Origin of the sequence: Novilysobacter erysipheiresistens (genome assembly GCF_036663935.1) — a bacterium.
GTDB lineage: Bacteria > Pseudomonadota > Gammaproteobacteria > Xanthomonadales > Xanthomonadaceae > Novilysobacter > Novilysobacter erysipheiresistens.
The window spans coordinates 112,799-557,239 of record NZ_JAXGFP010000001.1; the positions used below are offsets into that span (position 1 = coordinate 112,799).

The 444,441-nt window shown below is 67.7% G+C and carries 433 protein-coding genes, 10 tRNA genes and 4 pseudogenes (2 of these 447 only partly in view); 241 read left to right on the forward strand and 206 right to left on the reverse strand.

The window, feature by feature from the left end:
• The 4 genes in view from SNE34_RS00525 to SNE34_RS00540 are tightly spaced (each overlapping or abutting the next) and all read left to right on the forward strand, a layout consistent with a single transcriptional unit that may run on beyond the window.
• A protein-coding gene (locus tag SNE34_RS00525; RefSeq protein WP_332613689.1) for a hypothetical protein crosses the window boundary here: on the forward strand, positions 1 to 51 show its 3' portion. Its footprint begins 387 nt before the window's first position; 51 of the gene's 438 nt are visible here — the last part of the coding sequence; its start codon lies beyond the left edge, outside the window; it ends in the stop codon at positions 49 to 51.
• Positions 41 to 706, forward strand: coding sequence for a hypothetical protein (locus SNE34_RS00530; RefSeq protein ID WP_332613690.1), 666 nt, complete (start codon positions 41 to 43; stop codon positions 704 to 706). The genes SNE34_RS00525 and SNE34_RS00530 overlap by 11 nt, the downstream gene beginning before the upstream one ends.
• On the forward strand, positions 687 to 1,433 hold the full coding sequence (locus SNE34_RS00535; RefSeq protein WP_332613691.1) for a phage terminase large subunit: 747 nt from the start codon (positions 687 to 689) through the stop codon (positions 1,431 to 1,433). The genes SNE34_RS00530 and SNE34_RS00535 overlap by 20 nt, the downstream gene beginning before the upstream one ends.
• Positions 1,424 to 2,131, forward strand: coding sequence for a hypothetical protein (locus SNE34_RS00540; protein ID WP_332613692.1), 708 nt, complete (start codon positions 1,424 to 1,426; stop codon positions 2,129 to 2,131). Before SNE34_RS00535 ends, SNE34_RS00540 begins: the two co-directional genes overlap by 10 nt.
• Here the strand turns inward: SNE34_RS00540 and SNE34_RS00545 are convergent.
• The 3 genes from SNE34_RS00545 to SNE34_RS00555 all read right to left on the reverse strand — a co-directional run bounded on the left by SNE34_RS00545 (position 2,128) and on the right by SNE34_RS00555 (position 4,048).
• On the reverse strand, positions 2,128 to 2,751 hold the full coding sequence (locus SNE34_RS00545; RefSeq protein WP_332613693.1) for a BglII/BstYI family type II restriction endonuclease: 624 nt from the start codon (positions 2,749 to 2,751) through the stop codon (positions 2,128 to 2,130). The genes SNE34_RS00540 and SNE34_RS00545 overlap by 4 nt on opposite strands.
• Entirely contained in the window at positions 2,748 to 3,626 is an 879-nt protein-coding gene (locus SNE34_RS00550; protein ID WP_332613694.1) for a DNA-methyltransferase, read from the reverse strand. Before SNE34_RS00550 ends, SNE34_RS00545 begins: the two co-directional genes overlap by 4 nt.
• A gap of 206 nt (positions 3,627 to 3,832) precedes the next feature.
• Positions 3,833 to 4,048 carry a hypothetical protein gene (locus tag SNE34_RS00555; RefSeq protein WP_332613695.1) on the reverse strand — a complete coding sequence of 72 codons (216 nt, stop codon included), beginning with the start codon at positions 4,046 to 4,048 and terminating at the stop codon, positions 3,833 to 3,835.
• An 85-nt stretch (positions 4,049 to 4,133) separates the two neighbouring features.
• Between SNE34_RS00555 and SNE34_RS00560 the strand changes: the two genes are divergently transcribed.
• Positions 4,134 to 4,478: a hypothetical protein gene (locus SNE34_RS00560; RefSeq protein WP_332613696.1), complete on the forward strand. Its 345-nt coding sequence runs from the start codon at positions 4,134 to 4,136 to the stop codon at positions 4,476 to 4,478.
• A gap of 155 nt (positions 4,479 to 4,633) precedes the next feature.
• Here SNE34_RS00560 and SNE34_RS00565 read toward each other — a convergent pair.
• A tRNA-Phe gene (locus SNE34_RS00565) sits at positions 4,634 to 4,709 on the reverse strand.
• 194 nt (positions 4,710 to 4,903) lie between these two features.
• Here SNE34_RS00565 and SNE34_RS00570 point away from each other — a divergent pair.
• Complete coding sequence (locus SNE34_RS00570; RefSeq protein WP_332613697.1) at positions 4,904 to 5,338, forward strand: DUF6491 family protein; 435 nt, start codon at positions 4,904 to 4,906, stop codon at positions 5,336 to 5,338.
• Here SNE34_RS00570 and SNE34_RS00575 read toward each other — a convergent pair.
• Genes SNE34_RS00575 through ftsY form a run of 4 tightly spaced genes read right to left on the reverse strand, consistent with a single transcriptional unit; the run spans position 5,317 to position 9,352 of the window.
• Complete coding sequence (locus SNE34_RS00575; protein ID WP_332613698.1) at positions 5,317 to 5,589, reverse strand: oxidative damage protection protein; 273 nt, start codon at positions 5,587 to 5,589, stop codon at positions 5,317 to 5,319. The genes SNE34_RS00570 and SNE34_RS00575 overlap by 22 nt on opposite strands.
• A gap of 23 nt (positions 5,590 to 5,612) precedes the next feature.
• Complete coding sequence (gene mutY, locus SNE34_RS00580; RefSeq protein WP_332613699.1) at positions 5,613 to 6,701, reverse strand: A/G-specific adenine glycosylase; 1,089 nt, start codon at positions 6,699 to 6,701, stop codon at positions 5,613 to 5,615.
• On the reverse strand, positions 6,698 to 7,999 hold the full coding sequence (locus tag SNE34_RS00585) for an AsmA family protein (RefSeq protein WP_332613700.1): 1,302 nt from the start codon (positions 7,997 to 7,999) through the stop codon (positions 6,698 to 6,700). The genes mutY and SNE34_RS00585 overlap by 4 nt, the downstream gene beginning before the upstream one ends.
• Positions 8,000 to 8,017: 18 nt before the next feature.
• The gene (gene ftsY, locus SNE34_RS00590; protein ID WP_332613702.1) at positions 8,018 to 9,352 is read right to left on the reverse strand and encodes a signal recognition particle-docking protein FtsY; all 1,335 of its coding nucleotides are present in this window, start codon (positions 9,350 to 9,352) and stop codon (positions 8,018 to 8,020) included.
• A 13-nt stretch (positions 9,353 to 9,365) separates the two neighbouring features.
• On the opposite strand from ftsY, the gene rsmD reads away from it, so the two are divergent.
• The 7 genes from rsmD (at position 9,366) to SNE34_RS00625 (ending at position 15,051) form a co-directional block, all read left to right on the forward strand.
• Positions 9,366 to 10,100 (forward strand): 16S rRNA (guanine(966)-N(2))-methyltransferase RsmD, encoded by a 735-nt coding sequence (gene rsmD, locus SNE34_RS00595; protein ID WP_425604434.1) that lies wholly within the window; start codon positions 9,366 to 9,368, stop codon positions 10,098 to 10,100.
• Positions 10,101 to 10,604 (forward strand): pantetheine-phosphate adenylyltransferase, encoded by a 504-nt coding sequence (coaD, locus tag SNE34_RS00600; protein WP_332613706.1) that lies wholly within the window; start codon positions 10,101 to 10,103, stop codon positions 10,602 to 10,604.
• 40 nt (positions 10,605 to 10,644) lie between these two features.
• Positions 10,645 to 11,145, forward strand: a complete 501-nt coding sequence (locus SNE34_RS00605; protein WP_332613708.1) for a hypothetical protein — start codon at positions 10,645 to 10,647, stop codon at positions 11,143 to 11,145.
• Positions 11,146 to 11,207: 62 nt separating this feature from the next.
• The gene (locus SNE34_RS00610; RefSeq protein WP_332613709.1) at positions 11,208 to 11,459 is read left to right on the forward strand and encodes a YfhL family 4Fe-4S dicluster ferredoxin; all 252 of its coding nucleotides are present in this window, start codon (positions 11,208 to 11,210) and stop codon (positions 11,457 to 11,459) included.
• Between the two features lie 16 nt (positions 11,460 to 11,475).
• Positions 11,476 to 13,230 carry a gamma-glutamyltransferase gene (gene ggt / locus SNE34_RS00615; protein WP_332613711.1) on the forward strand — a complete coding sequence of 585 codons (1,755 nt, stop codon included), beginning with the start codon at positions 11,476 to 11,478 and terminating at the stop codon, positions 13,228 to 13,230.
• A gap of 205 nt (positions 13,231 to 13,435) precedes the next feature.
• On the forward strand, positions 13,436 to 14,326 hold the full coding sequence (locus SNE34_RS00620; RefSeq protein ID WP_332613713.1) for an MBL fold metallo-hydrolase: 891 nt from the start codon (positions 13,436 to 13,438) through the stop codon (positions 14,324 to 14,326).
• A 20-nt stretch (positions 14,327 to 14,346) separates the two neighbouring features.
• The gene (locus SNE34_RS00625) at positions 14,347 to 15,051 is read left to right on the forward strand and encodes a TMEM43 family protein (RefSeq protein ID WP_332613714.1); all 705 of its coding nucleotides are present in this window, start codon (positions 14,347 to 14,349) and stop codon (positions 15,049 to 15,051) included.
• Between the two features lie 172 nt (positions 15,052 to 15,223).
• Here SNE34_RS00625 and SNE34_RS00630 read toward each other — a convergent pair whose 3' ends face one another.
• A complete protein-coding gene (locus SNE34_RS00630) occupies positions 15,224 to 16,732 on the reverse strand; it encodes an aminotransferase class III-fold pyridoxal phosphate-dependent enzyme (RefSeq protein ID WP_332613716.1) in 1,509 nt (502 codons plus the stop codon).
• Here SNE34_RS00630 and SNE34_RS00635 point away from each other — a divergent pair.
• From SNE34_RS00635 to SNE34_RS00665, 7 genes are all read left to right on the forward strand, one after another.
• Positions 16,707 to 16,979 (forward strand): hypothetical protein, encoded by a 273-nt coding sequence (locus SNE34_RS00635; RefSeq protein WP_332613717.1) that lies wholly within the window; start codon positions 16,707 to 16,709, stop codon positions 16,977 to 16,979. The two genes, SNE34_RS00630 and SNE34_RS00635, sit on opposite strands and share 26 nt — an antisense overlap.
• Positions 16,954 to 18,018 (forward strand): tRNA preQ1(34) S-adenosylmethionine ribosyltransferase-isomerase QueA, encoded by a 1,065-nt coding sequence (gene queA, locus SNE34_RS00640; RefSeq protein WP_332613719.1) that lies wholly within the window; start codon positions 16,954 to 16,956, stop codon positions 18,016 to 18,018. The genes SNE34_RS00635 and queA overlap by 26 nt, the downstream gene beginning before the upstream one ends.
• A complete protein-coding gene (tgt, locus tag SNE34_RS00645) occupies positions 18,015 to 19,139 on the forward strand; it encodes a tRNA guanosine(34) transglycosylase Tgt (protein ID WP_332613721.1) in 1,125 nt (374 codons plus the stop codon). Before queA ends, tgt begins: the two co-directional genes overlap by 4 nt.
• Positions 19,140 to 19,213: 74 nt before the next feature.
• Positions 19,214 to 19,567 carry a preprotein translocase subunit YajC gene (yajC, locus tag SNE34_RS00650; protein WP_332613724.1) on the forward strand — a complete coding sequence of 118 codons (354 nt, stop codon included), beginning with the start codon at positions 19,214 to 19,216 and terminating at the stop codon, positions 19,565 to 19,567.
• A 55-nt stretch (positions 19,568 to 19,622) separates the two neighbouring features.
• Entirely contained in the window at positions 19,623 to 21,488 is a 1,866-nt protein-coding gene (gene secD / locus SNE34_RS00655) for a protein translocase subunit SecD (RefSeq protein WP_332613727.1), read from the forward strand.
• A gap of 13 nt (positions 21,489 to 21,501) precedes the next feature.
• Positions 21,502 to 22,458, forward strand: a complete 957-nt coding sequence (secF, locus tag SNE34_RS00660) for a protein translocase subunit SecF (protein WP_332613729.1) — start codon at positions 21,502 to 21,504, stop codon at positions 22,456 to 22,458.
• Between the two features lie 84 nt (positions 22,459 to 22,542).
• Positions 22,543 to 24,429: a metallophosphoesterase gene (locus SNE34_RS00665; RefSeq protein WP_332613731.1), complete on the forward strand. Its 1,887-nt coding sequence runs from the start codon at positions 22,543 to 22,545 to the stop codon at positions 24,427 to 24,429.
• On the opposite strand, the gene SNE34_RS00670 is transcribed toward SNE34_RS00665, so the two are convergent.
• Both SNE34_RS00670 and SNE34_RS00675 read right to left on the reverse strand, forming a co-directional pair.
• Positions 24,368 to 25,822, reverse strand: a complete 1,455-nt coding sequence (locus SNE34_RS00670) for an NTP/NDP exchange transporter (protein ID WP_332613733.1) — start codon at positions 25,820 to 25,822, stop codon at positions 24,368 to 24,370. The two genes, SNE34_RS00665 and SNE34_RS00670, sit on opposite strands and share 62 nt — an antisense overlap.
• Positions 25,823 to 25,925: 103 nt before the next feature.
• Positions 25,926 to 26,753 (reverse strand): inositol monophosphatase family protein, encoded by an 828-nt coding sequence (locus SNE34_RS00675; protein WP_332613736.1) that lies wholly within the window; start codon positions 26,751 to 26,753, stop codon positions 25,926 to 25,928.
• A gap of 184 nt (positions 26,754 to 26,937) precedes the next feature.
• On the opposite strand from SNE34_RS00675, the gene SNE34_RS00680 reads away from it, so the two are divergent.
• Both SNE34_RS00680 and SNE34_RS00685 read left to right on the forward strand, forming a co-directional pair.
• A complete protein-coding gene (locus SNE34_RS00680) occupies positions 26,938 to 27,684 on the forward strand; it encodes an RNA methyltransferase (protein ID WP_332614588.1) in 747 nt (248 codons plus the stop codon).
• 199 nt (positions 27,685 to 27,883) lie between these two features.
• Positions 27,884 to 30,031, forward strand: a complete 2,148-nt coding sequence (locus SNE34_RS00685) for a putative bifunctional diguanylate cyclase/phosphodiesterase (protein ID WP_332613738.1) — start codon at positions 27,884 to 27,886, stop codon at positions 30,029 to 30,031.
• A gap of 7 nt (positions 30,032 to 30,038) precedes the next feature.
• Here SNE34_RS00685 and SNE34_RS00690 read toward each other — a convergent pair whose 3' ends face one another.
• Entirely contained in the window at positions 30,039 to 30,674 is a 636-nt protein-coding gene (locus tag SNE34_RS00690; RefSeq protein ID WP_332613740.1) for an exopolysaccharide biosynthesis protein, read from the reverse strand.
• On the reverse strand, positions 30,658 to 32,007 hold the full coding sequence (locus SNE34_RS00695; protein ID WP_332613742.1) for a hemolysin family protein: 1,350 nt from the start codon (positions 32,005 to 32,007) through the stop codon (positions 30,658 to 30,660). The genes SNE34_RS00690 and SNE34_RS00695 overlap by 17 nt, the downstream gene beginning before the upstream one ends.
• A gap of 327 nt (positions 32,008 to 32,334) precedes the next feature.
• On the opposite strand from SNE34_RS00695, the gene SNE34_RS00700 reads away from it, so the two are divergent.
• A complete protein-coding gene (locus SNE34_RS00700; protein ID WP_332613744.1) occupies positions 32,335 to 32,961 on the forward strand; it encodes a DUF47 domain-containing protein in 627 nt (208 codons plus the stop codon).
• A 10-nt stretch (positions 32,962 to 32,971) separates the two neighbouring features.
• Positions 32,972 to 34,099, forward strand: a complete 1,128-nt coding sequence (locus SNE34_RS00705; RefSeq protein ID WP_332613746.1) for an inorganic phosphate transporter — start codon at positions 32,972 to 32,974, stop codon at positions 34,097 to 34,099.
• Positions 34,100 to 34,109: 10 nt separating this feature from the next.
• Here SNE34_RS00705 and SNE34_RS00710 read toward each other — a convergent pair whose 3' ends face one another.
• The gene (locus tag SNE34_RS00710) at positions 34,110 to 34,520 is read right to left on the reverse strand and encodes a hypothetical protein (protein WP_332613748.1); all 411 of its coding nucleotides are present in this window, start codon (positions 34,518 to 34,520) and stop codon (positions 34,110 to 34,112) included.
• A 35-nt stretch (positions 34,521 to 34,555) separates the two neighbouring features.
• Here SNE34_RS00710 and SNE34_RS00715 point away from each other — a divergent pair, with 35 nt between their 5' ends.
• The gene (locus SNE34_RS00715; RefSeq protein WP_332613749.1) at positions 34,556 to 34,888 is read left to right on the forward strand and encodes an MGMT family protein; all 333 of its coding nucleotides are present in this window, start codon (positions 34,556 to 34,558) and stop codon (positions 34,886 to 34,888) included.
• A gap of 94 nt (positions 34,889 to 34,982) precedes the next feature.
• A complete protein-coding gene (locus tag SNE34_RS00720) occupies positions 34,983 to 35,636 on the forward strand; it encodes a rhomboid family intramembrane serine protease (protein ID WP_332613751.1) in 654 nt (217 codons plus the stop codon).
• A 67-nt stretch (positions 35,637 to 35,703) separates the two neighbouring features.
• Here the strand turns inward: SNE34_RS00720 and SNE34_RS00725 are convergent, their stop codons facing one another.
• Positions 35,704 to 37,905, reverse strand: a complete 2,202-nt coding sequence (locus SNE34_RS00725) for a M13 family metallopeptidase (RefSeq protein ID WP_425604419.1) — start codon at positions 37,903 to 37,905, stop codon at positions 35,704 to 35,706.
• A gap of 114 nt (positions 37,906 to 38,019) precedes the next feature.
• On the opposite strand from SNE34_RS00725, the gene SNE34_RS00730 reads away from it, so the two are divergent.
• The 3 genes from SNE34_RS00730 (at position 38,020) to SNE34_RS00740 (ending at position 44,169) form a co-directional block, all read left to right on the forward strand.
• On the forward strand, positions 38,020 to 38,931 hold the full coding sequence (locus SNE34_RS00730; protein ID WP_332613754.1) for an ABC transporter ATP-binding protein: 912 nt from the start codon (positions 38,020 to 38,022) through the stop codon (positions 38,929 to 38,931).
• Between the two features lie 16 nt (positions 38,932 to 38,947).
• A complete protein-coding gene (locus SNE34_RS00735; protein WP_332613757.1) occupies positions 38,948 to 42,541 on the forward strand; it encodes an ABC transporter permease/M1 family aminopeptidase in 3,594 nt (1,197 codons plus the stop codon).
• A 290-nt stretch (positions 42,542 to 42,831) separates the two neighbouring features.
• Positions 42,832 to 44,169 (forward strand): DEAD/DEAH box helicase, encoded by a 1,338-nt coding sequence (locus SNE34_RS00740; RefSeq protein ID WP_332613759.1) that lies wholly within the window; start codon positions 42,832 to 42,834, stop codon positions 44,167 to 44,169.
• A gap of 406 nt (positions 44,170 to 44,575) precedes the next feature.
• Here SNE34_RS00740 and SNE34_RS00745 read toward each other — a convergent pair whose 3' ends face one another.
• The 10 genes from SNE34_RS00745 to SNE34_RS00790 form a co-directional block, all read right to left on the reverse strand.
• On the reverse strand, positions 44,576 to 45,448 hold the full coding sequence (locus SNE34_RS00745; RefSeq protein ID WP_332613761.1) for a BRCT domain-containing protein: 873 nt from the start codon (positions 45,446 to 45,448) through the stop codon (positions 44,576 to 44,578).
• Between the two features lie 335 nt (positions 45,449 to 45,783).
• Entirely contained in the window at positions 45,784 to 47,616 is a 1,833-nt protein-coding gene (locus SNE34_RS00750; RefSeq protein ID WP_332613763.1) for a DUF885 domain-containing protein, read from the reverse strand.
• Positions 47,617 to 47,699: 83 nt separating this feature from the next.
• Positions 47,700 to 48,149, reverse strand: coding sequence for an EF-hand domain-containing protein (locus SNE34_RS00755; RefSeq protein WP_332613764.1), 450 nt, complete (start codon positions 48,147 to 48,149; stop codon positions 47,700 to 47,702).
• A 299-nt stretch (positions 48,150 to 48,448) separates the two neighbouring features.
• Positions 48,449 to 49,117, reverse strand: a complete 669-nt coding sequence (locus SNE34_RS00760) for a DUF502 domain-containing protein (protein WP_332614589.1) — start codon at positions 49,115 to 49,117, stop codon at positions 48,449 to 48,451.
• 30 nt (positions 49,118 to 49,147) lie between these two features.
• Positions 49,148 to 51,163, reverse strand: a complete 2,016-nt coding sequence (locus SNE34_RS00765) for a serine/threonine-protein kinase (RefSeq protein ID WP_332613766.1) — start codon at positions 51,161 to 51,163, stop codon at positions 49,148 to 49,150.
• Positions 51,164 to 51,296: 133 nt separating this feature from the next.
• Complete coding sequence (locus tag SNE34_RS00770) at positions 51,297 to 51,773, reverse strand: DUF4442 domain-containing protein (protein ID WP_332613768.1); 477 nt, start codon at positions 51,771 to 51,773, stop codon at positions 51,297 to 51,299.
• 136 nt (positions 51,774 to 51,909) lie between these two features.
• Complete coding sequence (trxA, locus tag SNE34_RS00775) at positions 51,910 to 52,794, reverse strand: thioredoxin (protein ID WP_332613770.1); 885 nt, start codon at positions 52,792 to 52,794, stop codon at positions 51,910 to 51,912.
• An 86-nt stretch (positions 52,795 to 52,880) separates the two neighbouring features.
• Positions 52,881 to 53,021 carry a TlpA family protein disulfide reductase gene (locus SNE34_RS00780; RefSeq protein WP_332613772.1) on the reverse strand — a complete coding sequence of 47 codons (141 nt, stop codon included), beginning with the start codon at positions 53,019 to 53,021 and terminating at the stop codon, positions 52,881 to 52,883.
• A gap of 84 nt (positions 53,022 to 53,105) precedes the next feature.
• Positions 53,106 to 53,363: a thioredoxin domain-containing protein gene (locus SNE34_RS00785; RefSeq protein ID WP_332613774.1), complete on the reverse strand. Its 258-nt coding sequence runs from the start codon at positions 53,361 to 53,363 to the stop codon at positions 53,106 to 53,108.
• 5 nt (positions 53,364 to 53,368) lie between these two features.
• Entirely contained in the window at positions 53,369 to 54,670 is a 1,302-nt protein-coding gene (locus SNE34_RS00790; RefSeq protein WP_332613776.1) for a metal-dependent hydrolase family protein, read from the reverse strand.
• A gap of 137 nt (positions 54,671 to 54,807) precedes the next feature.
• Between SNE34_RS00790 and leuS the strand changes: the two genes are divergently transcribed.
• From leuS to rsfS, 5 genes are all read left to right on the forward strand, one after another.
• A complete protein-coding gene (leuS, locus tag SNE34_RS00795; RefSeq protein WP_332613778.1) occupies positions 54,808 to 57,588 on the forward strand; it encodes a leucine--tRNA ligase in 2,781 nt (926 codons plus the stop codon).
• An 85-nt stretch (positions 57,589 to 57,673) separates the two neighbouring features.
• Positions 57,674 to 58,354, forward strand: a complete 681-nt coding sequence (locus SNE34_RS00800; RefSeq protein WP_332613780.1) for an LPS-assembly lipoprotein LptE — start codon at positions 57,674 to 57,676, stop codon at positions 58,352 to 58,354.
• Position 58,355: 1 nt separating this feature from the next.
• A complete protein-coding gene (gene holA / locus SNE34_RS00805) occupies positions 58,356 to 59,411 on the forward strand; it encodes a DNA polymerase III subunit delta (protein ID WP_332613783.1) in 1,056 nt (351 codons plus the stop codon).
• 19 nt (positions 59,412 to 59,430) lie between these two features.
• A complete protein-coding gene (nadD, locus tag SNE34_RS00810) occupies positions 59,431 to 60,096 on the forward strand; it encodes a nicotinate-nucleotide adenylyltransferase (protein ID WP_332614590.1) in 666 nt (221 codons plus the stop codon).
• 30 nt (positions 60,097 to 60,126) lie between these two features.
• Positions 60,127 to 60,570: a ribosome silencing factor gene (gene rsfS / locus SNE34_RS00815; RefSeq protein WP_332613785.1), complete on the forward strand. Its 444-nt coding sequence runs from the start codon at positions 60,127 to 60,129 to the stop codon at positions 60,568 to 60,570.
• A gap of 69 nt (positions 60,571 to 60,639) precedes the next feature.
• Here the strand turns inward: rsfS and SNE34_RS00820 are convergent, their stop codons facing one another.
• The gene (locus SNE34_RS00820) at positions 60,640 to 62,202 is read right to left on the reverse strand and encodes an alkaline phosphatase PhoX (protein WP_332613786.1); all 1,563 of its coding nucleotides are present in this window, start codon (positions 62,200 to 62,202) and stop codon (positions 60,640 to 60,642) included.
• A gap of 114 nt (positions 62,203 to 62,316) precedes the next feature.
• On the opposite strand from SNE34_RS00820, the gene rlmH reads away from it, so the two are divergent.
• Positions 62,317 to 62,787 carry a 23S rRNA (pseudouridine(1915)-N(3))-methyltransferase RlmH gene (gene rlmH / locus SNE34_RS00825; protein ID WP_332613788.1) on the forward strand — a complete coding sequence of 157 codons (471 nt, stop codon included), beginning with the start codon at positions 62,317 to 62,319 and terminating at the stop codon, positions 62,785 to 62,787.
• Positions 62,788 to 62,914: 127 nt separating this feature from the next.
• Here the strand turns inward: rlmH and SNE34_RS00830 are convergent, their stop codons facing one another.
• From SNE34_RS00830 to SNE34_RS00840, 3 genes are all read right to left on the reverse strand, one after another.
• Positions 62,915 to 63,580, reverse strand: coding sequence for an energy transducer TonB (locus SNE34_RS00830; RefSeq protein WP_332613790.1), 666 nt, complete (start codon positions 63,578 to 63,580; stop codon positions 62,915 to 62,917).
• Between the two features lie 295 nt (positions 63,581 to 63,875).
• Positions 63,876 to 64,064 carry a hypothetical protein gene (locus SNE34_RS00835; RefSeq protein ID WP_332613793.1) on the reverse strand — a complete coding sequence of 63 codons (189 nt, stop codon included), beginning with the start codon at positions 64,062 to 64,064 and terminating at the stop codon, positions 63,876 to 63,878.
• Positions 64,065 to 64,066: 2 nt separating this feature from the next.
• Positions 64,067 to 64,813, reverse strand: a complete 747-nt coding sequence (locus SNE34_RS00840; protein ID WP_332614592.1) for an SIMPL domain-containing protein — start codon at positions 64,811 to 64,813, stop codon at positions 64,067 to 64,069.
• A 175-nt stretch (positions 64,814 to 64,988) separates the two neighbouring features.
• On the opposite strand from SNE34_RS00840, the gene SNE34_RS00845 reads away from it, so the two are divergent.
• The 4 genes from SNE34_RS00845 to tldD are packed head-to-tail and all read left to right on the forward strand — an operon-like array spanning position 64,989 to position 72,510.
• Positions 64,989 to 65,600, forward strand: a complete 612-nt coding sequence (locus SNE34_RS00845) for a Maf family protein (RefSeq protein WP_332613795.1) — start codon at positions 64,989 to 64,991, stop codon at positions 65,598 to 65,600.
• On the forward strand, positions 65,597 to 67,084 hold the full coding sequence (gene rng / locus SNE34_RS00850; protein WP_332613796.1) for a ribonuclease G: 1,488 nt from the start codon (positions 65,597 to 65,599) through the stop codon (positions 67,082 to 67,084). The genes SNE34_RS00845 and rng overlap by 4 nt, the downstream gene beginning before the upstream one ends.
• 24 nt (positions 67,085 to 67,108) lie before the next feature.
• The gene (locus SNE34_RS00855; RefSeq protein WP_332613798.1) at positions 67,109 to 71,071 is read left to right on the forward strand and encodes a YhdP family protein; all 3,963 of its coding nucleotides are present in this window, start codon (positions 67,109 to 67,111) and stop codon (positions 71,069 to 71,071) included.
• Positions 71,068 to 72,510 carry a metalloprotease TldD gene (tldD, locus tag SNE34_RS00860; protein WP_332613800.1) on the forward strand — a complete coding sequence of 481 codons (1,443 nt, stop codon included), beginning with the start codon at positions 71,068 to 71,070 and terminating at the stop codon, positions 72,508 to 72,510. The genes SNE34_RS00855 and tldD overlap by 4 nt, the downstream gene beginning before the upstream one ends.
• 11 nt (positions 72,511 to 72,521) lie before the next feature.
• Here tldD and yjgA read toward each other — a convergent pair whose 3' ends face one another.
• Positions 72,522 to 73,088 carry a ribosome biogenesis factor YjgA gene (gene yjgA / locus SNE34_RS00865; RefSeq protein WP_332613802.1) on the reverse strand — a complete coding sequence of 189 codons (567 nt, stop codon included), beginning with the start codon at positions 73,086 to 73,088 and terminating at the stop codon, positions 72,522 to 72,524.
• 49 nt (positions 73,089 to 73,137) lie between these two features.
• Here yjgA and pmbA point away from each other — a divergent pair, with 49 nt between their 5' ends.
• Together pmbA and SNE34_RS00875 are read left to right on the forward strand one after the other, a co-directional pair.
• A complete protein-coding gene (pmbA, locus tag SNE34_RS00870) occupies positions 73,138 to 74,484 on the forward strand; it encodes a metalloprotease PmbA (protein ID WP_425604435.1) in 1,347 nt (448 codons plus the stop codon).
• 210 nt (positions 74,485 to 74,694) lie between these two features.
• Positions 74,695 to 75,039, forward strand: coding sequence for a DUF4870 domain-containing protein (locus SNE34_RS00875; protein WP_425604436.1), 345 nt, complete (start codon positions 74,695 to 74,697; stop codon positions 75,037 to 75,039).
• 236 nt (positions 75,040 to 75,275) lie between these two features.
• Here the strand turns inward: SNE34_RS00875 and SNE34_RS00880 are convergent, their stop codons facing one another.
• Genes SNE34_RS00880 through SNE34_RS00900 form a run of 5 tightly spaced genes read right to left on the reverse strand, consistent with a single transcriptional unit; the run spans position 75,276 to position 79,046 of the window.
• Complete coding sequence (locus SNE34_RS00880; protein ID WP_332613808.1) at positions 75,276 to 76,157, reverse strand: polyprenyl synthetase family protein; 882 nt, start codon at positions 76,155 to 76,157, stop codon at positions 75,276 to 75,278.
• The gene (locus SNE34_RS00885; RefSeq protein ID WP_332613811.1) at positions 76,150 to 76,413 is read right to left on the reverse strand and encodes an exodeoxyribonuclease VII small subunit; all 264 of its coding nucleotides are present in this window, start codon (positions 76,411 to 76,413) and stop codon (positions 76,150 to 76,152) included. The genes SNE34_RS00880 and SNE34_RS00885 overlap by 8 nt, the downstream gene beginning before the upstream one ends.
• Positions 76,414 to 76,444: 31 nt before the next feature.
• Positions 76,445 to 77,800, reverse strand: a complete 1,356-nt coding sequence (gene tilS, locus SNE34_RS00890; RefSeq protein ID WP_332613813.1) for a tRNA lysidine(34) synthetase TilS — start codon at positions 77,798 to 77,800, stop codon at positions 76,445 to 76,447.
• Positions 77,801 to 77,833: 33 nt separating this feature from the next.
• Positions 77,834 to 78,085 (reverse strand): hypothetical protein, encoded by a 252-nt coding sequence (locus tag SNE34_RS00895; RefSeq protein WP_332613815.1) that lies wholly within the window; start codon positions 78,083 to 78,085, stop codon positions 77,834 to 77,836.
• Position 78,086: 1 nt separating this feature from the next.
• Positions 78,087 to 79,046: an acetyl-CoA carboxylase carboxyltransferase subunit alpha gene (locus SNE34_RS00900; RefSeq protein WP_332613817.1), complete on the reverse strand. Its 960-nt coding sequence runs from the start codon at positions 79,044 to 79,046 to the stop codon at positions 78,087 to 78,089.
• Between the two features lie 131 nt (positions 79,047 to 79,177).
• On the opposite strand from SNE34_RS00900, the gene SNE34_RS00905 reads away from it, so the two are divergent.
• Positions 79,178 to 80,428, forward strand: a complete 1,251-nt coding sequence (locus SNE34_RS00905) for a tetratricopeptide repeat protein (RefSeq protein WP_332613818.1) — start codon at positions 79,178 to 79,180, stop codon at positions 80,426 to 80,428.
• Between the two features lie 45 nt (positions 80,429 to 80,473).
• Here the strand turns inward: SNE34_RS00905 and SNE34_RS00910 are convergent, their stop codons facing one another.
• From SNE34_RS00910 to SNE34_RS00920, 3 genes are all read right to left on the reverse strand, one after another.
• Positions 80,474 to 81,643 carry an alpha/beta hydrolase gene (locus tag SNE34_RS00910; protein ID WP_332613820.1) on the reverse strand — a complete coding sequence of 390 codons (1,170 nt, stop codon included), beginning with the start codon at positions 81,641 to 81,643 and terminating at the stop codon, positions 80,474 to 80,476.
• A gap of 149 nt (positions 81,644 to 81,792) precedes the next feature.
• Positions 81,793 to 82,206 carry a GFA family protein gene (locus SNE34_RS00915; RefSeq protein WP_332613823.1) on the reverse strand — a complete coding sequence of 138 codons (414 nt, stop codon included), beginning with the start codon at positions 82,204 to 82,206 and terminating at the stop codon, positions 81,793 to 81,795.
• A 61-nt stretch (positions 82,207 to 82,267) separates the two neighbouring features.
• Positions 82,268 to 82,621: a DMT family protein gene (locus SNE34_RS00920; RefSeq protein ID WP_332613825.1), complete on the reverse strand. Its 354-nt coding sequence runs from the start codon at positions 82,619 to 82,621 to the stop codon at positions 82,268 to 82,270.
• Positions 82,622 to 82,799: 178 nt separating this feature from the next.
• Between SNE34_RS00920 and SNE34_RS00925 the strand changes: the two genes are divergently transcribed.
• Entirely contained in the window at positions 82,800 to 83,348 is a 549-nt protein-coding gene (locus SNE34_RS00925) for a porin family protein (protein ID WP_332613827.1), read from the forward strand.
• A gap of 65 nt (positions 83,349 to 83,413) precedes the next feature.
• On the opposite strand, the gene SNE34_RS00930 is transcribed toward SNE34_RS00925, so the two are convergent.
• Entirely contained in the window at positions 83,414 to 83,911 is a 498-nt protein-coding gene (locus tag SNE34_RS00930) for a TspO/MBR family protein (RefSeq protein WP_332613828.1), read from the reverse strand.
• A 109-nt stretch (positions 83,912 to 84,020) separates the two neighbouring features.
• Entirely contained in the window at positions 84,021 to 84,917 is an 897-nt protein-coding gene (locus tag SNE34_RS00935) for a MerR family transcriptional regulator (protein WP_332613830.1), read from the reverse strand.
• Positions 84,918 to 85,014: 97 nt separating this feature from the next.
• Here SNE34_RS00935 and SNE34_RS00940 point away from each other — a divergent pair, with 97 nt between their 5' ends.
• The 3 genes from SNE34_RS00940 to SNE34_RS00950 all read left to right on the forward strand — a co-directional run bounded on the left by SNE34_RS00940 (position 85,015) and on the right by SNE34_RS00950 (position 87,310).
• A complete protein-coding gene (locus SNE34_RS00940; RefSeq protein WP_425604421.1) occupies positions 85,015 to 85,545 on the forward strand; it encodes a fasciclin domain-containing protein in 531 nt (176 codons plus the stop codon).
• Between the two features lie 93 nt (positions 85,546 to 85,638).
• Entirely contained in the window at positions 85,639 to 85,866 is a 228-nt protein-coding gene (locus SNE34_RS00945; protein ID WP_332613831.1) for a DUF378 domain-containing protein, read from the forward strand.
• A 10-nt stretch (positions 85,867 to 85,876) separates the two neighbouring features.
• Positions 85,877 to 87,310, forward strand: a complete 1,434-nt coding sequence (locus SNE34_RS00950; RefSeq protein WP_332613833.1) for a cryptochrome/photolyase family protein — start codon at positions 85,877 to 85,879, stop codon at positions 87,308 to 87,310.
• A 3-nt stretch (positions 87,311 to 87,313) separates the two neighbouring features.
• Here SNE34_RS00950 and SNE34_RS00955 read toward each other — a convergent pair whose 3' ends face one another.
• The 4 genes from SNE34_RS00955 to SNE34_RS00970 form a co-directional block, all read right to left on the reverse strand.
• Positions 87,314 to 87,517 (reverse strand): zinc ribbon domain-containing protein, encoded by a 204-nt coding sequence (locus tag SNE34_RS00955; RefSeq protein ID WP_332613835.1) that lies wholly within the window; start codon positions 87,515 to 87,517, stop codon positions 87,314 to 87,316.
• Between the two features lie 63 nt (positions 87,518 to 87,580).
• Positions 87,581 to 88,090, reverse strand: a complete 510-nt coding sequence (locus tag SNE34_RS00960; RefSeq protein ID WP_332613837.1) for a GFA family protein — start codon at positions 88,088 to 88,090, stop codon at positions 87,581 to 87,583.
• 210 nt (positions 88,091 to 88,300) lie between these two features.
• The gene (locus SNE34_RS00965) at positions 88,301 to 88,852 is read right to left on the reverse strand and encodes a YdeI/OmpD-associated family protein (protein WP_332613838.1); all 552 of its coding nucleotides are present in this window, start codon (positions 88,850 to 88,852) and stop codon (positions 88,301 to 88,303) included.
• A 37-nt stretch (positions 88,853 to 88,889) separates the two neighbouring features.
• The gene (locus SNE34_RS00970) at positions 88,890 to 89,213 is read right to left on the reverse strand and encodes an antibiotic biosynthesis monooxygenase family protein (protein ID WP_332613840.1); all 324 of its coding nucleotides are present in this window, start codon (positions 89,211 to 89,213) and stop codon (positions 88,890 to 88,892) included.
• 144 nt (positions 89,214 to 89,357) lie between these two features.
• Here SNE34_RS00970 and SNE34_RS00975 point away from each other — a divergent pair, with 144 nt between their 5' ends.
• The 3 genes from SNE34_RS00975 to SNE34_RS00985 are packed head-to-tail and all read left to right on the forward strand — an operon-like array spanning position 89,358 to position 90,728.
• Complete coding sequence (locus SNE34_RS00975; RefSeq protein ID WP_332613841.1) at positions 89,358 to 89,705, forward strand: hypothetical protein; 348 nt, start codon at positions 89,358 to 89,360, stop codon at positions 89,703 to 89,705.
• Between the two features lie 55 nt (positions 89,706 to 89,760).
• Positions 89,761 to 90,180 (forward strand): ArsR/SmtB family transcription factor, encoded by a 420-nt coding sequence (locus SNE34_RS00980; protein ID WP_332613843.1) that lies wholly within the window; start codon positions 89,761 to 89,763, stop codon positions 90,178 to 90,180.
• Positions 90,177 to 90,728, forward strand: coding sequence for an SRPBCC family protein (locus SNE34_RS00985; protein WP_332613845.1), 552 nt, complete (start codon positions 90,177 to 90,179; stop codon positions 90,726 to 90,728). Before SNE34_RS00980 ends, SNE34_RS00985 begins: the two co-directional genes overlap by 4 nt.
• 57 nt (positions 90,729 to 90,785) lie before the next feature.
• Here SNE34_RS00985 and SNE34_RS00990 read toward each other — a convergent pair whose 3' ends face one another.
• The 6 genes from SNE34_RS00990 to SNE34_RS01015 all read right to left on the reverse strand — a co-directional run bounded on the left by SNE34_RS00990 (position 90,786) and on the right by SNE34_RS01015 (position 93,202).
• Complete coding sequence (locus SNE34_RS00990; RefSeq protein WP_332613847.1) at positions 90,786 to 91,265, reverse strand: GNAT family N-acetyltransferase; 480 nt, start codon at positions 91,263 to 91,265, stop codon at positions 90,786 to 90,788.
• Between the two features lie 17 nt (positions 91,266 to 91,282).
• On the reverse strand, positions 91,283 to 92,050 hold the full coding sequence (locus SNE34_RS00995) for an alpha/beta hydrolase (protein WP_332613848.1): 768 nt from the start codon (positions 92,048 to 92,050) through the stop codon (positions 91,283 to 91,285).
• 7 nt (positions 92,051 to 92,057) lie between these two features.
• Complete coding sequence (locus SNE34_RS01000; protein ID WP_332613851.1) at positions 92,058 to 92,222, reverse strand: hypothetical protein; 165 nt, start codon at positions 92,220 to 92,222, stop codon at positions 92,058 to 92,060.
• Between the two features lie 194 nt (positions 92,223 to 92,416).
• Entirely contained in the window at positions 92,417 to 92,716 is a 300-nt protein-coding gene (locus SNE34_RS01005; protein ID WP_332613853.1) for a type II toxin-antitoxin system RelE/ParE family toxin, read from the reverse strand.
• A complete protein-coding gene (locus SNE34_RS01010) occupies positions 92,704 to 92,961 on the reverse strand; it encodes a type II toxin-antitoxin system prevent-host-death family antitoxin (RefSeq protein WP_332613855.1) in 258 nt (85 codons plus the stop codon). Before SNE34_RS01010 ends, SNE34_RS01005 begins: the two co-directional genes overlap by 13 nt.
• 76 nt (positions 92,962 to 93,037) lie before the next feature.
• Entirely contained in the window at positions 93,038 to 93,202 is a 165-nt protein-coding gene (locus SNE34_RS01015) for a hypothetical protein (protein ID WP_332613857.1), read from the reverse strand.
• A 141-nt stretch (positions 93,203 to 93,343) separates the two neighbouring features.
• Between SNE34_RS01015 and SNE34_RS01020 the strand changes: the two genes are divergently transcribed.
• On the forward strand, positions 93,344 to 94,408 hold the full coding sequence (locus SNE34_RS01020) for an NADH:flavin oxidoreductase/NADH oxidase (protein ID WP_332613858.1): 1,065 nt from the start codon (positions 93,344 to 93,346) through the stop codon (positions 94,406 to 94,408).
• A gap of 164 nt (positions 94,409 to 94,572) precedes the next feature.
• Positions 94,573 to 95,343, forward strand: coding sequence for an SDR family oxidoreductase (locus SNE34_RS01025; protein ID WP_332613860.1), 771 nt, complete (start codon positions 94,573 to 94,575; stop codon positions 95,341 to 95,343).
• Positions 95,344 to 95,382: 39 nt separating this feature from the next.
• Here SNE34_RS01025 and SNE34_RS01030 read toward each other — a convergent pair whose 3' ends face one another.
• The 8 genes from SNE34_RS01030 to SNE34_RS01065 all read right to left on the reverse strand — a co-directional run bounded on the left by SNE34_RS01030 (position 95,383) and on the right by SNE34_RS01065 (position 105,230).
• Positions 95,383 to 95,769 (reverse strand): cupin domain-containing protein, encoded by a 387-nt coding sequence (locus tag SNE34_RS01030; RefSeq protein WP_332613861.1) that lies wholly within the window; start codon positions 95,767 to 95,769, stop codon positions 95,383 to 95,385.
• A 378-nt stretch (positions 95,770 to 96,147) separates the two neighbouring features.
• Positions 96,148 to 96,573, reverse strand: coding sequence for a GFA family protein (locus SNE34_RS01035; protein ID WP_332613863.1), 426 nt, complete (start codon positions 96,571 to 96,573; stop codon positions 96,148 to 96,150).
• Between the two features lie 23 nt (positions 96,574 to 96,596).
• Positions 96,597 to 96,812, reverse strand: coding sequence for a DUF4287 domain-containing protein (locus tag SNE34_RS01040; protein WP_332613865.1), 216 nt, complete (start codon positions 96,810 to 96,812; stop codon positions 96,597 to 96,599).
• Positions 96,813 to 97,449: 637 nt separating this feature from the next.
• Complete coding sequence (locus SNE34_RS01045) at positions 97,450 to 99,237, reverse strand: hypothetical protein (protein WP_332613867.1); 1,788 nt, start codon at positions 99,235 to 99,237, stop codon at positions 97,450 to 97,452.
• 117 nt (positions 99,238 to 99,354) lie between these two features.
• Positions 99,355 to 102,876: a DNA polymerase III subunit alpha gene (gene dnaE, locus SNE34_RS01050; protein ID WP_332613869.1), complete on the reverse strand. Its 3,522-nt coding sequence runs from the start codon at positions 102,874 to 102,876 to the stop codon at positions 99,355 to 99,357.
• Between the two features lie 56 nt (positions 102,877 to 102,932).
• Positions 102,933 to 103,583: a hypothetical protein gene (locus SNE34_RS01055; RefSeq protein ID WP_332613871.1), complete on the reverse strand. Its 651-nt coding sequence runs from the start codon at positions 103,581 to 103,583 to the stop codon at positions 102,933 to 102,935.
• Between the two features lie 101 nt (positions 103,584 to 103,684).
• Complete coding sequence (locus tag SNE34_RS01060; protein WP_332613873.1) at positions 103,685 to 104,314, reverse strand: hypothetical protein; 630 nt, start codon at positions 104,312 to 104,314, stop codon at positions 103,685 to 103,687.
• A gap of 247 nt (positions 104,315 to 104,561) precedes the next feature.
• Complete coding sequence (locus SNE34_RS01065) at positions 104,562 to 105,230, reverse strand: YkvA family protein (RefSeq protein ID WP_332613875.1); 669 nt, start codon at positions 105,228 to 105,230, stop codon at positions 104,562 to 104,564.
• A gap of 138 nt (positions 105,231 to 105,368) precedes the next feature.
• On the opposite strand from SNE34_RS01065, the gene SNE34_RS01070 reads away from it, so the two are divergent.
• Together SNE34_RS01070 and SNE34_RS01075 are read left to right on the forward strand one after the other, a co-directional pair.
• Positions 105,369 to 107,624, forward strand: a complete 2,256-nt coding sequence (locus SNE34_RS01070; RefSeq protein ID WP_332613877.1) for a tetratricopeptide repeat protein — start codon at positions 105,369 to 105,371, stop codon at positions 107,622 to 107,624.
• A 40-nt stretch (positions 107,625 to 107,664) separates the two neighbouring features.
• Positions 107,665 to 108,099: a hypothetical protein gene (locus tag SNE34_RS01075; RefSeq protein WP_332613879.1), complete on the forward strand. Its 435-nt coding sequence runs from the start codon at positions 107,665 to 107,667 to the stop codon at positions 108,097 to 108,099.
• 12 nt (positions 108,100 to 108,111) lie between these two features.
• Here the strand turns inward: SNE34_RS01075 and SNE34_RS01080 are convergent, their stop codons facing one another.
• The 13 genes from SNE34_RS01080 to pyrH all read right to left on the reverse strand — a co-directional run bounded on the left by SNE34_RS01080 (position 108,112) and on the right by pyrH (position 121,323).
• Positions 108,112 to 108,753 (reverse strand): ribonuclease HII, encoded by a 642-nt coding sequence (locus tag SNE34_RS01080; protein WP_332613881.1) that lies wholly within the window; start codon positions 108,751 to 108,753, stop codon positions 108,112 to 108,114.
• Positions 108,746 to 109,945 (reverse strand): lipid-A-disaccharide synthase, encoded by a 1,200-nt coding sequence (lpxB, locus tag SNE34_RS01085; protein WP_332613883.1) that lies wholly within the window; start codon positions 109,943 to 109,945, stop codon positions 108,746 to 108,748. The genes SNE34_RS01080 and lpxB overlap by 8 nt, the downstream gene beginning before the upstream one ends.
• A 13-nt stretch (positions 109,946 to 109,958) precedes the next feature.
• On the reverse strand, positions 109,959 to 110,744 hold the full coding sequence (lpxA, locus tag SNE34_RS01090) for an acyl-ACP--UDP-N-acetylglucosamine O-acyltransferase (RefSeq protein WP_332613885.1): 786 nt from the start codon (positions 110,742 to 110,744) through the stop codon (positions 109,959 to 109,961).
• Positions 110,741 to 111,193, reverse strand: coding sequence for a 3-hydroxyacyl-ACP dehydratase FabZ (fabZ, locus tag SNE34_RS01095; RefSeq protein ID WP_332613887.1), 453 nt, complete (start codon positions 111,191 to 111,193; stop codon positions 110,741 to 110,743). Before fabZ ends, lpxA begins: the two co-directional genes overlap by 4 nt.
• Positions 111,190 to 112,221 (reverse strand): UDP-3-O-(3-hydroxymyristoyl)glucosamine N-acyltransferase, encoded by a 1,032-nt coding sequence (lpxD, locus tag SNE34_RS01100; protein ID WP_332613889.1) that lies wholly within the window; start codon positions 112,219 to 112,221, stop codon positions 111,190 to 111,192. The genes fabZ and lpxD overlap by 4 nt, the downstream gene beginning before the upstream one ends.
• A 16-nt stretch (positions 112,222 to 112,237) precedes the next feature.
• Positions 112,238 to 114,721: an outer membrane protein assembly factor BamA gene (gene bamA, locus SNE34_RS01105; protein ID WP_332613891.1), complete on the reverse strand. Its 2,484-nt coding sequence runs from the start codon at positions 114,719 to 114,721 to the stop codon at positions 112,238 to 112,240.
• A gap of 116 nt (positions 114,722 to 114,837) precedes the next feature.
• On the reverse strand, positions 114,838 to 116,202 hold the full coding sequence (rseP, locus tag SNE34_RS01110; protein ID WP_332613893.1) for an RIP metalloprotease RseP: 1,365 nt from the start codon (positions 116,200 to 116,202) through the stop codon (positions 114,838 to 114,840).
• Positions 116,203 to 116,247: 45 nt separating this feature from the next.
• Positions 116,248 to 117,414 (reverse strand): 1-deoxy-D-xylulose-5-phosphate reductoisomerase, encoded by a 1,167-nt coding sequence (locus SNE34_RS01115; RefSeq protein ID WP_332613895.1) that lies wholly within the window; start codon positions 117,412 to 117,414, stop codon positions 116,248 to 116,250.
• 2 nt (positions 117,415 to 117,416) lie between these two features.
• The gene (locus tag SNE34_RS01120; protein WP_332613897.1) at positions 117,417 to 118,268 is read right to left on the reverse strand and encodes a phosphatidate cytidylyltransferase; all 852 of its coding nucleotides are present in this window, start codon (positions 118,266 to 118,268) and stop codon (positions 117,417 to 117,419) included.
• The gene (uppS, locus tag SNE34_RS01125) at positions 118,265 to 118,996 is read right to left on the reverse strand and encodes a polyprenyl diphosphate synthase (RefSeq protein WP_332613899.1); all 732 of its coding nucleotides are present in this window, start codon (positions 118,994 to 118,996) and stop codon (positions 118,265 to 118,267) included. The genes SNE34_RS01120 and uppS overlap by 4 nt, the downstream gene beginning before the upstream one ends.
• Positions 118,996 to 119,553, reverse strand: coding sequence for a ribosome recycling factor (frr, locus tag SNE34_RS01130; RefSeq protein ID WP_332613902.1), 558 nt, complete (start codon positions 119,551 to 119,553; stop codon positions 118,996 to 118,998). Before frr ends, uppS begins: the two co-directional genes overlap by 1 nt.
• Before the next feature lie 88 nt (positions 119,554 to 119,641).
• Positions 119,642 to 120,535, reverse strand: coding sequence for a cation diffusion facilitator family transporter (locus SNE34_RS01135; protein WP_332613905.1), 894 nt, complete (start codon positions 120,533 to 120,535; stop codon positions 119,642 to 119,644).
• Between the two features lie 65 nt (positions 120,536 to 120,600).
• Complete coding sequence (pyrH, locus tag SNE34_RS01140; RefSeq protein WP_332613908.1) at positions 120,601 to 121,323, reverse strand: UMP kinase; 723 nt, start codon at positions 121,321 to 121,323, stop codon at positions 120,601 to 120,603.
• Between the two features lie 291 nt (positions 121,324 to 121,614).
• On the opposite strand from pyrH, the gene SNE34_RS01145 reads away from it, so the two are divergent.
• On the forward strand, positions 121,615 to 124,650 hold the full coding sequence (locus SNE34_RS01145) for a TonB-dependent receptor (RefSeq protein ID WP_332613911.1): 3,036 nt from the start codon (positions 121,615 to 121,617) through the stop codon (positions 124,648 to 124,650).
• Between the two features lie 181 nt (positions 124,651 to 124,831).
• On the opposite strand, the gene tsf is transcribed toward SNE34_RS01145, so the two are convergent.
• The 8 genes from tsf to SNE34_RS01185 form a co-directional block, all read right to left on the reverse strand.
• Complete coding sequence (gene tsf / locus SNE34_RS01150; RefSeq protein WP_332613912.1) at positions 124,832 to 125,701, reverse strand: translation elongation factor Ts; 870 nt, start codon at positions 125,699 to 125,701, stop codon at positions 124,832 to 124,834.
• Between the two features lie 151 nt (positions 125,702 to 125,852).
• Positions 125,853 to 126,707, reverse strand: coding sequence for a 30S ribosomal protein S2 (gene rpsB / locus SNE34_RS01155; protein WP_332613914.1), 855 nt, complete (start codon positions 126,705 to 126,707; stop codon positions 125,853 to 125,855).
• A 303-nt stretch (positions 126,708 to 127,010) separates the two neighbouring features.
• On the reverse strand, positions 127,011 to 127,301 hold the full coding sequence (locus SNE34_RS01160) for a hypothetical protein (protein WP_332613916.1): 291 nt from the start codon (positions 127,299 to 127,301) through the stop codon (positions 127,011 to 127,013).
• A 222-nt stretch (positions 127,302 to 127,523) separates the two neighbouring features.
• Entirely contained in the window at positions 127,524 to 128,522 is a 999-nt protein-coding gene (locus SNE34_RS01165; RefSeq protein ID WP_332613918.1) for a Csu type fimbrial protein, read from the reverse strand.
• Positions 128,519 to 130,906 carry a fimbria/pilus outer membrane usher protein gene (locus tag SNE34_RS01170; RefSeq protein ID WP_332613920.1) on the reverse strand — a complete coding sequence of 796 codons (2,388 nt, stop codon included), beginning with the start codon at positions 130,904 to 130,906 and terminating at the stop codon, positions 128,519 to 128,521. The genes SNE34_RS01165 and SNE34_RS01170 overlap by 4 nt, the downstream gene beginning before the upstream one ends.
• A complete protein-coding gene (locus tag SNE34_RS01175) occupies positions 130,857 to 131,603 on the reverse strand; it encodes a fimbrial biogenesis chaperone (RefSeq protein WP_332613922.1) in 747 nt (248 codons plus the stop codon). The genes SNE34_RS01170 and SNE34_RS01175 overlap by 50 nt, the downstream gene beginning before the upstream one ends.
• A 25-nt stretch (positions 131,604 to 131,628) precedes the next feature.
• Entirely contained in the window at positions 131,629 to 132,147 is a 519-nt protein-coding gene (locus SNE34_RS01180; protein ID WP_332613923.1) for a Csu type fimbrial protein, read from the reverse strand.
• A 113-nt stretch (positions 132,148 to 132,260) separates the two neighbouring features.
• Positions 132,261 to 132,779 carry a Csu type fimbrial protein gene (locus SNE34_RS01185; protein WP_332613925.1) on the reverse strand — a complete coding sequence of 173 codons (519 nt, stop codon included), beginning with the start codon at positions 132,777 to 132,779 and terminating at the stop codon, positions 132,261 to 132,263.
• A 306-nt stretch (positions 132,780 to 133,085) separates the two neighbouring features.
• Between SNE34_RS01185 and map the strand changes: the two genes are divergently transcribed.
• The 5 genes from map (at position 133,086) to dapE (ending at position 139,244) form a co-directional block, all read left to right on the forward strand.
• Positions 133,086 to 133,862, forward strand: coding sequence for a type I methionyl aminopeptidase (map, locus tag SNE34_RS01190; protein ID WP_332613927.1), 777 nt, complete (start codon positions 133,086 to 133,088; stop codon positions 133,860 to 133,862).
• Positions 133,859 to 136,513, forward strand: a complete 2,655-nt coding sequence (glnD, locus tag SNE34_RS01195) for a [protein-PII] uridylyltransferase (RefSeq protein ID WP_332613929.1) — start codon at positions 133,859 to 133,861, stop codon at positions 136,511 to 136,513. The genes map and glnD overlap by 4 nt, the downstream gene beginning before the upstream one ends.
• A complete protein-coding gene (gene dapD / locus SNE34_RS01200) occupies positions 136,510 to 137,427 on the forward strand; it encodes a 2,3,4,5-tetrahydropyridine-2,6-dicarboxylate N-succinyltransferase (RefSeq protein WP_332613930.1) in 918 nt (305 codons plus the stop codon). Before glnD ends, dapD begins: the two co-directional genes overlap by 4 nt.
• 137 nt (positions 137,428 to 137,564) lie before the next feature.
• On the forward strand, positions 137,565 to 137,924 hold the full coding sequence (locus SNE34_RS01205; RefSeq protein WP_332613932.1) for a Spx/MgsR family RNA polymerase-binding regulatory protein: 360 nt from the start codon (positions 137,565 to 137,567) through the stop codon (positions 137,922 to 137,924).
• A 183-nt stretch (positions 137,925 to 138,107) separates the two neighbouring features.
• Positions 138,108 to 139,244: a succinyl-diaminopimelate desuccinylase gene (gene dapE / locus SNE34_RS01210; protein ID WP_332613934.1), complete on the forward strand. Its 1,137-nt coding sequence runs from the start codon at positions 138,108 to 138,110 to the stop codon at positions 139,242 to 139,244.
• Between the two features lie 20 nt (positions 139,245 to 139,264).
• Here dapE and SNE34_RS01215 read toward each other — a convergent pair whose 3' ends face one another.
• A complete protein-coding gene (locus SNE34_RS01215) occupies positions 139,265 to 141,583 on the reverse strand; it encodes a M28 family peptidase (protein WP_332613935.1) in 2,319 nt (772 codons plus the stop codon).
• Between the two features lie 362 nt (positions 141,584 to 141,945).
• On the opposite strand from SNE34_RS01215, the gene asnB reads away from it, so the two are divergent.
• Positions 141,946 to 143,640 carry an asparagine synthase B gene (gene asnB / locus SNE34_RS01220; protein WP_332613937.1) on the forward strand — a complete coding sequence of 565 codons (1,695 nt, stop codon included), beginning with the start codon at positions 141,946 to 141,948 and terminating at the stop codon, positions 143,638 to 143,640.
• 54 nt (positions 143,641 to 143,694) lie between these two features.
• On the opposite strand, the gene SNE34_RS01225 is transcribed toward asnB, so the two are convergent.
• From SNE34_RS01225 to rnk, 5 genes are all read right to left on the reverse strand, one after another.
• Positions 143,695 to 144,234 (reverse strand): hypothetical protein, encoded by a 540-nt coding sequence (locus SNE34_RS01225; RefSeq protein WP_332613940.1) that lies wholly within the window; start codon positions 144,232 to 144,234, stop codon positions 143,695 to 143,697.
• Positions 144,235 to 144,291: 57 nt separating this feature from the next.
• Positions 144,292 to 144,690 carry a hypothetical protein gene (locus tag SNE34_RS01230; RefSeq protein ID WP_332613942.1) on the reverse strand — a complete coding sequence of 133 codons (399 nt, stop codon included), beginning with the start codon at positions 144,688 to 144,690 and terminating at the stop codon, positions 144,292 to 144,294.
• Between the two features lie 150 nt (positions 144,691 to 144,840).
• Positions 144,841 to 145,497, reverse strand: a complete 657-nt coding sequence (locus tag SNE34_RS01235; protein WP_332613944.1) for a thiopurine S-methyltransferase — start codon at positions 145,495 to 145,497, stop codon at positions 144,841 to 144,843.
• A 5-nt stretch (positions 145,498 to 145,502) separates the two neighbouring features.
• Positions 145,503 to 147,746 carry a DNA topoisomerase IV subunit A gene (gene parC / locus SNE34_RS01240; protein ID WP_332613946.1) on the reverse strand — a complete coding sequence of 748 codons (2,244 nt, stop codon included), beginning with the start codon at positions 147,744 to 147,746 and terminating at the stop codon, positions 145,503 to 145,505.
• A gap of 14 nt (positions 147,747 to 147,760) precedes the next feature.
• The gene (rnk, locus tag SNE34_RS01245; RefSeq protein ID WP_332613948.1) at positions 147,761 to 148,177 is read right to left on the reverse strand and encodes a nucleoside diphosphate kinase regulator; all 417 of its coding nucleotides are present in this window, start codon (positions 148,175 to 148,177) and stop codon (positions 147,761 to 147,763) included.
• Positions 148,178 to 148,362: 185 nt separating this feature from the next.
• On the opposite strand from rnk, the gene SNE34_RS01250 reads away from it, so the two are divergent.
• Positions 148,363 to 148,449: transfer RNA gene (locus SNE34_RS01250), tRNA-Leu, on the forward strand.
• 56 nt (positions 148,450 to 148,505) lie between these two features.
• On the opposite strand, the gene SNE34_RS01255 is transcribed toward SNE34_RS01250, so the two are convergent.
• The 22 genes from SNE34_RS01255 to SNE34_RS01360 form a co-directional block, all read right to left on the reverse strand.
• Positions 148,506 to 148,721, reverse strand: a complete 216-nt coding sequence (locus SNE34_RS01255; protein ID WP_332613950.1) for a hypothetical protein — start codon at positions 148,719 to 148,721, stop codon at positions 148,506 to 148,508.
• Between the two features lie 106 nt (positions 148,722 to 148,827).
• Complete coding sequence (locus SNE34_RS01260) at positions 148,828 to 149,046, reverse strand: hypothetical protein (RefSeq protein ID WP_332613952.1); 219 nt, start codon at positions 149,044 to 149,046, stop codon at positions 148,828 to 148,830.
• Positions 149,043 to 149,207 carry a hypothetical protein gene (locus SNE34_RS01265; protein WP_332613954.1) on the reverse strand — a complete coding sequence of 55 codons (165 nt, stop codon included), beginning with the start codon at positions 149,205 to 149,207 and terminating at the stop codon, positions 149,043 to 149,045. Before SNE34_RS01265 ends, SNE34_RS01260 begins: the two co-directional genes overlap by 4 nt.
• Before the next feature lie 246 nt (positions 149,208 to 149,453).
• Positions 149,454 to 149,732 (reverse strand): hypothetical protein, encoded by a 279-nt coding sequence (locus SNE34_RS01270; RefSeq protein ID WP_332613956.1) that lies wholly within the window; start codon positions 149,730 to 149,732, stop codon positions 149,454 to 149,456.
• On the reverse strand, positions 149,729 to 150,091 hold the full coding sequence (locus SNE34_RS01275; RefSeq protein WP_332613958.1) for a hypothetical protein: 363 nt from the start codon (positions 150,089 to 150,091) through the stop codon (positions 149,729 to 149,731). The genes SNE34_RS01270 and SNE34_RS01275 overlap by 4 nt, the downstream gene beginning before the upstream one ends.
• Positions 150,088 to 150,456 carry a hypothetical protein gene (locus SNE34_RS01280; protein ID WP_332613960.1) on the reverse strand — a complete coding sequence of 123 codons (369 nt, stop codon included), beginning with the start codon at positions 150,454 to 150,456 and terminating at the stop codon, positions 150,088 to 150,090. Before SNE34_RS01280 ends, SNE34_RS01275 begins: the two co-directional genes overlap by 4 nt.
• Positions 150,457 to 150,628: 172 nt before the next feature.
• Positions 150,629 to 151,063: a hypothetical protein gene (locus SNE34_RS01285; RefSeq protein WP_332613962.1), complete on the reverse strand. Its 435-nt coding sequence runs from the start codon at positions 151,061 to 151,063 to the stop codon at positions 150,629 to 150,631.
• Between the two features lie 58 nt (positions 151,064 to 151,121).
• Entirely contained in the window at positions 151,122 to 151,316 is a 195-nt protein-coding gene (locus tag SNE34_RS01290) for a hypothetical protein (RefSeq protein ID WP_332613964.1), read from the reverse strand.
• Positions 151,306 to 152,508: a hypothetical protein gene (locus SNE34_RS01295; protein ID WP_332613965.1), complete on the reverse strand. Its 1,203-nt coding sequence runs from the start codon at positions 152,506 to 152,508 to the stop codon at positions 151,306 to 151,308. The genes SNE34_RS01290 and SNE34_RS01295 overlap by 11 nt, the downstream gene beginning before the upstream one ends.
• Before the next feature lie 8 nt (positions 152,509 to 152,516).
• Positions 152,517 to 152,879, reverse strand: a complete 363-nt coding sequence (locus SNE34_RS01300) for a hypothetical protein (RefSeq protein WP_332613967.1) — start codon at positions 152,877 to 152,879, stop codon at positions 152,517 to 152,519.
• A 44-nt stretch (positions 152,880 to 152,923) separates the two neighbouring features.
• Entirely contained in the window at positions 152,924 to 153,895 is a 972-nt protein-coding gene (locus SNE34_RS01305) for a hypothetical protein (protein WP_332613968.1), read from the reverse strand.
• Positions 153,892 to 154,518: a YqaJ viral recombinase family protein gene (locus SNE34_RS01310; RefSeq protein ID WP_332613970.1), complete on the reverse strand. Its 627-nt coding sequence runs from the start codon at positions 154,516 to 154,518 to the stop codon at positions 153,892 to 153,894. Before SNE34_RS01310 ends, SNE34_RS01305 begins: the two co-directional genes overlap by 4 nt.
• A complete protein-coding gene (locus SNE34_RS01315; RefSeq protein ID WP_332613972.1) occupies positions 154,515 to 155,279 on the reverse strand; it encodes an ERF family protein in 765 nt (254 codons plus the stop codon). Before SNE34_RS01315 ends, SNE34_RS01310 begins: the two co-directional genes overlap by 4 nt.
• Positions 155,280 to 155,294: 15 nt before the next feature.
• A complete protein-coding gene (locus SNE34_RS01320; RefSeq protein WP_332613974.1) occupies positions 155,295 to 155,759 on the reverse strand; it encodes a recombination protein NinB in 465 nt (154 codons plus the stop codon).
• 95 nt (positions 155,760 to 155,854) lie between these two features.
• Positions 155,855 to 156,067 (reverse strand): hypothetical protein, encoded by a 213-nt coding sequence (locus tag SNE34_RS01325; protein WP_332613976.1) that lies wholly within the window; start codon positions 156,065 to 156,067, stop codon positions 155,855 to 155,857.
• A gap of 94 nt (positions 156,068 to 156,161) precedes the next feature.
• Positions 156,162 to 156,338 carry a hypothetical protein gene (locus SNE34_RS01330; RefSeq protein WP_332613978.1) on the reverse strand — a complete coding sequence of 59 codons (177 nt, stop codon included), beginning with the start codon at positions 156,336 to 156,338 and terminating at the stop codon, positions 156,162 to 156,164.
• The gene (locus SNE34_RS01335) at positions 156,338 to 156,514 is read right to left on the reverse strand and encodes a hypothetical protein (protein ID WP_332613980.1); all 177 of its coding nucleotides are present in this window, start codon (positions 156,512 to 156,514) and stop codon (positions 156,338 to 156,340) included. Before SNE34_RS01335 ends, SNE34_RS01330 begins: the two co-directional genes overlap by 1 nt.
• A complete protein-coding gene (locus SNE34_RS01340) occupies positions 156,511 to 156,927 on the reverse strand; it encodes a hypothetical protein (RefSeq protein WP_332613982.1) in 417 nt (138 codons plus the stop codon). Before SNE34_RS01340 ends, SNE34_RS01335 begins: the two co-directional genes overlap by 4 nt.
• A 100-nt stretch (positions 156,928 to 157,027) precedes the next feature.
• Positions 157,028 to 157,264, reverse strand: a complete 237-nt coding sequence (locus SNE34_RS01345; protein ID WP_332613984.1) for a hypothetical protein — start codon at positions 157,262 to 157,264, stop codon at positions 157,028 to 157,030.
• A gap of 168 nt (positions 157,265 to 157,432) precedes the next feature.
• A complete protein-coding gene (locus tag SNE34_RS01350; protein WP_332613986.1) occupies positions 157,433 to 157,852 on the reverse strand; it encodes a hypothetical protein in 420 nt (139 codons plus the stop codon).
• A complete protein-coding gene (locus tag SNE34_RS01355; protein ID WP_332613988.1) occupies positions 157,849 to 158,145 on the reverse strand; it encodes a hypothetical protein in 297 nt (98 codons plus the stop codon). Before SNE34_RS01355 ends, SNE34_RS01350 begins: the two co-directional genes overlap by 4 nt.
• A gap of 291 nt (positions 158,146 to 158,436) precedes the next feature.
• Positions 158,437 to 158,994 (reverse strand): helix-turn-helix transcriptional regulator, encoded by a 558-nt coding sequence (locus tag SNE34_RS01360; protein ID WP_332613990.1) that lies wholly within the window; start codon positions 158,992 to 158,994, stop codon positions 158,437 to 158,439.
• A 95-nt stretch (positions 158,995 to 159,089) separates the two neighbouring features.
• On the opposite strand from SNE34_RS01360, the gene SNE34_RS01365 reads away from it, so the two are divergent.
• The 37 genes from SNE34_RS01365 to SNE34_RS01545 all read left to right on the forward strand — a co-directional run bounded on the left by SNE34_RS01365 (position 159,090) and on the right by SNE34_RS01545 (position 189,023).
• Positions 159,090 to 159,290 carry a hypothetical protein gene (locus tag SNE34_RS01365; protein ID WP_332613992.1) on the forward strand — a complete coding sequence of 67 codons (201 nt, stop codon included), beginning with the start codon at positions 159,090 to 159,092 and terminating at the stop codon, positions 159,288 to 159,290.
• Between the two features lie 89 nt (positions 159,291 to 159,379).
• Positions 159,380 to 159,778, forward strand: coding sequence for a hypothetical protein (locus SNE34_RS01370; protein ID WP_332613994.1), 399 nt, complete (start codon positions 159,380 to 159,382; stop codon positions 159,776 to 159,778).
• Entirely contained in the window at positions 159,775 to 160,068 is a 294-nt protein-coding gene (locus SNE34_RS01375) for a hypothetical protein (RefSeq protein WP_332613996.1), read from the forward strand. The genes SNE34_RS01370 and SNE34_RS01375 overlap by 4 nt, the downstream gene beginning before the upstream one ends.
• 4 nt (positions 160,069 to 160,072) lie before the next feature.
• Positions 160,073 to 160,855 (forward strand): YdaU family protein, encoded by a 783-nt coding sequence (locus SNE34_RS01380; protein WP_332613998.1) that lies wholly within the window; start codon positions 160,073 to 160,075, stop codon positions 160,853 to 160,855.
• On the forward strand, positions 160,845 to 161,489 hold the full coding sequence (locus tag SNE34_RS01385) for a hypothetical protein (RefSeq protein WP_332614000.1): 645 nt from the start codon (positions 160,845 to 160,847) through the stop codon (positions 161,487 to 161,489). The genes SNE34_RS01380 and SNE34_RS01385 overlap by 11 nt, the downstream gene beginning before the upstream one ends.
• Positions 161,486 to 161,653 (forward strand): hypothetical protein, encoded by a 168-nt coding sequence (locus SNE34_RS01390; RefSeq protein ID WP_332614002.1) that lies wholly within the window; start codon positions 161,486 to 161,488, stop codon positions 161,651 to 161,653. Before SNE34_RS01385 ends, SNE34_RS01390 begins: the two co-directional genes overlap by 4 nt.
• A complete protein-coding gene (locus tag SNE34_RS01395; protein ID WP_332614004.1) occupies positions 161,650 to 161,844 on the forward strand; it encodes a hypothetical protein in 195 nt (64 codons plus the stop codon). Before SNE34_RS01390 ends, SNE34_RS01395 begins: the two co-directional genes overlap by 4 nt.
• Positions 161,841 to 162,839, forward strand: a complete 999-nt coding sequence (locus SNE34_RS01400) for a DNA-methyltransferase (protein WP_332614005.1) — start codon at positions 161,841 to 161,843, stop codon at positions 162,837 to 162,839. Before SNE34_RS01395 ends, SNE34_RS01400 begins: the two co-directional genes overlap by 4 nt.
• Positions 162,836 to 163,180: a Ref family recombination enhancement nuclease gene (locus SNE34_RS01405; protein ID WP_332614007.1), complete on the forward strand. Its 345-nt coding sequence runs from the start codon at positions 162,836 to 162,838 to the stop codon at positions 163,178 to 163,180. Before SNE34_RS01400 ends, SNE34_RS01405 begins: the two co-directional genes overlap by 4 nt.
• Positions 163,177 to 163,932 carry a hypothetical protein gene (locus tag SNE34_RS01410; RefSeq protein ID WP_332614009.1) on the forward strand — a complete coding sequence of 252 codons (756 nt, stop codon included), beginning with the start codon at positions 163,177 to 163,179 and terminating at the stop codon, positions 163,930 to 163,932. Before SNE34_RS01405 ends, SNE34_RS01410 begins: the two co-directional genes overlap by 4 nt.
• Complete coding sequence (locus SNE34_RS01415) at positions 163,929 to 164,165, forward strand: hypothetical protein (protein ID WP_332614011.1); 237 nt, start codon at positions 163,929 to 163,931, stop codon at positions 164,163 to 164,165. The genes SNE34_RS01410 and SNE34_RS01415 overlap by 4 nt, the downstream gene beginning before the upstream one ends.
• Positions 164,162 to 164,419: a hypothetical protein gene (locus tag SNE34_RS01420; RefSeq protein ID WP_332614013.1), complete on the forward strand. Its 258-nt coding sequence runs from the start codon at positions 164,162 to 164,164 to the stop codon at positions 164,417 to 164,419. The genes SNE34_RS01415 and SNE34_RS01420 overlap by 4 nt, the downstream gene beginning before the upstream one ends.
• Positions 164,416 to 164,592, forward strand: a complete 177-nt coding sequence (locus SNE34_RS01425; RefSeq protein ID WP_332614015.1) for a hypothetical protein — start codon at positions 164,416 to 164,418, stop codon at positions 164,590 to 164,592. Before SNE34_RS01420 ends, SNE34_RS01425 begins: the two co-directional genes overlap by 4 nt.
• Positions 164,589 to 164,963, forward strand: coding sequence for a VRR-NUC domain-containing protein (locus SNE34_RS01430; protein WP_332614017.1), 375 nt, complete (start codon positions 164,589 to 164,591; stop codon positions 164,961 to 164,963). The genes SNE34_RS01425 and SNE34_RS01430 overlap by 4 nt, the downstream gene beginning before the upstream one ends.
• Positions 164,960 to 165,508 carry a hypothetical protein gene (locus SNE34_RS01435; protein WP_332614019.1) on the forward strand — a complete coding sequence of 183 codons (549 nt, stop codon included), beginning with the start codon at positions 164,960 to 164,962 and terminating at the stop codon, positions 165,506 to 165,508. Before SNE34_RS01430 ends, SNE34_RS01435 begins: the two co-directional genes overlap by 4 nt.
• A gap of 150 nt (positions 165,509 to 165,658) precedes the next feature.
• The gene (locus SNE34_RS01440) at positions 165,659 to 165,853 is read left to right on the forward strand and encodes a hypothetical protein (RefSeq protein WP_332614021.1); all 195 of its coding nucleotides are present in this window, start codon (positions 165,659 to 165,661) and stop codon (positions 165,851 to 165,853) included.
• A complete protein-coding gene (locus SNE34_RS01445) occupies positions 165,850 to 166,044 on the forward strand; it encodes a hypothetical protein (protein WP_332614023.1) in 195 nt (64 codons plus the stop codon). The genes SNE34_RS01440 and SNE34_RS01445 overlap by 4 nt, the downstream gene beginning before the upstream one ends.
• Positions 166,041 to 166,292 carry a hypothetical protein gene (locus SNE34_RS01450; protein WP_332614024.1) on the forward strand — a complete coding sequence of 84 codons (252 nt, stop codon included), beginning with the start codon at positions 166,041 to 166,043 and terminating at the stop codon, positions 166,290 to 166,292. Before SNE34_RS01445 ends, SNE34_RS01450 begins: the two co-directional genes overlap by 4 nt.
• Positions 166,282 to 166,929, forward strand: a complete 648-nt coding sequence (locus tag SNE34_RS01455) for a terminase small subunit-like protein (protein ID WP_332614025.1) — start codon at positions 166,282 to 166,284, stop codon at positions 166,927 to 166,929. The genes SNE34_RS01450 and SNE34_RS01455 overlap by 11 nt, the downstream gene beginning before the upstream one ends.
• A complete protein-coding gene (locus SNE34_RS01460; RefSeq protein ID WP_332614027.1) occupies positions 166,922 to 168,523 on the forward strand; it encodes a hypothetical protein in 1,602 nt (533 codons plus the stop codon). The genes SNE34_RS01455 and SNE34_RS01460 overlap by 8 nt, the downstream gene beginning before the upstream one ends.
• Positions 168,520 to 168,690 (forward strand): hypothetical protein, encoded by a 171-nt coding sequence (locus SNE34_RS01465; protein ID WP_332614029.1) that lies wholly within the window; start codon positions 168,520 to 168,522, stop codon positions 168,688 to 168,690. Before SNE34_RS01460 ends, SNE34_RS01465 begins: the two co-directional genes overlap by 4 nt.
• Positions 168,687 to 170,924 (forward strand): hypothetical protein, encoded by a 2,238-nt coding sequence (locus tag SNE34_RS01470; RefSeq protein ID WP_332614031.1) that lies wholly within the window; start codon positions 168,687 to 168,689, stop codon positions 170,922 to 170,924. Before SNE34_RS01465 ends, SNE34_RS01470 begins: the two co-directional genes overlap by 4 nt.
• 26 nt (positions 170,925 to 170,950) lie before the next feature.
• Positions 170,951 to 171,301, forward strand: a complete 351-nt coding sequence (locus SNE34_RS01475) for a hypothetical protein (protein WP_332614034.1) — start codon at positions 170,951 to 170,953, stop codon at positions 171,299 to 171,301.
• Positions 171,302 to 171,311: 10 nt separating this feature from the next.
• The gene (locus SNE34_RS01480; protein WP_332614036.1) at positions 171,312 to 172,448 is read left to right on the forward strand and encodes a hypothetical protein; all 1,137 of its coding nucleotides are present in this window, start codon (positions 171,312 to 171,314) and stop codon (positions 172,446 to 172,448) included.
• Positions 172,449 to 172,454: 6 nt separating this feature from the next.
• A tRNA-Trp gene (locus SNE34_RS01485) sits at positions 172,455 to 172,530 on the forward strand.
• A 195-nt stretch (positions 172,531 to 172,725) separates the two neighbouring features.
• Entirely contained in the window at positions 172,726 to 173,757 is a 1,032-nt protein-coding gene (locus SNE34_RS01490) for a phage major capsid protein (RefSeq protein WP_332614038.1), read from the forward strand.
• A gap of 54 nt (positions 173,758 to 173,811) precedes the next feature.
• Positions 173,812 to 174,126, forward strand: a complete 315-nt coding sequence (locus SNE34_RS01495) for a hypothetical protein (protein ID WP_332614040.1) — start codon at positions 173,812 to 173,814, stop codon at positions 174,124 to 174,126.
• 61 nt (positions 174,127 to 174,187) lie between these two features.
• Positions 174,188 to 174,583, forward strand: coding sequence for a hypothetical protein (locus SNE34_RS01500; RefSeq protein WP_332614042.1), 396 nt, complete (start codon positions 174,188 to 174,190; stop codon positions 174,581 to 174,583).
• 65 nt (positions 174,584 to 174,648) lie between these two features.
• Complete coding sequence (locus SNE34_RS01505) at positions 174,649 to 175,398, forward strand: phage adaptor protein (RefSeq protein ID WP_332614044.1); 750 nt, start codon at positions 174,649 to 174,651, stop codon at positions 175,396 to 175,398.
• Positions 175,398 to 176,174, forward strand: coding sequence for a hypothetical protein (locus SNE34_RS01510; protein WP_332614046.1), 777 nt, complete (start codon positions 175,398 to 175,400; stop codon positions 176,172 to 176,174). Before SNE34_RS01505 ends, SNE34_RS01510 begins: the two co-directional genes overlap by 1 nt.
• Complete coding sequence (locus SNE34_RS01515; RefSeq protein ID WP_332614048.1) at positions 176,174 to 178,654, forward strand: hypothetical protein; 2,481 nt, start codon at positions 176,174 to 176,176, stop codon at positions 178,652 to 178,654. The genes SNE34_RS01510 and SNE34_RS01515 overlap by 1 nt, the downstream gene beginning before the upstream one ends.
• A 34-nt stretch (positions 178,655 to 178,688) precedes the next feature.
• Positions 178,689 to 179,183: a hypothetical protein gene (locus SNE34_RS01520; RefSeq protein WP_332614050.1), complete on the forward strand. Its 495-nt coding sequence runs from the start codon at positions 178,689 to 178,691 to the stop codon at positions 179,181 to 179,183.
• The gene (locus SNE34_RS01525; RefSeq protein WP_332614052.1) at positions 179,180 to 179,674 is read left to right on the forward strand and encodes a hypothetical protein; all 495 of its coding nucleotides are present in this window, start codon (positions 179,180 to 179,182) and stop codon (positions 179,672 to 179,674) included. The genes SNE34_RS01520 and SNE34_RS01525 overlap by 4 nt, the downstream gene beginning before the upstream one ends.
• A gap of 2 nt (positions 179,675 to 179,676) precedes the next feature.
• Complete coding sequence (locus SNE34_RS01530; protein WP_425604437.1) at positions 179,677 to 180,390, forward strand: hypothetical protein; 714 nt, start codon at positions 179,677 to 179,679, stop codon at positions 180,388 to 180,390.
• 3 nt (positions 180,391 to 180,393) lie between these two features.
• Positions 180,394 to 181,068 (forward strand): hypothetical protein, encoded by a 675-nt coding sequence (locus SNE34_RS01535; protein ID WP_332614056.1) that lies wholly within the window; start codon positions 180,394 to 180,396, stop codon positions 181,066 to 181,068.
• Positions 181,068 to 181,805, forward strand: coding sequence for a hypothetical protein (locus SNE34_RS01540; protein ID WP_332614057.1), 738 nt, complete (start codon positions 181,068 to 181,070; stop codon positions 181,803 to 181,805). The genes SNE34_RS01535 and SNE34_RS01540 overlap by 1 nt, the downstream gene beginning before the upstream one ends.
• Before the next feature lie 9 nt (positions 181,806 to 181,814).
• Positions 181,815 to 189,023 carry an LPD38 domain-containing protein gene (locus SNE34_RS01545; RefSeq protein ID WP_332614059.1) on the forward strand — a complete coding sequence of 2,403 codons (7,209 nt, stop codon included), beginning with the start codon at positions 181,815 to 181,817 and terminating at the stop codon, positions 189,021 to 189,023.
• Here SNE34_RS01545 and SNE34_RS01550 read toward each other — a convergent pair.
• Complete coding sequence (locus SNE34_RS01550) at positions 188,980 to 189,153, reverse strand: hypothetical protein (RefSeq protein ID WP_332614061.1); 174 nt, start codon at positions 189,151 to 189,153, stop codon at positions 188,980 to 188,982. The two genes, SNE34_RS01545 and SNE34_RS01550, sit on opposite strands and share 44 nt — an antisense overlap.
• A gap of 76 nt (positions 189,154 to 189,229) precedes the next feature.
• Here SNE34_RS01550 and SNE34_RS01555 point away from each other — a divergent pair, with 76 nt between their 5' ends.
• The 7 genes from SNE34_RS01555 (at position 189,230) to SNE34_RS01585 (ending at position 192,753) form a co-directional block, all read left to right on the forward strand.
• Positions 189,230 to 189,757, forward strand: a complete 528-nt coding sequence (locus SNE34_RS01555; protein WP_332614063.1) for a glycoside hydrolase family 108 protein — start codon at positions 189,230 to 189,232, stop codon at positions 189,755 to 189,757.
• The gene (locus SNE34_RS01560) at positions 189,757 to 189,993 is read left to right on the forward strand and encodes a hypothetical protein (protein WP_332614064.1); all 237 of its coding nucleotides are present in this window, start codon (positions 189,757 to 189,759) and stop codon (positions 189,991 to 189,993) included. Before SNE34_RS01555 ends, SNE34_RS01560 begins: the two co-directional genes overlap by 1 nt.
• Positions 189,990 to 190,367 (forward strand): hypothetical protein, encoded by a 378-nt coding sequence (locus SNE34_RS01565; protein WP_332614066.1) that lies wholly within the window; start codon positions 189,990 to 189,992, stop codon positions 190,365 to 190,367. Before SNE34_RS01560 ends, SNE34_RS01565 begins: the two co-directional genes overlap by 4 nt.
• Positions 190,354 to 190,548, forward strand: a complete 195-nt coding sequence (locus SNE34_RS01570) for a hypothetical protein (RefSeq protein ID WP_332614068.1) — start codon at positions 190,354 to 190,356, stop codon at positions 190,546 to 190,548. The genes SNE34_RS01565 and SNE34_RS01570 overlap by 14 nt, the downstream gene beginning before the upstream one ends.
• Positions 190,549 to 190,561: 13 nt before the next feature.
• Complete coding sequence (locus SNE34_RS01575; protein ID WP_332614070.1) at positions 190,562 to 190,924, forward strand: hypothetical protein; 363 nt, start codon at positions 190,562 to 190,564, stop codon at positions 190,922 to 190,924.
• Between the two features lie 186 nt (positions 190,925 to 191,110).
• On the forward strand, positions 191,111 to 192,478 hold the full coding sequence (locus SNE34_RS01580) for a hypothetical protein (RefSeq protein WP_332614072.1): 1,368 nt from the start codon (positions 191,111 to 191,113) through the stop codon (positions 192,476 to 192,478).
• On the forward strand, positions 192,478 to 192,753 hold the full coding sequence (locus tag SNE34_RS01585) for a hypothetical protein (RefSeq protein WP_332614073.1): 276 nt from the start codon (positions 192,478 to 192,480) through the stop codon (positions 192,751 to 192,753). Before SNE34_RS01580 ends, SNE34_RS01585 begins: the two co-directional genes overlap by 1 nt.
• A gap of 133 nt (positions 192,754 to 192,886) precedes the next feature.
• On the opposite strand, the gene SNE34_RS01590 is transcribed toward SNE34_RS01585, so the two are convergent.
• A complete protein-coding gene (locus SNE34_RS01590) occupies positions 192,887 to 193,846 on the reverse strand; it encodes a tyrosine-type recombinase/integrase (protein WP_332614075.1) in 960 nt (319 codons plus the stop codon).
• Positions 193,847 to 194,152: 306 nt separating this feature from the next.
• Between SNE34_RS01590 and rnr the strand changes: the two genes are divergently transcribed.
• Genes rnr through SNE34_RS01605 form a run of 3 tightly spaced genes read left to right on the forward strand, consistent with a single transcriptional unit; the run spans position 194,153 to position 197,705 of the window.
• The gene (gene rnr, locus SNE34_RS01595; RefSeq protein WP_332614077.1) at positions 194,153 to 196,615 is read left to right on the forward strand and encodes a ribonuclease R; all 2,463 of its coding nucleotides are present in this window, start codon (positions 194,153 to 194,155) and stop codon (positions 196,613 to 196,615) included.
• Positions 196,616 to 196,658: 43 nt separating this feature from the next.
• Positions 196,659 to 197,414 carry a 23S rRNA (guanosine(2251)-2'-O)-methyltransferase RlmB gene (gene rlmB, locus SNE34_RS01600; RefSeq protein WP_332614079.1) on the forward strand — a complete coding sequence of 252 codons (756 nt, stop codon included), beginning with the start codon at positions 196,659 to 196,661 and terminating at the stop codon, positions 197,412 to 197,414.
• 24 nt (positions 197,415 to 197,438) lie between these two features.
• A complete protein-coding gene (locus SNE34_RS01605; protein WP_332614081.1) occupies positions 197,439 to 197,705 on the forward strand; it encodes a CBU_0592 family membrane protein in 267 nt (88 codons plus the stop codon).
• Between the two features lie 72 nt (positions 197,706 to 197,777).
• Here SNE34_RS01605 and rnt read toward each other — a convergent pair whose 3' ends face one another.
• The 26 genes from rnt to SNE34_RS01735 all read right to left on the reverse strand — a co-directional run bounded on the left by rnt (position 197,778) and on the right by SNE34_RS01735 (position 223,879).
• Complete coding sequence (gene rnt / locus SNE34_RS01610) at positions 197,778 to 198,449, reverse strand: ribonuclease T (protein WP_332614083.1); 672 nt, start codon at positions 198,447 to 198,449, stop codon at positions 197,778 to 197,780.
• A 146-nt stretch (positions 198,450 to 198,595) separates the two neighbouring features.
• Positions 198,596 to 199,390, reverse strand: coding sequence for an HvfC family RiPP maturation protein (locus SNE34_RS01615; RefSeq protein ID WP_332614085.1), 795 nt, complete (start codon positions 199,388 to 199,390; stop codon positions 198,596 to 198,598).
• Complete coding sequence (locus SNE34_RS01620; protein WP_332614087.1) at positions 199,380 to 200,237, reverse strand: HvfB family MNIO-type RiPP peptide maturase; 858 nt, start codon at positions 200,235 to 200,237, stop codon at positions 199,380 to 199,382. The genes SNE34_RS01615 and SNE34_RS01620 overlap by 11 nt, the downstream gene beginning before the upstream one ends.
• 28 nt (positions 200,238 to 200,265) lie before the next feature.
• Entirely contained in the window at positions 200,266 to 200,736 is a 471-nt protein-coding gene (locus SNE34_RS01625; RefSeq protein ID WP_332614089.1) for an EF-hand domain-containing protein, read from the reverse strand.
• Positions 200,737 to 200,903: 167 nt separating this feature from the next.
• Positions 200,904 to 201,611, reverse strand: a complete 708-nt coding sequence (phoU, locus tag SNE34_RS01630; RefSeq protein ID WP_332614091.1) for a phosphate signaling complex protein PhoU — start codon at positions 201,609 to 201,611, stop codon at positions 200,904 to 200,906.
• Positions 201,612 to 201,622: 11 nt separating this feature from the next.
• Entirely contained in the window at positions 201,623 to 202,423 is an 801-nt protein-coding gene (pstB, locus tag SNE34_RS01635) for a phosphate ABC transporter ATP-binding protein PstB (RefSeq protein ID WP_332614093.1), read from the reverse strand.
• 49 nt (positions 202,424 to 202,472) lie between these two features.
• Positions 202,473 to 203,366, reverse strand: coding sequence for a phosphate ABC transporter permease PstA (gene pstA / locus SNE34_RS01640; RefSeq protein ID WP_332614095.1), 894 nt, complete (start codon positions 203,364 to 203,366; stop codon positions 202,473 to 202,475).
• Positions 203,366 to 204,322, reverse strand: coding sequence for a phosphate ABC transporter permease subunit PstC (gene pstC, locus SNE34_RS01645; protein WP_332614097.1), 957 nt, complete (start codon positions 204,320 to 204,322; stop codon positions 203,366 to 203,368). The genes pstA and pstC overlap by 1 nt, the downstream gene beginning before the upstream one ends.
• Positions 204,323 to 204,398: 76 nt before the next feature.
• A complete protein-coding gene (gene pstS / locus SNE34_RS01650) occupies positions 204,399 to 205,517 on the reverse strand; it encodes a phosphate ABC transporter substrate-binding protein PstS (protein ID WP_332614099.1) in 1,119 nt (372 codons plus the stop codon).
• A 217-nt stretch (positions 205,518 to 205,734) separates the two neighbouring features.
• Entirely contained in the window at positions 205,735 to 206,886 is a 1,152-nt protein-coding gene (locus SNE34_RS01655) for an OprO/OprP family phosphate-selective porin (RefSeq protein WP_332614101.1), read from the reverse strand.
• Positions 206,887 to 206,989: 103 nt separating this feature from the next.
• The gene (gspM, locus tag SNE34_RS01660) at positions 206,990 to 207,478 is read right to left on the reverse strand and encodes a type II secretion system protein GspM (protein ID WP_332614103.1); all 489 of its coding nucleotides are present in this window, start codon (positions 207,476 to 207,478) and stop codon (positions 206,990 to 206,992) included.
• Positions 207,475 to 208,638, reverse strand: coding sequence for a type II secretion system protein GspL (gspL, locus tag SNE34_RS01665; protein WP_332614105.1), 1,164 nt, complete (start codon positions 208,636 to 208,638; stop codon positions 207,475 to 207,477). Before gspL ends, gspM begins: the two co-directional genes overlap by 4 nt.
• Positions 208,639 to 208,640: 2 nt before the next feature.
• On the reverse strand, positions 208,641 to 209,612 hold the full coding sequence (gspK, locus tag SNE34_RS01670; protein WP_332614107.1) for a type II secretion system minor pseudopilin GspK: 972 nt from the start codon (positions 209,610 to 209,612) through the stop codon (positions 208,641 to 208,643).
• Entirely contained in the window at positions 209,609 to 210,217 is a 609-nt protein-coding gene (gene gspJ / locus SNE34_RS01675) for a type II secretion system minor pseudopilin GspJ (protein ID WP_332614108.1), read from the reverse strand. The genes gspK and gspJ overlap by 4 nt, the downstream gene beginning before the upstream one ends.
• The gene (gene gspI / locus SNE34_RS01680) at positions 210,214 to 210,588 is read right to left on the reverse strand and encodes a type II secretion system minor pseudopilin GspI (protein WP_332614110.1); all 375 of its coding nucleotides are present in this window, start codon (positions 210,586 to 210,588) and stop codon (positions 210,214 to 210,216) included. The genes gspJ and gspI overlap by 4 nt, the downstream gene beginning before the upstream one ends.
• Positions 210,575 to 211,057, reverse strand: coding sequence for a GspH/FimT family pseudopilin (locus SNE34_RS01685; protein ID WP_332614112.1), 483 nt, complete (start codon positions 211,055 to 211,057; stop codon positions 210,575 to 210,577). The genes gspI and SNE34_RS01685 overlap by 14 nt, the downstream gene beginning before the upstream one ends.
• A gap of 15 nt (positions 211,058 to 211,072) precedes the next feature.
• The gene (gspG, locus tag SNE34_RS01690) at positions 211,073 to 211,516 is read right to left on the reverse strand and encodes a type II secretion system major pseudopilin GspG (RefSeq protein WP_332614114.1); all 444 of its coding nucleotides are present in this window, start codon (positions 211,514 to 211,516) and stop codon (positions 211,073 to 211,075) included.
• Between the two features lie 10 nt (positions 211,517 to 211,526).
• On the reverse strand, positions 211,527 to 212,762 hold the full coding sequence (gene gspF, locus SNE34_RS01695; protein ID WP_332614116.1) for a type II secretion system inner membrane protein GspF: 1,236 nt from the start codon (positions 212,760 to 212,762) through the stop codon (positions 211,527 to 211,529).
• On the reverse strand, positions 212,749 to 214,272 hold the full coding sequence (gene gspE / locus SNE34_RS01700) for a type II secretion system ATPase GspE (RefSeq protein WP_332614117.1): 1,524 nt from the start codon (positions 214,270 to 214,272) through the stop codon (positions 212,749 to 212,751). The genes gspF and gspE overlap by 14 nt, the downstream gene beginning before the upstream one ends.
• On the reverse strand, positions 214,269 to 216,332 hold the full coding sequence (gspD, locus tag SNE34_RS01705) for a type II secretion system secretin GspD (RefSeq protein WP_332614119.1): 2,064 nt from the start codon (positions 216,330 to 216,332) through the stop codon (positions 214,269 to 214,271). The genes gspE and gspD overlap by 4 nt, the downstream gene beginning before the upstream one ends.
• Positions 216,329 to 217,156 (reverse strand): type II secretion system protein N, encoded by an 828-nt coding sequence (locus SNE34_RS01710; RefSeq protein WP_332614121.1) that lies wholly within the window; start codon positions 217,154 to 217,156, stop codon positions 216,329 to 216,331. The genes gspD and SNE34_RS01710 overlap by 4 nt, the downstream gene beginning before the upstream one ends.
• Positions 217,157 to 217,362: 206 nt before the next feature.
• A complete protein-coding gene (locus tag SNE34_RS01715) occupies positions 217,363 to 220,071 on the reverse strand; it encodes a TonB-dependent receptor domain-containing protein (protein ID WP_332614123.1) in 2,709 nt (902 codons plus the stop codon).
• A 145-nt stretch (positions 220,072 to 220,216) separates the two neighbouring features.
• Positions 220,217 to 221,668, reverse strand: coding sequence for a hypothetical protein (locus SNE34_RS01720; RefSeq protein ID WP_332614124.1), 1,452 nt, complete (start codon positions 221,666 to 221,668; stop codon positions 220,217 to 220,219).
• A gap of 291 nt (positions 221,669 to 221,959) precedes the next feature.
• Positions 221,960 to 222,679 carry an endonuclease III gene (gene nth, locus SNE34_RS01725; protein ID WP_332614126.1) on the reverse strand — a complete coding sequence of 240 codons (720 nt, stop codon included), beginning with the start codon at positions 222,677 to 222,679 and terminating at the stop codon, positions 221,960 to 221,962.
• Positions 222,680 to 222,688: 9 nt separating this feature from the next.
• Complete coding sequence (locus SNE34_RS01730) at positions 222,689 to 223,027, reverse strand: hypothetical protein (RefSeq protein WP_425604422.1); 339 nt, start codon at positions 223,025 to 223,027, stop codon at positions 222,689 to 222,691.
• A gap of 54 nt (positions 223,028 to 223,081) precedes the next feature.
• Positions 223,082 to 223,879, reverse strand: a complete 798-nt coding sequence (locus SNE34_RS01735) for an enoyl-CoA hydratase/isomerase family protein (RefSeq protein ID WP_332614128.1) — start codon at positions 223,877 to 223,879, stop codon at positions 223,082 to 223,084.
• Between the two features lie 248 nt (positions 223,880 to 224,127).
• Between SNE34_RS01735 and SNE34_RS01740 the strand changes: the two genes are divergently transcribed.
• The 3 genes and pseudogenes from SNE34_RS01740 to SNE34_RS01750 all read left to right on the forward strand — a co-directional run bounded on the left by SNE34_RS01740 (position 224,128) and on the right by SNE34_RS01750 (position 226,598).
• Entirely contained in the window at positions 224,128 to 224,811 is a 684-nt protein-coding gene (locus SNE34_RS01740) for an FKBP-type peptidyl-prolyl cis-trans isomerase (RefSeq protein WP_332614130.1), read from the forward strand.
• Between the two features lie 121 nt (positions 224,812 to 224,932).
• Positions 224,933 to 225,750: pseudogene (locus tag SNE34_RS01745) on the forward strand (NUDIX hydrolase).
• A complete protein-coding gene (locus SNE34_RS01750; protein WP_332614132.1) occupies positions 225,747 to 226,598 on the forward strand; it encodes a sulfurtransferase in 852 nt (283 codons plus the stop codon). Before SNE34_RS01745 ends, SNE34_RS01750 begins: the two are co-directional and overlap by 4 nt.
• Positions 226,599 to 226,786: 188 nt before the next feature.
• Here SNE34_RS01750 and SNE34_RS01755 read toward each other — a convergent pair whose 3' ends face one another.
• Both SNE34_RS01755 and SNE34_RS01760 read right to left on the reverse strand, forming a co-directional pair.
• A complete protein-coding gene (locus SNE34_RS01755; RefSeq protein ID WP_425604438.1) occupies positions 226,787 to 227,542 on the reverse strand; it encodes an enoyl-CoA hydratase/isomerase family protein in 756 nt (251 codons plus the stop codon).
• 2 nt (positions 227,543 to 227,544) lie between these two features.
• A complete protein-coding gene (locus SNE34_RS01760) occupies positions 227,545 to 229,098 on the reverse strand; it encodes a DUF4139 domain-containing protein (RefSeq protein ID WP_332614136.1) in 1,554 nt (517 codons plus the stop codon).
• A gap of 37 nt (positions 229,099 to 229,135) precedes the next feature.
• On the opposite strand from SNE34_RS01760, the gene SNE34_RS01765 reads away from it, so the two are divergent.
• Positions 229,136 to 229,582, forward strand: a complete 447-nt coding sequence (locus SNE34_RS01765; protein WP_425604423.1) for a copper chaperone PCu(A)C — start codon at positions 229,136 to 229,138, stop codon at positions 229,580 to 229,582.
• 145 nt (positions 229,583 to 229,727) lie between these two features.
• Here the strand turns inward: SNE34_RS01765 and SNE34_RS01770 are convergent, their stop codons facing one another.
• A complete protein-coding gene (locus tag SNE34_RS01770) occupies positions 229,728 to 230,105 on the reverse strand; it encodes an acyl-CoA thioesterase (RefSeq protein WP_332614597.1) in 378 nt (125 codons plus the stop codon).
• Between the two features lie 269 nt (positions 230,106 to 230,374).
• Positions 230,375 to 233,290 carry an excinuclease ABC subunit UvrA gene (gene uvrA, locus SNE34_RS01775; protein ID WP_332614139.1) on the reverse strand — a complete coding sequence of 972 codons (2,916 nt, stop codon included), beginning with the start codon at positions 233,288 to 233,290 and terminating at the stop codon, positions 230,375 to 230,377.
• A gap of 244 nt (positions 233,291 to 233,534) precedes the next feature.
• On the opposite strand from uvrA, the gene rplU reads away from it, so the two are divergent.
• The 3 genes from rplU to cgtA all read left to right on the forward strand — a co-directional run bounded on the left by rplU (position 233,535) and on the right by cgtA (position 235,326).
• Positions 233,535 to 233,852, forward strand: a complete 318-nt coding sequence (gene rplU / locus SNE34_RS01780; protein ID WP_332614140.1) for a 50S ribosomal protein L21 — start codon at positions 233,535 to 233,537, stop codon at positions 233,850 to 233,852.
• Between the two features lie 12 nt (positions 233,853 to 233,864).
• Complete coding sequence (gene rpmA / locus SNE34_RS01785; RefSeq protein WP_332614142.1) at positions 233,865 to 234,122, forward strand: 50S ribosomal protein L27; 258 nt, start codon at positions 233,865 to 233,867, stop codon at positions 234,120 to 234,122.
• Between the two features lie 133 nt (positions 234,123 to 234,255).
• Positions 234,256 to 235,326 carry an Obg family GTPase CgtA gene (gene cgtA / locus SNE34_RS01790; protein ID WP_332614144.1) on the forward strand — a complete coding sequence of 357 codons (1,071 nt, stop codon included), beginning with the start codon at positions 234,256 to 234,258 and terminating at the stop codon, positions 235,324 to 235,326.
• Positions 235,327 to 235,553: 227 nt separating this feature from the next.
• On the opposite strand, the gene rpsT is transcribed toward cgtA, so the two are convergent.
• A complete protein-coding gene (gene rpsT, locus SNE34_RS01795) occupies positions 235,554 to 235,823 on the reverse strand; it encodes a 30S ribosomal protein S20 (protein WP_332614146.1) in 270 nt (89 codons plus the stop codon).
• 168 nt (positions 235,824 to 235,991) lie between these two features.
• On the opposite strand from rpsT, the gene murJ reads away from it, so the two are divergent.
• The 15 genes from murJ to SNE34_RS01870 all read left to right on the forward strand — a co-directional run bounded on the left by murJ (position 235,992) and on the right by SNE34_RS01870 (position 254,498).
• The gene (murJ, locus tag SNE34_RS01800; RefSeq protein ID WP_332614149.1) at positions 235,992 to 237,572 is read left to right on the forward strand and encodes a murein biosynthesis integral membrane protein MurJ; all 1,581 of its coding nucleotides are present in this window, start codon (positions 235,992 to 235,994) and stop codon (positions 237,570 to 237,572) included.
• A 246-nt stretch (positions 237,573 to 237,818) separates the two neighbouring features.
• Positions 237,819 to 238,784: a bifunctional riboflavin kinase/FAD synthetase gene (locus SNE34_RS01805; protein WP_332614151.1), complete on the forward strand. Its 966-nt coding sequence runs from the start codon at positions 237,819 to 237,821 to the stop codon at positions 238,782 to 238,784.
• Between the two features lie 65 nt (positions 238,785 to 238,849).
• On the forward strand, positions 238,850 to 241,663 hold the full coding sequence (gene ileS, locus SNE34_RS01810) for an isoleucine--tRNA ligase (protein ID WP_332614599.1): 2,814 nt from the start codon (positions 238,850 to 238,852) through the stop codon (positions 241,661 to 241,663).
• Positions 241,664 to 241,674: 11 nt separating this feature from the next.
• Positions 241,675 to 242,184 (forward strand): signal peptidase II, encoded by a 510-nt coding sequence (lspA, locus tag SNE34_RS01815; protein ID WP_332614153.1) that lies wholly within the window; start codon positions 241,675 to 241,677, stop codon positions 242,182 to 242,184.
• Positions 242,185 to 242,194: 10 nt separating this feature from the next.
• A complete protein-coding gene (ispH, locus tag SNE34_RS01820; protein ID WP_332614155.1) occupies positions 242,195 to 243,145 on the forward strand; it encodes a 4-hydroxy-3-methylbut-2-enyl diphosphate reductase in 951 nt (316 codons plus the stop codon).
• A 49-nt stretch (positions 243,146 to 243,194) separates the two neighbouring features.
• Positions 243,195 to 243,270: transfer RNA gene (locus SNE34_RS01825), tRNA-Thr, on the forward strand.
• 198 nt (positions 243,271 to 243,468) lie between these two features.
• Positions 243,469 to 244,845: a DUF4331 domain-containing protein gene (locus SNE34_RS01830; protein ID WP_332614157.1), complete on the forward strand. Its 1,377-nt coding sequence runs from the start codon at positions 243,469 to 243,471 to the stop codon at positions 244,843 to 244,845.
• Between the two features lie 67 nt (positions 244,846 to 244,912).
• Positions 244,913 to 246,040, forward strand: coding sequence for a tetratricopeptide repeat protein (locus SNE34_RS01835; RefSeq protein WP_332614159.1), 1,128 nt, complete (start codon positions 244,913 to 244,915; stop codon positions 246,038 to 246,040).
• Positions 246,037 to 247,170, forward strand: coding sequence for a HupE/UreJ family protein (locus SNE34_RS01840; RefSeq protein WP_332614161.1), 1,134 nt, complete (start codon positions 246,037 to 246,039; stop codon positions 247,168 to 247,170). Before SNE34_RS01835 ends, SNE34_RS01840 begins: the two co-directional genes overlap by 4 nt.
• Before the next feature lie 58 nt (positions 247,171 to 247,228).
• Entirely contained in the window at positions 247,229 to 247,693 is a 465-nt protein-coding gene (locus SNE34_RS01845; protein WP_332614163.1) for a VanZ family protein, read from the forward strand.
• A 33-nt stretch (positions 247,694 to 247,726) separates the two neighbouring features.
• Positions 247,727 to 249,004 (forward strand): nucleotide sugar dehydrogenase, encoded by a 1,278-nt coding sequence (locus SNE34_RS01850; protein WP_332614165.1) that lies wholly within the window; start codon positions 247,727 to 247,729, stop codon positions 249,002 to 249,004.
• Between the two features lie 189 nt (positions 249,005 to 249,193).
• Positions 249,194 to 249,544 carry a helix-turn-helix domain-containing protein gene (locus SNE34_RS01855; RefSeq protein ID WP_332614167.1) on the forward strand — a complete coding sequence of 117 codons (351 nt, stop codon included), beginning with the start codon at positions 249,194 to 249,196 and terminating at the stop codon, positions 249,542 to 249,544.
• The gene (locus SNE34_RS01860) at positions 249,541 to 250,845 is read left to right on the forward strand and encodes a type II toxin-antitoxin system HipA family toxin (RefSeq protein WP_332614169.1); all 1,305 of its coding nucleotides are present in this window, start codon (positions 249,541 to 249,543) and stop codon (positions 250,843 to 250,845) included. The genes SNE34_RS01855 and SNE34_RS01860 overlap by 4 nt, the downstream gene beginning before the upstream one ends.
• Before the next feature lie 169 nt (positions 250,846 to 251,014).
• Positions 251,015 to 252,439 carry a DNA repair protein RadA gene (gene radA / locus SNE34_RS01865; protein WP_332614171.1) on the forward strand — a complete coding sequence of 475 codons (1,425 nt, stop codon included), beginning with the start codon at positions 251,015 to 251,017 and terminating at the stop codon, positions 252,437 to 252,439.
• 160 nt (positions 252,440 to 252,599) lie between these two features.
• A complete protein-coding gene (locus SNE34_RS01870; protein WP_332614173.1) occupies positions 252,600 to 254,498 on the forward strand; it encodes a putative bifunctional diguanylate cyclase/phosphodiesterase in 1,899 nt (632 codons plus the stop codon).
• On the opposite strand, the gene SNE34_RS01875 is transcribed toward SNE34_RS01870, so the two are convergent.
• The gene (locus tag SNE34_RS01875; RefSeq protein ID WP_332614176.1) at positions 254,499 to 255,287 is read right to left on the reverse strand and encodes a cytochrome C assembly family protein; all 789 of its coding nucleotides are present in this window, start codon (positions 255,285 to 255,287) and stop codon (positions 254,499 to 254,501) included. It lies immediately after the preceding gene.
• Between the two features lie 182 nt (positions 255,288 to 255,469).
• On the opposite strand from SNE34_RS01875, the gene ffh reads away from it, so the two are divergent.
• From ffh to SNE34_RS01905, 6 genes are all read left to right on the forward strand, one after another.
• On the forward strand, positions 255,470 to 256,834 hold the full coding sequence (gene ffh / locus SNE34_RS01880; protein ID WP_332614178.1) for a signal recognition particle protein: 1,365 nt from the start codon (positions 255,470 to 255,472) through the stop codon (positions 256,832 to 256,834).
• A gap of 89 nt (positions 256,835 to 256,923) precedes the next feature.
• The gene (rpsP, locus tag SNE34_RS01885; protein WP_332614180.1) at positions 256,924 to 257,193 is read left to right on the forward strand and encodes a 30S ribosomal protein S16; all 270 of its coding nucleotides are present in this window, start codon (positions 256,924 to 256,926) and stop codon (positions 257,191 to 257,193) included.
• 37 nt (positions 257,194 to 257,230) lie between these two features.
• Complete coding sequence (rimM, locus tag SNE34_RS01890) at positions 257,231 to 257,746, forward strand: ribosome maturation factor RimM (protein ID WP_332614182.1); 516 nt, start codon at positions 257,231 to 257,233, stop codon at positions 257,744 to 257,746.
• Between the two features lie 16 nt (positions 257,747 to 257,762).
• A complete protein-coding gene (gene trmD, locus SNE34_RS01895; protein WP_332614184.1) occupies positions 257,763 to 258,512 on the forward strand; it encodes a tRNA (guanosine(37)-N1)-methyltransferase TrmD in 750 nt (249 codons plus the stop codon).
• 153 nt (positions 258,513 to 258,665) lie between these two features.
• Positions 258,666 to 259,067: a 50S ribosomal protein L19 gene (gene rplS / locus SNE34_RS01900; protein ID WP_332614186.1), complete on the forward strand. Its 402-nt coding sequence runs from the start codon at positions 258,666 to 258,668 to the stop codon at positions 259,065 to 259,067.
• A 72-nt stretch (positions 259,068 to 259,139) separates the two neighbouring features.
• Positions 259,140 to 259,544 carry an RNA-binding S4 domain-containing protein gene (locus SNE34_RS01905; RefSeq protein WP_332614188.1) on the forward strand — a complete coding sequence of 135 codons (405 nt, stop codon included), beginning with the start codon at positions 259,140 to 259,142 and terminating at the stop codon, positions 259,542 to 259,544.
• A 4-nt stretch (positions 259,545 to 259,548) separates the two neighbouring features.
• Here the strand turns inward: SNE34_RS01905 and SNE34_RS01910 are convergent, their stop codons facing one another.
• The 3 genes from SNE34_RS01910 to mutS are packed head-to-tail and all read right to left on the reverse strand — an operon-like array spanning position 259,549 to position 264,928.
• Complete coding sequence (locus SNE34_RS01910; RefSeq protein WP_332614189.1) at positions 259,549 to 260,166, reverse strand: DUF937 domain-containing protein; 618 nt, start codon at positions 260,164 to 260,166, stop codon at positions 259,549 to 259,551.
• Between the two features lie 59 nt (positions 260,167 to 260,225).
• Complete coding sequence (locus SNE34_RS01915) at positions 260,226 to 262,385, reverse strand: TonB-dependent receptor family protein (RefSeq protein ID WP_332614190.1); 2,160 nt, start codon at positions 262,383 to 262,385, stop codon at positions 260,226 to 260,228.
• 5 nt (positions 262,386 to 262,390) lie between these two features.
• Positions 262,391 to 264,928, reverse strand: a complete 2,538-nt coding sequence (gene mutS / locus SNE34_RS01920; protein ID WP_332614601.1) for a DNA mismatch repair protein MutS — start codon at positions 264,926 to 264,928, stop codon at positions 262,391 to 262,393.
• 281 nt (positions 264,929 to 265,209) lie between these two features.
• On the opposite strand from mutS, the gene SNE34_RS01925 reads away from it, so the two are divergent.
• The 10 genes from SNE34_RS01925 (at position 265,210) to SNE34_RS01970 (ending at position 275,959) form a co-directional block, all read left to right on the forward strand.
• Entirely contained in the window at positions 265,210 to 267,837 is a 2,628-nt protein-coding gene (locus SNE34_RS01925; RefSeq protein WP_332614192.1) for a TonB-dependent receptor, read from the forward strand.
• Between the two features lie 136 nt (positions 267,838 to 267,973).
• Positions 267,974 to 268,474, forward strand: coding sequence for a CinA family protein (locus SNE34_RS01930; protein ID WP_332614193.1), 501 nt, complete (start codon positions 267,974 to 267,976; stop codon positions 268,472 to 268,474).
• A gap of 54 nt (positions 268,475 to 268,528) precedes the next feature.
• Positions 268,529 to 269,191, forward strand: a complete 663-nt coding sequence (lexA, locus tag SNE34_RS01935; protein ID WP_332614196.1) for a transcriptional repressor LexA — start codon at positions 268,529 to 268,531, stop codon at positions 269,189 to 269,191.
• 185 nt (positions 269,192 to 269,376) lie between these two features.
• A complete protein-coding gene (recA, locus tag SNE34_RS01940; protein WP_332614198.1) occupies positions 269,377 to 270,411 on the forward strand; it encodes a recombinase RecA in 1,035 nt (344 codons plus the stop codon).
• Between the two features lie 9 nt (positions 270,412 to 270,420).
• Positions 270,421 to 270,972, forward strand: a complete 552-nt coding sequence (gene recX, locus SNE34_RS01945) for a recombination regulator RecX (protein WP_332614199.1) — start codon at positions 270,421 to 270,423, stop codon at positions 270,970 to 270,972.
• 141 nt (positions 270,973 to 271,113) lie between these two features.
• Entirely contained in the window at positions 271,114 to 273,762 is a 2,649-nt protein-coding gene (alaS, locus tag SNE34_RS01950) for an alanine--tRNA ligase (RefSeq protein WP_332614201.1), read from the forward strand.
• 137 nt (positions 273,763 to 273,899) lie between these two features.
• Complete coding sequence (csrA, locus tag SNE34_RS01955; RefSeq protein WP_332614203.1) at positions 273,900 to 274,103, forward strand: carbon storage regulator CsrA; 204 nt, start codon at positions 273,900 to 273,902, stop codon at positions 274,101 to 274,103.
• Positions 274,104 to 274,207: 104 nt separating this feature from the next.
• A tRNA-Ser gene (locus tag SNE34_RS01960) sits at positions 274,208 to 274,299 on the forward strand.
• Positions 274,300 to 274,359: 60 nt separating this feature from the next.
• Positions 274,360 to 274,436: transfer RNA gene (locus SNE34_RS01965), tRNA-Arg, on the forward strand.
• Between the two features lie 116 nt (positions 274,437 to 274,552).
• Positions 274,553 to 275,959: a cryptochrome/photolyase family protein gene (locus SNE34_RS01970; protein ID WP_332614204.1), complete on the forward strand. Its 1,407-nt coding sequence runs from the start codon at positions 274,553 to 274,555 to the stop codon at positions 275,957 to 275,959.
• 27 nt (positions 275,960 to 275,986) lie between these two features.
• On the opposite strand, the gene SNE34_RS01975 is transcribed toward SNE34_RS01970, so the two are convergent.
• Complete coding sequence (locus tag SNE34_RS01975; protein ID WP_332614205.1) at positions 275,987 to 276,481, reverse strand: TspO/MBR family protein; 495 nt, start codon at positions 276,479 to 276,481, stop codon at positions 275,987 to 275,989.
• Between the two features lie 148 nt (positions 276,482 to 276,629).
• Between SNE34_RS01975 and SNE34_RS01980 the strand changes: the two genes are divergently transcribed.
• The 9 genes from SNE34_RS01980 to hisIE are packed head-to-tail and all read left to right on the forward strand — an operon-like array spanning position 276,630 to position 284,125.
• Positions 276,630 to 276,944, forward strand: a complete 315-nt coding sequence (locus SNE34_RS01980) for a YerC/YecD family TrpR-related protein (protein WP_425604424.1) — start codon at positions 276,630 to 276,632, stop codon at positions 276,942 to 276,944.
• A gap of 34 nt (positions 276,945 to 276,978) precedes the next feature.
• Positions 276,979 to 277,887, forward strand: coding sequence for an ATP phosphoribosyltransferase (hisG, locus tag SNE34_RS01985; protein WP_332614207.1), 909 nt, complete (start codon positions 276,979 to 276,981; stop codon positions 277,885 to 277,887).
• Complete coding sequence (gene hisD, locus SNE34_RS01990; protein WP_332614209.1) at positions 277,884 to 279,185, forward strand: histidinol dehydrogenase; 1,302 nt, start codon at positions 277,884 to 277,886, stop codon at positions 279,183 to 279,185. The genes hisG and hisD overlap by 4 nt, the downstream gene beginning before the upstream one ends.
• Positions 279,186 to 279,196: 11 nt before the next feature.
• On the forward strand, positions 279,197 to 280,267 hold the full coding sequence (gene hisC, locus SNE34_RS01995) for a histidinol-phosphate transaminase (RefSeq protein WP_332614606.1): 1,071 nt from the start codon (positions 279,197 to 279,199) through the stop codon (positions 280,265 to 280,267).
• Entirely contained in the window at positions 280,264 to 281,346 is a 1,083-nt protein-coding gene (gene hisB, locus SNE34_RS02000) for a bifunctional histidinol-phosphatase/imidazoleglycerol-phosphate dehydratase HisB (RefSeq protein WP_332614211.1), read from the forward strand. Before hisC ends, hisB begins: the two co-directional genes overlap by 4 nt.
• Positions 281,343 to 281,963 carry an imidazole glycerol phosphate synthase subunit HisH gene (hisH, locus tag SNE34_RS02005; RefSeq protein WP_332614212.1) on the forward strand — a complete coding sequence of 207 codons (621 nt, stop codon included), beginning with the start codon at positions 281,343 to 281,345 and terminating at the stop codon, positions 281,961 to 281,963. Before hisB ends, hisH begins: the two co-directional genes overlap by 4 nt.
• A complete protein-coding gene (gene hisA, locus SNE34_RS02010) occupies positions 281,960 to 282,736 on the forward strand; it encodes a 1-(5-phosphoribosyl)-5-[(5-phosphoribosylamino)methylideneamino]imidazole-4-carboxamide isomerase (protein ID WP_332614215.1) in 777 nt (258 codons plus the stop codon). Before hisH ends, hisA begins: the two co-directional genes overlap by 4 nt.
• Complete coding sequence (gene hisF / locus SNE34_RS02015; RefSeq protein WP_332614217.1) at positions 282,730 to 283,503, forward strand: imidazole glycerol phosphate synthase subunit HisF; 774 nt, start codon at positions 282,730 to 282,732, stop codon at positions 283,501 to 283,503. The genes hisA and hisF overlap by 7 nt, the downstream gene beginning before the upstream one ends.
• The gene (hisIE, locus tag SNE34_RS02020; protein WP_332614219.1) at positions 283,496 to 284,125 is read left to right on the forward strand and encodes a bifunctional phosphoribosyl-AMP cyclohydrolase/phosphoribosyl-ATP diphosphatase HisIE; all 630 of its coding nucleotides are present in this window, start codon (positions 283,496 to 283,498) and stop codon (positions 284,123 to 284,125) included. Before hisF ends, hisIE begins: the two co-directional genes overlap by 8 nt.
• A gap of 3 nt (positions 284,126 to 284,128) precedes the next feature.
• Here the strand turns inward: hisIE and SNE34_RS02025 are convergent, their stop codons facing one another.
• The 5 genes from SNE34_RS02025 to SNE34_RS02045 form a co-directional block, all read right to left on the reverse strand.
• On the reverse strand, positions 284,129 to 284,986 hold the full coding sequence (locus SNE34_RS02025; RefSeq protein ID WP_425604425.1) for an alpha/beta hydrolase family protein: 858 nt from the start codon (positions 284,984 to 284,986) through the stop codon (positions 284,129 to 284,131).
• Complete coding sequence (gene thiD, locus SNE34_RS02030) at positions 284,979 to 285,791, reverse strand: bifunctional hydroxymethylpyrimidine kinase/phosphomethylpyrimidine kinase (RefSeq protein ID WP_332614221.1); 813 nt, start codon at positions 285,789 to 285,791, stop codon at positions 284,979 to 284,981. Before thiD ends, SNE34_RS02025 begins: the two co-directional genes overlap by 8 nt.
• A gap of 169 nt (positions 285,792 to 285,960) precedes the next feature.
• Positions 285,961 to 287,358: a PhoH family protein gene (locus SNE34_RS02035; RefSeq protein ID WP_332614222.1), complete on the reverse strand. Its 1,398-nt coding sequence runs from the start codon at positions 287,356 to 287,358 to the stop codon at positions 285,961 to 285,963.
• A gap of 106 nt (positions 287,359 to 287,464) precedes the next feature.
• Positions 287,465 to 287,938 carry a peroxiredoxin gene (locus tag SNE34_RS02040; RefSeq protein WP_332614224.1) on the reverse strand — a complete coding sequence of 158 codons (474 nt, stop codon included), beginning with the start codon at positions 287,936 to 287,938 and terminating at the stop codon, positions 287,465 to 287,467.
• An 11-nt stretch (positions 287,939 to 287,949) separates the two neighbouring features.
• Complete coding sequence (locus tag SNE34_RS02045) at positions 287,950 to 288,510, reverse strand: glycine cleavage system transcriptional repressor (protein WP_332614226.1); 561 nt, start codon at positions 288,508 to 288,510, stop codon at positions 287,950 to 287,952.
• 164 nt (positions 288,511 to 288,674) lie between these two features.
• Here SNE34_RS02045 and dapA point away from each other — a divergent pair, with 164 nt between their 5' ends.
• On the forward strand, positions 288,675 to 289,577 hold the full coding sequence (dapA, locus tag SNE34_RS02050) for a 4-hydroxy-tetrahydrodipicolinate synthase (RefSeq protein ID WP_332614227.1): 903 nt from the start codon (positions 288,675 to 288,677) through the stop codon (positions 289,575 to 289,577).
• A 14-nt stretch (positions 289,578 to 289,591) separates the two neighbouring features.
• Positions 289,592 to 290,158, forward strand: a complete 567-nt coding sequence (locus tag SNE34_RS02055; RefSeq protein WP_332614228.1) for a hypothetical protein — start codon at positions 289,592 to 289,594, stop codon at positions 290,156 to 290,158.
• A 54-nt stretch (positions 290,159 to 290,212) separates the two neighbouring features.
• Here the strand turns inward: SNE34_RS02055 and fdxA are convergent, their stop codons facing one another.
• Both fdxA and SNE34_RS02065 read right to left on the reverse strand, forming a co-directional pair.
• Positions 290,213 to 290,536, reverse strand: coding sequence for a ferredoxin FdxA (fdxA, locus tag SNE34_RS02060; RefSeq protein WP_332614229.1), 324 nt, complete (start codon positions 290,534 to 290,536; stop codon positions 290,213 to 290,215).
• A gap of 102 nt (positions 290,537 to 290,638) precedes the next feature.
• A tRNA-Glu gene (locus SNE34_RS02065) sits at positions 290,639 to 290,714 on the reverse strand.
• A gap of 110 nt (positions 290,715 to 290,824) precedes the next feature.
• Between SNE34_RS02065 and pcnB the strand changes: the two genes are divergently transcribed.
• The 6 genes from pcnB to pgi all read left to right on the forward strand — a co-directional run bounded on the left by pcnB (position 290,825) and on the right by pgi (position 296,431).
• Positions 290,825 to 292,162: a polynucleotide adenylyltransferase PcnB gene (gene pcnB, locus SNE34_RS02070; RefSeq protein WP_332614231.1), complete on the forward strand. Its 1,338-nt coding sequence runs from the start codon at positions 290,825 to 290,827 to the stop codon at positions 292,160 to 292,162.
• Entirely contained in the window at positions 292,159 to 292,692 is a 534-nt protein-coding gene (gene folK, locus SNE34_RS02075) for a 2-amino-4-hydroxy-6-hydroxymethyldihydropteridine diphosphokinase (protein WP_332614233.1), read from the forward strand. The genes pcnB and folK overlap by 4 nt, the downstream gene beginning before the upstream one ends.
• A gap of 8 nt (positions 292,693 to 292,700) precedes the next feature.
• A complete protein-coding gene (panB, locus tag SNE34_RS02080) occupies positions 292,701 to 293,537 on the forward strand; it encodes a 3-methyl-2-oxobutanoate hydroxymethyltransferase (protein WP_332614235.1) in 837 nt (278 codons plus the stop codon).
• Between the two features lie 27 nt (positions 293,538 to 293,564).
• Complete coding sequence (gene panC / locus SNE34_RS02085) at positions 293,565 to 294,419, forward strand: pantoate--beta-alanine ligase (RefSeq protein WP_332614237.1); 855 nt, start codon at positions 293,565 to 293,567, stop codon at positions 294,417 to 294,419.
• Positions 294,420 to 294,516: 97 nt separating this feature from the next.
• Positions 294,517 to 294,897, forward strand: coding sequence for an aspartate 1-decarboxylase (gene panD, locus SNE34_RS02090; protein WP_332614238.1), 381 nt, complete (start codon positions 294,517 to 294,519; stop codon positions 294,895 to 294,897).
• Positions 294,898 to 294,910: 13 nt separating this feature from the next.
• Positions 294,911 to 296,431 carry a glucose-6-phosphate isomerase gene (gene pgi / locus SNE34_RS02095; protein ID WP_332614240.1) on the forward strand — a complete coding sequence of 507 codons (1,521 nt, stop codon included), beginning with the start codon at positions 294,911 to 294,913 and terminating at the stop codon, positions 296,429 to 296,431.
• A 103-nt stretch (positions 296,432 to 296,534) separates the two neighbouring features.
• Here the strand turns inward: pgi and queG are convergent, their stop codons facing one another.
• Positions 296,535 to 297,674 (reverse strand): tRNA epoxyqueuosine(34) reductase QueG, encoded by a 1,140-nt coding sequence (gene queG / locus SNE34_RS02100; protein ID WP_425604439.1) that lies wholly within the window; start codon positions 297,672 to 297,674, stop codon positions 296,535 to 296,537.
• A gap of 33 nt (positions 297,675 to 297,707) precedes the next feature.
• On the opposite strand from queG, the gene SNE34_RS02105 reads away from it, so the two are divergent.
• From SNE34_RS02105 to SNE34_RS02130, 6 genes are all read left to right on the forward strand, one after another.
• Positions 297,708 to 299,195, forward strand: coding sequence for an NAD(P)H-hydrate dehydratase (locus SNE34_RS02105; protein ID WP_332614241.1), 1,488 nt, complete (start codon positions 297,708 to 297,710; stop codon positions 299,193 to 299,195).
• Entirely contained in the window at positions 299,192 to 299,671 is a 480-nt protein-coding gene (gene tsaE / locus SNE34_RS02110; RefSeq protein WP_332614242.1) for a tRNA (adenosine(37)-N6)-threonylcarbamoyltransferase complex ATPase subunit type 1 TsaE, read from the forward strand. The genes SNE34_RS02105 and tsaE overlap by 4 nt, the downstream gene beginning before the upstream one ends.
• A gap of 88 nt (positions 299,672 to 299,759) precedes the next feature.
• Entirely contained in the window at positions 299,760 to 301,235 is a 1,476-nt protein-coding gene (locus SNE34_RS02115; protein WP_332614243.1) for an N-acetylmuramoyl-L-alanine amidase, read from the forward strand.
• Between the two features lie 73 nt (positions 301,236 to 301,308).
• On the forward strand, positions 301,309 to 303,120 hold the full coding sequence (gene mutL, locus SNE34_RS02120; protein WP_332614245.1) for a DNA mismatch repair endonuclease MutL: 1,812 nt from the start codon (positions 301,309 to 301,311) through the stop codon (positions 303,118 to 303,120).
• 32 nt (positions 303,121 to 303,152) lie between these two features.
• Positions 303,153 to 304,088: a DUF1684 domain-containing protein gene (locus SNE34_RS02125; protein ID WP_332614612.1), complete on the forward strand. Its 936-nt coding sequence runs from the start codon at positions 303,153 to 303,155 to the stop codon at positions 304,086 to 304,088.
• 9 nt (positions 304,089 to 304,097) lie between these two features.
• Complete coding sequence (locus SNE34_RS02130) at positions 304,098 to 305,063, forward strand: TraB/GumN family protein (protein WP_332614248.1); 966 nt, start codon at positions 304,098 to 304,100, stop codon at positions 305,061 to 305,063.
• 100 nt (positions 305,064 to 305,163) lie between these two features.
• On the opposite strand, the gene rnfB is transcribed toward SNE34_RS02130, so the two are convergent.
• The 3 genes from rnfB to SNE34_RS02145 all read right to left on the reverse strand — a co-directional run bounded on the left by rnfB (position 305,164) and on the right by SNE34_RS02145 (position 308,277).
• On the reverse strand, positions 305,164 to 305,643 hold the full coding sequence (gene rnfB, locus SNE34_RS02135; RefSeq protein WP_425604428.1) for an Rnf electron transport complex subunit RnfB: 480 nt from the start codon (positions 305,641 to 305,643) through the stop codon (positions 305,164 to 305,166).
• Complete coding sequence (gene metG / locus SNE34_RS02140) at positions 305,603 to 307,705, reverse strand: methionine--tRNA ligase (protein ID WP_332614252.1); 2,103 nt, start codon at positions 307,703 to 307,705, stop codon at positions 305,603 to 305,605. The genes rnfB and metG overlap by 41 nt, the downstream gene beginning before the upstream one ends.
• Before the next feature lie 131 nt (positions 307,706 to 307,836).
• Complete coding sequence (locus tag SNE34_RS02145; protein WP_332614253.1) at positions 307,837 to 308,277, reverse strand: DUF2147 domain-containing protein; 441 nt, start codon at positions 308,275 to 308,277, stop codon at positions 307,837 to 307,839.
• 208 nt (positions 308,278 to 308,485) lie between these two features.
• Between SNE34_RS02145 and apbC the strand changes: the two genes are divergently transcribed.
• Positions 308,486 to 309,553 (forward strand): iron-sulfur cluster carrier protein ApbC, encoded by a 1,068-nt coding sequence (gene apbC / locus SNE34_RS02150; protein ID WP_332614255.1) that lies wholly within the window; start codon positions 308,486 to 308,488, stop codon positions 309,551 to 309,553.
• An 84-nt stretch (positions 309,554 to 309,637) separates the two neighbouring features.
• The gene (gene dcd, locus SNE34_RS02155) at positions 309,638 to 310,225 is read left to right on the forward strand and encodes a dCTP deaminase (protein ID WP_332614257.1); all 588 of its coding nucleotides are present in this window, start codon (positions 309,638 to 309,640) and stop codon (positions 310,223 to 310,225) included.
• Positions 310,226 to 310,319: 94 nt separating this feature from the next.
• Here the strand turns inward: dcd and SNE34_RS02160 are convergent, their stop codons facing one another.
• From SNE34_RS02160 to SNE34_RS02170, 3 genes are read right to left on the reverse strand one after another with little or no spacing between them, the layout of a single operon-like run.
• Positions 310,320 to 310,616: a hypothetical protein gene (locus tag SNE34_RS02160; RefSeq protein WP_332614259.1), complete on the reverse strand. Its 297-nt coding sequence runs from the start codon at positions 310,614 to 310,616 to the stop codon at positions 310,320 to 310,322.
• A gap of 36 nt (positions 310,617 to 310,652) precedes the next feature.
• Complete coding sequence (locus tag SNE34_RS02165; RefSeq protein ID WP_332614260.1) at positions 310,653 to 311,072, reverse strand: HIT domain-containing protein; 420 nt, start codon at positions 311,070 to 311,072, stop codon at positions 310,653 to 310,655.
• Positions 311,069 to 311,737 carry a dienelactone hydrolase family protein gene (locus tag SNE34_RS02170; protein ID WP_332614262.1) on the reverse strand — a complete coding sequence of 223 codons (669 nt, stop codon included), beginning with the start codon at positions 311,735 to 311,737 and terminating at the stop codon, positions 311,069 to 311,071. The genes SNE34_RS02165 and SNE34_RS02170 overlap by 4 nt, the downstream gene beginning before the upstream one ends.
• Before the next feature lie 146 nt (positions 311,738 to 311,883).
• Here SNE34_RS02170 and rimO point away from each other — a divergent pair, with 146 nt between their 5' ends.
• Positions 311,884 to 313,275 (forward strand): 30S ribosomal protein S12 methylthiotransferase RimO, encoded by a 1,392-nt coding sequence (gene rimO / locus SNE34_RS02175; protein WP_332614264.1) that lies wholly within the window; start codon positions 311,884 to 311,886, stop codon positions 313,273 to 313,275.
• Between the two features lie 141 nt (positions 313,276 to 313,416).
• Here the strand turns inward: rimO and greB are convergent, their stop codons facing one another.
• Positions 313,417 to 313,920, reverse strand: a complete 504-nt coding sequence (gene greB, locus SNE34_RS02180; RefSeq protein ID WP_332614614.1) for a transcription elongation factor GreB — start codon at positions 313,918 to 313,920, stop codon at positions 313,417 to 313,419.
• 85 nt (positions 313,921 to 314,005) lie between these two features.
• Here greB and SNE34_RS02185 point away from each other — a divergent pair, with 85 nt between their 5' ends.
• Complete coding sequence (locus tag SNE34_RS02185; protein ID WP_332614266.1) at positions 314,006 to 315,463, forward strand: rhomboid family intramembrane serine protease; 1,458 nt, start codon at positions 314,006 to 314,008, stop codon at positions 315,461 to 315,463.
• Positions 315,464 to 315,650: 187 nt separating this feature from the next.
• Here the strand turns inward: SNE34_RS02185 and SNE34_RS02190 are convergent, their stop codons facing one another.
• From SNE34_RS02190 to SNE34_RS02200, 3 genes are all read right to left on the reverse strand, one after another.
• Positions 315,651 to 316,907, reverse strand: coding sequence for a hypothetical protein (locus SNE34_RS02190; RefSeq protein ID WP_332614268.1), 1,257 nt, complete (start codon positions 316,905 to 316,907; stop codon positions 315,651 to 315,653).
• 138 nt (positions 316,908 to 317,045) lie between these two features.
• Positions 317,046 to 317,537, reverse strand: a complete 492-nt coding sequence (locus SNE34_RS02195; RefSeq protein ID WP_332614270.1) for a copper resistance protein NlpE — start codon at positions 317,535 to 317,537, stop codon at positions 317,046 to 317,048.
• Positions 317,538 to 317,602: 65 nt separating this feature from the next.
• Positions 317,603 to 319,117 (reverse strand): helicase HerA-like domain-containing protein, encoded by a 1,515-nt coding sequence (locus tag SNE34_RS02200; protein WP_332614272.1) that lies wholly within the window; start codon positions 319,115 to 319,117, stop codon positions 317,603 to 317,605.
• A gap of 133 nt (positions 319,118 to 319,250) precedes the next feature.
• Here SNE34_RS02200 and SNE34_RS02205 point away from each other — a divergent pair, with 133 nt between their 5' ends.
• Positions 319,251 to 320,783: a transglycosylase SLT domain-containing protein gene (locus SNE34_RS02205; RefSeq protein ID WP_332614274.1), complete on the forward strand. Its 1,533-nt coding sequence runs from the start codon at positions 319,251 to 319,253 to the stop codon at positions 320,781 to 320,783.
• Between the two features lie 98 nt (positions 320,784 to 320,881).
• Here SNE34_RS02205 and asd read toward each other — a convergent pair whose 3' ends face one another.
• Both asd and SNE34_RS02215 read right to left on the reverse strand, forming a co-directional pair.
• A complete protein-coding gene (gene asd, locus SNE34_RS02210; RefSeq protein WP_332614276.1) occupies positions 320,882 to 321,727 on the reverse strand; it encodes an archaetidylserine decarboxylase in 846 nt (281 codons plus the stop codon).
• Between the two features lie 8 nt (positions 321,728 to 321,735).
• Entirely contained in the window at positions 321,736 to 322,383 is a 648-nt protein-coding gene (locus SNE34_RS02215; RefSeq protein ID WP_332614278.1) for an SCO family protein, read from the reverse strand.
• A 132-nt stretch (positions 322,384 to 322,515) separates the two neighbouring features.
• Here SNE34_RS02215 and prmB point away from each other — a divergent pair, with 132 nt between their 5' ends.
• The 11 genes from prmB to SNE34_RS02270 all read left to right on the forward strand — a co-directional run bounded on the left by prmB (position 322,516) and on the right by SNE34_RS02270 (position 334,792).
• On the forward strand, positions 322,516 to 323,478 hold the full coding sequence (prmB, locus tag SNE34_RS02220; RefSeq protein ID WP_332614616.1) for a 50S ribosomal protein L3 N(5)-glutamine methyltransferase: 963 nt from the start codon (positions 322,516 to 322,518) through the stop codon (positions 323,476 to 323,478).
• A 126-nt stretch (positions 323,479 to 323,604) separates the two neighbouring features.
• Entirely contained in the window at positions 323,605 to 324,705 is a 1,101-nt protein-coding gene (gene aroC / locus SNE34_RS02225; protein WP_332614280.1) for a chorismate synthase, read from the forward strand.
• 120 nt (positions 324,706 to 324,825) lie between these two features.
• Positions 324,826 to 325,860 (forward strand): aspartate-semialdehyde dehydrogenase, encoded by a 1,035-nt coding sequence (locus tag SNE34_RS02230; RefSeq protein WP_332614282.1) that lies wholly within the window; start codon positions 324,826 to 324,828, stop codon positions 325,858 to 325,860.
• Positions 325,861 to 325,972: 112 nt separating this feature from the next.
• Complete coding sequence (locus SNE34_RS02235) at positions 325,973 to 327,832, forward strand: FimV/HubP family polar landmark protein (protein WP_332614284.1); 1,860 nt, start codon at positions 325,973 to 325,975, stop codon at positions 327,830 to 327,832.
• A gap of 95 nt (positions 327,833 to 327,927) precedes the next feature.
• Positions 327,928 to 328,722 carry a tRNA pseudouridine(38-40) synthase TruA gene (gene truA, locus SNE34_RS02240; RefSeq protein WP_332614618.1) on the forward strand — a complete coding sequence of 265 codons (795 nt, stop codon included), beginning with the start codon at positions 327,928 to 327,930 and terminating at the stop codon, positions 328,720 to 328,722.
• Positions 328,719 to 329,378: a phosphoribosylanthranilate isomerase gene (locus SNE34_RS02245; protein WP_332614286.1), complete on the forward strand. Its 660-nt coding sequence runs from the start codon at positions 328,719 to 328,721 to the stop codon at positions 329,376 to 329,378. The genes truA and SNE34_RS02245 overlap by 4 nt, the downstream gene beginning before the upstream one ends.
• Positions 329,379 to 329,466: 88 nt before the next feature.
• Positions 329,467 to 330,684, forward strand: a complete 1,218-nt coding sequence (gene trpB / locus SNE34_RS02250; protein WP_332614288.1) for a tryptophan synthase subunit beta — start codon at positions 329,467 to 329,469, stop codon at positions 330,682 to 330,684.
• A 5-nt stretch (positions 330,685 to 330,689) separates the two neighbouring features.
• Positions 330,690 to 331,502 carry a tryptophan synthase subunit alpha gene (gene trpA, locus SNE34_RS02255; protein WP_332614291.1) on the forward strand — a complete coding sequence of 271 codons (813 nt, stop codon included), beginning with the start codon at positions 330,690 to 330,692 and terminating at the stop codon, positions 331,500 to 331,502.
• A 91-nt stretch (positions 331,503 to 331,593) separates the two neighbouring features.
• The gene (gene accD / locus SNE34_RS02260) at positions 331,594 to 332,499 is read left to right on the forward strand and encodes an acetyl-CoA carboxylase, carboxyltransferase subunit beta (RefSeq protein ID WP_332614294.1); all 906 of its coding nucleotides are present in this window, start codon (positions 331,594 to 331,596) and stop codon (positions 332,497 to 332,499) included.
• The gene (gene glmM, locus SNE34_RS02265; RefSeq protein ID WP_332614296.1) at positions 332,496 to 333,839 is read left to right on the forward strand and encodes a phosphoglucosamine mutase; all 1,344 of its coding nucleotides are present in this window, start codon (positions 332,496 to 332,498) and stop codon (positions 333,837 to 333,839) included. The genes accD and glmM overlap by 4 nt, the downstream gene beginning before the upstream one ends.
• Before the next feature lie 11 nt (positions 333,840 to 333,850).
• The gene (locus SNE34_RS02270) at positions 333,851 to 334,792 is read left to right on the forward strand and encodes an isopenicillin N synthase family dioxygenase (RefSeq protein ID WP_332614298.1); all 942 of its coding nucleotides are present in this window, start codon (positions 333,851 to 333,853) and stop codon (positions 334,790 to 334,792) included.
• Between the two features lie 123 nt (positions 334,793 to 334,915).
• Here SNE34_RS02270 and SNE34_RS02275 read toward each other — a convergent pair whose 3' ends face one another.
• Positions 334,916 to 335,440 carry a DNA-deoxyinosine glycosylase gene (locus SNE34_RS02275; RefSeq protein WP_332614300.1) on the reverse strand — a complete coding sequence of 175 codons (525 nt, stop codon included), beginning with the start codon at positions 335,438 to 335,440 and terminating at the stop codon, positions 334,916 to 334,918.
• Positions 335,441 to 335,579: 139 nt separating this feature from the next.
• Between SNE34_RS02275 and tpiA the strand changes: the two genes are divergently transcribed.
• The 26 genes from tpiA (at position 335,580) to SNE34_RS02405 (ending at position 362,528) form a co-directional block, all read left to right on the forward strand.
• Positions 335,580 to 336,329 (forward strand): triose-phosphate isomerase, encoded by a 750-nt coding sequence (tpiA, locus tag SNE34_RS02280; protein ID WP_332614302.1) that lies wholly within the window; start codon positions 335,580 to 335,582, stop codon positions 336,327 to 336,329.
• A 47-nt stretch (positions 336,330 to 336,376) separates the two neighbouring features.
• Positions 336,377 to 336,808 carry a preprotein translocase subunit SecG gene (secG, locus tag SNE34_RS02285; RefSeq protein WP_332614303.1) on the forward strand — a complete coding sequence of 144 codons (432 nt, stop codon included), beginning with the start codon at positions 336,377 to 336,379 and terminating at the stop codon, positions 336,806 to 336,808.
• A 120-nt stretch (positions 336,809 to 336,928) separates the two neighbouring features.
• Positions 336,929 to 337,013 (forward strand) — tRNA-Leu (locus SNE34_RS02290).
• Between the two features lie 94 nt (positions 337,014 to 337,107).
• The gene (locus SNE34_RS02295) at positions 337,108 to 337,464 is read left to right on the forward strand and encodes an NADH-quinone oxidoreductase subunit A (RefSeq protein WP_332614305.1); all 357 of its coding nucleotides are present in this window, start codon (positions 337,108 to 337,110) and stop codon (positions 337,462 to 337,464) included.
• A complete protein-coding gene (locus tag SNE34_RS02300) occupies positions 337,455 to 338,027 on the forward strand; it encodes a NuoB/complex I 20 kDa subunit family protein (protein ID WP_332614307.1) in 573 nt (190 codons plus the stop codon). The genes SNE34_RS02295 and SNE34_RS02300 overlap by 10 nt, the downstream gene beginning before the upstream one ends.
• Positions 338,028 to 338,062: 35 nt before the next feature.
• Positions 338,063 to 338,785, forward strand: a complete 723-nt coding sequence (locus SNE34_RS02305) for an NADH-quinone oxidoreductase subunit C (protein WP_332614309.1) — start codon at positions 338,063 to 338,065, stop codon at positions 338,783 to 338,785.
• 17 nt (positions 338,786 to 338,802) lie between these two features.
• Positions 338,803 to 340,101: an NADH-quinone oxidoreductase subunit D gene (locus SNE34_RS02310; protein WP_332614619.1), complete on the forward strand. Its 1,299-nt coding sequence runs from the start codon at positions 338,803 to 338,805 to the stop codon at positions 340,099 to 340,101.
• A gap of 43 nt (positions 340,102 to 340,144) precedes the next feature.
• Positions 340,145 to 340,672 carry an NADH-quinone oxidoreductase subunit NuoE gene (nuoE, locus tag SNE34_RS02315; RefSeq protein ID WP_332614310.1) on the forward strand — a complete coding sequence of 176 codons (528 nt, stop codon included), beginning with the start codon at positions 340,145 to 340,147 and terminating at the stop codon, positions 340,670 to 340,672.
• Positions 340,672 to 342,027: an NADH-quinone oxidoreductase subunit NuoF gene (nuoF, locus tag SNE34_RS02320; protein WP_332614312.1), complete on the forward strand. Its 1,356-nt coding sequence runs from the start codon at positions 340,672 to 340,674 to the stop codon at positions 342,025 to 342,027. Before nuoE ends, nuoF begins: the two co-directional genes overlap by 1 nt.
• Positions 342,024 to 344,255, forward strand: a complete 2,232-nt coding sequence (gene nuoG / locus SNE34_RS02325; RefSeq protein ID WP_332614314.1) for an NADH-quinone oxidoreductase subunit NuoG — start codon at positions 342,024 to 342,026, stop codon at positions 344,253 to 344,255. Before nuoF ends, nuoG begins: the two co-directional genes overlap by 4 nt.
• Before the next feature lie 14 nt (positions 344,256 to 344,269).
• The gene (nuoH, locus tag SNE34_RS02330; protein WP_332614316.1) at positions 344,270 to 345,319 is read left to right on the forward strand and encodes an NADH-quinone oxidoreductase subunit NuoH; all 1,050 of its coding nucleotides are present in this window, start codon (positions 344,270 to 344,272) and stop codon (positions 345,317 to 345,319) included.
• A gap of 7 nt (positions 345,320 to 345,326) precedes the next feature.
• Complete coding sequence (gene nuoI / locus SNE34_RS02335) at positions 345,327 to 345,815, forward strand: NADH-quinone oxidoreductase subunit NuoI (RefSeq protein WP_332614318.1); 489 nt, start codon at positions 345,327 to 345,329, stop codon at positions 345,813 to 345,815.
• A 9-nt stretch (positions 345,816 to 345,824) separates the two neighbouring features.
• Positions 345,825 to 346,466, forward strand: a complete 642-nt coding sequence (locus tag SNE34_RS02340; protein ID WP_332614320.1) for an NADH-quinone oxidoreductase subunit J — start codon at positions 345,825 to 345,827, stop codon at positions 346,464 to 346,466.
• An 8-nt stretch (positions 346,467 to 346,474) separates the two neighbouring features.
• Positions 346,475 to 346,780: an NADH-quinone oxidoreductase subunit NuoK gene (gene nuoK / locus SNE34_RS02345; protein WP_332614620.1), complete on the forward strand. Its 306-nt coding sequence runs from the start codon at positions 346,475 to 346,477 to the stop codon at positions 346,778 to 346,780.
• A 13-nt stretch (positions 346,781 to 346,793) separates the two neighbouring features.
• Complete coding sequence (gene nuoL, locus SNE34_RS02350) at positions 346,794 to 348,899, forward strand: NADH-quinone oxidoreductase subunit L (RefSeq protein WP_332614322.1); 2,106 nt, start codon at positions 346,794 to 346,796, stop codon at positions 348,897 to 348,899.
• Positions 348,900 to 348,948: 49 nt separating this feature from the next.
• The gene (locus SNE34_RS02355; protein ID WP_332614622.1) at positions 348,949 to 350,448 is read left to right on the forward strand and encodes an NADH-quinone oxidoreductase subunit M; all 1,500 of its coding nucleotides are present in this window, start codon (positions 348,949 to 348,951) and stop codon (positions 350,446 to 350,448) included.
• A gap of 18 nt (positions 350,449 to 350,466) precedes the next feature.
• On the forward strand, positions 350,467 to 351,915 hold the full coding sequence (nuoN, locus tag SNE34_RS02360; RefSeq protein WP_332614324.1) for an NADH-quinone oxidoreductase subunit NuoN: 1,449 nt from the start codon (positions 350,467 to 350,469) through the stop codon (positions 351,913 to 351,915).
• Between the two features lie 71 nt (positions 351,916 to 351,986).
• A tRNA-Met gene (locus SNE34_RS02365) sits at positions 351,987 to 352,063 on the forward strand.
• A gap of 198 nt (positions 352,064 to 352,261) precedes the next feature.
• A complete protein-coding gene (locus SNE34_RS02370; RefSeq protein ID WP_332614326.1) occupies positions 352,262 to 352,888 on the forward strand; it encodes a ribosome maturation factor RimP in 627 nt (208 codons plus the stop codon).
• A gap of 4 nt (positions 352,889 to 352,892) precedes the next feature.
• Positions 352,893 to 354,380 (forward strand): transcription termination factor NusA, encoded by a 1,488-nt coding sequence (nusA, locus tag SNE34_RS02375; RefSeq protein WP_332614328.1) that lies wholly within the window; start codon positions 352,893 to 352,895, stop codon positions 354,378 to 354,380.
• A 96-nt stretch (positions 354,381 to 354,476) separates the two neighbouring features.
• Complete coding sequence (infB, locus tag SNE34_RS02380) at positions 354,477 to 357,071, forward strand: translation initiation factor IF-2 (protein WP_332614330.1); 2,595 nt, start codon at positions 354,477 to 354,479, stop codon at positions 357,069 to 357,071.
• A gap of 6 nt (positions 357,072 to 357,077) precedes the next feature.
• On the forward strand, positions 357,078 to 357,449 hold the full coding sequence (gene rbfA, locus SNE34_RS02385) for a 30S ribosome-binding factor RbfA (RefSeq protein ID WP_332614331.1): 372 nt from the start codon (positions 357,078 to 357,080) through the stop codon (positions 357,447 to 357,449).
• Positions 357,450 to 357,624: 175 nt separating this feature from the next.
• Positions 357,625 to 358,560: a tRNA pseudouridine(55) synthase TruB gene (gene truB / locus SNE34_RS02390; protein WP_332614333.1), complete on the forward strand. Its 936-nt coding sequence runs from the start codon at positions 357,625 to 357,627 to the stop codon at positions 358,558 to 358,560.
• Positions 358,561 to 358,731: 171 nt separating this feature from the next.
• Positions 358,732 to 358,992, forward strand: a complete 261-nt coding sequence (gene rpsO, locus SNE34_RS02395) for a 30S ribosomal protein S15 (RefSeq protein WP_332614335.1) — start codon at positions 358,732 to 358,734, stop codon at positions 358,990 to 358,992.
• A gap of 119 nt (positions 358,993 to 359,111) precedes the next feature.
• On the forward strand, positions 359,112 to 361,220 hold the full coding sequence (pnp, locus tag SNE34_RS02400) for a polyribonucleotide nucleotidyltransferase (RefSeq protein ID WP_332614337.1): 2,109 nt from the start codon (positions 359,112 to 359,114) through the stop codon (positions 361,218 to 361,220).
• A gap of 135 nt (positions 361,221 to 361,355) precedes the next feature.
• A complete protein-coding gene (locus SNE34_RS02405; protein WP_332614339.1) occupies positions 361,356 to 362,528 on the forward strand; it encodes a sodium/calcium exchanger protein in 1,173 nt (390 codons plus the stop codon).
• 15 nt (positions 362,529 to 362,543) lie between these two features.
• Here SNE34_RS02405 and SNE34_RS02410 read toward each other — a convergent pair whose 3' ends face one another.
• From SNE34_RS02410 to lexA (SNE34_RS02430), 5 genes and pseudogenes are all read right to left on the reverse strand, one after another.
• Positions 362,544 to 363,293: a DUF4336 domain-containing protein gene (locus tag SNE34_RS02410; protein ID WP_332614341.1), complete on the reverse strand. Its 750-nt coding sequence runs from the start codon at positions 363,291 to 363,293 to the stop codon at positions 362,544 to 362,546.
• Positions 363,294 to 363,468: 175 nt separating this feature from the next.
• Positions 363,469 to 366,657 carry an error-prone DNA polymerase gene (locus tag SNE34_RS02415; RefSeq protein ID WP_332614343.1) on the reverse strand — a complete coding sequence of 1,063 codons (3,189 nt, stop codon included), beginning with the start codon at positions 366,655 to 366,657 and terminating at the stop codon, positions 363,469 to 363,471.
• Positions 366,658 to 366,662: 5 nt separating this feature from the next.
• Entirely contained in the window at positions 366,663 to 368,087 is a 1,425-nt protein-coding gene (locus SNE34_RS02420) for a Y-family DNA polymerase (RefSeq protein ID WP_332614345.1), read from the reverse strand.
• Positions 368,088 to 368,429: 342 nt separating this feature from the next.
• Positions 368,430 to 369,029 (reverse strand): annotated as a pseudogene (gene imuA, locus SNE34_RS02425) (translesion DNA synthesis-associated protein ImuA); the annotation flags it as partial.
• Positions 369,029 to 369,715 (reverse strand): transcriptional repressor LexA, encoded by a 687-nt coding sequence (gene lexA, locus SNE34_RS02430; protein ID WP_332614347.1) that lies wholly within the window; start codon positions 369,713 to 369,715, stop codon positions 369,029 to 369,031. The gene lexA (SNE34_RS02430) and the pseudogene imuA, both read right to left, overlap by 1 nt.
• A gap of 366 nt (positions 369,716 to 370,081) precedes the next feature.
• Here lexA (SNE34_RS02430) and SNE34_RS02435 point away from each other — a divergent pair, with 366 nt between their 5' ends.
• Positions 370,082 to 370,735: a UdgX family uracil-DNA binding protein gene (locus tag SNE34_RS02435; RefSeq protein WP_332614349.1), complete on the forward strand. Its 654-nt coding sequence runs from the start codon at positions 370,082 to 370,084 to the stop codon at positions 370,733 to 370,735.
• Positions 370,736 to 370,849: 114 nt separating this feature from the next.
• On the opposite strand, the gene dinB is transcribed toward SNE34_RS02435, so the two are convergent.
• Entirely contained in the window at positions 370,850 to 371,959 is a 1,110-nt protein-coding gene (dinB, locus tag SNE34_RS02440) for a DNA polymerase IV (protein WP_332614351.1), read from the reverse strand.
• Between the two features lie 91 nt (positions 371,960 to 372,050).
• Here dinB and SNE34_RS02445 point away from each other — a divergent pair, with 91 nt between their 5' ends.
• The 6 genes from SNE34_RS02445 (at position 372,051) to SNE34_RS02470 (ending at position 376,572) form a co-directional block, all read left to right on the forward strand.
• Entirely contained in the window at positions 372,051 to 372,674 is a 624-nt protein-coding gene (locus SNE34_RS02445) for a CDP-alcohol phosphatidyltransferase family protein (protein ID WP_332614354.1), read from the forward strand.
• 180 nt (positions 372,675 to 372,854) lie between these two features.
• The gene (gene phaE, locus SNE34_RS02450) at positions 372,855 to 374,084 is read left to right on the forward strand and encodes a class III poly(R)-hydroxyalkanoic acid synthase subunit PhaE (protein WP_332614355.1); all 1,230 of its coding nucleotides are present in this window, start codon (positions 372,855 to 372,857) and stop codon (positions 374,082 to 374,084) included.
• A 1-nt stretch (position 374,085) separates the two neighbouring features.
• Complete coding sequence (locus tag SNE34_RS02455) at positions 374,086 to 375,177, forward strand: class III poly(R)-hydroxyalkanoic acid synthase subunit PhaC (protein ID WP_332614357.1); 1,092 nt, start codon at positions 374,086 to 374,088, stop codon at positions 375,175 to 375,177.
• A gap of 62 nt (positions 375,178 to 375,239) precedes the next feature.
• Positions 375,240 to 375,443 (forward strand): PspC domain-containing protein, encoded by a 204-nt coding sequence (locus tag SNE34_RS02460; protein WP_332614360.1) that lies wholly within the window; start codon positions 375,240 to 375,242, stop codon positions 375,441 to 375,443.
• Positions 375,444 to 375,452: 9 nt separating this feature from the next.
• The gene (locus tag SNE34_RS02465; RefSeq protein ID WP_332614363.1) at positions 375,453 to 375,956 is read left to right on the forward strand and encodes a hypothetical protein; all 504 of its coding nucleotides are present in this window, start codon (positions 375,453 to 375,455) and stop codon (positions 375,954 to 375,956) included.
• 118 nt (positions 375,957 to 376,074) lie between these two features.
• Positions 376,075 to 376,572: a hypothetical protein gene (locus tag SNE34_RS02470; protein ID WP_332614365.1), complete on the forward strand. Its 498-nt coding sequence runs from the start codon at positions 376,075 to 376,077 to the stop codon at positions 376,570 to 376,572.
• A 182-nt stretch (positions 376,573 to 376,754) separates the two neighbouring features.
• Here SNE34_RS02470 and SNE34_RS02475 read toward each other — a convergent pair whose 3' ends face one another.
• Complete coding sequence (locus SNE34_RS02475; protein WP_332614367.1) at positions 376,755 to 377,552, reverse strand: NRDE family protein; 798 nt, start codon at positions 377,550 to 377,552, stop codon at positions 376,755 to 376,757.
• Positions 377,553 to 377,614: 62 nt separating this feature from the next.
• On the opposite strand from SNE34_RS02475, the gene SNE34_RS02480 reads away from it, so the two are divergent.
• Positions 377,615 to 377,701: transfer RNA gene (locus SNE34_RS02480), tRNA-Leu, on the forward strand.
• A 53-nt stretch (positions 377,702 to 377,754) separates the two neighbouring features.
• Here SNE34_RS02480 and SNE34_RS02485 read toward each other — a convergent pair.
• The 13 genes from SNE34_RS02485 to SNE34_RS02545 all read right to left on the reverse strand — a co-directional run bounded on the left by SNE34_RS02485 (position 377,755) and on the right by SNE34_RS02545 (position 387,536).
• Positions 377,755 to 378,207 (reverse strand): DUF2214 family protein, encoded by a 453-nt coding sequence (locus tag SNE34_RS02485; protein WP_332614370.1) that lies wholly within the window; start codon positions 378,205 to 378,207, stop codon positions 377,755 to 377,757.
• 118 nt (positions 378,208 to 378,325) lie between these two features.
• Positions 378,326 to 378,919, reverse strand: coding sequence for a cysteine dioxygenase family protein (locus SNE34_RS02490; protein ID WP_332614372.1), 594 nt, complete (start codon positions 378,917 to 378,919; stop codon positions 378,326 to 378,328).
• 134 nt (positions 378,920 to 379,053) lie between these two features.
• The gene (gene metX / locus SNE34_RS02495) at positions 379,054 to 380,184 is read right to left on the reverse strand and encodes a homoserine O-acetyltransferase MetX (RefSeq protein ID WP_332614374.1); all 1,131 of its coding nucleotides are present in this window, start codon (positions 380,182 to 380,184) and stop codon (positions 379,054 to 379,056) included.
• 7 nt (positions 380,185 to 380,191) lie between these two features.
• Positions 380,192 to 381,196, reverse strand: a complete 1,005-nt coding sequence (locus SNE34_RS02500; protein WP_332614376.1) for a tetratricopeptide repeat protein — start codon at positions 381,194 to 381,196, stop codon at positions 380,192 to 380,194.
• Complete coding sequence (locus SNE34_RS02505) at positions 381,196 to 381,657, reverse strand: cytochrome c-type biogenesis protein (protein WP_332614377.1); 462 nt, start codon at positions 381,655 to 381,657, stop codon at positions 381,196 to 381,198. Before SNE34_RS02505 ends, SNE34_RS02500 begins: the two co-directional genes overlap by 1 nt.
• Positions 381,654 to 382,187, reverse strand: a complete 534-nt coding sequence (locus SNE34_RS02510) for a DsbE family thiol:disulfide interchange protein (RefSeq protein ID WP_332614624.1) — start codon at positions 382,185 to 382,187, stop codon at positions 381,654 to 381,656. Before SNE34_RS02510 ends, SNE34_RS02505 begins: the two co-directional genes overlap by 4 nt.
• Positions 382,188 to 382,222: 35 nt before the next feature.
• Positions 382,223 to 384,157, reverse strand: coding sequence for a heme lyase CcmF/NrfE family subunit (locus SNE34_RS02515; protein WP_332614378.1), 1,935 nt, complete (start codon positions 384,155 to 384,157; stop codon positions 382,223 to 382,225).
• 3 nt (positions 384,158 to 384,160) lie between these two features.
• Positions 384,161 to 384,637: a cytochrome c maturation protein CcmE gene (gene ccmE, locus SNE34_RS02520; RefSeq protein ID WP_332614380.1), complete on the reverse strand. Its 477-nt coding sequence runs from the start codon at positions 384,635 to 384,637 to the stop codon at positions 384,161 to 384,163.
• Entirely contained in the window at positions 384,634 to 384,843 is a 210-nt protein-coding gene (locus SNE34_RS02525) for a heme exporter protein CcmD (protein ID WP_332614381.1), read from the reverse strand. The genes ccmE and SNE34_RS02525 overlap by 4 nt, the downstream gene beginning before the upstream one ends.
• Entirely contained in the window at positions 384,840 to 385,601 is a 762-nt protein-coding gene (gene ccmC, locus SNE34_RS02530; protein ID WP_332614383.1) for a heme ABC transporter permease CcmC, read from the reverse strand. Before ccmC ends, SNE34_RS02525 begins: the two co-directional genes overlap by 4 nt.
• Positions 385,602 to 385,620: 19 nt before the next feature.
• Positions 385,621 to 386,310, reverse strand: coding sequence for a heme exporter protein CcmB (gene ccmB / locus SNE34_RS02535; RefSeq protein WP_332614385.1), 690 nt, complete (start codon positions 386,308 to 386,310; stop codon positions 385,621 to 385,623).
• Complete coding sequence (gene ccmA, locus SNE34_RS02540; RefSeq protein WP_332614387.1) at positions 386,307 to 386,966, reverse strand: heme ABC exporter ATP-binding protein CcmA; 660 nt, start codon at positions 386,964 to 386,966, stop codon at positions 386,307 to 386,309. The genes ccmB and ccmA overlap by 4 nt, the downstream gene beginning before the upstream one ends.
• A 60-nt stretch (positions 386,967 to 387,026) precedes the next feature.
• Complete coding sequence (locus tag SNE34_RS02545) at positions 387,027 to 387,536, reverse strand: DUF3293 domain-containing protein (protein WP_332614389.1); 510 nt, start codon at positions 387,534 to 387,536, stop codon at positions 387,027 to 387,029.
• Between the two features lie 114 nt (positions 387,537 to 387,650).
• Here SNE34_RS02545 and SNE34_RS02550 point away from each other — a divergent pair, with 114 nt between their 5' ends.
• From SNE34_RS02550 to SNE34_RS02565, 4 genes are all read left to right on the forward strand, one after another.
• Positions 387,651 to 388,799: a pyridoxal phosphate-dependent aminotransferase gene (locus tag SNE34_RS02550; RefSeq protein WP_332614391.1), complete on the forward strand. Its 1,149-nt coding sequence runs from the start codon at positions 387,651 to 387,653 to the stop codon at positions 388,797 to 388,799.
• Between the two features lie 114 nt (positions 388,800 to 388,913).
• Positions 388,914 to 389,744 carry an amidohydrolase gene (locus tag SNE34_RS02555; RefSeq protein ID WP_332614393.1) on the forward strand — a complete coding sequence of 277 codons (831 nt, stop codon included), beginning with the start codon at positions 388,914 to 388,916 and terminating at the stop codon, positions 389,742 to 389,744.
• 165 nt (positions 389,745 to 389,909) lie between these two features.
• On the forward strand, positions 389,910 to 391,391 hold the full coding sequence (locus SNE34_RS02560) for an NfeD family protein (protein ID WP_332614395.1): 1,482 nt from the start codon (positions 389,910 to 389,912) through the stop codon (positions 391,389 to 391,391).
• Positions 391,388 to 392,158, forward strand: a complete 771-nt coding sequence (locus SNE34_RS02565; RefSeq protein WP_332614397.1) for a slipin family protein — start codon at positions 391,388 to 391,390, stop codon at positions 392,156 to 392,158. The genes SNE34_RS02560 and SNE34_RS02565 overlap by 4 nt, the downstream gene beginning before the upstream one ends.
• 214 nt (positions 392,159 to 392,372) lie before the next feature.
• Here the strand turns inward: SNE34_RS02565 and SNE34_RS02570 are convergent, their stop codons facing one another.
• From SNE34_RS02570 to SNE34_RS02590, 5 genes are all read right to left on the reverse strand, one after another.
• A complete protein-coding gene (locus tag SNE34_RS02570) occupies positions 392,373 to 393,017 on the reverse strand; it encodes a response regulator transcription factor (RefSeq protein WP_332614398.1) in 645 nt (214 codons plus the stop codon).
• Between the two features lie 21 nt (positions 393,018 to 393,038).
• The gene (locus tag SNE34_RS02575) at positions 393,039 to 393,776 is read right to left on the reverse strand and encodes a sensor histidine kinase (RefSeq protein ID WP_332614400.1); all 738 of its coding nucleotides are present in this window, start codon (positions 393,774 to 393,776) and stop codon (positions 393,039 to 393,041) included.
• Entirely contained in the window at positions 393,773 to 397,135 is a 3,363-nt protein-coding gene (locus tag SNE34_RS02580; RefSeq protein WP_332614402.1) for a protein kinase domain-containing protein, read from the reverse strand. Before SNE34_RS02580 ends, SNE34_RS02575 begins: the two co-directional genes overlap by 4 nt.
• Positions 397,132 to 398,067: an FHA domain-containing protein gene (locus SNE34_RS02585; protein ID WP_332614404.1), complete on the reverse strand. Its 936-nt coding sequence runs from the start codon at positions 398,065 to 398,067 to the stop codon at positions 397,132 to 397,134. Before SNE34_RS02585 ends, SNE34_RS02580 begins: the two co-directional genes overlap by 4 nt.
• 90 nt (positions 398,068 to 398,157) lie before the next feature.
• Entirely contained in the window at positions 398,158 to 398,997 is an 840-nt protein-coding gene (locus SNE34_RS02590; protein WP_332614406.1) for a DUF6689 family protein, read from the reverse strand.
• A gap of 206 nt (positions 398,998 to 399,203) precedes the next feature.
• Between SNE34_RS02590 and SNE34_RS02595 the strand changes: the two genes are divergently transcribed.
• The 3 genes from SNE34_RS02595 to SNE34_RS02605 all read left to right on the forward strand — a co-directional run bounded on the left by SNE34_RS02595 (position 399,204) and on the right by SNE34_RS02605 (position 402,859).
• Positions 399,204 to 401,702: a S8 family serine peptidase gene (locus SNE34_RS02595; RefSeq protein WP_332614407.1), complete on the forward strand. Its 2,499-nt coding sequence runs from the start codon at positions 399,204 to 399,206 to the stop codon at positions 401,700 to 401,702.
• A 208-nt stretch (positions 401,703 to 401,910) separates the two neighbouring features.
• Complete coding sequence (locus SNE34_RS02600) at positions 401,911 to 402,531, forward strand: OmpA family protein (protein ID WP_332614410.1); 621 nt, start codon at positions 401,911 to 401,913, stop codon at positions 402,529 to 402,531.
• A 4-nt stretch (positions 402,532 to 402,535) separates the two neighbouring features.
• Positions 402,536 to 402,859, forward strand: coding sequence for a thioredoxin family protein (locus SNE34_RS02605; RefSeq protein WP_332614412.1), 324 nt, complete (start codon positions 402,536 to 402,538; stop codon positions 402,857 to 402,859).
• A 34-nt stretch (positions 402,860 to 402,893) separates the two neighbouring features.
• Here SNE34_RS02605 and arsH read toward each other — a convergent pair whose 3' ends face one another.
• On the reverse strand, positions 402,894 to 403,616 hold the full coding sequence (gene arsH, locus SNE34_RS02610; protein ID WP_332614627.1) for an arsenical resistance protein ArsH: 723 nt from the start codon (positions 403,614 to 403,616) through the stop codon (positions 402,894 to 402,896).
• A 43-nt stretch (positions 403,617 to 403,659) separates the two neighbouring features.
• Here arsH and SNE34_RS02615 point away from each other — a divergent pair.
• The 4 genes and pseudogenes from SNE34_RS02615 to SNE34_RS02630 all read left to right on the forward strand — a co-directional run.
• Positions 403,660 to 403,968 (forward strand): annotated as a pseudogene (locus SNE34_RS02615) (ArsR/SmtB family transcription factor); the annotation flags it as partial.
• A 27-nt stretch (positions 403,969 to 403,995) separates the two neighbouring features.
• Positions 403,996 to 404,508: an arsenate reductase ArsC gene (locus tag SNE34_RS02620; protein WP_332614629.1), complete on the forward strand. Its 513-nt coding sequence runs from the start codon at positions 403,996 to 403,998 to the stop codon at positions 404,506 to 404,508.
• Positions 404,492 to 405,622, forward strand: coding sequence for an ACR3 family arsenite efflux transporter (gene arsB / locus SNE34_RS02625; protein ID WP_425604430.1), 1,131 nt, complete (start codon positions 404,492 to 404,494; stop codon positions 405,620 to 405,622). The genes SNE34_RS02620 and arsB overlap by 17 nt, the downstream gene beginning before the upstream one ends.
• The gene (locus SNE34_RS02630) at positions 405,619 to 406,107 is read left to right on the forward strand and encodes an arsinothricin resistance N-acetyltransferase ArsN1 family B (protein WP_332614414.1); all 489 of its coding nucleotides are present in this window, start codon (positions 405,619 to 405,621) and stop codon (positions 406,105 to 406,107) included. The genes arsB and SNE34_RS02630 overlap by 4 nt, the downstream gene beginning before the upstream one ends.
• A 16-nt stretch (positions 406,108 to 406,123) precedes the next feature.
• On the opposite strand, the gene SNE34_RS02635 is transcribed toward SNE34_RS02630, so the two are convergent.
• Entirely contained in the window at positions 406,124 to 407,527 is a 1,404-nt protein-coding gene (locus tag SNE34_RS02635) for a GntP family permease (protein WP_332614416.1), read from the reverse strand.
• A gap of 188 nt (positions 407,528 to 407,715) precedes the next feature.
• Between SNE34_RS02635 and SNE34_RS02640 the strand changes: the two genes are divergently transcribed.
• Positions 407,716 to 409,965: a TonB-dependent receptor gene (locus SNE34_RS02640; RefSeq protein WP_332614418.1), complete on the forward strand. Its 2,250-nt coding sequence runs from the start codon at positions 407,716 to 407,718 to the stop codon at positions 409,963 to 409,965.
• Positions 409,966 to 410,083: 118 nt separating this feature from the next.
• Positions 410,084 to 413,530 (forward strand): hybrid sensor histidine kinase/response regulator, encoded by a 3,447-nt coding sequence (locus tag SNE34_RS02645; RefSeq protein WP_332614420.1) that lies wholly within the window; start codon positions 410,084 to 410,086, stop codon positions 413,528 to 413,530.
• A gap of 109 nt (positions 413,531 to 413,639) precedes the next feature.
• On the opposite strand, the gene SNE34_RS02650 is transcribed toward SNE34_RS02645, so the two are convergent.
• A complete protein-coding gene (locus SNE34_RS02650; RefSeq protein ID WP_332614422.1) occupies positions 413,640 to 414,305 on the reverse strand; it encodes a response regulator transcription factor in 666 nt (221 codons plus the stop codon).
• A gap of 118 nt (positions 414,306 to 414,423) precedes the next feature.
• On the opposite strand from SNE34_RS02650, the gene SNE34_RS02655 reads away from it, so the two are divergent.
• On the forward strand, positions 414,424 to 416,235 hold the full coding sequence (locus SNE34_RS02655; protein ID WP_332614425.1) for a 3-hydroxybutyrate oligomer hydrolase family protein: 1,812 nt from the start codon (positions 414,424 to 414,426) through the stop codon (positions 416,233 to 416,235).
• A gap of 260 nt (positions 416,236 to 416,495) precedes the next feature.
• Here SNE34_RS02655 and SNE34_RS02660 read toward each other — a convergent pair whose 3' ends face one another.
• The 3 genes and pseudogenes from SNE34_RS02660 to SNE34_RS02670 form a co-directional block, all read right to left on the reverse strand.
• Positions 416,496 to 418,109: a pseudouridine synthase gene (locus SNE34_RS02660; RefSeq protein WP_332614427.1), complete on the reverse strand. Its 1,614-nt coding sequence runs from the start codon at positions 418,107 to 418,109 to the stop codon at positions 416,496 to 416,498.
• A 314-nt stretch (positions 418,110 to 418,423) separates the two neighbouring features.
• Positions 418,424 to 418,969, reverse strand: a pseudogene (gene scpB / locus SNE34_RS02665) (SMC-Scp complex subunit ScpB); the annotation flags it as partial.
• 21 nt (positions 418,970 to 418,990) lie between these two features.
• Positions 418,991 to 419,845, reverse strand: coding sequence for a segregation and condensation protein A (locus tag SNE34_RS02670; RefSeq protein WP_425604440.1), 855 nt, complete (start codon positions 419,843 to 419,845; stop codon positions 418,991 to 418,993).
• 533 nt (positions 419,846 to 420,378) lie between these two features.
• Here SNE34_RS02670 and SNE34_RS02675 point away from each other — a divergent pair.
• The 7 genes from SNE34_RS02675 to gyrA all read left to right on the forward strand — a co-directional run bounded on the left by SNE34_RS02675 (position 420,379) and on the right by gyrA (position 432,844).
• Positions 420,379 to 420,678 carry a YciI family protein gene (locus SNE34_RS02675; RefSeq protein WP_332614431.1) on the forward strand — a complete coding sequence of 100 codons (300 nt, stop codon included), beginning with the start codon at positions 420,379 to 420,381 and terminating at the stop codon, positions 420,676 to 420,678.
• 180 nt (positions 420,679 to 420,858) lie between these two features.
• A complete protein-coding gene (smc, locus tag SNE34_RS02680; RefSeq protein ID WP_332614433.1) occupies positions 420,859 to 424,362 on the forward strand; it encodes a chromosome segregation protein SMC in 3,504 nt (1,167 codons plus the stop codon).
• Between the two features lie 34 nt (positions 424,363 to 424,396).
• Positions 424,397 to 425,152 (forward strand): cell division protein ZipA, encoded by a 756-nt coding sequence (zipA, locus tag SNE34_RS02685; protein ID WP_332614435.1) that lies wholly within the window; start codon positions 424,397 to 424,399, stop codon positions 425,150 to 425,152.
• A gap of 134 nt (positions 425,153 to 425,286) precedes the next feature.
• On the forward strand, positions 425,287 to 427,683 hold the full coding sequence (ligA, locus tag SNE34_RS02690; protein WP_332614437.1) for an NAD-dependent DNA ligase LigA: 2,397 nt from the start codon (positions 425,287 to 425,289) through the stop codon (positions 427,681 to 427,683).
• Positions 427,684 to 427,789: 106 nt separating this feature from the next.
• On the forward strand, positions 427,790 to 428,770 hold the full coding sequence (gene epmA / locus SNE34_RS02695) for an EF-P lysine aminoacylase EpmA (protein ID WP_332614439.1): 981 nt from the start codon (positions 427,790 to 427,792) through the stop codon (positions 428,768 to 428,770).
• 170 nt (positions 428,771 to 428,940) lie between these two features.
• Positions 428,941 to 429,999 carry an S-methyl-5-thioribose-1-phosphate isomerase gene (gene mtnA, locus SNE34_RS02700; protein WP_332614441.1) on the forward strand — a complete coding sequence of 353 codons (1,059 nt, stop codon included), beginning with the start codon at positions 428,941 to 428,943 and terminating at the stop codon, positions 429,997 to 429,999.
• Between the two features lie 214 nt (positions 430,000 to 430,213).
• Positions 430,214 to 432,844, forward strand: coding sequence for a DNA gyrase subunit A (gyrA, locus tag SNE34_RS02705; protein WP_332614443.1), 2,631 nt, complete (start codon positions 430,214 to 430,216; stop codon positions 432,842 to 432,844).
• A gap of 182 nt (positions 432,845 to 433,026) precedes the next feature.
• Here gyrA and SNE34_RS02710 read toward each other — a convergent pair whose 3' ends face one another.
• Positions 433,027 to 433,506, reverse strand: a complete 480-nt coding sequence (locus SNE34_RS02710) for a peroxiredoxin (protein ID WP_332614445.1) — start codon at positions 433,504 to 433,506, stop codon at positions 433,027 to 433,029.
• A gap of 142 nt (positions 433,507 to 433,648) precedes the next feature.
• Here SNE34_RS02710 and SNE34_RS02715 point away from each other — a divergent pair, with 142 nt between their 5' ends.
• A complete protein-coding gene (locus SNE34_RS02715; RefSeq protein WP_332614446.1) occupies positions 433,649 to 434,566 on the forward strand; it encodes a DnaJ C-terminal domain-containing protein in 918 nt (305 codons plus the stop codon).
• On the opposite strand, the gene SNE34_RS02720 is transcribed toward SNE34_RS02715, so the two are convergent.
• The 8 genes from SNE34_RS02720 to SNE34_RS02755 form a co-directional block, all read right to left on the reverse strand.
• A complete protein-coding gene (locus SNE34_RS02720) occupies positions 434,567 to 434,932 on the reverse strand; it encodes a response regulator (protein ID WP_332614447.1) in 366 nt (121 codons plus the stop codon).
• 80 nt (positions 434,933 to 435,012) lie between these two features.
• A complete protein-coding gene (locus SNE34_RS02725) occupies positions 435,013 to 436,008 on the reverse strand; it encodes a YhdH/YhfP family quinone oxidoreductase (RefSeq protein ID WP_332614449.1) in 996 nt (331 codons plus the stop codon).
• Between the two features lie 51 nt (positions 436,009 to 436,059).
• Positions 436,060 to 436,653: an LOG family protein gene (locus SNE34_RS02730; RefSeq protein ID WP_332614451.1), complete on the reverse strand. Its 594-nt coding sequence runs from the start codon at positions 436,651 to 436,653 to the stop codon at positions 436,060 to 436,062.
• 10 nt (positions 436,654 to 436,663) lie between these two features.
• Positions 436,664 to 437,761, reverse strand: a complete 1,098-nt coding sequence (locus tag SNE34_RS02735; protein WP_332614452.1) for a calcium:cation antiporter — start codon at positions 437,759 to 437,761, stop codon at positions 436,664 to 436,666.
• 82 nt (positions 437,762 to 437,843) lie between these two features.
• A complete protein-coding gene (gene lpdA, locus SNE34_RS02740; RefSeq protein ID WP_332614454.1) occupies positions 437,844 to 439,286 on the reverse strand; it encodes a dihydrolipoyl dehydrogenase in 1,443 nt (480 codons plus the stop codon).
• A 61-nt stretch (positions 439,287 to 439,347) separates the two neighbouring features.
• The gene (sucB, locus tag SNE34_RS02745) at positions 439,348 to 440,580 is read right to left on the reverse strand and encodes a dihydrolipoyllysine-residue succinyltransferase (RefSeq protein ID WP_332614456.1); all 1,233 of its coding nucleotides are present in this window, start codon (positions 440,578 to 440,580) and stop codon (positions 439,348 to 439,350) included.
• A 76-nt stretch (positions 440,581 to 440,656) separates the two neighbouring features.
• Complete coding sequence (locus SNE34_RS02750; protein ID WP_332614458.1) at positions 440,657 to 443,497, reverse strand: 2-oxoglutarate dehydrogenase E1 component; 2,841 nt, start codon at positions 443,495 to 443,497, stop codon at positions 440,657 to 440,659.
• Between the two features lie 209 nt (positions 443,498 to 443,706).
• A protein-coding gene (locus tag SNE34_RS02755; RefSeq protein WP_332614459.1) for a GNAT family N-acetyltransferase crosses the window boundary here: on the reverse strand, positions 443,707 to 444,441 show its 3' portion. Its footprint extends 168 nt past the window's final position; 735 of the gene's 903 nt are visible here — the last part of the coding sequence; its start codon lies off the right edge, out of view; its stop codon occupies positions 443,707 to 443,709.

Genomic DNA, 444,441 nt, shown 5'->3' on the forward strand with positions numbered 1-444,441 from the left:
GCCAAGCTGGAAATCGAGCGGCTCGATAAGGAGCTATACCGTGGGCCGTAAAGGCGTCGTGTGCCAAGTGTGCGACCACGCGGACCGCGCAAGCATAGAGCTTGGTCTGGCGAACAAGGTGCCGATCCGGGTACTCGGTAAGCGGTACGGCGTGCATCACGACGCGGTCTATCGTCACGGCCGGAATCACATGCCGCCCGAGTTGCACGCGCAGCTAATGACCCGTGGGCGCATGACCCCGCAGGACTTGGAGAACCTCCGCATCACAGAGAGCGAAGGCGTGCTCCAGCATCTCGTGGCGGTACGCGGTCGGCTCTACGGACTCATGGACTTCGCCGAGCAACAAGAGGACTACAAAGGCGCGGCGACGATTGGCGGGCAGATTCTTCGCAACGTCGAGATCACCGCTAGGTTGCTCGGGGAACTGCAAACGGGAACGGTCAACGTCACCAACAATCTGCTAATCGCCGACGAGTACCACGGCCTGCGAACGGCAATCATGCAGGCGTTGCGAGGGCATCCCGAAGCCCGCGCCGACGTGGCCGCCGCGCTTAAGCAGTTGGAATCTCCCGACACGCCACTGCAGGAAACGCCAGAGGAACGCGAAGCCGCAGCGCCGGCGTTGGCGAAGGCGCGCGACGTGACCCGGCGCAGCCGAGCCAAGGCAATCGAAGGGGAGGCCAAGCGTGTCGATCCTCGCGCGTGATCTCAACCGGATGCTCAACCCCGCACAGCTAATGCGCGATGCCGGGATGGAGCCGGACGCATGGCAGGCCGACGTACTCAACAGCGATGCGCGTCGGATGCTGCTGCTGTGTTCGCGTCAGTCTGGCAAGTCCACGACGTGCGCCGCGCTCGCAGTGAATCAGGCCATCTATGACCCCGGCCTAGTGCTGCTGATTGCGCCGGCACAACGCCAGAGTTCCGAGTTGTTCCGCAAGGTCAATGAGGTCTATCGCGCGCTGCCCGACGTACCGCGCATCGTTCAGGAGTCGGCCATGCGCCTGGAGCTTGCCAACGGCAGCCGCATCATCGCTCTGCCCGGCACCGAGGGCACCATCCGAGGCTATAGCGGCGCAAAGACGGTGATCGTGGACGAGGCCAGCCGCGTGGATAACGCATTGTTCGCCGCCGTGCGCCCGATGCTGGCGACGACTCAAGGCCGCTTCGTTGCGCTGACGACGCCTTACGGCAAACGCGGATGGTTCTACGAAGCATGGGAGCACGGCCAAGGATGGGAACGCACGATGGTCACGGCCGCCGACTGCCCGCGTATTGACCCCGTGTGGCTGGAAGAAGAACGCGCGCTTATCGGCGATTGGCAGTTCCGCCAGGAGTACGGCTGTGAGTTCGTGGACACCGATGAGCAATTTTTCGCCAGCGAGCTAATCGAAGCCGCGCTGACCAGCGAGGTGACGCCGCTATGGAGCTGAAAACTTACATCACCGTGCCCAGCGACCACCCCCGCGTGGACGGCGAGGTAGGGCTACTGCTGACGCGGAAATTCGCCGTCGGAATCGACGTGGGTCAAGCGCATGACCCTACGGCTATCTGCATCGTGTCGAGCATCACCACGACGACGGCGAAGCCCGAGCTTGCGGCACTGAACCCGCATCCGCATCCCCGGTACGAAGTGCTCCATTTGGAACGATTGCGGCTCGGGATGCCGTACCCGCAGCAGGTCGATCACATTGAGGGCTTGTTGAACCGCGCGCCGTTGAACCGGCTGTCACCGCGCGTCCTCGTGGACTACACGGGTGTAGGTCGCCCCGTGTTCGATATGTTCGCCGGACGTCGAGCATTGCGCGGGGCGCAGGGCGTCGTCATCACTGGAGGCCGCGAGACTTCGCGCACGCCCGCGGGCTGGTCGGTGCCCAAGGGCGAGCTAGTGAGCAAGCTGCAAGCGCTGCTCCACAGCGGCGGGCTACTCATCGCGAACAGCCTGCCCGATGCTGCCGTGCTGGCGCGCGAGCTACAGGACTTCCGTGTTCGCTTTACCGAAGCGGGCAACGCGACGTTCAACGCGCGCGAGGGCGCTCACGATGATTTGGTCCTTGCGCTGGCGCTCGCCGTGTTCGGGCTAAGTCGCCCCGTGCCGGCTACGTCGGTGGACGTGGCGTGGCCGCGCTAAGGTTCAATACCGATAAGAATGAGTGGAACCGCAGGCACTCCACGGCCTTGGCGCACAAGGTTGGAAAGCTCGCCTTCGTAGTATGCAACGCCACTGGACATGTGATCCTGAAGGCTCTTCATAGGCAGAATCTCGATCCCGACGTCTATTTTGTCGCCGACATAGAACGCCATGTGCTTCACAAAGAGATCGTATGCAACGAACGAATACTTTCCGAATTGAACCTCAACGGCTACGCGATCCTTCACGAAGTCTGTTTGGTTATAGCTGCCGATGGCCCGATGCCCTGCTTCCTCAATTTCCTTCCGTTGCTCAGCGGCCTCCATTCCAAGCGTGCGCCGGATTAGACGAGCATCATCCGTGACGTAATACGAATACCGATCCTCGTGCCACTCCAGCGAAGATAAAGCAGTCTTGAAACACTTGTTCATCTCGATCGGACTGTAGAGCATTCCATCCGCGAATTTCCCCATTTTACGCGCTTCTTTTGTAGCTTTTGTCCGGCAGCCTTCAGCATCTATGGCCTCGATTACGGTGTTGATCTCCGCCCACTGCTTTGGCTTGTGCACCAGGAGAAATTCATGTCCGTTCAAGTGCGAATAAATCTGAGCGATCCTCAATGGCCACCTCGCGGCTTAGAAGGGTCATATACGGGCTTCCCCATAGGGCGGGTACGAAGTGTTCCCGCGCGAAGTTCACGTACACGTTCCCAGGCGATCTTGACGTACTTCTTATCTAGGTCGCAACCGTAGCCGTGACGGTCGTTTTTGATGGCTGCAACAACACTGGAGCCGACGCCCATATACGGGTCTAGAACGTTGTCTCCCGCGTCGGTCATTGAGAGAACAAGGCGTTCAACCAATTCAACGGGAAACTGACACGGGTGCTCTGTTTTTTCGACGTGATTCGATTTTACATTCGGAATTATCCACATATCGCCTGGGTTTTTGCCTAGCGGGTTTGCAGATAGTTGGCCAGCTTTCGGTCCTTTGAAGTGCTTCTTGTTTGGGTATTTTGAGGGCACTCGCACGGGATCCAGGTTGAACGTGTACTTGTCACCTTTCGTGAACCATAAAATTGTTTCGTGGCGACCCGAGAAACGCTTAGTGCAATGGAGTCCATGCTCAAAGTGCCAAACAATTCGGTTCCGTAACTTGAGGCCGAGTTGTTTGAATAGGGGGTAGATCGCCATATCCAGCGGCACGACTTCCCCATCACTGGCTATATGGTTGCCGACTTGCCAGCAAATCGAACCTCCCGGATGCAATAGTCGAACGCACTCGGCGATGGTCTTGGCTTGATCAGCAAGGTAGCGTTCCAACGAGGTACGGCGCTCGTAGCGTTTGCCAATGTTGTACGGGGGCGAAGTAACGATCAGCTTCATGCTGTCGCTTTCCAGACCACGCATGAAATCCATGTTATCCGCCGCCGCCAAGTGCGCTTGATGGTCGGTGTCTAGCGGAATGATCTTTGCCGGCGCGGCTTGTGGTGCCATGGTCTCTCTCCCGTTGGACAGGGATGGTAGCCGGGTCCAGTCTCAGAACGTAAGTCTCGTGAGGCGTCTAGATGCCCCGGTGCCGAGTGCTTCGCTTCCGTTCGACCGGACTCCGCTGGGAGGACACAGCTTCAGTGGTGGCCTAGGCACCGGGGCGGGAACATCGTGGCGCGCGGCGCGCTGTGCAGCCATCGGCGAACGGTGCGCTATGGCGTAGGAAAATCCTGATCGACCACCCGCAACCGGTCGAGCGTCACCGCCCCGCCGGCCTGTAGTTCTACGATTGCCCAGTCGCCCCACAATCGCAGGGGCGACGCCGTGCGTGCCGTGTACGTCGTGCCACCAACGGCGCGCCGCACTTCGACCAGCGTGCCGACGGGGTGCGCGGCGTTCCAGGCTTCGACTTGGACGGGGCTCATCATGGCGGCAGTGTGGCCGCGCGGCGTCTCAGCCCCTGAGACGGTTAGGCGGAAGATCCGTCTTGGGCACTTTCGCTCAGGAGGGATCATGGATCGTTGGGATTGGATGGCCGTTCGGGCGTATGTGCCCACCGCCGGGCTGCTGCTGGCCGCGCTGGTATCGACGGGGGTTCTTACGCGGTTGCAGGCCAGCCCGCTTCTCGCGGGCCTCGTCAGCGGTGGCAAGTGGTTGCCCGTGCTGCTGCTCACAGCGGCCGTGGTGCACTTTGCGTGGGTGACCTACCGCTTGTGCCAAGCCGACAAGGGCAAGGGCCTGCTGTGCGGCTGCGGCGGGCTGCTAGGCCACGAACGCGCGGGGAGGGCGAGCCGTGGCGGTGCCTACCGTCGCTGCTACGCCTGCGGCAGAAACATCAATCATCACCGATACGAGTAGCACGCATCGCAACCGGGGCAGGGTGGGCAGCGTCGTGCCACAGTCGTGCCATAGCGCGTGCCGGGCCACGCTGGTGACGTTCGGCCATCCCAGAAACGAAAAACCCCGCATCGGCTGTAACCGTTGCAGGGCTTACGTTTCACGCTGCCACCAAATGGTGGCCGGGGAGGGAATCGAACCCCCGACACGGGGATTTTCAATCCCCTGCTCTACCAACTGAGCTACCCGGCCACGATCACGGCAGGCCGTGTGAGCAGCGGGATGATACGGGGGCGACCGGAAGCTGGCAAGCCGCATGCACGCTGAATGATGGCCGGCACCGGATTGGGTGGCATGGCGCGGGGGTGCATGATGCAAGGGCAGCGGGTCGTCGGCGCTCGCCCGACCGCGCTGCGCTTCCTTTTTCGCTGTCGCGGGAGTCGACCATGAAGACTTTTGTCCTTGCCATTGCCGCCGCGCTCGTGCTGGGCGCATGCGCAACCGGTCCGCGCCTGCCCGACGACCAGCGCACGCAGATCTATCGCGAGGCCGCCGGTGCACCGGTCGGCAATTTCCATTACTTCGGAACGCTCGACGGCTGGAAGTCGATCAGCGACACCGCGTTGGTGGTCTGGGTGCGGGCGCGGGATGGCTACCTGCTGACATTGAGCGCTTCGTGCCCGCAACTGGACTTCGCCCACGCCATTTCGGTGGACGACCGCAACGGCCGGGTGTACGTGGGCGACAGCGTGCGCGTGCTGGGCGAGGGCCCGACCTTTCCCTGCCAGATCGCCGAAATCCAGCCGCTCGATCGCGACGCCGCGAGGCGCGCCGAGGCCCAGGCGGACGCCGCCGCGCTTCAGGTCTCGGGCGGAACATAGCCCGGCGGCTTTTCGGCCTCGCCACCGAACAGGAACTTGAGCATCTCCGCTTCGAGCATCGTCCGGTGTTCGGGGTTCATCGGCGACAACCGGTTCTCGTTGATCAACATGGTCTGGTGGGCCAGCCAGGCGGCCCAGGCGGACTTGCCGATGTGCGCGTACACGCGCTTGCCGGCGGCGCCGGGCCAGGGCACGAAATCGAGCCCTTCGGTTTCGCGTTTCTGGTACTCGCAGTAGACGGTGCGGGACATGGCTGAGCCTTTGCGGATAACGGTCAGTGGCTGGCTTCGAGCAGGCGGCGGATCGGGGCGGGGATGCCGAGCGTCGCCAGTGCCGCCGGCTCGACCCAGCGCAAGTCGTCATTGTCGCCGACCGCATCGCGCAGGGCGATGCCGTGCCATCGCCGCGGTTGCAGCTCGAGTTTGTAATGGCTGAAGGCGTGGGCGACCGGTGGCAGGGTTTCGCCACGCTCGAAGTCGCCGCGCAGCCGATGCTCGAACCAGTGGCGCGCGCCGGCTTCGTCGTCGGCCTGCGGCAACGTCCACAGCGACGCCCAGATGCCAGTCGGTGGGCGTCGCTGCAACAGCACGCGCCCCTGCGCGTCGTACAGCCACAACACCAACGCGTGGCGTTGCGGGATTGTCTTGCCGGGGCGCGGCGTGGGCAGCTCTGCAGTGCGGCGTTCGGTCCGGGCGATGCAGTCGACCTGCAACGGGCAGCGTGGGCACGCCGGCTCGCCGCGCGTGCAGACGGTGGCGCCGAGGTCCATCTGGGCCTGGGTGTAGTCGGCCAGACGCGCCTGCGGCAGGTGGTCTTCCGCGAGTGTCCACAGCGATTTCTCGACCGCCGGCGTCCCCGGCCAGCCATGCACGCCGTGGTAGCGCGCGAGCACGCGCTTGACGTTGCCGTCGAGGATCGCGTGGCGATCGCCCCATGCCTGCGCCGCGATCGCGGCCGCGGTGCTGCGGCCGATCCCGGGCAGCGCGATCAACGCATCGATGTCGCGCGGCAGCTCGCCGTCGTGGCACTCCATGCACAACCGCGCGGCCGCATGCAGGTTGCGTGCGCGGGCGTAGTAGCCCAGGCCGGACCACAGGGCGAGGACATCGTCGAGCGGTGCCGCGGCCAACGCGGCGAGGTCCGGCAACGCAGCGACGAAACGCTCGAAATACGGCGCGGCGGTGCGGACCTGGGTCTGCTGCAACATGATTTCCGACAGCCATACCCGGTACGGCGTGCGCGGGTGTTGCCACGGCAGGTCGTGGCGACCGTTGAGGTCGAACCAGTCGAGCAGGCGGTTGGCGAAGCTGTCTTCGCCAGCGCCGATGAGGTCGTTGCCGGGCGTGATGGCGGCGATGCTCATGGCGTCGCCCCGGCGTCTTCGAACTCGATCTCGACGCCTTCCAGCACTGCGCCGTAAATTTCCAGCCGCGGCGTGCTCAACCGACCGTCCAATGGCGGCAGCGGCGTGCCGGTGGCGAGCTGGTCGAGCCAGTCGAGCACCCGCGGCAGCCGGAAATCCACGTCAAACCGGGTTTCATCGCGGCGCAGTTGCAGCCCGGTATTGCCCGACAGGTTTGCAGGCCCGCGGTAATCCAGCTTGAAAGTCATCGTTGAGTCCGACTGCCCCAACGGCGGCGGCAGCGTCGGCCAGCCATTTGGCCATGCCACCAAGGCTCCATCCAGTCGCAAGCTGAGCGCGTCCTGCCAGGCGAACGCGCCGTGGGCGACGAAATCCGGCACCACGCCGTCGCCGCGCAGGACCGCGCCCAGCGGCGCGATGGTGAAACGACCGTCGTCATATCGCAGCGGGCCGGCCAGACCGTAGACGAACGGCAAGGGCTGGTCGCCGCCTAGGTACCGTGCTTCGGCGCCGAACTTGAAGCCGTCCAGTCCGACGCCGTCATCGCCATCGTGCAACCGCCCGGACAGGTGCAGCCGCATCGGCATGCGCCAGTCGGGCGTGGCCACGGTGGCGATGCCGGACGCGCCGAGACCGGCGTCGAGGGCGGGACGGGTGAGCGCCAGTTGCAGGTCGAACGGCACCGTGGTGTCGCCGTTGACGAAGCGGCCGCCAACGCGCGCGGCGAGCGCCTGCTCCGGATGCAGGGCCGGCAGGTCGATCCCGAGACGGTCGACTGACCAGCCGTCGCCGATCACCGTGCCGCGAACGATCCGCAGGCCATCGGTAAGGGTTGGGATCTGCACTTCCGCCGCCGGCGGTCGGCCCTCGCGCCAGCGTTGCAGCGCGGCGAGGTCGAGCCGTGGCGCGTCGACCTCGACCCGGCGCACGGTCAGGTCGAGGCCGCCCGCGTCCGAACCGACCGAGCGCAGCGTCGACCACGGCAGCGACAGGTAGATCCGCTCGGCGGTCAGCAGCGGCGTCTCGGCGCCGGACTGGCGGGCAACCACGTCGCGCACCACCAGTCGCGGGGTGCCGCGAAGGTGGTATTCGGCGGCGCCGCTGCTGCTGATCTGCAGGTCGAGCGCGGCACCGAGGCGGTCGAGGATCAGGTCGGCGACCTGCCGCGGCCGCGTCATCCAGCTCAGGCTCAGCAGCAACATCAGCAGCAGGGCCAGGCCGGCGCCCTTGGCGATGATCAGCCGCCAGCGGCGGCGGATGCGCTGCGGCGGCTCGGCTGGCGCTGGTGTCGCGCCCACGCGCGCTCGACCCCGGCGCTAGGCGCCGAGCGTCTCCGGCAGCAGGGCGTCGACGAATGCTTCGGCGTCGAACACGCGCAGGTCCTCGGGCCGTTCGCCGATGCCGGCGAAACGGATCGGGATGCCGAACTCGCGTGCCAGGGCGAACACCACGCCACCCTTGGCGCTGCCATCGAGCTTGGTCACCACCAGCCCGGTCACGCCGACCGCGGCGTGGAACTGGCGCAGCTGCGACAGCGCGTTCTGGCCGGTGGTGCCGTCGATCACCATCAGCACCTCGTGCGGCGCGGCGGGGTCGAGCTTGGCCAGCACCCGCTTGATCTTGCCCAGCTCGGCCATCAGTCCCTGCTGGGTGTGCAGGCGACCGGCGGTATCGGCGATCAGCACCTGAGTGCCGCGCGCCTTGGCCGCCTGCAGCGCATCGAATGCGACCGAAGCGGCGTCGGCGTTCTGGCCCTGGGCCACGACCGGGACACCGTTGCGCTCGCCCCATGCCTGCAATTGCGCCACCGCGGCGGCGCGGAAGGTGTCGCCGGCGGCCAACATCAAAGGCCGGCCCTCGTCCTTGAAGCGCTTGGCCAGCTTGCCGATGGTGGTGGTCTTGCCGACGCCGTTGACGCCGACGGTCAACAGCACGAATGGCTTGGCACCGGTGTCGATTTGCAGCGGCACTGCGACCGGTTTCAGCAACGCCAGCAGGTCGCTGCGCAGCGCGCCGAGCAGGGCATTGGCGTCGGCGAACTCGCGCGCCTTGGTGCGTTTGCGCAGGTCCTCGACGAGGTCGGTGGTCGCGGCGACGCCGACGTCGGCGGTGATCAGTGCGGTCTCGATCTCGTCGAGCAGGTCGTCGTCGAGCTTGGGGTGGCGCGAGAACATGCCGCCGAAACTGCGTGCAAACAGGCTGCCGCCGAGACGCTCGCGCCAACCTGATTTCTCGGCGCGGGCCGGGGCGGGCGCGACCGGCTTGTCGACGACGGTGGGTGCGGGGGCGGGCAGCGGGCTCGGGGATTCGGGTGCGGTCTGGACCGGTGGCGAGGCAGCCGGCGTCGGCATCGGCATCGGCACGGGGCGCGGAGCCAGTTGCGAATCGACTTCAAGCGCGGCAGCGACCACCTCGGCAGGTACCGGTCGCGGCTCGGTGGGCGCGGAAGCAGGCTCGCCGTCAGGTTCAGGCGTCGCCGCAGGGGACTTGACCGGCGCCGCTTCCACCACCGCTGCCGGCTTCTCGTTCGGCTCGTCGCACGATCCCTCGGTCGACGGAAACGCCGCGGCCAGCTCCTCGGTGCTGTAGCGCCGAGTCGACGGGCTCGATGCAGGTGTTTCAGGTTTCTTGCGGCGGAAAAAACTGGCCATCGAGGCAGGGGCTCTGAAACATGTTGGACAATGCGCGCATGCTAGCACTGGCCATTACCGGCGCCCGATGAGGAAGCCCGTGTCCAACACTCCGTCAAGGCCCCGCGCCGGCAACGCGTCCGGTGCCGGGCAGGTCCGCCTGATCGGCGGGCGCTGGCGTGGCAGCAAGCTCGCAGTGGCAGATGCCCCCGGCCTGCGGCCGACCTCCGACCGCGTCCGTGAAACCCTGTTCAACTGGCTGCAGCCGATGTTGCCGGGTGCCCGCGTGCTCGACCTGTTCGCCGGCAGTGGCGCGCTCGGGCTGGAAGCGTTGTCGCGCGGCGCGGCGTCGGCGGTGCTGGTCGAACGCGACCCGGCGTTGGCGGCGAGCGTGCTGGCGACCACCTGGCGCCTGCCCGGTGGCGAGGCGGCCGCGGTGGTGCAGGCCGACGCGTTGGCCTGGCTGCCCGCGCAGCCACGCGCCAGCTTCGACCTGGCTTTTGTCGATCCACCGTTTGCCGCCGGGCTGCATGGCCAGGTCCTGGCCGCATTGGCGCCGCTGCTCGCCGAACGTGCCTGGCTCTATATCGAGTCCGCACTGGCTGAAAACCCGGATATGCCGCCGGGATGGTGCGTGCATCGCGAAGGCCGCACCCGTGAGGTCCGCTACGCCCTTTATCGCCGCCTGCCGTCGGCCGGCGCGCCCGCTGATACACTGGACGACGACCCGGCAGGCGCCAACGCCAGCCTCCACGAGCCTCGTGACTGAATGACCCCGGCCCGCAACCGCATCGCCGTCTACCCCGGCACCTTCGACCCGATCACCAACGGTCACGTCGACCTGGTGAACCGCGCCGCACGGTTGTTCGACCACCTGATCCTCGGCGTCGCCGAAAGCCCGGCCAAGAGTCCGGCGCTGCCGCTGGACCTGCGGGTGCGGCTGGCGCGCGAGGCCGTCGCCCATCATCCGCATGTCGAGGTGATCGGCTTCGATTCGCTGCTGGCGCATTTTGTCGCCGAGGTCGGTGCCGGCGTGCTGCTGCGCGGCCTGCGCGCGGTGTCGGATTTCGAGTACGAGTTCCAGCTGGCGAGCATGAATCGCCACCTGATCCCGGAGGTCGAGACCCTGTTCCTGACCCCGGCCGAGCAATACGGCTTCATTTCCTCATCGCTGGTTCGCGAGATCTCCCGCCTCGGCGGCGACGTCTCCGGTTTCGTGCCGCCGGCGGTGGCCAACGCGCTGCAGGAGCAATGGCAGCGCATCGATGCGTGACTTGTTGACCATTTTTGTTCCAACCAAAACGGGGATTCCCATGAACACCACGACTCGCCTGCTGTTGATCGCCCTGCTCTCGATGCCGCTGCTGGCCGCCTGCCAGAAGGAAGAGGCTCCGGCCGAAGATACCGCCGCGGTCAAGGCGCCGCTGACCCGCCCGGCCACCAACGATGACGCCGAGTGGGGCGCCTACCTGTCCGACGTGGTCACCCGCAACATGGGCGACGTCACCCGCAGCCCGTACCTGTACTACCTCCCCGGCTCCGACAGCGCCGGCTTCGAGGGCGCGCGCGAGCGCCTGACCGAGGAAGTCTCGATGGCCATGCAGCGCGGCATCGTCGAGGGCAACCTGGTCGCATTCGGCTCGCCGGAGTCGGCGATGATGGCCGACATCATCGTCAACGCGTTCACCAAGGTCGATCCGGGTTCGATGAAGGGCGTGGTGCTGCTGTTCATCGGCGATGCGGCCGACAACGAGCGGGTCAAGGCCGCGGTCGCGCCGGCCGGCGTGGAATACAAGTTCGTCGAAGCCAAGTGATCCAGCAGTCCGCGCCCGCACGCGGGCGCGGACTTGCCGGGACAACCGGCCGACCATCCCCCATGTCCCTCAAGATCAACGAACTCTGCGTCAACTGCGATGTCTGCGAGCCGGCCTGTCCGAACCAGGCGATTTCGCAGGGCGAAAGCATCTACGTGATCGACCCGGCGCGATGCACCGAATGCGTCGGCCATTTCGACGAGCCGCAATGCGTCGTCGTCTGTCCGGTCGAATGCATCGACCCGGATCCGGATATTCCCGAAACCCACGACCAGCTGCTGGCGAAGTTGATGAGGTTGCAGCAGGGTCAATAACCCCCGAGGAACCGCGATGCCCATTGCGCTGCGAACCGTCTTGCTGGCCGGCTTTCTGGCCTCCACCGCGTTGTCGGGTTGCACCACGGCGACGTCCGCGCAGGCACAGGAATCCAAACAGGAAAGCGCTGCCGCGGCGACCGCGACAACGCCGCCGGGCACCGCGATCGCCAGCGGCCATGCGCTGGCGACCGAGGCGGGTTTGGAGATGATCCGCGCCGGCGGCAATGCGTTCGATGCGGCGGTCGCGGTGTCATCGACCCTGTCGGTGGTCGAGCCGATCAGCTCCGGGCTGGGCGGTGGCGGTTTCTTCCTGTTGCACGACGCTGACACCGGCGAGGACGTGTTCGTCGATGCCCGCGAGATCGCGCCGGAAGCGGCGACCCCGGAGGCCTATCTCGACGAGAACGGCGACCTCGACCGCAACCGCGCCACCAACGGTCCGTGGTCGGCCGGCATCCCCGGCCTGCCGGCCGCGCTGGTCCACCTGGCGCAGGAGTACGGCGAGCTGCCGTTGAGTACCACCCTGGCGCCGGCGATCCGCATCGCCCGCGATGGCTTCCCGATCTACGAGCGACTGGAGCGCGGTTACGCCCGCCGCAGCGAGGTGATGGAGCGTTACCGTGGCACCCGCGAGGTGTTCCTGGCCGATGGCGATCCGCCGCAGGTCGGCGAGACGCTCAAGCAGCCCGACCTGGCCCGCACGCTCGAGCTGTTGGCCGAGAAGGGCTTCGAAGGCTTCTACAGGGGCGACGTCGCCGACAAGCTGCTGGCATCGATCGAGGAAGAGGGCGGCCAATGGACCGCCGAGGAACTCGCCGGCTACGAAGTCCGCGTGCGCGAGCCGATCGAGTTCGACTACCGCGACTGGCATGTCGTCACCGCGCCGCCGCCGTCCTCGGGCGGGGTGGCGCTGGCGCAGATGCTGCAGATCCTCGAGGGCTGGGACCTGGCCGAACTCGATGAGGCCAAGCGCACCCACCTGATCGTCGAGGCGATGCGCCGCGCCTACCGCGACCGCACGATCTACCTGGGCGATCCGGACTTCGTCGACATGCCATTGGAGATGCTGACCGATCCGGGTTACGCCGCCGGCCTGCGCGCCACCATTCACCCGGACAAGGCGACCCCGAGCGACCTGCTGTCCGGCCAGCCGGTGCCTCTGGAAGACGAGGAGACCACCCACTTCTCGATCATCGACGGCGACGGCAACCGCGTGTCCGCGACCCAGACCGTCAACCTGCTGTACGGCTCCGGCCTGGTCGCGCCCGGCACCGGCGTGATCCTCAACGACGAGATGGACGACTTCGCGCTCAAGCCCGGCACCCCGAACGCGTTCGGGGTGATGGGTTTCGACGCCAACGCGGTCGAGGCCGGCAAGCGCATGCTCAGTTCAATGTCGCCGACCATCATCGAGTCGCCGCAAAAACTCGCCGTGCTCGGCGCACCGGGTGGCAGCCGGATCATCACCGAGGTGCTGATCGGCATCCTCGGCTACGACGCCGGGCTTGGCGCCCAGCAGGTCGCCGCGTTGCCGCGCATCCACCACCAGTGGATGCCCGACGTGATCTCGGCCGAGCCGGACGCGCTCGATGCCGAAACCATCAAGGCGCTGCAGGCAATGGGCCACATCGTCAACGCCGGCGAGGACACCTGGGGCAACCTGCAGACCGTTGCGTGGGACAAACAGGCCGACACCCTCTCGGGCGGCACCGACCCGCGCAACCCGGTCGGCGATGCGGACGTGCTGCTGGAGTCGGCCACGCGCTGAAACCCCAAATGTAGGAGCGACGTGAGTCGCGACCTGTACATCATGCGTAGAAGCGTCATGAGCAATGGCCATCGTCGACCGATCAAGGCCATGTACAGGTCGCGACTCACGTCGCTCCTACAGTGTTTTGGCGGTTCCCTTGGCCGTGCCGATGGTCGATCATGGCGATAACGCAGCCACGACTGCGAGTACGTTGGAGCCGACGATGAAACTCTGGTCACTGCTGGGCAACAGTCAGAAGCTCGACGGCGGCGCCATGTTCGGCAACGCGCCGCGGGCGATGTGGGCCAACTGGTCGGCGCCGGACGAACACAACCGGATCGAACTGGCCTGCCGCGCGCTGCTGGCCAGCCCGCTGGCAGGCAAGACGGTCCTGTTCGAAGCCGGCATCGGCGCGTTCTTCGAGCCGAAACTGCGCGAACGCTATGGCGTGGTGGAGGATCGCCACGTGCTGCTCGAATCGCTGGCCAGCGCCGGCTTCAGGCCCGACGACATCGACGTCGTGGTGTTGTCGCACCTGCACTTCGACCACGCCGGCGGCCTGCTCGCGCCGTATTCGGAAGGCGAGCCGCCGCGACTGGTGTTCCCGAACGCGAGCTACGTGGTCGGGCGCGAACACTGGCAGCGCGCGATCGCGCCGCATCCGCGCGACCGCGCCAGCTTCATCCCCGAATTGCCGGGCCTACTCGAGGCCACCGGTCGGCTGGAGCTGGTCGATGGCGCGCACTCCAGGACTCTGGGAAATGCCGTGCGCTTCCATTACAGCGACGGCCATACGCCGGGGTTGATGCTGTCGGAAATCGTCGGCCCGGAGACCGTCGATGGCCAGCCGCATGGCGGCGTGGTGTTCTGCGCCGACCTGATTCCCGGCCGGCCGTGGGTGCACGTGCCGATCACGATGGGTTACGACCGCAACGCCGAGTTGCTGATCGACGAGAAGAAGGCGTTCCTTGCCGACAAGCTCGAGCGCAACGTCCACCTGTTCTTCACCCATGATCCCGGCTGCGCGCTGGCGCAGGTGAGCCGTGACGAACGCGGCCGCTACGCCACCACCCATGAGGTGGCCGAACTGCAGGCGAGGGCGCTGGCGGCATGAACTGGCGGCTCGGCCTGGCGGTGCTGCTGCTGGCCAGCGGCGCCGCCTTTGCCCGGGACAAACCGGCAACGCCGGTTCCGCAAGGGATTCCGGAGCCGGGCGCGGAGTTGCGCGATCGCGACTTCGGGGTCGGCACCGATCAGTTCGGCCTGGACAGGCGGGTCGAGATGTACCAATGGCGAAGGGTCGGCGAGGATCGTTACGAGCGGGTCTGGAAGGCCGCATGGATCGACTCGTCCGGGTTCGCCGAGGGGCATCGCAACCCTCCGGAACTGCCGCTCGACAGCCGTCGCTGGTGGTCCTCCAGCGCGACCCTGGACGGCAAGCCGCTGGACAAGATGGTGCTGAAATCGCTCGGCCAGTGGCGGGATTTTCGCCCCGGGTTCTCGCGGCTGCCGGGCAATCTCGCGGCGACTTTCCAGCCCGAGGGCGATGGCCTGATCAGCTCGCAGAATCCGCTTGATCCGCAGGTCGGCGACCTGCGGATCAGCTGGCGGGAACTGACCCTGCCGCCGCTGCAGGGCAAGGTCGAGTTGCGTGACGGTCGCTGGCAGTTGGCGTCGCAAGCGCGCGCTGTACCCGACGTCGGCGCCGATCCGGCGATGCGGGCGGCGGAGACTGTGCAGGCGCCGTCGGAAGGAGATTCTCGATGGTGGGCGTGGCTGCTTGGCGGCATAGCACTGGTGGCGGTCATCGTGGCCGCCAAGCGCCGCCGCCGCGGCTAAGCTACCCCGCGCGTCGATCCTGTAGGAGCGGCTTTAGCCGCGATCCAGAACCGGTGCGGGCGAACGATTTCCGATCGCGACTAAAGCCGCTCCTACAAGTCTCGAGCGTGGGTCGACCGATACGAAAAAGGCCGGGTTGCCCGGCCTTTCGTGTCCGCGACCGCGCGACGACTTACGCCGCAGCAGCCTGCTGCTTGCGCGGACCTTCCTTCAGCGCCCGACCGACCATGCCGATCAGCAGGTCGACCTCGGCGCTGGTCATGGTAAAGGTCGGGGTGAAACGCAGCGAGTTGGTGCCGCCGTGGATCACGCCGATGCCGTGTTCGCGCAGCCACTCCTCGGTCGAGCCGGCGCCGTAGCACTTGAACTCGTCCGACAGCTCGCAGGAGAACAGCAGGCCGGTGCCCTGGACCTTGGTGATCATCCCGCCAAGCTCGGCCTTGAGCTTCTCCAGCTTCTCGACCGCCTCGGCGCCACGGGCGCGGATGTTCTCGCGCAGCGCCGGGGTGACCTGCTCCAGCACCGCGCAGGCGGTGTCGAGCGCGCGCGGGTTGGTGGTCATGGTGTTGCCGTACAGGCCCTTCTTGTAGATCGAGCCGGCGCGCTCGCCGACCGCGAGCACGGACAGCGGGTACTGGCCGGCGTTGAGCGCCTTGGAGTAGGTCTCCATGTCCGGTGCCTCGACGTTCTCGAAGCCGGGGTAGTCGATGATCGACAGCACGCCGTTGGCGCGCAGGCCGGCCTGGATCGAGTCGACCAGCAGCAGCGAACCATGAGCCTTGGTCAGCGCGCGCGCGGCGTTGTAGAAGTCGACCGGCACGCTGCGGCCCGGGTCGCCTTCGCCCATCACCGGCTCCAGGAACATCGCCTCGATGAACCAGCCCTGGGCGTCGGCATCGGCGAACACCTGCTGGAGCGCGTCGATGTCGTAGGGCTGGATCGCGATCACGCTGTCCTCGCCGCGGTAGCTGGCCAGGTACTTGAGGTAGGTCGAACGGGTCGAATCCGAGTACAGCGCCGGACGGTCGGTGCGGCCATGGAAGCCGCCCTTGACCACGACGCGCTTGATCGCGCGGCCGGCATGCTTGCCGCCCGCGTCGGTCATCGCCTTGGCGTTGGCATCGGCGATGCGCGCGGCAAGAGTGACCGACTCGGAGCCCGAGTTGAGGCACATGAACTTGCTGTACGGGCACTCGCGGTCGATGCCGATCGCCTCGCGCAGCAGGGTGTTGAAGCGGAACTGCGAGAGGCTCGGGGTCATGATGTTGGCCATCGCCTGCGGCTTGGCCATCGCCTCGATCACCTTGGCCGGCGCGTGGCCGAAGCCGAGCATGCCGTAGCCGCCGGAATCGTGCAGCACCGCGCCCTTGAGGGTCACGATCCACGGACCGCGGGCGGCGAGGGCGACGTACGGGTTGACCGCGTCGTCCTGGTAGAAGTTGATGAAACCGGCCTGGATGGTCTCGGCCTGGGCGGCTTCGTCGAGGTCGAGCAGCTCTGCGAACTCGCTCTTGATACGGCCGTGCTCGGCGACCGCGGCCTCGACCGCCTCGACCAGCTCCGCGTCGCCGGCGAACCCGGCGAGGGTGGCGTCATCGAGGCCGACGGTGCGGCGCGCGCCGGCGTGGGCGCGCAGCGGCGCGAGCTTGGCGACGATGGCGTTGTCGTTGGTGCTGGACATGGATATGGATCCTCCGGTGGGTCGGCAAAACGCATCGACGAAACGCGTTTTTCTTTTCGATTCAATTAGTTGCGTGATTCTATCACGCCGCCCCGGCGGCGATAACCCCCGCCGCCGCTTACACTGTGCCGCCGCCGCGCGGGCGGTCATGGGCTGGCCCAACCTGCTTGCCGGGGTCGGCCTGTCCATTTTCCAAGTCATTGATCGCGAAGAACCGACGCTTGAAGAAGTCCGATTTCCACTATGAGTTGCCGCCCGCACTGATCGCGCAGGCGCCGTTGGCCGAGCGCTCGTCGAGCCGCTTGCTGCTGGTGCCGCCGGCGCAGGGCGAGGCCTTCGGCCGCGGCTTCGAGGACCGGGTGTTCCGCGATCTGCCCGACCTGCTCGAGCCCGGCGACCTGCTGGTGTTCAACGACACCCGGGTGATCCCGGCGCGGCTGTTCGGGCAGAAGGCCACCGGCGGCCGGGTCGAGATCCTGATCGAGCGCCTGCTCGGCGGGATGGACGCGCGCGCGCAACTGGGCGTCAGCAAATCGCCGAAGGCCGGTGCGCGGATCGCGCTGGATGCCGGCGGCGAAACCGAGGTTCTGGGACGCGACGGCGAGTTCTACCACCTGCGTTTCCACGTTCCCGAAGGCCTGGAGCAATGGCTGTTGCACGCCGGACGGCTGCCGTTGCCGCCGTATATCCAGCGCGAGCCCGGCCGCGACGACGCCGAGCGCTACCAGACCGTGTTCGCCCGTGAGACCGGCGCGGTCGCCGCGCCGACCGCCGGCCTGCATTTCGACCAGCCGCTGCTCGACGCGCTGCAGGCGCGCGGCGTCCAGTTCGGCCACGTCACCCTGCATGTCGGCGCCGGCACCTTCCAGCCGGTCCGGGTCGACGACCTGTCCGAGCACGTGATGCACAGCGAGTGGCTCAACGTCGGCGCCGAACTGGTCGAGAAGATCCGTCGGACCCGCGCTGCCGGCGGGCGGGTAATTGCGGTCGGCACCACCGTGGTGCGCGCGCTGGAGACGGCATTGCGCCAAGGCGAGGACGGCGATGGCCAGTTGCAGCCGTTCGCCGGCGAAAGCCGACTGTTCATCCTGCCCGGCTACCGGATCCGCTCGGTCGACGCGATGGTCACCAACTTCCACCTGCCCGAGAGCACCCTGTTGATGATGGTGTCCGCGTTCGCCGGCAAGGACCGGATCTTCGCCGCCTACCGGCACGCGATCCGCGAGAAGTACCGGTTCTTCTCCTACGGCGACGCGATGTTGCTGTTCCCGGAGGCCGGCGCATGAGCCGGATGTCGTTCGAACTGCTCGGCACGGACGGCGCCGCCCGCCGCGGCCGCATCAGCTTCCCGCGCGGCAGCATCGAGACCCCGGCGTTCATGCCGGTTGGCACCTACGGCTCGGTCAAGGGCGCGTTCCCGGACGCGATCGAGGCGCTCGGCGCGCAGATCATCCTCGGCAACACCTTCCATCTGTACCTGCGGCCGGGGCTGGAGGTGATCGAGGCGCACGGCGGCCTGCACGGCTTCATGGGGTGGGACAAGCCCATTCTGACCGACTCCGGCGGTTTCCAGGTGTTCTCGCTGGCGCACAAGCGCAAGATCACCGAGGCCGGCGTGACCTTCGCCGCGCCGACCGACGGCAGCAAGGTGTTCCTCGGTCCCGAGGAGAGCATGCACATCCAGAAGGTGCTCGGCTCGGACATCGTGATGATCTTCGACGAGTGCCCGCCCGTACACCTCGACGGCAAGCCGGTCGGGGTGGACGTGGTGGAGCGCTCGATGCTGCTCTCGCTGCGCTGGGCGGAGCGCTCCAGGCGCGCGCACGAGGGCAATGACGCGGCGCTGTTCGGCATCGTCCAGGGCGGCGTGTACCGCGACCTGCGCACGCAATCGGCGGAGGGGCTGAAGCAGATCGGCTTCGACGGCTATGCGATCGGCGGCCTCGCGGTGGGCGAGACCGAGGCCGAGCGCAACGCGATGCTCGATCACACCGCGCCGCAGCTGCCCGAAGACCGCCCGCGCTACCTGATGGGCGTAGGGCGACCGGAGGACCTGGTCGAGGCGGTCGCCCGCGGCGTCGACATGTTCGATTGCGTGATGCCGACCCGCAACGCCCGCAACGGTCATTTCTTCACCCGCGAGGGCGTGGTCCGCATCCGCAACTCGAAGTACGAGCACGACCTGCGGCCGATCGAGGAAGGCTGCGACTGCCATGCCTGCGCCAATGGCTTCAGCCGCAGCTACCTGCGCCACCTCGACCGCTGCAACGAGATGCTCGGGCCGATGCTCGGTACCCTGCACAACCTCCGTCACTACCAGCGGTTGATGGCCGACATGCGCGCGGCGATCGAGCAGGGAACCTTCACCGCCTTCCGCGAGTCTTTTTACGCCGCGCGACGCCAATGAAGGCCCGGCGGGGCCCCAAGTCCGGCCGTGGCATAATCGCGGGCTTATTTTCCGTCTTCTTCCCGGATACCAACATGAACCTGCTCGATTTCGTGATCGCCCCCGCCCATGCCCAGGCCGCCGCACAGGGCGCCCAGGGTGGCCTGTTCGGCGGTGGCCTGACGGGCCTGCTGTTCCCGATCCTGCTGATCGGCGTGATGTATTTCCTGATGATCCGCCCGCAGATGAAGCGCGCCAAGGAGCACAAGGCGATGCTGGAGAAGCTGGCCAAGGGCGACGAAGTCCTGACCAACGGCGGCGTGGCCGGCGTGGTCACCGACCTGGGCGACAACTTCATCACCATCGAGGTCGCCGACAACGTGCGCATCCGCGTGCAGAAGGGCGCGATCGCCAACGTCCTGCCCAAGGGCACCTTGAAGTCGGCCTGAGCCGCCTCCACCCGTTTTTGACACGGCGGCCGGGGCGTCGCCGCAGGGGCTTTGCATGCTGATCTACGAGCGTTGGAAATACGTCGTCCTGGCGATTGTGCTGGTGTTGAGCGCGCTGTATGCGTTGCCGAACATCTACCAGAAGGACCCCTCGGTGCAGATCACCGCCAACCGTGGCTCGGTGGTCGACGCGGCGCTGATCGGCCGGGTCGAGGCGGCACTGGCGGAGGCCGGGGTGACGGTCAAGTCGGCCGAGGTCGAAGGCGACAACGCGCTGGTGCGGCTGACCAGTACCGACGCCCAGGTCAAGGCGGTCGACGCGCTCAAGCCGATGCTGGGCAACGACTACGTGATCGCGCTCAACCTCGCCTCGACCGTGCCGGACTGGCTCGAAAGCCTCGGCGCGCAGCCGATGCTGATGGGCCTGGACCTGCAGGGCGGCGTGCACTTCCTGATGCAGGTCGACCAGGCGGCCGCGCTCGACAAGCAGCTGACCGCGATCGTCGAAGACCTTCGGGTGCTGTTGCGTGACAACCGGGTGCGCTACGAGTCGGTCACCCGCGGCGCCGACAACGCGATCACCGTGGCCCTGGCCGACCCTGACGATGCCGAGAAAGCGGCGGCGCTGATCTCGAAGAACCAGCCGACCCTGCAGCAGGACGTCGACGGCGGCAGCATCCGCGTGCAGTTGCTGGATGCCGAACTGGCGCGGATGTCGCGCGACGCGATCGAGCAGAACCTCGGCACCCTGCGCAACCGCATCAACGCGCTCGGCGTGTCCGAACCGATCATCCAGCGGCAGGGCGACGACCGCATCGTGGTGCAACTGCCGGGCGTGCAGGACACCGCCGAGGCCAAGCGCGTGATCGGCGCCACCGCGACCCTGGAATACCGCGGCGTGGTCGAGGGCAATGCCTACGACGCCGTCACCACCGGCAACGTCCCGCCGCAGGCCAAGGTCTACTACCGCAGCGAGCTGGGCCCCGACGGCAAGCCGATCCCGATCCTGCTCAACAAGCGGGTGATCGCCACCGGCGACCAGCTGGTCGGCGCGACCTCGATGTTCGATTCGCAAACGGGCAGCCCGGCGGTGTCGGTGCGGCTCAATAGCGCCGGTGGCCAACGCATGTTCGATTACACCAGCGAACACGTCGGCGACCCGATGGCGGCGGTCTATATCGAGCGCATCCCCGAGGTCCGCATCGTCGACGGCAAGGAAGTGCGCAGCACCCGGATCAAGGAAGAGGTGATAAACGTCGCCACCATCAACGGCGTGTTCGGCAAGGAATTCCAGACCACCGGCCTTGAGAGCGCGCAGTTCGCCGCCGACCTGGCTCTGCAGCTGCGCTCCGGCTCGCTGGCGGCGCCGATGGACTTCATCGAGGAACGCGTGATCGGTCCCAGCCTCGGCGCCGAGAACGTCCAGCGCGGTCTGCGGGCGGTGCTGTACTCGTTCGCGTTCGCGCTGGTGTTCTTCCTCGTCTACTACCGCATGTTCGGCCTGATCACCTGCCTGGCATTGCTGCTCAACCTGCTGATGCTGGTCGCGGTGATGTCGTTCTACGGCGCCACCCTGACCCTGCCGGGCCTGGCTGGCATCGCGCTGACGGTCGGCATGTCGGTCGACGCCAACGTGCTGATCAACGAACGCATACGCGAGGAGTTGCGCGCCGGATTGCCACCGAAGACCGCGATCGTCTCGGGCTACCAGCACGCGTCGGGCACGATCATCGACGCCAACCTGACCGCGATCCTCGCTGGCATCGCGCTGTTCGCGTTCGGCACCGGGCCGGTCAAGGGCTTCGCGGTGACGTTGATCCTCGGCATCCTGACCTCGATGTACACCGCGGTCTCGGTATCGCGCGGCATTGCGACGCTGATCTACGGCGGCCGTCGCAAGCTCAAGTCCCTCGCGATCTGACCGGAGCACAGTCATGAAGCAACTCAACGTGTTTCCGCTCGACAGCAACTTCGACTTCATGCGCCTGCGCAAGCTGGCATTCGCGGTGGTCATTGCGATGCTGGTGACGGCCTTCGGCGCCATGATCTTCAAGGGCTTCAACTTTGCCCTCGATTTCACCGGCGGCACCCTGACCGAACTGCGGTTCGAACAGCCGGTCGACGTCGACGGCGTGCGTGAGCGCCTGGACGCGGCCGGCTACGAGAATGCGCAGGTGCAGACCTTCGGCTCGGGCAACGACCTGTTGATCAAGATGCAGGTCGATTCCGGCGTCGCCGACAAGGCTGGCGCCAGCAGTTCGGTCGCCGCCGACGTCAATCGCGCCGCGTCCACGCCGGACAACCGGGGCACGGTGGTCAAGAGCGCCTTCGTCGGCCCGCAGGTCGGCAAGGACCTGGCGATCAACGGCATCTGGGCCTTCATCTTCGTGATCGTCGGGTTCCTGATCTACATCTCGTTCCGGTTCGAGAAGAAGTTCGCGATCGCCGCGGTGATCACCACCATGAACGACATCATCGTCGTTTCCGGCTGGTTCGCCCTGACCGGGCGCGAGTTCGACCTGACCGTGCTGGCCGGCGTGCTGTCGGTGATGGGTTACTCGATCAACGACACCATCGTGGTGTTCGACCGCGTCCGCGAGAACTTCCGCTCGATGCGCGCCGACCCGAAGACGATCCTCAACAAGTCGATCAACCAGACCCTGTCGCGCACCGTGATCACCTCGTTTGTGGCCCTGCTGACCGTGGTCGCGCTGTACATCTACGGCGGCGGTTCGCTGGAAGGCATGGCCGAGGCGCAGATCGTCGGCATCGTGGTCGGCACCGTGTCGACCATGTTCATCGCCTGCCCGCTGCTGCTGTGGCTGGGCGTCAGCAAGCAGGACCTGCTGCCGAAGGCCAAGGACGAAGCCGCGCTGGCGCGTCGCCCCTGAGCCAGCGGCACGCATGTCCCGGAAAAGGCCGCCTCGCGCGGCCTTTTTCCGTTTTACCCGGTAGGTTTTGCCGAGGCGACAGCCATGCGCGCGTTCACCTTCCTGCCCCGGGCGGCGGCATTTGCCGGACGCATCGCGGTGCTGTGCCTGGCGTTGCTGTTGTCTGCTTCACCGGGCCTGGCGCAGGACTACCGTTTCGACGATGTCGAACGCGTGGTCGCGATCGGCGACGTGCACGGCGCCTATCCCGAGCTGGTCGACGTGCTGCAGGGTACCGGCCTGGTCGATGGCGAGTTGCACTGGAACGGCGGCGCGACCCACCTTGTGACCACCGGCGATTTCCTGGATCGCGGCGACCGGCCGGTCGAGGTGGTCGAGCTGCTGATGCGGCTGCAGGAGGAGGCGGAATCCGCGGGCGGCGCCGTGCACGTGCTGCTGGGCAACCACGAGATCATGTCGTTGACCGGCGACCTGCGTTACGTCACGCCCGGCGGATTCGCCAGTTTCGAGCGGGCGGCGCCGGCGGACGAGAATGCCGTTGCGGTGGCGCCGCCGGCCACAACCGCAATCGCAGCACCTGCGTCGGCGCCGCCGGCACTGCCGCCGGGCTTCATGCCACGACTGCAGGCGCTGGCCCCCGACGGCCGGCTCGGGCGCTGGCTGTTGCAGCGACCGGTGATGATCGTCATCAACGACGACGTGTTCGTCCACGGTGGCCTGTCGGCGCAGATGGCCGGGATGACGCTGGAGCAAGTCAACCGCGATGCGATCCGCGATACGCGCGCGTTCGCCGAAAGCTGGCACGCGCTGATGGCGATGGGCGCGCTGCGACCGGGCGACGACTTCGACCGTATCCTCGCGGTCGCCAAGACGCTCGCGGCCGCGCCGTCGACCGGGGACGGCCCGCCGCCGCCCACGCAGGCGCCGGCCGCGGCCATCGTGCAGGCGATCAGGGGCCTGGCGTTCATACCGGAGGGGCCGGTGTGGTATCGCGGCACGGCGCAATGCCATCCGTACCTGGAGACGCCGGTACTGGCTTCGGTGCTGGATGGTTTGCACGGCCGACGCGTGGTGATCGGGCACACCCCGACCCTCGACCACCGGGTCGCCAGCCGCATGGATGGACAGGTGATGCGGATCGACACCGGCATGAACGCGCAGGCCTATCGGGGCCGGCCGTCGGCGCTGGTGATCGAGGACGACCGGGACACTGCGTGGTATGCAGGCGAGGGCGAGGCGGCTGCCATTCGTGTCGAATCCAATCGCGAATGGCAGCGTCCCTATGGCATGAGCGATGCGCAGATCGAGGAGTTCCTGCGCACCGCCGAGGTGACATTGGATGAGAAACTCGAGCTTGGGGTCACTCATCCGCGCCGCCTGACCCTGGAGCGCAACGGTCAACGCATGCGCGCGGTGTTCAAGACCCTCGATACCGATCCCGACGTCGAACGCCGGCAGTGGGACCAGCGCTACGACCGGGCCGACCGCTACCTGTACGAGGTCGCCGCCTACCGGGTCGACCGTATCCTCGGCCTGCAGATGGTGCCGGTTACCGTGCAGCGCACGGTCGATGGCCAGCGCGGCGTGCTGCAGTACTGGGTCGAGGACGCGGTCAACGAAACCGACCGCGCGCAGAAGAAGTTGGGCTACGGCAGTGATTGCGGGTTCCATGCCCAGCACGCGCTGGTGAACGTGTTCGACATGTTGATCAACAACGTCGATCGCAATACCGGCAACATCCTGTACGATCGCGACTGGCAGGTGTGGCTGATCGACCACGGCCGCAGCTTCGGGGCCAACGACGAGCCGCCTCCGGAGCTGCGGGACAAGCAGATCGTGGTGACGCCACCGATGGCAGACGCGCTGGCGGCGATAACCGCCGAGAGCCTGGAGCCGCTGGCGCCATATCTCAACCGGGTACAGCGCCGGGCACTGGTGCAGCGGGCGGCGAAGTTGCGCCGGATGCGCTGATCTCGATCGGCATCCGCGCCGTCGCGGCCACCGGCTGCGCCGGCAGGTGTTCGCTGGCCGCCTCATTGCGCTCGTGGCGGCGGCCGATCAGCACCGCGATGGCGAACGCCACCATCGCCAACGCCAGGTTGACCAGCAGGATCTGGCTGATGCCCAGCGCCAGCCAACGGGTGGCGGCGAGGATCATCAGCGCATGCAACAGGTCGCCGAAGCGCCAGAAGAACGTGTCGATGGTGGTCTGGCCGATGTACTTCTCGCGCCGGCTCAGCGGCAGGAACAGCGAGTGACAGCTGGTGCCGTGGACGGAGTAGTTGAAACTGCTCTCGGCGATCATCGTCACCCGCACCAGCGCGAACAGCGGCATCCAGGCGATCATCGCGTAGTTGGCGACCATCACCAGCGGCAACATCAGCAGCGCCGTGCGCACGCCGAGGCAACGCAGGATCCGCGAGACCACGAACATCTGCAGCAGTAGCTGCAGCAGGCTGATCCAGCCGAAATAGTCGCTGTAGAACTGCCCGATCACCGCGCCCGGGTCGAGCGTCGGGTCGGCGGCGACGAGCTGGCCGGCACGGCGGTCGACGAAGGTCGACAGGATGTAGCCACCGGTCGAGTTGACCCAATTGATCACGGTGACGAACGCGGCGATCAGCAGCAGGTAGCGGCTGCGCAGCACCACGTTGAAGCCGCCGAGGAACTGCCCGGGACGCGGTGCCGGTTGCGGCTCGGACTCTTCGACATCCGCGCCGTCGCCCCGCGAATGCTCCGGCACGCTGGCTTCGACGTGCCTGCCGAGCCATGCCACGCAGCCCAGCAGCAACGCCGACACCAGCATCAGGCGGTAGGGACCGATCGAGGCGAACAGTTGCCCCGACAGCTGGCTGCCGGTCCACGCGCCCAGCGCGCTGCCGACCGCGATCAATCCGAACAGGCGCTTGCCCGCGTGCAGGTTGAACAGGTCGGTGGCGAACGCCCAGAACTGTGCCACCAGCATCACGCTGAACACCCCGACCCAGACGAAGAACGGCACCCCGATCGGCACCCCGAGCGCGCCCAGTGCGCTGAACAGCAGCAGGTTGGAGACGAAGAACGCCATCACCCATCGCATCAGCGCCGACTTGCCGCCTTGGCCGTCGAGACGGTCGAACAACAGCTGGTACAGCGGGATCAGGAAGATCAGCGTCACCGCGACCGCGCCGACCGCGTAACTGCGCACTTCCGGGGTGCCATCGACCAGGATCAGCGCCTCGCGCACCGGCCGGATCAGGTAGTAGGCGAGCAGCAGCAGGAACACCTGCAGCAGCATCAGGCCGATGCTGCGGCCTTCGCCGGGCCGTACCGAGGCCAGCAACTGCAGGCCGCGTTCCGGGAGTGATAGCTGCGGAGATCGCATGTCGGGCTCCTCGTCGTGGGGACGCGGGTTCCGACGACCGCGAATGCGGTCGCTATCGATCTATTCAGCTTTTCGGGGGCGCGATGACAGCGCCGGTGCCGGTTCAGTCGAACGCGGCGGCGTAACCGGTATTGACGATGCGCTGCTGCAGCAGTTCGGCGACCTTGATGTTGCCGGCCAGCAGTGGCCGCCCGGCCACGCCACGCGCGTCCATCGGGCCGGTGGTGCGGCCCTTGAAGTCGGAAACCTTGCCACCGGCCTCACGCACCATCAGCGCCCCGGCGGCGATGTCCCACGGCTTCACCCCGGCCTCGAAATACGCATCGGCGCGACCGGCGGCGACATAGGCCAAGTCGAGCGCGGCCGAGCCGGTGCGGCGGATGTCCTCAATCTCGGTCAGCAGGGTGTCGACGCATTTCAGCTGGGCGCTGGCGCGCGAACGCTCGCGCGGCGGGAAGCCGGTCAGCACCATCGCCCCGGCCAGGTCCTTGCGGTCGGCCACGCGGATGCGCTTGTCGTTGAGGGTCGCGCCGCTGCCGCGGCTGGCGGTGAACAGCTCGTTGCGCAGCGGGTCGAAGATCACCCCGTGGACCGGCTCGCCGGCCTCGACCAGGGCGATTGACACGCAGAAGTGCGGGATCCCGCGCAGGTAATTGCTGGTGCCGTCGAGCGGGTCGATCACCCAGGTGAAGCGGCTGCCAGCCTTGGCCTTCTTCTCGCCGCCTTCCTCGCCGAGGATCGCGTAGTCCGGGGTCGAGCGACGGAATTCCTTGATGATTTCCTTCTCGGCCAGCTCGTCGACCTCGCTGGCGAAGTCCATCCGGTCCTTCTCGACCACGTTCAGCGCGTCGAGCTTGTACATGTGCCGCAACAGCACGTTGCCGGCGGCGCGGGCGGCCTTGGTCATGAGGGTGACGGCGGGTTTCTGCATGGCGAACGGCCTCGGCTGGCTAAGCTGACGGGAGCGGCGGATGGACTGGCGGGGGAAAAGAGCGTCCGGCGGAGGCATCGAGTGCGCGCGATCGAGTCGCGGCCGGTCGCGGAGTTTACCATTGCGCCCCATGAGTACCGAGCCCGCGTCCATCGCAACCAGCGTTTTCCCCGAAACCACCGCCTTGGCCACCGCCGGCCGACTGCGGATCGTCCTCGTCGGCACCCAGCACCCCGGCAACATCGGCTCGGCGGCGCGCGCGCTGAAGACCATGGGGCTGGCGCGGCTGGTGCTGGTGGCCCCGGAAAAGGCGCCGAATGCCGAATCGTTCGCCCTGGCCGCCGGCGCCCACGACCTGCTCGATGGCGCGGCGACCTTCGCGACCTTGGCCGAGGCGGTCGCCGATTGCCGGCTGGTGCTCGGCTGCACCGCGCGCAGCCGGCGGATCGCGCTGGACGAGCTGGCACCGCGCGCCGCCGCCGAGCGGGCGGTCGCCGAAGCCGCGGGCGGCGTGGAGGTGGCGCTGGTGTTCGGCCGCGAACGGACCGGGCTGGAGAACGACGAACTGCAGTTGTGCCACGCCGCCGTGCATATCCCGGCCAATCCCGACTACAGCTCGCTCAACCTCGCGGCGGCGGTGCAGGTACTGACTTACGAGTTGCGGCTGGCCCTGCTGGCGGCGGCCGGGCCGGTCGAGCCGGCCGAGCCGCGCGACCCGCCGGCATCGCACGCCCAGCTCGAAGGCCTGTTTGCCCAATTGGGCGAAACGCTGGAAGCGATCGACTTCCACAAGGGCCGGGCGCCGGAGTCGGCGATGCGCAAGCTGCGGCGCCTGTACCTGCGCGCGGACCTTGATGAACGGGAGGTCCGGCTGCTGCGCGGGATCCTGTCCGACGCCCAGCGCATGGCGATGCTGGCCGGCCGGCGCTAGCGTCCGCGGTTGCAGCATACGCCCGGGTAGGGGGATGGCAGTATCGGCTCGAACCGGTTTGGATTAGGCTGCCCGATTCCCCGTCCCACGGGCCGTCCGGTTCGAGTTTCGCCTTGATTTCACGTCTGCGCCGCCTCGTCTGCCTGCCGTTGCCGCGACCGCGCCGCGACCGCCTGTCAGCGGCTGCCTGGATGGCCGGATGAAGCTGCGATCCGGCCTGCAGACGCAGTTCCTGCTGCTGATGGCCGCAGGCCTCGCCGTGGTGGTGCTGCTGGTGGCGCTGATGATGCACCGCCAGCACCGCATGCAGGTCGCGGTCGAGGACCTCAGCGGCGAGGCGATGCAGACCATGGTCGGCGAAAGCCTGCGGCGGCGCGGCGAAGGCACCGCTTCGCGGCTGGCCGAATCGCTGGCCAGCCCGTTGCACCATTTCGATCTCGACGCGGTCGGCGGACTCGGCCGCGCCACCCTGCGCCAGCCGGGGATCCTTTACGTCATCGTGTTCGATCCGCAGGGCAACGTCGTGCACGACGGCAGCGACGATGCGTCCGGTTACGGCAAGCGGATGGATGATCCGATGGCCAGCGGGGCGATCACCGCGCGGGCCCTGCATACCCAGTTGAACGCGTCGACGATGGACGTGTCGGCGCCGATCCTGGTCGGCGGCGAACGCATCGGCGGCGTGCGGGTGGGCTACGACCTGGCCGCGGTGCACGGATTCCGCGAGGCCGCGTTGGCCGACCTGAACGCGCGCCTGTCCGAACTGGGGCGGCGCAACCTGCTGTGGGTCGGCCTGCTCGCCGGCGGCTTGCTGGTGTTGGGCGGTGGCGTGCTGTGGCTGGTCCAGCGCCGGCTGGTGCGACCGATCCGCCAGCTGGCCGACTCCGCCCGGGCGATCGAGGCCGGCCATTTCGATACCCAGTTGCCGACTAGCGCGCGGCGCGACGAGTTGGGCGATTTGATGCGGGCGTTCGGGCGCATGCGCGAGAGCGTCGCCCGCCACGACCGGGACATCCGCCGCATGGCGTACACCGATGCGTTGACGGGGCTCGCCAACCGGCTGGCGTTCCGCGACGCCCTCGACGAGCGCCTGCTGTTGCTGCGTGGCGGCACTCGCCAGCTGGCGCTGCTGTTTGCCGACATCGACGATTTCAAGCGGATCAACGACACCCTCGGCCACGATGCCGGCGACGGGGTATTGCTGCAGTTCGCACACCGCATCCGCGCCGCGGTCGAACGCCTCGGTGGCGACGACGCCATATTGGCACGCTTCGGCGGCGACGAGTTCGTGATCCTGGTGGAGGCGGATGCCGTCACCGGCGATATCCGCGGCGTCGCTTCCCGGCTCGCCCAGACGCTGGTGGAAGAGCTCGGCGCGCCGCTGCTGGTGCATGACCGCGAGGTATTCCTCGGTACCTCGATCGGCATAACCCTGTTCCCGGAAGACGCGGTCAGCGCGACCGAGTTGATGAAGAACGGCGACATCGCGATGTACCAGGCCAAGGTCGCCGACAAGAACTGCTTCCGGTTCTACAGCCGGGCGATGGACCAGGCGGTCGAGCGCCGCATGCATTTGGAGCAGGAACTTCGGGGTGCCTGGGACCGCGGCGAGTTGAGCCTGGTCTACCAGCCGTTCTACCGGTTGTCCGATGGCGCATTGGTGGGCGCGGAGACGCTGTTGCGCTGGCAGCACCCGGAGCACGGGATGATCGCGCCGTCGGTGTTCATCGACGTCGCCGAGCAGAGCGGCCTGATCGAGACCCTCGGCCCGCAGGTGTTGCGCGCCGCCTGCCACGACGCGGTGCGTTGGCGGCAGGTGCGCGAGGGCGCCGAACCGTTGTTCGTGTCGGTCAACGTGTCGGCGCGGCAGTTGCGCAATGGCGACCTGCCGCAGGTGGTGGCCGACTGCCTGCGTGACAGCGGCCTGGCCGCGCGGCAACTGCACATCGAGTTGACCGAGACCGCGGTGATCGGCGACGAGGCCCATGCCAGCCGGCTGCTCAACCAACTGCGCTCGAGCGGCGTGAAGGTCTGGCTGGACGACTTCGGCACCGGCTTCTCCGGGCTCAGCCACCTGCGCCGGGTGCCGGTGGACGGGGTCAAGATCGACCGCAGCTTCGTAGCCGACATCCTGCGCGACCCGGACGATCTGGCGCTGACCACCGCGATCATCGCGATGGCGCATTCGCTGGGGATCACGGTGGTCGCCGAGGGGGTCGAGAAGGAAGGCCAGCACGACATCCTGCGCGATCGCGGGTGCGACCTGGCGCAGGGCTACTGGCTGGGGCATCCGCTGCCGGTCGAAGGATTCATGGACCTGCTGCGGCCCGAACCGATGCCCGCGTAGGAGCGGCTCAGATCAACAGGTCGATCCAGCCTGCCGCCATCGCCGCCAGTTGTCCCGACAGCACCCCGAACACCGCGATCGCCACCGCGCCGACCGCCCACGCGCCGACCATCAGGTAGCCGTCGCGCTCCAGCAAGGCCAGCGCGAAAAGCAACAACAGGCCGCCGAACAGGAAGTTGGTGAACGGGATCGGCAGCGACAGCAGCAGGCCGAGCAGGATCAGCAGCAACCCGGTCGTCGCGCTGGCCAAGCGGTGGTCCAGCATCGCGCTCGCGCGCGGCCGAACCAGCTTTTCCAGCCGCCCCAGCCACGGCGACAGCAGGTCGCGGAAACGGCTCACCGAATGCCGATGCGGGCCGTGCCGGGCGATGAACTTTGGCAGCCATGGGTTGCGCAACCCGATCAGCAACTGCGCGCCGATCAGGATCACCAGTGGCCCGCTGATCGCGCCGCCGACACCGGGGATCGGGATGAAGGCGGGCAGGGTGGAGACGAACAGCAGCATGCCGAACGAGCGCTTGCCAAGCCCGGCAAACACGTCGCCGAGCTTGACCACGTCGTCGGGATGGCCAACCGTGAAGGCATCCAGCAGGTCGCGGGTACCTGCTTCGTGGAGGGCTTCGGGTCTATCCGCTGGTGTCATCGTTGTCCGGGTCCTGCACGAGTTCGCGCTGCAGCAGCAACTTGTCGATGCGTGGGCCATCGAGGTCGACCACCTCGATCCGCCATCCCGGCCATGAGAAGTGTTCGCCGACGTTGGGGATGCGGCCGAAGTGGCTGATCACCATGCCTGCAGCAGTGTGGAAATCGTGTTCATCCTCGCCCGGCACCGCGTTGCCGACCAGTTCGCGCAGATCCTCGACATGCAGCGAACCGTCGATCAGCCAAGAGCCGTCGGCGCGCTCGACCACCGGCGAGGAACCCTCGTCGTAGTTTTCGGAAGCGGGGTTCATGCCGGCCTGGATCCGGCCGATCACCGCGCCCATCACATCGTTGATCGTGACCAGGCCGGTGACGTCGCCGTACTCGTCGACCACCAGCGCCAGGGACTGCTGTTCTTCCCGGAAGATTTCCAGCAGCTTCAGCGCGTGGGTCGATTCCGACACGAACAGCGCCTCGCGCATGTTGCCGAACAGGTCGATCGCCACGCCCGGCGCCAGCGCCCTTAGCAGCGACTTGGCCTCGACCACGCCGACCACGTCCTGGTCGCTGCCCCGCAGCACCGGGAAGCGCGAGAACGGCGAGTGGCGCATGGTCGCCAGGTTCTCGTCCAGGGTGGCGTCGACATCGAGCCAGCTGATCCGCGTGCGCGGGGTCATCAGGCTGTCGGTCAGGCGGTCGCCGAGGCCGAGCACGCGGTTCATCATCTTGCGTTCGTCGGCGTCGATCACGCCCTGCTCGTGGCTCTCGCTGACCAGCAACCGGATCTCCTCCTCGCTGATCGCGCTGCGGGCATCGTTGCGGATCCCGAGCATGCGCAGCACCGCGCGATTGATCGCGCCCAGGGTGGAAACCACGGGTTTGGCCGCGGTCGCCAGCCCCGACAGTGGTATCGCGACCGCGCAGGCGATGCGCTCGGGGTTGGTCAGCGCCAATCGCTTCGGGATCAACTCGCCGAAGATGACCTGGGCGGCGGTGATCAGGCCGACCGCGGTCCCGATGCCGATGCCCTGCGCGTACTCGCGCGCGGCCGGCCACACGCCGTCGATCCAGTCGGCGATGACCAGGCCGATCGCCTCGCCGCCGAACAGGCCGGTCAGCACGCCGATCAGGGTGATGCCGACCTGCACCGTCGACAGCAGGTTGTCGGGATGCTCGGCCAGCGCCAGCGCCTTGCGCGCGGCGCGACTGGGGTGGGCGGGGTCTTCGGCGAGTTGCTTGAGGCGCAGCTTGCGCGAGGTCATCAAGGCCATCTCCGACATCGCGAAGAAGGCATTGAGGACGATCAGCGCCAGGACGATCAGGATTTCCAGCATGCATCCGGTTCCGGTGGCTGGAGTCCATGCAGGCGCCGGTCCGGGAAGGAACCGGCAGGCGGTGGTTTGGGGTCGTCGTCCATGTGGTGGGGTTGGCTGGCCGGTTCGTCGTGGCGTTCGGTGTCGCACTGCGCCGCCGCATCGGGGCGCCGACGGATGGTATCAGGTCGCCCCCGAGGCCCCGGATGAAGGGCGGACGGAAGCGCGACCGTCGCGAAACCGTCATAATCCCCGCCGCCGTGGCATTCACCGTTGGTTTAGCCACCGCCCAAAATTCGCACTTCCACTCCTTCTGCCTGTCCGCCCGGCACGACGAGGTCACAACCGATGTTCTCCCTGCAAACCATGTTCGGCCAAGGCCACCAGTTCTATACGCTGCTCGAGGACGCCGCGGTCGCCGCGCACGACAGCACCAAGGCCCTGCACGTGATGCTCAAGGGTTCGGAGCGGCAACCGGCGCTGGACGCCTTCAAGCTGGCCCGCCAGCGCGAGCGCGATGCCTCCGACAAGATCAGCCAGGCGCTGGTCGACAGCTTCATCACCCCGATCGAGCGCGAGGACATCGAGGCGCTGGGTTCGGCGCTGTACAAGATCCCCAAGCAGGTCGAGAAGTTCGCCGACCGCTACTCGCTGGCGACCCAGCACCTGGAACACATCGACTTCGCCCCGCGCGCGGCGATGCTGGAAGAGGCATCGGCGGTGGTCGTCGACATGGTCCGGCTGCTGCCGAAGATGAAGCTGGAGCAGATGAAGGCGCTCAGCGACCGGCTGCGCTCGCTCGAGAACGAGGCCGACCGGCTGATGCTGGAGCTGTACCGCGACATCTATTCCGGCAAGCTCGACCCGCTGCAGATGTTCCTGCTCAAGGAGTTCTTCGAAATACTGGAGAAGGCCATCGACCGCTGCCGCGAGGCCGGCGTGGTGACCTACGAAATCGTCCTGAAGAACTCCTGAGGGCCGCGGGATGCTCACCCTGGTCCTGATCGTGGTGCTGGTCGCACTGATCTTCGAGTACGTCAACGGCTTCCACGACACCGCCAACTCGATCGCCACCGTGGTCGCCACCAAGGTGCTGTCGCCGGCTCAGGCGATCGCGATGGCCGCCGGCACCAACCTGATCGGCGCGCTGTGGGGCACCGCGGTGGCCAAGACGATCGCCTCGGGATTGATCGATGCCGGCGTGGTCGATGTCGGCGCGCAGCTGATCCTGTGCGCGCTGCTCGGCGCGGTGATCTGGAACCTGATCACCTGGTGGCTTGGCCTGCCGTCATCGTCCTCGCACGCGCTCATCGGCGGCCTGGTCGGCGCCGCGTTCGCCGCTGCCAGCAACGATTTCGGCGCGATCATCTGGTCCGAGCCGGCCGACCCCTGGTACAAGAGCGCCGGCGTGCTGTGGAAGGTGATCGTGCCGATGGTCAGCTCGCCGATACTCGGTTTCACCGCCGGTTTCCTGCTGATGGGCGTGCTGTTCGCGATCATCTCGGCGATGGCACGCAGCGGCGGTTTCCTCGCGCGGATGGCGCGGCCGCGCTGGGTCAACGGCTTCTTCGGCAAGACGCAGATCCTCAGCGCCGGCTACATGGGCTTCGCCCACGGCATGAACGATGCGCAGAAGACCATGGGCATCATCGCGCTACTGCTGGTCAGCGCGCAGAGCAATGGCGTGCTCGACGACCTGCCGGGTTTCCTCGCGTTCCTGCTTCCGTCCGACACTGCGCTCGCCAACGGCGACATCGACCTGTGGATCAAGCTGACCTGCGCGGTGGTGATGGCCGCCGGTACCGCCGCCGGCGGCTGGCGCATCATCAAGACCCTGGGCCACAAGCTGGTCAAGCTGCACCCGATCCACGGCTTTGCGGCGGAAGCCAGCGCGGCGTCGGTGATCACCCTCGCCAGTTCGCTGGGCATCCCGGTGTCGACCACCCACAACATCTCGTCGGCGATCATGGGCGTGGGCACGGCCAAGCGCTTCAACGCGATCAAGTGGACCGTGGTCGAGAAGATGATCTGGGCGTGGATCCTGACCATCCCGCTGGCCGGCGGCCTCGCCTACGGTCTGTTCCGGTTGCTTGCGGCGATGGGCTGGGTGTAGTCCTGCAGGACTACAGCAGGTCGCCGTCGGCCGACATCGCCCGTTCCATGCGGTCGCCGAGGCCGCCGATCTCCAGCACCAGGCGGTGCACCTCGGCCGCGTCGAGGCCTTCGAAGGGCCGGTTCTCGCACAGTTGCAGGTAGGGCACGCCGTCGAGGTCGCCGATCGCGAGGTAGCCGACCCGGCTCTGCCAGTTGAAGACCAGCGCGCGGCGCGCGTCGAGCCCCGTGGTCGGTGCGACCGCGGTGCTTGCCCGCAGGTACGGACGGCCGTCGTCGTCCTCCAGTTCGGACAGGAAGATCGACTGGTGCCGGCTGCCCTGTTCGAGCGACAGCTCGATGCAGATGACGCCTTCGTCCTGCAGCGTGGCGCGGAACCCGGCGCCGACCAGTTGTTGACGGATCTGTTCGAAGCTGTACATGGGCGCCTCCGCTGCGGAGCCTCTATCCTACCGCGATGCAGACCGGCGCCCACGACCGCATCCTGGCCGCGATCCGCGCGATTCCGCGCGGACAGGTGGCCGGCTATGGCGAGGTCGCGCGCCGCGCCGGATTGCCGGGACGGGCGCGCATGGTGGCGCGGCTGTTGAGCCACAACGACGACCGGCGGCTGCCGTGGCACCGGGTCCTGCGCTCGGATGGTCGCATCGCCTTCCCGGCCGATTCGCCGCAGTTCGCCGAACAGGTCCAGCGCCTGCGGACGGAAGGCGTGCGGGTCGAGGGTGGCCGGGTCCGCGGGATCCGGGCCGCGCCGACCCTGGATGAACAGGTCTGGGGCACGCCCGGCTGAAGCCAACGGGTTCGCGTTTGCGCGCGGATCCCGCGCGCCGGGACGCCGGATTCACCTGCAATCGGTACCATGTGCCGACTTGCATGGAGGTGCGATGTTTTCCAACTTGCCGCGTGTCACCAAGATCCTGCTGATCGCCAATGGACTGGTTTTCCTGCTGCAGCAGGTGCTCAGCGAAGTTGCGCTGGCGCCGTTCATGCTGTGGCCGCTGGGCGGAGGCAACCTCTCGCCGATCAGCCAGTTCCTGCCGTGGCAGGTGCTGACCTACGCGTTCATGCATGGCAGCTTTGCCCACCTGCTGTTCAACATGCTGGCGTTGCTGATGTTCGGCGCGCCGCTGGAGCACACCTGGGGTGAGCGCCGGTTCCTGACCTATTTCCTGGTGTGCGTGCTCGGCGCCGCGGCGTGCCAGCTGGCGGTAGGGGCATGGACGATGGCGCAGGGCGGCGATGCGTATCCCACCGTGGGCGCCTCCGGCGGCGTGTTCGGGTTCCTGCTGGCCTACGGCATGCTGTTCCCGCACCAGCGGGTGATGCTGCTGATCCCTCCGATTCCGATGAAGGCGCGCACGCTGGTGATCGTCTACGGCGTCATCGAGTTGCTGCTGGGGTTCACCGGCTGGCAGCCGGGCGTTGCCCACTTCGCCCACCTGGGCGGCATGCTGTTCGGCTGGTTGCTGATCCGCTACTGGCGCGGGCAATCGCCGTTCGGCAGGCGCGGTCCGCCACGACCGCGGATCGTGCGCTGAGGCTGCAATAGAGAAGGCCCGGGAAACCCCGGGCCTTCTGGTCAGCGGTATTGCACGGCGCTGGCGATTACCAGATCACCACCTGCTGGTCCTCGCCACGCACCATCGGCTGGCCGGCTTCGCAATCGAATGCCGCCGCGAACGCCGGCATGTTCGACGGCGCACCGATCGCGCGGAAGTTGGCCGGGGCGTGCGGGTCGGTGGTCAGGCGCACCTTCAGCTCGTCGTCGGTGAAGTTGCGACGCCACACGGTCGCCCAGTTGGCGAAGAAGCGCTGGTCACGCGTCAGCCCGCCGGTCATCGGGTCCTCGGTGCCTTCGGTGGCCTTCTTCATCGCGTCATAGGCGATCGCGAGGCCGCCGAGGTCGGCGATGTTCTCGCCCAGGGTCAGGCTGCCGTTGACGTTCTCGCCGGGCATCGCCTCGTAGGCGTCGAACTGCGCGACCAGCTTGTCGGTCAGGCCGGAGAAGCCCTTGGCGTCGGCCTCGGTCCACCAGTTCTTGAAGTTGCCCTCGGCGTCGAAGCGGCTGCCCTGGTCGTCGTAGCCGTGGATCATCTCGTGGCCGATCACCGCGCCGATGCCGCCGTAGTTGACCGCGTCGCCGGCTTCGGGATCGAAGAACGGCGGCTGCAGAATCGCGGCCGGGAACACGATCTCGTTGGCCAGCGGGTTGTAGTAGGCGTTGACCGTCTGCGGGCTCATGCCCCATTCGGTCTTGTCGACCGGCTCGCCGATCTTGCCGAGGTTCCACTTGTAGTTGAACTCGTTGGCGGCCATGACGTTGCCGAAGAAGCTGTCGCGACCGGTCTCCAGTCCGCTCCAGTCACGCCACTTGTCGGGGTAGCCGACCTTCGGGGTGAAGCTGGCCCACTTCTCCATCGCCTGCTTCTTGGTCTCGTCGCTCATCCACTCCAGGCCTTCCAGGTGGACCTTGAGCGAGTCGCCGAGGTTCTTGACCAGGGTCTGCATGCGCTCCTTGGCCTGCGGTGAGAACGCGACTTTGACGTACATCTGGCCGAGCGCTTCGCCGACCTCGTTGCCGATGGTGTCGAGCACGCGCTTGCCGCGGTCCTTCATTTCCTTCTGGCCGCGCATGGCCTGGTTGTAGAAATTGAAGTTCTCCTGCACGAAGGCGTCCGACAGGTACGGCGAGGCACCGTCGACGGTGTGGAAGCGCAGGTAGGCCTGCCAGTCCTCGACCGGCACCTCGGCCAGCATCTGGCTGACTTCCTGGTGGAACGCCGGGATCGCCAGCGAGAACATCTCCGGAGCGGCGACGCCCTGCGACTCGAAGAAGCGGGTCCAGGAGAAGTTCGGGGTGAGCTCGTCGGCCTCGGCCGGCGACACCGGGTTGTAGTACAGCGAGACGTCGCGCGAGAGCTCCTCGCTGGACTTGGAGGCCTCGGCCAGACGGGTCTCGAACGCGACCACGGCTTCGGCCTGCTCGGCGGCCGCGTCGACGCCCGACAGCTCCAGCACCTTGGCGACGTGCGCCTGGTAGGCCTCCAGCTTGTCCTTCTTGTCGGCGTCGAAGTAGTACGACTTGTCCGGCAGGCCCAGGCCGCCCTGGCCGGCGTAGGCGATGTTCATGTCGGAGTTCTTGAAGTCGGCATCGGCGCCGAACGAGAACAGGAAGTTCTCGCCGCGGGCGGCGCTGCTGCGCAGGTAGTCGGTCACGGCCTCCTGGCTGTCGAGCGCGGCGATGGCGTCGAGACGACCCTGGATCGGCTTGATGCCCTGGGCGTTGATCTGCTCGGCGTCCATGCCGGTCGCCCAGAAGTCGCCGACGATGTCCTGCACGCCGGTGGCGCCGTCGTTGGCGGCGGCCTGCTCGGCGAGCTGGCGCTGGACCGCGATGGAGCGCTCGGCCAGCATCTCGAACGCGCCCCAGCTGGTGCGGTCGCCGGGGATCTCGTTGGCGGCCAGCCAGGTGCCGTTGACGTAGCCGCCGAAGTCGACGCAGGCGTTCTTGCTGGTGTCGAGGTCGGAGGCCTGGAAGCGGTTGACCGGCGGCAGCTTGCTCTCGTCGAGGGTCAGGGCGTTTGCGTCGGCGGGTTTGCTGTCGGCGCCGGCGGCCGGGGCGGCGTCCTGCTTGGAGCAGGCGGCGACCGCGGTGGCGATGGCGAGGGACAGCAGCAGGACTTGCGGTTTGTTGAAGGTCACGGGTGGCTCCGGACAGGGTATTGGGAATGACGAGGGCCCGGACTCGAGGCCGGGACCGATCGACATTAGACCGCAATCGTCCCGTGGGCGGGTGTCGAAGGTCATGCGGTGGAGGCGTGACCCAAGTCACGGATGACGTTTTGCCCATGTTGGCGGTTGAGGCGGTCGGTACGATCCCGCAGCGCCCGCAGTCCGCGGGCAACATCGACAGGGACGTACATGCTCCGCATCCGCGAACTCGGCAAGACCTACGCCAACGGCGTCCACGCGCTCAACGACGTCAGCCTCGACATCCCGCGCGGGATGTTCGGCCTGCTCGGTCCCAACGGCGCCGGCAAGTCCTCGCTGATGCGGACCCTGGCAACGCTGCAGGAAGCCGACCACGGCTCGGTCACCCTCGATGGCGAGAACGGCGAGCCCATCGACGTGCTGCGCGACAAGGACGCGGTGCGGCGCCAGCTCGGCTACCTGCCGCAGGATTTCGGGGTGTATCCCAAGGTCAGCGCCGAGGACCTGCTGGAACATTTCGCCGTGCTCAAGGGCCTGACCGCGCGCAAGCAGCGCCGCGAGGTGGTCGACGCGCTGCTGCAGCAGGTCAACCTGTGGGACGCGCGCAAGCGCAAGCTCGGCACCTATTCGGGCGGCATGCGCCAGCGCTTCGGCATCGCCCAGGCGTTGCTCGGCAGCCCGCGGCTGGTGATCGTCGACGAGCCGACCGCCGGCCTCGACCCGGAGGAGCGCAACCGCTTCCTCAACCTGCTGGCCGAGATCGGCGAGAACGTCGCGGTGATCCTTTCCACCCATATCGTCGAGGACGTGACCGACCTGTGTCCGACGATGGCGATCATGAACAAGGGCCAGGTGCTGTTGACCGGCGAGCCCGGCGTCGCGATCGAGGCGCTGCGCAACCAGGTCTGGCGCAAGCAGGTCAGCAAGGCGGTGCTGGGTGATTACGAGAGCCGGCACACGGTGCTGTCGACCCGGCTGGTGGCGGGCAATCCGGTGATCCACGTGTTCGCGCCGGAGCGGCCGGAGGAGGGTTTCGAGCAGGTCGCGCCCGATCTCGAGGATGTCTACTTCCAGCGCCTGCGCCAGCAGGCCCGGCACGCCGCGCACGCCGAAGCCGCCTGAGCCGGGAGGCAACGACATGATCCTTGAATTCTTCCGCTTCGAGCTGAAGCAGCAGTTGCGTGCGCCGTTGTTGTGGTTGATGGCGGCGATGTTCGGGCTGTTCGCGTTCGCCGCGGCCAGCAGCGATGCGGTCCAGATCGGCAGCTCGGTCGGCAACGTCGACCGCAATGCACCGACGGTGATCATCACCTTCCTCGGCATGTTCACCGTGATGGGGCTGCTGGTGACGGTGACCTTCATCAGCGGCGCGTTGTTGCGCGATTTCGAACTGGGCACCGCCGACCTGTTCTTTTCCAGTCCGATGCGCAAGCGCGACTTCCTGCTCGGCCGCTTCCTGGCCGCGGTGGCCGCGTGCGTGCTGATCTACCTGATGGTGGCGGTCGGCCTGATGATCGCGCCGCTGATGCCGTGGGTCGATCCGGAGCGCGTCGGCGCATTCTCGCTGGCGCCGTACCTGTGGGGCTTCGGCGTGCTGGTGCTGCCGAACCTGCTGTTCACCAGCGCACTGCTGGCGCTGCTGGCGGTAACCACACGCAGCCTGCTGGTGGTGTACCTCGGCGTGATCGGCTTCTTCATCCTCAACGCGGTGGCCGGCACCCTGACCGCCGACCTCGACAACGTATGGCTGGCGACCCTGATCGACCCGCTAGGCATGACCGCGGTGGACCGGATGGTGCGCTACTGGTCGGCAGAGCAGCGCAACAGCCAGCTGCCGGAACTCGCCGGTTACCTGCTCGCCAACCGCGCGCTGTGGCTGGCCGTCGCGGCGGCGCTGGTCGTCGCGGCATTCGGACTATTCAAGCCGCAACGCACCGGCACCGGCAAGGCATGGTTCAAACGCCGCAAGGCGAGCGTGGCGGCGGCCAGTGCGCGGCCGGCGATGATGGCGCCGCCGCGGGTCGAGCCGGCCCGCGGCGGCGCGGTGGCGTGGTCGCAGTTCCTGCGCCAGTGGCGGTTCGACACGGTCGGCGTGGTCAGGAGCGTGCCGTTCCTGGTGATGCTGCTGTTCGCGATCGTCAATTTCCTGTCGATCGCCGGCATGACGCAGAGCATGTACGGCACCCAGGTCTACCCGGTCACGTCGTTGATGCTGCAGACCCTGCAGGGCGGCTACGCGTTCATGCTGGTGATCGTGGTGATGTTCTACGCCGGCGAGCTGGTGTGGAAGGAGCGCGGCGCCAGGCTCGGCGAGGTCACCGACGCCATGCCGATGCCGGACTGGGTGCCGTTGGCGGCGAAGATGGCCTGCCTGGTGACGGTGGTGCTGTTGTTCCAGATCGTCGGCGCCGCGGCTGCGATCGGTTTCCAGTTGGCCAAGGGTTTCACCGCGATCGAGCCGGGTTTGTATGCGCAGGACGTGTTGCTCGGTGCGGTGCCGTTCGTGCTGATGGCTGGCCTGGCGCTGGTGCTGCAGGCGCTTTGCAACAACAAGTTCATCGGCTACGGATTGCTGATCGCCTGGCTGGTGCTGCAGGGCACGCTCGGCTACCTCGACTTCGACCACAACCTCTACAGCTACGGGTCGGCGCCGGGCGCGCCGTATTCCGACATGAACGGCCACGGGCATTTCCTGGTTGCGCGGTTGTGGTTCCAGTCGTACTGGGGCGCCTGCCTGCTGGGGTTGCTGCTGGTGTCGGCGGCGTTCTGGGTGCGAGGGGTGGCGCCGAGCCGGCGCGAGCGCTTCAGGCTCGCGCACCAGCGGCTCGCCGGCGGGCGTGGTTGGGCGCTGGCCGCCAGCGTGGCGTTGTTCGTCGCTCTGGGCGGTTTCGTCTTCTGGAACACGAATGTCCGCAACGAGTACGTCGCCGGCGATGTCGCGCTCGACCGCCAGCAGCGTTACGAGGAGCAGTACCGCAAGTACCTCGACTTGCCGCAACCGCGGATCGTCGCAGTAGAGACCGAGGTCGACCTGCGCCCGGAGCAGCGGGCGGTGCGCATCCGCGGCCAGTACACCATCGTCAACCGCGATGCTGCGCCGATCGAGGATTTCCATATCCAGTTGGATCCGGATTGGCGGGTGGATGCGCTGGAATTCGGAACGGCGGAGCTGGTCCACGACGACGCGGTGATGGACTACCGCATATACCGGCTGGCCACGCCGATGCAGCCGGGCGAACAGCGCACGCTGCAGTTCGACATGGGGTTCGAACCGGATGGGTTTGGCAATGGCGTCGCCCAGACCCGGCTGGTCGAGAACGGCACCTTCCTCGACTCCACCTTGCTGCCGAGCTTCGGGTACTCGGAGGAACGGCAGATCGGCGACCGCAACGAGCGCCGCAAGCGCGGGATGCCGGAGCTGCCGCGCATGGCCAAGCTGGAGGACGAGGCCGCGCGCGCCAACACCTACATCAGCGACGACGGCGACTGGGTCGCGTTCAAGACCACCGTGTGTACCGCGCCCGACCAGATCGCACTGGCGCCGGGCCTGCTGCAGCGCGAGTACCAGCGCGACGGCCGGCGCTGCTTCGACTACGCCATGCAGCGGCCGATGCTCGACTTCCACGCGTCCCTGTCGGCGCGCTGGGACGTGAAGAAGGGCGCCTACAAGGCCGGCACCGCGGACGAGGTGCCGATCGAGGTCTACTACGACCCGAAGCATCCGTACAACGTCGACCGCATGATCGAGGGGGTGCAGAAGTCGCTTGCCTACTTCGAGGCGAACTTCAGCCCCTACCAGCACGAGCAGGTGCGGATCCTCGAGTTCCCCGGCTACAGCAGCTTCGCCCAGAGCTTCGCCGGGACGATCCCGTACTCCGAGTCGATCGGCTTCATCGCCGACCTGCGCGACCAGGACGCGATCGACTACGTGTTCTACGTCACCGCCCACGAGATCGCGCACCAGTGGTGGGCGCACCAGGTGATCGGCGCCGACGTGCAGGGCTCGACCATGCTCAGCGAATCGCTGTCGCAGTATTCGGCGCTGATGGTGATGGAGCGCGAGTACGGCCGCGACAAGATGCGGCGCTTCCTCAAGTACGAACTCGACAGCTACCTGGCCGGCCGCGCCGGCGAGGCCGTCGAGGAGCTGCCGCTGTACCGCGTCGAAAACCAGCAGTACGTCCACTACCGCAAGGGCTCGCTGGTGTTCTACCGGTTGCGCGAGGAGATGGGCGAGGCCGCACTGAACCGTGCGCTGTCGAAGTTCCTCGCCGACAAGGCCTACCAGCACGCACCGTTCACCACCTCGGCCGAATTGCTGGAGTACATCCGCGCCGAGGCCGGGCCACAGCACCAGCAATTGATCACCGACCTGTTCGAGAAGATCAGCTTCTACGACAACCGCGTGGAGAGTGCGTCCGCGATCAAGCGCGATGACGGCAAGTACGAGGTCACGCTCAAGCTGCACGCGGCCAAGTTGTACGCGGACGGCGAGGGCAGGGAGACCCGGGCGAAGCTCGATGATTGGGTCGAAGTGGGGGTGTTCGCGCGCGGTCCCTCGGGCGAGGAGGCCGACGAGGAAGTGTTGTACCTCGAACGCCACCACATAACGGCCGATGCGCCGACGGTGACCGTGGTGGTCGACCAGCTTCCCTACGAGTCCGGCTTCGACCCGTTCAACAAGCTGATCGACCGTGTGTCTTCCGACAACCGCAAGCGGGTGTCGATGTAGCCGCGGCCGGAATTATGAACGGAGGAAGGGGCGTGCTGGCGCGCTCCCTTGCTTTCGCGTAGGATTCGCCTGTTCAGCGCACGGCTGCCCTTCCCAGGTTGCCCATCGTCGCACTCCGGATCCGCAACGACGGCCGGTACCGCGACCACGGTTTTATCCCGCACGTCTTTCGTCGCGCCGACACGGTACGGAACATCCTTGCCGTCACAACACAAGACTCGCAGCGCGGTTTGGGAACGCTCCGGGTTACACCGCATTTGCTTGCGGTTTCCTTTATTCGGAGCTCCAACATGTCTTTTGAATCCCTCGGGCTTGCGCCCGCGTTGCTGCGCGCGCTCGCCGAGCAGAACTACACCACCCCGACCCCGATCCAGGCCGAAGCGATCCCGCTGGTACTGGCCGGGCACGATCTGCTGGGCGGCGCCCAGACCGGTACCGGCAAGACCGCCGCGTTCGGCCTGCCGCTGCTCAACCGTCTGTCCAAGCAGACCGCCGCCAACGGCCCGCGCAAACCGCGTGCGCTGATCCTGGTGCCGACCCGCGAACTCGCGGTGCAGGTCAACGACAGCCTGCGCGGCTACGCCAAGCACCTGCGGCTGAACTTTTGCACGATCTTCGGCGGCGCCGGCATGGGCCCGCAGGTCGACAACCTGCGCCGCGGCGTCGACGTGCTGGTCGCCACCCCGGGCCGGCTGATCGACCACCTCGAGCGTGGCACCGCCAAGCTCGACGGCATCGAGGTGCTGGTGCTGGACGAGGCCGACCGCATGCTCGACATGGGCTTCCTCCCGGCGATCAAGCGCATCCTCGGCAAGCTGCCGCACGAGCGCCAGACCCTGCTGTTCTCGGCGACGTTCGAGGCCCAGCTCAAGGAGCTGGCGTTGCAGTTCATGCGCAACCCGAAGCAGGTGCAGGTCGCGGCCAACAACACCATCGCCGAGACCATCGCCCACATCGCGCACCCGGTCGACAGCGGCCGCAAGCGCGACCTGCTGATCGACATCATCGCCAAGCGCCCGCACGACCAGGTGCTGGTGTTCGGCCGTACCAAGCACGGCTGCAACCGCCTGTCGGAGCAGCTCGAAGCCGCCGGCCTGCGCTCCGTCGCGATCCACGGTAACAAGAGCCAGGCGCAGCGCCAGAAAGCCCTGCGCGACTTCAAGACCAATCGCGCGCGGGTGCTGGTGGCGACCGACGTGGCCGCCCGCGGCCTCGATATTCCCGACCTGCCGCTGGTGATCAACTTCGACCTGCCGATGGTGGCCGAGGACTACGTGCACCGGATCGGCCGCACGGGTCGTAACGGTGCCAGCGGTGAAGCGCTGTCGCTGGTCTCGCACGACGAGGGCGGCCTGCTGCGGCAGATCCAGCGCATCCTGAAGAAGGATGTCGAGCTGATCACCGTCGCCGGCTACGAGCCGAGCCGTCCGATCCGCCTGGACGTTGCGATCCCGAATCCGCGCCAGAACGCCGGCAACCGCGGCCCGCGTCCGGCCGGTCGCGCCCCGGGCAACCGTGGCCACGGCAAGCCGGCGGCTGCGCGCCAGGGTCATGCCCACGCGGGGCCGAAGCAGCATCGCGGCGGGCAGGTTGGTCGCGATTCGCGTCGCGGCGGTGGCGCTGCCTGACGGGTAGTTTAGTAAACCTGGATTGACCGAAGGCCGGCAGGAATGCCGGCCTTCTGCATTCTGCGCGGGCGGTTTAGAGCGGGCGTCTCGGATCGCACGCGGTGGGCGCCGGCCGGTGAGGGTATTGCTACACCCCTCGGTCAGGGCGTCCTGCCCTGACTCGGGGCCGTCGGCCATCCATGGCCGACTTTCCGCAATACCCCCACCGTCCGTCCCCCACGGGTGGGTTGCGTTGGCTTCGTTGGGTGGGGGACTACCTTCGCCGCGACACGCAGCGCCTAGCGGATGCGCTAGGCCTTGCCGGGAAAGGTGTGAGGTTGCGTGGATCTTCCTGAAGCGGGGCGCGGGAATCCAGCAGCCGTCAACCTATCAATGCCTTTTCGGATTTTTTACCGGAAACGGCGGACTAGCTCAGGTCCGCTACCGCATCGTGGAAATCGTGCTCATGCACGATGAGCAGCATGGAGCCTGCCTTGCGCATCTCAATAGCTTTTTCGACTTTATGGCCGTAGCAGGTGTACTTCCAACATGGATTCCCATCGGCACCGATGACTAAGTAGTCAGCTTTTCTGGAAAGATTTCGGGTGACTTGGCCACCTAGCGCAGCTACCGTTTCTGCGATTTGCGCCAACGGATATCGATTAGACGCGCCGGTGAAAACGAAATGCTTGTCGTCAAAGGTGATCTCAGGACACACGGCACAGAGGCCGCCAAGTGCCTGATTCCCCTTTTTCAGCAACGGGCTTGTAAGGGTGCGGTCATCAGCTAACGCGATGAACTCAGAGAAAAAAGAGTGCAGCCTCTGGTGTTCATCCTCGTCGATGCGCTGATCCGCGAGCACTGAAATGATGAGACTCCCCACCTCTTCAAAAGGCCAACGTCGCTTCAAGTGGTCGTGATCCTCCATCCAACTGCTCAAACCACGTAGTTCGCTTTCTGCAATATGCGTATCGGCGACGATGCCGCCCAAGACCGCATGAAGGCGTTGTAGATCAGCCGTGATTTCGTCGTAGAACTCAGAGGACCGAAGTCGCTCGCATAGCCATTTCAGTTCTTCATGCTCTTCCGGCGTAAAAACTCCGTCCGCTATTGCGGCTTCTACTACAGGGATCAGTTCATCGAAAGGGTGGCGGCTCCTTAATTCCTCATGTTCGGAGAGCCACAGACGGAGGAAAGTCAACTCAACATCATTGATAGACCCATCAATAGCGATCCCTTCGATGATCCCGATCAGTGAGTTCACCGCCTTATCAAGTCGAGCCTTGCCGGTGAACTTCATGTAGGACTGGTGATCTGCGTGCACGGCGTCGCTCCCCAACGAACCGTCCGCGAGCAGAGTATCGTTCCGCGACGCACCTCACAACGAAGATGGAGGGCCGCCCCGCTTTTACTCGGAGCCCACAAACTTCACGTGGGGACGGACGGCGGGGGTGTTGCGGAAAGCAGGCCATGGATGGCCTGCGGCCCCGAGTCAGGGCAGGACGCCCTGACCGAGGGGTGTAGCAACACCCCCGTCGGCCGTCCCCTGCGATGCGTCCCGAAGCACCGCTTCGCATCTTGCAAAAAAAAAGGGCCGGCAATGACCGGCCCTCTCCATAACGACAACGCGTCAACTCAACCCTTCTCCGACTCGATCCACCGGTTGATCTTGTCTTCCAGCACGTCCAGAGGCACCGAACCGTCCTTCAGCACTTCGGCGTGGAATTCGCGGACGTCGAACTGGTCGCCCAGCGCGGCTTCGGCCTTGTCGCGCAGTTCCTGGATCTTCAGCGCGCCGATCTTGTACGCCAGCGCCTGGCCCGGGATCGCCATGTAACGCTCGGCTTCGGCGGTTGCCTGGGTCTCGCTCTCGGCCGAGTTCTCCAGCATGTAGTCGATCACCTGCTGGCGGGTCCAGCCCTTGCTGTGCAGGCCGGTGTCGACGACCAGGCGGATCGCGCGCCACAGTTCGTTCTGCAGGTAGCCGAAGTAGCTGTACGGGTCGGTGTAGACGCCCAGGTCCTTGCCCAGCGACTCGGCGTACAAGCCCCAGCCCTCGGTGAACGCGGTCTCGCCGCCGAAGCGACGGAAGTCGGGCAGGCCGGTCAGTTCCTGCTGCAGGGCGAGCTGGAAGTGGTGGCCGGGGATCGCCTCGTGCAGGAACAGGTCCTCGGCGTCCCAGATCTTGCGGGTCGGCAGGTCGTAGGTGTTGACGTAGAAGATGCCGGGGCGGCTGCCGTCCTCGCTCGGGGTCATGTACGAACCGCCGGCCGCGGACTTGGCGCGGAACGGCTCGACCGGGCGGATCTCGAACGGCGCCTTCGGGGTCAGCGAGAACTGGTCGGGGATCCTGGCGTTGATCTTGTCTTCGAGCGCGCGGTAGTGCGCCAACAGGGCATCCTCGGACTCGAAGCTGAATTGCGGATCGCTCTGCATGAACTGGAAGAAATCCTGCAGCGAGCCTTCGAAACCGACCGTCTCCATCACCTTGCGGATCTCGCCGTGGATGCGCTCGACCTCGTCCAGGCCGATCTGGTGGATCTCGGCCGGGCTCAGGTCGGTGGTGGTCGAGTTGCGCGCGTTGAACGCGTACCAGGCCTCGCCATTGGGCAGCGCGGCCATGCCGACGGTGTCGCGCGCGTGCGACATGTAGTCGTCGGCCACGTACGCGCGCAATTCGCGGTAGGCCGGCATCAGTTCGTTCTCGATCATCTCGCGGTATTCGGCGGTGATGCGCTCCCTGTCGGCGTCGGAGAACGATTCGGGCATGTCCTCGATCGGCTTCCAGAACAGGGTGTCTTCGGCCTTGTCCTTGATCAGCGCGTCGAGCTGGTCGACGACGTTGTCCATCAGCACCTTGGGCTGCACCACGCCGGCCTCGACGCCGAGCTTCATGTTGGCGATCGCCTGGTCGAACAGCACCGGCACCTGCGAGGCGCGCTTGCGCCAGTTGGCGTAGTCCTCGACCGTCTTGAACGGCTGCGCGCTGGTGCCGGAGCCGAGCTGCACCGCCATGCCGGCGAGGTTGTAGAACTGGTTGATAGGCTGCATCCAGCCGGGGAACTGCTCGCTTTCCAGCTCATCCTTGGCATCACGAACGAAGATCTGGTAACTCAACAGCGGCTGGCCTTCGAGTCCCTCCGAACCGACCGCCTCGACCTTGTCCAGCCAGCCGGCGACGAAGTCGTGCGACTTCTTGCGGTAGTCCTCGGACAGGAAATTCGGCAGTTGGTCGTTGTAGCGCGGGTCGCCCTGGAAGGTCGCGGCCAGCGGGTTGAGCTTGAGGTACTCCTCCCAGTACTGCGCGTACATCTCCTTGAGCTTGGCGGCCTTGTCGCTGGCGGCCTGTTCGGTGGTGGCGGTGTCGGCGCCAGCCTGCGCATTGGCGGACGCCGACGGCGCGTCGCAGCCGCCGATGGCGGCGGCCAAAGCGAGCACGAGCAAGGAGCGAGGGATATGGGGCGTCATCGCAATCTCCGGGGGGGGTAGGCAAACCAACCCCGAGCCTCGCTGCTGGCCCGTGCCGCAGCATGGGCCAAAGGTCATTCGACTCAGTAAACCCAGTCGATGACCTCCAGGAAACCCAGTCGCCCGTCACCGCTGACATCGGCCGCGGCGAACTGCTGGTTCAGGTTGCCGGCCGCCGGGCTTCGGGCGGCCATTGCCCGGGTCTCTTCGCGGGCAAGGTAGCCATCGTCGTTGGTGTCGAGCGCGCTGAAGTCGATGTTGTAGTCGCTCTCATGCACGTTGCCGGAGACCGGGAACGACACCACGACGACCGGACCACGATCGGTGTCGACGGTGACCGTCTCGACGCCTTCGATCTTTTCGACCGGCGCCACGGGAACCGCAGGCGGGCCTACCGGGGCCACGGGTACCACCGGCGGGCCAACCGGAACGACCGGCTCGACGCCTTCCAGCGCCTCTTGGGAATGGACCATTCCGCCCACGGCGCAGAGGGCGGTGAACATCGCTACTTTGGGCAGTGTGGTGATTTTCATGATGAAGTTCCTCCTCATGGATGGGGTGGGTGCGGGACGTCGACACTGCGCCCCGGCATGGGGGCTTGTCGAAGCGATCCGGATCGCGGGGAGCGCCGCAAAGCGGCCGTCCGTTCCGACTCGCAGTCGGAAGGAGTGATCGGCGTAAAACACCGGATCGTGGAAGAGGCGCGGTAGCCGCGCGGTCTTCTGATGGGAGCGGAAACTCTCGCTCGACCTTCCGGGATGTTTCCCGGAATCCTCAACTTAACGCGATGCGGGTGAGCGTGCCGTCGACGCGGGTTCGACGCCCGGATTTTTCACGGCGCGTGGGTCGCGACAGCTTCCGTCGGCACCGAGAACGGGATCGACTCCGGCGACACCGCGCCGCCGGAGATGATGAAGCTCATCGCCTGGTCGACGGTCCAGTCGGTCGGCGTGATCTTCTCGACCGGCACGATCTCCAGGTAACCCGAGGTCGGATTCGGCGTGGTCGGCACGTACACCGCGGCCAGTTCGCGACCGGTGCCTTGTTCCTTCAGCACCCGGGTGACGAAGCCAATCGACTTCATCTCGGTATGCGGGAAGTCGATCAGCACGACGCGTTGGGTACCGTCGGGCTTGGTCTGCAGGATGTCGAGCAGTTGCCGGGCGCTGCCGTAGATGGTGTTGGCGAACGGCACCCGGCCGATCAACGCCTCGAACCAGCGCAGCAGGCGCTGGCCGATCACTCGGTGCGCCATCACCCCCGACAGCAGGATCACCAGCAGGGTCGCGATCAGCGCGATCACGGTCTGCACCCAAGGTTGCGCCAGCCAGCCCGCGAAGTGCGGAAAGTCGCTGGCGAGCCGGGTCAGCATCGGTCCGGTGATCGGCCGGCTGGTGTCCGACAACAGCACGAACACGAACTTGCCGACGACCCAGGTCAGCCACAACGGCAACAGGGTCAGCAGGCCGGTCAGGAACAGGCGCTTGAGGGGGGGGGGGATTGCGCATGGAGCGGATTGTACGGGGCGGTCCTACAGTTCGCGGACCAGGCGGAATCCGACATCGTCGTAGCCGCGTCCGGCGTCGAGGGTGCGGTCGCTGTCGTTTTCGCTGCGCCACGAGGTGCCGGTGACCTTGCGCTGGTTGCAGTCGGCGGCGCACTCGCGCAGCCACAGCGAGAGGTCGCGACCGCTGATTTCCGGCGCGGTCTGGCGCGATTCGGCGGCGTTCGGCAGGCGGTAGTCGTGGCCGGTCTGGCGGCTGTACCACTTGGCGTAGGCCTGGGCGTCGGCGATCGACACGCAGACCACCGGCTCGTTCTCGCCCTGGCCGAAGCCGGGGTCGCGCCAGTCGCGCGGGGCGAGCACGCGCAGCAGCGAGGCGCGCTCGCGGCAACGTGCGGACTCGCGGGCGGTCTGGGAGACGAAGCGGGCGTAGTCGTCGCGGCTGACCGGCTTGCGGCTGATCGCCACGCCGTTGACACCGAGCACGGCGCCGGAGGGGTCGTTCGGCAGCACCTCGCCACGCTTCGGGATGGCTTTGGCGCGCGCTTGCAGGGTCTGCGTGGCCTCGGCCGGGATTTCGAGCGACTCTGCCAGCGCGAGCACCCCGGCGGCGCGCTTGTGGTCGAAGCCGGCCTCGGCCTGCCGCATGCGCTCGCCCAGGGCGTCGGCCGTGTCCTGGCGCAACTGGCGCTGGGCGGCGGAGTCGCCACTGGCTGTCGCCTCGGCGAGCTGCTGGACACGTGTGAAATATTCCTGCGCCTGGCTGTCGCGGCGGGCGCCAAGGTGGGCGAGCATTTCGGCGCCCAACGCGGTGGTCAGCTCGTCGATGACGCGTTGCACTTCGACGTTGTCGGGCTCTGCCTGCCAGGCACGCAACACGCTGTCGTAGGCGTTGTCGTCGGCGGGTGCGGTGAGGTTGCGCTGGCTGATCTGCCGGCGGGCATCGTCCAGCGCGTTCTGCAGCGGCGCCTCCGGCAACGGTCGCAGCATCGAGGCGATCGGGTCGTCCGGCCTGGTGTCCGGCGCGACCGGTTTGCCGGCGCGGAAGAAACCCTGGTCGGAGTCGACGCCGGCGAGCAGCGCCGAGCCGCCGACGACCGCGACCAGCATTGCCACGCCGATCCAGCCCGCGCGCGGGACGCGCCGCAGCGGCGCGGCGAGACGTTCACGCAGCGCGGTCAGTCGCGGCCAGCTGCGGCGGCGCTCGACCAGGGTCAGCATGGCCGACATCTGGGCGACGTCGTCGAAGCGCTCGCCGGGGTGCTTGGCCAATGCGCGGTTCATGAAGCGCTGCCAGTGACGCAGGTGCTTGGGCAGTTTCGGGATCGGATCCTGCGCGTGCATCACCGCCATCGACAGCGCGTCGGCCGCCTGGTACGGCAGGTGGCCGGTCAGCATTTCCCAGGTAAGCACGCCGAGGCTGTAGAGGTCGGCGCGGCCATCGACGTCCTCGCCGCGGGCCTGTTCGGGCGCCATGTAGGCGGTGCTGCCGACGGCGAGCCCGGCGGCGGTGACGCGCGGGCCGAAGCCACGGCGCAGGGCGATGCCGAAGTCGGCCAGCAGCGGCCGCTCGGCGTCGTCGAACAGCACGTTCTCGGCCTTGACGTCGCGGTGGACGACGCCGCGGCCGTGGGCGTACTCCAGTGCCGACATCAGGGTGCGCACGGTTTCCAGCACGCGCGGTTCGTCGGGGCCGCCGGCGTCGAGCTGGAAGCTGCGCTGGCCGAGATGGCCGCGCGCGAGGTAGGGCATCGTGTAGTAGGGCAGGCCGTCGCTGGTACGGCCCAGTTCGTGGATGCGTACCACGTGCGGATGCTCGAGCCGGGCGATGGTGCGCACCTCGTTCTCGAAGCGGCGGCGGCTGACTTCGTCCGACAGTGCCTGGGTCGCCATGACCTTGATCGCGACCTCGCGCGACAGGGCGATCTGCTCGCCCAGGTACACGGTCGACATGCCGCCGTGGTTGATCACGCGCAGCAGCCGGTAGCCCTTGATCTGTGGCAAGGGCGAAGCGGTCGTGTCGTTGTTCAGCGGGAAAGACATCGCGGCCCCCTGTCGCGGGACGAGCATACCCTGACGGACGCCCGGGTGAATCAATGCGGCGGCGTGTGGCGGCGCCGCGGACCCTTTGCCGTGACGGCGATGGCGAAATGAATGCGCGCAGTGACGCGGCGGGTCAACCTTGGCCGCGATCGGCTACCGGCACGCGGCCGCGTTTGAGTCGCACGTACAGCTGTTTGCGCACGCGGGCGACGACCTCGCCCTCGGCGTCGATGATCTCGGTGTCAAACCAGCGCAAGGCCTTGTCACCGCCGGCGGTGGCCGTGCGCAAGTCGGCCAGGACCTCGTCGTCGAGGTCGAAGCGGGCGTGGACGGTGCCGCGGCCGGGCTTGATGAAGTCGATCGTGCCGGCCTTGTCCCAGACGATGTAATCCGGGCCGATCGCCTGCATCGCCAGCAGCATCCAGAACGGATCGGTCATCGCGAACAGGCTGCCGCCGAAGTGGCTGCCGACGTAGTTGCGGTTCCACGGCCGCATGCGCAACTCCACCCGCGCATGGCGGTAGTCGTCGCTCAGCGCGCTGACGTGGATGCCGGTGAACAGGAACGGTGGCCACAGGTTGAGGCCGTGGCGGAGCAGGGTGGGGTTCATGCCCGGAGTCTGCCATACGCATGCGTATATTCAAGCGGCGGGACTTTGTAGGAGCGGCTTCAGCCGCGATCTGGAATCGGCGCAGGCGACCGGCTTCAGATCGCGGCTGAAGCCGCTCCTACGAAAAGCGGCGCGCCTAGAACAGCAGCGACGACATCTTGCGGCGGTACCGGCCGACCAGCTCGGCATCCTCGACGACCCGGAACGCGTCGATCAACGCCTTGCGCGGCAGCCCGTCCTCGAAGCCGCGGTCGCGTCGCAGCATTTCGATGAACTGCTCCAGACCGGCTTCGGCCTGGCCGTCGACGATCTGTCGGGCACCCAGCAGATAGCGCGCGCGCAGGTCGCCGGGATCGCTTTCGATCGCCTGACGCAGCGCCTCCGCCGACGGTGCGTCCGCGGCGACCGCGACGAACCCCAGTTGCGCGCGGGCATGCAGGCTGCGGTCGTCGGTAGCCAGATTGGCGGGCAGGGCATCGAGCAGGGACTCGGCCTCGGCGGCGGCATCCGCCCCAGTCCGCAGCAGGGCGACGGAGAGGTCGAGCTTGAGTTCGTCCTTGTCCGGCGCCTGCGTGACTTCGTCGCGCAGCCGCGCGACTTCGGCGTGCGGGTCGAGCGGGGTGGCTTCGGCCTCGGTGTCGTCCGCCGCGGTCGCCGGTTCACCCGGCTCGATGCCGTGGTGCTTGAGGAATTCGCGGATCTGCCCCTCCGGCAGCACCCCGGGGAAGCCGTCGGCGATCTGGCCGTCCTTGACCAGGAACACGGTCGGAATCGAGCGCACCTGGAAAGCGCCGGCCAGTTGCTGCTCCTTGTCGGCATCGACCTTGGCCAGCACGAACGCGCCGTGATAGTCGCCCGCGAGCTTCTCCAGCACCGGCCCGAGTTGCTTGCACGGCCCGCACCACTCGGCCCAGAAATCGACCAGTACCGGGGTCTGCAGCGACTTCTGCAGCACTTCGGACTCGAAGTTGTCGGCGGTGGCGTCGAAGACGTGCGGCAGGGCGGTGGCGTCGGCGGTCATGGGGCAGTCCGTGTGGCGATTTTGCCGACATGGTGCCGGAGATCGGCGATTCCAAGAAACGCGATCAGGATCGCTGGCGCGCGCGGTCAGCCCGGCTCGGCCAGCAACGTCGCGATCTCCGCGCCCAGGCGCAGGTCGTCGACCAGCCCGAAGCGCTGCGCGCGCAGCCGTCCCTTGCGGTCGATCAGGCACAGGGTCGGCGTGCCCTGCATCGCGTAGGCCCGCATCGTGAGCGGCAACGGGTGCGTGGCCGGATCGTTATCGCGATAGGCGTCGACGCCGACCGGATAGCCGATTCGGTTCTCGTGCAGCTACACCTGCAGCGCTTCGGGCCCCATCACGTGGTGATTCTCGAACACCGTGTGCAGACCGATGACCGCCAGATCGGTATCGCCGAACGCCGCCGCGACTTTCAGGCTCTGCGGCACCGCGTGTTGCACGCATCCCGGGCACAGCATCTGGAAGGCATGCAGGAATACTGGGCGGCCGCGTAGCGCTTCCAGGGTCAGGTCCTGGTCCGTGTTGAACCACTGCGAGATCGACCAGGCGGGGGCAGGCTGGGCATCCACGGGCATCACTCCATCGATTCGCCCGGCTGCTTGTAGACCACGCCGTCCTTCATGACGAACGCGACATCGAGCACCGCATCGATGTCCTGCACCGGGTTGCCCGGCACCGCGACGATGTCGGCACGCTGGCCGGTTTCAATGACGCCCTGGTCGTCGACCCCGAGCACCTCGGCGGCGCGGATCGTCGCCATCTGCAGGGCGACGGCGGCGGGGATGCCGGCCTCGACCAGGTACAGGAACTCGCGCGCGTTGTCGCCGTGCGGGCCGACGCCCATGTCGGTGCCGAACGCCATCTTGACCCCGGCCTTATATGCGCGCGCCGCGGTGTCCTGGATCAATGCGCCGATCCGCGCCGCCTTCGGCCGCACCACCTCGGGGAAGTAGCCGTCGACCTTCGCCTTGTCGGCGACGAAGCGACCGGCGTGGATGGTCGGGATGTACCAGGTGCCGTTCTTCTTCATCAGCGACATCACCTCGTCGCTCATGTAGGTGCCGTGCTCGATGCTGGTGACGCCGGCTTCGACCGCGCGGCGCATGCCTTCCTCGCCGTGGGCGTGGGCGGCGACCTTGTAGCCGTAGTCGCTCGCGGTTTTCACGATCGCCTTCAGTTCGTCCAGCATGAACTGCGGCGCATCGCCGGACTTGGCATACGACAGCACGCCGCCGGTGGCGGTGATCTTGATGACGTCGCTGCCGTCCTTGTAGCGCTGGCGCACGGCCTGGCGCGCGTCCTCGACCGAGTTGATCACGCCTTCGGTCGGGCCCGGCGGACCGAGCACGTGCGACAGCGTCGAGTTGTAGCCGTTGGTCGGGTCGGCGTGGCCGCCGGTGGTCGCGATCGACTTGCCCGCCGCCCAGATCCGCGGCCCGGTCACCAGGCCGTTGTTGATCGCGTCGCGCAGGTGCGGCGTTACGTCGCCGCCAAGGTCGCGCACGCTGGTGAAGCCGGCCAGCAGGGTCTTCTCGGCGTAGCCGACCGAGCGGTAGGCATAGTCGACATCGTCGAGGCGGAAGCCTTCGGAGTAGCTGTCCGGGCTCGACTGGCTGCCCAGGTGCACGTGCAGGTCGGTCCAGCCGGGGGTGCAGGTGTGGCCGGACAGGTCGATCGAGGTTGCGCCGGCAACGGGGTCGCGACCGGGGGTGACCGCGGCGACCTTGCCGTCGCGCACCAGCACGGTATGCGCACCGAGCACCTCGCCGCTTCGGCTGTCGAACAGGTGGCCGCAGTGCAGGGCGGTGGGTGGGGCGGGTTGGGCGGCAAGGACGGGCGTGGCGGCCAGCAGGGCGAGCAACGGCAACAGACGCATGGGCAATTTCCGGCGCGGTGGTCGGCCGATCATAGACGGCCCCGCTTCTGGAACGAAACGGCCGCCCCGCGCCCCGCATGGCGGGCTTTTGTGCGCTGCGGTAGGCTTGCCGGTCCCCTCCCAGCAGCGCCGCCACCGTGTCCACTGAAGCCGCTACCGACCCGACCTCCATCGACCCGCGGGCATTCGACCCGCAAGCCGTGGAGGCGGCCGCGCAGGATTTCTGGAACGGCACCCGCGCGTTCGAGGTCGATGAAACCTCGGCCAAGCCCAAGTATTTCTGCCTGTCGATGCTGCCGTATCCTTCCGGCGCGCTGCACATGGGCCACGTGCGCAACTACACGATCAGCGACGTGATCAGCCGTCACAAGCGCATGACCGGCTTCAACGTGCTGCAGCCGATGGGCTGGGACGCGTTCGGGTTGCCGGCCGAGAACGCCGCGATCAAGCACAGGACGGCGCCGGCCAAGTGGACCTACGCCAACATCGCGCACATGAAGGAGCAGTTGCAGACGATGGGCTACGCGATCGACTGGTCGCGCGAGTTCGCCACCTGCCAGCCGTCGTACTACGTGCACGAGCAGCGCATGTTCGTGCGGCTGATGAAGCAGGGTCTGGCCTATCGCAAGAATTCGGTGGTCAACTGGGATCCGGTCGACCAGACCGTGCTGGCCAACGAGCAGGTGATCGACGGCCGCGGCTGGCGCACCGGCGCGCTGGTGGAGAAGCGCGAGATCCCGCAGTGGTTCCTCAAGATCACCGATTACGCGCAGGAGCTGCTCGACGGCCTCGACACCCTCGAGGGCTGGCCGGAGTCGGTCAAGACCATGCAGCGCAACTGGATCGGTCGCTCGGAAGGATTGGAGATCCGTTTCGACGTGCAGGACGCGAGCGGCGCGGCGGTTGAGCCCCTGACCGTTTACACCACTCGCCCCGACACCCTGATGGGCGTGACCTTCGTGTCGATCGCCGCAGAGCATCCGCTGGCCGCGCAGGCCGCGCAGGGCAACAAGGACCTCGCCGCCTTCATCGCCGACCTGAAGAAGGGTGGCGTCACCGAGGCCGAACTGGAGACCCAGGAAAAGCGTGGCATGGACACCGGCCTGCGCGCGCTGCACCCGGTCAGTGGCGAGCCGGTGCCGGTGTACGTCGCCAACTTCGTGCTGATGAACTACGGCACCGGCGCGGTCATGGCGGTGCCCGGCCACGACCAGCGCGACTGGGAGTTCGCCAGCCACTACCAGTTGCCGATCCGGACCGTGATCATCCCCGATGCGGTGCGCGATGCACTGCGCGAGATCGGCCACGACCTCGGCACCCACGCCGACCCGATGGGTGCGGCATTGGGTGAGTCCTGCAACACCGATGCCTACGACACCCGCGCGGCGGTGCAGGTGGTCGAGGAGTTCCAGCAGATGCTGGCCGAGGAGCGCGCCTACACCGCGCGCGGTTGGCTGATCAATTCCGGCGACCTCGACGGGATGGATTTCGACGAGGCGTTCGACACCCTCGCGCAGCGCCTGGAAGGCGAAGGTCGCGGCGCGCGCAAGGTCAACTACCGGCTGCGCGACTGGGGCGTCAGCCGCCAGCGTTACTGGGGTTGCCCGATCCCGGTGATCTATTGCGACAAGTGCGGCGCGGTCCCGGTGCCCGAGGAACAACTGCCGGTGGTGCTGCCCGAGGATGTCGAGTTCATGGGCACCGGCTCGCCGATCAAGGCAGATCCGGAATGGCGCAAGACCACCTGTCCGGCCTGTTCCGGTCCAGCCGAGCGCGAGACCGACACCTTCGACACCTTCATGGAGTCGAGCTGGTACTACGCCCGCTACACCTCGCCCGGCGCCGATACCCAGGTCGATGCGCGGGCCAACCACTGGCTGCCGGTCGACCAGTACATCGGCGGCATCGAGCACGCGATCCTGCACCTGCTGTATTTCCGCTTCTACCACAAGCTCCTGCGCGACCAGGGACTGGTGAACAGCGACGAACCGGCGCGCAATTTGCTCACGCAAGGCATGGTGATCGCCGAGACGTTCTATCGCGAAACCGAGGGCGGCGCGAAGGACTGGATCAATCCCGCCGACGTCGAGATCGTCCGCGACGAACGCGGCCGCATCACCGGCGCGAGCCTGAAGGCCGACGGCAAGCCGGTGGTGATCGGCGGCACCGAGAAGATGTCGAAGTCGAAGAACAACGGCGTCGATCCGCAGGCCATGGTCGGCAAGTACGGTGCCGACACCGTGCGGCTGTTCTCGATGTTCGCCGCGCCGCCGGAGCAGTCGCTGGAGTGGAACGAGTCCGGCGTCGACGGCATGGCGCGATTCCTGCGCCGGTTCTGGCGCGAGGTCACCACCCACGCATCGCAACCGGATCATCCGGTGGTCAGCGAGCTGTTGGACAGCGGCGCCGCGCTGGACGCCGGCCAGAAGACGCTGCGCCGGCAATTGCACGAGACCATCCAGAAGGTCGGCGACGACTACGGCCGTCGCCACGCCTTCAACACCGCGATCGCCTCGCTGATGGAACTTCTCAACCACGTCGCGAAGTTCACCGACATGAGCGAGCAGGGGCGTGCGGTTCGGCACGAGGTGCTGGAGGCGATGGTGCTGTTGCTCAACCCCGTGACCCCGCACGTCAGCCACGCGCTGTGGCAGGCGCTGGGCCATCCGGAGACGCTGCTCGAGGACGTGCCGTTCCCGGTCGCCGATCCGGCGGCGTTGGCGCGCGACGCGGTGACCCTGGCGGTCCAGGTCAACGGCAAGCTGCGCGGCACCGTCGAGGTCCCGGTCAACGTCGACAAGGCCGAGGCCGAACGGCTGGCGCTGGCCGAGCCGCACGTGGCGAAGTTCCTCGACGGCCTGAGCGTGCGCAAGGTGATCGTGGTGCCGGGCAAGATCGTCAACATCGTGGCCGGTTGACGCTCTTGTCCTCGCGTGAACACCACCGTTCAGCCCCGCAGCGTTCGCGCTTGATGCGGTCATCCGCCTCGTCCAGACTCCCCGCATGATTCGACGCCTGCTGTGCCTCACCCTGGCTTCAACCGTCCTGCTGGCCCTGTCGGCCTGCGGTTTCCAGTTGCGTGACGCGCTGTCGTTGCCGGCCGGGCTGGATCCGGTGAAGGTGGTCTCGGCCGATCGCTACAGCCCGCTGGCCGAATCGCTGGCCGAATCGCTGACCCGCGCCGGCGCGGTGCCGGCCACGTCCGACGTTGCCAATCCGGCAGTGTTGGAGATTTTGGTCGAGCGCTGGGGCGACACTCCCATCAGTGTCGACGAGCGTGGCCGTGCGCAGGAGTTCAACCTGCGTTACGCGGTGGTGTTCGAACTGCGCAACGGCGACGGCACGGTGCTGGTGCCGCAGCAGAACATCGAGCTGGCGCGGGCCTACATCTCGGCGCCGACCAGCTCGATCGGCACCGAGGGCGAGCGCGACACCCTGATGCGCGAACTGCAGCGCGAGATGGTTGCCTCAGTGCTGCGCCGGATCGACGCGGCCGCCAGCGGCGGCACCCCGGTCGGCGGTTCCGACCAAGTGTTCATCGAATTGACCGACGCCGCCAAGGCGGCGATGGACGCGGCCGAGGCGATGGCGCCGCTGCCGGAAACCACGGACACGCCGCCGCCCGCCGACGAGACCGTCGACGAGCCGGAACCGGTCGAGCCCACGCCCGGCCAGCCGCGCTGACATGGAGCTGAAACCGGAACAGCTGGTCGCCCAGCTCGACTCCGGGCCGCTTCGCCCCGCCTACCTGATTGCCGGTCCCGAGCCGCTGCGCGTGCTTGAGGCCGCCGACGCGGTACGCGCCGCCGCCCGCGCGCAGGGCATCGCCGAGCGCGAGGTGTTCGAGGCCGAAGGCAACCAGCGCGAACCCGACTGGGCGGCGCTGCAGGCCAGCTTCCGCGCGCCCAGCCTGTTCGCCAGCCGACGCCTGGTCGAACTGTGGCTGCCGACCGCCAAGCCGGGCAAGGACGGCAGCGCGGTGATCCTCGACTTTTGCGCCGATCCGCCGGCCGACGTGGTCCTGCTGGTGACCGCTGGCGAATGGAGCAACAAGCACGGCGGCAAGTGGAGCGAGGCAATTGGCCGCGTCGGCGCGATCTCGGTGGCGTGGACGGTCAAGCCGCACGAGCTGCCCGGCTGGATCGAGCAGCGCCTGCGCACCCGTGGCCTGAAGGCCGACCGCGAGGCGGTGCAGCAACTGACCGAACGCGTCGACGGCAACCTGCTGGCGGCGGCGCAGGAGATCGACAAGCTCGCGCTGTTGTCGGACGGCAGCCAACTGGACGCGGCGACGATGGAGTCGCTGGTCGCCGATGCCGCCCGCTTCGACGTGTTCCGGGTGATCGACGCGGCGATGAACGGCCAAGCCGCGCAGGTATCGCGGATGCTCGCCGGCCTGCGCGCCGAGGGCACGGCAGTGCCGGCGCTGCTCGGAATGGTGGTCAAGGAGTTGCAGACGGCGGCCGGCCTGGCCCGGGTCGCCGCCGGCGGCGGCAACCTGTCGGCGGCGTTCAAGGCCCAGCGGATCTGGGATTCCAAGCAGCCGATGTACCAGCGCGCACTGAAACGCCACCCGGCGCCACGCTGGGATGCGTTCGTGTCGCAGGCCGGGCGGGTCGACCGGCTGGCCAAGGGCCGCGGGCGTGCCGGCGAGGATCCCGCCGACCCGTGGCTGGCGCTGGAGCGCCTGTTGCTGGCCGTCGCCGAACCGCGCGCGCTGCGCCTGCTGGCCCGTGCCTGAGCGCAGCCCCGGCCAGCCATTGCCGCTGACCGTGTTCTACGGCGGCACCTTCGATCCCGTCCACGACGGCCACCTTGCCGTCGCCCGCCATGCCCGCGACCACCTCGACGCCAGCATCGCGCTGATGCCCGCCGCCGACCCGCCGCACCGCGACACCCCCGGCGCCAGCGCGACGCATCGCGCGCGGATGCTGGATCTGGCCGTTGCCGGTGAGCCCGGGTTGCGGGTCGACCGTCGCGAACTGCGGCGCGGCAGCCGCTCCTACAGCATCGACACCCTGCGCGAGGTCCGCGCCGAACTCGGCGACGACGCATCGGTCGCGCTGCTGATCGGCGCCGACAGCCTGCTCGGCCTGGCCGGGTGGAAGGACTGGCAGGCGATGTTCGAACTGAGCCATTTCGTGGTCGCCGAGCGCGCGGGGATGACGATCGACGGAGGCCTGCCGGGGTCGCTGGACGCGTTCATCGACGGCCGCTGGGCGACCTCGGCCGCCGAACTGCGGGCCTCGCCGGCCGGCCGCCTGTTGCGCCTGGGGCAGCCGCTGCAGCCCGAATCGGCGACCGACGTGCGCCAGCGGGTCCGCACCGGCCAGCCCTGGCATGACCTCGTCCCGCCCGCGGTGGCCGGCTACATCGAGCGCCACCGCCTGTACGGGGCCGGGGCAGTGGCTCCGGCTTCGTTATAATTCCAGCCGCCCCCGTCCCAGAGCCAGCCTTTGACCAGTCAAGCCCACGTCATCAAGACCCGCCTGCCGAGCCCGCCGCCGTCGGTCGACGAACTGCTGCAGACCGTTCGCGACGCCGTCGCCGAGCTCAAGGCCAAGGACGTCGTCGAAATTGACGTGCGCGGCAAGAGCAGCGTCACCGACTACATGGTGATCGCCTCTGGCACCTCGTCGCGCCATGTCAAGTCGATTGCCGACGAAGTGGTCAAGTTCGCCAAGAAGCTCGATGTGATGCCGCTGGGCGTCGAAGGCGAGCGCGAGGCCGAATGGGTGCTGGTCGACCTCGGCGACGTCATCGTCCACGTCATGCTGCCGCGGGTGCGCGAGTTCTACGCACTGGAGCGGCTGTGGACCGTCGGTGACCAACCGCCCGACGAGATCGATGAATACGGCGACGACCACCGCGGCGAGACCGACGCCGAAGACGAGCTGTAAACAACATCGGATGTCGCAACGACAACGGCGCCCTCGCGGCGCCGTTGTCGTGTAGTGCATCGCCCGGCGCTACAACCGCCCGCGCTCCCACGGCCCGCTGATCGCCAGGGTGATCCCCGGGGTCTGGATGTTGACGAACAGCGTCTCCCCGCGCGGGTCCCAGCAGGCGCCGCAGAACTCGCTGCCGCGATAGTCGCCTTCGGCGATCTGCTTGTCGGCATTGGCGATCTGGCTGCTGCTCAGTTCGACGTTGTTCTTGGCCAGGTAGAACGATTCGCCGCGCCGGGTCAACCCGAGCAGGCGCGAGCCGGGGCCATAGCGGTCCGGGCTTTCGCCGCCGTCCTCGCACAACACCACGCCGCCGCGCGGACTGACGGTGATGTTGTCGGGATTGTGCGCGGCGAGCTGGTTGCCGCTGACGAACAGCGCCTGTAGCTGCTGGCTGGCGAGATCGAGCACCCACACCGCGCCGTTGCCGCGACCGCGGCGGCCCTCGCTGTCGACACCGGTGGCGGTGTCGACGATGAACATCTTTCCGTGGGCATACCAGATGCCTTCGCCGCGACTCATCCGCAATGCGCCGCCGGCCCACGCCTGCGCGAACGGGCCACTGACGGTGTCGCTGCTGCCGATGTCGGGCAGGTCGCCCGGCGCGGCCAGGCTGTCGAGATCGGGATCGGCGATGTCGACCCATTCCAGCGCATGGCGGGTACCGATGGTGGCGACGCTGAGGTCGGCGTTGGGGGTTCCGCGCACGCGCGCGGCTTGCAGGCGGCCGCCGTTCTCCAGTGAGCCGTACCGGCCGCTTCGGTCGTTCGGAACGAAGCGGTAGAGGCCGGACTTGTTGCGGTCGTCCTCGGTCAGGTAGACCACGCCGGTGCGCGGATCGATCGCGACCGCCTCGTGGCTGAAGCGGCCCAGCCCGACCAGTGGACGGCCGCTGGTGCGTTCCGCATCGGGATGCACCTCGAACACGTAGCCATGCTTTCGCCCGGTGCTGGAAACGTCGTTGGTCTTGACCTCTTCGCAGCTGAGCCAGGTGCCCCACGGGGTCAGACCGCCGGCGCAGTTGACCAGGGTGCCGCCGAGGCTGGCCTCCATCCCGAGCAGTTCGCCCTTGCGCCAGCGCAACGTGGTGGTGCCGCCGCCGGCCAGCTGGCCGCCGCCGAGGTCGCCGTGGTCGTACATGCCGGGCGCGCGGATCGGCGCGCCTGCGCCGCGTTCGTGGTTGCGGATCAGCACCAGCTCGTGGCCGCGGCCGCGGTCGCCGCGGCTTCGGCCGCGATCGTCGCCGCGCCCGTGTCCGCGGCCATGGCCGTTCTGGCGCAGCATTACCGCCATGCCGTCGTGACGGTCCGGGCACGGCTGGCCGTCGCGCATCAGGTCGCCCGACCATCCGAAGGATTCGTAGCTGAAACCGGGCGGCAGTTGCAGCAGCTCCAAGCCGGTCGCACGGTCGGCCACCGGTGCGAGCGGGCCGTAGGGATTGGCGATAGGCGCCAGCCGGGTCGGGTCGTTGGCGGCGAGGGCCTGGCGCGAGTGCAGCGCGCCGAGGCTGCCGATCGCGCCGACGGCCATCGCGGCGACGCCACCCTTGAGCAACTGGCGGCGGGGAAGGTCGAGCTGGTCCATGTGCAACTCCTGCTGGCTTGGGGGAGCCTCGATCGTCGGAGCCGGCCATAACCGTTGGATGACGCTGCGATGACAATTCCCGGCGTCGTGACGGCTGCCCGCTACCATGCGGGCATGAAAGCGAAGCTGATCGCGGTCGGCGAGCGCGCGCCGCGCTGGGTGGCCGAAGGATTCGAGGATTACCGCAAGCGGTTGTCGCACTGGTTGCCGCTGGAACTGGTCGAGGTCGAACCTGGCCTGCGCGGCAAGAACCGCGACGTCGCCCGCGCCACCGCCGACGAGGGCGCGCGGGTATTGGCGGCGTTGCCGAAGTCGCCGCTGGTGGTGACCCTGGACGGACGCGGCAGGCCGTGGAGCTCGGAGCAGCTGGCGCAGCGGCTGGAGCAGTGGCGCGGGCAAGGCCGCGACCTGGCGTTGTTGATCGGCGGACCCGAGGGACACGCCGACGAGGTGCTGGCGCGCGCCGACGAGTCGTGGTCGCTGGGGCCGTTGACCCTGCCGCACATGCTGGTGCGACTGGTGGCGGCCGAGCAGTTGTACCGGGCCGCGGCGATGCTGGCGAACCACCCCTACCACCGAGCCTAGCAGGGCTTTTGTAGGAGCGGCTTTAGCCGCGATCTGAAGTCGGTTCGAGCGAGCCCGATTCCCGATCGCGGCTAAAGCCGCTCCTACAAAAGCGGTGCCCGCGCCGGGCGGGCACCTCCGTCCCCACTCAACGCAACGCAAACCCGATCGGCACCAGCCCGATCGCCTGCACCGGGCGGCCATCGCGCAACGCGGGCTGGAACCGCCAGCTCTCAAGCACATGCCGTAGCGCAGCGCGGTCGAGTTCACGATGGCCGCTGCTGCGGGAAACCGTAACTTCCACCGGCCGGCCGTCGATATCGACCAGCACTTCCAGCAACACCGTACCTTCCAGTCCCCTGCGCAGCGCCCGGTCCGGATACGGCGGCGGCGGGGCGATGGCGTAACGCAGCGCGGCGCCGGTCATCACCGCGACCGGCCCGATCGATTCCGCCGCCGGGACGGTCACCGGCACGACCGGAGCCACCGGGATGTCGCCCGCCATCGGCTCGACCACCGGCGCGACCGGCTCCACGGGCACCGTGGTCGGCGTCGGCGGCGTGATCGCGACGGGTGTCGGGGTCGGGACCGGGTCGGGCTCGAACGGCACCACGTCCACCGGTTCGGGCGTTTCCCGCGGGATCCATTCGATGTCCGGCAAGCGCACGGCGTCGGGGGCCAGCGGTGGCAGCTTCATCGGGATCAGCACCAGCATCAGCACCATCACGTGCAGCGCGATCGCGCCGGCCCCGGCGGCGATCCGGCCACCGTCGAAACGCGGGTCCGCGCCATTGCCGCGGGAGTGGGAAGACATTGCATGCACCATGGTCCACCTCCTGTTGTCAGCCGTAATGGTTCCAACGCGCGGACGCAGCAGACGGGGTTTTGCCGATGGGCATCGCCCCAGGCGCCCACGGCCCAAGCTGGCCCCATACGCACGGGTACGGCAAGCAATGGCGGAGCAACGGGTGGTTTCGACCGACCGGCGGTCGCTTGCATCTGTCAGCGAAAAAGCCGAAGCGCCCGACTGCCGAGTTCGGTTTCGATAAAAAAAGCGAAGGGCCCGGTTTGGCGGGCCCTTCGGTTCATCTCACGCAGCCATCGGCCGCTCAGTCGTCCGCGGCACCCGGGTCGCGTTCGGGCCCACGCTCCACGCCGCCCTCGTCGCGGTTGGGCTTGTGGCGCGGGTCCGGCTGGCGAGCATCGTCCTTGTCGCGCGGCCTGGGTTCGGCGTAGCCGGGATTGTTGCCCGACTTCGGATCCGGCGCGGGCGGGGCGGTCTTGTCGCGGGTGCTCACGTTTACTTCCCCAGTTCGAACACGACGTCGAGGTTGACCGACAAGGTGCTTTCGCCCGGTGCGATCGGGGTATCGGCGCTGGCCTTTTCCATCCGCGCCATCGCCATCATCGGCACCGGTGGACTGAAGCCGCCGTTGCCTTCGCTGATGCTGACGATCCGGCGCACGCGCATGCCGAGGGTCTTGGCGTACATCGCCGCGCGCGACTGGGCCTTCTCGATCGCGGCGCGACGGGCCTCGTCATAGGCCGATTCCTTGTCGTCGACCGCGAAGCTGGGGCCGTGGATCTGGTTGGCGCCCACCGCGACCAGTGCATCCAGTATTCCGCCCAGCTCGCCGATGTCGCGCACGGTGATGTTGACCGTGTTGCGGGCCTCGTAGCCTGTGATGGTGGGCGGCTGGTTTTCCTCGTAGCGGTATTGCGGGTTGAGATTGACGCCGCTGGTCTGGATGTCTCGCTCGGCGATGCCGGCCTTGCGGATCGCGGCCACCACGCGGGTCATCTGTTCGGCATTGGCCTGCATCGCGGCCTTGGCGTCGGCGGCCTGGGTCACCACGCCGGTCGAGAGGTGGGCGATGTCGGGTACGCGGGTGGTTTCGGCCTCGGCCGACACCGACAGCAGGGTGCCGTCGGTGGTGACCGGCGCGGAAGTGACGATCTGGGCGGCGGCGGGCATGGCGACGGCTCCGAAGGCGAGGGCGGTGGCCAGCACGAGCGGGCGCAGGGTGTGGCGTGACAACGGGAACATCGGACGCATGGAAACTCCTTGGTGGTCGGAACAGGGTCTGAGCGAGGGGGTGAACGAACCGTGAGCCGTGTCGGGGTTACGCCATCGGCGTGGGCTGGCGCTCAGTTGCTGCAGGTTATGCTTTCCAACCTCTGCAGGCCGCTTGGGGGCGGCCTTTGCCCGACATTGGAACCCGATGCTCTATCTCGCCTCGAAATCGCCGCGACGTCGTGAACTGCTGGGCCGGCTCGGCCTCGAATTCGGCGTGCTCGAGCTCGACATCCCCGAGCAGCGCCAGCCAGGCGAACCGCCGCGCGACTACGTGTGCCGGGTGGCGCGCGAGAAGGCCGGTGCCGGTCTGCTGCAGGTACTCGGCAATCCGTCCGCACTGGTGCTGGGTTCCGATACCGAGGTGGTGCTGGACGACGAGGTGTTCGGCAAGCCGGCCGACGCCGCCGACGCGGCGGCGATGTTGCGGCGGCTGTCGGGCCGCACCCACCAGGTGATCTCGGCGGTGTCGCTGGTGTCGTCCGGGCGCGAACTGCAGACGGTATCGGTATCGCAGGTCACGTTCGACGAACTCGACGACGCCCGCATCGACGCTTACATCGCCACCGGCGAACCGTTCGGAAAGGCCGGTGCGTACGCGATCCAGGGCGGAGCCGAAATCTTCGTGAGCCGACTCGACGGCAGCTACTCCGGGGTGATGGGCCTGCCACTGCGCGAGACCGCGCGCCTGCTGGCCGGCTTCGGGCTCGGCTCGACCTTCGGCCCCGCTTCTGGCCCCCAGGCCACGGAGGCCGCATGAGCGAGGAGATCCTGGTCAACGTCACCCCGCGCGAGACCCGCGTGGCGGTGGTCGAGAACGGCATGCTGCAGGAACTGCACATCGAACGCGGCTTTAACCGCGGCGTGGTCGGGAACATCTACAAGGGCCGGGTGCAGCGGGTAATGCCGGGGATGCAGGCCGCGTTCGTCGACATCGGGCTGGAGCGCGCGGCCTTCCTGCATGCGGCCGACATCGTCAAGCCGCCGAAGGTCGGCAACGGCGAGGGTGATGAAGCACCCCTGCCGCCGGCGCCGACCCGGCCGATCGCCGAGCTTCTGCGCGATGGCGAAGAGGTCATCGTGCAGGTCGTGAAGGACCCGATCGGCAGCAAGGGCGCGCGCCTGACCACCCAACTCAGTATTCCCTCGCGTTACCTGGTGCTGTTGCCGCGCACGCGGGTGGTGGGGGTGTCGGCGCGGATCGAGGACGAGGTCGAGCGCGCGCGCCTGAAGACCCAGGTCACCGCGCTGGCGCCGGCGGCCGACGCCCACGGCTACATCGTCCGCACCAACGCCGAGTCGCAACCGGCCGAGGCGCTGGCCGAGGACATCGCCTACCTCGGCCGGGCCTGGTCGCTGATCGCGGCCAAGTCGCCCGATGCCCGGGTCGGCGAATGCGTCTACGAAGACCTCACCTTGCCGCTGCGCGCGGTGCGCGACCTCATGCGGCGCGATGTCGAGAAGGTCCGGGTCGACTCGCGCGAGACCTGCGAGCGTTTGCGCGGGTTCGCCGCCCAGTACATGCCCGGTCTCGACGAAAAGATCGAGCATTACGCCGGCGCGCGGCCGATCTTCGACATGTACGGTGTCGAGGACGAGATCCAGAAGGCGCTGGCCCGGCAGGTGCCGCTGAAGTCCGGCGGCTATCTGGTGATCGACCAGACCGAGGCGATGACCACGGTCGACGTCAACACCGGTTCGTTCCTCGGCCAGCGCAACCAGGAGGAGACCGTCTACCGCACCAACCTGGAGGCGGCGCAGTCGGCCGCGCGGCAACTGCGGCTGCGCAACCTGGGCGGGATCATCATCATCGACTTCATCGACATGGTCGATGCCGAACACAAGCGCCAGGTGCTGCGCCAACTGGAGAAATCGCTCGCGCGCGACCACGCCAAGACCACGGTCTACGACTTCTCGCCGTTAGGGCTGGTCGAGATGACCCGCAAGCGCACCACCGAGAGTCTGGAGCGCCAGCTCAGCGAGCCATGCCACGAGTGCGCCGGCCGCGGCATGCTCAAGACCCCCGAAACCGTCACCTACGAGATCTTCCGCGAGATCGTGCGCCAGGTGCGCCAGTTCGACGCGGCGCGCTTGCTGGTGATGGCCTCGCCGAAGGTGGTCGCGCGGATCACCGACGAGGAATCGGCGGCGGTCGCGGAGCTGGAGGAATTCCTCGGCAAGTCGGTCCGGTTCCAACCCGACGACCAGTACGCGCAGGAGCAGTTCGATGTCGTCCTGCTCTGACCAAAGGTGGATGAGGGCGCTCTAGTGCCCACCCGCGTCCGCCGCCACCTGCGCCACGCCCGCCGTGGCCTCGGTTACACCATCGCGGTCGTGCTGGTGCTGGTGGCGCTCGTGCTTGGCATCGCCAGCCAGGTGCTGCCGCTGGCCGAGCGCAACCCCGACAAGGTCGCGGCATGGCTGAGCCAGCGCGCCGGTCGCACCATCGCCTTCGACCGGGTGCAGACCGAGTGGACCCGGCGCGGGCCGCTGCTGCAGCTCGACAACCTGCGTGTCGGTGACGGCGACAAGGCCTTCACGGTCGGCGACACCGAGATGCTGGTGTCGATCTACGCCGGCTTGTTGCCGAACACGCCATTCTCCGAGCTGCGCCTGCGCGGTATCGACCTGACCCTGGAGCGCGTCGCCGATGGCCGCTGGCAGGTCCGTGGCCTGCCGGGACAGCAGCAGTCGGGAGTCGATCCGTTCGAGGCGTTGGAAGACCTCGGCGAGTTGCAGGTGATCGGCGGCAAGCTCGCCGTGATCGCCCCGAAGCTCGGCATCGACGCACACATTCCGAAGATCGACCTGCGCCTGCTGGTCGACGGCGAACGCGTGCGCGCCGGCGTGCGTGCCTGGCCGGACGTCGACGCCGGGATCGACGCCCGCCCGCTCGACGCGGTGCTGGAACTCGACCGCGACAGCGGCGACGGCCGGGTCTATGCCGGCGCGCGCAAGGCCGACCTGGCGCAATGGTCATCGCTGCTGCGTTTGCTGGGGGTCACCCTGGAAAGCGGCGTCGGCCGTGCCCAAGCCTGGGCGACGCTGGACGACCACCGGATCGCCGGCATCACCGTCGACGCCGCGCTTGATGGCGTGGTACTGCGCGGCGCCCCGGCCAATCCGGCCGCTCAGGCGCCTCGCACCCGGTTCGAGCGGGTCGAGGCCCGCGCGCGCTGGAAACTGGTCGATGACGGCTGGCGCCTCGATGCGCCGAGCCTGGCGTTCACCACAGACGACAGCCGCCAGGTCCTCGACGGCCTGTTGCTGGCTGGCGGCGAACACGTTGCGGTGGCCGCCGAGCGCGTCGATATCGGCCCCTTGGTCGCCGTCGCCGCGCTCAGCGACCGGCTGTCGCCCGACTTGCGTCGTTGGCTGCAGCAGGCGCGGCCGCGGGCCTCGCTGCGTGACATCGCGGTCGCCGGTCGCCGCGGCGGGGCGATGCATGCGCGCGCACGGATCGAGGCGCTCGCCTTCGATCCGGTCGGCGATGCCCCCGGCTTGCGCGGCCTGGCCGCGGACCTCGAGGGCGACGCCGAAGGCTTCCGCCTGCAACTCGATGCCAACCGGCCGGTCGCATTCGATTGGCCCAGCGGCTTCGGCATGGTCCACACCGTCACCCTCGACGGCGCCGTCAACGGCTGGCGCGAGGGCGAGGGTTGGCGGATCGGCACCGCCACACTGGAGATCGATGGCGACGGCTTCGGCGCCGACGCGCGTGGCGGGCTGTGGTGGCAGGGCGACGGCAGCCGGCCGTGGATCGACATCGCCGCCACCCTCGATGACGTCGCGTTGCCGGTCGCCAAGGGCTTCTGGATCCGTCACAAGATGCCGCCGCAACTGATCGAGTGGCTCGACACCGCGCTGGTCGCAGGCACCGTGCAGGACGGCCGTGCATTGATCGTCGGCGACCTCGACGACTGGCCGTTCGACGACAACGACGGACGCTTCGAGGCGACTGGGCACATCAGCGATGCGACCCTGCGGTTCCAGCCGGACTGGCCAGCCGCCACTGCGGTCGAACTGGATGCCAGCTTCATCGGCAACGGCTTCACCGTGGAGGGCAGTGGCGCGCTGGGCGATATCGACATCCCGCAGCTCAGTGGCGCCATCGACCACTACGGCGAGGGCGCGCTGACCGTGGGCGCGCACGGCGATGGCGACGTGTCCGACTTGCTCGGCGTATTGCGGCAGAGTCCGCTGCGCCGGCTGAACCCGGAAACCTTCGACAGCGTGAAGGGCAGTGGCGCGGCTGCGGTCGACTTCAACCTGCGCCTGCCGTTGCAGGCCGGCACCAGCATCGCGATCGACGGCGATGTCGCATTGCGCGACGCCAGACTGGCCGATCCGCGTTGGAACATCGCCTTCGACCGGGTCAACGGTCGCGCCGAATACGACCGCAACGGCTTCCACGCCGACGCGCTGCGGGTGCGCCACGACGACCGTCCCGGCGTGCTCGACCTGCGTGCTGGCGCCGGCCATGTGCGCGAGCGCGGAAACGCCTTCGAAGCCGGGCTGGATGCCGCCTTCGAGGCCGACGCGCTGATTGCGCGCGCACCGGACCTGGCCTGGCTGGCGCCGCACCTGCAGGGACGCTCGCGCTGGAAGGTTGGTGTCACCGTGCCAGCGTCAGGCGACGGCGAATCGGCGCCCGCGCAATTGCAGCTCCGCTCGGATCTCGTCGGCACGGCGCTCGAGCTGCCGGCGCCGTTGCGCAAGCCGGCGGCGACGCCACTGATGGCGACCGTCGACACGCCGCTGCCGATGGGCAGCGGCGATGTCGAGGTCGGCCTCGGTGACGTGCTCGCACTGCGAGCAAGCAGTCGCAATGGCCGCACCGGCGTGCGGGTCGCGCTGGGCAGTCGCCGGGTCGAACAACCGGCGCCGCCCTCGGGGCTGGTGGCCGCCGGCCGTGCCGCATCGCTCGACGCGATCGCCTGGATCGGGCTGGTGCAAGGTGGGACCGGCGACTCGAGTGGCGACGGATTGTCGCTGCAACGCATCGACGTGACGGCCGGGCAACTGCAACTGCTCGGTGGCGTGTTCCCCGAGACCCGCCTGCAGGTGGTGCCGGGCGCGAACGAGGCGACGGCGGTTCGGGTCGAGGGGGCCGCCTTGCAGGGCGCGCTGCTGGTGCCGGCGGCCAAGGGCGCGACGATCGCCGGCCGCTTCGATCGCGTGCATTGGCGCTCCGCGGAACCGGCGAAGGGTGCGGCGACCACGGCGACGGTTGCGACGCCGACGGGTGCCGATGCAGTGGCAGGCGCCGATGTGCCGACGAGTCCGGTGCTCGACCCCGACTTCAACCCGGCCGCGATCCCGCCGCTGTCGTTCGACATTGTCGACCTGCGGATCCGCGACGCCCGACTGGGCCGCGCGACCCTGCGCACCCATCCGACCGCGACCGGCCTGCAGCTCGACCAGTTGCAGACCCGCGCGCCGCAGCATTCAATCGACCTCAGCGGCAGCTGGACCGGACGTGGCGATGCGGCGCGCACGCAACTGGAGGCCACGCTCGACAGCGACGACTTCGGCACGTTGCTCGGCGGCCTCGGCTACGGCGGTCGCCTCGCCGGCGGCGAAGGCCGGGCCCGTTTTGAGGCCGGCTGGCCCAGCAGTCCCGCCGACTTCAGCCTGGCCACGCTCGACGGCGCGCTGACGCTGGACGCGCGCGACGGCCGCCTGCTGGAGGTCGAACCGGGCGCCGGTCGGGTGTTCGGTCTGCTCAGCATCGCCGAATTGCCGCGCCGACTGTCGCTGGACTTCCGCGACTTCTTCTCCAAGGGCTTCGCGTTCAACGAGATCGACGGCGCGATCCGCTTCGCCGACGGCATCGCCCGCAGCGATGCGTTGCAGATCGATGGCCCCGCCGCCGAAATCAACATCCATGGCACCGCCAACCTGCGCAGCGAGACGTTCAACCAGACCATCGAGGTGCTGCCCAAGGCCGGCAACCTGTTGACCGCGGTCGGCGCGATCGCCGGCGGCCCGGTCGGCGCCGCGATCGGCGCCGCTGCCAATGCCGTGCTGCAGAAGCCGCTGGGGCAGATCACCTCGCAGACCTACAAGGTGACCGGGCCGTGGGCCGATCCCGAGGTCGAGGTCATCAGCCGCGAGCAGGGGGCGGCTGTCCGCGGCCGAAGCCGGGCCCGCCGGTTGAAGCATCGGCCATCGCCCGCATATCGTCGGGATAGCGCGCCCCTTCCTTCGTCCAATCCGGCTGCCCCATGACCCTTCCGCTCCAGCTCGCCGAATCCCGCCTGTTGCTGCCTGCCGGCCTCGATACCGGCGGCCTCGAACGCACTTTCGGCACGCTGCTCGGCCCCGGCGTCGATTTCGGCGACCTGTATTTCCAGCATGCCCGTCGTGAAAGCTGGACGGTTGAGGACGGCATCGTCCGCGACGGCGCGCACTCGATCGAGCAGGGCGTCGGCGTGCGCGCGATCAGCGGCGAGAAGACCGGCTTCGCCTATTCCGACGAGATCAACGGCGACGCTTTGATCGCCGCGTCGAAGTCGGCCCGTGCGATCGCGCGCGACGGCAACACCCTGACCACGCAGTCACTGGTGCGCGGCAACGGCCGTTCGCTGTACCCGAGTGACGACCCGATCGACTCGCTCGGCAACGAGGAAAAAGTCGAGGCGCTGCGCACGATCGACAAGCTGCTGCGCGCCGCCGACCCGCGGGTCAAGCAGGTGATGGTGAGCCTCGCTGGTGGCGTCGACACCGTGCTGGTCGCGCGCAGCGACGGCGTGCTCGCCGCCGACGTACGGCCGCTGGTGCGCTTCAACGTGCAGGTGATCGTCGAGCAGAACGGCCGCCGTGAATCCGGCTACACCGGCGGTGGCGGGCGCTACTCGTACGCGGAGCTGTTCGCCGACGGCAAGCCCGAAGCCTGGGGCCGGGAGGCGCTGCGGCAGGCGCTGGTCAACCTCGATGCGGTCGACGCGCCGGCCGGGGTGATGCCGGTGGTGCTCGGCAACGGCTGGCCCGGCGTGCTGCTGCACGAGGCGGTCGGCCACGGCCTGGAAGGCGATTTCAACCGCAAGGGCACCAGCACCTACGCCGGCCGCATGGATCAGCGGGTCGCGTCGCCCGGCGTCACCATCGTCGACGACGGCACCCTGCCCGGTCGCCGCGGCTCGCTCAACGTCGACGATGAGGGCCAGCCGACCGAGTGCACCACCCTGATCGAGGACGGCGTGCTGGTCGGCTACATGCAGGACTCGCTCAATGCGCGGCTGATGGGCATGGCCCCGACCGGCAACGGCCGCCGCGAGTCGTTCGCGCACCTGCCGATGCCGCGCATGACCAACACCTACATGCTGGCCGGCAAGCACGACCCCGAGGAGATGATCCGCTCGGTCAAGAAGGGCCTGTACGCGGTCAACTTCGGCGGCGGCCAGGTCGACATCACCAGCGGCAAATACGTGTTCTCCGCGACCGAGGCCTACCTGATCGAAGACGGCAAGGTCACCGCGCCGGTCAAGGGCGCGACCCTGATCGGCAACGGCCCGGAAACGATGCAAAAGGTGCGGATGATCGGCCACGACCTGGCATTGGACGAGGGCGTCGGCGTCTGCGGCAAGGACGGCCAGAGCGTGCCGGTCGGCGTCGGCCAGCCGTCGCTGTTGATCGACGGCATCACGGTGGGCGGCACCCAGGCGTGAACGCCGCGCTGCTAGGCCGCGTCGTCGTCGCCGGTTGGTTCCGGAAGTTCCGGTTCCGAACCGGCCAGCATCAGCTCGCGCAGCTGCCGGAACAGCTCGCGGAACGCCCGCGGCGGCTTGTTGCGCTTGCGCTCTTCCAAGGTGTTGCGCACCAGCTGGCGCAGGCCTTGGCGGTCGGCGTCGGGGTATTGTTCGATCAGTTCGGCCAGCGCCGCGTCGCCGTCGGCCAGCAGGCGATCGCGCCAGGCCTCGACCCGGTGCATCGCCGCCACCTCGCGCCGGGCGGCGTCGCCCTTCTCGTCGAGCGCGTCGCGGATCGCCTCCAGCGTCTCGTCATCCTCGCGTCGCATCTGCTTGGCCAGGAACGCGAGTTGCCGCTTGTGGGCGATGTGCGAGGTAATGCGCCTCGCCTCGCGGATGTGCGGCAACAGCGCCTCGGGTACCGGCAACTTGCCCAACTGGGCGTCGGTCAGGGCCACCAGCTTCTGCCCCAGCGTCAGCACCTCCAACGCCTCGCGGCGCTGCTGGCTGCGACTGTCGTCGCGGAACTCGCCGGTTTCTTCGTCTCTGCCACGCATCGTCAACGCCCACGTCATTTCGTACTGCAAGGATAAGTCATTGAGCGACATTGCCTCCCACGCTGACAGCGACGCCCACCTCGACCTGCTCGCCGGGCTGTCGCAGCGCCTGCTCGAGCGCGCCCGCGCCAGTGGCGCCGACCAGGCCGAAGTCTCGTGCTCGGAGGACACCGGGCTCAACGTCAACGTGCGGATGGGCGAGGTCGAGACCGTCGAGTCGACCCGCGACCGCGGCATCTCGGTCACCGTCTATTTCAACGGCCGCAAGGGCAGCGCCTCGACCGCCGACCTGCAGGACGCCAGCCTCGCCGCCACCGTCGACCAGGCCTGCGCGATCGCCCGCCATACCGAGCATGACCCGGCCGCGGGCCTGGCCGACGCCGAACTGATGGCGACCGACCTGCGCGAGTTCGACAGCTGGCACCCATGGGCGATCGAGGCCGACCGCGCGATCGACCTGGCGCTGGCCTGCGAACAGGCCGGGCGCGACTTCGACCCGCGATTGGAGAATTCCGACGGCGCCTCGGTCGGTAGCGGCAGCAGCCTGTCGGTGTACGCCAACTCGCACGGTTTCGTCGGTCGCGAGCGCAGCACCCAGCACAGCCTGGGTTGCGCGCTCATCGCGGGGCGCGGCGCCGACATGCAGCGCGATGGCTGGTACAGCATCGCGCTGGCGGCGGACGAATTGGAGTCTGCCGCGACGATCGGTCGCAAGGCCGCCGAACGCGCCGTGTCGCGACTGGCGCCGCGGCAGATCGCCACCGGCCAGTACCCGGTGCTGTATTCGGCCGAGATCGCCCGATCGCTGATCGGCCACCTGCTCGGCGCGGTCTCCGGCGGCGCGTTGTACCGGCGTGCCAGCTTCCTGCTCGACAGCGCCGGCACCCAGCTGTTCCCGGACTGGTTCGCGATCGACGAACTGCCGTTCCTGCCGCGCGGTTTCCGCTCGGCCGCGTTCGATGGAGAGGGCGTGGCTACCCGCGAGTCGCCCCTGGTCGCCGGCGGCGTCCTGCAACGCTACGTGCTCGGCAGCTATTCGGCGCGCCGGCTCGGCTTGCAGACCACCGCCAACGCCGGCGGCGTGCACAACCTGCAGGTCGCGGCCAACGGCGGCGACTTCGAGGCGATGCTGGCCGGCATGGGCCGCGGCCTGCTGGTCACCGAACTGATGGGGCAGGGCGTCAACAACATCACCGGCGACTACTCGCGCGGCGCCGCGGGGTTCTGGATCGAGGACGGCAAGATCCAGTATCCGGTCGACGGCATCACCATCGCCGGCAACCTCAAGCAGATGTTCGCCGCGATCGAAGCGGTGGGCAGCGACGTCGACCCGCGCTCGCACATCCGCACCGGCTCGATCCTGGTAGGTCGGATGACGGTTGCGGGCGAGGGGTGAGCGCGTGTCACAATCGGGACGCAATCCGGTCCCGGTCACTGAGGAGAAAGGCACGTGAATCCGAACGAGAACGACCCGAACCAAAGCTCGCCCGGCACCCCGCCGCCGTTCGATCGTCCGGCGGACACCCAGTCGTCCCGTAGCCAGCCACCGCCGATGGACGAGCCCGCATCGTCGAATGGCTTTTCCAGCGAGCAGCGCCAGTGGGGCATGTTCGCCCACCTGTCGTCCCTGGTCGGCGGCCTGCTGACCTCCGCGGTCGGCGGCTGGGGCACCTTCATCGGCCCGCTGATCATCTGGCTGGTCAAGAAGGACACGATGCCGTTCGTCGACGACCAGGGCAAGGAAGCGCTGAACTTCAACATCACCGTCGGCATCGCGATGCTGGCGCTCGTGCTGTTGTCGATCGTGACCCTCGGCATCGGCCTGGTGATCGCGATCCCCGCCGGTGTCATCATCGCCATTGCCTGGCTGGTGCTGACCATCATCGCCGGCATCAAGGCCAACGAAGGCGTGTTGTACCGCTACCCGCTGACGCTGCGCCTGATCAAGTAGTCGACTCGCGTCGCCCGCCCTGCACGACCTCCGTCGTGCGGGGCTTTAATTTGTAGGAGCGACGTAAGTCGCGACCGCGCCAAGCCGACATTGGCTTGCCACGATCCCCCAACGCGCCGCCGCGCGCCTAGATGCGTGCACGCGTCGAAGCAATCTACAGGCCGCGACTTACGTCGCTCCTGCATTGGAAGCACCTCGTTGCGATCGACAGGCGAAAATTGCCGTGGCCTGGCTGCTCAGCGATCCCGTTCCACCGCCAACCGCCCGAGAGCGCGCAGCGCCTCGGCGCGCGCGCCAAACGGCGCCAACGCACCCCTCATCGCCTGGGTGAGTTCGGCCAGCCGCTCGCGCGAAGCCTGCATCCCCAGCAACGCCGGGAACGTCGCCTTGTCCTGCGCCACGTCCTTGCCCGCGGTCTTGCCGAGCGTGGCGCTGTCGCCTTCGACATCGAGGATGTCGTCACGCACCTGGAAGGCCAGGCCCAGCGCGTCGGCGTAAACGTCGAGCGAGGCCAACTCATCATCATCCGCGCCGCCGCACAACGCGCCCATCCGCACTGCCGCGCGGATCAGTGCGCCGGTCTTGAGCCGATGCAGGTGTTCGAGCTCGGCCAGGGTCAGGGCCCCGCCATTGCCGGTCGCCCCCAAGTCCAGCGCCTGGCCACCGCACATCCCGGATGCGCCGGCGGCGGTGGCGAGAATGCGCAGCAACTCGACCCGGATCGCGGCATCGACTGGCGCCGCGGCCAGCACTTCGAACGCCAGCGATTGCAACGCGTCGCCGGCGAGGATCGCGGTGGCGTCGTCGAACGCGACATGCACGGTCGGCTGGCCGCGGCGCAGGGCGTCGTCGTCCATTGCCGGCAGGTCGTCGTGGACCAGCGAGTAGGCGTGGATCAATTCGATCGCGACCGCGGGCGCGTCGAGTACCAGCGGGTCAGCATCGAACAACACACCGCTGGCATGCACCAGCAGTGGTCGCATGCGCTTGCCGCCGAGCAGCACCGCGTGGCGCATGGCGGCATGCAGGGTTTTCGGTTCGATATCGAGTGCGGGCAGCGCGCCCGCCAGCGCGGCGTCGCTGCGCTCGCGCCAGGCCGACAGCTGCGGGTCAAGCATCGGGCGAAGCGGGCGGCGCGAAGGCTTCGGCGCTGGCCGGATCCTGCGGGTCGCTGAGCAGGCGCACGCGCAGCTCCGCCTGCTCCAGTGCGGCCTGGCAGCGACGGTACAGGCCGACGCCGCGCTCGTAGGCGGCCAGCGACTCTTCCAGGCTCAATTCGCCGTGTTCCATCTTCTCGACCAGCTGCTCGAGCGAGTCGAGCGAGGCTTCGAAATCGGCGACCGGCGAGGCTTCGGGGGTGGTTTTGCGTGGCATGGCGCCAGTGTGCGACCGGGGTCGGGGATGGTCAATCGGCCCGCGGGCGCGATGGTGCCAGGTGCCACTGCAGGCACGCACCGCGCTCGTGTAGCCACTGCTCGAAGCTGGCCGAAAGGATCCGGTCGCCGGCCGCCAGCAGCTCGCCTTCCATGGTCGACAGCAATGGCAGGCAGGTGCGCTGCCATGGCGGGATCGCACGCTCCTGCAGCACCTGTTTCAACGAATGGCTGTGAGCCCGGCTGGCCAGAGTGATGCGCTCGCCGCCACGGCGCGCACGCACGAGCAGGCTGCGCCCGAACCCGCCGGCCTCCCGGTTCGCGGCTGAAGCCGCTCCTACAAAAGGCCGGAGCGCGAGGGTTGCACTGTCCGGCAGCACCAACGGCTCGACGCCGTCCCACTCCACTTGCCACCCGTCGGGCAGCGGCGCCAGCACCCGGCCGGCATGCAGCACGTCACGCCACGCATGGATCATCGCGCCATGCCATTCGAAACAGGCCGTCGCATCCGGGCGCGCCGCCAGCAGTTCCGATTCGACCCGGGCGATCCCATTGGCAGGCAGCGGCGACAGTCCCAGCGTCGCGATCCAATGGCGCAGCACCCTCGCGCGCTGTGGCGGCGACAGCCCGGCAAGACGCGTCCGGGACAGGGACGCGGGGTCGTCGGTGACCACACCCACCAGCGCCGCGGAGTCATCCGCATCGAGCAGCACGGCCGCCTCCGCGCACAACTCCGCCGAACGAGCCAATGAAGCCGCCGCGTGCGGCCAGCGCTCGCCCAGCAGCGGCAGCACCTCGCGACGCAGGAAATTGCGGTCGAACGACACGTCGGCATTGCTCGGATCTTCGATCCAGCGCAGCCCAAGCTCGTTCGCATACGCTTCAAGCGATGCGCGCGCGATCCCGAGCAACGGCCGCCACAGATGCCCGCGACCGAATCCGCGCCATTCCCGCATCGCCCCGAGCCCGTCCGGACCGGAGGCGCGCATTGCCCGCAGCAGGAAGGTCTCGGCCTGGTCGTCGCGGTGATGCGCGAATACGAGAATCTCGTTTTCCCCCAACCCTTCGCGGAACGACGCGTGGCGGGCCTGCCGGGCCGCGGCCTCCGGACCATGCCCGGTATCACGCGCGACTTCGACGCGGGTAACCGTCAAGGGAACGCCAAGCGCTGCGCAGGTCGCCTCGCACCCGGCCGCCCACCGGTCGGCCTCGGCGTGCAAGCCGTGATGGACGTGCCAGGCGCGCAGGCCACGTGCGCGTGCCGCAGGCGACGCGGCCAGCGCGTGCAGCAGCACGGTCGAATCCAGCCCGCCACTGAAGCCCACGCACAACGGTCCCGCCGAGATGCGTTGCAGCGCGTCATCGAGCAGTGCGGGCAGGGCTTGCATGCGCGGCGGCCGGGCTGCGCGCGGGAGCGCGGCTCAGCGCGGTCCCCACCTGCGGCGGGTGTCCGTGTCCACGCCAGCATCGCGATCGTTTTCATCACGCGCGGCGCGGTCGAGGCTGCGGCTGGACGGCTTGAGCAGGCAGGCGCCGGCGACCAGCAGGCAGGCGACCGCCAGGCCGAACGCCATCATCGCGAACATGATGTTGGAGCCCAGCAACAGGAACGCACCCAGCAGCAACACGCCGCCGGCCGCCGCCCAGATCATCGCCATGAACTTGCCGCCCATCTCACGCCACCTCGTAGGCGCCGTAACCGCGCAGGCGCTCGTAGCGACGCTGCAGCAGTTCCTCGGGGGGCAGGGCTTCGATCGCGTCGAGCTCGTTCATCAGCACGGTCTTGAGCCGGGTCGCCATTTGCTTGGGGTTGCGATGGGCGCCGCCGGTCGGTTCGCGCACCACCTTGTCGACCAGACCCAGGCCATGCAATCGGGTCGCGGTCAGGCCGAGCTGCTCGGCCGCGTCCTTGGCCTTGCCGGCGTCCTTCCACAGGATCGACGCGCAACCCTCCGGCGAGATCACCGAGTAGGTGCTGTATTGCAGCATCACCGTGCAGTCGCCGACGCCGATCGCCAGCGCGCCGCCGGAGCCGCCTTCGCCGATCACGGTGCAGATGATCGGAACCTTCAGCTCGGCCATTTCCAGCAGGTTGCGTGCGATCGCCTCGGACTGGCCGCGCTCCTCCGCGCCGATGCCGGGGTAGGCACCGGGGGTGTCGATGAAGGTCAGGATCGGCAGTTCGAAGCGCTCGGCCAGCTTCATCAGCCGCAGCGCCTTGCGGTAGCCCTCCGGCCGCGGCATGCCGAAGTTGCGACGGATCTTGCTCTTGGTATCACGGCCCTTCTCGTGGCCGATGATGACCACGCTGCGGCCGTCGATCCGACCCAGGCCGCCGACGATCGCGGCGTCGTCGCTGTAGGCGCGGTCGCCGGCCAGCTCCTGGAACTCGTCGCACATGACCCGGATGTAGTCGTTGGTGTGCGGCCGCGCCGGGTGGCGCGCCAGTTGCGACACCTGCCACGGCGACAGGTCGCGGAAGATCTGCGCGGTGCGCCGGCGCAACTTGTCCTGCAGCGCGTGGACCTCGGTGTCCGCGTCGACCGCCGAGCCATGGCTGGCATGGCGCAACTCCTGGATCTTGGCCTCCAGGTCGGCGATGGGTTGTTCGAAAGCGAGGTAGTTCGGGTTCATGCGTCCGCGGGCTCTTGGGCGGCAATGCCGCCGGTGATGGGACAGTCTAGCCGACCGGCCCGGACCATACCGAGGCGTCCGGCGGCTCCCGGGGTGCTGCAGCCGTGGGGCGTTGTAGCCTGAACCGGTCAATGACCAAGGAGCTGCACATGGACGACCGGCGTCTCCCCCTTCATTGGAGTGCGGGTTTGGTGCTCTCCATCGGCGCAATCCTGCTGCTCGCATTCATGGCGGATGGCCGGGCCATGCAGGGCGGGAACGCCGCCACGCGGGCGTCCGCCGTCTTTCCCCTGGCCGAACGGACGTCACCGGGCAACACCCTCACGCCCCGGCAGGACTTCTGGATGAACCAGGTCGCCGACCTCTACAACAACGGCCAGCGGGTCAAGGCCATGGCGGCGGCCGACAAGATCCTGGCGAACGACGCGAACACGGATTTCATGAAGGCCAAGGCCGCGCGGATCGCCGCGCAGGCCGCGTTCGAGACCGGCAAGGCCGATGCGGCGATTGCCTACTACCAGCAGGCAATCTCGCTTGACGCACTGGACAACGACATGCATTTCGGCGCGATGCGGAACCTCGGTGTCTTGCTGCTCGAGCAGCGGCGTTTCGCCGACTCAGTCGCCACCTATGACCGGCTGTTCGCCGAAACCAGGGCCAGGAGTCCGTCGGACCTGATCGTGCAAGGCCAGGCCCTTTACTCGATGGGACGTTACCCTCAAGCGGTGCCGGTCATCGAGGAAGCGATCGCCGGCCACGCGGATCCGAATCCGAAGTGGCAGGGGCTGTTGACCAGGGCCCACATGAAAGTCGGCGAGTTTGCACAGGCGCTCCGACTGGCCCAGCAGGTCGCCGCGGGTTCTCCAACCGGCCGGCAGATCCAGATGAACCTCGCCTACGCCTATCAGCAGAACGCGATGCCGCAGGAGGCGGCAGCGGTGCTGGAAGCAATGCGAAGCAGGGGACAGTTGCACACGGCTGCGGACTACCAACAACTGTCGTCCATTTACACCAACCTGGACGGCCACGAGAGGCAGGCGATCGATGTCATCAACGAAGGCCTTGAAGCCGGTGCGCTGAAGCCGGATTTCACCACGCTCGAGACCTTGGCGAAGTTGTACTACCTGGCCGGCCAGAAGGCCTTGGCCATCGACGCCTACGCGAAGGCGGCGCCGCTGGACGACGACGGTGCGACCTATCTCGACGTGGCGACCCTGTTGGTCGAGGAAAACCGCATCGCCGAGGCCCAGGTCGCCGCCCGGCACGCGCTCGACAAGGGACTGGAAGGTGCGCGGGGTGCTCAAGGCGCGCGGGATATCCTGGCGGTGTCCAAGGTCGACGCGCTGAAGGCCGAAACCCTGTGCCAGGGCTGCAACCTGTGAAGTCCCGTGCGCAGGAACGGAGTCTCCACCCCTGCGCCTCCTCGATCAGGAGCCGTTCGCCACCGTCTCCATCGACGCCGGGCACCCGCCTCCGGTCGCCAGCGGCCGCACGGTTTCGAGCAGGCTGACCAGCGTCTTGCCGGGCTCCTCCCACGGCATCATGTGCGAGGAGTGTTCGAACCACACGCCCGCCTTGCATGGCGCATCAACCTTCGCAAGCCACGCCGCCGTCGGTTCCGACGGCGTGGTGTAGTCGTGCCGGCCCATGAACATCACCACCGGGATCGGGAATGACCTCACCCCGGTGAAGTCCACCGCCAGGAACTCCGGCAGCACCCGCGCGAGGGTGAACATGCTGCCCTCGTTGATCGCGCGCACGTCGTCGGCGTTGTATTCGGGCGACAGCCATGGACCGCGGTAGTAGTACGTCGAGTCCGCCGTGTACGCGGTCATTCCGCCGTAGTGCTGGGGCCATTTGCGCGCAATGATGATGCGCTCGCGGGTGATTGGCTCGTTGCCGGGGTAGGGCGCGATCGCCTCCATTTCGGCGATCGCCTCGGCGTTGCCTTCCTCCCGCGCCCGGCGCAGGCCGTATTCGAAGCTCACCTCTTCGTTCACCCGGGTATTGATGACCTGGCCGATGCCGACGTAGGCGTGGAACAAATCGGGGCGTTCGAGCGCCGCCTTCATCGCCACGATCGTGCCCCAGCTGTGGCCGACCAGCACCAGCTTGTCCTTGCCGAGTCGCTCGCGCACGTGCTCGGCGATCTCGATCGCATCGTCGACGAAGGTATCGATGTGGATCGTGTCTGCGATCGCCTCGGGTTCGCTCGCCCGCAACGTCTTGCCGGCGCCGCGCTGGTCGTAGTGGACGACCGTGAAGTACTCCTCGATCGGCCGCTGGAACTGCCACGTCGTCGGCATCGCCGGCGAGGCAGGGCCGCCGTGCACGAACAGGATCACCGGGTTGGCGCGGTCCTGCCCGCGGATGTTGATCCACTGGTCGATGCCGCCAATGCGGGTCTTGTAGGTGTCCTGCACGCCGTTCGGCGTCCTGATGCGGGTGAGGTCGCGCACCGACTCGCGCATCTTCCCGCACAACTCGCCGCAGTCCGGCGCGTAGGCTTGCGAAGGCGTGGGTTGCGCGGCCGTGGACGACAGCGGCAGGGACAATGCGGCGACCAGCAACAGGGTCAGCGGTCCGGTTTTCAGCATGGGGTCTCCGATGCGGGCGTCCGCGGCTGCCGTGCCGCGGTTCGATGCCAGTCTATCCAGCGTCCGCGACCCGCGCGGGTGTCGAAAGGCGTTGCAACCCCGGGGGGCCCGCGTGCATCGCACCCATGCCGGTATTCGCCGCCGAGCGATCATGCACCCGGGCGATCCGAAGGATGATTGACGCCGTCCTCGTTGCTGACGCCGGGTATCTTCAATGGATTGATCCCTTCCAGGCAGCCGACGTTGTAGCCGTACTGCTGCGGGTTGGAGCGGCGCTGGTGGTGGGTGTAGATGCCGCACACGCCGCAGAAGTAGTGCCGCGCGGTAAAGGTGTTGAACTGGTAGAGCCGCAACTGGTCGGAGCCACGCACCACATGCAGCCCGGACAGCGGCACCGAGGCAACCACTGCGCCCTTGCGCCGGCAGATCGAGCAGTCGCACCGGCGCGGATCGACGATGCCGTCCGGCAACTCCAGTTCCAGCTCGACCGCACCGCAATGGCAACTGGCCCGGTGGCGCGCCAATACCGCCACGCCCGCCACCTCGTGGATCCGGTGCGTCATTTCGGCCTCTCCTGTCGTCGGGTGGCCGACTATACGACTGCCGGACGCCACCACCGCCGCCTCACGTCCCCAGCTTGTCGCGAAACATGAAGTACACCGCCCCGACCATGCACAACCCCGCCCACAGGAAATCCAGCTTCAGCGGCTCGCGCAGGTAGAACACCGCGAATGGCACGAACACCACCAGCGTGATCACCTCCTGCAGGATCTTCAGCTGCGCGATCGAGAACACCGTGTAGCCGATCCGGTTGGCCGGCACCTGCAGCATGTACTCGAAGAACGCGATGGCCCAGCTGACCAGCGCCGCCACGATCCACGGCTTGCTGCCCAATTCCTTCAGATGGGCATACCAGGCGAAGGTCATGAACACGTTGCTCAGCGCGAGCAGGGCGATCGTCAACCAGGTGGCGTGCATGGGGCGGACTGCGGGAGGAATGGGGGGACATCATGCCCGCGGCGGACGCCGTTTTGCCGCTGTCCGCACACTCCCTCGATGGGAATCGAATTAACGAAAATTTGACAATCCCGGGGCGGGCGACCATCCTGCGCGCCGCCCAAGCGTGGGCACCAAACAAGCAAGGATTGAGAGCACCATGAAGAAGACCCTGATTCTGTCCTCCGCGCTGGTCCTGGCCATGCTGGCCCCGACCGCGTTCGCCGCAGACGGCAGCGCCGGCTACATCCGCGCCGAGGTCGGCCAGAGTGACATCGACGTCGACGGTTTCGGCAGCGAGACCGACACCTCGGCGACGTTCGGCGGCGGCTACTGGTTCAACCAGAACTTCGCCATCGAAGGCCACGTCGGCACCCTCTACACCGAGTCCGTCGGCAACGATACCGACGTCGACCTGGTCTCGTTCGGTGCCGGCATCGCCGCCAAGAAGAACTTCGGCCCGGCCCACACCGGCTTCTTCATCGGCGGTCGCGTCGGCATCGCCCGCCTGACCTTCCAGGTGCGCGAGGACACCTTCGACGTGGTCGACGACGAGCACTCCACCAAGCCGTACTTCGGCGCCAGCGTCGGCTATGACTTCAACCCGCGCTTCGGCCTGTCGTTGAACTGGGATCGTCGCCAGGCCGAGGCCGGCGGCCTGGACGCCGACATCGACACCATCGCGCTCGGCGGCGAATTCCGCTTCTGATCGCGCCGCGTTGATCGCAACACCGCGGCCGCCTTCGGGCGGCCGTTTGCTTGGTAATTCGGGCGCTACAGCACCTGCGGATTGAGCTGCCAGGTGGAGTAATTGAGGAAGCCGGCGAACGTCACCCAAGCCCAGTACGGCAGCATCAGTGCGCCGGCAAGCGGACGGATGCGCCAGAACGCGATAGTCGTGGCGCCGATCAGCAACCACAGCAGCACCAGGTCGGCGAGCGCGGCACCGCCCATGTGCCAGCCGAAGAACAACCAGCTCCACAGCGCGTTGACCGCAAGCTGCACCAGATAGAGCGTCAGCGCGCCGCGGGCCGCGGCGAAGCTGCCCGCCTTGCGCCACACCAGCCACGCGGCGATCGCCATCAGTGCATACAGCACCGTCCACACCGGGCCGAACACGTCAGCCGGCGGTGCCCAGCCCGGCCGCACCAACTGCTGGTAGAACGTGCCGGCCTGCATCGAGGCGATGCTGCCGAGGCCGGCGGCGAGGAAGGTCACCAGCAGCGATAGTGCGAGCCCCTTCAGTGCGCGAATGTTCGCGGATGAATGCATGGATGCGTGGCTCCGCGGAGGATGTTCGCCCAAGGGTAGGGCGTCGGTCGCAACAGGATGTCAACGATTGGCAGCCAGCCGCCCCCCGGATGCGGCGATGCCAACTCGGCTACCGGGAGTTGCGATTGCCGAGCCGGTGCCGGCCGAGCTGGACCAGGGCCATCGGCTCGGTCACCGCTTGCACCCGCGCGATATCCAGGGCTTCGGCCAGGTACCGCGCGTTGGCACCACCGATCCACACCGGCACGCCGGGGGCCAGGGCGCCGTCGAGCTCCCGCAACGCGACCAGCGCGGCTGGCGCCTGGCCCGGATCGACCGAGCTCAGTGCCACGGCGACGGTGTCGAGTCGGGTCGTCACGCGCGCGATTTCCAATACCGGCAGTTCGGTCCCGAGGTACAACACCGGCAACCCGGCCTCGTAGGCGTGCAGCGCGGCCCCAAGCAGTCCGAGTTCGTGCGGTTCGCCGGGCAGGGTGGCGAACAGCAACCGCGGCCGGGCTTCGCGTGGATTCTGGTTCAGTACCGACAGCAGCCGTGCGCGCAGCAGGCTGCTGACCAGCCGCTCCTGCGCGATCGCCAGCCGTCCGTCGGCCCAACGCAGGCCGACCTCGCGCAACAGCGGAGTCACTACCCGTGCGACCAGCACCTGGACCGGCAGGGTCGCGATCGCCACCGACAGGTCGCGGTCGAACACATCCACGCGATAGTCCGCGATCGCATCCAGCATCCGCCCAGGCAGGGTTTCGACGCCGCCGTACCCGACATGGCGACTCTCCTCCAGCAGCCGGTCGAGCGCGTCGTCCTCCATCCCGGCGAGATCGCGGATGGGGTGGCCGCGGTCGGTCAGCCGATGCAGCCGGGTCAGCCGCTCGACCATCGCCGCGTCGTACAACCGCCTGCCGCGGTCGTCGCGGTGCGGCACCACCGCGGCATGGCGGCGCTCCCACGCCCGGAGGGTTTCCGGGGTGAGTCCGCTGAGTTCGGCGGCGGCCTTGACGGGAAACATGCCGAGCAATGTACAACAAACGTACAAGATCAAATTGTACGTTCATATAACAGACCATCCCCGAAACTGGCGCCATGTTCCCCAACAGGCCACCGCCATGACCCGCCATACCCGCACCCTCCACGCCTTCGTCGCCGCGCTGGCGCTGGGCCTTGCCGCCCCGCTGGCCGTTGCCGGCCACCACGAGGGCGAGCACGCCAAGCCGATGCAGGCCAAGGGCGACATCGTCGACACCGCCGTCGCCGCCGGCCAGTTCAACACCCTGGCCGCGGCGCTGACTGCCGCCGGGCTGGTCGACACGCTCAAGGGCAACGGCCCGTTCACCGTGTTCGCCCCGACCGACGCCGCCTTCGCCGCCCTGCCGGCCGGCACTGTCGAAGACCTGCTCAAGCCCGAGAACAAGGACAAGCTGGTCGCGATCCTGACCTACCACGTGGTTCCGGGCCGCTACCCGTCCGGCCGCGTGGCCGGCCTCGACACTGCCACCACCGTCAACGGCGCCGCGGTCGACATCACCGCCGCCGAGGGCGGGGTCATGGTCGACGGCGCCAATGTCGTCACCGCCGACGTCACCGCCACCAACGGCGTGATCCACGTGATCGACAAGGTCCTCATGCCGGGCAGCTGATGCCGACCGTCGCCGCGAAGCCCGCCGCGCTCCTCGGCGGGCTTCGCACCTATTCGACATCCACCCAACCGCAAGCTGCCTGGAGGCAAACAAATGAAAGCACTGAATCTGGTGACACTCGTGCTGCTGATCGTCGGCGGCATCAACTGGGGCCTGGTCGGCATCGCCCAGTTCGACCTGGTGGCCGCGATCTTCGGCGGCCAGGACGCCATGCTCGCCCGCGTGGTGTACGCGCTGGTCGGACTGTCGGCGATCTGGCAGATCTTCCCGCTGGTGAGTGGGGACAAGGGCAGCATCGCGCGAACCGAGGTGCGCCGTTGATCGCTTCCCGATGACGGTCGCCATCGTCTGGTTCCGCAACGACCTGCGCCTGCGCGACCACCCGGCATTGCAGGCCGCACTGAAGGCCGGGCTGGCGCCGCTGCCGGTGTACATCCACGCCCCCCACGAGGAGGGCGACTGGGTGCCTGGCGCGGCGTCGGACGCGTGGCGGCACCGCGCGCTGGCCGCGCTCGATTCCGACCTGCGCGGCCGCGGCTCACGCCTGCACGTGTTCGCCGGCGACAGCCTCGCCACGCTGCAGGCGATCGCCGCCGCCACCGGTGCGACGGCGGTGTTCTGGAACCGCCGCTACGAACCTGCGATCGAAGCGCGCGACACCCGCATCCGTCGAGAACTGCGAATCCAGGGCCTGCGCGCGGAAGGGTTCAACGGCAGCCTGCTGTTCGAGCCATGGCACCTGGAGACCAAGGCCGGCGATCCGTTCCGGGTGTTCACGCCATTCTGGAAGGCCGCGCTGTCGCGCTGGAACCCGCCGCGCACGCAGCCGGCGCCGAGTTGGCTGCCCGGTATCGAAGCCATTCCCGGCGAGCGCGCGCTGGACGACCTGGCGCTGACGCCGGCCCCGCCGGAGCCGCGCTGGGACGCCCCGTTCTGGAACCACTGGACCCCCGGCGAGCGCGGCGCCGCGGCGGCCCTGCGGACCTTTGTCCACGACTCCCTGCACGACTACAGCAACGGCCGCGACCGGCCCGCCGAGTCGCTCACCTCGCGGCTGTCGCCGCACCTGCACTTCGGCGAGATCGCACCGTGGCGGATCGTCGCCGAGCTGGCCGACGCCGGGCCGCCCGACCAACGCGCCGCCTACGTGCGCGAACTGGGCTGGCGCGAGTTCGCCCACCACGTGCTGCACCACTTCCCGCACACGCCGGATGCCAACTTCAACCCGCGCTTCGATGACTTCGAATGGGCCGATCCCGCGCCGGAAACGCTGCACGCCTGGCAGCACGGCCGCACCGGCGTGCCGCTCGTCGACGCCGGCATGCGCGAGCTGTGGGCCACCGGCTGGATGCACAACCGCGTGCGCATGATCGTCGCCAGCTACCTGACCAAGCACCTGCGGATCCACTGGCGGCACGGCGCGCGCTGGTTCTGGGACACCCTGGTCGACGCCGACCTGGCCAACAACACCCTCGGCTGGCAGTGGGTGGCCGGCACCGGGGTCGACGCCGCACCGTACTTCCGGGTGTTCAACCCGGTGCTGCAGGGACGCAGGTTAGACCCCGGGGGCGAGTACATCGCGCGTTGGCTACCCGAATTGCAGCCGCTGCCGCCACGCGCGCGCCATGCACCGTGGGAGGCCGGCACTGCCAACTGCGTGGTGATGGGGGACTACCCCCGACTGCCGTTGATCTCCCTTGCCGACGGGCGTCGCAAAGCGCTGGAAGCGATTGCGCGATTGAAGAGGCGACAGAGCCGTGAGTGACTGCTACCCCGCTAGAAAATCAAACAACTGTGCGCCCCCGGCGACGTCCGTGCGATACAGCTCCGTATATCCGCATCGCTTGCAGCTCACTGCGGTGAAGCGATTGTTCGAGACGTCGAACGCGGCAGACAGGAATCCTCCCTCCGTGCGGATCTCGCGCCGCAGATACTCGGTTTCACCACACTTGGCGCATGCGTAGTCGGTCATGTGTTTGTCTCCTTGACGTGTCGCTGCATGATTCCACGCCGAGCGGTCGCCATGCAGGATTCCTCAACCCATCCGTTGCCGTGCGGCGCGGTAGGCGCCGATCTGCGGCTGCAGCGCTGCGATCCGCGCCAGGCTCTCTTCGCGCCAAACGTCGGCACGCTCGTAGAACTCTTCGCAGACCTGCACCTCGCCCGACAGCACCACCCACGGCTGCTTCGATGCCGTGCAGACGTGCACGTCCGGCGGAAATACGTCCGGGTTGTCCAGGGTGCCGACACGGACGAAGCGCGTCAGCGGGCCGCTGCCGGGGTAATGGCTCCAGACCGCGACCCGGCATCGCGGGCAGCGGGCGACCTGCTGGCCGTAGCCGCTCTCCGACGGAATCCGCTCGACTTCCGGTTCCGCGCCCAGGTGCTCGACCCGGTCCGACTCGATCATCGCGTTGAGCGCGAACGCCGCGCCGGTCTCGCGCTGGCACCAGCGGCAGTGGCAGCAATGCACCACCAGCGGCCGGGTGAGCATGCGGTAACGCACATGGCCGCAGGTGCAGCCGCCTTCGACTGGGTAGTGCATCGGTCCTCCCGTAAAAACGTGCTCCATGGCTGCGGACGAGGATAGACCGTCCACGGTTGGGACGAAGGTCGACCCCTTCACCAATGGCACGGGGCGCTGCGGGCGATGCTGGAGATGTCCGACCCGAAGGATTTCCTGGCGCGTAGCGGATGGCACCCGGGAATAAAGCTCGACTAGCGGCGCAGACCCGCCCGCGTCGCCGCGCGCTGCCTAGTCCGCGGCTTCCGGCGGCGCGAGGCTGTTGCTGTACATCCCCGAGCGGTCGAAGCAGCACGCACGTCGCTGGCCGTTGGCGAGCTTGTCGCAGGCGACGTCGATGCGGCGGACGCGCGTCTCCGCCTTCTTGCCCGAAGTGATCCAGTGGATCCAGTCGCGCCGCGCAACCGCAGTGATGTCCTTCCACGTCGCCCTCGCTTCCGGCGGCGCGTCGGCCAGCGCCTTGCGCAGGTCGTCCGGGACCTTGGGTTCGGGTTCCTCGTCGACCGGGCGGATCTCCAGTTCAACCTCGTCGCCGGCCTTGGCACCGGCGGCCTCGCGCAATTTCTTGTCGACCTTGAGCCAGTGGCTGCCCTTGCCATCCGGCTCGAGGGTGGCCTGGAACGATGCACCGTCGAGGCTGCCGTCGATCGTGGTCATGCTGCGCGTCGGCAGTTTGCCGCTGGCAGCCTTGGGCAGGATGAGGAACGTCCAGGTGGCGTTGGCAGGCTCGGCCGGCCGCTGGAGTTTGGCTTTGAAGTGGATGCTTGACGTGGTCTTTGTCATGTCGGGACAGTCTCGTTTTTCGATTGGTTCGTGGGCCTCAGCCCTCGCGCCCATAGGCCCGCTCGACCTTCGCGATCCGCACCGTGTACTGCGAATACCAGTCGGCGCGGCCCTGCACCTGGGCGAGCCGGTGTTCGGCGTTGCGCTTCCAGGCGGCAATCGCGTCCAGGCTATCCCAGTACGACACGGTAATGCCGGCCCCGTCCGCGCCGCGCGCGCTTTCGATGCCGAGGTAGCCGGGCTGTTGCGCGGCCAGCTCGTCCATGCGGGCGGCCATCTCGTCGTAGCCGTTGTCACCCTCGGTGCGCTGCGCGGTGAAGATGACGGCGTAGTAGGGCGGCCGTGGCGTGTTGGCGGGCATGTGCGATTCCAGTGCGGACCAGGACCGGCCAAGCCTCCGGCAAACCGGCGGCGTTGCCAAGTGCGTGTTCCGCCGACAGACCGCGGGTGAACGCGGACTTCACGCCAGCGGGAAGAAGCTGTAAAGCCCGCCGTGGACAAAGCCATGCTGACGACCGCCGCGCTCCTGTTCCTGATTGCCGCCGCCGGCGGGCTGCTCATGGCCGGCATCCGTTTCGCCACCAAGCACAACCCGCCGGCCTGGCTGGCGATGCTGCACGGCTTGCTCGCGGCCTCCGGCCTGACCCTGCTGGTTTATGCGATCTGCACCACGCCGGTACCAGCCACGGCTTGGGTTTCCGCACTGCTGTTCCTGCTGGTCGCGGCTGCCGGTGCACTGATGAGCCTGCAGTACAAGTGGAAGCAACGCCTGCTGCCGGCCTGGCTGGTGGTCTCGCACGCGATCGCGGCGGTGGCCGCGCTGCTGCTGTTGCTGGTCGCGGTGTTCGCCTGAACTAATATTTCACCAAACGGTTGACAATCGATCGGGCCGGCGTATATTCAACCATATGGTTGACAAATATTCCCCCCGTCTCGACACCGTGTTCCAGGCCCTGTCCGACCCGACCCGGCGCGCGATGCTGCACGCCCTGGCCGATGGCCAGCGCACCGTCAGCGAACTGGCCGCGCCTTTCGACATCTCGCTCGCGGGCGCCTCCAAGCACATCCAGATGCTGGAGCGCGCCGGCCTGATCCAACGTGAAGTGCAGGGCCGCGTGCATACCTGCCGACTCGACGCCCGCCCGCTGCATGCGGGTGCGGAATGGCTGCGCCATTACGAACGCTTCTGGACCGGCAGGCTCGATGCCCTCGAAGCCATCCTCAAGGCCGAGGACGCCGCCAGGAAACCCAAGCGGGCACCCACCCGCAGCACTCCCGTACCGACCACCCCCGCCCGCAAAACCCGTCCCCCACGGAGGAAGCCATGAACCAGGCCACCACACTCGCCACCCCCGAAGCCGATTACGGCTTCGTCAGCGCACCCCAGACCGTGCGCATCCAGCGCTTGCTGCCCGGCCCGATCGAACGCATCTGGTCCTACCTCACCGAGAGCGAACTGCGCCGCCAATGGCTTGCCGCCGGCGACATGCAACTGCAGGAGGGTGCGCCGTTCGAGCTCGTCTGGCGCAACGACGAGCTGACCGATCCGCCGGGCCAACGTCCGGAAGGATTCGGCGAGGAACACCGCATGCAGAGCCGCATCACCGAGCTCGACCCTCCGCACCGGCTCGCCTTCGCCTGGGGCGAGGGCGACGTGACCATCGACCTCGAGCGCAAGGGCGACCAGGTGCTGCTGACTTTGGTCCACCGCGGCATTTCCGACCGCGCCAACCTGCTGATGATCGGCGCCGGCTGGCACCTGCACCTCGACATCCTGGTCAGGCGTGCGAACGGCGAAACCGCGCAAGCGCAGGAAACGTTCTGGGACGGCTGGACCCGCCTGCGCGCCGAGTACGACCGTCGCATCCCGGCCTGACGTTCGGACACGGAGAACAGACAGGGCCAAGGCGTATACCGGCGGATGCGCCTGGTGCTAACGCGGCGGGTCGAGTTTCATTTCCAGCAATAGACCCTTGAAGCCCAACTTCTCATAGGCGCGGATCGCAGATGCGTTGTCGACGTAGACGTCAAGATAGACATCCATGACGCCGCGACGTCGGCTCCAGTCGACCAGCGCCTCGATCACCGTCCGGTTGATGCCGCGGCCACGGTAGCGCTCGGCTACGTACATGAAACCCAGGTAGGCATGGCGCGCGTGCTTGAACGCCGGCTCAGACTGGCGCAACTGAACGTATCCGGTGGCGATGATCCGGCCGTCCACCTCGCCGACCAGCAGCAAGGTGTCCGGGTCGGCGATCAACTTGTCGAGGTCGTAGTAGCGCGCGCCACTGTCGCGGATGGCGTCGTTGAACGGGCGCTCGGCTGAGACGACTCCCTGCTCCAGCGCCAGCAGCGTCTCGCGATCGGTCGACGTGGCCTCTCTCAGGGTCGGGTTGTCGGGCATCGGGTCCATGGGCGGTCGCGACCTCCTCAATCGCTGCTGCCGAGCGCCGTCGCGTACCCGGCAGCGTCCGACACGGTGTTGTGTCCAGCATCCGGGATGACCACCAGCTTCGCCACCCCGGCTGGGAAGGCGTCCGCGAGCTTGCGCGAGCTCCACGTCGGGACGACCTGGTCATTGGCGGCGACGATGATCGTCGTCGGGACTTGCAGCCGCTGCACATGGCACCACGACTCGTACTTGTCGCGCAGCAGCAGGTGCGTCGGGAACAGCTTGAACGGCCCGGCGACGAGTTCGGCGATGCTGTTGAACGGCGTCACCAGCACCAGCCGCTCGACGGGGCTCGACGCCGCCACCTGCACCGCGACGCCGCTGCCGAGGCTGCGGCCGACGAGGGAGATGCGCGAATGCGTTTCCCGGACGCGCTGCAACAGCGCCATGCCATCGGCGACCAGGGCGAACTCGGACGGCGTGCCGGTACTGCCGCCGTAGCCGCGGTAGTGCATCGCGTAGATCGTGGCGCCGGGGAAGGCACGGGCCAGCGGCGCGATGGCGCGGGACACGTCCTCCGCGTTGCCACCGAAGTAGACGATGGCGTGGTCGCTCTCGACCCCGTTGGTCGACACCACCACGTCCGCGTCGCCGCGCTGCAGGGTGATGGCCGGCGTGTCGACGCCGCGCGGGACGGGGTAGTAGATGAAGCGGTCCTGCAACAGGTAGAGCAGGGCGCAGATCGCCAGGTAGCCCGCGACGACCAGCGCAGCTGCAACGGCCAGCGACTTCGAAAGCGGCCTCATCGACCGGTCAGAACAACTCGTCGCCCGGCTTGCTGGCGGCCTGCTTGATCCAGTCCTTCATCTGCTTCTCGTCCAGCCCCTCATCCTCGTAAATGTGCACGTAGCGCACCTGCTCGTGCTTGGAGGCCTCCGGCGGCATCGGCTTGAGAGACGAGCCGCGGTGGAAGGTCACCTTGATGTCTCGTCGCCGTCGCCCCTGGGGATCTGCGGGTTGCCGCCGGACAGGAGCTTGGGCTTGTCGTCGGATTTCTTCGTCATGGGAGTGTCCCTCCGTCGAGTCGCGGCCATGGTCGCCCGGCGATGTTAGCGCCGCATGCAGAAGGACCGCCCGATGGGGCGGCCCTTCGTTGCAGTAGCAGCGTTCCGCTACCGAGCCAGGTGGCTTCGCCGCAACTGTTGCTCCGAACGCATCAGATGCAACACGAATACCCGCTTGTCGTCGTAGCGGTAGAACACCCGGCATGGCGGTTCGACAATCTGGCGATAGCGGCCGCGGGGCAGTTCCGGAGGCCGGCTGCCGCTGGCCGGGTGCGCGGCGAGCCGCTCCACATGAGAGAGCACCCGTCGGACCAGTGCCGAGGCCGCGGCGGGATCTTCGAGTGCGATGAAGTCGGCAATGGCGTCAAGGTCCGCCAGTGCCGGTTCCGACCAGATTATTTCAACCATCGGGACAGGCGTTCCTTCGCCTGTGCATGCGTCACCACGCGGCCTTCGGCGACGGCCATTTCGCCGCGGGCAATGCCTTCCAGCACCGACATGCGTTGCTGCATCCGCTCGTAGCTGCCCACGTCCACCAGGTACGCGCTCGGCAAGCCGTGCTGCGTGATCAGGATCGGCTCGCGATCGCGTTGCAGGTCCGACAACAGTTCCGTGGCCTGCCGCTTGAGCGTGGTGACGAGTTCGGTGCGCACGGGAGTGATACTAAAGTGGCACTTGCGCGGATGCAATGCCGGACTCGGGTGCGCCCGGCAACGAAAAAGCCGCGTGCTACGGATCCATGCCGATATGCGGCACCAGCACCAGCGGATCGCATGCAGCGTCCATGCCGCCGAAATAGCGCGTGTCGTTGCCGTCGCTCCAGTACCCCTTGGCTGCACCGTTGATCTGGAACTCCCACTGCCGTCCGCCTTCGACCAGCTCGCTCGCGATCATGCCTCGCGAAGTCTCGTACTCATGGTGATAGGCACTCGCGCCCGCCTGGCCGCGCGGAGACCTACGTCGCCGGTCCCACTGACATCGCGCCGACGCCGCCGCGTGTCTACTGTCGCCTCATGCGCATACAGGAGCCATGCTTTGGCCCGTCTCTTCGACCCACTGACCCAACGCGGCGTGACATTCCGCAACCGCGTCATGGTCTCGCCGATGTGCCAGTACTCCTCGCGCGATGGCCTGCCCGACGACTGGCACCTCGTGCACCTCGGCAGCCGCGCGGTCGGTGGTGCTGCCGCGGTGATTGCCGAAGCCACCGCAGTCTCGCCCGAGGGCCGGATTTCGCCGGCCGACACCGGGCTGTGGAACGACGCGCAAGCGCAAGCCTGGGCCCGAGTCATCAGCTTCGTCGAAGGCCAGGGCGCAGTGCCGGGCGTGCAGCTCGCCCACGCCGGCCGCAAGGCCAGCACCGACGCGCCGTGGCGCGGCGGCGGCGCGGTGGCTCCGGAGCAGGGCGGCTGGACCCCGGTCGCGCCCTCGGCGCTGGCATTCGACGCCGGCTCGCCGGTGCCGGACGCGCTGGACGAGGCCGGCATCGCCAAGGTCATCGAGGACTTCGTCGCCGCGACCCGGCGCGCGCTGGACGCCGGCTTCCGGCTGGTCGAGCTGCACGCCGCGCACGGGTACCTGCTGCACCAATTCCTGTCGCCGCTGTCCAACCGGCGCGAGGACCGCTATGGCGGCAGCTTCGACAACCGCGTCCGCCTGCTGCTGGAAATCATCGACGCCGTGCGCGCGGCCTGGCCGGAACGCCTGCCGCTGTGGCTGCGCATCTCGGCGACCGACTGGGTCGAGGGTGACGGCTGGGACATCGAGCAGAGCATCGCCCTGGCGCGGCTGGTAGGCGATCGCGGGATCGACCTGGTCGACGTCTCCAGTGGCGGCACCGTGCCGAACGCGAAGATCCCCCTGCAGCCCGGCTACCAGGTGCCGTTCGCCTGCCGCATTCGTCGCGAAGCCGGCGTCGCCACCGGCGCGGTCGGCCTGCTGACCGCACCCGAGCAGGTCGAGCGCATCATCGCCGAGGACGAGGCCGACGTGGTGCTGTTGGCGCGTGAACTGCTGCGCGACCCGTACTTCCCGCGCCGCGCCGCGCACGCGCTCGGTGCCGAAATCACGCCGCCGATGCAGTACGGCCGCGCTTGGTGAGCGTCATCCGCCGCAGTCGCTGCGGCTGCGCGGCAGTTCGGACGGGCGACTAGTAATGGCGGACCCGACTATTTCAGGCCGTCAGTACGGGAACAAGAAACGGATAGAAGCCGGCGACCGGCACGCCTAGATTCCCCGCATCAAAACAACGCAGGGAATTGGAAATGCAGGTACTCGCGGACAAGGTGGCCATCGTCACCGGGGCCAGCTCGGGGATCGGGCGCGCGACGGCCCGGCTGTTTACCCGGGAGGGCGCCAGGGTCGTCGTGAGCGGGCGTCGCCAGGCCGAGTTGGACACGCTGGTCGGCGAGATCGAGGCCGACGGCGGCCAGGCCATCGCGGTGGCCGGTGACGTCCGCGACGAAGCGCTGGCGAGGGCGTTGGTCGATGCGGCGGTTGAACGCTTTGGCGGTCTCGACATCGCCTTCAACAATGCCGGTGCCCTCGGCGCGATGGGATCGGTCGCCGACGTCTCGCTGGACGGCTGGCGCGACACGCTCGACACCAACCTGACAAGCGCCTTCCTCGGCGCGAAGTACCAGGTGCCGGCGATGCTGGCGCGCGGTGGCGGCTCGATCGTTTTCACCTCGTCGTTCGTCGGCTCCACCGTGGGCTTCCCCGGGATGGCGGCCTATGCCGCCAGCAAGGCCGGGCTGACCGGGTTGACCCAGGTCCTCGCCGCGGAGTTCGGCTCGCAAGGCATCCGGGTCAATGCGGTCCTGCCGGGCGCCACCGACACGCCGTCGAACCACGCCAACGCGCCGGACGCGCCAGAAGGCACCCGCGGCTTCATCGAAAGCCTGCACGCCCTCAAGCGCCTAGGCCGGCCCGAGGAGATCGCGCAAACCGTGCTCCATCTCGCCTCGGACGCAGGGAGCTTCATCACCGGCGTTGCCCTGCTGGTCGATGGTGGGGTGTCCATTACCCGGACCTGAGTGACGAAACGAAGGAGGGCCGCCATCGGGGCGGCCTTCTCATCCCGCCATCTTTCCGAGCATGTGGTCGATCACCTTGCTGTGCTCGTGCTGCGGGCTGAAGAGAATTACCTCGGCATCCTGGCCGACCCGGACCGTGTGCCCGGGGGGCCAGTAGAACAAGTCACCGCCATTGACGGCTTCGCTGTCCCCGTTGGCGTAGGTGACGGTAAGCGCACCTTGCAGCAGGTAGCCCCAGTGCGGGGATTGGCAGAGATCATCTTCCAGTCCCTGCAGCAGCGGCGCGATATCGGTGCCGGCGCCAAGGGAAAAGTATTCCCCGCTGATCGTGCCGTATCCGGCGGCGCTGCCGAACTCCGTCTTTTGACGGGCGATGGCCCCCGGCACGTCGATCCTGATGGGGATGTCCTGCTTGGCAATGCGCATCGTTGGGCCTCCGAGAGACGCAGTGGGCGAACAAGCGGTCTGCGCCTTGATAGAGCCAACGGCAAGCGGCGTCGAACCGGCCGAGGCCTGTGGCGAGGTCCCGAACCTCATCTGCGAGGTGTTGCACCTCGTTCGATAGGTCCCGGACATCGACGACGAGGTCCTGAACCTCATGCACGAGGTCGGCAACCGCACTTACGAGGTTCCACACCTCGTCAATGAGGTCGCAGACCTCGCGCGTGAGGTTCCAGACCTCATTGATGAGGTTCGAGACCTTGTTTTTGAAGGAGATCGCTGCACGATAGCCGGAGATATCTCAGGCAATTGCCTTCTTGCGATTGCGGGAATCTCTGGATCGCGGAGGAACCCACGTCGTGCCTACAAGTAGCTTGTCGTCGCGGGCGCAGCTTCCCAGCAATTCGCCCGACCGTCCTCGTACTGGATCTGGGCAGCAGAAAGCTCCAGGTCGGTAGCGTCATCAAGCGTTGCGACGTTCACCGCATGGAACGAACCATTGAACGGTTCGATCTCCAGGTATCCCTTGCTGAAAGGGCGGATCCCGCAGTGCTTGCAGAAGTAGTGGTGCACGTCGGCTTCCGGCCATTCGGACGGTGAAGCCTGATAGTCACTCAACGCCGCCTCGCCCTGCAGCAGCCGGAAGTCGCCCTGCATGGCGAAAGCCTTCCAGAAGCGGGACTTCCAGCAGAAGCTGCAGTTGCACCGTCGGGTCCCCGTCGTCAAATCGAGGTTGCATTCAAACTTGACGGCGCCGCAATGGCAGCTTCCCGAGTAGAGCTTCTTCATGGCATCCCCGCAGGTATGAATTGCTAGGCCTTGCGGCGGGCCTTGTGATAAGCGACAAGGGCATTGGCGTGGCCGTGACCGATCTTGTGCTCGGTCTTGAGAAAAGCCACCTGCTCCATGTGCTTCTTGTCCTGGACGGAATCAAGGACCTCGAACCAGTGCGCCACCGGCTTTCCGTAGTTCTTCTCGATGGAAGGGAAGTACGAGGCGGGACCTTTAACTTTGATATCCGTAGTCATGAGCGATCTCGCTGTTGGAGTGAGGCCCGCGGATAGCCGCCTTGGCTAGCCTGGCTGGTCCTCATCTGTCCGACGAGCGAACTGGCAGAAGATCGACAATTCTGGACTTATCGCCCATCGAGCCTCCCGATCTCCGTCGCGCTGAGCGCCGCCAGTGCCAGCAGGTTGTCCTCGATGGTCTGCATGGCGGCGTCGACCGCGGCCCACTGCGTCGGCGGAGTGCTGGGAAACCAGATTCTGCGATATGTGTCCGTACTCCTTGTCGCGTTGTGAGTGAAACCGGCCATCGTGGCCGGCGGGGGAAGGGTAGCGTGTGGGAGTCGGGCGCGAAATGTGTGGGGCTCGGTGGCGGGTGTGGCGGGGCTAACGCGCGAGTTTTTGGGAGTCGACACGGAGTATTGGAGAGTCGCGAATTAATGCCGGAAGACCCGTTCGTGAGCGATTTAGAACCGATCACGGGTCGTGGAGAGTCGCCGTCAAATCTGTCGCGGTTCGGCCGCGAATCGTAAACACCCGGCGGCGGTGTCTCAGGGCTCTGCGCGACTCCCTAACAGTTACGAAAGTAGGATGAGGTGCCGTGGCGATCGGCTGAAAGAATGTAAACCCAATCCCGTTCCCGGGCTGTGCTCTACCTAGGTCAGGTGCGGAGGCTCTTGCGCATGAACATGGTTGGGACAATGGTGCCTGCTGAGAGCACAAAGTTCTTTTGTGATAGCGAATTTTTATAGTCTTGATAGTGTAGCTGGGCGAGGGTAAAGCCCTCGGCGACCGTTGATATCTGTGAAGGGCGCGATGCCAGTTTAGTTAGAAGGTTGAGAACATTATCAAGGTATTCGTGAGCAAGCTCGATTAACACGTTAGTGTGCGAGGGTGTTTCGCCACTATGTACGATAATATTTCTAGTTCGATAGATTCGTCGTATTTGCCAAGACACCCTCTCTTCGTGTCCGTCAAGAAGCGAACTGAGCGCGGACGGAGATGCCGATATAGACTTCAAATAATCGATTCGCTTTTCGAGAAGTGCAAAATCTCTGCATCTAGAAATAAGCGAATCATACTGAGTTGCGTGGTCCGGTAACCCCATTATCCGAAGTAGTCTTTCTGTAAAAGTTTTTCCTGGAATTCCTTTGAACTGACTCAATACAAAAGGCTTATCCCAATGTAATAGGTCCTTAACCAGATGATTTACGAGTCTCTCGAAATAGTCATAGCTCAGAACAGGTAGAAGCGAGTTTACGATGTGTTCAATCGTCGCCTCCTGTGAAGATTTGGTCTCGGCGGGTATTAATGATTCAATTGCAATCCATAAATTTAAGAGTTGGTTTTCATCTGACGAGCTGCCCGCAGCTAGAGCATGTAGTTGAGCGCTCCTCATAAACTTATGAAATGCTTCTTCATGAAGCGAGAACTTTTCTAGAAAGTCTTTCATCTTCCGAGCTGCAACCTCTGGAGGGAGGTCGGCCCCCTTATGCATAGCATTCATGCCGCGTGGGTGTAGGCGGCTAATGGCTGCATCACCGAAATGAACAATTGCGTCAGAGAGCCACGTCGGTCGATCTCGATGATGAAATAGTGTTAGAAAAGTGGCGGCGACGCGCATTATGCGCTCGCCATTCTGTCGCGCGGCGTATGGTTCTTTTGCTGGAATATCCCGCAGTGTCGCGTAGACGTGTGTTGGTTCAGTCCGAAGGAAATTTACGTGGGCGCTTAGATCGATGTCGCCAGGAGGTTCCCGCGATATCTCAATTCGAAGCTCTTTGAGTGCCTCGGCCACAGTTAAAAATATCTTATCGGCCTTAAAGACCAGCGTATATTTTTTAGTTTGGTTATCAAATACTTCAAAAAACGCTTTCAGAGCGGCTTTGGCTTGTCCAATACGGTTCTTATCGTAGTGGAAATTCTTGAGCACAATCTCATGGATGTATTTCGAACTGTACCCTAGAGATAACAGGGTCGTTACATAATTTCGAGTGGCAGCGCGAAGTATGTCGTAGCTGCACTGAGCGCTCTCAATCTGTTCAATGACGGTCTCTTCGCATGCACGTCTATATGCGCTAGACCGAAGTTGATTGACCACAAGATCAACCGTAAGTTGCTTTGATCCAGTGGAGCCGGCTTTGTTTTTTAGCGAGCCGATTAGAAGTCCGCTTGGAACATTCAGAAGTTTGTCGGCAATTGGATGTTTGCTAAGACTACTGCAGAACTCTCCAGCGACATGATCGATATTGGGTGCTCTAATTATTCCGTTTTCAACATTGTCAATTGTTTCGCTTAGTTCTATTCCAAGCAATGCAGTGTGCATTACAGACGGCTTGTAGGTGCTTGGCGTCTTGTCGTAAGACAACTCTTCCATCAATTGCGCGAAGTAAACGAGTGGAGCGTTGTTGCTCGGGTCGTCCCACTTTTTTAGTGATCGGAATTTCACGCTCTTTCCCCTGAAAAGGCGGATCTTGGTGCCAACTAATTGGAAAACCGCGCTAGATGGCGAAGGAGTAGCTGCGCCGCCGAGACGCCAAGTGGTAGCACCCATAAATTTTTAGTGCTATCCCCAAGGCCGCCCCAGCGCCAACTTAACCGCCTTGACCCCCGGCACCGCCTTCAACGTCCCCACCAGTTCCGCATCCACCCGCACCGAGTGGCTGCCATCCAAATCCAGCATCCCCGCGGCGCCGGCCTTGATCAAATCCACCCGAATCGGCGTCTTGCCGGGCCGATGCTTCGCCAGCAACCCGTCCACCCGGTCCCACGTCCCCGGCACGCGCAAATCCAGCCGTAGCGACAACCGCTTGGCGTGCGTCGCGCAGATCTGTTCGTAATCCCAGCATCTCGCAGCCTTGAGCGCGAAGCCGCCGCTGAAGGCGTCCTCGCGCAGGCCGCCCTGGATCACCAGCAGGCGGTCGCGGGTCAGCAGGGTGACGTAGTCGGTGTAGGTCTCGGAGAAGAAGGCGACCTCCAGCCGGCCGCGGCCGTCCTCGATCTGCACGAACATCTGGCTGTCGCCCTTCTTGCGCAGGCCGACGACCTGGCCGGCGACGACGGTTTCCAGTTCCGGGCGCCAGCCGCTGCGGGCGGACTCGGGGCGGTTCTCCCAGATCTTCTCGAGGTCGCCGAGGTCGTGGCCGGTGAGGGCGTGCAGTTCGTCGCGGTAGGGGTCGAACGGGTGGCCGCTGAGGTAGTGGCCGAGGGTGTCGCGCTCGCCGTTGAGCAGGTGGCCGAGCGGGTATTCGTCGGTCTCGGGCAGGTCGAGCTTGAGCGCCGGCGCGGTGGTGTCGGCGCCACCGAACAGCGACACCTGGCCGGCGGCGCGTTCGCGGGCGAGCTGGTCGGTCGCCTTGAGTACCTCGGGCAGCTGCAGCATCAGGCTGGCGCGGTTCTTCCCGAGCTTGTCGAGGGCGCCGGCCATGATCAGCGCCTCGACGGTGCGGCGATTGAGCTTGTTGCCGTCGACGCGCTTGCAGAAATCGAGCAGGTCGGTGAACGGACCACTGCGACGGGCTTCGACGATCGACTCGCAGGCGCCGCGGCCGACGCCCTTGACCGCGCCGATGCCGTAGCGGATCACGCCCGGCTCGGTCGCTTCGAACATGTAGGCGGAGGCGTCGACGTCCGGCGGCAGCACCTCCAGCCCCATCACCCGGCATTCGTCGAGGAAGCCGGTGACCTTGTCGGTGTTGTCCATGTCCGAGGACAGCACCGCGGCCATGAACTCGGCCGGGTAGTGCACCTTCAGCCAGGCGGTCTGGTAGGCGACCAGTGCGTAGGCGGCCGAGTGCGACTTGTTGAAGCCGTACTCGGCGAACTTCTCCATCAAATCGAAGATCGGGCTGGCGATGCGCGCCGGGATGCCGCGCTCCTCGCAGCCGGCCTCGAACTTGGCCCGCTCCTTGGCCATCTCCTCGGCCTTCTTCTTGCCCATCGCGCGGCGCAGCAGGTCGGCGCCGCCCAGCGAGTAGCCAGCCATGACCTGGGCGATCTGCATCACCTGTTCCTGGTACACGATGACGCCGTAGGTCGGCGACAGCACCGGTTCCAGCGATTCGTGCGGGAAGCTGACCGCCTCCCGGCCGTGCTTGCGGTCGACCCAGTCCTTGTCCATCCCCGAGCCGAGCGGGCCGGGGCGGAACAGGGCGGCGAGCGCGATGATGTCCTCGAAGGTGTCGGGCTGGGCGCGCTTGAGGAGTTCGCGCATGCCGCGTGATTCGAACTGGAACACCGCGACGGTGTCGCCGCGGGCGAACAGCTCGTAACTGGGCTTGTCGTCGAGCGGCAGCGCGGTGATGTCGAGCGGGGCTTCGCCGGCCGCCGCGCGCCGGACGTTGATGGCCTTCACCGCCCAGTCGATGATCGTCAGCGTGCGCAGGCCAAGGAAGTCGAACTTGACCAGCCCGACCTCTTCGACGTCGTCCTTGTCGAACTGGGTCACCGGGCCACGGCCACGGCCTTCGCCGTCGTGTTCGGCGAACAGCGGGCAGAAGTCGCTCAGCGGGCTGGGCGCGATGACCACGCCGCCGGCGTGCTTGCCGGCGTTGCGGGTCAGGTCCTCGAGCGAGCGGGCGAGGTCGAGCAGGTCGCGAACGTCGTCCTCGCGCTGGTAGCGCTCGATCAGGTCGGTCGAGGCCAGGGTCGGGTTCTTGTGCGAGGCCTCCGATTCGCCCAGTGCGTCGTCGAGGCTGATGCCGAGCGTCAGCGGGATCAGCTTGGCGATGCCGTCGACGAAGCCGTACGGGTGGCCGAGCACGCGGCCGGCATCGCGCACCACCGCCTTCGCGGCCATGGTGCCGTAGGTGATGATCTGGCTGACCCGGTCGCGGCCGTACTTGCGGGCGACGTATTCGATCACCTCGTCGCGGCGGTCCATGCAGAAGTCGATGTCGAAGTCGGGCATCGACACGCGTTCGGGGTTGAGGAAGCGCTCGAACAGCAGGTCGTACGGCAGCGGGTCCAGGTCGGTGATGCCCAGCGCCCACGCCACCAGCGAGCCGGCACCGGAACCGCGGCCGGGGCCGACCGGGATGCCCTGCTGCTTACCCCAGTTGATGAAGTCGGCGACGATCAGGAAGTAGCCGGGGAAGCCCATCGCGATGATGACGTCGAGCTCGGTTTCCAGACGCGCGTCGTAGTCGGCGCGGGTCTTGCCGTCGGCCAGCGGCGCCTTGAGCAGGCGTTGCTCCAGCCCTTCGCGCGACTGGCTGCGCAGCCACGACTCGATGGTGTGGTCGTCGGGCACCGGGAATGCGGGCAGGTAGTAGGTGCCCAGCTTCATCTCGACGTTGCAGCGGGTCGCCAGTGCGAGCGCGTTGTCGATCGCGTCGGGGACGTCGGCGAACAGCCGCGCCATTTCCTCGGACGAGCGGAGATATTGCTCGGCGCTGTACTCCTTCGGCCGCTTGGGGTCGTCGAGCACGCGGCCGGTGGAGATGCACACGCGCGCCTCGTGCGCCTCGAAGCCCTCGGCGTCGAGGAAGCGGGCGTCGTTGCTGGCCACCACCGGCAGGCCGCGCTTGCTGGAGAGGTGCAGGGCGAGGTCGTTGAACACCTGCTCGCCGTCGCGGCCGGTGCGGGTCAGCTCCAGGAACAGGCGGTCGTCGAAGGTCGATTGCCAGTCGGCGACCCAGGCCTCGGCGAGTTCGGCGCGGTGGCCGGTGGCCAGGCGCCCGGCGAGGCTCTGGCGGCCGGCAAGCGCGAACAGGCCGGCGTTGTCCTCGCGCAGCCACTCCGGGCGCATCGCCACGCCGTCCATGCGGTGGCCTTCCATCCACATGCGAGTGAGCAGGCGCGACAGGGTCAGGTAGCCCTGGTGGTCGCGGCACAGCAGGGTCAGGCGCGAGGGGGTCTCGTTGCCATCGGCCAGGCCGATGTCGGCGCCGAGGATCGGCTTGATCCCGGCGGCCTCGGCCTTCTTGTAGAACTTGACCGCGGCGAACAGGTTGTTGAGGTCGGTCAGCGCGACGGCGGGCTGCTCGAGCGCCACGCAGCGTTTGACCAGCTCGCCGACCCGGATGGTCGAGTCGGCGAGGGAGAATTCACTGTGGAGGTGAAGGTGTACGAAAGGCGATGCGGACATTCGTGCCGTGGACTGACCGGCGAGGGCAACGGCCAGAGTAGCAGCCCGGTCGGGTGTCAGCTAACCCGGAACCGCTGGCTGGAGCCGGCCGGCAGGTAGCTGTTGGTGGCGACCTGGCGGCAGTGGGCGATCCACTCGGCCTCGGCCTGTCGCGCGACCAGCCAGGTCTCGCGGGTGAAACCGAAATGCGGGCGTTGTTCGCCGCGCAACTCGGCCTCGATCCGGCGCAGCCGGCAGAAGTCGAGGTAGTTGCGGACTTCGTCGGCGGCTATCGGCCAGCCGGTTTCGACCATGACCGCGTCGTCGAGCCGGCCGACCACCGGCAGGCCGTTGGGGATCAGGTTGAAGCTGTCGCGCAGGTAGCTGACCACGATGGCGGCGGCGACCTGGGCCACTGCCAGGGTTTCCCACTCGGGGTCGGTGAGCATCAGGTCGAGCGCGCCGGCGCGGCGCATGCGCTGGCGGATGCAGGCCGGGGCGATGCCGTCGCCGGGCTGGTCGATCAGCTCGCGCGCGGCGCTGGCCACCTGGTCGCGCTCCAGTGGAGCGTGGCCGAGGTCGATCTGGGCGATCAGCTCGTTGAAGTGCCGGAGTGCGCCGGGGTCGAGGTCGTGGCGGCCGATCAGGTGGCGGCGGCCGTTGCCGTTCAAGCCGGGTTGTGACAGCACGTCCGGAAGGGGGGCGATGGAAGCGGTGGCGACGTTCATGGCGGTGTCCCGAAGCAAGGTCCGTCCGTGGAGTGGAGGAGTTGCAAGTGCCGCTGTCATCTGGAAATACCGGCAAAGCCGCGGGCAATGACAACGAAGGATCAACTGACCCGGAAGCGGATCGGCGGGTCGCCGGACTGGGCGTAATGGCTGCCGTTGACCCGCAGGTGGTGCTGCCACAGCGCGATCTCGGCGACACGGTCGCGTACCCATGCGGACCGTTGGTCCTGGCCGCTGCCACCGGGGTGCTGGTCGTCGCGGTACGCGCAGAAGTCGCGGTACTCCTCGGCCTCGTCGGCGAACGCCGGCCAGGCCAATTCGATCAGCAGCACGTCGTCGAGCAGGCCGAGCATCGGTTCGTGGTCGGCGATCAGGTCGTCGTCGCGGTCGATGTAGGCCAGCAGCTTGAGGATCCGCGCGCGTGTCGCCGGCTCGTTGTCCCAGTCGGCATCGTCGAGCATGGCGCGCAGTTCCTCGACGCGTTGCAGGCGGCGGTCGAGGACACCGTGGGCGACGTCGGCCGGCAACGCCAGCAGCCAGTTGACCAGGTGCTGCAGGCGGGCGGGGTCGACGCGGGCGGCGTCGGGGTGGATTTCGTGCAACAGGGCGTCGAAGCGGGCAATCGCCTCGCTGCGCAAGCTCAGGTTGCCGCGGGTTTCGATCCGGCCATCGGGCGCGCTGTCATGGCTGTAGTACGGCAGCGGGTCGGCAGTCGGAGTGGGGACTGACATGCGCATGGCACACCTCGCTTTTTGCACTGCATCCGTGCTGGATGCAGTTCTTTTGATGCAGGTCCATGCTGCGCCGTTGCAATCGGATTGTCTTTGCCCCCAAAGGGGGGATGACCTTGGGACTAGGGCGGCGAAAGCCTGCTGCGGCGGGGCTTGTACGGCAGCGCCGCAGACCTTGCGAAACCGCGGCTGAACAATGCCGCGAAGGCCGCCCGCGGTGGCGGCCTGCGTTGCTGGCAATACCGGCTCAGTGGATGTGGAACCGCGGTATCGACGCCGGCAGGTAGGAGCGCGTGCGCGCCTGCCGCTGGTGTTCGGCCAATGCGGCTTCGGCACGGAATGCCTGCTCCCACTGGTCCCGGCCGAAACCGAAATCATTGCGGCTGCAACCGCGAAGTCGCGCCTCGATCTGGCGCACGCGGCGGTAGTCGAGGTAGTCGGCGATCTCGTCGGCCAGTCGCGGCCAGGCGGTGTCGATGACGATCGCATCATCCAGGCGGCCGAACCCCGGCAAGTCGTCCGGAAACAAGTCGTTCCTAGCGTGGACGTAGCCGACCACCAGCGATGCCAGCGCCGCGGCCTCGGCGCGGGCTTCCCAGGCCGGGTCGGCCAGCATCAGGGCGGCGGCGGCGGCGCGGCGCATGCGCGGGCCGATGCCGGGCGCACTGCGGATGTTGCGGTCGCACAATTCACGCGCGGCGGTCGCCAACTGGTCGCGCTGCAACGGGGTCCCGGTCCGCCCCAACTGGAGCAGGAAAGCGTTGAAGCGATCGACTTCCATCTGCGGGATGCTGAAGCCGCCGACGGTGCGCCGACGGTTCTGCGGCGATGAAGGCAGCGGGTGGACGATGGCGAGGTCGACGGCGGCGGCGATGGTGGTCGGCAGCGAGCGGGCGGTGGCGGTCATGGCGTTCATGGCGGTTCTCCGGGAAGCGGACGCCGGGGATTCGGCGCAGGCCCAGATTCCGCCGCGGGCCCGGATCAGTCATGATGGGGCGGGGAGCCTTTCGCCACCTTTCGATTGGGTTGGCGAGGTCTTCATGAGGTTTTGCCGATGAATCCGAACGGAGACACGGGAAGACAGGAGCCGGCGCCCACCAGCTACCGCTTTGGCGGGGTGGTCGTCGACACTGCGGCGCATACGCTGACCCGCGACGGCCAGCCGCAGGCGATCGAGCCGAAGGCGTTCGCGGTGCTGCTGGTGCTGCTGCGCCATGCCGATGAACTGGTGCCCCGCGACGAGCTGCTCGATGCGGTCTGGGGCCACCGCCACGTCACCCCCGGGGTGCTGACCCGGGCCATCGCGCAACTGCGCGCCGCGCTGGACGACCATCCGCACGAGCCGCGATTCATCCAGACCCAGCATGCGCTGGGGTACCGGTTCATCGGGGAGCTGAAGGCGGCGCCCGAAACCGCGCTCGTCGAACCGGAGCCCGCGCCCGTCCCGGATTCACCAAGCGTGGCCGATGCGATCTTGCCGACCGCGTCGGTGCGGGTGGAGTCGGACCCGGTGCCGATTGCCGCTGCCGCTTCTGTTCCGGAGGTTGCGCCTGCGGAGGTGGTCGCCGCGGACCCGCAGGCGGCCCGGCCGCGAACCGCCCGCCGGCGCCGGATCGCAATGAAGCGGACCTGGTTGGCCGCCGCGGTCGCGCTGGTCGTGGTCGCGCTGGTCGCGCTGGGCTGGTACAACCGCCGCGCCCAGCCGCCGGCGCCGGCCGAGGCGTCGATCGCGGTGCTGCCGTTCACCAATCTCAGCGACAACCGCGACGATCGCTATTTCGCCGAAGGCCTCGCCGTGGAGATGCACGACGCGCTGGCGAGCATCCCCGGGCTCAAGGTGGCATCCGTCCCAGGCGATCCGGCCGACGCGGAGGCCTCGCCGGACATCAAGGCCCTTGGACGCCGGCTCGGCGTGGCCACCGTGCTCGATGCCAGCGTCCGCCGCGAGGGCGACCGGTTGCGGGTGAATGCCCGCCTGTCCGACACCGACACCGGTTTCACGTTGTGGAGTGAGAGCTACGACCGCGAGGCCGACGACGTGTTTGCCGTGCAGAGCGAAATCGCCAACCAGGTGGTGCAGGCGCTGCCGGGCGTGCTGACGGTGCATCGCCGCACCTACCGGCGGTTGTGGCCGACCCAGGACCTGTCGGCCTACGAGGCCTACCTGAAAGGGCAGCAGCAACTGCTGGAACAGCCCAGCGACAACTACCTGGACAAGGCGATCGGCTTCTTCGGCGAGGCCCTGGCCGCCGATGCCGGCTTCGCCCGCGCCCAGGCCGGGATCTGCCGCGCCGAGATCATCCGGTTCGAAGGTGCGCGCGATGCCTTGGCGTTCCAGCGTGCGCAGGAGGCCTGCACCCGCGCGGCGCAGATGGACCCCGAACTGCGCGAGGTGAGCCTGGCGCTCGGCGAGATGCACCGGGTCCGCGGCGACTACGCGCTGGCCAATGAGCACTACACCCTGGCGCTCGACGACCTTGGCTTGCGGCCGGCGGCCTATGTCGGCCTGGCCCGGGTCCAGAGCGAACAGGGCCAGGACCAGCTGGCGCTGGAGTATTTCGAGCTGGCGCGCCGGTTGCGTCCCGGCGACGCGCTGGTCTACCGGGAACTCGGCTACCACCAGTACATGAACGGCGACGTCGAGGCGGCGATCGAATCGTTCCGCACCGCGACCACCCTGCAGCCCGACGACGCGGGCGTCTGGAGCAGCCTCGGCGGCCTGTACTTCGTCGCCGACGACAACGCGCGCGCCGCCGACGCGTTCCAGCGGTCACTGGCGATCAAGCCCAGCTACGCGGCATTGAGCAACCTTGGCACCTTGCGCTACGCCCAGGGGGCCTACGTGGACGCCGCCAAGTTGTATCGTCGCGCCGCAGAGCTCGATCCGACCGACTTCCGCATCTGGGGCAACCTCGGCGATGCGCTGGCGGCGCTTCCCGAGACCGCGGGACAGACCCGGCAGCCATACCAGCGCGCCGCGCAGCTGGCCGGGGACTATGTCGCGATCAAGGCCGAGGATGCGCAGGCACACGCGTTGCTGGGCTTCTATCGCGCCAGCCTGGGCGAGCGTGATGCGGCGCTGGAACACCTGCGCAAGGCCGAGGCGCTGGGCACCGAGGTCGGCGAGGTGTCGTTCTTCAACGCGCAGACACTGACCCTGCTCGGCGACGCGGGCGGCGCCCGAAACCGGTTGCAGCGGGCACGCGAGGCCGGCATCCCGGCGCAGCGGATCGATGCCTCGCCGGTGCTGCGGCGATTGACCGCGGCGGGTGCCACCGCTGCAGCGCCGCCGCGCGGCAACGCCATCTGAAGCCCGCCTGCGGCGCGCAGGCATACCAGGAGAAATCCCCATGCAGACCCCCATGCATGCGATATCGGTTGCTACAGCTACTCTGCTCGTACTCGCCGTATCCGGCTGCCACCCCGATTACGTGATCGGGGATCCGGCGGCGGCCGATCCTGACGGGGTGCCATGCAGCGAGTCCGAGGGTGCTTCGGCGGTGTGGATTGATGTGGAGGGGACGGGTTCGTCCATCCACCCTTCGGACGAGGAGTGCGCCGTTGATCGGAACACGACGATTACCTGGCGCTCCGCCGAAGAGTTTCACCTGAGGTTCCCCGGGGCCAACCCCGGGGGGCGGGGCGTAGGGGCGACATTCGACTCCCGGGCCGATGGGAGGCGTTACCACCTCAGCATCGACGCCGACAATGCCAGCGGAAGGTATGAATACGAGATCATCAGCGGCAACGTCATCGTCGATCCGGTGATCATCATCCGCAACTAGTGCCGGGTGCGGTCAGGCGAGCACCGCGGCCGGCTCCAGTCCCAGCGCGGCGCGCACCGGGGCGAAGCTGCGCCGATGCTGCGGGCATGGGCCGTGTGCAGTCAGCGCGGCCAGGTGCGCGGGCGTCGAATAGCCCTTGTGCATCGCGAAGCCGTACTGCGGCCATTGCTCGTGCAGGGCGACCATCGCGCGGTCGCGGGTGACCTTGGCGAGGATCGAGGCGGCCATGATCGCGCGGTCGCGGGCGTCGCCGCCGATCCAGGCCTCGGCCGGGCAGGGCAGGCCACGCGGCAGGGCGTTGCCGTCGATGCGTGCCAGTTCGGTGGCGTGGGCCACGCCCTCCAGCGCGAGGCGCATGCCGAGCATCGTCGCCTGGAAGATGTTGATGCGATCGATCTCATCGACCTCCACCGCGACCACGTGCCAGGCCACCGCGCGCTCGACGATGCGCTGGTACAGCGCCTCGCGGCGCGCCTCGTTGAGCTGCTTGGAGTCGTTGAGCCCGTTGATCGGAGTGCGCCCGGGACCGAGCACGACCGCGGCCACCACCACCGGCCCCGCCAACGGACCGCGGCCGGCTTCGTCGACCCCGGCGATGCGCTGCGCGCCGCGGGCGACCGCCAGGTCCAGCGCGAGTTGTCCGCTGTCAGCCATCCGTCGATTCGAGCAATTCGGCGACCGCGGCGGCGGCCCGGGTCGAGGCATCGCACCGGAGCGACTCGTGGATGGCGAGGAAGCGCGGCCGCAGCGCTTCGGCGGCGGCCGGGTCGCGCAACCAGCGCAGGGTCGCTTCGGCGAGGTTCTGCGGGGTGCAGTCGTGCTGCATCAGTTCCGGCACCACGGCTTCGCCGGCGAGCACGTTCGGCAACGCATAGTGGTCGACCTTGAGCATGCCCAGGCCCTTGACCAGCCGGTAGGTCAACGGCGCGACCTTGTAGCCGACCACCATCGGCCGCTTGGCCAGCATCGCCTCCAGGGTCGCGGTGCCGGACGCCAGCAGGATCACGTCGCTGGCGACCATCAGGGTGCGGGCGTGGCCGACGATTTCTCGCAGCGCCGGCGCCAGGGCCCCGCGGTCCGGATGCGCCGCGAATACGCGCTTGAACGCTTCGTGCGCCTGCGGATTGGCCATCGGCACCGCGATCTGCAGCGCCGGTTCGGCGGCGAGCACGCGCGCGGCGGCGGCGAGGAAGTCGGCGCCGAGGCGTTCGATCTCGCCGACCCGCGAGCCCGGCAGCAACGCCAACAGAGGCGGCAGGGGATCGATGCCGAGCGCCGCGCGGGCGGTGCCACGGTCGGGCTGCAACGGCATCTCGTCGGCCAGCGGATGGCCGACGAAGCGCGCGTCGACGCCGTGGCGCTCGTAGATCTCGGGCTCCATCGGGAACAGGCACAGCACCCGGTCGGCGCTGAGTCCGATCTTGGCGGCGCGCTTCTCGCGCCAGGCCCAGACCGACGGGCTGACGTAGTGCACGGTGCGCACGCCACGGTGCTTGAGCCACTTTTCCACGCCGAGGTTGAAGTCCGGCGCGTCGATGCCGATGAATACGTCCGGCCGCCAGTCGAGCACCCGCTGGCGCAGTTCGCGGCGCAGGCGCAGTAACCGGGGCAGGTGGCGCAGCACTTCCGACAGGCCCATCACCGCCAGCTCGGAGGCGTCGAACCAGGTATCCACGCCGACCTCGCGCATGGCTTCGCCGCCGACGCCGACGAACTCGGCATCCGGCCAGCGCTGTTTCAGGCGCTGGACCAGGCCCGCGCCGAGCAGGTCGCCGGAGGATTCGCCGGCGACCAGCGCGATGCGCTTGCGCGGGACGTGCACCGGATCGTTGAAGATGTCTTCCACAGCCGTCCCCGGGCTAGCGCAGCAGCGGTCGCTCGCCGGCGTCGATGAAGTCGAGCAGGGCGCGCACGTCGGCGCTGCTGCCGGCCATTTCGCCGAGTCGTGCACGCGCCTCGTCGAGCGAACTGCCCGCGACGTACAGCGTGCGGTAGGCGCGCTTGATCGCGCCGATCCGTTCGGCGTCGAAACCACGACGCTTGAGCCCTTCGCTGTTGATCCCGCGCGGCCGGCCGTAACCGTCCTGCGCGACCATCACGAACGGCGGCACGTCGCCATTCACGAACGCGCCCATGCCGATGAACGCATGCGCGCCGATGCGGCAGAACTGGTGGATGCCGGCGAAGCCGCTGAGGATCACGTGGTCGCCGATCTCGACGTGGCCGGCCAGTGTCGCGTTGTTGGAGAACACGCAGTGGTCGCCGACGAGGCAGTCGTGGGCGACGTGGGTGTAGGCCAGCAGCCAGTTGTCGTTGCCGATCCGGGTCGCGCCGCCGCCGCCGCTGGTGCCACGGTTGATGGTGACGAACTCTCTGATGGTGTTGCGGTCGCCGATGACCAGCTCGACCCGCTCGCCGCGGAACTTCTTGTCCTGCGGGTCGCCGCCGATCGCGGCGTGTCCGGCGATGCAGTTGTCGCGGCCGATCCGGGTCGGGCCGTGCACGCTGCAGTGGGGGCCGATCTGGGTGTTGTCGCCGATTTCCACGTCGGCGCCGATGTATGTGAACGCCCCCACCCGCACGCCGCCGCCGAGCCGGGCACCGGGCTCGATCACGGCACTGGGATGGATGAGGGAGTCGCTCATGCCTCGGGCTTGACTTCGGCGCAGAGGATGTCGGCGCACGCGGCCTGTTCGCCGTCGACCCGGGCGATGCCTTCGTACAGCGCCATGTTGCGGATGGTGCGTTTTAGAGTCACCTCGAGGTCCAGCCGGTCGCCGGGGACCACCATCCGCGAGAACTTGGCGTTGTCGATCTTGACCAGGTAAAAGAGTTTGGCCTGAGTGTCGTCGCCATCGCGCGAGAGCTGGGTCAGCAGGCCGCCGGCCTGCGCGAGCGCCTCGACCACCAGCACGCCCGGCATCACCGGTTGACCGGGGAAGTGGCCGTTGAAGAAGTTCTCGTTCGCGGTGACGTTCTTGTAGGCCAGCACGCGCTTGTTGGGTTCCAACTCGACCACGCGGTCGACCAGCAGGAACGGATAGCGGTGCGGCAGCAACGCCTGGATGGTGGTGACGTCGATCGGAAGCTTCACTGGTTCGGTTTTCCCTTGATCTTGCGGGCCAGCTCGTCGAGCTGCTTGAAGCGAGCGGCGTTCTTGCGCCAACTGCGATTGTCCATCAACCCGGTGCCGGAAGAGTACTCGCCGGGTTCGCGGATCGAACTGCTGACCAGGCTCATCGCGGTGATCACCACGCGGTCGCAGATTTCCAGGTGGCCGAGGATGCCTGCGGCGCCACCGATCAGGCAGTAGCGGCCGATCTTCGCGCTGCCGGCGACCGCCGCGCAGCCGGCCATCGCGGTATGCGCGCCGATGTGGACGTTGTGGCCGATCTGGATCTGGTTGTCGAGGCGCACGTCCTCCTCGAGCACGGTGTCCTCGATCGCGCCGCGGTCGATGGTGGTGTTGGCGCCGATCTCGCAGTCGTCGCCGATGACCACGCCGCCATGTTGCGGCACCTTGAGCCAGCGGCCGGCGTCCATTGCCAGGCCGAAGCCGTCGGCGCCCAGCACCGCGCCGGGATGGATGCGCACGCGCTGGCCGAGCCGGACCCGGGTGACCAGGGTGACCCGCGCGATCAGGTCGCTACCGGCGCCGACCACGCAGTCGTCGCCGATCACGCAGCCGGGGCCGATGGTCGCGCCGGCGCCGACCTGGCTGCGCGCGCCAATGCTGGTGAAGGGGCCGACATGGGCGTCCTCGGCGATCACCGCCGAGGGATCGACAACGGCCGACGGATGGACGCCGGCGACGCGCTGCGGTTGCGGCTCGAACAGTGCGGACATCCGAGCGAACGCCGAGTACGGATCGCGGGCGATCAATGCGGTGCCGGCGTAACCCTCGGCGTCCTCGTCGCGCATGACCACCGCGCCGGCACGGCTGTCGGCCAACTGGTTGCGGTATCTCGGATTGGCCAGGAACGCGAGCTGGCTGGGGCCGGCGCCGGCGAGGGTGCCGACGCCGTCGATCGCCGTCGCGCCGTCGCCGCGCAGGCCGAGCGCAAAGCGTTCGGCGAGGGCGGCGACGGTGTGGACGGTGGAACCCGGGCGGGAATGTTGCATGACGGCTGCCGTGCCGTCAGAACGTGCCGCCGAAGGTGAACTGCAGGCGTTCCAGCCGATCGCCTTCCTCTTCGCGCAACGGGTAGGCGTAGCTGATCGAGATCGGCCCCATCGGCGAACGCCACATCAGGGCGATGCCGGTCGAGACGCGCAGGGTGTCGGCGTCGAAGGCGTCGAAGTCCGAATAGACGTTGCCGAAGTCGACGAACGCCGAGGGGCGCGCGGCGGTGCTGTCGATCAGGCTCGGGAAGAACATCTCCAGCGAGCCGACCGTCTTGAACGCGCCGCCGACCGGCTGCTCGCGGGTGCTGTTGGTCGCGGTCATGCGCGGGCCGAGGGTGTTGTCGGTGAAGCCGCGCACCGAACGCACGCCGCCGGCGTAGAAGTTCTCGAAGAACGGCAGGCCGTCGGCGGTGACGGTCTTGATGTAGTCGGTCGAGCCGGTCAGGCACGGATCGCTCGGCGGCGGACCGGCCACGGGCACGCGCGGGGTGTCCGGGTTGTTGTCGTGGTCGACGAGGCTGGCCGGGGTGAAACACAGGTTGCGTGTCACCGCATCGCCGTAGCTGTCGCCGTAGCCCAGTTCGACCCGGGTGTTGAGCACGAAGTGGCGCGACAGTGGCCAGAACTTCGAGTAGTTGTAGTTGATCTTGAAGAACTCGACGGTCGAGCCGGGCAGGGTCGCTTCCAGCCAGATGCGCTGGTTGGTGCCGCGGGTCGGGGTCAGCGCGCTGTTGAGGCTGTTGCGGGCCCAGCCGATCTCGCCGCGCCAGGCGTGGAACGTGCGCTGGCCGATCGCGTCGATGTAGTCGACCAGCGGTTGCGGGGTTCGGCCGCTGAACGCGAAGATCTCGTTGCTGTCGATACCCAGCAGCGCGGTGATGCTGTCGGTCTCGGTGATAGGCACGCCCAGCACGACCTGGCCGACGCCGCTGGTGCTGGAGTACTGCGCGGTGTTGAAGTCGGAGTTGTCGAACTCGCTCCAGCGCAGGTTGTAGCCCAGCGACACCCCGGTGTCGGTGAAATACGGGTTCATGAACGAGAAGTCGTAACGCTGCAGGTAGGAGTTCTGCTGCGCCTGCACCGCGATCCGGTTGCCGGTGCCGAGGAAGTTGTTCTGCGACAACTGGATCTGCGTGCTCAGGCCCTGCACCTGCGAGTAGCCCAGGCCGAACACGAAGCTGCCGGCGGCGACCTCGTTGACCGTGTAGACCACGTCGACCTGGTCGTCGGTGCCCGGCACCGGAACGGTCTCGACCTCGACGGTGTCGAAGTAGCCCAGGCCCTGCAGGCGGATCTTGGAACGGTCGATCGCGGCCTGCGAATACCAGGCGCCTTCGAACTGGCGCATCTCGCGACGCAGCACTTCGTCGGCGGTGCGGGCGTTGCCCTTGAACTTTACCTGGCGCACGTTGACGCGCGGACCCGGGACCACCTGCATGGTGATGCCGACGGTCTTGTCCTCGCGGTTGACGTCGGGGATCGGATTGACCTGGGCGAACGCGTAGCCGACGTTGCCGAGGGTCGCGATGATCGCGTCGGAGCTGATCTCCAGCAGGCGCCGCGAGAAGATCTGCTCGGGCTTGACCAGCACCATGGCCTCGACCTGTTCCTTCGGCAGCACCGTGTCGCCGCTGACCTCGACGCTCGAGACCGTGTACTGCTCGCCCTCGGTGATGCCGGCGCTGATGAACATGTCCTGGCGGTCGCGGCTTATCGATACCTGGGTGGAGTCGATGCTGAAGTCGACGTAGCCGCGGTCGAGGTAATAGTTGTTGAGCTTTTCGAGGTCGCCGGAGAGCTTCTCGCGCGAGTACTGGTCGTCGCGGCGGTACCAGCTCAGCCAGTTGTGCTCGGCCGACTCCCAGTTCTCGAGGATCTCTTCTTCCTCGAACAACTCGTTGCCGACCAGGTTGATGTGGCGGATCTTGGCGGCCTTGCCCTCGTCGATCGCGATGGCCACGTCGACCCGGTTGCGTGGCAACTCGGTCACGGTCGGGGTGATTTCGACGTTGTACTTGCCGCGGTTGTTGTACTGCCGGATCAGCTCCTGGGTGACGCGATCGAGGCTGAGCCGATTGAAGGTGTCGCCCTCGGCCAGGCCAATATCGGCCAGGCCCTTGAGCAGGTCCTCGGTTTCGAGGTCCTTGTTGCCGCTCAGGGTCAGCTGGTTGATCGCCGGGCGCTCGACCACGGTAACCACGAGGATGTCGCCCTGGCGGCCGATGCCGACGTCTTCGAAGAAGCCGGTCTGGTACAGCGCGCGGATCGCCTCGCCGGCTGCGGCCTGGTCGACCGTGTCGCCGCGCTCGACCGGCAGGTAGGTGAACACCGTACCGGCGGAAATGCGTTGCAGGCCATCGACGCGGATGTCGGCGACCGTGAACGGTACGACCTGGGCAGCGGGAGCCGACTGCGCCAATGCGGGCAATGCCGTCGCGGTGGAGAGTGCCGAGGCGAGGGCAAGGACAAGCAGGCGGCGGTGCAGGGGTCGCGTCATCATCACGTCCGGTTGAGGGTCTTGCGGCGCCCGTTGTCGGGTGCCGCCTTGTGGCGGGGTTGCGGGAGGCTGGCGGGTGGAGACTGGCGGTCCGGCCGCTTGTGGCATGTCCGGCATCAGCCCACCAGGTTGTTCACGATGTCGTTGTAGAACGCCAGGCCCATCAGCCCGAGGATCAGGGCCAAGCCGACGTACTGCCCGGCCGCCATGACTCGTTCGCTGACCGGGCTGCCCTTGACCAGCTCGATAAGGTAATACAGCAGGTGACCGCCGTCCAAGATCGGGATCGGCAGGAGGTTCAGGATGCCCAGGCTCAGCGACAGCAGCGCCAGCAGCGACAGGTACCAGGCCGGGCCCTGGTCGGCGTAGGCGTTGGCGGCGCGGGCGATGGTGATCGGGCCGGCGACGGTGTTGCGCACCTCGACCCGGCCGCTGAATGCCCGGCCGATCATTTCAATCAGTTCGCCGGCCTGGTGCGCGGTTTCGCGCAGCGCCGCCGGCACCGCGGCGACCGGGTCGTACTGCAGTTCGGCGTCCATCGCCGGCATCTGCGGCTGCGCCGCGCTGATTCCGAGCACCCAGTAGGCGTCGCCGCCGTCCTCGGGCTGATGGCGGGTTGGGACGACTTCCAGTGCCAGGCGGTCGCCATCGCGCTCGACCTCGACCATGCCCTTGCCACCGCGCTCGCCGAGCTGTTGCACCAATGGGCCGATGTCGCCCCAGCCCTGCACCGGGTGGCCGTCGACGGCGCTGATCCGGTCGCCTTCGGCGAGCACGCCCCAGGCCGGGGTGTCGGGAGCGACACGGCCAACCAGCGGTGCCACCAGCAGATGGCGCGGGGCCAGCCCGATCGCTTCGACCGCACGGCGCTCGTCGAACTCCGCCGGCAATTCCGACAGCGGCAGCTCGCTGCTAACCTCGGTGCCGTTGGCCCGTCGCAGTTGCAATTCGATATCGGCGTGATCGAGCGCAGCCGGAATCAGTGCGAGTTGGACTTCGCTCCAGGTCGGGGTCGCGCGATCGCCGACCTTGAGGATCGTGTCGCCCTGTTGCAGCCCGGCCGTGGCGGCAATGCCGTCGACCTGGCCGACCACCGGCGCATAATCGGGCCGGCCGATCACGAACATCGCCCAGAACAGCATCACGCACAGCAGCAGGTTGGCCAGCGGACCGGCGATCACGATTGCGATGCGCTTCCATACCGACTTGCGGTTGAAGGCCCGGTCGAGATCGGCCGGGGCGACGTCGCCCTCGCGCTCGTCGAGCATCTTGACGTAGCCGCCGAGCGGGATCGCGGCGATCTGGTATTCGGTGCCGTCCTTGCCGCGGCGCGACCACAACGCCTTGCCGAAGCCGACCGAGAAGCGCAGCACCTTGACCCCGCAGCGGCGCGCCACCCAGTAGTGGCCGAACTCGTGGAACGTGACCAGCACGCCGAGGCTGACGATCAACCACCAGATCGAACCGAGGATCTCAGTCATGGGACGGGCTCTGGGTGTGGACGAGACCGATGGGGCGGGAACGGGTCATGTGGCGCTCGCGGCTTGTTCGGCGTGGCGTCTCGCGCAGGCGTCGGCCTCGTGCAGGACTTCCAGTGAGACCGCGGCCGCGGCCGGAAGTGCGCCGAGGGTCGACTCGACCACCGCCGGTATCGACAGGAAGCCGATCCGGCGCTGAAGAAACGCTGAAACCGCCACTTCGTTGGCGGCGTTGAGGATCGCCGGGGCGGTACCACCGATGGCCAGGGCCTCGAACGCAAGGCGCAGGCAAGGGAAAGCCTCGAGGTCGGGCGGCTCGAAATCGAGCCGGCCGCCCTGCGCCAGCAGGTCGAGCCCGGACACGCCCGAGGCGATCCGCTCCGGCCAGCCCAGGCCGACCGCCAGCGCGGTGCGCATGTCCGGCAGGCCCAGTTGCGCGAGGGTCGAACCGTCGACGAACTCGACCAGCGAATGGACCAGGCTCTGCGGATGCACCAGCACGTCGATCCGGTCGCCGGCGACGCCGAACAGATGATGTGCTTCGATGACCTCCAGACCCTTGTTCATCAGGGTCGCCGAGTCGACCGAGATCTTCGGGCCCATCGACCACTTCGGATGGGCGACGGCCTGCTCGACCGTGACATCGGCCAGTGATGCGCGCGCGCGGCCGCGGAACGGGCCGCCGGAGGCGGTGAGGACGATCCGGGCGAGGCCGGCGTGGGCCGCGGCATCGGGCAAACACTGAAAGATCGCGTTGTGCTCGCTGTCGATCGGGACGATGGTCGCGCCGCCGTCGCGCGCGGTCGCCATCAGCAGTTCGCCGGCCAACACCAGCGACTCCTTGTTGGCCAGCAACAGGCGCTTGCCGGCGCGCGCGGCGGCGAGGGTCGAGGGCAGGCCGGCAGCGCCGACGATCGCGGCGACCACGGTGTCGCAGGCGTCACTCGCGACCAGGTCGGCCAGGGCCGCATCGCCGCAATGGGCGCGGGTGTCGAGGCCGGCGTCACGCAGGCCGTCGCGCAGCGCCGCGAACCCGGCGGCGTCGGCGATCACCGCGTGTGCGGGCCGATGGCGACGGCACAATTCCAGCAGCGCATCGACCTGCCGACCCGCTGCCAGCACGCTGGCGCGCAGGCGGTCGGGGTGGCGCGCGATCACGTCCAGCGCCGAGGCGCCGATCGAGCCGGTCGCACCGAGTACGGCCACCTGCTTCATCGTCAGAAGCCCAGCAGGGCCTTGCCGAGCGCGAACGCCGGCAACGCCGCGAGCACGCCATCGAGGCGGTCGAGGATGCCGCCATGGCCCGGAATCATGTTGCCGGAATCCTTGACCCCGGCATGGCGCTTGAGCAGGCTCTCGAACAGGTCGCCGACCACCGAGAACAGCGCCGCCAGCAGCGATACCAGCGCCACCGCCGGCAGTTGCGCGATGCCGGCGCCGGCCAACAGCGACAGCAGCACGCCGACAACGATGGCCAGCAGCATCCCGCCGACCAGCCCTTCGATGGTCTTGTTGGGGCTGATCTTCGGCGCCAGCTTGCGGTCCTTGAACAGCTTGCCGCCGAGCTTGCGGCCACTGAAATAGGCGCCGGTGTCGGCGGCCCAGACCACCATCAGCGCGGTCAGCAGCCAGCGGTGGCCGTTGGGCTCGCTGGCGTGGATCCAGGCCAGTGCGCACCAGGCCGGGATCACGGCGAGCGCGGCGGCGGCGAGCTTGAACACGCGCGCGTGGGTGTCGTGGTCGCTGGCGAAACGCGAGCGACCCAGCCAGGCCAGCGCCAGCAACCACCAGATGACGCCGATCATCGTCATCAGCTTGAGCAGCACCAGGCTGAATCCCTCGCTCGACCACGACGCCCAGATCAGCGCCACCATCAGTGCCAGGTGCGCGACCAGCAATACGGTGCGGGCGAGGGTGTCCTCGATCTCGGCCAGGTCGAACCATTCCCACAGCCCGAGCAGGAACACGACCGCGGCCAGCGCCATCATCCAGTCGGTGGGCAGCAGCAGGATCGCGGCGATCGCGACCGGGGCCATCACCAGGGCGGCGAGCAGGCGGGTACGGGTCATGCAGGATTCTCGTCGGAGGGGGCGAGCTGGGCGCCGGTCAGGCCAAATCGGCGTTCGCGGCGGGCGTAGTCGTCCAGCGCGCGCTGCAGTGTCGCCGCATCCAGCTCGGGCCACAACAAATCGGTGAACCACAATTCGGTGTAGGCCAGCTGCCACAACAGGAAGTTACTGATGCGGGTGTCGCCACCGGTGCGGATGAACAGGTCCGGCGCCGGCAGGTCCGCCAGCGCCACCCGCGCACCGAGCGCGGCTTCGTCGATGTCGTCCGGAGACAGCCGGCCGGCGGCGACATCGGCGGCGAGCGACCGCGCCGCCTGGGCGATGTCCCAGCGTCCGCCGTAGCTGGCCGCGACGGTCAGCTGCAGGGCGGTGTTGCCGCGGGTCTGCGCCTCAGCGGCGTCCATGCGCGCGATGATGCTGGCGCTGAAGCGTTCGCGCTCGCCGATGAAGCGCACTCGCACGCCGCGGCGGTCGAGTTCGTCGACCTCGCGTTCGAGCGCGTTCATGAACAGCTTCATCAGGGCGCCGACTTCCTCCTCCGGCCGCCCCCAGTTCTCGCTGGAGAAGGCGAACAGGGTCAGCGCGCTGATGCCTTTCTCCAGGCAGAAATCGATGCAGACGTTGACCGCGCGCGCGCCGGCGCGGTGGCCGATCATCCGCGGCCGGCGCCGGCGTTCGGCCCAGCGCCCGTTGCCGTCCATGATGACGGCGAGATGGCCCGGGATCATCAAACCGCCATCAATTCCTGTTCCTTGGCCTTGACCACCTCGTCGACGTGCTTGATGCCCTCGTCGGTCAGCTTCTGGATCTCGGCTTCGCTGCGGCTGGCGTCGTCCTCGGTGATCTCCTTCTCTTTCAGGAGTTCCTTGACCTGGCTGTTGGCGTCGCGGCGGATGTTGCGGATCGCGATCTTGGCGTTCTCGCCCTCGCCGTGGACGTGCTTGGACAGTTCCTTGCGGCGCTCCTCGGTCAGCGCCGGCAGGTTGATCCGGATCACGGTGCCGGCGGTGTTCGGGGTCAGGCCGAGGTCGGAATTGATGATCGCCTTCTCCACCGCCGAGACCATCTGCTTCTCCCACGGGGTGATCGTCAGCGAGCGCGCGTCGTTGACGGCGACGCTGGCGACCTGGGTCAGCGGCATGTCGGAGCCGTAGTAGTTGACCTTCAAATGGTCGACCAGCGCGGTGGAGGCGCGCCCAGTGCGGACCTTGGTCAGGTCGTGGCGAAGCGCCTCGACGCTCTTGGCCATGCGGGTCTGGGCGTCTTTCTTGATCTCGTTGAGCATCGCCGGCTCCGATCCTGTGCGGTAATCGCGGAAGTATAGCGAACCGGGCCGGCGTGGCCGAAGCCGCCGGACTGTCGGCAGGGGCGGGTCAGTGGTGCGGGGCGCGGTCGTGGCGGTCGTGTTCGCAGGCGCGGCCGTGTTCGATCTGCAGGGTCGGGTGGTTGATGCCGAACCGTTGGTCGAGCGCGTGGTTGAGCCGGTCGATGAAGCCGTCGTGGTCGCCATCGTCCGGCCGCACCAGGTGCGCGGTCATGGCGATCTCGCCCGCGCCCAGCGACCAGATATGCAGGTGGTGCACCGCGGTGACCCCCGGTTGGGCGCCGAGGAACTCGCGCACGGCACCCTGTTCGATCGTACGCGGCACCGCGTCCATCGCCGCGTTGAAACTCTCGCGCAGCAGGCCGAACGCGCCAACGGCGACCACCGCGCCGATCAGCAGCGCGGTCACCGGGTCCAGCCAGGTCCAGCCCAGCCACCACATGCCGGCGCCGGCCAGCACCGCCGCCAACGACACCGCCGCATCGGCGACCAGGTGCAGGAACGCCCCGCGGCGGTTGAGGTCGTGATCGTGGCCGTCACGGACGAACCAAGCCGCGCCGAGATTGACCACGATGCCCAGGGCGGCGACCAGCATCACCGGCAAGGCCGGGATCTCGGGCGGGGCGTCGAAGCGACGGATCGCCTCCCACGCCAGCGCGCCGGAGAACGCGACCAGCAACAGCGCGTTGGCCAGCGGCGAGAGCAGGGTGGCGCGGCGCCAGCCGTAGGTGTGGCGGTCGGTGGGCGCGCGCTGGGCCATCACCGCCGCGCCCCAAGCCAGGCCGAGTCCGAGCACGTCGCCGAGGTTGTGCAGTGCGTCCGACAGCAGCACCAGCGAATTGGTCGCAAAGCCGTAGCCGGCCTCCAGCGCGGTGTAGGCCAGGTTGATCAGGGTGACCGCGGCGAAAGCGCGGGTGCCGTGAGAGTGGGTATGCGAGTGCATGGGCGAATCGTGTCACGCGGCGGCGCGGGACACTATTACGGCTGTCGCAGCCGCTTCTACAAAACTCAGCTGCGCCCCTGCACCAGCGTGCCGATGTTCTCGCCGCGCAGGATCCGCAGCAGTTCACCCGGCTGGCTCATGTCGAAGATCCGCAATGGCAAGTCGCTGTCGCGGGCGAGCGCGAACGCCGCTGTGTCCATCACCTGCAGGTTGCGCGCGATCACCTCGTCATAGCTGAGGGTGTCGTAGCGCACCGCATCGGCATGCTTGTTTGGGTCCTTGTCGTAGACCCCGTCGACCTTGGTCGCCTTCAGCAACAGGTCGGCGCCGATCTCGACCGCCCGCAACGCCGCGCCCGAGTCGGTGGTGAAAAACGGGCTGCCGACGCCCGCGGCGAAGATCACCAGCCGGCCTTTTTCCAGGTGGCGGATCGCGCGGCGGCGGATGTAGTCCTCGCAGACATCGTTGATCTTGATCGCGCTCATCACCCGGGCCTTGCCGCCGAGCTTCTCCAGCGCGTCCTGCATCGCCAGCGCGTTGATCACCGTAGCCAGCATGCCCATGTGGTCTCCGGTGACCCGGTCCATGCCGCCTGCGGCCAGCCCCGCGCCGCGGAAGATGTTGCCGCCGCCGATCACCAGCGCGATCTCCGCCCCGGCCTGCTGCGCTTCGATTACCTCGCGCGCGAGGCGATGGATCACCAGCGGGTCAATCCCGTAGTCCTCGGCCCCCATCAGTGCCTCGCCGGACAGTTTCAGCAGGACACGGTGGTGGGCTAGTTGGGACATGGGGGCCTCTGTAATGGTGGGCGAGCGGGGAGATTGTACGGGACATGACGGCTTCCCCGTGGAGGACATGAACAGGGGCTTCGCGCAAGTGCCGCCCCGCGCGAGGAATGGCAAGAGACATAAAATTGCGCGCTGCACAACTGGGCAAACCGTGCATATTTCGAAAATAAATGTGACAAAAGTCACAAAATTACATAAACAATTCCTTATCAGGTTGTTGGCCACCCGTTACAAAAGTAATAGTCCCCGGGCCCGTCAGGGTTTTTTCCAATCGTGCCAGGGGAGTAGTCAGTGTCCAAACCGATCATCAACCGCGCGTTGCGCCGCAGTGCACTTACCGTTGCACTGGGTCTTTGCTTCGCTTCCAGCGTCCACGCCCAGTCCAACACCACCGGCAACATCGTCGGCCAAGCCGAGGCAGGTTCCACCGTCGTCGTGGTCAATCCGGCGACCGGGTTCAGCCGTGAAATAACCGTGGGTTCCGACGGCACCTATCGCGCCGGCGCGCTGCCACCGGGCACCTACACCGTGACTCTGCGAAGTGCGGATGGCAGCACGGATGTCCGCAACGGCGTAGGTGTTGCGGTAGGTACCGGCACGGCGGTGAACTTCACCGGTGCCGCGACGCCCAGCGATGCCGTGCAACTTGACCGCGTCCAGGTGGTAGGCAGCTACATCCCCCCGATCGATTTCAGTTCGACCGAGTCGGCGACCATCGTTACCGAGGACACCATTGATCGACTGCCGGTCCCGCGTGACGTCACCTCGGTCGCGTTGCTGGCGCCGGGTACCACCCAGGGCGACTCCGCATTCGGCAATCTCGCCTCGTTCGGCGGTGCCACCGTCGGTGAGAACGCGTACTACATCAACGGCTTCAACGTCACCAACTTCCGCAACGGCCTGGGCTTCAGCAACGTGCCGTTCGAGATGTACGCGCAGTACCAGGTCAAGACCGGTGGTTATGGTGCCGAGTTCGGCCGGTCCACCGGCGGCGTGGTGAATGCCACCACCAAGCGTGGCAGCAACGAGTGGCACTGGGGCGGCAGCATGTACTGGACCCCCGACAGGTGGCGCAAGGCCGATCCCGATGTCTTTGATACCGAAGGCGCGCCCTACAACAGCAACCAGTCCGACACGCGTGACCGCCTGGAGTCGAACATCTATGCCAGCGGTCCGATCATCAAGGATCGCTTGTTCTTCTATGCGATAGCTTCGGGTCGCGACATCGAGGACAGCTTCACCAGCGTCACCGGTGCAGTCACGGACGAGTCGACCGATAGCCCGTTCTATGGCGTGAAGCTGGATGGCTATCTGAGCGACAACCATCGGCTCGAGTACACCGGCTTCAAGGACAGCAGCGAAACCCTTTCGCCTGGCGAACGCCTGCAGCCGCCGCCGTTGGCGGGCGAGCCGTTGGGTTATTCCGGTCCGACCGGCACCGCGGAGTCGACCGGCGGCGAAAACCACATCCTGAAATACACCGGCTATCTCAGCGATTCCTTCACCTTGTCCGCGCTCTGGGGCCAGGGTGAGTATTCGTTGTCCGGCCCTTACAACACCGGGCCGAGCGGCGCCGACTGCATCTGGTTCACCTATGACTCGCTTGCACCTGGACGCATCAATCGCCAGCTCGGTTGCGCGGTGTCGTCACTCGACACGTTGGGCGAGGACAAGCGCACCGCGTATCGCGTCGATGCGGAATGGGATCTGGGCGACGTGTTTCTCGGCAGCCACTTCCTGCGTTTCGGTTTCGACCAGGAAATCAACGAATCCGTCAATAGTTCGACCATCCCCGGTCCGACCGGTTTCCGCTATCTGGCGGAGGAAGTCATTCCGCCGGGGCCGGATGGCGAAGTTGGCACGGCCGATGACCTGGCGCCCGAGTGGCAGGTACGCCGTGACACGTATCGCAACATCGGTAGTTTCGAGACGACGTCGCGCGCGTTCTATATCGAAGACCAGTGGAAGCCGACGGATAACCTGTTGCTCTCGCTGGGCCTGCGAAACGAGCAGTTCGAGAACAAGAACGCCAACGGCGTGGCCTTCATCACCATCAAGGATCAATGGGCGCCGCGGTTGGGCCTGTCCTGGGACGTCGGTGGTGCCGGTACCAGCAAGGTGTTCGCCAACTACGGTCGATACCATCTGCCGGTGGCGACGAACACCAACGTCCGCTTGGGCGGAGCAGAACTCTACCTGCAGGACCTGTATGCCTGGGACGGCACGTCCTTCGGGCAGTACGGGGAGCCGATCCTGGGTGAGTTGATCCGTCCTCGTACCCTGGCCGACGGCACCGTCCATCCCACGGTCTCGTCGGTCGACCAGGACATCGATCCGATGTTCCAGGACGAGATCATCCTGGGTTACGAGTGGCAGTTCGCGCCGAAATGGTCGGTTGGCATCCGCGGCATCTATCGCGATCTCAAGAGCACGCTGGAAGACATGGCGGTCGACGCAGGCCTCAACCAGTACATCATCGACAATAACCTGCAAGCCTCGGCGCCGACCCAGGATTGTTTCGGCGACGACGATGACGTGGACGGCGGCACCTCGGACAATCTGTATGCCTGCGGTTTCGACTACTACGTGTTGAGCAATCCGGGTGAAGCGATCAGCATCCAGGTTGACCTGGATGGCGACGGCACGCTCGAGCCGATCGAGTTGACCCCCGAGCAACTGGGTTACGACGCCTCCGTTCGCAAGTACAAAGCGGTGGAGCTGTTCTTCCAGCGCGCCTGGGACGAGAAGTGGTTCCTGCAGGGTTCGTACACCTACTCGAAGAGTTACGGCAACAACGAGGGCTTCGTACGCTCCGACAACGGACAGGATGATGCGGGCTTGACCACGCTGTTCGATCAGCCGGGTCTCGGCGACGGGTCTTACGGGCGTCTCCCGAACGATCGGCCGCACAAGCTCAAAATCTGGGGCGGATGGCAGTTCCATCCGGAGTTCCTGGTGAGCGGCAATCTGCTGGTGCAGTCGGGCCGTCCGATCAACTGTTTCGGCAACCACCCGACCGACGAATTCGCACTGGCGTACGGTCAGGAATCTTTCTACTGCAACGGCGAGCTGGTGCCGCGCGGCTCAGTGGGACGGACTCCGACCATCAAGTCGCTGGATATCGGCTTGGAGTACCGGCCGCTGTGGGCCGATCAGAAGTTGTGGTTCAAGGTCGACGCCACCAACGTGCTGGGTGAGCAGGAGTACACCGAGGTCTACGAAGTCGGTGAAGGCTTCCAGACCACCACTCCGGACCCGATGTATGGGGTCGGCACCTCGTTCCAGGCCGAACGCACGGTTCGCTTGGCGGTCGGTTTCGATTGGTAAGCGTGGAATAACTAAGTCTCTCTCGATTGTTTGATCTTCTTTCGGCCGCCTCACGAGGCGGCCGAATTTTATTTGCGTGCCGGCCTTCCAGCCAATCTTGGGTGCCAGCGTTTGCTGGCGCTCAAGACATGAAAAAGCCGCGATTTCCGCGGCTTCTTCGTGTCAGCAGTGGCGGTCCGGCTTACGCCAGCCCGGCCTGCTTCATCACTTCGGCGTGGAAGTCGTCGGTCTGCTTCTCGATGCCTTCGCCAACGGCGAGGCGGACGAAGTTGACAACCTCGGCGCCGGCGGCCTTCAGGGCCTGCTCGACGGTCTGGTTGGTGTCCAGCACGTACGGCTGGCCGGTCAGGCACAGCTCGTTGACGGTCTTGGCGACCTTGCCCGATATCATCTTCTCGAGGATCTCCGGCGGCTTGCCGGTGTCTTTGACCTGGGCCAAGGCAATTTCCTTTTCCTTGGCGACGAAGTCGGCCGGGACGTGGGCCGGCGAGATGTACGGCGGGTTCATCGCGGCGACGTGCATCGCCAGGCCGCGGGCCAGTTCGTCGTTGCCGCCCTTGAGCTCGACCAGCACGCCGATCCGGCCGCCGTGGACGTACGCGGCCAGGGTGTTGGCGCTGTCGATGCGGACCATGCGACGGACCTGCACGTTCTCGCCGACCTTGGCGATCAGCACGGCGCGGGTTTCCTCGACGGTCTCGCCGGCGGGGAGCTTGGTGGCCTTCAGTGCCTCGACGTCGGCGGCGGCCAGCGCGGCCTGTCCCACGGCCTCGGTGAAGGCAATGAAGTTCTCGTCCTTGGCGACGAAGTCGGTCTCGGAGTTGATCTCGACCAGCACGGCCTTGCCGTCGGCATGGGCGGCTGCGATGCGGCCCTCGGCGGCGACGCGGCTGGCCTTCTTGTCGGCCTTGGCCAGACCCTGCTTGCGCAGCCATTCGGCGGCGACTTCGACGTCGCCGTTGTTCTCGACGAGCGCCTTCTTGCACTCCATCATGCCGGCGCCGGTGCGCTCGCGCAGTTCCTTGACCAGGGAGGCGGTGATTTCTGCCATGGGTTGGTACCTCGATATGCGTGGTGTTGTAGGAGCGACGTAAGTCGCGATCGCACAGGGCGTCGGGCGTTCGGCGGGTCGCGACTTACGTCGCTCCTACAAAAAAAGTAGATGCGGCCGCGCAGCTTGGCGCGGCCGCATGACAGCGGTCTTACTCGGCGGCCGGAGCTTCGGCGGCGTCGGCCGGCTTGGCTTCGGCCTTGGCCTCGTCAGCCTTGGCCTCGTCCTTCTTGGCGGCGGCCTTCTTGGCCGGCGCGCGGCGCGGAGCCTTGTCGTTGCCACCTTCGGCGAAGTCTTCCTCGCGGACGCTGGCGGCCTGCGGCGCGGCGGCCTTGCCTTCCAGCACGGCGTCGGCGGCGGCACGGGCGTACAACTGCACGGCGCGGATGGCGTCGTCGTTGCCCGGGATCGGGTAGTCGACCAGCGCCGGGTCGTAGTTGGTGTCGACCACGGCCACCACCGGGATGCCAAGCTTCTTGGCTTCCTTGATCGCGATGTCCTCGTGGCCGATGTCGATCACGAACAGCGCGTCGGGCAGGCGGTTCATTTCCTTGATGCCGCCCAGCGAGGCGAGCTTCTTGTCGCGCTCACGGCGCAGGCCCAGCACTTCGTGCTTGACCAGCTTCTCGAAGGTGCCGTCGGTCTCGGCCGCTTCCAGCTCCTTCAGGCGCGCCACCGACTTCTTCACCGTGGCGAAGTTGGTCAGGGTGCCGCCGAGCCAGCGCTGGGTCATGTACGGCATGCCGCAACGCTCGGCCTCTTCCTTGATCGACTCGCGCGCGTTGCGCTTGGTGCCGAGGAACAGGATCATGCCGCGCTTCTGGGCGATGCCCGAGAGGAAGTTCATCGCGTCGTTGAACAGCGGAACGGTCTTCTCGAGGTTGATGATGTGGATCTTGCCGCGGGCGCCGAAGATGTACGGGCCCATCTTCGGGTTCCAGTAACGGGTCTGGTGGCCGAAGTGGACGCCGGCTTCCAGCATCTGGCGCATGGTGACTTGGGACATTGCTTGCAACTCCAGGCAGTGGAACCCTGGCCGCCGGAACAGGTGTGGCGGCTGCCCAGGCGTGAGCCAGGGCGCGGATTCCGGGGTTGGGCCTCCCTGCTGCTTCCGTGGCCGAACCCTTGATCCGAAAGGATTTCAGGGCACCCCGGCACGGGCTGTGGCAGCAGGTGTGTATTCGTCGGTGACGCCCGACGTGGGCGGCGTGAAGGCGCAAGGCCAGCACAGCCGGGGAAGTCTACGCGGAACTGGCAAGCCGGGCAAGGTGACTGCGTCCCGGGGTAGCCCTGCGGTGCCCGGGAAGGCTTAGAGCGTGAACGTGGCGATCCGGTATCCCGGCGGTGCAACGGCGCTGCCGTCGTCCGGCACGATCGCGGGTAGGGGACGGCCATCGCCATGCGCAGGATGGCTCTCCACCGCGACGCTATAAGGGGTATCGGACGAGCATTTGGCTTCCACCGGATCGCCCGGGTGGCTGGAGGCGAACTCCCGCGTCCGCACGTCGCAGGCTTCCACGATGGTGATGCCGATGTGGAGCGATGCGCTTTTCGCGGCAATAGGAAAGGCAACTGCCGTGCCGAGCAGGGCGAAAGCCAACGCTTTTCCGCATGCGTGCATCAACTGCTCCCGTGCGCCTGCCGCAATGCAGCGAGGCGGGTCAGTCAATGTGTCGGCCGGCTTCTCGAAAAGTTGAGCCGGAAACGGTCACGCCACCAAACTATTCCGGTTGCTGTTGCAAAGTTGTGATGTCCGTCACGGGCAATGGCGGGGCGAATCGGACTTTCGTCACGATTTTTCTTTCCCTGCGTGGCCTTCGAGTCAATACGTAAGGATGACCTTGACCGTGTCGCTGTAGCGGCCGGCCTGGGTCAGTGGCTGGTCGTTTACCCTGCCGTTCACGGTCAGGGTTTGCTGGGTGCCGACGCTGATGCCGTCCACTGTATCGACGTCGAGCTCGTCGCCCCATGGAGTGGCGCCATCGGGCTGGTTCAACTGGTAGGCAATGCAGGCGCCGCCGGAGTTGCACATTTGCCGGGCACCCCCAACCGGGTTCTGTCCGTCGTCGAGCCCCACTTGCCAAGCGGTGCGTTTGGTACAGGTCAGGTCGATGGTCGAGGTGCTGGTGAGGTCGCCAGTGCGGGTACCCGACAATGGCATGCCGCCTGGGCTGAAGTTCATGTCGCTGGCAGTGACGACGGTGCAACTGGGGCGAACGGTTCTGATTGCTTCGAACTGGAATACCTCGGTGGTTGAATTGTTGCCCTGGTCGCACTTGGGTGCATTGGGGTTGTTCTTCGACTCGCGGTAGCTGTAGGTCATTCGAGCGTTCAAGGAGCTGCGGTAGTCCCCGGCAGCGGTATCCGGAAGAAGAGACAGTTCGCCATACACGTTTACTTCGCCCCTGGTGTATCCCACGCCAAACCCAAGAAAATTGGTCACGGTGTAGGGAGGCACATGGTGCTCAAGGTGGCTGGGGGGCGCCGGAGAATCGCCCCAGACCTGATTGTGGCTGGGGTCCTTGTAGATCTGGAAGGGCAGCGGGTCGGCGAACGCATTGCTCATCTGGCGTTCGAGGACGGTACCGGGAGGAGAGCCGGGTCCAATGGCGAGACACATGGCGACCGCCACCTCGTCACCCGTCTGGGAAAAAGTCAGGCACTCGTAGCTGATTGTGGCGGTAGTCGCGCCGCTCGGGTTGGCAGAGTTGAAGTTCAGCGCGGTGGCCTCGACCCAGCATGTGGTGTTCGCGGCAGCCGGAAAACTTGCGAGTGTTGTTGCGCTGAGCGCAAGAACAAATACGTAGCGCAGCCAATTCATGGCGAGCCCTCTGGAGTGCAGGTCAGCGGACCGATTCGCGGGATCGGCGCCGTGCTGGCGGGGTAGTCGAAACTGACTCGGCAAGTGCCGCCGGCAGTTGAGACTTGCAAAGTGTTGTGGCTGTCGAGCGCATCAAGGTAGACCTCCCCGTCGTAGCCGACGAACGTCATGGACGCAGGTTTTCCTCTCAGTGCAGCGCTGCTTCCGGCGACGAGCGGAGTGCCGGCGGCATCGTGCAGCACGACAACCGCCGCGCGTACCGGCTGCACGTCGAACTCTACTTCGGTGCCGGCTCGGTCGCTGGGTACCGCGAACATCTCCACTTGGCCAAGGCGCATGTTGGCCGGCAGGTCCATCGGGTCGATCGCCAGCCGGTTGCGTTGCCAGGCGTTGAGCGGGGTGACCAGCAGCAGGCCGTTGTCATTGGTGGTGCCGATCAGGCGGTTCTCCAGTTTGACCGGCACGCCGGCAATGTCGCCGGTGGAGACCACTGCAAATGCGTCGTTGACGCTGCGCGAGGCAAACAGGTCGCCACTCATCAGGACCAGGCCGCCGTTCGCACCGGCGTAACCGTACCAATCGCCCGACGAACCGGCGACGCCGCCGTTGACCCGGCCGTGTTCGCCGAGCCAGCCGGCTTCGGCCAGTCCGCTCGTGCCGCCGCCATCGGCGTGGCTGGCGCGCAACCGCCAGCTGAGACCGCCGACGGTCGGCACCGACTGGCTGATGTCGACGTTGGCGCTGTCGCGGCCGGCATTGCGCTGCAGTGATGTATTGAGCGCGCGACGGTCGCCGAGGTTGACCGAGATGCCGAGATACAGGCTGCGGTCGTCGTTGTCGTCAAGGTTCTGGTTGATGCTTAAGTTGAGCGCCAGGTTGCGGCCGAAGTTGCGGTTCCAGTAGGCGCTGGCGTAGCGGCTGGCCTCGCTTTCGGGGTACTTCAGGCGCAGGTAGCTGGCGCCGAAGCTGCCCAGTTGCTCCGAGTTCCAGCCGACCAGGGCGCGGTCGCTCGCCCGTGCCGGCGCCTGGCCGTAACCGGAGGCGATGTCGCGATAGTCGTCGTGGGTGCGCTGGGTGCTCAGCGAGAGGTTGAAGCGCGAGTTGTTCCAGCTGTAGGCCAGCGCGGTCAGGCCGCCGTCCTGGTCGTCCAGGTCGCTGCCGGCGTAGGACGCGCTGACGATGCCGGCCTGGCCCAGCGACCACACCGCGCCGACGCCGCCATTGCGCAGGCCGCCGCCGGCCTCGCCGTGGGCTTCGATGGTGAACGCATCGGCGACGCCGTAGCGGAACTCGCCGCTGGTGACCGGGCGGTTGTCGTAGGAGAACGAGCGCAGGCCGTAGTCCTCGCGGATCAGGCCGGCGGTCAGCGACCAGTCCGACAGGCCGTCGGCGAGCAGGTTCTGGCTGGCGTAGAACGGAAAGCTCAGCGTGCGTACTGCGCCGAACGCATCGGTGATGACCAGTTGCGCATTGCCGGCACCATTGATGCCGGGCTGCGAGATCAGCTGGAACGGCCCGACCGGCACTTCGCCGGAGTACTGCTTGACGCCGTTGACATACAACTCCAGCGCCGATGGCACCGCCACTTCGCCGAGGAATGCCGGCAGCGGGGTGGTCACGCGGTAGGGCTGCAGGCCGAAGTCACGGCCGATGCGGATGCCGCCGACACGGACCGCGCGGGTCCAGCCGAGGTTGCCGCTGGTGGTGTCGCCGAGGCTCAGGCTGAACATCGACTCCGGAAACGACCACTCCCAACTGGAATCGAGACGGACGCTGTCGCCCTGCCATTGCTCGCTTGCGTCGCTGCGGAACGCGCGAGTGACCGCGGTGGTGCTGAACACGCCGCTGTGGCCGCCGAACGCGCGCAACTCGGCGTACGCGGTGACGTTGCTGGAGCGCTGGCCGTGGTTCGCATAGAGGTCGTAGTTGAGCAACAGGCCAGGCGAGTTGGTGGCCGGCAACACTTCGTTGCGATCGGGTGCGATCACCGTGGTTTCGAGGTCCAGTTGCGACAGCGGTGCGGTGATCGCGACCCGCTGCAGCGCGGCGTCGTATCGCACCTGCACCCCGGGCAGTTGGTCGAGCGCGATCAACTGTCCCGGTGGCGCATCGGGCAGTTCGAAGTCGAGCTTGGCGAGGGTGTCGGCGCGTGCGAACAGGCGGCCGTCGCGGGACACGAACGGCAGCAGCAGGCCGGTCGCCTGCTGGTTCAACTCGACTTCGAGATACAGCGGCAGGTCGGCCTCGGCCGTGGGCGCCGGCCCCAACGCAGGCACGGAAAGCCCGGCCGCCAGGCCGTGGGCCGGCAGGCAACAGGCCAGCAGCAGCAGGGGCTCAACGCGCCGCGGGGCCGAGCGCGAGCGTTTGCTCGACGGCTTCGCCATTGATCCGTGCCTTGAAACTGCCACCGTCGGCGTAGCGGGTCGCGGACGCCGGCAGCGCCCAGCGCATCGTCTGGCCCGGCAACACATAGCCGACCAGGCCCGACATCAATTCGTCTCGCTTGCCGTCGGCGTCGATGTAGGCGAGGTCGGCCAGTTGCGCATGCTGGTGTCCGCGGTTCTCGACCACCAGGGAGGCCGCATCGCCGGTGCGCTCGAGCCGGGGAGCGATGTCGTAGGCGATCGCCGGACCCCCGGCCGGCAGCACGAACACCGGGATCGAGTAACGCAGCAGGAACTTCAGCCCGGTCTGCTCGACCGCCGTGCCGCTGGGCACTTCGTCGACGATGATCCGGTAGCTGGCCTCGACGCCGGTCGGTGGTGGCCCAGTGCGGATGACCCGCACCAGTTGCCGCGCGCCGCCGGCCAGTTCGACCAGTGGTGGGCTGATCGCGAGGTCGCGGGTCGGCTCCAGCGTGTCCTCGCCGTCCTGTTGGGTCCAGCGGAACAACCTGACCTGGGCGCGCACCGGGGTGTCGGGATCGGTATTGCTCAACCACACCGCCGCGCCGTTTTCGCCGGCCTGCAGTTCCACCGAGGTCGGCGCGACCTGCAGGCTTGCCGCATGCGTCGGACCACACAGGCCGAGCAGGGCAATCAGGACCAGTGATGGCCAGGTTTTCGGGTTGAAGCGGTACATGGCGTCGATGAAATCCGGGTGGTCGTCAGTACGTGATGGTGGCGGTGATGGTGTCGCTGTAACTGCCGGCGCGCGGGTTGCCCATCGTCAACTTGCCGTGGATCTGGATGTCCTGTTCGGTGCCGGCGTAGCTGTCGCCATATATGCATCCGGTGGTGGCATTGCCCCACTGGACGCCGGCGGCATCGTTGCAGGAGGTGGTGCCGCTGTCGCCGCTGTAGAGCTGGTAGGCAATGGTGTCGCCGCCGGGACCAGCCATCCTGCGGTCGTTGACACCAGTGCCATGCAAGCCCTGGTCCAGGGTGATCTGGTAGGCGACCGGGACGTTGCAGCGGACCTTCAGCGAGCCGAACGCCTCCAATTGCTGTCCGGGGGCCACGACCTGACTGCCGAAGGCCACGTCGGTGGCGCTGACCAGACTGCAGCTGGCGACGACGTCGAGATAGACCTCGAACTGGGTCTCCAGCCTCCCGGCCCGTGCCGGCGAAGCCAGCGTGCTGATGGCGATCAGCGCCACGCACATTGCCGACTTGAGGACTTTCATGGCTGCAGCGAACCGGGCGAGACAATCGGGAGCGAGCGACATGGGCGGCGTTGCGCGCACCCATGCGCCCCGGACCAGTGGCGGACAAGGCGTCCGCCCTGGCCCATCCCCAATTAGAACGTCACCGTCGCGGTGATGGTGTCGCTGTAGTCACCGGTCGGCTCGGTGCCGATGATGGTTGCCTCGGCATACACGGTGTGGACCTGGTTGAACGTCGCATCGCCGAAGCCCGTGCCGATCCCGGTGGCGGTGTTGCCGCCAATGCCGGTGGTCTCGCCCCACACGTCGCTGTTGGCGCTGTCCTGGTACAGCTGGTAGGCGATGGTGGCGGTGCCGGCATCGATCTGCATTTGGCGCGCGGTGATGTCGTTGCCGCTATGGGTGCCGGCGTTCAGCGCCAGCTCGTAGGCGGTGTCGACGGTGCACTGGACGGCGACGTCGCCCTGGGCGGTGGCGGTGCCGGCGCTGGCCAGCTGAACGCCGAAGGCGACGGTTTCGGTCGAGATCACGTCGCAGGACTCGTCGATCGAGATGGTGACGTCGAAATTCATGTTGTCGGCTGCGTTGGCCGGAGCGACCGCGCCAGCGGCAATCAGGGCGGTGGCAAGCAGGCTGGTCTTGAACACGTTCATTGGACTATCGGCTCCGGCGCTCGAAAGGCGCATTGCAGGAAGGGGTCGCCAAGCGCTGACGCAAGCGTCGTGCCAACTTTTCGATGGACCCCGCGCGCCGGCCCATTGGCTCAGGCAGGAGTCATAAAATTGACTGAGGGCGAAAAATGACCTGTTGAGTCACATTCAGACAGGTGACGACAGTGTAAAGAGCGAATTCTGCGACATCAATCAAGTTCTTCGAGTGACCTTCATCCTCGTGTCGGTCGAAGGTCACGCCGCAACCGCTCCATTCAGGCAAATACCGAAATAGGCGATAATCGCGGCATGGCTGTCCAAATCAAAACCCCCGAAGACATCGAGAAAATGCGCGTCGCCGGCCGCCTGGCCGCCGAGGTCCTGCAGGTCGTCGCCCCCCACGTGAAGGCCGGCGTGACCACCGAGGAGCTCGATCGCATCTGTCACGACCACATCGTCAACGTGCAGCAGGCGACCCCGGCCAACGTCGGCTACAAGGGCTTCCCCAAGACCGTCTGCACCTCGGTCAACAACGTCATCTGCCACGGCATCCCCAGCGAGGCCAAGGTCCTGAAGGACGGCGACATCGTCAATATCGACGTCACCGTGATCAAGGACGGCTGGCATGGCGACACCAGCCGCATGTACATCGTCGGCACTCCGTCGGTGATGGCGCAGCGGCTGGTCGACGTGACCCGCGAGGCGATGTTCCGCGGCATCCGCGCAGTCAAGCCCGGCGCGACTCTCGGCGACGTCGGCGCGGCGATCCAGGCCTATGCCGAGTCAGAGCGCTTCTCGGTGGTGCGTGAGTACTGCGGCCACGGCATCGGCAAGGTCTACCACGACGAGCCGCAGGTGCTGCACTACGGCAAGGCCGGGCAGGGCTTGGTGCTCAAGCCGGGCATGACCTTCACCATCGAGCCGATGATCAACGAGGGCGGGCGGCATACCAAGGTGCTGCCGGATGGCTGGACCGTGGTGACCAAGGACCGCAAGCTCTCCGCGCAGTGGGAACACACCGTGGCGGTGACCGAGGACGGGGTCGAGATCCTGACCCGGCTGCCGGGCGACGACAACGAGCCATGAGCCACCCGTTCCCGGCCGATGGACATCCGGCGGGGACTGGCGGCGTCGCGAGCCAGGGCCCCGGGCAGGACGATGCCGCCTGGGCGGCGCGGGCGCGCGAGGAACTGGCCGCGGCTGACGCCGGTTTCGCCGACCGCTTCGACGCCGATGCCGACATCGACCGCCTGCTGGCCGAACGTGCCGCCGCGGTCGATGCGCTGGTGCAGGCGGCGTGGCAGCGTTGCGTGCCGCCGGAGGCCGAGCTGGCGCTGTTCGCGGTCGGCGGCTACGGCCGCGGCGAGTTGTACCCGCAATCGGATGTCGACCTGCTGGTCATGGCCGACCCGGCCGCGTCGGAGGCCCACGCCGAGGCACTGGCACGGTTCTTCGCGGTGTTGTGGGATTCGGGCCTGCCGGTCGGCCACGCGGTGCGTTCGCTGGATCAATGCACCGAGGCTTCGGTCGACGACATCACGGTGTTGACCGCGTTGCTGGAGGCGCGACCGCTGGCGGCCAACGAGCATGAGCGCCGCGAGTTGCAGGGCGCCGCCTCGCCGCGGCTGGTGTGGCCGCCGCAGGAGTTCTTTGAGGCCAAGCGCGAGGAACTGTTCGAACGCCACGCGCGCTACGGCGACACCGCCGACAATCTCGAACCCAATCTCAAGGAAGGCCCCGGCGGCTTGCGCGACGTGCAGACCCTGCACTGGATGGCGCTGCGGATCATCGGCACCGCCGATATGGAATCGCTGGTCGCGTTCGGCCAGCTCGGCGCCGACGAGGTCGCGACCATCGAGCGCGAGCGCCGCGCGCTGGCGCGGTTGCGCTACGGCCTGCACCTGGTCGCCGGCAAGCGCGAGGAGCGCCTGCGCTTCGACTACCAGAAGCCGCTGGCCGCGCGGCTCGGCTTCGAGGACGAAGGCGGCACCCTGGCGGTCGAGCAGATGATGCAGGGCTTCTATCGCAGCGCCTCGCTGGTGCTGCGGATCGGCGAACGGCTGCTGCAACGCTTCGAGGAGCAACTGCAGGGCGAGGCCGAGCCGGAGCCGTTGGACGATCTGTTCGAGTTGCGCCGCGGCTACCTCGCCGCGCGCGACCCCGAGTGGCCTCACGCGCCGGCCGAGGTGCTGGCGTTGTTCCGCACCTGGGCGCTGCGCGGGGAGACCCGCGGTCTGCATTCCCACACCGCCCGCGCGCTGGCCGAGGCGCTGCCGCAGTTCCCCGATTTCGCCAGCGCCGACGTCGCGCTGCGCCAGCAGTTCATGCACTTGCTGCGCGGCGAACAGCCGGTGCGCAGCCTGACCCGGATGGCGCGGCTGGGCGTGCTCGGCCGCTGGATTCCGGCGTTCTCGCATGTGTCCGGACGCATGCAGTTCGACCTGTTCCACGTCTACACGGTCGACCAGCACACGTTGGCGGTGCTGAAGAACCTGGCGTCATTCGCCTCCGGCGAGCGCGACGAGCGGTTCGCGCTCGCCCACGAGATCTGGCCGCGCCTGCGCAAGCCCGAACTGCTGCTGCTGGCTGGCCTGTTCCACGACATCGCCAAGGGCCGCGGCGGCGACCACTCCGAACTCGGCGCCGACGACGCCCGCGAGTTCTGCCAGACGATGGGCCTGACCGAGGCCGATACCGCGCTGGTCGAATGGCTGGTGCGCAAGCACCTGCTGATGTCGATGACCGCTCAGAAGCAGGACATCGCCGACCCCGAGGTGATCCACCGCTTCGCCACCGCGGTGACCGACCGCGAGCGCCTCGACCACCTGTACCTGCTGACCTGCGCCGACATTGCCGGCACCTCGCCGAAGCTGTGGAACGCGTGGAAGGACCGGCTGATGGCCGACCTCTACACCGCGACCCGGCTGGCGTTGCGGCGTGGCCTGGAGCATCCGCTGGCGGCGACCGAACGTGCCGCGGAAACCCGCGAGAAGGTTCACGCGATGCTGGCCGCGCTCGGCATTGGTGCGGACGAAATCGACGGCCTGTTCGCAAGGATGCCGGAGGCGGGTTTCCAGCGCGGTCGACCGGATCAGCTGGCGTGGCAGGCGGCATCGCTGCGTGGTGTCCCGGTCGGCGAGACCCGGGTGCGGGTGCGTCCGGTGTCGGCCCACGCCCGCGCGCTGGAGGTGTTCGTGCATTCGCCCGACGCCGACGGCCTGTTCGCCGCGATCGTCGCCACCCTCGACCGCAGCGGCCTGGCAATCCAGCAGGCGCGCGTACTCGACGGTCCGCACGACACGATCTTCGATACTTTCGAGGTGATCCCGGCCGACACCCGCCACGCCCCGGCGGCCGAGGAAGTCGAGCGCAAATTGGCGCAGGCGCTGGCCGGGCCACTCGACCGGATCAAGCCGGCGCGGCGAACGCAGCCGCGGCACCTGCGGCACTTCCGCATCGCCCCGAAGATCGGCTTCGATGCCACTACCAGCGGGCGCACCACCTTGAGCCTGGTCTGCACCGATCGCCCGGGTCTGCTGGCCGATGTGGCCCAGACGCTGCGCAACCAGTCGATGCGGGTGCATGACGCGCGCATCGCGACGTTCGGCGAGCGCGCCGAGGACGTATTCCAGATCACCGCCGCCGAGACCGACGGCCGCGACCAGCCACTCGACGAAACACGACAGCAGGCGCTGGGCACCGCGCTGCTCGCCTGCCTTGAAGGAGATAATCGATGAGCCCGACCCGCAAGCCCGCCAAGAAGGCGACGACCAAAAAGGCGCCGGGCAAGAAGCCCGCGGCCGCGCCGAGCGTGCCGGCCGTCGACGAACTGCGCTTCATGATCGAAAGCGCGTTCGAGCGCCGCAGCACCCTGACCCCGGAAGAGATGGAAGGCTCGACCCGGCCGGTGGTCGAGCGGGTGATCGAGGGCATCGAGGACGGCGAGTTCCGCGTCGCCGAGCCCGACGGCAAGGGCGGCTGGACGGTCAACGAGTGGCTCAAGAAGGCGGTGCTGCTGTACTTCCGCACCCAGGACATGGAGGTGATCGAGTCCTACCCGGCGCCGTTCTGGGACAAGATTCCGGCGCGCTTTGGTGAGTTCGACGAGAGCGCGTTCCGCAAGCTCGGCGCGCGCGTGGTGCCCGGCGCGATCGTCCGCCGCGGCGCACACATCGGCAAGGACGTGGTGCTGATGCCGAGCTTCGTCAACATCGGCGCGCACGTCGGCGCCGGCACCATGGTCGACACCTGGGCCACGGTCGGTTCCTGCGCGCAGATCGGCAAGCATTGCCATCTGTCCGGCGGCGCCGGCATCGGCGGCGTGTTGGAGCCGCTGCAGGCGACCCCGACCATCATCGAGGACCACTGCTTCATTGGCGCGCGCTCGGAGGTCGTCGAAGGCTTCGTCGTCGGCCACCACAGCGTGATCGGCATGGGCGTGTTCCTCGGCCAGAGCACCCGCGTCTACAACCGCGCGACCGGCGAGATCAGCTACGGCTCGGTGCCGCCTTACAGCGTGGTGGTGTCGGGGCAGTTGCCGGCGAAGGATGGCTCGCATTCGCTGTATTGCGCGGTGATCGTCAAGCAGGTCGATGCGAAGACGCGCTCCAAGACGAGCATCAACGATTTGCTGCGCGGGTTGGCGGACTAGGCTTTCGAGCGGCGTGGGCGGGCATTGCCCCGGGCGACACGCCGCCAGTACGTCCATGTAGGCTCTTCGGCGGCGTCCTTGCCGCCGAAGGTCGCCCGGGGCAATGCCCGCCCACGCCCCAAACTTTCGGGATATGCATGACAACGACGCTCTACGGTTTGAACAACTGCGATACCTGCAGGAAGGCGCGCAAGTGGCTTGATCGCTTCGGTGTCGCGCATGAGTTTGTCGACTACCGCGAGCAGCGGCAGTCGCCGGAGACGCTGGTCGACTGGAAGGACAAGCTTGGCGGCTGGGACGAGATGATCAACAAGTCTTCGACCACCTGGCGGCAGCTGCCCGACCATCGCAAATCGCCGGGCTCCGACGCCGAGTGGAAGCTGCTGCTGAAGGAGTACCCGCAACTCATCCGCCGCCCGGTGGTGGTCACCGACAACGGCCAGGTCAGCCAGCGCTTCAGCGACAACGGCTTCAAGCAGCGCTTCGGGATCGCGTGATCCAGGATTCCGGCGGTTGTAGGAGCGGCTTCAGCCGCGACCTGTGCATCATCGCCAACGTACGAATTGCCACGACTGCATAGTCCAAGACAACGTAGAGACTGGCGATCCGACAACAGCGTCGATAAACCGATTCCGGTTCGCGGCTGAAGCCGCTCCTACAGTGACAGGTAACCTTCCGCCATGTCCGATGTCCTCCAGCTCACCCGTGACCTCATCGCGCGCCCATCGGTCACCCCCGACGACGCCGGCTGCCAGGCGCTGATCGCCGAACGCCTGCGCGCGGCGGGCTTCGCCTGCGAGCACCTGCGGATCGGCGAAGTCGACAACCTGTGGGCGACCCATGGCGATGCGAGCAACGGGCCGACCCTGGTGTTGCTCGGCCACACCGACGTGGTGCCGACCGGCCCGCGCGAGGCCTGGACCAGCGACCCGTTCACGCCCGAAATCCGCGACGGAATTTTGTACGGCCGTGGCGCCGCCGACATGAAGGGCAGCGTCGCGGCGTTCGTGGTCGCCGCCGAGCGCTTCGTCGCCGCCCATCCCGGCCACGCCGGGCGGTTGGCGTTGCTGTTGACCTCGGACGAGGAGGGCGATGCGATCGACGGCGTGCGTGCGGTCGCCGAGCGGTTCCGCCAGCGTGGCGAGCAACTCGACTGGTGCATCACCGGCGAGCCATCATCGACCGCCCGACTCGGTGACCTGTTGCGCGTGGGTCGCCGCGGCAGCCTGACCGCGACCCTCACCGTGCGCGGCGTGCAGGGCCACGTCGCCTATCCGGACAAGGCGCGCAACCCGATCCACCAGGTGTTGCCGGCGCTGGCGGAACTCAGCGCCCGGCAGTGGGACGAGGGCTACGAGAGCTTCCCGCCGACCAGCCTGCAAATCAGCAACATCAACGCCGGCACCGGCGCCAGCAACGTGATCCCCGGTGATCTGGGCACGGTGTTCAACCTGCGCTACAACCCGCACTGGAACGCCGACCGCCTGATCGCCGAATGCGAGGCGATGCTCGGCGCCCATGGACTGGACTTCACGATCGACTGGCACCGTAGTGGCGAGCCGTTCCATACCCCCGAAGGCCCACTGCGCTCGGCGGCGCGCGAGGTGCTGGCGCGCTTTGCCGGTCGCGCACCGGAAGAAAGCACCGGCGGCGGCACCTCGGACGCGCGCTTCATCGCCCCGTTGGGGGCGCAGTGCATCGAGGTCGGGCCGGTCAACGCGAGCATCCATCAGGTCGACGAGAACGTGTCGATTGCCGACCTGGAAGCGTTGCCCGACCTGTACCTCGCCCTGGTCGAGCGACTTTTGGTCGGATAGCTTCGCGGCGGTGCGACGGATCACTCCGCCGGCGCGATTTCCAACCGGGTCCACGACATCGTGATGTCGCCACCGTGGATCGGCACGGCGATCGCGTCGCGGGCTTGCACCACATCCACCAATGATTCGGGAATGCCGGGGGACGCGTCGACGCCGTAAAGCGTGATTGCCTCGGCGGGGTCGACTTCGAATTCGACCAGCACTCCCTCGGTCGGCAACCCGACCACGGTGATCGACCGCCACGGTCCAGACCGCGAGTGGCGTGACGTGGCCAGGGCCTCTCCCTGGACGCGGACCGAGGCCAGGTCCACGCTTTCCGGCAGTATCAGTTCGCCCTCGGTCGCGCCGCGGCTGGAACGCAGGCGCAACTGCAGGCGGCGGCGGCCATCGCGGACGGTGTCGCCGAGCACCTCGATGACCGGCGGGGCGAGTGGCGGACCGCTGCGCCCCGGATGACGCGTTCGCGGCGACCACGGCAGCATTGATTCGGTGGTCGCGGCAAAGCCCGCATCGAGCAGGAATTCCTCGGGCAACGGCCCGGACGTGTTGGCGAACACCCGCGCATCGTCGCCGACACCCGCATAGACCAGGTTGAGCGGTCGCGGCACGTCGGCATCGAACGCCGGGCGCATCACTGCGAGCGCGGCAAACAGCACGGTACCGACCAGTGCGGCGACGGCGACGGCGGTGGCGCCACGACCCAGGTCGGACAGCGCCAGCAACAGCGGCAGCAGTACCAGTCCCATCAGCACCGATGTGGCCGACAACCCCGGATGGCCGATCGCGCTGTAGCTGTCCATGACGTAGGGAAACCACAGCATCGCCGCGACAATCGCGGCGATGCCGGCCCACAACGCCGGCCGCCGTGGCCACAGGTGGCCGGCAAGGCCACCGGCGATCAACGGCAGCAACCCGGAATGGCTGGCGCCTGGCATCGCCAGCACCGCCGCGATGGCGATCAGCGCGAACGGCACCAACGCGGCCGCCGCCAGCGCAGGCGCGCCGAACCAGCGCGACATCGGTCGCGCCAATCCGGCGAAGACGGCCACCGCCAACAGCACGAACGTCGCCACCAGGCTGCTCGCCTGCGCCGTCCAGGCCGCCGGGGTCGCCCCCAGCGCGCCCAGCAACGCATGCATCGCCCAGCCCAGCAGCGCCAGCAGTACCAGCGCGGCAACTGCGGCGACACTGGCGCCGAGCAACGACAGCAACCGCGTCTGCCCACTGCGAACCAGGCGCACCACCAGCAACGTCCATGCAGCCAGCCCCAGCAGCAACAAGGCCGGGTTCCACGGCGCCGGCCACGACACCAGCTCGCGACCGAACAGGCTGAAAAAGATTGCATCGTGCGGACGTTGCAGCGGCGCCGGCGCGGTCGCCAGTTCGCGCACCATCGCCAGCATGTTGTCGCCGTGATGCTGCAGCGAGCCCGGATCGAGGTGGGCGAGGTCGTCCAGCGGGGTGTGGTAGCGCGCCGCGCCCTGCGCCCAGGCGAAGTTGACGCCGCTGCGGCCTTCGCGCCGATAGACGGTGAAGTCGGTGTCGTTGGGCAGGGTCTTGTAGATCTCGTAATCCAGCGAGGTTCCGCCTGGCCGGTCCAAGGCACGGTCGACCGCGTCGACGACCGCGGCGTTGCCGGGCTGGGTCTCGATCAGCAGGCTGGCACCGGTGGTGCCGCGTGCCTCGAGGTTGACCACGCTGCCGACGTTGGCGAACTCCGGCTCGCGCACGAATGCCTCGGCGCCGAGCAGGCCGAGTTCCTCGCCGTCGTTGGCGAGCAGCCACACGTCGCGCGGCAATGCCGGGCCGGCCTGGAGCGCGCGCGCGACCTCGATCAGGGTCGCGACCCCGGCGCCGTCGTCGGAAGCCCCCGCGCCGGCGGCGACCGAGTCGTAATGCGCCGACAGCAGCACCGCGTTCCTGCCGGTGGCCTGGGTGCCGTCGGCACCGGGCAGGCGGGCGACGATGTTGTCGATCGTGGCGCAGACCGAGGCGCCGCAGACGAAGCGCCGCTGGACCTCGGCATCAAGGCCGAGCCGGTCAAACTCGGCGACGACGCGGTCGCGGACCGCTGCATTCGCCGCGCTGCCGGTGGGGTGGGGCCGGCCGTCGCCGAGGATCCGCGCCAGCACGTCGCGGGCGCGCGCGGCCGAGAACACCGCGGTCGGCGCATCGTGCCCGAGCGGATCGGGTGGGCGGTTGCCACGCAGCGACAGCACCGCCGCCAGGGCGAGGAGCGCAATCAGGATGACCGACTGGACCGGTTTCGACCGCAACTGCGACTCCCCGTCGCCCGGACGTCCGTCGTTGCCGATGTCGCTACGCAGTGTCTGCTGCACGGCCTGCTCCCCGCCATCCGATGTCGGCCCAGACGATAACAGGGCGCTGCCAGGCGGGTGTCCGGTTGGCGCCCGGGCTGGCGTTGATCAGGACGAGGCCGCTTGCGAGCGGCGTGACAGTCCGGCAGGATCGGTCCATGTCCCACGCCATCGCCAGCGCCCGAGCCAACGCCGCCGTCGCCTACGACGTGTCCGTGGCTGCGTCCGACGACAACCGCAATAACAACGCCAGCCTCCCGCAGGCCGGCGATTAGCGCGCAACCCAACGCTCAATCGTTTCTCCAAGGCCTGCACTGCGAAGTGCGGGTCTTTTCTTTTGTGTCGTCATCAACCCGTCGCCATCCATCCCCAGGAGTTTCCTCATGTGTTCGATCCTCGGCATTTTCGGCCTGCAACCGGGCGACGACGTTTCCGCGCTGCGCCGCCACGCGTTGGAACTGTCCCAGCGCCAGCGCCACCGCGGCCCTGACTGGAGCGGGGTGCACCTCGATGAAGGCGCGATCCTGGTCCACGAGCGACTTGCCATCGTCGACCCCGCGGGCGGTTCGCAACCCATTCGTTCGGCGGACGGCCAGTTGGTGCTGGCAGTCAACGGCGAGATCTACAACCATCGTGAACTCGAGGCAGGGTTGCCGCAGCCCTACGAATTCCAGACCGGTTCGGATTGCGAGGTACTCAACGCGCTCTACCGGCAGGATGGCGACGTTTGCGGCTGGCTGTCGCGGCTCAATGGCATTTTCGCGTTCGCGTTGTGGGATCGCGCCAGCCAGAGCTACCTGATCGCACGCGACCCGGTCGGGGTGGTGCCGTTGTACTGGGGCCACGATGGCGCGGGGCGATTGTGCGTCGCCTCGGAAATGAAGGCGCTGGTCGGGACCTGCAACGACGTCGCGCAATTCCCGCCCGGTCACTGGTACGACAGCGCGACTGGCGAACTGACCGGGTATTACCAACGACCGTGGCGAGACTACGACGCGACCACGGGCGTCGAGGTATCGGCCGCGGAGTTGCGCGACGCGTTCGAGCGCGCAGTGCATCGGCAACTCATGAGCGACGTCCCGTATGGCGTGCTGCTGTCGGGCGGACTGGACTCGTCACTGGTGGCGGCGTGCGCGGCGCGGTTCGCCCGCCGCCGGGTCGAGGAGGACGACCGCGCCGAAGCCTGGTGGCCACGGCTGCATTCGTTCGCGATCGGGCTGGACGGTTCGCCAGACCTCGCTGCGGCCGAGGTCGCCGCGGAGGCGTTGGGCACCGTCCACCACGGCTTCACCTACACCCTGGAGGAGGGGCTGGACGCATTGCCCGAGGTGATCCGCCACGTCGAGACCTACGACGTGACGACGATCCGCGCCTCCACCCCGATGTACCTGCTGGCACGGCGGATCAAGGCGATGGGGGTCAAGATGGTGCTGTCGGGCGAGGGCAGCGACGAGATCTTTGGCGGTTACCTGTATTTCCACAAGGCGCCCGACGCACGTGCATTCCATGAGGAGCTGGTACGCAAGATCGACGCCCTGCACAACTACGACTGCCTGCGCGCCAACAAGTCCATGATGGCCTGGGGCGTGGAAGCGCGTGTGCCGTTCCTCGATGTCGAGTTCCTCGAGGTGGCGATGTGCATGGAAGCCGCAGCCAAGATGGTCGGCATCGGCGCCGACGGTCGACTGCGGATCGAGAAAGCAGTGCTGCGCGAAGCGTTCGCCGGCTACCTGCCGGACTCGATCCTGTGGCGACAGAAGGAGCAGTTCAGCGATGGCGTCGGTTACGGCTGGATCGACGGACTCAAGGCCCATGCCGAGGCGCACGTCGGTGATCGCGAGTTCGCCGCCGCGGCCCGCCGGTTCCCGGTCAACCCGCCGCAGAGCAAGGAGGCGTACTTCTACCGGCGCATCTTCGAGCGGATATTCCCCGGCGAGGCCTGCGCCCAGACAGTGCCGGGCGGCAAATCGATCGCCTGCTCGTCCCCGGCGGCGATCGCCTGGGATGCGGCGTTTGCGAATGCAGCCGACCCGTCGGGCAGGGCGGTGGCGGGGGTGCATCAGGCAGCGTTGGCGTGAGGACAGGTTGCGGGGTATCGAACACCTCGCCCACGAATTCGTACGCCAAGCAGGCTACTCGAGAAAGAACGATTGGCCGGACCATCCGATCAACTCGAATTCGTCGCACTCCATGCACTTGTACCAACGGACTCCGTCTTCGTAGTCGAGGAGCGCGCTGAAACCCGAGGGGCCAGTCTGGGCAAAGTGCTGGAGCAATTGCCCGTTGCGGGTGATGTCGACAAAGCGCCCACGTTCCCCGTCGCGTGTGCTGAATACTCCCACGAACACGTCTTCCGGCGTCCCGTCGTCGTCCAGGTCGCTCTTCAGCGCGAGCGACAACTCAGAATCCAGATAACGCGCGAGTTCTTCAGGCGAAATTCGACCTTCGAGCGCATTCGCATCCAGAGCGCTGGCGCGGTCCCAAGTGGGATCGAACCGACTCACATCAATGCCGTGGACCGAATTTGAAACCGGCTCGAAAGAAATCTCGTACCACCAGGCTGCTGTCGGAGGCGTGGCCGTGCGCATCGCCCCACCAGTGGTCTGGCAGCCGATGGCAAGGAGCGCCGTGCATATCGTTGTCCAGTAAAGAATTTGCTTACCAATCGACATGCCAATGCCTCCCTCCGGCGGCATGCGGTTCGCGCAATACGCTGGCTCCAAGCTCGCTTATCCGTGCTTCGATGGAATCGAGTTGCTGGCGGCTACCGATCGGCCAGCTGATGTCTCTCGCGGTATTGGACAGGTGGTTGGACACCAGTGCCCGCGTGCGCGCGCCTGCTCGATCAGTCGCTCAAACTCGTCCACCGTTTCCCGCGCGGTGGCGGATGGATGTCGAAGCAGCCACTGATCCATCTCAGCAATGTGCGAGGCAGGGCGGTAGGTTCTCAGGAACTCCAGGCGGTTCGCGCGAATCCGTTGCGCCATGAGTTCGGCCTGTCGGCGGATCGTACGAGCTCTGCCGGTGATCCGGATGCCGGCTCGCGGAAACTCCTGCTGGATGATCGCGATGAGCTCGTCGATATTGGAAGGGCGCGCCAGTACGGCGTCCCGGGCAACTGTCTGCATACCTTCTCCCTGGTATCAGCAATAGAGTGCTGGTTGTCATCCTTGATGCTTCGATGGCCCAGAAGCCATGTCGCGCCATCAGGCTTGTCGTTGCGGTAGAAATCTAGCACAGCGGCGTACTGTGGCGAGGGACGTCCGGCGTGATGCGGCTCAGCGCCGCCGCAACTGGTAGGCGACGTTGTGCATCGCGGTCAGTCCCTGTACCTGGAACGCCGGCTGGCTGGCGAGGATGTCCTGCCGTTCCAGCACCTCGACCGACCAGTCGCGCTGGTACAACGCCCGCACCTGCATTTCATCGACCGCGAACGGCGGGCCGTCGAGTTCGGTCGGCGGATATTCAAGCGACACCAGCAGGCCGCGACAACTTGCAGGAAGCGCGGCGTAGACCTCGTCGGCGTAGCGCTGTCGCAACGGCGCTGGCAGCGCGATCAACGCGGCCCGGTCGTAGAACGCGGTGCAATCCGCCAGCGCTTCCCGATCGAGGTCGAACACGTCGCCGCAGATGATCTCGATCCCGCCGGCACGATGATGCACGCCATAGCGCGAACGGCTCACCGTCGGCTCGATGACGTTCTCGGCAAAGAACTGCTCGACCGCCAGCGGCGACAGTTCCACCGCCAGCACGCGGTGACCTCGCGCGGCCAGCCACAGGAGGTCCGGGGATTTGCCGGCCAAAGGAACGAACACCTGGCTGCCGGTCGGCAACCCGAGTGTCGACCAGTGTCGTTGCAGCAACGGGTTGCCGTCGGGCTGGTTGAAGCCGATGCGGCCGTCGTTCCAGCGGGCGTGCCAGTAATCGGGATGCATCGGGATTACTCGACGCTCAATCCTTCAACCTTTTGCCAACCCCGGGGCAGCAACCCACCCCGCGTCGCCCGCGCCCCGACGTAGGCGTCCAGGTCCTTCCACGACAGCGTCATCGTGCGCGCGCCGGACTTCACGCTGAGCGTGCCGCCCGGCGCCACCACTGCCACCGCGACCACCTGCTCGGTGCCGAGCTTGGCCTTGGGGATGTCGATCAGCTTGTTGCCCTTGCCCTTGTCGAGTTCCGGCAGTTCGGCCACCGGGAACGCCAGCACGTGGCCGGCGCTGGTGGCGACCACCACGCGATCCTGCTCGACGTCGCCGACCGCTGCCGGCTGCACGACCTTCGCATTCGGGGTCAGCGACAGCATCGCCTTGCCGGCCTTGTTGCGGCTGGTCAGGTTCTCGAAGCGGGTGACGTAACCGTAGCCGTGGCTCGACGCGAGCACGAAGCGCGCGTCGTTGTCGCCACTCGCGACCGCCTGGAACGACGCCCCCGGCGCCGGCGAGAACCGCCCGGTCAGCGGCTCGCCATTGCCACGCGCCGACGGCAGGCCGTGGACGATGGTCGAGTAGCTGCGCCCGGTCGAATCGAGGAACGCGACCTGCTGGTTGCTGCGCGACTTCGCCGACGCCAGCAGCTCGTCGCCTTCGCGATAACTCAGCGCTGCGGCGTCGATGTCATGGCCCTTGGCCGCGCGTACCCAGCCCTTGGCGCTGATCACCACGGTCATCGGTTCGCTCGGGGTCAAATCGGTTTCCGACAATGCCTGTGCGGCGCCGCGGGCGACCAGCGGCGAGCGGCGGGCGTCGCCGAACTTCTTCGCGTCGGCCTGCAGCTCGTCCTTGACCAGCTTCTTCAGCTTGGCCTTGCTGCCGAGCGTCGCGATCAGCTTGTCGCGCTCGGCGGCCAGCTCCGCCTGCTCGCCGCGGATTTTCATTTCTTCGAGGCGCGCGAGCTGGCGCAACTTGGTCTCGAGGATGTAGTCGGTCTGCTCGTCGTCGAGCTTGAAGCGCTTCATCAGGACGGGCTTGGGCTCGTCCTCGCTGCGGATGATCCGGATCACTTCGTCGAGATTGAGGAACGCGACCAGCAGACCTTCCAACAGGTGCAGGCGGCGCTCGACCTTCTCCAGCCGGTGGGTCAGGCGGCGGGTGACGGTGTTGGTGCGGAACAGCAGCCACTCGGTCAGGAACGCTTTGAGGTTCTTGACCTGCGGGCGCCCGTCCAGGCCGATCACGTTGAAGTTGACCCGGAAGCTCTTCTCCAGGTCCGTGGTCGCGAACAGATGGCCCATCAGCTGCTCGGCATCGACCCGGTTGCTGCGCGGGATCAGCACGATGCGGGTCGGGTTGCTGTGGTCGGACTCGTCGCGGATGTCCTCCAGCCACGGCAGCTTCTTGGCCCGCATCTGCACGGCGATCTGCTCAATGACCTTGCCCGGCGACGCCTGGTGCGGCAGCGCGGTAACGACCAGGTTGCCGGCTTCACGCTCCCAGGTCGCGCGGGCGCGGACGCTGCCGTGGCCGGTGTCGTACATCGCCAGCAGGTCGGCGCGCGGGGTGATGATCTCGGCGGTGGTCGGGTAGTCCGGGCCGAGCACGTGCTCGCACAGGTCGCGGGTGGTCGCGTCAGGGTCGTCGAGCAGGCGCAGGCAGGCGCTGACGACCTCGTTGAGGTTGTGCGGCGGCACGTCGGTGGCCATGCCGACCGCGATGCCGGTGGTGCCGTTGAGCAGCAGGTGCGGCAAGCGCGCCGGCATCCACGAGGGCTCCTCGAGGGTGCCGTCGAAATTCGGGTCCCAGTCGACCGTGCCCTGGCCGAGCTCGCCCAGCAGGACCTCGGCGATCGGGGTCAGCTTCGACTCGGTGTAGCGCATCGCCGCGAACGACTTGGGATCGTCGCTGGAACCGAAGTTGCCCTGGCCCTCGACCAGCGGGTAGCGGTACGAGAACGGCTGTGCCATCAGCACCATCGCCTCGTAGCAGGCGCTATCGCCGTGCGGATGGAACTTGCCGATGACGTCGCCGATGGTGCGCGCGGACTTCTTCGGCTTGGCGGTGGCGTTGAGGCCCAGCTCGCTCATCGCGTAGATGATCCGGCGCTGCACCGGCTTCAAACCGTCGCCGAGGAACGGCAGGGCGCGGTCGAGCACCACGTACATCGAGTAGTCGAGGTAGGCGCGTTCGGCGTATTCGCGCAGCGGGATCTGTTCGAAGCCGTGGAAGGCCGGACGTACGTTGTCAGTCATCGATCAGCCGCCGCTCAACGATGCAGGTCGCCGGCCGCTTCGGGCTGGTAGCGGATCGACAGCACCCGCAGCCGGATCGTGCGACCGCTGGGGACCGGCCATTCGATGGTGTCGCCGACGCGCAGGCCGAGCAGGGCGCTGCCGACGGGGGCGAGGATCGAGACCTTGTCGTTGCTGCCGTCGGCGCCGGTCGGGTAGACCAGGGTCATCTCGCGCTCGTCGCCGCTGGCCTCGTCGCGGAAGCGCGCGGTCGAGTTCATGGTGATTACGTCGCCAGGCATCTGGCCCGGCTCGAGGACCTGTGCGCGCGCCAGTTCCGCCTCCAGCTTGGAGGTGTCGATGTCGGCGTTGCGCGGGTCCTCCAGCAGGGCCTCGATGCGGTCGCAATCCAGGCGGGACAGGAGCAGGGTGGGGGTGGTCGAAGCGGTCATGCGTAGGGCTCCAAAGCGATACGGGCGACGCATCGATGCGCCGCCCGCGGACATCGACAAGTCTACTCCAGACGCCAGTGTCGCAGCGGTCGCGCAACAAGAGTGCAAAAAACCCGCGAGAGTGTGTTGACAACCATCGCGCCGCATCGCAACATACGCGGCCCGCATGGCTCGCCGTGCGGTTTGCCCGGGTGGCGGAATTGGTAGACGCACTAGCTTCAGGTGCTAGCGGGGGCAACTCCGTGGAGGTTCGAGTCCTCTCCCGGGCACCAAACAAGGCCGCGCTGTAAGGGTTTCAGGGATGCGTGGCGTAATACAGGCGGCGGGCTTAGGCTCGCCGCCTTCTTTTTGTCCGGTTGTTGTCGCGCCACTCCAGCACCTCGCCGATGACCCACGTCGCCGGACGGGCGTTGACCCGGGCCGGGAACGTCGGCTGGCTGGCGATGGTGTGCAGGAACGTGAACTTCGCCAGCCCGAACAGCTTGGCGGCCTCCTCGGCGTTGATCGCCTGGAGCTCGAACGGGATCTTCTCGGCGGCGCTCATGGGGACTCCGGCCAGAAATACCGGCAGACCATCTTGCCGTTCGTGGTGTGGGCCATCATCGTCCAGCCCCGGCCTGCCTTACGCCAGATGTAGGCATACGACAGCATCATTGGGATTCTCCTTTCGAGAGGCCGATAATCGCTCGCAGGTCATCATCCGAAAGGTCGTCTTCGGTCTTGCCCGGAGCCAACAGCATCGTCACGTCAGCGCCAGTGCGGCGCGCGGTGCTGACCATTGACGGCGTGGTCAGGCTTTCAAAGTAGGAATCGCTGCCAACGAAGGCAATTTTGAGCCCGTCGATTTCACGCATCAGTTTCTCGCTCATTGCGGCGGCTCCGGTTGGGTGTAGGCGGCTTGAAGGCACGCGGCGGCGCCATCCGGCCCGACTTGATGCCAAGCGGTCAGGGCCACCATGCCGACCATTGCGAGCAGGATCAGCAAGCCAAAGACAGCACCCAAGAATGCGGCAAGAAGGGTGTCCTTCATCACTTCACCTCGCCATACGGCCATGCTGTAGCGGTCACGGGGTCGGGTCCGGTTGGGCGGGCCAATCATTCGGAACCTTGAAAGTGTTGCCGTGGCGGTAGCCGCACCGGGCACAGTCTTTGGCGACGTGGATTGTTCGATACCAGTCCGAGATGGGGCGGTGCGGTGCGTGGAGACGGGACCATGTTGGGGTGACGTCTGCCTCGATGAAGTTGAAGTTGTGTCCAAGGATTCGGCACAGAATGCTCACTTGCCCACCTCCTGCGCTGCGTCGATGGCGGCGTCTAGTTCCTCGCCAGACATAAGTTCGGCCTCCTCGCCGTAGCTGTATATACGGATGAGGGATGAAATGTCCTCGTCGTTTTCAGGTGCCCGCAGCCACCGATAGCGCCGCGCCTCCTCCAGCGCCGCCCGCATTTGGTCGTACAACTCGACCGGAATCGGCAGCCATTGGCCCTCCGACTTGCAGCGACGGTCCTCGTCGGCTTGCGCCAGCACATCATCCAGTGTCGTCTCGTTGCTCATACGTCCTCCTGCGCTGCGTCGATGGCGGCTTTCATGGCGCTGTAGGTTCGCGGCGCGCTCTTTCCCTTTGACCAGTCGATTCCAACCTCGCCCCACATCATGTCGGCCAGTTCATCCCAGCGCAGGGCCAGCGACGCCCACTGCCGCGAGTAGCGGGCCATCTCGGTGATGCGCGGCTTCCACTCGGGGAACAGTTCCAGCAGGCGCAGGCAGCGGCCAAGGTCGGCGGGGTCCCACGGATGGTCACCTTCCGACTCCATACCTAGCATGTGGTGAAGGATCGCCTTGCTGGACGACCCGGAATCCCTGCCGGACAGCCACACAAGCGCGCGCCTATCCAGTGTCGTCTCGTTGCTCATGGGGTCGGCTCCAGGTTGAGGGCTGTGCGGGCTATGTCGGACCAATGTCTCCATGTTTCGCGTGCGCCGTCTGGACCGTAATTCGGACCGTGGTGGGCAATCTCCCGCAACGCCTCCGCCAGCCGCTCGGCTCGGGCCTTGTGATGATTGACGACACGGACCGGATCGCGTTCCAGCGTGACACCCTCCGACTTCATTTCGTTGGACAAGGCTTCGGTAAATCGATGGCCGAAGTCGACAGCGGTCCGTGCCGTCGCGAGTGCATGGCGCAGGTCTTCGCACTCCGCCCGGCTCTCGGCCAGTGCGCGGCGGCAGTCGTGGCGGACGCAGCGGTCGTCGGTCTTGCGCTTGCGGTCGTCGGTCATCAGTCGATCCCCGGATATGAGGTAGCAAAGCCAGCAATGACCAACAGACCGGCGGCGCAAACGGCTACGCCAGGGCCGCGCGTGTCGAAGTCATACCCCCCTAGCCAAGCAACTCCACAGCCAACTGCGATAAAAACCACGAAAATCAAAGCGCGCTTAATCGTTGTTGTCATCATCCTTCTCCCTTCTCGGGCTGCTGGGGTGCGAGGGCGGCGGACATGGTGACTCGGGCGCACTCACGCCAGCTTTCTCTCTCGTCGTCTTGCATCGGGGCGTTCCACATATCTTCGGGGCACTGGTCCTCAAAGATCGCTTTCGCTGCCCGCTCGACCATCGCCTCATCCACCACCGGCCGCTGCGAGAGGGCGAGGTGATATGCGGCCTGTGCGATCAGAACTTCCTCAGTCGTCAGCTCGCCCATGTGCAGGCGGAACGTCTCGGCATCAGGAATCTCCCCACTGGCCTGCTCGGCGGGTGGGGGCGGGGCTGCGGCGAGCATTGCGCGGTAAGCGACAACGGCCTGCCAGATACGCAAGGTCGGCCAAGAGAGCGCGTCATTTCGGGTTGCCGTGTCGCCACTCTCGTATGCGACTTCTGCCTCGATCATCGCGTTCTCAGCGGAATCCCACATCGGAAACGTAGGCTCCCTCGGCACCCGCACCCATTCACTCCTGCCCATTGGTGGCATCCTTTGGCGTGATGACGCACTTGATTGCGCGGTCGCCATTCTTTCGGCACGCCTGCCAGCTCATGCCCAACGAATCGCAGTGGGAGTGAATTGCGTCGTGACGGGTGCTGGCGTTGGCCAAGTAGTACAAGCCACAGCGCCCAGTGATGAACCAATGGGTTTCAGGCTTCATGGCTGCTGCCCTCCTGCTGGGCGGTGGTGAGACAGCCCCGGAGCAATTCGCGCAGCTCGGCAGGCCCGTTTGCTGGGGCGTTGTCGTAGTAGTAATCCTCGGCGCGTTTCACCATCGCGTCATCTACCAGCGCCACGTCCGGCGCAGGGGCGGGGTGGGTGTAGAGCTTCGTTCCGGCCGGAAGCTCGCGAGACATGCGCGCACAGGAGATATAGCGCCCCGGCCCGGCGGGATCGTTCGGGCCTCGCGTCATCACGCCGTCATCGACAAACCCCACCGCCTCCCCGCCATCCGGCCGGGCCTGCTCGCTGTCCTCATGGGCGATAACCAGCCGCCTGCCCTTTGACACCACGATGCTAGTGCCGTCGATGGTGACGACGTAATCGCCTATACGTCGGCAGTTGGGCCCACCCAGCAGTTCGGCATTGCTAGGCCGGGCCTGCGGGGTGCAGTCCGGGCAATCCATCGCGTCCTGGCAGTAGTTGTCCGGGGTCTGCCCGCTCGACGTGTCGACCATCCCGTGGCCGTTGCATGTCTGGCACACCTCCGGGGTGGCATCACGTGCGCGATGTTCAGCCCACTCAACGAACGACGGGTCTCCGCACGCCTCGTGGATCATGCGCTCCGGGCTGGCATCGCCCTGCGGCTGGGGGGCGGCAAGGTCGGCGCGAACATACGCAATTTCCAGGCCGCCGATTTCCTCGTCCTGCCACGTCACATGGTCTGCGCCCGGCCACGCTTCATCGCGCTCGGCGTTGTCGCCGCTGGTGTCGATCTGTAGCCAGATGCGGGCTGGTGCCGTGCGGTCCAACTCGCCGGGCACGTAGTCCAAACCCTCCCCGCGCGCCTTATCCGCCTGCGGGGATGGGGCTGCGGGTTCGTAAGTCGCCGAGAAAATGTCGGGCTTGCACGGGTAATGTTCGCCCTGAACTCCCCGGATGATCCAGTCGCCCGGCGATGCGGTCATGTCGCCTTCCAGCGTCCAGATCAGCATGTCGAACGCCTTGCCTGGCTGGTCGTCGCGGGTGATGAAAGAAACAGTCGGGTCGTCGTGACCTTTCGCCGCATCATCAGCGTTTGCCCACCGGCAAATAGCGCCGGCCGAATCGGCGGTCCCGTCGAACTGCATCGCCTCGATCACAACCGGCTTCTTCCTATAGCGATCCGCCAGCGCCTTGTTGTCAGTGGTCATTGGTCTTCTCACCAGTAGTTGGCGCTGATGGAAATTTCGTAAGCGCACGAGTGCCGCTTGCACGCTTGGGCGGCCCAGTGCTGCAACCCTTCTATGGCGGCATTCAACTCGGCCAGCGGACACCGCTCGCCGTACCCGTAGGTCAAGAAGTGCCGCAACACGACTTGGCCCTCATCGCCAGAAATCTGATTGCTGTCGTCGTAGTCGGCCTCCATCACGGATGCTGTGTAGCTACGCCCGCCGATGTTCACCTCAAACGAACCTTCTGAAATGTCTGCGGATTCGTGTTCCGCGATATCCCTAAAGGTCTTTCGAGCAAGGTCATCGACCGTCAGGTGGCAAAGAAGAATTGCGTTCGGGTGGCTGCTCACGTTCTCATCTCCTTCCGGGTAGCGCCGGCTCGCGGGGTGTTGGGTCAGTAGGTGATCGAGACGGCCGGCACTTTGCCGGTGGCGACCAGAGTGATGACGGTCTGCGCGTCGGCTTCGGACAGCCCGCCCGCGACCAGTGCCGCGGCAGCCTTGCGGTTGATCGCGCCGCGGTGGCGGGTATTGGCAGCGCGGCGCTCGTCCTCGGCCCGTTGCGCGGCTTCGGCGTCCTTCCGGGCGCGCTCGGCGTCGGCGGCCTGCTGCGCGGCGCGGGCTTCGGCCTGGCGCACGGCCTCTGCCTGTTCGTCGGCGGCTCGCTGGGCGGCGTCCTCGGCGGCCTGCCGCGCCTCCGCAGCCTCACGCTCCCGGCGAGCCTCGGCGTCGATGGCGTCCTGTCTCGCCTTCTCGATCGCAGCGGCGGCATCGCGCTCGGCTTGGGCTGCGGCCTCGACCCGAATCGCCTCCTCGCGCTCGGCGCGCTCACGCTCGGCCTGTTCGGCGGCGATGCGGTCGGCCTCGGCCTTCTCCGAGGCGGCGATGCGCTCCTCGGCCTCACGGATGGCGGCCTCGCGGCGCTCCAGTTCGGCGACCCGCTCGGCTTCCTCGGCCTCGCGGCGGATGCGCGCGGCCTCGATCGCCTCCTGCTCGATGCGCGCCTGCTCGGCTTCCCACTCGGTCAGCGGCGCCCGCACTTCATCGCGCAGTGCGTCCAGGGTGTCGCTGGAGTGCTTGCGAAGCACGTCGATCGCCTTGGCCTGCTTCTTCCAGCCCTCGACCAGCGACTTGCCGGCAGCGTCGATCGCGGTCTTGCTGCGCGCCACCTTGTAGGCCGTCGACGCAATCAGCTTGCGGCCCTGCTCGGTGGTCAGGTCGGGGACCAGCGTCACGGTGGCGGCGCGGATCTGCGCCAGCACGTCGTCCAGCGCCTCGCGGTTGAACAGGTCGACCGGGTTCGCCAGCGCGTTCTCGGGCAGCAGGGTGATTTCGGTGGACTCGGTTTCGCGGAGCTGCGCGTTCATGCTGCGTCCTTCTTGTCGGTGAGCAGTTCGACCCACGCCTGGACCTTCGGCTCGAGCACGAAAATGCGCGCCTCGATTTGATCCTTCTCGGAGTCGGTGATTTCGCAAGGGATGACGAGGCCGCCGGCCTGCGGGTGGTAGGAAACGAAGTCCTCGCCATCCAGTTCGCCAATGAACAGCCCGAACTTCGTCTGCCAGCGGTACTCGCTGGGGATCAGGCCGGTGCGCTTGACCTCCATCCATGCCTTGTGGAGCGGCGACTTGATTTCGATGCCACGGCGCCGCGATGCGAACAGGCCGTCCGGCGACCAAATGAGATTCGGGATGCGGCCGTGCTCGACGCAGCCGACTTCCTCCACGGCCACGTCGCGCTCGAAGGCGTACCAGTCGCGCGCCTCCGGCTCGACCTGGTGGCCGCGGTCCATCGCTGCCGACTTGAACCCCTCGTCTGCCGTGGGGCCGTACACGCGCTCCCATGCCAGCGTCTTGAGGTAGTCGGCCAGGCCCGACGTGTCGAGCTTGCCCATGATGACGGCGCCCTTGCTGGCCGAGAACTTGCCGGCGCGAAGGGCGTGCCACTCGGGCGTGCCCTGTGCAATGTCGGCGTGATAGACCGGGCTCATTCCATGTGCTCCGTGACTTCCTTCACACGGTCGTTGTAGGCGGCCAGCACCGGCTTGGGCACGCGGTTCTTTTCGTCGCCGATCTTGGCGAGCATTTCGTCCTTCACCTTCCGCAGCGCGGCCAGGTCCGGGGCGCCGGCGATCTTCTGGAACCACTCGGAATAGTCCGGCTCCGCGGGCTCGTCCCGGTAGTCATAGCCGCGGCCGTCGTCGTCCATGCCCTTCGTCGCCATGCCGGTCGCGGCGAGCAGGGTGTATCTCTCCAGGTAGGTGATGGTGCTGGCGACCTGCTGGATCGCGTTCTTCTTGCCGCTGGAGTCGCCGCCGGCCGACAGGCTGACCGACTCGCTGTGGCCCAGCGCGTGTGTGATCGTGCAGGCGACGGTGATCTGGCCGCCTTCCTGCTTCACGTCCCAGCGGTGCGACAGGCCATGCTTGCCCATCGTCGGCACCACCACGTCGGTCACGTCGGCGAGTTCCGCGTGGGTGTAGCTGGTGGTATCCCCGTCGCGGGTCGTGAAGCTGACCAGCTTGCGCTTGAGAATCTCCATCGGCTCGGCCTTGAACGCGGCCATCGCGGCGACATACGCCTTGCGGGCTTCGTTGGCCTCCCACTTGATTTGCAGGTCCAGCATCTTGTCGAGGTTCGACAGGTCGCCACCGCGGGCGACCATCGTCTCGATCATGTTCAAGTACGGGTTCGCCTGCGGCACCAGGTCGGTGCAGGCGTCGATGATTTCGGCTTTCTGTAGTGCGCTCATGTCCATTTCCTTCGGTTATGCAGCCTGCCGGCCGCCGATGTATTCCTCGAACTTGTCGTTCGCCTTCTCCGACCAGACGACGCCGCGGTCATTGCCCTCGGCGCGCAGGAAGGTCAGGAAGTCGCCCATCTTTTTCTTGCCGTACTTGCTGGTCCGCGCGCCCAGCATCACGAAGCCGCCGCGCAGGCCGGGAGCCATGCGGGTTTCTTCCTCGAACGCTGCGGTCATTACGTCCTTCATGTCGTCGGGCGTGGCCTGCTTGACCGTGCCGTCGCGCTGCGTCACCGGCCAGGCGACTTGCCTGGCGAAGTCGGTCAGCGCCGGCCACATCGCGGCGTTCTGGTCGAGCGTGCGCTTGACCTCATCGAATACGGCCATCACGTCGCCATCGCGCGCGGCCTCGTCCAGCGCCCGGTGTGCGCGTGCCAGCACGTCGGCGCGGCGCGGGTTCTTTCGTTCGATGATGAAACGCTGCTTCATCGTGGATCCTCAAAAGATGCCAGCCCACCGGACAGCGAGGGGAGCGCCGGATACTTCGACCGAGGGGAGCGGCCCCGGTGGGCTGGCGTGAAGGGTTAAAGCGAAAAAGCGGCCAGCACGACCATCGCGACGAAGGCGACCAGCCCCCAGCCGGCGAAGGCGAACCAGTTGGTCTTGCGGTGGCGCATCCGGTGGGACGGCATCGCCTCGCGCGAGTTGGTGGCGTCGAAGTAGTCCATCGACTCGATGAGGTTGCCGATCGCGGCCCGGTGCGGGCGCAGGGCGTTGGCTTTCAAGCGTGCGTTCATCACGGAAGCCTCGGAAGGAAGGACAGGATCAGCAGGCCAAAGAAAGCGACGTAGATCGCAGCCCCCAGCAGGAACATCGCGGCGCGCTTCATGGCTATTCCTCATCGCGTTGATTCACCGGATTCACCGGCGCCGGCCCGCTGTAGATCGGCGGGATCGTCTGGCCGATGGCCGCGATCAGTTCGTCCTCCGACAGCGTTTGCTTCGCGCGCTCGACCATTTCCGGCGTGGCGATGCGGTACGGGATCGGGTCGCTGTGGCGGCGGTTCATTACCAGCACCCCATGTAGCCGTCATAGGCTTGGCGCGCTTCTTCCTCGGCGGCTTCGCGCAATTCAGCGTTCAAATCCCGCATCTGCTCGTGATGCTCGCGGGAGTCGATCAGTCCGTCGTCGTAGTCGGCGTCGATCTGCTCTGCTGCGCGGTCATACCAACGAGGCGCGCTCATGCCGCATCCCTCGACATAGCCGCGTAATCCGCCCGCATGTCCTCGATCACGTTCACGCACCGCTGCGCCATCGCCAGCATGTCGGTCTGCGCCAGGCGCGACACCGGGCGCATGGCGCGCAGGCGGGCGTATTCGTAGGCCCACGACTTCGGGTTGATCGCGCGGGTGCGGGCCAGCTCGGCGAGCGGGTCGGTGTGCTTCTCGTTGATGCGGTGCGCGGCGCGGCCCACGTCGCCATTCCACGGCTGCAGGCTGCGGGCATCCGCCTCGTCGTCGTCGGCAGTGATGACGCCGGTTTCACCGCAGAAGCGGCAGCCGCGATCATCGTGCGCTGGATCGTGCGAGTGCAGGCCGTCCAGGCTGATCGCGCCGTGGCCGTCGCATTCGTCGCACAGGTAGGTTCGCGCGCTCATGCCGCACCCGCCTTGCCGCGCAGCCAGCCGGCAATCGTGTGGAATACGTCGGCCGCGCTATCGGCCAGGTCGGCGGCCATCGAATAGAGGTTCGGGGCGATCACGCTGCACCGTCCTTGCCGGACGCGGCAAAGAGGGCGTCGGCATCGGCCCACGCCAGCTTGCCGACCTGCTCCGGGTCACCCTTGCTGCCGCCGGCTCGCTGACCCTGGAGGGACGCGATGGCCGCGCTCTCGCGCTTGGTCAGCCCCGAGTGCTGCGTGCCCGTGATCTGGTAGCTCTCGCTCGTCTGTGCGAACGGGTGGGCGGGCTGGTCGCCAATGTCCTTACTGCTCATCTTCTCGGCTCCTTCGCCCTGCCGCGATTGCGGTGTTCGGGGGCGACGGGAGAACGGTAAACCTAATTAGCAGCGTGTGTCAACAAATTTAGCATCGCAACTGGCAATTTAGCAAAATGACTAACAAAAAAGCCCGCCGAAGCGGGCTTGTCGGTTACGGCGCGACTGCTACTGCGGGCCGTTGAATGTCCACCAGTTGCCGCCTTCGTCGACGCACTCGCCGGTGTAGTCGTCCTCCAGCTCGCAATCGGGGAAGTCCACGTTCCCGCCTCGCCGGAAGTACACCTGCTCGACCACGTAGCCCTGCGTCTCGGCATCCAGCGGGTAGCTGTTGCCGCTGCTCTGATTGGTCACGTTGAGCGTGATGCTGCCGAAGCAACCTAGCTCCTGGTCGTTGCTCTCATCGTCGGTGGTGCTGGCGTCGTCCGCTTGCCACTCGTGGTCGGCGCACCGGATCCAGCTTTCGCGCTCCGCGCGGTTCTGCTCGTACTCGGCGTCCGCGGCCTTGGCTACGGCTTCGCTCCCGCACCCGGCAAGCGCCATCGCCGCAGCCAGTCCCGCGATTACAGATAATGAAAACGCTTTCATGGCGCCTTCTCGGGCGCGGGGCTCGACTTGAAGACTAGCGAGGCGGCCTCGATCGCTGCGATGCACGCCACCGCGCCGATGAGCAGCGGATTCACGTCATCGACCGCAGCGGTTCCGGCAATGTCTAGCAACGCTGCGAACGGAATCGCCAGAAGTAACGCTGCCCACCTGTAGCGCCGAAACAGCTTCCCGTAGATCAATCCGATCGGGAGCATCAGCACCACGACCTTCCCCAGCGACTCGGCGAACAGCATCGTCGCCATGCCGCCGAACTGCTCAAGCATCTGCTCCATAACGCCCCCTTTGGTTATCCGTACTTGGCTCGAAAGAACCCTTCCTCGTCCGGCTCGATCCCCTGCAGGCCACGGTCGGACGCATCCCTCATTCGCTCGTACAGCGCGACCACTTCGCTGTCTGCCAGTTCCCAGGGCCCAGCACGGGCACCGCAAGCCAAGTCCACCAGCATGTGCATATTCCGAAAGTGCCGCCATGTCCTTATGCACTGCAGGTATGCCCGCCGAGTGGTCGGGCACAGCGCCTTATCGCGCTCTGGCCGTATCGCCCGCGGCGAACCTCCCCTTCGCCTAGCCAGCCTTGCTTCTAGATCTCGATGAACGTCCCCCATCCGATTCCCCCTGTCGTATACGCCGCGCCAATGCCTTCGCCATGTCGATGACATTGGTTGTTTCGTGCTGCCCCTGGTGCGCGACGATGACCTCGTAGGCGTCCTCCAACATGCCGGAGTCTGCTATCCACTCCGGCGGATCGCCCATTAGGTCCAAGTGGTCGCGCAACAATTCGACCGCTGCAGCCATCGTCTTGAAGTCGGGTCGCTGGGAATGCGACTCCCGTCGCACTGCGGGCGAGGGCAGGGCATCGTCGCTGACTGGTTCAGCGTGTTCAGGCGCCCACGGGTGCCCGTCATCGCTGCTGCGCGTGTCGTTGATCCAGTCCGGTCGCACCTTGTAGGCGCGAGCGACCGCGAACAGCCATTCGCTGCTGACGTTCTTCACGTTGCTCGACGGGGCTTCCCACATGCCCACCGTTCCGCGCTCGCAGCCGATCGCCACGGCGGCATCGGCCTGGCTGGAGAAGCCTGCCCGCACGCGGATCCGCTTCATTCGCTGCTTGAAGGATTCCATGTAAGCCAGCTTAGCGACCCGATCCGCTAAACGGATTTGCGGATCGACTGCTAAAATCGTTTGACAACTGCCAGTAAGCGTGTTTAGCATGGCGAATGATTACTCGACAGCAAGCCATCGACCTCTACGGGTCGGCCATCGCCCTTGCCGCGGCACTGGGATATAGCAGCCGCCACGCGGTCTACATGTGGCCGAAAGATGGCGCCATCCCGAACGAGCCGTACCTGCGCCTGCGCTATGAGTTGAAGCCCGAATGCTTCGACGCTGACGGGCGACTGAAAAAGATTGCTGCCTGATTTCACGGCTCGGCCTCATGGCTGGGCCTTTTTTTGTACCCGGAGCATGGCTTACGACGCCATGCGACGAAATCGTAACAGGGGGTTCCATGCGGTACGAGACGCCCGAAGAAGTGCTTCAAGCCTGCGTTGACAGGCTTGGCGGGAACAAGCGGGTCGGCGTGATGCTCTGGCCGGAGCTTGAAGAAAAGCCCGACGTGGCGGCACGCAAGCTGTCCGACCACCTCAACGAAAACCATGCCGCCAAGTTCTCGCTGTCGCAGGCGCAATTCATCCTGCGCCGCGCCCGCGACGTGGGGTTCCATGAGGGCCACAACGAGTGGAACCGCCAGTGCGGCTACAGCCCCTCGCGACCGCTCAACGACGCCGACGAAATCACCGAGCTGCAGCAGCGCGCAATGGCCGCTGCCGAGGCCGCCGCGTCCGCCAGCCGCGAACTGTTCGCACGAATGCAGGCGGCCGGCCTGAACGTGGAGAACGTCGCATGAGCGGTTACTGGAACACCACGCGCCTGACCGGCGACGACCTGCGCGCCGCGATCCAGCAGGCCGACAAGCAGGACGACGCGATCCTGGCGATCTACCAGCACGCCCGCGGCCCGCTGTCGCCGTCCGACGTGTGGGCGCAGTGCGAGCGGGCAGGGAAGCGGTGGCCCCTCACAAGCGTTCGCCGCTCGATCACTGGCCTGACCCAAGCCGGTGCGCTGGTGCGCCTGGACGAGCAGAAGCAGGGCGTCTACGGGCGGCCGGAGCACTGCTGGACGAGGGCCGCGGCTTAACGCCATGAACTACTACGAGCGCCACCTGGGCGATTACGCACGGGACACCGGCCACCTGTCGATGGTGGAGCACGGCGCCTACTCGCTGCTGATGGATCGCTACTACGCGACCGAGCAGGGCATCCCGGACGACCAGGCGCACCGCGTGGCCCGTGCCCGCTCGCGCGACGAGAAGGCCGCGGTCGACACCGTGCTCAACGAGTTCTTCACCCTGTCCGATGGCGTCTGGCTGCATGGCCGGATCGAGGCCGAGCTTGGCAAGGCGCTGGGCCGGATCGAGGCGGCGAGGGAGAACGGCAAGCGCGGTGGACGACCCGCAAAGAAAAACCCACCGGGTTCTGGAAAGAAACCCACCGGGTTATTGCCGGGTTCCGAAAACGAAACCCAGCCGAAAGCTCACCACCTATCCACCTATCCAGATTCAGAACCTTGCGGTTCTGGCGCTGACGCGCCGGCCGACCCCGTTTGGGGCGCAGGTTTGGCGTTCCTGATCCGCAAGGGCATCCCCGAAAAACCCGCTAGGGCCTTGCTGGGACAGCTTCGCAAGGCCGCCGGCGACGTGCAGACGGGGGCAATCCTCGTCGACGCCGAGGCCAAAGACATTTCCGATCCCGCCCCGTGGCTGATGAAAGCCGCCGCCAATGCGCGCACCGAGCGCGCCAATGGAGACACCAATGCGCCAGCTCGCAAACTCTCTGCCGTCGAACAGGTCCGGGCTGCGAACGCAAGCCGCCAACCAGCCGCCGGAAGCGCCATTGTCGAAGGAACCGCCCGCCGTGTCGGCTGACCTGGACTCGCTATGGCTGGCGATGGTCGGGGTCTACGGCCATCGCTGGACCAGTTCGCACGGTGCCGACCACGCCACCGGGTCCGGCGAGATATGGGCGCGCGGCCTGTCGGGCCTGTCGTCGTTGCAGCTTGGCGTCGGCATGGACGCCTGCATCACCAGCAGCGACCCGTGGCCGCCGACGCTGCCCGAGTTCCGCGCGATGTGCCTGGGCGTGCCGTCGCTGGCGTTCGTGCGCGACGACCTGACGCGGGCGCCGGAGCACCGCAACCGCTTCACGCTGCTGGTGTGGAGCTACGTCGACGCCTACCGCATCAAGCTGGTGAGCGCGGACCAGTCGGACCGGCAACTGCGCGATGCCTACGAGTTGGCGCGCGAACACGTCATGCGGGGCGGGGCTCTGCCGGAAGTGGTCGCAGCGATCGAGCAGGACAAGCCGAAGCCGCCGGTGGATCTGTCGCCCGAGGAGAAGGCCGAGCGGCTGGAGCGGTTGCGCGCGGAGTTGATGACGGGAACGCCCGTGACCGAGCAGCCGGAACCCGAGACGCCGGTGATCGACAAGGCCGCCATCGAGGCCGACCTGCAAGCGCACTACAGCGACCGCAAGAGCGCGGCGGCTGGGGGTGATCTGTGACCACCGACCGCCACGAACTGACCGACTCCGACGTGTGGACGCTGGTTTCCGAGGGCTGCAACGCCCACGAGATCGCCGCTTTCGCCGGGATCGCCGTATCGGCCGCGCACGCGATGATGGCGCACGCCACGCGGGGCTATGCCTCGCTGGAGTTGGCGGCGTGAAGTCGACCGCGAACCTCGACGTATTCGACCACTCCGACGCGGTGAAGGCGCGGGCGTACCGGCAGGCGGCGGAAACGGTCGCGTTCGATCCGTATTTCCCGGAAGACGAGCGCGCCGACCGGATCGCCTACTACACCGCGCAAGCCGAGATGTTCGAGCAGCGGATGAAGGCTGACGGGGTGCGGGCGTGATCCTCGTCGGCGACTGCATCGAATCCATGCGCGGCCTGCCTGCCGAGAGCGTGCAGACCTGCGTCACGTCGCCGCCGTACTTCGGCCTGCGCGACTACGGGCATGACGGGCAAATCGGTCTGGAGCCGACCCCGGAGGCATTCGTCGCCAAGCTGGTCGAGGTGTTCCGCGAGGTTCGCCGGGTGCTGCGCGACGACGGCACGCTCTGGCTGAACCTGGGCGACAGCTATTCGACGGAATCCAAGTGGGGCGGATCGACGGGCGGCAAGGCTGCGGCCGGGCTGCACGGTGCGGACGGGGGTGGCCGGGCGAAGGCGCGACACGGCATCCCCGACAAAAATTTGCTGGGCATCCCGTGGCGGGTTGCGTTCGCGTTGCAGGCGGATGGCTGGTATCTGCGCCAGGACATCATCTGGAGCAAGCCGAACCCGATGCCGGAGTCGGTGCGCGACCGCTGCACGAAGGCGCACGAGTACCTGTTCCTGCTGTCGAAGGGGCCGCGCTATCACTTCGACGCGGACGCCATCGCCGAGCCGCTGGCTGCATCGAGCATCGAGAGGCTGTCGCAGCCGAACATCGAGAGCCAAGCGGGCAGCGACCGAGTGCCGGGTAAGACAAACGGCGCGATGAAGGCCGTAGTTGCTACGGGTCGGATGCGGAACGATGAGGCGAAGTACAACGAAAACGGCGGACGCGGGTTTCTCTCCGACAGCACAACCCGCAACAAGCGCAGCGTGTGGACCGTGCCGACGATGCCGTTCCGTGAGGCGCACTTCGCCACCTTCCCCGAGGCACTGATCCAGCCGTGCATCCTCGCGGGCGCTCCGGCTGGCGCGACGGTGCTGGACCCCTTCATGGGCGCGGGCACTACCGCCGTCGTCTGCGAGCGGCTGGGGCGGCAGTGGATCGGCTGCGAGTTGAACCCCGAGTACGCGGCCATCGCCGAGGCGCGCATCCGCAATACGCAACCCGGCTTGCCGCTGGAGGCCGCATGAGCTTCGGCGGCAAGTCACTGACGAAGGCCGACGAGGCGCGGCGAACCGCCATCCACGCGGGCAACTGCCGGGCGTGCGAGCAACGCGGAATCGACCTGACCGGACAGGGGCTTGTCCAGTGGCACCACCTGAAAGGGCGGAAGCGCCACGACCTGACCATCGGGCTCTGCTACTGGCACCACCAGGCCGGGCTGTTTTGGGGGCACTCCCACGAGGAGATGCGGGACCACTACGGCCCATCGCTGGCCGAGGGCAGCAAGCCATTCCACGACGAGTTCGGCAGCGATGACGAGTTGCTGGCCGCCCAAAACCGACTTCTTGAGGGGGCAAAAGCAGCATGAGCCGCGCCGCACGTATCCGTGACTGGCTGGAGGAGAACGCCAGCGAGCAGCAGCCGAAGTCGATGGCCGAGATTGGCGCCGCGCTGGAGCTGCCTGCACAACAACTGCACTCCACGATGGGCGACCTGTACCGGGCCGGGTTCATCGAGTCGAAGGGCGAAAAGCGTCACCGGGGCTACTGGCGCGCGGACAAGACGCCGGCACCCAAGGCGCCGCTGGGGCTGACCGCAGCCGAGCGGGCCGAGCGTGAGCGGGAGCGGATGCGGCTGCGCCGTCGCCGCAATGGCTCCGTGAGTTGGGAGGAGCGCCGGGCGATCCGTGCCGCTGCGGCTGCAGAGCGTGAGCGCAACAAGGCCGATCGACTGGCGCAGCGGGAAGCGGCGAGGGTGGCGCGCGAAGCCGAGAAGGAAGCCAAGCGGACAGCGCGATCCGAGGCGAAGGCCGCACGCGAGGCTGCACGCAAGGCCAGGCGCGGCGACTCCGGCCGCACCCGCCGCGCGCCGACCAAGCCGCGCCGAGCCACTGTCGCGACACCGCGAAAGCCGCAGAAGCCCGTCGCCCCGAAGCCCGGAACGCTCAACGCGGCCCCGCAGCAGGCGCCAGCCATGACCAGCGACGACTTCATCCGCATGGGCGGGAAGGTGGAGCGGATCGCGCCGGGCGTGGTGTCGGAGGCTGGGCGGTTGAAGCACGTCGGCGGGTGGCGGCAGGTATTCACCGAGCCGTCGAAGCGGCGGGAGTTGTCCGCATGACCGCCCTGCATGTGAACGACGAATGGGTGCAGGCCAACGACAGCGCCACGGTCGCGCGAGTTCGCCTGTTCGGCGTGGTGGGGCAGGACCGCGAGCAGGCTCCTGCATTCCGCTGGGTCAAGCTCCGAGCGCGCAGCACCCTACTCCTCTACCCGCCAACTTTCGACCGCCCCTCGTACAGCCAATGGCTCCGCGGCAGGAAAGCGAAATATCGCTGGGAGCGCCGCGCATGACCGAAATACTGATCGGCCGGCACCGCCGCAAGCCCCTGGGCGCGATCGACGACGAAGCTGCGCGCCGTATCGCCGAGTCCGGCCGGGCGCTCGCCGTGACGCTGGACCCGGACGGCGGGTGGTGGCTGGAAGCGCCGGAAACGGTCGCCGAGGACGACATGGTGGGCGTTTACCGCGGCGACTTCGCGTTCTCGCTGTACCGCGACATAGCCGCCGACATGAAGCACGAACTGACCAGCAGGGGGATTGCATGACAGCGACGAGGCAACAGTGGGAACAGGCAAGGGCCGCCGGGGTATCCGCTCGCCAGAACGGCAAGAAACGCGACCAGTCGCCGCTCTACGCGATGGGCCGGGACGGCGAGACGCTGCGCGAGGCGTGGCAAATGGGCTGGGACGACGAGGATGCGCGGAGGGCGAAGCGGTGACTGTCGCGGCCCGCACCGAGCACGCCGAGGCGGTGGCGCTGATGAAGGTCGTCAAGCTCCATGAGGCCAAGCATCCGCCGCTGCGCCTGCTGTTCGCCGTCCCGAACGGGGGCGACCGGCACAAGATCGTCGCCGCGAAGATGAAGGCCGAGGGCGTGAAGCCAGGGGTGCCTGACTACCTGTTGCCCGTGTCGTCGCCGGGCTACCTGGGTCTGGCGGTCGAGCTGAAAAGCCGAACCGGCTACGCCAGCAAGGAGCAAAAGCAGTGGATCGCGGACCTGCGCGCGGCTGGATGGAAGGCCGAGGTGTGCCGCGGCTGGGAGCAGGCGTGGGGTGTGATTCGTCAGTACGTCGAGGCGATGACGCCATGAAGACCCGGATGCGCGAGGACGTGGAGCGATTCGCCCAGTGGCAGCCCGAGGCGCTGTCCCAGCGCATCCGCTGGCGCGAGTCCGTCGTGAAACAGACGCAGCACGAGATTGCCGCCATGAAAAAGGCGCAACGAGTCCAACGAAAGGCGCAAGCCGCCGGGGTGACGATGAACGCGCTTGATTGCTCCACCAAGACCGCCAAAGTCCCGCGTAGGGCCATGAGTCCGCACCACAAAGTCGAGGCGCCCAAGCCGGTGTGTCGAGTTGGGCCGGACGCCGCGGCCACCATCGTCGCCAAGGTCAAGGCGATCCACCGAGCGGACGGAGGGGGCAGTTACGTGTTCATCGACCCATCCATGAACGTCTACGTCGTCAGCGAGTTGAAGCCGGCGGCGCACGAGTGGGTCAAGACCCGGTTCAAGTGGCTGGTGGGCGCGTACTCGAACATTCGCGGCAAGCCGATCGAGGGCTTGACCGTGACGCAGGACGGCGTGACCGAGGACATTTCCGAGCACCTGGCCGACCTGGCGCGGGTGGAAGCATGAGCGTGACCGAATCAGGCGCCGTCTCCGGGCGCGAATGTGGAGAGCCCAGCCGGGAGGTGGCTAACGCCCGGCAGCCGGTGATCGGGTTTCCGCGTGGCGGATGCAATTCTCCTGCCCGAGCGAGCCGGCGTTCTATCGAGGACCGCGGCTATGACTGACCCCGCAGTGCCAATGAAGCCGCCGATGAGCCCGCAAGAAATAGCCGACGCGACGTTCGTCACCGGCTGGGCCGCCCTGTTCCTTGATGGAAAGACGATCGAGGAGCGCGCCGAGTTCGCCAAGGCCGGCGCTGCACTGGTGAAGGCGCTGCGCACGGCCGACATGATGGCGAGGGCGCGACCATGACTGACCGCATGGCCGACTCCCTGCAATGGTTGAGCGCGCAGTTCAGCGCCGACGACGACGAGTTCCGCAAGGCCCAGCACCCCGGCGGCGAAATGCTGCTGATGGGCGCGGTATCGAAGGGCTACGCGATCCGCCAGGGCGACCGGGTGGCCGTGAGCGATGCCGGGCGCCGTCGGATGGGGGCGGAATGAACGCCTACTGGACCAACGCGCCCACTGACCAGGCCAATGCGTCGGGCATCGTCGCGGAGATGGAGCGCACATGGCGAGAGTGCCGGGAGAGCGCCGTTGCCCGTCCGGGCTACGTGGTACTGCCGCCAACAATGCCGGTGCCGCGCAGGGTTCGCCGCTGGCGAGGCCGCAGGTTCGTTGTGGCGGCCCATAGCATTCCGACGCTCGACTGGTTCAGGGCGCTGGGGGTCGTGTTCGATGGCCGGTAAGCCCGCCAAGAAGCCCGCGAAGGCCAAGAAGTCGCCGTTCCTCACTGGCAACGGGACGGGCAAGGCGCCGAGCGGAGTGTTCACGCCGGCCAAGAGCCCGAGGAAGGGGGGCAGGAAGGCGGCCAAGCCGAGGAAGCCGGGGCGGCCGAGCAGCTACACCGAGAAGCTGGCCGATGCCATTTGCGAGCGACTGGCGTCCGGGGAGTCGCTGCGCGCGATCTGCCGCGATGAGTCCATGCCTGGGATGACCACGGTGTTCAAGTGGCTGGCTGACCCGAACAAGCCCGAGTTCGTGAAGCAGTACACGCACGCGCGCGAGGAGCAGGCCGAGACTCTGGCCGACGAGATCGTGGGGATCGCCGACGAGGAATGCACGATGGTCAAGGCCATCAAGCACCCGGCCGCGGCCAAAGGCGACGAGGAGGACCTGGAGGTCGTGTTCGACTCCACTGCCGTCGCTCGCAATCGGCTGCGCGTGGAGGCCCGCAAGTGGGTCGCGGCCAAGCTCAAGCCCAAGAAGTACGGCGATGCCGTGACTATCAAGGGCGACCCGGACAACCCGATCGAGCATCGGACCCGGATGACCGAGGCCGAGCTTGAGGCGATCGCGGCCAGTGGAAAGCAACCGCGTGGCTGATGGCGGCTACCGCATGACGCCGGCAGCGGCAGCGACCGAGCTGCTGCGCCGTCGCCGTGCCCGTGAGTCGCTGGTGGCGTTCAGCCAGTCGGTGAGCATTCCCGGCGCTCCGATGAGCGAGGATCCCGACGAGTGGCTGTTCAAGCCGATCGAGTCGAGCGTGGCGAAGCATCACATCGTCACGATGGAGGCGATTCAGCGGTGCATCGACGCTGACAGCGGCCGGCTGATGATCTTCGAGCCGCCGGGTTCGGCCAAATCGACCTATGCGTCCGTGGTGGCGCCGGCGTGGGCGATGGCCCGGCAAGCCGGGTTCAAGGTGATCCTGACCAGCTACGCGGCGACCCCGGCCGAGCGTCAGTCCAAGCGGTGCCGTGCGATCGCATCGAGCGCCGAGTTCGCGGCCATCTGGCCCAAGCCGGTGATGATCCGCTCCGGCAGTTCGTCGGTCAGCGAGTGGGAGTTGAACAACGACTCCGGCCTGCTGGCAGCCGGCATCCTGGGCGCGGTGACTTCGGCCCGTGCCGACCTGCTCATCATCGACGACCCGGTGGCGGGTCGCGAGGAAGCCGACAGCGAGACGATTCGCCGCAAGACCCGGCAGGAATACGAGGACAGCCTGATGACGCGCCTCAAGCCGAGGGCGAGCGTCATCATCATCCAGACCCGTTGGCACATGGATGACTTGTCCGGCGGCCTGTTGCCCGAGGACTACGACGGGCGCAGCGGCCCGGTGCTGTGCCGCGACGGTCAGGTGTGGGACGTGCTGAACATTCCCGCCAAGTGCGAGCTCGCCGATGACCCGGTGGGCCGCAAGGTCGGCGAGTACCTGTGGCCGGAGTGGTTCGACGCCCGCCATTGGGCCAACTACGAGAGCAACCCGCGCACTTGGGCGAGCCTGTACCAGCAGCGCCCGCAGCCCGACACCGGCGGCCAGTTCGAGCGCCAGTGGTTCCAGTGGTACGACGAAAAGGACGTGCCCAAGGAATTGAGCATCTACGGCGGCAGCGACCTGGCCGTGACCAAGAAGGCGATGGACACGCACCCCGACTTCTCCGAGCACGGGGTTTTCGGGCTGGACGACGCCGGCAACCTGTGGGCGCGCGACTGGTGGAGCGGGCAGGAAGCGCCCGACGTGACCATTGCCGCCTTCCTGACGCTGGTGAAGCGGTGGAAGCCGCGCCAGTGGTTCGATGAGGCCGGCGTGATCCGCCGCGCGCTCGAACCGCTGATGAACAAGATGATGCGCGAGGCCAAGACCTTCGTGCATATCGAATACCTGACCAGCTCGCAGGACAAGATCGCGCGCGTGGCCGCCTTCCGTGGCCGTGCCAGCGCCCGAACCGTCTATCTGCCCAAGGGTCAGCCGTGGGCCGAGCGCCTGGCCGCACAACTGTGCGCCTTCCCGATGGGCCGCTACGACGACGCCGTGGACGTATGCGGCAACGTCGGGCGCGGCCTGGACGACATGCAGGACGCCAGCCCGCCGCCGAAGCCCAAGGCCGAGCCGCCCAAGCCGTTCACCGAGGACTGGTATGCGGCCCGAGACAAGCGCGAATCCGACGAATCCGACAGCGAGGCGTACTACCGATGAGCCAGTTCACCCCCGAGCAGTGGGCCAATGCCGGCGAGCATCTGTGCAAGGTCTACGCCGCCGAGTACGGAAGGGAGCCGAGCGCCGATGAAATCGCCGAGGCGAGGTCGGTGGCCTCGCATATCGCGTGCGGAACCCCGCTGTCACGACAGGAATCGACCCGATGAACAGCCAGCACGAAGCAATGGACGCCGGCATCGAAGCCGCTGACGGCCCCGACAAGACCCGCGAGTACGCCGATGTGAAGGCGTGGTTCGATGAACTGGAGGCGGCGCGCAAGTTCGACGAGCCGGCGCGCAAGCAGTACGCCAAGGATCGACGCTACGCCCGAGGCGACACCCGCGCGCAGGTTGCGACCAACATCGCCGGCACCAACATCGACGTGCTCGAGTCGTTCCTGTACGCGAAAGACCCGGACATGGACATTACGCCCGGCCCGACGATGCGCCCGCCGAGCGTGGACGCGCTGCGCGATGCGGCCGAGGAAATGGTGGCGCAGTCGCCGGAGGTGATGCAGGCAGGTCAGCAGGCCGCGGCGCAAGCGATCCTGATGGGGATGCCGCAGCCCGACGCCATGCTCGCCGGACAGATGGCATCCGAGGCCAAGGTCGAGGAACTGATCCAGCAGCAAGTCGACGCGATGCAGAAGCGTTACCAGAAGCGCCAGCGCGACATGAAGGCGTTTTGCGAGACGGCCGAGATCATCGGGTCGCATATGTGGGGCGATGCCAGCCTCAAGCGCCGCGGCCGGCCGTGGGTGCGATCGAGCCTGACCATCGGCATCGGCGTGATGAAGGCAAGCTGGCAGGAGCGCACCGCGCCGAGCCCGGAAACCGTCACCGCGATCAACGACCTGCAGCAGAACATTGCGCGCGCACGGGCGCAGGCGAAGGCGCTGGAGGAAGGCGAGGGCGGGATGGTGGCGAGGCTTGCCGATGGCTTGGCCTCGCTCGCCGGCCGCGGCAACGAGGCCAAGCTGGCCGAGTTCGAGCGCCAGTTGAGCACCCTGCAGGCCCAGCCCGAGCCGGTCATCAGCCGCGGCTTCGTGGTCGACAACGTGGCCGGCGAGGACTTCCAGGTCGCGCCGGGCTACACGATCGCGAACCACCTGGACGCCCCGTGGAACGCCCACCGGGTGTTCATGCCCTACGACGACGCGGTGGCGCTGGCGCTTGCCAATGGCGTGCCCGAGGAGAAGATGCGGCAGGCCGTCCGCTACACCGCGCGCAAGCCGGTGATGATCGAGCGCGAGGCGGCGCTGGTCGATCAGGATGGCGATGCCAAGGACGCCGACGCCTACGTGTCGAGCAACAGCCACACGGCCGGCGAGGAGGGCTGCGGCGAGTTCGTGGCGCTGTGGGAGAAGTGGGACCGCGACACCAATACCGTCCTGACCTCCGTCGAGGGCGTGAAGTGCTGGGTCAAGCCCGCATGGAATCCGCCGGCGACGACCCGGTTCTACCCGTTCTTCCTCATGTGCGACTCCGAGGTGGACGGCCAGCGTCACCCGCAGAGCAAGACGAGCCGCGCCGCGCCGCTGCTGGACGAGTACAACCGCATCGGGTCGGCCGAGGCCGAGCACCGCCGCCGCGTGCTGCCCAAGACCATGTTCAACGCCGGGGCGATGGAGCCTGGCGAGGCGGACAAGCTCGCCAAGGCCATCACGCAGGAAATGGTCGCGGTCAAGACCACGGTCCCGAAGATGGACCTGCGCGGGCTGATCCAGCCGGTCGCCTACGCGCAAATCGACCCGGCCCTGTACGACCGCCAGCGCATCATTCAGGAGATCGAGCGCATCTACGGCACGCAGGAAGCCCTCGCCGGCAGCATCCAGGTCGAAAAGACCGCGACCGAGGCCGAGATCCAGCAAACCGGGTTCCAGGCGCGCACCGGCGGCCAGCGCGACAAGATGGAGGGCGTACTGTCGGAGCTGGCGCGCTACACCATCGAGATTGCCCGCGCCTACATCGACCACGAGCAGGCGATCGCCATTGCCGGCGACGACGCCCTGTGGCCCGAGTACGGCGGCCCCGACGACCTGCTGCGGACGGTCACGGTCGACATTCGCGGCGGATCGAGCGGCAAGCCGAACACGCGAGCCGAGCGGGATTCGTGGTCGGCGCTGCTGCCGATGCTGCAGACCGGGATCATGCAGATTGCCCAGCTTCGCAGTTCGTCCCCGCTGGACGTGGCCGACGCGATGGAGAAGCTGCTGCGGATCACCGCCGAGCGTTCCGGCGAGCGGCTGGACATTGACGACCTGCTGCCGCCGGCGGGCATTGCGCCGATGCCGGGCGCCGTTGGCCCCGATGGGCAGCCCGTGACGCCGCCCGATGGCGCGCCGCCGACAGGCGAGCCCGAAGCCCCCGAGCAAGACCCCGCCATGCCGATGGCGGCCTGACCCTTTCCGAGCCGAGGAATGTACCGATGAACAGCTATGCAGCCCAGCAGGACCCGCGATTCGCCAACATGAAGCCGGACGACTACTACATGGCCGCCACCGAGGCGTGCGATGCCCAGCCCGTCAGCCCGATGGATGAGCGACTCGAGCAGTTGCGTTACGAGCATGGAAGGACGCACGATCTGATCTGCAACCTCGAGGCCCGTCTATCGGCCCTGCTGTCGCCGTTGCCGCAGAAGGATTGCGAGACGGCGGGAGGCACCAGCAACCCGACGCCTCCGCAAGCGCCGATGTGTGCATACATCGAGGATCGGGTGGACTCCATCCGCGAAGCGAACGCCCGCCTGGCGCACCTGCTCAACGCCCTCGCGATCTAAGGAGCCAACCATGTACGTGACCGATCCCGACGAAACCCCGACCGACACCGCCACCCCGGACCCGGCAACTGCCGCGGCCGAGGCAGCAACGCCCGACGAACCCGAGGACATGGCCGCCGGCATGGACCGCGCATTCGCCGAGGCGACCCCGGACCTGATGCCCGGCACCAACGAGGCGGCCGACGCCGAGCGTGAAGCGGCCGAAGCTGCGGCTGCCGAAGCGGCCAAGCCGGCCGATGGCGAGCCCGATCCCGCGAAGGCCGACAAGGCCAAGCCCGACGACGGCGCCGAGGCTGCGGCCGAAGCCGACTCGCTGGGCCTCAAGGGCAAGGCGAACGAGCGGTTCCGCGAGATGGCGGCCGAGATCAAGACCCTGGCGCCGATCAAGGAGCAGCTTGAAAAGGCCGGCATCACCGACATTGCCCAGCTTCCGCAGATGGTCCAGAGCGCCAAGAACGGCGAGGACATGGTGGAAATGGTCAGCAGCACTGGCGCCAGTCCCGAGCAGTTCGGGCAGACCCTCGATTACCTGTCGCTCATCAGCAAGGCCAATTCGGGCGATCGCAAGGCGGCAGAACAGGCGTTCGAGCTGATCCAGGGCGAGGTGACGGCGCTGGCGAAGGCGCTGGGCCGCGAGGTGCCGGGGCTGTTCGACCCGCTGGCCGAGCACCCGGACCTGGCCGAGCAGATCGAGGCCGGCGACCTGACCCGCAAGGCCGCGCTGGAGGTGGTCGGCGCGCGCAACCACCAGAACGCCCTCCAGCGCCAGCGGCAGCAGGCCGACCAGCAGACGCAGGCGCAGCGGCAACAGGAGCAGGTCGTCAATCAGGCCCGCAGCCAGCTTGTGCAGTGGGACGCGGCGATGGCGGCCAAGGACCCGACCTACCCGGCCAAGCGCGCGGCGCTGAACGCCGAGGTCGCCAAGATTCGCCAGCAGTTCCCGCCGGCGCAGTGGGTGGCCGCGACCGAACTGGCCTATCGCTCCATCCCGAATCCGCAGCCCGCGCCGGCAGCGACCACGACCCCGGCAGCCGGCAACCCGGTGCGCCCCGGTGGCCCGCGCGGCACGCTGGCGCCGGAGAAGTTCGACTCGATGGATGACGCGATGCAGTGGGGGTTCGATCACCCCGAGGCGGCAGTCGGATAGCTTCAAGAGTCGGTAGCTCAACTGGCAGAGCAGCGGCCTCCAAAGCCGAAGGTTGTAGGTTCGAGTCCTACCCGGTTCGCCACAACAAGCCCCGCTTCGGCGGGGTTTTCTTTTCGCGCTTGACTGCTTTTCGCCCGAGTTCACGCTTGACCTGCGGCTGACAGCCGCGACCACGAAGCAGTAAGCCGGAGTCGCGCCCGGCATGGCCGTATGAAGGGCTCGCCGCCTTCGACGTGGATGGAAACCAACCCATCAACTTCGATCCGAGGCTACGACCATGCCCATGACCGCCGCGCAACTGGTGTCGGGTGCGAACTACTCGCTCAAGACCTACCAGAAAGAAAACCCGATGGACCAGATCAACGTCAATCACGTGACGCTGGACTGGCTCGTCAAGAACAAGGAGGAGTCCAGCTTCGGCAACGGTTCCTTCAAGCAGCCGATCTACACCAGCAACGACAGCAACGCGCAGAACTACTTCGGCGCGGACGCCGTGACCTACAACGAGCGTGACCCGGCGAAGTGGACCGACTTCACCTACGCCAACGTCCACGACGGCTTCTGGCTGGACGAGGATCGTCTGATCCAGGCGGGCATCCACCTGGCCGATGGCGGCGATTCGGTGCCGACCAAGGCCGAGCGCGACACGCTCATCAACCTGCTGACCGAGAACTACCGGGCGCTCAAGAACGGCCTGCAGGAGCACCTCGCGTTCGAGACCCTGCGCGACGGTTCGCAGTCGACCAAGGCCACCCCCGGACTGGCGCACATCATCGACCCGAGCCCGGCGACCGGCACCGTGGGCGGCATCGACGCGGCCGTCGATACCTACTGGCAGAACAACGCCAACCTGGGAATCGTCGCGGCGACCGTGGTCGACCAGATGCAGGCGACCTATGACGACTGCCGTCGTTACGGCGGGATGCTGCCGAAGTTCATCCCGTGCGGCCAGGCGTTCATGGACAACTACCGCACCCAGGCCAACGCGGTGGTCAACCGCCAGATCGTCAACACCAAGGGCGGCGTGACCATCGACCCGAGCACCGGGGCGCTGTTCTTCCACGGCATCCCGTTGCAGTGGGACCCGACCTTCGAGGCGCTGGACACCCTGCTGGGCACCACCACGCAGACCAAGACGGCCTACTTCCTCAACGACGCCGTGAAGCTGCGCCCGGTCAAGGGCGAGTGGATGCGCGATCGCAAGCCCGAGCGGCTGCCGGATCGCTACGTCCATTACTTCGGCAAGACCACGAAGTACGCCATGACCAGCAACAAGCGCAACGCGCTGGCCGTGCTGTCCATCGCCTGACCTGACGCCCCGGCTCCGGCCGGGGCTTCTCTCCCGCATCCAGAGGTATTCCCGATGAGCAAGCTCAAGATTCTCGGCGCCGGCGCGGTTCTGACCAGTGCCGTCGCGCAGACCGGCGTGGAAATGGATGGCTCCCCATTCTCCCGCGGCTTCAACGCTATCGCCACGATCAACCTGACCGGCGCCACCGGCACCCCGACCGTCCTGATCGAGGGTTCCGACGATGACACCACGTACACCACGCTGATGACCGTCTCTGCAATCACCGCGTCAATGGTCAAGGCCGAGGTGACCCTGCAGCCGTACATGCGCGTGCGCGTGAGCGCGGTGGGCACCGCCGGCACCGTCAGCGCGTGGCTGGAAGCCTGATCCATCCGAGCGCCTGCCGACTCGGGGGCGCTTTCATTTCACTCATCACGAGGACCGACCCGTGAGCGAAACGATCACCCTCCCGCTGTACGACGTGCTGATCGGCACGCCGCGCAATGCCACCACGTTGTCCGCCTACGTCCCGAAGCACGAAATCGAGGTGCTGCGCGCGATGCACGGCCCCGCGAACGTCCGTGTCCAGGGCGAGACGGACGACGAGATCGAACTGAACGTCAACGCCGACGCGGAGTGGTCGCGCCTGTTCCGCCGGTATCGCCGGCTCAACGACGCCAACCCGCTGAACCTCGCCTTCCGCGCCGGCCCGTCCGCGCTGGAGGCCCACGGCTTCGACCTGGGTCGCGGTCGCAACGATCCGGCACCGCAGTCGAGCGTCATCAAGCACAAGAAGCCGGCCAAGGCCGACGCGAAGAAGGCGAAAGCCGAGAAGGCCGAGTAAGGCCGCAGTACCGCGGGACCACGCGGGCCGGCATCACGTCGGCCCGCTTCGCAGAGGGGTAGGGCGTGGCGATCACCGACAGCATTAATTGCGCGTGCGACGACACGACCGACAACGCGACCCTGCTGGCGCTCCGCACCCGGCTCATGTCGCGGCTGGGCTACGGCGCACAGGCCGCGAACCCGCCGCCGGGCATGGCGGTGATGCTCAACGACTTCCTGCAGAGCGCGCAGGTCGCGCTCTACAACCGTCCCAATGGCGTGCTTCGCACCGAGCGGTTCTTCTCCTGGCCGCTGACGGTCGACGTTCGGCTGTACGACCTGCCCGACAACGCCGAGCAGACCGATCCGACCACGCCATGTACGAAGCGGCTGGATCCGCGCAAGGTGACGTGGGTCGGCATCGAGCGCGACGGGATATGGGAACCGCTCGTATGCGGCATCCCGCCGGAACTCTACTCGCACGACCAGACCGGACGCCCGCAGCGGTACGAAATCCGCCAGTGCATCGAGGTGTGGCCGACGCCCGAGGAAACGAACGGCAACCTCGTCGTGAAGGGCCATTTCGGGCTGGAGGCGTTCGCCGCCGACACCGACAAGACCACGATCGACTCCGAACTGGTGTTCCTGCTGGCGCTGGCGAACGCCAAAAGCCACTACGGCCAGCCGGACGCGAACAACTACGTGCAGCAGTTGGAGGTAATGATCGACAACCTCGTGGCCGGCAGCCACCACACCCGCCGCTACGTGCCGGGCCGCGATGACCGCGCCGATGGCGTGTACGTGCAGCCGCGTCCATCGGTGCCGTTTCCCTGATGGCGATGTTCCAGCTCAACGCGAGCAAGGGCGGGATCTCGCGCCAGCGGGTCAAGGGCGGCGCCGACAAGGACACGCTATACGACCTGGTAAACGGCTACGTCGACGCCAGCGGCGCGATCGTGAGCCGGCCCGGCACCGAGCAAGCCTATGCGCTGCCGGCGGGGACGAAAGGGCTGTGCGCGTTCAACAACGGCCTGACCGTGTTCTCGCACCTGGCGAAGACCGTCCCGGCCGGGGTGACGTGCGAGCAGGTCATCCACCCGACCGACGACACGCAGGCGCTTGCTGACATTCACTTTGCCAGCCCGATCATGCAAATCCTGTACGTGGTGGCCGAGTTCGCCAACGGCGATATTCGGCACTACTGGCTGCAGCAGCCGGACGCCTGGGCGGCCAATACGCACTACCGCGCTGGCCAACTGGTCGCGCCCAGCGTGCCGAACGGCTACGTGTACCGCGCCAAGCGGATGGACGCCCCGAACCCGCTATGGGCGCCCGAGGTGGCGCGTTCGGTGGGCGACGTGGTGGAGCCGACGACCGCCAACGGCTTCAAGTACACCGTGAACGAAGTGCTGGGTGCCGCGCCGCGCTCCGGGCTGACCGAGCCGGACTGGCCGACCGAGGATGGCGCGCGCATTGACGAGAACGTCGACCTGAACGCCTCCGAGGTGCCGCAGCCGAGCGATCCGCCGCCGACCGCGCAGATGCCGCCCGTCACCATCGCGCGCTACCGCAACATCGGCGGCAGCAAGCCAGAAGGCGGGATTCTGTAATGCCCGCGCCCATCTGGAAGCCCGGAACCCTATACCTGCCCGGCGACCTGGTGCAGCCGGCGTCGGTGCAGCCGGCAACCTCCAGCAACGTCGCCAATGGCGACTTCTCCGGCGGCGCGACCGGCTGGGACTTCACCGGTGGGGTCGCCTACACGACGACCAACGGCTACGACGGCCCTGGGCACTACTGCTACGTCCCCGGCAGCGCCGCAAGCGGCGAGGCGCTGAACCAGACGCAGATCCCGACTGCGGCCGGCGAGTCCATCACCGCGACGTGCCGGATCCAACAGGGCGCGTCGGACGTTGACCACACTCGCGGACTGGTGATCCTGCGCTGGTACGACGCCGGCGGCGTGCAGATCGGCTCGGATGACCTTGGCAACGTGGTCAACGACGGCAAGGATGGCGCATGGCATGAGTCGACCATCACGGCAGTTGCCCCCATCGGGGCATCCTACGCGCGCGCCGGCATCGGTCTGTACCAGGACTCCAATGACGGGGTGTACGGTGACGATCTTGTCGTCACCGGCACCTACCGCATCCCGGCCGATGCGCTGTTCTACCGCGCCGTGCAGCCGGCTGCCGGCGTATCCGCCGCCTCCGAGCCCGCCTGGCCGCAATCGCTGGGCGTGCAGGTCATCGACAACGAGGTCATTTGGGAGGCGGTGCTTGCCTCGCGGGTGACGTGGATCGCCAGTCCGATCGCCGAATCCGGCGGCACCGAGCCGAACTGGCCGACCCAGCCGGGCGCCGTGGTGAGCGACGGCACGGTGCAGTGGGAGTGCATCACGCGCGCGGTCGAGGACGAGAACTGCCCGAATACGAAGGTCGTCGCGATCATGGCCGGCAAGGTGTTCGCCGCCGATGGCGACATTACCCGGTTCAGCGCGACCGCCAACCCGCTCGACTGGACCAGCGAGAACGACGCGGGCTATCTGCCCACGGGCATGAACCAGGCCAACGCGAACGACATGGCCGTGCTGGCGCCATACCGCGGCAATCTCGCCTGCTTCAACGCCAACGGCTTCCAGCTCTACCAAGTCGACCCCGATCCGGCTGCAATGGCGCAACTGGACCAGATGGAGGGCGTCGGCTCAACGTGGACGCTGGCGGCGCAAGCCGTGGCAAACGACCTGCTCTACCTGTCGCAGCAGGGCGTTCGCAGTGTCGGCATCGCCAACGCAGCCGAGAACTTGGCCGCCGGTGACGTGGGCAGCCCGATCGACGTGTTGGTACGCGATGCGGTTCGGGTCGCCGTGGCGAACGACAACAAGATCCACTCGGCCTACTACCCCGGCGCGGGACAGTACTGGCTCGCGTTCACCGACTACCCGCCGCCCGCGCTGACCATCTCCGGCGACCTGCCGGGCGGATTTGTAGGCGACTCCGGCACCTACCAGTACACCGCAAGCGGCGGCGTGTTGCCGCACACGTTCGCCATTTCCAGTGGCTCGCTGCCGCCGGGCGCGACGATGGACGCAACCGGCCTTGTCACCTACGACTACACCGCCGAGGGCGATTACACCTGGACCGTGAGTGTCACTGACAGCGATGGGGCGGTAGCAACGCTGGTGGACTCGGCGACCATCACGCCCGTGATTTTGCTGCTGATTGGAACGCCCGGCTCCGGCAGCACCACTCCGGCAGCGCAAACATCGGAGGACGGGGCGACCTTCACCGACATTCCGCGAGCGTCCCTGTCCGCCCGGTCCGCGTGCGGATACGGAGGTGGACAGTGGGTGGCGATTAGCTCCACCGAATGCAGCCGGAGCGCCGACCTGTTGGCGTGGTCGCCCAGCACCTACGCAGGCACCGCCGCAGCCATAGCAGCAGTCGCCTACGGCGATGGCGCATGGGTGGCGGCGGGATCATCGGGTTCGCGTTTCCGCTCGTCCGACGACGCGGCCTCGTTCGTAAGCGTTTACGACGCAGATGCAACATATACCTGCGCCGCTTACGGGAACGGCGTGTGGATATTCGGCGTTGCCGGGACCGTTCAGGGACCGTACCGCTACAGCGTGGATGGCGGACTTACCACAGCAAAAGGTAGCGCGGTGTTCGGCTATCAGATGGACTGCGCCAACTACGCCAATGGCCTGTGGGTCGCCGGGGGGCGCCAAGACAGCAGCGGCACGATCGGGCAGATACGCACCTCGGTCGATCCGCTAGTGGGCTGGACAAGCCGGGTCGATGACGCTCCAAGCGCGGTCGTCGGAGTGGCATACGGAAACAGCCTTTGGGTCGCCGTTTGCGAAGGCGGACAAGTGCTGACCAGTGCCGATGCGTGGGCGACCTACGCCACACAGACGTTCACCGCCACATCGCCCGTTGCTGGCGGGGTCGTGTTCTCCGGCGGGAAGTTCTACATCTTCTCGGGAACGCAGGTAAGCGGCAGCGCGGACGGTGTGACGTGGGATTCTGCGGCGACCGGCCTGGCGGAAGCCCGTGACATTGCTACGAACTACGAGGCTGCCGCATGACCGCCCCCGACTTCCGATGCAGCAAGGGGCAGTCATGACCAGCACGGTTTTCGTCTACACCATGACCAGCGCCGGCAAGAAAGGCGCGTGGAGCCGTTACATCTTCCCGTTCGCGGTTGATTGCTTCGCCCAGCTTGGCAATGTCCTCTATATCCGCAATGGGGACACGATCAGCATGGTTTCCGAGGAGGCAGTCACCGACGACGTGGCCGGCGCCCCGGTGAACTTCACTGGCACCGTCTGGTGGCCGTGGCTGGATTTCGGCTCGCCCGGCGCGACGAAGATGCTGGAGGGCTTCGATTACGTCGGCACAGGTCAGGGGCCGAGCATCAGCATCGGATACGACCAGCGCGATCCGTCGATCTTCACAGATGGCTACCAGCTCGACCCCGACACCTTGCCGGGCGGGATCATCCCGTTCCCAGTGAGCGCGCCCACCATGTCGGTGAAGCTCGAGTTCGCCGGCGGGGAGGCGTGGAACGTCCAGAGCGTGTTGCTGTCGGCCAAGCCGCTGCGGGGTGGCCCGTGAGCGTCACCGTGACCAGCCCGACCGTGACCGACCTGGCCTACCTCGCCCGGCTCATGCGGCCCGACGAGATCGAGCAGTACATGGCCGGCACCGGTGCGGCCGAGTACGACCCCGACGAGGCCGCGCGGCTGTTCGTCGCGACTCCCGGCCCGGCGTTCCTGATTGTCGGCGACGACGGCTTGCCGGCGGTGGCCGGCGGGTTCTTCCGCGTGCGCCCCGGCGTGTGGGAGGGCTGGCAGGCCGGCACGGTCGACGGCTGGGCGAAGCACTGGCGCGCGATCAGCCGCATCACCCGCCGGCTCAACGACCAGATGCTCGCCCGCCCCGACGTTCACCGGCTGCAGTTGATCGCGCTGGCCGGGCGCGACAAGACGTTCGAGTGGTACGAGCGCGCACTGGGCTATGCCCACGAGGCCGTGCTGCGCCGCTACTGCGCGAACGGCAGCGATGCCGTGATGTTCGTCCGAATCAAGCCCGTGCAGGAGGATTGACCGTGGGCAACGGGTTTCTCAAAGAGGAGACGTTCGACAAGATCACCGACCCGCTTGGCGTGTTTGGCGGGAAGGCGGGGCGCTGGGCCGACCCGGCGGGCTGGATCATCAAGGAGCCCAAGAAAGAGTCTGCCGCCGACCGCGCCGCGCGTCTGGAGGAGGAGCGCCAGGCGCAGATCCGCAAGACCCAGGGCGAGATCAACGCGGTATTCAACGACCCGCGCCGCGAGGGCGAGATCGCCGACTTCGTGGATGCGACCCGGCAGTTCTACCGGCAAGGGCTGGACGACCAGAAGGGCGAAACCGACCGCGACCTCAAGTTCGCGATGCAGCGGGCCGGACTGACCGGCGGCAGCGTGCAGCGCGACAAGAACATCGACGTGGCCGAGCAGTACGCCCGCGGCTTGATCGACGTGAACCAGAAGGCGCTCGGCGCCGGCTCGGCCTTGCGCGCGCAGGACCAGGAGGCCCGCGCCCGGCTCATTGCGCTGGCGACTTCCGGCCTGGATACGACGACCGCGGCGCAACAGTCGCAGGCCGCCATGCGGTCGAACCTCGAAAGCCAGCGCACCACCTCGCGCTTCGATGCGCCGGCGCAGGCGTTCGGCACGTTCCAGCAATACCTCACTCGCGCGCAGGAAACCGCCGACCGGCGCCGGGCGAATCAGGATTCGGGTTTCGGCCCGTATGGCAGCGCAATGCCCTATGGAGGGTAAGTAATGGGCCAGTTCATCCCCCTTGCCATCGGCCTCGCCGGTGCCGCGGCGCAGAGCGCCGAAACCAAGCGAGTCGAGCGCAAGCAAGACGACCAGCTCGCGATGAGCCTCATCGAGCAGGGCAAGAAGCAGAAGGAGGCCGACACCAAGGTCAATGAGGAGGTGCAGGAGTTGCAGGCCAGCACCGCCGCGGACGAGCGCGCCGACCGGCTGGACGAGTACATGCAGGGGCTCCAGCGTGGCCGCAAGGGCTGGGAGTCCGGCGGCATCGACCCGGCGATCGGCGGCGATGCGTTCAAGGCCGACTCGGCGAAGGCCGCCGAGGGCGTGCAGCAGTACGCGGCCGACACCGCTGGGCTGGTGGCTCGGATGGACGCGCCGGGCCTGCAGCGCCAGGGCGAGGCGTTTGGCTACGGCAACCTGACCACTGACCTGGGCCTGATCGGCCGTGAGTCGCAGGGCCAGCGGTTCATCGACGAGCTTCGGATGCGCGCGATCCGGCGCAACCCGAACGTCGACCTCGCGGCCGGCGTGGCGTCTGGCGTGGCCGGGGCGATGGGTGGCGGCGGCATGGGTGGCAGTTACACCGGAACGGCCGGCCAGCAGCCCTACATGACCGCCCCGCCCAGCACTGCGGGCGGGGCCAACTGGCTCAACGCCTACGGTGGAGGCCGGTAATGGCTGACCCCTTCGAGCTTGGCGCGCAGATCGGCAACGCCCTTGCCGGCGGCCTGCAGTCCGATGGCAGCGCCTACGTCGACCAGTTGGGCGACAACTACGACGCCCAGCGCAAGGGGTACTCGCGCGACAAGGCGATGCAGGATGCGCGCCGGGCGCGGTCGCTGGCGATGATCGACGCCGTTCGCGCGGAGAAGCGGCAGACCGGATACCGGCAAGCATTGATCGACGTGGGCATGAGCCCCGAGCAGGCCGCGCTTGGCGACATCATCCTGGGCAGCAACACGACCGCCAATATGTCGCAGTTGGGCGAGGGTCAGCGGCCGGGCTATTACGACCTGACCAACCTCGCCAACGAGGCGCTGGTGCTGGGCGACATTCCGGCGGCCAACCGCTTCAATGCCGGCGCGGTCGGTGACGAGTTCCAGCCGACGATCGAACTCGGCGGCGCGTACATCAATAGCGGTGCCGACGTGGTGGCGGGCGACCCGTATGTCCCGACCGCGGGCACGCTGGGCGACCTGCAGCGCGATGAAGCGGCGGCACAAGCCTCGCTGATCCGCGCCAATCGCCCACCGGCACCGCGCCGCGAGACGACCGCCTCCAGCGAGGCCGAGGTGCTGGCGCAGGCGCGTGACCGCATCGCCGGCGGCGCCGACCCGGCTGCCGTTGCCGAATACCTGGTCCGCAAGGGCTACCCCGGCGTTGCCAAGAAGATCGCGACCCCCATCAAGTAAGGATCACCCGTGGCTGATTTGTGGGACGACTTCGAGGCGGGGACCGCAGCCAAGCCGCAGGCAAGCGATGACCTGTGGGGCGACTTCGACCGCGCGCCCGTGGATTTCAGCGGCGTGCAGGCGACGGCCGACAGCACGGCCCGACCGGCGATCCCGAACGTCAGCGTGGGTGCGCCGACGCCGGTCGCGCTCGGCGATGTGGTCGAGCCCGAAGGCATTGCCGGCGGCGATCTGCTGGGCGGCATCCTTGGGGCGATCACCAACCCGGCCGCGGCGCTGGGGCAGATCACCGCGCCGATCGCGCGTGGCATTGCGGACACCGAGTTTGCCGACACCTTCCAGCGCGGCGCGGCCAGCGCGGTCGCCGGCGTCACGCACACGCTGGGCGACCTCATCGACCAGGCCGTGCAGCAGTCCAACCCCGTTCCGCTGTGGCTCGATGCCGCCGGCGTGGCCGTGCCCGAGGCCGTCAGCGATCCGCTGGGCGCGCGCGCGATGGCGGCCGACGCACTGGGCGCGAACCGCGAGATTGCGGCCGAGCGCGAGGCCGCGATGGCCGAGATCGGCGACATGCCGGGACTGGGCGACTACCTGACCGACCCCACGGCGGCGCTGCAAATCCAGGGGCAACGGCTGGGCACGATGGCGACCGAATCGGCGCCGCTGTTCGCCGCGGCGCTGGCAACCCGCAGCCCGGCGGCCGGTTCCGCCCTCATGGGTGGCGTCACCGGCGGCCAGACCTACACCGACCTTCGGGGCGATGGCATCGGTCGATTGGATGCCGCCGAAGCGGGCGCGCTGTCCGCGCTGGCCGAAGCCGCGGGCGAGGGCGTCAGCCTTCCGCGCGTGATGGGCGACGGCGGCGTGGCACAGGCGGCGCTTGCCGAGGGCCTGCAGGAACTGGGCGTGTCGCTGGCGCAGACCAACATCACCGGCCAGGCGACCGGCAACGAGACGCCGGTGCTGCAGCAAATCACCGACGCGCTGGAAGCGGCCGGCGTTGGCGGCCTGGTGGGCGGCGGCGCGAACGCGGCGATCAGCGCGCCGCGCCTGCTGCAGCGTGAGCAAGCAGCCCCGCCCGCACCGGCCCCCGCGCCACTCGGCGACCCCGAGCCGGCACCGCGGACGGCGCCGCAAGCCCAAGACGACGCCATCGCCCCCGAGGATGACGCCGACATTGCCGAACTTCTTGTCCGCAACCTGCTGGACCCTGCCGTTGCGGCCGAACTTGGCATCGAGCCCGAATCGACGCCCGCGCCCGTGCTGGACGAGGCGCGCATCGCTGCCGCCTTGGGCGACCCCGAACCCGCCGACCCCGACGCGCGTTTCCGTCGACCGGCTCCCGAATCTGCGCCGGCTGCGCCACCTGCCCTAGAGGCGCCCGAGGTGCGTACAAGCCAGCCGGCGCAGATCCTCACCCCGGAGCAATCCGGGCAGGCGTCGGCCCCGCAGTCGGCTCCTGCGGGTGCCGGCGCCGACCTTGGCAAGCTGTACCAGCGCGGCAACGGCAAGAACAACTCGAGCGCCCAGGCGTTGCAGTTGCCCGATGGCACCTGGCACGTCCGCAGCCGCAAGGCCGGGCGCTGGCAGGATTGGGAGGCGCGCGACAGCTTCGACCCGTCGCCCGCATTCGGCTACCGCGAGACGGCAATGGGTGGCGGCGCGGTCAACGTGCCGGGCGTCGGGCGCGTGCCGGTCGCCAAGGCCGACGTGGAGTCTAGGCGCGAGGCCGATTACAACCCGCTGCTGGACATGATCGCCGGCGCCGGTGGCATCAGCCGCGAGGATGCGGCGCGCATGGGCGTCGACCCGGCCGAGTTGAACGCCCGCCGCGGCATCCGGCCGCTGTACGGCAAGAACGGAATCCCGCTGGACTCGCTGCGCGAAATGATGATCGAGGAGGGCTACTTCCCCGACGAAGATCCGAACGCGCCGCCGACGATCGACCTGAACGACGTGTGGGACATGGTGAGCCGAGCACTGGCCGGAGAGCCGGTGGGTCCGCTGAACGACGACCGGATGCTGGAACTGCAGATGCAGGTCCAGGCCGATCGCTACGGCCCCGAGGAAACCCCGGCCGACCGCGATCCCGACGAGGACCTGGCGGCGTGGTTCGATGAGGTGGAGAGCGAGGCCGGCGAGGCGGTCAGTATCGGCGACGAGGCCGAACTGCTGTCGATCGCCGAACTGGCGCAGCGCGCCGCCGATGCCGGCGTGCATGACTTCGACCTAACTCAATCCGAAAACGAACCCGATGGGGCGTATGCTGCCCGTCTGTGGCAGGAAATCTACCGAGCGGAGGCCGACCGTGGCACTGACCGACAAGCAGAAGCAGGCGGCATTCGTGTCCGCGTACAAGAGGGCGAAGGCGGGCAAGCCGGTTTCAGCCTCCAAGCCGACCCCTCGCCCCGCCCCCAAGAAGTAGCCCCGCCACCGAGTGCTGGCCTGTTCGGCGCCCCGAGCGCGCGCGACTTCATCGACGACGCGCAGCGCTCCCGTGACGCCCGCCGCGATGGCAAGACCGGCACCGGCCGTACCGACATGCTGGCCGGTGACGGCGAGTTGTTCGCGGGTGCGCGGCCGGCGCAGGCGATTGTCGACCAGCCCACCAGCGAGGCGCTTGAGTCGGTCGAGGACCAAACCGACAGCCCGGCGTTCAAGCGGTGGTTCGGCGACTCCAAGGTGGTCGACGCCGATGGCGAGCCGCTGGTGGTGTATCACGGGACCGAGGACACGCCGTTCGAGGTGTTCGACCGTGCAAAGGCCGGCGATGGCCCGTCCAAGTTCGGGTTCTGGTTTGCCGAGGACGAGAGTTTCGCGGACCTGTTCGGCGGCAACAAGATAGCCACCTACCTGAAAATGGAGAAGCCCAAGCGGATCAGCAGCGGCCGATGGGACGCTATCCGCGACCGTCACGCCAAAGACGGCACATGGTTCGAGCGGTGGCGCGACGAGTTGATCGCGCAAGGCTTCGACGGCCTCATGGTCGAGGGCGAGAGCTTCACCACGTCGCGCGGACTGGTACTGAAAGACCCGTCCGTGCTGGCGGTGTTCCAGCCAACGCAGATCAAATCCGCCACCGGCAACAGCGGTGCGTTCGACCCGGCCGATCCGTCGATCCTAGCCAGCGAGGAAGCGGCCGAACTCTCCGAATCCGACCTGACCCCATCCGAGCGCGCCGCCTTCAACCGCTCGCCGGCCCGGAGTGCCGAGCAATCCCGCGAGAGCGGCGAGGATGCCGCCGACTTGCTGGGGCTGCGCGAAGCGATCGACGCGGCGCTTGGCCCGGTTGCCGCAAAGGTCAAGTATCTGGACGGCATCGCTGGACTGCCCGAGCGATTGCGCGCTGGCGTGGAGCGCCGCATGGAGCAGCGAAGCGGGCGCGGCCGGACGGCGGCACTGTACGACCCGGTGACGAAGGACGTGTATCTGTTCACCGACGTGGTGACGACGCCCGAGCGTGCGGTGTGGAATGCGGCCCACGAAATTGCCGGCCACAAGGGACTGCGCGCCCTGCTGGGCGACAAGCTGGACCCGGCGCTGCGAATCGCCATGCAGAACCCGACCGTGGCGAAGGTCGCAGACGCCATCACCAAGGAGCGGAAGCTGGGCGGCGACGAGCGGCTACTGGCGACCGAGGAAGCCCTGGCCGAACTGGCCGCAGCCGTCCGCACTGGCGATTACGCCCACATCGAGAGCCGCTACAACGTGCCGGTGCCCGAGGGCATCCGCGCCAAGGTCGCGCGTGCGGTCGAGAACTTCCTGCGCCGGCTCAAGGTGCTATTCAACGGGCTTGTCGGGCTGGAGCCCTTCACCGACGAGGACGTTCGCGGGCTGCTGGAGGCGGCTTGGCAGGCGGTGGATGGGGATGCCGCGACGACCGTCGGGGCTGATAGCCTTGCGAGCATGGAGCCTGACGACTATCGCGGCGAGCATGAGGCGCCAGACAGCAGCAGCGGGTCACCTCTGTGGAACGTCGCGCTCAATGGAAGCTACCCCGACGACGTGTACTCGGCCAATGGGCTGCGTTACTACGGCACGGGCGAAGCCTCGTGGGACAGCGAAGCCTACAACCTGATCCGCCGTATGCGGGAGAAGCCCAACGGCTTCGTCGAGGTGTACCGAGCCGTCCCGAAATCGATCAAGGGCAACAAGATTCAGCGCGGCAGCTGGGTGACGCCTGTTCGTTCCTATGCCGAAGATCATGGCGAAGGCGCCCTCAATGGCGACTATCGCATTCAGAAAATGACCGTGCGCCCCCGCGACTTGTGGACGAACGGGGATTCATGGGTCGAGTGGGGCTATGACCCGCAGCCTCATGACCCTGCATCCGAGGTCGCGAAGCGCGAAGGTCGGCCATACGTGCCCGAACGCGATTCCATCCTGGAGTCGGTGGAGGCCGGTAATCGCGCCGAGCAGCGCCGCAACGAAGCGGCCGACGCGCTGGAGATCAACCGTGGCGCAGCCGGTTGGAACTACGACAGCGGCGCATGGGAAGGCCGCAAGGGCGAGTTGAGCCGCGCCCGCGCGAGCCTGCAGGACAAGATGCTGTCGTGGCGCGACGTGCAGAACCAGATCGCCAGCCAAGTCGGGCAGGCCATCCCGGACGCGCAGAACGTCTACCGGCTGGAAAACCTCATGCACGGCCGAGTCAAGGAAGGGCTGGACCGCATCGAGGAGGCGCAGATCGTCCCGCTGATGGAGGCGATGAAGGCGGCCGGCGTGAAGCCGGCGGCGCTGGAGGAATACCTGTACGCCCGCCACGCCAAGGAGCGCAACGCCAAGATCGCCGAGATCAACCCGGCGATGCCCGATGGCGGCTCCGGCATGACCAACGCCGAGGCCGACGCAATCCTGGCCGGCACCGACAAGGCGAAGTTGGACCCGCTGGCGAAGCGCATCGACGCGATGACCCGCGCGACCCGCCGCCGCCTGCTGCAACACGGGCTCATCACCCAGGAGCAGCACGACGCGATGGAGGCGCAGTATTCCGCCTACGTGCCGTTGAAGGGCAAGGAAACCGCCGAAACCGACTTCGAGGCGAACAGTGCCGGCCCCGGCCGCGGGCTGGACACGCGCGCGCAGCCGGTGAAGCAAGCCCTGGGCCGTGGCGCCGGCAACCGGGCGACGGACATTATCGCCAACGTCATCGCCGACTCGCAGCGATCCGTGATCCTGGCCGAGAAGGCGCGGGTGGGGCGCGCCGTCATGCGGCTGGTGCTGGCGAACCCGAATCCGGCGCTGTGGCAGGTCGAGCCGGTGCAGACCGAGCGCGCGGTGGATGCCGCCGGCGAGGTGTACGAGCGGGTGGTGAACGATTGGAGCGACCCGTCGATCGTCGCCGTGCGTCACCGAGGCCAGCTCTACAAGGTGCAGATCAACAACAAGGCGATGGCGATGGCGTTGAACAACGTCGGCGTCGACCAGTTGGGGGTGATCACCCGCTACGCCGGCGCGATCAATCGCTATTTCTCCGCGGTGCTGACCAAGTACAACCCGGCCTTCATCCCGGTGAACGCGAGCCGCGATGCCCTGTTCGGGCTGGTCGGACTGGCGAGCGAGCACGGCGAGGCCGCGGCGCTGGACGCCGCTTTGCACTATCCGCTGGCCGCGCGCGCCGCGTTCCGGCAGTCGATCCGCAAGAGCGGCGACGGCCAGTGGGACACCTGGGCCAAGGAGTTCGCCAACGCCGGCGGAAAAACCGGCTATGTCGCCATGCCTTCGGCCGAGGACCTGTCCCGCAAGATCGGCAAGGGCGGACTCTCGAGCTATTCCCCGGACGGGCTCGCCAAGGCGGCGCGTGCGCTGGGCGATGCGGTGGGCTCGATCAACGACGCGGTGGAGAACGCGCTGCGCCTGTCGGCCTACGTCACGCTCCGCAAGCGCGGCAAGTCGGTCGATGCCGCGGCCGAATACGCCAAGAACCTGACGGTCAACTTCAACCGCAAGGGCATGGACGGCTCCAAGTTCAACGCCTGGTTCCTGTTCTACAACGCGGCGATGCAGGGCGCGCATCGCGTCTCGAAGCTGCTGCGAAATCCGAAGTCGTGGGCCTACACCGGGGGACTGGTCGGCGTGCAGGTCATGGCCGCGATGGCGGCAATGGGCATGGAGGACGACGACGGCGAGCCCCTGTGGAACAAGATTCCCGACCATGTGAAGCGCCGCAACATCGTGCTGGTCACGCCGGACGGTGGCGTGGTCACGATCCCGATGCCCTACGGCCTCAACGTGTTCACCTACGCCGCTGGGCGCCTCACGGGCGCGCTGCTGGACGAGGAACAGGGCAAGCCGACCAACCGCGCCGGCGCCATCACCGGGGACCTGCTTTCGGCGACGGTCGAGTCGTTCAGCCCGGTGCCGATCGGCGAGGGCGGGCTGGGCCTGCTGCCGACCGTGCTCCGGATTCCGGTCAACGTGCAGACAAACCGCAACGACTTCGGCCACCGGATCCGCAACGAGGCGCCGTACAGCAAGTTCGACATTCCGCGCGCCAGCATGGGCCGGCCCGACACCCTGGAGGTGTTCAAGCTGATCGCCACCGGCATGAACCGGATCGGCGGCGGCGACGAGTACACCCCGCCGTCGCTGTCGTGGTTCGACGTGGCGCCCGAGGACGTGGAATACCTGCTGGGCGAGTTGACCGGCGGCGCGGGCCGGTTCATCACCGATGCGGCCACCTGGGCGCAGAAGGCCACCGGCGACCTGCCGATGAAGCCGCAGGATCGGCCGATCATCAAACGGTTCGTGACCTCGATCGACGAGCAGGCGGCGCAGAACGCGCTGTTCTACGACCGCCGCGACACCATCGCGCGCTCACTGGACCGGCTGCGCGACACCTTCCAGAACGACGGCGCCGAAGCGGCCGAGAAGATGCTGGCGGCGATGCCCGAATTGAAGGGCGCCGGATTCCGCCGCCGCAAGAACGCCAGCGAGCGCGGCCCGGTCGGCAGCATCATCACGTCCGATGGCCGGCCGCAGATCGTGGTGAAGGACGACGACGCGGTGTTCGGCAAGTACAAGGCAGCCGAGAAAGCGGCCGAGTTCCGCAACGAGAGCGTGCGCGATGCCTACACCCGGACGCCGGGGAGCCTGCTGCCGAGCAAGGAATCGCGGATGCGGGACAACATCACCGAGAACCTGAACACGCAGCGGCAATATGCCCAGCACGAGTTCAACAAGGCTTGGACCCGCGATGTTGTAGGTAGCGCCGAATGAGGTCGTAGGCCAGCGCGATCGGGGCGGCCAGGACGAGCGCCCCGATGATGTAACCGGCCGACAGGCCGATGACCAGGGCGAAGGCGAGCCCGACGAGTAGCGCGGCAATGCCGGTGGCGATCTTGACCATCGCCCCACTATACGCCTACGCGCTTGATTGCTCCCCCGCGGCTGCAAGCATGGGCAGCACCTATCAAGGGGTGCCCATGAGCCGTAATTTCGCATACTGCGCCACGCGCGTACTCGATGAAGAAGGCGGGCTGGTCGACCATCCCCGCGATCCCGGCGACCGCACCAACCTGGGCGTGACGCAGGCGACCCTCAACCACGCCCGCAACGTCATCATGGGCCTGCCAGCCCGCGTCGACGACCTGACACGCGGCGATGCGCTGCTGATCTACGAAGCCCTGTACTGGCGTCCGATGCGCGGCGATGACCTGCCGCTGGGGCTAGCCCTGATCGTGTTCGACTGCGCGATCAACCAGGGCGTCGGTGATGCAGCGCGCTTCCTGCAACTGGCGGTCAAGACCGCGGCGGACGGCATCGTCGGCGACAAGACGCTGGCCGCGGTGGCGCGATCGAAGCCCGGCGCCACGATCAACGAGGTTGGCGCGCGGCGCATGTTCGACTACATGCAGCTCGACCACCTGCAGGACACGTTCGGGCTCGGCTGGTCCCGCCGCCTGATGCGTATTCACGACATGGCGCTGGCCGCGCCGAGCGAGGCGCACTGATGGAGGCCGGAATCAGCGGCTTCCTCATTTCCCTGCTGGGCGCCGCCGTCGTGGGGCTGGTCGCCTGGGTGTGGTCGCTGTGGCGCTCGCACAACGACCTGAAATTGAAGGTGGCCGAGGAATACGTGCGGACGGCGAACCTCGCCGAGTTCCGCGGCGAGATCCACTCGCTGCGCGATCTGGTGTACCGGATCGCCTTGAAGATGGAAGTTCCTGTTTTCACGGACCACCGATGAGCGATCGCGACGATCTGGCGCACGCATTGGACCGGTTCAGCCGCAAGGCCGACGAGCTGCTGAACAACAACCGTTCGGCGCAGACGGTGACGATCAACGCGGGCGGTGTGGGTGTGTGGCTCTGCCTGACCGCGTGCGTGGTGATGCTGTCTGTCGCGCTGGTGGCGGGCGTGGTGGGCTCGCAATGGCTGGCGCGCGAGTTCGGCCGTATCGACGTGACCTTGAGCGAGCGCAAGGAGGAGGCCGACCGGATGCAGACCTATTTGTCGGCGATCTACGCGCAGGCCCCCCAACTGAAACCCGAGGAAGCGACCGATGCCCAGCGACGATCCGATCATTCTGAATCCACCCCCGAAGCGCGTGCTGGGGATTGACCGGCGCAAGCTGGCTCGCCTGTACGACTGGAGCCTGGTCGCCGTGGGCGCGGTGGTCGCCTACCTCGCGACCGACCCCGGCGCGCGTGAGTACCTGGCCGAGATCGGCGGGTTCGCGACGATGGCGATAGGTGTCGTGAACGTGCTGCTGAACCGGCTACCGAAGCCGCCGGCCGAGTGACCGGCGCGCTGCTATGAAGCTGCAACTGACCGCCTGCCTGTTGATCGCACTGGGTCTGTCGATGCTCGCCAACGCCTTCCTGGGCTGGCAGTGGGCGCAGTCGGGCGCCGAGTGCGAAACAACGAAGGCCACGGCCGTTGTTGTCGCGAATACGCAGGTCCGCAAGGACGAGGGCGAGCGGGATACGAAGCTCGACCGAGTGACGGCGGAAACGCAGACGGACACCCGAAATGCTGTCGCAGAAGTGCAGGAGGACGCCCGTGATCGAACGCAAGCGATTGACCGGGTTGTGGTGCGTGGCGATTGTCGCCGGCCTGACGGGCTGCCAAGCCTCGATGCCGCCGTCGATCAAGCCCGCGCCGCCGCTGGTCACTGACTGCCTGGCCGCCCCGTCCAGCGACATTGCGCCCGTTCCGGTGCCACCCGAAGTCCTGACGGATGCGTGGGCGCTGGCGATGTGGAGGTGGGCGAGCGGTGCGCTGGCAGCCATCACTGCCGACCGGACGCAATGGCAGGGAGAGCGTGACTGCGTTCGCGGCAAGGCGTCGACCGGGGCGATCCGATGAGCAAGCGCAAGGTCCCGCTATGGGGCAACCCGCGCAACTTCGCGCTGGTCGACACCGACGCGACCCGCGGCGCCACGATCGGCGAGAACGTCTACAACGCTGACGGCAGCCTGTTCGAGCCTGGCACCGTCGCCACGCCAGCCGCCGGCCAAGCGTCGGCCGTCGTCATCTGGCGCCGCGTGCTGGAGATCCCCGCGAACGTCAGGGCGCTGGAGAACACGGCAACGACCGGCCTGTACGCGATCACCGCGGCAGGCGCGAGCGCGACCCGGACGCTGACCAGCACCACCCTGGCGCTGGGCAATGCCAATGGCGTGGCGGGCGATCCTGCCATCAATCTCGCCGACCTCACCGACTCCGCCACCGGCACCTTCAAGCTCATCACCCGCGACCAGTACGGCCGGCTATCTGGCACGGCTGACGGCACGACCAGCGACGTGTCGGAGGGGGCGAACCTGTACTACACCGACGTTCGGGCAGATGCGCGGATCACGCTGCAGAAGGGCCAGCCGAACGGCCTCGCGACACTTGGCGCCGACAGCAAGCTCGACGCCGGCCAGCTCCCGGCGCTGGCGATCACGGACACCTTTGTCGTTGCCGATGAGGCGGCCATGCTCGCGCTGGTCTGCGAGCAGGGTGACGTGGCGGTGCGATCCGACCTGTCCACGTCCTTCATTCTGACGGCCGATCCGGCGAGCGTGCTGGCGAACTGGCAGGAGTTGCTTTCTCCGACTGCCGGCGCCGTGACCAGCTTCAACGGCCGCACCGGGTCGGTCACGCCCGCATCCGGCGACTACACAGCCGCCCAGGTGGGCGCAGACCCAGCCGGAACCGCAGCGGCCATCGTCACCGCCACCATCACCGACGGCGACACCACCCACGCGCCTAGCGGGGATGCGGTGTTCGATGCGCTGGCTGGGAAGGCCGATGACGCCAAGCTGTCCGTGGTCGCGGGGCTGTCGGCGAATCAGACGCTCGCCAACGCCACGACCACTAAGGTTGCGCTCAATACCGAGTCGGTGGATACGGATGGCTGCTTTGATACCGCCACTGGACGATTCACGCCGACGAAAGCGGGGCTGTACCTCGCCATCGCGACGATCTCATTTCCCCGAGTCAACGCGGCAGACCCAATCACCGCAGGCAAGCGGTTGATTTCCTACATATACAAGAACGGCGCGTCATACATAGCTGTAACTGCTGGATGCAACGACTCATCAACCAACGTTGTTCAAGCGGTCGCGCTAGCGCAGATGAACGGGACGACCGACTACCTCGAAATGTACGCTCGCCGCGATACGTCGATTGACTACGAAATTGCAGCGGTCGGCACCCAATTCTCCGCAATAAGGATCGCCGCCTAATGGCTACCTACGCCCAGCGCGCCCAATCCCTGGCCGATGCCCTGACCAACTGGGCGACGCCACAGGCCCAAATCGTGCGCCTTGCTGACGCCATTGCCAAGCTGTCATTGATCGACCCTGCGACCCTCACTCTGGTGAAGAAGGCCGAGCTTGTGGTGAACCACTTCCGTGGGGCTGCCATCTCAACGATCAAGCAGGCCGAGAACGCAGAGATCGCCGCGGCGGCCGTGGCCGGCAACAGTGCCGATATTGAGGGCGGACTGTCCGAAGGCTAACACCCTATCCCCCCGTAACCCATTGATCGGTAACGGTCGCGTTTGACGGTTTCGGCGGGCCTGAAAACCCGCTGTTATCGTTGCCGGTCAAGGGCTTGGCGGCGTCTGGGGGACTGTCTGGTGGACAGGTGGGTTAAAGGCGGTCGGCGAGCTCGTCGGCGTCGATCTGATAGTAGAGTTGCAGGCTCCGCAGGTCGCGGTGGCCGATCACCCGGGCGAGCTCCAGCACGTCCAGTTTCTTCGACAGCCTCCAGATGGCCTCGGCCCGCGAGTCGTGGAAGTGCAGGTTCGGGATATTCGCCGCGTCACGAGCTCGGCGGAACATCACGTCCCGGGTGCCGGAGTCCAGCCCGAACACGGGGCCCTCCGTTTGCGGCAGCACCGACAGAATGACCCGGGCCCGGGGTGACAGCGGCACATGGCGCACGTCGCCATTCTTCGTCTCGGGCAACCTGACGGACTTCTCGGCCACCTCCGGCCACCTCAATCCCACGATTTCACCCGCCCGCATGGCGGTTTCCAGCGCGAACAGGAACGCCAGCCCGGTCCGCTGCATCGCCGTGTCCGCGCGATCCTCGTCCAGCCCACACGCCAGGGCGATCCGGTCGGCCTCGTCCTGCGTGACCCGGCGCTTTCGGCTGGTCGGGGTTGGCGGCTTCTTTACGTCGGCCATCGGGTTCGCCTTGATCCAGCCCCACTCGGTTCGGCAGGCTTCAAAGACAGAACGTAGCAGGTTCATTTCACGGGCCACCGAAGCGGGCCCCACCTCTTTGAGCCGGTCATCGCGCCACTCGACCACGTCGGGCCCCTCGATCGCGGTCAGAGCTCGACGCGCAATCGGGTAGGTCGCCAGCTTGGCGCAGCGCACGAGCTCCCATCGGGCCCCCTTGTGCTTTGGGGCTATGTCGGTGCCATACTTCTCCAGCGCCTCGGACAGCAGCTTGTACGGCAGTTTGCGGCCAGTGAGCTCGGCTTCGCGTTGCAGGGCCCATGCCGACGCTTCCCGTTTCGTGGGGAAGGTTTCGGACTCGCGCTTGCCGTTTTTGTAGAGCTCGACGCGGTAGGAGTCGCCGCGTTTTCGGATGCTTGCCATGCCGGCATTGTGGCGTAGCCCGTGGCGTAATGCATGCAACCGACGCCAATTTATCGCAGCCCTCGGCAACGATAGCCGGCCGCTGAAACTCAACCCGGGCAATGGTTCCAGCCCCAACGCAATGCAGGGCAAGGTTCGACGTTAAACGCCTAGCGTCCTCTCCCGGGCACCAACATCGTTCGACGACTACCGCGTCGGACACACAAAAAACCCCGCCTCGGCGGGGTTTTTTGTTGGGCGCGACAGGCCCGATGCGTCGCCGGCGCCGCGACGGCCCGTTGACGACGCGGGTGTACCATCGCCGCGATGAACAAGCCCCCAAGCAAGCGCGGCAGCGCCCGCAAGTCGTCCGGCAAGGCCGGCTCCCCCAGCAAGTCTGGTGACAAGCCGGCCGGCTTCCGTGGCAAGGCGCCCGGCAAAGGCAAGGGCAAGCCGTCCGACAAGAAGCCCGGCTGGCTACCAACCCCGCCACCGCGCGGCACCCGCAAGCCACCGCTGGCGCCGCTACATGGCGAACCGGTGCGCGGCAAGGACGGTTTCCACGATCCCTATGCCGAGCGCGAGGCCGCACGCTACGAACAGCCGATCGCCAGCCGCGAAATGATCCTGCAATTGCTGTCCGCCGCCGACGGCCCGCTGGAAGCCGAGGAACTGGCGGAAAAGCTCGCCCTGACCGCGCCGGAACGCTTCGAGGCGATGACCGCGCGGCTGCGCGCGATGGTCCGCGACGGACAGTTGCTGCAGAACCGCAAGGGCGGCTACGTGCCGGCCGAGCAGGTGGACCTGGTGGCCGGCAGCGTGATCGCCAATCCCGATGGCTTCGGCTTCATGCGTCCGGATGCTGGCGGCGACGACCTGTTCCTGCCGCCGTACGAGATGCGCAAGGCGATGCATGGCGACCGCGTGCTCGCCAGCGTCACCGGCACCGACCGCCGCGGCCGCCAGGAGGGCGCGATCGTCGAGGTGCTGGAGCGCCGGCTCAGCCGCCTGATCGGTCGTTTCATCCTCGAGGACGGGGTCAGCTACGTCGAGCCCGACGACCGCCGGATCCAGCGCAACATCCTGATCCCGCCGGAAGCGCGCGGCGACGCCCAGGCCGGGCAACTGGTGGTCTGCGAGCTGACCCGCGCCCCGGATGCGCGGCGTCCGCCGATGGGCAAGATCCTGACCGTGCTGGGCGAACGCCTGACCGCCTCGCTGGCGGTGCAGGCGGCGATCCACGGCCACGACATCCCGCATGAGTTCCCGCAGGAAGTGCTCGACCAGGCCGCGGCGGTTCCGCTGGAGGTCGAGGCCGCGACGGTTCGCGAGCGCGCCGACATCCGCGACCTGCCGCTGGTCACCATCGACGGCGAGGACGCCAAGGACTTCGACGACGCGGTCTGGTGCGAGCCAAACCGTGACGGCTTCCGGCTGGTGGTGGCGATTGCCGACGTCTCGCACTACGTCCGTCCCGGCACGCCGCTCGACGACGAGGCGCAGAAGCGCGCGACCTCGGTGTACTTCCCGGGCTTCGTGGTGCCGATGCTGCCGGAGACCCTGTCCAACGGCATCTGCTCGCTGAAGCCCAAGGTCGACCGGCTGTGCTTCGTCTGCGACATGCAGATCGACCGCAAGGGCGAGGTCACCAGTTCGAAGTTCTACGAGGCGACCATGCACTCGCATGCGCGCCTGACCTATACCCAGGTCTGGAACGCGATCGACGAGGCCGCATTACCGGAGGACCGCGAGGACGCGCTCGGCCGGATCGGTTCGCTGCTGCCGCAGGTCCAGCGCCTGCACCAGCTGTACGAGGTGCTGGCGAAGGCGCGGGCCAAGCGCGGTGCGATCGAGTTCGAGTCCAGCGAGGTGCGCTTCGTGCTCGACGCCAAGGGCGAGGTCAGCCAGGCCGGCATGCTCCAGCGCAACGACGCGCACAAGCTGATCGAGGAATGCATGATCGCGGCGAACGTGGAGGCTGCGAAGTTCCTGATCGATGCTGAAGTGCCGGCGCCGTACCGCATCCACGACCGTCCGCCGGAGCAGAAGTACGCCGACCTGCTGGAGTTCCTGAAGGAATTCAAGCTGCGCATGCCGCCGTGGGGCAAGGTCCACCCGCGCGACTTCACCCAGCTGTTGAAGAACATCCGCGAGCGAGCCGACGCGACCCTGATCGAGTCGGTATTGCTGCGCAGCCAGAGCTTGGCGGTGTACCAGCCCGAGAACGTCGGCCACTTCGGCCTCGCGCTGGAGGCATACGCGCACTTCACCTCGCCGATCCGGCGCTATCCGGACCTGCTGGTGCATCGCGCGATCAAGCACGCGCTCAGCGGTGCCAAGCCGGAGAAGTTCCGCTATTCGCCCAGCGCGATGGCGCAGTTGTCGCTGCAGAGTTCCGAGCGTTCGCGCCGTGCCGACGAGGCCTCGCGCGAGGTCGACGAGCGTTACCGCGCGGCGTGGATGGAGAAGCACGTCGGCAGCGAGTTCGACGGCGTGATCAGCGGCGTCACCAGCTTCGGCCTGTTCGTCGAGCTCGACGACTCCAAGGTCAACGGCCTGATCCACGTGACCCAGCTGCCCAACGACTTCTACCACTTCGACCCGATCCGCAAGACCCTGACCGGCCAGCGCACCGACCGCGAGTTCCGGCTTGGCGACCGGGTCAGCATCATCGTGATGAAGGCCAGCGTCGAGGACCGCAAGATCGATTTCAAACTGGTGGGCGAGGGCGGCGACCGGCCGATGCAGCAGCACGGCCAACCGGCGAAGCGGAAGAAGCAGAAGTATTGAGGCGCCCTACAATGACCGCCCCAATCTCCTCGCCCCACCTCCCATGAGCCAGAAACAATGGATCGCCGGCATCAACGCCGTCTCCGCCGCGATCGAGCACGACGCCGACAACGTCCGTGAGGTTCTGATCGAAGCCGGCGCCAAGAACCCGCGCCTGGCCGAGATCGAGTCCAACGCCCGCCGTTTCGGCATCGACGTCCGCCGGGTCAATCAGCAGGCGCTCGCCGGCGTGGTCGGCAACCTGCGCCACCAGGGCGTGGTCGCGCGCTACGCCGCCGCCAAGACCTGGAGCGAGGACGACCTCCAGGGCCTGGTCGAGGCCGCCGAAGGCCGCGCTCTGGTGCTGCTGCTCGACGGCGTGCAGGACCCGCACAACCTCGGCGCCTGCCTGCGCAGCGCCGCCGCCGCCGGCGCGACCGCGGTGGTGATCCCCAAGGACAAGTCGGTGCAGGTCAACGCGACCGTGCGCAAGACCTCCGCCGGCGCCGCCGACAGCGTGCCGGTGGTGCCGGTGACCAACCTCGCGCGCACCATGCGCGACCTGCAGCAACTCGGCGTCTGGCTGTACGGCCTGGCCGGCGAGGCGGATGCGTCGCTGTACTCGATCGACCTGCGCGGCAACGTCGGCCTGGTGCTCGGCGGCGAGGGCGACGGCCTGCGCCGGCTGACCCGCGAGAACTGCGATCAGCTGGTCAAGATCCCGATGCCCGGCGGCGACGCCGACGGTGGGGTCGAAAGCCTCAACGTGTCGGTCGCGACCGGGGTAACGTTGTTCGAGGCCGTGCGGCAACGGCAGTGATCGGCAAATCGGAGGGGAGTCGCAATGAACCTTGAGTGGTACGACTGGATCGGCATCGCAGGCACGCTGATGGTGCTGGCCGCGTTCTTCCTGTTGCAGGCCGGCCGCCTGTCCGGCACCGGCCTGGTCTACCAGTTGCTCAACCTGCTCGGCGCCGGCGGCGTGCTGGTGTCGCTGTTGGGGCAGTTCAACGTGTCGGTGTTCCTGCTTGAGGCCACCTGGGTCGCCATCAGCGCGTACGGGATCGTGCGCTCGATGAAAGCCGGAAATCGTCCGGCTAAACGCACCTGATGCCGTCCCTTTGACGCAGTCGCGACCTGTACATCGTCCCTATCGTTCGGCGGGTCGCGACTTACGTCGCTCCTACATGGGGCTTGGGGTTCTGGGCGGTGCCGCCATCGGCGCCGGCCACGCGTTGACGATCTTGCAGAACAGCTCCGCGGTGCGTTCGGTGTCGTAGACGGCCGAGTGGGCCTCGCTGGCGTTCCATTCGAAACCGGCCGCCTGCACCGCGCGGGCGAGTACGGTCTGGCCATACGCGACCCCGGCCAGCGTCACGGTGTCGAACACGCTGAAGGGGTGGAACGGGTTGCGCTTGTGGCCGACGCGCGCGATTGCGGCGTTGAGGAAGTTGAGATCGAAGTGGGCGTTGTGGCCAACCAGGATCGCGCGCTGGCAGCCGTGCTTCTTGCAGGCGGCGCGGACCGGGGCGAACACGTGATCGAGCGCGGGGCGCTCTTCCTTGGCCAGGCGGAACGGATGGTCGAGCTTGATGCCGGTGATTTCCAGCGACTTCGGGTCGATCTCCAGGCCTGGGGCCGGGACGACGTGGGCGTTGGTGGTCTCGCCGGGGAAGAGCAGGCCGTTTTCGTCGATGTCGATCGGTTGCACCGCGATTTCCAGCAGCGCGCAGCGGTTCCAGTCGAAGCCGCCGGTCTCGACATCGACCACCACCGGCAGGAAGCCGCGGAAGCGGGTGGCGAGCGGGGAGACCGTGGTGGGCGTGGCGTCGGAAGGCGATGCTGCGGTTGTCATCGAGGAAGCCTAGCAGACGGGTGCGGCGGCCTGCCTTTTGTAGGAGCGGCTTTAGCCGCGATCGGAAACCGTTCGCCCGCGCCGGTTCCAGATCGCGGCTAAAGCCGCTCCTACAAAAGCCATGCTGTTCCCGGAAAGCGCGAGCGTCAGTCGCGGAGGGTGCCCAGGATTACGGCGGTGGCGCGCAATTGTTGGAGCATCGCCAGGCCCTGGGCGATGAAGGCATTGTCGGCTTCGGTGGCGGCTTCCCGGGCGAGGGCCTGCAACTGGTCGCGGCCGCTTAGCCCGGGATGCTGTTCCAGCCGTTGCAGCAAGCGGAAGGTCAGTGCGCTGAGCTGCTGGAAGTTGACCTTGCCCGCCGCGTCCCGCTGCAGCAGCAGGCAGGTCGGTTCGGCGGGCGGGGTGTCCGGCTGGTGGTCGGGGCCGATCCGGTGCACCGGCCAGGTATAGGAAAGCGGCCATGCCAGCGGTGAGACCACCGGGCAGCCATCCAGCAGATTGCCGTCCGGGTCGTGGGCGAGATCGTCCTCGCGCGACTCGCTGATCTGCAAGGCGAGTTCGACCCACTCGTAGTGGGCCAGTTCGGGCAGCCACGGCGGGTCGTTGCGTTCGACTTTGGTTGCGCCGTCGGCCGCGCGTGTTTCGAGATAGCGGAGGAACTCTCGCGCGAGTTCGGTGAACAACGGGGTGCGCGACGGATGATCGCGATAGAAATCGCGGACGAGCGCCGACCAGCGTCCGGGATCGGGCGGGCCCGTGAAGATCCGCTTGATCACCGGGAAGTTGCCGGCAAGCATGCTTTCGATGTTGTTGAAGAACAGTTCGCGGTAGATCTTCAGCCGGCGCTCTTCGATGCCTGCCGGCGCCATCGCGCGGTCCGGATCGCGGATGTAATCGCCGAGCCCGTGCCGTGCATCCGCGTCGGAAGACTCAGGCGACATGGCGCTGTTCGGTGCGAGTCTCGCGCAGGTGGCCGCGGACGATGTCGAGTTCGCCCAGCAGCTCGTCCAGCGGCGGCAGGTTGAAGTCGCGTTCGAGCAGGGTCGGGCGCGGGCCGAACTCACGATAGGCTTCGGCCAGCAGGTCCCATACCGGATCGCTCACCGCCGCGCCGTGGGTGTCGATCTTGAGGTCGTCGGCCTCGTCGAAGTGGCCGGCGACGTGGATGTAGGCAACGCGCTCGCCGGGCAGGGCGCGCAGGAAGTCACGCGCGTCGTAGCCGTGGTTGGTGGCGTTGACCACGATGTTGTTGACGTCCAGCAGCAGGTCGCAGTCGGCGCGTTCGAGCACCGCGTTGACGAAGTCGATTTCCGCCATCGCGGCCGGCTGCAAGGTCGCGTAGTAGGAAATGTTCTCGACCGCGATGCGCCGGCCGAGCGCGTCCTGGGTGCGGCGGATGCGCGCTGCGACGTGTTCGACCGCGGCGTCGGTGAACGGCAGCGGCATCAGGTCGTACAGCTGGCCATGCTCGTCGCTGCAGGCGCTCAGGTGTTCGCTGTAGATCGGCACGCGGTGGGCGTCGAGGAAGCGCCGCAGCTTGCCCAGAAAGGTCTCGTCGAGTGGGCCGGGGCCGCCGAGCGACAGCGACAGCCCATGGCAGACAATCGGATGGCGCGAGGCGAGGTCGGCGAACGCGTTGCCGAGCGCGCCACCGACACCGATCCAGTTTTCCGGTGCGACTTCGAGAAAGTCGAAGCCGCCTGGAGTGGCCGCCCGCAGCGGACCCAACAGGGCCCGCCGCAGGCCGAGACCGACGGCGTCAGGCGCGAGTGCGGATGACGCGGTCATGGAGCAAACAAACGGCGAATTAGGCGGCTTACTTGCTGCCGCCGCACTTGCCCTCGCCGCACTTGCCTTCCATGTCGGCCTTCGCGGCCGCGCCGGCGTCAGCCTTCTTGTCGCCACCACACTTGCCTTCGCCGCACTTGCCTTCCTGGTGGGCCTTCATCTCGGCGGCATCTACGAACCCGTCGCCGTTCGGGTCGTGTTCGGCGAACTTGCTGGTGTCGCCACCGTGGGCGGCGCCGAACTCGGCCGACGAGATCTTGCCGTCCTTGTCGGTGTCCATCTTGGCCATGCCGCACTTGCCTTCGCCGCACTTGCCCTCGGTCTTCTTGGCGCCGCAGCTGGCTTCACCAGCCTTGTCCGCGGTAGCGGCCGCGGCGTCCTGGGCGCCGAGCATGTAGCCCTGGGCGAGCGGGGTGGCGGCGAAGGCCGAGCCCGCCAGCAGCAGGCCGCCGGCAAGGGTGGCGGCGACGAGGGCGGGCTTGTTCGAGTTCTGGGACATGGGTAGCTCCTGGGTTGTGGTCGGACCGCTTGGAGTCGCGATCCTAGCGCGGTTGGGGCAAGGATGGATTAACCCCGGGTGCGGCGTGACCGCCGCCCGGGTATTCGTTCCTTACGACCGTCGGTGCGCGACGGATGCAGCCCTCGCCATCCCCGGGGAACGCGCGCTCACGGGGCAACGGTATTGCTGTCGTCGCGCTTCTCGCGTGGCGGCAGGTTGTCCTCGCCGCGAACCAGGAACCAGATGTTCTCGGCGATGTTGGTGGCGTGGTCGCCGATGCGTTCGATGTTCTTCGCCATGAACAGCAGGTGGGTGCAACCGGTGATGCTGCGCGGATCTTCGGCCATGTAGGTCAGCAGCTCGCGGAACAGGGACGTGTAGGCCGCATCGAGCTCGGCATCGCGATCACGGACCTGTTGTGCGGCCACCACGTCGTTGCCGCGATAGGCGGTCATGACGTCGCGCACCTGTTGTGCCGCGAGCTTGCCGATCACCTGCAAGCCGCCGACGTGCGGCAGCGGCGGCGCCAGGTTCAGAGCGGTCGAGCGCTTGGCGACGTTGGCCGCGTAGTCGCCGATGCGCTCGATGTCGGAGGCGATGCGGATGGTGGCGAGGATCTCGCGCAGGTCGCGGGCCATCGGTCCGCGCAGGGCCAGCTTCATGACGTCGTGGCTGATCGTCTGCTCCAGCGCGTCGATCGCCTCGTCGTTGCCGATGATCCGCGCGGCGGCCTTGTCGTCGCGGCGCTGGACCACGTCGAGCGCGGCCTCCAGCTGGGCGGCGGCCATCTCGCCCATGCGCAGGGTCTCGTCGAGCAGACGGCGCTGCTCCTCGTCGTAGCTCTTGACGATGTGGTCGTGGGGAACGTTGTTCATCGGGTTTGCCCTCAGCCGAACCGGCCGCTGATGTAGTCCTCGGTCTGCTGCACCGAAGGATTGGAGAAGATCGTGTCGGTGGCGCCGTGCTCGATCAGGTCGCCCAGGTACATGAAGGCGGTGTAGTCCGACACGCGCGCGGCCTGCTGCATGTTGTGGGTGACGATCGCGATGGTGTAGTCGTTCTTGAGCTCGGCCACCAGTTGCTCGATGCGGCTGGTCGAGATCGGATCCAGCGCCGAGGTCGGCTCGTCCAGCAGCAGCACGTCGGGCTTCAGCGCGACCGCGCGGGCGATGCACAGGCGCTGCTGCTGGCCGCCCGACAGGCCGAGTGCGCTGGCGTCGAGCTTGTCCTTGACCTCATCCCACAACGCGGCCTGGCGCAGCGCCAGTTCCACCCGGTTGGCCATTTCGGCCTTCGACAGCTTCTCGTGGTGGCGGATGCCGTAGGCGACGTTCTCGAAGATCGTCATCGGGAACGGCACCGGCTTCTGGAACACCATGCCTACCTTGCTGCGCAGCCGGTTCATCGGGTACTTCGGGTCGAGGATGTTCTCGCCGTCGAGCAGCACCTCGCCGCTTGCGCGCAGCTTCGGATACAGCGCGTAGATCCGGTTGAACACGCGCAGCAGGGTCGACTTGCCGCAGCCGGACGGGCCGATCAACGCGGTGACGCGCTTCTCCGGGATCGCCAGGTCGATGTTCTTGAGCGCACGGAACTTGTCGTAGTGGAAGTCGAGCCCGCGTGCGGCGAGCTTGACCGGCGCATCGGCGGTGGCGACAGGGGCGACGGTGGCGGCGAAATCATTCATGGCAGTCGTCTGGAAACGGGATGGGTGCTGCGGTGAGTCGGCAAACGCGTCAGTCATGCGCTACCCGGTTGCGGGACACGATCGCGCGGGCGACCAGGCTGATCAGCAGCACGAAGCCGGTCAGTACCAGCGCGCCGGCCCAGGCGATCGACTGCCACGAGTCGTACGGGCTGCCGGCGAACTGGTACATCACCACCGGCACGCTGGCCATCGGCCCGGTGACGTCGGCGCTCCAGTACTGGTTGCCGAAGGCGGTGAACAGCAATGGCGCGGTCTCGCCGCTAATCCTGGCAAGAGCGAGCAGGACGCCGGTGACGATGCCAGGCATCGCCGAGCGGTACATCACCTGCACGGTGACCTTCCACTGCGGCACGCCGAGCGACAGCGCCGCCTCGCGCATCTGCGAGGGCACCAGCCGCAACATCTCGTCGGTGGTGCGCAACACCACCGGCAGCACGATGAAGGCCAGCGCGATGGCGCCGGCTATCGCCGAGAAGCTGAATTGACGCACCACCAGGGTGTAGACGAACAGGCCCAGCACGATCGACGGCGCCGACAGCAGGATGTCGTTGACGAAGCGCACCACGGTGCCGATCCGGCTGCCGGCGCCGTACTCGGCCAGCCAGGTACCGGCGGCGATGCCCAGCGGCGTGCCGATGCCGATCGCCATCAGGCACATCACCGCGCTGCCGAAGAACGCGTTCTTGAGACCGCCCTCGCTCATCGGCGGCGGGGTGTTCTGCGTGAACAACGCCCAGTCGATGCCGCCGATGCCCTTGGACACCAGCGTCCACAGGATCCAGCCCAGGAACAACAGGCCGATCGCGGCGGCGAGGCAGGCGAGCACCAGCGACGCCGCATTGGTGATCCTGCGCCGGCGGTACAGCGCGCCGGCGGTGCGCTGGCTGCGGCTGGCGGTGGTGTTGGCGACGACGGCGGCCATCAGTTGCCCTCCTTGCGAGACAGGTGGCCGAGCATCAATCGCGCGATCGCGAGCACGATGAAGGTCACGATGAACAGCACGAAGCCGAGCAGCAGCAACGCCGAACGATAGGTCTCGGTCGCCTCGCCGAAATCATTGGCGATCAGCGCGGCGATGGTCGTGCCCGGCTCCAGCAGCGACGCGGTGAAACGGGTCGAATTGCCGATCACGAACGCGACCGCCATGGTCTCGCCGAGCGCGCGCCCCAACCCGAGGAAGATGCCGCCGATCACCGCCGAGCGGGTATACGGCAGCACGATATCCCAGCTGACCTCCCACTTGGTCGAACCGAGCGCATAAGCCGATTCCTTGAGCCGCGTCGGCACGGTCAGGAACACCTCGCGCATCACCGACGAAATGAACGGCACCACCATGATCGCCAGCACGATGCCGGCGGTCAGCATGCCGATGCCGATCGGCGGTCCCTGGAACAACGGTCCGATCAGCGGCAGCGTGCCGAGATTCTCGTTGGCCCAGGGCGTGACGTGCTCGGTCATCACCGGCACCAGCACGAACAGGCCCCACATGCCGTAGATGATCGACGGGATGCCGGCCAGCAACTCGATCGCGGTGCCGACCGGCCCGCGCGCCCAGCGTGGCGCGACCTCGGTCAGGAAGAAGGCGATGCCGAAACTGAGCGGAATCGCGATCAGCATCGCAATGATCGCGGTGACCACGGTGCCGTAGATCGGCACCAGCGCGCCGTACCGGTTCTCGACCGGATTCCAGTCGGCGCTGAAGAAGAAGTCGAGGCCCGAGGCCTCGAGTGCCTGGCGACCACCCCACAGCATCGACAGCGCCGCGCCGACCAGCGCCAGCAGCACGAACACCACGGTGGCGACCAGCGCGTAACGGAACAGCCGGTCGTTGCGGGCGTCCTTGTGGTCGCGCGAGGCGGGGAGGGCGATAGCGTTCATGCGGTGGATTCGGTTCCTTTGCCAACAATACGCCCCCGGTGCGCGAGGCATCCGGGGGCGGTCCGACGAGACGCGGTTACTGTGCGGCCGGAGCCTTGAACTCCGCCACCCAGTACTGCTCGATCTGGCCGACCAGTTCCGGCGGCAGCGGCACGTAATCGAGCGTGGCGGCCTGTTGCTGGCCGTTGTGCAGGGCCCACTCGAAGAACGCGCGGGCGTCGGCGCTGCGCTGTGGATCCTTCGGCTCGGCGTACATCATTGCGAACACCGTTGCGGCGATCGGCCAGGCCTGGTCGCCACCGGCGTTGGTGATCACCAGGTTGAAGTCCTGCACGCTCGACCAGTCGGCGGTCGCGGCGGCCGCGGCGAAGGTCTCGGCGCTGGGCGCGACGAAGTTGCCCGCGGCGTTCTGCAACTGCGCGAATGCCATCTGGTTCTGCAGCGCGTAAGCCAGCTCGACATAGCCGATCGAACCATCGATCTGCTGCACATACGACGCCACGCCCTCGTTGCCCTTGCCGCCGACGCCGTCGGGCCACTGCACCGACTTGCCCTCGCCGATCTTGCTCTTCCACTCAGGCGAGACCTTCGACAGGTAGTTGGTGAAGTTGAAGGTCGTACCGGAACCGTCCGAGCGCTGGACCAGGTTGATCTTGGTCGCCGGCAGGGTGACGCCGGGGTTGAGCGCGGTGATCGCCGGGTCGTTCCAGGTCTTGATCTTCCCCAGGTAGATGTCGGCCAGCAGCGGGCCGGTCAGGCGCAGCTCGCCCGGCTCCACGCCCTCGACGTTGACCACCGGCACCACGCCACCGATCACCACCGGGAACTGCAGCAGCCCGGCCTCGTCTAGCTCGGCGCTGTCCAGCGGCGCGTCGGAGGCGCCAAAGGCAACCGTGGCGGCCTTGATCTGGGCGATGCCGCCGCCGGAGCCGATCGACTGGTAGTTGACCTTGTTGCCGGTGGCGGCGTTGTAGTCGGCCGACCACTTCGATACCAGCGGGAAGAAGAACGTCGAGCCGGCGCCGGTGATCTGCGCGGCGACCTTGTCTCCGGCTTCGGCATTGGCGGCGGCGGTGTTGGCGTCGGAATCGGTGGCCGGGGCGGACTCGTTGCCACCGCAGGCGGCGACGGCGAGCGCGACGGCGAGGGACAGGGCGGCGGTGCGAAGGTTGAAGCCGGCCGGCGTGGTGTTCATGGGGAACTCCGTGCGAGGGAAATGCCGGCACTGCCGGCGGGTGCGACCATGAAATGATGTTTTTGTTACATCGATATGACAGTTCGGCGGATTTGTTACAGCGCGTCAAAAAAAACGGGCGCGACCTTGGTCGCGCCCTGCCGTTCAGGAGAGAGGAGATTGGTCCCGCGAGGGCCCCGGGTCATTTGACCCGTCGTATGTTGCCGGGGTGTGGCGGTTACCAGTAGAACTGCGCGCGTGCTTCGACAATATTCGGGTCGTCGCTGACGCCCATGCGCTCGCTGTCGACCTGCACGTAGTTCAGCATGAACTTGAAATTCTTCCGCCAGTACCAGTTGACCCCCGCGGTCAGGGCATCCATCTGGCCGCCTTCGACGCTGCCGTCGTCGAGGTCGATGGTGTCGTAGCGCAGGCCGAGCTGCCACATGCCGCGGGCCGGGTCGGTCGGCTTGGCGGTGCCGGGGGTGCCGCCCTTGTAGCTCCAGCTCTCGCCGGTCAGGTTGTAGAGCGCGCTGAGGTAGCCGCCGGTGGCGTCGTAGTCGGCGTTGTCGTGGCGGCTGACCGAGCCACGCATGTACTCGCCCTGCAGCTTGAACGGGCCGCGCACCCAGAAGCTTTCCAGGCCGGTGGTGGCCAGCCGGTCGGTGTCGGTCAGGGTGCCGGAATCCACCAGCCGGACGCCGGCGAGGTCGGCCTGTGGCCGGGTGCGCAAGCGCAGGCTGTCGGCGTCGGTGTCGCGGTCCACGTACGACAGGCCGAAGTGGAGGATGTTGCCGTCCTCGTTGATCGGCGCGAAGGTGCCCCGCAGGCCGTAGCCACTGCCATGGTCGCCACCGCTGGTCATCTCGCGACCGAAGCTGCTGGCGGTGATGCTCCAGTCGTCCTGGCCGTAACCGTAGGCCACGCCGAGCCGGCGCGACACGCCGAAGGTGTTGGTGGTCATCGCCTTGGAGATGAAGTCGTTGTTCTTGGTCGACGACAGCTCCTCGAGGCTGTTGGGCTGCTTGAACTGGCCGACCTGCAATGAGTGGCCATCGCCAAACCCGTATTCGACGTTGACGTCGAGCCACTTGTCGGCCTTGGCGTCGTAGCCGACCACCCAGTCGAGGTTGCCCGGGCCCTTGCCCTTGAGCACCAGTTCGGCGCGGCGCAGTTCGTAGTCGTGGTCAGCGCCGTCGCCGGCGTCGCCATCGAGGTCGGCCACGTCGTTGTCGTACCAGCTGCCATCGGCCTGGAGCAGGCCCTCGAAGCTGATCTCCGAGCCGCCGATGGTGTCGATCGGCACGCCGGCATGGGCCAGCGGTGCCAGCGCGGCGAGCGACAGCACGACGAGGATCCGTGTTGCGAGACGGTTTGATTCAATTTTCATTGCGGTTTGATGTCACGGCTGGGGAAGTGCCCGCAGGTTAAGCGTGGCAAATTGCAGAATTGTGACATTCCTGCAGTTGCGTGACGTTTTCGTTGCAGTCGACTCACGGCATCGAGGGCCGGAACCGGGCCTGGACCTGCAGGCTGCCGTTGCGCTCGCGGATCTCGAGCATGAGCGGCGCGATGCCGTGTTCGTGGCGCAGGCGGTCGAGCCAGCCCAGCAGGGCGGGCGCGTCGACTGCATCGATCCCGACTTCGAGCACGCCGGCGTCGTCGATGCGCTGGCGGCTGACGGGCACCCGGGCGGTCGCCGCGCTATCGAGGATGGCGGAGGCGAAGGCGTCGGTGGTCGTCATGGCGGGGTTGCGCGCCTGCAGCGCGGTGATCGTGTCGATGCCGTGCACGATTTCGCCCAGGTCGGCGGCGGCGCGCTCATGGCGATCGCGTGCGGTATCACGCCATTGCCGCAGTGGCGCGACCACGCCGAACCACAGCGCGAACGCTCCGATCGCCGCGCACATCACCCCCAGCATCCACTGTTCGCGCGGTTCGCGCGCCTGCCACCACTGGTTCAACCGGTTGCGGCGGTTCATGCGGAGGTCCTCACGGTGATGGTGTAGCGGCTGCGGCCGTTCGTCTTTCCACCGTCGTTTTCGGTCAGTTCCAGCCCGGCGTCGAACAGCGCGCCGCGGATTTGCTCCAGCGCGGGCGGCGAGGGCACCACCAGGGTCGCCTGCAATTCGCCGCCGGCATAGGACAGCGCATCCAGTTCGGCGCCGTCGGTTGCGGCGACGGCGGCCAGCAGCGTGGCGGTGGCGTGCGCGAACCCGCCGCCGGCCTGCAATTCGGCCAGCCGTGCGCGGATCGGCGGCAGCGGGTTGGCGCCTTCCTCCAGCGTCGGCATCAGGGTGCGAGCGAGGGCGGCGGTTTGGCTCTGCAGGGCGCGCGCGGCGAGTTCGTAGCGGATCGCCTGCGCAGTCAGCAACACCAGCGGCGACACCGCCAGTACCGCGGCCAGGATCGCCGCCCGGCGATAGGCCGGCCAACCCTGGCGGTGCGTGGACTGACGGGCGAAAGCGTATTGCAACAGGTCGATCGGCGGCATCAACGCGTTGGCGGCGAATGCGGACTCGGCGTCCGCGGCGGTCAGGAGGCGTCGCGGTCGGTCGCCGATGATCTGTTCGGCCAGTGCGGGTTCGGCGGCGAAGGCCAGTTGTTCGCCCCGGACCAGCCAGTGTCCGTCGATCTCGGCAACAACCACTTCGCTGGTTGTGCCTGCAGCGGGTGGCTCCGGCGGTGGCAACAGCATCGGCAGCGGCACCACGGCATCGGGGGTCATGCCGAGCGCCGTGGCGCGGTCCAGCCACGCCTGCATGGTCGCCGACTCGATTGCGACGACCTGTCGGCTGCCACCGTCCGCAGCCATCGGTGCGATTGCCAGGTGCAGGGTGTCGATCGGCCCGGCGACGTGCGCGGCGACCAGCACCCGGGCCGCGGCGAGCGCCTGCACCGGGTTGCGCGCCGGCAGGTCCAGCCAGCACGACAAACATTCGCTGCCGGGCACGGCCAGGAGCTGGCGGACGACGGGTTGGGCAGGGCTGGCGGTGAGCGGCGAATCGACATCCGGCGGGTGCCGCGATAGCACGCGCCCGTCGGCATCGATGCGCAGGCAGGTGGCGTCGGCGCCGGTTGCGTGGGGAAGCAGCACGATCGTGGTGGCGTTCATCGCGATGGGATCGGGTCGGGTGGTCATCGTCATTCCAGCGGCGCCAGGCGGCGTGCGATCAGGCGGGTGCGGCCGGCGTCGTGTTCGAACAAGGCGCTCGACACGACCTGCGCGCCGGCGTACTCGATCTGCGATTGCAGGCCAAAAAATCGCGTTCTCAGCGAAACCTGCTCGCGAACCCGCTGGGTCGGGGTGAAACCATCCAGCAATTCGTGCGACCAAAAGTCTTCGAGGTCGGGCCAGCCGCCTCCGGGGCGTGCGCGGATCAGCCGGCGCGCCGCGTCGGGGCCGAGTGCGCCATCGGTCAGCATCGTCAGCAGCAACGCGTCGTCTTCTTCGACGGTGTTGAGGTTGATCGGCGACAGCGCGTCGGTGGGCAACGCGCAGGCGTAGGGGCGCAGGCGGGTGTAGATGTCGTCGTCGAAGCCGGCGATCGCGCGCAGTTCGCTGGGCTCGGCCAGCAAGGTGCCGCTGGTGCGGTAGGCGGGCGTGCGCGACTGGTAGTTCGCGTCCTCGGCGCCGAGCTCGCCGGGGACGCTGTCGGAATCCATCCAGTCGACGAGTGCGTCGACCAGCGCATCGGCCCGCCGCGCGGGAATGTCGAGTGCGCGCAGCAACGCCGCGAACTGCTGGCTGCCAGTCGCACTGCGTTGCCACAGCTCGCCCGCGCCCTCGACCACGCTGTTGAGGTTGAAGCAGTTGCCGGCATCGGACAGCGTTGCGCCGATCGTGCCGTGTTCGACCGGGAACACGATTGGACGGTCGTTCCAGTCGCCGGCCAGGGTGGTGCGGCCGGGGTCGCGCGTCGACAGCCGGTCGATCTGCGCCATCGCCAACGTTTCCGCGCCCAGCGCGTACCAGTGCGCCTGTGCCATCGACTGCGCGTTGGACGCGCGACGCAGGCCGAAGCGGATATCGTCGAGCACGCTCATCACCAGTATCGACATCACCGCGACCAGCAGCAGCACGGTCAGTAGTGCGACGCCCGACTGCCGCCTCACGCGTCCGCTCCGGGCAGCAGGAACAACTGCTCGATCCGGCCCAGTCCTTCCAGTTGCAATTCCAGTCGCACCGCATCGGGCATCGAGGTCGCGCCGCCGGGCCAGCCGTCGATCCACTGGCCACGGTAGTGGTAGCCGATCGTCGCCGACTCGATGCCCGCCAGCATCACCTGCGGTACCCCCGGCGCGGCGCCGTCGAGCGCGGTGCGTACGCTGCGTTCGAGCTGGCCGTCGACCAGCCGGTACTCGACGTACTGCATCGATGCGCGCGGTTCGGCGTCGGGATTGGTCCAGCCGCGACGGACCAATGCCAACAATGGCGCCGCACCGGACATCGCCCGGCCTTCGCCCGCGGTGCTGCCGACGAAGGCGTTGCGCGCGGGCATGCCGTCGCGTTCGCGCACCCGGCGTGGCGCGGCCTGGGCGAGGTCGGCCTTGAGCAGGGCGCGCGCGCGCTGGAACTCGCCGAGCCGATCCATCCGTGCCTGAACCACGCCCTGGTTGTCGGCGGCATACGCCATCACCGTGACCCCGACCGCCGACAACAGGGCGAAGACCAGCAGCGCGACCAGCATCTCGACCAGGGTGAAGCCCCGCGCGCTCATTCGACGCCCCGGAACACACTGGCCTCGGCGACCACGCGGTCCTCGCCGGTCGGCATCACGGTGACGTCGACCCGGACGATCGCGTCCATGTCGGTCGGGCTGACGGTGCGGGTCCAGCCCCAGTCGCGGTCACCGACGGATTCGGTGCCGGAGGATTGCGCAGCCAGTTCCGCGGGCGTCGACAACATCGCCTCGACGGCGCGGTTGTCGGCGACCACACCGGCCAGCACGCGCTCCTCGATCACCACTGCGGTGCGGGTGTTCTCGCCGGCCAGGTTCAACAACGCCAGCGCGACCAGGCTGAACACCGCCATCGCGACCAGCATCTCGATCAGCGAGAAGCCGCGTGCGCGGCGGTCAGCGCGGCGCATCGACCCCCACCTCACCGGCGGCATCCACGCTGACCTGCAGTCGGCGGTCGTGGCGCGCCAGCAGCACTCCGGTTTCGCGGCTGCCGCCGGTCGGCTCGAAGCGGAAGCTGACCTGCTCGCGCTTGCCGTCAAGCAGCGCGGTAGTGCCCTCGGCCCACGCCACCGGCTCGAACGGGCCTTCCTGCAGTGGCTGCCACTGGCCGAAACTCTGGCGCTCGAACGAATAGCCGCGCGCATCGACCACCACCTGCACCGTGCGCGTGGTCAGGATCGCCTCCTCCTGCGCGCGCAGCAGCCGCGCGGCGAGGGTGTCGGCCTCGCGCGAGAGCGTGTTGGCGTCGCCGGGCGCGGTCAGCACCACCGCGACCCCCATCAGGCCGACGATCACCAGCACCACCATCAGCTCCACCAGCGTGAAGCCGGCGCAGGCGCGGCCGCGACGCGGGACCTGGCGCTTGGTGTTGCGCACCGTCGCGGATTCCCGTCAGTTCCAGTTGCCGATGTCGGCGCCGTCGGCCTCGCCGCCCGCGGCACCATCTGCACCGAACGAATAGATGTCGAACGGGCCGTGCTCGCCGGGCTGGCGGTACTGGTACGGGTTGCCCCACGGGTCGGTCGGCAGGCGGCGGATGTAGCCGCCGCGGCGGTAACGCTCAGGCCGCGCAAGGCCGGCCGGTGCGTGCAGCAGCGCATCGAGCCCGTGTTCGGTGCGCGGGTAGACCAGGTTTTCCAGACGATAGGTCTCGACCGCCTGCTCCAGCACCGACACGTCGGCGCGGGCCTTCTCGACCATCGCGCGGTCCTGGCTGGGCATCACGTTGATCATCACCACGGTGGCGAGCAGGCCGATGATGACGATCACCACCATCAGCTCGACCAGGGTGAAGCCGGCGTTCTTGCGGCGGCGCGGGGTGGGGGTGGCTTGCATGGTGGTTTCCTCAACCAAGGACGAGGGAGTTGAATTGGAGGATCGGCAGCAGGATCGCGAGCACGATCACCGCGACCACGCCGCCCAGGACGACGATGATCACCGGCTCCAGCAGGCTCATCGCGACCGAGGTGAAGGTGTTGAATTCGCGCTCGAGGTAGTCGGCGGCGCGCTCCAGCATCGGCGCCAGCCGGCCGCTGTTCTCGCCGCTGCCGGTCATGTACAGCAGGGTCGGCGGGAACACCGCGGCGCGCCGCATCGCGCTCGACAGGCTGCCGCCCTCGCGGATCGAGGCGACCATGGTGTCGGTCGCCGCGCGCAGCACCCGGTTGTGCACGGTTCGCGCGGTGATGACCAGGCCCTCCATCATCGGCAGGCCGCTGGCGAGCATGATCGACAGCGTGCGTGCCATCCGCGCGGCATGGACGTCCCGTACCAGTCGGCCGAGCAGCGGTGTCTTCAGCACGAGTGCGTCGAAGCGCAACCGGAACGCGGGGCGTCGCAGCATCCGCGTGAACGCCACGCCGCCGAGGCCGAGCAACACCAGCGCCACGACACCCCAGTTGGCCATCAGGTCGGAGATGCCGATCACGATCCTGGTCAGCATTGGCAACTCGCGGCCCATCGAGTCGAACTGCTCGACCACCTTGGGCACCACGAACGCCATCAGCGCGATCACCACCGCGACCGCGGTCAGCGCCAGCGCCGCCGGGTAGACCAGCGCGGTCACCAGCTTGCCGCGGACCTGCTGCTCGCGTTCGAGCAGGTCGGCCAGGCGTTCGAGGATGTCGGGCAGCGCGCCGGAGCCCTCGCCGGCGGCGACCATCGCCCGGTACAGCGGCGGGAACGCCTTGCCCTGGCGCGCCATCGCGTCGGACAGGCGGAAGCCTTCCAGCACCAACGCGTGGGTCGACATCAGTACGCGGCGCACCGCGCGTTTCTCGGCCTGCGCGCCGATCGTACGCAGGGCTTCTTCCAATGGCGCGGCCGACACCAGCGTGGCGAGCTGGCGGGTGACCAGCGCGACATCCTTGGTAGTGAAGCGGTCGAAGACGCCTGCGCGCCGGGTATCGGGCGCGGGGTCGTTGCCGCCGCGGGCCGGTTGCGAGCCAACCGGCTCCAGCCGCACCGGCACCAGCCGCCGGCGTTGCAGCACGGCGCGGGCGTCGGCCGGGCTGGCCGCGTCGAGCCGGCCGTTGCGGGTGCGGCCGCGCTCGTCGAGCGCGTCGTAGTCAAACGCCGGCATCGCCGTCGCCGTCGGGTTGGTTCGGGTGACTCCCGTCGTCGCGGGTCACGCGCAGCGCTTCCTCCAGTGTGGTTGCGCCGCTGGCGACCGCGGCCCGCGCCGAGCCGGCGAGGCGGTCGGCGCGGGCGAATGCGGCCTGGGCGAGGGTGTCCTCGTCGGCGTTTTCGCCAATCAGCCGGCGCATCGCGTCGTCGATCACGATCGCCTCGTACACGCCCATCCGACCGGCATAGCCGGTGTGGTTGCAGCGCGGGCAGCCGACCGCCTGGTACAGCACGCCGTCGAAGTCGCGACCCATCAGCCGTTCGCCCAGCGCATCGACCGGGCGCGGCGCACGGCATTCCGTGCACAGCCGACGCACCAGCCGTTGTGCCAGCACCAGCCGCACGGTCGAGGCGAGCAGGAACGGTTCCATCCCCATGTCGCGCAGCCGTGTGATCGCACCGACCGCGTCGTTGGTGTGCACCGTCGACAGCACCAGGTGGCCGGTCAGGCTGGCCTGCACCGCGATCTGCGCGGTCTCGGGATCGCGGATCTCGCCGACCATAACCACGTCCGGGTCCTGTCGCAGGATCGCGCGCAGGCCGGCGGCGAAGGTCATGCCGACCTTGGTGTTGACCTGGGTCTGGCCGATGCCGTCCATCGCGTACTCGACCGGGTCTTCGACGGTGAGGATGTTGCGGCTGCCGTCGTTGAGCGAGGACAGCCCCGCGTACAGCGTGGTGGTCTTGCCCGAGCCGGTCGGGCCGGTCACCAGCACGATCCCGTTGGGCACGTGCAGGGCTTTGTTGAACGCTGCCTCGACCGCCACCGGCATGCCGAGCTGTTGCAGCGTCAGCGTGCCCTGGTCCTTGTCGAGGATGCGCAGCACCACCCGCTCGCCGCCGCGCGCGGGCAGGGTGGAGACGCGCACGTCGAGCGCCTTGGCGCCCATCGCCACCGAAATACGGCCGTCCTGCGGGATGCGCTTCTCGGCGATGTCCAGCCGCGCCATCACCTTGACCCGTGACACCAGCAGCGGCGCGATCCGGCTCGACAGGCTGACCGCCTCGCGCATCACGCCATCGATGCGGAAGCGCACCCGGAGCGCCGCCTCGGACGGTTCGATATGGATGTCGGACGCGCCCAGCCGCGCGCCCTCGGCGATGAGGCCGTTGATCAGGCGGATGATCGGCGCGTCGTCCTGGCTTTCCAGCAGGTCGGCGGTGGCCGGGATGTCCTCGACCAGCGAGTCGAGGCTGCCGTGCATGTCGAGTTGGTCGACCGCGTCGGCGGTGTTCAGCCCGGCGTCGGCGTAGACCTCCGACAGCTTGCGGTCGAATGCCGGGCGCGACAGGCGCGCGATGAGCAACGGCTGGCCAAGCGCGCGCCGGACCTCGATCAGCGCGGTCGTCGCGGCATCCTCGCGCAGGCCGACCTGCAGCGAGGCGCCGTCGCTGCCGCCATCGAGCACGACCACGCCGTGCCGCTTGGCGAACGCGTAGGGCAGCGAAGGCAGGGCGGCGGTCATGGGACGGGCAGGGCTTCGGTCGGCGCGGCCGCGGCGGGTGCAGGCACGGTGTCGGCCGGCGCCACCGGCGGATGCGTGCGCAGGTAGTCGCGCACCAGCACGTCGAGCGCCGCCTCGCGCTGCTCCGAGTCGTCCAGTTGCAACTGCGAGTTGCGCATGTAGTCGTAGCGCGGCGCGGTCACGCGTTGGGCATCCTCCGGTCCGCCGACGATGGTCGGCCGGATGAACACCATCAGGTTGGTCTTGTCCTTGGACCTGGCGGTGGAGCGGAACAGGCTGCCCAGGATCGGGATGTCGCCCAGCAGCGGCACCTTGTCGACCGAACTGCGCTCGGCCTGGTCGAGCAGGCCACCGAGCACGACGATCGCGCCGTTGTCGACCAGCACCCGGGTCTCGATCTCGCGCTTGTTGAGGATCAGCTCATCGAAGTCGGCCGAGACCGGCCCGGCGACCGACGACACCTCCTGCCGCAACTGCAGGGTGATGCCGCCACCGGCGTTGATCTGCGGGGTGACCTCCAGCTGGATGCCGACGTCCTGCCGCTCGATCGTGCGGAACGGGTTGGAGTTGGCATCGCCGAGCACTTCGCCGGAGGTGACCGGGACCTCCTGGCCGACCAGGATCCGTGCCGGCTCGTTGTCCAGGGTCATGATCGACGGCGTCGACAGCAGGTTGGAGCCGTTGTCACTCTTGACCGCGTTGATGATCAGCCCGAACAGGGTGTCGCCGGCGCTGCCGGCGATACCCGCCAACCCACCAGTCAGGCCGAGCAACGATTGCATCGCGGCATTGCGCGCGGTCTCGGCCAGGTCGGAGTCGTCGTCCTTGAGCAACGCCGCCCCGGCCAGCTCGGTGATGCCCGGCCCGGAGTTGCGGAACTGGCTGATCCCGAACGGCACGCCGTCCTTGTTGGCGGCGGCGATCTGCGCGCCGAGCTCGCTGGCGGCATCGTCGGAGATCTCGACCACGATCGCCTCGACCAGCACCTGCTGGCGGCGCACGTCGAGCTGCTTGATCACGCCCAGCAGGGTGCGCTGGGTTTCCGGATCGGCGTTGATGATCAGCGCGTTCTGGCCTGGCGCACGGACGAGGGTCGGACGCTTGCCCGGTACCGCGGAGATCAGCTGGCCTTGCGTGGTGTCGATACTGGCACCGCTCGCACCGGCACCGATGCGAGTCTGCGCCCCAGCGTCGGCGGTCGCATCGGCGGGCTGGCCCACCAATTGCTGCAGTACCGGCAACAGTTGCTCGGCGCTGGCGTGCTGCAGCTGGACCACGTGCAGGTCGCCGGTGCTTTCGGCGCGGCGGTCGAGTTCGAGCACCATCTGCACCACCCGCTGGATCACCTCCGGGCTGCCGCGGACCACGATCGAGTTGCTGCTCGGCACCGGCAGGATCGACATCGCCGCGTTGCCGCCCTCGGCGCCACCCGAGCCGAACAGCTCACTGACGGTCGCGGCGATCTCGCGCGCGGAACTGTTGCGCAGGGTGACGGTGTCGATCGAGGCGCGGTCGCTGTCGATCTGCGCGATCAGCCCGCGGATCCGGCGCAGGTTGTCGGCGTAGTCGGCCACCAGCAGGCTGTTGCCCTGCGGGGTGGCGATGACCACGCCACCGCGGCCGACCAGCGGCTTGATGGTCTCCGCGGCGATCCGCGCATCGACCCGCTGCAACGGAATGATGTCGGTGGCGAAACCGGTCGCCCGGTTGCCCGCCGAGCGCGGCTGTTGCGCCGCGGTGTCGTCGGGAACCACCCGGTAAGTGCCGGCGCCTGCGGGCACCGCGATCAGGCCGTTGGCGCGCAGGATCGTCAGCAGCACGCCGAGCAGTTCCGACTCGCTCATCGGCTGGTCGTTGGAGAAGTTGACCGTGCCTTGCACGCGCGGGTCGACGATGAAGTTGGTGCCGGTCGCGCGCGCGACATCCTGGATGAAGGCGCGGATGTCGGCGTTGCGCACGTTGAACGCCTCCGCCTCGGCGGCTGCCTGTGCAATCGCCGTGTGGACCGGTTGCAGCGCCAGCGCGAGGGCCAGCGCGGCGCAGAGGGAGGGGCGGATCATCGAGGTGCCTGCACGGTGGTGGTGTGGGTCTTGCCGTCGCGTCGGTACTGGATGGTCAATTGGGACTTGCCTTTGAGTTCGTCGCGCAATCCCGCCAGTCGGGCTGGGTCGAGTGGGCGCCCGTCGACCGACAGCACCACGTCGCCGGGGCGCAGGCCGGTGGGCCGCAGCATTGCGGCGCGGACGCCCGGGGTGATGGTGTAGCCGCCCCCGGCAACGGTTGAGGGAGCGATGGGCGGCGATGTTGGTCGGGGCGTCGTGGGAGCGGCTGTCGATGCATTTGTCGACGCGGAGGAAGCCTCTGCGGACGCCGGCCTAGGTGGTGTACCGACAGGTAGCGTCCCGGGCTTCGCATTGGCGTCCATTGCGGCAATCCGCGGCAGGTCCAGCCGGTGGCGCGCGCCGTTGGCGGCCAGCACCGCGTGCTCCGCGCCGACCGACGTCAGTACGACTCCCGGCGCCACCTCGCGACCCACCGCGTACGACGCCTGATCGCCATCCTTGCCGAGGATTGCCGAGCCGCCGCTGCCGGACTCGCTGCGTACGCCGAACAGGTGGTAGCCGAACGCTTCGTCGGACCCGGCGGAGGCGACGGCAGCGCTGCGGAAGAACACGTCGACGGTTGGCAACGACGGTGCGGGCGCCGCGAGCGTCGCCGGGGCGGCGGCCTCGACGATAGGCCTGGCCGGAGCCAGTACCAGCCACGCCAGTCGGGCCAGCTGCAACGCCAACAGCGTGACCACCACGATCTCGACGGCACCGGGCAACCACGCCTGCCATTCGACGGTTTCGATGCGGGAGCGCAGGCGGGACAAGGCGTGCATGGGATCCTGTGGCGGCCGGGACACTGACGTTTCAGTCGTGCGCACAGGATGAGACGGTTCGATTACGGTTTGATTGCAGCTGACACATTGACTTGTGCGAGCTGTCATCCGGGCGACGCGGCATCAACGAAAAAGCCCGGCAGGTCTCCCTGCCGGGCCGCCGCGCCCGGGCACTTCCCCAAGCCCCGGGCACTGCACGCGCTGGTTCAGAACGAGGCGCTGATCTCGAACGAGTAGCTGGTGCCGAGGTCGTAGCGCATCACGTCGGCGCGACCGCCGCCGAACTCCTGGTACTCGTGGTACTCCTCGCCCAGCAGGTTGCGGGCCTCGAAGCCGAGGGTCACGTCGGCGTCCCACAACCTGACGGCCTTCTTCAGCACCAGGTCGACCGTGGTGCCCGGGTCCTGCATGTAATCCGGCTGCACCACCACGATGCCGTCCGGCGAGTAGCCGTTGATGCCGCGGGCGTTGATGCGCTCGCTGGCATAGCCGACCAGCAAGGTGGCCTGGCTGCCGGTGGTCGGGTTCTCGATGCCCAGCTGCAGGTTGGCAAGGTGCTCGGACTGGCCCTGCAGGCGACTGCCGTCGCGGACCAGCTCGGTGGCGTCCTGCGGACGGCCGTTGCCGGCGAGGGTGTAGGCGACGTCGCCGGCCTCGACCTGTACCTCCGAGTCCGACCACGTGTAGTTGGTGCCGACGAACAGGCGGCTGTCGCCGGTCCAGTCCCACGGGCTGTCGAAGTACTTGCGGAAGTCCAGCTCCACGCCGTACACCAGCGCCGACGGGGCGTTGATGAAGCTCTGCTGCCAGCTCGAGCCCGAGCGGCCGTTGAGCACCATCTCCACCGGCTTGTCGATGTCCTTGTAGAACAGGCCGGCGCTGAAGTACTCGCCCTGGTCGAAGTACCACTCGTAGCGCAAGTCGAGGTTGAGCAGCTCGCTGTCGACCAGGAACGGGTTGCCGATCACCAGGCGGTCGCTGTCGAGGTCGAGGTACTGCTGCGGCGCCAGCTCGCGGAACTGCGGGCGAGCGATGGTCTGCGACGCGCCGAAGCGCAACTGCTGGTTCTCGGCGAAGTTCCAGGTCAGCGACAGCGCCGGCAACAGGTAATCGTTGTCCAGCGGCTCCGCGGTTGCCAGCGAGCGGCCCTCGCCGAACAGGTCGATCGGACGTACGCCCTGGTAGGCCTCCTCGTAGCGCACGCCGACGTTGGCGCGCACGGTGCCGGTCAGCTGCGCTTCCAGTTCCGCGTAGACGGCCCTGGTGTCGAGGAAGCCGTGGTAGGCCGCCGCGCCGGTGCCGCCGGTGGTCTCGCGCAAGGTCAGGTAACCCTGGCTGATGTTGTAGTCCGACAACAGGTAGTCCGGGCGCTGGTAGCGTTCGTAGAACGGCAGGTTGCCGAGCGACAGCAGGCGGAACTCGCGCGACACTGCGTCGCGATCGGTCTCCGACCAGGCACCGCCGAAGTCCAGGCGCAGGTCCATTTCGGTCGGCATGTTCCAGGAGACATCGACTCCGGCGCTGTCGACGCGCTCGTCGACCTGGCTGAAGCGGGTGTAGTTCTGCGCCTGCGACGCATCGTGCTGCCAGAACCCGTCGGCATCCTCGCGGTAGCGGAAACCCTTCTCGTACGGCGCATCGCGGCTGGCGCGCGAGTGGCTGGCGCGCCAGTCGACGGTCAGGTCGCGGTACTCGCCGAAGCCGTGCTTGCCGGTCAGCTGGGTGTTGATCATCTCGCGCTCGAACCAGTGGGTGGTGTCGTCGCGCACGTTGTCGCCGGTCAGCAGGCTGTAGCCTTCGCTGCTGCGGGTCTCCTTGTCGGTGTCGTGGACGTACATCGTCATCAGTCCAACCCGGTGGCCGTCCCAGTCCACCGCGGCACCGAACAGACCGTTGATGGTGGCGTTGTTGGTGGTCGACATGAAGTCGTAGTCGCTCTGCACCGCCATCGCGCCGTCCTCGACCGCGCCGTCCTGCTGCACGCCAAGCTGGGTACGCCAGCTGTTCTTCATCGCCGCGGTGGCGACCAGCCCCAAGCGTGCATCCTCGCCGAGGTCGAAGGCGTTGCCCATGCTGATCTCGGCGTTGAAGTCCGGGTCGATGCTGTCGGTCGCCTGCAGCAGGTTGAGCGGCGCGTTGGTGAAGCTGCGCGCGATCTGCTTGACCTCGTCGCTGCTGAAATCGCGCCCCGGCGTGATGCGGTTGCCGGTGGCGATCGCAGCCTCCAGCTCGGCGGTCATCTTGCGGGTGCCGTCGTCATAGCCGAAGTAGTCGGAGTCGCCGCCGCCGTAGTGGGTCAGGCCGGCCTGGAAGGTGGTCTCGCTGTTGCCGCCGGTGCCAATCTTGAGGTCGAGGAAGGGCTCCTCGGGGATCACCGCGCTGGACAGGTTGATGGTGCCGCCACCGAACTCGGCCGGCATGCTCGCCGAATAGGTCTTCACCACCTCGATGGTCTGCAGCACGTTGGTCGGGAACAGGTCCAGCGGTACCACGCGCTTGAGTGGTTCGGGGCTGGGCAATGGCGAGTTGTTGAGCAGGGCCGAGGCATAGCGCTCGTTGAGGCCGCGCACGTAGACGTAGCGGCCGTGGTTGATGCTGATGCCCGCCACGCGCTGCAGGGCATCGGCCGCGGTGCTGTCGCCCTGGCGCTCGAGGTCTTCCTTGGAGACGTGGGTCATGACCGCCGAGCTGAGCAGCATCGGTTCCGGAATGTAGGTGCCTTGGACCTGGACCGCGTCCAGCTCGGTCGCCTGCATCGGCGCGGCGGCCGTGGCGGTCGCGCCCGTGGCGGCGGATGAGATGGGGGTGGACTGCGGTTGCGGGGCTTGGGACACCGACTGCGCCAGCGCGAGGCTGGGCGCGAGCAGGGCCGAGATCGCCAGGAACAAGCCCGTGTGGGCGGGAGTGAGCTTCATGAGTGGCAGCCTTTCAATGGGTTCGGTGCGTCCGAATAAGCCGATGCCGCGGACGGGCCGCGGCATCGGTGGGAGCGGGGGCCGCGGACACCGACCCCGTTTTCCGTGGCGTGGCGGCCGCGGCTGCCACGCCGGTTGTCGCCAATCAGCAGGGGTCGGTGGCGGTCAGGCCGCAGGTCCAGCCCTGCCACCAGGTGTCATTGGCATCTTCGACCGCGCCGATGTAGTCGACGTCGATGAAGGCCGGGTTGATCGCAGCCAGTCCGGCGTAGGCCGGGACCGCGGCCTCGTTGGCGCCATTGATGAAGCCGCCGGACAGGGTCGAGGCGCCGATCGCGTTGTTGCTGCCGGTGTTGAACGCGGTCTGCTCGATGCCGTCGGTGGCATCGCCGGCCCCGTCGGCGAATGCGACGTCGCATGACAGGTAGGTCGAGTCGAAGCTGCCTTCGGTCGTGTCGGACTGGAACTCCAGGCACGCCGGGGCGCCGGTGACCACGGCGTTGTAGTAGCCGACCAGGGTGCCCTGGTTCAGCACGATCGCGCTGTCGTGGCCGGCACCGACGAAGGTGACGTTGGCGAGGTTCGGCATCGAGCGGTATGGCAGGTCCTGCGAGCTCATCTCGTTCATGCGGTCGCCGCCGCCTGCGCGCTGCACGATCAGGCCGAACTGGATGCCGCCGCGGAATCCGGCATCGGTGTCGAAGGTGTCGTCGTCGTTGCCGGTGCCGACCAGGTGGGTCGCGTTGACCGTGCCGCCGAACCACTCGAAGCCGTCGTCGGAGCTGTTGTGCACTTGCACGTGGTCGATCGTGGTGCCGCTGCCGAGGCCGGCCAGGGTGATGCCATTGAGCTCGACGTCAGGCAGCACCTCGAAGCCCGAATGCATCACCCGGACGTACTTCAGCACGCCGCTGTTGTCGTCGTTGGCATTGCCGCCGTAGTAGCCGTTGGCGCCCTCGACCTGGGCCTCGCAGGTCGCAGTGCCCGGCTGCGCTGTGCCCGGGCAGGTGCTGATGGCGGCGCGGCCGAGCAGCACCAGGCCGCCCCATTGGCCGATCGAATCGACATCGGTGCCGCCTTCGACACTCTGGCGGCTGGTGAACACGATCGGCGCGGCGGCGGTGCCCTCGGCGAAGATCTGCGAGCCGCGATTGACCATCAGGAAGTCGGCGCCGGCGGAGCCGAACACGGTCACGCCCGGTTCGATCGTGAGGGTGCCCTTGCGCGCCTGCGCCGCCGGATTGGCGGCGTCGCCGCCCATGTCCTCGCCGATGTCGGTGCGACCGTTGATCGAGTACACCAGACCGTCGACCTTGGGCAGAGTGAACTCGCCGACGATCTTGGTCGGCAGTTGGCAGTTGAGCAGGCCGGCGACCTCGCCTACGTCGCTGGTACCGCTGGGGCATTCGGCCGCGGTCGGCGGCGGGGTGGTGGGAGGCGTGGTCGGCGGGGTGGTCGGCGGAGGCGTGGTGGCCGGCGGCGGGAACGCGCCTTCGCCCGGCGAAGCCACGTTGTCGGAACCACCACCACACGCGCTGAGCGCGAGGGCCGCGGCCAGGGACATCATCAGGGTCTGGGAATTGCGGGAAGCAGCCATTTGCACGATTTCTCCGATCACGGGTTGGGTCCACGCACGGAACGCAGGTCGGGAGCCGGCACGTTCCATCGCGACCGGACGCTCCCCGCGTCCGTGGCGAAGATTCGGAAATCGTTATAGGCAGGGTTTGTGACACGCAGCTTTCAGCGCTAACGGTTTCTTAATCCAGGGCGTTGAAACGGCCGGTTTGGTCGCCTGGATGAAATCCCGCTGTCATAAAGACACGGCGATCCGGCATGCCACGAAGTGACCGATCGCGGATAACCGGATGAAACGACGCCCGATTGGCGGTCAGGTGCCCGCGATCGCCGGAACCGGTTCGCCCGGCGTCTTGTCCGTGTAGCGGCAGATGTCGCGGATCGCGCAGTGCGGGCAGTCGGGCACGCGCGCCTTGCACACGTAGCGGCCGTGCAGGATCAGCCAGTGGTGGGCGTCGTGCAGGTATTCGGGCGGGATCACGCGGACCAGCAGGTCCTCGACCTCGCGCACGTTCTTGCCCGGTGCCAACCCGGTGCGGTTGGAGACGCGGAAGATGTGGGTGTCGACCGCCATCGTCGGCTCGCCGAACGCGGTGTTGAGCACCACGTTGGCGGTCTTGCGGCCAACACCCGGCAACGCCTCGAGCGACGCGCGGTCGCGCGGCACCTCGCCACCGTGGTTGGCGATCAACTGTTCGGCCATCGCCACCACGTTGGCCGCCTTGGTGTTGAACAGGCCGATCGTGGCGATGTACGGCTTGAGCTTCTCGACCCCGAGTGCGGCGATCTTCTCGGGGGTGTTGGCCACCGGGAACAGTTTGCGGGTCGCCTTGTTGACCCCGACATCGGTCGCCTGCGCCGACAGCGTCACCGCCACCAGCAGTTCATAAGGCGTCGAGAACTCGAGCTCGGTGGTCGGCTTGGGGTCGAGTTGCCGGAGCCGCGCGAACATCTCCTCGATCTCGGCCTTGCTCAGGCGGGAGCGGGGAAGGCGCTTGCGAGTCGGGGATTTTTTGGTCGGCTTGGCAGGCATCTGGTCGATTCAATGCTTCTTCGCGGCATCCGCCCGGGCCTTGGCGCGTGCCAGAGCCGCCGCGGCCGCGGGCGGCAATGCCGGGCGCGGCGATTCACCGGGGGTCGTGGTCGGACTTGTCACCACGACGCGTCGAGCCGCACGCTCCTCGGCGCGGCGACGCAGGCGCGCGTCGCGGGCGCGGAAACGCTCGCGTGCGGCCAGGGCGCCGCGGCGGGCGTCGCGCGCTGCCAATAGCGATGCAGTGCAAACCGGGTCGCAGCCAGGACAGGGCTCGCACGCCAGCAATCCGGTTTCGATCGCGCGGTCCAGGTCGTCTGTCGCCAGCGCCGCCGCGATCACGTGCACCGCGGATCCGCACGGGTCATTGCAGCCGCAACGGCAGGTTGCCGCCATCGACGGTCAGCTGCCCCTGAACGCCGGCTTGCGCCGTTCCAGGAACGCGCCGGTGCCCTCGCGCATGTCGTCGGTCGAGAACATCAGGCCGAACTGCGCGGTCTCGTATTCGAGGCCTTCCTCGATCCCGCACTCGCCGCCGACGTTGACGCAATCGATGATCCCGCGCAGCGCCAGCGGCGCCGAGTCGGCGAGCTGCGCGGCCAGCTTCATGGTCTCCGACTCCAGTTCGGCGGCCGCGACCACGCGGCTGACGATGCCCAGTTCGCGTGCGCGCTGGGCGTCGATCGGTGCGCCGACCAGACACAGTTCCAGCGTTGCCGCGCGGCCGGCCAGGCGCAGCAGCCGCTGGGTGCCGCCGAAGCCGGGGATCAGGCCGAGGTTGATCTCGGGCTGGCCGATCTTGGCGCTGTCCGCGGCGATCCGCAGATGGCAGCACATCGCCAGCTCCAGCCCGCCGCCGAGAGCGAAGCCGTTGACCATCGCGACCACGGGCTTGGGCATGCGCTCGATCGCGCGCATCAGGCGCTGCCCGCGCTGCGAGAAGTCGCGGCCCTGGACCGGGCTGAGGGTGTTCATCTCGCTGATGTCGGCGCCGGCGACGAACGCCTTGGCACCGGCGCCGGTGAGCACCACGCAACGCACCGAGTCATCACTCGCGGCAGCCTCGAAAGCTTCCCGCAGGGCGTCCAGGGTGGCGGCGTTGAGGGCGTTGAGTTTGTCGGGCCGGTTGACCGTGATGACCCGCACGGCGGCGTGGTCGGCGGTCGTGACAGGCGAATCGGACGGGGAGGCTTCGGGCATGGGGCGCCTTGCTGGATGGGGTGGAGGGCAACAGGGATGACCGGCCGGACAACCGGAAAGCAGCCGACGCGGAACTCCGACGCCACCGCATTGTCAGAGCCTGGGCGTCAGTGGCGGTTAAGCCCTGCCGCCGTTATCCTAGCGCGTCCATCCGGGGCGGTTCGACCGGATCGGTGCATCCCGAGCATCAAGGCAAAACAAACCGGGGCGGTGCCGCCGCTTCGCGTCATCACCGGAGGTTCCACCGAATGAAGTTGCGTTTGATTGCGGTCGCAGTGGCGGCCCTGACCCTGACCGCGGGCCAAGCCTTCGCGCAGGACACCTCGTCCGAGAAGGGCAAGCTGAGCTACGCGCTCGGTTACGACCTGGGCCGCAACGCCAGCGAGAGCGGCGAGGCACTGGACGTCAACACCATCGTCAAGGGTCTGCAGGACGGCTACGCCAAGAAGGAGCCGGCGGTTCCGGTGGAGCAACTGCGTGTCGCGGTCGAGAACATGCAGAAGCGCCAGCAGGCCAAGGCCAAGGCGGAGTGGGACAAGGCGGCCGCCGAGAACAAGACCCGCAGCGATACGTTCATCGCCCAGAACAAGGCCAAGGCCGGCGTGAAGACGCTGCCGAGCGGCGTGCAGTACCGCGTCGTCGAAGCCGGCAACGGCGCCAAGCCGACCCAGGCCAGCACCGTGCAGTTGCAGGTGGCCGGTCCGTTCCCGTGGGGCCAGCGTGGCCAGAACGCGCAGGCGCGCACCATGCCTGAAGTGAAGGTCAGCGAAGTCGAGATGCCGGCGATGCGCGAAGTGCTGCTGCAGATGCCGGCCGGCGCCAAGTGGGAAGTCACGCTGCCGTCCGACAAGGCCTACGGCGCCGACCCGCGCACCGGCGTGCCGCCGAACATGGCGGTGCAGTTCGAGATCAAGCTGCTCAGCGTCAAGTGATCCATCGTCCACCGCCCGCACGCGTTGCGGGCGGTGGGTGACGCGTCGTGACAAGCATGCTGCACCTTGCGCCGGCCTCGTGCCGGCGCAATTGTTTCCGCCACCGCAAAGACCTTCCGACATGAGTACCCCGTTCCTTGCCGTCCTCAGCCCCTGCATCGGCGTTTGCTGCCTGGACGAGGCGGGCCTGTGCGAAGGGTGCTATCGCACCAGCGCCGAGATCGCCCGCTGGTCGCAGATGAACGACAACGAGCGGCTGCGCTTCATCGAAGAGGTGCTGCCCGCGCGCGAGGCCGGGCGCGGATGAGCACAGACGGCCACGCGGCCGGATTGCGCGAGGCCACGCGCCTGCGCGCCGCGCTGCGCCCGCTGGATGCACCGCCGGCCACCACCTGCTGGAACCACGACGAACTCGATGGCCTGCTCGAACCCGCGGTGGACCTCGCCGATGCGGCGGTGCTGGTCGGGCTGGTCGCGCGCGACGCCGGCGACGCGGTGTTGCTGACCCGCCGGACCGCCGGGCTGCGCAACCATGGCGGCCAGGTCAGCTTTCCCGGCGGCCGGGTCGAGCCCGGCGACCTCGACGCGATCGCCGCGGCGATGCGCGAGAGCGAGGAGGAGATCGGCGTGCCCGCCACCCAGGTCACCCCGATCGGCCTGCTCGATCCGCTGCTGACGATCAGCGGTTTCCGGGTGCTGCCGGTGGTCGCCGCGATCGACCCGCAGTATGTCGCCCATCCCGATCCGGGCGAGGTCGCCGAAGTGTTCGAGGTGCCATTGGCATTCCTGCTGGATCCGGCCAACCTCGATCATCGGCTGATCGATTTCCGCGGTCGTCCGCGCCGGGTGCTCGAGTTCAACTATCCCGCCCAGCGGATCTGGGGCGCGACCGCGTCTATCCTGTGGAACCTGCGCGAGCGGCTGGAGAAGGTGCGATGAGCGAGCCCATCAATACCTGGCAGACCCTGGTCAATCCCGGCGAGCTGGCGGCGGCGTTCGGTCGCGCCGACCTGGTGGTGCTGGATGCCCGGGTTTCGCTGGCCGATCGCAGCCTGGGCGACGCCAACTACCGGCAGTCGCATATCCCCGGCGCGCGTTTCGCCGACCTCGACCGCGACCTGTCCGACCATCGCAAGCGCGGCGGTCGCCACCCCTGGCCGGATGCGGCCGACTTCACCGACACCCTGGGCTGCTGGGGCATCCGCCCGCACAGCCAGGTCGTGGTCTACGACGGCGGCGACGGCGCATTGGCCGCGGCACGGGCGTGGTTCCTGCTGCGCGCACTTGGCCACCGCGACGTTGCCGTGCTCAACGGCGGCTGGGCTGGCTGGACCGCGCTGGATTTGCCGGTCGAGTCGGAGGTGCCGGTGGTCGAACCGACCCGCTATCCGGCGGATTTCGACAACGACCGCTTGCTCGATGCCGGGCAGGTGCAGGCGCATCTCGCTGCCGGCGGCCTGTTGGTCGATGCGCGTGCGCCGGAGCGGTTCCGTGGCGAGGTCGAGCCGCTCGACAAGATCGCCGGACACGTGCCCGGTGCGATCAACCGTCCATACGGCGAGAACCTGCGTGATGGCCACTTCAAGCGGCCGGACGTGTTGCTGCGAGAATTCAGCGCACTGCTGCAGGGGCATCCGCCGGAAGACGTCGTGGTGATGTGCGGCTCCGGCGTCACCGCCTGCCACCACCTGCTGGCGATGGCCCACGCCGGCCTGCACGGGGCGAAATTGTTCACCGGCTCGTGGAGTGGCTGGCTGGAGGATGCGTCGCGTCCGGTGGAGCGCTGAACGCGATCTGGCTCCAGGCACCGCTGTTGTAGGAGCGGCTTCAGCCGCGACCTGTACATCGCATCGACGTTCGTACTGATGCGAGTACCTCGTCCCCACAACGGGGCGGGTTCGAAGCATCGGGTGAAATGCCGTTTGTCCGACTCTGGTTCGCGGCTGAAGCCGCTCCTACAAAAGCTCTGGCGCGGTCATTTGCCCAAGCGCGTCACCAACGCGCGCAACGCATACTGCGTCCCCGGCGCCGACCACGCCTCGATGAAACGCTCCAGCTGGATATGCTCCGGCTGCAACGCCTCGACCAGCTCCGCGCGGGCGATCCGGCGGGTCTGGCTCATCGCGTCCTGGGGCAGGGCAAGCAGTTGCCGCAGCCACGCGTGGGCGCGGGCGGTGACCTGCTCGATCTCCACCAGTTCGTCGATCAGGCCGATCCGCAACGCGCGCTCGGCCTCGACCAGGTCGCCCATTACCAGCAACCGTTCGGCGCGGGCCGGCCCGACCGCGCGGCGCAACAGACGCTGCACGCCTTCGGGCGCCACCAGCCCGACCTGGGTTTCGTTGAGGCCGATGCGGAAGTCGCCGGCGGCCATCACCCGGTAGTCGCAGCACAACGCCAGCACGCAACCGCCGGCCGGGGCGTGGCCGGCGATCGCCGCGACCACCGGCACAGGGCACGAAGCGATCGCACGCGCCGCGGCAAAGAAACTCTGCCAGGCCGAGGTCAGGGCCTCGCGGTCATCGCCAAGGCCGAGCAGGTAAGGCACGTCGAGGCCGGCGGAGAACACCTTCGGTCCACCCGCCAGCACGATGCCGCGCGCTTCGGCGATCACCGCCGCGTCGAGCGCCGCGCGCAGGTCGCGACACAGCGCCGGGTCGAGCGCGTTGACCGGCGGCCGGGCCAGCTTCAGTTCGACGATGCCGCCGTCGTGTGCGACGGCCTCGACCAGGCTCACGGACTCACGCCTTCGGGCCAGCGGTAGCGCACGGTGTAGGTCAGGCGGGTTTCGCCACCGGCCGGCACGGCCACGTCGAACTCCGCGTGGCGCGCGTCCTTCTTGCTCGACGGCACGCTGCTGCGGACGATCTCCCAATCGCTCCAGCGCGGCAGCGGCTCGATCACCCGGACCTCGACATCGGTCTTCTTGGCGTTGTTGAGGGTGATCGCGAAGGACTCGGTGATCGTGCGGCCACCGCGATCGACGTTGAAATCGGTCGCCTCGCGCTCCGCGCTGATGTCGAACACCTTGCCGACCTCGAGCCGGACTTCCGCACCGGCCGGAGTATGGTCCAGCTCGGACTCGCCTAGGAAGTCGCCGCCGTCATACACGCGGACCCGGCCGGCCGGCAGCGGCTGGCCGAGCCCGGCTTCCTTGGTGTTCTGCACCGATACCACCGACGCCACCGGCAGCTCGCCGGTCTGGCCGCGGTATTCGGGGGCGATCAGCGGCCGCGGCGGCTGCCACTCTGGGCTGCTCGCATCGACCACGTAGGCGCGTTCGCAGTTGATCGCGGGGCGCCGCGGGAACAGCGGCACGCGCTCGGTGGCGCCGCTGCGAATCGCGGTGGTGCCGGGCAGCTCGTAGGCGTGGTACTCGCCGGAGGTGCGTTGTTCCGGCATCCCCGACTGCGGCGCTGCCGCGGCCATGTCGTAGGCTGCGCCGCGCGCCATGTACTGGCGGCGTTCGGGCTGAACCCGGTTCGGTTCGCCGGCGATCAGGGTCAGGTGCGCATCGGCGAACGTCACCCCGGCGCGGTTGGCGACCAGTGCCGCGCCTTCCAGCGAGAGTTTGCATTCGTCCCCGCCGGCGAGGGTGGCCAGATACTCGGCCCGCCACGCCAGGCCGCCCATCGGATAGCTCAGCAGGAAATTGGCATCGCCACCTTCCTCCGCCCGCACCGTCCATTGCAGTTCGGCCTGTTGTGGCACCAGGGTGGTGCCGTCGACCACGCTGAAGTTGTCGTAGTCGTGGATCACCTTGACCCGGCCATCGCCGAGCGCAAGCGTCAGGCCTTCGTCGGCCGCCAGCAGGATGCCGGTGTCGGTCTGCTTGGCGTCGCCGGCGGTGTGCTCGACCGTGACCCGGTGGCCGATGACCTGCGATATCAGGTCGCCGGTACCGGTCAGCGGCGCGACGTAGCGTTGCGATTCGATCTCGACGCCGGGACTGCGCGCCTGCAGCGTCGCCGCTTCGATGTCCATCGCCGGCGGCACGCTGGTGGCCGAGACCGCATTGAGGCCGGCTTTGAGGGTGTAGTGCAGCGGGCGTTGGACCAGCGCGTAGCCGGGCATCCCGGGTTGTGCCGACTGGCAGGCCGTCAGCGCGGCATAGTCGCCGCTGTAGATCGTCAGCCGGGTGATGCCGGTTTCGGTGGCATCGCCCTTGTCCGCCGCCTTGGTCGGGGTGGCCGCCGGCGGTGGCTCGGTGGCATCCGGCGCGCGCTCTTCCGACGAACACGCCGCGAGCGTGCAGGCGAGGGCAAGCATCGACAGGGAACGGTGCATCGCTGACTCCAATCTGGCCTGCCGGTATCATAGGCCGATGCGAACGTTCCGTGCTTCCCCATTGCTCGCTGTGGTAATCATTGCGTTCAGCGCATGGCCTGCCGGCGCAAACGAGTGCCAGCCGACGGTGACCGACGGTTGGGTCCGGCTGCCACCGGTGTCGATGCCGATGCTGGCCGGCTTCGGCCGGATCGAGAACGGATGTGCGGCGCCGCTGGAGATTGTCGGTGCCAGCAGCCCGGCGTTCGCCGACGTGTCCGTGCACCAGACCAGCATCGTCGATGGCGTCAGCCGGATGCGCGCGGTGCCGGAATTGCGCATCGCGGCCGACGACAGCGCCGTGCTCGAGCCCGGTGGCCTGCACTTGATGCTGATGCAGCCGCGCGCGCCGTTGCAGGCGGGCGGCACGGTGGTGGTCGAGTTCGAATTGAAGGATGGCGGTGTGTTGCGCGGCGAGTTCGAAGTTCGCAAGCCGGGCGGCTGATGCCAGCCATCCTTCGTAAAGCAATCCGGGTAGGAGCGACGTAAGTCGCGACCTGTACATCGTCCCGAACGTTCGGCGGGTCGCGACTTACGTCGCTCCTACGCCGCGAAGCAAGTCCAGTGGGACAACGGCGCCATCCGTGGAATCAGACCTCCGAGCACGCCTCGCGCACCGCCGCCGGCAACGCCGCCGCGGCCCCGCTCTCGCGGTCGATCCACACCATTACCACGTGGCCGTCGCAATACAGCACGCCACTGTCTTCGGCGTCGATGATGCGGTGGCCGACGGTCAGGCTGGTGTTGCCCAGGCGCTCGACGAAAAGCTCGACCACGACTTGCGCCGGCCATGCGATCGGTCGTCGGTAGTTGAGCTGGGCGGCGGCCACCACCGGCGCGACATGGTCGTCCATGCCTTGGCCGGGGACGCCGATCATCCAGTGCAGGCGGGCTTCTTCGAGGTAGCTCAGGTACTTGGAATTGTTGACGTGGTTGAACGCGTCCAGGTCGCGCCAGCGCACCGGCATCGGCACCCGGATCAACGAGGGAAGCGACGCACCGGCTGGGGCGGCGCCGTTGTGCTGGGCGAATGGTTCGACTTTCGCGGGTGCTTTCGATGCGCGCGTGGCCGCCGGGGGGGCTTCCGGCGCGGGCGTCGTGCTGGCGGAGCGGGCTCGTTTGGTCCGCGATCGCCCGGCTTGCGGTTTGGACTCGGCCGCGGCGCCGGTCGCGGCCTTGGCCTTTTTGGCCGCCGCCTTGCGCGGCTTGCGCGCGGGCTTCTTGGTGTCGTTGTCGCTCATGCGGCGGACTTCTTCCTGGTGGTCTTGCGCGCCGCGGCCGGCTTGGCCTTGGGCGATGACGGTCGGGCGACATCCAGCAACGGCGCGAGGAAGCGGCCGGTGTAGGAGTGCTCGAGCGAGGCGATGTGTTCCGGCGTGCCGGTGGCGAGGATGGTACCGCCACGGTGGCCACCTTCCGGCCCCAGGTCGACCACCCAGTCGGCGGTCTTGATCACGTCGAGGTTGTGCTCGATCACCACCACCGTGTTGCCGTCGTCGCGCAGGCGGTGCAGCACGCTGAGCAGGTGCTCGATGTCGTGGAAGTGCAGGCCGGTGGTCGGCTCGTCGAGGATGTACAGCGTTTGCCCGGTATCGCGGCGCGACAGTTCCTTCGACAGCTTGACCCGCTGTGCCTCGCCGCCCGACAGGGTGGTCGCCGACTGGCCGAGCTTGATGTAGCTCAGGCCGACGTCGATCAGGGTTTCGAGCTTGCGCGAGATCGACGGGATCGCCTCGAACAGGTTCAGCGCGTCCTCGACCGTCATCTCCAGCACGTCGGAGATGTTGTAGCCCTTGTAGAGGATCTCCAACGTCTCGCGGTTGTAGCGCTTGCCGCCGCAGAGGTCGCAGGGCACGTAGACGTCGGGCAGGAAGTGCATCTCGACCTTGATCAGGCCGTCGCCCTGGCAGGCCTCGCAGCGGCCGCCACGCACGTTGAAGCTGAAGCGCCCCGCCGCGTAACCACGTGCACGCGATTCCGGCACCTGCGCGAACAGTTCGCGCAACGGCGTGAACAGCCCGGTGTAGGTAGCAGGATTGGAGCGCGGGGTGCGGCCGATCGGCGACTGATCGATGTCGACTACCTTGTCGAACAGGTCCATGTGCTCGACCGACTTGTACGGCGCGACCGGGCGCGAGGCACCGTTGAGCTCGTTCGCCGCCAGGGTGTACAGGGTGTCGTTGATCAGGGTCGACTTGCCCGAGCCGGAAACGCCGGTCACACAGGTCAGCAGGCCGGCGTGGATGTCGAGGTCGACGTTCTTGAGGTTGTGGCCCGAAGCGCCGCGCAGGTGCAGGGTCATCTCGGGATTGGGCACGTGGCGCTTGGCCGGCACCTCGATCCGCTTCTTGCCCGACAGGTACTGGCCGGTGATCGAGCGCGGGGCCTTCAACACGTCGTCGAAGCTGCCTTGCGCGACCACCTCGCCGCCGTGAACACCGGCGCCGGGGCCGATGTCGACGATATGGTCGGCCAGCCGGATCGCGTCTTCGTCGTGCTCGACCACGATCACCGTGTTGCCGATGTCGCGCAGCCGGGTGAGGGTGCCGAGCAGGCGCTCGTTGTCACGTTGGTGCAGGCCGATCGAGGGCTCGTCGAGCACGTACATCACCCCGACCAGGCCGGCGCCGATTTGGCTGGCCAGGCGGATGCGCTGGGCCTCGCCCCCCGACAGCGAATCGGCCTTGCGCTCCAGGTTGAGGTAATCGAGCCCGACGTCGACCAGGAAGCGCAGGCGGTCGCCGATCTCCTTGACGATCTTGGTCGCGACCTCGCCGCGCCAACCCGGCAGGTTGAGGCCCTTGAAGAACGTCAGCGCCTCGTCGATCGGCAGCACCACGATGTCGGGCAACGGCCGCTCGGCGACGAACACGTTGCGCGCGGCGCGATTGAGGCGGGCGCCGCCGCACTCGGTGCACATCCGCTCACTGATGTACTTGGACAGTTCCTCGCGCACCGCCGACGACTCGGTCTCGCGATAGCGCCGCTCCAGGTTCGGGACGATGCCCTCGAACTTGTGCTTGCGCTGGTGGCGGCTGCCGCCGTCGCTGAGGTAGGCGAACGAGATCACCTCGTCGCCGCTGCCGAACAGCACCGCCTTGCGCACGTCCTCCGCCAAGTCCTGCCAGGGCGTGTTGACGTCGAACTGGTAATGCTTGGCCAGCGACTGGATCAGCTGGAAGTAATAGGCGTTACGCCGGTCCCAGCCGCGCACGGCGCCGGCCGACAGCGCCAGTTCGGGATGCACCACCACCCGCGTGGGGTCGAAGAACTGGGCCACGCCGAGGCCGTCGCATGTCGGGCAGGCGCCGACCGGCGAGTTGAACGAGAACAGCCGCGGCTCCAGCTCCGGCAGCGAGTAGTCGCAGACCGGGCAGCTGTATTTCGACGAGAACAGCAGCGGCGCGGCTTCGGCGTCATCCAGCGACACCACCTGGGCCATGCCGTCGCCAAGCTTGAGCGCGGTCTCGAACGACTCGGCCAGCCGCTGTTTCATGTCCTCGCGCGGACGGAAGCGGTCGATCACCGCCTCGATGGTGTGTTTCTGGCGCAGCGCCAGCGGCGGCACCGCATCGATCTCGTGCAGTTCGCCATCGACCCGCACCCGCACGAAGCCCTGGGCACGCAGTTGTTCGAACACCTGCGCATGCTCACCCTTGCGCTCACGGATCACCGGCGCCAGCAGCATGTAGCGTTGTTCGGCAGTCTCGGGCTTGTCGGCCAGCGCGATGACCTGGTCGACCATCTGGCTGACCGTCTGCGCCTCCAGCGGATAGCCGTGGTCGGGGCAGCGCGGGGTGCCGACGCGGGCGTACAGCAGACGCAGATAGTCGTAGATCTCGGTGATCGTGCCGACGGTGGAGCGCGGGTTGTGCGAGGTCGATTTCTGCTCGATCGAGATCGCCGGGCTCAGGCCCTCGATGTGGTCGACGTCGGGCTTCTCCATCACCGACAGGAACTGCCGGGCATAGGCCGACAGCGACTCGACGTAGCGGCGCTGGCCCTCGGCATAGATCGTGTCGAACGCCAGCGACGACTTGCCCGAGCCCGACAGGCCGGTGATCACGATCAGCTTGTCACGCGGCAGGTCGAGATCGATGTTCTTGAGGTTGTGCGTCCGCGCACCGCGGATGCGGATGAAGTCCATCGCCATCGGGGGGCCTGCAAGGGGAGGGTGCCGTAAAATTCACGGCCAACACGGGAGCGTATCGAGTGCAGGAAATGGGGGCAAATCGCCGGAATGGAAGGTCGCGGGGGCATCCGGGCGCCATTCAGCCCCGCAGCCGCCCGGTCTGGGGTGCCAGTTGCCGTAACCCGCTGAAGCCACTACAATTCCGCTTCTGTCTGCCCCTCGACGGGTACGGCAGCGACCAAAATAACTACAGAGGAAACTGGTCATGTACGCAGTTGTTGTCACCGGCGGTAAGCAATACCGCGTGATGCAGGGCGAAACCCTGCGCGTCGAACTGCTCGAAGCCGAAGCCGGCAGCGAGATCAAGCTCGACAACATCCTGATGCTGGGCGACGGCGAGGGCGTGAAGCTCGGCGACGCGCTGAAGGGCGCCAGCGTCACCGCGAAGGTCGTCGGCCACGGCCGCGCCGACAAGGTGCGCATCGTCAAGTTCCGTCGCCGCAAGCACCACCGCAAACAGATGGGTCACCGTCAGCACTACACCGAAATCGAGATCACCGGCATTGCCGGTGGCAACAAGTAAGGAGAAGCAGTCATGGCACATAAAAAGGGCGTAGGTTCCTCGCGCAACGGCCGCGACTCCAACCCGAAGTACCTCGGCGTGAAGATGTATGGCGGCCAGGCGATCGAAGCCGGCAACATCATCATCCGCCAGCGTGGCACCCAGTTCCATCCGGGCGAGGGCGTCGGCCTGGGCCGCGACCACACGCTGTTCGCGCTGGTCGATGGCAAGGTGACGTTCACCACCAAGGGCCTGAAGAAGCGCCGCACCGTCAGCGTCGTCAGCGCGTGATGTTGTCAGTGTGATCGCACGGATCGGGCCACCGCCTGATCCGGCGTCGCGTTGCCAGCGAGAGGCCCCGCTTCGGCGGGGTTTTTCGTTTCTGCAATAGTCAGCCCGCACCATCCACTGCAAAGGTCCATCCATGAAGCTCGTCGACGAAGCCGAAATCCAGGTCATCGCAGGCAATGGCGGCAACGGCTGCATCGGTTTCCGCCGCGAAAAGTTCATCCCGCTCGGCGGTCCCGACGGCGGCGATGGCGGCGACGGCGGCAGCGTCTGGATCGTGGCCGACGAGAACGTCAACACCCTGGTGGACTTCCGCCACCAGCGCATCTTCCGTGCCCAGCGTGGACAGAACGGCATGGGCCGGCAGATGTACGGCAAGGCCGGCGAGGACCTGGTGATCACCGTCCCGGTCGGCACCGTGGTGGTCAACGTCGGCACCGACGAGTCGATTGGCGACCTGACCCAGCACGGCGACCGGCTGCTGGTCGCGCAGGGTGGCAAGGGCGGCCTCGGCAACATGCACTTCAAGAGCTCGACCAACCGCACCCCGCGCAAGGCGCTGCCGGGCCTGCCGGGCGAGGAACGTGAGCTCAAGCTGGAGCTGAAGTTGCTGGCCGATGTCGGCCTGCTCGGCTTCCCGAATGCCGGCAAGAGCACCCTAGTCCGCGCGGTCTCGGCGGCGACTCCGAAGGTTGCCGACTACCCGTTCACGACCTTGTACCCGAACCTCGGCGTAGTCCGGGTCGAACAGTACCGCAGCTTCGTGATCGCAGACATTCCCGGCCTGATCGAGGGCGCGGCCGACGGCGCTGGCCTCGGTGCGCAGTTCCTGCGCCACCTGCAGCGCACCAGCCTGCTGCTGCACCTGGTCGATATCGCGCCGATGGAGGGCGGAGTCGAGATCAACCCGGCCGAGCAGGTGCGCGCGATCGAGCGGGAGCTGGAGAAGCACGACCCGGAGTTGTTGAACAAGCCGCGCTGGCTGGTGTTCAACAAGGCCGACCTGCTGCTGGAGGAGGAGCGCGAGGCGACCGCTCAGGCGATCATCGACGAGCTGGGCTGGAAGGACCGCTGGTACCTGGTCTCCGCGATCGGCCGCGAGGGCACCTGGCCGATCATGCTCGACGTGATGGCGTTCTTTGATCGCCAGCGTGAGGATGCGCTGGAAGCCGAGGCCGAAGCGGCGGCCAACCGCAATACCGACTGATGCCGTGCTGATGCGGGCTCCCGGGCTTTTGTAGGAGCGGCTTCAGCCGCGATCGGGAGTCGGCGCGAGCGGACGATTTCAGATCGCGGCTGAAGCCGCTCCTACAAAAAAACCGACCACGTCAGTCCTTCACAGGGTTTCCACCACCCACGAAAAAACCCGGCATGCGCCGGGTTTTTCACGTTGCGACCGCCACCGCAAGCGGGGCAGCCGGCAAGCTCGCCGGATCAGGCGGCCTTGAGCGCGTTGATGCGGGCGCTCAGGCGGCTCTTGTGGCGGGCGGCCTTGTTGCGGTGGATCAGGCCACGCGCGCTGAAACGGTCGAGGATCGGCTGGGCCACCTTGAACGCGTTCTCGGCGGCGGCGGCGTCGTTCTCGCCGAGGGCCTTGAGCACCTTCTTCACGGCGGTGCGCAGCATCGAGCGCTGGCTGCCGTTACGGGCGTTGCGCACGACGGCCTGCTTGGCGCGCTTCTTGGCGGACTTGATGTTTGCCACGGCGTATTCCTGAATATGTAGATGGAGCGGGAAGAAAAATGGACTGCGGGCGTGTTTGCCGACACCATGGTCGGCCGGTTGCCCAGCGAGTAGACAGGAAATTATGGGGGATTCAATGGCTTGGGTCAACATCGCCCACATGAACGGTCAGCCGGGCGGGGCCTGCCCGTGACCGTGGGCCCGGGCAAGCCTCGCCAAGCCGGGATGCTGCGCTCCACCGCGGTTTTCAGCGCGATGACGTTCATCTCGCGGATCGCCGGCTACCTGCGCGACTGGCTGCAGGCCAGCCTGTTCGGTGCCAGCCCGGCGGTCAGTGCGTTCGTGGTCGCCTACCGCATCCCCAATTACCTGCGACGGATCTTTGCCGAGGGTTCGTTCGCCTCGGCGTTCGTGCCGCTGCTGTCGGAACTGAAGCAGAAGGGCGACGACAAGGCCCTGCAGGACTTCCTCGACCACGTCGCCGGCGCGTTGCTGGCAGTGGTGGTGGTGGTCAGCGGCCTTGGCATCCTGGCCGCGCCGTGGGTCGCGCGGCTGTTCCTGGCGTTCGCCGACCCGACCGAATCCGACTGGGTGCCGTTGACCGCGGAAATGTTGCGGATCACCTTTCCGTACCTGACCTTCATCTCGATGACCGCGCTGGCCGGGGCGGTGCTCAACAGCTTCCGCCAGTTCGGCCTGCCGGCGCTGACCCCGGTGCTGCACAACCTGACCCTGATCGGCGCGATGCTGCTGCTGCCGCGGTTCCTCGGGGTCGAGGAGAAGGCGCTGGCCTGGGGCGTGCTGATTGCCGGCATCCTGCAAATGCTGGTGTTGTGGCCGGCGATGGGGCGGCTCGGGTTGCGACCGAAGTTCAGGTTCAATTTCCGCCACGAGGGCGTGCGCCGGGTCATGAAGTTGATGCTGCCGACGATCTTCTCCTCGTCGGTATCGCAGGTGAACCTGCTGGTCGGCACCGTGTTCGCGTCCTTGCTGGTGCCGGCGGCGCAGTCGTGGTTGTACTACTCCGACCGCCTCACCGAGCTGCCGCTGGGCCTGTTCGGGGTCGCGATCGGCACCGTGATCCTGCCGCAGCTGTCGCGCCTGCACGCCGATGCCGACGCCGCCGGTTACTCGAGGTCGCTGGATTGGGGCTTGCGGATGGTGCTGTTGGTCGGCATGCCGGCCGCTCTGGGATTGGCGCTGCTGGCCGAGCCGCTGACTGCGTCGCTGTTTCGCTACGGCGAGTTCACCGAATTCGACACCCGGATGGTCGGCTACGCACTGACCGCGATGAGTGTCGGCATCCCGGCGTTCATGCTCAGCAAAGTGCTGCTGCCGGCGTTCTACGCCCGGCAGGACACCCGCACGCCGATGCGCGCGGCGGTGATCACCGTGGTGGTCAACGTCGTGCTGACGGTGGCGATCGTGACCCCGCTGTACCGCATGGACGTGCCGTTCGCCCACGCGGGTATCGCCGCGGCGACCGCTCTGGCCGGCGTGGTCAATGCCGCGCTGCTGTGGCGCTACGTGCGTCGCGACGGGGTCTACCAGGCGCAGCCGGGGTGGGGGCGTTGGTTGTTGCGCATCGTGCTCGGCCTGACGGCGATGGCGGCGGTGGTGCTGGGCCTGCGCGAGTGGATCGGCGACTGGACCGCGATGGCGGGTTGGGCGCGCTGGGGCTGGCTGCTGGCAGTGATTGGCGCGGGCGCCGGGGCTTACGGCCTGGTGTTGCTGGCGGCAGGCCTGCGCCCGCGCCACTTGCGCCACTAAAGCAGCCCGTCCCTTGTAGGAGCGACGTGAGTCGCGACCTGTACCTCGTCTCCAGAGGTCGGCGGGTCGCGACTCACGTCGCTCCTACATCGAAGCCCTGTAGGAGCGGCTTTAGCCGCGATCTGGAATTGGTCGCCCGCGCCGGTTCCCGATCGCAGCTAAAGCCGCTCCTACAAGACGCCGGCAATCAAGTCCCGGGATCGGTCCCGGCCAGCCAACTCCCCACCCCGGCTATACTTCGGCGCAATGAGCAGGCTGTTTAGAGACGTCGAAGGCGGGCCGCGATGCCCGCACGGCAGTGTGGTCTGCATCGGCGCCTTCGACGGCCTCCATCTGGGGCATCGGGCGCTGGTGCGCCACGCGGTCGAGCGCGCGCGCGTGCTCGATGTGCCGGCGGTGGCGCTGAGTTTCGAGCCACTGCCGCGCGAGTTCTTCGCTGGCAACAATCCGCCGCCGCGCCTGCTGTCGGTGCGCGCCAAGGCCGAGGGGCTGCTGGAGCTCGGCGCCGACCAGGTCGGCCTGCTGCGCTTCAACCGTCGACTCGCGGCGATGAGCGCCGGGGATTTCGTCTGCGAGGTGCTGGTCCGCCATCTGTCGGTGTGCGAGGTCTGGGTCGGCCCGGATTTTCGTTTCGGCAAGGGACGGGCCGGCGATCTGGCGTTGCTGCAGCAGATGGGGCGCGAACTGGCTGAAACAGGGCGGGGTTTCGAAGCCGGCCAGATCGAGCCGGTCGAACTGGACGGCGAACGCGTCTCCAGCACCCGCATTCGCAACGCCCTGCAGGCCGGCGACTTCGCCACCGCCCAGCGCCTGCTCGGCCGGTCGTATGCGATCGGCGGCCGGGTCGTGCGCGGTGCCCGGCTCGGTCGCACGCTCGGCTATCCGACGGCCAATCTGCGTTTCCACGGCAAGACCCCGGCGCTGTCGGGCATCTACGCGACTCGCGTGCATGGTGTCGACGATGCGGCCTTGCCGGCGGTGTCCAGCCTCGGCACCCGGCCGACCGTGGACGGCATCGAGCCGCTGCTGGAAACCCACCTGTTCGATTTCGACCGCGACCTGTACGGTCGCCGGATCGCGATCGAGTTCGACGCCAAGCTGCGCGACGAACAGAAATTCGACGACCTGCCGACCCTGGTCGCGCAGATGAACCGCGACGCCGAGCAGGCCCGCGCCATCCTGATGCAACACCAATCGCGAGCAACTGCGTGAGCGCCAAGAACAACGACGCCAATCCCTACAAGTCCACCCTGAACCTGCCGGCGACGGAGTTCCCGATGCGCGGCGACCTGCCCAAGCGCGAGCCGGTGACGCTCGCGCGCTGGGAGGCGCAGGACCTGTACGGGCAGATCCGCGACAAGGTCAAGGGCCGCGAGCGCAGCTTCGTGCTGCACGACGGCCCGCCGTACGCCAACGGCGTGATCCACATCGGCCACGCGGTCAACAAGGTGCTCAAGGACCTGGTGGTGAAGTCCAAGCTGCTGTCGGGCTTCGACGCGCCGTACGTGCCGGGCTGGGATTGCCACGGCCTGCCGATCGAGATCGCGATCGAGAAGAAGTACGGCAAGGTCGGCGTCAAGCTCGACGCCGCCGAATTCCGCCAGAAGTGCCGCGAATACGCCGCCGAGCAGATCGAGCTGCAGCGCGTCGATTTCAAGCGCCTCGGCGTGCTGGGCGACTGGGACAACCCGTACCGCTCGATGGATTCGCGCTTCGAGGCCGACATGCTGCGCTCGCTGGCGAAGATCATCGACCGCGGTCATTTGCTGCGCGGCGCCAAGCCGGTGCACTGGTGCTTCGATTGCGGCTCGGCGCTGGCCGAGGCGGAGATCGAGTACGCCGACAAGGTCTCGCCGGCGGTCGATGTCGGCTACCCGGCGAAGTCGGCCAAGGCGCTGGCGAGCGCATTCGGGGTGGCGGCGGAGGAGGGCGTCGAGATCGCGGTGCCGATCTGGACCACGACCCCGTGGACGCTGCCGGCCAGCCTCGCGATCAGCGTCGGGCCGGACCTGGACTACGCATTGGTTGAAGGTCCGGCGCGTGCCGACGGCGGCCGTCGCTGGCTGGTGCTGGCCGAGGCGCTGGCGGCGAGCTCGCTGAAACGCTACGGCATCGACGACGTCGTGATCCACGGCCACGCCAAGGGCGTCGAGCTGGAGAACCTGGTCGTCCGTCATCCGTTCTACGCCGAGCGCGAGATCCCGATCCTGCTCGGCGAGCACGTCTCCGACGAGGACGGTACCGGCAATGTCCACACCGCGCCCGGCCACGGCCAGGAAGACTTCGCGGTCGCGCGCAAGTACGGGCTGCTCGACGCGCTCGACGCGGCCGTGCTGAACCCGGTCGATGCCCGCGGCGTCTACCTGCCGGGCACGCCGCCGGCCGATGGCGTCGCGCTGGAGGGCCTGCACATCTGGAAGGCCAACGACGCGATCGTCGATGTGCTGCGCGGCAACGGCACGCTGCTGGCGTTCGCCAAACTCGAGCACAGCTACCCGCACTGCTGGCGCCACAAGACCCCGGTGGCGTTCCGCGCCACGCCGCAGTGGTTCATCTCGATGGAGCAGGCCAACCTGCGCAGCGATGCGGTCGAGGCGATCGGCAAGGTCGCCTGGTTCCCGGACTGGGGCGAGGCGCGCATCGCCGGCATGGTCGAAGGCCGGCCGGACTGGTGCATCAGCCGCCAGCGCACCTGGGGCGTGCCGATCGCGTTGTTCGTGCACAAGCTCACGCATGAGCCGCACCCGCGTTCGGTGGAATTGATGGGCGAGGTCGCCAGGCTGGTCGAGGTCGACGGCATTGATGCCTGGCACGCGCTTGACCCGGCGACCCTGCTCGGTGACGAGGCCGGCGACTACGACAAGGTCACCGACATCCTCGACGTCTGGTTCGACTCCGGCGTCACCCACGAGTGCGTGCTCGCCCAGCGTCCCGAAGATGGTTTGCGCAAGCCCGCCGACCTGTACCTGGAAGGCTCCGACCAGCACCGCGGCTGGTTCCAGTCGTCCCTGCTGACGGGCGTCGCGATGGATGGCGTCGCGCCGTACCGGCAGGTCCTGACCCACGGGTTCACCGTCGATGCCGACGGCCGCAAGATGTCCAAGTCGCTCGGCAACGTGGTCGCGCCGCAGAAGGTCGTCGACGCGATGGGCGCCGACGTGCTGCGGCTGTGGATTGCCTCGGCCGACTACCGCAACGAGATGACCGTCTCCGACGAGATCCTCAAGCGCAGCGCCGACAATTACCGCCGCATCCGCAACACCGCGCGTTTCCTGTTGAGCAACCTGCACGGTTTCGACCCGACCGTGCACCTGGTGCCGACCGCCGAGATGGTCGCGCTGGATGCCTGGATCGTGCATCGCGCCCACGGCCTGCAGCAGAAGATCATCGCCGCCTGCGAGCGCTACGACTTCGCCGAGATCGTGCAGTTGCTGGCCAATTTCTGCAGTGTCGACCTCGGTTCGCTGTACCTCGACGTCACCAAGGACCGCCTCTACACGATGGCGGAGGACTCGCGCGGCCGCCGCTCGGCGCAAAGCGCGATGTACCGGATCGCCGAGGCGTTCGTGCGCTGGATCGCGCCGATCCTGAGCTTCACCGCCGACGAGATGTGGGGCTACCTGCCGCCGGTCACCGAGCAGGGTCCGCGCGAGGCAAACGTGCTGTTCACCACCTGGTACGACGGACTCTCGCCGCTCACCGACGAGGCGCCGCTGTCGGCCGAGGACTTCAAGCGCCTGCTGGCGCTGCGCGAACAGGTCAGCAAGGTGCTCGAGCCGATGCGCGCCGCCGGCACCATCGGCGCCGCGCTGGAGGCCGAGATCGCCCTGCGCTGCGGCGTCGCCGACCAGAACTGGCTGGCGCCGCTGGCCGAGGAACTGCGCTTCCTGTTCATCAGCGGCGACGTCAGCGTGGTTGCCGACGACGGCGCCAAGGAGGTCGTGGTCGAGGCCAGCCGCAGCGACAAGGACAAGTGTGGCCGCTGCTGGCACTACCGCGCCGACGTCGGCAGCGTCCAGGCGCACCCGACCCTGTGCGGTCGTTGCGTCGACAACATCGACGGTGATGGCGAAGACCGGAGGTGGTTCTGATGGCGGGTCCCTTGTCCAATCCAAAGCGGCCCAACGCGTTGTCCTGGCTGGCCCTCTCGGCCCTCGTGATCGTGCTCGACCAGCTAACCAAATACTGGGTCCTCACCGCGCTGCCCGAGTACACCGCGATCCCGGTGATCGAAGGCATCTGGAACTGGTATCGCACCTACAACACCGGCGCCGCCTTCAGTTTCCTCAGCGACGCCGGCGGCTGGCAGAAGTACTTCTTCGTGATCCTCGCGGTCGGCATCTGCGGCCTGCTCGGCTATTGGTTGAGCCGGACCCCGCGCCACGACTGGAAGACCGCGTTGCCGTACGCGCTAGTCATCGGCGGTGCCATCGGCAACGTCATCGACCGGCTCATCCACGGCCATGTCGTCGATTTCATCCAGTGGCACTGGCAGGACTGGTACTGGCCGGCGTTCAACATCGCCGATGCCGCGATCGTCGGCGGCGCGGTCGGGATCGCGCTGTACGGCCTGTTCAGCGGCCAGGCCAAGCCCGGCCGCGCAGCGGAGTAAAATTCGCCGCATGGACGTCATCCTTGCCAACCCCCGCGGCTTCTGCGCCGGCGTCGACCGCGCGATCGAGATCGTCAACCGCGCGCTGGAGACCCTCGGGGCGCCGATCTACGTGCGCCACGAAGTCGTGCACAACAAGTTCGTGGTCGACGACCTCAAGCAGCGCGGCGCGATCTTCGTCGAGGAGCTGCATGAGGTGCCCGACGGCAACACCGTGATCTTCAGCGCCCATGGCGTCTCCCAGGCCGTACGCGCCGAGGCCGCGCGCCGCGACCTGAAAGTCTTCGACGCCACCTGTCCGCTGGTGACCAAGGTCCACCTCGAAGTCGCGCGCCAATGCCGCGCCGGCCGCGACATGATCCTGATCGGCCATGAAGGCCACCCCGAGGTCGAGGGCACGATGGGCCAGTGGCAGCGCGAGTCCGGTCGGGGCCATATCTACCTGGTCGAGGATCTCGAGGACGTCGCCGCGCTGAGCGTCGAGCAGCCCGAGCACGTGTCGTTCACCACCCAGACCACGCTGTCGGTAGACGACACCCGCGCGGTGATCGACGCCCTCAAGGCCAAGTTCCCGGCGATCCAGGGGCCGAAGAACGACGACATCTGCTACGCCACCCAGAATCGCCAGGATGCGGTGCGCGAGCTCAGCGCCAGTTGCGACCTGGTCCTCGTCGTCGGTTCGGTCAACAGCTCCAACTCCAACCGCCTGCGCGAACTGGCCGAGCGCCAGGGCGTGCCGGCCCACCTGATCGACGGCGCCGACGAGATCGACCCCGCGTGGATCGTCGATCGCAAGCGGATCGGCATCACCGCCGGCGCCTCCGCCCCGGAAGTGCTGGTGCAGGGCGTCATTGCGCGTTTGCAGGACCTCGGCGCCGGCGCCGTCACCAGTCTCGACGGCAAGCCCGAAAACATGGTGTTCGCCCTGCCCAAGGAGCTGCGGGTGCAACTGGTCGACTGATCGTCGATTGACCCTGCCGACCCGCCAACCCTACAATTCCGCTCCTTTCGCCGGAATAGCTCAGTTGGTAGAGCGGCGCATTCGTAATGCGTAGGTCGTAGGTTCGATTCCTATTTCCGGCACCAGTTCGACACTCAGCCCCGCCAACGCGGGGCTTTGTTTTTCTGTCGCCGATTCATCTGAGTTCCGACAAACGGTTGCATCCGCATCCGGGACTCCTGCGTACCCACCATGAACACCCGGCAACGGCAAGTGATTGCACGCCGCCTGTTCGCCAGAGGCGGCCGCCCCCGCGTCCGCACCTACGCAGGATTCAAAAGACCATGAAACGCACAGCTATCGCCATAGCCCTCGCGGGCTTGATGGTGGGCGGCGCCGCGATCGGTTCGAGTCATCGCGAAGCCCCGTTGATCACCAAGTCCCCCAAGGTGGACAACACCGACTTCTACATGTTCCGCAGCTACGAAGAAGGCCGCTCCGGTTACGTGACCCTGCTCGCCAATTTCCAGCCGTTCCAGGATCCCTTCGGCGGCCCCAACTACTTCCTGATGGACGAGGAGGCGCTGTACGCCATCCACATCGACAACGATGGCGACGCGAAGCCGGACAAGTCTTTCTACTTCAGGTTCTTCAACGAACCGCGAAACTTCACCATCCCCGCCGGCGGCAAGGACATCCCGATCCCGCTGAGCAACATCGGGCAGTTTGGCGCCGACAGCGAGGCGAACCTCAACGTCAACGAGCGCTATCTGCTGGTCAGCAAGGAACGTGGCGACCGCGCCCGCGTGGCCAGGAACATGAGCACCGGCGGAATCTTCTTCCACAAACCGTTCGACAACATCGGCAACAAATCCATTCCGGACTACGCCGAGTACGCCAATGACCACATCGCCACCGCCGGACTCCATGGCTGTGCGGGTGAGTCGCGGGTGTTCGTCGGCCAGCGCAAGGAAGGCTTCAGCGTCAACGTCGGCGAGGTGTTCGACCTGATCAACACCAACCCGGTGGGGCCGCGCGACGGCGAGGAGAACGCCCTCGCCGACAAGAACGTGACCACCATTGCGATGGAAGTGCCGATCGCCTGCCTGACCGACGGCAGCCCGATCATCGGCGCATGGACCACCGCTCACCTGCCGAACAGGCACGGGCATCTGGAGCAGGTCTCCCGGTTGTCCGCGCCGCTGGTCAACGAGGTCATTATCGGCCTGCCGGACAAGGACCGGTTCAATGGCTCTCAGCCCAAGTGGGACGGAAAGTTCGCCAAGTACGTCACCAACCCGTCGTTGCCCGAGCTGATCCAGGCGCTGTACCCGAGCGTCACCGCGCCGAACCTGTTCCCGCGCACCGACCTGGTGGCCGCGTTCCTGACCGGCATCGAAGGGCTCAACCAGCCGGCCAACGTCCAGCCGGCGGAGATGATGCGGCTCAACACCTCGATCGCGCCCGTGGCACCGGCGGAGCAGAGCAACCTGGGCGTCCTGGGCGGTGACACGGCCGGATTCCCGAACGGCCGGCGACCCGGCGACGATGTCGTCGACATTGAACTGCGCGTCGCAATGGGCGTCTTGTTGCCCGAAGACGTCGCCCCGTCGGGGCAATTGCCCTACACCGATGGCGCGATCGTTTCGGCGACCGACTTCCTCGACACGTTCCCGTACCTCAACACGCCGATTCCGGGTTCGCCCAGCGAAAACTACTGAACGGCGTTGTGCTTGACCAGCCCGGCGGCGCATCGATGTCGCCGGGCTGCCGCATGGAGGAGTAGCGATGCTGCGTGTTCTGCTTGCACTGGTGTTGGCCACACTATCTCTGGACGCCGCCGCGCAGCGGCCGCCGCTGGTGGTGCCCGACGATCCGGCGACCGTGCTGGAACGATTGCCCGAGGGCTATGCGGAATTGATGCCTCGCGCCGGCGATGCGCCCGCATCGCTCGAGCGGATAGAGGCGTTGTTGAGGACGGCCGCCCGCACCGGCGATGCGCGGCTGGTAGCGCGTGCGGAAGGCGAGCTTGCGCGGTTTCCACAAGGCGGCAACGCCCCGGCAGCGTTGCGTGCGCGAGCTTACGTGGCGCAGTACCGGCATGATTTCGAGAAGGCGCGCGAGTGGCTCGACCGGTTGGTCGCCATTGCCCCGCGCGACGGCGACGCACTGCTGGCGCGCGCGCAGATGTCGCTGGTGCAGGGGCGGCTCGACGAGGCCCGCGCGGACTGCTCGGCGCTCGCGTTCGGGGTCGACAGCGGGCGCGGGCTGCTGTGCGTGGCGGCGCTGTCGCAGCGGTGTGGCGAGGCCGCGGCCGCGGCGCGACTGCTCGATCGCTGGCTGGCACTGGCGGCGGCCGGGGATCCCGATGCGCTCCGCTTCGCGCTGGTGATGCGCGCGGAAGCAGCCTCGCATGCGGGGGACGCCGATGCCGATGAGTGGTTTCGTCGCGCGCTGGAATTGGCGCCCGACGACGTGCGCACGCTGGCGGCGTACTCCCGCCACCTGCGCGGCGACGGCCGTGCGGACGAAGCCTTCGCGTTGTTGCCGGAGAACCCTGTCAGCGAGCACCTGCAACTGGAGCGTGCGCTCGCTGCGCAAGCCGCCGGGCTGTCGCAGGCGCCGGCATTGATCGAAGCGTTGGCGCGGTTGTATCGACGGGCGCACGCGATCGGTGCCGAACCCGACCTGCGCGACGAGGCCGAATTCCTGCTGACCCTGCGCGACGATTCCGCCGCAGCGCTGCCGTTGGCGCAACGGAACTTCGATAGTCAGCGCGACCGGGAGGACGTCGACCTGTTGCGCCGTGCGGCGGCCGCGGCCGGGCGGCCGGAGGCATTGGCGCAACTGCGGGCCTGGGCCGTATCGCAGTCGCTGGAGCTGCCGGCAACCGGCGCAGGCGAGGACGAGGCATGACGGCGCGCGCGTGCTGGGTCGTGCTGCTGATGGCCGTGGCCCTGTCGGCCTCGGCGCACACGGTGTCGGTCGGCCACCTGGACATCGTGGTGCCGGCTGACAGCGATGCACCGCTGCAGGTCGAACTGGACCTGTCGCTGCGCGACCTCGCGCTCAGCGTGCCACTGGATCGCAACCGCGACGAGCAGGTGACCTGGGGCGAGTTGACCGCCGCACGAGACGACATCGAAGCGCTGGTGGTGGCCGGGCTCGAGCTTTCGGCCCCGAGCGGCGAATGCGGGTTGAACCCGGCGGGACTGGCGACGCGCCAGTACGACGACGGTGCCTACGCGACCGTGCAACTGGCCGCGGACTGCCCGTCGGCCGAACGTTTGCAGGTGCTCTACACCGTATTGATGAACCGCGACCCGCAGCATCGGGCGCTGGTCACGATCCGCCATGGCGGCGAGGTTTCCACCGCGATCGCGCGGGCGGGCCACACCCGGGTCGGGGCTGCGCTCGGACCACGCGCCTCAGCCGGCGGGTCGTGGCTCGACAGCCCATTTGTCACCTTCCTGCGCGAGGGCATCCACCACATCCTGATCGGCTACGACCACCTTGCGTTCCTGGTTTCGCTGCTGCTGCCGGCCGCCTTGCTGCGGATCCAGGGCCGCTGGCAACCGGCGCCGGGGTTCCGGAGCGGCTTCCTGCATATCCTCGGGATCGCCACGGCATTCACCGTCGCCCACTCGATCACCCTGAGCCTGGCTGCGCTGGGCTGGGTGACGCCGGCCTCGCGCTGGGTCGAGGCCGCGATTGCCGCCAGCGTGCTGCTCGCCGCGCTCAACAACGTGTGGCCGGTGGTGGTGCGGCGCTTGTGGCTGGTCGGATTCGTGTTCGGGCTGATCCACGGCTTCGGCTTCGCCGGCGCGCTCAGCGAACTCGGGCTGCCCGACGGCGCCCGGTTGTGGTCGCTGCTGGGCTTCAACCTCGGCGTGGAGATCGGCCAGGTCGCGGTGGTCTGCGCGCTGTTGCCACTGCTGTTCGTGTTGCGTCACCGACGCTGGTATGCGGCGGTCGTGATGCCGGCGGTGTCGCTGGGGATCGCCGTAATGGCGGCTTACTGGTTGTGGCAGCGTTTGGCCGGATGAGTCGTGGCGGTCGCGGACGGCAGCTACACTGGGCGGCCGTCAAAGTTCCCGGAAGCGCATGTACGCAAGCCTCGCCGCCTTGGTGCTGCTGATACTGGTAATCGTGGTCAGTCTGTGGGTCGGTCGACATAGCAGCCCCGTCGCGCGAGCAGTGCTGGTGGGGTCGGCGTTGGCGATCTCGGCGCTGCTGTTCCTGCCGACCTGGGTGCTGCGGCGCATTGCCGGGCGTGAGCGAGTGGAGTCGTTGCAGGCGGCGGCGCAGACGATGTCGCTGACCTTGCCCGACATCGTCCACTTCGTCGCGTTCGCGGCGCTGGCGGCGTTGCTCTGGACCCTGCGACCCGACCTGCGCGGCTGGCGCGGGGTCGCGGTGCTGATGGTGCTGGCGGTCGCGGCCGAGTTGACCCAAGTGTTGACCTCCCGGCGCGAGCCGCGGCTGGGTGACGTGGCCATCAACCTGGTCGGCGCCGCGGTCGGCGTGCTGCTGGCGCGGATGTTCGTGCGGCCGGCGCGTTCAGGCTAGAGTGCCCGCAACTTCACCGGGTAGCGCCTGCTCATGCTGTCGATCAACTCCGCCCGGGTGGGCGTCATCGGTCTTGGCTACGTCGGGCTGCCGCTTGCGCTAGCGTTTGGCCGGGAGTTCGACACCGTCGGCTTCGACATCGATGCGGGCCGGATCGATGCGCTGCGTCGGGGTGACGACCAGACCGGCGAAGCGTCGGCGGTCGAGCTGGCCGAAGCATCGAGACTGGTTCTGGGCGACGATCCGCAGGCGCTGGACGGCTGCAACGTCTTCATCGTCACCGTGCCGACCCCGGTCGACGAGGCGACCCGGCCCGATCTGCGGCCGCTGGAGCAGGCCAGCGCGATGATCGGCGCGCGGCTCAAGCGCGGCGACATCGTGATCTACGAATCGACCGTGTATCCCGGCACCACCGAGGAGGTCTGCGTGCCGATCCTGGAGCGCGAGTCCGGGCTGGCGTTCAACCGCGACTTCTTCTGCGGCTACAGCCCGGAACGGATCAATCCCGGCGACCGCGAGCGGCGGCTGGCGACGATCACCAAGGTCACCTCGGGCTCGACCCCGGAGGCGGCGGCGCTCGTCGACGCGCTGTACAACCGCATCATCACCGCCGGCACCCACCTGGCGCCGAGCATCAAGGTGGCCGAGGCCGCCAAGGTCATCGAGAACACCCAGCGCGACGTCAACATCGCGTTGATCAACGAACTGGCGATGATCTTCAACGCGATGGGCATCGACACCCACGACGTGCTGGCGGCGGCGGGGACCAAGTGGAACTTCCTGCCGTTCACCCCGGGGCTGGTCGGCGGCCACTGCATCGGTGTCGATCCGTACTACCTGACCCACAAGGCGACGGTGCTCGGCTACCACCCCGAGCTGATTTTGGCGGCGCGGCGGATCAACAGCCGGATGGGGTTGCACGTCGCCCACCAGGTGCTGCGATTGATGGCCGGCAAGCGGATCAACGTGGTCGACTCGCGGGTGCTGGTGCTGGGGCTGACGTTCAAGGAGGACTGCCCGGACCTGCGCAACACCCGGGTGATCGACATCGTCCGCGAGCTGCAGGCGGCGCATGCGCAGGTCGATGTGCATGACCCGTGGGCCGATGCGGATGAGGCACGGGCGGCGTTCGGGCTGTCGCTGGTGGAGGCGCCGGGGCAGGGCAGGTACGACGCGATCGTGCTGGCGGTGCCGCACGCGCGGTTCCGGGGGATGGGTGCGGACGCGATCCTCGCGTTCGGCAAGCCTGATTGCGTGGTGTATGACGTCAAGGCGGCGCTACCCGACGCGATAGTCGACGGGCGTTTGTAGGAGCGGCTTTAGCCGCGATCAGAAACCGTTCGCCCGCGCCGATTCCAGATCGCGGCTAAAGCCGCTCCTACAGGGATCTTCGCAACTCGTCATTTGTTGCGAGTTGACTTGGCGAAGCAAGTGGCGTAGAACTCGTCATTAATTACGAATTATCGCGATATTCCTCGCTTATTCGACATTAGCGACGACATGAAAATCACTCCCGGCCTCACCGATACCGCAATACTGCAATCCCTCGGCGCACGCTTGGCGGCACGCCGGATCGCCATGGGCCTGACCCAGGCCGACGCCGCCGAGCAGTCCGGCGTGTCCAAACGCACGCTGGAGCGGCTTGAAGCCGGCGAGCCGGTGCAGTCGCCCAACCTCGTGCGCGTATTGCGGGTGCTGCAGCTGCTCGATGCGCTGGAGGCGTTACTACCGTCGACCGGTCCCGGGCCGATGGACGTATTGCGCCGAGAGGGCAAGACCCGGCAACGGGCCCCGCGCACCAGTGTCGGCGAAGCGACCGCGCGGCCGTGGCGCTGGGGCGATGAGCCGTGACCACGCTGGCCGAGGTGCGGCTGTGGGGGCGGACGATCGGCGCGGTGACCCTTGCCGATGGCCGCGACGTCGCCGAGTTCCAGTACGCGCGCGAGTTCGTCGGCAGTGGCATCGAGGTGGCGCCGCTGGTGATGCCGCTGGCGGCGACGGTGTACTCGTTCCCGGCGCTGCCACGGGCTACCTTCCACGGCTTGCCGGGCCTGCTTGCCGACTCGCTGCCGGACAAGTTCGGCAACACGTTGATCGATGCGTGGCTGGCCGGGCAGGGGCGCACGCCGGACTCGTTCAACGCGGTCGAACGGCTGTGTTACATCGGCGCGCGCGGCATGGGTGCGCTGGAGTTCGCCCCGGCGAGCGGCCCGGACGGGCGCGCCGACAACCGGATCGAGGTCGATGCGCTGGTCGCGCTGGCGTCGGAGGTGCTCAGCCATCGCGGCGACCTGCAGGCCTCGTTCGCCGATGAGGGGCGCGCGCACGCGCTTCGCCAGATCCTGCGGGTCGGCACCTCGGCCGCGGGTGCGCGGGCCAAGGCATTGATCGCCTGGAATCCGCAAACCCAGGAGGTGCGCTCGGGCCAGGCCGGGGTCGGCGAGGGCTTCGAGCACTGGCTGCTGAAGCTCGACGGGGTGTCCGGCAACCGCGACAAGGAGCTGGAAGACCCGCGCGGTTACGGCGTCATCGAGTACGCCTACCACCTGATGGCGCGCGCGGCCGGGGTCGAGATGAGCGATTGCCGGCTGCTGGAGGAGAACGGCCGGCGCCACTTCATGACCCGCCGATTCGACCGCGACGGGCGCGGCGGCAAGTTGCACATGCAGTCGCTGTGCGGCCTCGCCCATTACGACTTCAACGCCGCCGGCGCCTACAGCTACGAACAGGCGTTGATGGTGATCCGCCAGCTGGGCCTGCCGATGGCGGCGGTGGAGCAGCAGTTCCGGCGGATGGCGTTCAACATCGTCGGCCGCAACCAGGACGACCACGTCAAGAACATCGCGTTCCTGATGGACCGCGCCGGGCGCTGGTCGCTGTCGCCGGCGTTCGACATGACCTGGAGCTTCAACCCGGCCGGGCTGTGGACCGCGCGCCACCAGATGACGATGAATGGCAAGCGCGACGGTTTCGACCGCGAGGATTTCCGCGCCTGCGGGCGGGTGGCGTCGCTCAAGCGCGGTCGTGCCGAGGCGATACTGGACGAGGTGGTGGCGGCGATGAAGCGGTGGTCTGAGTTTGCCGACGAAGCCGGCCTGTCGCCACAGTGGCGCGACCAGATTGCCGGGACCCAGCGCATCGACCTGGCCTGATATGCGGGCTTTTGTAGGAGCGGCTTCAGCCGCGATGTGGAGTCGGCGCGGGCGAACGGTTCCACATCGCGGCTGAAGCCGCTCCTACAGAAGGCCCGACGCCTCCCGAATCTCCCGCCATGCGACCGCCTGCCGCTACAGTTGCGGCTGGTCCGCTCCGATGCCACCCATGTCCTCGTTCTCCAGCAAACCAGCCAAGCCCGCCGCCAAAGCCAAGGTCGCCTACGTCTGCTCCGAGTGCGGTGCCGACCACAACAAGTGGCAGGGCCAGTGCGACGAGTGCGCGGCGTGGAATTCGCTGAGCGAGTTCGTGATCGAGTCGGCGGCGGCGATGAAGGCCGGCGGTGCCGGCGCATCGCGGCGCAGCGGATGGGCCGGCAAGGTCGACGCGCCCAAGGTCACGGCGCTCAAGGACGTCGTCCACACCGAGCATGCGCGGGTTTCGACCGGTATCGGCGAGCTCGATCGGGTGCTGGGCGGCGGCCTGGTGCAGGGCGCGGTGGTGTTGGTCGGCGGCGACCCTGGTATCGGCAAGTCGACCCTGCTGCTGCAGGCGGTGGCGAAGATGGCCGCGTCCCTGCCGGCGCTGTACGTCACCGGCGAGGAATCGCTGGCGCAGGTCGCCGGCCGCGGCGCGCGCCTGGGCTTGCCGCTGGACGGCGTCAACGCGCTGGCCGAGACCGGGGTCGAAAAGATCCTCGAGCAGGCGGTTGCGACCAGCCCCGGCCTGATCGTCGCCGACTCAGTGCAGACGCTGTGGACCGAAAGCCTGACCGCCGCGCCGGGCTCGGTCAGCCAGGTCCGCGAGTCAGCGGCGAGGCTGGTGCGCTACGCCAAGGAGACCGGCACCGCGGTGTTCCTGGTCGGCCACGTGACCAAGGAGGGCGGCATCGCCGGCCCGCGCGTGCTCGAGCACATGGTCGACGCGGTGCTGTATTTCGAGGGCGAGAGCGGCAGCCGGTTCCGGGTGTTGCGCGCGTTCAAGAACCGCTTCGGCGCGGTCAACGAGCTGGGCGTGTTCGCGATGGGCGACAAGGGCCTGCGCGAGGTCCCGAACCCGTCGGCGATCTTCCTGTCCGGCAGTGCCAGCCCGCAACCCGGCAGCTGCGTGATGGTGACGCGCGAAGGCACCCGCCCGTTGCTGGTCGAGGTGCAGGCGCTGGTCGACTCCTCGCCGTTGTCGAACCCGCGGCGGGTCGCGGTCGGCATGGAGCAGAACCGGCTGGCGATGCTGTTGGCAGTGCTGCACCGGCACGGCGGGATCGGCGTCGGCGACCAGGACGTGTTCGTCAACATCGTCGGCGGCATCCGCGTGCAGGAGACCGCGGCTGACCTGCCGGTGCTGCTGGCGGTGCTGTCGTCGCTGCGCGACCGGCCGATGGCGGAGCAGACCATCGCGTTCGGCGAGGTCGGCCTGTCCGGCGAGATCCGCCCGGTGCCCAACGGCGAGGACCGCTTGAAGGAGGCCGCGACCCACGGTTTCAAGCGCGCGATCGTGCCCAAGGGCAACGCGCCCAAGAGCGGCCGTGTCGGCGAGATGAAGGTGATCGCAGTCGAGCGCCTGGCCGAGGCATTGGAAGCCGCCGGGGACTGAAGCATGGGAGCCGGGTGCCGATAACGGGGCAAGGCGGCAGCGTGTCAGATCGCCGAGGAGGCAGGCTGGATCGGCCCGTCGTGGTGGTAGTGTGCAGGGGCATTGCTCGCTGCAGGCAGGTGCAACGATGCCCGATCGGCTTTGTCAGGAACGTGTATTCATGGAGGACACCCGCTCGCTTCCGGAAGACGGCGCCGTCGGCGATTACCAGAACCGCTTCGAGCAACGGCTGGCGTTCGAGCGACTGGTCGCGGAACTGTCTACCGAGCTCATCCACGCCGCTCCCGAGCGCCTCGACCGGCTGATCGAACAGGCCCTTGGCCGGATTGGCCGGTCGTTCGATGTCGATCGCGCCTACCTGTTCCGCTATAACGCCGAACGCACCCTGCAAAGCAACACCCACGAATGGGTCGAAGAGGGCATCAGCCGCGAGTCCGAGCACCTGCAGGCGGTGCCGATCGACCATTTTCCGTGGTTGTTGCAGCAACTCTCGGCCGGCCGCGCGGTACACGTCCCGGTGGTCGCGGCGCTGCCCGATGAAGCGGCCACCGAGCGCGCCGAGTTCGCCCGCGAAGGCATCCAGTCGCTGGTCCTGGTGCCGTTTGGCGACGCCGGGCATCCCGACGGTTTCATCGGTTTCGACTCGGTCCGATGCGAACGCCATTGGCCGTCGGAGATCCTGCTGGGATTGCGGTTGGTCGGGCAGATGTTTTCCAACGCGTTCCGCGCCCGGGAAATGGCCGAGCAATTGATCGAACTGGCGTTCCGCGATCCGCTCACCGGCCTGGGCAATCGCCGGTTCCTCGGCGAGCAGCTGCACCACGCGCTGGAACGTGGCGGGCGCGAAGGCACCCGGCTGGCGGTGATCGTCATCGACCTGGACGATTTCAAGCTGGTCAACGACAGCTACGGCCACTCCGCGGGCGACGAGATCCTGGTGCGGGCGGCATCACGCATCGTCGGCGCCCTGCGATCGAGCGACATCATCGCGCGGTTGGGCGGCGACGAGTTCGTTGCAGTGGTGGAAACGCAGGGACTGGCGTCGTTGTCGCAACTGATCGGGCGCTTGTTCGACGCGATGCTGGAGCCCGCCGAGGTGTGCGGGACGAGTTTTGCCTTGCGCATGAGCGTCGGCGTGACCTTGTATCCGGACGACGGCGCCGATGCGGAAACATTGCTGCGCCAGGCCGACACCGCGATGTATGCGGCCAAGGCCGAAGGCAAGAACCGGTTTGCGTTCTTCGACTCGCGGATGACCCGCGACAGCCGGGCGACGCTGCAGATGCGCCACGACCTGCGCCTGGCGCTGGAGCGCGACGAGATCCGCCCGCTGTACCAGCCACGGGTCGCGCTGCCCTCGGGACGGGTGATCGGCTTCGAGGCGCTGGCCCGCTGGCATCATCCGCGCCGTGGCTTGCTGTCGCCGGGTGACTTCCTCGAGCTGGCGGAACGCAGCGGGATGATCGGCGCCATCGACCTGAACATCCTGTCGCACGCGCTTGCCGATCTGGCGCAGTGGCGGACGCAGGGTCCCGACTGCCGGTTGTCGGTCAACCTGGACGCCGTCGACCTGCGCGACGAGGCGTTGATTGCACGCCTGCTGGCGATGCTGGATGCCGTTGGCGAGGACGCGCAACGGGTCGAGATCGAGATCACCGAGAGCTCGCTGATGCGTGACATCGAGCAGGCATCGCGAACCCTCGCGCGGCTGCGCGAGACGGTTCCAGGCCTGCGGATCGCGATCGACGATTTCGGCAGCGGTTATTCGTCGCTTGCGAGCCTGGGGCGGCTGCCGGTGACGGCCTTGAAGATCGACCGCGGCTTCGTCGCCGACCTGGCCGGTGAGAATCGACGCAGTGCCCGGGCCATCATCCGCGCGATCCTCGAACTTGGCCGCAGCCTGGATCTGCAGGTGATCGCCGAAGGCGTGGAAACCGCGGCGCAGGCCGAGGAACTGGCCCAGTTGGGCTGCGTCGAGGCCCAAGGGTATCTGTTCGCGCCGCCGGTGTCCGCGGCCGAGGCCTTGCGGCTGCTGGCCCGGGAAGGAGCGGCCGGGTAGTCAGTCGGCCCGGCCGAGTACCAGTTCCAGAACGAACTTGCTGCCGAAGAACGCCAGCACCAACAGTGCCATGGCAGCCAGGGTCCAGCGCACCGCCGTCGCACCCCGCCAGCCGTAGCGCCAGCGGCCCAGCAGCAGGGCGCCGAACGCCAGCCACGACAGCACGCTGAGCACGGTCTTGTGGGCCAGGTGCTGGGCAAACATGTCCGCGACGAACAGCGCGCCGGTCAACAGGGTCGCGGTGAGCAATATGAAACCCACGCCGATGGTCCGGAACAGCAGGGTTTCCAGTTCGACCAGAGGCGGCAGTGCGCGTCGCCAGCTGTGGAACTCGCGGCGGCGCAGGGCGCGCTCCTGCAGCCACAGCATCAGCGCCAGCAATGCGGCAATCGCCAGCGTCGCGTAGGCGAGCAGAGCGGTCCAGGCGTGCAGTTGCAGGCGCCAGCCCAGCGGTTCCGGCGGCACGTGGCCGTAGGACTGGTAGCCGACCAGGGCCAGCGCCGCCAGCGGAAACACCACCACGCCCAGCGCGCGCATGCGTCCCGACGCGCCGACCGCCGTCGTCATTGCAGCCATCCCGAGTCCGACCAGCGACAGCGCCGCGAAGAAATGCATGTCGGTGCCGCCGCTGCCACGCCATGCCAGAAGGTGGGCGGCGGCGTGCAACGCCACCGCCAGCCCCGCCGGCAGCAACCATGTGTGCCCGCGGGCTCTGTCGTGCCGCAGGTCGACGACCAACAGCCCGGCAGCAAGCAGATACAGCGCAGTCGCGATGAGAACGATTGTCATCGCCTGAGTGTCGCACGCTTCCCTGTAGGAGCGGCTTCAGCCGCGATCGGAAGTCGGCGCGGGCGAACGATTCCAGATCGCGGCTGAAGCCGCTCCTACAAAGGCCCTAGGCCCGGACGCCGCGGAACCCTCGCGGGCTATACTTCGCAACCGATTTTCCCAGCTCCGCAGGTCTCCGCCCCATGTTCGAATCCCTGACCCAGCGCCTGTCCGGCACCATCGAGCGCCTGCGCGGCCGCGGCCGCCTGTCCGAGGAGAACATCCGGGAAGCGCTGCGCGAAGTCCGCATCGCCCTGCTTGAGGCCGACGTTGCCTTGCCGGTGGTGCAGGCGATGATCGAGCGGATCAAGGTCCGCGCGGTCGGCCAGGAAGTCCTCAAGTCGCTGACCCCGGGCCAGGCCTTGATCAAGATCGTGCGCGACGAGATGACCGCGGTCATGGGCGCGCAGGCCAGCGACCTCAACCTCAACGTGCCGGCGCCGGCGGTGATCCTGATGGCGGGCCTGCAGGGCGCGGGCAAGACCACCACCGTGGCCAAGCTTGCCAAGCACCTGAAGGACAAGCGCAAGAAGAAGGTCATGGTGGTGTCGGCCGACGTCTACCGGCCGGCCGCGATCGAGCAGCTGAAAACGCTGGCCGAGCAGGTCGACGTGCTGTTTTTCCCGTCGCAGGCCGACCAGAAGCCGGAGGCCATCGTCCGCGCCGCGATCGACGACGCGCGCAAGTCGTTCGCCGACGTGCTGATCGTCGATACCGCCGGCCGCCTCGCGATCGACGAGGCGATGATGGCGGAGATCAAGACGCTGCACGCCGCCGTCAATCCGGCCGAGACCCTGTTCGTGGTCGACTCGATGACCGGCCAGGACGCGGCGGTCACCGCCAAGGCGTTCGGCGAGGCGTTGCCGCTGACAGGCGTGGTCCTGACCAAGACCGACGGCGACGCCCGCGGCGGCGCGGCGCTGTCGGTGCGCTACGTGACCGGCAAGCCGATCAAGTTCATCGGCGTCAGCGAGAAGCCCGATGGCCTCGACGTGTTCCACCCCGACCGCGTCGCCAGCCGCATCCTCGACATGGGCGACGTGCTGTCGTTGGTCGAACAGGTCGAGCAGCAGGTCGACCAGGACAAGGCCGCCAAGCTCGCGGCGAAGGTCGCCAAGGGCAAGAAGTTCGACCTCAACGACATGAAGGACCAGCTCGAGCAGATGCAGAGCATGGGCGGCATCAGCGGCCTGATGGACAAGCTGCCCGGCATGGGGCAGATCCCCGACTCGGTGAAGGCCCAGGTGACCGGCAAGGAGGTCCCGCGGCTGGTCGCCATCATCAACTCGATGACCCTGAAGGAGCGCCGCAACCCGGCCTTGCTGAACGGTTCGCGCCGCAAGCGCATCGCCGCTGGCTCCGGCATGACCCCGGCCGATGTCAACAAGCTGATGAAGCAGTACCAGCAGATGGAGAAGATGATGGGGAAGCTGGGCCGCGGCGGCATGAAGGGCATGATGCGCGGGATGAAGGGAATGATGGGCGGCCGCGGCGGCATGCCGTTCTAGGGATCTCCTACAAAATCCCAGAAAATTCCCCTATACTTACCGGCTTACCCCGTCATTCCGACGGCTGGGCAACACAGGAAAGCAAACCCATGGTCAAGATTCGACTGACCCGCGGCGGCGCCAAGAAGCGTCCCTTCTACCACATCATCGTTACCGACAGCCGCAGCGCCCGCGACGGCCGCAACATCGAGCGCGTCGGTTTCTACAACCCGGTGGCCGCCGGCGCCGAGAAGCGCGTCGAGCTTGACACCGCGCGCGTCCAGCACTGGCTGGGCCACGGCGCGCAGCTGACCGACAAGGTCGCCGTGCTGTACAAGGAAGCGCTGAAGTCGGCCGACGCGCCGGCGACTGCCGCCTGACCTGCAGGCCGCGCCCCGTGCGCGGCCGAATGACGACATGAACGATCCAGGGCGCCGCATCCTTCTCGGCAAGGTTGCCGGCGCCCTTGGCTTGCGTGGCGAGGTCAAGCTCGAGTCCTGGACCGAGCCGCGCGACGCGATCTTCCGTTACCAGCCATGGACCTTGCGCGATGCCCAGGGGCGCGAGCGCGAGATCAGCGGCGTGCGTGGCCGCGAAACCGGCAAGCACGTGGTCGCGACGTTTCCCGATGTTGCCGACCGCACCGCCGCCGAAGCCCTGCAAGGGCTGGAGATCCACGTCCCGCGCGACGCCTTGCCGCCAGCCAAGCCCGGCGAGTTCTATTGGGCCGACCTCGAAGGCCTGCGCGTGGTGACCGTCGACGGCGTCGCGCTGGGCACCGTCTCGCACCTGTTCGCCACCGGTGCCAACGACGTGCTGGTCGCCCGCGACGACGAGCGCGAGCGCATGATCCCGTTCGTCCAGCCGCAGTACGTGACCGCGATCGACCTCGATGCCGGGGTGGTCACGGTCGACTGGGACCCCGATTTCTAGCGGGCCGGTCGCGACCATGCGCATCGACGTCATCAGCCTGTTCCCCGAGTTCATTGCCCAGTGCGCCGCGTTTGGCGTGACCGGGCGGGCGGGTGAGCGTGGCCTGTTGGAACTGCACCGCTGGAACCCGCGCGATTTTGCCGAGGGCAGCTACCGCCGGGTCGACGACCGTCCTTTCGGTGGCGGCCCGGGCATGGTGATGCTGGTCGATCCGCTGCGCGCCAGCCTGCAGGCCGCCCGCGCGGCTGACCCGGCGCCGAGCCGGACCATCTACCTGAGCCCGCAGGGTGCGCCGCTGACCCAGGCCAAGGTGCGTGAACTGGCCGGCCATGAGCGCCTGGTGCTGCTGTGCGGCCGCTACGAGGGCGTCGACGAACGCCTGATCGCCGCCGAGGTCGACGAGGAGATTTCCATCGGCGACTACGTGCTGTCCGGTGGCGAGCTGGCCGCGGCGGTGCTGGTCGATGCCATCACCCGATTGCAGGACGGCGCGCTCAACCACGCCGAATCGGCCGCCCAGGACAGTTTCGAGGGCGGCCTGCTGGACTGCCCGCACTACACCCGCCCGGTCGAGCACGAGCTGGGGACGGTTCCGCCGGTACTCATGTCGGGCAACCACGCCGAGATCGCCCGCTGGCGCCGCCAGCAGTCGCTGGCCCGTACCGCGCAGCGGCGCCCGGAGCTGCTGGACGAGCAGGCACTGTCCAAGGCGGACCGCAAGCTGCTGGCCGAGTGGCGGGCAGGGCAGGGTGGCGAGGCGGAATAATCCGCCAACTACTGGCCACACAAGGGAAAATGCCGCTATAATTCGCGGCTTAGTTCCGCCCAGCTCCACCGATGCCAGACGCGGGTCCACGTGCACTCGCGCTACAACGAATCCAACAGGCAGGCCAAAAGGCCACCAACCAGGTCCAAGATCATGAACAAGCCCTCGCTCTCCACGCTGCTGCAGAACTTCGAATCCGAACAGGTCACGCGCCAGCTGCCCGACTTCAGCCCGGGCGACACCGTCGTCGTCAACGTCAAGGTCAAGGAAGGCAACCGCGAGCGCGTCCAGGCCTATGAAGGCGTGGTCATCGCGATGAAGAACGCGGGCCTGAACTCGGCCTTCACCGTGCGCAAGATCTCGCACGGCTTCGGCGTCGAGCGCGTGTTCCAGAGCCACAGCGCGATCATCGACTCGGTCGAGGTGAAGCGCCGCGGCAAGGTCCGCGCCGGCAAGCTCTATTACCTGCGTGGCCTGGAAGGCAAGAAGGCGCGCATCAAGGAAGACCTGGCCGCCTACGCCAAGGCCAAGGCCGACGCGGCCGCCGCGAAGTAATTCGCCGCACCGTTGCGCCACGACGGCCGCCCCGCAAGGGCGGCCGTTTGCGTTTGTAAAACCGGTTTACGCATGACCGAATCCGACACCACTGCAACTGTGCGCCTCGACCTGTGGCTTTGGGCCGCGCGGTTCTACAAGACGCGCGCACTCGCCAAGCAGGCGATCGAGACCGGCAAGGTCGAGGTCGACGGCCAGCGCGCCAAGCCGTCGCGGACGTTGCGGGTCGGCAACGCCCTGCGCATCGGCCGCGGTGAGGAACTGTTCGAGGTCGCGGTGGCGGCGCTAGCCGACAAGCGCGGTCCGGCCAGCGTGGCTCGGACCCTGTATGAGGAATCGGAGGCCTCGCGCGCCGCGCGCGAGCGCCTTCGCGCGCTGCGGGCCGCCGAACGGGCCGGTTACCAGCCGCCCGAGACCAAGCCCGACAAGCGCGCCCGCCGGCTGATCCGGGCGCTGGGTGACATCGACGCGTCCTGAGGCCTCAGCGTCCGCCGGTAAAGATCGAACCGCCGAGCTTCAGCAGATCGGAGACATCGGCATCGCCGTCGCCGTCGCGATCCAGCACCGCGCCCAGCAAGCCGCCGCCGAGACCGCCCTGCTGGCGGAGCTGTTGCTGCTCCTGTCCGAGTACCTCGCCCAGCGCTTGCGGGCTTGCGGCCTGGGCGTTGCCGCCCCCGCCGCCCAGCATGCGCTTGGCCAGGTAGGCCATGACGATCGGCGCGAGCATCTTCAGCAAGGCATTCGCACGGTCGCCGCCCATCCCGGTCGCCGCACCCAGGCCCTGGGCGGCGGCCTGCTCGCGCGCGCCGAATACGTGGCCGAGGATGTTGCTGCCCTCACCCTGGCCGCCACCGCCCAGCACCGAGCCCAGCACCGACCCCAGATCGAGCCCGGCATGGTCCTTCTGCAATGCGCCGAACAGCGCTTGCGCTCCCTGTGGCTGGCTGGCATTGCGGCCGAGCGCGCCCATCAGCAGCGGCAGCGCGGCCGACACCGCGTTGGCGGCCTCCCCGGGTTCCAGCCCAAGTTGCTGGCTCATCTGCTGCAGCGGCTGGCCTTGCAACTGGTGCATCAAGTCGTTGGTCAGGGAGTTGGCCATGGCGAATCCGTCCGATGTGGGATCCTCGATCCTAGCGCCAAACCGGACCAGGCTCCCCCTTAGTCGAACGAGTGGCTGGCGCTGACCCCGATCAACCAGTTGCGGCCCGGTGCGGGCTCGTAATAGCGCCCGCCGCCGGAGTTGACGATGACCGAGCCGATGATGTCGCGGTCGAACAGATTATTGATGCGGACGAAGCCGCGCCATTCCAGTCCGCCGGCGTCGAACCGGCGCTCGGCGGCGAGATCGAAACGCATGTACGCGGGCGCGGCCTCGGTGTTGCCGTCGTCGACGTAGACGCGATCGACGAAGCGGCCGTCGAGCAGAATGTCGGTGCCCGCGGTCGGACTCCAGCGCAGTTCGGTCCAGGCGAAATGGCGCGACAGGCCGGGGATGTGGCGGCCGGCCTCGATCAGGCGATCCTTGTCGGCGCAGGGCGGCTGCGCGCAGACGGCGAAGTCGCTCAGGTAGCGGGCGTCGAGGAAGGTGTAGCTGCCGGCGAGGTGCCAGTGGGGCGACAGCGCGCCCGCTGCAGCGAGTTCGAGGCCGCGTCGGCGCGAGGCGCCCGCGTTGTCGTAGATGCTGCGGCCGCCGTCGTTGGCGACCACCACCAGTTCGTCCTCGGTGCGGCTTTGGAACAACGCGGCGGAGTACTGCAGGCGTTCGCGGCGGGCGCGCAGGCCGAGTTCGTGGTTGCGGCTGCGCGCCGGTCGCAGGGCGTCGTTGAGGCCGCCGAGGCCATCGCTGCGGTAGGCCAGTTCGGAAAAGGTCGGGGTCTCGAAGCCGCCGCCGGCGTTGGCATACACGCTGAGCCAGTCGGTTGCGCGGAACAGCACGCCGGCCACCGGTGAGGTGCGCGAGTATTCCAGCTGGCCGCTGTCGTCGGGATTGATGTCGGTGATGAAGCGGTCCCGCGAGCGGAACCGCACCTGGCTGCGCCGGGCGCCGACGTTGACGTGCCAGCGCTCGGCCGGCTCCCAGTCGGCCTGCACGTAGACGTCGCGACCGGTGACCCGGTTGCGCTCGTCGCGCCGCAGCGCGCCGACCACGCCGAGGCGCTCGCCGATGAAGTTCTCGAAGCCCAGGCGGTGTTCGTCGGCGACCGCGTATTCGACCCCGGTGGTCAGCGCGAACGGGCGATCCCACAACTGCGTCGTCCAACGCCAGCGGCCGTCGATGCCGAAGTAGTCTCGATCCAGGTCGATCACCCCGCCGTTGTGCAGCGCATTTTCGCGTTGCACTACCACCGGCACCGACAGGATCTGCGCGGTCTGGCGGTTGCCGCCGTGCGCGGTCACCGACAGTGCATGGTCGTCCGACAGCGGCTGTTCGATCCGCGCGCCGAGCTGGTGCTGGCGGACGGACTTGTCGATGTCGAACGCCAGGGCGCCGTCGCTGGCGGCGCGGCGGTCGCCGCGCAACTGCTCCGCGGTCAGGCCCTGCGGGTCCTGCGCCTGCAGGTCAAGGCTGTTGAGCAGCAGGGTGTAGCGGCCGTCGCTGGCCAGCGTGCCGCGCAGCAGCGCCTGGCCGCTGCGTCGGGTCGCGGCGCTGTGTTCGCGGTAGCCGTCGGACTCGATGTCGACCAGGTCGAGCAGGAAGTCGCCGTCGGCGGGTTGCCCAGATTCGCGCGCCCCCGGTTCGCGCCGGCCCCACGGCGTGTGGAACGACAGCGACGATTTCCACAGACCGTCGTCGCCGGCCACCACGCCCGCCCGCAGCAGCGGCGCGTCCGGCGCGGCGGCGGTGAACAGCGAGATGACGCCTCCCGAGGCGTTGCCGTACAGCGCCGAGAACGGCCCGCGCAGCACCTCGATGCGGCCGGCCGACTCCAGCGGGAAGTGCGAGACCTGGCCCTGCCCATCGGGCATCGTCGCCGGGATGCCGTCGGTGTACAGCCGCACCCCGCGCACCCCGAACGTGGCCCGCGCGCCGAAGCCGCGGATCGAGATCTGCAGGTCCTGCGCATAGTTCTGGCGGTCGCGGGCGACCACGCCAGGGACCCGGTGCAACGATTCGGACAGGTCGATTTTCGGCTGCGCGCGGCCGATTTCGTCGGCATCGATGACGTCGATCGCGGCGGGTACCAGCAGGGCGTCGTCGGGCGAGCGGGTCGCGGTCACCACCACCGGGTCGAGTGCGGTGGCGGTGTCCGGCGCCTGCGCCATGCCGGGGATGGGGGCGACGATCGCCACGGCCAGCGCGAGCAGGGAGGGTCGCATGGACATTACCCCAACGATTTCAGCCGATACAACGCTTCCAGCGCCTGCTTGGGTGTCAACTCGTCGGGGTCCAGTGCGGCGAGTGCCTCGAGCGCGGCGGAGGCGGGAGCGAACAATCCGATCTGCTGCGGCTGGTCGAGCGCGGCGGCGGCCATCGACGGCTTTGGCGCGTCGCGACTGTGCTGTTCGAGTTCGGCCAGCCGTCCGCGCGCCTGGTTGACCACGGACCGTGGCAGCCCGGCGAGCGCCGCGACCTGCAGGCCGAAGCTGCGGTCGGCCGGGCCATCCTTGACCGCATGCATGAACACCAGCGAGTCACCGTGTTCGACCGCGTCAAGGTGGACGTTGGCGATGCCCGAACCCGGCTCGGCCAGCGTGGTCAGCTCGAAATAATGGGTCGCAAACAAGGTGTACGCGCGGTTCGCATGGGCGAGGTGCCTGGCGCACGCCTCGGCCAGTGCCAGGCCGTCGTAGGTCGAGGTGCCGCGGCCGATCTCGTCCATCAGCACCAGTGACTGCTCGGTGGCGTGGTGCAGGATGTAGCTGGTCTCGCTCATCTCGACCATGAAGGTCGACTGCCCGCGGGCGAGGTCGTCGCCGGCGCCGATGCGGGTCAGGATGCGGTCGATCGGGCCGACCACCGCGCGCGACGCCGGCACGAAGCTGCCGATGTGGGCGAGCAGCACGATCAGCGCGTTCTGCCGCATGTAGGTGCTCTTGCCGCCCATGTTGGGGCCTGTGATCACCAGCATCCGGCGGTTGTCGTGCAGCACCAGGTCGTTGGGCTCGAACGGCTCGCGTCGTACCGCCTCGACCACCGGATGGCGGCCGCGCTCGATGTCGATGCCGGGCTCGTCCGACAACTGCGGTCGCGACCAGTCGAGCGCCTGGGCGCGCTCGGCCAGCCCGGCCAGCACGTCGAGTTCGGCCAGCGCGGCGGCGCAGCGTTTCAGCGGTTCCAGCCGCTCGCCGAGTACGTCGAGCAATTGTTCGTACAGGAGCCGTTCGCGGGCGAGGGCGCGTTCGCGCGCCGACAGCACCTTGTCCTCGAACTGCTTGAGCTCCTCGGTGATGTAACGCTCGGCGTTGGTGAGGGTCTGGCGGCGGCTGTAATGGGTCGGCGCCCTGGCGGCATGGGCCTTGCTGACCTCGAGGTAGTAGCCGTGCACGCGGTTGTAGCCGACCTTCAGCGTGGCGATGCCGCTGGCCTCGCGCTCGCGCGCCTCGAGGTCGACCAGGAACTGGTCGGCGGTCGAAGACAGCGTGCGCAGCTCGTCGAGTTCGGCGTCGTAGCCTTCGGCGAACACGCCGCCGTCGCGGGCCAGCAGCGGCGGCTGCTCGACGATCGCCGAACGCAGCAGATGGGCGTGTTCGTCGTGCTCGCCGAGTTCGTCCGCCAGTTCGTCCAGTCGCGGCGAATCGAACGGGCGCAGCAACTCGCGCAGCGCCGGCAACAGGCCCAGCCCGTCGCGCAGGGTCGACAGGTCGCGCGGGCGGGCGCTGCGCAGGGCGATGCGGGTGAGGATGCGTTCGGCGTCGCCGAGCGCGCGGAACTGCTTGCGCAGGTCGTCGCCGGCGGTCGAGTCGAGCAGGGTTTCGACCGCCTGGTGGCGCCGGCGCAGGCTCGGGCGGTCGCGCAGCGGGCGATGCAGCCAGCGCCGCAGCAGGCGCCCGCCCATCGGGGTCACGGTGGAGTCGAGCACGCCGAGCAGGGTGTGGCGGATGTCGCCGTCGACGCGGGTGTCGAGTTCGAGGTGGCGCCGGGTCGCGGCGTTCATTGCGATCGCACCGTCGCCCGATTCGATCGCGATCGAGGTCAGGTGCGGCAGGCGCTGCTTCTGGGTTTCCTCGACGTAGCCGAGCAATGCGGAAGCCGCGGAAATCGCCAGCGGCCGTTCGTCCAGGCCGAAACCGGTCAGGTCGTGCAGGCCGAAGAATTTCAGCAACTGGCGCCGGCCGCTGTCGGCGTCGAACAGCCACGGCGCACGTCGGCGCAGGCCGCTGCGCTCGACCACGAACGCCGGCCAGCCGTCCTCGTCGGCGCACAGGGTTTCGGCCGGCTCCAGCCGCGCGAGTTCGGCTTCGAGCGCGTCCTCGCTGGCGACCTCGTTGACCAGGAACCGACCACCGGCGAGGTCCGCCCAAGCCAGCCCGAACCCGACCTTGTTGCGCGATATCGCCAGCAGCAGGGTGTCGCGACGCTCGCTCAGCAGCGCCTCGTCGGTGACCGTGCCGGGGGTGACGATGCGCACCACCTTGCGTTCGACCAGGCCCTTGCTCGCCGCGGGGTCGCCGATCTGCTCGCAGATCGCGACCGACTCGCCCAGCGCCACCAGCCGCGCCAGATAGCCCTCGGCAGCGTGGTGCGGCACCCCGGCCATCGGGATCGGCTGGCCAGCCGAGCTGCCGCGCTGGGTCAGGGTGATGTCGAGCAGCTTCGCCGCCTTGCGCGCGTCGTCGTAGAACAGCTCGTAGAAATCGCCCATGCGGAAGAACAGCAGCACGTCCGGGTGCTCCGCCTTGGCGGTGAAGAACTGGCGCATGAGGGGGGTGTGCGCGTCGGTGTCGCGGGCGGTTGCAGCAGGGCTGGACTGGGGCACGGATGTTCGTTCGGGAATGCGTTGAGGCGGAGCGCTCGATGCCCACAGTATGCCAGCCGGCTCCGGTTTCCCTGCGGCTGTTGCAGCGCCGCATGCGTTGCCATACGCCACCGTGTAGGTTCTGTGCCAGCCGTCTCGTTGTGGCGGTCGCGGACATCCTCCGCCGGGGTTCAAAAACGTTAGTCCTTGCCATGTTCTTGCGCACACCTCTGGGGAGAGTCGCAATGGGTTCGAGCGGACTGGATCGGAACGTACTGGTTTTGGCGGTGGCCGCGGCACTGGTCGCCGGCACGGGGCAACTCCGCGCACAGGAGGTGCGGCAAGCGCAGGAGACGCCGAGTGTCGCGCCAACGGGCGAAGACCCGGAGACCACCACTTTGGCGGGCATCACCGTCACCGCGCAGAAGCGCGAGGAGGCACTGCAGGACGTGCCGATCGCGATCACCGTGTTGCCCGAGCAGTTGCTGCAGGACACCGGTGTGCGCGACATCAAGGACCTGCAACTGCTGGTGCCGGGGCTGACCGTCACCAGCACCCAGAGCGCCGTGCAGACCACTGCGCGCATCCGCGGCATCGGTACTGTCGGCGACAATCCCGGGCTGGAGTCGTCGGTCGGCGTGGTGATCGACGGCGTGTACCGGCCGCGCAACGGCGTCGGCTTCGGCGACCTCGGCCAGATCCAGCGCATCGAGGTGTTGAAGGGTCCGCAGGGCACGGTGTTCGGCAAGAACACGTCGGCCGGTGTCATCAACGTGGTCACCCGTCGGCCCAGCTACACCCAGTCGGTCGAGGGCGAGCTGACGGTCGGCAACTACAACGCCCTGGGTGCGTCCGCCTCGCTCAACAGCCCGATCGGCGACAACGCCGCCTTCAACATCTATGCCGCCAAGCGCAAGCGCGACGGCTTCATGGAGGTTCGCACCGGCGCCGGCCCGCGCGACGAGACCGAGGATTACGACCAGAACTTCCACTCGCTGCGCGGCCAGTTGCTGGTCGAGCCGACCGACAACCTCGACATCAACTTCATCGCCGATTACACCAGCCGCGACGAGAACTGCTGCACCGGCGTCACCATCGCCCGCGAGAACACCCCGGGACTGCCGTTCAACGCCCCGATGCAGGTGATCAACGCACTGGCCGGCGGGGAGGGGGTCAGCCCGACTGTCGACCCATTCGCGCGGGTCGCCTACAGCAATCGCGGCACCGAGCAGGAGATCGAGGACAAGGGCATTTCGGCCGAGGCGAACTGGATTTCGCCATGGTTTGGTGACGCCGAGTTGACCTCAATCACCGCCTTCCGCACCTGGGAGGCGGTCAACGGCCTGGACTTCGATTTCAGTGCCGCCGATGTGCTGTATCGCGAAAACGATCCCGACGAATCGTTCACCGGCTTCGATACCTTCAGCCAGGAGTTCCGCCTGACCGGCGCTACCGACAGCGTCGACTGGATGGTCGGGATGTTCTATGCCGACGAGGACCTCGACCGCCACGATTCATACCGCATCGGCGCGGCCTACGAGCCGTACCTGTCGACGCTCGTCGGCGGCCAGGTGCTCGGCGGGCTCGCCGCGCAGTTGGGACCGATGGGCATCATGGTCGACCAGTCCAACCCTGCGTTGTTCCTGTCGCAGGTCAGCGGCCAGCCATTCGGCAGCAACTTCGACGGGCTAGGTTCACTCGACACCTACGAACAGAGCTCGCGCAGCCTGGCGTTGTTCACCAACAACACCTGGCACGCGACCGATGCGCTCGACCTGACCCTTGGCCTGCGCGCGACCCGGGAGGACAAGACCCTCGATGCGATCTACAGCAACCCCAACGGCAGCGTCGGCTGCGGCTCGGTGCTGGCGAACCCGGCCGGCCGCGTCGCCGCTGCGTTGACTGCGCGCGGGGTGCCGCTGGCGGCGTTGCCGCCGGAAGTGCAGGCGCAGATCCTCGGTGCAGTCACGCCGCAGGTCGCCGGCTTCATGTGCCTGCCGTGGGCGAACGCGCTGCACGACGGCCGGGTCACCCACCAGGAGCACGAGGAGACCGAGTGGTCGGGGACGCTGAAGGCGGCCTACCGCTGGAGCGAGCAGGTGATGACCTATGTCTCGGCTGCGCGCGGCTACAAGGCCGGTGGCTTCAACCTCGACCGGGTGCAGTCGTCCAACGGCCTGTCCAGCGGCACCGCCGGCATCACCCCGGTCGACGACACCTCGTTCCCGGGCGAGTTCGTCGACAGCTACGAGCTCGGCGCGCGGACCACCTGGGCCGATGGCAATCTTTTGCTCAATGCAACCCTGTTCCACCAGACCTACACCGACTTCCAGCTCAACAGCTTCCTCGGCACCAGTTTCGTGGTGCGGGCGATCCCGGAAGTGGTGTCGCAGGGCATCGACGCCGAGATGATCTGGCAGACCGGCCTCGATGGCCTGTTGCTGCAGGGCGGGGTGATGTATGCGGACACCCAGTACGGCAACGATCCGCTGCCGGATGCCGACCTGTTCCTGCTGCCCGGCAACCACGCCAGCTTCGCGCCGTTGTGGTCGGCCACCGGTTCGCTGACATGGGAGCAGGACATCGGCAACAACCTGCTGGGTCGCTTCAACATCGGTGCCAAGTACACCTCCGACTTCAACACCGGCTCCGACCTCGATCCGCAGAAGGCGCAGGACGCCTACACCGTTGCCAACGCGCGACTCGGCATCGGCGCCCGTGACCAGAGCTGGATGCTGGAGCTGTGGGCGGAGAACCTGACCGACGAGGAATATATCCAGGTCGGCTTCGACGCGCCCTTGCAGGCCGGTGCGTGGAACGCCTTTCCTGGCGCGCCGCGTACCTACGGCGTGACCATGCGAGTGCGCTACTGACGGCGGGCACGACCTGACCCGGGGGCTCTTGTAGGAGCGGCTTCAGCCGCGATCTGGAATCGGTGCGCGCGACCAACGATCAGATCGCGGCTGAAGCCGCTCCTACAGACCCGCGGGCGCCGGGTATAGTCCTCGCATGAACAAAGACGTATCCGACGCAGCCCTCCAGCGCCTCGCCGAACAAGTCGGCGAGGCCGCCCGCAAACATCACCATCGACTGGTCACCGCCGAGAGCTGCACCGGCGGCTGGATCGCCAAGACCCTGACCGACATCGCCGGCGCTTCCGAGTGGTTCGAAAGCGGCATGGCCGCTTACAGCTACGAGGCCAAGCAGGCCCTGCTCGGTGTCCAGCCGGCCACTTTGGAGCAGCACGGCGCGGTCAGCCGCGAAACCGTGATCGAGATGGTGTCCGGGGCGCTGGTGCATTCCGGCGCCAGTCTCGCGGTCGCGGTCACCGGCATCGCCGGCCCCGGCGGCGGCATCGAGGACAAGCCGGTCGGCACCGTCTGGATCGCCTGGAAGCGTCGCGGCGGCTACCCGACCGCGCTGGTGTTCCACTTCGACGGCGACCGCGAGGCGGTGCGCCGGCAGACCGTGGCCGCGGCGTTGCACGGGCTGCTCGACCTCGCCGCCTGAGGCACAGGGCAGGGGCTTGCGTCCCGCCGAAGCTTGTTAGTAGTATTACTACTAATGAACGCCCTGACCGAAACCCAGCAAGCCATCCTCGCCTTGATCGGCGAGCGAATCGCGGTTGACGGGATGCCGCCGTCGCAGACCGAGATCGCCCGCGCGATGGGGTTCTCCGGTGTCCGCGCCGCGCAATATCACCTCGAAGCGCTGGAGCAGGCTGGGGCGATCCTGCGGGTGCCGGGCAAGGCGCGCGGTATCCGCCTGGTGCATCCGCAGGCCGGATTGGCGGAGCCCGAGGCCCGGGCGCCCGACCAGGCCCCGCTGCCGACGCTCGACGACGCGCTGCGCCTGCCGATCCTCGGCCGGGTCGCCGCCGGCGCGCCGATCGGTGCCGATGCCGGGGCCGACGAATACATCCTGCTCGACCGCAACATCTTCTTCCCGTCGCCGGACTACCTGCTCAAGGTGCAGGGCGATTCGATGCGCGACGAAGGCATCTTCGATGGCGACCTGATCGGCGTGCATCGCACCCCGGAGGCGCGTTCCGGGCAGATCGTCGTCGCCCGGATCGACGACGAGATCACCGTCAAGCTGCTGAAGATCGCCAAGGACCGGATCCGGCTGTTGCCGCGCAATCCCGACTATGCCCCGATCGAGGTGCTGCCCGATCAGGATTTCGCGATCGAGGGCCTGTATTGCGGTCTGGTGCGACGTGGCCATTGACGCTGGCCGGCTTCGGATTTTCCCGGCTGCCAAGGCGGCATTTTCCGACCCCGCGCCGACGCGTGCCCCGATGATCCGAGCCGCTCAACACCATTAGTTTCGAAGCTGTCGCCGCAGTCGCAACCCTTGCGACCGGCGCTGTTTAAGCTGCACCCATCCAATTGACGCCACCCGAGGATTCCACGATGGACGAGAACAAGAAGCGCGCCCTGGCCGCCGCACTGGGACAGATCGAGAAGCAGTTCGGCAAGGGCTCGGTCATGCGCATGGGCGACCGGGTGGTCGAGGCCGCGGAAGTCATCGGCACCGGCTCGCTGATGCTCGATATCGCGCTCGGCATTGGCGGCCTGCCGAAGGGCCGGGTGGTCGAGATCTACGGCCCGGAATCCTCCGGCAAGACCACCCTGACCCTGCAGGCGATCGCGCAGTGCCAGAAGAACGGTGGCACCGCCGCCTTCATCGACGCCGAACACGCGCTCGATCCGATCTATGCCGCCAAGCTCGGCGTCAACGTCGACGACCTGCTGCTGTCGCAGCCCGACACCGGCGAGCAGGCGCTCGAGATCGCCGACATGCTGGTGCGCTCGGCCGCGGTCGACATCGTGGTGATCGACTCGGTCGCCGCGCTGACCCCCCGCGCCGAGATCGAAGGCGAGATGGGCGACCAACTGCCCGGCTTGCAGGCGCGCCTGATGAGCCAGGCGCTGCGCAAGTTGACCGGCAACATCAAGCGCTCGGGCACGCTGGTGGTATTCATCAACCAATTGCGCATGAAGATCGGCCAGATGATGCCGGGCCAGAGCCCGGAGGTGACCACCGGCGGCAATGCGCTGAAGTTCTATGCCTCGGTGCGTCTCGACATCCGCCGCATCGGCGCGATCAAGAAGGGCGACGAGATCATCGGCAACCAGACCAAGATCAAGGTGGTCAAGAACAAGATGGCGCCGCCGTTCAAGCAGGTCATCACCGAGATCCTGTACGGCCAGGGCATCTCCCGTGAGGGCGAGTTGATCGACATGGGCGTGGACGCCAAGCTGGTCGAGAAGGCCGGCGCCTGGTACAGCATCGGCGAGGAGCGCATCGGCCAGGGCAAGGAGAACGCCCGCCAGTACCTCAAGGACAACCCGGAGCTGGCCGAACGGCTGGAAGTCGCGCTGCGTGAGAAGTTCGTCCCCGCCGAGGCCAAGCCGGGCGAGGATGACGGCGACGCGGACGCCTGAACCGGTTGAATGGCGATCGACGATGCGCCCGACGATGACGGCCTGCCCGGTGGCGACACCGGCGGGCTGTTCGGCCCTGACGGCGCCGCCGGCTCGCGACGTCGACGCCAGCGGCCGGTGGCCAGCACCACCCAGCGCGCGCTGACCCTGCTGGTGCGGCGCGAGCATTCGCGCAAGGAACTGACCCGCAAGCTGGTGACCCGTGGCCTCGATCCGGTCGACGTCGACGAGGCGGTCGCCAAGCTCGCCGATGCCGGCTGGCAGGATGACCGGCGGTTTGCCGAAAGCCTGGTCCGCAGCCGCGTCAGCGGCGGCTACGGTCCGATCCACATCCGCGCCGAACTCGGCACCCACGGCCTCGACAGCGATGCCATCGCCGCCGCGCTGGACAGCTTCGACGGCGACTGGGTCGAGAATGCCCGCGACCTGATCCGCCGGCGCTTCGGCGAGGCGGCTTCCGACGACCTCGCCCGGCGCCGCAAGGCCACCGACCTGCTGATGCGCCGTGGCTTTCCCGGCGACGTCATCCGCGCGGCCACCCGGTTCGATCCCGACGACTGACGGCGGCCCGCCCGGCAGCAGCGAAACCCGCCCCCTGATACGCTATCGAGCTATTTCGCGGCTGTCTCCCGCGCGATCGACGCCCCGTCGGGGCATCGGCGCGGCGACAACCTGCCCAGCCCTCTCGACTACGTGCCAGGCATGAACAATCCCTCCCAGATCACCACCAGCGACATCCGCCGCGACTTCCTCGACTTCTTCCGCGAGCGTGGCCACACCATCGTGCCGTCGGCGCCGCTGGTGCCGGCCAACGATGCGACCCTGCTGTTCACCAACTCCGGCATGGTCCAGTTCAAGGACGTGTTCCTCGGCAGCGAGAAGCCCGGCTACGTGCGCGCGGCCGACGTGCAGCGCTGCCTGCGCGCCGGCGGCAAGCACAATGACCTCGACCAGGTCGGCTACACCGCGCGCCACCACACTTTCTTCGAGATGCTTGGCAACTGGTCGTTCGGCGACTACTTCAAGGAAGACGCGATCAAGTGGGCGTGGCAGTTGCTGACCGAGGTCTGGAAGCTGCCGCCCGAGCGCCTGCTGGCCACGATCTACCACACCGACGACGAGGCCTTCGAGATCTGGAACAAGCAGATCGGCCTGCCGCCGGAGCGGATCATCCGCATCGGCGACAACAAGGGCGTGCCGTTCGCCTCCGACAACTTCTGGCAGATGGCCGACACCGGTCCCTGCGGCCCGTGCACCGAGATCTTCTATGACCACGGCGACCATCACTTCGGCGGCCCGCCGGGTTCGCCCGACGAGGACGGCGACCGCTTCATCGAAATCTGGAACCTGGTGTTCATGCAGTTCGACCGCCAGCCCGATGGCAGCCTCGCGCCGCTGCCGGCGCCGTGCGTCGACACCGGCATGGGCCTGGAGCGGCTGGCCGCGATCCTGCAGGGCAAGCACGGCAACTACGAGATCGACATCTTCCAGCACCTGATCAAGGCCGCGGGCCGTCTCACCGACACCGCCGACCTCGACAACAAGTCGCTGCGCGTCATCGCCGACCACATCCGCGCCTGCAGCTTCCTGATCGTCGACGGCGTACTGCCCTCCAACGAAGGCCGCGGCTACGTGCTGCGCCGGATCATCCGTCGCGCCCTGCGCCATGGCTGGATGCTCGGCCAGAAGGGCCCCTTCTTCCATCGCATGCTCGGCCCGTTGATCGAGATCATGGGCGAGGCCTACCCGGAACTGGTCAACAAGCGCGAGCTGATCGACCGCGCGCTGCTGGCCGAGGAGGAGCGTTTCGCCGAGACGCTCGACTCCGGCATGCGGATCTTCGACGAGGTCGCGGCGCGCTCGAAGGACACGATCCCCGGCGCCGATGCCTTCCGCCTGTACGACACCTACGGCTTCCCGGTCGACCTGACCGCCGACATCGCCCGCGAGCGCGGCCTGTCGATCGACATGGACGGGTTCGAGGCGGCGATGACCCGCCAGCGCGAGACCGCGCGCGCGGCCGGCAAGTTCGGCGGTGCCACCACGCTGCCGGCCGAGCTGGCCTCACAGCTGGCGCCCACCGGCTTCCTCGGCTACGACCGCCTCACCGAGGGCGGCCTGCAAGTCGTCGCCCTGCTCAAGGACGGCCGACCGGTCGAGGCGATCGACGCCGGCGACGAGGCGGTGGTGATCCTCGATCGCACCCCGTTCTATGCCGAGAGCGGCGGCCAAGTCGGCGATGCCGGCGAGCTCGACGAGGCCGGCACCCGATTCATGGTCAACGACACCTTGAAACTCGCCGGCCAGTTCCACGGCCATGTCGGCCAGCTTGCCGCCGGCAGCCTGAAGCGTGGCGACCACGTGCTCGGCTCGGTCGACGGCAAGCGCCGCAGCGCCACCGTACTCAACCACTCGGCCACCCACCTGCTGCACGCGGCCCTGCGAAGCGTGCTGGGCGAACACGTCGTGCAGAAGGGTTCGCTGGTCGCGCCCGAGCGCCTGCGCTTCGACTTCTCGCATTTCCAGCCGGTCAGCGCCGATGAACTGGCCGAGATCGAGCGTCGGGTCAACGCCGAAGTGCGCGCCAACCATGCCACCGAGATCCACCACATGGGCATGCAGGAGGCGCTGGATTTCGGCGCCATGGCCCTGTTCGGCGAGAAGTACGGCGACGAGGTCCGGGTGCTGCGGATGGGCGAGGGCTCGACCGAACTGTGCGGCGGCACCCACGTCGGCCGCACCGGAGACATCGGCCTGTTCAAGATCGTTTCCGAAGGCGGCGTCTCCGCCGGCGTGCGCCGGATCGAGGCGCTGACCGGGCAGGGCGCGCTCGACCACGTCGCAACTGAAGAGCAGCGACTGGACGAAGCCGCGCGCCTGCTGGGCGGCAACCCGGCGGATGTCGCCGACAAGCTGCGCGGCCTGATCGACCGCCAGAAGAAGCTCGAGCGCGAGCTCGAAACCCTCAAGGCCAGGGCGGCTTCCGGCGCGACCTCCGATCTCGCCGGCTCGGCGATCGAGGTCGGCGGGATCAAGGTGCTAGCCGCCCGCCTGGACGGTTTCGACGCCAAGGCGTTGCGCGATGCGCTCGACCGCCTGAAGCAGCAGCTCGGCGATGCGGTGGTGCTGCTGGCCGGGACCCAGGACGGCAAGGCCGCGCTGGTTGCCGGGGTCAGCGGCGCCGCCCTTGGTCGGGTCAAGGCCGGGGAACTCCTTGGCCACGTGGCCGGTCAGATCAACGGCAAGGGTGGTGGTCGGCCGGACATGGCCCAGGGCGGAGGCGAGGACGGTCCTGCGCTGGCGTCGGCTCTTGCCGGTGTTGGCGACTGGGTGGCAACGCGGCTCGGCTGAGATGAACCATGACCTTCATCGCTTGTGGGCCTGTCCCGCCTAGGGAATAATCGACGTTTAACCAGCAGTTGGACGCGCTTCCATATCATGGGGCGCCAACGCCGACACCGGACGTGCTGGCACAAGGAGAATTGGCAATGCTTATCCTGACGCGACGCGTCGGTGAAACCCTCATGATCGGCGACTCGGTGACCGTCACCGTGCTCGGCGTGAAGGGTAACCAGGTACGTATCGGCATCACTGCGCCGAAAGATGTGGCAGTGCATCGTGAAGAGATCTACCAGCGCATCCAGCGTGGCGACGAGCCGGCCGAAGGGGGCGCGGACAACGCCGCCGATTGACCCACCAGCGACAAGGCATCCCGGATGGGGCGCGGCCAACTGAAAAAGTTTGCCGTGCGTGGAGCGAGCCGTTATGCTTCGCGGCCGCACCGTTTTGTTGATGCGGAGAGTTGCCCGAGTGGCTGAAGGGGCTCCCCTGCTAAGGGAGTATGGGGGTTAAACTCCATCGAGGGTTCGAATCCCTCACTCTCCGCCAGTTCTACCAAGGAAAAATGTTTGACGGATTCGCGATCCACCGTCATAATTTTCCGACTACGCGCCCGTAGCTCAGCTGGATAGAGCACCAGGCTACGAACTTGGGGGTCGGAGGTTCGAATCCTTCCGGGCGCACCATCTGAATACTCCCTGCGGATCGACGGCAGGGCAGTTACGAAAAGCCACCTTCGGGTGGCTTTTTTGTTTGCGTGAGATCCTGCCTTGCCGTCAAGCAAGTGAAGAGGCCCTCCCTGATGCCAACCGCACTCGTATGGTTTCGCAACGACCTGCGGCTGCGGGATCACCCGGCATTGCAAACGGCGTTGAAGGCGGGGCTGGCGCCGATGCCGGTCTACATCCACGCTCCACACGAGGAAGGCGGTTGGCTCCCCGGAGCGGCCTCGGATGCCTGGCGCCACCGCGCACTGGCCGCGCTCGACGCCGACCTGCGCCAGCGCGGTTCGCGCCTGCACGTGTTCGCCGGTGACAGTCTTGCCACCCTGCAAGCCGTCGCCGCCGCGACCGGGGCGGCCGCCGTGTTCTGGAACCGTCGCCACGAACCCACGATCGACGCGCGCGACACCAGCATCCGCCGCGAACTGCGCCGTGATGGCCTGCGTGTCGAGGCGCACAACGGCAGCCTGCTGTTCGAACCATGGCAACTCGAAACCCGTGCCGGTGATCCGTTTCGCGTGTTCACTCCGTTCTGGAAGGCCGCGCTGTCGATCTGGAACCTGCCACCCCTGCAGCCCGCGCCCGACACGTTGCCTGGGTTCGATGCCGTGCCGGGCGAAATCCCGCTCGATGCGCTCAGGCTGCAACCGGTGCCGCGGTGGGACGCCGGCTTCTGGAGCAGTTGGAGGCCGGGAGAGCACGGCGCCGCGTCGGCGTTGCGGGCCTTCGCCGCCGAGTCCCTGCATGACTACCGCGACGGTCGCGACCGCCCCGACCAATCGCTGACGTCCAGGCTGTCGCCGCACCTGCACTTCGGCGAGATCGCACCGTGGCGCGTGGTGGCGGAGTTGGCCAACGCCGGTTCGCCGGACCAGCACGCGGCCTATGTGCGCGAACTGGGTTGGCGCGAGTTCGCCCATCACGTCCTCCACCATTTTCCGCACACGCCGGACGCCAACTTCAACCCACGCTTCGACGACTTCGACTGGGTCGAGCCAACGCCCGCCTTGCTGCATGCCTGGCAGCACGGCCGTACCGGCGTGCCGATCGTCGACGCCGGCATGCGCGAACTGTGGGCCACCGGCTGGATGCACAACCGCGTGCGCATGATTGTCGCCAGCTTCCTGGCCAAGAACATGCGCATCCATTGGCGACACGGAGCCCGCTGGTTCTGGGACACGCTGGTGGATGCCGACCTGGCCAACAATTCGCTCGGCTGGCAGTGGGTGGCCGGCAGCGGCGTCGACGCCGCGCCGTACTTCCGCATATTCAACCCGGTGCTGCAGGCTCGCAGGTTCGATCCGCGTGGCGAATACATCGCCCGCTGGGTGCCCGAACTCAGGCCCGCGCCAGCGCGATTGCGACACGCGCCGTGGGAGTGCGCCGCCGATGACCGATCCCTGATAAGCGGCTACCCGACGACGCCGATCGTCGATCCCGCAGGCAGCCGGCGTGAGGCGCTGGAGGCGTTCGCCCGACTCAAGTAGCGTGGGTTGGCGCAGGGCGGGCCCGGCTCAAAGCACGTCGGGATTGAGCCGCCAGGTTGCATAGTTCAGGAAGGCGGCGAAAGTCACCCAGGCCCAGTATGGCAACAGCAGCGCGCCTGCCAGTGGCCGAATGCGCCAGAACGCCACTACCGTGGTCGCGACCAGCAACCACAGCAGCAGCACCTCGGCAAACGCCAGGCCACCGAGGTGCCAGGCAAAGAACAGCCAGCTCCACAAGGCGTTGGCCGCCAGCTGCACGAGGTACAGGGCCAGGGCCATCCGCGCCGCGGCGAAGTTGCCAGCCTGCCGCCATGCCAGCCACGCGGCGACTGCCATGAGCACGTACAGGGCGGTCCAGACCGGTCCGAACACCTTCGCCGGGGGCGCCCAGTCCGGCTGCATCAGTTGCCCGTAGAAAGACGCGGCTTCGATGGATGCAATGCTGCCGATCGCTGCCGCGACGAAGGTCACCAGCAGCCAGAAGGCGAAGCCCTTGAGGGCATGTGCGGTCGAGGAGGACATCCAAGGCTCCGATGGGGTTGTGGAGCGCCACTTCTAGCAGCTCGCGACTCGACGCAAGGTGAGTCCGTCCCGGGGAGCTCATTGCCGTGGTTGATCCCGCAATCTTCTTGCTATAATGTAATAGCGCATTAATACATTGGAGCAAGGAATGAAGCGTCGTGCGGATGGGGCGGTGGAGGTGGAAGAGGACGCGCTGGACATGCTCGCGTCGGTGATTGGTCACCTGCGCGGCCCAGGTGAGGTGCGTGCGTTCCTCGAGGACCTGTGCACGCCGGCCGAACTGGAGGCGATGACCGACCGCTGGCGGGTCGTACCGCTGCTCGCGCAGGGCATTCCCTATCGGGAAATCCACGAACGCACCCACGTCAGCGTGACCACGATCGGGCGGGTGGCACGGACGATCGAGCGAGGTGCGGGCGGCTACGGCCAAGCGCTCAAGCGAAGTCGCGTCCGTGCGGCCTGACTCCGCCCAACCGTTTCGAACCCGGAACCCCGAAATGACTCCAGTGGCCCCTGCGCGCGATCGGCTGCGCATCGCGATCCAGAAGTCCGGCCGATTGGCCGATCCCGCGCGCGCGCTGCTCGCGTCGTGCGGCCTGACCTGGCGCGAGAGCCGTGACCGCCTGTTCTGCTACGGCGAAACCCTGCCCATCGACCTGTTGCTGGTTCGCGACGATGACATCCCCGGATTGATCGCCGATGGCGTTTGCGATTTCGGCGTGGTCGGTCGCAATGTGCTGGCGGAACAGGACGCCGGTCGCGTCGCCCACGACCAGGCCTCCGCGTTCCGCGAATGGCGTGCGCTGGGGTTCGGGAAGTGCCGGCTCGCCGTGGCCGTCCCCGAGGGGTGGAGCTGGCAAGGCCCGGCGCAGCTGTCCGGCATGCGGGTGGCGACCAGCTACCCGGCATTGCTGTCGCGGTGGCTGGCCGACCAGGGGGTGGCGGCGGAGGTCGCCTTCCTGTCGGGGTCGGTCGAGATCGCTCCCCGGCTCGGACAGGCCGATGCCGTCTGCGACATCGTTTCCAGCGGCGGCACCCTGGCCGCCAACCAGCTCAAGCCGGTCGCGACGTTGTTCGAGAGCGAGGCGGTGCTGGCGGGCCCGGTGGCCGAGCTCGATGCGATCCGTGGCGAACTGGCGGCCCTGCTGCTGCGCCGGCTCGACGGCGCGCTGCGGATGCGCCACAGCAAACTGCTGATGTTCCAGGCACCGCGGGAAGTGCTGCCATCGTTGCTGCCATTGCTGCCGGATGCGGATGCACCGACGGTGATGCGGGTCGACGGCGCCGAGGATCTGGCCCTGCAGGCGCTGTGTCACGGCGCGGTGACCTGGCAGCGGCTCGAGGAACTGAAGCGCGCCGGTGCCCGCGGACTGATGGTGCTTTCGGTCGAGGGGATGCTTGCATGAGCCGGGTCGTGCAGTGGAACGCACTCGACGACGCTGCCCGCCGGGAAATGCTGCAACGTCCCGCACAAAAGGTGGGTGCGGACACGGCGACCACCGTCGCTTCCCTGCTTGACCAGGTCCGCAACGAGGGCGACGTGGCGTTGCGGCGACTGGTCGCGGAGTTCGATGGCGTGACCCTTGAGCGTTTCGAGGTGTCCGAGTCCGAGTTCGAGGCCGCGACCGCGTGCCTTGCCTCGTCGCTGCAAGGCGCCATCGTCGAGGCGGCCGGGCGCATCGAGCATTTCCATCGGGCCGGCATGGGCGCTGTCCACGTCGTGCAGACCGCCCCCGGCGTCACCTGCGAACGCATGCAGCGGCCCATCGGTCGCGTCGGCCTGTACGTGCCGGCAGGCTCGGCGCCATTGCCCTCAACCGCGCTGATGCTGGCCGTTCCCGCGCGGCTGGCCGGCTGCCGCGACGTGGTGCTGTGCACGCCGCCGCGACGCGACGGTTCGGCCGATCCGGCGGTGCTGTTCGCGGCGGCGCATTGCGGGGTGCGGCGCGTGTTCAAGCTGGGTGGCGCACAGGCGATCGGGGCGATGGCGTTCGGCAGCGCGAGCGTGCCGGCCTGCGACAAGTTGTTCGGTCCTGGCAACAGCTATGTCACCGAAGCCAAGCGGCAGGTCGCGGCGCGCGACGATGGCGCCGCGATCGACATGCCGGCCGGCCCGTCGGAGGTCCTGGTGATCGCCGATGGCGGCGCGAACCCGGTGTTCGTCGCGGCGGACCTGTTGTCGCAGGCCGAACACGGGCCGGACTCGCAGGTGATCCTGCTGAGCGATGACGACGGGTTGCTGGCCCGGGTCGAGATCGAGATCGCGCGACAACTGGTCGATCTGCCGCGGGCGTCGATCGCGGCACAGGCGCTGGCGGCATCGCGGCTGATCCGGGTGGGCTCGATCGAGCAGGCCTTCGAAGTCAGCAACGATTACGCGCCCGAACACCTGATCCTGGCCCTGCGCGAACCGCGTGCTTGGCTGCCGCGGGTGCGCGCGGCGGGGTCGGTTTTCCTGGGCGACTGGACGCCGGAGGCGCTGGGCGACTACTGCAGTGGCACCAACCACGTGTTGCCGACCGGCGGCGCCGCGCGCTGGTGCAGTGGACTGTCGGTGGCGAGCTTCCAGACGTCGATCACCGTGCAGGAAGCCGAACCCCACGGTCTGGGCGCGATTGGTCCGTGCGCGATGGAACTGGCGGCAGCCGAAGGGCTGGATGCGCATCGCTTGGCGGTGTCACGACGATTGGAGGCGATGGCGTGAGTCTGCTGCCGATGGATCTCGTTCGTGAGGACCTGCGCGGATTTGCCGGCTATCGCTCGGCGCGCAGCAGCAAAGTCGATGGCGACGTCTGGCTCAACGCGAACGAGTCGCCGTGGCCAAACCCGGCCGACGATGCAGGCCGCCTGCGACGCTATCCGGAGCCCCAGCCCGCGACATTGCGTGCAGCGATGGCCTTGCGTTACGGCTGCGATGCAGACCAGCTGCTGCTCGGCCGCGGCAGCGATGAAGGCATCGACCTGCTGGTCCGGGCGCTGTGTCGGCCCGGCGCGGATGCCGTCGTGGTGACGCCCCCGACCTTTGGCATGTACGAAGTCTGTGCCCGCCTGCACGGCGCGCGGGTGCTCGAGGTGCCGCTGGTCGATGGCGACGGCGGCTTCGAGTGCGAGTTCGATGCCGTTGCGGAAGCCGCCGTGGCCGGGGGCGCGAAACTGGTGTTCCTGTGCTCGCCCGGCAACCCGGCCGGAAACGCGTTGCCGCTGGAACGGATCGAGGCACTTGCCGTCCGGTTGCAGGCGCGGGCACTGGTGGTGGTCGACGAGGCGTATGTCGAATTCGCCGAAGCCGGATCCGCGGTGGCATTGATCGGCCGGCAGCCCAACATCGCGGTATTGCGCACGCTGTCGAAAGCCCATGCGTTGGCGGCGGCGCGGGTCGGCTGCGTGATCGCCGATGCCGGACTTGTCGCAGTGCTGCAGCGCTGCCAGGCCCCGTATCCGCTGCCGGTCCCGTGCAGCGATCTTGCCCGCCGGGCCCTCGATGACGCGGCGTGGTGGGTCACCCGGGAGCGCATCGCCACGGTGATCGGCGAGCGCGCCCGGCTGGCGTCGACACTGGCGAAACTGCGCCAGGTCCGGCGGGTTTATCCATCGTCCGCAAACTTCCTGCTGGTGCGTTTCGTCGACGCGCAGGTGGCGCTGGAGCAACTGTTGCAATCGGGCATCGTTGTGCGCGACATGCGTGCCCATGCCGGGCTGGCGGACGCGTTGAGAATCACCGTCGGTACGCCGTCCCAGAACAACCGCTTGGTCGACCTGATCGCTGCCATGGAGGTCGCCGCATGAACGCGTCGGCTCCAATTCTTTTCATCGACCGCGACGGTACGCTGATCGAGGAGCCGCAGGACTTCCAGGTCGACCGGTTCGAGAAGCTGCGATTCGTGGCAGGCGTGATCCCGGCGTTGCTGCGGTTGCGCGATGCCGGCTACGCGTTCGTAATGGTCACCAACCAAGACGGCCTCGGCACCGAGGCCTTTCCCCAGCAGGATTTCGATGGCCCGCATGCGCTGATGATGCAGGTGTTCGAGAGCCAGGGAATCGTCTTCCGCGAGGTCCTGATCGACCGCAGCCTGCCGGCCGACAACGCGCCCACCCGCAAGCCCGGCATCGGCCTGGCACTGGAGTACCAGCGAGATCGCGACATCGACTGGACGCGCTCGGCGATGGTCGGCGACCGCGAAAGCGACAACGCCTTCGCCCGCAACCTCGGCATCCGCGCGTTCCAGCTGCGCACGCCGCAGTTTGGTGGCGAGTGGGACTGGGACGGCATCGCGCATGAGCTCGCGGACGCGCCGCGGCGTTCGCGGGTCGAACGCCGCACCCGCGAAACCAGGGTGCAGGTGTCCGTCGACCTCGATCTCGCGAGCGACCCGAAGGTCCGGACCGGGCTGGGCTTCTTCGACCACATGCTCGAACAGCTCGGCAAACATGGAGGTTTCGCCCTGGAACTGGACTGCGCGGGCGACCTGCACGTGGACGAGCACCACACGGTCGAGGACAGCGCGCTCGCCCTCGGTCAGGCCCTGCACGATGCGCTTGGCGACAAGCGCGGCATCGGCCGCTACGGCTTCACCCTGCCGATGGACGAATCGCTGGCGACGGCGGCGCTGGACCTCTCGGGTCGCCCGCATTTCGTCTTCGAAGGCGGTTTTCGTCGCGAGCGGATCGGTGACCTGCCGACCGAGCTGATCCCGCATTTCTTCCGGTCGCTGTGCGATGGCGCCGGGCTGAACCTGCACGTGCAGGTACGCGGCGACAACGACCACCATCAGGTCGAGGCCTGCTTCAAGGTCGTGGCGCGTGCGCTGCGGCAGGCGATCCGTCGCGAGGGGCGCGACCTGCCGAGCACCAAGGGGTCGTTGTGATCGACGTGGTGCTGATCGATGGCGGCGGCGCGAACCTGGGTTCGGTGCGCTATGCACTGGAACGGCTGGGTGCGCGTGTACGCATCAGTGTGGAACCGGCGGTGATCAACTCGGCGGCGCGGGTGATCCTGCCCGGGGTCGGCGCGGCCGCGGTGGGGATGGCGCGGTTGCATGAACTCGGACTGGTGGAGGTAATCCGTACCCTGCGGCAGCCGCTGCTCGGCATCTGCCTGGGCATGCAGTTGATGTACGAGTCGTCGGAGGAAGGCGATGTCGAGTGCCTTGGGTTGGTGCCGGGGAGGGTGACCCGGCTCGCGCCGCGGGATCGCATCACGGATGCTCCGGCGGTCCGCGTCCCGCACATGGGCTGGAACCGCCTGCGCGCCGTGCGTGGCCACGGATTGCTGGCCGACATCGACGATGGCGCGCAGGCGTACTTCGTTCACGGTTACGCCGCGCCGGTGGGCACGGCCACGCTCGCCATCGCAACCCACGGATGCGACTTCTCGGCCGTGGTCGGCGATGGCCTGCGCTTCGGCGCGCAGTTCCATCCCGAGCGCTCGGCGGCGGTTGGCGCGCGCCTGTTGCGCAACTTCCTGTCGGAGGCGATCGCATGAACGTCGTCGCCCCGGATCCAGACGCAGACACGTTCCAGCTGCTGCCCGCGATCGACGTGCGCGGCGGCCGGGTGGTGCGCCTGCGGCAGGGAGACTACGCACAGGAGACGCGCTACGACGATGCGCCACTCGTGCTGGCGCGGCGTTATGCCGAAGCGGGTGCCGGGTGGCTGCACCTGGTCGACCTCGACGCCGCGCGGGCCGGCGGGTACACGCTCGCACCGCTGCTGGCGCAACTGACCCGAACTACCGGATTGCGGGTGCAGACCGGCGGCGGCGTGCGCGACGAGCGCGATGTCGCGACGCTGCTCGAAGCGGGTGCGACACGCGTGGTCATCGGATCGGTCGCGGTACGCGAGCCCGCCCTTGTTGCGGGCTGGCTGCGCCGCTTCGGCCCCGAGCGGATCACCGTGGCGCTCGACGCGCGGCAGGATGCGACGGGACGCTGGCAGTTGCCGACGGCCGGCTGGACCCGCGACAGCGACTCGGCGCTGGAGCCGCTGCTGCTCCACTATGTCGACGCCGGTCTGCGCCACCTGCTGTGCACCGACATTGCCCGCGACGGCATGCTGGCCGGTCCCAACCTCGAGCTCTACACGCAGTTGCAGGCGATCGCGCCGCGGGTCCAACTGCAGGCGTCGGGAGGCATCCGCGACGTCGCCGACATCGTTGCCACGCGTGACGCGGGGTGCGCCGCTGCGATACTGGGCAAGGCGCTGCTCGACGGCCGGTTCGCCCTGGGCGAAGCGCTGCCGGAGGAGCGTCCATGCTGAGCCGACGCATCATCCCGTGCCTGGACGTGCGCGACGGCCGGGTGGTCAAGGGCGTCCGGTTCCGCGACCACGTCGACATGGGCGACATCATCGATCTGGCGCTGCGTTACCGCGAGCAGGGCGCGGACGAGTTGGTGTTCTACGACATTACCGCCAGCCCGCAGGAGCGCTGCGCGGACCGCGATTGGGTCGAGCGGGTGGCGCGCGTGATCGACATCCCGTTCTGCGTCGCCGGCGGCATCCGCAGCGTCGAGGACGCGCGTGCCGTGCTGCACGCGGGTGCCGACAAGGTTTCGATAAATACCCCTGCGCTGCAAAGGCCCGGGCTGGTAAGCGAGTTGGCCGAGGCGTTCGGCGTGCAATGCGTGGTGGTCGGCATCGACAGCCTGCGCGACGCCGATGGCGAATGGCGGGTGCGGCGGTTCAGCGGTGACCCGTCGCGGACCGAGGCGCTGTCGCGGCGGACGCTCGACTGGATCGTCGAGGTGCAGCGGCTCGGCGCCGGCGAAGTGGTGCTCAACTGCATGGGCAGCGACGGCGTGCGCGAGGGCTTCGATATCGAGCAGCTGCAAGCCGCGCGGCGAGTCTGCGCCGTACCGCTGATCGCGTCCGGCGGCGCCGGCGAAGCGTCGCACTTCGCGGCGGTATTCGCGCAGTCGGACGTCGATGGCGCGCTGGCGGCAAGTGTCTTTCATTCCGGCGCGGTGCCGATCCCGGCGCTCAAGCGCTACCTGCACGAAAAAGGCGTGGAGGTGCGCGATGCCTGATGCCCTCACGTTCGATCCCGCCGCGCTGGATTGGGACAAGCAGGGCGGGATGCTGCCGGCCATCGTCCAGGATGCCGACAACCTGCGCGTGCTGATGCTGGGCTACATGGACCGGGCAGCCTTGGACGCTACGCTTGAAAGCGGCCGGGTCACGTTTTTCAGCCGGAGCCGGCGGCGCCTGTGGGTCAAGGGCGAGACCTCCGGCAATCACCTCGAGCTGGTCGCGCTGGAACCGGATTGCGATGCCGACACGTTGCTGGTCCGGGCCCGGCCGAAAGGGCCGACCTGCCATCTTGGCCGTCGCAGCTGCTTCGCCGCCGCGCCATCGAATTTCCTGGCCGAACTGGACGACGTGGTGGCTCGTCGCCACCGGGAACGCCCGACAGGCAGCTATACCACCCGGCTGTTCGACGGCGGTGTTCGGCGCATCGCGCAGAAAGTCGGCGAGGAGGGGGTCGAGACGGCCTTGGCGGCGGTGGCGCAGGACGACGACGCGCTGCTCGGCGAGGCGGCCGACCTGCTGTTCCATTTGCAGGTGTTGCTGCGCGCGCGGAACCTGTCGCTCGCGGAGGCCGTGGCGATATTGCGGCGACGGCATGGAGACGCTGCCGCACCGACCTGAAGGTCAATTCGTCAAAGCCTTCGCAATCGCGTCGGGACGTTTCATCCAGTGGAAATGGTCGGCGCGCGCGTCCAGGGCACGACTGTCCAGCATGGTCGTCGAGACCGTCGCCCGTGGCATCTTCGACAGCAGGAACCGTAACGACGATTCCGGCGCCAGCCAGTCGTCGGCCAGCGTCACCGCGCGGACCCGCGGAGCGCTTCGGACCATGGCTGCGTCCAGGTCGACGTCGAGTCCGTCGGCGCGATAACGGCCGCTCAATGCACTGCGGGCCCAATCGGCGATGAGGCGTCGGGCCTCGGTGCCGCCAAAACCGATCCGGCGGCCGGGCAGGGCGCCGCACCGATCGGCCAGCCATGGCAGGAACCGATAGGCCAGCGGCAGCCAGTAGCGCGCCGGTGTCGGAAACGCACGCCAGTACGGGGCGCCGCTGGCGACCAGCCACAACCGGCTTGCGAAGCCGGGCGCCATGCCAAGGCGGCAACTGGCCAGTTGGCCGCCGAGGCTGTGGCCACCGATGATGCAGGGAAGCTCAGTGTTGCCGCTGTCCACCAACGCCTGGCGCACGCCGGATTCGCTCGCGGACAGATCGAACTCCAGCAGCTCGCGATACCCCCAGTCGTGTCGTCGGCTCGCGCGCAGGCTGCTGCTGCCATGGCCGCGCCATTCGTGCACGAATACCGCGATGCCGCGCGCCGCCAGCGACTCGGCGAACGGCTGGTAGTGACGCGCCGCGACCCCGAGTGCCGGCAGCCACAGCAACGCCGCGGTCGGCTCCGGCGGCAGGCAGGCGCGCAGTTGGTGCAGGTGACCGTCCTGCGATTGGAGCGCGATTTCGAAGCTCCGCAACGGCTCAGCCACGGCCCGCGCCGAAGTGGTCGAGCACGACGACTTCGCCATGCCCCGGGCGGTAGCCGCCGAGCAGGGCGCGGTGCACATAGTCGGCGGCATCCCGGCACGCGGCCGGCAACGCCTTGCCCAGCGCGAGGTTCGCCGCCACCGCCGAGGCGAGGGTGCAGCCGGTGCCGTGGGCGTCGAGTTGCAGGCGCGGATGGCGGATCGAATGGATCCCGTCGGCGTCGGCCAGCAGGTCGACCACGTCGCCGTCGCCAGGCAGGTGGCCGCCCTTGAGCAGTACTGCCGTGGTTCCGGTCGACAGCAGTTCGGTGCAGGCCTGCCGCATGGCATCGCGGTCACCGATCGAGTGCCCCAGCAGCAACTCGGCTTCCGGCAGGTTCGGCGTGAGTACGCTGCAACGTGGCAGCAGTCGAGTCTGGAGGGCATCGAGCGCGGCTGCCTCCAACAGCCGTGCGCCGGAAGTCGCCACCATCACCGGATCGAGTACGACATGCACGGGCGCGTGCTGCTCCAGTGCTTCCGCCACCACGTTGATGACTTCGGCGTTGGCCAGCATGCCGAGCTTGACCGCGACCACGCGGAAGTCCTCGAAGCAGGCGTCGATCTGCGCGCGCAGGAAATCGACATCGGGCACGTGCACTGCAGTCACGCCACGGGTGTGCTGCGCGGTCAACGCCGCGATCGCGCTAAGACCGTGCACGCCGTGCGCGGCGAAGGTCTTGAGGTCGGCCTGGATGCCGGCACCGCCGCCGGAATCGGAACCGGCGATGGTGAGGACGGATGGCGGGCGGGAGTCGGGGGCGGTCATGCGGGCATTGTCGCCCAGGCGGTTGGATGTCGTCGCGGCGGCCAGGCTGCGGTGTAGGAGCGACGTCAGTCGCGACCTGTACATCGCGTCCGACATTCGACAGGTCGCGACTTACGTCGCTCCTACAGTCGGGTCTGCCGGCCGAGGGAGCCGGCAGATCCGTCGGCCGTTACAGCACTTCCGAAGCGTAATCCGCCAGCCGCGACCGCTCGCCGCGACGCAAGGTCACGTGCGCGCTATGCGGCCAGTTCTTGAACCGGTCGACCGCGTAGGTCAGGCCGGACGTGGTCTCGGTCAGGTAGGGCGTGTCGATCTGCTCGACGTTGCCCAGGCAGATGATCTTGGTGCCGGGGCCGGCGCGGGTGATCAGGGTCTTCATCTGTTTCGGCGTGAGGTTCTGCGCCTCGTCGAGGATCAGCCAGCGGCTCAGGAACGTGCGCCCGCGCATGAAGTTGAGCGAGCGGATCTTGATCCGGCTGGCGAGCAGGTCATTGGTCGCCGCACGGCCCCAGCTGCCGCCTTCCTGGTTGTGGGTCAGGACTTCGAGGTTGTCGGTCAGCGCGCCCATCCACGGCGTCATCTTTTCCTCCTCGGTGCCGGGCAGGAAGCCGATGTCCTCGCCGACGCTGACCGTGGCGCGGGTCATGATGATCTCCCGGTAGCGCTGCTGGTCCATCGTTTGCGCCAGGCCCGCGGCGAGCGCGAGCAGGGTCTTGCCGGTGCCGGCGGTGCCGAGCAGGGTGACGAAGTCGATCTCGGGATCCATCAGTGCGTTGAGCGCGAAGTTCTGCTCGCGGTTGCGGGCGCTGATACCCCAGACCGAATGCTGGCTGTGGCGATAGTCGTCGACGATCTGCAGCGTGACCTTGTTGTCGGTGACCTTGGCGACCTTGAGTTCGGCCTCGTCATCGCCGGGCAGGTACAGGAACTGGTTGGGATACCAGTCGTCGTCCTCGACCCGCGAGATCTCGTAGTAGGTGCGGCCCTTGTCGGTCCACGACTTCAGGTCCTTGCCGTGGCGTTTCCAGAAATCGCCCGGCAGCTCGGTGGCGCCGGTGTAGAGCAGGCTGAAGTCGTCGAGCGCGCGATCGTTTTCGTAGTCCTCCGACACGATGCCGGCGATCGCCGACTTGATCCGCAGGTTGATGTCCTTGGAGACGAACACCACCGGGACGTCGGGCTCGGCGTCCTTGAGCGCCAGGATCGCGCCGAGGATCGCGTTGTCCGGCACCACCGCGCCGAAGCGCTTGCCGGCGTCGAAGTTGCCGGTCTGGAAGCGCAGGCACCCGACGCTCTGCTTGCCGCGCAACTGGACGCCCTGCGGTGGCGCCAGCGGGATGCCGGTGTGGATCTTGTCGGTGCCGGCGGCTTCGACCAACTCGTTGAGGAAGCGGCTGACCTGGCGCGCGTTGCGGCTGGCTTCGGTGGTGCCTTTCTTGCCGTTGTCGAGTTCCTCGATCACCTGCATCGGCAGGTAGACGTCATGCTCCTCGAACTTGAACAGCGCGGTCGGGTCGTGCATCAGCACGTTGGTGTCGAGCACGTAGATCCGCTTGCTTCTCGTCATCGCGAGCTCCGCTGTGGATGGATCGTTGAGGGTTGGGGCATCGGGCACGACAAAGCCACCACATGCCCGCGGGGCGGGGTGGTGGGGTCGAGTGGGAAAGTTGGGGTCACTGCGTTTGCGCAGCCTTGAGTTCGTCGAGCACGGCCTGGGCATGGCCGGGCACCTTGACCGGCTGCCATGACCGCGCGATGACGCCCTCGGGGTCGATGAGGTACGTGCTGCGCACGATGCCCATAACCTTTCGGCCGTACATGTTCTTCTCGCGGATCACGCCGAAGGCGTTGCACAGGGCCTCGTCCTGGTCGCTGACCAGTTCGAACTTGAAGCCCTGCTTCGCGCAGAAGTTCCGGTGCGACTTGACCGAGTCGCGCGAGACCCCGAGCACGGTCGCGCCAAGCTTCCTGAACTTGGGAAGCAGCGCGTTGAAGTCGTTGCCTTCGGTGGTGCAGCCCGGAGTACTGTCCTTCGGGTAGAAGTACAGCACCAGCCACTGGCCAGAAAAATCGCCGAGGGTCGTGGTCTCGCCGCTGGACAGCGCCAGTGGAAGATCGGTGGGGACCTTGTCGCCGGTGTCGAGCATCTGTCGCGTCCTCAGAACTTCATCGGATCCATGATGGCGTCGAGGTTGAGATGGTCGCAGAACTCCAGGAAATCATCGCGCAGCGCGGCGATGTGCATGCTCGACGGCACGCCGATGGTGACCTGCGCGGAGAACATGTCGGCGCCGGTCTGCATCGCCCGGTAGCGCGAGCAGTGCAGGCTCTCGATGGTGATGCCCTGGCGGTCGAAGAAATCGGCCAGCTGGAACAGGATGCCGGGCTTGTCGGCCGCCACCACCTCGACGATGTAGGGCAGCAGGTCGGACTGCACCTTCTTCTCGCCGGTGCGATACCAGATCAGCTTGAAACCTTCCTCGCGCTCGAGCCGCGACAGCATCGCCTCGAGCTTGGCGATCGCGTCCCACGAACCGACCGCCAGCGCGGTCACCGAGACGTCGCGGCCGACGGTCGACAGCCGCGCGTCGACCAGGTTGCAACCGCTGTCGGCGATCCGCCGCGACACCGACAACAGTGGCGATTCCGGATGCGTCGTGTAGGCGTTGATCAGAAGGTGGTTTTCGTTCGGCGACGGTCGGGTACTGGAATCGGTCAAGACGGCGCCTGCATGGATGTCTGGCTTGAGACTGAACGGCGACCCGCGAACGGGACGTGATTGAAAAGCAGCATACTTGCCCGTGCTTTCGGGCCGCAAGTAACATCGACCCATCCCGCAGCGCCACGCGCCGCGCCAATCGCAACCCCGCAAAGGCCTTCCACTTGCGACTTTCCGGCAGCATCACCGCTTTGGCGACGCCTTTCGACGCCGATGGCGAACTTGACCTGGACGCTTGGCGTCGACTGCTCGAAGGCCAGTTGGAGGCGGGCACCCAGGCCGTGGTGGTGGCCGGCTCCACCGGCGAAGCCGCGGCCCTGTTCGACGCCGAGTTCGACACCCTTCTGCGTAGCGCGATCGAGGTCGTCGGTGGGCGGATCCCGGTACTGGCCGGCACCGGGCTGTCCAATACCGCCAAGACCATCGAACACACCCGTCGCGCCGCCGCGCTCGGCGCCGATGCCGCGCTGGTGGTGACACCTCCGTACGTGCGGCCGACCCAGCCCGGGCTGGTCGCGCATTACCGCGCGATCGCCGACGACGGCGCGCTGCCCGTCGTGTTGTACAACGTGCCCGGCCGTACCGGAGGCGACCTGCTGCCGGAAACGGTGGCGCAGTTGGCCGGCCACTCGCGCATCATCGGGATCAAGGAAGCGCGCAACGACGTCGAACGGATGGACGCGTTGCTGCGGCTCAGGGACCGGGATTTCGCGGTGTTGACCGGTGACGATCCCACTGCCTGCCGGGCGATGCTGGCCGGGGCCGACGGCGTGGTATCGGTGGCATCCAATGTATTGCCGCGCTCGTTCCGGCGCCTGTGCGAACTCGCGCGCAGCGGCAAGCGCGACGCAGCCGAGGGTTGGGATGCGCGGATGTCGGGTGTCTACGAATTCCTCGGCGTCGAATCCAATCCGATTCCGCTCAAGGCGCTGCTGATGCGACAGGGGGTTGGCCATGGCCTGCGCCTGCCGCTGCTGCCACTCTCGCCATCCCATCACGACGCCGCGGCCCGGGTGGCCGCGACGATCCGTGAGCTCGAAATTGCCTGCGACGCACTCGCGGCCTGACCTGGAGATACCCCATGCGTTCCAATGTTTCGTTGCCCCGTGCCGTGGTTGCCGGTGTCCTGGTGATGGCCGTGTCCGGTTGTGGCTGGTTCGGCGGCACCGACGAGTTGTACACCGAAGCGCCGGAGAACCGCCCGCTGGAAGTGCCGCCGGACCTCGACCTGCCGCGCACCGGCGCAGCGGAGGCTGCACCGACCGGGTCGGTGACGGCCTCCGGCACGGTCGCCGCCGCCGCGGGCTCCGCGCCGACGCCTGCAGCCGGGATGGAAGCGCCGCAGGTCACGGGCGCCGCGCCTGCGGCCGGAACCCCGTCCGGCTTCAATGTCGCGGGCAGCCGGGAAGAGGTGTTTGCCCAGGTCGACACCGCCTTGGCCGCCATCGAGGGCGTGAGCGTCGCCAGCCGCGCCGAATTGCTCGGCGTGTTCGACGTCAACTACCAGCAGTCCAACTTCCTGGTGCGGGTCAGCGAGGTCGACGGCGGCGCGTATGTCTCGGCGGTCGACCCGCGCGGCATGCCGGCGACCGACGCGGCCGCGGTGCAGTTGATCGCGCAATTGCAGGTGGCACTGGCTGCCAACTGAAGAAGGTCCATCGCCGTGACGTGAAACGGGCGCCGCTGGCGCCCGTTTTTGTTCTCAGCGCTCCAGCAACTCCAGCTTGCCCGGCTTGTCTTCCCAGTCCTTGGCGTCCGCCGGGGCGTCCTTGCGCGCGGTGATCACCGGCCACTCCTTCGCCAACTCGGCATTGAGCTGGACGAACGTTTCCTGTCCGCCGGGAACGTCGTCCTCGGGGTAGATCGCGTTGACCGGGCATTCGGGCTCGCACAGGGTGCAGTCGATGCACTCGTCGGGGTCGATTACCAGGAAGTTCGGGCCCTCGTGGAAACAGTCGACCGGGCACACCTCGACGCAGTCGGTGTACTTGCACTTGATGCAGTTCTCGGTGACGACGAAGGGCATGGATCGGGTTCCGTGGTGTGCCAGCCTTGAATTGTAGCGATTCCGCAGGCGGGGCCGAAAAGGAAGAAAGCCCGCGCATTGCTGCGCGGGCTTTCGGGTAGATGGTGCTCCCAACGAGATTCGAACTCGTGTTTTAGCCTTGAGAGGGCCACGTCCTAGGCCTCTAGACGATGGGAGCAAGTCCCGCGCCGGACTCTCAACGTTGCGCGGCCTGCTAGTATAGGGGGCTATGTTCCGCCCGGCAACGGGTATGCTTGAAAAAATTCCCAACGCGGCGACGCCCGCTCGATGCCAGACCAGAACCTACTTCCCAATCCCGAGCTCCGGGTCATCCCGCGTGACCAGCACAACGTCTCGCGCAAGGACATCAGCCCCAACGCACTGCGGGTGCTGTACCGCCTGCGCGACGCCGGGTTCTCGGCCTACCTTGTCGGCGGCGCGGTCCGCGACCTGCTGGTCGGGGGGCATCCCAAGGACTTCGACGTCGCCACCGACGCGACCCCCGAGCAGGTCCGCCAGCAGTTCCGCAACTGCCGCCTGATCGGCCGGCGGTTCCGCCTGGCCCACGTGGTGTTCGGCCGCGAGATCATCGAGGTCGCGACCTTCCGCGCCAACGTCGACGACGGCAGTGGCGACCGCGAGACCCATGAAGGCGGCCGCCTGTTGCGCGACAACGTCTACGGCACGATCGAGGACGACGCGGTGCGGCGCGACTTCACCGCCAACGCGCTGTATTACGCGATCGAGGATTTCTCGGTGCGCGATTACACCGGTGGCTTCGAGGACGTGCAGAACCGCCTGATGCGGCTGATCGGCGACCCGGAAACGCGGTACCGCGAGGACCCGGTGCGGATGCTGCGGGCGGTACGGCTGGCGGCCAAGCTCGACTTCGAGATCGAGCCGGCGACCGCGGCACCGATCCCGACGTTAGCGCCGCTGTTGTCGGAGTCGGCGCCGGCGCGGCTATTCGAGGAGTGCCTCAAGCTGTTCCTGTCCGGCCACGGGGTCGAGAGCTTCCTCCGCCTGGAACGTCACGGCCTGCTGCCGGCGCTGCTGCCGGAAAGTGCGGCAGCGATGAAGGCCAACCGTAGCGGTGCCTTGCGGCGGATGGTGCTGGAGGGGTTGCGCGGCACCGACCGGCGGGTCGCCAACGACGAGCCGGTGTCGCCGGCGTTCCTGTTCGCGCTGCTGTTGTGGCCGGCGTACTGCCGCGCGCTGATCGCGCTGCAGGCGCAGGGCGTGCACGCAGCCGAGGCCCAGCGCCGTGCCGCGGACCGGGTCACGGTCCACCAGCTCAACATGATCGCGCTGCCGCGACGCTTCTCGCTGCCGATGCAGGAGATATGGCTGCTGCAGTCGCGGCTCTCGCTGCGCCAGCCCAAGCGGGTCTCGCGGATGCTGGCCCATCCACGTTTCCGCGCTGCGTTCGACTTCCTCTGCCTGCGCCTGACCGCGTCGGACGAGCATGCCGACGATGTCGCGTTCTGGCGCGAGGCGCAGCAGCAGTTCGGCGATCTCGTAGCCGATCCGGACGATGCCGATGCGTCGGAATCGGGTGAAGCCGACGGCGCGCCGCGCAAGCGTCGTCGCCGCCGTCGCGGTCCGCCGGTGGCTGCCGGCGAATGAACCAGCCCGCGGTCGCCTTCGTCGGCCTCGGCAGCAACCTGGGCGACAGCGTCGACATCCTGCAGTCGGCGTTCGTCGCGCTCGATGGCCTCGATGCCACCCGCCTGGTGTGCACTTCTGCCCTGTATCGCACGCCGGCCTGGGGAGTGACCGCCCAGCCTGACTTCATCAATGCAGTGGCGATGCTGGAAACCGGGCAGGCCCCGCAGGCCTTGCTGGCGTCGATGCTGCGGATCGAACGCGAAGCCGGGCGGGAGCGCCGCGACGACGGCAGCGACCGCTGGGGGCCGCGCACGCTCGACCTCGACCTGCTGCTGTACGACGACGCGACCATCGACGAACCCGGCCTGCAGGTCCCGCATCCGCACCTGCACCAACGCGCGTTCGCCTTGGTGCCTTTGCTGGAAATCGCCCCCGAAGTGGTGATCCCCGGTTTCGGGCCGGCGCGCGATGCGCTGGCGGCGATGGCCAGCGACGACGTCAAAGCGCTAACGTATGCGACTCCGCCGCACCCCCGCGCGGCGCGCTGACAATCCCCATGTACACCTCGACCGACAAGACCCAATCGACCGCGTCCGACAAACCATGGACCGTGCCGATGCTGCGCGCGGCCAAACTCGACGGCCGCAAGCTGGCGATGCTGACCTGCTACGACGCCGGCTTCGCCCGCACCATCGATACGGCGGGGGTCGAGCTGGTGCTGGTCGGCGATTCGCTCGGCATGGTCGTGCAGGGGCGTGACAGCACCCTGCCGGTGACGGTCGAGGACATCGCCTACCACACCGCCTGCGTCGCCCGCGGGCTGTCGCGCGCGCTGCTGGTCGCCGACATGCCGTTCCAGGCCGACGCATCGGCCGAACGCGCGATCGACGCGGCGACCCGGTTCCTTCAGGCCGGCGCCGGCATGGTCAAGATCGAAGGCGCCGGCCACAAGCTCGGCGTGATCCGCCACCTGGTCGAACGCGAGATCCCGGTCTGCGGCCACCTCGGCCTGACCCCGCAGTCGGTGCTGCGGCTGGGCGGCTACAAGGTCCAGGGCCGCGACGAGGACGCCGCTAGGCGCCTGCTCGCGGACGCGGTCGCGGTCGCCGAAGCCGGCGCCGAAATGCTGGTGCTCGAATGCGTGCCGACCCCGGTCGCCGCCGCGATCAGTGCCGAGATCGACATCCCGACGATCGGCATCGGCGCCGGCCCGCAATGCGACGGCCAGGTGCTGGTGCTGCACGACATGCTTGGCCTCAGCAGCGGCCACCGCCGGCCGAAGTTCGTCAAGGACTTCCTTGCCGAGGGCGGTTCGGTGCAGGGCGCGATCCAGGCCTATGCCGATGCCGTGCGCGACGGTTCGTTTCCCGATGCCGAGCATTCGTACGCCTGACGCCGGAACCTCCGAGCCGAACCCCTGATGATAGAAACCGTCACCGAACTGGCCGCCATGCGGGCACGGGTCGCCGAGTGGAAACATGCCGGCCTGCGGGTTGGTTTCGTGCCGACCATGGGCAACCTGCACCCCGGCCATCACTCGCTGGTCGAACTGGCGCGCGAGAACGCCGACCGGGTGGTCGCCAGCGTGTTCGTCAACCCGACCCAGTTCGGGCCGAACGAGGATTTCAGCCGCTATCCACGCACGCCGGACGCCGATGCGGCCGGGCTCGATGCCGCCGGCGCCGACCTGCTGTGGCTGCCTTCGGTCGAGGCCATGTATCCGCACGGTCCGGAAGCGGCGGTGCAGATCCGGGTGCCGGGGGTGACCGGGGTGCTCGAGGGCGCGCACCGCCCCGGCCATTTCGATGGCGTCGCCACCGTGGTCGCGCGCCTGTTCAACCAGGTACGACCGGATGTGGCGGTGTTCGGCCGCAAGGACTACCAGCAGCTGGCGGTGATCCGCTACCTCGTCGCCGACCTCGCGTTCCCGATCGAACTGGTTGCCGCGCCGACCCTGCGGGAGGCTGACGGCCTGGCGATGAGTTCGCGCAACCAGTACCTGTCCGCCAGCGAGCGGCCGGTCGCGGCGGAGATCCAGCGTTGCCTGCAGGCGATGCGCGAAGCCAGCCAGGCGGGCATGCGGCGGGCCGAGGTGGAGTCCGCCGCCGCGCAACGGCTGGGCGGCGCCGGCTTCGAAGTCGATTACGCGGTGGTACGCCTTCCGGACCTGACCGAGCCGGACACCCGGCCCGGCGCACCCACCAGCCGGGTCGCCCTGGTGGCCGCGCGGCTCGGACGCACACGCCTGATCGACAACCTCGAGTTCAGTCTCTAGCCGGACAGCGTTCCACCGGCGTTATGTTGCATTGCGCCATCCGCTGATAAACTGGCCGCCTGTGAACGCTCGCAACCCGCGAACGGAGTCGATCGACATGCAACTGAACCTGCTCAAGGCCAAGATCCACCGCGCCACCGTCACCCACGCCGAGCTGCACTACGAAGGCTCCTGCGCGATCGACGGCCGCCTGCTGGACATCTCGGGCATTCGTGAATACGAACAGGTGCACATCTACAACATCAACAGCGGCCACCGCTTCGTCACCTATGCGATCCGCGGTGAAGAGGGCAGCGGCATCATCTCGGTCAACGGCGCCGCCGCCCACTGCGCGCAGCCCGGCGACCTGGTGATCATCTGCGCCTACGCCGAGTTCGACGAGGCCGAGGCGGCCAAGTACAAGCCGACCTTGGTGTATGTCGACGGCGACAACAAGCTGACCCACACCAACACCTCGATCCCGGCGCAGGCAGCCTGACCGGTTCGACCGGATGACCGCCGCGTCCAGCCAGCTCCGGCAGTTGCGTGCCCACGCCGCACGGTTGGCCGGACGGTCGATCCCGGCGCTGCTTGAAGACGATCCCGCGCGTGCGCGGGATTTCGCGTTCCAAGCCGGGCCGCTGTATGCCAACTTCGCGCGCCAGCGCTTCGATCGCGAAGCGCTCGACGCATTGTTCGCGCTGGCCGATGCGGCCGACGCGCCCGGCCGGCTGCACGCGCTGTTCGATGGCGAGCCGATCAACCTCACCGAACGGCGCCCGGCGCTGCATACCGCCCTGCGCAGCGACCTGTCGCAGTCGGCCATCGCGCGCGACGCCCACGCCCAGGCGCGCGCTGCACGCGAGGCGATGCGTGCGCTGGAAGCGCAGTTGCGTACGACCGGAATCACCGACGTCGTCAGCGTCGGCATCGGCGGCTCCGACCTGGGCCCACGACTGGTGGTCGACGCACTCGCCGAGTCCGCGCTGCCCGGCCTGCGCGTGCACTTCCTGTCGAACGTCGATCCTGCCGCGGCTGCCGCCGTGACCGCGCGGCTGGAGCCGGCCACCACCGCGGTGCTGCTGGTCTCCAAGAGCTTCGGCACCCAGGAAACGCTGCTCAACGGCCGCATCCTGCGCGACTGGCTGGGCGAGGGCGCGAGCGAGCGGCTCTACGCGATCACCGCCAACGCCGAGCGCGCGTGCGAGGCCTTCGATATCCCGCCCGAGCGCATCCTGCCGATGTGGGACTGGGTCGGCGGGCGCTACTCGTTGTGGTCGGCGGTCGGTTTTCCGATCGCGCTGGCGCTGGGCAGCGAAGGCTTTGAGGCATTGCTCGACGGCGCCGCCGAGATGGATGCCCACGTCCTGCGCACACCGCCGCGGCAGAACCTCGCGTTCTGGCATGCGCTGACCGCGATCTGGAACCGCAACGGCCTGGGCCTGTCCACCCACGCGGTGCTGCCGTACGCCGACCGGCTGCAACTGCTGCCCAAGTACCTGCAGCAACTGGTGATGGAGAGCCTCGGCAAGTCCAGCCGCATCGACGGGACCTTGGTCGACAACGATACCGTGCCGGTGTGGTGGGGCGGGGTCGGCACCGACAGCCAGCACAGCTTCTTCCAAGCCCTGCATCAGGGCACCCAGGTCGTACCGATGGACCTGATCGGGCTGGTGCGCGGCGGGGGTGATGCCGTCGGGAACGCCCAGGCGCTGCTGGCCAACCTGCTGGCGCAGGCCGAGGCGCTGGCCAATGGCCAGGCCAGCGACGACCCGCACCGCGCCTACGCCGGCAACCGGCCGAGCACGATGCTGCTGCTGGACGAACTGAGCCCGCGTTCACTCGGCGCGCTGTTGGCGATGTACGAACACAGCGTGTTCCTGCAGGGCGTGATCTGGGGCATCAACCCGTTCGACCAGTTCGGCGTCGAACTGGGCAAGCAGGTGGCCGATCGTTTGCTGCCGGCGCTGCGCGGCGAGGGCGAGGCGGAGGATCCGGTGACACGCGAGTTGATCGGGCGACTGCGCGGCTGATTGCCACCGATAGCGAAGGTACGGTGCACTTGTAGGAGCGGCTTTAGCCGCGATCGTGGAGTCGGCGCGGGCGCACGGTTCCAGATCGCGGCTAAAGCCGCTCCTACAAGGGGCCAGACGAAACTCCGGAGATCGGATTCCCGGTCGCGGCCGAGCCATGCCGCCCCAGCGCCCACTCGACATGCTCGCGTACGACCGCGTCGTCGATCCCGCGCCGCGACTGCAGCGCCGCCACCACCTCCGCCGTCGTCGGCGCGTTGCCCAACGCCACCGCGATGTTGCGCAACCAGCGGCTGTAACCGCTGCGGCGGATCGCCGATCCCTCGGTGCGCCGCAGGAACTCGTCCTCGCTCCACGCGAACAACTCCGCCAGGCTGGCCTCGTCGAGGTTGTTGCGGGCACGGAAATCCGGCTCGTCGCTGCGCCTGGCGAACTTGTTCCACGGGCACACCAACTGGCAGTCGTCGCAGCCGAAGATGCGGTTGCCGATCGGCTCGCGCAGTTCCAGCGGGATCGCGCCGTCGTGCTCGATGGTCAGGTAGGAAATGCAGCGACGCGCGTCCAGCCGGTTCGGTGCGGTGATCGCGCCGGTCGGGCAGATGTCGATGCAGCGGGTACAGCTGCCGCAGTGCGCGGTCGCCGGCGCGTCGACCGGCAATGGGAGGTCGACATAGATCTCGCCGAGGAAGAACCAGCTGCCGCCATCCTTGTCGATCAGGCAGGTGTGCTTGCCAATCCAGCCGAGGCCGGCGTTTCGCGCCAGCGCGCGCTCCAGCACCGGCGCCGAATCGACGAACACCCGGTGGCCGAATGGGCCGACCACCTCGGCGATGCGCCCGGCGAGCTTCTGCAGGCGTTGGCGCATGAGCTTGTGGTAATCGCGGCCCAGCGCGTAACGGGCAACGTAGGCGCGCTCGCCGTCGGCCAGGGTCTGCCAGGCTTCCTCGTCGTCGCGACGGCCGTAGTCGAGGCCGACCGAAATCACCCGCAGCGTGCCCGGGATCAATTCCGCCGGCCGCGAACGCATGTCGCCGTGGCGCGCCATCCACTCCATCGAGCCGTACAGGCCTTGCGCGAGCCAGTCGCGCAGGTGGTCCTCGTCGGCGCCAAGTTCGATGCCGCTGATCCCGCAGCGTTGGAAACCGAACTCGCGGGCCAGCTCGCGGATGCGCCGCGCCACCGCCGCAAGATCGACGGTGGTGGTGCCGGGCGTGGCGGGTGTTTCGCGCGGGCGGGCGGGCAGGTTCACGATGGTGGCAAGTATAGAATCGCCGGCATGACTGCAGCCCTCTACGACGTCGCCGCGTTGCGCGCGATCGAAACGCAGGCGAGCGCGCGCTCGGACGATGCGTCGGCGCTGATGCGGCGCGCCGGGCAGGGCGCCTGGCGGGTGCTGCTGGATCGCTGGCCGGCCGCCGGCGCGTTGCTGGTGGCCTGTGGCCCGGGCAACAACGGCGGCGATGGCTACGTACTGGCGCGGCATGCAAGGCAATCGGGACGCGACGTGGCGGTAGTGAGGGTGGCCGCGCACGCACCGCGCGGTGAGCTGGCGATGCGGGCTTGCGCGGATTATCTCGAGGCGGGTGGTCGGGTGGTCGAGTTCGTCGACGGCGAGCTGCCGCCGGCCGACGTCGTGGTCGACGCGCTGTTCGGCATCGGTCTGGCGCGCGCGCCGGACGAGAGTCTGAGTGCGCTGATCGCCGCGATCAACCGGCATCCCGCACCGGTGTTCGCACTCGACGTGCCGAGCGGCGTCGATGCGGTCCGCGGCTCCGCCCCGGGCGTCTCGGTGCGGGCGCAGCGGACCGTCGAGTTCATCGCCCCGAAGATGTCGCTGCGTACCGGCATCGCCCGCGACCTGTGTGGTGCCTTGCAGGTCGATACGCTCGATCTGGATCCGGCGGCCTTCGACGTCGCCGCCAGCGCCGAATGTTTGCGACCATCCGACCTGTGGCGCTGGCTCGCGCCGCGTCGCCGCGACAGCCACAAGGGCGAGCATGGTCGGGTGTTGTGCGTGGGCGGCGAACACGGCCACGGCGGCGCGATCCTGCTGGCGGCCGAAGCCGCCTTGCGCAGCGGCGCCGGGCTGGTCGACGTAGTGACCCGGTTGCCACATGTTGTCGCGTTGCTCGCGCGGCTGCCGGAAGCCATGGCGCATGCCCACGCCGATGATGCCGACGCGCTCGATGCGCATTTCATCGAAGCCGCCGATGTGGTCATGATCGGCCCGGGGCTCGGGCAGGGCGCATGGGGCGCGACGCTGTTCGACCAGACCCTGCAGGCCGGCAAACCGGCCGTGCTCGATGCCGATGCGCTCAACCTGCTGGCGGCCAAACCCCGGCGCTTGCCGGCCGACACCATCCTGACCCCTCATCCCGGCGAGGCCGCGCGCCTGCTCGGCATCGACACCGGCGCGGTGCAACGCGACCGCTTCGATGTTGCGCAACGGCTGGCCGAACGCCACGACGCGGTGGTGGTATTGAAAGGCGCCGGCAGCATCGTCGCCGCACCCGGTCGGACGCCGCGGCTGGTCGACGCCGGCAATCCCGGAATGGCGGTCGGCGGCATGGGCGACGTGTTGGCCGGCGTGATTGCGGCCCTGCGCGCGCAAGGGCTGGACGCGTTCGACGCCGCCAGTTGCGGCGCGCTGCTGCATGCCGCGGCCGGCGATGCCGCTGCCCGTGAAAGCGGCGAGCGCGGACTGTTGCCGACCGACCTGATGCCGTGGCTGCGCCGCCTCGCCAACCCGGAACTGCCGACATGACGAACTCGACCTGGCTGGCCGACAGTGGACAGACCGATCGCCTCGGCCGTTGCCTGGCCGAGACCCGCCCGCCGCGCGCGGTAGTGCACCTGCAGGGCGACCTCGGCGCCGGCAAGTCGACCCTGGCGCGGGCGCTGTTGCGATCGCTCGGCGTGGTGGGCGCGATCCGCAGCCCGACCTACACCCTCGTCGAACGCTACCCGCTGGCGGCCGGCGGCGAGGCCTGGCACATGGATCTGTACCGGATCGGCGATCCCGGCGAACTGGAGTTCCTCGGTCTCGACGGCGACGAGGCGGCGCTGTGGCTGGTGGAATGGCCCGAGCGCGGCGCTGGCGGCCTGCCGGTCGCCGACCTCCGAATCGAATTGGCGATGGAAGAGACGGGCCGGCGCGCCGTGTTGAAGGGCCTGACCGAAATTGGCCAGGCTTGGCTGGAGCGATTGACGCGCGAGGGTGCGTTTGCGGCCGACTCCTGAACGATTCCACAGGAAGGTTCGGCAGGTGCTGGATTCATAAGGGAAAAAGTTCTTGCAATCTTCGTGGGCTGGTGCTTGACTACCGCCCATGCGAGCCAAAGGCGCCACTTTCCAGAAAGTCCTGCTCGGCTTGGCGCTGTTATCCGCGCTGGCCTGGAACCTGGCGCAAGCCGGCGAGGTCGAGGGCCTGCGGCTCAGCAGTGGCGCGACCGGCACCCGCGCCGAGATTTCCCTTGGCGAATCCGGGCGCTACAACATCATCAGCCTCAGCGGACCCGCGCGCCTGGTCGTCGACCTGCCCGAGAGTTCGTTCGCGAAAGGACTGGCGGTCCCGGCCGGAGCGGGCGTAGTCCAGTCGGTGCGTACCGGCCAGCCGGTTCCCGGCACCGCGCGCATCGTGTTCGACCTGAAACAGGCGGTCACCGCGCTCAAGCCGCGGATCGAACAAGGCCCCGACGGCTCGCGGCTGGTGCTCGAGTGGCCGGGCGACGGGGACGCGTCCGCTTCGAATCCCGTTGCCACCGCGCCGGCCGGCCCGGTCGCGGTTGACGCGGCAAGCCCGACTGCGGCGCTGACCCGCAGCGACCAGACCGCCGCGTCGTCCGCCGCGACCAGCCGCTTGATCTCGCAGATCACCGCCGGCACACGTCCAGTCACGCCGACGCCCGCCGTCTCCACGCCCGCGGTGCCGACGACGATCGCGACCGGCGTGCCGACCCGGGTCGCCACCGGCCAGCCCGCGACGAGCGCCGCGACCACCCAGCCGCCGGTCAAGACCATGCGCGAGCTGATGGAAGGCCGCGGCAACCGGCCGCTGGTCATCGCGATCGATCCCGGCCACGGCGGCCAGGATCCCGGCGCGATCGGCAAGAACGGCACCCGCGAGAAGGACGTGGTGCTGGAGATCAGCAAGGAGTTGGCGCGCCAGATCAACGCCGCGCCGGGCCTCAAGGCGTACCTGACCCGCGACACCGACGTGTTCATCCCGTTGAACAAGCGCGCCAAGCTGGCGCGCGCGGCCAAGGCCGACATGTTCATCTCGATCCACGCCGACGCCGCCGAGAACCGCAGCGCGGATGGCTCCTCGGTCTACGTGCTGTCGCTCAAGGGCGCCTCGTCGCAGCGCGCCCGCTGGCTGGCCAACAAGGAAAACGCCTCCGACCTGGTCGGTGGCGTGCGCCTGGAACAGACCAACAACACCCTTGCCTCGGTGTTGATCGACCTGACCCAGAGCGGCCAGCTCAAAGCATCGGAAGACGCCGCCGAGGAGATCCTCGACGGCCTGATGGAAGTCGGCAACATCCACAAGCGCCATATCGAGCGGGCCAACTTCGCGGTGCTGCGCACCTCGGACATGCCGGCAATGCTGGTCGAGACCGCCTTCATCTCCAACGCCGAAGAAGAGCGTCGGCTGCAGGACCCGGCGTTCCAGCGCAAGATCGCCGGCGCGGTGGTCGACGGCATCAACACGTTCTTTACCCGGCAACCACCGCCGGGTACCGTGTACGCCGCGCGCGCCGCGCTGGGCAATGCCAGTGGTGGCGCCGCCGGCGGAAGCCCGTAGCCGCACCACAGGCAGCCCCGCCGGTTGGTTATGATGGCCGGCCTTCCCTGCCTCGCGATGCGTCCACGCCGCCGTGCCGATCCGCCAACTCCCCGACACCCTGATCAACCAGATCGCCGCGGGCGAAGTGGTCGAGCGCCCGGCCTCGGTGGTCAAGGAACTGGTCGAGAATGCGCTGGACGCCGGCGCGCTGCGGATCGACATCGACCTGGAGGAGGGCGGAGTACGCCTGATCCGGATCCGCGACGACGGCGCTGGCATCGCCCCGGAGCAGTTGCCGCTGGCGATCTCGCGCCACGCCACCAGCAAGATCGCCTCACTCGACGACCTCGAGGGCGTTGCCACGCTTGGCTTCCGTGGCGAGGCATTGCCGTCGATCGCCTCGGTCAGCCGCTTCGCGATGAGCTCGCGGCGCGCCGACGACGGGCACGGCGCGACGATCGAGGTCGAAGGCGGGCGGGTCGGCGAGGTGGCACCACGGCCGCACCCGCAGGGCACCACGGTCGAGGTCCGCGACCTGTTCTTCAACGTGCCGGCGCGGCGCAAGTTTCTGCGCGCCGAGCGCACCGAACTCGGCCACATCGAGGAGTGGTTGCGCCAGCTTGCGCTGGCGCGGCCCGACGTCGAACTGCGGATGTCGCACAACGGCAAGCCGTCGCGGCGTTGGAAGGGCGACAGCGACCTGCTGTCGGACGTGCGCCTGCACGAGACCCTGGGCGAGGAGTTCGCCCGCAACGCCCTGCACGTCGACCACGAGGGTGCCGGGCTGCGCCTGCACGGCTGGATCGCGCAGCCGTCGTACAACCGCGCCAGCGCCGACCAGCAGTACCTGTACTGCAACGGCCGCGCGATCCGCGACCGCAGCGTTGCCCACGCGGTCAAGCAGGCCTACGCCGACGTGCTGTTCCATGGCCGCCAGCCGGCGTACGTACTGTTCCTCGAACTCGATCCGCGCCGGGTCGATGTCAACGTGCATCCGGCCAAGCACGAGGTGCGGTTCCGCGACTCGCGGCTGATCCACGACTTCGTCTACCGCACGCTGCAGGCGGCGCTGGCCGAGACCCGCGCCGGTTCGACCCCGACGCACGGGCAGGGCGAGGGGGTGGCACCTCCGCAACATCCCTCCGGCTACCACTGGACCCCGCCGCAGGCGCCGCTGGGCCTGCAGGTCGCCGAAACCCGCAACGGCTACGCCGCGTTGTACGGAGCGGTTGCACCTGCGACGACGGCCGTCGACGCCGGCGATGCGGGAGTCGCCCTCGCCGAACGCCCATCGCTGCCCGACACCGACGACGCCAGCCTGCCGCCATTGGGTTACGCGATCGCGCAACTGCACGGCATCTACATCCTCGCCGAAGCGCGGGAAGGCATGATCGTGGTCGACATGCACGCCGCCCACGAGCGCATCGGCTACGAGAAGCTCAAGGCCGCGCACGACGGCGAAGGCCTGCGCACCCAGCCGCTGCTGGTGCCGGCCACCCTCGCGGTGTCTGAACGCGAGGCCGATGTCGCCGAGCGCGAATCAGCGACGCTCGATGCACTCGGTTTCGAGCTGACCCGCTCCGGCCCGCAGTCGCTGACCCTGCGCAGCGTGCCGGCGCTACTCGCTCACGGCGACGTCGAAGCGCTGCTGCGCGACGTACTGGCCGACCTGCGCGAACACGGCGAATCGCTGCGCGTGGCCGCCGCCCGCGACGAACTGCTGTCGACCATGGCCTGCCACGGCGCCGTGCGCGCCAACCGCCGCCTGACCCTGCCGGAAATGAACGCCCTGTTGCGCGAAATGGAAGCGACCGAACGCTCCGGCCAGTGCAACCACGGCCGTCCGACCTGGGCACGGTTCACCCTTCCCGAGATCGACCGCTGGTTCCTGCGAGGACGTTGATGGCGAAACCGCCGAAGTTGAAGACCCTCTCCATGCTGCTGTGCGTGCCCGTGCTGGGTGTCGCGGTTGCAGTTGCGCTCGCCGGTTGCGGTGGCGATACCCCGTCCAATGCCATCAAGGATGCCCAGATGTCTGCCGAAATGATCGCCTTCAACACCCAGCAGGACGCCTGGCGCGAGCAGCGCCGCAGCGGGCTGCTCGCGCCCGACGGCTGGGCCAGCCTGACCGGCCTGCACTGGATCGGGCCGGGCTCGCATTACCTTGGCAGCGATACCGACAACGGCATCCAGTTGACCGTCGGTCCCGAGCACATGGGCATGCTGGAACTCGACGGCGAGGCCCTGCGCTTCGTTCCGGAGAAGGGCCTGGCGCTGACCCTCGATGGCGAGCCGCTGGCCGGCGCCACCGCATTGCGCGCCGACGACGACCCGGCCGGCCCGAGCGAGCTGGGCTTCGATGACGGCAAAGGGGTCGCCACGGTGATCAAGCGCGGCGAGCGTTACGCCCTGCGCGTGCGCCACGCCGATGCGCCGACCCGCACCGGTTTCAGTGGCCTCGATTACTGGCCGGCCGACCCGGACTGGCAGATCGACGGCGCATTCGTCGCCAACCCGCCGGGGCAGACCATGGAGGTCGCCAACATCATCGGCACCTTTGAGCAGGTGTCCAACCCGGGCGCGATCGAGTTCGAGCGCGAGGGCGTCACGTATCGGATCGAGGCGCTGGACGAGGGCGGTGGGGAGCTGTTCCTGGTGTTCGCCGACCGCACCAGTGGGCATGGCAGCTACGGCGCCGGACGCTTCCTGTACGTTCCGCGCCCGGATGCAGACGGTCGCGTGACTGTCGACTTCAATCACGCCTACAACCCGCCCTGCGCATTCACCGCGTTCGCGACCTGTCCGTTGCCGCCGCTGGAGAACCGCCTCGACCTGGCGATCACCGCCGGCGAGAAGGCCTACGGCCACTAGGAGTTGTCGATGCAGGTGACCAAGGCGCTGCTGGCGTCGCTACTGGCGGTGGCGTCCGCGGCCTCGGCTGCGGTCGGCGGCCCGGTTGGCGCGGTGCAGGCGGTGGTCGAGCCGGCCGCCCACGTGCCGCCGGTGCCGTTGCTGTGGAAGGTGTCCGACGGCGACAACGCGCTCTACCTGCTGGGCTCGTTCCACCTGCTCAAGGATGGCGACTATCCACTGTCGGCCGATATCGACCGCGCATTCGCCGCGGCCGAAAAGGTCGTGTTCGAAATCCCGCCGGAGGCGCTGCTCGACCCGACCACCGGCCAGCGCTTCCTTGAGGCGGCCGCCTACGACGACGACCGCGGCCTGTCGGACGTGCTGTCGCCGCGCATGCGCGAGCAACTGCAGCAATTGATCGCGCGCCAAGGCGGCACGATCGCCCAGTTCGAGGGTTACGAGCCGTGGTTCGTCAACCTGTCATTGCTGATGGGGCTGTCGCAGTCGCTCGGTTTCAGCGCCGAGCAGGGGCTGGATCGGCACCTGATGGCGCGGGCCGAGGCCGCCGGCAAACCGACCGCCGGCCTGGAGACCTTCGACGACCAGTTGCGCGCGCTCGATGCGACGCCGATGGACGAGCAGGTGATCGGCCTGGCCGAGTTCATCGATCGCCCTCGGGACATGCCGGGAGTGCTGGCCAAGCTCCACCAGGCGTGGCGCGCTGGTGACATCGAGCGCCTTGACCAGCTGACCCGCGTGGAGATGCTGGAACAGACCCCGGAGACCTATCGCATCGTCAATGTCGAGCGCAACGAGGCGTGGTTGCCGAAGTTGCAGGCGATGCTCGACGACTACACCGGCGATGACATGCTGGTGGTGGTGGGTGCGTTGCACCTGCTTGGCGAGGACGGCGTGGTGGCGATGCTGCGCGACGAAGGGTACGCGGTCGAGCGGATCTGTTCGGCGTGCGAGGTTGCGGTCGTCGACGATTGATGGAGCCGGTGCGCGGCGCGTGGGGTGCGTTGTAGGAGCGACGTGAGTCGCGACCCGGCGAACGTTCGGGGCGATGTACGGTTCGCGACTTACGTCGCTCCTACATCGGAGGATTCGCATCACCCCCCTGTGGCACCAGCACGATGCAATCCACCGGACACGCCGGCACGCACAGCTCGCAACCGGTGCACAGCGGCTCGATCACCGTGTGCATGTGCTTGGCACCGCCGATGATCGCGTCGACCGGGCAGGCCTGGATGCACTTGGTGCAGCCGATGCAGTCGGCCTCGACCACCAGCGCGACCTGCGCCGGCTTGTGCTCGCCGCGGCTGCGGTCGTACGGCTGCGGCGCCGTGCCGAGCAACTGCGCCAGGGCCCGGGCACCCGCGTCGCCGCCGGGTGGGCAGTGATCGGTGCCTGCCTCGCCAGCCGCCATCGCTTCGGCATACGGCCGGCAGCCCGGGTAGCCGCACTGGCCGCACTGGGTCTGCGGCAGCAGGCGGTCGAGGCGTTCGATCAGGTCGTACATTGCGCGGTTGTCAGCGCACCGGCATCCCGGCCTGGGCGCCGGAGTCGGCATCGAGCAGGGCGAGCGCGCTGGCGTCGAAGCCGGCCGACAGGATCATCCCCTCGCTGAGGCCGAAACGCATCTTGCGTGGGGCAAGGTTGGCGATGAACACGACGTTGCGACCGATCAGCTTGTCCGGTTCGGGGTAGGAGGCCCGGATGCCGGAGAAGATCTGGCGCTGGCCGAGTTCGCCGGCATCGAGCAGGAAGCGCAGCAGCTTGTCCGAGCCCTCGACGAACTCGCAGGCCAGCACCTTGCCGATGCGCAGGTCGAGCTTGGCGAAGTCGTCGATACCGATGGTGGGGGTCGCGTCTCCGCTTTCTGTAGGAGCGGCTTTAGCCGCGATCGAAACCCCGACATCCGCGGCGCCGGGCTTCGCGGCTGAAGACGCTCCTACAAGGGCCGCAGCGGTGTCGGCAGGCTTCATGGATTTCTTGCTCGCTTCGGTCATGGCTTCAATCAGTTTCGGGTCGATCCGGGTGAACAGCGGCGTGTAGGCGTCGATACGCTGTGCGGTCAGCGGCGCGGCGAGGTCATCCCAGTGCGCGACCGGCGCGGCAAGGAACGCCTCGGCCTGCGCGCTCACCCGCGGCAGCACCGGCTTCAGCGCGGCGTTGAGGATGCGGAACAAGTTCAGGCCCTGGGTGCAGACCGCCTGCAGTTCAGCGTCGGCGCCTTCCTGCTTCGCAATCACCCACGGCTTGCGGTCGTCGATGTAGCGGTTGGCCTCGTCGGCCAGCGCCATCGTCAGGCGCAGCGCGGTCGCGGCCTCGTTGCGCTGGTAGGCCGAGGCGATCGGCGCCAGTTGCTCGACGAAGCGCGCATACATCGCCAGGTCCGGCAACACCTCAGCCAACTGGCCGTCGAAGCGCTTGCTGATGAAACCGGCGCAACGGCTGGCGAGGTTGACGAACTTGCCGACCAGGTCGGAATTCACCCGGGCGACGAAATCGCCGAGGTTGAGGTCGAGGTCGTCGACGCCGCCTGAGGTCTTGGTCGCGAAGTAATAACGCAGCGCTTCCGGCTCCAGCCCGGCGTCGAGATAGCTGCGCGCCATCACGAAGGTGCCGCGCGACTTCGACATCTTGGCGCCGTCGACGGTCAGGTAGCCGTTGACGTGCAGCCGGGTCGGCGCGCGGAAGCCGGCGCCGTGCAGCACCGCCGGCCAGAACAGGCCGTGGAAATTGACGATGTCCTTGCCGATGAAGTGGTGCAGCTCGGCATCGCTGTCGTGGGTGAGATAGCTGAAGAAGTCCAGTCCCTCGCGCTCGCACAGCGCCTGGAAGCTCGACAGGTAGCCGATCGGCGCGTCGATCCAGACGTACAGATACTTGCCGGGATGGCCGGGGATCTCGAACCCGAAGTAGGGCGCGTCGCGCGAGATGTCCCAGGCGCGCAGGCCGCCCTCGGCGTCGAGCCATTCGCGCAGCTTGGCCTTGACCCCGGGTGCGGCGACATCGCCGGCCAGCCACTCGCGCAGGAAATCCTCGAAGCCGCCGACCTCGAAGAAAAAGTGCTCCGACTCACGCAACTCCGGTTCGGCGCCGCTGACCACCGAGCGCGGCTCCTTCAGCTCGGTCGGGGCGTAGGTCGCGCCGCAGTGCTCGCAGTTGTCGCCGTACTGGTCGGGAGTGCCGCAGTTCGGGCAGATGCCCTTGACGAAGCGGTCGGGCAGGAACATGCCCTTGACCGGGTCGTACAGCTGGGCGACCGAGCGGCGCTTGATGTGGCCGTTGTTGTCGAGCTTGGCGTAGATCGCCTCGGTCAGCGCGCGGTTGCGCGGCGAGTGGGTCGAGTCGTAATGGTCGAAGGCAACGCCGAAGTCGGCGAAGTCGCGCTCATGGCTGGCCTGGATGCCGGCGATGTAAGCCTCCGGGGTCATCCCGGCCTTCTCGGCGGCGAGCATGATCGGGGTGCCGTGGGTATCGTCGGCGCAGACGAAGTGCGCGGTGTGCCCGGCCAGTCGCTGCGCGCGCGCGAAGATGTCGCCCTGGATGTAGCCGACCAGGTGGCCCAGGTGTAGCGGACCGTTGGCATAGGGCAGGGCGCAGGTGACGACGAGCTCGCGGGGCATGGGCGTGGGGATGGCGGCGGAACGGGCGATTATCGCATGGCCGCAAATGGCAACGGCCCGCGCGAGGCGGGCCGTTGCGGAGACAGCGGGCGCGGGTTGGCGGCGCCGGTTGCCGAGCCTACTGACGAAAGTTACTGACGAACCCAGGTCTGGGTCCGGCCCAGCAACGAGAAGCCCATGAAGCCGCGGACTTCGAGTTTCGCGCCGCCTTCGACCGGTTCCATCTTCAGCGAGTAGACCTTGCCACTGGCCGGGTCGAGGATCTTGCCGCCCTTCCACGCGTCGCCGTCCTGCTTGGCGCCCCACAGGATCACCATGCCCTCGATCGGCTTGTCCTTGCGCTCGCCTTCGCATTCCTTGCAGACAGGGTTGTCGCCCTGGTCGGAGTTCATCACCTCGACCACGCGGCCGGCGAGACTGCCGTTGCGGGTCTCGTAGATTTCCACGGTCGACTTGGCCTTGCCGGTTTCATCGTCGATCGTCGTCCAGGTGCCGACCGGGGTTTCCTGCGCGAACGCGGAAAACGACAGGGCCAGCAGTGGCAGGGCGAACAGGGTAAGCAGTTTGCGCATGGTCCCCTCCAGGGTTGAGGCGTGGTCGCGCCGCACCGTCGGTGGGCGCGCTGGCCTCTTTATACCGTATCCACCAAGGCGGGCCAGAGGATTGCCGTGCCGCCGTTCAGGGTGGTGAAACGGGTCGCAATCCGGACGTGCGGCGGGTCCATTCGGCCGTTGCGGCGCGGGGCTGCGACAATGGGCGGCCCCCACATATTGCGTCGCCATGCCCACCGAACAGCTGCAACAGCGAATTGCCCTCTTGCCCGTTCCCGGTACCGATTCCACGCTCGAGTCGACTGGCGCGCGCGTCCGCGTGGCGGTGGACGGGACCAGCGTGGCGGTTTCGATCACCCTCGGCCTGCCGGTTGCCGGCCTGCGCGACGAATTGCATGCGGCACTGACGGCCTTGCTGCAGCAACACGACCTGGGATTGGCGCGGCTGGAGCTGCAGCAGCGCATTAACTCCCATGCGGTGCAGCCCAACCTCAGCCCGCTGACCAACGTCCGCAACCTGATCGCGGTCGGCTCGGGCAAGGGCGGGGTCGGCAAGTCGACCACCGCGGTCAACCTTGCGTTGGCACTCGCTGCCGACGGCGCGAAAGTCGGCGTGCTGGACGCCGATGTCTACGGCCCCAGCGTGCCGATGATGCTCGGCCTGGCCGGCAAGCCCGACAGCCCCGATGGCAAGACCATCGAGCCGATGCGCGCGCACGGGATCGAGGCGATGTCGATCGGGTTCCTGGTCGAGCAGGACACGCCGATGATCTGGCGCGGGCCGATGGCGACCTCGGCGTTGACCCAGTTGCTCAACGAGACCCGCTGGAGCGAGCTCGATTATTTGATCGTCGACCTGCCGCCGGGCACCGGCGACATCCAGCTGACCTTGGCGCAGAAGATCCCGGTGGCCGGCGCGGTCATCGTCACCACCCCGCAGGACGTGGCGACGCTGGACGCCCGGAAGGCGCTGAAGATGTTCGAGAAGGTGCAGGTGCCGGTCCTGGGCCTGGTCGAGAACATGGCGGTGCATGTGTGCTCGAATTGCGGTCACGGCGAGCACGTGTTCGGCGAGGGCGGCGGCCAGCGCATGGCGGCGCAGTACGACGTGCCATTGCTGGGCAGCCTGCCGCTGGAGCTGGCGATCCGCGAGCAGGGCGATGCCGGTACGCCGGTGGTGCTGGCGCAGCCGGGTTCGTCCGCCGCGAAGGCCTACCGCGACACCGCGCGGCGGCTGGCGGTGCGGCTGGCGCAGCGGCCGCGGGTCACCCCGTCGATCTCGGCCGCGCTGTTGTAGGACGGGGCTTGCCCGGCACCGCTGCGGCGCCAGCGTTTACAATCCGGCGGCCAAGGCACCCGCAAACCCAATAGCGAGCACTGAATGAGCATCAAGTCCGACCGCTGGATCCGCGAGATGGCGACGCAGCACGGCATGATCGAGCCGTTCGAGGCCGGCCAGGTCAAGTTCTCCGACAAGGGCGGGGCCGATGACGAGCGCATCGTCAGCTACGGCACCAGCAGTTACGGCTACGACGTCCGCTGCTCGCGCGAGTTCAAGGTGTTCACCAACATCAACTCGACGATCGTCGATCCCAAGCATTTCGACCCGAAGAGCTTCGTCGACATCGAAGCGGACGAGTGCATCATCCCGCCGAATTCGTTCGCGCTGGCGCGCACCGTGGAGTTCTTCCGCATCCCGCGCGACACCCTGGTGGTGTGCCTGGGCAAGAGCACCTACGCGCGCTGCGGGATCATCGTCAACGTGACCCCGCTGGAGCCGGAGTGGGAAGGCCACGTGACCCTGGAGTTCTCCAACACCACGCCGCTGCCGGCGCGCATCTACGCCAACGAGGGCGTGGCGCAGATGCTCTTCTTCCAGGCCGATGCCGATGACGTCTGCGAGACCTCCTACAAGGACCGCGGCGGCAAGTACCAGGGCCAGCGCGGCGTGACCTTGCCGCGCACCTAGGCGGTATATGCACTTGTAGGAGCGACGTAGTCGCGACCCGCCGAACGTTGGATTGATGTACAGGTCGCGACTTACGTCGCTCCTACGGCGGGCATCAGGGCTTCTGGTAGGTCACGAAGAAGCCCTGCAGGTCGTTATTCTCGATATACGGCTCGACCCCGACCACCTTGTAGCCGTAGCCTGCGAAGACCTGGTGGGTACGGCTGAGTTCGTTGGCGGCGCCCTGGTTGCGGAACCCCCAGCTGGCGTCGACCCATACCGTGGTTGCGCTCATCCCGGCCTGTGACGCCTCGCGCGCCGCATCCTCGGGCTTCTTGTCGAACAGCCCGGCGTGGGCGGGGACGAGGCTGGCGCAGGTGGCGAGCAGGGTGGCGAGCAGCAGTTGACGCATGGGGTTCTCCGGTGGGAAGGAATGATGTTTGGTCGATCAGCCGGCCAGCGCGGCTTGCAGGCGCTTGATCCGCTCGATCAGCGACTCCGGCGAGTAGGGTTTGGCGGTAGCCGTGCCCCAGACCGGCCGAGGCCAGGCGATGTCGTCCTCGAAACGCGCGATCACATGCACATGCAATTGCGACACCAGGTTACCGAGCGCGGCGATGTTGAGCTTGTACGGGCGGAACACCTGCAGGGCGCGGCAGGCCTGGTTGATCTCGGCGTTGAGCTGGAGCTGGCTGGCCTCGTCGAGGTCGGTCCATTCCACCGCGTCCTCGACCCGCGGCACCAGGATCAGCCACGGATGGTTGGCGTCGTCCATCAGGCGCAGCTCGCACAGCGGCAGTTGGGCGACCGGGTGGGTGTCGTCGGCCAATTGCGGGTGCAGGTGCCAGCCTTGAATGGGGTTGCTCATCTCAGGCTCTCCGTCAGGAAATCGATGCTGCGTCGCCAGGCCAGGGCCGCGCTGGCCGGCTCGAACGAATGGATGTCGACGTCGCGGTTGAACGCGTGGCCCGCCGCCGGATAGACGTGGATACGTGCGTGCGGATGCCTGCGACGGTGTAGCTCGACGTCCTCGGGTGGGATGCTGGCATCGCGGCCGCCGAAGTGGAACATCATCGATGCGTGGGTGGTTTCATCGAGGAACGGCAGGCTCCGCGCGCCGTAATAGCTGACCGCCGGCAGCCCTAGCCGGGTGTTGCACAGCAACGCGAGGCTGCCGCCCCAGCAGAAGCCGACCGCACCGACGCGCAGGCCCTCGCGCTGCAGGCGGGTCGCGGCGCTGTCCAGTACATCGATCGCACGCTCGGTGCCCAGTGCCTTGACCAGCGCCCGGCCGCGCTCGAAGTCAGGTTTGTCGTAGCCCAGTTCCAGGCCGCGCTCGACCGGGTCGAACAGCGCCGGCGCCAGCGCGACGAAGCCCGCCTCGGCAAACCGTTCGGTGACCCGGCGGATATGCGGATTGAGTCCGAAGATCTCCTGGATCACCAGCACCGCGCCGCGCGATGGACCACCCGGGTCGGCGCGCCAGCCGCGGACGGGTCCTTGCGGGGTCTCGATGTCGATCCAGTGGGTCATGGTTTCGTTCAGCTTGGCGTCGCCGGTTTCCGGGTCGATTCTAGCGCCCGCGATATAATTCGCGCCCCGCCGCCCGCCCGTGGCCCGCACTCCGTGTGCGGGCGTGTTGCGCGTGGTCCGGCAAACCCTCGCAACCTGGTTATTCAATGTCCCTGCATCCGCTTCCGTCCAAAACCGCCAAGGCCGGCAACCCCGTGGTCGCCACACCGAAGGGCGGGAGTCCCAAGGTCGGCTTCGTCAGCCTCGGCTGCCCCAAGGCGCTGGTCGACTCCGAGCGGATCCTGACCCAGTTGCGGGTCGAGGGGTACGACCTGGTGCCGAGCTACGACGATGCCGATGTGGTGGTGGTCAACACCTGCGGCTTCATCGATTCGGCGGTGGCCGAGTCGCTCGACGCGATCGGCGAGGCGATGGCCGAGAACGGCAAGGTCATCGTCACCGGTTGCCTCGGCAAACGCGAGGAGGTGATCCGCGAGGCTCACCCCGGCGTGCTGTCGATCAGCGGTCCACAGGATTACGACAGCGTGCTCGGTGCGGTGCACAAGGCGCTGCCGCCGAAGCACGACCCGTTCATCAGCTTGGTCCCGGATACCGGAATCAAGCTGACCCCGAAGCACTACGCCTACCTGAAGATTTCCGAAGGCTGCAACCACCGCTGCAGCTTCTGCATCATCCCGTCGATGCGCGGCGATCTCGTCTCCCGCCCGGTCGACCAGGTCCTGCGCGAGGCCGAGAAGCTCGCGATGGGCGGGGTCAGGGAATTGCTGGTGATCTCGCAGGACACCTCGGCCTACGGCGTCGACGTGCGCTACGCCGAGCGCGAGTGGCGCGGCAAGGCCTACCAGACCCGGATGAAGGCGCTGTGCGAAGGGCTCGGCGAGCTGGGTTTGTGGACGCGGTTGCACTACGTCTACCCGTACCCGCACGTCGACGACATCATCCCGCTGATGGCCGAGGGCAAGATCCTGCCGTACCTCGACATCCCGTTCCAGCACGCCAGTCCGCGCGTGCTGAAGCTGATGAAACGGCCCGGCGCGGTCGACAAGACTTTGGAGCGGATCCAGCGCTGGCGCGCTATCGCGCCCGACATAACAATCCGCTCGACCTTCATCGTCGGTTTTCCCGGCGAGACCGAGGCCGAGTTCGAGGAGCTGCTCGACTTCCTCGACGAGGCGCAACTGGACCGAGTCGGCGCGTTCGCTTATTCGCCGGTCGAAGGGGCGAAGGCCAACGAACTGCCCGACCCGGTGCCGGAGGACGTCAAGCAGGAGCGGCTGGCGCGTTTCATGGAGCGGCAGGCGGAAATCTCCGCCGCCAAGCTGGAGGCCAAGGTTGGCAGCGTGCAGCGCTGCATCGTCGATGCGATCGACGGCGAGCTGGCGATCGCGCGTTCGATGGCCGACGCGCCGGAGATCGACGGCCTGGTGCAGATCCAGAACGGCTACTTCGCCGGCCTCAAGCCGGGCGATTTCTGCGACGTCGAGATCATGGGCAGCGACGAGCACGACCTGTTCGGCGAGGTCGCGTTCGAGGATTGACGGCGGGGCTCTGCTGGTCGCGATGCGCGGATCGATCCCGGGCTCTTGTAGGAGCGGCTTCAGCCGCGATCGTGGAATCGGTTTCCCCGCAGCTTCCACCGACGTCGTTGGCGAGCTTCGCGGTCGGGCCTGAAGACCCTCCTACAACGGATAGTCGACGGCGGCGATCACGAACTGCCGCGGTCCACCGGGTAACTGCGCCTCGAACTCGTCATCCAGCCGCTTCTTCAGCATCGCCCGCGCCAGTGGCGAATCGATGCTGATCCAGCCCAATTTGGCGTCGGTCTCGTCCGGGCCGACGATGCGGTAACGGCTGGTCTCGCCGCTGACCGCATCCTCGACCTCGACCGTCGCGCCGAAGAACACCGCGCTCGGGTCCGACGGCGCCGCCTCGACCACGCGCAACGCCGGCAGCCGCTTGCTGAGATAGCGCACGCGGCGGTCGATCTCACCGAGCTGCTTCTTGCGATAGGTGTACTCGGCGTTCTCCGAACGGTCGCCCTCGGCCGCGGCGGCGGCGAGCGCCCTCACCACCTCGGGGCGCTTCACCCGCCACAACTCGTCCAGCTCGGCCTTGAGCCGGGCGTGGCCGTCGCGGGTGATCAGCGCGGTGCTCTGTTCTGCAGGGGGACGCCAGCGGCCCATCGGGACTCCATCGATCTGGATGCGAACTTGCGCGCGAGCCGCCGGATCGTCGACCCTTGCGCGCTGCTCGCCATTGTCGCCTTTCATGCTGATCCTGCCACTGCACCGCCCGCTGACCCGCGCGACCTTTCCATTGGTGACCGCGCTGCTGATCGTGGTCAACGTTCTGGTGTTCTTCGGCTGGCAGGGCAGCGACGAGGCGGCGATGGAACGCGCGCAGCAGTACTACCTGCAATCGGATCTCGGGCGTTATGAGGTCCCGGCCTACGAGCGCCACCTGCTCGACACCAGCCAGGTCGACGCGCTGCGGGAATTCGAACGGGTGCCGGAGTCGTCGCAGCCGGAATACGTGGCCGGGAGCACGCTGACCGATGTCGCGTTCACCACGGCGCTGCGTTCGGGCGAATTGTTCGAGGATCCTGGCGACTTCGAGGCCTGGCGGCCGCTGCGCGCAGAGTACGACGCGCAGCTCGAGCAGGTATTCACCCTGCGCCACCTGCTGCGCAGTTCCGAAGTCGATCCGTGGCGGATGCTCAGCGCCGCGTTCCTGCACGGCGGGGTGATGCACCTGGTCGGCAACATGCTGTTCCTGCTCGCGCTGGGGCTGCTGGTCGAGGGCGCGATCGGCTCCGGCCGCTTCCTCGGCGTGTACCTGCTCGGTGCGGCCGGCGCCAGCGCCGCATCGCTGCTGTGGCGTTGGGGCGAGGCCGGCGGCGGGCTGGGCGCGTCGGGTGCGGTGGCGGCGTTGATGGGCGCGTTCTGCGTGGTCTGGGGACGGCAGCCGGTGCGGTTCTTCTACTGGATCGGGGTGGTGTTCGACTACGTCCGCGCGCCTGCGATCTGGCTGCTGCCGCTATGGCTGGGCTGGGAGGTCTGGAACCTGCTGGCGAATGACCATCTGGGGATCGGCTTCGACGCCCACGCCGGTGGCATCGTCAGCGGCGCTTTGATGGGCGCGACGCTGGTCGCGACCCGCCAGGTTCGCGACGGCTTCATCCGCGATCCCAATGGCGGTGCGGCGGACGACGACCGCTGGCAACGTGCGCAGGCCTGTCTCGGCCGGATGCAGTTGATCGAGGCGGAAGTGTTGCTGGAAGAACTGGCGCGCGAACAACCCGGGCGCTTCGACGTCCGCCTGGCGCTGTACCGGGTCGCCCGCAATGGCCAGCGCCCGCAGGCGATGGCGCGCCGTGGTGCCGAAGTGCTGGCAATCGAGAGCTTCGATGCGGAAGCGGTGCAGGCGCAGGCGACCGTGCTGGCCGAGTTGGACGCCGCCGGTCTTGCGCCGGACCCGACGGCGCGCACCGCGCTGGCGCGGCGCTGGCTTGATGCCGGTGAACTGGAGGCGGCAGAGGCGACGTTGATGTCGACCGGTGGCGTCGATGCCGAAGAGCAGGCGCAACTGTGGTTCCGGCTGGCGCTGGGCTGGCGTGAACGCAACGGCGAAGCACACGCACGGGCTCTTCGGACTTTGCTGGCACGCTACCCGGAGCAGCCGCAGGCGAAGAAGGCGCGGTTCTTGCTGGTGGAATTGGGAGGGTAGACGGCAGACATCGAGCCGTCCCCCAACAGGATCTCCGGGGTGTAGGAGCGACGTGAGTCGCGACCTGTACATCGTTTCGACGCAGGCCGATATCAAAACGCGCGGCGGCGCGGAGGACTCGTGGCAAGCCAGGGGCGGCCTGGCGCGGTCGCGACTTACGTCGCTCCTACACTCGGACCGATCTTGTTTACGCTTCGACCGGCGCCGGCAGCAGCTTCGCCGCGGCCTCGATCTTGTCCCGCAACTCGTCATCCTCGCAGCGTTCGCGCGCTTGCGCGAGCAGCGCGCGGGCGTCGTCGTCGCGACCGCCGCGTTCGAGCATCAGCAAGGCCGCATCCAGCCCCCAGCGCGGCGCCGACAGATGCCGTGGATGCGCCCGCAACAACGCCGACAGGCTGTCGAGCACCAGCTGGCCCTGGCCGGCAAGACGGGCGCGTTCGACCAACTGCTCGGCGTGCGCCACCTGCATTGGCACGAAATCGGGATCGGCATCCAGCGATTCGCGCAGCAGGCCGAGCGCGCGGCGGTCCTGCTTCTCCAGCAGCAACAGGTTGAGGTACTCGCGCGCATGCTCCGACAGTGCCGCGGCGTTGCCGTCCTGGCGCAGCAGGCGGTGGTACAGGTCGTGGGTGTCCAGGCCGACCGCGCGACTGCGGGTTTCGCCGCGCAGCAGCTCCAGCGCGGTGCCGAGCTGGCCGTCGCGGACGTAGCCCTCGGCCTCGGCCAGCAAGTCGGCGTCAGGCGTGTGGCGACCGGGCAGGGCATCGGCGCCGCTGGGCACGTAGCCCAGCACCTCGTGGTACTGGTAGACCAGATAGCCCATCAGGTGGAACGCCGCGAACAGCGCCCAGAACGCCACCGCGGTCACCGCCAGGTCGGCGAGTACCGGCGGCATCACCCCGGCCAGCCAGACCGCGGCGGTGAACATGCTGGCCTGGATCACGAACAGCAGGCCGAACACCGCCAGGTAGGGCCAGCCGATCCGCTCGACCAGGCCCAGCGGGGTCGCGGGATTGAGCGCGTGCGACAGGCTGCCGTCGATCGCCAGCGACATCACGCAGCCCGGCTGCAGGAACGCGATCAGGGCAATCGTTGCCAGCCCGATGATCGGGCCGCCGAACACCATCGCCAGCACGATCACCGCGATGAAGATCAACTGCATGCCGATCAGCCGGGTCACCACGCCATCGTCGGTGCCGAGCACGACCTCCGGCGCCTCCATCCGGCCGTCGGCGGTCGCGCGCAGGATCTCGAACGCGTACTTGTGGGCGCCGACCCAGACCAGGATCGAGACCAGCCAGCCGATCACCGGGATCATTCCGAGCAGGCTGGCCAGGGTCAGCGCCAGCAGGCTGTAGAACGCCGCGCCGCGGACCGGGTACAGGGTGATCGCGCGCAGGCGCTGCCAGAACGGCACGGGGATGGTCGTGGGACTGGATGGCATCGGATTCGCTCCCTGAACAAGGCGTTCATTCTGCGGGCGGGCGATACGGCTTGGCAAAAAAATCCCCGGCCATCGCTCGGTAGAGCGGGAGGAGGACCGGGGATCGGATTGCAGGAAGCGCGCGTCCGGCGCGCTGCGTCAGTTCGCCGGCTGCCGGCTCAGGCTGTAATCCAGACCGCTTTCGGCCGGCTTGCCTTCGAGGTCGAGCTGGGTGATCTGCTGTTGCGAGGTGATCGCGAACAGGCGGTCCTGCTCGGACTTGCTGTTGGGATCCAGGCGGATCTGCTGGGCGTTGGCCTCGACGGTCCAGGTGCCGTCCATCTCCATCGCCGGCCCTTGCTCGTCCTGGTAGACCTCGGTGATGTCGTAGCTGCCGTCGGGGTTGAGCACCAGGGTGATGTCGATGCCGGGGCAGTCGGCGCAGGGCAGGGTGCCGCTGAAGGTGCCGGCGAAGCCCTTCATGTCGAAACCGGCGTTGTCCGAGGAAAACGCTTCACCGGCAGGCGTGATGTCGACCGCGGCGGTTTCGGCGGCGGTCGGTACCTCGACGGCCGGCTCGGCCGGCTCGGGCTTGCAGGCGGCGAGGGCGAATACGGTGAGGCAGGCGAGGGCGAGCAGCGGTTTGGTCATGCATTGACTCCTGTCGGTGGTTGGAACGGGGGATGGTGCGCGGCGCTTGGTGAGCCGCGAGTCGATCAGCGGCGGCCGCCGAAGACGCCGCCGAGCAGGCCGCGCAGGATCTGCCGGCCGATCTTGCTGCCGACGGTGCGCGCGGTCTGCTTGGCCATGGTCTCGACCATGCCCTGGCGGCGCTTGGTGCCGAACACGGCGTTGCGGATGGCATCGCCGAACCCGACATCATCGTCCTCGATCGACTTGGCCGGCGGGGCGTCGGCCTTCTCGGTCGCCGCCTCGACTTTCTTCGCCAGCATCTCTTCGGCCGATTCGCGATCGGCGCGGGTGTCGTACTTCGCCCCGACCGGGCTGCCCGCCCGTACCTGCGCGCGTTCGGCCTCGGTGATCGCGCCCATCCGGCAACGCGGCGGCGCGACCAGGGTGCGTTCGACCGGCATCGGGATGCCCTTGTCCTGCAGGGTCGACACCAGCGCCTCGCCGGTCCCGAGCTGGCCGATCGCCTCGGCCACGTCGAGCGCAGGGTTGGCCACGAAGGTCTGCGCCGCGGTGCGCACCGCCTTCTGGTCGCGCGGGGTGAACGCACGCAGCGCATGCTGCACCCGGTTGCCCAGTTGGCCGAGGATGTCGTCGGGCACGTCGTCGGGGAACTGCGAGCAGAAATACACGCCCACGCCCTTGGAGCGGATGATCCGTACCACCTGCTCGACCCGCTGCTGCAACGCCGGCGGCGCGTCCTCGAACAACAGGTGGGCCTCGTCGAACACGAACACCAGCTTCGGCTTGTCGAGATCGCCGACTTCGGGCAACTGCTCGAACAGCTCCGACAGCAGCCACAACAGGAAGCTCGAATACAGCCGCGGCTTCAACACCAGGCTGTCGGCGGCGAGGATGTTGATGACGCCACGACCGTCGGTGGTAGTCCGCATCAGGTCGGACAGTTCCAGCGCCGGCTCGCCGAAGAACATCTCGCCGCCGTCGGACTCCAGCCGCAGCAATGCACGCTGGATCGCGCCGATCGACGGCGTGCTGACCAGGCCGTACTCGGTCGAGATCGTCTTGCGCTCCTCGGCGACCAGGTTGAGCAGGGCGCGGAGGTCGTCGAGTTCGAGCAGCAGCAGGCCGCGGTCGTCGGCCAGCTTGAAGGCGATGTCGAGCACGCCGGACTGGGTGTCGTTGAGCTCCAGCATCCGCGACAGCAGGGTCGGGCCGATCTCGCTGACGGTCGCGCGGACCGGGTGGCCGAGTTTGCCGAACAGGTCCCAGAACACCACCGGGTTGCCTTCGCTGACATAACCCTCGACGCCGATCTGCTCGATCCGCGCCTGCAGTTTTTCACCGACCGTGCCGGGCACGGCGAGCCCGGCGACGTCGCCCTTGACGTCGGCCATGAACACCGGCACCCCGATCCGCGAGAAGCCCTCGGCCAGCGTCATCAGGGTGACCGTCTTGCCGGTGCCGGTCGCGCCCGCGACCAGGCCGTGGCGGTTGCCGAGGCGGGGCTGCAGGAACACCTGGCCACTGGACGGGCTGGTGACCGCCTTGCCGACGAGGATGGGATCGGGGGTAGGCGCCATGTCCGCTTCCTTGATGGGTTGGGGCCGATTCTATGGCCTAAACCGCAGTCATCGTCGCGAACGCGGCAAAGCGATTGCGATGCATCGACGGCGCGGACTACCCTGCAATGCCTTGTCGCATCGTTGGTCGTCCATGCCGTTTTTCCTTTCTCCAGTGCGCGTCATGGTGACGCTGTTTGCCGCCACGCTGGTGGTGCTGCCGCTCGATGCGGCCGCGGTGTCGCGCCGCGACCGGGCGGCGGCGGAGGCACTCATGGCACGCATGCAGGCCGCGGAGGCGCGCTACCGGGAAGCCTTGGTCGAGATCGGCAATGCCAGCCCCGACGGCGCGGCCAACGCCAACGCCGCGCTGGAGGACATGGAGGACGTGGTCAGCGCCTGCGTCGAGCAGGATGGTTGTTCGCTCGGCGCGATGCTGACCTCCTACGAGCGCCTGTTGAAGCTCAACGCCGATGCCGAGGCCGGCGATGGCGGATTGCTTGATGACGACATCGGCCCCGACCACGCGGACACCCATGCCGGCATCGCCCACGACGTGGCGCACGATGTACCCCAGGCGGCGCGCGCGGCGGCATTGCTGGCCGACGGCCGCCACGACTTCGACCGCATGGTCCAGTACAACCCGGCGGTGCAGGAAGGCATCCGTCGCTGGTTGACCGACATGCGCGAGGAGTTCATCACCAGCTACGAGAACTACCAGTACCTGCGTGCGCAGATGTGGCCGCAGTACCAGCGCGCCGGACTGCCGGAAGCCTTGCTGTTCGGGATCATGGCCAAGGAATCCAACGGCCGCGTGCACTCGACCTCGCGCGCCGGCGCGGCGGGGCCGATGCAGTTCATGTACGCGACCGGGCAGCGCTTCGGCCTCGGCGACGACGGCACCGGTTTCGACACCCGCTACGACCCGTACGCCGCGTCCGAGGCCAGCGTCGCCTACCTCAACGAGCGCCTGCGCGAGCTCAACCGCAGCATCGAACTGTCGCTGGCGGCCTACAACGGCGGCGAGGGCCGGGCGCGGCGGATCCACCAGGCCAATCCCGGCAAGAGCTTCTGGAGCGAGGACGTCTATCACCAGTTCCCGCCGGAGACCCGCGACTACGTGCCGATGGTGATCGCCGCCGCGTGGCTGTTCCTGCACCCGAAGGAATACGGCCTGAGCCTGCCGGACCTCGATCCCGAGCCGGCCAAGCTGCGGTTGCAACAACCGGCGTCGATCTACCAGTTGACCATCTGCCTGGGCAACCGCGGCATGCGCGAGGGCTACATGCGCGCGCTGCGCAACCTCAACCCGCGTTATCGCGCCGACGACATGTTGCCGGCAGGTGCCACCCTGGACGCGACCGACAGGATCGTCGGCCTGTACAAGCGCCATTGCGTCGATGGGCCGCGCGCGGCCCTGGCGCGCACGCTGGTGGCCAGCGATCCGACGGCTGCGATCGTGCGCGGCGGTGGCATGGTGCCTACCGTCGGGGTTCCCGTTCGCACGGCCGCAGCCGCGCCGGTGGCAACACGCGAGTACCGGGTCCAGCGCGGCGAGACCCTGACCTCGATCGCGCGCAAGTTCGAATGCGACACCGGCGAGTTGGCCCGCGCCAACGGCATCAAGGGCCCGCGTTACACGATTCGTCCCGGGCAGCAATTGGAACTGGTCGGCTGCACGCAGTGACCATGTGGCGGCACGCACGGGTAGGAGCGACGTGAGTTGCGACCTGTACATCGGTCGGCAAGGTCAGTGGGTCGCGACTTACGTCGCTCCTACACCTGCTACCCGGCCAGCGTCGCCAGCCGCTGCCCCAGCTTGACCGGCGACTCCGCGGTCAATCCCGGCGCCAACTCGGCGACGCCCGCCGGCAGCAGCACGATCACGGTCGAGCCGTAGTTGAAACGCGCCATTTCCTCGAAGCGTTCCAGGTCGATCGCCTCGCCGCTCCAGTCGCGACGGGTGATTTTGTTGCCATAGGCCGGGATCTCCTCGCCGCTCCAGGTCGTCTCCACCCCGGACACCAGCAGCGCGCCGACCATCACCACCGCCATCGGCCCGAAATCGGTGTCGAAATGGCAGACCAGCCGCTCGTTGCGGGCGAACAGCCGTGGCACGTGCTGCACCGCGGCCGGGCCGACGCTGAACAATCGCCCGGGCACGTGCACGGTTTCGCGCAGTTTGCCGCTCCACGGCATGTGCACCCGGTGGTAGTCCTTCGGCGACAGGTACACGGTGGCGAACAGGCCGCTCTCGTAGGGCTTGGCCGCGGCCGCATCGCCGAGCAGTTCGGCGGCGGTGAACGACTGGCCCTTGGCCTGGAAGATCCGGCCCTGTTCGATCGGCCCGCACTGGCTGATCCGGCCGTCGGCCGGCATCAGCAGCGCGCGCGGGTCGGGATCGGCCACGCGCACGCCCGGCTTGAGCGCGCGGGTGAAGAAGGCATTGAAGGTCGGGTAGGTGGCGGGGTCGGACTGCACCGCCTCCTCGAGGTCGACGCCGAACTTGCGGGTGACCGTGTCGATCAACCAGCGTTTGAGGCGCGGGTGGTCGGAATAGGCCAGCCGCCGCGCCAGCGACGAGGCCAGCCGGTGCGGGAGGACGTAGGTGAGGCGGGTGGCCAGGCTCATCGTGCTTCTCAGGGGGCGGAAGCGGCGGTCAGCGCGGCCATGTCGGCGGCGATCGCGGCGGGATCGAACGGTGGCTGTACCAGCCCGGACATCCGGCCCTGCGGATCCAGCACCGCCATCGAGGCGCTGTGGTCGACCGAGTACTGGTCGGCCGGCACGCCTTCCGGCGGCGGCACCTTGACGAACACCATGCTCAGCGAACGGGCGAAGTTCTCCAGCGCCGGGACGTTGGCGGTCGCGGCCAGGGTGTCGGAATGGAAGGCATGGGCGTACTCGCCGATGCGGTCCGGGCTGTCGCGTTCGGGGTCGACCGAGACGAACAGCACCCGCGGCCGGATCGCCTCGGGGATCGACTCCCACTGCTTCTGCGCCTGCGACAACTGCGCCAGCGTCATCGGGCACACGTCGGGGCAGTGGGTGAAACCGAGGAACACCAGCGTCCAGTGGCCGTTGAGTTCGCCCGGCACCAGTTGGGTGCCGTCGGACTGGCGCAGGCTGAACGCCGGCAGTTCGCGCGGCGGTTCGAACAGTCGCACCGCCTGCGTCTGCGGCCACTGCGCCTTGGGTGCCTGGGCGAAATAGCGTTGCGAGGCCCACAGGCCGAGGCCCGCGGCCAAGGCGACAACGAGGACGATGACGGTGGTGCGGTTGAACATGGCAAGTCCGAATGCTGATGGCGGGCAAACCAGCGGTTATTCGCGGCGCCCGGTGGCGGCCATGATAGCCGGCGGCGGCCGCTATAATCGGCGGCCTTCTTTGTTGAACCTGCCGCCATGACCCAGGCCGCCATGACTGCCCATCGTGCCAGCGCCGGACGGGTGGATTTTTCGTCCGCCAGTTTCGAGCCGGTTTCGATCATTGACCTGATCCGTTTCGGCGGCAGCCGCTTCGCCGAAGCCGGGCTGACCTTTGGCCACAGCTACGACAACGCGATCGACGAGGCGACCCAACTGGTGTTGCACGCGCTGTCGATGCCGCACGACCTCGGCCCGGCCTACGGCGCGGCCAAGGTCACGGCCGAGGAGAAGACGCGGGTGCTGGCGCTGTTCGAGCGCCGCATCAACGACCGCATGCCGGCCGCGTACCTGACCGGCGAAGCCTGGTTCGCCGGCCTGAGCTTCAAGTCCGACCCGCGCGCGCTGGTGCCGCGCTCTCCGATCGCCGAGCTGATCGAGTCCGGCTTCGAGCCGTGGCTTGGCGGCCGCGAGGTGTCGCGTGCGCTCGACCTGTGCACCGGCTCGGGCTGCATCGCGATCGCGATGGGCCATTACCGGCCGGATTGGCAAGTGATCGGCGCCGACATCAACGAGGACGCATTGGCGCTGGCCGCCGAGAACAAGGCGCGGCTGCATGCCGACAACGTCGAGCTGCGCCAGTCCGACCTGTTCGCCGGTATGCAGGGCGAGGTGTTCGATCTGATCGCGACCAACCCGCCGTACGTGACCCATGACGAGACCGACGCGTTGCCGGCCGAATACGCACACGAGCCGGAACTGGGCCTGCGCGCCGGCGACGACGGCCTCGACCTGGCGCTGAAGATCCTCCGCGACGCCCCCGATCACCTCAGCGAGGACGGCCTGCTGGTGTGCGAGATCGGCGAGGCCGAGCGTGCGCTGGTCGAGTTGCTGCCGGAGCTGCCGCTCGCCTGGGTCGAATTCAAGGTCGGGCAGATGGGCATCTTCGTGGTCGAGCGCGCCGAGCTGGTCGCGCATCATGCGAGGATCAAGGCGCTGGCCGACGCGCGCGGCTGACGATTCAAGGCCGGCGCGCATGTAGGAGCGACGTAAGTCGCGACCTGTACATCGTTTCCAGCGTTCGGCGGGTCGCGACTTACGTCGCTCCTACACAGAAGCCTTACGACAACCGCAGGAACCACAGTGGCCAGCAACACCTTCGGAAAACTGTTTGCGGTCACCACCTTCGGCGAGAGCCACGGGCCGGCGATCGGCTGCGTGATCGATGGCTGCCCACCGGGGCTGGCGATCGCGGCGGAGGATTTCGCCCACGACCTGGCCCGGCGCGCCACCGGCAAGACCCGCCACACTTCGGCCCGCCACGAGGCCGACGAAGTCGAGATTCTGTCGGGCGTCTACGAAGGCCTCACCACCGGCACCCCGATCGCGCTGCTGATCCGCAACACCGACGCGCGCAGCAAGGACTACGCGAAGATCGCCGAACAGTTCCGCCCCGGCCACGCCGACTACACCTACTGGCACAAGTACGGCATCCGCGACCCGCGCGGCGGCGGACGCTCGTCGGCGCGCGAGACCACCATGCGGGTCGCTGCCGGCGTGATCGCAAAAAAATGGTTGGCCGAGAAATGCGACGTGCGGGTGCAGGGCTGGCTGTCGCAGCTCGGCGAGATCACTCCTGGCGGCCACGACCTGACGGCGGTCGAGGACAACCCGTTCTTCTGGCCGCACGCCGCCCAGGTGCCGGAGTTGGAGGCCTACATGGACGCGCTGCGCAAGTCCGGCGATTCGGTCGGCGCGCGCGTCGGCGTGGTCGCCGACGGCCTGCCGCCGGGCTGGGGCGAGCCGATCTACGGCAAGCTCGACGGCGAACTGGCCAGTGCGCTGATGAGCATCAACGCGGTCAAGGGCGTGGAGATCGGCGACGGGTTCGCGTCGGTCGCGCAGAAGGGCAGCGAGCACCGTGACCACATCGCCGCGCGCGGTTTCGAGTCAAACCACGCCGGCGGTGTCCTCGGCGGCATTAGCTCCGGCCAGCCGTTGCGCTGCTCGGTCGCGTTCAAGCCGACCTCCAGCCTGCGGTTGCCGGTCGACAGCCTCGACATCCACGGCGACCCGGTCGAAGTTGTCACCACCGGCCGCCACGACCCCTGCGTCGGCATCCGCGCCATTCCGATCTGCGAGGCGATGGTCGCGCTGGTGCTGATCGACCAGGCACTGCGTCATCGGGCGCAATGCGGTGACGTCGGCGACGTCGCCCCGCGCGTGCCCGGCCGAAAACCGTAGCCTCCGTAGGAGCGACGTGAGTCGCGACTTGTACATCGCCTCCAGCGTTCGGCGGTTCGCGACTTACGTCGCTCCTACAACAACGTCCGCCACCATCACCGAACGTCCTCAGGAACAGAAATGAGCAAGCCCGTAAACGTAGCCATCGTTGGCGCCACCGGCGCGGTCGGCGAGACGATGCTGAAGATCCTCGCCGAACGCCAGTTCCCGATCGGCAGGCTGCACCTGCTCGCCAGTGAGCGTTCGGCCGGCGAGAAGATCGAGTTCGGCGCCAGGAAGATCGTGGTCGAGGACCTCGCCACGTTCGATCCCGCCGGCATCGACATCGCACTGTTCTCCGCCGGCGGCTCGGTGTCGAAGGAGTACGCGCCGAAGTTCGCCGCCGCCGGCGCGGTGGTGATCGACAACTCCTCGGTGTTCCGCCAGGACGACGACGTGCCGTTGGTGGTCGCCGAGGTCAACCCCGACGCCGCCCGCAACCGCCCGCGCGGGATCATCGCGAACCCCAATTGCTCGACCATGCAGTTGCTGGTGGCGCTGGCGCCGATCCACAACGCGGCCAAGATCGAGCGCATCAACATCGCTACCTACCAGTCGGTGTCGGGCACCGGCAAGCGCGCACTGGAGGAGCTGGGCCGGCAGACCGCGGGCCTGCTCAGCTTCCAGCAGGCCCAGCCCGAGGTGTACCCGGTGCAGATCGCGTTCAACGTGATCCCGCATGGCGGCGATTTCTGCGACAACGGTTACACCACCGAGGAAATGAAGCTGGTCTGGGAGACCCGCAAGATCCTCGGCGACGACAGCATCGCGGTGAACGCGACCGTGGCCCGGGTGCCGGTGTTCTACGGCCACTCCGAGGCCGTGCATGTCGAGACCCGCGACAAGCTGTCCGCGGCCGATGCGCGCAAGCTGCTGGAGGGTGCGCCGGGCATCGAGGTGGTCGACGAACGGGTCGGCGGCGGCTATCCGACCGCGGTGACCCACGCCTCGGGCAACGATCCGGTGTACGTAGGCCGGATCCGCGAGGACATCTCGCACCCGCGCGGCCTGTCGCTGTGGGTGGTGGCCGACAACATCCGCAAGGGCGCGGCGCTGAACGCGGTGCAACTGGCGGAACTGGTGGTGGCCGAGCGCGATGCGGTTGCATCGGTCTGAAGAATTCGCGGTTCAGGTTGAGCGCGACGGCGCTGGCGCATTGCCGGCATCGGCGCCGGTCGCTAGAGTCGCGGCCAGGGGACAGCCGTTGGGAGTGGGTGTGAAACGATTGATGCGTACGGCACTGGCGGCGGCGCTGGCCTTGGCCAGCAGCAGCGCCATGGCGCTCGGACTGGGCCAGATCGAGTTGAAGTCGAAACTCGGTGAGCCGCTGCTGGCTGAGATCCCGATCATTTCCAACGACCCCGCCGAGCTGGAACGCCTGCAGGCGGGACTTGCCTCGCCGGAAACCTTCGCCCGCATCGGCCTGCAACCGCCCGACTCGGTGGTGGCCAACCTGCAGTTCGTGTCGGCCCTGGACGCGCAGGGCAATCCCGTGATCCGGGTCACCAGCACCCAGCCCATCGAGCAGCCGCTCCTGACCTTCCTGATCGAGGTCGACTGGGGGCAGGGCAAGCTGGTACGCGAGTATTCGACCCTGCTGGACACCCCACGGACGGTGTCGGCGCCGATGCAGCCGCCGATCGACGCGCCGGTGGTGGCACCGTCGAACACGATCGTGCGCGAGCCGGAACCCGCGCCGGCGCCAGCCACCGGAGCAGAGCCCGAAGGCGAAATCGCGACCGCTGCTCCTTCGCCGACCGGTGCTGAGCCGCAACCGACGCCCGACACCGCGATCGATCCCATTCCGCCGCCATCGCCCGCGCCGGCTCCCGTGGTCGCCGCGCCACCGCCGATGCCGGCGGGCCGGCCCGACGAATACGGCGCCGTCCAGGCCGGCGAAACCTTGTCGGAAATCGCCCAGCGCCTCGACTACGGCGCGACCCTCGACCAGGCGATGATCGCGCTGCTGAACGCCAATCCCGAGGCGTTCATCGGCGGTAACATCAACCTGCTCAAGCAGGGTGCGGTGTTGCGTGTCCCCGACGCCGAAACCGTGCGCGGCATCGAGGCCGCGCAGGCGATGGCGCAGGTGCGCCGGCAGACCAGTGCATGGCGTCTCGCGAGCCAGCCGGTGCCCCAGCCGGCGCTCGCCGATGCCCCGGCCGAAGCGGCCGCGGACGACCAGACGTCATCAAGCGCGACGCCGACCGCCGGCGGCGCCCGGCTCGAAATCGTTCCGCCCGGCGCCAGCGATGCGGCCGTGGCGGGAACCCAATCCGGCATCAGCGCCGGCGCCGAGGGCGACATGGTGCGACAACAAATGCAGACCCAGGAAACCCTGGCCGCTCGCAACGCCGAGTTGGCCGAACTCAAGAGCCGCGTCGCCGACCTCGAGAAGCTCCAGTCCGACCAGCAGAAGTTGCTGGAGATGAAGGACAACGAGCTGAACGCGGTGCAGCAGCGCCTCGCGCAGACCCAGGATGCCGAGAAGGCGGCCGGCGGTGCGCCGGGGTTGCCGTGGCTGCTCGGGGGCGTTGGATTGTTGTTGCTGGGCCTGCTCGGTGGATGGTGGATGCGCCGCCGTGCCGAGGTCACACCGAAGTTCCGCGCGCCCGGTCCGGGTACCGCACCTTCACCGCTGGCCGCCGGCTTCCCGGGCGGGCAGGCCGCGTCGGTGTCACCGCCGACACCGCCTGCTGCTTCCTCTGCGGCACCTGTCGCAGCTTCGTCAGCCGCGTCCGTGGCTCCCGCCAAGGCAGCAGGGGTCGCCGGCGACTCGCCCGGATTGTGGGACGGTCGCGTGCACGAGCCATCGCCGGGCAAGCGTCCGGCGCCGCCGATCGCGGTGCCGACGTGGCATGCAGGCGGTGGCAACACCGTTTCCGGCGCGCCGGCATCGACCCGGGTGGAACCGCCGACTGTCGAGGTCGACACGGACGCGCCCGGTTCGGAGCGCCTCGAACTGGCCCGCGCCTACCTCGATCTCGGCGACCGCGACAGCGCCCGCCAGTTGCTCGGCGAGGTCGCGCTCAACGGCGACCATTCCGCCCGCCAGCAGGCGACGCAGATGCTGCGCGAACTCGACTAGTCGTGTCGGAGCAGTCTGCGTCGGCCGACCCTAGGCCCGTACCCGCCGACGCTGGCGTCGACCCGCGCCCGGCCGCCACGACACGGCGCTACGCGCTGGGCATCGAATACGACGGCAGCGAATTTTCCGGCTGGCAGCGTCTCAACAAGCGTGGCACGCCGGAGCGGCGCCACGAGCCCACGGTGCAGGCCGCCGTCGAGGGCGCGCTGTCGTTCGTCGCCGGCGGCCCGGTCGATGTCGTCTGTGCCGGTCGCACCGACGCCGGCGTGCATGCGTCCGCGCAGGTCGTGCATTTCGACGGGCCGGCCGGTCGCGAGCCGCGCAGTTGGGTTCTCGGGGCCTCCAGCCGGTTGCCGCCTTCGGTCTGCGTGCGCTGGTGCGTGCCGGTGACCGACGACTTCCATGCGCGCTTCTCCGCCCGCGCGCGGCGCTATCGCTATTCGATCCTCAACCGTCCGGTGCGACCGGCCTTGCAGCGGCAGTACCTGAGCTGGGAGCGGCGTGCGCTGGACGCCGGGGCAATGCACCGCGCCGCCCAGGCACTGGTCGGCGAGCACGATTTTTCCGCGTTCCGTACCGTGCATTGCCAAGCCCCGCATCCACGGCGCCAACTGCATGAAATCCGCGTCATCCGCGACGGCGAGGTGGTGGCCGTCGAGGTGCAGGCCAACGCGTTCCTGCACCACATGGTGCGCAACATCGTCGGCAGCCTGCTGCTCGTCGGCCGCGGCGAACATTCCGAATCCTGGGTCGGCGAACTGCTGGCCGGCCGCGACCGCACCGTCGCCGGGCCCACCGCACCGTCGGCCGGGCTGGTGTTCCTGGGCCCGCGCTACCCTGCACAATGGGGGCTCCCCGTTGAGGTCGAGTTGGCCGAGGCCGCGCCATGAACCGGATCCTGTTCCGCACCCGCATCAAGTTCTGCGGCTTTACCCGTCCCGGCGACGTGCGCCTGGCCTGCGAGCTCGGCGCCGATGCGATCGGATTCGTGTTCGCGCCCGGCAGCCCGCGCCGGGTCGCGCCGGAAGAGGCTCGCGCGATGCGCCAGGCGCTGGCGCCGCTGGTCGATGCGGTTGCCCTGTTCATGGACAACCCGATCGAAGAGGTGCGTGAAGTCATCCGCCATGTTCGCCCCAGCCTGTTGCAGTTCCACGGCAACGAGGACGACGCGTTCTGTCGCGGCTTCGGCGTGCCGTACCTCAAGGCGATCCCGATGGGCTGCGAGCTTGCGCGCCAGCATCCGTCCGCGTTGCACGCCCGCTATCCGTCAGCCAGTGGTTTCCTGTTCGACAGCCATTCGCCGGGTGGCTCCGGCGGCAGCGGCGAGACGTTCGACTGGGGCCGGATCCCGGCCGGGGTGCAAAAACCGTTCATGCTCGCCGGCGGCCTGTCGTCGGCCAATGTATTCGATGCGATCCTTGCGACGCTGCCGTGGGCGGTGGATGTCTCCAGCGGCATCGAGCTCGCGCCCGGGCACAAGGATGGCGACAAGATGCGGCGTTTCGTCGAGGAAGTGCGCCGGGCGGATTGCCACGTGCTCGATTGACCTTGTTGCCGTCGGCCAATCGACGTTGTCCCGCCCCATATCGTTCCTCCCCCGCCGGCCCGGCTGGCGACACACTTGTGACCCGTTCATGACCGTGCAACACCCGATCGATTTCCATGCCTATCCCGACGCGGCCGGTCACTTCGGCCGCTTCGGCGGGCGCTTCGTCGCCGAGACCCTGATCGGTCCCCTGCAGGAACTGGCGAATGCCTATGACGCCGCGCGGGTCGACCCGGCCTTCATCGCCGAGTTCGACCGCGACCTGGCCCATTACGTCGGCCGACCGAGCCCGATCTACCACGCCCAGCGCCTCAGCGACGAGGTGGGCGGCGCGCGCATCCTGCTCAAGCGCGAGGACCTGAACCACACGGGCGCGCACAAGATCAACAACACCATCGGCCAGGGCCTGCTGGCGGCACGTATGGGCAAGCCGCGGATCATCGCCGAAACCGGCGCCGGCCAGCATGGCGTGGCCTCGGCCACCGTCGCGGCCCGGCTCGGCCTGGAATGCGTGGTCTACATGGGCGCGACCGACATCGAGCGGCAGAAGATCAACGTCTACCGGATGAAGCTGCTCGGCGCGACCGTGGTGCCGGTGACCAGCGGTTCGGCCACGCTCAAGGACGCGCTCAACGAGGCCATGCGCGACTGGGTGACCAACGTCGCCGACACCTTCTACATCATCGGCACCGTCGCCGGCCCCGACCCGTACCCGCGGATGGTGCGCGACTTCAACGCGGTGGTCGGGCGCGAGGCGCGTGCGCAGATGCTGGCCGAGTACGGCCGCCTGCCGGACGCGGTGACCGCGTGCGTCGGCGGCGGCAGCAACGCAATCGGCATCTTCCACGCCTTCCTCAACGACCCCGGCGTGCGCATCGTCGGTGCCGAGGCGGCGGGCGAGGGCATCGCCAGCGGCCGCCATGCGGCGTCGCTGGCGGCGGGCCGCCCCGGCGTATTGCATGGCAACCGCACCTACGTGCTGTGCGACGACGACGGTCAGATCACGGAAACCCATTCGGTCTCCGCCGGCCTCGATTACCCCGGCGTCGGCCCCGAGCACGCGTTCCTCAAGGACACCGGCCGCGCGGAGTATGTCGGCGTCAGCGACGACGAGGCGCTGGCCGCGTTCCACCAGTTGGCGCGGACCGAGGGCATCCTGCCGGCGCTGGAGTCGAGCCATGCGATCGCCCAGGCGATCAAGCTCGCCCGTGAATTGCCAAAGGACCAACTGGTCCTGTGCAACCTGTCCGGCCGCGGCGACAAGGACGTACACACTATCGCCGCCCGCGACGGCATCGAATTTTGAGCGCCATGAACCGCATCGACGCCTGCTTCGCCCAACTCAAGACCGCCGGCCGCAAGGCCCTGGTGCCGTTCATCACCGCCGGTGACCCGTCGCTTGAGGCGCTGGTGCCGGTGATGCACGCGCTGGTGGAGTCCGGCGCCGACGTGATCGAGTTGGGCGTACCGTTCTCCGACCCGATGGCCGACGGTCCGACCATCCAGCGCAGCTCCGAGCGTGCGCTGCAGCGCGGCGCCGGACTGGCCTACGTGTTCGACGGCGTCCGCGAGTTTCGCCAGCGCGATGCCGACACCCCGGTGGTGCTGATGGGTTACCTCAACCCGGTCGAGATCCGCGGCGCCGAGCGCTTCGCCCGCGAGGCGGTCGCGGCCGGGGTCGATGGCGTATTGCTGGTCGACCTGCCGCCGGAGGAGGCCGACGAGTTCCGCGGCGCGTTCTCCGCCCACGGCCTGGCGTTGATCCTGCTGGCCGCGCCGACCACCTCCGACGCCCGCGCGGCTCAGTTGTGCGCCGGCGCCCGCGGCTATCTGTATTACGTCAGTTTTGCCGGCGTCACCGGCGCCGATCGACTCGATGCCGGCGCGGCCGGCGACCGCCTGCGCACGATCCGCGCGGACAGTCCGGTACCGGTGGTGGTCGGGTTCGGGATCAAGGACGCCGCCAGCGCCGCGGCGATGGCGCGCGAGGCCGATGGCGTGGTGGTCGGCAGCGCGCTGGTTGCCGCGCTCGACGGCGCCGGCGATCCGACAGAGGCGGCGGCCCGGGCGCGCGACTTCCTCGCTCCGTTGCGGACGGCGCTGGACGCGGGCCGGCCGGGGTGAAGGCCGCTGCGCTAAACTGACCCGCTTGGCCGGCGCTGCCTTCACGCGCGCCGGCCGCATTGCAACAGCCTGAACGGGAAGACTCCAACGCATGTCCTGGCTCAAGAAACTCATGCCGTCCGGCCGCACCGGCATCCGCACCGACACCGGCAACGCCAAGCGTCGCAGCGTCCCCGAGGGGCTGTGGGAAAAATGCGATCGCTGCGGCGCGGTGCTGTACCGGCCCGAACTCGAGGAGAACCTCGAGGTCTGCCCCAAGTGCAATCACCACATGCCGATCCGCGCCCGCGCCCGGCTCAAGGCCCTGTTCGATGCCGACAGCACCACCGAGATCGGCGCCCGGCTCGGCCCGACCGACGTGCTCAAGTTCAAGGACCAGAAGAAGTACTCCGACCGGATCAAGGCTGCGCAGAAATCCACCGGCGAGCGTGACGCGCTGATCGCGATGCAGGGCACGCTCAAGCAGCGGCCGCTCGTCGCATGTTCGTTCGACTTCGCCTACATGGGCGGCTCTATGGGCTCGGTGGTTGGCGAGCGCTTCGCCCTGGCCGCCGAGGCCGCGCTCGAGGCCGGCTGCCCACTGGTGTGCTTCACCGCCACCGGCGGCGCGCGCATGCAGGAGAGTTTGTTTTCGCTGATGCAGATGGCCAAGACCTCGGCCGCGCTCGGGCGCCTGCGCGCGGCCGGACTGCCTTACATCGCGGTGCTGACCCATCCGACCACCGGTGGCGTGTCGGCATCGCTGGCGATGCTGGGCGACATCAACATCGCCGAGCCGGAGGCGCTGATCGGTTTCGCCGGCCCGCGGGTGATCGAGCAGACCGTGCGCGAGACGTTGCCGGAAGGCTTCCAGCGCAGCGAGTTCCTGCTCGAGCACGGCGCGATCGACCAGATCTGCGACCGCCGCGAGATGCGCGACCGCCTGGCCCAGTTGCTGGCACTGATGATGCGCCAGCCGCAACCCGAGGACGACGCCGTGATCGAGGGCGGCGCATGAGCCGCAGGTATTTCGGTACCGATGGCATCCGCGGCCGGGTAGGTGAGGGCGCGATCTCCGCCGATTTCGTGCTGCGCCTCGGCAACGCCTATGGCCATGCGCTGGCTCGCAATGCCTGGCGCAAGCCGGTGGTCATCATCGGCAAGGACACCCGGATCTCCAACTACATGTTCGAGGCCGCGCTGGAAGCCGGACTGGTCGCCGCCGGTGTCGACGTGCAGTTGATGGGGCCGATGCCGACCCCGGCAGTCGCGCACCTGACCCATTCGCTGCGCGCCGATGGCGGTATCGTCATTTCGGCCTCGCACAACCCGCATTACGACAACGGCATCAAGTTCTTCTCGGCCAAGGGCGAGAAGCTCGACGACGCCACCGAGCTGGCGATCGAGACCGCGCTGGAGGAACCGTTCCGCACGGTGTCCTCGGAGCTGCTCGGCAAGGCCGTGCGCGCCCGCGACACCATCGGCCGTTACGTCGAGGCGTGCAAGAACTCGGTGCCCAAGGGTTTCGACCTCGGCGGCCTGCGCATCGCGATGGATTGCGCCAACGGCGCAACCTACCAGGTGGGTCCGTTGGTGCTGCGCGAACTGGGTGCACAGGTCGATGCGATCGGAATCGAGCCCAACGGCCTCAACATCAACGACGGCGTCGGCTCGACCCATCCCGAGGTCCTCGCTGCGCGCGTGCGCGAGACCGGCGCCGACCTCGGCATCGCCTTCGACGGCGACGGCGACCGGGTGATGTTCGTCGACGCCGCCGGCGAGGTCTGCGACGGCGACGACCTGCTGTACGTGCTGGCGCGCGACTGGCGTGAGAGCGGTCGGCTGCAGGGCCCGGTGATAGGCACGTTGATGACCAACTTCGGGCTCGAGCAGGCGTTCGAACAGGCCGGGATCGGCTTCCTGCGCGCGAAGGTCGGCGACCGCCATGTCCACCAGCAACTGGTCGCCCACGGCGGCGTGCTCGGTGGCGAAGCCTCCGGCCACCTGTTGTGCCTGGATCGCGGCAGCACCGGCGACGGCATCGTCAGCGCGCTGCAGGTGCTCGAAGTGTTGCATCGCCGCCAGATCGGTCTGCGCGAGGCGCTGGCGGGCCTCCACCGGGTGCCGCAACGCACGATCAACGTGCGCTTCGCCAATGGCGCGCGGCCGGCCGAGTCCGAGTCCGTGCAGGCCGCGCTGGCCGACGCGCAGGCGGCAGTGGCGGGTCGCGGCCGCGCGTTCCTGCGGCCGTCAGGCACCGAGCCGGTGGTCCGCGTCACGGTCGAGGCCGACGATGCCGATCTGGTCCAGGCGACCCTGGACCGGCTCGCCGATGCCGTCCGTGCCGCCGCGCAATAACCGGTCACGCCATGAGCCAGTCCGCCATCCCGACCCTGGACATCCGCCGGTTCGACGACGACCGTGACGCCTTCGTCGCCGAGCTCGGCGCGGCCTATCGCGAGTGGGGGTTTGCCGGCATCCGTGGACACAACATCGCGGCGGCGCAGATCGACGCTGCCTACGACGTGTTCGCGCGTTTCTTCGCGCTGCCGGAGGCGACCAAGCGCAAATACCACCAAGCCGGTGGAGGCGGCGCCCGCGGCTATACCCCGTTTGGCGTCGAAACCGCCAAGGGCGCCGAGCATTTCGACCTCAAGGAGTTCTGGCACGTCGGTCGCGAGATCCCGCGCGATTCGCGCCACGCCGCGGTCATGCGGGCCAACGTGTGGCCAACGGAAATCCAGGAGTTCCGTGAGATCGCCTACGGCTTGTACCAGTCGCTGGACCGTCTCGGCGCCCGGGTGCTGGCTGCGCTGGCATTGCACATCGGCCTGCCGCAGGACTACTTTGCCGACAAGACCGACAGCGGCAACTCGATCCTGCGACCGATCCATTATCCGCCGATCACCAGCCCCAAAATCCCGAACGTGCGCGCCGGCGCGCACGAGGACATCAACCTGATCACCCTGCTGGTCGGCGCCAGCGCTGCGGGGCTGGAAGTGAAGTCGCGCAAGGGCGAATGGGTGCCGTTCACCGCCGAGGCAGACACCATCGTGGTCAACATCGGCGACATGCTGCAGCGGTTGACCAACCATGTGTATCCGTCGACCACCCATCGGGTGGTGAATCCGCCGGGCGACGCGGCGCGGCAACCACGATATTCGACCCCGTTCTTCCTGCACCCCAATCCGGACTTCCTGATCGACGTGCTGCCCTCGTGCATCACTCCGGACAATCCCAGTCGCTACCCCGAGCCGATCACCGCCCAAGCGTACCTGGAAGAGCGCTTGCGCGAGATCAAGCTGAAATAGGCGCGCAGATATTCCGGATGGCTCGGCGTAGGAGCGACGTAAGTCGCGACCTGTACATGGGTTCGAACGTTCGACGGGTCGCGACTTATGTCGCTCCTACAAGGGAGTTGGCGACTCACATACCTATTCGCGGATTGCTATGCCGGCCTCGCACAACCCGTCGCGCCACGCCGCGAGTTTGTCCGCCTGCCGCTGGGAGGCATTGGCCGGGCTGGTCGACGGCAAACGGCGGTAGCGCAGGTCGTCGCGCCCCAGCGTAGGCAACACGAACCGGCGAAAACTGTCCTCCGCCTTGGCGCCATTGAACAGCACCGCGCCGATGCCGGGATGGCTGGCGAGAAATCCCCCGAAATCATTGGCCTGTGCGGTTTCGTCCCGGATCGCGCTGTCGAGGCTGCCGGTCCGCTCGCAGCTGGCGAGCACGTCCCATAACGCGATGCCGGCCAGGGTCAACCGGAGGCAGCGGTCGGAGTAGGGCAGCGTGGGATCGGCGCCGACCAGCTCGCCCATGAATGGCCAGAAGCGATTCTGCGGGTGCGCGTAGTACTGCTGTGCCTGCAGCGACTTCAATCCCGGCATGCTGCCCAACACCAGCACCCGTGCATCCGGGGCGGATACAGGCGCAAAGCTGCGGGCAACGTGTTGCATCGAGACGGTCCTCGAGGTCAGATCTGGGCTCCAAGTATCGCCTGCGCGGCCTGGTCTCACCGGCAGGCGGGCTTCGACATGCGCGCTTCGGTTCGCGTGCTTGGGTACAATCGCCGCTCCCGCATTCACGGAGTGGTCCATGGCCCGTCGCAAGATCGTCGCCGGAAACTGGAAGTTGCATGGCGATCGCCAGTTCGCTGGCGAGTTGCTGGATCAACTGGTTTCCGCGGACATGGCCGGGGTCGAGCGGATCATCCTGCCGCCGCTGCCGTACCTGGGCGAGCTGATCCATGAATACGGTTCGCGCGGGTTGGAGTTCGGCGCGCAGGATGTCAGCGCCAACGACAAGGGTGCCTACACCGGGGAAGTGTCGGCGGCGATGCTGGCCGATGTCGGCGCCCGTTACACCCTGGTCGGCCACTCCGAGCGCCGCCAGTACCATGGCGAAACCAGCGACGTGGTCGCGGCCAAGTTCCGTGCCGCCAAGGACGCTGGCCTAGTGCCGATCCTGTGCATCGGCGAGACTCTCAGCGAACGCGAGGACGGCCAGACCGAGTGGCGCCTGCAGGAGCAGTTGGCGCCTTTGCTGAACGACGGCGCGTCCCTGCTGGACGGCGCGATCGTCGCCTACGAGCCGGTCTGGGCGATCGGGACCGGCCAGACCGCCAGCCCGGAGCAGGCGCAGGCGGTGCACGCATTCATCCGTAGCGAAATCGCCGCGCACGATGCTAGAATCGCTGGCTCGCTGCCGCTGCTGTATGGCGGTAGCGTGAAGCCCGACAACGCGGCCGCGCTGTTTTCCCAGGCGGACGTCGACGGCGGGCTGGTCGGCGGGGCCTCGCTGGTTGCCGCCGATTTCAACGCCATCGCAACCGCGGCGGCGTCCTGACCGGCTTCGGGCTCGTTCCAAAGTCGCAATAACACAAGAGTTTTCCGATGCTGCTGTTCCTCACCGTCATCTATGTGCTGGTCGCGATCGCGATGATCGCGCTGATCCTGATGCAGCGCGGCGCCGGTGCGCAGGCCGGCTCGGGCTTCGGCGGCGGCGCCTCGGCGACCGTGTTCGGTGCGCGCGGCGCGTCCAGCTTCCTCAGCAAGTCCACCAAGTGGCTTGCGATCGTGTTTTTCTCGATCAGCATGTACATGGCCTGGCACGCGACCAATTCGACCGATGCCGGGAACGCGGCCAGCGCCGACCTCGGCGTGATGTCGCAGGTGCCGGTTGCGCCTCCGGCCGCCCAGGGCGATGCCGCGGTTCCGGCGACGCCGGTTGCCGTGCCGCAGGCGCCGGCCGTCGACAGCAGCGTGCCGGCCGCGCCGGCGACCGAAACGCCGCAATCGGCACCGCCCGAAACCACAGACGAGTAAGACAAAACGTTACAATGGCGTTCGCGACACCCGGCACGGAGGCTCGGGGGTCTGTTTGCGATGACCAAACGGTCATCGTGGACGAATGAAATGGATGTCGGAAGTTCGGTTGGATCATGTGCCCAGGTGGCGGAATTGGTAGACGCACTACCTTGAGGTGGTAGCGGCTTAGGTCGTAGGGGTTCGAGTCCCCTCTTGGGCACCACTCCAGCAATGCAACAACAAGCGGCACCAGCGGTGCCACAAGCCAAGGCCGTGGCAACGCGGCTTCTAGCCTAGAAGAAGCTGAGAGAACACAAGTGCTGGCCGAATACCTGCCGACCCTGCTGTTCCTGATCGTCGCCAGCGGCATCGGCGTCGCCCTGCTGGTGGTGGGCAATCTGCTCGGCCCCAAGCGCCCGACCGCGGAAAAACTGTCTCCGTACGAATGCGGCTTTGCCCCGTTCGAAGACGCGCGCATGCAGTTCGACGTGCGCTACTACCTCATTGCCATCCAGTTCATCATCTTCGACCTGGAAATCATCTTCATCGTGCCCTGGGCGACCGTGTTCCGTGATCTCGGAGTGGTCGGCCTGGTAGAGATGGGCATCTTCGCCAGCATGCTCCTGCTCGGCTTCATCTACGTGTGGAAGAAGGGAGCGCTCGAATGGGAGTGAGCCAGACCATCTCGGGCCTGATGCACAACCCGATCCCGGAAGGGCGGCTTGACGACATCCTGCGCCCCGAGGGCGAGAACCCGCTGCTGCAGCAGGGTTTCGTCACCACCAACCTCGACACCCTGTGGAACTGGGCGCGCACCGGCTCGATGTGGCCGATGACGTTCGGCTTGGCCTGCTGCGCGGTCGAGATGATGCACGCCGGCGCCTCGCGCCTGGACCTGGACCGCTACGGCGTGGTGTTCCGCCCGTCGCCGCGCCAGTCCGACGTGATGATCGTCGCCGGCACCCTGGTCAACAAGATGGCCCCGGCGCTGCGCAAGGTCTACGACCAGATGCCCGACCCCAAGTGGGTGATCTCGATGGGCAGCTGCGCCAACGGCGGCGGTTACTACCATTATTCGTATTCGGTGGTGCGCGGCTGCGACCGGATCGTGCCGGTCGACGTCTACGTGCCGGGCTGCCCGCCGACCGCCGAGGCGCTGGTCTACGGCATCCTGCAGTTGCAGAAGAAGATTCGCCGCGGCACCAACTTCGGTGACGCCAGGCAGGGCGTGCGCTGATGGCCGGTCCGTTGCAAGGCAGGCCGTTGCAAGGCATGACCGCGGCCGCATTCGCCGAACGCCTCGAGGCACGCTTCACCGATGGCCTGGTTACGGTCGTCGAGCCACGCGGTGAAGTCACCCTGGATGTCGCCCCGGCCGACTGGCGGTCGGTGGCGCTGGCGTTGCGTGACGAATTCGGTTTCGAGCAACTGGTCGACGTGAGCGGCGTCGATTACCTGAGCTACGGCTCCGACGAGTGGGACACCGAGGTCTCCTCGGAAGGCTTCTCGCGCGGCGTCGAAGGCAAGGGCGCCGGCCGTTTCGTTTGGGGCGAGTCGCCCAATGGCGCCGCCGATGCGCCGGAGCGCCGGTTTGCCGCCGTCGCCCATATGCTATCGGTCCAGAACAACCTGCGCGTGCGCCTGCGTACTTTCGCCGCCGATGATGCGCTGCCGGTGGTGGACTCGCTGACCTCGGTCTGGCCCGGCGCCAACTGGTTCGAGCGCGAGGCGTTCGACCTCTACGGCATCATCTTCGAAGGCCATCCGGACCTGCGCCGGATCCTCACCGACTACGGCTTCGTCGGTCATCCGTTCCGCAAGGATTTCCCGCTGATCGGCAACGTCGAAGTGCGCTACGACGCCGACAAGCAGCGGGTGATCTACGAGCCGGTCTCGATCGAGCCGCGGGTGCTCGTGCCGCGCGTGATCCGCGACGACTCGCGCTACCAGACCTCGGCCGGCGAGTCCGCGCAGCGACGCGAGGCGAAGCCATGAGCACGCCCGCCAACAACATGCCCGCTTCCGACATGCCACTGGTCAACGCCTCCACGCTCAACAGCATGGAGATCCGCAACTACACCCTGAACTTCGGTCCGCAACACCCGGCCGCGCACGGCGTGTTGCGCCTGATCCTGGAGATGGACGGCGAGGTGGTGAACCGCGCCGATCCGCACATCGGCCTGCTGCATCGCGGCACCGAGAAGCTCGCCGAATCCAAGCCGTTCAACCAGTCGATCGGCTACATGGACCGGCTCGACTACGTGTCGATGATGTGCAACGAGCACGCCTACGTGCTCGCGATCGAACGGCTGATGGGGATCGAGGCGCCGGTGAGGGCGCAGTACATCCGCACCATGTTCGACGAGATCACCCGGATCCTGAACCACCTGATGTGGATCGGTTCCAACGCGCTCGACCTCGGCGCGATGGCGGTGTTCCTGTACGCGTTCCGCGAGCGCGAGGAGCTGATGGACTGCTACGAGGCGGTCTCCGGCGCGCGCATGCACGCGACCTACTACCGTCCCGGCGGCGTCTACCGTGACCTGCCGGACCGGATGTCGAAGTACAAGGAGTCGCCGTGGCGCAAGGGCAAGGACCTCAAGCGCTTCAATGACTGGCGCGAGGGCTCGTTGCTCGACTACCTCGACGCGTTCTGCAACGACTTCCCGACCCGCGTCGACGAATACGAAACCCTGCTGACCGACAACCGCATCTGGAAACAGCGTACCGTCGGCATCGGCGTGATCAGCCCGGAAACCGCGCTGGCCTGGGGCATGACCGGTCCGATGCTGCGTGGCTCCGGCGTCGAGTGGGACCTGCGCAAGAAGCAGCCGTACGCCAAATACGCCGAAGTCGACTTCGACATCCCGGTCGGCGTCAACGGCGACTGCTACGACCGCTACCTGGTGCGCGTCGCCGAGATGCGCCAGTCGACCCGCATCATCAAGCAGTGCGTGCAATGGCTGAAGGCCAACCCCGGCCCGGTGATGATCGACAACTACAAGGTCGCTCCTCCCTCCCGCGAGGAGATGAAGGACGACATGGAAGCGTTGATCCACCACTTCAAACTGTTCACCGAAGGCTACTGCGTGCCGGCCGGCGAGACCTACGCCGCGGTCGAGGCGCCCAAGGGCGAGTTCGGCTGCTACCTGGTGTCGGACGGCGCCAACAAGCCGTTTCGCTGCAAGCTGCGTGCGCCGGGCTTTGCCCACCTGTCGTCGATGGACGAGATCGTCAAGGGCCACATGCTGGCCGACGTGGTGGCGATGATCGGCACCTACGACGTCGTGTTCGGCGAGATCGACCGCTGATGGCCCCGGGCCATCGCGACGATTGCTGAGGATTGATCAAAGAATGAAAGCGACCGGAAATTTCGAGGCCTGCCAACACGTCGACCCGATGGTCGCGTTGTCGGACAAGACCCGCGCGCACATCGACCACTGGCTGGCCAAGTTCCCGCCGGACCGCAAGCGTTCGGCCGTGCTGCAGGGGCTGCATGCGGCGCAGGAACAGAACGACGGCTGGCTGAGCGACGAGCTGATCGCCGCGGTCGCCAAGTACCTGTCGTTGCCGCCGGTCTGGGCCTACGAGGTCGCCAGCTTCTACTCGATGTTCGAGACCGAGCAGGTCGGCCGCAACAACGTTGCCTTCTGTACCAACATCAGCTGCTGGCTCAACGGCGGCGAAGCGCTGGTCGCCCATGCTGAGAAGAAGCTCGGCTGCAAGCTGGGCGAGTCCACCGCCGACGGCCGGGTATTCCTCAAGCGCGAGGAAGAGTGCCTGGCCGCATGCTGCGGCGCGCCGGTGGTGGTCATCAACGGTCATTACCACGAGAAGCTCGACACCGCGAAGGTCGACGAGTTGCTCGAGGGGCTCAAGTAATGGCGCACCACGATTATTCGCAGGGCTACGGCCCGGTCGGCCCGGCTCCGGTCGAGCACAGTGTCGTCTACACGACCCTGCACTTCGACAAGCCGTGGTCGTACGAGAACTACCTCAAGACCGGGGGCTACAGCGCACTGCGCAGGATCCTCGAAGAGAAGATCGCGCCAGCCGATGTGGTCGAGATGGTCAAGCAGTCCGGCCTGCGCGGTCGCGGCGGCGCGGGCTTCCCGACCGGCCTGAAGTGGAGCTTCATGCCCAAGGGCAGCGGCACCCAGAAGTACATCCTGTGCAACTCCGACGAGTCGGAGCCGGGTACCGCCAAGGACCGCGACATCCTGCGCTACAACCCGCATGCGGTGATCGAGGGCATGGCGATTGCCTGCTACGCGACCGGCAGCACCGTGGCCTACAACTACCTGCGCGGTGAGTTCCACCACGAGCCGTTCGAACACCTGGAAGAAGCCACCGCCGAGGCCTACAAGCACGGTTGGCTGGGCAAGAACGTGCTGGGTTCCGGCATCGACATCGATATCCACAACGCGCTCGGCGCCGGCGCCTACATCTGCGGCGAGGAAACCGCGCTGATGGAGTCGCTGGAAGGCAAGAAGGGCCAGCCGCGCTACAAGCCGCCGTTCCCGGCCAACTTCGGCCTGTACGGCAAGCCGACCACGATCAACAACACCGAGACCTATGCCTCGGTGCCGGCGATTGTCCGCAATGGAGCGGAGTGGTTCCTCAACCTCGGCAAGCCCAACAACGGCGGCGCCAAGATTTTCTCGGTGTCGGGTCACGTCGCCAAGCCCGGCAACTACGAGATCCGCCTGGGCACCTCGTTCGCCGACCTGCTGCAGCTGGCCGGTGGCGTGCGCAACGGTGCCAGGCTAAAGGCCGTGATCCCGGGTGGTTCGTCGATGCCGGTGCTGCCGGCCGACACCATGATGGGCCTCACGATGGATTACGACGCGATCCAGAAGGCCGGTTCCGGCCTCGGGTCCGGTGCGGTGATCGTGATGGACGAAACCACCTGCATGGTCCGCGCCTGCCAGCGCATCGCCCGGTTCTACTTCAAGGAGAGCTGCGGCCAGTGCACGCCGTGCCGCGAGGGCACCGGCTGGATGTACCGCATGCTGACCCGGATCGTCGAGAAGCAGGCGACGGTCGAGGACCTGCACATGCTCAGGGCCGCGGCTGGCCAGATCGAAGGCCACACCATCTGCGCGTTCGGCGAAGCCGCGGCGTGGCCGGTGCAGGGTTTCCTGCGGCATTTCTGGGACGAGTTCGAATACGCCATCGTCAACAAGCGCTTCCTGGTCGACGACCAGGCCGCGGGCAAGGTGGAGCAAGCGGCATGAGTGCGCAGCCGTCCAACCCGAACGTGCCGCCGGACCACGTCTCGATCGAGATCGACGGCGTGCCGATGACCGCGCCGAAGGGCTCGATGATCATCCACGCCGCCGACAAGGCCGGCATCCCGATCCCTCGCTTCTGCTACCACGACAAGCTGTCCATCGCGGCCAACTGCCGCATGTGCCTGGTCGAGGTCGAGAAGATGGGCAAGCCGGCGCCGGCCTGCGCAACGCCGGTGATGGACGGCATGAAGGTCACCACCCGCAGCGACAAGGCACTGAAGTCGCAGCGCAACGTGATGGAGTTCCTGCTGATCAACCATCCACTTGACTGCCCGATCTGCGACCAGGGCGGCGAGTGCGAGTTGCAGGACCTGTCGATGGGCTACGGCCGTTCGGTCAGCCGCTTCGCCGAACGCAAGCGCGTGGTGCCCGACGAGGACATCGGCCCGCTGGTCGCCACCGAGATGACCCGCTGCATCCAGTGCACCCGCTGCGTGCGCTTCACCGCGGAGGTCGCCGGTACCTACGAGCTGGGCGGCATGTACCGCGGCGAAAACCTGCAGATCGGGACCTATGACGGCAAGCCGCTGACCACCGAGCTGTCGGGCAACGTCATCGACGTGTGCCCGGTGGGCGCGCTGACCAACAAGCCGTTCCAGTTCAAGGCCCGCGCCTGGGAGCTGATGGCGCGCGAGTCGCTGGGCTACCACGACGCACTCGGCAGCAACCTGTTCCACCACGTCCGTCGCGGCGAAGTGCTGCGCAGCGTTCCGCGTGACAACGATGCGGTCAACGAATGCTGGCTGTCGGACCGCGACCGTTATTCGTTCCAGGGTCTGTACGCGGATGACCGCGCGACGATACCGATGGTCAAGGATGGCGGCGAGTGGCGCGAGGCCTCGTGGGACGAGGCGCTGGCAAAGGCCGCGCAGATCCTGCGCGACAACGGCGCCGACCAGCTTGGCATGCTGGTACACCCGGCAACCTCGAACGAGGAGGGCGCCTTGCTCGCCCGTCTTGCCGACGCGCTCGGCACCGGCAACCTCGATCACCGCATCTCCCAGCACGACCTGTCGGACGCCGCGACCGCCGACGTCTTCGGCATGCGCGTGGCCGAGATCGACAAGGCCGACGTGATCGTCATCGTCGGCGCGAACCTGCGACACGAGTTGCCGCTGGTCAATGCGCGCGTGCGCAAGGCCTGGCAGAACGGCGCCAGGGTCCATGTGGTCAATCCGGTCGATTTCGACCAGACCTTCGACCTCGCCGGCAAGCAGATCGTTGCGCCATCGCAGATGGCCGCGGCGCTGGCCAATGCCGAACTGCGCGAGGCGGCCAAAGCCGGTTCGAGCGCGGTGGTGATTGTTGGCGCGCTGGCCGAAAACGGTCCGCATGCGTCGTCGATCCGCGCGGCCGCGAATGATTTCGCCGCCGCCACCGGAGCCGCCCTGTGCCGGATTCCGCAGGGCGCCAACGCGATCGGCCTGGCCGATCATGGCGTGCTCCCGAGCGGCCGCGACGCCGGTTCGATGCTGGCCGAGCCGCGCACCGCCTACGTGCTCTACGGCATCGAATCGGGCCTGGATTTCGCTGACACCGCGAGCGCGATGAAAGCGCTGGGCAGCGCGCAGGTCGTGGCCTTCAGCCACTTCGCCTGCTCCTCGACCCGTGCGGTCGCCGACGTGATCCTGCCGATCGGCCTGCTGCCCGAGATCGACGCGACCCTGACCAACCTCGACGGTCGTGAACAGTCCGCCACCGCTGGCGGCAAGCTACCGGGCCAGGCGCGTGCCGGCTGGCGCGTGCTGCGTGCCCTCGGTGGGGCGCTTGAAGCGGCCGGATTCGAGTTCACCGATCTGGCCGGCCTGCGTGCGAGCCTCGCCAAGCGCGAGGTTGCACCGATGGTCGGCCGCCCGCCGTCAACCGCGACCGAAGGCCTCGAGATCGCAGTCAGTACAGCGATCTACCGCAGCGATGCGGTCGTGCGCCGCGCCGCCGCACTGCAGTCGCATCCGTTGAACATTCCGCCGCGCGCGGTACTCAACCGCGCCGATGCCGATGCGCTCGGCCTGGTCGATGGCGGCACCGGCAAGTTCGGCAGCGATGCGGGCACTGCAACCCTGTCGGTGTCGGTCAGCGACAAGGTCGCGCCGGGCACGGTCTGGATCGAAGGCGGCCACGGCGCCACCGCGCCGCTGGGCGCCGGTCGGGTGCAGGCGGGGAGGGCTTGAGCATGGTGGCCGGGATGATTGATTCGATCCACCAGGGCTTCCAGTCCTTCGGCATGCTCGGCGAGGGCGCCTGGATCGTGCTGAAGATCCTGCTGATCGCGATGCCGGTGATCATCGCCGTCGCGTTCTACGTGCTGTGGGAGCGCAAGCTGATCGGCTGGATGCACGTGCGTCGCGGGCCGATGTACGTCGGCATGGGCATCCTGCAAACCTTCGCCGACGTGTTCAAGCTGCTGTTCAAGGAAGTCCTGCAGCCGAGCAGCGCCTCGCCGTTCCTGTACAAGCTTGCGCCGCTGCTGGTGCTGGTGCCGTCGTTCGCGGCGTGGGCGGTGGTGCCGTTCGACGCCCAGGTGGTGCTGTCGAACGCCAACGCCGGGCTGCTGTACCTGCTGGCGATGACCTCGCTGGGCGTGTACGGCATCATCCTCGCCGGCTGGGCCTCCAACTCGAAGTATGCGTTCCTCGGCGCGATGCGCGCCGCCGCGCAGATGGTGTCCTACGAGATCGCGATGGGCTTCGCCCTGGTCGGGGTGATGGTCGCCGCCGGCAGCCTCAACCTGTCGCAGATCGTGATGGCGCAGGCCGGCAATGCCGGGTTCCTGGAGTGGTTCTGGCTGCCGTTGCTGCCGCTGTTCGTGATCTATTTCGTGTCCGGCGTGGCCGAGACCAACCGCGCGCCGTTCGACGTGGTCGAGGGCGAGTCGGAAATCGTCGCCGGCCACATGGTCGAGTACTCGGGCGCGCTGTTCGCGCTGTTCTTCCTGGCCGAGTACGCCAACATGATCCTGATCAGCTTTCTGGTCTCGATCTTCTTCCTCGGCGGCTGGCTGAGCCCACTGCAGGGCCTGGGCATCCCGCTGCTGTCGGTCGACGGCTGGTGGTGGATGCTGGCCAAGGTGTTCTTCTTCGCCAGCTGCTACATCTGGTTCCGCGCCACGTTCCCGCGCTACCGCTACGACCAGATCATGCGATTGGGCTGGAAGGTGTTCATCCCGATCACGATCGCGTGGATTGTGGTGGTGTCGCTGATGGCCTATTACGACGTGTTCCTGCCGGGGCAATGAGACTGACATGACGCGCATCGTTTCCTACTTCAAGAGCCTGCTGCTGGTCGAGCTGCTGCTTGGCATGTGGCTCACGCTCAAGTACCTGTTCAAGCCCAAATACACGCTGATGTACCCGATGGAGAAGACGCCGCAGTCGCCGCGCTTCCGCGGCATCCATGCGTTGCGTCGCTATCCCAACGGCGAAGAGCGCTGCATCGCCTGCAAGTTGTGCGAGGCGGTGTGCCCGGCGCTGGCGATCACGATCGACTCCGAGAAGCGCGAGGACGGCAGCCGCCGCACCACGCGCTACGACATCGACCTGTTCAAGTGCATCTACTGCGGCTTCTGCGAGGAGTCGTGCCCGGTGGACTCGATCGTCGAGACCCACATCCACGAATACCACTTCGACCAGCGCGGACAGAACATCGTCACCAAGCCGCAGTTGCTGGCGATCGGTGACCGGCTCGAAGCCGAGATCGCCGAACGCCGCGCTGCCGACGCACCTTTTCGCTGAGTGCCCGCCATGGACCTCGCTTTCATTGCCTTCATCGTCTTCGCCACCGCGGCCATTGCGTCCGCGCTGGCGGTCATCAGCGTCAAGAACCCGGTCCACGCGGTGCTGTCGCTTGTGCTGACGTTCTTCTCGGTCGCCTGCCTGTGGCTGATCGCCGGTGCCGAGTTCCTCGGGGTCGCGTTGATCCTGGTCTACGTCGGTGCGGTGATGGTGCTGTTCCTGTTCGTGGTGATGATGCTCGATATCGACGTCGCCCCGATGCGCGAAGGCTTCGTGCGCTACCTGCCGGTCGGCCTGCTGGTCGCTGTGGTGATGCTGGTGGAGATGCTGGTGCTGATCGGGGTCAAGGTGCAGATGTCGGTGCCGCTGGCGACCGACGCCGCCCAGGCCGCCAACATTCCCAACACCGAGTGGCTGGCGCGTGCGCTGTTCACCAAGTTCCTGCTGCCGTTCGAGACCGCCGCGGTGATCCTGACCGTCGCGGTGATCGCGGCGGTGACTTTGACTTTGCGTCGCCGCGAGGGCGGCAAGCGGCAGAACCCGGGCGACCAGGCCCGGGTCCGTGCCAGCGATCGGGTACGCATGGTCAAGATGGACGCGGTGAAACCGGCGCCGCCGGCGGAAGCGGGCGATGCGGAGGTGAAGCCGTGAATCTGTTCGTGCTGACCCCCGGTCACTTCCTCGCGCTCGGCGCCGCGCTGTTTTGCATCAGCGTCGCCGGCATCTTCATCAACCGCAAGAACGTGATCGTGCTGCTGATGTGCCTGGAGTTGCTGCTGCTGGCAGTCAACATCAACTTCGTGACGTTCTCGCGCCAGTTCGGCGATCCGTCCGGCCAGGTGTTCGTGTTCTTCATCCTGACCGTGGCCGCGGCCGAGGCCGCGATCGGCCTGGCGATCCTCGTCACGCTGTTCCGCAACCGGCGAACGATCAACGTCGCCGAAATCGATTCGATGAAGGGCTGATCCGATGCCGGGTGTGGAGCACATGATTTCCAAGTCCCTGCTGCTGGCGATCGTGCTGGCGCCGCTGCTGGGTGCGATCATCGCCGGCCTGTTCGGCCGCAGGATCGGCCGCGCCGGCGCACATGTCGTCACGATCCTCGGCGTCGCCGCCAGCTGCGCGATGTCCGCCTGGGTGCTGTGGCAACTGGTCGGGCAGGGCGCGCCGGCGTTCAACGAGAACGTCTATACCTGGTTCGAGGTCGGCGGCATCGAGGCCCACATCGGCTTCATGATCGACAACCTGACCGCGATGATGATGGTGGTGGTCACCTTCGTGTCGCTGCTGGTGCACATCTACACCATCGGCTACATGCACGAGGACCCGGGCTACCAGCGGTTCTTCAGCTACATCTCGCTGTTCACCTTCTCGATGCTCATGCTGGTGATGAGCAACAACTTCCTGCAGCTGTTCTTCGGCTGGGAAGCGGTGGGCCTGGTGTCATACCTGCTGATCGGCTTCTGGTTCAAGAAGCCGACCGCGGTGTTCGCCAACCTCAAGGCGTTCCTGGTCAATCGCGTCGGCGACTTCGGCTTCCTGCTCGGCATCGCCGGGGTGCTGCTGATGTTCGGTTCGCTCGACTACGGCACCGTGTTCGCCAATGCGCCGAGCATCGCCGGGATGAAGATGGCGATCGTCTCCGATTACGAGTGGTCGATCGCGACGGTGATCTGCATCTGCCTGTTCATCGGCGCGATGGGCAAGTCGGCGCAGGTTCCACTGCACGTGTGGCTGCCGGACTCGATGGAAGGCCCGACCCCGATCTCGGCGCTGATCCATGCCGCGACGATGGTCACCGCCGGCATCTTCATGGTCGCGCGGATGTCGCCGCTGTTCGAACTGAGCCAGACCGCGCTCAACTTCGTGCTGTTCATCGGCGCCACCACCGCGTTCTGGACCGGCCTGATCGGTATCGTGCAGAACGACATCAAGCGCGTGGTCGCGTACTCGACGTTGTCGCAGCTGGGCTACATGACGGTCGCGCTGGGCGTGTCGGCCTACAGCGCCGGCGTCTACCACCTGATGACCCACGCCTTCTTCAAGGCGCTGCTGTTCCTCGGCGCCGGCTCGGTGATCATCGGCATGCACCACGAACAGGACATGCGGCGGATGGGCGGCCTCAAGAAGTACATGCCCATCACCTACTGGACCATGCTGCTGGGCACCCTGGCGCTGGTCGGCACGCCGTTCTTCAGCGGCTTCTATTCCAAGGACTCCATCATCGAGGCGGCTCACCACGCCAGCGAGCACGGTGGCTGGATCGGCCAGTACGCGTACTGGGCGGTGCTGCTGGGTGCGTTCGTGACCGCGTTCTACAGCTTCCGCCTGCTGTACATGACCTTCCACGGCAAGGAGCACTTCCACGACAAGGCGCCTGCGGGCTATGTCGAGCCGGAAGCCGACTCCACCGAGCATGCCGCCGCGTTCGCGCACGAGCACGGGGACGATCACGCCCACGGCCACCAAGCGCACACCCCGCACGAATCGCCGTGGGTGGTGACCCTGCCGCTGATCCTGCTGGCGATCCCGTCGGTCCTGATCGGCTTCTTCACCGCCGGTCCGATGCTGTTCGGTACCGACTGGAGCGGCCACGTCGAGCAGTTGCCGTTCTTCCTCGGCGCGATTGACGTCAACGCCGCGCACGACGTGATGGCGACGCTCAAGAAGGAGGTCTGGCACGGGCCGGTTGCGTTCGCGCTGCACGGTTTCCAGGCGCCGGCGTTCTGGCTTGCTTTCGCCGGTTTCGCCCTGGCCACCGTCATGTACTGGTGGAAGCCGGAGCTGCCGGCCAAGGCACGCAAGCTGTTCGCCTGGCCCGTCCGGGTGCTGGAGAACAAGTACGGTTTCGACGCGCTGTGGATCGGCGGTTTCGCCGGCGGCAGCCTCGGCCTCGGCAAGGCGTCGCGCGCGATCGATACCCATGTGATCGACGGCGTTGCGGTCAACGGCAGCGCACGGGTGGTCGAGCTGGTCGCCGCGCTGAGCCGCCGCGCGCAGTCGGGTTACCTGTTCCATTACGCCTTCGCGATGATTGTCGGCCTGATCGTGATGCTGGCCGTGCTCATCCGTTACCTGAACTGACAAGGACTGCTACGTGAATCCTGAGCCCTTGCAGCCCCTGCAACACGCGCTGCCCCTGCTGAGCCTGCTGGTGTGGCTGCCGATCGTCGGTGGCCTGCTGACCCTCGCCTTCGGCAACGAGCGCGCCAACGCCGCCCGCTGGTTCGCCACCGTCGTGGCCACCATCGTGCTGGCCCTGTGCGTGCCGCTGCTGAGCGGTTTCGACATGGGCACCGCGGCAATGCAGTTCGTCGAGGACCGCGCCTGGATCCCGGCCTTCGACATCCGCTACCACCTCGGCGCGGACGGCATCTCGGTACCGCTGATCGGCCTGACCGCGCTGACCTCGGTGCTGGTGCTGATCGGCGCCTGGAACGTCGACAAGCGGGTCAACCAGTACTACTCCGCGTTCCTGATCCTCGAAGGCCTGATGATCGGCGTGTTCGCGGCGCTCGACTCGATGCTGTTCTACGTGTTCTTCGAGTGCATGCTGATCCCGATGTTCATCATCATCGGTGTCTGGGGCGGCCCGCGCCGGGTCTACGCCTCGATCAAGTTCTTCCTGTACACGTTCCTCGGCTCGCTGTTCATGCTGATCGGGCTGATCTACCTGTACCTCAAGGGCGGCAGCTGGCAGCTGGCCGACATGTACGCGCTGCAACTGTCGGCAACGGAGCAGATGTGGATCTTCTTCGGCTTCCTGATCGCGTTCGCGGTCAAGGTGCCGATGTTCCCGGTCCATACCTGGTTGCCGGATGCGCACGTGGAGGCACCGACCGCCGGCTCGGTGATCCTGGCCGCGATCATGCTGAAGATCGGCGGTTACGGCTTCCTGCGTTTCACCCTGCCGATCGTGCCCGACGCCGGCGCCGAATGGGCGTGGCTGGTGATCGCGCTGAGCCTGATCGCGATCGTCTACGTCGGCCTGGTCGCGCTGGCGCAGGACGACATGAAGAAGCTGATCGCGTACTCGTCGGTCTCGCACATGGGCTTCGTGACCCTGGGCACCTTCATCGCGTTCGGCCTGGTGCGCGACTACGGCAACCTCGATGCCGCCCGCCTCGGCCTGCAGGGCGCGATGGTGCAGATGGTCAGCCACGGCTTCATATCGGCGGCGATGTTCACCAGCGTCGGCGTGCTGTACGACCGCCTGCATTCGCGCCGGATCAAGGACTACGGCGGCGTCGCCAACGTGATGCCGTGGTTCGCGGTGTTCTACGTGCTGTTCGCGATGGCCAATTCCGGCTTGCCGGGCACGTCGGGCTTCGTCGGCGAGTTCATGGTGATCATGGCCTCGTTCCAGAAGCATCCGCTGATCGCGTTCGTGGCGGCGCTGACCCTGATCATCGGCGCCGGCTACACCCTGTGGCTGGTCAAGCGCGTGTTGTGGGGCGAAGTCGGCAACGACAACGTCGCCACGATGAAGGATATCGGTGCACGCGAGACCTTCGTGCTCGGCGTGTTCGCCATCGGTACGCTGTTGATCGGCGTCTGGCCGAAGCCGCTGACCGACCTGATGGAACCGTCCATCGCCAACCTCGCGATGCAGATCGCGGGTTCCAAGCTTTAACCGGATCGAGAGCCGAAGATGACTGCCGTTCCCCTCCGTTCCGTCGCCGAGTTGATGCCGTTGCTGCCAGAGCTGGTGCTGGTGGGCGGCGCCTTCGCGCTGCTGATGCTCGACCTGTTCCTGTCGGAGCGCCAGCGTGTCGCCACCCACCTGTTGTCGATCGCGCTGCTGCTGGTCGTCGCCGCGCTGGTGGTGTTCGGCGTCGGTGGCCATGGCAGCGTGCTCAGCGGGATGTTCGTGCGCGACGTGGTCGCCGACGTGCTGAAGGTAGGCCTGGCCGTGCTGTCGGCACTGGCGATGGTGTACCTGTGGCCGTACATGCGCGAGCGCGGGCTGTACAAGGGCGAGATGTCGATCCTGATGCTGTTCGCGGTGCTCGGGATGATGCTGCTGGTGTCCGCCGACAGCCTGGTGATGGTCTATGTCGGCCTCGAGATGCTGGCGCTGTGCTCGTACGCGCTGGTGGCGATCGACCGCGACAATCCGCTCGCCTCGGAAGCCGGCATCAAGTACTTCGTGCTCGGTGCGCTGGCGTCCGGCCTGCTGTTGTACGGCCTGTCGCTGGTCTATGGCGCCACCGGCACCCTCGGCCTGCACGAGATCGCCGCCGCCGCATCGACCACGGAGTCGATGACGATGCTGGTCACCGGCGTGGCGTTCATGGTCGCCGGCATCGGCTTCAAGTTCGGAGCGGCGCCGTTCCACATGTGGTTGCCGGACGTTTACCACGGCGCACCGACCCCGATCACGCTGTTCATCGGCTCGGCGCCCAAGCTGGCGGCGTTCGGGATGACCTACCGCCTGCTCGAAGTCGCGGTGGGGCCGTTGCAGGATCACTGGCAGATCATGCTGGCCGCGCTCGCGACGTTGTCGCTGGCGATCGGCAATCTCGGCGCGATCATGCAGACCAACCTCAAGCGCCTGCTCGCGTATTCGACCGTGTCGCATGTCGGCTTCCTGTTCCTCGGCTTTGCCGGTGGTGGGCCGGAGGGTTTCGCCGCGGCGATGTTCTATGCGCTGGTCTACGCGCTGATGGCGGCGGCGGGTTTCGGCGCGATCGTGGTGATGTCCAGCCGAGGTTTCGAGGCGGACCGGATCGACGATTACAAAGGCCTGAATGCGCGCAACCCGTGGCTCGCCGGCATGGTCATGCTGGTCATGTTCTCGATGGCCGGAGTGCCGCCGTTCCTGGGTTTCTGGGCGAAGCTGGCGGTGCTGCGGGCTGCGATCGAGGGCGACATGATGTGGCTGGCGATCGTCGGCATCGTGTTCGCCGTTATCGGCGCGTTCTATTACCTGAAGGTGGTCAAGGTCATGTACTTCGACGAGCCCGAAGGCGAAGTGCCCGCGCCGAGCAGCAACCGCCCGATGCGCATCGTGTTCGGCGTTAACGCCGTTGCGTTGCTGGCGCTGGGCTTCGCCTGGAGCCCGATCATGGCGTGGTGCCAGCATGCGTTCGGGATTTGATCGCGCCGTGCAAATAAAGCCCTGTTAAGGGTTGCCAAAGTTGATGCCGACCAGTACCATGATCGGCCTGATGCGGGGTGGAGCAGTCTGGCAGCTCGTCGGGCTCATAACCCGAAGGTCGTAGGTTCAAATCCTACCCCCGCTACCAGCTTCGGCTGAACAAGCAGGCCTCTGAGAAGAGGCTTCTTTTTTAGCCAGCGGCTCGGGCTTGGTGATGCGATCTGCTCTCGCGTCACACCGAAATCCAGCGGTACGGACAAGGGGCCCTCGGGCCCTTTTTCGTTTTTGCGGATTCGGTTTACATATTGATTCGCCAGTCGCAACGCAACCGCAGGAGTACCAGCGCGTGACGGACAAAGCGGCCGAAATTGCCAGATTGCTCGCCCCGACCGTCGAGTCGCTGGGCGTCGAGCTGTTGGGCATCGAGTACCTGCCGGCCCCTGGCGGCGCGCTGGTGCGGCTGTATATCGATAAACCCGCAATCGACAAGCCTGCAGTCGACGAACAAGCCGATGGCGACGCGACCGAAGGCGAACTTCCGGTTTCGGTCAGCATCGAGGACTGCGAGGCGGTCAGCCGCGAGGTCTCGGCACAACTCGATGTCGAGGATCCGATCAGCGGCAACTACACCCTGGAGGTGTCGTCGCCGGGGATCGATCGCCCGCTGTTCACCCTCGCGCACTTCAGGCGCTTTGCCGGCGAGACCGCCAAGGTCACCCTGAAGTTGCCGCAGGAAGGTCGTCGCCGCCTGACCGGCGTGATCGCGCGGATCGAGGGCGAGGCCATCACGTTCCTGGTCGACGGCGCCGAGTTCACGGCGGACGTCGACAACATCGACAAGGCGCGGCTGGTCCCCGACTGGGCCGCGCTGGGACTCGTCCCGGAGAAGCCGGGCAAGTCCGCGCAGGGCAAGAAGCAAACCAACAAACCAACCAACAAGCCGGCGGCCGACAAGCCGACCCCGGCGGAGTAAAGAGATGAGCAAGGAACTGTTGCTGGTCGTGGACGCGGTCGCCAATGAGAAGGGCGTGCCGGAATCGGTGATCTTCGAGGCGATCGAGGCCGCGTTGGCGTCCGCCGCCAAGAAGCGCTACCACGACGAGGACGTGCTGGTGCGCGTCACCATCGACCAGAAGGACGGCAGCTACGAGACCTTCCGCCGGATGGAAGTGGTTGCCGACGACGTCGTGATGGAGTCGCCCGACCGCCAGATCCGCCTGATGGACGCGATCGACGAAGTCGAGGGCGTCGAGGTCGGCGACTACATCGAGGAACAGATCGAGAACCCCGGCTTTGGCCGCATCGCCGCGCAGGCCGCCAAGCAGGTGATCGTGCAGCGCGTGCGCGAGGCCGAGCGCGCGCAGGTCGTCGACCAGTGGAAGGATCGCGTCGGCGAACTGGTCACCGGCATCGTCAAGCGCGTCGAGCGCGGCAACATCTACGTCGACCTGGGCGGCAACGCCGAGGCGATCATCCCGAAGGACAAGGGCATCCCGCGCGACGTGCTGCGCGCCGGCGACCGCGTGCGCGGCTATCTGTTCGACGTGCGCACCGAGCCGCGCGGCCCGCAGCTGTTCATCAGCCGCGCCGCCCCGGAATTCATGATGGAGCTGTTCAAGCTCGAAGTGCCGGAAGTCGGCCAGGGCCTGGTCTCGATCATGGGCTGCGCGCGTGATCCGGGCGACCGCGCCAAGATCGCAGTGCTCGCGCACGACAATCGCACCGATCCGATCGGCGCCTGCATCGGCATGCGTGGTTCGCGCGTGCAGGCGGTGACCAACGAGCTCAACGGCGAGCGCGTCGACATCGTGCTGTGGTCGGACAATCCGGCGCAGTTCGTGATCAACGCGATGGCGCCGGCCGAGGTGCAGTCGATCATCGTCGACGAGGAGAAGCACTCGATGGACCTCGCGGTCGCCGAGGAGCGCCTCGCGCAGGCGATCGGCAAGGGCGGGCAGAACGTGCGCCTGGCCAGCCGCCTGTCGGGTTGGCAGCTCAACGTGATGACCCAGGACCAGGTCACCGCCAAGTCCGAGGCCGAGCAGGTCGCCGCGCGCGAACTGTTCCAGGCCAAGCTCGAGGTCGACGAGGAGATCGCCGCGATCCTGGTGACGGAAGGCTTCAGCACCGTCGAGGAAATCGCCTACGTGCCGGTCGGCGAGTTGCTGGCGGTCGAGGGCTTCGACGAGGACATCGTCGAGGAGCTTCGTGCCCGCGCCCGCGACGCATTGCTGAATGACGCGCTGGCTGCCGAGGAAGAGCTCGACGAGCACCAGCCCGCCGAGGACTTGCTGTCGCTGGAGGGCATGGACGACGAACTGGCCTACGCCCTGGCCGCGCGTGGCGTGGTCACCCGCGAGGACCTGGCCGAGTTGGCGACCGACGAGATGATCGACCTGGAAGGGGTCGACCAGGCCCGTGCCGCCGCGCTGATCATGGAAGCGCGCAAGCACTGGTTCGAGTAAGGCGTCCGCGTAACGAGGCGCCCATGATGTCGCGGCGCTAGAATTGATCGATCACGCGTGGGGCAAGTGCCCCGCGCCACAGGACACGGAAACCGAATGTCGCAGCAAACCACCATCCGCAAGCTGGCCGAACTGGTGAACACGCCGGTCGAGAAGTTGCTGGAACAGCTGGCCGAGGCCGGCATGTCCTTCAGCGGCCCCGATCAGGCCGTCACCAGCACCGAGAAGGTCAAGCTGCTCGGCTTCCTGCGTCGCACCCATGGCAAGGCCGACAAGCCGGCCGAGGGCGCCGCGCCGAAGAAGATCACCCTGAGCCGCAGCCGCAAGCAGGAGCTGACGGTGGGTGGCGGCAAGACCGCGCGCTCCACGGTCGACGTGGTGGTGCGCAAGAAGGTGACCCTGACCCGTCCCGACGCCGACCAGCCGGAGCCGACCGACGAGCGCGCGGAGATCCTGCGCAAGCTGGAGGAATCCAAGCAGCGCAACCTGGCCGAGCAGAAGGCCCTGGCCGAGGCCGACAAGCGCCGCGCCGAAGAGGCCGAGCGACTGAAGCAGGAAGCCGAAGAGGCCGCCCGTCGCAAGGAGGAGGAAGCCATCCAGGCCGCCGCCGCCGACGTCAGTGCGCTGGCCGTCGACGACGAGATCCCGGCCAAGGCTGCCGCCACGCATGGTCATGGCCACCCGAAGCCGGCCGCGCCGCGCAGCGACGACCGCAGCGCGCCGTCCAAGCACAAGCCCGCCCGCGGCTCGCACGTGATGGCCGCCGGCGTCGAGGATGACGACCGCACCAAGCGTTTCGCCGGCCAGATGCACCTGAGTGCGTCCGATCGCGCGCGTCGCAGCACCAGTGCCCGCGGTCGCGCCAAGCCGCGTCGCCATTCCGACCAGGCCCGCTCGGGCACCGGCTTCACCCGTCCGACCGCGCCGATCGTGCGCGATGTCGCGATCGGCGAGACCATCACCGTCGCCGACCTCGCCCAGAAGATGGCGCTGAAGGGCGGCGAGGTGGTCAAGGCACTGTTCAAGATGGGCGTGATGGCGACCATCACCCAGAGCATCGACCACGACACCGCCGCGCTGGTGACCGAGGAACTCGGCCACAACGTGGTGCGCGCCGACGCCTCCGACGTCGAGAACGAACTGATCGCGCATGTCGAGAGCAATGAGGGCGACAAGGTCGCGCGTCCGCCGGTCGTGACCATCATGGGCCACGTCGACCACGGCAAGACCTCGCTGCTGGATTACATCCGCCGCACCAAGGTCGCCACCGGCGAGGCTGGCGGCATCACCCAGCACATCGGCGCGTATCACGTCGAAACCGACAAGGGCGTCATCAGCTTCCTCGACACCCCGGGCCACGCGGCGTTCTCGTCGATGCGTGCCCGCGGCGCGAAGCTCACCGACATCGTGGTGCTGGTGGTCGCGGCCGACGACGGCGTCAAGCCGCAGACGGTCGAGGCGATCCAGCATGCGCGCGCGGCCAGCGTGCCGCTGATCATCGCGGTCAACAAGATCGACAAGAGCGGCGCCGACCCGCAGAAGGTCAAGAACGAGTTGCTGGAGCAGGAAGTGGTCGCCGAGGAGTTCGGCGGCGATATCCAGTTCGTCGAGCTGTCGGCCAAGACCGGCCAGAACGTGGACGGGTTGCTCGATGCGATCTCGCTTCAGGCCGAGCTGCTCGAACTGCAGGCCGTGGCTGAGGGTCGCGCCGCCGGCGTGGTCATCGAGTCCTCGCTCGACAAGGGGCGCGGCCCGGTCGCCACCGTGCTGGTCCAGCAGGGCGAGCTCAAGAAGGGCGACTACCTGGTGTGCGGCGTGCAGTACGGCCGCGTGCGTGCGCTGTTCGACGAGACCGGTTCGCAGGTCGAGTCGGCCGGTCCGTCGATCCCGGTGCAGGTGCTCGGCCTGTCGGGCGTGCCCGATGCCGGCGACGACTTCGTCGTGGTCGAGGACGAGCGCCTGGCCAAGGACGTCGCCCAGCAGCGCGATGCCAAGCGCCGCGAGTCGCGCCTGGTCGCAGCCGCGGGCGGCAACCGCATGGAAGACATCATGGCCCAGTTGGGCCAGGGCGAAGGCCAGCTCAGCCTGCCGCTGATCATCAAGGCCGACGTGCAGGGTTCGGTGCAGGCGTTGCGCGAGGCGCTGACGGCGCTGTCGACCGAGGCGATCCGGATCAACGTCATCGGTTCCGGCGTCGGCGGCATCACCGAGTCCGACGCACAACTGGCATCGACCTCGAAGGCCACGATCATCGGCTTCAACGTCCGTGCCGATGCCTCGGCGCGCAAGCTGATCGAGACCAACGGTGTCGACCTGCGCTATTTCTCGATCATCTACGACGTGATCGACCAGGTGAAGCAGGTTGCCTCGGGCATCCTCGGGGTCGAGATCCGCGAGGAGATCATCGGCACCGCCGAAGTGCGCGATGTGTTCCGCAGCTCCAAGTTCGGCGCGGTCGCCGGCTGCATGGTGGTGGAGGGCGTGGTCAAGCGGAACAAGCCGATCCGCGTGCTGCGCGACAACACCGTGGTGTTCGAGGGCGAGCTGGAATCGCTGCGCCGCTTCAAGGAGAACGTCGACGAGGTCCGGGTCAACACCGAGTGCGGCATCGGCGTGAAGCAGTACAACGACGTCAAGCCGGGCGACCAGATCGAGTGCTTCGAGCGCATCGAAGTGCAGCGGACGCTGTAACGGCCCATGGCACAGAAATCGTTCTACCGCAGCGATCGCGTCTCCGCCCAGCTCCGTCGCGAGCTGGGCACGCTGGTCCACGAAGCCGTGCGCGAGCACAGCCTGCCGTCGGTCAGCGTGTCCGACGTCGAGGTCACCCGCGATCTCGCGCATGCCAAGGTGTTCGTCACCGCGTTGCAGCCGGAGCGTTCGGCCGAGGCGATGAAGGGACTGAAGGAACTGACCAAGCCGCTGCGCTACGAGCTGGGCAAGGCGATGAAGCTGCGCCACGTGCCGGAGCTGCACTTCCACTACGACGACTCGGTCGATCGTGGCGAGCGTATCGAGCAGTTGCTGCGCGAAAAGCCACCGACGTCGGACGACGACGAGCCGACCTGATCGGAATTCGCGTTTCATTCCTGCCTTGTGTAGGAGCGGCTTTAGCCGCGATCGGAAATCGGTCGCCCGCGCCGACTCCAGATCGCGGCTAAAGCCGCTCCTACAAGAGCCCTGGGCAATCGCAAGAGTCACCGCGATTACAGAGTTCCAACGATCGCGAGCCACCCACCACGCGATGACCAAACGTTCCCGAACCAGATTCCGCCCGCTGCACGGCCTCCTGCTGCTCGACAAGCCGGCCGGCCTCAGCTCCAGCCAGGCGCTGCAACGAGCGCGCCACCTGTTCCGCGCCGAGAAGGGCGGCCACACCGGCGCGCTGGACCCGCTCGCAACCGGTCTGCTGCCGTTGTGCTTTGGCGAAGCGACCAAGATTGCCGGCCTGCTGCTCGGTGCGCGCAAGGCCTATCGCACCACCGCGATGCTCGGCGCGACCACCGACACCGACGATGCCGACGGCCAACTGCTGCGACAGCGCCCGGTTCCGTCATTTGATCCGGCCACCATTGAGGCCGCGCTGGCGCCGCTGCGCGGCCCGATCATCCAGCGGGCACCGATCTACTCGGCGCTCAAACAGGGCGGGGAGCCGCTGTATGCCAAGGCTCGCCGCGGCGAGTCGATCGAGGCACCCGAGCGCGAGATCGTCGTCCACGCACTGGACTTTCTTGAACACGACGGCACGCGCCTGCAGCTACAGGTCGAATGCGGCTCCGGCACCTATGTGCGCAGCCTGGTTCGCGACCTTGGCGAAACCCTAGGCTGCGGCGCCCATGTCGAGGTATTGCGCCGGCTCTGGGTCGAGCCGTTCCGGGCGCCGCGGATGTACACGCTCGACGAGTTGGAGGGACTGGCCGAACAGGGCGATGCGGCCCTCGAGGCCTGCCTGCTGCCGATCGCCGCCGGCCTCGCCGATTTCCCCGCGGTCACCCTGGCCGAGGCCGATGCGATCACCCTCGGCCACGGCCAGCCCGTGCGACCCGACGGGGCAGCGCCGGCCGATCCGGTGGCCATTTTCGCCGCCGACGGCCGCGCGCTTGGTCTGGGGCGCGTCGATGCGGACGGACGGCTGCATCCCCAACGCCTGTTCATCTGGGCGACACCGCACGGTGAATGACCGCCGGACCGGCCGGCGTCTTGTTCCCGGGTGCCCCGGGAGCTACAATTCCCCGGCTTTTCCAAGCCAGTTCCATCCTTCCAGCAAGCGGCGGACCATGCGGTGCGCCGGCGTCGGTATTCCCGGCGTCGGTGAGTTTCTGCAGGTCGCGCATCATCGAGGCAACAAGAAATGTCGATCGACACCAGCAAGGTCATTGAAGAAAACAAGCGCGGCGACAACGACACCGGCTCCCCGGAAGTCCAGGTCGCCCTGCTCACCGCACGCATCGAAATGCTCCAGGGCCACTTCAAGGAGCACAAGCAGGATCACCACAGCCGCCGCGGCCTGCTGATGATGGTCAACCGTCGTCGCAGCCTGCTCGACTACCTGCACCGTAAAGACGCGACCCGTTACAAGGCCCTGATCACGAAGCTCGGCCTGCGTCGCTAAACAGACTCCCACCGCGGCGCTTCCATGCGCCGCGGTTCGTTTATGAGGTCGCGAGCCGGCGACCGACCGGGCAGGGCAAGGGCGCTGCCTGGATCGCACAGCACAGACAGGAAACCAACGTGGCAAAAACTACCAAGACCTTCCAGTACGGCAAGCACCAGGTCACCCTGGAAACCGGTGAGATCGCCCGCCAGGCCGGCGGCGCCGTCATCGTCCGCATCGAGGACACCGTGCTGCTGGTCAGCGCCGTCGCCAACAAGACCGCGCGCGAGGGGCAGGACTTCTTCCCCCTGACCGTCGACTACCAGGAGAAGTTCTACGCCGGCGGCCGCATCCCGGGTGGATTCTTCAAGCGTGAGGGTCGCCAGACCGAGAAGGAGACGCTGATCTCCCGCCTGATCGACCGCCCGATCCGCCCGCTGTTCCCGGACGGCTTCCGCAACGAAGTCCAGATCATCGCCACCGTGATGTCGATGAACCCGGAAATCGACGGCGACATCCCGGCGCTGCTGGGCGCGTCCGCCGCGCTGGCGCTGTCGGGCGCCCCGTTCGACGGCCCGATCGGCGCCGCCAAGGTCGGTTACAAGGACGGCCAGTACATCCTCAACCCGAGCAAGACCGAGCTGGAAGACTCCAAGCTGGAGCTGGTCGTCGCCGGTACCGCCGACGCGGTGCTGATGGTCGAGTCCGAAGCCGACGTGCTGTCGGAAGACGTGATGCTCGGCGCGGTGATGTTCGGCCACAAGGAAATGCAGGTCGCGATCAACGCGATCAACGAGCTGGTCGCCGAGGCCGGCAAGCCGAAGTGGGAGTGGTCCGCCCCGGCAGCCGACCAGAACATGGTCGGTGCGCTCAAGGCCGCGATCGGGGACCGCCTCGGCGCCGCGTTCCAGATCCGCGACAAGGCCGAGCGCCGTGAAGCGCTTTCGGCGCTGAAGAAGGAAGTCCTGGCCTCGCTGGCCGAGCAGTGCGAAGCCAACGACTGGAAGGCCGCGGAACTGTCCAAGCAGTTCGGCGAGCTCGAGTACGAGACCATGCGTGGCGCGGTGCTCAGCACCAAGGTCCGCATCGACGGCCGCGCGCTCGACACCGTGCGTCCGATCGCCTCCAAGGTCGGCATCCTGCCGCGCGTGCACGGCTCGGCGCTGTTCACCCGCGGCGAGACCCAGGCGATCGTCGCGGTCACCCTTGGTACCGCACGTGACGGCCAGATCATCGATGCCGTGTCGGGCGAGTACAAGGAACACTTCCTGTTCCACTACAACTTCCCTCCGTACTCGGTGGGTGAAGCCGGCCGCATGATGGGCCCGAAGCGTCGCGAGATCGGCCACGGCCGCCTCGCCAAGCGCGGCGTGCTCGCGGTGATGCCGACGATGGAAGCGTTCCCGTACACGATCCGCATCGTCTCGGAGATCACCGAGTCGAACGGTTCGTCGTCGATGGCTTCGGTCTGCGGTTCGTCGCTGGCCCTGATGGACGCCGGCGTGCCGATCAAGGCGCCGGTCGCGGGCATCGCGATGGGCCTGGTGAAGGAAGGCAACGACTTCGTCGTGCTGTCCGACATCCTCGGTGACGAGGACCACCTCGGCGACATGGACTTCAAGGTGGCCGGCACCAGCGAGGGCATCTCCGCCCTGCAGATGGACATCAAGATCCAGGGCATCACCGAGGAGATCATGAAGGCCGCATTGGCCCAGGCCAAGCAGGGTCGCCTGCACATCCTCGGCGAGATGGGCAGCGCCCTGACCGTCCCGCGTGGCGAGCTGTCCGAGTTCGCGCCGCGCCTGATCACGATCAAGATCCACCCCGACAAGATCCGCGAAGTGATCGGCAAGGGCGGCTCGGTGATCCAGGCGATCACCAAGGAGACCGGCACCCAGATCGATATCCAGGACGACGGCACGATCACGATCGCCTCGGTCAATGCGATCGCTGGCCAGGCCGCCAAGGACCGCATCGAGCAGATCACCTCCGACGTCGAGCCGGGCCGGATCTACGAGGGCAAGGTTGCCAAGATCATGGACTTCGGCGCGTTCGTCACCATCTCGCCCGGAAAGGACGGCCTGGTGCACGTGTCGCAGATATCCAACGATCGCGTCGAGAAGGTCAGCGACGTGCTCAAGGAAGGCGACGTGGTCAAGGTCAAGGTGCTCGAAGTCGACAAGCAGGGCCGCATCCGCCTGTCGATGAAGGCCATCGAGGAAGGCGAGGGCGCGCCGGCCGAGTAAGCCGCGCACGCTTCATTGCTGGATACGGAAAAGCGGGCTTCGGCCCGCTTTTTCTTTGTGCGGAACTCCACGTTGTTCATCCTTTACGCCGGTTTGCGTTAGCGTGACCCGTCAAAGGCATGGATGGAGGCGGCGATGGCGGGTGGCAGCGGCGGGACATGGTGGAAGTGGGGGTTGCCGGTGGGCATCGGCATCGTCGCTGCGGCAATGGCGATGGAACACTTCGGGCCGCACTGGCCCTTGCCGGTCAACGCGATGCTCGCGCTCGGCGGCCTGCTGACGATCGCCGGTTCCTGCGAAGTGATGATCCTCGCCGCGGTCGGCCTGGCCGGCAAGCTGCGCTGGAACGAGTATGTTGCCGGCGTAATCGCCGGGCTCGCGTCGAACCTGCCGGAGATCGCGATGCTCGCGTTCGTGGTCGCGGCCGACGTGCGCATTGCGTTCGTGGTCACGCTGCTGACCTTGCACATCAATGTGCTGGTGTTCTCGATCTTCTGCGTGCTGATGCCGCGCGACGAGCACGGCCACGCGTCGTTGCCGAAGGCAATCAGCGTGCTTGGCTCCGACATGCTGGCCTGCGCGGCCGGGCTGATGATCGCGATGGGGTTCCTGATGATCGCGATGTCTTCGTTCGACGGTGGCGGCCACGCCGGCGAGGGGCTCGGGCTGTGGGACCTGCTGATGATCGCCGCGGCGTTGCTGGCGGTGATGGTGGTGTACCTGCGCAGCCTGATCCGGCGTTTCTCCGGCACTTCGACCGAAGCCGGAGCTGAGCAGGCCGAGGGCGGCACCACCCGCGCCTCGGCGTCGTGGGGAATGATCGCGTTCTACGGCGGTCTCGGCAGCATCGGCGCCTTGATCGGTGGCCACGCGGTTGGCGACTTCGCCGACAACCTCGTCGGGTTCCTGCGCGGCGAGGGCTATTCGGAGATGATCGGCGCGATCGTGGTCGCGTTCCTCGCCGGCATGCCGGCCTACATCCTGGTCACCAGCGCGCACCTCAAGGGCAAGACCCAGCTGGCGCTGTCGAATGTGTTTGGCGCGATCGTGCAGGTGCCGTTCGTGATCCTGCCGGCGGTGCTGCTGTTCGCCGCGCTGCTGTCGGGGCTGGGCGTGGTGCCGTTACTACCGGAAGGCGGCATCCTCGCGATCGACCTGGAAACGGTGTCGGTGATCCTGTTCGGCTTCCCGACCTTGCTGGTGCTGTGGAAGTCGATCACCGACGACGGCGCGGTCAACAAGTTGGAGACCACGATCATGCTCGCGCTGTTCGCGCTGGTGCTGTACTTCCTGGCGGTGCATGGCTGAGGCCGGCTGCCAACATCACTCCAGCAACCAGCGGAACGCGCGGCGCAATTCGGCGGTGCCGTTGGCCGGATACCAGCGGCCGTGGGCGAGGATCACGCGCTCGGGGTTCCACGCGATCATCTGCTCGACCGCGGCCTTGAGTTGCGGTTTCTGTTTCGAATAGGTCAGCCGCATGTCGCGCGGCATCTGGCCGTCGGGGTCCTGCGCGCCGCCGAGCCGGGTCAGCCAGCGCATCCACCACGTGTCGAACTTGCCGGGTTCGAAATTCTCGATGAAGTCGGTCAGCACCAGGGTGCGGCTGGGGCGGTGGAAGAACTCGACCTCGGTCATGAAGGTTCCGCTCACCGGCAAGGTCGCGATCGCGGTGTCCCATGGATAGCCACGGTCGCGGTCGAGCTCGGCGGTGGCGAAGTCGATGCGGCCGTCGGCCTGCTCGCGGATACGCGGGGCGAGATGGATGCGGGCGTCTGGAAACACTTCCCGCCATTCCGGGATCCACCAGTAGTGGATGCGGTTTGGGCCGACGATCCAGCGCGGGGTGCCGATCGCCTCGACCTCGGCCATGAGCGTGGCTGTCAGCGGCGTCGGCGAGTGGATGAAGAGGTTGTCGCCGTCGAGCCGGATCACCGTCATCCGGGTCGGGAACGGCATCTTCGGCCACGGCATGCCGAATTCGATGGTCGGGCCATCGACGATCCAGACGTCGTCGGCGACCGGTTTCAGGGTGTTGAGCGGTGGGTAGGTGGCGCTCGATTCGCGGGTCATCGGAATGCCTTCTTTTGATGCCTAGCCCGATTATGCACAGCGATGTGATGTGGCTCTTTGTAGGAGCGGCTTTAGCCGCGATCGTAGAATCGTTCGCCTGCGCCGATTTCAGATCGCGGCTAAAGCCGCTCCTACAAAGGCCGAGGGATCGGCACCGCCGGACGAGGCATCGATGTCAATGGAAATCGCGCGAGCGGGTGTCGAGGTCGCCGAGCAATGCGCTCAGGTTCTGCAGCCGCTTCGCGACCAGGTGCTGCACCCCATCCTTGCACTCCAGCCGGCCTTCGACCGCAAGCAGGCGCGACTCCAGCAACTCGCGACGCTGGCGTTCGGCGAGGTCGCGCCAGACCACCACGTTGGTCATGCCGTCCTCGTCCTCCAGGGTCATGAAGATCACGCCGCTGGCGGTCTGCGGGCGTTGGCGCAGGGTGACCAGTCCGGCGACGCGAACGTGGCGGCCGTGCGGCATCGTCGCGACCTCACCGGAGCGCCGGTAGCGGCGCGCCGACAGTTGTTTGCGGATCAACGCCAATGGGTGGCGGCCGAGGGTGGTGCCGGTCATTGCGTAATCGGCGCGCATGTCGGCGTCGGCGCTGGGCAATGGCAACACGATCGTTTCGCTTTCCCGCGTCGCCGGGGTGTCGGCGAAGAGTGGCAACTGCGGCTCGACCCCGGTGATCGCCCAGCGGGCGCGGTGACGATGGCCGGCCAGGCCGCGCAGGGCACCGGCATCGGCGAGCAGGGATTGGGCGCGGCGGTCGAGGCTGGCGCGGGCGCAGAGGTCGGCGACGTCGGTGAATGGACGTTGCTTGCGCGCGGCTTCGATCCGTTCGGCCGCCTCGGGCTGGAAACCACGGACCATCCGCAGTCCCAGGCGGATCGCAGGCTGTTCTACGGCCGGTTGTAGGAGCGGCTTCAGCCGCGATCGGATGATCGGTCGCTCGCGCCGACTCTCGATCGCGGCTGAAGCCGCTCCTACAGAAAGCGGGGGTGGCGACGGGCTGTCTTCCAGACTGCAATCCCAACCGCTGTGGCGCACGTCCACCGGCAATGTGCGGATGCCGTGCCGGCGCGCATCCTGCAGCAACTGGTCGGGCGAGTAGAAGCCCATCGGCCAGGAGTTGATCAGGGCGCAGGCGAATGCCGCCGGTTCGTGGCACTTGAGCCAGCTGCTGGCGTAGGCGAGCAGGGCGAAGCTGGCCGCGTGCGATTCGGGGAAGCCGTAGTCGCCGAAGCCCTTGATCTGCTCGAAGATGCGATTGGCGTACTCGAGGGTGTAGCCGTTACCCAGCATGCCTTCAGTGAGCTTTTCACGATGCGGCTCCAACCCGCCGCGACGCTTCCAGGCTGCCATCGAGCGACGCAGCTGGTCGGCCTCGCCGGGCTTGTAGCTGGCAGCGACCATTGCGATCTGCATCACCTGCTCCTGGAACAGTGGCACGCCGAGGGTGCGTTCGAGCACGGCTTTCAACTTTCCGGACGGATACTCGACCGGTTCCTGGCCGGTGCGACGCAGCAGGTAGGGATTGACCATGTCGCCCTGGATCGGGCCGGGTCGGACGATCGCGACCTGGATCACCAGGTCGTAGAACTCCTTGGGCCGCAGTCGCGGCAGCATCGCCATCTGCGCGCGCGACTCGATCTGGAACACGCCGATGGTGTCGGCGCGGCTGATCATCTCGTACGTCCTGCTGTCTTCGGTCGGGATGTCGACCAGCCCGGCGATGTCGCGGCGGCCGGACTCGCGCAACAGGTCCAGCGTCTTGCGCACCGCGGTCAGCATGCCCAGGGCGAGGCAGTCGACCTTCATCAGCCCGACTTCGTCGAGGTCGTCCTTGTCCCACTGGATCACGGTGCGGTCGTCCATCGCCGCGTTTTCCACCGGCACCAGCGTATGCAGTGGATGCTCGGAGATCACGAAACCGCCGGGGTGCTGCGACAGGTGGCGGGGCATGCCGATCAGTTCGGTGGTCAGCGCGATCACCTGGCGCAGGACCGGTGATTCCGGATCGAAGCCGCGTTCGCGCAGGTGCTCCGCGATCGGCGCATGACCGCCCCAACGGTCCATCGTGGACGCCAGTTCGCCCACCACGTCGGGGGGCAGGCCGAGCGCACGGCCGACGTCGCGCACCGCGCCGCGACCGCGGTACTGCGTCGCCACCGCGGTCAGCGCGGCACGCTCGCGGCCGTAGCGGTTGAACACGTACTGCAGCACCTCTTCGCGGCGCTCGTGCTCGAAGTCGATGTCGATGTCCGGCGGTTCGTTGCGCTCGTCCGACAGGAAACGCTCGAACAGCATGTTCATCAGCGCCGGGTCGATTTCGGTCACGCCCAACGTGTAGCAGATCACCGAGTTGGCGGCTGACCCGCGGCCCTGGCAGAGGATGTGCTGTGAACGGGCATGGCGGACGATGTCGTGCACGGTCAGGAAGTAGGACTCGTAGTGTTTCCTGGCGACGAGCGCGAGTTCCTTCTCGATCAGCCCTCGGGCCTTGTCGCTCACGCCACCGGGCCAACGCCAGCGGGCGCCTTCCTCGACGAGATGGCGCAGCCAGCTGGTGGCGTCGTGACCCTCGGGGACGAGTTCGTGCGGGTATTGGTACTTGAGGTCCTCGCGCATGTCGAAATGGCAGCGTCCGGCAATCCGCACGGTCTCGGCGAGCAGGTCGATCGGGTGGATAGCCGCCAATGCACGACGACTGCGCAGGTGGCGTTCGCCATTGGGGAACAAGCGATGGCCGGCCTCGGCGACGGTGACGTGGTGGCGGATCGCGGTCATCGTGTCCTGCAACGCGCGGCGGCCACGCACGTGCATGTGGACGTCGCCGGCGGCGACCAGTGGCAGGCCGAGGCGGGCGCCGGCTTCGCGCAGTTGCGCCACGCGCGCGGCGTCGTCGGGGCCGCGATGCAGCTCGACGGCGAGCCAGGCGCGCTCCGTGAAAGTCGTCTTGACCCAGTTCGCATGCGCGTCGTCGGGTTGTTCGCCGGGTACCCACAGCGCAAGCAAACCGTCGGTCGCGGTGAAGTCGTCGCGCAACAGTCGATATTCGCCCTTGCGCGCGCGGCGGCGGGCGCGGGTGATCAGGCTGCACAGCGCGGTGTAACCGGTGGCGTCCTCGACCAGCAGCACCAGCTTGGGACCGTCCTCGACCTGCATTTCGCTGCCGACGATCAGTTTGATGTCGAAGCGTTCGGACGCCTCCAGCGCACGCACGATGCCGGCCAGCGAACACTCGTCGGTGATCGCCAGCGCGCTGTAGCCAAGCTGACTGGCGCGTTCGAACAATTCGGGTGCAATCGAGGCGCCGCGCTGGAAGCTGAAAGCCGAGAGGCAATGCAGTTCGGCGTAGGCGGGGAGGGTCATCGGAGTCACCCGAACCAGCCATGCAGCATGAAGCCGTCGGCGCGGCCGTCGAGGGCGGGATCGCCGGCGGGACGGAACGCCCAGGCGCGTTGGCCGAGGCTGGTTTCGACGAGGTAGTAGTCGCGGCGCACGTCGCCGTCCCACCAGCCGGTCTCGATCCGCTCGGGGCCCGCGAGGATGCGCAGGCGGTGGTCGCGCAATGGCGCGGGATGGGGCAGCAGCCAGCCGGGGCGTGGGACGGGCGGGGCGGTGACGCCGCGGGTGGGCTGGTCCTGCCAGGCGCGCTCGGGACGATGGTCGGCGCGGATGGCCAGGCCGTGGACGGCATCGTCGCCGAGACGGGCGCGCAGGCGTTCGCGCAGTTGCTCCCATGGCACCGCCTGTTGCGGCCGGGCGTCGAACAGGTCGCGGCCGGCCGGGACGAACGGCGGCAGTTCGCGCGCGAGCAGTTGCACCGCACGCACCGGCGCCGGCACCCGCATCTGTTCGAGCCGGCCGCGGGCGAGTTCGAACAGCATCGCCGGGTTGCGTTCGGGGGCGAGCAGGCCGATGACGAGTTCGCTGTCGGCGCAGCGTTCGTGTTCCAGCACGAGGGTGAAGCGCTGCACGCCGCCGTCGCGGCCGGCGAGGTAGGCGGCCAGGTCGGCGGTCAGGCGGCGCAGCGGGAACAGCAGAGCCTGGCTGGATTCGACGTCGTAGTTGAGTTCGATCTTCGAGGCGAACGAGTCGGGCGGCTGGTAGTAGCGCAGCGGGGTCGGCAGGGCGCCGGTCAGGCGGTCGAGGTGGGCGAGTGCGTCCTTGCCGATGCGCTTGCCGAGGGCGGCACGGGGCAAAGCGAAGACCTGGCGCAGTTTGCGCAGGCCCATGCGGTTGAGGCTGGTGGCGACCTCCGGCGCGAGGCCGCTGCGTTCGACCGGGAGTTGGCCGAGGGCGTTGTGCAGGGGCATTTCGTCGGTGATCGCCAGTCCGTCATGCACGTTCGCGAGCGCGCGGGCGGCGTATGGGTTGGGGGCGAGGGTGATGCGGTGGCGGAAGCCGAGTTCGGTCAGGTCGGCGCGCAGTTGCGCTTCGAACCGTGGCCATGGGCCGAACAGCTTGAAGCTGGCTTCGACTTCCAGCAGCAGGGCCGAGGGCATGGTGCGGTTGACCAGCGAGCTGTAGCGGTAGGCCCAGGCGGCGAGGAAGTCGTGCCAGCGTTCGACTTCGGCGGGGTCGTGTTCGATCGCGCTGAAGCGGCTGCAGATGGCCTGTGCGGCGCCGAGTGACTGGCCGGGACGCAGGCCCGCGGTTTTCGCGGCGGTGTTGACGGCGCGCAGCACGCGGCGTTGCGCCGGTCCGGTCACCAGCGCGAGGGGAGCGTCGGGGTCGGGGTGGCGGCGCAGGACGCCGTCGAGCGCGAGTTGCGGCAGGAGGATGCAGGCCCAGAGCATTGGTCTGCCTCACTGCGCCTGCGTCGGCGGGGTGCGGGGGCGGAAAGGGATGGTTGCGGGGACTAGTGGATGCACGGATGGAACGAGGGTGGATGCAGTTTGGTCGCACGTGGGGTGTGTGACAGAGGTGGGTGCGGCTTGGTCGCGCAGGGGGCGGCCGGTGGGGATATTGCTCCGGCCCTTCATCAGGGCTTCCTGCCCTGAGGCGGGCCGCCGGCCATCCATGGCCGGCTTCTGCGCAATATCCCCACCGTCCACCCCCTGTCCGATTGTCGTGGGCGACCGGGTGGGGAAAGCGGTGGCTACGGGCGGGGTGGCGAATGAAGTCGTGGTTGTCGGGAACGGGATGGGCCGGGTGGGGGGATTGCCGCCGCGGCATTTGAGTACGCGCAACTGGGTGGGCTGGGCATCGATTGCGATCCGCAGTGCGGCCGGAGAGGAGTTTGCCGCGTCCTTCATCGGGCGCATCGCGAAGCCGAGGCACTGGCCGGTTTCGGCGGCGACCTGCAGGCGGCGCAGGGCGCGGTCGTTGGCTTGGTGTGGCCAGCACAACACGGCCGAGCAGGCGGCCGAGCGCAGGCATTGTTCGGCAGCCCACAGGGCGTTGCGGGCGTCGGTGCGGATGATCTGCAGGCGGTTGAGCTGCACGCCGGCGTTCGCCCATGCCTGTGCGAACGGGAGGTAGGGCGGGGCGATCAGGGCGATCATGCCGTCGCTGCGGGACAGTCGCGCGAGGGTCGGCCACAGCAGGCGCAATTCGCCGACGCCGTCGGCCGGCAGCAGCAGTTCGGTCAGGGCGGTTTCGGGCCAGCCGCCGTCGGGCAGGGCATCGTCCAGCAGGGCGAAGCCGGTCGATTGGGTGGACGGGGCGCGCGGCGTCGGTTGGCCGCGCCAGATGCGGCGCGATTCCAGCAGGGCATCGAGGGCGACCACGGCGCCCATCAGCCTGGCCTCACCAGTCCGGCGAACAGGCCTTCGATGGCGAAGTCGGTGACGCTGGCGTCGATCTCGATCGGTGCATACGCGGGGTTGCGCGGCAGCAGGCGCAGGTGCCGGACTTCGGAATGCGTGTCGTCGGTGTCGAGCCGCTTGACCGTCAGCTCGCCCTCGACCCGGGCGACCACGGTCTGGCCGCTGCGCGCCTGCTCGACGCGGTGCACGCCGATCAGGTCGCCGGGGAGGATGCCGTCGAGCAGCATCGACTCGCCTTCGACTTCCAGCAGGTAGTCGGGGCGCAGGCGGAACAGCGATGGGTCGAAGGCGATCTCGCGGCGGACCTCCGGGTCCGAGCCGATCGGCGCGCCCGCCGCGACGCGGCCGAGCAGTGGTACCTGCAACAGGTCGGTGGGTGGCATCGGTATGGCATCGGTGGCCGGCATCGCGAAAGGATTCGACGTCGATGTTTGCGAGGCGCGACGTGGGGACGTCAGCCGGATCCCGCGTGCGCGGCCCGCCGATAGCTCGACCAGGCCGGCCTGTTCCAGCGCCTCCAGGTGGTAGCGCGCCGAGCGGTTCTGGCGGAAGCCGAACGCGCGCGCGATCTCCATCTGCGACGGCGGGTAGCCGTGCCGGGTAATGTGCTCGCGGAGGAAGTCGAGCAGTCGGCGCTGGGTGTCGGTCAGGTGCATGGTACTAATTGTAGTAACAACGGAGTAGACGAACCTGAAGCTTTGCTATTCAGTTGGTTGCAATAGATAGCTAATGTGGGTTCGCCGAGAAGTCACCCCAGCATCTCTTGCGTTCGTCTCACTCGTTCGGACGAGATCGGGTCCGTGTAGGAGCGACGTAAGTCGCGACCCACTGACACATCATTGCGACAAATACACTCCAACAGTCGCCCGATCGTTCTCCCTCGTTGCTTGCAATCCGATTCCGACTCCGTAGGTCAGTGGGTCGCGACTTACGTCGCTCCTACAAAAAACTCCTGCCTCACGGCGACGCAAACCCTTCACCGCGCCTGCGGCAGCATCGGATTCCCCGCTCACTGCCATCCGATGCCGCGCTCCCCAGACATTCACGCGTTGCCACTGGCCAAGCCGGTCGACGAGATCCCGACCGGAAAGCTGCGCACGCTGCAACGCAAGGCGCGCGACTGCCAAGCGTGCCCACTGTGGCGCCCGGCGACCCAGACCGTGTTCGGCCAGGGTCCGGCCGATGCGCTGGCAATGCTGGTCGGCGAGCAACCCGGCAACCAAGAGGACCTGACCGGTGCGCCGTTCGTCGGTCCGGCGGGGCGGCTGCTCGACCGCGCGCTCGACGAAGCAGGGCTCGATCGCGACACGTTGTACCTGACCAACACCGTCAAGCATTTCAAGTTCGAGATGCGCGGCAAGGCGCGCCTGCACAAGCGCGCCAATGCGGCCGAACAGGAGGCCTGCCGGATGTGGCTGGCGGCGGAAATGCTGCAGGTGCGACCGCGGGTCGTGGTCGCCCTCGGCGCGATGGCCGCGCACACCGTGTTTGGCAACAGCTTCCGGGTGACCCGTGAGCGCGGGCGGTGGCGTGGGCTTGCGGATGACGTGCAGGGCATCGCGAGTTGGCATCCATCGGCGGTGCTGCGGATGCCGGAGGATCGTCGCGAGGAGGGTTATGCCGAGCTGGTTGAGGACCTTGGCAAGGTCGCGACGACGATCAAGTCATTGGGTTAGACGGGCAGGCCGTGTAGGAGCGACGTAAGTCGCGACCTGTACATCGCCTCATGGGTTCGGCGGGTCGCGACTCACGTCGCTCCTACATGAAGCGACCACGCGCGATCCTGCGAACTACGCCAGCTCGAACAAATCCGACTGCGCGCGTACATCGTCCTCGTCGACGAACCCGGACAGGCCGACCCCCACCAGCCGATAGCGCGTGCCCGCCGACAACTCCACCCGTGCGCGCAACTCGCAGGCGATGTCGGCCAGCGCTTCCAGCGTCGCGGGTCGCACCGCCGGGGTCAGGCTGCGGGTGAGGATGCGGAAGTCGCTGGTCTTGAGCTTGAGCACCACGGTGCGGGCGAGGCGGCCCTGGTGCCGCGCGCGTTCGCGCTGGTAACCGGCCCAAGTGCCCTCGGCGAGGCGACGGATCTGCGGTTCCAGGTCATCGAGCAGCAGGTCGTGCTCGAAGGTGTCTTCCGAGGAAATCTGCACGGTCGGGCGTTCGGGTCGCACCGGGTTGTTGTCGATGCCCAGCGACAATTCATGCAGGCGTCGGCCCCAGCGGCCGAAGCGCAACTCCAGCTCGGCCGCTGGCAGCGAGCGCAACTGCCCGACGGTCGCGATGCCCAGTTCGGCCAGCTTGCCCTGCATGACCTTGCCGACGCCGGGCAGGCGGCCGACCGGAAGCGGCAGCAGGAACGCGTCGACCTGCCGCGGCCGCACCACGCAGATGCCGTCGGGCTTGTTCCAGTCCGAGGCGATCTTGGCGATGAACTTGTTCGGCGCGACCCCGGCCGACGCGGTCAGCGCGGTTTCATCCCGGATCGCGGCGCGGATCGCCTCGGCAGTCGCGGTGGCCGAGGGCAGGCCGGTCTTGGTTTCGCTGACGTCGAGGTAGGCCTCGTCCAGCGACAGCGGCTCGATCAGGTTGGTGTGGCGGGCGAAGATCTCGCGCACCTGGCGCGACACCGCCTTGTAGCGCACGAAATCCGGCGGCACGAACACCGCCTGCGGGCACAGCCGTTCCGCGCGCACCGCCGGCATCGCCGAGCGCACTCCGAACTTGCGCGCCTCGTAGCTGGCCGCGCACACCACCGAGCGGTTGCCGCGCCAGGCGACGACGACCGGCCGGCCACGCAACGACGGGTCGTCGCGCTGCTCGACCGACGCATAGAACGCATCCATGTCGACGTGCAGGATCTTGCGGGCCGGAGCGGGGCGGGACGGGGCGGTCATGGCCCCGACATTCTGTCATCCTGCACCCGCACTTGCCGCCGTCACGCCGCCTTTGGCAGGCTGGGTAACGGCCCATCCCCCGGAGCACCGCATGCAGCAGCAACGCCGCCACTTCTCGATGCTCCGCGAATTCCACCTCGCGGACTGGGTCACCCTGGCCAACGCCTTCTGCGGCACCGGTGCGATCTTCGCCGCGATGCGCTTCCTGCAGGAGGGCGGGGTGCGCGACCTGATGATCGGGATGGCGCTGATCCCGGCGGCCTTCATCTTCGATGCGGTCGATGGCCGGGTGGCCCGCTGGCGCAAGTCGGCGTCGACCCTGGGGCGCGAGCTGGACTCGTTGGCCGACGTGATCTCGTTCGGTGTCGCGCCGGCCGCGCTGGGGTATGCCTGCGGACTGCAGGGCGGCTGGGACTGGGTGGTGCTGAGCTACTTCGTCGGTTGCGGGGTCAGCCGGCTGGCGCGCTACAACGTCACCGCCGAGCAGCTCTCGGGCGACGAGGGCAAGGTCAAGTTCTTCGAGGGCACGCCGATCCCGACCAGCCTGGTGCTGGTGGTGGTGTTGTGGATCGCGGCCGGGCAGGGCGCGATCGGTACGGATTTGTGGCTGGGCATGGTCCAACTGGGGCCGTGGCAGTTCCATCCGCTGGTGCTGATGTTCGCGCTGTCGGGGACGTTGATGGTGAGCAAGACGCTGCACATTCCGAAGCCGTAGTCCTTGCGGATTGAAACTTTCTGTAGGAGCGGCTTCAGCCGCGATCGGAAATCGTTCGCTCGTGCCGACTCCTGATCGCGGCTGAAGCCGCTCCTACAAAAGCCCGCGACAAGCTCGCGAGACACGCATCGGCCTGCAACATCCGCGTTGCTATGATCGCCGCAACGCTTGGAGGATGAGATGGCCAATCAGGGTTTCGGTGGCAACGAGGATTTCGAGGCGCTGGCGCGGCAGTACTGGAGTCGCTGGGGCGAGATGTTGCGCGCCGGGGCCGACGCTGCGCCGGCATCGCAGGGATTCCCGGGCGCGAACTTCTCCGGCGCGGGATTCCCCGGCATGGGCGTCCCCGGCATGCCGGGTGCGGGCGCGGCGGTGCCGGGCTGGAACGAGGCGGTCGCATGGTGGTCGAAGCTGGCCCAGGGGAATGTTGGCCCCGGTGCCGGGTTTGGCAATGGATTTGGTGGCGGGCTCGGCAGCGGACTCGGTAGTCAGGCCGACGCCACCATCGACCGTTTCAACACCCAGGCCCGCGGCTGGTACGCCCAGATGCAGCAGCTGGCGGCGCAGTTCGCCGGCCAGGATGCCGACGCCGCCGACATCGCCGGCGCGTGGAAGCGCGCGCTCGGCGGCGATTTCGGCAACCCGTTCGCCGAGGTCCTGCGTGGCATGCAGGGGCCCGGCCAGCAGGGTTTCGAGCAGTGGTTCGCACAGGCCGCGCCGTTCATCGAGAAGTTGCAGCGCGATGGCCAGGCTTGGTCGGGCATGCCGGCGTTCGGCTTCACCCGCGAGCACCAGGAGCGTTTGCAGCAGCTCGGCCAGGCGCAGGCGGATTACCAGCAGCAGGGTCAGGCCTACCAGACGTTGATGGCCGAAGCCGCGCAGGATGCGTTCAAGCGCTTCGAGCAGAAGCTGACCGAGCGCAGCGAGCCGGGCAAGCAACTGGAGTCGGCGCGCGCATTGTTCGACCTGTGGATCGACGCCGCCGAGGAGGCCTATGCCGACATCGCCCTGTCGCCACGTTTCCGCGATGCCTATGGCGCGCTGGTGAACTCGCAGATGCGCCTGCGCGCCGCGGTGCAGGGCCAGGTCGAGCAGGTCGGCGATGCCCTCGGGATGCCGACCCGCAGCGAGGTCGATGCCGCCCATCGCAAGATCGTGCAATTGGAGCGCGAGTTGCGGCGGCTGCGGGATCTGGTGGCGGAGATGCCGCCGTCCGGCGAGCGTTCGGAGCGTCCCGCTGCGAGAACAACCCCGAAATCGGAGCCAGCCGTGCCACCGCGGAAAGCCGCAGCGAAGAAGCCGGTTGCGAAGAAGGCCGCGACAAAAAAGACTCCGGCCTCGAAGAAAGCCTCCGCAAAGAAATCACCCAGCCGCGCTTCGGTAACCAAGCCGACACGAAAGGCACGCTGACATGGACAAGCAAGACGCGTTCAACACCGGCCCGCTCAACTTCAGCCCCGACAAGCTGGCGCAGGAAGCGATGCGCGCCCAGGACAAGCTTCGCGCCGGCCTCGACACCCTGCGCGAGGTCGACGACGTCGACTACGGTGCCACCGCCAAGGAAGAAGTCTGGCGCGACGGCAAGGTCGTGCTGTACCGCTTCCGCGGTGACAAGGCCCCCACCGCGAAAGTCCCGTTGCTGATCGCCTACGCGCTGGTCAACCGGCCGTACATGGTCGACCTGCAGGCCGACAAGTCGATCGTGCGCGGCCTGCTCGAGCGCGGCGAGAACGTCTACATCCTCGACTGGGGCTACCCGGACCGGTCCGACCGCTACCTGGAGCTGGAGGACTACATCCAGCGCTACCTCGGCGGCGCGGTCGACCACCTGCGCGGCGCGCACCGGCTCGACGCGGTCAACCTGCTCGGCATCTGCCAGGGCGGCGCGTTCTCGCTGTGCTACAGCGCGCTCAACCCGGGCAAGGTGCGCAACCTGGTGACGATGGTGACGCCGGTCGACTTCCACACCGACGACAACATGCTGGCCAACTGGGTGCGCGGGGTCGATATCGACGCCTTCGTCGACACCCTCGGCAACGTGCCGGCCGACATCATGAACTTCACCTACCTCACGTTGAAGCCGTGGCGGCTGTTCGTGCAGAAGTACGTGGGGCTGGTCGACATCCTCGACGACAAGGCCGCGCTGGAGGACTTCCTGCGCATGGAGAAGTGGATCTTCGACTCGCCCGACCAAGCCGGCGAGGCGTTCCGCCAGTTCGCCAAGCAGTTCTACCAGGGCAATGGTTTCGTCAACGGCGGCATCGACATCGGCGGCCGCGCGGTCGACCTGGGTTACGTCGACATGCCGGTGCTGAACGTGTTCGCCGAAGCCGACCACCTGGTACCGCCGTCGTCGTCGAAGGCGCTTGGTGGGCTGGTCGGCAGCACCGACTACAGCGAGTTGTCGTTCCGCGGCGGGCACATCGGCATCTATGTCTCCGGCCGCGCCCAGCGCGAGGTGCCGCAGGCGATCCATGACTGGCTGGCGCAGCGGTCGCGCTAGAACCCACGCCGCCATAACATCGCGTGGCTAGACTTGGCTTGAACTCGTTCGGATCGAGTGGCATGGAACACACCTCGCAACCCCTGGTCCGCTCCCGCCACGACCGCATGCTGGCCGGCGTCGTAGGCGGCATCGCCCGGCGCTTCGGCTGGAACTCGAACCTGCTGCGGGTGATCTACGTGCTGGTATCGATCATCTCCGCCGGTTTCCCCGGCATCCTGGCGTACCTGATCCTGTGGTTGCTGATTCCCGAAGAGGGCAGCTGACCGTGCACGTTGGGTAGCCTCGCGCCACCGCCGACTGAAAGCCACTTCACCTGGCCACGCGCCGCGCGGGTGCTGGGCGCGTTGTGGACATCACCCAACACCCTTGCCGGCCTGCTGCTCGGCGCGGTCGGCATCGCGTTCGGTGCCCACGCCCACTGGCGCGCGCGGGACAGCGCCTTGGTGTTCCACGGCTGGCCGTGGGGCCCGGGCGGCGCGTTGACCCTCGGCAACGTGATCCTGCATACCGGCACCACCCTCGACGGCCATTGCCACACCTACGCGCACCGCGCCGGCCTGTGCGAAGAACCCGCGGTGAACCTGGCCGACCACGAGCGCGCGCACGTCTACCAGTACATGGTGTTGGGACCGTTGTTCCTGCCGGTCTACCTGGCCAGCGGCGGCATCGGCGTGCGCAACCGCTTCGAGCGTGCCGCCGACCGCTACGCGCTGACCGGCCGGGGCTGGTGGCCCTGGCCCGCGCCGCCATTGCCGGTCCGGCGAGCGACACGGTAAGCCGCCGAGTTTCACGGGGCTGGATGCATGTCTTATAGTGCGGCGGCCGTCACGCCCTCGGGGAGAGTGCGACAGGCATGGAAGCGCCGCCCGGCGCGGCAGATCCCGGGGAGGGGACATGATCAAGTACGTTTTGCTGGCCGTGCTCGGCGCGCTGGGCTGGTGGGTGTTCATCGACGGCAGCAAGCTGGACGAGGACCAGGTCCGCGAGTTCTACGCAACCGGGCACCGCGCCACGCTCGCGCTCGATGCCGACACCCTTTGTGGACAGATGGCCGATGACCTCGATGGGCGTATCACCAGCTACATCGGTCCGCGCCAGCAGGTCGAGCTGGTCAGCAAGGAAGCGGCGTGCCGCAACGTCGAGGCCACCTTCGGGCAGGTCGAGAAGATGGTGGCGCTGCTGGGTGACGAGATGCCGTTCGACGCCAGCTACCAGATCAACAAGATCACCCTGTCCGATGACAACAAGCGCGCCACGGTCGAGGTCCGTTCGGTGCTGGACATGGCCGGCGCCCGGTTCGTGTCGCGCTCGGTGGAGACCCTCATTCGCGACCGTCGCGTGGTCAAGTCCGCGCATGTCGAAGGACGCATCTGGGTCAGCGAGAGCCCTTGAGGCCGATCGGTAAGCGACGCGCCTCTTATCGAGTTGTTTCCATCGCGTTTACCGCTGGATAACGCTGTCGCGGGTACGCTTCATGTCACCAGAGAAAAAGCGAAGGGCAACGCGCCCGACGCAACAGCTCTGGCACGGAAGGCTCAGCCACTTCGGACGCAAGTCCGAATGACTGGGCCTTCTCATTTGGCCTCTCGGTTGCAGGTGCCCAGCCACACATCGCTGTCGCCGCTGACCCTGCCGTCCGGCCCGAACCGGCGCTCGACGAATCGGATGCCGCCCTCCGTGCCGACCAGTACCACCGTGCTGCAACGCGTGCCGTAACGCCCATCGCGCACGAACGGCGGCGACAACTTCCGCTCCAGGTCCAGTCCGACCCCGGTATCGGGCAATGCCGCATCCGGCGCCGTTGTGGTATCGGCCAGCGCCGCGAGTAGCGGCGCAACGTCGGCCTTGTTTGCATCCGCCCGCGCCGAGTCCAGCCATTCCGACAACGCCTGCGTCGCGTGCGTGCTCTTGGGCCAGAGCGCATCGAAGGCGCCGTTCGACATTGCATGCACCCCAGGGACGACGGCGCGGCGCGTGCTCTCGGGATGATTGCTGGCAAATGCCAGTGACGCCCCATCCCACAGCAACAGGTTGAACGGTCCATAGCCCGCGGCATCGGGTTGCACTGGCTCCAGCCACGCCTCGGCCGACAATTCGCTGCCGGCGAAACCGCGGACCAGGGCCCCTCGTGAGCGCGGCTTCGGCTCACCCGCCAGGCCCACGCGCACGTTGGTCACCGCCGCCAGCCGGCGCGCCCGGGATACCATCAGCCAACTGCCGCCTTGCTGCAGGTCGCGTCCGCCATACACCTGCGGCCATTCCGGGTCCGGCCCGGCCGGCGCCGTCGGCCGCGCATGCAGCTCGTCGCGGTTGGCGATCAGCGCCAGCGGGTAACGCGGATGGCAACGCCAGGCGACGGCTATCAGGCACATGGCGTCATCCTAGCGAAGAATGCTGGAGCGCCCCGTTCGGACTCGGCTATACTGCGCGGCCGGCCGAAGTGGCGGAATCGGTAGACGCAGCGGACTCAAAATCCGCCGCCCTTAAAAGCGTGTGGGTTCGAGTCCCACCTTCGGCACCAAAAGAAAACAAAAGGCCCGCGATCGCTCGCGGGCCTTTTGTTTTTGCGTCGGCTCAGAGCCCGCCGTGACGCGCCATCGCCGCGGCCAGTACGAAGATCGCGCCGATCAGCATCAATTCGAAACGGATGACGCGACGGGCGCGGCAGACCTCGGCGTTGGCCGGCAGGAAAGCCGGGTCGGCGCGCACGGCTTTGCGCCAGCGGGCGAAATTGAGGGTCGGCAGGATCGACAGCAGGCCGGCCAGCACGTAGGCGCCGATCTTGGCGTGGAACCACGGGTTGTGCAGGTAGAAATCGTGGCCCTTGATGCCGAAACCGATGCGCAGAAGGCCGGCAACCAGCAGCATCACGGCGCAGACGCCGTAGCCGGCGTCCAAGCGGGAGAGGCGCCGCAGGGTCGAAGCGTCGAGGGCGCCTTGCAGCAGCACGGACTGTGAGACCAGCATCGCGATCAGGGCGAATGCCAGCACGTGGTGCAGGGCGGCGAGAAGGAAGTCGGTCAGCATGGCGGGTCCCGTGTGGTGGCGCGGCAACGCGTCAAACCGCCAATGCTAAATGGAGCGTGTGTCTGCCAGAGTGGGATAGAGCATCCCGAAATCCGGCCCACGGCTCGAGCCGGTCGCGTCAGTCGGCGCAGTCGATTTCCAGCGATTTGGCGGCGCGGGTGAACCACTCGCCACCCATCGGCACGAACATCGAGCACTCCTCCATCGGCGCCTTGTAGATATGCACCGAGACCGCCGATTCATCCTGGCTGGTGTTGCGGATGGAGTGGTATTCGTGCGGCGGAATCAGGCTGCCGGCGCTACCGGGGCCGGCGACCATGCCGCCGGCGGCGCGGAAGCGGGCGCGGTCGCCGTCGGTGTCGAGCAACTCGTACTGGGTGATCTCGAGTTGGCCGTCCCAGACGCCCTCGACGCACCACAGGCCGCAGTGGTCGTGCACCGGCGTGCCCTGGCCCGGCCCCCAGGTCATTGCGACCACGCTATAGCCGTGTTCGGCGCTGCGGTAGATCTCGCGGCGGGCGTAATGGTCTTCGATCGGTTCGAACACGCACTCGGGCAGGGCGACGTCGCGGTCGCGGATCATCCGGCACAGGGTGTTGCGCAGGGCGGCGGTGATGGCGTGCTCGTCGCCGGCGCCGACGGCGGCGTCGATCGCGTTGACGAGCTTGTCGCGGCCGGGGAAGGCGATGTCGGGCAGGGCGTGGGCGTTCATGGAGTTGATTCTACGCGCGATCGCGGCGGGAGGCTGCGTCGCGGATCGCGTTTGTAGGAGCGGCTTTAGCCGCGATCTGGAGTCGGCGCGGGCGAACGGCTCCAGATCGCGGCTAAAGCCGCTCCTACGGGGAATTACAGGGCGACGAGGAACCCGCGGACGGCCGGTCCGAAGCGGTCGAAATCGACCAGGAACGCGTCATGCCCCTGCGGCGAATCCAATGCCAAGAACCGGGCGTCGGCACCGCCCACCCGCAACCCGTCGGCGATCTCGCGCTGTTGCTGCAGCGGGAACAGGATGTCGGTCGCCGCGCCAATGGCGAGCGCCTTGTCGATTCTGATCGCGGTGAGGCCGGCGCGGGTGTCGGCTTCGCTGTCGTCGCCCCGGGTGCAATAGTCGCCCAGGTCGAACCAGTCCATCGAGCGGCTGAGATAGAGGTAGCAGTTCGGGTCGAAGTTGCGGACGAAGCGGCGGGCGTGGCCCTCGAGGTAGCTCTCGACCTCGAACTCGAGCCCGAACGGCTCGTCGTCGGCGCGATCGGAATCCAATCGCACCCGGCCGAAGCGACCATCCCACTCCAGCGCCGAGCGGTAGGTGATGACGCCCATCTTGCGTGCCATCCGCATGCCGGACTCCGGATAATTGGCGTCGTCGTAGTGGCCGTCGTTCCAGTTGGGGTCGAGCCGGATCGCCTCCCGCTGCAGCGAGCGGATCGCGATCGAAAACGGCAGCGCCTTGGCCGCGCCTGAAATGTTGATGTGGCTGCGGGCGATGCCGGGGTGCCGCACCAGCAGCGCCAGCGCCGCCATGCCGCCCATCGAGTTGCCGATCACGCAAGCCAGTCGGTCGATGCCGAGTTCGCGCACCACATGCGCGGCGGCGTCGGCACCGTCTTCGATCGACAGTTGCGGGAAGTCGAGGCGATACAGGTCGCCGGTGTCGGGATTGATCGAGGCCGGCCCGGTCGAGCCCTTGCAACTGCCGAGCGAATTGGCGCAGACGACGAACCAGCGGTCGCTGTCGATCGGCTTGCCGGGGCCGACCATCGCTTCCCACCACCCTGGCGCGGGGTTGGCGTCGTTGGCGGCGGCGTGGGCGTCGGGCGACAGCCCGGTGACGATCAGCACGGCGTTGTCGCGCGCGGCGTTCAGCGTGCCCCAGGTCTCGTAGGCGATGCGGGCGCCGTGCAACTCGCCGCCGCGCCGCATCGGGAACGGCGAGGGCAGGTCGATGTAGCGGGTGCCGGGCGGGATGAACTCGGTCATGGATGTCCTATTCGATGACGCGGTCGATCATCAGCGCCGCCGCGGCATCCGGGCCGGGCTCGACCCGCACCGCGGCGGATTCGAAATCCCCCGGCTGCGCCGCGGCGTCGCCGCTGGCGGAGATGCGGGCGACGAGTTCGACCTGCTCGACCTGCGACAGCTTCAGCGTCGGCATCGGGCTGTCGCCGTCGTCGAGCGTGACCTTCAACGGGAAGCTGGTGGCGCGAAGCTTTTCGACCGCGACCGGCATCGGCGGGCCGTCGGGCTGGCGGGCGATCACGAACACCACCGCGTCGTCCGGGTATTGCATCGCCAGCGCCGGATCGAGCGAGACGCTGACGGTGATTTGCGCCGCGTTGGCGACAGCGACCGGGTCCGCCGGCAGCGGTTCCATTCCGGCGTCCGCGCGGGCGAGGTTGATCTGCTCGCGCAGGCTGGCGGCGGTGCTGGCATCGACTTGGCTCAGCAGCGGCTCCCACGTCGCGACCGCCTCGGCCGATTGCCCGGCCTGGCGTTGGGCGATGCCGAGGAACCAGCGGGCGCGCTGGTGTTCGGGCTCGATCTGCAGCGCGTGTTGCAGCATGTCGACAGCTTCGTCGTCGAAGCGGCGGCCGTCGGCGGCCTTGGCACGGGCCTCGGCGGCCTCGGCCAGCAGCGCCGGTTCGTCGGGCGCCAGTTGCACCGCGCGGGCGTAGGCGTCGCGGGCCTCGGGCAGGCGGCCTTCGGCGTCGTAGGCACGGGCGAGCAGGCGCCAGCCTTCGACCTGGTTGGGGTCGCGCTGCAGTTCGGTGCGCAGTTGGGTGATCGCTTCGGACAGCGTTTCCGGCGCCTTGCGCTGCGTAGGGTCGAGTGCGCGCGGAGTGCCGACCAGGGTGTAGATCAACCCGGTGGCGATCGCGAGGGTGACGAGTACACCGACGCCGGCCGCGGGCCGCGCGCGCCACACGGGACGCAGGACATAGGCCAGTACCAGCAGGACCAGCAGTGCGCTGGCGATCATGAACGCGGTCATCACCACTCCTGGTCGTCGTCGACGGCCTCGGCAGGTTGCCGGTTGCCGCTTCGCTTGCGCACGATGCCGGCGACGACGAAGCCGCCCACCAGCAGCAACACCGCCGGTCCGAACCACAACAGCCAGGTGGTCGGCTCGACCCGCGGGCGATACAGCACGAACTCGCCGTAGCGCGCGACCAGGTAGTGCTTGACCTCGGCGTTGGTCTTGCCCTGGCGCATCAACTCGAGCACCTCGTTGCGCAGGTCCTGCGCGATTGCGGCGTCGGAATCGGCCAGCGACTGGTTCTGGCACTTCACGCAGCGCAGTTCCTCGGTCAGCGCATGGAAGCGCTCGGCCTCGGTGCGGTCGGTGAACTGCGGCGGCGCCGAAACGTCGGCGGCCTGGCCGAGCGCAAGCGCCGGAGCCAGCAACGCGAGCAGCAGTGCAACCACGACCGCGATGCGTATCGACGAAATCATTGCGCCTCCACCTCGGCCAGCACCGGCAGCAGCTCGTCGCGGATCGTCGCCTCGCTCATCGGCCCGACGTGCTTCCAGCGGATGATGCCGTCGCCGTCGACCAGGAAGGTTTCCGGCGCGCCGTAGATGCCCCAGTCGATGGCGGTCTCGCCGGTGTAATCGGTCAGCACCAGCCAGTAGGGGTTGCCGAACTGCTCCAGCCATTTCAGCGCATCGGCGTGCTCGTCCTTGAGGTTGTAGCCGATCACGCGCACGCGCTTGGACTCGGCGAACTTCGTCAGGACCGGATGCTCGACCCGGCATTCCGGGCACCAGCTGCCCCAGACGTTGAGCAGGTAGGGTTCGCCGGCCAGTTCCTCTGACGTGACCAGCCGCCCGGCCTCGTGCAGCACCGGTAGCTCGAATGCCGGCGCCGGCTTGCCGATCAGCGGCGAGGGCAGGGCGTCGCGATTGCCGTCGCGGCTCAGGATCACCCCGGCCAGCAGCAGCAGGGCGAGCAGGCCGAACGCGGCCAGTGGCAGCCAGCGCATGGCGTTGGATTTGCGGGCCGGTTCGGCAGGGGGCGTCATCGGGCAACCTCGCGGGGTGGGGTGTCGACGCGGCGGAATCGCCGGTCGGTCGCGGTGACCAGCCCGCCGAGCATCATCAGCAGGGCGCCGGCCCAGATCCAGCGCACGAACGGTTTGATGTGCACGCGCAGCGCCCAAGCGCCACCGCCGAGGGGTTCACCGAGGGCGACATACAGGTCGCGGGTGAAGCCGCGCTCGATCGCCGCCTCGGTCAGCACCTGGCCGCCGCTGGCGTAGGCGCGTTTTTCCGGGTGCATCAGCACCAGCGGGGCGCCCTTGGCGAACACCTGCACGGTGCCGAAGTCGGCCTTGTAGTTCGGTCCCTGCCGCTGCTCGACGCCGTCGAAGCGGAAGCCGTAGTCGCCGACCTCGATCGTCTGTCCCGGCTTCACCGCGACCTCGCGCTGGATGTTGAGGCCTTCGACCAGCAACGCGCCGACCAGGAACACCGCGACGCCGAGGTGGGCGAGGGTCATGCCGAGCATCTCGGCGGTGAAGCGGCTGCCGGGGTTGCGCAGTCGAGACCACACGAAGCGCAACGTGCCGACCCCGACCCAGACCGCGCCGACCACGCCGGCAGCCACCTTCCACGCACCCTGCGGGGCGAAGAAGAACGCGAGCACGCCGGCCGCCAGCGCCAGCCCGGCCCACGGCAGCAGCATCGCCAGCGGTTTCGACACCTGCTCGCGCTGCCAGCGGGTGACCGGGCCGAACGGCAGCAGCAGCACCAGCGGCGCCATCAGCAGGGTGAACAGCAACGCGAAGTAGGGCGGGCCGACCGAGATCTTGCCCAGCTCCAGCGCATCGGCCAGCAGCGGATACAGGGTGCCGAGCAGGACCATCGCGCAGGCGGTCGACAGCAGCAGGTTGTTGGCCAGCAGCAGGGTTTCGCGCGAATACGGCTCGAACGACTTGCCGTCGTCCTCGCCCGGCGCGCGCAACGCATACAGCACCAGCGACCCGCCGATGACGATGCCGAGGAAGATCAGGATGAACAGTCCGCGGGTCGGGTCGGCGGCGAACGCGTGCACGCTGGTCAGCACGCCCGAGCGCACCAGGAACGTGCCGAGCAGCGACAGCGAGAACGTCGCGATGGCGAGCAGTAACGTCCAGCCGCGGAAGCTGCCGCGCTTCTCGGTCACCGCCTGCGAGTGCAGCAGCGCTGCGCCGGCCAGCCACGGCATGAAGCTGGCGTTCTCGACCGGATCCCAGAACCACCAGCCGCCCCAGCCCAGTTCGTAATAGGCCCACCAACTGCCCAGCGCGATGCCGACGGTCAGGAACGCCCAAGCCACGTTGGTCCACGGCCGGGTCCAGCGCAGCCAGCGCGCATCGACCTTGCCGTCCAGCAGCGCGGCAATCGCGAACGCGAACGGCACCGAGAACCCGACGTAACCGAAGTACAGCATCGGCGGATGGATGATCATCCCCGGGTCCTGCAACAGCGGGTTGAGGTCGCGGCCCTCGACCACCGCCGGCAGCAACCGTTCGAACGGGTTGCTGGTGAAGATCAGGAACGCCAGGAACCCGACGCTCACCACGCCCATCACCCCGAGCACGCGCGCGATCACCGACAGCGGTAGCCGCTGCGAGAACCTTGCGACCGCCGCCGTCCACAACGCCAGCACCAGCGCCCATAGCAGCAGCGAGCCCTCGTGCGCACCCCACACCGCGGTGTAGCGGTAGACCATCGGCAACAGCGAGTTGGAGTTCTCGGCGACGTATCGCAGCGAAAAATCCTGACCGACGAAACCGTAGGTGAGGATGGCGAACGCCAGTCCGACCAGCAGCAGTTGGACATAGGCCGCGGGTCGCGCAATGGCCATCCACGGGGCGATACCGCGCTGGGCGCCGACCAGCGGCAGTGCCGCCTGCAGCGCCGCGATCAGCAGCGCCAGGATCAGCGCGACCTGGCCGAGTTCGGGCAGCACGGCTTATTGCGCCATTGCGGGTGGCGCTTCGACGTCATGCTTCTGGTGTGCCACGCCCATCTTGTCGGCGACTTCCTTCGGCATGTAGGTCTCGTCGTGCTTGGCCAGCACTTCCTCGGCGACGAAACGGTCGCCGTCCATGCGGCCGGTGGCGATCACCGCCTGCTTCTCGCGGAACAGGTCGGGCAGGATGCCGGTGTAGGTAACCGGCATCAGCGCATCGCCGTCGGTGACGGTGAAATGCGATTCCAGGGTCCCGTCGACACGCTCGATCGAGCCTTCGGCGACCATTCCGCCGAGGCGGAAGCGGGCCTGGCCGGACTTCACCTCCGCGCCGGCCTCGCCGCTGATCACCTCGTTGGGCGTGTACAGATAGGCGACGTTGCGCTGCAGCGCCATCGCGACCAGGGTCGCGGCGATCGCGGCGGCGGCGACGAGGGCGGCCACCCACAGCAGGCGGCGGCGGCGGATCGGATTCATCGGTTCAGTTCACTCGGGGATTGTGTGTCGGAATCGTGCCCGGCAAGGTCAGGCTCGACGGAGGAAGGACGCGCGGCCTGGCGGACGGCGCGGCGGCGCGCATTGCGCAACTCGCGGCCGATCTGCAGGCGGCTGGCGACGAAGTCCCAGCCCAGCACCAGCACGAACACCGCATAGGCGGCGATGACATAGTTCAGGTAGCTCATCGCGCGGCCTTCTGCTTGCCGGTCGCCAGTGCGGCGACCCAGGCCTTGCCGTTCTCGCGCCGCAGGTTGTCGCCGCGCGCACGCGCCAGCAGCGCGCCGATGAACCACAGCTTGGTGCCGACGATCATCCAGATCAGCGGCTGGACCATGCTCGCATCCATGCTCGACTCGCCGAACAGACGGATGGTCTGGCCCTGGTGCAGCGAGTTCCACCACACCACCGAATAGCGGATCACCGGCAGCAGCACAACCCCGACGATCGCCAGCAAGCCGGCGGCACGTGCGGCGGCGCGGCGATCGTCGATCGCGTTGTAAAGACCCATGACGCCCAGGTACAGGAACAGAAGGATCAGCTCGGTGGTCAGTCGCGGGTCCCAATCCCACCAGGTGCCCCACATCGGCTTGCCCCAGATCGACCCGGTCGCCAGCGTGATCAGGGTGAACCCGGCGCCGATCGGCGCGCAGGCCATCGCCAGGATCTCGCACAGCTTGATCCGCCAGACCAGCGCGATCGCGGCGTAGAACGCCATCAGCCCGAACACGAACAGGCTCATCCACGCGCTCGGCACATGGATATAGAGGATCCGAAAGCTGTCGCCCTGCTGATAGTCGGCCGGCACCACGAACAGCGCGCCGTACGCGCCCCAGAGCATCACCAGCAGCCCGAGCCCGTATGCCCACGGCGCCCAGCGCGCGGCGAAACGGTCGAAGTAGGGGGGCGAACCGAGTTTGTGGAACCAGCGGACGATTGGATTCATGGAAGTCGGTTGAGCGCGGTCAGTTCAGCGCGATGCGGATGGCCGCGGCGGCCGCGAGCGGCGCGAGCACCAGCGCCACCACCAGTCCGGCGCCCAGCAACAGCAAGGCGCCGATGGGGTCCAGTCCCTGGGCCGAGGCAGCCACGCTGCCGGCGCCGAACACCAGCACGGGCACGTACAGGGGCAGTGCAAGCAAGGCCACCAGTATACCGGAGCGCCTCATCCCGACGGTCAGCGCCGCCACCACCGCGCCGAGCAGGCTCAGCAGCGGCGTGCCCAGCGCCAGCGACGCCATCAGCACCGGCAATTGCCCGCGCGGCAGATGCATCAGTTCGGCCAGGAAGGGCGTCACCAGCAGCAGCGGCAGAGCGGTCGTGGCCCAGTGCATGAACGTGCGCACGACGACCAGCCAGCCCAGCGGCACCGGCGCCAGCATCCATTGCTCCAGCGAGCCGTCTTCGGCGTCGCCCCGGAACAGGGTGTCGAGCGCCAGCAGCCCGGCCAGCAGTACCGCCAGCCACAGCACCCCGCCGGCGACCTTGGCCAGGGTGTCGGCCTCGCCGCCGAGCGCGAGCGCGAACAGCACCACCACCAGCAGCGCGAACAGCGCCGGCTGGAATGCATCGCCGCGGCGGCGCCAGAGCAGCCGCAGGTCGCGCAGCATCAAGGCCCGGGCGGCGCCGGGCAGGCCTGGGAGGACCGCGCTCATGCGGCGGCCTCCAGCGACGGTCGCTGCAATACCAGCAACCGCGTCCGGACCGGGGGCGCCGCGTAGGCACCATGGGTGGTGACCAGTGCCGCGCCGCCGCCGCGCAGGTGCGCCTGCACCATCCGGTTGACCAGTTCGATCCCGGCCAGGTCGAGGTTGGCGTAAGGCTCGTCGAGCAGCCACAGCGGCGCTGGCGACAACCACAACCGGGCCAGCGACAAACGCTTCTTCTGGCCGGCCGAGAGTTGCCGGGCCAGCGCGTCCTCGTAACCGGACAGGCCGACGATCGCCATCGCGCTCTCGGGCAGCTGGCCGCGGCGGCGGCCCTGCAGGCCGCACAGGAAGTTGAGGTTCTCCAGCGCGCTGAGGTCGGCCTTCAGGCCCGGCAGGTGGCCGAGGTAGGCGATCGCCCGGGATCGGCGCGCGGCGCGCGCACGTTCGCCGTCGATGTCGACTTCGCCCGCATCGGCGCGCAACAGCCCGGCCAGCACCCGCAACAAGGTGGTCTTGCCGGCGCCGTTGTCGCCCTGCACCAGCAGCGCTTCGCCGGCGTCGACGCTGAAATCCAGCGGGCCGAACACGGGCTCGTCGTTGCGCGCGAAGCGAAGGCCGCGGGCTTGCAGCAGCGGCGGGACGGGGCGATCGGTCGGGGTCATCAATTCGGCGTTGGGGCAGGTGGCGGGGCGGACAGGCCGGCGGGCCACGAAACGCCCATTTTACGCCGTCACCGGGCCGCTCACCCAGTCGGCCACCCAATCGGTGAAGTCCGCAACCTCCGCCGGGACGTCACTGTCGCGCGGGCGTTCGACCAGCATCCGCAAACGCACCGGTTCGCCGCGTCGCCAGCGCAGGACGCCGGCCTGGCCGAATTCGTGGGCCAGCCGGTCGACGAGGTCGTTGTCCATGTCGGCCAGCAACCAGCCCGGTTCGCGCCATTCGCCGTCGGGGTCTTCCGCCCACGCGGCGAGCCGTTGCACCCCCGCGGCGTCCAGCTGCGCCACCATCAACGCGTCGGCGGTCTGGTTGGCGTCGTCCGAGTGCGGCTCCGATGCCGGGTTCCAGGCGGTGATGAAGGTGTAGCACTCGGCCGGCCAGTAGGCTTCCAGGTCAGGAGCCGGCTCGCCCACCCGCAACGGCAGGGTGTCGCCGTCCAGCCTGACCGCGTATCGGGCGACGGCATAGGCGGTGGCCAGTTCGGACGCGTCGACGACCTGGAGTTCACGCATGGCCCAGTGTCGGACGCCCCGTCGCGCGATGCAACTGCTTGAACCGGTTGGTAATCGGCCGGCGTGCCTGGCCGATTTCGTACACTCGACAACCCACACCAGTCGCGCCTTGCCATGACCCCCGAGACCAAGCTGCCGAAGGTCGGCACCACCATCTTCTCCGTGATGTCGCAGCTCGCCGCCGAGCATGGCGCGGTCAACCTGGGACAGGGCTTCCCGGACTTCGACGCGCCGGCACGGCTGGTCGACGCGCTCGCCCGGGCCATGCGCGAGGGCCACAACCAGTATTCACCGGCGCACGGCGTCGCCCCGCTGCGGGAGGCCATAGCCGCCAAGACCGAGCGTTGCTACGGCTACCGACCCGATGTCGATGCCGAGATCACCGTCGCCTCCGGCGCCAGCGAGGCGATCTTCGATGCCGTCCACGCCGTGGTCCGTCCCGGCGACGAGGTGATCGTGCTCGATCCCTGCTACGACTGCTACGAGCCGGCGATCGAACTGGCCGGCGGCATTGCCGTGCACGTGCCGCTGGACCCGCGCACGTTCGCGGTCGACTGGGAACTGGTGCGCAAGGCGATCACGCCGAAGACGCGGTTGTTGATGACCAACACCCCGCACAACCCGTCGGGCGCGATGTTCGGCGCGGAAGATATCGCCGCGTTGACCGCGCTGCTGCGCGATACCGACATCCTGCTGCTGTCGGACGAGGTTTACGAGCACATCGTGTTCGACGGTGCCCGTCACGAATCGGCATTGCGCTACCCGGAGTTGCGCGAGCGTGCGTTCGTGATTTCGAGCTTCGGCAAGACCTACCACTGCACCGGCTGGAAGGTCGGCTACTGCATCGCACCGCCGGCGTTGAGCGCCGAGTTCCGCAAGGTCCACCAGTACAACACCTTCTGCACGTTCACCCCGGCGCAGTTCGCGTTCGCCGAGATGATCGAGGCCGAGCCGGAGCATTACGAGCAGTTGGGCGCGTTCTACCAGGACAAGCGCGACCGCTTCCGCGAGCAGTTGCTGTCCACCCGGCTCAAGCCGTTGCCGGTGCCGGGCGGCTACTTCCAGCTGGTCGACTATTCCGAAGTCAGCGACCTCGACGACGCCGCGTTCTGCCGATGGCTGACGACCGAGCACGGCGTCGTCGCGATCCCGCTGTCACCGTTCTACGGTCGTCCGCCCGAGGGTCAGCGCCTCGCGCGGCTGTGCTTCGCCAAGAACGAGACGACCCTGGACAAGGCCATCGGACGATTGCAGAAGCTGTAACACCCGCGTGCTGGTAGGAGCGACGTGAGTCGCGACCTGTACATCGCTGCCTATTGTTCGTCGGGTCGCGACTCACGTCGCTCCTACCAAACCTCAAAGCCGGACCCCGCCGTCATGAACAACCTGCGCATCTCCCTCGTCCAAGGCGCCACCCTCTGGCACGACCCGGCCGGCAATCGCGAGTATTACGGCGAGCTGATCGCGCCGCTACACGGCACCACCGACCTGGTGATCCTGCCCGAGACCTTCACCAGCGGCTTCAGCAACGACGCCATCGACAACGCCGAGACCATGGACGGACCGACCGTCGAGTGGATGCGCGCGCAGGCCGCCCACCTCGGTGCCGCCATCACCGGCAGCGTGCAGATCCGCGACGGCGATGGATCGCTGCCGGGCAAGGTATTCAACCGCATGCTGTTCGCCACCCCCGATGGCGGGTTGCACCACTACGACAAGCGCCACCTGTTCCGTTACGCCCGCGAGCACGAGCGCTACGCCGCCGGCCGCGAACGCCTGACCCTCGACTGGAAAGGTTGGCGGATCTGTCCGCTGGTCTGCTACGACCTGCGTTTCCCGGTGTACTCGCGCAACCGTTTCGACGTCGAGCGGCCCGGCCAGCCGGACTACGACCTCGCCCTGTACGTCGCCAACTGGCCGGCGGCACGCGCCTACGCGTGGAAGACCCTGTTGCGCGCCCGCGCGATCGAGAACCTGTGCTACGTCGCCGGCCTCAACCGCGTCGGCACCGACGGCAACGGCATCCACTATTCCGGCGACAGCGCGGTGATCGACTTCCTCGGCCATCCGGCCAGCGAGTGCACCGACGAAGAAGTCGTCGTCACCACCACGTTGCAGGCCGACCAACTGGCGCTGCATCGCGAGCGGTTCCCGGCGATGCTGGATGGGGACGTGTTCCAGATCGGCTCAGCGGATAGCCTTTTGTAGGAGCGGCTTCAGCCGCGATCTGGAATCGTTCGCCCGCGCCGGCTTCCGATCGCGGCTGAAGCCGCTCCTACAGAACGCGGACACCTTGCCGCGCCCCTAACGTCCCTGGGTATTAACTGGGTGTTGGGGCGGGCTGCGTCCCGCCCGCCATTCGCAGGGGCTGCCATGAGACCGGGCGGACGCTCTCCACTGCCGACCTTCGGACTGCTGCTGGCGGCGATGCTGTCGGCAGTCGCCATGGTCCCGGTACTTTCGCAGGAGCCACCCGCCACGCCGGCCAGCCCCTCCGTTCTGCTGCTCGACATCGAAGGCGGCATCGGCCCGGCCACCCGTGATTACCTGCAGCGCGGGTTCGACCGCGCCGCCGACGAGAACGCCGCGGCGGTGGTGCTGCGGATCAACACCCCCGGCGGCCTCGATGCGTCCACCCGCGACATCAACCAGGCGATCCTGGCATCGAAGGTGCCGGTGATCGCCTGGGTCGCGCCGCAGGGCGCACGCGCGGCCAGCGCCGGCACCTACATCCTGTATGCCAGCCATCTCGCAGCGATGGCGCCGGCCACATCGCTGGGCGCGGCCACGCCGGTGTCGCTCGGCGGCGGTGGGCCGGGCATCGCGCCTGATCGCGAACCCGGTGCCCCGGCCGGTGCCGACGCTCCCGCCGACGCAGCGGAAACGGATCGCCAGCCATCCGGTCGCGCAGGCGACCGCCAAGCCCCCGGCAACGCCATGGACCACAAGGTCACCAACGATGCGGCCGCCTACCTGCGCAGCCTCGCCGAACTGCGCGACCGCAACGCCGAATTTGCCGACCGCGCCGTGCGCGAGGCCGCCACCTTCACCGCCGAAGAGGCCCTGCAGCAGGACGTCATCGAGATCCTAGCCAACGACATCGACAGCCTGCTGGCCCAGGCGGATGGCCGCGAGGTCATCCTCGCCAGCGGCACCGTCACCCTCGACACCCACGGCGCACCGGTCACCGCCATCGCGCCTGGCTGGCGCTTCAAGTTCCTCGCGGTGCTGACCAACCCCACCGTCGCCTACCTGTTGTTGCTGATCGGCCTGTACGGCCTGCTGTTCGAGGGCTACAGCCCCGGTGCGGTGGTGCCCGGCGTGGTCGGCGCGATCTGCCTGCTGCTGGCGCTGTACGCCCTGCAGGTACTGCCGGTGAACTACGCCGGCGTCGCCCTGATCGTGCTCGGTGTCGCGTTGATGGCGACCGAACTGGCGATGCCCAGCTTCGGCGTGCTCGGCATTGGCGGGCTGATCGCCCTGGTCGCCGGATCGCTGATCCTGTTCGACACCGACGTGCCCGGTTTCGGCGTGCCGGGGCAACTGGTACTGGGCATCGGCGTCGCCAGCGCGCTCGCCTTCATGGGCGTGGTCTGGCTGGCATTGCGCGCACGCGACCGGCCGGTCACCACCGGCGTCGACGAACTGGTCGGCCATCCGGCGATCGCACTGGACGATTTCAGTGGCCATGGCCGCGTGCGCATCCGCGGCGAAGTCTGGCAGGCCGATTCGGACGTCGCCGTCGTCCGCGGCCAGGCGCTGCGGGTGGTGTCCATCGATGGGCTGGTCCTGCACGTCGTCCCCTTCGACAGGGCAGCCACGTCATCCACACCCCGTCCGGGAGCCCAACCATGAACATCTTCGCTTTCGCCCCGATCCTGGTGATCATCGCGTTGCTGCTGTTCACCGCAATCAAGGTGCTGCGCGAGTACGAGCGCGGCGTGGTGTTCCAACTCGGCCGCTTCTGGAAGGTCAAGGGCCCGGGCCTGATCATCCTGGTCCCGGTCGTGCAGCAGATCGTCCGCGTCGACCTTCGCACGATCGTCATGGACGTGCCTTCGCAGGATCTGATCTCGCGCGACAACGTCTCGGTGCAGGTCAACGCGGTGGTGTACTTCCGCGTGGTCGACCCGGAGAAGGCGATCATCAACGTCGAGCATTACTACGAGGCCACCAGCCAGCTCGCCCAGACCACCCTGCGCTCGGTGCTGGGCCAGCACGACCTCGACGAGATGCTGGCCGAGCGCGAGAAGCTCAACAACGACATCCGCGCCATCCTCGACGACCAGACCGACGCCTGGGGCATCAAGGTCGCCAACGTCGAGATCAAGCACGTCGACATCAACGAGGTCATGGTCCGGGCGATCGCCCGCCAGGCCGAGGCCGAGCGCGTGCGCCGGGCCAAGATCATCCACGCCGAGGGCGAGCAGCAGGCCGCCGAGAAACTGGTCGAGGCCGCCAAGCTGCTCGGCCAGGATCCGCGCGCGATCCAGTTGCGCTACCTGCAGACGCTGACCGACATCGCCGGCGAGAAGAACTCGACGATCGTCTTCCCGCTGCCGATGGACCTGGTCGAACCGTTGCTGGCGCGGCTGAAAGGCGAGCGTTCCCCTTCGTCGTAGGAGCTCTTGTAGGAGCGGCTTTAGCCGCGATTGGAGAATCGTTCGCCCGCGCCGACTCCAGATCGCGGCTAAAGCCGCTCCTACGAAAGCGAACAGCACGCGCGCATAAACGTTCACGGCAACGCTTCGCTGGGCCACGCGTCACGCACGATGTCCTCGTGACCAAGCTGGCCGGTCGCACCCGCCGCGTCCGCCGAAGTCGGCGGGCGGCGTTCTAGTCCAGCAACCCGCGCCGCAGCGCGTAACGCACCAGTTCGGCGGTGTTGCGCACCCCCAGTTTGCCAAGCACGCGGCTGCGGTGGTTCTCCGCGGTCTTGGCGCTGGTCCCGAGCTTGCTTGCGATCTCCTTGGTGGTCAGGCCTTCGGCGATCAGGTGGAACACCTCGCGCTCGCGCGGGGTCAGGCGGCCGTAGGGGTCGTCGACCACGCGCTCGGGATGCTGCAGTTGCTCGGCCAGCGCCTTCGACGCCTGCGGGCCGAAGTAGCTGCGGCCGAGTTGCAGGCTGCGCACCGCGGCCAGCAATTCGGATGCCGCGCTGTCCTTGACCAGGTAACCCGATGCGCCGGCGCGCACTGCCTGCAGCACGTACTCGTCCTCCTGGTGCATGGTCAGTACCAGCACCCGGGTGTTCGGCAGTGATTCACGCAGGCGGCGCACGACCTCGATCCCGTTGAGCCCCGGCATCGTGAGGTCGGTCACGACGATGTCCGGACGGGTCGCCGTCGCCTGCTCCAGCGTCTCCAGGCCGTTGGCGGCCTGCGCCACCACCTGCACGTCGCCGTCGGCTTGCAACAGCCCGACCAGGCTTTCACGAACCAGGGTGTGGTCGTCGGCGATCAGGACGCGGATGTTCCCCATCGCGCTAACGTGCGCGAGCGATCAATCGCCGTCAAGCGGGATGACCGCGCGGATGCGCGCGCCGTTGCCGGGCGAGGAGTGCAGGTCGAGGCGGCCGCCGTGCAGGCGCAGGCGCTCGCGCATGCCGCCGAGTCCGCTGCCGCCGCTGCGCAGTGCGGTTTCCGGGTCGCAACCGCGGCCATCGTCGACCACCTGCAGCTGCAACGAGCCGCTGCGCACGACCAAACGAACAAGTACGTTGCTGGCCTGGGCGTGCCGGGCGACGTTGTTGAGCGCTTCCTGGGCGATGCGAAACACCAGTGTCTGCAGGTCGTCGTCGAGCGCGGGCAGTGATTCCATCTCCACCGTGATCGACAGCTGGCTGGCCTCGCCCTGGCTGCGCGCCAGCCATTGCAGCGCCGATTCGAGCCCGAGGTCGTCGAGGATTGGCGGACGCAGCAGGCGCGACAGTTCGCGGGTGTCGTCGAGGGTGTCGTTGCACAGCGCGATCGCTGCCTCGAGCTGGGCACGCAGGGCCGGATCGACCGGCAGGCCATCGCCAAGCTGGGTCAGGCGGTGCTTGAGCGCGGTCAGGTTCTGGCCGATGCCGTCGTGCAGTTCGCGTGCGAGCCGGCGCCGCTCGTCCTCCTGTACGCGCAGCACCGACCTCCCGAGTCGGCGGAATTCGCGCTCGTTGGCTTCCAGCCGCTGCAACAGGCGTTGGTACTGCTCGCGGATCACCGGCAGCGACAGATCCCGATCGAGATCCTTCCCGCTCAACGCGGCGGTTCCTTCTCGGTGGGTTGCGCGGACCGGTCGAAGCCGGCGCGCAGGGACTCGGGCAATCCTTCGCGCAACTTGATCCATGCATCGCGCGACCGGGCTTGCGCGCGACCGGCTTCGGCATCGTCGCCGTTGGCCGTGTGCGCTTCCGCCCCGAGCCGATGGATCCGCCAGGAGCGCTGGAAATCGCCGCTGCGCAGCAACCCCAGCGCCTCCCGGTAAGCGGCGAGCGCCGCCGTTGGATCACCGTTGCCGAGCGCCCGTCGCATCGACCACTCGAGCCAGCCCAACCGCAGGCCGGCATGGCCGAGCGCCGTGGTGGCGGGATCGAGGTCTTTGCCGTCGACGATGCCGGCGCGGGTCTCGTGCAACGTGATCTGCAGTTGCAGGTAGCGCACGCCGGAATTCGCCGCCCACTCCCGGGCCTGCCGCAGCATTGCGGTAGCCTGTGCGGCGTCGTTAGCTCGCGAGGCAAGTTCCGCGCCCAGCAGTTGCGCGATCGCGCGTTGCTCGGTCGAGGCCTGCGCCAAGGTGGGCTGCAGTTCGTCGAGCAGCCTCCGCGCCTCGACATCGGCGTGTGCCGTCAGCAACGCCCGGGCGCGAAGCAACCCGGCATCGACGACGCCCCGCTGGTCCTCGCGCTGGCGGAACAGGGCTTCGGCCTTTTGGGCCTGCTCGATCGCCGCGGCCAGGTGGCCTTGCAGCAATTCGAGTTCGGCCAGGTTGCGGCGGCTGACCGCGGCCTCCTCCGGCATCTGCTGTTGCTCGGCGCTGGCCAGCGATTGCTGCAGCCGGCGTCGTGCCTCGTCCCAGTGCCCACGAGCGGTGGCGAGCAACCCAAGGTTCTGCTCCGTGCGGATCCGGCCGGTCAGTGAACCGAGTTCGGCGTAGGCCTCGGCGGCCTGTTGCCAGTACACCTGGGCGTCGTTGTAGGCACCGAGCTGGTAGTGCGCGAAGCCGATGTTGTTGAGCGCCTGCGCGCTGCCGTGCGCATCGCCGGCGCGCTGCCAGATCTGCAGCGCGCGTCGGTACGCCTCCAGCGCGTCGCGGTAGTCGCCGCGTTCCTCCGCCAGCAGGCCCAGCTCGTTCTCGGTTGCCGCCAGGCCTTCCTGGTCGCCGAGTTCGGCATGCAGCGCGCGGGCCTGTTCAAGGTGGCCGGCGGCTTGGTCGAACCGACCGGTCAACGCCAGCACGTTGGCGAGGTTGCGCAGGCTGGTCGCCACGCCGCGGCGGTTGCCGACAGCGCCGCGCAGGTCCACGGCCTTGCGGTACTGCTCGATGGCGTCGGCGGTCTGGCCGAGGCGGGCGTAACCGATGCCGAGTGCGTTGACGGTCTCGGCTTCGCCATAGGCATCGCGGCTGCGCTTGTGAAGCACCAGTGCGCGCACGAGGTGGTCGTCGACCGCCCGCTGGGCGTCGCCGCTGAGCAGGGTGAACTTGCCCAGTTCGAACCACGCGCGCGGGTCGTTGGCATCGCGCTGGACCAGGGCCTGCAGGCCTTTGACGGCGGCGCTGAAGTCGCCGCCGGCGCCCTGTGCGCGTGCGAGCTGCAGTTCGGCAAAGGTGTCGTCCGGGGTTGCGGCGAGCAGCGCGCGCCATTCGGCGACCGCGGCGGTCGGATTGCCTTCGAGCAGCGCAAGTTCGGCGGCGAAACGCCGGCGCAGGCTTGCGGGAGCGTCGGTGGCGGCGCGCTGGCCGTGTTCGATGGCGTCGAACGCGGTATCGAGTTCACCGATCGACAGCGCGGTTTCGGCTTGCGCCAACCAGGCGGCGGCATAAGCTGGCGCGGCCGTGGTCGCGGCGCGCAGCTTCTCCAGCGCTTCGTCGAGCTTGCCGCGCTGGCGCGCAAGCAGGCCGGCGCCATACGCGTCCAGTGCCCCGGATTCGGTGGGCAGGGTCAAGCGGATGGGAGCGTCGTCGCGCAGGCCGAGGGCCCGCCGCGTGCCGGCCTGGTCGGCCCACGCGTGCAGCGCAGTGGCGGGACCGTCGGCGGCCGGTCCATCGATGGCCACGGGCGCGGCGGCTCCGGAGTGCAGTTGCGCGCGCAGGCGCCAGCGGCCGTCCTCGGCCACCAACGTGGGTTGCAGCACGCGTTGCGCGGCGGCGATGGTGCGCAAGCCGGTGACATCCGGCCGCGCGGCGCCGGCGGGGTCGAGTTGGCGCAAGGCCTGCCGGGTGCGTTCGCCATCGACCACGGCGAAGCCGGGGATCGCAGCCAGCGCGTCGCGCAGGTGCGCGCCGAGACCGGCCAGCTTCGGGGCAAGCGTGTCCGTGGGCGAGCCGCCATCGCCGGCATGCTCGATCGGCAGCACAAGCAGGCGTTGCAACGGTGGCGAGCCGGCGACAGTCGGGTCGGGCTCGTGCTGCCACCACCACCCGCCCAAGCCAACCGCGAGCGCGAGCATCGCCGCCAATCCCCATCCGGACCCGCGCGACAGCCGCAGCTCGCGCGGCACTTCGCGCGTGTCGATCGCGCGCACGACCTCTGCCGCGCTCTGGAAGCGGTGCGCCGGCTGCGGACGCAGCAACTTGTCGAGCAGGCGCGCCACCCAAGCCGGCACCTCGGGCCGGTGCCGGCCGATCGGTTGCGGGGTGCTCACGATGCGTTGCGCCAGCACCTCGGCCATGGTGCCGCCGCCGAACGGTGGCTTGCCGGCCAGCATCTCGTACAGGATCAGGCCCAATGCATAGAGGTCGCTGCGTGCATCGACCGGGTCGCCGCGGGCCTGCTCGGGCGAAAGGTAATCCGGGGTGCCGACCACCGTGCCGGACTGGGTCAGGCCGCTGCTGATGAGCGAGCGAGCCACGCCGAAATCGCTGATGTAGGCATTGTCCTGCGCGTCGAGCAGCACGTTGGCCGGCTTCAGGTCGCGATGCACCACGCCCTTGGCGTGCGCGGCGGCAAGACCCTCGGCGAGCTGGTGCGTCACCTGCAGGGCGTCCTCCACCGCGAGCGGACCTCGCTTGTCGATCCGATGGTCCAGCGAGGTCCCATCGACGAAGTCCATGCTGATCAGCCAATGCTGGCCGTGTCGGGCGAGATCGTGGATGCGCACCACGTGCGGATGCGAGACCTGCCGCGCCAGCAGCAGTTCGTCGCGAAACCGCTCGAATGCGTCGGCGCGCTGCGCCAGTTCCGGACGCAGCAGCTTCAGCGCGACCGTCACGTCGAGGGTCATGTCGGTGGCGCGATAGACGACACCCATGCCGCCAATGCCGAGGGTCGACTCGAGCCGGAAGCGGTCGGCCAGCACGGTCCCTGGCGCAAGGTCCAGTTGGGCGTACACGCCGGTGGTGGTGGCGTTGCTGGCCGCGTCGCCGGCAGGCGGGTCGGGGTTGCCGCCCTGGGCGGTCATGCGCCTTCGTCGCCCGGCAGGGGGTGAGCGGCGGCGATCCGGCTCCAGTCGGCCGGCGCACCGGGGTGGATGTCGAGTTGCTCGCTGGTGCGGCGTGCTGATATCCACATCGCCGCGTTCTCGGCGAAAGCCTTTAGCAGCTCCAGGTCGAGCGTGCTGATCGCCGGGCCAGGCGCGACGCGGTCGGCGTAGATCGCTCCAAGCACGCGGTCCCCATCCATCAATGGCAGGCACACCAGCGTGCTGAGCCCGGAAGTCGCCACCGACTCGCGCGTCGCCAGCCAGGCCTCGCGGCCGATGTCGTTGGCGACCACGATGCATCGCTGGTCCAGTGCACGCCGCACGGCGCCGACGCTGCCGGAGAACGAGCGACTTGCCAGTGCTGCGGGCGCCAGCGACTGGCTCGCGCTGACCACGAAGTCGGCGCCGTCATCGAGCAGCACGAAGCCACGCTCGCATTGCGCCAGTCCCAGCACTGCATTCAGGCTGGCGTCGAGCAGGTCGCCGAAGCGGGTGAGCTTCTCGATGCGGGCCGTGTGCGCGGTGGCGGCGTGACGGCGGACGCGGCGGTCGTGTTCGGCCGCTTCGGCCTCGGCCGCGCTGAGCAACGCGAACTCGCAGTGGACATCGCCGAAACGCAGCCAGCAGGCGTGCTCCAGCCGGGCGTCCTTGATCGCGATGCCATCGACGTGGCTGCCGTTCTTGCTGCCAAGGTCGATCAGTCGCCATTGGCCGCCGTCGCCACGCAACTCGGCATGCGCGCGCGACACCGACGGGTGGTCCAGGACGAGATGCTCCAGGGCGGATTTTGCGGAACCGGGTGGATCCACGGCCGGATCGCTTTCGCGACCGATCCGCAGCGCCTGGTCCGGACGGATCAGGCGAACGATGGCGGCGTCATCGGGTTGGTACGCGATCAGTCGTGCCTGCATCCAGGCATCTTAGCGCGGCATCGGTGGACGGGAGGGCGCACTGCAGCGCCCGCCGGGAGGCCGTGCAGGCCGGAATCGCGAGCGTCCCGGCTACTGCCCGTAGTCGCGCAGATAGGCGACGCTGTACTTGAGGGTCGCGGCACCGGCGATGATCTCGCCGGCCTGGTTTTCCACGTCCCGGGTGGCCCGCCATTGCTGGGTCAGGCCATGCCCGGCACGGGCCGAGGCGCGTGCGCGGATCTCGTCCAGCGCGCCGATCGCGTCGGCGTAATCGGCGTTGGCGACCGCGGATTCGGCCGCGTCGAGGTACGCATCGAAGGCGGCTTGCTCGCCCAGGGGGAGGGCGGCGATACGCGCGCGCAACCACGAGAACTTCTGGTCCAGCACCACGCCGGTCTCGCGCAGGTCGGTCACCACCAGGAATTGCGAAAAGCCTCCGGTGGTGCCGCGCGCGCGCACGCTGCCCGGTGCGATTTCATCGGTGATGTCGCGGAACGCCCCGTTCAATGGCGCCTTGAGCAGTCGCAGCGAGCTGCCTGCGGTGTAGGGCAGGGCATGGGTGTGGACTTCGGCACGCACCGTGCGGTTGAAGCTGAGCCCGCCCAGGGCCGGTGGTTCCACCGTGATCATGAGCGGCAGGGCCGGATCGAGCCGGGTCAGGGCCTGGCCGGGCAGCCGGGTGAGAAGGGCGGGATCGTTGAGATTCACCAGCTGTGCGCTGACCCCGAGACTGGAGGCACTGAGCCCGTTGGCATCGTCGAACGTGAGGATGAGCTCGGCCAAGGGCTCGCCGGCACCGCCGATCTCGACCGTCGCGGTGTTGCCGCTGACGTCGACCTGCACCGGAAGCGATTGCGCCGCAACCTGGCTGGTGCCGAATAGCAGTGCCGCCAGAACCAGCAGCTTGGAAACCAACGGAAACCTCGACATCGCCATTCTCCAGGACATCAACCTGTCTACCCTAGCCTGATTCCGTGATCCGCGTCTCTAGGGGAAAACACTCAGGCGCATGGCTGTCCCGCTGGGTGATTTCCCCCAGTACGGCTGGGGGCAATTCCGGATGGGCAGCCGGCCGCAACGCTGCGGATACTCGGGTCCGCCCCAAGCCTGCGGCGATTTCCCCCGGAGCTTTTTCCATGTTTTCCAGAACCCGATCCCCCATTCAGCGCCGCACCTTCCGTATCTGTGCCATCGCCGCCGGCCTGCTCGCCAGCGGGGTCGCCCTCGCAGACGCACAACTCGATCCGGAACTGGCCTCGCGCATGCAGGATGCATTACCGACCGACCAATTGCAGATCGTGGTCAGCTACGAGCAGTCCGGGCCGGTCACTGCCAGCCAGGTCGCTGCGCTCAATTCGCTCGGGATCGACCAAGGCGTGCTGATGCGCACGCTGCCGATCGCCGGTGCGTTGGCGACCCCGACCGAGATCCGCGCGCTGGCCCAGCGCGACGATGTCGCCTCGATCTACTTCAACGCGCCGCTGAAATACTTCAACAAGGAAGCCCGGCAGATCTCCGGCGCCGAGCGTGCCGTGCAGAACCCGGGCGACTACAACCGCGCGATCCCGTTCAGCGGCGCCGGCGTCGGCGTGGTGGTCAACGACTCGGGCGTCGACGCCACCCACCAGGACCTGAAGTTCGGCCGCAACGTGGTCGAGAACGTGCAGGCCGCGACCAACCTGGCGGCCTATGACGCGATGCTGCCGATCACCTACCTCGAAGGCCAACTCAACACCGACACCGGTTCCGGCCATGGCACCCACTGTGCAGGGACGATCGGCGGCACCGGCGCGAGTTCCAATGGCCTATATCGCGGCGTCGCGCCGGGCGCCAGCCTGGTCGGCTACGGCTCCGGCGGCGTGCTGCTGATCCTCGACGCGGTCGGCGGCCTCGACTATGCCGCGACCAACCAGTTCAGTTTCGATGCGCCGATCCGGGTGACCAGCAACTCCTGGGGCAGCTCGGGCAAGTTCGAGCCGCTCAACCCGGTCAACATTGCCAGCTACGAGCTGTACAAGCGCGGCATCGTCAGCGTGTTCGCCGCCGGCAACGACGGTTCCGGCGAGGACACCCACAATCCGTACGCGCAGGCACCGTGGGTGATCTCGGTCGGCGCCGGTGAGAAGGATGGCGTGCTGACCGGCTTCTCCTCGCGCGGCAAACGCGGCGAAATCGGCGAGTTCACGATGCCCGACGGCCGCGAGTGGACCTACATCAACGAGCCGACCGTGGTCGCCACCGGCGTTGACATCGCCTCCACCCGCACCCTGACCGGCGCGCTGCCGCCGCTCGCCGCCGAGTACGACGCCAACAACATGGCGCCCGCGCACCTGCCGTTCTACACCCACATGAGCGGCACCTCGATGGCGACGCCGCACGTCGCCGGTGTGGTCGCGCTGATGCTGGAAGCCAATCCGACCCTCACCCCGGCGCAGGTCAAGGACATCATCGAACGCACCGCCACCAACATGACCGGGCGGCTGCCGTGGGAAGCCGGCATGGGCCATCTGAACGCCTACGCCGCGGTGGCCGAAGCCACCGATGTCCGCAGTGACTTCGGCGCCACCGTCAATGGCTTGCGCGAGTTCAACGCCAACGCCCTGCTGGCCCCGGGCGCCGATCCGATCCCGTTCTCGATCGACTTCGCCCCGGTGGGTGAGGTCGAGGAGCAGTCGTTCACGGTCGGGCCGGAGGTCGCCTTCGTCAGCGTCCGCGCCACCATCGGCGAGAACACCCTGGCGCTGGTGCTGATCGATCCGGACGGCGTGCAATACGGCTCGGCGATCTCGCTGCCGGTGCTCGGCGATACCGTCACCACCGGCGCCCCGGCCAAACCGGGCGTGTGGCGCGTCACCGTGCGCGGCATCGGCTCGGTGTCCGGCCAGGGGCTCGACCCGGCCGGCGTCACCAATGGCTACGGTGCACCGGGCACGGTCAACGGCGAAATTGGCTTTCTCAACAGCGGTGGCTACACCGGGATGAACGACGTCGCCAACCATCCGGCGCGGCAGGCGATCGAATTCGCCGTCGCCAACCGCCTGGTCGATGGCGACTCCGATCGTCGCTTCCGCCCCGACGCCATCCTCAAGCGTGACGAGATGGCCCAGTACCTGTTGATGGGCACCAGCGTGCGCCAGCAGCTGCCACTGGATCGGCAACCGAGCTTCACCGACCTGAGCGTCGACGACCCGGCGTATCCGTTCGCCGAGGCGGCGGTCGCCACCGGCGGCGCGCTGCGCGACCTGAGCCAGTCGCAGGCCGGCGTAATGGGCATGCTCAACGGCAAGTTCCGTCCGGACGACAATGTCAGCCGGGTCAGCCTGGCCTACTCGCTGGTGCAGAGCCTGGCGTTGCAGCAGGAAGCCCGCGCCTTCGACGGCAACCTGACCGCGTTCTACCTCGGCCAGCGTGTCCCGGTCGCGGATGCCGCATCAATCCCCGCGGCGCTGCGCGGCTACGTGCAACTGGCGCTCGACCTGGGCCTGATCAACGCCCGCTTCGAGGTCAAGCAGGGGCCGTATGACCTGGAGCCGACCCTGCAGGCGTACTTCGATCCGACCAAGGGCGTGACCCGTGCGGCATACGCGGTGGCCGCCGGTCGTTACCTGACGCACTACCAGAGCGCGGAAGACTGACCGCAGACGCTCGCTCGTCGTAGTCCAGCGGCCCGGATGAAACCGGGCCGCTTTTTTTGGTTCACGCGACCTGTTCAGGATCAATTGCAGGTCTGCCGTTTCACTTCGGACAAATGAGTGCTGGATTAAGGTCGGCAACGACGTAGAACTCTCACCAGCCCGCGCAGCGACGCGCGCCGACGCCGACACGTCAGCCAGGAGACGAGCCATGGCCATCCCCCGCTCCCGTAACGTACTTGTAGCCATCGCACTCTCGGCCGCGACGGTCGCGGGCTGCAGTCACTTCGTCCAGCGTGACGAGTTCGATGCCGCCATCGGCGAGCTGCGCGCCACCGACGCCCGGCTCGAAGCGCAGTTGCAGGACCTCGGCCGCGGCCTGCAATCGCTGTCGGACAAGTACGAAGCCTCGATCAGCCGCGTCGACCACGGCAACGGCACCAGCAACGGCATCCGCATCGACACCACCGCGGCCTACTTCGACACCGGCGAGGCGACCCTCAGCACGCGCGCCAAGGCGCTGCTCGATGATTTCGCACATGCGGTCAACCGCAGCCACGGCAACGCCATGATCACCGTCGAGGGCTTCGCCGACCCGGCCGGCACCGCCGCCTTCAACAAGCGTCTCGGCCAGCGCCGGGCCGAAGCCGCGCGCGACTACCTGGTCAAGCAGGCCGGACTGCACCCGATGCAGGTGCAGGCGGTCAGCTATGGCGAGGCCGAGAACCGCCAGGTCCGTCCCGGTGCGACCGGAAAGCGCGGCCGCGACAACCGTCGCATCGCCCTGGTGGTCGACTATCCCGGACCACAGGTCAGCATCTCGAGCAACTAGGCACGTGCAACGCGACTACGCCACCGCCGCGCCTGCCCGGGATGAGGTCGACGCATTGCCCGGCGCCACGGTGGTCGAGTTCGGCACCGGCTGGTGTGGCCACTGCACCGCCGCCCAGCCGCTGATCGCCAGCGTCTTCGCCGACCACCCCGGCGTGCGCCACCTCAAGATCGAGGACGGTCCCGGCCGTCGGCTCGGCCGCTCATACCGCATCAAGCTGTGGCCGACGCTGGTGTTCCTGCGCGACGGCGCGGAAGTCGCGCGACTGGTGCGGCCGACGGACACGGCGTCCGTCGGCCAGGCGATGTCGGTGATCGATCCAGCGTGAACCAGGCCGGGGAAGTTACCCCGGCTCTCGGCGACTATGCGGCGGTCACCGCCGCCTGCCTGGCCAGCTCGCGCGCGGCCACGTCGCCCTTGCGCTCGCTGTAGCGATCGACCAGATAGTCGCTGCGGCCGCGCACCAGCAGGGTGAACTTGACCAGTTCCTCCATCACGTCGACCACGCGGTCGTAGTACGGCGAGGGCTTCATCCGGCCGTCGTCATCGAACTCCTGCCAGGCCTTGGCCACCGACGACTGGTTGGGGATCGTCACCATCCGCATCCAGCGCCCGAGCAGGCGCAGGCTGTTGACCACGTTGAACGACTGCGAGCCGCCGCAAACCTGCATCACCGCGAGGGTGCGGCCCTGGGTCGGGCGCACGCTGCCGTCTTCCAGCGGCAGCCAGTCGATCTGGTTCTTGAACACGCCAGTGACCGCGCCGTGGCGCTCGGGGCTGACCCAGACCTGGCCCTCGGACCATTGCGAGAGTTCGCGTAGTTCGCGGACCTTGGGGTGGTGCTTGTCGACGCTGTCGAGCAGCGGCAGCTCGTGCGGGTCGAACACGCGGGTCTCGGCCCCGAAGCGGCGCAGGACGCGCTCGGCTTCCAGCGCCAGTTTGTGGCTGTAGGACTGCGGCCGCAGCGAGCCGTACAGGATCAGGATGCGCGGGGCGTGGTCGGCCTCGGCGGGCAGGCCGAGCTTGTCCAGGTCGGGCAGATCGATCGCATCGGCGGTGACGTTGGGGAGGTCGTCGAAAGTCATGGGGGGCTTGCTCATCGTCATTTTATTTTATTATTCTATAAGAATGGAAATGATTGATGCAATCCGCGCCCTGACCGCATTGGGCAACAACACCCGGCTGTCGGCGTTCCGCCTGCTGGTCGAGGCCGGGCCGGCCGGAAGCATGGCCGGCGATATCGCCGAGGCACTGTCGGTGCCTGCGCCGACGCTGTCGTTCCATCTCAAGGAGCTGGCGGCGGCGGGGCTGGTGCATGGCGAGCCGCAGGGGCGGCATGTTTGCTACCGCGCCGACTTCGGGGCGATGAATGGGCTGATCGGTTTCCTGACCCACAACTGCTGCGCCGGTTCGGCTGCGGCCGACTGCGCGCCATCCGCCATGTCTTCCAAGGGAAAGTCCCCCATGACCCATCGAGTGCTGTTTCTGTGTACCGGCAATTCCGCCCGCAGCGTGCTGGCCGAGGCGACCTTGCGCGCCTGGGGCGGCGGCCGCTTCGAGGCCTTCAGCGCGGGCAGCCAGCCGACCGGCAGGATCAACCCGTTCGCGCTGGAGCAACTGGCGGCCGAAGGCATCCAGACCTCCGGCCTGCGCAGCAAGTCCTGGGACGAGTTCTCCGGGGACGATGCGCCACCAATCGACGTGGTGGTGACGGTCTGCGACAGCGCCGCGGCGGAGACTTGCCCGGTGTTCTTCGGCGACTTCGTGCGCACCCATTGGGGCCTGCCGGACCCGGCGGCGGTGGAAGGCAGCGACGAGGACAAGCGTGTAGCGTTCGCCGAGGCGCATGCGCTGATTCGCAAGCGCCTGATGGCATTCCTGACCCTCGCGCCGGACAAGTGGAACGACCGCGAGGCGCTGAAGCAGGCACTGGACCGGATCGGCTTCATCGAATCGGAGGATGGCGAGCATGTCTGAGGCGGTCGCCTGCGCATCCGCGGCGCCGTCGCGCCCCGGCATCGGCTTCTTCGAGCGCCACCTGACGTTGTGGGTGGCGCTGTGCATAGTGGTCGGCACCGCGCTCGGCCACTTCCTGCCCGGCAGCTTCGCCGCGCTGGGCGCGATGGAGGTGGCCAAGGTCAACCTGCCGGTCGCGGTGCTGATCTGGCTGATGATCATCCCGATGCTGCTGAAGATCGACTTCGCCGCGATGGGGAAGGTCGGGCGGCACTGGAAGGGCATCGGCGTGACGCTCTTCATCAACTGGGCGGTCAAACCATTCTCGATGGCGCTGCTGGCGTGGTTCTTCCTGCGCCATGTGTTCGCGCCGTGGCTGCCGGCCGGGCAGGTGGACTCCTACATCGCCGGGCTGATTTTGCTGGCGGCGGCGCCGTGCACGGCGATGGTGTTCGTGTGGAGCAACCTGTGCGACGGCGAGCCGAACTTCACCCTCAGCCAGGTGGCGATCAACGACGCGATCATGGTGTTCGCGTTTGCGCCGCTGGTGGCGTTGCTGCTCGGGATCTCGGCGATCACCGTGCCGTGGGACACGCTCGCGCTGTCGGTCGGGCTGTACATCGTGGTGCCGGTGGTCATCGCGGTGGTCGCGCGCAAGCTGATCGTCGCGCGCGGCGGGCCGGCGCTGCTGGAGCACTGGCTGGCGCGGCTGGGGCCGTCGTCGCTGGGGGCGCTGCTGCTGACGCTGGTGCTGCTGTTCGGCTTCCAGGGCCGGCAGATCATCGAGCAGCCGCTGGTGATCGCGCTGTTGGCGGTGCCGATCCTGATCCAGGTCTATTTCAATTCAGGACTGGCCTACCTGCTCAACCGCCGGTTCGGCGTCGCCCATTGCGTGGCCGGGCCGTCGGCGTTGATCGGCGCCAGCAACTTCTTCGAACTGGCCGTCGCCGCGGCGGTCAGCCTGTTCGGCGTGCACTCCGGCGCCGCGCTGGCGACCGTGGTCGGGGTGCTGATCGAGGTGCCGGTGATGTTGTCGGTGGTGCGGATCGTCAACCGCAGCAAGCAGTGGTATGAAGCCGGAGCCCGCGTCCGGACCCCTTCCCGCGACGCCGCCAATATCAGGAGCAACCCATGATTCGCGATGCAACGCCGGCCGACGCCGCCGCCTTGGCTGGGATCTACAACCACTACATTCGCGATACCACGGTGACCTTCGAGGAGGCGGCGGTATCAGAAGCGGAGATGGCCTCGCGCATCGCCGAAGTCCGGAGCGCCGGCTTGCCGTGGCTGGTGGCGGAAGACGAGGCCGGCGTGGTGCTCGGCCACGCCTATGCCAGCAAGTGGAAGGGCCGCTGCGCATATCGCTTCGCGGTGGAAACCACGGTATACCTCGATGCAACGGCGCATGGCCGCGGCTTGGGCCGGCAACTCTACGAGCGGCTGCTCGCGATGTTGCGCGAGGCCGGCATGCACGTCGCGATCGGCGGCATCGCATTGCCCAACCCGGCCAGCATCGCGCTGCACGAGAAGCTCGGCTTCCGCAAGGTCGGGCAGTTCGAAGAGGTCGGCTTCAAGCTCGGCCGCTGGGTCGACGTGGGCTACTGGCAGGTCATGCTCTGACCAGCGCGACCGCCGGTCACACGATCCCGGTCGCGTAGAACACCCCGATGATCACCATCACCGCCAGCGTCTTGATCACCGTGATCGCGAAAATGTCCTTGTAGGCCTGCCGGTGGGTCAGGCCCGTCACCGCCAGCAGGGTGATGACCGCGCCGTTGTGCGGCAGGGTGTCCATGCCGCCGGACGCCATCGCGGCGACGCGGTGCAGCACTTCCATCGGGATGCCGGCGGCGTTGGCGTTGGCGATGAAGGTGTCGGCCATCGCCGCCAGCGCGATGCCCATTCCGCCGGACGCCGAGCCGGTGATGCCGGCCAGCGCGGTGACGGTGATGGCCTCGTTGACCAGCGGATCATCGATCGTGCCGAGCGCGTTGGCGACGACCAGGAAGCCGGGCAGGGCGGCGATCACCGCGCCGAAGCCATACTCGGAGGCGGTGTTCATGCCCGCCAGCAGGGCGCCGCCGATGGCGTCGCGGGTGCCATTGGCGAAGCTGGTCATCACCGGCTTCCAGGCGAACGCGATGACGCTGAGAATTCCGACCAGCAGCGCGCCCTCGACCGCCCAGATCGCGGTGATCGACGAAACCTGCTGCACGATCGGCGCCGCATCGCCGATCACCGCCGGGTCGAACGAGTGCGATTCGCCGTAGAACCGCGGGATCCACATCGTGAACAGCTTGTTGGCGACGCCGACCAGCACCAGCGGCAGGATCGCGATGAGTGGGTTGGCGAGCCGGCCGCCGGTGAAGGCAACCGGTTCGTTGACCAGGGCGGCGTCCCCCGCATAGCCCTCGCCGGCCTTGAGCGCGACGCGCCGGCGCCAGTCGAGGTAGGCCAGTCCCACGGCAAGGATGAACACGCCGCCGATGGTGCCCAGCCACGGCGCGGCCCAGGTATTGGTGCCGAAGAACGTGGTCGGGATGATGTTCTGGATCTGCGGCGTGCCGGGCAGGGCATCCATGGTGAAGGTGAACGCACCCAGCGCGATGGTGCCCGGGATCAGCCGCTTGGGGATGTCGCTCTGGCGGAACAGCTCGGCGGCGAACGGATACACCGCGAACACCACGACGAACAGCGACACCCCGCCATAGGTCAGCACCGCGCAGACCATCACGATCGACAGGATCGCGCGGCTGGCGCCGAACAACTTGATCGTGGCGGCGACGATTGCCTTGGAGAAGCCCGACAGCTCGATCACCTTGCCGAAGATCGCACCGAGCAGGAACACCGGGAAGTACAGCTTGAGGAACCCGACCATCTTGTCCATGAACAGGCCGGTGAACATCGGCGCGACCAGCGACGGGTCGGTCAGCAGCACCGCGCCGAGCGCCGCCACCGGCGCGAACAGGATCACGCTGTAACCGCGGTAGGCCACGAACATCAGGAACGCCAGCGCGCCCAGCACGATCAGGAAATCCATACGCCCGCACACCCCCAGCCGACCTCAGTGGTGTCGCAGTGTCGGCGCCCGGCGGCCACGCGGGCATTGTCCGAAGGTACAGCTGTCGGCCGCGATGGCGCCGCCTAGTCTTGCCGGCATGGCGGATCGTCCGTCGGTGGTTTCCATTTCCGGTACGTACCGGTTTCGCATCTTGGGGAGAGGTCGTAATGGGTCGCAACACCATGAGTCGGAGCACCTTGAATCGCAGCGGCCTGGCCGTCGCCATCGGCTGTGCGCTGCTCGCGCCCACGGCGTGGGCGCAGGACGCCGTGCCGCCCGAGGAGCCGGCGGCGCAGGCCGAGTCTCGCAGCGAGGCGGTCACCCTCGGCGCGGTCACGGTGACCGCACGCAAACGCGAGGAGACCCTGCAGGACGTGCCGGTCGCGGTCACCGCGTTCACCGCCGACGCGCTGGACCGGCTCGCGATCGAAGACCTGGGAGGCCTCGACGCGCAGGTGCCGAACCTGACCATCTACGCCGCGCGCGGCTCCAGCAGCACCATCACGGCGTACATCCGCGGCGTCGGCCAGTCCGATCCGTTGTGGGGCGTCGACCCCGGCGTCGGCATCTACATGGACGACGTCTACATCGCCCGGCCGCAGGGTGCGCTGCTCGACGTGTTCGACGTCCAGCGCATCGAGGTGCTGCGCGGTCCGCAGGGCACGCTGTACGGCAAGAACACCATCGGCGGCGCGATCAAGTACATCTCGCGCGGCCTGCCGAAGGATTTCGAGGGCTTCACCGAAGTCACCGTGGGCAACTACAACCAGCTCGACGTCAAGGCCGCCGTCGGCGGTCCGCTGGGTGGCAGCGAGGCCCTGCGTGCGCGACTCGCGGTGGCCAGCCTCAACCGCGACGGCTTCGGCGAGAACGTCATCACCGGCCAGGAGGTCAGCGACAAGGAGATCCTCGCGTTGCGCGCCAACCTCGGCGCCTATGTCAGCGAGGACCTCGACATCCAGTTGGCGTTCGACTGGATGGACGACCAGTCCGGCGTGCGCGGCGCGAAGATGCTCGCGCCCAACCGGTTCGTGCCGACGATGCCACCGCTCGACAGCCGTTACGACGTCCGCAACGGCATGCCCAACATCAACGACACCACCATCGGCGGCGCCTCGGCGACGGTCAACTGGCGCGCCAGCGACGACTGGTTCTTCAAGTACGTGCTGGCCAAGCGCGAGTCCGATACCGAGACCAACATCGACTTCGACCTGCTGCCGGCCAAGATCGCCGACGTGAAGGCGTTCTACTCCGACGAACAGGTCAGCCACGAGCTGCAGGCCAACTACGATGCCGGCGGCCGCGCCCGCGGCGTGGTCGGGCTGTATGCCTTCGACGGCGAGGCCGGTGGGCAGGTGCTCAACAACTTCTTCAACCTGCTGTTCGGCGATACCCAAGGCACGGTCTATACCGAGAGCGTCGCGCTGTACGCAGACTGGACGTTCGACCTGACCGACCAGTTGGCCCTCAACGTCGGCGCGCGCTACACCGACGAGGACAAGAACGCGGTCGTCCTCAACCGCGGCTACACCGACGACACCTACAGCGTGCCGACCGCGACGGTGGCCGATTTCGACAAGACCATCAACTTCAAGAACACCTCGCCGAAGGTTTCGCTGGACTACCAGGTGACCCCGGACATCATGCTGTATGGCCTGGCTTCGCGGGGCTTCAAGTCCGGCGGCTTCAACATCCGCGCGCAGGCCACCGCGGTCCCGCGCTCGGCCGAGCCGTTCGACGACGAGCAGGTCGACAGCTTCGAGATCGGCAGCAAGATGGGCTTCCTCGACCAGACCCTGTTCCTCAACGTGGCGGCGTTCCACAACAAGTACGAGGACATCCAGCTGTCGGTGTTTACCGCCTACGACGGCGATGGCGACGGCACCGAGGAGTCGTTCTTCGGCGACTTCACCAACGCCGGTTCTGGCACCGTCAACGGCGTGGAGGTCGAGTACCAGTGGCTGCCGAACCGCCACTGGTTGCTGTCGGGCAACCTGGCATGGCTCGACGCGAAGTACGACGAATTCGTGTATCTCGGTGAAAACATCGCCGATGAGCAGGAGTTCACCAACGCGCCTGAGTTCTCCGGCGCGCTGAACCTCGAATACCGCACTCCCCTGGCGGTCGGTGGCGACCTGTCGGCGCGGGTCGGTTACAGCTACCAGAGCGACGTGGTCGCAACCACCGAAATCATCCGCACCGGTGCGATGCCGATCACCCAGGATGGCTACGGGCTGGTCAATGCCGGGGTCAGCTGGAACGACGACGGCCCGTGGACGGTGACCCTGCAAGGCACCAACCTGGCCGACAAGGAGTACCGGACCACCGGCTACAACATCAACACCGCGCTGGGCGTGCTGACCGGTTTCTACGGGCCGCCGCGTCAGTATTCGATAAGCGTGCGCTACGACTTCTGAAGGCACGCCCTCTGACAACCGGTGACCCCCGGTCGGGCGGCGGCGACGGGCTTCGGTCCGTCGTCGTCGTTTTTTGGCGTGGCGGCGATGGTCCCGGCGAGCGGGGTATTCTCGCGCGATGCTGACCTTCACCACCGTCGCCCTCGCCAGCCTGGCCTGGCTGGGGCTGATGTTCGGCGTCGCGCTGTACGCCGAGCGCCGCCCAGCGTTGTGGTCGCGGCACTGGCGGCATGTCTATGCGCTGTCGCTGGCGGTGCACTGCACCTCGTGGACGTTCTACGGCACCGTGACCCAGGCCGCGCGCTACGGCTGGCCGCTGCCGCCGACCTTCCTCGGCGCGATCCTGCTGTACGCGCTCGCGGTCGGCTTCATGATCAGGCTGGTGCGACTGGCGCGCGAAACCAATGCGACCTCGATCGCCGACCTGATCGCCACCCGGCTCGGGAAGGACGCGTGGCTGGCGGCGACGGTGACGCTGGTCGCCGCGCTCGGCCTGATCCCGTACATCGCGCTGCAGTTGAAAGCGGTGGCGATGAGTTTCGCGATGCTGACCACCCGCGACGGCGGCGCGGTGGCGACGCCGGCATGGCACGACAGCGCGCTGTACGTGGCGCTGGCGATGGCAGTGTTCGCGATGCTGTTCGGCACCCGGCGGGCGAGCGCGACCGAACACAACCGCGGGCTGGTGCTGGCGATGGCGGTCGAGTCGGTGTTCAAGCTGACCGCGATGCTGGCGATCGGGGCGTTCGTCTGGTTTGGATTGGATGCCGGATTGGATGCCGGGCTGGACGCGTTGCCGGAAGTGGCGGCCGTGCCCGAGCCGTCGGCGCCGGCCGGTGGCTTCATGCCGTTGGTGCTGCTGGGCGCGCTGGCGATGTTCATCCTGCCGCATCAGTTCCACATCGGCGTGGTCGAGTGCCGTGACGAGCGCGACGTGCGCACCGCGCGCTGGCAGTTCCCGCTGTACCTGGTGCTGATTGCGCTGCCGGTGCTGCCGCTGGCGACCGCCGGGGCGGCGCTGCTCGGCGACACGGTGCCGTCGGACCTGTACGTGCTGGCGCTGCCACTATCGCAGGGGCAGCACGGGCTGGCGCTGTTCGCCTTCCTAGGCGGGCTTAGTGCGGCGACCGGCATGGTGGTGGTCAGCACGCTGACCCTGAGCCTGATGATCGGCAACCACTGGTTCGCGCCCGGCCTTTTACGCGGCGCGTGGTCACGCAACGACGGCAGCGACCTGCGCGGCAGCGTGCTGGCGCTGCGGCGTGCCGGAATCGTGGTGATCATGCTGCTGGCGTGGGCCTACAGCCGGCTGGTGGCGGGCAGCGAGGCGCTGGCCGATGTCGGCGCGGTGTCGTTCTCGGCGTTGGCGACGCTGGCGCCGGCGTTGGGGTTCGCGGTGTGGCGGCCGCAGACGCCGCCGCGCGCCGCGGTCATTGGCGTCGTGGTCGGGTTCGCGTCGTGGGCGTGGGTGCTGCTGTTGCCGACGGTCTTCGAGTTGGATGGCGATGTCCCGACCTGGGTGCATGCCGGTCCGTTCGGGTTGGGCTGGTTGTCGCCGGATGGCTTTTTCGGCCTGACCGGCTGGAGCCGGCTGGGGCGTGCGGTCGGCGCCAGCCTGTTCCTCGGCACGCTGGCGACGGTGCTGGCCGCAGTATGGCGTCGCGATGCACCGCGGCGGACCTATCGCGGACTGGATGCCAAGAGCCTGCGCGATGCCGGCATGCGATTCCTGCCGCGTGAGCGGGTGGCGCAATTGCTGCAGGGCGTCGCCGACACGGGCGCGGTGCCGACGCAGGTCGAGGCGGGTGTCGAGCGCGAACTGGCGGCGGTGCTGGGTTCCGCCTCGGCGCGGGTCCTGCTCGACGCGGCGCGCCGCGAGGCCGGCGACCTCGACACCGTGGCCGCGATCGTCGGCGAGGCCTCGGCCGACCTGCGCTTCAACCAGCGCGTGCTCGAGGCGGCGCTGCAGAACATGAGCCAGGGCATCAGCGTGGTCGACGTCGACCTGCGACTGGTGGCCTGGAACCGGCGCTATGCCGGACTGTTCGGCTTCCCGCCGGAGTTGTTGCAGGTCGGGCGCCCAATCGCCGACCTGTCGCGCTGGGCGCTGCAGCAACTGCCGCCGCGCGGCGACCTGGAACGCGCGCTGGAGCGGCGCCTGGCGTTCATGCGCGCCGGTACACCGCACCTGGCCGAGCGGGTGATGCCGGACGGCAGCATCGTCGAGATCCGCGGCAACCCGATGCCGGGCGGTGGCTTCGTCGCCACCTACACCGACGTCACCGCGTTCCGCCGCGCCGAGGCCGGGTTGCTGCAGGCCAACGAGACCCTGGAGCAACGCGTGGTCGAGCGGACCCGCGAGCTGGAGATCGCGACCCGCGAGGCCGAGCGGGCGAACGACGGCAAGAGCCGCTTCCTCGCTGCGATCGGTCATGATCTGATGCAGCCGCTGCATGCCGCGCAGCTGTTCACCGATGCGTTGTCCAGCCAGTTGCACGACCCGTCGCAGCGCGGCGTGCTGGCGCAGATCGGTGGCGCGCTGGATTCCACCGGCGACCTGCTGACCGGCCTGCTCGACATGTCGCGGCTCGAGGGCGGTGGACTGGTGCCGCAGCCGCGCGACTTCCCGCTGGCCGAGGTATTGGAACCGCTGGCATCGGAGTTCGGCGCGATCGCGGCGGCGCGCGGGCTGGCGTTCCGTTTCGTCGGCACCGCGGCCTGGGTCCACAGCGACCCGCAACTGTTGCGCCGGGTGCTGCAGAACTTCCTCGCCAATGCCGTGCGCTACACCGCGGCCGGCGGCGTGCTGCTCGGGGTGAGGCGCGATGGCGATGGCCTGCGCATCGAGGTCCATGACACAGGTCCGGGCATCGAGCACGACATGCAGGCGGCGATCTTCGACGAGTTCCGCCGTGGCGACGACGCGCCGGGGCAGGGTCTGGGACTGGGTCTGTCGATCGCCGACCGCATCGCCCAGCTGCTGCACGCACCGCTGACGTTGCGAAGCACACCCGATTGCAGCGGGCGGCGCGAACGCGGCGAGCACGTCCAAAACTCACGGCTTGGTGGGGCGCCCCGGCCCGGCACGGTATTCGCCGTGCGCGTGGTGCGCGTGGGCGCGCCGGCGCCGGCGCCGGTGTCGCGCGCAGCGGCGCAGGCCGGCCGCGGGCTCGTCGGATTGCCGGTGTTGCTGGTCGACAACGATCCGCAGGCGCTTGAAGCGCTGGCCGGCGTGCTGCGCGGCTGGGGTTGCGAGGTCGCGACCGCGGTCGATCGCGAGGGCGCCCGACGGCGGATGTTGGAGCGGCCGGCATCGCTATGGCTATTCGATTACCACCTGGACGACGGCGATACCGGCGTCGCGCTGGCGGCGGACCTCGGCGACCGGCATGGCCCGAGGCCGACCCTGATCCTCAGCGCCGACGGCACCCACGCCGTCCGCCGCGCAGTGCTGGAGGCGGGCTACTCGCTGATTGCCAAGCCGCTCAAACCGCTGGCGCTGAAGTCGGTCCTCGACCGGTTGATCGCCGCCAGCGAAATCCGCCCCGTCGCCAAGATTTTGTAGGAGCGGCTCTAGCCGCGATCTGGAGTCGGTGCGGGCGAACGACTCCCCAATCGCGGCTAAAGCCGCTCCTACAGGATCCGTGGCTGTGGATCGATCGGCGACGGCTACCTCAGCCCTCGATCCGCCGCGACGGATCGCTCAACTCCAGCTCGCGCAGCACCACGCCGGCCTGGGTCCGGTTACGCACTCCCAGCCGCTCGAAGATGGCCGACAGGTGCGCCTTGACCGTGCGTTCCTGCACGTCCAGGCGATCGGCGATCTGCTTGTTCAACAATCCCTCGGCGACGAAGGTCAGCACCCGGAACTGCTGCGGCGACAGACTCGCCAGCCGCGCGGCAAGTTCGGCATCGCTGCTGGAGCTTTGGGTACGCGCAACGGAGGCGCGCAGGATCGGCGGCAGCCACTGCTCGCAGGCCAGCACCGCGCGGATCGCGTCGCGCAGTTCGTCGAGTCCGGAGCTTTTCGGCAGGTAACCGGCGGCGCCATGGTCGAGCGCGCGGCGTACCACCCGCGGGTCGTCGTTGGCCGACACCACCACCACTGCCACGCCCGGGTACTGCGCGCGGATCGCGGCGAGGCCGGCGAGGCCGTGATTGCCGGGCATGTGCAGGTCGAGCAGGACCAGGTCGATGTCGGCCCCGGATTCCAGCACCGCCAGCACGCCGTCGAGCGATTCGGCCTCGTGCACCACCAGGTCGGCCACGGCTTCGGCCGCCGCGCCGCGCAGGGCGGCCCGGAACAGCGGATGGTCGTCGGCGATCAGGAGCGCGGGCATTGAAGGGCGGCAGGTCGGACTGGCGCCCAGACTAGCAAGCGCTGCCGCGGCCAGCGTGGTACGAAGGTACGATGGCGCGGCCCCGGCGGATTGCTAAGGTCGCGGCATGAAAATGCCCATGCTCAATCTGTCCGTGGTCGGTGCCGTTGCCCTGCTCGCCGGTTGCGTGACTTCCGCTCCCAACAGCGACCCAGCCCGCGACATGACTTCCGGCCCGAACCTGGTTTCAGCCATCGCGGTCACCGAACATCGGGGCCAGGACGACTTGCTGACTGCCGGCCTCGGCCTCGATGGCCTGCGTGCAATGACACCACCCGGATTTGCCGATCCCGCGGCGCCGGCGCCGGCCGAACTACGTCGCCGCGCTGTCTGGAGCAACTGGCGCGGCATCGCCGACCTCGCGCCGGGCGGTGGCTATGGCGAGTTGTACGGCAGCGTCGCGGACGTTCCGGGACGCGAGTACCAGGCGTTCGCCAAGGTGCCGGGCGCCAGCCAACCGCATCGCGTACTGGTGCAGGTGCCTGACAATTTCGATCAGGAGGCGCGCTGCATCGTGGTGGCGCCGGCCTCGGGCTCGCGCGGCGTACTTGGTGCGATCGCGGTCGCCGGGCCGTGGGCGCTGCCAAAGGGCTGCGCGGTGGCGTACACCGACAAGGGCGCTGGCAACGACTATTTCGACCTCGACGCCGGTTTGGGCGTGCGCCTCGACGGCACCGTCGCGGCGCCAGGCGCGGACGAGCCGCTGGCATTCGTGCCGGAGCCGACGGCCGGCAGGGGGATCGCGGTCAAGCACGCGCACTCACGCGACAATCCCGAGGCCGACTGGGGCCGGCACGTGAAGCAGGCTGCCGAGTTCGCATTGCAGGTGCTGGACGAAGCATTCCCGGATGCGGCGCCATTCGCGTTCGACAACACCACGGTGATCGCGGTCGGCGTCTCCAACGGCGGCGGCGCGGTGCTGCGCGCCGCAGAACTCGACGCGGCCGGGGAGGGCTGGCTCGACGCGGTAGTTGCCGCCGAGCCCAACGTGCAGGTCGCCGGCGCGCGCCCGTTGTACGACTACACCACGGAGGCCGCGCTGCTGATGCCGTGCGCGTTGCCGGCGCTGGGCATCCCGCCGATGCCGGCCGCCGCCGCCCACTGCGCTAAGTTGGCCGAAGGCGGGCTGGTCACGGGCTCGACCCTCGAAGAGCAGCAGCGATCCGCCTACGACACCCTGCACGCAAACGGCTGGACCGACGAAGCCTTGCGCGCAGGTTCGATCAGCGTCGCTTTCGACCTGTGGCGCGCGGTCGCAGTCACCTACGCGTCCGCCTACGGTCGTTACGGCGAAGGCGAGCATCCTTGCGGATATTCGTTCTCCGCGCAGGACAAGGACGGCGCGCCGCGGGCTGCGACCGCCGTCGAGCGCGTGGCATGGTCGGCTGATGGCGGTGGCATTCCGCCGGGCGCCGGTGTCGGCATCATCGCGCCGGCCGCTGACGCGAATGCGCCGCTAGGCGAGCTGCAGTGTCTGCGCGCGTTGTGGGACGGCGAGGGTGCCGATGCCGAGCGGGTCCGTGCCGGGATCGCCGAGATCCGCGCCGACCTGCCGCGCGAGGACCTGCCGATCATGGTGATCCATGGTCTCGACGACGGCCTGATCCCGCCGGCCTTCAGCAGCGCGCCGTATGTGGCCGCCGCGCAGGCCGCCGGTCGCGACGTGCGCTATTGGCAGGTGCGCAACGCCCAGCACTTCGACGCCTTCCTCGGCCTGCCGGCGTACGGCGCGCAGTACGTGCCGCTGCTGCCGTATGTCTACGAAGCACTGGACCGGACCTGGGCGCATCTGCGCGACGGCACGCCGTTACCGGCTGATACCGTGATCGAGACGACTTCGCGCGGTGCAGGCAAGGCGCTAGACGCGAGCCACCTGGCCATGCCGCGCTAAACGGCGCTTCTGTAGGAGCGGCTTTAGCCGCGATCTGGAATCGGTGCGGGCGAACGATTCCACGATCGCGGCTAAAGCCGCTCCTACAAAAGCCCGGAGTCGCCGAGAGCTTTCGTCGCGACATTGCGCTCGGATACAAAAAGGGCGCCCGAAGGCGCCCTTTCCGATACGTCNGGAGTCGCCGAGAGCTTTCGTCGCGACATTGCGCTCGGATACAAAAAGGGCGCCCGAAGGCGCCCTTTCCGATACGTCAGTCGGAATCAACCGCCGCCGCGCGGGCCGCGGTTGCCACCGCCGGGCTTGCCGCCCCGTGGTGCGCCGTGACGCGGACCGCCGGGCTTGCTGCCACCCGGACGCGGGCCGCCGGGACTGCCGCCGGGCCGGCCGCCGGGCTTGCCGCCCGGACGCGCGCCACGCGGCTTGTCGCCGTACGGATTGAAGCCGCCAGGATTGGCGTGGTCGGACGGGAAGCTCGGCGCGTTGCCGGGATGGCCATAGGGGCGGGGGGTGCGCTGGCCTTGTCCTTGCCCCTGGCCCGCGCCGCCGCTACCGCCAGGGCCGCGTTCGCTGCGGCCCTGGTAGCCACCGCCCGCACCGCCGCCCGGACGGGCACCGCCGGGTCGTGCGCTGCCCGGGCGTCCACCACCGGGCTTGCCGTACGGCTTCTTCGGGCCACGGCCATCGGCGTTGCGATGCCCGCTCGGACCGGTCTCGACGCCCTCGGGCACATACCAGGTACGGAACGCGGCCGGGTTGCCGTCCGGCAGGGCACGCGGACCCTTGTCCTTGCGCTGCTTGAACGGCTTCTGCGACTGCTTGGCCGCGGTCTCGCCGCTGACGGTCAGGCCGCCGTGACGGTTCGGGCCGCCACGGCCACGGCCGCCGCGGTCTTCGCGGACATTGTCGAAACGACGCAGCTCACGGCCTTCGTCGGCGGTGGTGACATGGCCGCCGACATAGCCGGGGCCGGCGCTGCGACCGCTGAGGTTGATCGTCGACTTGCTCGCCTTGCGCTGGCCGATGACCGGCTGCAGGGTCAGCGCCGACGGCGTGCCGTCCTCGAGGCCGAGGTCGGCGCGCAGCTTCTCGACCTTGTCGGCCGGCAGTTCCTGCGATTGCCCGCGCATCAGCTCGCGCGGCAGCGAGACGTCGCCGTAGCTGATCCGCTTGAGTCGGCTGACCTGGCAGCCCTGCGACTCCCACAGGCGCCGCACTTCGCGGTTGCGGCCTTCCTTGACGACCACGCGGAACCAGTCGTGCGAGTCGCTGCCGCCGATGCGCTCGATGTCGTCGAACTTGGCCGGGCCGTCGTCGAGGGCGACGCCACGCTTGAGGCGGTCGGGGATGTTGTCGGGCACGCGGTCCTGGCCTTCCGGCGCGCGCACGCGGCAGACGTATTCGCGCTCCACCTCGAACGACGGGTGCATCAGCGCGTTGGCGAGCTCACCGTCGGTGGTCAGCAGCAGCAGGCCGGTGGTGTTGATGTCGAGGCGGCCGATCGCGATCCAGCGCGCACCCTTGAGCGCGGGCAGGGCCTCGAAGATGGTCGGCCGGCCCTCGGGGTCCTCGCGGGTGGTCACTTCGCCTTCGGGCTTGTTGTACATCAGCACGCGCGAGGGCTCGACCAGCGCGCTGGCGACGAAGTGGCGACCGTCGAGTTCGATCTTGTCGCCGCTGCCGATGCTCTGGCCGACCTGCGCGACTTCGCCGTTGACCTTGACCAGGCCGTCGGCGATGCGCTGCTCGAGCGCGCGGCGCGAGCCGAGCCCGGCTTGCGCCAATACCTTGTGAAGTCGTTCCTCCAGCCGCGGGGCGCCGGTGCCGGCGTCGCTGCCGCGCTTGAGGGACAACTTGTTGCGTGTTTCTTCAGTCATTTCAATTGCTCCGACGAGGCCAGTTCGGCGTCGTCATCCTGGGGTTGCTCGTCCACGGCCGGGGATTCGACCTCGTGGGATTGGGGGGCGGATTCGTCCGCTTCGTCCGCGCTTGGGTTCGGCGCGGCGTCGGTTGGGGTGTCGCTGTCGTCGTAGTCATCGGCAGCGGTGTCGTCGCTTGCCGGTTCGCTTTCGGCGTCGATGCGGTCATCGACGTCGGTATTGATTTCGGCGTCGGCGAACTCCGCTTCGCCCTCGTTGCCGATACCGCCGGCGTCGATCGTCTTCGGCGCGTCCTTCTCGCCATCGAACTGGAATTGCGGCTCCAACTCGCCGATGTCCTTCAATTCCGAGAGCGGCGGCAGCTCGTCCAGCCGCTTCAGGCCGAAGTAGTCGAGGAACACCTTGGTGGTGCCGAACAGCGCCGGCTTGCCGGGCACGTCGCGGTGGCCGACGACGCGGATCCACTCGCGCTCTTCCAGCGCGCGGATGATGTTGCTGCTGACCGCCACGCCGCGGACCTGCTCGATCTCGCCGCGGGTGATCGGCTGGCGGTAGGCGATCAGCGCCAGCGTCTCCAGCGTCGCCCGGGTGTAGCGGGTCTGGCGCTCGGTCCACAGCCGGGCGACCCAACGGTGGACGTCGGCCTTGACCTGGTAGCGGAAGCCGGAGGCCAGCTCGACCAGCTCGACGCCGCGTTCGGCGCAGTCGGCCTGCAGGGTTTCCAGCGCCTGGCCGACGCTGCCGGCGGGTGCCGGCTCGTCCTCGGGGAACAGCCCGTTGAGCTGCGCCAGCGTCAGCGGCTGGTTGGCCGCGAGCAGGGCGGCCTCGATGATGCGGGTGATCAGGGTCTGGTCCATGCAGTTCGTTTGGTTGGCGACTCAGGCGTCGTCGTTGGCGGCATCGTCGAACTCGCTGCTGAGCTTGAGTTCCGACGGGTCGGTGTTGAGCGCGAGCGACTTGACGTAGATCGGTGCCAGCGCGGTGCTGCTGGCGTCCTTGGGTTGTTCCTGCACGATCTCGATCAGCTGCTCCTTGGCCAGGGTCAGCAGGCCGAGGAAGGTGACCACCACGCCCTGCTTGCCTTCGCGCGGTTCGAACAGGCTCTCGAAGCGGTGGAACGCGCCGTCCTCCAGTCGCGACAGCAATTCGCCCATGCGCTGGCGGACGCTGAGGGCGTCGCGCTTGATCGCGTGCTGGGTGTACAGCTCGGCGCGCTTGAACACGTCGTGCAGGGCCAGCAGCATCTCGCGCAGGTCGACCTCGGGCGGCAGCTTGATCGAAGCCCGGTCCGGCACGAACGCCTGCGCCGGGCTGGTGTCGCGATCCTGCCGGGGCAGGGCGTCGATGTCTTCGGCGGCCTTCTGGAAGCGCTCGTACTCCTGCAGCCGGCGCACCAGCTCGGCGCGGGGGTCCTCTTCCTCGCCTTCCTCGTTGACCGCGCGCGGCAACAGCATGCGCGATTTGATCTCGGCGAGGATCGCGGCCATCACCAGGTATTCGGCGGCCAGCTCGAAGCGCATCTCGTGCATCGCCTGGATGTAGTCGACGTACTGGCGGGTGATCTCGGCCACCGGGATGTCGAGGATTTCGAGGTTCTGCCGGCGGATCAGGTACAGCAGCAGGTCGAGCGGGCCTTCGAACGCGTCGAGGATGACCTCCAGCGCGTCCGGCGGGATGTACAGGTCCTGCGGGATCTGCAGCACCGGCTGGCCGTGGACCATCGCCAGCGGCATTTCCGCCTGCTGCGGCCGGGCCGGCGGCGGGGTCGCGCCCGTCGCTTCGGCACCGGCCGCAGCCGGGGGAGTCCGGCTGTCATCGGTCGCGTTGTCGTCGGTCACGTTGTCGTCGGTCGCGTCGGGCGCGGGATCGTTGGTCATGCGGGGCCGGCCCCTCCGGGCCGTGACGCAAACAGTGAAGCTCGGGTCATGCAGGGGCATGCGGGGGCATGCGTCCGGTTCGGACAACGCAGCGGTGCACTCGAACGGCCCGGGCAAGCGCGCCGCGTCGGGGACGTGGCGGCGAATGGCGTTGAGATTCGTCGAGTGCGGGCCGTGGTGGGCAGCAGACCGTGTTGGGGCACGGGCATCGCGATGGCGTGGGCCTTTGTCGCGAAGGGCCTCTGCTTCCGGCCTCGATATTGGCATCTAGGGTACGGGCTGGCGAAACCGCTGTCCAGCGGGCGGTTCGGCCGGGTTCACCCTTGGCTGCCGCTACAATCGGCGAGCCCCGACCGGGGCTACTGGCAATCGATCGAGGAAACCGGCGCATGTGGTACGTGATTGAGGGATACGACGACGACAACGTGCTGGCCCGGCGCCTGGCCGCGAGGCCGGAACATCTGGCGCGGCTGACCGCGCTGGCCGAAGCCGGCCGCCTGCTGCTGGCGGGTCCGTGCCCGGCGATCGATGCGCCCGACCCGGGGCCGGCGGGTTTCAGTGGCAGCCTGGTGGTGGCCGAGTTCGAGTCGCTGGAGGCCGCACGCACCTGGGCCGATGCCGATCCGTACGTCGCCGCCGGCGTCTATGCCCGCACCGAGGTGCGGCCGTTCAAGCGGGTGCTGCCGTGACCCACGCAGCCTCACCGCATGGCGCGCGCCTGGCCATCACGCGGGCCGCTATACTCGCGTAGGCTCTTTGTGTTATCGCCGTCTTTCATCCATAGAAATCAATGGGATAGACTGCAAACTTAATCCATTCAAGAATCAACGCGCATGCCGTCCGCGGCATGCCAGAGGCTCCCGCGACGCATGCGTCTGTCCACGATCAAGCTGTCCGGTTTCAAATCCTTCGTCGACCCGACCACCCTGCACCTGCCGAGCAACATGACCGGCGTGGTCGGGCCGAACGGCTGCGGCAAGTCCAACATCATCGACGCGGTGCGCTGGGTGATGGGCGAGTCCTCGGCCAGCCGCCTGCGCGGCGATTCGCTGACCGACGTGATCTTCGCCGGCTCCTCGGCGCGCAAGCCGGTGTCGCAGGCGACGGTCGAGCTGATCTTCGACAACGCCGACCACACCATCACCGGCGAGTACGGCGCGTTCGACGAGATCTCGGTCAAGCGCCTGGTCAGCCGCGACGGCGCCAGCCAGTACTACCTCAACGGCAGCAAGTGCCGCCGCCGCGACATCACCGACCTGTTCCTCGGTACCGGCCTGGGGCCGCGCAGCTACTCGATCATCGAGCAGGGCATGATCAGCCAGATCATCGAGGCCCGACCCGAGGACTTGCGCGTCTACCTGGAGGAGGCTGCCGGCATCTCCAAGTACAAGGAGCGCCGCAAGGAGACCGAGACCCGGATCCGCCATACCCGCGAGAACCTCGACCGCCTGAGCGACCTGCGCGAGGAGGTCGGCAAGCAGCTCGAACACCTCAAGCGCCAGGCCCGCCAGGCCGAGCAGTACCAGGCGATCCAGGCCGAGCGCCGGATCAAGGACGCCGAGTGGAAGGCGCTGGAGCACCGCGCGCTGGACCAGAAGCTGCAGGCCCAGCGCGAGAAGCTCGCGCAGCAGGAAACCCGCCTGCAGCAATTGATCGCCGAACAGCGCGAGGCCGAACGCGAGATCGAGACTGGCCGGGTCAAGCGTGAAGAGGCCGCCGAGGCGCTCAACAAGGCGCAGGCCGAGAGCTACGAGGTCGGCGGCGCGCTGGCCCGGATCGAGCAGCAGATCCAGCACCAGCGCGAGATGTCCACCCGCCTGCAGAAGGCCCGCGACGAGGCCCAGGCTGCACTGGCCGAGATCGCCCAGCACATCGGCTCCGACCAGTCGCGACTGGACGTGCTGACCACCGCGATCGAGAACGACGAACCGCGCCTGGAACAGCTGCAGGCCGAGGACGAGGCCCGCCAGGACGCCCTGCGCGACGCCGAAGCGGCGCTGGCCAGCTGGCAGCAGCGCTGGGACGAGCACAGCCGCGCGCAGTCCGAGGCCGCCCGCGCCGCCGATGTCGAACGCACCCGGATCGAGCACCTCGACCGCCAGGCGCTCGATGCCGACCGCCGCCGCGAGACGCTGACTGGCGAACGCACCGGGCTCGACCTGACCGCACTGGCCGAGGCCTTCGCCGGCATCGAGGAGCAGCACGAGACCCGCAAGCTCTCGCTCGACAGCCTCACCGAGACGCTGGAAACTCGCAAAAGCGACGTCGGCGGCCTGCAGGAGCAGCAGCGCGGGATGCAGTCGGAACTGGCCGAGGTCCGCAAGCAGGCACAGGCCGCACGTGGCCGGTTGTCATCGCTGGAGACCCTGCAACACGCCGCGCTCGGGCAGGAGCAGGGCGCCGCGCTGGACTGGTTGAAGGCACGCGGGCTGGATTCGGCGACGCGCGTGGGTGAGAAGCTCGTCGTCGAGGACGGCTGGGAGAACGCGGTCGAAAACGCGCTCGGCCAGCTGATCGAGGGCGTGCTGGTCGAGGCGCCGGAAACCCTGGTCGATGCGATCGGCGAGCTCGGCGACGGCCGGCTGGCGCTGGTCGCGGCGCAGAACGACTCGGTCGATTTCGCCCCGACCTCGTTGGCATCGAAGGTGCGCGGGCCGCTGGCGATCCGCCGGATCCTGTCGAAGCTGCATGCCGCCGAAGACCTGCAGGCGGCGCGCGCGCTGCTGCCTAGCCTCGGCGATGGCGAATCGGTCATCACTCGCAATGGCGAGCGCCTCGGCGCCGGCTGGGTGCGGGTGCTGCGCTCGGGCGCGGCCAAGCAGGGCGCGCTGCTACGCGAGCGCGAGATCAACGCGCTGCGCGAGGAAATCGAGACCCTGCAAGCGCGCGAGCAGGAACTCGAATCCGGCCTGACCCAGATGCGCGACCGCCTGCTTGCCGCCGAGCAGCAGCGCGAGGACGCCCAGCGCACGCTGTACATGACCCACCGCAGCGTCTCCGAACTGGCCGGCCAGTTGCAGAGCCAGCAGGGCCGGCTGGACTCGGCGCGCGGGCGGATCGAGAAGATCGAAGCCGAACTGGCGCAGCTGTCGGAATCGCTCGACACCGCCCGCGAGCAAAGCCGCGAAGCGCGCAGCCGCCAGGAAGAAGCGGTCATGCGGATGACCGAACTGGAAGACACCAGGCAGGAGCTCGACGCCGAACGTCGGCGCCTGACCGAGGCCCGCGACCAGGCCCGCACCATGGCCCGCGAGTCGCGCGACACCGCCCACTCGCTGGCGCTGACGCTGGAATCGCAGCGCGCGCAGATCGCCTCGCTGACCCAGGCGCTCGACCGCATGGGTGGCCAGCGTGGCCAGCTCGACACCCGCCTCGGCGAGTTCGCCGCGCAGTTGGCCGACGGCGACGCGCCAGTCGTGCAACTGGAAGAACAACGCCAGGTCGCGCTCGAACAGCGCGTCCAGTCCGAACAGAAACTCACCGCCGCGCGCACCGCGCTCGACGGCATCGACAACGATCTGCGCCGCTTCGAGCAGACCCGCCAGCAGCGCGACGAGCAGGCCCTGCAGCAGCGCGAGGCGATCGGCCAGCGCCGGCTCGACCAGCAGGCGCTGGTGCTCAAGGCCGAGACCCTCAGCGCGGCGGTGGTCGAGGCCGGCTTCGTGCTCGATGACGTGGTCAACACCCTGACCGAGGACATGCAGCCGCAGGCCTGGGAGCGCACCGTCAACGAGCTCGACGCCAAGTTGCGACGACTCGAACCGGTCAACCTCGCCGCGATCGCCGAGCATGCCGAGGCCGCGCAACGCGCCGAGTACCTCGACGCCCAGAACACCGACCTGACCAGCGCCTTGGAAACGCTCGAGGACGCGATCCGCAAGATCGACCGCGAGACCCGCGGCCGCTTCAAGGACACCTTCGACCGGGTCAACTCCGGCGTGCAGCAGCTGTACCCGCGACTGTTCGGCGGCGGGCACGCCTACCTCGAACTCACCGGTGACGACCTGCTCGACACCGGCGTCGCGATCATGGCGCGCCCGCCCGGCAAGCGCGTGTCCAACATCTCGCTGCTGTCGGGCGGCGAGAAGGCGATGACCGCGGTCGCGCTGGTGTTCGCGATCTTCCAGCTCAACCCCGCGCCGTTCTGCCTGCTCGACGAGGTCGACGCGCCGCTCGACGAAGCCAACGTGGGCCGGCTCGCGGCGATGGTCAGCGAGATGAGCGAACAGGTACAGTTCCTGTTCGTGACCCACAACAAGGCGACCATGGAAGTGGCGCAACAGTTGTCGGGCGTGACCATGCGCGAGCCGGGCGTCAGCCGCCTGGTCTCGGTCGACCTGGCCGAGGCGACCCGCCTGGCCGGCGCGGCCTAGTTCCTCGGCCTAGTTCCCAATCTAAGGAGTAAGCATGTCCGACGTGACCCTGCTGCGGATCGGAATCCTGATTGCCGGACTGATCCTGATCGCCGCGATCGTGTTCTTCGGCCGCCCGCGCAAGCCGGGGCAGGGCAAGCGCGTCGCGCGCGAGGATCGCGCCGACGGCGAGCGCCGCGAACCGACCCTGGGCGAGCAACTGGAAAGCGAGCTGGACGGCGACGGTGTCGTGGCCGGCGAGTCCACCACCCAGGCCGAACTGGACCTGCTCGACCGCACCCTCGATCCCGCCGCAACCGCGCCGTCGACCAGCGAATTGGGCCGCCGGGTCAGCGAGGATTTCGACAAGATCGTGACCATCTACCTCGCCGCCCGCGCCGGGGAGAAGCTGCATGGCCCCGACATCGTGGTCGCCGCCGAGAAGGCCGGCCTGGTCTATGGCTACATGGGCGTGTTCCACCGGCTGGTCGAGCACCATCCCGAGCGCGGCCCGGTGTTCAGCGTGGCCAACATCCTGAAGCCGGGCAACTTCGACATGGCCGACATCCAGTCGCTGCAGACCCCGGCGATCGCGTTCTTCCTGACCCTGCCGGCGCCGGTGCCCGCGCTCGATGCCTGGGAAACCATGCTGCCGACCGCCGAACGCATGGCCGAACTGCTCGGCGGCATCGTACTCGACGAGCAGCGCGAGATACTCGGCCGCCAGCGCATCGGCCAGATCCGCGACGACCTGCGCGCCTATGACCGCCAGCGCGAAGCGCCGCCGTTGAGCAAGCCGACGCGCTGGTAAGCGTCGTACCTGCTTCTGTAGGAGCGGCTTCAGCCGCGATCTGAAACCGTCCGCCGCGCGCCGACTCACGATCGCGGCTGAAGCCGCTCCTATAAAAGCCCGATCTTTCTTGGTTTTAACCGGGCAGGCCAACCGTGACCGCCAACCCAGCCACCCGCATCGCCGACCTGCGCCGCCAGCTCGACGACGCCAATTACCGCTACCACGTGCTCGACGACGCGTTGATCCCCGACGCCGAGTACGACCGCCTGCTGCGTGAGCTCGATGTGCTGGAGGCCGCGCATCCGGAACTGGCCAGCCCTGATTCGCCGACCCAGCGCGTGGGCGCCGCGCCATCGGGCGCGTTCGCCCCGGTGCGCCACGCGATCCCGATGCTGTCGCTGGGCAACGCCTTCAGCGACGATGAAGTTGCCGACTTCGTCCGCCGGATCGAGCAGAAGCTCGGTGTCGAAGCCCCGACGTTCTCGGTCGAACCCAAGCTCGACGGCCTCGCCATCAGCCTGCGCTACGAGCACGGCCGCTTCGTCCAGGGCGCGACCCGCGGCGACGGCGCCACCGGCGAGGACGTCACCGCCAACCTGCGTACGGTCAAGGCAATCCCGCTGCGCTTGCGCGGCGGGACAAACGAGCGTGGTCCGCTGACACTGCGCGGCGAAGGCTGGCCCGAGGTGCTGGAAGTGCGCGGCGAAGTCTACATGCCGCTCGCCGGCTTCAAGCGCTACAACGAGCGCATGCTGGCCGAAGGCGGCAAGGTGCTGGCCAATCCACGCAATGGCGCCGCCGGTTCGCTGCGCCAGCTCGACCCGCGCCTCACCGCGCAAAGGCCGCTGGCGTTCTATGCGTATGCGATCGGCCTGGTCGAAGGCGGCGAGCTGCCCGACAGCCATTCCGAAACGCTGAAGCAACTGCGCAACTGGGGCCTGCCGGTCAGCGCCGAGAGCGACGTCGTCACCGGCGTCGACGGCCTGCTCGGTTACTACCGCCGCATCGGCGAGCGTCGCGACCGCCTGCCGTTCGACATCGACGGCGTGGTCTACAAGCTCGACGACTTCGACGCGCAACGCGAGATGGGCTTCGTCTCGCGCGCCCCGCGCTGGGCGATCGCGCACAAGTTCCCGGCGCAGGAACAGACCACCGTGGTCGAGTCGATCGAGGTCAACGTCGGCCGCACCGGCGCGGTCACGCCCTGGGTGCTGATGCAGCCGGTGCACGTCGGCGGCGTCACCGTGACCCGCGCGACCCTGCACAACGCCGACCAGGTCGCGCGGCTGGACGTGCGCGTCGGCGACACCGTGGTCGTGCGTCGCGCCGGCGACGTGATCCCGGAAGTGGTGCGGGTATTGCCCGACCAGCGCCGCCCCGATGCGCCCGAATGGCGGATGCCGGAAGCCTGCCCCGTCTGCGGATCGGAGATCGTGCGCGAGGAAGGCGCGGTGGTCTGGCGCTGCTCGGGCGAACTCACCTGCGCCTCGCAACGCAAGGAGGCGATGGGCCATTTCGCCTCGCGCCGGGCAATGGATATCGACGGGCTCGGCGAGCGCTTCATCGCGGCCCTGTCCGACCTGGACTATGTGCAGTCGGTCGCCGACCTGTACCGGCTCACGCTCGACGACCTGCTGGAAATGAAGCAGCGGGCCGACGAGCGCGACGGCACCACGCCGGAGACCGTCAAGGCCGGCAAGGTCGCCACGCGCTGGGCGGAGAACCTGATCGAGGCGATCGACCGCAGCCGCAACACCACGCTGGAGCGCTTCCTGTACGCGCTCGGGATCGAGCACGTCGGCGAAAGCACGGCGAAGGCATTGGCGGCATGGTTCGGCGACCTTGAACTGATCCGCCACCTGCCGTGGCCACTGTTCAAACGGGTGCCCGACATCGGCGGCGAAGTCGCCCGCGCGATCGGGCACTTCCTCGACCAGCCCGGCAACCAGCAGGTGATCGACGACCTGCTGGCGCGCGAGGTGAGCATCACCGACACCCACCCGCCATCCCCGAAGCTGCGCGAGAGCCTCGGCTTGGCGACGTTGCTGGTCGACCTGGAAATCCCCAGGCTCACCCGGATCCGGGCCGAACAGTTGGCGGCGGCGTTCCCGAGCCCCGACCCGCAGGACGCGACGGCCGGCGTGCGCGCGGCCCAGCAGCACAACCTGCTCACGGCCGGCTTGCCGGCCGAGACCGCGACGGCATTCGCCACTTGGCTGGAGGACGCGGACAACGCCAACCTGCTGGCCGAATCGGGCAGGGCGCTTGCACGGCTGGACGCGATCGTTCCGTCGATGGACACCGCCCCCTCCGGTCCGCTCGACGGCCAGACCGTCGTGCTCACCGGCACCCTGTCGGCGATGACCCGCGACGAAGCCAAGACGCGGCTTGAGGCGCTTGGCGCGAAGGCGGCCGGCAGCGTGTCGAAGAAGACCAGCTTCGTCGTCGCCGGCGAGGCGGCCGGCTCCAAGCTGGCGAAAGCCGAGGAACTCGGCGTCGAGGTGTGGGGCGAGGCCAGGCTGCTCGATTTCCTCGGCCAGCACGAATGACCGGCACCACCCCATGTAGGAACGACGTGAGTCGCGACCCACTGACCTCCCTGTTCACTGCGCGTTCGCGACTCACGTCGCTCCTACATCGGGCCTCATCCCAGCCATGACCCCCGATTGGCGACCCGCGGCAAGCTTCGACGCCCTGCGCCTGCGCGCCGCGGTCAACGCCCGCATCCGCAACTTCTTCGCCGAGCGCAACGTCACCGAAGTCGAGACGCCGGTGATGTCGGTCGCCGGCAACACCGAACCCAACATCGCCTCGTTTTCGCTGCAGTTCAGCGGCCGCACCGACGGCGCCCCGCGCACGCGCTGGCTGCGCACCTCGCCCGAATACCCACTCAAGCGCCTGCTCGCGGCCGGGTTCGGCGATTGCTACGAACTGGGCCGGGTGTTCCGCGACGGCGAGGCCGGCGGTCGCCACAACCCCGAGTTCACGATGCTCGAGTGGTATCGGGTCGGCTGGGACCACCGGCAACTGGTCGAGGAAACCGCGGCGCTGGTGAATGCCGCGCTGGCGCTGGTCGGACGTGAAGCGCGACTGGAGCAGACCAGCTATCGCGACCTCTACCGCGAACGCCTCGGCATCGATCCGATGACTTCCAGCGAGGAGCAACTGCGCAATCAATTGGGCGATATCGCGATCGACCCGCAAGGTCTGACTCGCGACGACTGGCTCGATTTGCTGATGACGCATCGCCTGCAACCGCAGTTCCGCAGCGATCGCATGCTGGCGATCCACGATTACCCGGCCAGCCAATGCGCTTTGGCGCGGCTGAGCGGCGACGGTGAGGGCATGCCGGTTGCCGAGCGCTTCGAGCTGTACCTCGGTCCGCTGGAATTGGCCAATGGCTACCACGAGCTGACCGATGCGGCGGAGCAGGGTGCGCGTTTCGAACGCGACGGCGAGCGGCGCGCGCAGCGTGGCGATGTGGTGCCTCCGACCGATGCGCGGCTGCTGGCCGGCCTGGCCGCAGGCGTGCCGGACTGCGCCGGCGTCGCCCTCGGCGTCGATCGTCTGATGATGGCGATGCTGGAAACTGACCGCATCGCCGACGTACTCGCCTTCGATTTCTTCCGTGCCTGACCGGGCCTGGCCGCATCAGGGGGAGCCGTCATGTTCGGGGCTCTTGTAGGAGCGGCTTTAGCCGCGATCTGGAACCGTTCGCCCGCGCCGATTGCCGATCGCGGCTAAAGCCGCTCCTACAAAAGCTCGGAGGCTAAAGGAGCGCTGCCCGCTCGTTTAGAATCGCCCACATGACCGACACTATCGACTTCGACCGCTACGACCGCATCCGCCCGATCCGCTGGACCGGCGACGCGCTTGAATTGCTGGACCAGCGCAAGCTGCCGTTCGAGGTCGAGTACGTCGTCTGCGACACCAGCGAGGCCGTCGCCGACGCGATCCAGGCATTGACCGTCCGCGGCGCACCGGCGATCGGCATTGCCGCGGCTTGGGGCGTGGTGCTGGCCGCCCGCGACATCGAGGCGGCGGACGGCGCCGAAGCGGCAGCCCGGCTCGACCCTGCCATCGCTCACCTCAACGCCGCCCGGCCGACCGCGGTCAACCTGGCCTGGGCTCTGGCACGCATGCGTCGGGCATTGGCCGCGGCCGGCAGCGACTGGCGCGACGTGCTCGAACACGAAGCCCGCGCGATCGCCGACGAGGACCTCGCCGCCAATCGCCGCATGGGTGCGCTCGGCGCGGCGCTAATCGAGCCCGGCAGCAACGTCATGACCCATTGCAATACCGGCTCGCTGGCCACCGCCGGCTTCGGTACCGCGCTCGGCGTGATCCGCGCCGGCGTCGCCCAGGGCCGCATCGACGAGGTGTTCGCCGGCGAGACCCGCCCCTGGCTGCAGGGCGCACGCCTGACCGTGTGGGAACTGCAGCAGGACGGCATCACCCCGACCCTGATCGCCGACGCCGCCGCCTCGCACCTGATGAAGTCCGGCAAGGTGCAGTGGGTGGTCGTAGGCGCCGATCGCATCTGCGCCAACGGCGACGTCGCCAACAAGATCGGTACATACCAGCTGGCGATCGCGGCGCGCCACCACGGCGTCAAGTTCATGGTCGCCGCGCCGTCGTCGACGGTCGACATGGACACCGCGTCCGGCGACCTGATCCACATCGAGGAACGCGACCCGGGCGAGCTGTTCGGCATCGGCGGCACGCGCACCGCGGCGGCCGACATCGGTGCCTGGAACCCGGTGTTCGACATCACCCCGCACGAGTTGATCGACGCGATCGTGACCGAGCGGGGGGTGATCGAGAACCCCGATGCCGCGGCGATGCGCGAGGCATTTGGGGCCTGATTTCGCGCGGGGTGCGGACGACGCTTCCGCATGGGCCGAAAAAACCGCCTAAGCTATTGTTTCTGCGTGGAAATCGGGGTGCGGTGAACCCCCGTTCCGTGCTATCATTTCACGTCTTTTTCATCTGCCTCGAAATCGCTCCGGAACGCAGCCGCCATGCGGCTTTCCGAGTGCTTCCGGGAGCAGCATCGACCTTGCCCAAGACGGAAACCCGATGGCCGAACTCGCCAAGGAAATCATCCCGGTAAACCTCGAAGACGAGATGCGTCGCAGCTACCTCGATTACGCCATGAGCGTAATCGTCGGCCGCGCGCTCCCGGACGTTCGGGACGGACTCAAGCCGGTCCACCGGCGCGTGCTGTTCGCGATGAACGAGCTCGGGGCGCACGCCAACAAGCCGTACTACAAGTCGGCGCGTATCGTCGGTGACGTCATCGGTAAGTACCACCCGCACGGCGACCAGTCGGTCTACGACACGCTGGTGCGCATGGCGCAGCCGTTCTCGCTGCGCTACCTGCTGGTCGACGGCCAGGGCAACTTCGGTTCGGTCGATGGCGACTCCGCCGCGGCGATGCGTTACACCGAAGCGCGGATGTCCAAGCTCACCCACGAGCTGATGGCCGACATCGACAAGGAAACCGTCGACTTCCAGCCCAACTACGACGAGAAGGAACTCGAGCCCACAGTCATGCCGACCCGGGTGCCGAACCTGCTGGTCAACGGTTCGGCCGGCATCGCGGTCGGCATGGCGACCAACATCCCGCCGCACAACCTGGGCGAGGTGATCGACGCGACCATAGCCCTGATCGACAACCCCGAGATCGACATCGACGGGCTGATGGAATACATCCCCGGCCCGGACTTCCCGACCGCCGGCATCATCAACGGCACCTCGGGGATCATCAATGCCTATCGAACCGGTCGCGGCCGGGTGCGGATGCGCGCGCGCGCCGAGATCGAGGTCGCCGACAACGGCCGCGAGGCGATCGCGGTCACCGAGATCCCGTACCAGGTCAACAAGGCGCGGCTGATCGAGAAGATCGCCGAGCTGGTCAAGGAAAAGAAGCTCGAGGGCATCAGCGAGCTGCGCGACGAGTCCGACAAGGACGGCATGCGCATCTACATCGAGGTCAAGCGCGGCGACTCGGCCGACGTGGTGCTCAACAACCTGTACCAGCAGACCCAGATGGGCTCGGTGTTCGGCATCAACATGGTGGCGATCGTCGAGGGCCGCCCGCAGTTGCTAAACCTCAAGCAGGTGCTGGAAGCGTTCGTCCGCCACCGCCGCGAGGTGGTGACCCGCCGCACGATCTTCGACCTGCGCAAGGCCCGTGCCCGCGCCCACATCCTCGAGGGCCTGACCGTCGCGCTCGCCAACATCGACGAGATGATCGAGCTGATCAAGACCTCGGCGAACCCGGTCGAGGCGCGCGAGCGCATGCTTGCCAAGACCTGGGAGCCGGGGCTGGTCGGCGCGCTGCTGGGTGCTGCCGGTGCCGAGGCTTCGCGTCCGGAAGACCTGCCCAAGGGTGTCGGCCTGATCGATGGCCGTTACCAGTTGACCGAGACCCAGGCCCAGCAGATCCTCGAGATGCGCCTGCACCGCCTTACCGGGCTGGAGCAGGAGAAGCTGACCGACGAATACAAGCTGCTGCTGGAGACCATCCGCGGCCTGATCGAGATCCTCGAGGATCCGAACGTGCTGCTCGACGTGATCCGCACCGAGCTCGAGAACATCAAGGCCGAGTTCGGTGACGAGCGCCGCAGCGAGATCCGCCAGAGCGAGGAGGATCTCGACATCCTCGACCTGATCGCGCCCGAGGACGTGGTCGTGACCCTGTCGCACGCCGGCTACGCCAAGCGCCAGCCGGTCAGCAGCTACCGGGCACAGAAGCGCGGTGGCCGCGGTCGCAACGCGGCGTCGACCAAGGACGAGGATTTCATCGACCGCCTGTGGCTGGTCAACACCCACGACACCCTGCTGACCTTCACCAGCGCCGGCCGCGTGTTCTGGCTGCCGGTGCACCAGTTGCCCGATGCCGGTCCGAACGCGCGCGGTCGCCCGATCATCAACTGGGTGCGCCTGGAGGAGGGCGAGCAGGTGCAGGCGGTGTTGCCGGTCCGCGAGTACGACAACGACCATTTCGTGTTCTTCGCGACCCGCAACGGCACCGTCAAGAAGACCCCTCTGACCGAGTACGCCTACCAGCTGCAACGCGGCAAGATCGCGATCAACCTGGATGAGGGCGACGCGCTGATCGGCGTCGCGCTGTCGGACGGCACCCGCGACATCATGCTGTTCTCCAGCGAAGGCAAGGCGGTGCGTTTCGCCGGCGACACCGTGCGACCGATGGGCCGTACCGCCACCGGCGTGCGCGGCATGCGCCTGGGCGAGGGCGCCAAGGTGGTCAGCCTGATCGTGGTCGAGGGCGACGGCGACATCCTCACCGCCAGCGAGCGCGGCTACGGCAAGCGCACCCCGGAAGCCGACTACCCGCGCAAGGGCCGCGGCACCCAGGGCGTGCTGGCGATCAAGACCAGCGAGCGCAACGGCCAGCTGGTCGGCGCGATCCAGCTCAGCGAGCACCACGAGGTGCTGCTGATTTCCGATGGCGGCACCCTGGTGCGGACGCGCGCCTCGGAAATCTCGCAGGTCAGCCGCAACACCCAGGGCGTGACCCTGATCCGGTTGGCCGCGGACGAGACCTTGCAGGCGATCGAACGGCTGGATGCGTCGCTGGACGACGATGCCGATTCCGAGAACCTGGGTGACGTCGTGGTCGATACCGCGATGCCGGTGGATACTGCCGGCCCAAGTGGCGCGGCGGCCGAGCCGCAGGAGTAGGGTCGCATACGGACCTAGCAGAACGCCGCCCTTCAAGGCGGCGTTCTGCTATGCGACGGGTGTAGGAGCGACGTAAGTCGCGACCTGTACCTCATTTGTAGAGGGAGTTGAACGCGATGCGTCGAATAATCGAAGCCATGTACAGGTCGCGACTTACGTCGCTCCTACACTAGGCGCCTCGCTTACGGCAGTTGCGCCAACACATGCTCGGCCGACGACACCCGGTACTCGCCGGGCGCCTCGACATGCAATTGCTTGACCACGCCATCCTCGGCGTACAGCGCGAAACGCTTGGCCCGGGTGCCCATGCCATAGCCGCTGGCGTCCAGTTCCAGGCCCAGTGCGCGGGTGAACTCGGCATTGCCGTCGGCGAGCATCATCAGCTCCTCGGGCACGTCCTGGCTTTTGCCCCAGGCCTGCATCACGAAGGGGTCGTTGACCGACACGCAAGCCACTTCGATGCCCTTGTCGCGGAACTGCGACAGATGCTCGACGAAACTGGGAAGATGCCGTTCCGAGCAGGTGGGGGTGAACGCGCCCGGCACGGCGAAGATCACCACCTTGCCTTCGCCGAACAATGCCCGGGTATCGACGGTTTCAACGCCGTCGCTGATGCGCTGCAACGGAACTTCGGGCAGGCGCTCGCCAACCTGGATGGTCATGGAATTCTCCTGTGTGGGCGGGCAGTCTATTGGGTATCGTTTAAACAATGTGTCAACGCAGCGGCTTGCTACCCTTGTGGCGAGGCGCCATTGCGCCCCTGTTTGCCCGGCGTGCCGAGCGGTACGCCTCCTGGAGTGATCGATGCAGTTCAAGGACTATTACGAAACCCTCGGCGTCGAGCCGAGCGCCGGCGATGCCGAGATCAAGACGGCCTACCGTCGGATGGCGCGCAAGTACCATCCGGATGTCAGCAAGGAAGCCGGGGCCGAGGAGCGGTTCAAGGCGGTCAACGAGGCCTACGAGGCGCTGCGCGATCCGGACAAGCGCGCGGCCTACGACCAGTTGCGCGCGCGCGGCTACCGGCCCGGCGACGACGTGCAGCCACCGCCGGGCGGCTTCGGCGCGGGCCATGGCGGCGTCGACTTCGAGGAGATCTTCGCCGGCGGTGGCGCCGGTGGCGGTTTCAGCGATTTCTTCGAAAGCATGTTCGGCCGTGGACGCGGCGGCCCCGGGGCAGCCGGGTACGGTGCGCATTCCGGCGCCCGGCCGGGTCCACGCGGGCCCGCGGACACCCGCGCCAAGCTGGCGGTGCCGCTGGAAACCATCTACTCCGGCGACAGCGTGCGCATCGGCCTCAATGGCAAGACCCTGGATGTGCGCGTGCCCAAGGGCGTGCGCGAAGGGCAGGTGATCCGCCTGGCGGGGCTGGGCAACAACGGCGGCAACCTGCTGCTGGAGGTCGAGTATGCGGCGCACCCGCAGTTCGAGGTCGATGGCCGCAACGTGATCCACATGTTGCCGGTGGCGCCGTGGGAAGCCGCGCTGGGCGCCACGGTCAGCGTGCCGACCCTGGGCGGAGCGGTGGAGTTGAAGATACCGGCCAACTCGGAGGCCGGGCGCAAGCTGCGACTGCGCGGCCGCGGCCTGCCCGGCAATCCTGCGGACGGCGACCAGATCGTCGAGCTGGAGGTGCTGGCGCCGAATCCGCAGAGCGATGCACAGCGCGCCGCCTACGAGGCGATGCGTGATGCGTTCGGTGACGGTTGGCGCCGGGCGTAATCAGCCGGGCAACAACTGCCCGATCACCTCGGCAAGCTCGTTCTCGTCGAACGGCTTGGTCATGTAGGCCTTCGCGCCCTGGCGCATGCCCCAGACGCGGTCGGTTTCCTGGTCCTTGGTGGTCACCAGTACCACCGGGATGTGCTTGGTGGTGTCGCCGCGGCAGATCGAGCGGGTGGCCTGGAAACCGTTGAGGTTCGGCATCACCACGTCCATCAGCACGAGGTCGGGGAGTTCGCGCTTGGCGGCCTCGACACCGGCGGCGCCGTCCTCGGCGGTGACCGCCTCATGGCCGAGCTTCTCGACGATGCGCCGGATGCCCATCAACTGGGACGGCGAATCGTCGACGATCAGAATACGCGCCATGTCTCTTCCCCTGAAAAATCGCGTCGAGCAACCGGATCGATTGTAGCCGCAGCCGGCGTCCCCGCAAACGGGGGACGCGTTTATCCGAAAGTGACGATGCTGCGACCCAGCGAGCCCCCGGCGAGCATGGTCGGGAAAACCTCCGGCAACCGTGCCAGCGGCACCTCGCGGGTGCAGATGCGGTCCAGGTGCGCGGGCTTCCAGTCGCTGGCGAGGTGCTGCCAAACGGCTTCGCGGATGTCGCGCGCGGTACCGGCCGAGGCCACGCCCAACAAAGACACGCCGCGGATGATGAAAGGCATCACGGTGGCATTGAGGTCGTGCGATGCGGCCAGGCCGGCGCTGGCGACGTTGCCATAGGGCGCGGTCTGAGCGAGCAGGCTGGCGAGCATCGGGCCGCCGACGTTGTCGAGGCCACCGCCGAAGCGGCCGGACTCCAGCGGCCGGGTGGTCGCCAGGGCGTCGCGGCCGAGCACCTGCGAGGCGCCGATCGATTTCAGGTAGTCGTGCTGGTCGGCCTTGCCGCTGATCGCGGCGACCTCGAAGCCGGCGCGGCTGAAGATGTCGACCGCGAGCGAGCCGACCCCGCCGGTGGCGCCGGTGACAGCCAACGGGCCGAGGTCGGGCGTCTGCCGGTTGTCCAGCATGCGGTGCAGTGCCAGCGCTGCAGTGAAACCGGCGGTGCCGAGGATCATGCTTTCGCGAAGGCTGAGGCCGGAGGGCAGGGGAATGGCCCACCTGGCTTCAAGCCGCGCGTACTCGCTGTAGCCGCCGTCGCGGGTTTCGCTCAGGCCACACCCGGTGACCAGGACCGCGTCGCCTTCCCGGAATTCCGGGTCGGTGGACGCGACCACGTGGCCGGCGACATCGATGCCCCCGACCAGCGGGAAGCGGCGCAGGATCTTGCCTTCGCCGGTGCCGGCCAGCGCATCCTTGAAGTTGATCGAGGAGTAGGCGGTCTTGATGACGACTTCGCCCGGGGCCAAGTCGTCGAGGGAGATGGACTCGATGCCGCTGCGGTAACCCGCGTCATCGTCATGGATGCGGAAGGCGTTGAACGCGGCGGGTACGGTCATCGGAGGCGGTCCCGGCTGGAGGTGAACGCCCATTTTGCGCGATACGCCGGTTCAGCGCATGTCGCTGCGGCGCCTTTCGTCGAGCCACTTGTCCGCGCGTGCGGGCTGGTAGTCCTGCATCCACGCCAGCATCGCCGCGATGTCCTCGCCATGCCACAGGTCGCGGCGCTGGTCGGCATGCAGGAAGCGCTCGTCGACCATGCGGTCCATCATCGCGACCAGCGGTTCGAAGAAGCCCGCGACATCGAGGAACGCGCAGGGCTTGTCGCCGATTCCGAGCTGGCGCCAGGTCAGCATCTCGAACATCTCGTCTAGCGTGCCGAAACCGCCGGGCAGGGCGACGAAGCCGTCCGACAAATCGAACATGCGCGCCTTGCGCTCGTGCATGTTGGCGACCACCTCGAGCCGGGTCAGGCCGGTGTGCGCGACTTCCCAGCCGACCAGCTGCTCCGGGATCACGCCGATGACCTCGCCGCCCGCGGCCAGCGCCGCATCGGCAACCACCCCCATCAGTCCGACGTTGCCGCCGCCGTAGACCACCGCGGTGCCTTGGTCTGCGAGACGCGTGCCCAGCGCGGTAGCGCGTTCGGCGTAGAGCGGGTTGGACCCGGGATTGGAGCCGCAGTAGACGCAGATCGAACGCATGTCAGGCAACTCAGGGCACGAAGCTGAGGAAGAGATAGGCCGCGAACATCACCAGGTGGACCAGCCCGAGCAGGATATTGGTGCGACCGGTACGAAGCGACAGCGAGGCGACGAACAGGGTCATCACCAGCAACAGCATCGACTTGTCGTCGAGCCCGAGCACCAGCGGCCACCCCATCGCGAGCGACAGCACCGCCACGGTTGGCACGGTCAGCCCGATGCTGGCGATGGCCGAGCCGATGGCGAGGTTGAGACTGGTCTGGAGACGGTTGTGGATGGCGGCGCGCACCGCGGCGACGCCCTCCGGCAACAGCACGATGCCGGCGATGAGGATGCCGAGCGTGGCCGCGGGCGCGCCCAGGACGTCGAGCAGGTACTCGATGGACGGCGAGATGCCCTTGGCGCTCAGAACCACCGCGACCAGCGCCACCAGCAGCATTCCTAGGCTGGCCAGCGCCTCGCGGTTGGTTGGCGGTTCCGCGTGCTCGTCCGGGTTGCCACCGCCATCGTCATCGGCGGGCAGGAAGTATTCGCGGTGCCGCACGGTCTGGATGAAGGTGAAGCCGCCGAACAGCACCAACGTGGCGATCGCGATGAAAATCAGCTGGCTGGACGTGAAGGCCGGGCCGGACACGCTGGTCGCGTAGTTGGGCAGGACCAGGGTGAACATGACGATCACGGTCAGCGTGGCCAGCCCAGCGGAAACGCCCTTCAGGCCGAAGCCCTGTTCGTGATGGCGTCGCCCGCCCGCGAGCAGGCTGAGGCCGATGATGCCGTTGAGGATGATCATCACCGCGGCGAACACGGTGTCGCGGGCAAGCGCGCTGGTGGCCTCGCCGCCGGAAAGCATCATCGAGACAATCAGCGCGACCTCGATCACCGTGACCGCGAGGGCGAGCACGATCGTGCCGAACGGCTCGCCGACGCGGTGGGCGATGACTTCCGCATGGTGGACGGAGGCGATGACACTGCCGCCGAGCCCCACGACCAGCAGCGGTACAAGACCCGGCAGCCCCGGCGCCAGCCACGACAGCAGCAGGATCAGGACGCTCGCCAGCGGAACCGCCAGCGTCCACGCAGGGTTATGGTTGATTTCGGGGATCGTCATGCAGGGCCTTCTCCGGCGCGCGCGTCAAGGCACGACGCACCGGAGCGGCCGCAAGGATCCCGACGAATGGGAGCGCTGTCTATCAGTTCGCCTTGTGGATTGCGCGCTTGCTGACGGCCATCGCGGCGTCGTGGATCGCCTCCGACAAGGTCGGGTGGGCGTGGCAGATGCGGGCGAGGTCATCGGCCGAGCCGTTGAACTCCATCGTCAGCACGCCTTCGTGCACGAGCTCGGACACGCCGACGCCGACCAGATGCAGGCCGAGCACGCGGTCGGTTTCCTCGTGCGCGATCACCTTGACGAAGCCGGCCGGCTCGCCCATCGCGACCGCACGACCGATCGCCGCGAACGGGAAGCTGCCGGTCTTGTACGGCACGCCGGCTTCCTTGAGCTGTTGCTCGGTCTGGCCGACCCAAGCGATTTCCGGCTCGGTGTAGATCACCCACGGAATGGTGTCGAGGTTGACGTGGCCCGGCAGGCCGGCGATCAACTCGGCGACCGCGATGCCTTCCTCGAAACCCTTGTGCGCGAGCATCGGGCCGCGCACGCAGTCGCCGACCGCCCAGACGCCATCGACGCCGGTGTGGCAATGCTCGTCGACCTCGATCCGGCCGCGGTCGTCGAGCTTGACGCCGGTGCCGTCGCCCAGCAGGTTCTTGCTGGCGGCCTTGCGGCCCACCGCGACCAGCAGCTTGTCGACCACGATCGATTGTTCGCCGTCCTTGTCGGTGTAGGTCAGGTGCACTTCCTTGGATTTGCCCTTCGTCTTGACCTCGGCCTTGGAGACCTTGGCGCCGAGCTTGATGTCCAGGCCCTGCTTCTTGAATTCCTTGGCAGCGGTCTTGGCGACCTCGGCGTCGGCCGCGGCGAGGAAGTCGGGCAGGGCTTCGAGGATCGTGACCTCGCTGCCCAGGCGCTTCCACACGCTGCCCAGTTCCAGACCGATCACGCCGGCGCCGATCACGCCGAGGCGCTTGGGGACCTCGGTAAAGTCGAGCCCGCCGGCATTGTCGACGATGGTCTCGCCGTCGAACTTGGCGAACGGCAGTTCGATCGAATCCGAGCCGGCGGCGATGATGACGTTGGTGCCCTTCAGCTCGACTTCCGAGCCGTCGTGTTGCTTCACCTTGACCACGTTGCCCTTGTGCAGGGTGCCGAAGCCGTAGAACGCGCTGACCTTGTTCGCCTTGAACAGCATCGCGATGCCGCCGGTGAACTGCTTCACGATCTTGTCCTTGCGGCCGACCATCTGGCCGACGTCCATCTGCGCATCCTTGAAGCTGATGCCGTGGTCGCCGAACAGGTGCCCCATGTTCCAGAACTGGCGCGAGGAATCGAGCAGCGCCTTGGACGGGATGCAGCCCACGCGCAGGCAGGTGCCACCGAGGGCCGGCTTGCCGTCCTTGCCGAGCGCGGCATCGATGCACGCGGTCTTCAGGCCCAACTGGGCGGCGCGGATCGCCGCGTGGTAACCGGCCGGGCCGGCACCGATCACGACGACGTCGAAGTTCTGCTGTTCGCTCATTTCAATGATCCTTGTGGCTCGTTGCGTAAAGCCCCGCGCATGGCGGGGCTTCGTCGGGCAATTACATGCCCAGCAGCATGCGGTGCGGGTTCTCGAGCTGGTTCTTGATGTCGACCAGGAACAGCACCGCGTCCTTGCCGTCGATGATGCGGTGGTCGTAGCTCAGCGCTATGTACATCATCGGCGCGGCGACGACCTGGCCGTTCTCGACGATTGCGCGCTCCTTGATCGCGTGCATGCCGAGGATGGCCGACTGCGGCGGGTTGATGATCGGCGTGGAGAACAGCGAACCGAAGGTGCCGCCGTTGGTGATGGTGAAGGTGCCGCCCTGCAGGTCTTCCAGCTTCAGGCCGCCTTCGCGCGCCGCCTTGGCGTAGCCGTCGATGGCCTGCTCGACCTCGGCGAAACCCATCGACTCGGCGTTGCGCAGCACCGGCGTGACCAGGCCCTTGTCGGTCGACACCGCAATCGAGATGTCGGAATAGCCGTGATAGATGATGTCGTTGCCGTCGACCGAGGCGTTGACCAGCGGGTAGCGCTGCAGCGCATTGGCGGCGGCCTTGACGAAGAAGCTCATGAAGCCGAGCTTGATGCCGTAGGCGTTCTTGAACGCCTCGCCCTGCGCCTTGCGCATGTCCATGACGGCCTTCATGTTGACCTCGTTGGAGGAGGTCAGCATCGCGGTCGAGTTCTTCGACAGCATCAGACGCTCGGCGATGCGCGCGCGCATGCGGGTCATCGGCACGCGCTCCTCGGCGCGGTTGCCGCCGGCCTTGCCGACGCCGGCGTTCTTCGCGTAGTTCAGCAGGTCTTCCTTGGTCACCGCGCCACGACGGCCGGTGCCTTCGACTTGCGACGGGTCGATGCCTTCCTTCGCGGCGGTGAAGCGCGCGCCTGGCGGCAGGTCGTTGCCGGCGGCCGACTTCGACGCCGGCTTGGCGGCTTCGGCCTTGGCCTGTACCGGCTTGGCTTCGGCGGTGGTGGCTTCGTCGTTCTTCTTGTCGGCCTTGGCGTCGGACTTGCTCTTGGCATCGTCCTTGGGCTTCTCGGCGGCGGCGCCGGCTTCCACGATGGCCAACACCTGCTCGCTGGTCACCGTCGCGCCGGAGTCGAACTTGATCTCCTTGAGCACGCCATCGACCGGTGACGGCACTTCGAGCACGACCTTGTCGGTCTCGAGGTCGACAAGGTTCTCGTCACGGCTGACCGTGTCGCCGGGCTTCTTGTGCCACGTGGCGATGGTCGCGTCGGAAACGGATTCGGGCAGGACCGGAACTTTGATCTCGGTGCTCATGGGGTTGGCATCCTGGATGGCATGAATTTAAGGGCGCGAAACGGGTAGCGGGATCGGGGAGGGCGGGGTTGCCGGATCACTCCGGGCAGACCTCGCCCTGCAGCGGGTTGACCAGCGCGTCGGCGACCAGCTTGGTCTGCTCGGCGACGTGGTCGGCGAAGTGGCCCGCGGCCGGCGACGGCGAGCGTGCACGTCCGGCGTAATGCAGGGCCTGCTTGCCCTGCAGGCACGCGGTCAGGTGGTGGCGGATCTGGTACCACGCGCCCTGGTTCTGCGGCTCTTCCTGGCACCACACCACGTCCCTGGCCGCGGAGTAGCGCTTTAGCTCGGCCACGAGCGCTTCGCGTGGGAACGGATACAACTGCTCCACGCGAACGATCGCGACATCCTCGGCGCCGCGCTTGCGGGCGTCTTCGACCAGGTCGTAATAGACCTTGCCCGAACACGCGACCACCCGCTTGACCTTCTTCGGATCGGCTTCGGCGTCCGGGATCAGGTGCTGGAAGGTGCCGCTGGCCAGTTCGTCGAGGCTCGACACGGCGAGCTTGTGGCGCAGCAACGATTTGGGCGTCATCACCACCAGCGGCGTGCGGGTGGCCATGCGCATCTGGCGGCGAATCATGTGGTAAGCCTGCGCCGGCGTGGTCGGCACGCAGACCATCATGTTGTCGAGCGCGCACAGTTGCAGGAAGCGTTCCAAACGCGCGGAACTGTGCTCCGGGCCCTGGCCCTCGTAGCCGTGCGGCAGCAGCAGCACGAGACCACACAGGCGACCCCACTTGGCCTCGCCGGACGACAGGAACTGGTCGATCACGACCTGCGCGCCGTTGGCGAAGTCGCCGAATTGCGCTTCCCAGATGTCGAGCACCTGTGGGTCGGCGGTGGAGTAGCCGTACTCGAAGCCCATCACCGCTTCCTCGCTGAGCAGCGAGTCGATGATGGTGACGTCGATCGGGTTCTTCACCAACTGCCGCAGCGGCAGGTAGTAATCGTCGGTGGCCTGGTCGTGAAGGATCGCGTGGCGGTGGAAGAACGTGCCGCGGCCGCTGTCCTGGCCGACCAGGCGCAGCTTGTAGCCTTCGCTCAGCAGGGTCGCGTAGGCGAGGTTCTCGGCGAAGCCCCAGTCGCCTGCCTGCTCGCCGGCGGCCATCTTGCGGCGGTCCTCGTAGATCTTGCCGACGCGCGGATGCAACTTGACCTCGTCGGGGATCGCATTGATCGCGGTGGCCAACTGGTCGAGGTTGGCGCGGTCGAAGGTAGTGTCGACCTTGTCGGCCAACGTGCCCTTGAGGTACTTCGACCAGTCGATGGTGAACTCGTCGGGCTTGACCTCGACCAGCTCGGTGGTGACCACGCCCTCGTCGAGCTTGTCGCGATAGGCGTCGACCACCGCCTGCGCGTCCTCGTCCTTGATCGCGCCCTCGGCGACCAGTTGCTCGGCGTACAGCGCGCGCGGGGTCTTGTGCTTGCGGATCACCTGGTACATCAGTGGCTGGGTCGCCGCCGGCTCGTCGGCCTCGTTGTGGCCGTGGCGGCGGTAGCAGACCAGGTCGATGACCACGTCGCGGCCGAATTCGTTGCGGAAGTCCAGCGCCATCTCGGCGCAGAACGCCACCGCTTCGGGGTTGTCGCCGTTCACGTGCAGGATCGGCGCGCCGACCATCTTGGCCACGTCGGTGCAGTACAGCGTGGACCGCGCGTCCTGGCGCTCGCTGGTGGTGAAGCCGACCTGGTTGTTGATGACGATGTGCACGGTCCCGCCGACCGCGAAACCGCGGGCCTGCGACATCTGCAGCAGTTCCATCACCACGCCCTGGCCGGCGAACGCGGCATCGCCGTGCATCAGGATCGGCAGTACCTGGCCGCGGCCGCCTTCGCCGCGACGGTCCTGGCGCGAGCGCACGCTGCCGGCGACCACCGGGTCGACGATCTCCAGGTGCGACGGGTTGAATGCCAGCGCGAGGTGCACCGGGCCGCCGGGGGTGGCGACGTCGGCGGAGAAACCGAGGTGGTACTTGACGTCGCCGGTGTGGGCGAAGTCGTGCTGGACGTGTTCGAACTTGCCCTCGAACTCGTCGAACAGCTTGCGCGGCGGCTTGCCGAGGATGTTGACCAGCACGTTGAGGCGGCCGCGATGGGCCATGCCGATCACCACGTCCTTGACGCCCTGCTCGCCGGCGCGGCGGATGGTGGTGTCGAGCAGCGGGATCAGCGAATCGCCGCCTTCCAGAGAAAAGCGCTTCTGGCCGACGTACTTGGTGCCGAGGTAGCGCTCCAGACCATCGGCCGCGGTCAGGCGCTCGAGGATGCGCTGCTTGTCCTCGCTGGTGCGGCCATAGTTGCCGCCGGCCTTCTCCAGCCGCTCGTACACCCAGCGACGCTGTCCGGCGTCGGAGATGTGCATGAACTCGGCGCCGATCGGGCCGGTATAGGTGGCCTTGAGCAGGGCGAGCAGGTCGCCGAGCTTCATCCGGTCGTGGCCGGCGACGCCGCCGGTGCTGAACTCCGCGGCGAGGTCGTTGCCGGACAGGCCATGGAAGCCGAGGTCGAGGTCTGGCGCCGGAGGACTCTCGAGCAGGCCGAGCGGATCCAGGTCGGCGCCGAGGTGGCCGCGCGACCGGTAGGCGGTGATCAGCTTGCCGACCCCGCGCTCGCGCTCGTCGCCGGCACCGGCGCCGGCACCGGTGGCAGCGGCCATCGTCTCGCCGGCACGCTTGCGGGCGCCGGCGATGCTGTCGATCACCGCAGAGTGCGGGATGTCCCCGGCTTCGCGGCCCTTGAAGCCGTCGAAGTAGGTTCTCCATTTGGGCCCGACGCTGTCGGGGGCGACCAGGTACTGCTCGTACAAGTCTTCGATGTAGGCGGCATTGGCGCCGAGCTGCGAGGACTGGGAGAACTGCTTCAGGAGACTGTCCACAATGGTCAACGTGCACTCAAATGGGAGGGCGGGGCACCCCAACTGAGCCGACTGGCGGCTATTCAGGCGCTCAAGAAACCGAATTATAGCCCTCTCGGATGGGCTGCCGGCCAGTAAATCCGGGGAAAAACGCTGCGTTGCGCAAATATCGATCAAACCGGGTTCGTTGCAGTTCAGATCCCGGTCCGTGTCCGCGCTGCCTGGTCCGGCTACAACCCCAGGGCGCGGTATTCGGTGCACGCGCGGGCGCGCTCCCAGACCGGGTCGAAACTGGCACGCAACTGGCGCGCGCGGCCGCTGCCGTCCAGCCGGGTCTCGCCGTCGAAACGATGGCCGAGCGGTCGGAAGTAGTAGCCGCCGAGGTCGTTGACCACGAAGGCGGACGGGTAGGAGCGGTCGGTGGGTTCCTCAATCGCGCGGAACGCGAACGCGCTCGGCAGGCGCTGGGCTAGGCCGATCAGCGGCGCCAGCGCACGTTGCGGTTCGGCCGGGTCCTGCAACAGCACGCGGACCTCGCCACCGGCAACGGCGCGGCGGCGCAGGGCGGCGACGATCTCGGGCGCATCGAACAGGCCGGGGTCCAGTTCGCGGCTGTACACGTGCAACTGGCGGCGGCTGCCGGCGATCACCCCGAGTACCGCGGCGATCGCCGCCTCGCGGGTTTCGACCGGATTGACCGCGCCCGGCAGCAGGCGCATCGACTGGTGGTCGATCCCCGCTTCCTCGAAGCGCTCGCCGAACGGCAGGAAGCCGTGGCGGGCATAGAACTCGATCGCCGACGCTTGTGCATGCAGCGACACTTCGCGCCAACCCAGTTCGGTGGCCTGGACCAGCAGCGCGCGCAGCATCGCATCGCCGACACCGCGGCCGCGCCAGTCGGGCAGCACCGCCATCCGGCCAATCGTGTGTTTCGGGGTCAGGCGGCCAGTGCCGATCGCCTCGCC

What these genes read in the sequence shown, in the direction of transcription:
- SNE34_RS02035 (WP_332614222.1), bottom strand. Translation starts at nt 287,358, where the DNA reads ATGACGAGAAGCAAGCGGATCTACGTGCTCGACACCAACGTGCTGATG.
- SNE34_RS01405 (WP_332614007.1), top strand. Translation starts at nt 162,836, where the DNA reads ATGAGCTTCGGCGGCAAGTCACTGACGAAGGCCGACGAGGCGCGGCGA.
- SNE34_RS01070 (WP_332613877.1), top strand. Translation starts at nt 105,369, where the DNA reads ATGAATCCGAACGGAGACACGGGAAGACAGGAGCCGGCGCCCACCAGC.
- SNE34_RS00575 (WP_332613698.1), bottom strand. Translation starts at nt 5,589, where the DNA reads ATGTCCCGCACCGTCTACTGCGAGTACCAGAAACGCGAAACCGAAGGG.
- glnD (WP_332613929.1), top strand. Translation starts at nt 133,859, where the DNA reads ATGAGCCACCCGTTCCCGGCCGATGGACATCCGGCGGGGACTGGCGGC.
- rpsP (WP_332614180.1), top strand. Translation starts at nt 256,924, where the DNA reads ATGGTCAAGATTCGACTGACCCGCGGCGGCGCCAAGAAGCGTCCCTTC.
- SNE34_RS01315 (WP_332613972.1), bottom strand. Translation starts at nt 155,279, where the DNA reads ATGAGCGCACTACAGAAAGCCGAAATCATCGACGCCTGCACCGACCTG.
- SNE34_RS02275 (WP_332614300.1), bottom strand. Translation starts at nt 335,440, where the DNA reads ATGCAACACGTTGCCCGCAGCTTTGCGCCTGTATCCGCCCCGGATGCA.
- SNE34_RS02310 (WP_332614619.1), top strand. Translation starts at nt 338,803, where the DNA reads ATGCCCGCTTCCGACATGCCACTGGTCAACGCCTCCACGCTCAACAGC.
- SNE34_RS00740 (WP_332613759.1), top strand. Translation starts at nt 42,832, where the DNA reads ATGTCTTTTGAATCCCTCGGGCTTGCGCCCGCGTTGCTGCGCGCGCTC.
- SNE34_RS01915 (WP_332614190.1), bottom strand. Translation starts at nt 262,385, where the DNA reads ATGCGACCCTCCCTGCTCGCGCTGGCCGTGGCGATCGTCGCCCCCATC.
- hisA (WP_332614215.1), top strand. Translation starts at nt 281,960, where the DNA reads ATGAACGTCGTCGCCCCGGATCCAGACGCAGACACGTTCCAGCTGCTG.
- SNE34_RS01605 (WP_332614081.1), top strand. Translation starts at nt 197,439, where the DNA reads ATGAACCTTGAGTGGTACGACTGGATCGGCATCGCAGGCACGCTGATG.
- SNE34_RS00605 (WP_332613708.1), top strand. Translation starts at nt 10,645, where the DNA reads ATGAACACCACGACTCGCCTGCTGTTGATCGCCCTGCTCTCGATGCCG.
- SNE34_RS01535 (WP_332614056.1), top strand. Translation starts at nt 180,394, where the DNA reads ATGGGCCAGTTCATCCCCCTTGCCATCGGCCTCGCCGGTGCCGCGGCG.
- secD (WP_332613727.1), top strand. Translation starts at nt 19,623, where the DNA reads ATGCTGATCTACGAGCGTTGGAAATACGTCGTCCTGGCGATTGTGCTG.
- gspI (WP_332614110.1), bottom strand. Translation starts at nt 210,588, where the DNA reads ATGCGCCGCGCTGACCGCCGCGCACGCGGCTTCTCGCTGATCGAGATG.
- SNE34_RS01465 (WP_332614029.1), top strand. Translation starts at nt 168,520, where the DNA reads ATGAGCCAGTTCACCCCCGAGCAGTGGGCCAATGCCGGCGAGCATCTG.
- SNE34_RS02040 (WP_332614224.1), bottom strand. Translation starts at nt 287,938, where the DNA reads ATGCTCGACACCGGCGACAAGGTCCCCACCGATCTTCCACTGGCGCTG.
- SNE34_RS01320 (WP_332613974.1), bottom strand. Translation starts at nt 155,759, where the DNA reads ATGAAGCAGCGTTTCATCATCGAACGAAAGAACCCGCGCCGCGCCGAC.
- SNE34_RS02490 (WP_332614372.1), bottom strand. Translation starts at nt 378,919, where the DNA reads ATGAACGCCCACGCCCTGCCCGACATCGCCTTCCCCGGCCGCGACAAG.
- pstB (WP_332614093.1), bottom strand. Translation starts at nt 202,423, where the DNA reads ATGAATGATTTCGCCGCCACCGTCGCCCCTGTCGCCACCGCCGATGCG.
- SNE34_RS00695 (WP_332613742.1), bottom strand. Translation starts at nt 32,007, where the DNA reads ATGCTGGAAATCCTGATCGTCCTGGCGCTGATCGTCCTCAATGCCTTC.
- smc (WP_332614433.1), top strand. Translation starts at nt 420,859, where the DNA reads ATGCGTCTGTCCACGATCAAGCTGTCCGGTTTCAAATCCTTCGTCGAC.
- asd (WP_332614276.1), bottom strand. Translation starts at nt 321,727, where the DNA reads ATGAGCCTGGCCACCCGCCTCACCTACGTCCTCCCGCACCGGCTGGCC.
- SNE34_RS02500 (WP_332614376.1), bottom strand. Translation starts at nt 381,196, where the DNA reads ATGACCGCGTTCATGATCGCCAGCGCACTGCTGGTCCTGCTGGTACTG.
- SNE34_RS01905 (WP_332614188.1), top strand. Translation starts at nt 259,140, where the DNA reads ATGACCGAATCCGACACCACTGCAACTGTGCGCCTCGACCTGTGGCTT.
- SNE34_RS02675 (WP_332614431.1), top strand. Translation starts at nt 420,379, where the DNA reads ATGTGGTACGTGATTGAGGGATACGACGACGACAACGTGCTGGCCCGG.
- tsaE (WP_332614242.1), top strand. Translation starts at nt 299,192, where the DNA reads ATGACGAACTCGACCTGGCTGGCCGACAGTGGACAGACCGATCGCCTC.
- SNE34_RS02420 (WP_332614345.1), bottom strand. Translation starts at nt 368,087, where the DNA reads ATGCTCTGGGCCTGCATCCTCCTGCCGCAACTCGCGCTCGACGGCGTC.
- SNE34_RS02115 (WP_332614243.1), top strand. Translation starts at nt 299,760, where the DNA reads ATGCGAGCCAAAGGCGCCACTTTCCAGAAAGTCCTGCTCGGCTTGGCG.
- rnt (WP_332614083.1), bottom strand. Translation starts at nt 198,449, where the DNA reads ATGACAACCGCAGCATCGCCTTCCGACGCCACGCCCACCACGGTCTCC.
- gspL (WP_332614105.1), bottom strand. Translation starts at nt 208,638, where the DNA reads ATGACCACCCGACCCGATCCCATCGCGATGAACGCCACCACGATCGTG.
- SNE34_RS01740 (WP_332614130.1), top strand. Translation starts at nt 224,128, where the DNA reads ATGAAGTTGCGTTTGATTGCGGTCGCAGTGGCGGCCCTGACCCTGACC.
- SNE34_RS02710 (WP_332614445.1), bottom strand. Translation starts at nt 433,506, where the DNA reads ATGACCATCCAGGTTGGCGAGCGCCTGCCCGAAGTTCCGTTGCAGCGC.
- SNE34_RS01575 (WP_332614070.1), top strand. Translation starts at nt 190,562, where the DNA reads ATGAAGCTGCAACTGACCGCCTGCCTGTTGATCGCACTGGGTCTGTCG.
- rpsB (WP_332613914.1), bottom strand. Translation starts at nt 126,707, where the DNA reads ATGTCCCAAGTCACCATGCGCCAGATGCTGGAAGCCGGCGTCCACTTC.
- SNE34_RS01845 (WP_332614163.1), top strand. Translation starts at nt 247,229, where the DNA reads ATGTACGCAAGCCTCGCCGCCTTGGTGCTGCTGATACTGGTAATCGTG.
- SNE34_RS02235 (WP_332614284.1), top strand. Translation starts at nt 325,973, where the DNA reads ATGCGTACGGCACTGGCGGCGGCGCTGGCCTTGGCCAGCAGCAGCGCC.
- trpA (WP_332614291.1), top strand. Translation starts at nt 330,690, where the DNA reads ATGAACCGCATCGACGCCTGCTTCGCCCAACTCAAGACCGCCGGCCGC.
- infB (WP_332614330.1), top strand. Translation starts at nt 354,477, where the DNA reads ATGTCGCAGCAAACCACCATCCGCAAGCTGGCCGAACTGGTGAACACG.
- trxA (WP_332613770.1), bottom strand. Translation starts at nt 52,794, where the DNA reads ATGACCGCCGACGCCACCGCCCTGCCGCACGTCTTCGACGCCACCGCC.
- SNE34_RS00800 (WP_332613780.1), top strand. Translation starts at nt 57,674, where the DNA reads ATGATTCGACGCCTGCTGTGCCTCACCCTGGCTTCAACCGTCCTGCTG.
- rimM (WP_332614182.1), top strand. Translation starts at nt 257,231, where the DNA reads ATGAACGATCCAGGGCGCCGCATCCTTCTCGGCAAGGTTGCCGGCGCC.
- SNE34_RS00715 (WP_332613749.1), top strand. Translation starts at nt 34,556, where the DNA reads ATGCAGACCGGCGCCCACGACCGCATCCTGGCCGCGATCCGCGCGATT.
- SNE34_RS02130 (WP_332614248.1), top strand. Translation starts at nt 304,098, where the DNA reads ATGCAGGTGACCAAGGCGCTGCTGGCGTCGCTACTGGCGGTGGCGTCC.
- SNE34_RS00965 (WP_332613838.1), bottom strand. Translation starts at nt 88,852, where the DNA reads ATGACAAAGACCACGTCAAGCATCCACTTCAAAGCCAAACTCCAGCGG.
- uppS (WP_332613899.1), bottom strand. Translation starts at nt 118,996, where the DNA reads ATGATCCCGGGCCATCTCGCCGTCATCATGGACGGCAACGGGCGCTGG.
- SNE34_RS00735 (WP_332613757.1), top strand. Translation starts at nt 38,948, where the DNA reads ATGATCCTTGAATTCTTCCGCTTCGAGCTGAAGCAGCAGTTGCGTGCG.
- SNE34_RS00900 (WP_332613817.1), bottom strand. Translation starts at nt 79,046, where the DNA reads ATGAACCCGAACTACCTCGCTTTCGAACAACCCATCGCCGACCTGGAG.
- epmA (WP_332614439.1), top strand. Translation starts at nt 427,790, where the DNA reads ATGACCCCCGATTGGCGACCCGCGGCAAGCTTCGACGCCCTGCGCCTG.
- SNE34_RS00770 (WP_332613768.1), bottom strand. Translation starts at nt 51,773, where the DNA reads ATGAACCCCACCCTGCTCCGCCACGGCCTCAACCTGTGGCCACCGTTC.
- rimO (WP_332614264.1), top strand. Translation starts at nt 311,884, where the DNA reads ATGTCCCTGCATCCGCTTCCGTCCAAAACCGCCAAGGCCGGCAACCCC.
- accD (WP_332614294.1), top strand. Translation starts at nt 331,594, where the DNA reads ATGTCCTGGCTCAAGAAACTCATGCCGTCCGGCCGCACCGGCATCCGC.
- gspG (WP_332614114.1), bottom strand. Translation starts at nt 211,516, where the DNA reads ATGCAAGCCACCCCCACCCCGCGCCGCCGCAAGAACGCCGGCTTCACC.
- mtnA (WP_332614441.1), top strand. Translation starts at nt 428,941, where the DNA reads ATGACCGACACTATCGACTTCGACCGCTACGACCGCATCCGCCCGATC.
- SNE34_RS00690 (WP_332613740.1), bottom strand. Translation starts at nt 30,674, where the DNA reads ATGACACCAGCGGATAGACCCGAAGCCCTCCACGAAGCAGGTACCCGC.
- SNE34_RS01040 (WP_332613865.1), bottom strand. Translation starts at nt 96,812, where the DNA reads ATGACTACGGATATCAAAGTTAAAGGTCCCGCCTCGTACTTCCCTTCC.
- SNE34_RS01280 (WP_332613960.1), bottom strand. Translation starts at nt 150,456, where the DNA reads ATGACCGACGACCGCAAGCGCAAGACCGACGACCGCTGCGTCCGCCAC.
- SNE34_RS02200 (WP_332614272.1), bottom strand. Translation starts at nt 319,117, where the DNA reads ATGGCGCCTACCCCCGATCCCATCCTCGTCGGCAAGGCGGTCACCAGC.
- holA (WP_332613783.1), top strand. Translation starts at nt 58,356, where the DNA reads ATGGAGCTGAAACCGGAACAGCTGGTCGCCCAGCTCGACTCCGGGCCG.
- SNE34_RS01710 (WP_332614121.1), bottom strand. Translation starts at nt 217,156, where the DNA reads ATGCACGCCTTGTCCCGCCTGCGCTCCCGCATCGAAACCGTCGAATGG.
- SNE34_RS01565 (WP_332614066.1), top strand. Translation starts at nt 189,990, where the DNA reads ATGAGCGATCGCGACGATCTGGCGCACGCATTGGACCGGTTCAGCCGC.
- SNE34_RS02735 (WP_332614452.1), bottom strand. Translation starts at nt 437,761, where the DNA reads ATGACGATCCCCGAAATCAACCATAACCCTGCGTGGACGCTGGCGGTT.
- ccmA (WP_332614387.1), bottom strand. Translation starts at nt 386,966, where the DNA reads ATGACCCCGACCGATCGCCCCGTCCCGCCGCTGCTGCAAGCCCGCGGC.
- frr (WP_332613902.1), bottom strand. Translation starts at nt 119,553, where the DNA reads ATGCTCAACGAGATCAAGAAAGACGCCCAGACCCGCATGGCCAAGAGC.
- SNE34_RS02650 (WP_332614422.1), bottom strand. Translation starts at nt 414,305, where the DNA reads ATGCCCGCGCTCCTGATCGCCGACGACCATCCGCTGTTCCGGGCCGCC.
- pyrH (WP_332613908.1), bottom strand. Translation starts at nt 121,323, where the DNA reads ATGTCCCAACTAGCCCACCACCGTGTCCTGCTGAAACTGTCCGGCGAG.
- SNE34_RS02670 (WP_425604440.1), bottom strand. Translation starts at nt 419,845, where the DNA reads ATGCCGCTGGCGATGGTCCACGGCCAGCCGGTGCTGCAGATCCCGCAG.
- hisIE (WP_332614219.1), top strand. Translation starts at nt 283,496, where the DNA reads ATGCCTGATGCCCTCACGTTCGATCCCGCCGCGCTGGATTGGGACAAG.
- SNE34_RS02620 (WP_332614629.1), top strand. Translation starts at nt 403,996, where the DNA reads ATGACCCATCGAGTGCTGTTTCTGTGTACCGGCAATTCCGCCCGCAGC.
- SNE34_RS00780 (WP_332613772.1), bottom strand. Translation starts at nt 53,021, where the DNA reads ATGCGGGCCTACGCGATGCAGGGCACGCCGACCCTGTGCCTGATCGAC.
- SNE34_RS00990 (WP_332613847.1), bottom strand. Translation starts at nt 91,265, where the DNA reads ATGGACCCGATGCCCGACAACCCGACCCTGAGAGAGGCCACGTCGACC.
- gspE (WP_332614117.1), bottom strand. Translation starts at nt 214,272, where the DNA reads ATGACCGCCGCCCTGCCTTCGCTGCCCTACGCGTTCGCCAAGCGGCAC.
- ileS (WP_332614599.1), top strand. Translation starts at nt 238,850, where the DNA reads ATGCGCGGCGACCTGCCCAAGCGCGAGCCGGTGACGCTCGCGCGCTGG.
- SNE34_RS01930 (WP_332614193.1), top strand. Translation starts at nt 267,974, where the DNA reads ATGAACAAAGACGTATCCGACGCAGCCCTCCAGCGCCTCGCCGAACAA.
- SNE34_RS02580 (WP_332614402.1), bottom strand. Translation starts at nt 397,135, where the DNA reads ATGACCGCCCAGGGCGGCAACCCCGACCCGCCTGCCGGCGACGCGGCC.
- rplU (WP_332614140.1), top strand. Translation starts at nt 233,535, where the DNA reads ATGTACGCAGTTGTTGTCACCGGCGGTAAGCAATACCGCGTGATGCAG.
- ffh (WP_332614178.1), top strand. Translation starts at nt 255,470, where the DNA reads ATGTTCGAATCCCTGACCCAGCGCCTGTCCGGCACCATCGAGCGCCTG.
- arsH (WP_332614627.1), bottom strand. Translation starts at nt 403,616, where the DNA reads ATGACTTTCGACGACCTCCCCAACGTCACCGCCGATGCGATCGATCTG.
- rnr (WP_332614077.1), top strand. Translation starts at nt 194,153, where the DNA reads ATGAACAAGCCCCCAAGCAAGCGCGGCAGCGCCCGCAAGTCGTCCGGC.
- SNE34_RS01075 (WP_332613879.1), top strand. Translation starts at nt 107,665, where the DNA reads ATGCAGACCCCCATGCATGCGATATCGGTTGCTACAGCTACTCTGCTC.
- SNE34_RS00725 (WP_425604419.1), bottom strand. Translation starts at nt 37,905, where the DNA reads ATGACCTTCGACACCCGCCCACGGGACGATTGCGGTCTAATGTCGATC.
- SNE34_RS01805 (WP_332614151.1), top strand. Translation starts at nt 237,819, where the DNA reads ATGAGCAGGCTGTTTAGAGACGTCGAAGGCGGGCCGCGATGCCCGCAC.
- SNE34_RS00930 (WP_332613828.1), bottom strand. Translation starts at nt 83,911, where the DNA reads ATGCATTCATCCGCGAACATTCGCGCACTGAAGGGGCTCGCACTATCG.
- SNE34_RS02460 (WP_332614360.1), top strand. Translation starts at nt 375,240, where the DNA reads ATGGAACACACCTCGCAACCCCTGGTCCGCTCCCGCCACGACCGCATG.
- SNE34_RS01750 (WP_332614132.1), top strand. Translation starts at nt 225,747, where the DNA reads ATGAGCGAGCCCATCAATACCTGGCAGACCCTGGTCAATCCCGGCGAG.
- SNE34_RS00555 (WP_332613695.1), bottom strand. Translation starts at nt 4,048, where the DNA reads ATGATGAGCCCCGTCCAAGTCGAAGCCTGGAACGCCGCGCACCCCGTC.
- SNE34_RS02470 (WP_332614365.1), top strand. Translation starts at nt 376,075, where the DNA reads ATGATCAAGTACGTTTTGCTGGCCGTGCTCGGCGCGCTGGGCTGGTGG.
- SNE34_RS01175 (WP_332613922.1), bottom strand. Translation starts at nt 131,603, where the DNA reads ATGTACCGCTTCAACCCGAAAACCTGGCCATCACTGGTCCTGATTGCC.
- SNE34_RS02435 (WP_332614349.1), top strand. Translation starts at nt 370,082, where the DNA reads ATGCCGCGCTCCCCAGACATTCACGCGTTGCCACTGGCCAAGCCGGTC.
- SNE34_RS01290 (WP_332613964.1), bottom strand. Translation starts at nt 151,316, where the DNA reads ATGAAGCCTGAAACCCATTGGTTCATCACTGGGCGCTGTGGCTTGTAC.
- ftsY (WP_332613702.1), bottom strand. Translation starts at nt 9,352, where the DNA reads ATGGCCAGTTTTTTCCGCCGCAAGAAACCTGAAACACCTGCATCGAGC.
- SNE34_RS01835 (WP_332614159.1), top strand. Translation starts at nt 244,913, where the DNA reads ATGCTGCGTGTTCTGCTTGCACTGGTGTTGGCCACACTATCTCTGGAC.
- hisF (WP_332614217.1), top strand. Translation starts at nt 282,730, where the DNA reads ATGCTGAGCCGACGCATCATCCCGTGCCTGGACGTGCGCGACGGCCGG.
- SNE34_RS00830 (WP_332613790.1), bottom strand. Translation starts at nt 63,580, where the DNA reads ATGTCTTCCCACTCCCGCGGCAATGGCGCGGACCCGCGTTTCGACGGT.
- pstS (WP_332614099.1), bottom strand. Translation starts at nt 205,517, where the DNA reads ATGAACACCACGCCGGCCGGCTTCAACCTTCGCACCGCCGCCCTGTCC.
- SNE34_RS00985 (WP_332613845.1), top strand. Translation starts at nt 90,177, where the DNA reads ATGAACCAGGCCACCACACTCGCCACCCCCGAAGCCGATTACGGCTTC.
- dnaE (WP_332613869.1), bottom strand. Translation starts at nt 102,876, where the DNA reads ATGTCCGCATCGCCTTTCGTACACCTTCACCTCCACAGTGAATTCTCC.
- SNE34_RS00840 (WP_332614592.1), bottom strand. Translation starts at nt 64,813, where the DNA reads ATGTTCCCGTTGTCACGCCACACCCTGCGCCCGCTCGTGCTGGCCACC.
- SNE34_RS00720 (WP_332613751.1), top strand. Translation starts at nt 34,983, where the DNA reads ATGTTTTCCAACTTGCCGCGTGTCACCAAGATCCTGCTGATCGCCAAT.
- SNE34_RS01180 (WP_332613923.1), bottom strand. Translation starts at nt 132,147, where the DNA reads ATGAAAGTCCTCAAGTCGGCAATGTGCGTGGCGCTGATCGCCATCAGC.
- SNE34_RS02215 (WP_332614278.1), bottom strand. Translation starts at nt 322,383, where the DNA reads ATGTTCAACCGCACCACCGTCATCGTCCTCGTTGTCGCCTTGGCCGCG.
- SNE34_RS01445 (WP_332614023.1), top strand. Translation starts at nt 165,850, where the DNA reads ATGACTGACCGCATGGCCGACTCCCTGCAATGGTTGAGCGCGCAGTTC.
- SNE34_RS01495 (WP_332614040.1), top strand. Translation starts at nt 173,812, where the DNA reads ATGAGCAAGCTCAAGATTCTCGGCGCCGGCGCGGTTCTGACCAGTGCC.
- gyrA (WP_332614443.1), top strand. Translation starts at nt 430,214, where the DNA reads ATGGCCGAACTCGCCAAGGAAATCATCCCGGTAAACCTCGAAGACGAG.
- uvrA (WP_332614139.1), bottom strand. Translation starts at nt 233,290, where the DNA reads ATGGCGATGGACTTCATCCGCATCCGCGGTGCGCGGACGCACAACCTC.
- SNE34_RS01060 (WP_332613873.1), bottom strand. Translation starts at nt 104,314, where the DNA reads ATGTCAGTCCCCACTCCGACTGCCGACCCGCTGCCGTACTACAGCCAT.
- SNE34_RS01855 (WP_332614167.1), top strand. Translation starts at nt 249,194, where the DNA reads ATGAAAATCACTCCCGGCCTCACCGATACCGCAATACTGCAATCCCTC.
- SNE34_RS00635 (WP_332613717.1), top strand. Translation starts at nt 16,707, where the DNA reads ATGGCGTTGTCGTTGGTGCTGGACATGGATATGGATCCTCCGGTGGGT.
- phaE (WP_332614355.1), top strand. Translation starts at nt 372,855, where the DNA reads ATGGCCAATCAGGGTTTCGGTGGCAACGAGGATTTCGAGGCGCTGGCG.
- SNE34_RS01285 (WP_332613962.1), bottom strand. Translation starts at nt 151,063, where the DNA reads ATGATCGAGGCAGAAGTCGCATACGAGAGTGGCGACACGGCAACCCGA.
- nth (WP_332614126.1), bottom strand. Translation starts at nt 222,679, where the DNA reads ATGCCTGCCAAGCCGACCAAAAAATCCCCGACTCGCAAGCGCCTTCCC.
- secG (WP_332614303.1), top strand. Translation starts at nt 336,377, where the DNA reads ATGCTGCTGTTCCTCACCGTCATCTATGTGCTGGTCGCGATCGCGATG.
- dcd (WP_332614257.1), top strand. Translation starts at nt 309,638, where the DNA reads ATGAGCATCAAGTCCGACCGCTGGATCCGCGAGATGGCGACGCAGCAC.
- SNE34_RS00950 (WP_332613833.1), top strand. Translation starts at nt 85,877, where the DNA reads ATGACGGTCGCCATCGTCTGGTTCCGCAACGACCTGCGCCTGCGCGAC.
- tldD (WP_332613800.1), top strand. Translation starts at nt 71,068, where the DNA reads ATGACCCTTCCGCTCCAGCTCGCCGAATCCCGCCTGTTGCTGCCTGCC.
- SNE34_RS01055 (WP_332613871.1), bottom strand. Translation starts at nt 103,583, where the DNA reads ATGAACGTCGCCACCGCTTCCATCGCCCCCCTTCCGGACGTGCTGTCA.
- SNE34_RS00880 (WP_332613808.1), bottom strand. Translation starts at nt 76,157, where the DNA reads ATGCTTGACCCGCAGCTGTCGGCCTGGCGCGAGCGCAGCGACGCCGCG.
- SNE34_RS00955 (WP_332613835.1), bottom strand. Translation starts at nt 87,517, where the DNA reads ATGACCGACTACGCATGCGCCAAGTGTGGTGAAACCGAGTATCTGCGG.
- SNE34_RS01875 (WP_332614176.1), bottom strand. Translation starts at nt 255,287, where the DNA reads ATGACAATCGTTCTCATCGCGACTGCGCTGTATCTGCTTGCTGCCGGG.
- rlmH (WP_332613788.1), top strand. Translation starts at nt 62,317, where the DNA reads ATGAAAGCGAAGCTGATCGCGGTCGGCGAGCGCGCGCCGCGCTGGGTG.
- SNE34_RS02525 (WP_332614381.1), bottom strand. Translation starts at nt 384,843, where the DNA reads ATGAGCTACCTGAACTATGTCATCGCCGCCTATGCGGTGTTCGTGCTG.
- SNE34_RS02145 (WP_332614253.1), bottom strand. Translation starts at nt 308,277, where the DNA reads ATGCGCAAACTGCTTACCCTGTTCGCCCTGCCACTGCTGGCCCTGTCG.
- SNE34_RS01270 (WP_332613956.1), bottom strand. Translation starts at nt 149,732, where the DNA reads ATGAGCAACGAGACGACACTGGATGATGTGCTGGCGCAAGCCGACGAG.
- SNE34_RS01435 (WP_332614019.1), top strand. Translation starts at nt 164,960, where the DNA reads ATGAAGACCCGGATGCGCGAGGACGTGGAGCGATTCGCCCAGTGGCAG.
- rplS (WP_332614186.1), top strand. Translation starts at nt 258,666, where the DNA reads ATGAACAAGCCCTCGCTCTCCACGCTGCTGCAGAACTTCGAATCCGAA.
- SNE34_RS01375 (WP_332613996.1), top strand. Translation starts at nt 159,775, where the DNA reads ATGAGCGGTTACTGGAACACCACGCGCCTGACCGGCGACGACCTGCGC.
- SNE34_RS02720 (WP_332614447.1), bottom strand. Translation starts at nt 434,932, where the DNA reads ATGGCGCGTATTCTGATCGTCGACGATTCGCCGTCCCAGTTGATGGGC.
- SNE34_RS01230 (WP_332613942.1), bottom strand. Translation starts at nt 144,690, where the DNA reads ATGCAGACAGTTGCCCGGGACGCCGTACTGGCGCGCCCTTCCAATATC.
- SNE34_RS00630 (WP_332613716.1), bottom strand. Translation starts at nt 16,732, where the DNA reads ATGTCCAGCACCAACGACAACGCCATCGTCGCCAAGCTCGCGCCGCTG.
- SNE34_RS02725 (WP_332614449.1), bottom strand. Translation starts at nt 436,008, where the DNA reads ATGACCGTACCCGCCGCGTTCAACGCCTTCCGCATCCATGACGATGAC.
- SNE34_RS01440 (WP_332614021.1), top strand. Translation starts at nt 165,659, where the DNA reads ATGACTGACCCCGCAGTGCCAATGAAGCCGCCGATGAGCCCGCAAGAA.
- SNE34_RS02595 (WP_332614407.1), top strand. Translation starts at nt 399,204, where the DNA reads ATGTTTTCCAGAACCCGATCCCCCATTCAGCGCCGCACCTTCCGTATC.
- SNE34_RS01340 (WP_332613982.1), bottom strand. Translation starts at nt 156,927, where the DNA reads ATGAGCGCGCGAACCTACCTGTGCGACGAATGCGACGGCCACGGCGCG.
- lexA (WP_332614347.1), bottom strand. Translation starts at nt 369,715, where the DNA reads ATGCACCTGACCGACACCCAGCGCCGACTGCTCGACTTCCTCCGCGAG.
- SNE34_RS02560 (WP_332614395.1), top strand. Translation starts at nt 389,910, where the DNA reads ATGAGACCGGGCGGACGCTCTCCACTGCCGACCTTCGGACTGCTGCTG.
- ggt (WP_332613711.1), top strand. Translation starts at nt 11,476, where the DNA reads ATGCCCATTGCGCTGCGAACCGTCTTGCTGGCCGGCTTTCTGGCCTCC.
- SNE34_RS01370 (WP_332613994.1), top strand. Translation starts at nt 159,380, where the DNA reads ATGCGGTACGAGACGCCCGAAGAAGTGCTTCAAGCCTGCGTTGACAGG.
- SNE34_RS02585 (WP_332614404.1), bottom strand. Translation starts at nt 398,067, where the DNA reads ATGCAGGCACGACTGATCGCGTACCAACCCGATGACGCCGCCATCGTT.
- csrA (WP_332614203.1), top strand. Translation starts at nt 273,900, where the DNA reads ATGCTTATCCTGACGCGACGCGTCGGTGAAACCCTCATGATCGGCGAC.
- SNE34_RS00960 (WP_332613837.1), bottom strand. Translation starts at nt 88,090, where the DNA reads ATGCACTACCCAGTCGAAGGCGGCTGCACCTGCGGCCATGTGCGTTAC.
- SNE34_RS01015 (WP_332613857.1), bottom strand. Translation starts at nt 93,202, where the DNA reads ATGATCGCGAGCGAGCTGGTCGAAGGCGGACGGCAGTGGGAGTTCCAG.
- panC (WP_332614237.1), top strand. Translation starts at nt 293,565, where the DNA reads ATGATAGAAACCGTCACCGAACTGGCCGCCATGCGGGCACGGGTCGCC.
- SNE34_RS00820 (WP_332613786.1), bottom strand. Translation starts at nt 62,202, where the DNA reads ATGGACCAGCTCGACCTTCCCCGCCGCCAGTTGCTCAAGGGTGGCGTC.
- apbC (WP_332614255.1), top strand. Translation starts at nt 308,486, where the DNA reads ATGCCCACCGAACAGCTGCAACAGCGAATTGCCCTCTTGCCCGTTCCC.
- SNE34_RS00540 (WP_332613692.1), top strand. Translation starts at nt 1,424, where the DNA reads ATGGAGCTGAAAACTTACATCACCGTGCCCAGCGACCACCCCCGCGTG.
- SNE34_RS02105 (WP_332614241.1), top strand. Translation starts at nt 297,708, where the DNA reads ATGACTGCAGCCCTCTACGACGTCGCCGCGTTGCGCGCGATCGAAACG.
- SNE34_RS02640 (WP_332614418.1), top strand. Translation starts at nt 407,716, where the DNA reads ATGGGTCGCAACACCATGAGTCGGAGCACCTTGAATCGCAGCGGCCTG.
- SNE34_RS02270 (WP_332614298.1), top strand. Translation starts at nt 333,851, where the DNA reads ATGAGCCAGTCCGCCATCCCGACCCTGGACATCCGCCGGTTCGACGAC.
- SNE34_RS00670 (WP_332613733.1), bottom strand. Translation starts at nt 25,822, where the DNA reads ATGCGATCTCCGCAGCTATCACTCCCGGAACGCGGCCTGCAGTTGCTG.
- tilS (WP_332613813.1), bottom strand. Translation starts at nt 77,800, where the DNA reads ATGCAAGCCCTGCCCGCACTGCTCGATGACGCGCTGCAACGCATCTCG.
- SNE34_RS02565 (WP_332614397.1), top strand. Translation starts at nt 391,388, where the DNA reads ATGAACATCTTCGCTTTCGCCCCGATCCTGGTGATCATCGCGTTGCTG.
- hisB (WP_332614211.1), top strand. Translation starts at nt 280,264, where the DNA reads ATGAACGCGTCGGCTCCAATTCTTTTCATCGACCGCGACGGTACGCTG.
- nuoF (WP_332614312.1), top strand. Translation starts at nt 340,672, where the DNA reads ATGGCGCACCACGATTATTCGCAGGGCTACGGCCCGGTCGGCCCGGCT.
- tpiA (WP_332614302.1), top strand. Translation starts at nt 335,580, where the DNA reads ATGGCCCGTCGCAAGATCGTCGCCGGAAACTGGAAGTTGCATGGCGAT.
- SNE34_RS00920 (WP_332613825.1), bottom strand. Translation starts at nt 82,621, where the DNA reads ATGCACGCCACCTGGTTGACGATCGCCCTGCTCGCGCTGAGCAACGTG.
- SNE34_RS00710 (WP_332613748.1), bottom strand. Translation starts at nt 34,520, where the DNA reads ATGTACAGCTTCGAACAGATCCGTCAACAACTGGTCGGCGCCGGGTTC.
- rnk (WP_332613948.1), bottom strand. Translation starts at nt 148,177, where the DNA reads ATGACCGCTTCGACCACCCCCACCCTGCTCCTGTCCCGCCTGGATTGC.
- SNE34_RS01330 (WP_332613978.1), bottom strand. Translation starts at nt 156,338, where the DNA reads ATGAACCGCCGCCACAGCGACCCGATCCCGTACCGCATCGCCACGCCG.
- SNE34_RS02170 (WP_332614262.1), bottom strand. Translation starts at nt 311,737, where the DNA reads ATGACCCACTGGATCGACATCGAGACCCCGCAAGGACCCGTCCGCGGC.
- SNE34_RS01490 (WP_332614038.1), top strand. Translation starts at nt 172,726, where the DNA reads ATGCCCATGACCGCCGCGCAACTGGTGTCGGGTGCGAACTACTCGCTC.
- SNE34_RS01295 (WP_332613965.1), bottom strand. Translation starts at nt 152,508, where the DNA reads ATGACCACTGACAACAAGGCGCTGGCGGATCGCTATAGGAAGAAGCCG.
- SNE34_RS02125 (WP_332614612.1), top strand. Translation starts at nt 303,153, where the DNA reads ATGCTGCTGTGCGTGCCCGTGCTGGGTGTCGCGGTTGCAGTTGCGCTC.
- rpsO (WP_332614335.1), top strand. Translation starts at nt 358,732, where the DNA reads ATGTCGATCGACACCAGCAAGGTCATTGAAGAAAACAAGCGCGGCGAC.
- SNE34_RS01625 (WP_332614089.1), bottom strand. Translation starts at nt 200,736, where the DNA reads ATGTCCCAGAACTCGAACAAGCCCGCCCTCGTCGCCGCCACCCTTGCC.
- lexA (WP_332614196.1), top strand. Translation starts at nt 268,529, where the DNA reads ATGAACGCCCTGACCGAAACCCAGCAAGCCATCCTCGCCTTGATCGGC.
- SNE34_RS01555 (WP_332614063.1), top strand. Translation starts at nt 189,230, where the DNA reads ATGAGCCGTAATTTCGCATACTGCGCCACGCGCGTACTCGATGAAGAA.
- SNE34_RS01510 (WP_332614046.1), top strand. Translation starts at nt 175,398, where the DNA reads ATGGCGATGTTCCAGCTCAACGCGAGCAAGGGCGGGATCTCGCGCCAG.
- SNE34_RS00970 (WP_332613840.1), bottom strand. Translation starts at nt 89,213, where the DNA reads ATGCCCGCCAACACGCCACGGCCGCCCTACTACGCCGTCATCTTCACC.
- SNE34_RS00665 (WP_332613731.1), top strand. Translation starts at nt 22,543, where the DNA reads ATGCGCGCGTTCACCTTCCTGCCCCGGGCGGCGGCATTTGCCGGACGC.
- SNE34_RS01025 (WP_332613860.1), top strand. Translation starts at nt 94,573, where the DNA reads ATGCAGGTACTCGCGGACAAGGTGGCCATCGTCACCGGGGCCAGCTCG.
- yajC (WP_332613724.1), top strand. Translation starts at nt 19,214, where the DNA reads ATGAACCTGCTCGATTTCGTGATCGCCCCCGCCCATGCCCAGGCCGCC.
- map (WP_332613927.1), top strand. Translation starts at nt 133,086, where the DNA reads ATGGCTGTCCAAATCAAAACCCCCGAAGACATCGAGAAAATGCGCGTC.
- SNE34_RS01580 (WP_332614072.1), top strand. Translation starts at nt 191,111, where the DNA reads ATGAGCAAGCGCAAGGTCCCGCTATGGGGCAACCCGCGCAACTTCGCG.
- SNE34_RS00875 (WP_425604436.1), top strand. Translation starts at nt 74,695, where the DNA reads ATGTTCGCCCACCTGTCGTCCCTGGTCGGCGGCCTGCTGACCTCCGCG.
- metX (WP_332614374.1), bottom strand. Translation starts at nt 380,184, where the DNA reads ATGACCGAGTTCATCCCGCCCGGCACCCGCTACATCGACCTGCCCTCG.
- SNE34_RS00620 (WP_332613713.1), top strand. Translation starts at nt 13,436, where the DNA reads ATGAAACTCTGGTCACTGCTGGGCAACAGTCAGAAGCTCGACGGCGGC.
- SNE34_RS01305 (WP_332613968.1), bottom strand. Translation starts at nt 153,895, where the DNA reads ATGAACGCGCAGCTCCGCGAAACCGAGTCCACCGAAATCACCCTGCTG.
- SNE34_RS01260 (WP_332613952.1), bottom strand. Translation starts at nt 149,046, where the DNA reads ATGAGCGAGAAACTGATGCGTGAAATCGACGGGCTCAAAATTGCCTTC.
- SNE34_RS02655 (WP_332614425.1), top strand. Translation starts at nt 414,424, where the DNA reads ATGCTCAATCTGTCCGTGGTCGGTGCCGTTGCCCTGCTCGCCGGTTGC.
- SNE34_RS01715 (WP_332614123.1), bottom strand. Translation starts at nt 220,071, where the DNA reads ATGAAGCTCACTCCCGCCCACACGGGCTTGTTCCTGGCGATCTCGGCC.
- SNE34_RS01550 (WP_332614061.1), bottom strand. Translation starts at nt 189,153, where the DNA reads ATGGTCAAGATCGCCACCGGCATTGCCGCGCTACTCGTCGGGCTCGCC.
- SNE34_RS02405 (WP_332614339.1), top strand. Translation starts at nt 361,356, where the DNA reads ATGGCGGGTGGCAGCGGCGGGACATGGTGGAAGTGGGGGTTGCCGGTG.
- SNE34_RS01620 (WP_332614087.1), bottom strand. Translation starts at nt 200,237, where the DNA reads ATGACCGCGTCATCCGCACTCGCGCCTGACGCCGTCGGTCTCGGCCTG.
- SNE34_RS01585 (WP_332614073.1), top strand. Translation starts at nt 192,478, where the DNA reads ATGGCTACCTACGCCCAGCGCGCCCAATCCCTGGCCGATGCCCTGACC.
- phoU (WP_332614091.1), bottom strand. Translation starts at nt 201,611, where the DNA reads ATGAACAACGTTCCCCACGACCACATCGTCAAGAGCTACGACGAGGAG.
- SNE34_RS00560 (WP_332613696.1), top strand. Translation starts at nt 4,134, where the DNA reads ATGGATCGTTGGGATTGGATGGCCGTTCGGGCGTATGTGCCCACCGCC.
- recA (WP_332614198.1), top strand. Translation starts at nt 269,377, where the DNA reads ATGGACGAGAACAAGAAGCGCGCCCTGGCCGCCGCACTGGGACAGATC.
- asnB (WP_332613937.1), top strand. Translation starts at nt 141,946, where the DNA reads ATGTGTTCGATCCTCGGCATTTTCGGCCTGCAACCGGGCGACGACGTT.
- ccmB (WP_332614385.1), bottom strand. Translation starts at nt 386,310, where the DNA reads ATGAGCGCGGTCCTCCCAGGCCTGCCCGGCGCCGCCCGGGCCTTGATG.
- SNE34_RS02635 (WP_332614416.1), bottom strand. Translation starts at nt 407,527, where the DNA reads ATGGATTTCCTGATCGTGCTGGGCGCGCTGGCGTTCCTGATGTTCGTG.
- yjgA (WP_332613802.1), bottom strand. Translation starts at nt 73,088, where the DNA reads ATGCGTGGCAGAGACGAAGAAACCGGCGAGTTCCGCGACGACAGTCGC.
- SNE34_RS00790 (WP_332613776.1), bottom strand. Translation starts at nt 54,670, where the DNA reads ATGCGTCTGTTGCCGTTGCTCGCCCTGCTGGCCGCCACGCCCGTCCTT.
- nuoH (WP_332614316.1), top strand. Translation starts at nt 344,270, where the DNA reads ATGATTGATTCGATCCACCAGGGCTTCCAGTCCTTCGGCATGCTCGGC.
- rnfB (WP_425604428.1), bottom strand. Translation starts at nt 305,643, where the DNA reads ATGCCGACTCCGGCGCCCAGGCCGGGATGCCGGTGCGCTGACAACCGC.
- SNE34_RS02455 (WP_332614357.1), top strand. Translation starts at nt 374,086, where the DNA reads ATGGACAAGCAAGACGCGTTCAACACCGGCCCGCTCAACTTCAGCCCC.
- nuoE (WP_332614310.1), top strand. Translation starts at nt 340,145, where the DNA reads ATGAAAGCGACCGGAAATTTCGAGGCCTGCCAACACGTCGACCCGATG.
- SNE34_RS01205 (WP_332613932.1), top strand. Translation starts at nt 137,565, where the DNA reads ATGACAACGACGCTCTACGGTTTGAACAACTGCGATACCTGCAGGAAG.
- secF (WP_332613729.1), top strand. Translation starts at nt 21,502, where the DNA reads ATGAAGCAACTCAACGTGTTTCCGCTCGACAGCAACTTCGACTTCATG.
- SNE34_RS00975 (WP_332613841.1), top strand. Translation starts at nt 89,358, where the DNA reads ATGCTGACGACCGCCGCGCTCCTGTTCCTGATTGCCGCCGCCGGCGGG.
- thiD (WP_332614221.1), bottom strand. Translation starts at nt 285,791, where the DNA reads ATGACCGCCCCCGACTCCCGCCCGCCATCCGTCCTCACCATCGCCGGT.
- SNE34_RS01420 (WP_332614013.1), top strand. Translation starts at nt 164,162, where the DNA reads ATGACCGAAATACTGATCGGCCGGCACCGCCGCAAGCCCCTGGGCGCG.
- glmM (WP_332614296.1), top strand. Translation starts at nt 332,496, where the DNA reads ATGAGCCGCAGGTATTTCGGTACCGATGGCATCCGCGGCCGGGTAGGT.
- SNE34_RS01135 (WP_332613905.1), bottom strand. Translation starts at nt 120,535, where the DNA reads ATGCACTCGCATACCCACTCTCACGGCACCCGCGCTTTCGCCGCGGTC.
- SNE34_RS02055 (WP_332614228.1), top strand. Translation starts at nt 289,592, where the DNA reads ATGCGTTCCAATGTTTCGTTGCCCCGTGCCGTGGTTGCCGGTGTCCTG.
- SNE34_RS01355 (WP_332613988.1), bottom strand. Translation starts at nt 158,145, where the DNA reads ATGGAGCAGATGCTTGAGCAGTTCGGCGGCATGGCGACGATGCTGTTC.
- SNE34_RS01120 (WP_332613897.1), bottom strand. Translation starts at nt 118,268, where the DNA reads ATGACCCGTACCCGCCTGCTCGCCGCCCTGGTGATGGCCCCGGTCGCG.
- SNE34_RS00765 (WP_332613766.1), bottom strand. Translation starts at nt 51,163, where the DNA reads ATGTCTTTCCCGCTGAACAACGACACGACCGCTTCGCCCTTGCCACAG.
- SNE34_RS02165 (WP_332614260.1), bottom strand. Translation starts at nt 311,072, where the DNA reads ATGAGCAACCCCATTCAAGGCTGGCACCTGCACCCGCAATTGGCCGAC.
- SNE34_RS01870 (WP_332614173.1), top strand. Translation starts at nt 252,600, where the DNA reads ATGGAGGACACCCGCTCGCTTCCGGAAGACGGCGCCGTCGGCGATTAC.
- SNE34_RS00910 (WP_332613820.1), bottom strand. Translation starts at nt 81,643, where the DNA reads ATGCTGAAAACCGGACCGCTGACCCTGTTGCTGGTCGCCGCATTGTCC.
- SNE34_RS01560 (WP_332614064.1), top strand. Translation starts at nt 189,757, where the DNA reads ATGGAGGCCGGAATCAGCGGCTTCCTCATTTCCCTGCTGGGCGCCGCC.
- SNE34_RS01030 (WP_332613861.1), bottom strand. Translation starts at nt 95,769, where the DNA reads ATGCGCATTGCCAAGCAGGACATCCCCATCAGGATCGACGTGCCGGGG.
- SNE34_RS01410 (WP_332614009.1), top strand. Translation starts at nt 163,177, where the DNA reads ATGAGCCGCGCCGCACGTATCCGTGACTGGCTGGAGGAGAACGCCAGC.
- radA (WP_332614171.1), top strand. Translation starts at nt 251,015, where the DNA reads ATGTCCTCGTTCTCCAGCAAACCAGCCAAGCCCGCCGCCAAAGCCAAG.
- SNE34_RS01840 (WP_332614161.1), top strand. Translation starts at nt 246,037, where the DNA reads ATGACGGCGCGCGCGTGCTGGGTCGTGCTGCTGATGGCCGTGGCCCTG.
- SNE34_RS01910 (WP_332614189.1), bottom strand. Translation starts at nt 260,166, where the DNA reads ATGGCCAACTCCCTGACCAACGACTTGATGCACCAGTTGCAAGGCCAG.
- SNE34_RS02160 (WP_332614259.1), bottom strand. Translation starts at nt 310,616, where the DNA reads ATGCGTCAACTGCTGCTCGCCACCCTGCTCGCCACCTGCGCCAGCCTC.
- zipA (WP_332614435.1), top strand. Translation starts at nt 424,397, where the DNA reads ATGTCCGACGTGACCCTGCTGCGGATCGGAATCCTGATTGCCGGACTG.
- SNE34_RS01455 (WP_332614025.1), top strand. Translation starts at nt 166,282, where the DNA reads ATGGCCGGTAAGCCCGCCAAGAAGCCCGCGAAGGCCAAGAAGTCGCCG.
- prmB (WP_332614616.1), top strand. Translation starts at nt 322,516, where the DNA reads ATGACTGCCCATCGTGCCAGCGCCGGACGGGTGGATTTTTCGTCCGCC.
- rseP (WP_332613893.1), bottom strand. Translation starts at nt 116,202, where the DNA reads ATGACTGAGATCCTCGGTTCGATCTGGTGGTTGATCGTCAGCCTCGGC.
- SNE34_RS01335 (WP_332613980.1), bottom strand. Translation starts at nt 156,514, where the DNA reads ATGAGCGCGCCTCGTTGGTATGACCGCGCAGCAGAGCAGATCGACGCC.
- SNE34_RS02185 (WP_332614266.1), top strand. Translation starts at nt 314,006, where the DNA reads ATGCTGATCCTGCCACTGCACCGCCCGCTGACCCGCGCGACCTTTCCA.
- SNE34_RS02305 (WP_332614309.1), top strand. Translation starts at nt 338,063, where the DNA reads ATGACCGCGGCCGCATTCGCCGAACGCCTCGAGGCACGCTTCACCGAT.
- SNE34_RS01720 (WP_332614124.1), bottom strand. Translation starts at nt 221,668, where the DNA reads ATGGCTGCTTCCCGCAATTCCCAGACCCTGATGATGTCCCTGGCCGCG.
- SNE34_RS01925 (WP_332614192.1), top strand. Translation starts at nt 265,210, where the DNA reads ATGGGTTCGAGCGGACTGGATCGGAACGTACTGGTTTTGGCGGTGGCC.
- SNE34_RS01615 (WP_332614085.1), bottom strand. Translation starts at nt 199,390, where the DNA reads ATGTCGCCTGAGTCTTCCGACGCGGATGCACGGCACGGGCTCGGCGAT.
- SNE34_RS02590 (WP_332614406.1), bottom strand. Translation starts at nt 398,997, where the DNA reads ATGTCGAGGTTTCCGTTGGTTTCCAAGCTGCTGGTTCTGGCGGCACTG.
- SNE34_RS00915 (WP_332613823.1), bottom strand. Translation starts at nt 82,206, where the DNA reads ATGACGCACCGGATCCACGAGGTGGCGGGCGTGGCGGTATTGGCGCGC.
- SNE34_RS01225 (WP_332613940.1), bottom strand. Translation starts at nt 144,234, where the DNA reads ATGTCGATTGGTAAGCAAATTCTTTACTGGACAACGATATGCACGGCG.
- SNE34_RS00750 (WP_332613763.1), bottom strand. Translation starts at nt 47,616, where the DNA reads ATGACGCCCCATATCCCTCGCTCCTTGCTCGTGCTCGCTTTGGCCGCC.
- nuoG (WP_332614314.1), top strand. Translation starts at nt 342,024, where the DNA reads ATGAGTGCGCAGCCGTCCAACCCGAACGTGCCGCCGGACCACGTCTCG.
- recX (WP_332614199.1), top strand. Translation starts at nt 270,421, where the DNA reads ATGGCGATCGACGATGCGCCCGACGATGACGGCCTGCCCGGTGGCGAC.
- SNE34_RS02195 (WP_332614270.1), bottom strand. Translation starts at nt 317,537, where the DNA reads ATGACCAAACCGCTGCTCGCCCTCGCCTGCCTCACCGTATTCGCCCTC.
- SNE34_RS02230 (WP_332614282.1), top strand. Translation starts at nt 324,826, where the DNA reads ATGAGCAAGCCCGTAAACGTAGCCATCGTTGGCGCCACCGGCGCGGTC.
- cgtA (WP_332614144.1), top strand. Translation starts at nt 234,256, where the DNA reads ATGAAGCTCGTCGACGAAGCCGAAATCCAGGTCATCGCAGGCAATGGC.
- pstC (WP_332614097.1), bottom strand. Translation starts at nt 204,322, where the DNA reads ATGAACGCTATCGCCCTCCCCGCCTCGCGCGACCACAAGGACGCCCGC.
- SNE34_RS02505 (WP_332614377.1), bottom strand. Translation starts at nt 381,657, where the DNA reads ATGATTTCGTCGATACGCATCGCGGTCGTGGTTGCACTGCTGCTCGCG.
- SNE34_RS01770 (WP_332614597.1), bottom strand. Translation starts at nt 230,105, where the DNA reads ATGCCGGTGCGCTGGCGCGACCTGGACGCGTTCAACCACGTCAACAAT.
- SNE34_RS01165 (WP_332613918.1), bottom strand. Translation starts at nt 128,522, where the DNA reads ATGAATTGGCTGCGCTACGTATTTGTTCTTGCGCTCAGCGCAACAACA.
- SNE34_RS02340 (WP_332614320.1), top strand. Translation starts at nt 345,825, where the DNA reads ATGGACCTCGCTTTCATTGCCTTCATCGTCTTCGCCACCGCGGCCATT.
- SNE34_RS00730 (WP_332613754.1), top strand. Translation starts at nt 38,020, where the DNA reads ATGCTCCGCATCCGCGAACTCGGCAAGACCTACGCCAACGGCGTCCAC.
- SNE34_RS01345 (WP_332613984.1), bottom strand. Translation starts at nt 157,264, where the DNA reads ATGAGCAGTAAGGACATTGGCGACCAGCCCGCCCACCCGTTCGCACAG.
- rlmB (WP_332614079.1), top strand. Translation starts at nt 196,659, where the DNA reads ATGAGCCAGAAACAATGGATCGCCGGCATCAACGCCGTCTCCGCCGCG.
- SNE34_RS01425 (WP_332614015.1), top strand. Translation starts at nt 164,416, where the DNA reads ATGACAGCGACGAGGCAACAGTGGGAACAGGCAAGGGCCGCCGGGGTA.
- SNE34_RS01830 (WP_332614157.1), top strand. Translation starts at nt 243,469, where the DNA reads ATGAAACGCACAGCTATCGCCATAGCCCTCGCGGGCTTGATGGTGGGC.
- SNE34_RS01475 (WP_332614034.1), top strand. Translation starts at nt 170,951, where the DNA reads ATGAACAGCTATGCAGCCCAGCAGGACCCGCGATTCGCCAACATGAAG.
- pgi (WP_332614240.1), top strand. Translation starts at nt 294,911, where the DNA reads ATGACCGCCGCGTCCAGCCAGCTCCGGCAGTTGCGTGCCCACGCCGCA.
- SNE34_RS02600 (WP_332614410.1), top strand. Translation starts at nt 401,911, where the DNA reads ATGGCCATCCCCCGCTCCCGTAACGTACTTGTAGCCATCGCACTCTCG.
- rng (WP_332613796.1), top strand. Translation starts at nt 65,597, where the DNA reads ATGAGCGAGGAGATCCTGGTCAACGTCACCCCGCGCGAGACCCGCGTG.
- SNE34_RS02660 (WP_332614427.1), bottom strand. Translation starts at nt 418,109, where the DNA reads ATGACTGAAGAAACACGCAACAAGTTGTCCCTCAAGCGCGGCAGCGAC.
- ccmC (WP_332614383.1), bottom strand. Translation starts at nt 385,601, where the DNA reads ATGAATCCAATCGTCCGCTGGTTCCACAAACTCGGTTCGCCCCCCTAC.
- SNE34_RS01970 (WP_332614204.1), top strand. Translation starts at nt 274,553, where the DNA reads ATGCCAACCGCACTCGTATGGTTTCGCAACGACCTGCGGCTGCGGGAT.
- SNE34_RS00895 (WP_332613815.1), bottom strand. Translation starts at nt 78,085, where the DNA reads ATGGGCGGCAAGTTCATGGCGATGATCTGGGCGGCGGCCGGCGGCGTG.
- SNE34_RS01520 (WP_332614050.1), top strand. Translation starts at nt 178,689, where the DNA reads ATGACCAGCACGGTTTTCGTCTACACCATGACCAGCGCCGGCAAGAAA.
- panD (WP_332614238.1), top strand. Translation starts at nt 294,517, where the DNA reads ATGCAACTGAACCTGCTCAAGGCCAAGATCCACCGCGCCACCGTCACC.
- SNE34_RS01255 (WP_332613950.1), bottom strand. Translation starts at nt 148,721, where the DNA reads ATGAGCGCCGCCGAGAAGATCCCGTTCGAGCTCCAGGCGATCAACGCC.
- mutY (WP_332613699.1), bottom strand. Translation starts at nt 6,701, where the DNA reads ATGAGCATCGCCGCCATCACGCCCGGCAACGACCTCATCGGCGCTGGC.
- tsf (WP_332613912.1), bottom strand. Translation starts at nt 125,701, where the DNA reads ATGGCAGAAATCACCGCCTCCCTGGTCAAGGAACTGCGCGAGCGCACC.
- gspJ (WP_332614108.1), bottom strand. Translation starts at nt 210,217, where the DNA reads ATGAGCGCGCGGGGCTTCACCCTGGTCGAGATGCTGGTCGCGCTGCTG.
- SNE34_RS00845 (WP_332613795.1), top strand. Translation starts at nt 64,989, where the DNA reads ATGCTCTATCTCGCCTCGAAATCGCCGCGACGTCGTGAACTGCTGGGC.
- SNE34_RS01275 (WP_332613958.1), bottom strand. Translation starts at nt 150,091, where the DNA reads ATGAGCAACGAGACGACACTGGATAGGCGCGCGCTTGTGTGGCTGTCC.
- dapE (WP_332613934.1), top strand. Translation starts at nt 138,108, where the DNA reads ATGTCCGATGTCCTCCAGCTCACCCGTGACCTCATCGCGCGCCCATCG.
- SNE34_RS00980 (WP_332613843.1), top strand. Translation starts at nt 89,761, where the DNA reads ATGGTTGACAAATATTCCCCCCGTCTCGACACCGTGTTCCAGGCCCTG.
- SNE34_RS00945 (WP_332613831.1), top strand. Translation starts at nt 85,639, where the DNA reads ATGAAAGCACTGAATCTGGTGACACTCGTGCTGCTGATCGTCGGCGGC.
- SNE34_RS01735 (WP_332614128.1), bottom strand. Translation starts at nt 223,879, where the DNA reads ATGCCCGAAGCCTCCCCGTCCGATTCGCCTGTCACGACCGCCGACCAC.
- SNE34_RS01540 (WP_332614057.1), top strand. Translation starts at nt 181,068, where the DNA reads ATGGCTGACCCCTTCGAGCTTGGCGCGCAGATCGGCAACGCCCTTGCC.
- SNE34_RS01760 (WP_332614136.1), bottom strand. Translation starts at nt 229,098, where the DNA reads ATGCACCGTTCCCTGTCGATGCTTGCCCTCGCCTGCACGCTCGCGGCG.
- gspD (WP_332614119.1), bottom strand. Translation starts at nt 216,332, where the DNA reads ATGATCCGCCCCTCCCTCTGCGCCGCGCTGGCCCTCGCGCTGGCGCTG.
- dapD (WP_332613930.1), top strand. Translation starts at nt 136,510, where the DNA reads ATGAGCCCGACCCGCAAGCCCGCCAAGAAGGCGACGACCAAAAAGGCG.
- SNE34_RS00995 (WP_332613848.1), bottom strand. Translation starts at nt 92,050, where the DNA reads ATGAGGCCGCTTTCGAAGTCGCTGGCCGTTGCAGCTGCGCTGGTCGTC.
- SNE34_RS01170 (WP_332613920.1), bottom strand. Translation starts at nt 130,906, where the DNA reads ATGGCGAAGCCGTCGAGCAAACGCTCGCGCTCGGCCCCGCGGCGCGTT.
- hisC (WP_332614606.1), top strand. Translation starts at nt 279,197, where the DNA reads ATGGATCTCGTTCGTGAGGACCTGCGCGGATTTGCCGGCTATCGCTCG.
- SNE34_RS01005 (WP_332613853.1), bottom strand. Translation starts at nt 92,716, where the DNA reads ATGGTTGAAATAATCTGGTCGGAACCGGCACTGGCGGACCTTGACGCC.
- rbfA (WP_332614331.1), top strand. Translation starts at nt 357,078, where the DNA reads ATGGCACAGAAATCGTTCTACCGCAGCGATCGCGTCTCCGCCCAGCTC.
- SNE34_RS01360 (WP_332613990.1), bottom strand. Translation starts at nt 158,994, where the DNA reads ATGGAATCCTTCAAGCAGCGAATGAAGCGGATCCGCGTGCGGGCAGGC.
- SNE34_RS02485 (WP_332614370.1), bottom strand. Translation starts at nt 378,207, where the DNA reads ATGCTGACCGACTTCCTTCTCGCCGCCCTGCACCACGTGCTGGCATTC.
- bamA (WP_332613891.1), bottom strand. Translation starts at nt 114,721, where the DNA reads ATGACGCGACCCCTGCACCGCCGCCTGCTTGTCCTTGCCCTCGCCTCG.
- folK (WP_332614233.1), top strand. Translation starts at nt 292,159, where the DNA reads ATGAACCAGCCCGCGGTCGCCTTCGTCGGCCTCGGCAGCAACCTGGGC.
- SNE34_RS02245 (WP_332614286.1), top strand. Translation starts at nt 328,719, where the DNA reads ATGAACCGGATCCTGTTCCGCACCCGCATCAAGTTCTGCGGCTTTACC.
- SNE34_RS00905 (WP_332613818.1), top strand. Translation starts at nt 79,178, where the DNA reads ATGACCAAGGAGCTGCACATGGACGACCGGCGTCTCCCCCTTCATTGG.
- SNE34_RS01765 (WP_425604423.1), top strand. Translation starts at nt 229,136, where the DNA reads ATGCGAACGTTCCGTGCTTCCCCATTGCTCGCTGTGGTAATCATTGCG.
- panB (WP_332614235.1), top strand. Translation starts at nt 292,701, where the DNA reads ATGTACACCTCGACCGACAAGACCCAATCGACCGCGTCCGACAAACCA.
- SNE34_RS02550 (WP_332614391.1), top strand. Translation starts at nt 387,651, where the DNA reads ATGACCCCCGAGACCAAGCTGCCGAAGGTCGGCACCACCATCTTCTCC.
- SNE34_RS00700 (WP_332613744.1), top strand. Translation starts at nt 32,335, where the DNA reads ATGTTCTCCCTGCAAACCATGTTCGGCCAAGGCCACCAGTTCTATACG.
- SNE34_RS01185 (WP_332613925.1), bottom strand. Translation starts at nt 132,779, where the DNA reads ATGAACGTGTTCAAGACCAGCCTGCTTGCCACCGCCCTGATTGCCGCT.
- SNE34_RS00925 (WP_332613827.1), top strand. Translation starts at nt 82,800, where the DNA reads ATGAAGAAGACCCTGATTCTGTCCTCCGCGCTGGTCCTGGCCATGCTG.
- SNE34_RS01590 (WP_332614075.1), bottom strand. Translation starts at nt 193,846, where the DNA reads ATGGCAAGCATCCGAAAACGCGGCGACTCCTACCGCGTCGAGCTCTAC.
- gspM (WP_332614103.1), bottom strand. Translation starts at nt 207,478, where the DNA reads ATGAACCGCCGCAACCGGTTGAACCAGTGGTGGCAGGCGCGCGAACCG.
- SNE34_RS02445 (WP_332614354.1), top strand. Translation starts at nt 372,051, where the DNA reads ATGCAGCAGCAACGCCGCCACTTCTCGATGCTCCGCGAATTCCACCTC.
- trmD (WP_332614184.1), top strand. Translation starts at nt 257,763, where the DNA reads ATGCGCATCGACGTCATCAGCCTGTTCCCCGAGTTCATTGCCCAGTGC.
- SNE34_RS00570 (WP_332613697.1), top strand. Translation starts at nt 4,904, where the DNA reads ATGAAGACTTTTGTCCTTGCCATTGCCGCCGCGCTCGTGCTGGGCGCA.
- SNE34_RS00755 (WP_332613764.1), bottom strand. Translation starts at nt 48,149, where the DNA reads ATGAAAATCACCACACTGCCCAAAGTAGCGATGTTCACCGCCCTCTGC.
- SNE34_RS01515 (WP_332614048.1), top strand. Translation starts at nt 176,174, where the DNA reads ATGCCCGCGCCCATCTGGAAGCCCGGAACCCTATACCTGCCCGGCGAC.
- SNE34_RS01655 (WP_332614101.1), bottom strand. Translation starts at nt 206,886, where the DNA reads ATGAAAATTGAATCAAACCGTCTCGCAACACGGATCCTCGTCGTGCTG.
- hisG (WP_332614207.1), top strand. Translation starts at nt 276,979, where the DNA reads ATGACTCCAGTGGCCCCTGCGCGCGATCGGCTGCGCATCGCGATCCAG.
- SNE34_RS01310 (WP_332613970.1), bottom strand. Translation starts at nt 154,518, where the DNA reads ATGAGCCCGGTCTATCACGCCGACATTGCACAGGGCACGCCCGAGTGG.
- truB (WP_332614333.1), top strand. Translation starts at nt 357,625, where the DNA reads ATGACCAAACGTTCCCGAACCAGATTCCGCCCGCTGCACGGCCTCCTG.
- SNE34_RS00675 (WP_332613736.1), bottom strand. Translation starts at nt 26,753, where the DNA reads ATGCAGAAACCCGCCGTCACCCTCATGACCAAGGCCGCCCGCGCCGCC.
- SNE34_RS01470 (WP_332614031.1), top strand. Translation starts at nt 168,687, where the DNA reads ATGAACAGCCAGCACGAAGCAATGGACGCCGGCATCGAAGCCGCTGAC.
- SNE34_RS02545 (WP_332614389.1), bottom strand. Translation starts at nt 387,536, where the DNA reads ATGCGTGAACTCCAGGTCGTCGACGCGTCCGAACTGGCCACCGCCTAT.
- mutS (WP_332614601.1), bottom strand. Translation starts at nt 264,928, where the DNA reads ATGCGCCAGTTCTTCACCGCCAAGGCGGAGCACCCGGACGTGCTGCTG.
- SNE34_RS02730 (WP_332614451.1), bottom strand. Translation starts at nt 436,653, where the DNA reads ATGCGTTCGATCTGCGTCTACTGCGGCTCCAATCCCGGGTCCAACCCG.
- nuoI (WP_332614318.1), top strand. Translation starts at nt 345,327, where the DNA reads ATGACGCGCATCGTTTCCTACTTCAAGAGCCTGCTGCTGGTCGAGCTG.
- SNE34_RS02645 (WP_332614420.1), top strand. Translation starts at nt 410,084, where the DNA reads ATGCTGACCTTCACCACCGTCGCCCTCGCCAGCCTGGCCTGGCTGGGG.
- SNE34_RS01265 (WP_332613954.1), bottom strand. Translation starts at nt 149,207, where the DNA reads ATGAAGGACACCCTTCTTGCCGCATTCTTGGGTGCTGTCTTTGGCTTG.
- lpxA (WP_332613885.1), bottom strand. Translation starts at nt 110,744, where the DNA reads ATGAGCGACTCCCTCATCCATCCCAGTGCCGTGATCGAGCCCGGTGCC.
- SNE34_RS00885 (WP_332613811.1), bottom strand. Translation starts at nt 76,413, where the DNA reads ATGCCACGCAAAACCACCCCCGAAGCCTCGCCGGTCGCCGATTTCGAA.
- SNE34_RS01480 (WP_332614036.1), top strand. Translation starts at nt 171,312, where the DNA reads ATGTACGTGACCGATCCCGACGAAACCCCGACCGACACCGCCACCCCG.
- pcnB (WP_332614231.1), top strand. Translation starts at nt 290,825, where the DNA reads ATGCCAGACCAGAACCTACTTCCCAATCCCGAGCTCCGGGTCATCCCG.
- SNE34_RS02205 (WP_332614274.1), top strand. Translation starts at nt 319,251, where the DNA reads ATGCCGTTTTTCCTTTCTCCAGTGCGCGTCATGGTGACGCTGTTTGCC.
- SNE34_RS02300 (WP_332614307.1), top strand. Translation starts at nt 337,455, where the DNA reads ATGGGAGTGAGCCAGACCATCTCGGGCCTGATGCACAACCCGATCCCG.
- SNE34_RS01850 (WP_332614165.1), top strand. Translation starts at nt 247,727, where the DNA reads ATGCTGTCGATCAACTCCGCCCGGGTGGGCGTCATCGGTCTTGGCTAC.
- SNE34_RS02190 (WP_332614268.1), bottom strand. Translation starts at nt 316,907, where the DNA reads ATGCCATCCAGTCCCACGACCATCCCCGTGCCGTTCTGGCAGCGCCTG.
- SNE34_RS00745 (WP_332613761.1), bottom strand. Translation starts at nt 45,448, where the DNA reads ATGAAGTTCACCGGCAAGGCTCGACTTGATAAGGCGGTGAACTCACTG.
- lpxD (WP_332613889.1), bottom strand. Translation starts at nt 112,221, where the DNA reads ATGCAACATTCCCGCCCGGGTTCCACCGTCCACACCGTCGCCGCCCTC.
- SNE34_RS00940 (WP_425604421.1), top strand. Translation starts at nt 85,015, where the DNA reads ATGACCCGCCATACCCGCACCCTCCACGCCTTCGTCGCCGCGCTGGCG.
- SNE34_RS02410 (WP_332614341.1), bottom strand. Translation starts at nt 363,293, where the DNA reads ATGACCCGCGAATCGAGCGCCACCTACCCACCGCTCAACACCCTGAAA.
- SNE34_RS02510 (WP_332614624.1), bottom strand. Translation starts at nt 382,187, where the DNA reads ATGCGCTGGCTGCCACTGGCCGCGTTCGGCCTGCTCGCCCTGCTGCTG.
- dinB (WP_332614351.1), bottom strand. Translation starts at nt 371,959, where the DNA reads ATGACCGCCCCGTCCCGCCCCGCTCCGGCCCGCAAGATCCTGCACGTC.
- metG (WP_332614252.1), bottom strand. Translation starts at nt 307,705, where the DNA reads ATGCCCCGCGAGCTCGTCGTCACCTGCGCCCTGCCCTATGCCAACGGT.
- SNE34_RS01065 (WP_332613875.1), bottom strand. Translation starts at nt 105,230, where the DNA reads ATGAACGCCATGACCGCCACCGCCCGCTCGCTGCCGACCACCATCGCC.
- greB (WP_332614614.1), bottom strand. Translation starts at nt 313,920, where the DNA reads ATGGGCCGCTGGCGTCCCCCTGCAGAACAGAGCACCGCGCTGATCACC.
- fdxA (WP_332614229.1), bottom strand. Translation starts at nt 290,536, where the DNA reads ATGCCCTTCGTCGTCACCGAGAACTGCATCAAGTGCAAGTACACCGAC.
- SNE34_RS01365 (WP_332613992.1), top strand. Translation starts at nt 159,090, where the DNA reads ATGATTACTCGACAGCAAGCCATCGACCTCTACGGGTCGGCCATCGCC.
- coaD (WP_332613706.1), top strand. Translation starts at nt 10,101, where the DNA reads ATGACCCCGGCCCGCAACCGCATCGCCGTCTACCCCGGCACCTTCGAC.
- gspF (WP_332614116.1), bottom strand. Translation starts at nt 212,762, where the DNA reads ATGCCGGCGTTTGACTACGACGCGCTCGACGAGCGCGGCCGCACCCGC.
- SNE34_RS02570 (WP_332614398.1), bottom strand. Translation starts at nt 393,017, where the DNA reads ATGGGGAACATCCGCGTCCTGATCGCCGACGACCACACCCTGGTTCGT.
- nuoN (WP_332614324.1), top strand. Translation starts at nt 350,467, where the DNA reads ATGACTGCCGTTCCCCTCCGTTCCGTCGCCGAGTTGATGCCGTTGCTG.
- SNE34_RS02630 (WP_332614414.1), top strand. Translation starts at nt 405,619, where the DNA reads ATGATTCGCGATGCAACGCCGGCCGACGCCGCCGCCTTGGCTGGGATC.
- SNE34_RS00610 (WP_332613709.1), top strand. Translation starts at nt 11,208, where the DNA reads ATGTCCCTCAAGATCAACGAACTCTGCGTCAACTGCGATGTCTGCGAG.
- tgt (WP_332613721.1), top strand. Translation starts at nt 18,015, where the DNA reads ATGAGCCGGATGTCGTTCGAACTGCTCGGCACGGACGGCGCCGCCCGC.
- SNE34_RS01325 (WP_332613976.1), bottom strand. Translation starts at nt 156,067, where the DNA reads ATGAACGCACGCTTGAAAGCCAACGCCCTGCGCCCGCACCGGGCCGCG.
- SNE34_RS01380 (WP_332613998.1), top strand. Translation starts at nt 160,073, where the DNA reads ATGAACTACTACGAGCGCCACCTGGGCGATTACGCACGGGACACCGGC.
- SNE34_RS00705 (WP_332613746.1), top strand. Translation starts at nt 32,972, where the DNA reads ATGCTCACCCTGGTCCTGATCGTGGTGCTGGTCGCACTGATCTTCGAG.
- SNE34_RS02715 (WP_332614446.1), top strand. Translation starts at nt 433,649, where the DNA reads ATGCAGTTCAAGGACTATTACGAAACCCTCGGCGTCGAGCCGAGCGCC.
- SNE34_RS02555 (WP_332614393.1), top strand. Translation starts at nt 388,914, where the DNA reads ATGAACAACCTGCGCATCTCCCTCGTCCAAGGCGCCACCCTCTGGCAC.
- SNE34_RS01235 (WP_332613944.1), bottom strand. Translation starts at nt 145,497, where the DNA reads ATGCATCCCGATTACTGGCACGCCCGCTGGAACGACGGCCGCATCGGC.
- SNE34_RS02475 (WP_332614367.1), bottom strand. Translation starts at nt 377,552, where the DNA reads ATGTGCCTGATAGCCGTCGCCTGGCGTTGCCATCCGCGTTACCCGCTG.
- trpB (WP_332614288.1), top strand. Translation starts at nt 329,467, where the DNA reads ATGACCGTGCAACACCCGATCGATTTCCATGCCTATCCCGACGCGGCC.
- arsB (WP_425604430.1), top strand. Translation starts at nt 404,492, where the DNA reads ATGGCGAGCATGTCTGAGGCGGTCGCCTGCGCATCCGCGGCGCCGTCG.
- SNE34_RS01415 (WP_332614011.1), top strand. Translation starts at nt 163,929, where the DNA reads ATGACCGCCCTGCATGTGAACGACGAATGGGTGCAGGCCAACGACAGC.
- parC (WP_332613946.1), bottom strand. Translation starts at nt 147,746, where the DNA reads ATGACTGACAACGTACGTCCGGCCTTCCACGGCTTCGAACAGATCCCG.
- SNE34_RS01450 (WP_332614024.1), top strand. Translation starts at nt 166,041, where the DNA reads ATGAACGCCTACTGGACCAACGCGCCCACTGACCAGGCCAATGCGTCG.
- hisD (WP_332614209.1), top strand. Translation starts at nt 277,884, where the DNA reads ATGAGCCGGGTCGTGCAGTGGAACGCACTCGACGACGCTGCCCGCCGG.
- SNE34_RS00550 (WP_332613694.1), bottom strand. Translation starts at nt 3,626, where the DNA reads ATGGCACCACAAGCCGCGCCGGCAAAGATCATTCCGCTAGACACCGAC.
- sucB (WP_332614456.1), bottom strand. Translation starts at nt 440,580, where the DNA reads ATGAGCACCGAGATCAAAGTTCCGGTCCTGCCCGAATCCGTTTCCGAC.
- SNE34_RS01035 (WP_332613863.1), bottom strand. Translation starts at nt 96,573, where the DNA reads ATGAAGAAGCTCTACTCGGGAAGCTGCCATTGCGGCGCCGTCAAGTTT.
- pstA (WP_332614095.1), bottom strand. Translation starts at nt 203,366, where the DNA reads ATGGCCGCCGTCGTCGCCAACACCACCGCCAGCCGCAGCCAGCGCACC.
- alaS (WP_332614201.1), top strand. Translation starts at nt 271,114, where the DNA reads ATGAACAATCCCTCCCAGATCACCACCAGCGACATCCGCCGCGACTTC.
- SNE34_RS02415 (WP_332614343.1), bottom strand. Translation starts at nt 366,657, where the DNA reads ATGACCCTCCCCGCCTACGCCGAACTGCATTGCCTCTCGGCTTTCAGC.
- ispH (WP_332614155.1), top strand. Translation starts at nt 242,195, where the DNA reads ATGGACGTCATCCTTGCCAACCCCCGCGGCTTCTGCGCCGGCGTCGAC.
- rpmA (WP_332614142.1), top strand. Translation starts at nt 233,865, where the DNA reads ATGGCACATAAAAAGGGCGTAGGTTCCTCGCGCAACGGCCGCGACTCC.
- SNE34_RS01975 (WP_332614205.1), bottom strand. Translation starts at nt 276,481, where the DNA reads ATGTCCTCCTCGACCGCACATGCCCTCAAGGGCTTCGCCTTCTGGCTG.
- lpdA (WP_332614454.1), bottom strand. Translation starts at nt 439,286, where the DNA reads ATGAGCGAACAGCAGAACTTCGACGTCGTCGTGATCGGTGCCGGCCCG.
- SNE34_RS00935 (WP_332613830.1), bottom strand. Translation starts at nt 84,917, where the DNA reads ATGTTTCCCGTCAAGGCCGCCGCCGAACTCAGCGGACTCACCCCGGAA.
- ccmE (WP_332614380.1), bottom strand. Translation starts at nt 384,637, where the DNA reads ATGAATCCGATCCGCCGCCGCCGCCTGCTGTGGGTGGCCGCCCTCGTC.
- SNE34_RS01350 (WP_332613986.1), bottom strand. Translation starts at nt 157,852, where the DNA reads ATGAAAGCGTTTTCATTATCTGTAATCGCGGGACTGGCTGCGGCGATG.
- SNE34_RS01115 (WP_332613895.1), bottom strand. Translation starts at nt 117,414, where the DNA reads ATGAAGCAGGTGGCCGTACTCGGTGCGACCGGCTCGATCGGCGCCTCG.
- SNE34_RS01980 (WP_425604424.1), top strand. Translation starts at nt 276,630, where the DNA reads ATGAAGCGTCGTGCGGATGGGGCGGTGGAGGTGGAAGAGGACGCGCTG.
- nusA (WP_332614328.1), top strand. Translation starts at nt 352,893, where the DNA reads ATGAGCAAGGAACTGTTGCTGGTCGTGGACGCGGTCGCCAATGAGAAG.
- SNE34_RS00685 (WP_332613738.1), top strand. Translation starts at nt 27,884, where the DNA reads ATGAAGCTGCGATCCGGCCTGCAGACGCAGTTCCTGCTGCTGATGGCC.
- SNE34_RS01080 (WP_332613881.1), bottom strand. Translation starts at nt 108,753, where the DNA reads ATGGCTGACAGCGGACAACTCGCGCTGGACCTGGCGGTCGCCCGCGGC.